Genomic DNA, 455,172 nt, shown 5'->3' on the forward strand with positions numbered 1-455,172 from the left:
CGTGGATCTACTGCAATGCTCCTGCCAATGAAGGCGGTGCATCCCGGTAGCGCCGGGCCATGCCCGGCGGGCGCGAAGCGCGGTGCGGCAGCAAAAGCCGCCGGGCGTGGCCCGGCGCTACCGAACGCGGGTTATTCGGCGTAGATCATCTTGCGGGTCATGCCGCCGTCGACAATGAAATCCTGGCCGGTGCTGAAGCCGGACAGCGACGACAGCAGGTACACCGCCAGTGCGCCGATGTCTTCGGGCTCGCCCACGCGACCGACCGGGTGCTGGCCGTGGTCGGTGGCCGAATAGTCCGGCGCGTGCCGGCGCGAGGGCGCCTGCCAGGCCGTGGTGCCGATCCAGCCAGGGCTGATGCTGTTCACCCGCACCGCCGGGCCGGCACTGATCGCCAGCGCGTGGGTGAAGGCCACCAGCCCCCCCTTGGCTGCGGCATAGGCTTCGCTGTTCGCCTCCGACTGCCAGGCACGGGTGGAGGCAACGTTGATGATCGAGCCTGCGGCACTGGCCGTCAGCGCCGGCAATGCGTGCTTGCTGCACAGGAATGCACCATGCAGCGACGACAGGCGGCGCTGCCATTCGTCCCAGGCCATGTCCTGCAGTGGGGTGCCGTGAGGCCCGGCGATGCCGGCGTTGTTGACCAGGCCATCGATGCGGCCGAAACGCTGCTGCGCCGCGCCGATGAAGTCGCTCACGCTGGCTTCGTCGGCGATGTCCAGGCGCTGGAACGCGGCATCGTCGCCACGCTGCCATTCGTCCAGGCAGGCCTGGCCTGCTTCCACGTCCAGGTCGCCGATCAGCACGCGGCCACCGGCACCCAGTACGGCCTGCGCCACGCCACGGCCGACGCCGTTCGCGCCGCCGGTGACCAGCACCACCTTGCCCTGCAGCGGTGCCGCCGGCCACGCGGCGATGGGCGGGGCCGCGCTCATGACAGGTCTTCCCCGCGCAGGCGGCGGTGCCAGCCGGCCACGCCGATGCGGTCGAGGGTCTGGATGTTGCGCTCGACGATCACATCCGGGTCCGGGAAGGCGTCCACTGCGCGTTCCACACTTTCCTCGCGCAGCAGGTGCAGGGTAGGGAAGGGCGCGCGGTTGGTGTAGTTGCTGGCGTCGTCGGCGGCCACGCCATCGAACTGGTAGTCCGGGTGGAAGCTGGCGACCTGCAGGATGCCCTGCAGGTCCAGCGCCTCGATGGCGGCGTCGGCGTTGTCCAGGAAGTCGTTGTAGTCGAGGAAATCGGTCAGCACCTGCGGATGCACGATCAGGGTGGTGTCGATCTGCTCGGCCGGAGTGTCACGCAGCAGCACCAGTTCCTCGGCCAACTGTTCAACCAACGCCTCGGGCGTAGTCGCATCGCTGAGCACGAAGCGGACCTGGTCCTTCACGTACACGGCCTTGGCGAACGGGCACAGGTTCAGGCCGATCACGATGCGCTCCAGCCACAGGCGGGTGGCGGCGATCGGGTCGTCGGTGGGCAGGGCGGGGTCGGTCATGGCGGGCGCTTCGGCTGGCGGGGGCCGCCATTGTAGGCAGTCGCCCGCGGCTGCGTTGTTCACTGTCCACGCACTGGACAGTGGCGATGCTGGAAAGTCCCATCCATTCAAGCCCTTGCCGATATCGCACCGATGGCCGATTGCCTGCGCGGCGGGCCAGGCGTGCAATGGACGCACGACACAGGAGGACACCCCATGACTGCATCTTCCCCGTGGCTGCCGGACGAACTCTGGTCCGGCGCCTTCTTCGACGGCCAATGGCAGGCCGCCGCCCAGCGCCAGCCGGTGATCGAACCGGCCACCGGCCAGACCCTCGGCGAGGTCGGCCTGGCCGACGCCGCCCAGGTCGCCACCTCGGCCGCGGCCGCCGCGCAGGCCCAGCAGGCCTGGGCCGCCGCCCCCTACGAACAGCGCGCGCAGGTGCTGCGCCAAGCCGCGCGCCTGGCCGAAGACAACATCGATACCCTGGTGGACTGGCTGGTGCGCGAAAGCGGCTCGACCCGGCTCAAGGCCGGCTTCGAGGCCAAGGTGACCATCAAGGCCCTGCACGAAGCCGCTGCGCTGCCCTCGCGCAGCACCGGCGAAATCCTGCCGTCCGAACCGGGCCGGCTGAACCTGGCCCGACGCCGTCCGCTGGGCGTGGTCGGGGTCATCTCGCCGTTCAATTTCCCGCTGTACCTGGCCATGCGTGCGGTGGCACCGGCCATCGCGCTGGGCAATGCCGTGGTGCTCAAGCCCGACCCGCGCACGGCGGTGTGTGGCGGTGCTGTCATTGCCCGCCTGTTTGAACAGGCCGGGCTGCCGGCCGGCGTGCTGCACATGCTGCCCGGTGACGGCGCCGCCGGTGCGGCGCTGACCAGCGACCCGCACGTGGCGATGATCCAGTTCACCGGCTCCACCGCCGCAGGCCGCAAGGTCGGCGAAGCCGCCGGCAAGCACCTGAAGAAGGTCTCGCTGGAACTGGGTGGCAAGAACTCGCTGATCATCCTCGACGATGCCGACCTCGACCTGGCCGTGGCCAACACCGCCTGGGGCGTGTACCTGCACCAGGGCCAGATCTGCATGGCTACCGGCCGCGTGCTGGTGCACAGGAAGATCCATGCCGCGTTCCTGGAAAAGCTGGTGGCCAAGGCGAAATCGCTGAAGGTGGGCGACCCGGCACGCGAGGACGTGGCGATCGGTCCGCTGATCAACGCCACCCAGCGCGACCACGCCGCCCGCGTGGTGGCCGATGCAGTGAAGGCCGGCGCCACGCTGGAAGCCGGTGGCACCCATCAGGACCTGTTCTTCGCGCCCACCGTGCTCGGCAACGTGGCCGCCGACAACCCGGCGTTCAACGAGGAGATCTTCGCGCCGGTGGCCGTGGTCGTGCCGTTCGACGATGACGACCACGCCGTGCAGCTGGCCAACGACAGCGAGTACGGCCTGTCGATGGCCATCGTGTCCAGCAACGTCGGCCGCGCGCTGAAGCTCGGCGAGCGCCTGCGTACCGGCCTGCTGCACATCAACGACCAGACGGTGAACGACGAAGTGATCAATCCGTTCGGCGGCGTCGGTGCGTCCGGCAACGGCACCAGCATCGGCGGCCCGGCGAACTGGGAAGAGTTCACCCAGTGGCAGTGGCTGACCGTCAAGGGCGAAGCGCCCGCCTACCCGATCTGATCGAAGGAACCATCACGATGAACGACAACACCGCAACGCGTGAGATCACCGCCGCCGTGGTCCGTGGCAAGGAACAGCCCTTCGTCATCGAGCAGGCGCAGCTGCGCGGCCCGCAGGACGACGAGGTTTTGGTGAAGGTTGTGGCCACCGGCCTGTGCCACACCGATCTGATTGTGCGTGACCAGTACTACCCCGTACCGCTGCCGGCGGTGCTTGGCCATGAAGGCGCCGGCATCGTCGAAGCCGTGGGCCCGAACGTGCGCGACCTGAAGGTGGGCGACCACGTGGTGCTGACCTACGGCGCCTGCGGCCACTGCAATCCCTGCCGCGGCGGCCACGGTGCGTACTGCAAGGATTTCTTCGGGCTCAACTTCGGTGGCGATGATGGCCATGGGCATACCGCCATCACCGATGCGCAGGGCCAGCCGCTGCACGATCACTTCTTCGCGCAGTCCTCGTTCGCCACCTTCGCCATCGCGCGCGAAATCAACGCGATCAAGGTGCCCGACGATGCGCCGCTGGAACTGCTGGGCCCGCTGGGCTGCGGCATCCAGACCGGTGCCGGTGCGGTGCTCAATTCGCTGAAGGTGCGTTCGGGCAGCAGCTTTGCCAGCTACGGTGCGGGCGCGGTGGGCCTGAGTGCGGTGATGGCGGCCAAGGTGGCCGGTGCCACCACCATCATCGCCATCGATGTGGTGCCGTCGCGCCTGGAACTGGCGTTGGAACTGGGTGCCACCCACGTGGTCAACAGCCGCGAGACCGATGTGGTGGAAGCGGTGCGTGCGATCACCGGGGGCGGCGCCGATTTCGCGCTGGAATCCACCGGACGCCCGGAAGTGCTGTCGGCCGGCATCGAGGCGCTGGGCGGGCTGGGCATGATGGGCGTGGTGGGAGCGCCGAAGCTGGGCACCACGGCCAGTTTCGATGTGAACAACCTGCTGCTGGGCGGGCGCAGCATCCGCGGCATCGTCGAAGGTGACAGCGTGCCGCAGGTGTTCATTCCGCAGCTGGTGACGCTGTTCCAGCAGGGACGGTTCCCGTTCGACAAGCTGGTGAAGTTCTACCCGCTGGAGCAGATCAACCAGGCAGCGGAGGACAGCACGCGTGGCATCACCCTGAAGCCGATCCTGCGGATTGCGGCGTAACGGCAGGGCTGCGCCCTGCACCTGCCGAATCAACGTCAACAGCAACAGCGGGCTATCCGTGAGATGGCGGGGTGGGTCCGGTTGAGGGGGACGCCGTGAACCCGTCCATGGGGCTTGGTCGCGGCATTCATGCCGCTCACACCCCCTCAACCGGACCCACCCCGCCTTCGACAGTTTTCTGCAAGCTGTCGGTACCGCACGGGGTCAGAGCCGTTTTCCACGGGAAAACGGCTCTGACCCCTTGTTGGATTTCTTGTCTGAATGTCCGATGGAAACGGAAACATTCCGTTGCCAGGACGTAACGCGGGCAGGGCGTGCGTGGGTGTACTCTGCTTCCATGATGGCCACGACAGTCGGGCAACAACAGCTGGTCGCTGCACGTGCTGCGTTCGCAGAAGGCGATACGCAGTCATTGGCGCTGTTGCCATTGCCGCTGCAGCATTCCTGGCAGCGTTCGCGCGCTGCCGGGGTGCAACCGGGGCAGGAGCCTTGTTACCCGCCGCTGCAGGGCAATGGCCTGCGCTTGAGCCATCCTGAAGACCGCCGGCTCGCGCGCTGCGTGCAGCCCGAGCTGGAACAGCTGTGGGCGGCGTTTGGCGCGCGGGGCTGGACGATGTTCTGCGCCAACCGCCAGGGCATGGTGATCGCGCAGCAGGCGCATGGCCTGGAGGATGCGCCGCTGCTGCGGCCGATCCAGGTCGGGCGGCAGTTGGGTGAGGCGGAGATCGGCACCACGGCGCCGGCGGTCAGCCTGGCCGATGATGTGCCTGCCCTTGTGCGTGGCAACGAGCATTACCTGCAGCGCTTCGCGCCGGTGTTCTGCCTGAGCGAGCCGCTGCATGACCTGGACGGCCAGGTCTGCGGGGCGATCGATATCACCGGCCTGGGCGAGCGGGATCCGGCGCTGCTGCAGGGCTATTTCCGGCAGGCGGCGCTGGCCAGTGAAAACCGACTGCTGCAGACGCTCACCGATGTGCATGTGCTGGCCGTGCAGCACGATCCGCGTTGGCTGGCCACGCCGTTGCAGGGCTTGCTGGCGGTGCAGGAAGACGGCCAGCTGCGCGCGGCCAACCGGGTGGCGCGGCGCCTGCTGGGCTTGCCGCGGCGGGGGCCGCTGCCGCTGTTGACGATCGATGCGGTGTTTGCCGATGCCAGTGCGGCACAGCGCCGCCGCCTGCTGCAGCCGGGGCCGGCGCATCGGGTGCGGCTGGGCGAGGGCAGTGCGGTCTACCTGCAGCATCTGCGTGCGCCGCGCGCGCCGCGGGTACGTGCGGTGTCGCCTGCACCCGTGCACGATGCGCCGCTGCGTGACCAGCAGCGGGAAGCGGCGCGGCGCGCCGCACGGGCGGCGGAGGGCAATCTCAGTCTGGCCGCCCGCCAGTTGGGCATTTCACGCACCACGTTGTACAAGCTGCTGCGCGATTAAGCGGGCAGTCCGCCGGGCATGGCCCGGCGCTGTCGTTCCAGCCCGGGTAGCGCCGGGCCATGCCCGGCGGCGGGTCATCAATCGCGGAAATTGTTGAACTGCAGCGGCAGTTCGAACTTGCCGGCCTTCAGCACGGCGATGGCGTCCTGCAGGTCGTCGCGCTTCTTGCCCTGCACGCGCAGCTTGTCGCCGTTGATCTGGCTTTCCACCTTCAGCTTCGCTTCCTTCAGCGCGGCGGCGATCTTCTTGGCGATCTTCTGCTCGATGCCCTGCTTGACGGTGATCTTCTGCCGGGCCTGGGCCAGGTTGGTTTCGATGTCGCCGAACTCCAGGCTGAGCACGTCGATGCCGCGCGCGGCGAGGCGGGCGCGCAGGATGTCGTTCATCTGCTTGAGCTGGAACTCGGTCGGTGCGGACTGGTTGATGACATCGCCATCGCGCTCGAACTTGGCCTCCACGCCCTTGAAGTCGAAGCGGGTGGCCAGTTCGCGGTTGGCCTGGTCGATGGCGTTGGTCAGCTCGTGGGTGTCGACTTCGGACACGACGTCGAAGGAAGGCATGGGCGTGGCTCCGCGGAATTCAGTGGCGGCCATTCTATCGCGTGGGCCCCGCAGTGTTTGTAGAGTCGAGCCATGCTCGACTGCCCCGTGTCCGTGTCCGTGTCCGTGTCCGTGTCCGTGCTGCCAGTCGAGCAAGCTCGACTCTACAGACGGCGGTTGCCGGGCGATAATGGGCCATGAACGCGCAACGCTCCCCTTCGCGCGCGGTGGCCTGGATGGTTGCCGCCGTGGCCTGCTTCTCGTTGATGGACGCCGGCATGAAACAGCTGTCGGCCAGTTACCCGTCGCTGCAGGTCACCTTCCTGCGCGGCGCGGCCTCGCTGCCCTTCGTGCTGGTCTGGGTGCTGGCCAGCGCCGGCCCGCGCTCGCTCATTCCCCGTCGCTGGGGCCTGCACCTGCTGCGCGGCGTGTTGGGCATGGCGATGATCGGCTGCTTCGTGTTCGCCCTGCGTGACCTGCCGCTTTCCACCGCTTACAGCATCTACTTCGTGGCCCCGCTGCTGATCGCCGCGCTGTCGGTCCCGCTGCTGGGCGAGCGGGTCGGGCCGCGGCGCTGGGTGGCCATCGGGGTCGGCCTGCTGGGGGTGATTGTGGTGCTGCGCCCCGGCGTGGACGGCTTCATTTCCATTCCCGGGCTGATGGTGCTGGCCGCCGCCACCGCCTACGCCATTGCGGCGATCACCGTCAGCCTGCTCACCCGCACGGATACGTCGCAGTCGATGGTGGTCTGGTTCCTGGTCATCATGGCCATCGGTGCCGGCCTGCTGGCCCTGCCGGACTGGGTGCCGCTGCAGCTGGCACACGCCCCGCTGATCGCCGGCATGGGCCTGGCCGGGGCGCTGGGCCAGATCGCCCTGACCCGGGCCTTCCAGCTGGGCGAGGCGTCGATGATCGCGCCTCTGGAATACAGCGGCCTGGTCTGGGTGATCGGCTGGGATCTGGCTTTCTGGGGCCAGCTGCCGGATGGCTATACCTGGGCCGGTGCGGCGATCATCGTGGCCTCAGGCCTGTACCTGCTGCACCGCGAGCGCCTGAACCGGGTGCAGCCGCCGAAGCCGCTCGACCATCCTTGAACCTACCCGGGATGGGGTCAGAGCCCCTGCGGGGATCCGACCCCGGGGTCGGATCCCCGCAGGGGCTCTGACCCCCACCGTCATCCGCGGTATACGCGTCTTAGAACCAAAAGGAATAACATTCTGGCCCAAGGCGCAGGCGCGGAACCGCCGGCGCTGGTAGGCTGCACGCCCCTTCCATCGCCCCGCCGGTGAGCCACGCCCGTGATCGAGTTCCAGCGCCTGCACAAATCCTATGCCGTTGCCGGCCGCGAAGTCAGCGCGCTGCAACCGTTGGACCTGACCATCGAGGCCGGCGAAGTGTTCGGCATCATCGGCCATTCCGGCGCGGGCAAATCGACCCTGATCCGCATGATCAACCGCCTGGAAGAACCCAGCGGTGGACGCCTGCTGATCGGCGGCGAGGACATCACCGCACTCGGTGCCGACGGGCTGCGCACGCTGCGCCGGCGCATCGGCATGATCTTCCAGCACTTCAACCTGCTGTCCTCGCGTACGGTGGCCGGCAACGTCGCCTTCCCGCTGGAGCTGGCCGGTACGCCGAAGGCCGAGATCGACGCGCGGGTTGGCGAGCTGCTGCAGACCGTGGGCCTGCAGGACCATGCAGCGAAGTACCCGGCGCAGCTGTCCGGCGGCCAGAAGCAGCGCGTGGGCATTGCCCGCGCGCTGGCGACCCGCCCGCAGATCCTGCTGTGCGATGAGGCCACCAGCGCGCTGGATCCGCAGACCACCGCCTCGGTGCTGTCCCTGCTGTCGAAGATCAACCGCGAGCTGGGCCTGACCATCGTGCTGATCACCCACGAAATGGATGTGATCCGCCGCGTCTGCGACCGCGTGGCGGTGCTCGATGCCGGCCAGCTGGTGGAAACCGGCCCGGTCACCCGCGTGTTCCTGCACCCGCAGCACCCGACCACGCGCCGTTTCGTCAGCGAATCGGAGCATGTGGACGAGGGCGCGCTGCACCGCGATTTCGACGTGGTGGGTGGCCGCATCGTGCGCCTGACCTTCCTCGGCGGCGATACCTACGAGCCGCTGCTGGGCAGCGTGGCGCGGCAGACCGGCGTCGACTACAACATCCTGTCCGGGCGCATCGACCGGATCAAGGACACCCCGTATGGCCAGCTGGTGGTCGCCCTGGTGGGCGGCGACCAGTCCGCCGCGCAGGCCGCGTTCGTGGCCGCCGGCGTGCACGTTGAGGAACTGCGTCGATGATCATCGCCACTGCCGGCGGCTTCTTCCGCCACCTGGATGCGGGCAAGTGGGCCGATATCGGCCAGGCCACCCTCGACACCCTGCTGATGCTGCTCGGCTCGCTGCCGCTCACCCTGGCCATCGGCCTGCCACTGGGCGTGCTGCTGTACCTGTTCGGGGCGCCGCAGATGAAGCGCCGCCCGTTCGCCTATGGCGTGCTGGCCCTGGTGGTGAACCTGCTGCGCTCGGTGCCCTTCATCATCCTGATGATCGTGCTGATCCCGGTGACCCTGTTCCTGATGGGGACCTCGCTGGGCGTGCGCGGGGCGATCGTGCCGCTGGTCATCGGTGCCGCGCCGTTCTACGCGCGGCTGGTGGAAACCGCGCTGCGTGAAGTGGACCGTGGCGTGATCGAAGCGACCCAGGCGATGGGCGCCACCACCTGGCAGCTGGTCACCCGCGTGCTGTTGCCCGAAGCCCGGCCCGGCCTGATTGCCGGGGCGACGGTGACCACCGTGGCCCTGATCGGCTTCACCGCCATGGGCGGCGCGATCGGCTCCGGCGGCCTGGGTGATCTGGCCTTCCGCGATGGTTACCAGCGCTCGCACACCGACGTGGCCCTGGTCACGGTGGTCCTGCTGCTGGTGCTGGTGCAGCTGCTGCAGATGCTGGGCGACCGCCTGGTAGCGCACTACAGCCGCAGGTAACACGCATCCGGTAGTGCCGGCCGCTGGCCGGCAAAGACGCGGTGCTTCCCGGTGTTCCGGGGTTGCCGGCCAGCGGCCGGCACTACCCTCTGCGCCCGGCGCTTTCTCAGCGCACGTTCGGTACTTCGTACCCCAGCTTGCCCACCTGTTCGGGGTGCTGCGGCACGCGCTTGAGCTTGTCGGTGTTCACGCCGTACTCGTCGCGCAGGCGCTCGGCCAGTTCCTTGTACAGCGCCTTGTCCATGTCCGGCTGGCGCGCGAAGATCCAGGCCATTTCCCGGCCCGGGTAGCCGATCATCGCCCACGAATAGTCCGGGGCCACTTCCAGCACGCGCGAATGGGTCGGCACGATGCGGTAGAACCAGGTGCGCCAGGCGTGGTTGCCGCTGTCGGCATCGACGCTGGCGCGGGCGCGCACTTCCTGCAGCGGTTCACCGAAGCCATCGCGGTAACGGTAGGTGATGGCGACCTTGTTGTCTTCGCGCAGCGCGTACTCGTTGACGCTGGCCACATGGCCGCGTTCGATGAAGTTCGGCACGCGGCCGATCACGTACCAGGTACCCATGAAGCGCTGCAGATCGATCGGTGCACCGTATCCGGATGCCCCCGATGCGGCGGTGCGCGGCGAAGGCGGGTCACTGGCGGCCAGCGCAGGGCCTCCCAGGGACAGGGCCAGCAGCACGGCACAGAACGGTCGGATCGAGGACATGCGGAGCGGTTCCAGTGAGCTTGCCCGAGCATGGTCGACTGTGTGTGCTCGATCCGTCAATGGTGTCGCAGCCGGTGAGAAGAAGGCGGGCCAAGCTGCCTGCCAACGAACACCGGAGAACGGACATGAACGCACGATCCTCCCGCCGCCGTACTGCTGAACGCGTCAGCCACCGCGCCGACCCGCGCGTGCTGCGCAGCGTGCAGCAGCTGGCCCTGGCCGGGCTGGCGCTGGTGCTGGTCTGGCCAGCCGCACGCGGCAGCAGCGCCTGGCTGGGTTGGCTGCCGCTGTGGCTGGTGGGCATGCCACTGGCCGCGTGGTGGGCCCTGCTGGGCTGCCCGCTGCCGGTACGCGCGCTGGCGCGGCGCCTGCGCCGGCAGGGCGGGCAGGCCCGTCGCCTGCCCACGCGGGCCCGGCGGACGAGGGCGGCCACGGCCTGACCTTCGACACGGGGGCGGCGCCGACGATCCATGCTAGCGTTCCACGGCTTATGACTGCCTGGAGCTGCAATGTCACGTTTCGCTTCCGCCTGCCTGTTGGCCGGCATGATGACCGCTGCCTCGGTGGGGACCGCCGTGGCCGCTGAAGATACCGACCGTTACGCCTGGCTCGAGGACGTCACCGGCGACAAGCCGTTGTCCTGGGTCAAGGAACAGAACGCCAAGTCCGAAGGCCGCCTGGCGCAGACCCCGGCCTTCAAGCAGATGGAAGCCAGCATCCGCGAGGTGCTCGATTCGGACGCCAAGATCCCCGGCGTGCAGAAGATCGGCGACTACTACTACAACTTCTGGAAGGACAAGCAGCACGAGCGCGGCCTGTGGCGCCGCACCACCCTGGCCGAGTACCGCAAGGCCTCGCCGCAGTGGGAAACCGTGCTGGACCTGGACGCGCTGAACAAGGACGAGGGTGAGAACTGGGTCTGGCACGGCGCCGACTGCCTGCGCCCGGACTACAGCCGCTGCCTGATCGCGCTGTCGCGCGGTGGCGCCGATGCCGACGTCACCCGCGAATTCGACCTGGCCAACAAGACCTGGATCAAGGACGGCTTCTTCCGCCCTGAATCCAAGGGTGGCCTGAGCTGGATCGACCGCGACTCGGTGTTTGTCTACACCGATTTCGGCGCCGGCTCGATGACCACCTCCGGCTACCCGCGCGTGGCCAAGCTGTGGAAGCGTGGCACCCCGATGGCCTCGGCCAGCGTGGTCTACGAAGGCAAGCCGGAAGACATGTACATCGCGGCGATGCACGATGACACCCCGGGCTTCGAGCGCAACCTGGTCAGCCGCACGCTGGCCTTCTACAACAACGAGGTCTACCTGCGCGCGGACAACGGCACGCTGACCAAGATCGACGCGCCGAACTCGGCCGAGAAGGGCCTGCACAAGCAGTGGCTGACCCTGGAACTGCGCGACCCGTGGACCGTGGGCGGCAAGACCTATGCCTCCGGTTCGCTGCTGGCCACCCAGCTGGACGACTTCCTGGCCGGCAAGCGTGATTTCGAAGTGCTGTTCACCCCGACCGCGACCACCTCGCTGGCCGGTGCGACCTGGACCAAGAGCCACCTCGTGTTGAACGTGCTCGAGGACGTCAAGAACCGCCTGTCGGTGCTGACCCCGGGCGCCAGCGGCTGGCAGAAGAGCGAGTTCGTCGGCGCGCCGGCCTTCGGCACCCTGGCCGTGGGCGCGGTGGACAGCAACGACAGCGATGCAGTGTGGCTGACCGCCACCGACTACCTGACCCCGACCACCCTGGCCCTGGCCGACATCGGCAAGGCCCCGGAAACGCTGAAGACCATGCCGGCCTTCTTCGATGCCGAAGGGAAGGTGATCGAGCAGCACTTCGCCACCAGCAAGGACGGCACCCGCGTGCCGTACTTCGTGGTGCACGACAGGAAGATGAAGCTGGATGGCTCCAACCCGACCCTGCTGTACGGCTACGGTGGCTTCGAGATCTCGCTGACCCCGAACTACTCCGGTGGCATGGGCCGCGCCTGGCTGGAGAAGGGCGGCGTGTACGTGGTCGCCAACATCCGTGGTGGTGGCGAGTACGGCCCGCGCTGGCACCAGGCGGCGCTGAAGCAGAACCGTCACAAGGCCTATGAAGACATGGCCGCAGTGGCGCAGGATCTGGTCAAGCGCAAGATCACCACCGCCAAGCACCTGGGCGTGCAGGGTGGCAGCAACGGTGGCCTGCTGACCGGCAACATGCTCACCCAGTACCCGGAGCTGTTCGGTGCGGTGGTGGTGCAGGTGCCGCTGCTGGACATGAAGCGCTACAGCCACCTGCTGGCCGGTGCTTCGTGGATGGCCGAGTACGGCAACCCGGACACCAGCGACTGGGAGTTCATCAAGACCTTCTCGCCGTACCACCTGTTCGACGCGAAGAAGACCTACCCGCCGGTGCTGTTCACCACCTCCACCCGCGATGACCGTGTGCATCCGGGCCACGCCCGCAAGATGGCGGCCAAGATGATCGACGCCGGCAAGGACGTGACCTACTACGAGAACATCGAAGGTGGCCACGGCGGCGCAGCCAACAACGCGCAGGCCGCACACATGTCGGCCCTGGCCTACAGCTTCCTGTGGGAGCGGTTGGGCGGCAAGTGATGGAATGAAAAACGCCGCCTTCGGGCGGCGTTTTTCGTTGGGGGCCACGTATCCACGCATGGCGTGGATCTACCGGTGCGCGGTGATGCCTTCCGCGCGCGGCGGGCGTGGCGCCCACGTATCCATGCATGGCGTGGATCTACCGGTGCGCGGTAATGCCCTCCGCGCGCGGCGTGCGTGCGTGGGGGCAGTAGATCCACGCCATGCGTGGATGCCGTTCGCGCAGGGCGATCAGGCGCCCCAGCTTTTCAACCCGCGCGCGATGCGCACCACCGCTTCCTGCAGCCGCGGCACTTCCTGCGTATACGCCAACCGCACGTGCTGGTTGGCGCGGTGGAAGCCAAAATCCAGCCCCGGCGTAAACGCCACGTGCTCGGTTTCCAGGAAGTGTGCGCAGAACGCCTGCGCGTCGTCGGTGAACGCGCTGACGTCGGCATACAGGTAGAACGCGCCCTGCGGTTCCACCTCGATACGGAAACCCAATTCGCGCAGGGCTGGCAGCAGGAAATCGCGGCGCTGGCGGAAGGCCTCGCGGCGCTGCTCGAAGATCGCCATCGATTCCTCGCTGAAACAGGCGAGGGCAGCGTGCTGGGCGATGCTCGACGCGCTGATGTACAGGTTCTGTGCGAGCTTCTCCAGATCGGGCACCGCGGCAGGTGGCGCCACCAGCCAGCCCAGCCGCCAGCCGGTCATGCCGAAGTACTTGGAGAAGCTGTTCAGCACGAACGCGCTGTCATCCACCTGCAGCACGCTGGGCGCATCCACCCCGTAGGTGAGGCCGTGGTAGATCTCATCCACCACCAGGTGGCCGCCGCGCGCCTGCAGCGATGTCGACAGGGCAGCCAGTTCATCGGCCGACAGCACCGTGCCGGTCGGGTTGGCGGGGGACGCAACCAGCGCGCCGACGCTGTCGGCATTCCAGTGCCGTTCCACCAGCGACGGGGTCAGCTGGTAGGCGGTCTCCGGCCCCACCGGTACCAGCTGCGCGCCGCCTTCCACCAGGCGCAGGAAGTGGCGGTTGCAGGGGTAGCCCGGGTCGGCCAGCAGCCAGTGCCGGCCCGGGTCGACCAGCAGGCTGCTGGCCAGCAGCAGCGCGCCGGAACCGCCGGGGGTGACCAGGATGCGTTCGGGATCGATGTCCAGCCCGTAGTGGCTGCGATAGAAGCCGCTGATCGCCTGGCGCAGGGCCGGCAGGCCGCGCGCGGCCGTATAGCGGGTGTGGCCGGCGGCCAGGGCGGCCTGGCCGGCGCGCACGACCGGTTCGGCGGTGGTGAAGTCCGGTTCGCCGATTTCCAGGTGGATCACATCGTGGCCGGCCTGTTCCAGCGCCTGTGCGCGGGCCAGCAGGGACATCACGTGGAACGGGGCGATTTCATGGCTGCGCCGGCTGTAGCCCGGCGTGTGGGGCAGGGTGCTCATGCGGCCCATGGTACGCCGCGCGCCCAGATAGTGCCGGCCGCTGGCCGGCACGACCCATGACGATCCGCAGGGTTGCCGGGTCGCCGGGATTGGGGTCAGATCCCTTTTCGGGAAAAGGGATCTGACCCCGTCGAAGACCATTGCATTGATGCGCCTGGAGCCTTATCTCATGAAATCCACCCTCTGCCTGTTGCTTGCCAGCCTGATGACCAGCACCGCTACCGCCGCCACCCCGCCCGTTCCGCCGGATGCCGCCAAGCACCCGCACGTGGTCAAGGCGCCGTTCGGCGCCACCCGCAACGATGACTATTACTGGCTGCGCGACGACAAGCGCGAAAACAAGGACATGCTGGCCTACCTGCAGGCCGAGAATGCCTATACCGACCAGCTGCTGGCGCCGCTGAAGCCGCTGGAAGACACCCTGTACAAGGAAATCGTCGGCCGCATCAAGCAGGACGATGCAAGCGTGCCAGCGCGCGAGCGTGGCTACTGGTACTACAGCCGCTTCGAGACCGGCCAGGATTACCCCATCCACGCACGCCGCAAGGGCAGCATGGAAGGTGCCGAGGAAGTCCTGCTGGACGTCAACGCGATGGCCGCCGGCAAGGGCTATTTCAACGTTGGCTCGATGGAGGTCAGCCAGGACAACCAGCTGCTGGCCTGGGCCGACGATGACGTCGGCCGCCGCCAGTACACCATCCGCTTCAAGGATCTGGCCACCGGCCAGGTGCTGCCCGACGTGATCACCGGCAGTTCCGGCGATCTGGTCTGGGCCGACGACAACCGCACCGTGCTGTACGTGGAAAACGATCCGGAAACCCTGCTGACCGTGCGGGTGAAGAAGCACGTGCTGGGCACCCCGGCCAGCGCCGACACCGTCGTCTACGAAGAGAAGGACGACAGCTTCTACATGGGCATCGGCCGCACCCGTGACGACCGCTTCATCACCATCGGTGTGCACAGCACCGTGTCCTCGGAAGAGCGCTACGCGCCGGCCAGCGACCCGACCACCTTCACCGTTCTGGCCCCGCGCCAGCGCGATGTGGAGTACGACGCCGACCACTACGACGGCCGCTGGGTGATCCGTACCAACGACGGTGCAAAGAACTTCAAGCTGGTCACCGCGCCCACCGATGCGAACTCGCGTGCGCAGTGGAAGGACTGGATCGCGCACGACGATGCGGTGTTCATCGAAGGCTTCGAGCTGTTCGACAGCTATACCGCCATCGCCGAGCGTTCCGAGGGCCTGGAGCGCATCCGCCTGCTGTTCAAGGATGGCCGCAGCGACTACGTGAAGGCCGACGAGCCGGCATATTCGATGGGCCTAGGCGACAACACCGAGCCCGATACGCCGTGGCTGCGCTACGTCTACACCTCGATGACCACCCCGACCACGGTGTTTGAACTGAACACCGCCACCGGCGAGCGCCGCCAGCTGAAGGTGCAGCCGGTGATCGGCTATGACGCCTCGAAGTACGAAACCGACCGCGTCTGGATCACCGCCCGCGACGGGGTGAAGGTGCCGGTGTCGCTGGTCTATCGCAAGGGTTACCAGAAGGATGGCAAGGGCGCGCTGTTCCAGTACGCCTACGGCAGCTATGGCATGTCGATGGACCCGTATTTCAACCAGACCGCGGTGAGCCTGCTCGACCGTGGCGTGGTGTATGCCATCGCCCATATCCGCGGTGGCCAGGAAATGGGCCGCGACTGGTACGAGAACGGCAAGCTGCTGCACAAGCAGAACACCTTCAACGATTTCATCGACGTCACCCGTGGGCTGGTGGCGCAGGGCTGGGCGGCGAAGGATCGCGTGGCCGCCTCCGGTGGCAGCGCCGGTGGCCTGCTGATGGGTGCGGTGGCCAACCAGGCGCCGCAGGATTACCGCGTGATGGTGGCCCAGGTACCGTTCGTCGATGTGGTCACCACCATGCTCGACCCGACCATTCCGCTCACCACCAACGAGTACGACGAGTGGGGCAACCCGGAACAGAAGACGTACTACGACTACATGCTGTCCTACTCGCCCTACGACAACGTCAAGCCGCAGGCCTACCCGGCGCTGTTCGTGGGCACCGGCCTGTGGGATTCGCAGGTGCAGTACTGGGAACCGGCCAAGTGGGTGGCCAAGCTGCGTGACGACAACATCGGCCACTACCCGATCGTGTTCCGCACCAACATGGAAGCCGGTCACGGCGGCAAGTCGGGGCGCTTCCAGCGTTACCGCGAACTGTCCGAGTCGTACGCGTTCGTCCTGCAGCAGCTGGGCATCGTCCAGCCGTGATCGCGACAGGGTGCCGGGCGGCTGCCTGGCACCCTGAACCGGTATCCTTGCGGCCATGACTGCGCCCGCTCCCCCGCCTTCCGATGACGCCGCGCCGCCGCCGCAGCGGGTGGTGCGTTTCCGTTGGGCATGGTGGCTGCTGGCCTACGCCAGCCTGGGCACCGGCATCGTCGGCATCTTCGTGCCGGGCCTGCCGACCACCGTATTCATCCTGATTTCGGCCTGGGCCGCCTCTCGCGGGTCCGAGCGGCTGCACAACTGGCTGTTGCAGCACCCACGCTTCGGCCCGGCCATCGCCAACTGGCAGGCGCACGGCGCGGTCAGCCGCTATGGCAAGTGGATGGCGACGATCACCATGGCCGCGTGCGCCGGCATCATGCTGTGGTGCGTGCCGATCGCCTGGGTGAAGTGGTTTTCCATCGGCAGCATGACCGTGGTGGCGATCTGGCTGTGGACACGGCCGCTGCCGCCGCCGGAATAATGCCTCGCCGGGCGTGGCCCGGCGCTACCTTGGGGTGCACGGTTGCGGTAGCGCCGGGCCGTGCCCGGCGGATGCGTGACCCTGCACCCTCCACCAACCGCTCAGCCACCAGTGGCTATACTCGGGGGCATGAAGATCCCCCATCGCAATGCCATCCTGATTCCGTTGGCAGCGGCCTCGCTGCTGTTCCTGTCCGCCTGTGGCAACAAGGGCCCGCTGGTACTGCCGCAGAAGCCGGTGCCGGTGGAAGAGACCGTCGAACCGGCCGAGCCGGCAACCGGCACCGAGGCGACCCCGGCGGCGACCCAGCCGACCAGCGACGGCAGCCCCTCGGTCACCCCGGACCCGATCAAGCCGGTGGACGACGGGAATGAGTAAGGCCGGTTCCAAGGCCCTGCGCTTCAGCAAGATGCATGGCGCGGGCAACGATTTCGTAGTGATCGATCTGCGCGACGGCACCCCGCCGCCCACCCCGGAACTGGCCGCGCGCCTGGCGGATCGCCATACCGGCGTGGGCTGCGACCAGATCCTGACCATCGAGGCACCGCGTGCGGAAGGCTCGGTGGCGTCCTACCGCATCTGGAATGCCGACGGCTCCAATTCCGAGCAGTGCGGCAACGGCGCGCGCTGCATCGCCGCCTGGCTGGTGCGCGAAGGCAGCGCCCAGGGCGAGCACTTTGTCATCGACAGCCCATTGGCCAGCCACGCCGTGCAGGTGCTGGGCGATGGCCAGTTCTCGGTGGCGATGGGCGTGCCCGCCTTCGAGCCGGCGCAGGTGCCGCTGGTGGGCTTTGCCCACCCGCGCGAGGAATACCTGCTGCCGCTGCAGGGTGAAAGCGTGCGCTTCGCTGCCGTGTCGATGGGCAACCCGCATGCGGTGATCGAAGTGGGCCTGATCGATGCCGCACCGGTGGAGCGTGTCGGTTCGCTGCTGCAGCAGCATGCCTCGTTCCCGCAGTCGGTGAACGTGGGCTTCGCCCAGGTGGTCGGGCCCGAGCATGCGCGCCTGCGCGTGTACGAGCGTGGCGTGGGCGAGACCCTGGCCTGCGGCAGTGGCGCCTGTGCCGCGGCAGTGACCCTGATGCAGCGCGGCCGCCTGCAGCGCGATGCCCGCATCAGCCTGCCCGGCGGTGAGCTGCGCATCCAGTGGCCGGGCGATGGCCAGCCGGTGGTGATGGCCGGCCCGACCGCATTCGTCTTCGAAGGGGAGTGGATCGCATGACTGAGACCGTCGACAAGCTCGGGGCCCATGAAGTCGCTGCGTGGTTGCGGCGCCATCCAGGCTTCCTCAAGCAGTTCCCCGACCTGGCCCTGACCCTGGTGGTGCCGCGCGACGACGGCCCGACCGCGTCGCTGGCCAGCTACCAGCTGGAAGTGCTGCGCGAGAAGAACCGTGAGCTGGCGCGACGGTTGGCCGACCTGGGCGCCACCGCCCAGGTCAACGAACGCTTGGCGGTGCGCACGCACCAGCTGACCCTGGCATTGATGAAGCAGGACAACGCCGCCGACACCCTGCGCGCGATGGCCGCTTCGCTGCAGGAAGACTTTGCCGGCGACCTGGTGCGGTTGGTGGTGCATGCGCCGGTGGCCGGCCTGGAACAGGCCGAGTGGCTGCAGGTGATCGCCGCCGATGATCCGCAGCTGGGCCCGTTCCGTGATTGCCTCAAGGACGGCGAGCCGATCTGTGGCCGCCTGCAGCCGGAAAAGAACGCGGTGCTGTACGGCGTGCGCAGTGACGAAGTGCAGACCACCGCGCTGCTGCCGCTGCCGGGCATCGGCCTGATCGGCGTGGGCAGCCACGATGCGAACCGCTTCTACCCGGGCATGGGCACGCTGTTCCTGCGCATGATGGGCGACGCCCTGGCCGCAGGCCTGAAGCGCTACGCCGGCTGAGCAGGGGAGTGCGGCGATGAGCGCGGTACAGGCCTTCCTGCAGCACCTGCAGGTGGAACGGCGGATGTCAGCGCATACGCTCGATGCCTACCGCCGTGACCTGGACGCGCTGGCCGTGTGGGCCGAGCCGCGTGGCGTGGCGGTGGAGGCCCTGGATGCCGAAACGCTGCGCCAGTTCGTGGCCGATGAACATCGTCGCGGGCTGTCGGCCAAGAGCCTGCAGCGCCGCCTGTCGGCCTGCCGCAGTTTCTATGCCTGGCTGCTCAAGCACGGGCGCATCGAGGTCAGCCCTGCGGCCACCCTGAAGGCGCCCCGTGCACCACGGCGCCTGCCGCAGGTGCTCGATGCCGATGAAGCGGTGCAGCTGGTGGAACTGGAACCGGAAGGCGAACTCGGCCGCCGCGACCGCGCGCTGCTGGAACTGTTCTATTCCTCCGGCCTGCGCCTGAGCGAAGTGTGCGCGCTGACCTGGCGCGACCTGGATTTCGACAGCGGCTTGGTCAACGTGCTGGGCAAGGGCAACCGCCAGCGCCGCGTGCCGTTCGGTCGTCCCGCACGCGAAGCACTGCTGGCCTGGCGCGCGGAAAGTGGTGGCGGCCCGGCCACGCCGGTGTTCCCCGGCCGCAATGGGCCCATCAGCCAGCGTGCGGTGCAGGTGCGCATCCGCCAGCTGGCGCAGCGGCAGGGGCTGTTCAAGCACGTGCACCCGCATATGCTGCGGCACAGTTTCGCCAGCCACATCCTGGAATCCTCCGGCGACCTGCGCGGTGTGCAGGAGCTGCTCGGTCACGCCGATATCGCAACGACGCAGATCTACACCCATCTGGATTTCCAGCATCTGGCCAAGGTCTACGACGCCGCGCACCCGCGCGCCAAGCGGCGCAAGCCGGCCGGGTAGCGCCGGCGCTTGACCTGGATCAGGGCGGGGCAGGGCGCACCGGCGCATCGTGGCCGCAGGCCACGAGGAGCTGCCGACCATGGCAAAGCCCATTCCGCTGCATCCCAAGCACCCCGAGCGCATCTGCTGGGGCTGTGACCGCTACTGCGCGGCCGACGCGCTGGCCTGCGGCAACGGCTCGGGCCGCACCCAGCACCCGATCGAAACCCAGGGCGAAGACTGGTACATCGCCTGGGGTATCGAGCCCAATCCGGATCGGCCATCGCATGCCAAGCGCTGAACGGCAGCCATCCACGCAGGCTTGATCGCCCCCGGCGCTGTCCCCATGTCCCGTGAACAGCTATCGGAGGCCGCATGGACCCCAGTCAGAATCCCAATGTTTTCCACGCCACCACCATCGTCTGCGTGCGCCGCGGCGACCACGTGGCCATTGCCGGTGATGGCCAGGTCACCCTCGGCCACACGGTGATGAAGGGCAATGCGCGCAAGGTGCGCCGCCTGGGCCGCGACGGCCAGGTGCTGGCCGGCTTCGCCGGTGCCGCCGCCGATGCCTTCACCCTGTTCGAACTGTTCGAGGCCAAGCTGGAAAAGCACGGCCAGCTGCAGCGCGCCGCCGTGGAGCTGGCAAAGGATTGGCGCACCGAGCGCCGCCTGGGCAAGCTTGAAGCCCTGCTGGCCGTGGCCGACAAAGAAACCTCGCTGATCATCAGCGGCACCGGCGATGTGATCGAGCCGGAGGACGGCATCATCGCCATCGGTTCCGGCGGTTCCTACGCGCTGTCGGCCGCCCGCGCGCTGATGTCACACACCGAACTGGATGCACGCACCATCGCCAGCGAAGCGATCGGCATTGCCGGCGACATCTGCATCTACACCAACCGCAACGTGGTGGTCGAGGAGTTGTGACGGGGAACCCGTCACAGACATTCCAGATTCGCCGGGCACGGCCCGGCGCTACCGTCCGGGGCCGTTCGGTTCCGGCATTGTAGACAACGAATTCGTGAGCACATCCATGTCGAAGATCGAAGTTTCCTCCGCCACCATGACCCCGCGCGAGATCGTGCAGGAACTGGACCGGCATATCGTGGGCCAGCACGACGCCAAGCGCGCCGTGGCCATCGCCCTGCGCAACCGCTGGCGCCGCATGCAGCTGGTGCCGGAGCTGCGCAATGAAGTGATGCCGAAGAACATCCTGATGATCGGCCCGACCGGCGTCGGCAAGACCGAGATCGCGCGCCGCCTGGCCACCCTGGCCAACGCACCGTTCGTGAAGGTCGAAGCCACGCGCTTCACCGAAGTGGGCTACGTCGGCAAGGACGTGGAGCAGATCATCCGCGACCTGGCTGACACCGCAGTGAAGCTGTACCGCGAACAGGCCAAAGTGCGCGTGCGTACCCAGGCCGAAGAGCGCGCCGAAGACCGCATTCTCGATGCGCTGCTGCCGCGCCGCAGTGGCGGCATCGGGTTCGATCCGGAAGTGGCCCGCAACGAGCCGTCGGCGCAGGACAACGAGACCCGCATCAAGTTCCGCAAGATGCTGCGCAACGGCGAGCTGGACGAGCGCGAGATCGAGCTCGACCTGGCGGCCAACGTCAGCATGGACATCATGACCCCGCCGGGCATGGAAGAAATGGGCCAGCAGCTGAAGTCGATGTTCGCCAACCTCGGTGGCGGCGCCAAGGCACACAAGCGCACGCTGACCATCAAGGCCGCGCGCCCGCTGCTGGTGGAAGAAGAAGCCGGCAAGCTGGTCAACGAAGACGATATCCGTACTGCGGCCATCGAAGCCTGCGAACAGCACGGCATCGTCTTCATCGACGAGATCGACAAGGTCGCCAAGCGTGGCGATAACGTGGGCGGCGGCGATGTCTCCCGCGAAGGCGTGCAGCGCGATCTGCTGCCGCTGGTGGAAGGCTCCAACGTGTCTACCAAATACGGCACGATCAAGACCGACCACATCCTGTTCATCGCCTCCGGCGCGTTCCACCTGGCCAAGCCCAGCGACCTGATTCCCGAGCTGCAGGGCCGCTTCCCGATCCGCGTGGAACTGGGCGCGCTGAGCAAGAACGACTTCGTGCGCATCCTGACCGAGCCGAAGGCCGCGCTGACCAAGCAGTACGAAGCCCTGCTGGCTACCGAAGGCGTCAAGGTCAGCTTCACCGCCGATGCCATCGACCGCCTGGCCGAGATCGCCTTCCAGGTGAACGAACGCCAGGAGAACATCGGTGCCCGCCGCCTGCACACCGTGCTCGAACGCCTGCTGGATTCGCTCAGCTATGAAGCGCCGGACCGCGATGGTGAAACCCTGGCCATCGACAGTGCTTACGTCGATGCGCACCTGGGTGAACTGGTGCAGGATCCGGACCTGAGCCGTTACATCCTGTAACGCCAGGCAGGGTCGGATCCCTCGCATCGCGAGGGCTCCGACCCCAAGCCCAGCAACAGAAAAGGCCGCCGAAAGGCGGCCTCCTTCGTTTGCGCGTACGGCATCCACGCATGGCGTGGATCTACAGCCGGGCCGCGCCCGGTGGATCCGCCCCTACGGCAGCGGCTCGGGAATCGAGCCCGGTACGAACACGCCTTCCTTCACGTAGGCGGCCAGCGTCATGTCCAAGGCGAGCATGCCATCGCGCTTGAGGTCCATCAGTTCCGGTTCGACCATCGCCCCGTGCAGCACGCCCAGCACGGTGGCGTGCAGCATGCGTGCGGCGATCTTCGGGTCGGCGCCTTCGCGCAGCTGGCCCAGGTCCTGCGCGCGGCGCAGGGCACGCTCCATCCGGTCCAGTGCGTCGCGGAAGCCGGCCTGCTGCAGTTCGGTCAGCACCCGGGTATCGGCCGAGGCATCGCTGCGCAGCATGATCTCCATGGTCTTGCGCAGCCGCTCGTCCTCGGACAGTTCGATGAACGAGTAGATCATCACCGCGCGCAGGTCGTGGATAGGCGTCTGCCGCTCATCGCTGGACGTGCGCTCCAGTTCCTGCATGAAAGGCAGGTGCACGCGCTCGACGATTGCCGCCAGCACCTCGCCCTTGTTCTTGAAATGCCAATACACCGCGCCGCGGGTATAGCCGGCGCGGGCGCCGATCATCTCCAGCGTGGTCCGGGCCACGCCGTGTTCATGGAAGCAGGCTTCGGCGGCATCAAGGATGCCTTCGCGGGTTGCCTGGGTGTCTTCTTTGGTCTTGCGCGCCATGGGTCCGTGAGTGAGTACGAGTGCCGGTGAAACCAGCCTGAATTGTACCGCTTTACAAACAAACAAGCATGTATGTATATTTCGCATCCACGCTCCCCGCCGTCTATGCGCGTTCGCCGACGCCTGCGCCGTGCGCGGGAATGCCTGTCCGCTGCGACAACCACACCCCTGGATCGGGATGCGGTTGCGTATCACGGCAAGCTGAGAATCTTTTTCCTTCCCCGAGTCCCCGCCCCCATGCCCCTGACCCGAATCCGCCCCTTCCTGCTGTCGCTGGCCATCGCCGCGACCGTGGCCGCCTGCGGTGGCCAACCCGAACAGCCCGAGCAAGGCCCCGGCCAGGTGACCGTGGTCACCCTGAAGTCGGAAAGCGTGGGCCTGACCCGTGAACTGCCGGGCCGCACCAATGCCTTCCTGGTTGCCGAAGTGCGCCCGCAGGTCAGTGGCATCGTTGCCAAGCGCCTGTTCACCGAAGGCGGCCTGGTGAAGGAAGGGCAGCCGCTGTACCAGATCGAGGACGCCAGCTACCGCGCCCAAGCCAACAGCGCCCGCGCCCAGCTGGCCCGCGCCGAAGCCACCGCCAATGCCGCGCGCCTGAGCGCCAAGCGCATTACCGAACTGGCCAAGGTCGATGCGGTCAGCCAGCAGGACCTGGAAAACGCCGTGGCCGCGCAGAAGCAGGCCGAGGCCGATGTCGGTGCCGCCAAGGCCGCACTGGATGCCGCCAACGTGACCCTGGGCTACGCGCGCATCACCGCGCCCATCAGCGGCCGCATCGGCAAGTCCAGCGTCACCCAGGGCGCGCTGGTCAGCAGTGGCCAGGCCACTGCGCTGGCCACCGTGCAGCAGCTCACCCCGATCTACGTCGACCTGACCCAGTCCTCGGCCGAGCTGCTGCAGCTGCGCCGCGAACTGGCCGCCGGCCGCCTGCAGGACAACCAGACCCTGCCGGTCACCATCCTGATGGAGGACGGCAGCGAGTTCCCGCACAAGGGCGCGCTGGAATTCTCCGAAGTGAGCGTCGACCCGGCCACCGGCAGCTACGCGCTGCGGGTGAAGGTGGACAACCCCGAGGGCCTGCTGATGCCGGGCATGTACGTGCGCGCGGTGATCGGCGGCGGCGTGCGCGCCGATGCGGTACTGGTGCCGATGCAGGGCATCGCCCGCGATGCCAAGGGCGAAACCAGCGCGATGGTGGTGGGCAAGGACAACAAGGTGGAAGTGCGCCCGGTGAAGGTCAGCCGCGCGCTGGCCGACAAGTGGCTGGTCGAGGACGGCCTGCAGGCGGGTGACAAGGTCATCGTCGAAGGCCTGCAGAAGATCGGCCCCGGCATGCCCGTGCATGCCACCGAGAAGGGCGCCGCCCCGGCACAGCCGGACGCCGCCCCGCAGCCTGCCGCCCAGCCGGCCGGCGACGCGAAGTAAGCGGAGAATTCCATGGCACGTTTTTTCATTGATCGACCCATCTTCGCGTGGGTGATCGCCATCATCATCATGCTGGCCGGTGCGCTGGCGGTGGTGAAGCTGCCGGTGTCGATGTATCCCGAGGTCGCCCCGCCGGCCGTCGAGATCAGCGCCACCTACCCGGGTGCATCGGCCAAGGTGGTCGAGGACTCGGTGACGCAGATCATCGAGCAGAACATGAAGGGCCTCGATGGCCTGATCTATTTCTCCTCCAACAGCTCGGCCAACGGCCAGGCCACCATCACCCTCACCTTCGAAGCCGGCACCAACCCGGACATCGCCCAGGTGCAGGTGCAGAACAAGCTGCAGCTGGCCATGCCGCTGCTGCCGCAGGAAGTGCAGCGGCAGGGCATCAACGTGGCCAAGTCCAGCAGCGGCTTCCTGCAGGTGCTCGGCTTCGTGTCCAACGACGGCAGCATGGATGCCAACGACATCGCCGACTACGTGGGCTCCAATGTGGTCGACACGCTGAGCCGCGTGCCGGGCGTGGGCAACATCCAGGTGTTCGGTGGCAAGTACGCCATGCGCATCTGGCTGGACCCGAACAAGCTGCACACCTACAAGCTGTCGGTCGATGAAGTGACCGCGGCGATCACCGCGCAGAACGCACAGGTGGCCATCGGCCAGCTGGGCGGTGCGCCTTCGGTGAAGGGCCAGCAGCTCAACGCTACCATCAACGCGCAGGACCGCCTGCAGACCCCGGAACAGTTCCGCAACATCCTGGTGCGTGGCGGCACCGACGGCAGCGAACTGCGCCTGGGCGATGTGGCCCGCGTCGAGCTGGGTGCGGAAAGCTACGACTTCGTCACCCGCTACAACGGCAAGCCGTCCACCGGTATCGCCATCACCCTGGCCACCGGCGCCAACGCGCTGGCCACGGCCGAAGGCGTGCGCACCGCGCTGGACGAGATGAAGGCAAGCTTCCCGGCCGGTCTGGAAACCGTCGTGCCGTATGACACCACCCCGTTCGTACAGGTCTCGATCAAGGGCGTCATCAAGACCCTGATTGAAGCCATCGTGCTGGTGTTCGTGGTGATGTACCTGTTCCTGCAGAACTTCCGCGCTACGTTGATCCCGACCATCGCCGTGCCGGTGGTGTTGCTGGGTACCTTCGGCGTGCTGGCCATGCTGGGCTTCTCGGTGAACATGCTGACCATGTTCGCGATGGTGCTGGCCATCGGCCTGCTGGTGGACGATGCCATCGTGGTGGTGGAGAACGTCGAGCGCATCATGTCCGAAGAGGGCCTGTCGCCGCTGGAGGCCACCCGCAAGTCGATGGGCCAGATCACCGGTGCGCTGGTGGGTATCGGCCTGGTGCTGTCGGCGGTGTTCGTGCCGATGGCCTTCATGAGCGGCTCCACCGGCATCATCTACCGCCAGTTCTCGGCCACGATTGTCTCGGCCATGGCGCTGTCGGTGCTGGTGGCCATCGTGCTGACCCCGGCGCTGTGCGCGACCATGCTCAAGCCGCTGAAGAAGGGCGAGCACCACGTTGCCCACAGCGGCCTGCTGGGTCGTTTCTTCAATGGCTTCAACCGTGGCTTCGACCGTTCCAGCGAAACCTACCAGCGCGGCGTGAAGGGCATCATCCATCGTCCGTGGCGCTTCATGGGCATCTTCGTGGCGCTGGCCGTGGTGATGGGCGTGCTGTTCGCGCGCCTGCCCAGCTCGTTCCTGCCCAATGAAGACCAGGGCATCATGATGGCGCTGGTGCAGACCCCGGTCGGTGCCACCCAGGAACGCACGCTGGAAGCGATGGCCAAGCTGGAAGACCACTTCCTGAAGAACGAAGCCGACGCCGTCGAATCGATTTTCGCCGTGCAGGGCTTCAGCTTCGCCGGCATGGGCCAGAATGCGGGCATGGCCTTCGTCAAGCTGAAGGACTGGAAGGAGCGCGATGCCGACCACAGCGTCGGTGCGATCACCGGGCGTGCGATGGGCGCGCTGGGCCAGATCAAGGATGCCTTCATCTTCGCCTTCCCGCCGCCGGCCATGCCGGAGCTGGGCATCGGTTCGGGCTACACGTTCTTCCTGAAGGACACCAGCGGCAAGGGCCATGACGCCCTGCTGGCCGCGCGCAACCAGCTGCTGGGTGCGGCTGGGCAGAGCAAGCTGCTGGCCAACGTGCGCCCCAACGGCCAGGAAGACACCCCGCAGCTGCGCATCGACGTGGACGTGGAGAAGGCCAACGCCCTGGGCCTGTCGGTCAGCTCGATCAACAACACCCTGGCCGCGGCGTGGGGCAGCAGCTACATCGATGACTTCATCGACCGTGGCCGCGTCAAGCGCGTGTACGTGATGGCCGATGCACCGTTCCGCATGAATCCGGACGACTTCAACGTCTGGTCGGTGAAGAACGGGCAGGGCGAGATGGTGCCGTTCAGTGCCTTCGCCACCAAGCGCTGGGATTACGGTTCGCCGCGCCTGGAACGCTACAACGGCGTGTCGGCGATGGAAATCCAGGGCGAACCGGCAGCCGGCGTAGCCTCCGGTGATGCCATGGCCGAGATCGAGCGCATCGCCAAGGACCTGCCGCCGGGCTTCGAGATCGAATGGACCGCGCTGTCCTACCAGGAGCGCCAGGCCGGTTCGCAGACGCCGCTGCTGTACACGCTGTCGCTGCTGATCGTGTTCCTGTGCCTTGCTGCCCTGTATGAAAGCTGGAGCGTGCCGACCTCGGTACTGCTGGTGGCGCCGCTGGGTATTCTCGGCGCGGTGCTGGCCAACACCTTCCGCGGCATGGAGCGCGACATCTACTTCCAGGTGGCGATGCTGACCACGGTGGGCCTGACCAGCAAGAACGCGATCCTGATCGTCGAATTCGCCAAGGAGAACCTGGAGAAGGGCGCGGGCCTGATCGAAGCGACGATGCACGCGGTCCGCGATCGTCTGCGCCCGATCATCATGACCTCGCTGGCGTTCGGCCTGGGCGTGCTGCCGCTGGCCATCGCCTCCGGTGCGGGTTCCGGTGCGCAGCGCGCCATCGGTACCGGCGTGCTGGGCGGCATGCTCGTGGGCACCGTGATGGGCGTGTTCTTCATCCCGCTGTTCTTCGTGGTGGTGCAGCGCGTGTTCAACCGCAACAAGGGCAACGGAGGTGGCACGCCGCCGGCTCCGCGCGATGACGCTGCCCATGGAGGTTCCCATGAATAAGACCCCCTTGCTGCTGGCGCTCGTCGCCAGCCTGGGCCTGGCCGGGTGTTCCACCCTGGCGCCGAAGAACACCGCCGTTGCGCCGGCCATCCCGGCGCAGTGGCCGGCCGAGGCCAGCCAGGGCGAAGTGACCGATGTTGCGGCACTGGGCTGGCGTGACTTCTTCACCGATGCGCGCCTGCAGCAGGTGATCGGCCAGGCGCTGGACAACAACCGCGACCTGCGCGTGGCCGTGCTGAATGTGGAAAAGGCGCGCGGCCAGTACCGCGTGCAGCGTGCCGACCGCGTGCCCGGCCTGGCCGCCACTGGCCAGATGGAACGCCGCGGCACCGATGCGGGTGTCACCGAGCAGTTCACCGCCGGCGTCGGCGTGGCCGACTTCGAGCTGGATCTGTTCGGCCGCGTGCACAACCTCAGCGAAGCCGCCCTGCAGCAGTACTTTGCCGTGGCCGCCAACCGCCGCAACGCCCAGCTGAGCCTGGTGGCCGAGACCGCCACCGCCTGGCTGACCTACGGTGCCGACGCGCAGCAGCTGAAGATTTCCGAGGCCACGCTGAAGACCTACGAGGACTCGCTGCGCCTGGCCGAGGCGCGCCACGAACGCGGTGGCAGCTCCGGGCTGGAGCTGAGCCAGACCCGCACGCTGGTCGAAACCGCGCGTACCGACGCCGCGCGCCTGCGCGGGCAGCTGGCCCAGGACCGCAACGCGCTGGCGCTGCTGGCCGGTGGCCAGCTCGATGCGGACCTGCTGCCCGACAGCATCGAGCCGCAGCTGCTCGCCCTGGCGCCGCCGCCGGCCGGCCTGCCCAGCGACGTGCTGCTGCAGCGCCCGGACATCATGGCGGCCGAACACCAGCTGCTGGCCGCCAATGCCAACATCGGTGCCGCACGCGCAGCGTTCTTCCCCACCATCTCGCTGACCGGCAGCATCGGCAGCGGTTCGGGTGAACTGTCCAACCTGTTCGACAGCGGCACCCGCGTGTGGAGCTTCCTGCCGAAGATCACCCTGCCGATCTTCCAGGGCGGCAAGCTGCGCGCCAACCTGGCCGTGGCCAATGCCGATCGCGATATCGCGCTGGCGCAGTATGAAAAGGCGATCCAGAGCGGCTTCCGCGAAACCGCCGATGCGCTGGCATTGAATGTCAGCCTGGATGAACAGGTCGGTGCGCAGCAGCGCCTGGTGGATGCGGCCGAAACGGCCAACCGCCTGTCGCAGGCCCGCTACGACGCCGGTCTGGACAGCTTCGTGACCCTGCTGGACGCACGCCGTACTGCCTACACCGCACAGCAGACCCGCCTGCAGGCCGAGCTGGCCCAGCAGGCCAACCGCATCACCCTGTACAAGGTGCTGGGCGGCGGCTGGCACGAGCGCGGGTAAACCCCGGTAGCGCCGGGCCACGCCCGGCGGCTTTCATGGGGCGTTCCCGACATCAAACGCCGGGCGCGCATGAAGGCGGGGGCAACATCGGTAGCGCCGGGCCATGCCCGGCGGCTTCTGCCGCACGTCAAGTCGCTATCGCATCGGCCATCGGCACCAGGCAAGCGGATACCCATCCAATTCGGCCGCGAGCCCCGCACGGATCGGATTTCCCAGAATGTAGAGCGCATGACGCCTCAACGCATCTTCATTGCGAACGGCATGGTCGAAGTAGCTCGGTTGCCACAGAGGCGTTTCCACGCCGAACTGCTGCCTCAAGAGGCGGCTGCTGCGTGATTTCACCCTCCCCATCAATCGCGCGAGCTTTCCCGCGCGCAACTGCATCAACCAATGAACATGGTCGGGCATGACGACCCAGGCGAACGAGTGACTGAGCCCCTTGCGCTCCACGAAGCGCAACGTATCCACGAGGCATTCTGCGCAGCGTGGGTCTGCAAATACCGGGCGTCGCTTCAGTACGACGGTGGTGAGCACGTAGTACCCATCGATGCGGGAAACGCGACCACGCTGTAGATGGCGACTGGACATTGGACCAGTCTGGGAATGCGCTTTGAATCCGCCTATCGGCGGACACCTTGGCAGCCTGTGAGGTTCTGCCGCGCTCGCCGGGCATTTTCCCAGGTGTCCGGGTTTTCGGTAGCGCCGGGCCATGCCCGACGGCTTTCCTTTGATCGTTCATGGCGTCGGACACAGACCGCGCTGCTGCGCCCGCCGGGTAGGGCCCGGCGCTACCAGAGCGCAGGCGTTCACGGCGTCGGACATAGGCCGCGCTTCGCGCTCGCCGGGCAGGGCCCGGCGCTACCGGCTTTGATCAGACCGCCTCGTCATCGCGCGGCGGCGCACGGCACGAACGCACCCGCACCAGCGCGTCTCCGGCCTCGCGGGCCATGCGCTCGTACTCGGCGCGGATTTCCTCCAGCCGCTCCTCATCCATCTCTTCCAGGTCCAGCAGCTCGTTGTTGGCCTCGGCGGTGGCGCGGATCAGCTCGTCCAGCTTGATCTGCATCGCGGCCGTGTCCGAGTTCTGCGTATGCTGGATCAGGAACACCATCAGGAAGGTGATGATGGTGGTGCCGGTGTTGATCACCAGCTGCCAAGTGTCGTTGAAGCCGAATACGGGGCCGCTGATGCCCCACAGCACCACGATCGCCACCGCAGCCAGGAAGGTCCACGGCGAGCCGGTGGCGGCCGCGGCCTTCTTGGCGATCGTATTGAACAGGCTCCGTGCTTTCATCATCGTCGTTCCAACCAGGTGACGAGGATGATCGGCATCGGCCCGTGCACGGGCCGTGCAGCCGCCGCTCGGGTCAGGCGCGCAGGCGCGGGGCGTCCTGCAGGCGCACCGCGCGGCTGGTTTGGTAGACGTGCTGCCAGCAGCGGTCGACGAATTCGCGGGCCTGCGCCTCGCTCAGGCGCGGCATGATCTGCAGGGCGTACTGGGTCTGGAACATTTCGTCGCGCTGCGCATTGCTGGCGCGCGGCTGGGTGATCAGCGAATCACAGGCGAACTTGACCCACGGCACATAGGAACCAAACGAGTTGTGCGGCAGCGCGCCGTCGGCATGCTGCCGGCGCCAGTGATCAAGCTCGGCGTCGACATCGATGACCGGTGGGATGGTGGGGACTTCAGCGTGCATGGCATTCCAGTTCGGTTGGGTGGCAGGGAGTGGGGGTTGATCGCAGTGTGGCGTATGCACCGGTGCATGCCGCGTCAGCGCGGTGTGCAGCCGGTGTTGCCGTCGATCAGTTGCGCGTGTGCGACGGCGCCCAGGCCCTGCGCCATGTCGGCCATCGCATTGCACAGGCGCACGTGGTCGCGCGGATGGCCGCGCACGACTTCCTGTTGCATGCGTTGGAAAGCGGTCCAGAACGGCGCGCTGCTTCGATGCAGGGCGAACTGCTGCGTCATCCGGTCGCGGATGCCGGCAAGTACCGGGTCGGGCAGGGGGTGTACGGCGTGCGCGCGCATGGGCTGGCCCCGCCGGGACAAGAGGCCCCGGTGGAACCACCGTAGGCGTGGTGCGTGCAGGTGATGTTAGGGCCGTGTGTGCAGCTCACCCAACTGAATGTGCGCCAGCGCACATCGCAGTGCGCTGACGCCGCCGGCACAAGGCTGTGCCGGCTCTGAAGCGTTCATCAAGCAGCGTGCAGCATCACTGCGCAGCGCTTATTCGCCGATGTCTTCGTTCCAGATTTCCGGATGTTGCGCAATGAAGCCGCCCAGCAGGTCCACGCATTCCTGGCTGTCCAGGTCGATCACGTTGACGCCGTTTTCGCGCAGCCAGTCGATGCCGCCCTGGAAGGTGCGCGATTCGCCCACCACCACGGTGCCGATGTTGAACTGGCGCACCAGGCCCGAGCAGTACCAGCAGGGCGCCAGGGTGGTGACCATGATGGTGTCCTGGTAGCGGCGCTGGCGGCCGGCCTTGCGGAAGGCATCGGTTTCGCCGTGCACGGACGGATCGCCTTCCTGCACCCGGCGGTTGTGGCCGCAGCCGAGCAGTCGGCCGTCGTTGTGGTACAGCGCCGCGCCGATCGGCACGCCGCCCTCGGCCAGGCCCTGTCGGGCTTCGGCGATGGCGGTCTGCAGCAGGGCCTGGTAGTCGGGCGTGGTGATCATGCGGGGCTCCGGTGGGTCATGGGCCGCCATGATAAGGCCCGGTTACCCCGCAGCGGCCCCGGCGGTGCGATAATCAGCGGCATGAGCGAATCCCCCTACAAATCCGGTACCACCCATTTCGGGTTCCGCGACGTGGCCGCCAAGGACAAGCAGAAGCTTGTCGGCGAGGTGTTCACCTCGGTCGCGCGCAACTACGACCTGATGAACGACCTGATGAGCCTCGGCGTGCACCGGGCCTGGAAGCGCTATTACGTGGCCACCGCGCAGGTGAAGCCGGGTGACCGCGTGCTCGACCTGGCCGGCGGCACCGGCGACATCGCCGCCCTGCTGAAGGAGCGCGTGGGCGCGGAAGGTTCGGTGGTGCTGGGCGACATCAACGCCGGCATGCTGTCGGTCGGCCGTGACCGCCTGACCAACCGCGGCCTGGTGCTCGGCCTGGACTACGTGCAGTGCAACGCCGAAGCCCTGCCGTTCCCGGACAACAGCTTCGACCTGGTGACCATTGCCTTCGGCCTGCGCAACGTGACCGACAAGGACGCCGGCCTGCGCGAGATGTACCGCGTGCTGAAGGTGGGCGGCCAGGCCCGCGTGCTGGAGTTCTCCGAAGTCACCGCCGACTGGTTCAAGCCGATCTACGACTTCCACTCGTTCAGGATCCTGCCCAAGCTGGGCAAGCTGTTCGCCAACGATTCGGACAGCTACCAGTACCTGGCCGAGAGCATCCGCAAGCACCCGCCGCAGGAAGAGCTGAAGGCGATGATGGGGCAGGCCGGCTTCGAGCGCTGCCACTACAAGAACCTGACCGGCGGCATCGTCTCGATCCACTCCGGCTACAAGCTGTAAGCCCGGGTTTCCGGTAGTGCCGGCCGCTGGCCGGCATTCCCGTGTCCGGCCATCGTCCGTGCGGATGCCGGCCGGCGGCCGGCACTACCGGTGCTGTGGCCCGGCCTTACCCCGCATCGCGCAACGCGCCCGGGGCTAGGGAGAGGTACCATTGGGGTTTGATCCCCGTAACGGTCCCGATTCATGCGTAATCCGCTGATGCTCCTTCCGCTGGCCGTGGCCCTGGCCGCCGGCTGCTCCCAGGAGGCGGCCGCACCCGCCGCCGCCCCGACTGCCGAAAAGGCCCCCGCCGCCCCCGTGAACGCCGAGAACCGCAGCCACGACGAAAGCTCGTACGCCGAGCCGGACAAGGTCGTCATCAAGGACATCGCGCTGGATCTGAAGCTGGACTTCGACCAGAAGCAGATCGGCGGCACCGCCACCTACACCCTGGAATGGAAGCAGAAGGACGCCCAGCAGCTGGTGCTCGACACCCGTGAGCTGAGCGTGTCCAAGGTCGAGGCCATCGGCGCCGATGGCGCGCGCAGTGAACTGAAGTTCGCCCTGGCCCCGGTCGACAAGGTGTTCGGCAGCAAGCTGACCATCGAAGCGCCGGAACAGCCGGCCAAGGTCGAAGTGACCTACCACACCGCACCGACCGCCTCGGGCCTGCAGTGGCTGGAGCCGTCGATGACCGAGGGCAAGAAGCTGCCCTTCATGTTCAGCCAGTCGCAGGCCATCCACGCCCGTTCCTGGGTGCCGCTGCAGGACACCCCGAGCGTGCGCTTCACCTACAGCGCGCACGTGACCTCGCGCCCGGACGTGATGGTGCTGATGAGCGCCGACAACGACCCGAAGGCCGCGCGTGACGGTGATTACACCTTCAAGATGCCGCAGCCGATCCCGTCCTACCTGCTGGCCATCGCTGCCGGTGACCTGGTGTTCGAGCCGATTTCCGGCCGCTCCGGCGTCTGGGCCGAGCCGACCATGGTCAACAAGGCCGCCAAGGAATTCGAAGACACCGAGAAGATGATCGGTGCCGCCGAGAAGCTGTACGGCCAATACCGCTGGGGCCGTTACGACATGCTGGTGCTGCCGCCGTCGTTCCCGTTCGGCGGCATGGAAAACCCGCGCCTGACCTTCGCCACCCCGACCGTGATCGTCGGTGACAAGTCGCTGGTCTCGCTGGTCGCCCACGAACTGGCGCACAGCTGGTCGGGCAACCTGGTGACCAACGCCAGCTGGAAGGACATCTGGCTCAACGAAGGCTTCACCACCTACGTCCAGGGCCGCATCACCGAAGCCCTGTACGGCAAGGAGATGGCCGAGATGGAGAAGCAGATCGACCAGACCGACCTGCTGGCCGAAGTGAAGGACATGAGCCCGGCCGACCAGGCCCTGGCCCTGCCGCCGCTGAACGAGCGTGACCCCGACGAAGCCCTGAGCCAGGTCGCCTACGTCAAGGGTTCGTGGTTCCTGGAGTTCCTGGAACAGCGCTTCGGCCGCGAAACCTTCGACCCGTTCCTGCGTGGCTGGTTCGATGACCATGCCTTCCAGAGCGCCAACACCGACCAGTTCGTCGACTACCTGAAGAAGAACCTGCTGCCGAAGAACCCCTCGGCGGTGAGCGAAGCCGAGCTGAAGGCGTGGCTGGACGAGCCGGGCATTCCGTCGTTCGCGGCCAAGGCGCAGTCGCGCAACTTCAGCAGCGTGGATGCCGCGCGCATCGCCTTCTCCGGTTCGGGCACCTTGCCGACCAGCCAGGTCACCGCTGATTGGGGCACCCAGGAATGGGTGCGCTTCATCGACGGCCTGGGCGCGACCTTGCCGCTGGACAAGCTGGCCACGCTGGACAAGGCCTTCCACTTCACCGGCACGCCCAATGGCGAGATCGCCATGCGCTGGTACCCGCTGGCCATCCGCAGCGGTTACGAGCAGGCCAATGAAGCGGCTGCAGCCTTCATCGAGCGCGTCGGCCGTCGCAAGCTGATCATGCCGATCTACGCCGAACTGGTGAAGACCCCGAAGGGTCTGGAGCTGGCCAAGCAGGCCTTCGAGAAGGCCAAGCCGGGCTACCACCCGATCACCACCGCCTCGGTGCAGGATCTGCTGGCCAAGGCTGAAGCCAAGTAAGAAAACGCGCCGGGCATCCCCCGGCGCTTTTTTTTGTAGAGTCGAGCCATGCTCGACTGCTGCTCCAAGGCATTTGTAGAGTCGAGCCATGCTCGACTGTTGTTGGGCAGTCAGTCGAGCATGGCTCGACTCTACAGAAAGGCACCCGCAAAGGACTTCCGCATGAAACGACTGATCCTGATCACCACCTGCGCCCTGGCCCTGGCCGCCTGCAGCAACCCGGAAGAGGAGCGCAAGGCGCAGGAAGCCGCCGCGGCCGCCGTGCAGGCGCAGAAGGAGGCCAAGGCCGAGGACGTCGCCAAGCAGTACGACGCGGCCGTGGCCGCACAGGACTGGGAACGCGCGCGCCTGCATGGCGCCTCGCTGCTGGACCAGTACAAGGACACCGCTGCCGCCGAGCGCATCGCCGCCGGCTACGACGAGGTCAAGGCCAAGGGCGATGCCGCGCGCGACCTGCGCCGCATGCAGGCGCTGTGGCAGTACAACGAGATTCCGGTCGGCAGCAAGGGCGTGCAGCGCTCGGCGTCGATCTACAGCAAGGAACGGGTGGATGTGGATGGCAGCGGTGCCAAGCCGGTGCAGCTGGTGTTCCGCGACCACCCCGAGTGGAAGCGGCATGCCTACCTGGTACTGCAGGCGGGCGATTTCCGCTGCCCGCAGTGCTCGGTGAAGGTGACCGTGGACGATGGCAAGGCGATCCCGATGGCGGCCTGGCGGCCGAAGACCGACGAGGCCATCGCCATGTTCATCACCGATCAGAAGGCGCTGTGGAAGCTGGCCCAGAAGGGCAAGTCGATCAGCATCGAGTTCCCGGTGAAGGCCGGTGGCACCCGTACCGCGGTGTTCGAGACTGGCGGCGTGGACACCAGCCGCATGCCGCAGTGGTGGAAGTGACGGCCACTGCGGTGGCGGCGCTGTCGACGATCCGCCACTGGGTGTTCGACATGGATGGCACGCTGACCGTGGCGATGCACGATTTCCAGCGGATCAAGCGCGAACTGGGCATTCCGGCCAGTGCGGACATCCTGGTGCATCTGGCAGGCCTGCCGGCTGCGGAGGCGGCACGCAAGCATGCCTGGCTGCTGGACCATGAGCGTGACCTGGCCGAGGACGCGCTGCCGGCGCCCGGCGCGGTCGAGCTGCTGCGCGCGCTGGCCGCGGCGGGTTGCGAGCTGGGCATCCTGACCCGCAACGACCATGCGTTGGCCAAGCTGACGCTGGAGGCGATCGGGGTAGGGGATCTGTTTGACGATGCCGGCATCATCGGCCGTGGCGAGGCCGTGCCCAAGCCTTCGCCTGATGGCGTGCAGCAGCACCTGCGGCGCTGGGGCATCGGTGCCGGCGCGGCGGTGATGGTGGGCGACCATGCCTACGACCTGGAGTGCGGCCGCGCTGCGGGGGCGCATACCGTGCTGGTCAACCTTCCAGAAAACCCATGGCCGGGCCGCGCGGACTGGCATTTCGCCGATTGCCGCGGGTTGTTGGCGGCCTGGCAGGCCGCATGACCGTGTAGCGCCGAGCCCATGCTCGGCTGCTCTGCGGTCGGGTCGCGCTGGAGCGCGAAAGCCGAGCATGGGCTCGGCTCTACAAAGCGCAGGCAACGTGCCGGCCGCTGGCCGGCAGTGCCGACCAAGGTCGACACCTGCCAGAGCAGTTCCCGATCGCGCATCGAAATGCGCGGGCAGTTCGGCTTACGCGCCCAGCGCGTAACCGAACTGCTGCTTGAACTGCTCGTGGAACTCTTCGAAGGTGAAGCGCTGGTTCTGGGTGCCCGGGTGCTCGACCTTCAGTGCGCCCATCAGGTTGCCCATGCGGCCGATGGTCAGCCAGTCGTAGCCCTTCTGGATGCCGTAGATCAGGCCGGCGCGGAAGGCGTCGCCACAGCCGGTCGGGTCGACCACGCGGCGCTCGTGCGCCGGCGGGATGTCGTAGCTCTTTTCCGGGGTGTGGATGACTGCGCCCTTCGGGCCGCGGGTGGTGATGTAGGCCTTCACCCGGCTGACGATCTGCTTCTCGTCCCAGCCGGTGCGTTCCTGCAGCAGGTTCGACTCGTAGTCGTTGACCACCACGTAGTCGGCCTGCTCGATGAAGTCACGCAGCTCCGGGCCGTTGAACAGCGGCAGGGCCTGGCCCGGGTCGAAGATGAAGGGGATGCCGCAGGCCAGGAACTCGGCCGCGTTCTGGATCATGCCGTCGCGGCCGTCCGGCGCGACGATGCCGAAGGTGACGCCCGGCACGTCCTTCACGTGGTTCTCGTGCGAACGCATCATCGCGCCCGGATGGAAGGCGGTGATCTGGTTGTTGTCGTGGTCGGTGGTGATGAAGCACTGGGGGGTGAACATGTCCTCCAGCACCCGCACCTGGCTCAGGTCGATGTCCATGCGCTCGAAGTGCTCACGGTACGGACCGAAATCCTGGCCGACGGTGCCCATCGGGATCGGGCTGCCGCCCAGCAGCTTCAGGTTGTAGGCGATGTTGCCGGCGCAGCCGCCCAGTTCGCGGCGCATGCGCGGCACCAGGAAGGACACGTTCAGGATGTGCACCTTGTCCGGCAGGATGTGATTCTTGAACTGGTCCGGGAACACCATGATGGTGTCGAAGGCAAGAGAACCACAGATCAGAGCGGACATCGATGTAAGCCTATGCGGTGAATTTCGGGGTGGGCCGGCCGGCTTCGGCCAGCAAGCAAATGGCGCCCTTGGGCGCCCGACGGCGCAAAGGTTACCCGCTGGTGCCGCTCAGGGCCAGAACCGGGTGATGCCCGATCAGGCCGAAACCCAGCCAAGTCGCGGGTTCAGCTAGTTTTTTCCTTGCTCGGCGGGAAGCGGGTTGCTAGGCTTGTCGGCCTCGAATTCTGCCCATTTTTTCGCCATCCCGCGGCGGGCACGACACCCCTCAGGACTCCTTCCTCAGATGTTCAAGAAACTCCGTGGCATGTTCTCCAACGACCTGTCCATCGACCTGGGCACGGCCAACACCCTCATCTACGTGCGCGGGCAGGGGATCGTGCTGAACGAGCCGTCGGTCGTGGCCGTGCGCCAGGACCGTGCCATTGGTGGCACCCGCTCGGTGGCAGCCGTAGGCGCCGAAGCCAAGCAGATGCTCGGCCGTACCCCGGGCCACATCACCACCATCCGCCCGATGAAGGACGGCGTCATCGCCGACTTCACCTATACCGAGGCGATGCTCAAGCACTTCATCAAGAAGGTGCACAAATCCCGCGTGCTGCGCCCGAGCCCGCGCGTGCTGGTCTGCGTGCCGGCCGGCTCGACCCAGGTCGAGCGCCGCGCGATCAAGGAATCGGCCGAGGAAGCCGGTGCCCGTGACGTGTTCCTGATCGAAGAGCCGATGGCCGCCGCGATCGGCGCCGGCATGCCGGTCACCGAGGCCCGTGGCTCGATGGTCATCGACATCGGCGGCGGCACCACCGAAGTGGCGGTGATCTCGCTGAACGGCATCGTCTATTCGGCCTCGGTCCGCATCGGCGGCGACCGCTTCGACGAGTCGATCACCAACTACGTGCGCCGCAACCACGGCATGCTGATCGGTGAAGCCACCGCCGAGCGCATCAAGGTCGAGCTGGGCTGCGCCTACCCGCAGGCGGAAGTGATCGAGATGGAAATCTCCGGCCGCAACCTCGCCGAGGGCGTGCCGAAGATGATCAAGATCAGCTCCAACGAGGTGCTCGAAGCCCTGCACGAGCCGCTGTCGGGCATCGTCAGCGCGGTCAAGCTGGCCCTGGAACAGACCCCGCCGGAACTGTGTGCCGACGTCGCCGAGCGCGGCATCGTGCTGACCGGTGGTGGCGCCCTGCTGCGTGACCTGGACCGCCTGATTTCCGAGGAAACCGGCCTGCACGTGCAGGTGGCTGACGACCCGCTCACCTGCGTGGCCCGCGGTGGTGGTCGTGCGCTGGAACTGGTCGACATGCACGGCAACGAGTTCTTTGCGCCGGAATAAGCCGTCCCGGCTGCTCCTGCCCGCAGCGCCCCTCCGGGGTGCGGCCCGCCCTGCCGGCGGGTCGACACCGGCGGGGCGCCCGCGTGTTTCCCTTCCGCCTTCTGCCAGTTGAATCGTTGCCGTGCCGCCCTACGCCGGACCTCCCGTCGCTTCCCGATCCGGTGATGCCGCCAGCCCCCTGCGGCTGCTGGCCTACCTGGCACTGGCCATCACCCTGATCGTGCTGGACGACCAGGCCGGCTGGCTTGCGCGCCTGCGCGAGCAGGCCAACAGCCTGGTGCAACCGGTGTGGGCCCTGGCCGGCCTGCCGGGCAAGCTGGGCAACCAGGTCAAGGACAGCGCGGCCAGCCATGGCCAGCTGGTGACCGAAAACCGCGAACTGCGCAACCAGCTGCTGCTGGCCAACGCGCGCCTGACCCGCCTGCAGACCGCCGCGCTGGACAATGCCCAGCTGCGCGAACTGCTGAACGTGGCCGAGCGCAGCGGGCTGGATGTGCAGCTGGCGCCGATCCTGGATATCGACCTGGACCCGGTGAAGCAGCGCCTGGTGCTCGATGCCGGCAGCCGCGAAGGCGTGCATGTCGGCCAGGCGGTGATCGATGCCGGCGGCCTGATGGGGCAGGTGATCAGCACCACCGGCAGCACGTCCACCGTGCTGCTGCTGACCGACCCGGATCATGCCGTGCCGGTGACCGTGGCCCGCAACGGCGTGCGCCTGATCGTCTACGGGCGTGGCGACACGCTGGAACTGCGTGACATTCCGCTCAGCGCGGGCGTGGAAGTGGGCGATGAGATCGTCACCTCCGGCCTGGGCGGGCGTTTCCCTGCCGGTTTCCCGGTCGGCACCATCACCGGCCTGCGCCCGGACGATACCCATGCCTTCCTTGTGGGCGAGCTGAAGCCGGCGGCCCAGCTGGACCGTGGCCGTGACGTGCTGCTGCTGCGGCCGGGTGCGGCGATCCGGATCCCACCGGAGCTGCGCAAGAGTCTGGACGCCGGTGCCGCAGGCGGCCCTGCAGCGGCTGAGGCGCTGCAGGCAGGCACCCCGCCAACCGCAGCTCCCGACGCTGGCTCGGCCCCGGTAATGCCGGCCCCGGTAGTGCCGGCCGCTGGCCGGCAACAGCCCTCGTCGCCGACGAGGACTGTTGCCCCCGCATCCTCCCTTAACCCCGCGCCGTCGGCGCGCCCCCTTCAACAGGAAGGGGGCTCCACTCCAGCCGGCGCTACGGTAGTGCCGGCCGCTGGCCGGCAACCGCAGCCCACGCAACCCATCCCGCAGGAGCCCGCACGATGAGCCGCCTGCGCGACAACCCCTGGGTGCTGCCGGCCAGCCTGGTCGTGGCCCTGCTGCTGGGCCTGCTGCCGTTGCCGGCGCTGCTGCAGCCGCTGCGCCCGTACTGGCTGGCGCTGGTGCTGGCCTACTGGGTCATCGAAGCCCCCGAGCGTGTCGGCCTGGGCGTGGCCTTTGCCAGCGGCGTCATCGCCGATCTGCTGTACGGCGGGGTGCTGGGTGAACAGGCGCTGCGCCTGGTCATGCTGGCTTTCATCCTGCAGCGCTTCCGTGCCCGCATCCGCTTTTTCCCGATGTCCCAGCAGATGCTGGCCATCGGTGGCCTGCTGTTCAACGACCGCATCGTCAGCGCGCTGGTGCACATCCTGGTGGGCGAACCGACCCTGCCGTGGTCGTACTGGTGGGCGCCCCTTCTGGGCATGGGCCTGTGGCCGCTGGTGTTCGTGCTGCTGGACGCAGTGCGTTTCGGCAAGCGCGGGCGCTGAGCCATGATCCCGCGCCGCCAGGTCAAGAACCCGCACGCTGAAGCCGAACAGTTCCGCCGCCGCGCGGCGCTGGGCTTCCTCGGCGTGCTGGTGTGCCTGCTGGGCCTGGGCGGCTGGTACTTCAAGCTGCAGGTGCTGGACCACGACATCTACGCCACCCGTTCGGAAGCCAACCGCATCAAGCCGCGGCCGGTGGTGCCCGGGCGCGGCATGATCTACGACCGCAACGGCCGGCTGCTGGCCGAAAACGTGCCGGCGTTCCGCCTGGATGTGACCCCGGACAAGGTCAAGGACATGGACGCCACCCTGGAAGGGCTGGCGAAGATCATCAACATCAGCCCCGAAGAGCTGGAAGCGTTCAACAAGTCGCGCAAGGCGCGCCGCAAGTTCCTGCCGGTCACCCTCAAGCTGCGCATGAGCGACGAGGAGATGGCCCGTTTCGCGGTCGATCGCTGGCGCTTCCCCGGTGTCGAGCTGGAGCCTTACCTGACCCGCCGCTACCCGTATGGCGATCTGTTCGCGCACATCATCGGGTATGTCGGCCGCGTAGATGACAAGGATCTGGAGATCCTGGGCGAGGGCAACGCGGCGCTGACCCATATCGGCAAGTCCGGCCTGGAGCGCTATTACGAGCAGGAACTGCGCGGCAAGGTCGGCTACGAGCAGGTCGAGACCAACGTGCAGGGCCGTGCCATCCGCACCATCGGCCGGGTGGCCGCACAGTCCGGCGCCGATCTGCGCCTGTCCATCGACGCCGACCTGCAGCGTGCCATGGTCGCCGCCTTCGGCGAACAGGAGGGCTCGGCGGTGGCGATGGACCCGCGTACCGGCGAAGTGCTGGCCATGGTCAGCCTGCCGTCCTATGACCCGAACCTGTTCGTCAACGGCATCTCCCATGCCGATTTCAAGGCACTGAACGAGAACCCGTCGCGGCCGCAGTTCAACCGCCTGGTGCTGGGTGGCGTCGCCCCCGGCTCCACCCTGAAGCCGCTGATCGGCCTGGCCGGCCTGGATTCGGGTGTTCGCCGCCCGGAAGACAAGGTGCTGTCCACCGGCATGTTCTACCTGCCGGGCACCTCGCGCGGCTGGGGTGACGCCCACCGTGGCGGCCACGGCTGGACCGACCTTCGCAAGTCCATCGCCGAATCGGTCAACACCTATTACTACAAGCTTGCGCTGGACCTGGGCATCGAGCGCTTCGACCATTACATGGAGTACTACGGCTTCGGCCAGCCGACCGGCATCGACCTGACCGGCGAAATCGGCGGCATCCTGCCGTCGCCGGCCTACAAGCGCAAAAGCCGCAAGGAAGCCTGGTACCCGGGCGATACGGTCAACATCAGCATCGGCCAGGGTGACTGGAAGGTCACCCCGCTGCAGTTGGCGCGCGGTGTCAGCGCACTGGCCGACGGCCAGCTGCGCACCCCACATCTGGTGATCCAGCAGCGCGACGGCTTCGACAGCAACTGGGCGGCGATGCCGCCGGGTGAAAGCAAGCCGGTCAGCCCCAACCCCAACAACGTGCAGGCCGTGCGCGAGGGCATGATGGCGACCATGCGGCCCGGCGGCAGCGGCTGGCGCGTGGCGGTCGGTGCGCCGTATGTGATGGCCGGCAAGACCGGTACCGCGCAGGTCATCAGCCGCAAGGGCACCGCTGCGGTGAATCCCAAGAGCCTGCCCATGCATCTGCGCCACCGCGCGCTGTTCGTCGGCTTCGCGCCGGTCGACAACCCCGTGATCGCCATTGCGGTGGCCGTGGAAGGCGGCGGCTACGGTGGTTCGGCGGCTGCACCGATCGCGCGCAAGGTGTTCGATGCCTATCTGCTGGGCAAGATGCCTGAAGGCATGCAGCCGCTGGATGCCGAACGCGGTACCACCGCCATCGGTGTGACCGCCTTCGACAACGAAGACGTGAACGCGCGCCCGGCCGGTGATGCGGCCGCCGCGCAGCTGGCCGAGCATCCGGTGCTGGTCGGCGTGCCCGCACCGGAACCGGCGCCGGCACCGCTGCCGAGCACGCCGGCCGCCGCCGCATTGCCGGCCACGCCACGCCCGACCGCTGCGGAGGCGGCCCAATGAGAGTCTTCCTGCGCTGGGCCGGCGACATGCTGCGCCGCTTCTTCAGCACCCTGGACTGGGTGCTGTGCCTGGCCCTGGGCACGCTGATGGTGATCGGCCTGGCCACGCTGAAGAGCGCCGGCGGCGACAGCCTGGTGATGGCCCAGGGCGCGCGTTTCGCGGTGGGCCTGGCAGCGCTGTGGGCCATTTCGCGCGTGCCCATCCTGCGCATCCGCTCGGCCACGCCGATGATCTATGCGATCTCGATGATTCCGCTGCTGGCGGTGTTCGTACTGGGCACTGGCAAGTACGGGCGGCAGTGGCTGGACCTGAAGTTCTTCTACCTGCAGCCGGCCGAACTGCTGAAGGTCAGCCTGCCGATGATGGTGGCCTGGTACCTGCACCGCATGCCGCTGCCACCGCGCTTCAACACGGTGCTGGTGTCGATGGTGATCATCGGCGTGCCCACCGGCCTGGTGATGCTGCAGCCCGACTTCGGCACCGGCGTGCTGATCGCCGCCAGCGGCGTGTTCGTGCTGCTGCTGGCCGGCCTGCCGTGGTGGTGGGTCGGGCTGGGCGTGGGCGGCGTGGCCGCGGTCGCGCCGCTGGCCTGGTTCTGGCTGCTGCGGCCGTACCAGAAGGACCGCATCATGATGTTCCTGGACCCGGAGATGGACGCGCTGGGCGCGGGCTGGAACATCATCCAGTCGAAGATCGCGATCGGTTCCGGCGGCTTCGACGGCAAGGGCTGGGGCGAAGGCTCGCAGTCCCACCTGAACTTCATTCCCGAGCAGACCACCGACTTCGCGTTCTCCGTGCTGAGCGAGGAATTCGGCTGGATGGGGGTGGCCCTGGTGCTGACCCTGTACCTGGTGGTGATCGGGCGTTGCCTGTGGATCGCCAGCCAGTCGCGCGATTCCTATTCGCGGCTGCTGGCCGGTGCCACCGGCCTGGCCTTCTTCGTCTACGTGCTGGTGAACGGCGGGATGATTTCCGGCCTGCTGCCGGTGGTGGGCGTGCCCATGCCGCTGATCAGCTACGGCGGTACGTCCGCGGTTTCGCTGCTGGCCGGCTTCGGGCTGGTGATGGCGGTACGCAGCCACAACCCCGTGCACGGCGGCTACGGCTGAGCCCGGCGCAGCCGCTTCTGTAGAGTCGAGCCCACGCTCGACTGCTCTCCGCTTCTTGTAGAGCCGAGCCACGCTCGGCTGCTCTCCGCTTTTTGTAGAGTCGAGCCATGCTCGACTGCTCTCCGCGAAACGCAGCCGAGCATGGGCTCGGCTCTACCAGAAGCATCGCTCGGTAGCGCCGCGCCATCCCCACCGGCATTGGAAAGCTTCGCGCAAGCGCCGCCCGCTACCCTGCCTGCGTGGAATGGAAACGCATGTTTGGCATCTGCCGCGAGGCGGTGCGTACGATCGATCTGCCGTTGCTGCTTGCGTTGCTGCTGCTGATGGCGGCCGGCCTGGCCGTGCTGCACAGTGTCTCGGGCCCGGTGGCCGGGCAGGCCGCGCGCTTTGCCGGTGGCCTGGCGGCGATGTGGCTGCTGTCGCGGGTATCGCTGCTGCGCCTGCGCGCGTGGACCCCGGCGTTGTACGCGTTGTCGATGCTGCCGTTGATGGCGGTCTATGTGGTCGGCACCGGCAAGTATGGCCAGCGCTGGCTCAACCTGGGCGTGTTCTACCTGCAGCCCTCCGAGCTGCTCAAACTCAGCCTGCCGCTGATGATGGCCTGGTACCTGCATCGCCAGCCGCTGCCACCGTCCCCGCGCACGGTGCTGACCGCCGCGGTGCTGATCGGCGTGCCGGCGCTGCTCATCCTGCTGCAGCCCAACCTGGGCACGGCCACGCTGGTGACCGCCAGCGGCGTGTTCGCCCTGTTGCTGGCCGGCCTGCACTGGGGCTGGGTGGTGGCCGGCCTGGCCAGCGTTTCGATGGCCGCGCCGCTGGCCTGGTTTGGCCTGCTGCGGCAGTACCAGAAGGACCGGGTGCTGACCTTCCTCGACCCCGCCGCCGATCCACTGGGCACAGGCTGGAACATCCTGCAGTCGCGCATCGCGATCGGGTCGGGCGGTTGGGAAGGCCGCGGCTGGGGGCAGGGTACGCAGGCCACGCTGGATTTCCTGCCCGAGTACACCACCGACTTCGCGTTCTCGGTGCTGGGCGAAGAATTCGGCTGGATTGGCGTGGCCACGATGTTCGCGCTGTACCTGTTCGTGGTGGGGCGCTGCCTGTGGATTGCCGCGCACGCGCGCGACACGCATGCGCGCTTGCTGGCGGGCAGCCTGGGGCTGGCGTTCTTCGTCTATGTGCTGGTGAACGGCGGGATGATTTCCGGCCTGCTGCCCGTGGTGGGCATCCCGATGCCGCTGGTCAGCTATGGCGGCACCTCCGCCGTATCGCTGCTGGCTGGCATCGGGCTGGTGATGGCCGTGCGCGTGCACAACCCGATACACGCTGGCTACGGCTGAAGCCGCCGCCGTTGCTTCTGTAGAGCCGAGCCCACGCTCGGCTGCGCTTCGCGGGAAGCAGCCGAGCATCGGCTCGGCTCTACATCAAAGCGCAGCCGTGCACGCTCGACACCACGAACCCGCCCTCCCCATCGACGAAGTTCCATAAAAAGTGCGGACCAATTCACACTTTGACGCGGCGTTGATCCGGATCAATGGACTTGTCGCAATCGGCCTGCACAATGGCGGCCCGTTCGGCACGGCGCGCCGTCTTTCGATGCAGCGCGAGGGGGCGTCGGGCGGGAAGCAGTACTGATCCAACGGATACAGGGAGCGCGGGGTACTGCCACTGGGGAGCGGCAGCCGCGCGGGTATCGACCGGATCCGGTCGCCGGTTGCGCCTGCGGGGATGGGGGCGCAACCGGCAACCTCTGCCTGAATTGGGGCAGGGCAATCACGACGCCTTCACATTTCCCGCTGAACGCGCGCAAATCGTTGTGATTCATGGTGTTAGGGGTTTTAATTCATCCATGACCTGCTAACCTGCGACGATGATTCGACGCTCCCTGGCCTGCATGCTCACCCTCGGTCTGGTCGCCTGCGCGACCCAGCCGACGGCTCCCCCGACTTCACCCCAGGCCAGCAGCACGCCGCGCCATCCGGTCAGCAAGCCTGCCGGCCCGGCCGAAGCCGCGCCCGAAGCCGCCGCAGCCACCGCGCCGCCGGTCGACCTCACCCCGGTGCCGTTCGAGACCGCCCGCGCCCGCTTCATCACCGACACCGCCAAGCGCTACGGCCTGCAGCCGGCTGAAATTTCCCGCGTGCTCGACCAGGCGCAGGTGCGCCAGCCGATCATCGCGGCCATGTCGCGCCCGGCCGAACGGGTGAAGCCGTGGAACGAATACCGGCCGATGTTCATCAGCAAGGCGCGCATCGACGGCGGCCGCGCTTTCCTGGCCGAACACCGTGCCGAACTGGACCGCGTGCAGCAGCGCACTGGCGTGCCGGCCGAAGTGATCGTGGCGATCATCGGCGTGGAAACCAGCTACGGCAAGAACGCCGGCAACCACCGCGTGCTGGATGCGCTGTACACCCTGGCCTTCTATTACCCGCGCAGTGGCGACCCGGCCAAGCTGGAACGCGAAGTGCGCCGCGAGCTGTTTTTCCGCGATGAACTGGCCAAGCTGTTCGAACTGGGCCGCGAAGAAAAGCTGGACATCACCACGCTCAAGGGCAGCTACGCCGGGGCGATGGGCATGGGCCAGTTCATGCCGTCCAGCTATCTGGACTACGCCGTGGACGGCAACGGCGATGGCCGCCGTGATCTGTTCACCAGCTACGACGATGTGTTCTCGTCCATCGCCAACTACTTCGTGAAGAAGGGCGGCTGGGTGCGCGGCGGACAGGTAGCGGTGCCGGCCACGCTGGCGCCGGGGCGCGAGGAATTCAATCCGACCGAGTGGATGCCGACCTGGTCGCTGGCCGATCTGGCCCAGCGCGGCTACCAGCCCAGCGTCGCGGTGCAGCCCGGTGCCACGGCCACCCCGGTCACGCTGGAAGGCAGCACCGGCAAGCAGTACTGGCTGGGCTTCCAGAACTACTACGCGATCACCCGCTACAACCTCTCGAAGATGTACGCGATGGCCGTGTTCCAGTTGTCCCAGGCCATTGCCGGACAGGAGCTGCCCCCGGCATGAACATCAGATGGCTGGTCTCCGGTATCGTCGTGCTTGCGCTGGCTGCCTGCAGCAGCGCACCGAACAAACCCAGTGCCGGCCATGGCGGCAAGGTGCCCGGCACGGTGGTGCAGGGCAAGGGCGGGCGCCCTGCGCACTGCCCGGACGGCTCGCCGTATGCGGCAGCCACCGAAGATCTGAGCACCCGCGGCAACTACACCGCCGGTGGCCTGTACAAGCCGGGCGTGAAAGACACCACGCCCAGCTACGTGCCCAACGTGGCCTGCATTCCCGAACCGGAAGTGACCGCGATCGAGCGCTCGGCCATCGGCAACAAATCGCCGTACGTGGTGCTGGGCAAGTCGTACAAGGTGCTCGACGACACCCATGACTATGTCGAGCGCGGTACCGCGTCGTACTACGGCGCCAAGTTCCATGGCCGCCTGACCTCCAACCGCGAGGTCTATGACATGTACCAGTTCACCGCCGCACACAAGACGCTGCCGTTGCCCAGCTTTGCCCGCGTGACCAACCTGGACAACGGCGAATCGGTGATCGTGCGCGTCAACGATCGTGGCCCCTTCCATGATGGCCGCGTGGTCGATCTCAGCTATGCCGCCGCCGTGCGCCTGGGCATCACCCAGCGCGGCACCGGCAACGTGGAAGTGCGCGCGTTGCAGCCGGGCGAAAGCAACCTGCTGGCGCAGAAGCCCTCGCGCCGCGAACGCCGTGCCGCCGAAGCCGCGGCCACTGCCGTGGCGGCGGCCCGCCCGTCAGCTGCGCCGCGCGCGGCGGCGCCCAGCGATATCGACCGCCTGGTACAGCGCCTGCCGGCCGATGGCACGCCAGCCCGTGGCCAGCCTGCCACCACCCAGGCCGCCAGCAGCAGCCTGCCGGACGTGGCGGTCAGCACCCTGCCGCCGAGTGCACCGCCGCCGGTGCGCAGCGCGCCCGCCGCGCCGGTGGCCGTGGCCGCCGCTGCGCCGCGCCCCGCCACCCCAGTGCGTGTCGGCCCGGCGCCTGCCGCTGCCGCGCCCACCCTGTCCCAGCAGGTGGTCGGCGCAGTGATGGTGCAGGTGGCCAGCTTCTCCAGCCGCGACAACGCCACCCGTGCGATGGGCCAGCTCAGCGCCGCCGGCATCGTCGGTGCCACCATCAGCGACATCGTCGCCGGTGGCCGCACCCTGTTCCGCCTGCGCGTACCCGCCAACGACCATGCCAGCGCGGCGGAACTTGTCGGCCGCATCGCCGGTCTGGGCCTGGGTTCGCCGCAGATCGTCAAGGATTGATCCGCCCGGGCCGGTGCTGCCGGCCCCTGCCACACCGGCCTTACAATGGCCGCCCGTACCACCCTCCATTCTGGCCGTCCCCTGGAGCCTGCAGTCCAATGAATTTCCGTTCCGCCGCCACCGCCCTGGCCGCCACCCTGGTGGTTGGTCTGGCTTCCGCCCAGACGCCGCTGCCGACCCCGGCTGCCCCGGCGCCCGCCGCTGCCGCCGCCCCGGCAACCGTGGCCACGCCGCCGGCTCCGGTGCCGACCGTGTCCAAGGCCTGGGTCCTGATGGATTACGCCACCGGCCAGGTGCTGGCCGGCGAGAACGTCCATGAGCAGCTGGCCCCGGCCAGCATCACCAAGGTGATGACCTCCTATGTGGTCGCCGCCGAGGTCAAGAACGGCAAGGTCCGTACCGACGACCAGGTGATGATGAGCGAGCGCGCCTGGCGCGAGGGTGGCGCCGGCACCGATGGCAGCTACAGCGGCTTCCCGGTCAACCAGACTGCACGCCTGGAAGACATGGAGAAGGGCATGGCGATCCAGTCCGGCAATGATGCCGCGATCGCCCTGGCCGAACACGTGGCCGGCAGCGAGGAAGCATTCGCTTCGCTGATGAACAGCTACGCCGCCAAGATCGGCATGAAGGATTCGCACTTCGTCAACGCCCACGGCCTGACCGCCGAAGGCCACCACAGCACCGCCTACGACCTGGCGCTGCTGGGCCGCGCGATGGTGCGTGATTACCCGGAAACCTACGCCTACAACAAGGTGAAGGAATTCCAGGTCGGCAACATCAAGCAGCCCAACCGCAACCTGCTGCTGTGGCGCGATGGCAGCGTGGACGGCATCAAGACCGGCCACACCTCCGAAGCCGGCTACTGCCTGATGAGCTCGGCCCAGCGCGGCGACCAGCGCCTGATCGCCGTGGTGCTGGGTGGCTCGTCGGAAAAGCAGCGCGCCGATGACAGCCTGGCCCTGCTCAACTGGGGCTTCCGCTTCTTCGAAACCCACCGCCTTTACGAGCCGGGCAAGGCCGTGGCCGAGCACAAGGTGTGGAAGGGCACCACCGACAAGGTGCAGCTGGGCGTGGCCCAGCCGATGCTGGTCAGCGTGCCGCGCGGCCGCTACAACGACCTGAAGCCGAGCATCGACGTGCCCAAGAGCCTGGTGGCACCGTTCACCGCCGGCCAGCAGATCGGCACCGTCAAGGTGAGCCTGGATGGCAAGGTAGTGGCCGAAGCCCCGCTGGTGGCCGTGGCCGCTGTTGAAGAAGCCGGCTTCTTCAAGCGCCTGTGGGACAGCTTCTGGATGTGGTGGGAATCGGAATGATCCACACCCCGGTGGGTTGAATGAAAAGGCCGGCGAAAGCCGGCCTTTTTGCTTTTGTAGAGTCGAGCCATGCTCGACTGCCGTTGCTGTCGTTGCTGTCGTTGCTGTCGTTGCCATCAGTCGAGCATGGCTCGACTCTACAGAGCGGTTCAACCGGTGTGCCGACCAACGGTCGGCACCTACCTACATCGACCGGCTGATGGTGAAGCTGCCGAACACCGGCGCTTCGCGCTGGCCATTGAACTCGCGGGTGCTGTGGTAGCGCGCCATCGCGAACTTCCAGCGGCCGCGCATCACCGCCACGCCGTAGCCGCCGTAGGCCACCACATGGCGCTTGTCCACGCTGTGGCTGTCGCGGAAGGTGTTGCCGTCCAGGGTGATGTCGCGGATCACCCAGGCCGCATCGGTGGTGGCGAACAGGTGCCAGGACCAGCCACTGGGCTTGCCGCCGCGGGTCGGCGCGGTATTTTCACCGGCAGGGCGCAGCGGGGTGCTGCCGAAGTCGTCCGGCAGCTTCCAGCCGAAGCGCACTTCACCACCGAAATTCGCCTTGGTTTCCAGGTTGCCGATCGAGCCGCCGTAGTGGCTGATCGCATCCCAGCCCCAGCCGCCAGCATTCACGCTGGCATCGCCCGGCCAGCGGCGCATGCGCTCGTGGGTGTACATGAACACCGGTTCGTTGTGCAGCTGGTTGTCCCAGCCCTGGAATTTCTCGTCGCCCAGCAGGTCGTGCACCGCGTTCTGCACCTGCTTGCCCTGTGCCCAGGGGCCGACCACGCCCACCGTCAGCAGGGTGGTCTGCAGGCGGTCGCCGCGGCGGGCGTTGTAGCCGAAGCTGGCCACAAGCACGCCGGCGTAGGGGCGGTCATCCTCGATCAGATCCTTGCGGCTGAAATCGGTGGGCGTGAAGATGCCCTGGGCCAGGCTGAAGATCATGTTCTGCTGTTCGAACTCGCCCGGGTGCAGGCGCTCCAGGTGGCGGTTCACCCAGCGCGCCATCCGCGGCAGGCAGGGATCGTCGGTGTAGTCCACCAGGTTGGGCGATACCAGGGTCAGCTGGGCGCCGTTGGTGTAGCCCTGGTCCTGGTCCTTGCCGCCGAACAGGTCGTTGTCGACGCGGAAATTGACCTGCGGCGGGTGTTCACGCATCGCATCAGGACCACATTGGGGGGCGGCGAGGGCGGTCAGGGGCAGGGCAGCGGCCATCAGGCCGGAAAGCCCGAAGGCGGCAGCAGTACGCATGGATGGGATGATCATCAGGAAGGGGATCGGTGTCTGTCGTTTTATGCAACGACACGGTACTCCCCGGCCTGTGAGGGAACGAGCGCTTATCGTTCACTGGTCTGTTCCGAAAAACGACATTGTGCTGGCGGCGCCCGCCCTGCCGCAGCCGGCCGCCAGCTGAACAGGCATTCATCTGCAACGCAGCAGCCCGCCAGCGCATGCGCCGGGCAAGATGAATACTCTTGGGTTTGTTGCCCTGCGGCCCGATAATGGGTCCATGGAAATCAAGTCCGACAACCCCGAACACGGCTTCCAGTTCCCCGGTCAGTTCGAGCTCAGCGCGATGGGCCCGGCCAACCGCGGCCTGGAGCACGACCTCCCCCGCCTGCTGATCTCCGCTGGCGTCGACGTGGTGAACGAGCGCATCAGCTGGAAGCATTCGTCCAACGGCAAGTACGTCTCGGTGCGCCTGGTGTTCCGGGCCGAGAACCGCGAACAGTACGACGTGGCCCACCAGGCCCTGCGCGACCACCCGGAAGTGAAGTGGACGGTGTAGCCAGCAGCTGCCCGGCAGAAGAAGCGGCCCCCGGGCTGCGCCCGGCCCGCCCTGCGGTGGTGCGCGACCTCGGCCGCCAGGCCTATGAACCGGTCTGGCGCGCCATGCAGCGCTTCACCGACCAGCGCAGCGACGAAGACGCCGATGAACTCTGGGTGGTCGAGCACGACCCGGTGTTCACCCTGGGCCAGGCCGGCAAGGACGAACACGTGCTGGCACCGGGCGATATCCCGGTGCTGCACGTCGACCGCGGCGGCCAGGTGACCTACCACGGCCCCGGCCAGATCGTGGTCTACCCGCTGCTGCGCCTGCCGCGGCTGGGCATCGGCGTGCGCGACTACGTCTGCCGCATCGAACAGGCCATCATCGACACCCTCGGCGAGTGGAACATCGGTGCCGAGCGCCGTGACGGTGCGCCGGGCGTCTACGTGGGCGATGCGAAGATCGCCGCCCTCGGCATCCGCGTCCGCCGCGGCTGCACCTTCCACGGCCTGGCCTTCAATGTGGCCATGGACCTGGAACCCTTCCACCGCATCAACCCCTGTGGTTACCAGGGGTTGCAGGTGACCTCGGTGGTAGACTTGGGTGGCCCGTCCGGGATGGACGCCGTCAAGCCGGTGCTGCTGGACCACCTGGCCCGCCAGTTCGGCCTGCTGCTGCAGCCTACGCCCGAACTGCCCGATCTTTCTGCGGCCGCCTGACCGCCCCCCGGAACTGCCATGACTGAGACCACCGCCCGCACCATTCCCCTGCAGATCGTGCAGGCCGAGCTTCCGTCCGCCGCGCCGTTGCAGGTGGGCGTCAAGCAGATGGGCGGGGACAAGATCAACCGTTCGCCGGTGCAGTTCGCCGACGCGCCGGTGCTGCGCAAGCCGTCCTGGATCCGCGTGCGCATTCCTTCGGGCAATGCCGTGCAGAACCTGAAGGCCAAGCTGCGCGAGAACCGTCTGGTGACCGTGTGCGAAGAAGCCAGCTGCCCGAACATCCACGAATGCTTCAGCCACGGCACCGCCACCTTCATGATCCTGGGCGAGGTCTGCACCCGCCGCTGCTCGTTCTGCGACGTGGCCCACGGCCGCCCCAAGCCGCCCGATGCCAACGAGCCGGCCACCCTCGGCCAGACCGTGGCCGACATGGGCCTGAAGTACGTGGTGGTGACCAGCGTCGACCGCGATGACCTGCGTGACGGCGGTGCCCAGCACTTCGTCGACTGCATCACCGCCATCCGCGAGAAATCGCCGGGCACCCGCATTGAAGTGCTGACCCCGGACTTCCGTGGCAAGGGCCGCATGGAGCGCGCGCTGGAGATCCTGGCGCAGAATCCGCCGGACGTGTTCAACCACAACATCGAAACCGTGCCGGACCTGTACCGCAACGTGCGCCCGGGTGCGGATTACCAGTGGTCGCTGACCCTGCTGAAGAACTTCAAGGCGCAGCACCCGTCGGTGCCGACCAAGAGCGGCATCATGCTGGGCCTGGGCGAGGAGTTCGAGCAGATCAAGGCCACCATGCGTGACCTGCGCGCCCATGATGTGGACATGATCACCATCGGCCAGTACCTGCAGCCGACCGCGCACCACCACCCGGTGCTGAAGTACTGGACCCCGGAAGACTACAAGGCGCTGGAAGACTACGGCTACGAACTGGGCTTCAGCCACGTAGCCTCCGGCCCGATGGTGCGCTCGTCGTACCACGCCGACGTGCAGGCCAAGGGCGCCGGCGTCCGGTAAGCGGTTGCGCGATGCGCGCTACCGCTTCCCACGATGCGCTACGCACATCGTGGGCCCCGGCTTACCACCCCCCACACCCCCGCCGCTTCGCGGCCGCCCCCTGACTCAGGGGGCTCTCCACCCGATGCCATCGGCAATCTGACAGCCGGTGTCCCGGGGGACGCTTCCCGGCCATTCACAATTTGCTACACCGGCCCCGCTAGGCTGGTTTTCCACCGAACGTGGCCGGGTGACAAACACGGCAACTTTCGGCACTGTCGTGGTGTCTGAACACCCTGCAGTCTCCCCCTTGGCAAGGCGCCTTCGAGCACGTCCATGAAATTCAAAGCCCCCGCATTCCTGATGGCCCTGGCGCTGGTCGCGCCGCTGGCATTGGCGGCCAAGGCCGACTCGCCGGCATTGCCGGCTGCCGCCACCGCCGACCAGGTGACCACCTCCAAGCTGGTCTACGGCCTGCTGTCCGACAGCCGCTACGCCTACCGGCCGCGCGCGCTGGACGAGGCCACCTCCAAGGACGTGTTCAAGCGCTACCTGGAAACCCTTGATGGCGGCAAGCAGTACTTCACCCAGGCCGACGTGACCCGTTTCGCGCCGTTCCAGGCCAACATCGCCAACGCCATCCGGGGCGGCGAGCTGGAGCCGGCCTTCCAGGTGTTCGCCGTGTACAAGCAGCGGGTGGGCGAGCGCGTGGCCTATGCGCGCAAGCTGCTCAAGCAGGAACCGGATTTCACCACCGACGAGCGCTTCGAGTACGACCGCAAGGACGTGCCGTGGGCAGCCAGCAATGTCGAACTGGATGAGCTGTGGCGCAAGTCGGTGAAGAACGACTGGCTGCGCCTGAAGCTGGCCGGCAAGAAGTCCGACGACATCCGCAAGACGCTGGACAAGCGTTACTCCACGCTGGAAAAGTCGGTGAACGAGCTGAAGGGCGAGGACGTCTTCCAGTTCTTCATGAACGCCTATACCAGCGCCGTCGATCCGCATACCGACTATTTCACCCCGCGTACCGCCGAGAACTTCAACCAGGCGATGTCGCTGTCGCTGGAAGGCATCGGCGCGCAGCTGCAGCGCCAGGACGACATGGTGGTGATCCGCGAGATCATCGCCGGTGGTCCGGCCGCCGTGGATGGCACGCTGAAGCCGGGTGACCGCATCGTCGGCGTCGGCCAGGGCAAGTCCGGCGTGCTGGAGGATGTGATCGGCTGGCGCATCGACGATGTCGTGGCCAAGATCCGCGGCGCCAAGGACACCCAGGTCAAGCTGGAATTCATCCCCGCCGAAGAAGGCGTGGACGGCAAGCACCACACCCTGGTGCTGACCCGCCAGAAGGTGCGCCTCGCCGAACAGGCCGCCAAGGGCGAAACCATGACCATCCCGGGCACGGATGGCCAGCCCGAGCGCAAGGTGGGCGTGATCAAGCTGCCGACCTTCTACCAGGATTTCGAAGGCCGCCGCCGCAACGCCGCCGACTACGCCTCGGCCACCCGCGACGTGGCCAAGCTGCTGGCCGGCTTCAAGAACGACAAGCTGGACGGCGTGGTGCTGGACCTGCGCAACAACGGCGGTGGTTCGCTGGATGAAGCGATCGAACTGACCGGCCTGTTCATTGAACAGGGCCCGGTGGTGCAGGTGCGCGAATCCGGTGGCCGCGTCACCGTCAACAGCGACCGCAACCAGGGCGTGGCATGGGACGGCCCGCTGGCCGTGCTGATCAACCGTGGTTCGGCCTCGGCGTCGGAAATCTTCGCCGGTGCCATCCAGGATTACGGCCGCGGCCTGGTCATCGGTGAAACCACCTTCGGCAAGGGCACCGTGCAGAACATCGTCGACCTGGACCGTTGGCCCAGCGGCGAAACCCAGCGCTTCGGCCAGGTGAAGCTGACCATCGCCCAGTTCTTCCGCATCAGCGGCAGCAGCACCCAGCACAAGGGTGTGGTGCCGGACCTGGCCTTCCCGGCCAGCGTCGATGCCACCGAGTTCGGCGAAAGCACCTACGACAACGCCCTGCCGTGGACCCGCATCGCCGCCGTGCCGCATACCCAGTACGGCAACTTCGCGCCGCTGCTGCCGAAGCTGGAAACCCGCCACGACGCGCGCATCGCCGCCGACAAGGAATTCCAGTGGTGGAACGAGGATGTGCAGCAGTTCCGCACCGAAGCGGCCAAGAAGTACGTGTCGCTGAACGAAGCCACCCGCCGCGCCGAGCGTGAGCGTCAGGACAAGCAGCGCAAGGACCGCCAGGTCATGCGCAAGGAACTGGGCCTGGCCCTGGACCCGCTGGCCGATGACAGCAGCGATGACGGCCTGACCGGCAACGAGCGTGACATCGTGAAGGACGCTGCCCGCGAAAAGGCCGCCGAGAAGCGCCCGGATCCGCTGCTGCGTGAATCTGCCTCGATCCTGGCCGATGCGGTGAACCTGCTGGAAACCGACCGCCCGCTGTCGGCCCAGGTGCTGCCGCAGTCCACTGGCGTCGGCCGCTGGGCGGACTGATCCGCAGGTGACCTGAAGGACCCCACGGGGCCGGCAATGCCGGCCCCGTCTGCGTTCACGGTTGCGCCGGACCATGCCCGGCGGGCGTCGATGAACCGGGAGCAACGGGGGCGGCCTTTTCGACCTGCCGCACACGGGCCGGGGTCTACCCTTGGGGCTTCCGTTCTCGCAGGAGTACCCATGCGGGCCTCCCGTCTCTGCCTGTCCCTGCTGGCCGTGGCCAGCACCCTGTCGCTGGCCGCCTGTGGTGGGCGCGCGGCCGACAACAGCCTGCTGCGCGAGTCCTTCGACTCGGGCGACACGTTCTCGCGCACCGTCGATGGGCGCCCGGCCGAAGCCTGTGAAGCGGCCCGCCGCACCCTGCTCAGCCAGGGCTATGCCATTGCCCGGGCCGATGATGGCCAGGTGGAGGGCAACAAGAACTTCCAGCTGCGCGAAGACGACCACGAACAACTGGTGCTGCGCATTTCCTGCGCCCCGCGCGGCAGTGACCAGGCCCTGGTGTTCGTCAGTGCGGTGCAGGACCGCTACGCGCTGAAGAAGAGCCCGACGTCGGCCAGCGTGGGCGTAGGCGCCCTGGGATCGGTGTCGCTACCATTCGGCAGCAATGACGATTCGCTGGTGAAGGTAGCCAGCAGCACCATCACCGATGCCGATTTCTACCGGCGCTTCTTCGATCGCCTGCATCAGTACCTGCCGGCTGCTGCGGCGGCCAAGCCGAAGTCGAGCCCGACCCCGACTCCGCCCCCGACGCCAGCGGCAGCGCCGGCACCCGTACTCACACCGCCTTCGCCTCCCGCCCCCGCAGCGACGCCACCGGCGGCCGTACCGGAGCCTGCCCCCGCTGCACCGCCGGTACCCGAGCCGCCGGTTGCCCCAGCGCCGGCGACCGAGCAGGGCTGATCATGCAGGGCAGGGCGCTTGGGCTGGCCCTGCTGATGGGCTGGCCCGCTGCAGGTATCGCCGCCACGGCCGACTGCGCGCAGGGCCTGCTGCAGCGGCTGGGCTGGCGCTTCGAGGTCGCCCCGGTTTCAACCCCACAGGTACAGGCAGGCCCGGTGTGCACGCGCACGTCGCTGGCGCAGGCACAGGCCGCTGGCGACCTGCAGGTGCGCTGGCCGGCACGTCTGAATGACGGCGCACGACAGGCCCTGCTGCAGACGCTGTTGGACGACCCCGCCACCGTCTGCGCCTATGCCTTCGAACTGGGCGCGGCCACCCAGCGCGCCGCGCACGCACTGCAGGACAACCCCGGCTTCCGTTTCAGCGCACTGCAGTTGGGCTGGATCGGTTTCGGTGCGCGTGGCGCCACCGCACAGGGCTGGCAGAACACCCGCAGCTTCGGCCGCGGCTACGTTCCACACGGCCGCAACAGCCATGCCCTGGATGCGTTCTATCGCGGCCAGGTGCGTGCCGAATGCGGTGTCGGCCGCCAGGTTGCGCAGCTGGCCACCCAGCGCGAGCTGTACGGCGATACCGCCTTCGATGCCGAATTCAGCACCGACGAACTGTCGATCGGCACCCTGCTGGGCCTGCACGACACCGACAGCATCCTGCTGGGCGCGCACGCCGGCGACTTCCTTGCCGACGGAAAAGCCGTGCGTACCGCAGCGAAGGGCCGTCAGGCCTTCGTCGGGTTGCCCGGATTCATCGAACACGTGGGCGACACGGCCACGCTGGACGACCTGAGCAACCAGGCCGAGAACTTCGTCGTGGTCGATGTGGGCGATCAGGCCGCGCAGGCACTGGCCGCGCATGGCGGGCTGGCCTGGTATGACCAGCGCAATGCAGAACTGTGGCGGCTGGCACAGGCGCTGCCGCGCGTCGGCCGCCGCTACTTCGAACGCCTGCTGTACGAGCGTGATCCCGGCCTGCGCGCGCGCGTGGACGCGCGCTACCAGCCCACGCTGGCGCAGATGGACCAGTTGCTGGACGATCCGTTCTACCAGCAGTTCGTGATCTATGTGCACCCACTTGGTATACGTCCCATCGGTTACCACATCATCCGCCTGCTCGACCGCAACCCACGCACGTCGTTTTCCATCGACCTGGCGTTGCACAATCTGCATACCACGCTCTATCGGCGTTGGCGCGAGGCGCAACTGCGCCACTGCGCGGCGACCGGCCGGCCAGGCAGCCTGACCCTAGACCCCAACTGAAGGTGAAACAATGGACATTGCAATGATCGGGCTCGGCCGCATGGGCGCCAACATGGCCCAGCGCCTGCATCGCGGCGGCCACCGCGTGGTCGGCTACGACCCGGGCGAAGGTGCCCGCCAGCGTGCTGCCGAAGCCGGCCTGGACGTGGTCGATTCGCTGGCCGCGGCCGTTGCCGCACTGCCGGTACCGCGCGTGGTGTGGCTGATGGTGCCGGCCGGCGAGACCGTCGACCAGACCCTGGGCCTGCTGACCCCGCATCTGGCCGAGGGTGACATCGTCATCGACGGCGGCAACTCCAACTACCAGGACTCGATCCGCCGCGCCAAGGCGCTGGCCGAAGACGATCTGGGTTATGTGGACTGCGGCACCAGCGGTGGCGTGTGGGGCCTGCAGGAAGGCTACAGCCTGATGGTGGGCGGTGAAGCATCGGTGGTTGAACAGATTGCCCCGCTGCTGCGCACCCTGGCCCCGGCCGAAGATCGTGGCTGGGGGCGTGTCGGCCCGTCCGGTGCCGGCCACTTCACCAAGATGGTCCACAACGGCATCGAGTACGGAATGATGCAGGCCTATGCCGAAGGCTTTGCGCTGATGGAGCGCAAGCAGGAAATGGAGCTGGACCTGGGCCAGGTAGCCGAGGTCTGGCGTCACGGCAGCGTGGTGCGCTCGTGGCTGTTGGACCTGAGCACCGAAGCCCTCAAGCGCAATCCCTCGCTGGATGGCATCGCCCCGTACGTGGAAGATTCCGGCGAAGGCCGCTGGACCGTCGCCGAAGCCATCGCGCTGGACGTGCCCGCACCGGTGATCACCCTGTCCCTGCTGGAACGCCTGCGCTCGCGCGAATCCAACTCGTTCACCGACCGCCTGCTGTCGGCGATGCGCAACGAATTCGGCGGCCACGCCATCAAGAAGTCGTAAGCCTTGCAACGGGGTCGGATCCCATTCCGCAGGAAAGGGCTCTGACCCCATGAAGCCAGTCGAGCATGGCTCGACTCTACAGAAGCCCGCTTCGATCGTTTCCACGTCATCCACGCATGGCGTGGATCTACCGACGGCTCCAACGCGTTCGCCGGTGACGGGGTCGGATCCCTTTCCGCAGGAAAGGGCTCTGACCCCATGAAGCCAGTCGAGCATGGCTCGACTCTACAGAAGCCCGTTCCGATCGTTTCCACGTCATCCACGCATGGCGTGGATCTATTGACGGCTCCAACGCGTTCGCCGACTGCCTGTTGTCGGCCATGAAGCCAGTCGAGCATGGCTCGACTCTACAGAAGCCCGTTCCGATCGTTTCCGCGTCATCCACGCATGGCGTGGATCTACCGACGTCTCCAACGCGTGCACCGATCGCCTGTTGTCGGTCAGGAAGCCAGTCGAGCATGGCTCGACTCTACAAAAGCCTGCTCCGATCGTTTCCACGTCATCCACGCATGGCGTGGATCTACCGACAGCTACAGTTCGTTCACCGAGTCATCCATGCATGGCGTGGAATTACCAACAGATCGCGGAAACTGTCGAAGGCGGGGTGGGTCCGGTTGATGGGGTGTGAGCGGCTTGGGCCTGAGGCATGCCTCGGGCGGGTTGGGCAGGATGCCCAAGCCCGGTCTTGCCGTGTGCGCAGGACAGCGCACACGAGCAAGCCGCGACGAAGCCCCCATGGGTGAGGGCGCTTTGCTTGCGAAGCACTGCTTCGCAAGCGCCCGAACGCACAGCCGCCAGCGGCTGGGCCGGACCCCGGAGGGGGTTTACGGCGTCCCCCTCAACCGGACCCACCCCGCCAATCCGCAGCAAACCAGCTTCTGACGTTGACGTTGACGTTGACGTTGATTCGGCAGGTGCAGAGCGCAGCCCTGCCGATCACCCCAACACCACCCGCCGCCCCAGCCGCGCACTCTCCATCCCCGCCTCCAGCAACCGCATCAGCTGCAGCGCCTGCACCGCACTCACCGTCGGCGCGCCATCACCGTGCATCGCCGCGGCGAACTGCGCATACAGCCGCCGGTAGTCACCAGGCAGGTTGTCCACGGTACTGCGCTGCACATTGTCCTCGGCATCGCAGCGCAGCAGCTCGCCGTGCCGGGGGTCGATGCCCCAGCCCGGCGCCCCCGGTGCCACGCCACGGCGCAGCTGCGCCTCCTGGACATCCAGCCCGTGCTTGATCCAGCTGCCCTCGCGGCCATGCACCACGAAGTGCGGCGTGGGCGCTGCCACCAGCGAACCGGCATGCACGATCGCGCGATGCCGCGGGTAGTGCAGCACCGCGTGGAAATAGTCGACGCCACCGCCGCCGTCGCGCTGTACGGCCAGGTCGGCATCAATGGCCTGCGGCCAGCCGAACAGCACCAGCATCTGGTCCAGCAGGTGCGGACCCAGGTCGTACCACAGCCCACTGCCGGGTCCATCCTGCTCGCGCCAGCGCTCACGCACATGGGGCCGGTAGCGGTCGAAATGCGCATGGCACTCGGCCACGTCGCCCAGCGTGCCATCGGCCAGCAGCTGCTGCAGGGTGAGGAAGTCGGCGTCGAAACGCCGGTTCTGGAACACCGTGGCGATGCGCCCGGCGCCGCGTGCGGCGGCCAGCACGGTTTCCGCCTCGGCCACGTCCAGCGCGAACGGCTTGTCCACCAGCACATGCTTGCCGGCCGCCAGGGCGGCGATGGCCAGCGGTGCATGCTGTTCATTCGGCGTGGCGATCACCACCGCATCCACCGCCGGGTCGTCGAACACCTCCTGCGCGGTGGCGCGCACATGCACATCGCTGAAGCTGCGCAGCAGCGTATCGCGCTGCGAACTGACGATGCTGTGCAGCGCAAGCCCAGGCGTGTGCTGGATGAGCGGGGCATGGAAAACACGGCCGGCCAGGCCGTAGCCGATCAGGGCCAGTTGCAGGTCGGGGCGCATGAGGGCGGCCTCCGCAGGGTGGGGGACAGGCAGCGTAGAACGTGGCCGCGGCGCTGGCAAAACTGAACCGTTGCCCTTGCAGCTGGCGGGTTCACAACAGCATGACCCAAGCCCGACGCCTGCAACACAGGCACCTGTCCAGACTGGCAGCACATCCAGAAGGAGCACCGCACGATGAGCAACCTGACCCGTACCCTGATTGCTTCGTCCCTCACCCTGGGCCTGGCCCTGTCTTCCTCGGCGGTCATGGCCAAGGATCCGCCGAAGGCCGACCATGCCGCCATGACCCACGCCGATCGCCATGACTCCAACGAGCCGGTGACCGACAGCTGGATCACCACCAAGGTCAAGGCCGATCTGCTGGCCAGCAGCAACGTCCCGGGCACCGAAGTGAAGGTGGAAACGGTCAATGGCGTGGTCAGCCTCAGCGGCACCGTCGCGACCCAGGCCGAGAAGGACAAGGCGGTCACCACCGCGAAGGGCATCAAGGGCGTGACCCGTGTCGATTCGGCCGCGCTGAAGGTCAACGCCGCCGCCAAGCGCTGATCCCCGCCGTACCGGAAGTGGACAGGGGCGTCCCGGAAGGGGCGCCCCTGTCGTGTTATCGCGGAGTGACGGCCTGCGCTATATTGTCGGCATCGCTTCGTTGACGATGGATCATGGCGCTGGCGTTCAGTGATGACATCTGGGACCGTTGGCGGCTGCCTGCCCTGGCACTCGCCGCTGCCGCGATCATCGTCGTCCCATGGCTGACGCTGCGACAGCTGCAGCAGGACAACGAACAGGCCATGGCCTGGGTCAGCCACACCCAGGCGGTCGGCGTGGCCCTGCAGCAGCTGCAGGCCGATGTACGCGACGTGGAATCGGCGGCGCTGACCCTGTCCAAGGGCGTGGATGCGCCCGGCCTGCGCGAGCGCATGGCCAAGGCCAGCAACATTTCCGGGCGCCTGGCCGAACTGGGCCGGATGACCCGCGACAATCCCGACCAGCTGATCCGCATCGGCCGCATCGAGTCGATGCTGGAAGGGCGCATGGACCTGGCCCGGCAGCTGGCGCGCTCGGAACCCAACAGCGACCAGCGCGAGCTGGTGCAGGACCTGAGCACGCGCTATCCCATCCGTGGCCTGGTGGAAGAGCTGCAGGCAAGCGAACAGAAGCTGCTGGCTTCGCGCGCGGAACAGGCCGCGCGCCAGCGCCGGCAGACCGAGCTGGTGTCCTGGAGCTCGCTGTTGGTGCAGCTGGGCCTGCTGGGCCTGGTGCTGTGGTTGCTGCAACGGCAGACCGGCCGCCGCCTGCAGGCCGAACGGCAGTCGCTGCGCTCGGCTGCGCGCGCCGCCTCGGTGCTGCAGACGGTGCGCGAACCGATCGTGCTGCTCGACCGCGATCTGCGCGTGCAGCTGCACAACCCGGCCTTCGCCGAACTGTACGGGCTGCAGGACGACCTTGCCGACGGCACCCTGCTGGCCGATGTCGGCGACGGTGCCTGGCAGGACGAGGTGGTACGGCAACGCCTGTCCGATGTTCTGCTGCGCGGGCGCGAGCTGTGGGATTTCGAGCACGAGCAGCGCACCGACGGAACGGTGCGCTACATGCTCATCAATGCGCGGCGCATGCCGCTGCCTGATAGTGACGATGAAGTGGTGCTGATGACCATCAGCGATATCACCGTGCAGCGTGCGGTGCAGTGGCGCGTGGAAGAGCTGAACCGCCAGCTGGAGGGCAAGGTGGCCCAGGTATCGGAGGTCAACCGTGAACTGGAAGCCTTCAGCTATTCGGTATCGCATGACCTGCGTGCACCGCTGCGCCATGTTGCCGGGTTTTCGGACAAGCTGTCGCGCCACCTGGGCGACGATGCCGACGACAAGAGCCGCCACTACCTGGATGTGATCTCCAGTTCCGCCCGGCGCATGGCCGCACTCATCGACGATCTGCTGGTCTATTCGCGCCTGGGCCGAGCGGCGATGCGCCAGCAGGCCGTGGACATGCAGACGCTGGTGGCCGACACGCGGGCGATGCTGGATGCCAACCTGAAGGCAGAGGTCGAGACCCGGGGCATCGACCACCGCGTGGAATGGAACATCGCGCCGTTGCCGATCGTGGTGGGCGACGAGAACATGCTGCGCCAGGTCTGGCTGAACCTGCTCGGCAATGCGGTCAAGTATTCCGGCAACCGTGAACCGGCGCAGATCCGCGTGGATTACCAGCAGCAGGCCGACGGCGGCCATCAGTTCACGGTCAGCGACAATGGTGCAGGCTTTGACATGGCCTACGCCGGCAAGCTGTTCGGCGTGTTCCAGCGCCTGCACAAGGCCAGTGACTATCCCGGCACCGGTATCGGCCTGGCCAGCGTGCGCCGCGTGCTGACCCGCCATGGCGGGCGCATCTGGGCCGAAGCCGAGCCCGACGCCGGCGCCACCTTCCACTTCTACCTGCCTCCCGCGCTGGACGCAGTCAACCAAGGGCCTTCCGCATGACCACGCTGCGCACCATCCTCCTGGCCGAAGACAGCCCGGCCGACGCTGAAATGGCCATCGACGCGCTGCAGGAAGCCCGCCTGGCCAACCCCATCGTGCACGTCGAGGACGGCGTGGAAGTGATGGACTACCTGCTGCGCCGCGGCGCCTTCGCCGGCCGCGAGGAAGGCCTGCCGGCGGTGCTGCTGCTGGACATCAAGATGCCGCGCATGGACGGGCTGGAAGTGCTGCGGCAGATCCGCGAACACGACGAGCTCAAGCGCCTGCCGGTGGTCATCCTGTCGTCCTCGCGCGAGGAAAGCGATCTGGCGCGCAGCTGGGACATGGGCGTGAACGCCTACGTGGTCAAGCCGGTGGACGTGGACCAGTTCTTCGGCGCGGTGCAGACCCTGGGCAAGTTCTGGGCGTTGATCAACCAGGCACCGGAACTCGAGTAAGACCATGCCCTTGACCGGTCCGGCCCTCGGGGCGCTGCGCATCCTGCTGGTGGAGGATTCACCGGAGGATGCCGAGCTGATGTCCGAACAGATGCTCGATGCGGGCCTGGATGCCCGTTTCGAGCGTGTGGAAAGCGAGGCCGAGCTGCGCAGGGCACTGGCTGGCGTGCTGCCGGACATCGTGCTGTCCGACCTGAGCATGCCGGGTTTTTCCGGTGACGAGGCGCTGCGCATCGTGCGCGAAACCGCGCCGGAGGTGCCCTTCATCTTCGTGTCCGGCACGATGGGCGAGGAGAACGCGGTGGAGGCCCTGCAGAAGGGCGCCAACGACTACATCATCAAGCACCACCCGGCGCGCCTGCCTTCGGCAGTGGCGCGCGCGGTGCGCGATGCGCGCAGTGCCATCGAGCGCGTGCGCGTGGAAACCGAACTGATGCGCGCGCAGCGGCTGGAAAGCCTGTCGCTGCTTGCCGCCGGCCTCAGCCATGACCTGCGCAACATCCTGCAGCCGCTGCTGATCATGCCGGACCTGCTGAAGGCACGTACCGCCGATCCGCAGCTGCACCACCTGGCCGATGTCATTGCCGAGTGCGGGCGCCGTGGCCACGAGATGGCCGAATCGATGCTGTCGTTCGTGCGTGGTTCGCGCAAGCCCAGCGAGCGCATCCTCATCGACGACCTGTTCCAGGCCGTTGCGCTGCTGTTGCGCAGCAACGTGCCCGAGGCGGTCACCCTGGATCTGCAGGTGCGCGACGATGGCCTGGTGGTCGATGCCAACTACACCGAACTGCAGCAGGTGCTGCTGAACCTGGCGCTCAACGCGATCCAGGCGATGCCGCAGGGCGGCCAGCTGAGCCTGACCGCCGACCACGCCGGCCAGCGCGATGGCGTGGACTGGCTGCGCATCGTGGTGATCGACGAAGGCATCGGCATGGATGCCGACACCCTGTCGCACCTGTTCAATCCGTTCTTCACCACCAAGGCCGACGGCACCGGCCTGGGCCTGATCTCCTGCAAGCGCATCGTGGAAGGCGCCGGCGGCAGCATCCACGTCAGCAGCCAGCTGGGGCAGGGCTCCCGTTTCGAACTGCGGCTGCCGATGCACGACCTGGCCGAGGGCGGCGAACCGGTGGAACAGCTGGTGGCGCTGGGCAGTGGCCAGTCGATCCTCGTGGTCGATGGCGAGGCCACGCGGCTGTCGTTGCTGGGCAATGCGCTCTCCAGCCAGGGTTACCAGCTGCAGCTGGCGTCCGACGGCCCAGCTGCGCTGCGCTGGATGCAGCAGGAAGCGATGCCGGCGCTGGTCATTGCCGATGCCGGTTCCAAGCTGCTGCCGGCCAGCCAGCTGCTGGGCGAGATGGCCGCACTGGGCTACTGCGGCCCGGCGCTGGTGCTGGAAGAGGCCGCCGTGGAGCTGGTCACCGACGCTTACCCGGACGGGATCGACGTGCACGTGCTGCGCAAGCCGCTGCAGATGCAGCAGGTGTTCCGCGCGGTGGCCGAAGCGCTGGAATGACGCCGCGCCGCCGGGCATGGCCCGGCGCTACCTTCACCATGATCCGGTAGCGCCGGGCCCTGCCCGGCGGGGTTTCACGTGTCGGCGCCGGGCGCTTCCCACGGAAACCGCGGCAGGCTGGCCACCGCCTGTTCCAGCCGCCGCGACCAGTTGTTGTGGATATCGGCATACAGCGGCGAATCGGCGGTGAAGCGCAGCTGCTGGTCGACCCGCAGCGAGCCCTTGCGCAGCATCACCATGTCGATCGGCAGGCCCACCGACAGGTTGGAACGGATGGTCGAGTCCAGTGACAGCAGCGCCGTGCGTGCCGCGTCTTCCAGCCGCGTGCCCGGCCCCAGGATGCGGTCGAGGATCGGTTTGCCGTACTTGGATTCACCGATCTGCAGGTACGGCGTCTCCGGCGAGGCGGCGATGGCATTGCCCAGTGGGTAGACCATGTACAGCCCCGGCTGCTCGCCGGCGATCTGCCCGCCGAAGATCAGCGTGGCCTGGGTATTGACCCCATCGTGGCCGTGTTCGGTGTGCTGGCACTTCACCTGGCTGTCCACCAGCAGGCTGCCGACATAGGCGGCGGCCTCGAACAGGTGGGTCATCTGCCGCAGGTTGGGCGTGCGCGCCTCATCGGCATCACGCTGCAGGCGCGAGACCAGCAGCTGGGTGGTGGCCAGGTTGCCGGCGGCCATCAGCACGAAGGTCGCCTCGCCGGGATACTCGAACACGTGCAGCTTGCGGTGCACGCGGACATCGTCCAGTGCGGCATTGGTGCGGGTGTCGGCGGCGAAGACCAGGCCTTCGTCCACCTCGATTCCAACGCAATAGGTCATGTGGGTGTCCTATCATGTGCGTCCCGGATTGTAGGCAGGCCGCCGTGACGACGGCATGCCCACCCCCCACCTGAACGCACACCGGAACCGCATGACCACCGTGCTCCTGAGCCTGGGCAGCAACGTCCAGCCCCGCCGCTACCTCCATGCCGCGGTGATGGCCCTGCGCGAGCGCTTCGGCGCGCTGCAGGTGTCGCCGGCCTACCGTACTGCTGCGGTCGGCTTCGAGGGTCCGGCCTTCCTCAACAACGGTGTGGCGATCGAGACCGATCTGCCGCTGCAGGAACTGGATGCCTGGCTGCATGCGCTGGAAGACGCGCACGGCCGCGACCGCAGCGGGCCGCGGTTCTCCGACCGGACCCTGGACATCGACGTGGTGTTCTACGGCGATCTGGTGGTGGAAGGCCCCGGCCACCTGCGCATCCCGCGCCCCGAACTCAAGCATGCCTTCGTGCTGAAGCCGTTGGCGGACATCGCGCCGGACTTCATCGATCCGGTCAGCGGGCAGGACCTGGCTACGCTGTGGCGTGCGCACAAGCAGCATGGCGAGGCGTTCGAGGTCGTCGATCTGGATCCCGGCGTGGCGGATTGACCCGACGCAGCCACCCATGGGGTGGCTCTACTGTAGAGCCCCCCCATGGGTGGCTGAATGATCAGCTCACCGTCCGCCCACCATCCACGCGCAGCGTGTGGCCGGTAACGAAGCTGGCCTCGGCCACCAGCCAGTAGACCGCCTCTGCGATCTCCTCCACGGTGCCGATCCGCGCCAGCGGCGTGCGTGCCAGCAGCGCCTCGCGGGCGAAATCATCCTTTCCCTGTTCCGGCCACAGGATCGCGCCCGGCGCCACGGCATTGACCCGCACCTTTGGCGCCAGTTCCAGCGCCAGCGAACGGGTGGCCATTTCCAATGCGGCCTTGGCCATGGTGTAGGCGATGTGGTCGCGCATCGGGTCGGTGCCGTGCAGGTCGGTCAGGTTGACGATGCAGCCCTGCTGGCGGCGCAGGTGGGGCGCGGCGGCCTGTGACAGCAGCAGCGGCGCCCGTGCGTTGACCGCGTACAGCTCATCCATGGCCTCGGCGGTGACCTGGCCCAGCGGGGTGGGGAAGAAGTTGGAGGCGTTGTTGATCAGCGCGTCCAGGCGGCCGAAGTGGGCCACGGCCTGTTCCACCAGGTCGGGCAGGGCGTCGGCGTCGCGCAGGTCGGCCTGCAGGGCCAGCACGCTGCCCGGGCGGATGTTTTCCAGGTCGAACGCGGCTTGCTGCAGCTCGGCGCTGGAGGTATTGGCGTGCAGCACCACCGACCAGCCACAGGCGTGGAACTGGCGGGCGATGGCCGCGCCGATCCGGCGTGCGCTGCCGGTGATCAGGGCCACGGGGGCGGTGTCGCTCATGAGGGTCCTCCAAGGCTCGGCTATCCTGTGCACCATTGTCACCGCATTCGAAGACGCCATGCAGCCCACCTTCCCCCTGCCCGAAGCCGATGCCCTGGCCCACAGCGACCAGCTGGCCGCCGCCCTGCGTGCTGAAATCCTTGCGCAGGGCGGGGCGATCCCGTTCTCACGGTTCATGGAACTGTGTCTGTACGCCCCCGGTTGGGGCTATTACAGCGCCGGCGCCAGCAAGTTCGGCGGCAGCGGCGACTTCACCACTGCGCCCGAGCTCGGCAGCCTGTTCGCCGGCAGCGTGGCCAATGCGCTGGCCCCGGTGTTCGCCCAGCTGGATGCGCACGCGCGCATGCTGGAACTGGGCGGCGGTACCGGCGCCTTCGCCGAGGCCGTGCTGCTACGCTTGGCCGAGCTGGACGCGCTGCCGGCGCGCTACGCCATCCTCGAGCCCAGCGCCGACCTGCGCGAACGCCAGCAGCAGCGCCTGCAGCAGAACCTGCCGGCCGAGCTGGCCAGCCGCGTGGAGTGGGTCGATCGCCCGTTCGATGATGACTGGGATGGCGTGGTCTTCGCCAACGAGGTGATCGACGCGCTGCCGACCCCGCGCTTCCTGATCAAGGACGGCGAGGTCTATGAGGAAACCGTCGAGCTCGATGGCGAGGGCAACTTCATGCGCGGCGCGCAGCCGGCCGATGTGCTGCTCAACGGCGCGGTGCGGCATCTGGAGCGCTATCTGGAAAAACCCTTCGCCGATGGCTACCGCTCCGAAGTGCTGCCGCAGCTGCCGTACTGGCTGCAGGCGGTGGCCGGCGGCCTGCAGCGCGGCGCGATGCTGTTCGTCGATTACGGCTACAACCGCGGCGAGTTCTACCAGCATGACCGCGACGACGGCACCGTGCGTGCGTTCTACCGCCACCACGTGCACAACGAGATCTACCGCTGGCCGGGCCTGCAGGACATCACCGCATCGGTGGATTTCACCGCCATGGCCGAGGCCGGCCTGCATGGGGGCTTCGAACTGGCCGGGTACTGCAGCCAGTCCAGCTTCCTGCTCGGCAATGGCCTGGACCAGGTGCTGGTGCTGGCCGAGGAGCGCACCGATGAAGTGGGCCGCATCCAGCTGCGCGACCAGGTGAAGAAGCTGACCCTGCCGACCGAGATGGGCGAACGCTTCCAGGTGATCGGCCTGCAGCGCGAGGTGGACTTCGAACCGGCCTTCGAGCTGGGTGACCTGAGCTGGCGCCTGTGAGTGCAGCGTTGCCGGTGATCAAGCCGCTGCGCCGCCCGCGACTGTGGGCCGCGCTGTGGCTGTTGGCGGTGCTGATCGTGATCGTGGCCTGCCTGATCCCGCCGCCGCCGATCCCGTTGCCGGAGAACGGCGACAAGGGCGAGCACTTCCTGGCCTACTTCATCCTGTCCGGCAGTGCGGTGCAGTTGTTCCGCCGCGGCCGGCCGCTGCTGTGGGTGGGCGTGGGGCTGGTGTTGATGGGCGTGGGCATCGAATTCGCGCAGGGGGCGCTGACCAGCAACCGTAGCGCCGATCCGATGGATGCGTTGGCCAATACGATCGGCGTGTTGTCGGGCATGGCGACCGTGTTGACCCCGCTGCGCGACATCCTGCTGCGCTGGCGGGGCTGAGGGCCCTGTAGAGCCGAGCCCATGCTCGGCTTTCCCGTTGAAAAGCAGCCGAGCATGGGCTCGGCTCTACAGTAGATCCACGCCACGCGCGGATGCCCTCACCAGTAGATCCACGCCATGCGTGGATGCATTCGCCAGTAGATCCACGCCATGCGTGGATGCCGTGCCGGTAGAGCCGAGCCCATGCTCGGCTCCACCGTCTCCCGCATCATTTCTGCAGCGTCACCTCATCCAGCACCCACATCGCCGGGCGCGTATCGCCGGTGAAGTTGATGCACAGATCATCCGTGCCCGACACGCCCTTCGGCAGTGCGGCGCGCAGGGTGACGAAGCCATCGGCATCGGGCTTGGCCGGCAGCGGTACCTGGGCCACAACCTTGCCACTGCAGTCACCTCGACGGATCAGCATTTCGCCGGTACGGCCCTTGGCCTTCTCGAATTTGCGTGCCGGCTCATCGTGGGCCAGCTGGAAGTAGTACGGAATGCGCCCGGCACGTACTTCCACGCTGCCGATGCCGTCGAGCTGCGCGGCCGGCCAGCGCCAGCACGGCTGGAAGATATCCACGGTGAACACCGTGCGTGCCCCTTCGCGCGGGCCGTCATCTTCCAGGCGCAGGACCAGGCCCTTCTCGCCCACGCAGCTCAGCAGTTCCTGGCTGTGGCGGCTGAGCAGCGACTGCGCGGTGTACGCCGCCGTGGTGGGCGCCGCCGCCAGCGGCTGGCCCTGGTAGAACGCGGCGGCCTGCACGCGGGCGGGCAGGGTTTCGGTCAGCGGCTGCTGGTACAGCGGCGACTGCGCGTTCACCGCAGTGCCATCGGTGCTGTAGCGCACTTCATAGCCCAGCGGATTGGACAGCGACACCGTCACCGTATTCGCGGCGCGGTTGTCGGTGTAGCCCACGGCCACCTCGAACGGGGTCTGCGCATAGGCCAGGCCCCAGGCACGGTAGCGCTGCAGCTGCGCCGGCAGGCGGGCAAGGAAATCGCGGAAATCGCGATGCTCCGGCGCACTCCAGCCGGTCTCGGCTACGGCTGCCAAGCGCGGGAACAGGTTGTGCTGCAGGCGTGCGTAGGTGCGGGTGTGCTCGGTGAACATGTTCGCCTGCAGGCCGAGGATGTGCCCGCGCTTGTCGGCGGCCAGGTCGGCCGGCACCGGCTCGAAGTTGTACAGCTTGGCCAGGTTGACCTGGGCCGGGCGGCCCGGCGGCTCGTTCGGCGAGCCGGTCTGCAGGTAGTCCAGGTACAGGTGGCTGACCGGCGACATCACCACGTCATGGCCACTGCTGGCCGCGGCTAGGCCGCCTTCGGTGCCGCGCCAGGACATCACCGTGGCCTGCGGCGGCAGGCCGCCTTCGAGGATCTCGTCCCAGCCGATCAGTCGGCGGTCGTGCTCTTCCAGGAAGGTTTCCAGGCGCTTGATGATGTGGCTCTGCATGGCCATCTCATCCTTGATGCCCAGCTCGCGCATGCGCTTCTGCACCTGCTTCGAGGCGATCCACTGGTCCTTGACCGCTTCGTCGCCACCCACGTGCACGTACTTCGCCGGGAACAGCTGGATCACTTCCTCCAGCACGTTCTCCAGGAAGGTGACGGTGCCGTCCTCGACGTTGAACAGGTTGGGGAACACGCCCCATTCGCTGATCGGCTTCAGCGGCGTGCTGATCGAGCCCAGTTCCGGGTAGGCGGCGATCGCGGCCGTGGCGTGGCCGGGCACGTCGATTTCCGGGATCACCTGGATGTGCAGCTTGGCCGCATAGGCGATCACTTCGCGGATCTGGTCCTGGGTGTAGAAACCGCAGTACGGGTATTCCTGCTTCGTCACCGGATCGATGCCGCCATCGCCGGCCGGCAGGCGGCAGCTGCCGACCTCGGTCAGCTTCGGGTAGCGCTTGATCTCCATGCGCCAGCCCTGGTCATCGGTCAGGTGCCAGTGGAAGGTGTTGAGCTTGTGCGCGGACATCGCATCGAGCACGCGCTTGATCTCGTCCAGGCTCTGGAAGTGGCGCGCCGAGTCGAGCATGAAGCCGCGCCAGCTGAAACGCGGTGCGTCCTGGATCTGCACGGCCGGCAGCGCGCCCTGGCTGCCGCCGGTGGCCAGCTGGGCCAGGGTGGTGGCGCCGTAGAACAGGCCGGCCTCGTTGCCGGCCTGCACCAGCACGCCCTGCGCGGTGCTCTCCAGCGTGTAGCCCTCGCCGGTATCGCGGAAGGTGGGGATGATCTGGAAGCGGATGCCGCCGGCCTTGGCCGCGGCCTTGCCGGTAGCCAGCGCCAGGCGCGGGCCGCCACTGCGGGCGAGCAGATCGGCGAACTGGCCGGCCACGCGCTGCTCGGCTTCGCTGTCGGCGCGCAGGGCCGTGCCTGCGGCCACGGTGATGCCGGCGCCATTGCCACGCTGCACCTTGGCCGGTGCGGGGATCAGCATCAGGCTGCCGGCGCGCAGCTGCGGGCCGGGGCCGCTGTCGAGCGCCGGGGCGCCGGCGGCCAGCGCCGGAAGGACGGGCAGGGCGGCCAGCAGGCTGCCCAGCAGCAGGAGGCTGCGCATCCTGGCGCGGGTGGGCTTCGTCATCGGAAGGACTCCTTGGATCGGGTGCGATGTTCGCTATACATGAAAAACGCCGGGCCCGGAATGACCCAGGCCCGGCGTGCGTGCACGACTCGGCGATGTGGCTGCCGCTGGATCAGTACTTGAAGCGGAAGTTCAGATAGTACTGGCGACCGTTGCTGTAGAACGAGGTCGGGATGGCCGCGGTCTGGTAGTACTTGTAGGTCGGGTTGTTGAGGTTCAGCGCATCCAGGCTGACGCTCAGCCACTCGGTGGCCTTGTAGCTCAGCGAAGCCGACAGCGTGCCGAAATCATCCTGGTAGTACGGGTTGGTGCCCGACAGGCTGATCAGGAACGAGGAGCGGTGGGTGTAGCTGACACGCGCGCCGAAGCGCTCGTTCTCGAAGTAGGCACCCACGTTGTAGGTGTTCTTCGAAGTGCCCAGCAGGTTGTGCGAACCGTCCGACCAGGTGTGCGCGGTGGTGCCGTTGGCGTAGGTGTAGTTGGCGTTGATGCCGAAGTACTCGCCGATCGGCTGCTCGTAGGCCACTTCCACGCCGGTGACCTTGCCGTCGGCATTGATCGGGGTGGAGATCTGGTAGGTCTCGAGCTGGTTGGTCAGTTCGCTGTACAGCTGGCGCGAGACCACGTCGAAGGCAATGTAGTCCTTCATGTTCATGTGGTACGCACCGACCGACAGCAGGCCGCGCGGCATGAAGTACCACTCCAGGTTCGCGTCCAGGTTGGTCGACAGGGTCGGCTTCAGGTTCGGGTTGCCGCCGCCGCCGGTCTTGTTCAGGTCCGAGCCCCACGAGGAGGTGCCCAGGGCCGAGTAGTCCGGCAGGGTCTGGGTCTGCGATGCGGCCACGCGCAGCACCAGCTTGTCGTCCAGGTCGAACTTGATGTTCGCGCTGGGCAGCACGCGGTTGCGCTTGTTCTGGAAGGCGGTGCGCTCCCACATGCCGAACAGGCTGCTGACATCGGCATCGGCGGCGTTGCTGACCGCGTTGTAGGTGTCGATGTCCTGCTTGATGTTGACGTAGCGCAGGCCGACGTTGCCGCTCCACCAGTCGCCGCTGAAGTTGGCCTGCACGTAACCGGCGAAGTTCTTCTCCTTCACCTTCCACTCGGCGCCGTAGTTGTGGCGACCGGTCGGGCCATCGTTGCCGGCCAGCCAGGTGGAGTTGTTGATGATCGCGTTCTTCAGCGCATCCGGGGTGTAGTACCAGATGTTGCGCGGGAAGTTGCCGCCGATGTCACCGGCGAAACCGCTCGGGTAGTTGCCGGTGGCGCTGCCGCGCAGGGCCGACCAGATGTCACCCGGGGTGGCGCCTTCCGGCGACAGGGCTTCGCGTTCGTGGTCGGCGAAGCGCACGCCGAAGTCGATCGAGTTCAGTGCGCCGGTGCCGAAGTACTGGCTGAAGTCCAGGGTGGCCCAGTTTTCCTTGTCCTCGGCGCGCACCAGCTGGTTGCCCCAGGTACCGAAGCTGGTCACGCCGGTCGGGCTGATGTCACCGCCGATGTTCCAGTCCACCGGCGAACCGGCGCCGTGGGTGGCCCAGCTGGCGCCGCCGCCCTGGCCCACGGTGACTTCGGCGATGAACTGGCGCGGGGTCTCGCCGGTGCCCTTGGTGGTACCGGCCTGGAACTTCATGCCCAGGTTGTCGGTGATCTGCCAGTCTGCGTCGAAGGTGACGTAGTTGGTCTTGGCCGTGGCTTCACGGTAGATCATGTCGTAGACACCGTAGTTGGTGCCCGGCACGCCCGCGTAGGTGGCATTGCTGAGCACGCCGTCGGTGACGGTGTAGCCCGGGTTCGGTGCCTGCGACTTGGCGAAGTTGCCGCCCCACAGCATGAAGTTGCGGTTGTAGTTGTTGGCTTCCAGCTTGGAGGAGAAGCCACTCAGCGACAGGTCCAGAGTATCGGTCGGCTTGAACTGGATGGTGACCAGGCCGCCCTTGCGCTCGCGGGTCTGTTCGAACAGGGTCGAGCCCAGCAGGCCCGGCACGTTCACGCCGATCAGGTCCGGGTTGCTGATGCCCACCGGATCGGTGGCAGCGATCTTGCTGAAGCCACCCGGGATTTCCTGCGCTTCGCGGCGCAGTTCGCGCTTCTGGTAGAAGGCCTGCAGCATCACGCCGAAGTTGTTGGCTTCGTTCTTGAAGTTGAACAGGGCCGAGTACTGCGGATCGGTCGATTTGGCCTGGTCCGAACGCACCGCGCCCACCGAGGCTTCAGCACTGAAAGGCTTGGCGAATTCCAGCGGCTTGCGGGTGATGATGTTGACGGTGCCGGTGGTGCCGCCGTCCTGCAGCTTGGCCTGCGAGGACTTGTTCACTTCCACCGAGCTGACCAGTTCGGACGGCAGCAGCGAGTAACTGACGCTGCGGCCGACGTTGTTGCCCTGGCTGAGCACGAACCAGTCGGCCGAACCGACGGTGTGGCCGTTGATCAGGGTCTGGGTCAGGCTCGGGCTGGTGCCGCGCAGGCTGACGCGGTCGGCTTCGTCGAAGCCACCTTCGTCGGCGCTGGCCGAGCTGATGTTCACGCCGGGCAGGCGCTGCAGGGTGTCGGCGACGTTGTGCGCCGGCAGCTTGCCCACGTCTTCGGCGGTGACCACTTCAACGCGCGCATTGGCTTCGCGCTTGGTGTCCAGCGACTTTTCCATCGAACCACGGATACCGGTGACGGTCACGGTGTCCAGGTCGGTGGCGGTCTGGGGGGCCTGCTGCGCGTGTGCGCTGAAGGCGATGCAGCTGACGATGGCAGCCGAAAGCAGGGTCTTGCGGGTGTTCATGATGTCTCTCCTCATCACTCGATTGGATGCCGGCGGCGATGTTCGGTTGCGGTTGCGAAGACGTGCGCGGGGCGACGGCGATGTCCCGTGCGTTGGCGTGCCACGTACTGCGTGCTGCGATTGCGTTGAAAGCGGTCGTACAGGTTCAGGCGTTGGCGTGGAGCAGGAACCAGCTGGCGGCGCCGATGACGCCCAGCTGCCCGTGCTCGACCACCTTCACCGGGATGCGTGCCAGCGCTTCGCCCATCGGCCCCTTCTGCAGGTAGCGTTCGACGAAGGTGCTGGCATGCAGGTATTCGCGGATCTGCGGCAGGATGCCGCCGGCCAGGTAGACACCGCCCTGGGCGCCGTAGAACAGCGCCATGTCGCCGATGGTGCTGCCGAGCAGGCCACAGAACACATCCAGCGCCTGCCGGGCCATCGCATCGCTGCCGGCCATGGCGGTGGCGGTGACGGCGTCCGGGCTGGCCAGCGTGGCCGTTTGCCCCTGCAGGGCGCAGACGGCGTGGTACAGGTTCATCAGGCCCGGGCCGGACAGCGCGTGTTCGATCGCCACGTGCGCGCGGTCGCGCTGCATGTGGCGGACGATGGCCATTTCCAGTTCGGTGCTGGCGGCCAGGGTCGGCTGCCCGGCTTCGGTGGCCAGCACCACCGGGCCGTTCGGGGTGGGGATCCACAGTGCCGCGCCCAGGCCGGTGCCGGGGCCGACCACCAGGGTCGGGCCGCGCGCGGCAGTGTCCGGGCCGCACAGGTGCAGCACACCGCTGGCATCGACCTGCGCGGCGGCATAGGCCACGGCTTCGAAGTCATTGACGATGTGCACATGCTGCAGGCCGACCTCGGCTTCCACCTGGCGGGCCGACAGCGGCCACGGCAGGTTGGCGGTGATCACCGTGCCGTCTTCGCGGGCGAAACCGGCAGTGGCCACCACGCACTGGCTGGGCCGCGTGCTGTCACCCAGGAAGTCGGACAGGATGGCGCTCAGGCCGGTGTAATCGGCATTGCGGTACTTGCGGTATTCCAGCAGCTGCACCGGATGGGCCTGGTCACCGCTGGCCTGGGCCCGGGCCACGCGCACATGGGTGCCGCCAACGTCGGCGGCCAGGAACGAGGGCGCGACTCGGGACAGGACATGGGCCGGGGCGGGATGGCTGGCGGTCACGCGGGCTCCTGCTGCAGGTGGGGGCCGGACCCACGAAAGGCCCGGCGATTGGGGCGGAGTCTGTAACTGCGTTGACAACGATGTCAACGAGTTCGTGACACTTTCGTTGCTGCGGCGCAACGAATGAGAGACGCCGTAAACGTTTACATGGCGTGAGTGCGGCTTTCACCTGAAAGCCGTTGAGCCATGGGCCTCTAGGGGCAGAGCGCATTCAGCGCGGAACACTGCCACGCGCTTGCGCAGTGCAGCACGCGGTGCACAGGGGTGTGCAGGGAAGTTGACAAACCGCCGTAGTCCATCGAAAGAATGTGACAACGTTGTTCCCAGCCACTCTCCGACACCGCCTTCTGCGGTCGTCGCCGCAGGAGCCCTCCTGATGTCCGCCGTCACTGCTGCAAGCGCGCGCCCGAACGTCGCCGCCTCCATCGCCATCGTCGGCGTGCTGTTCTTCCTGATCGGCTTCTTCACCTGGCTCAACGGTCCGTTGATCACCTTCGTCAAGCTCGCCTTCGAGCTGAGCGAGGTCGGCGCCTTCCTGGTGCTGATGGTGTTCTACCTGTCCTACTTCTTCCTGGCCCTGCCTTCGTCGTGGATCCTGCGCCGCACCGGCATGAAGAAGGGGCTCAGCCTGAGCCTGCTGGTGATGGCAGCCGGCGCGGCACTGTTCGGTGAATTCGCCACCCAGCGCTGGTACCCCGGTGCACTCGGTGGACTGTTCGTGATCGGCAGCGGCCTGGCCCTGCTGCAGACCGCGATCAACCCCTACATCTCCATCCTCGGCCCGATCGAAACGGCCGCGCGCCGCATCGCGTTGATGGGCATCTGCAACAAGATCGCCGGCATGCTGGCGCCGGTGTTGATCGGCACGCTGGTGCTGCATGGCATCGGCGACCTGTCGGCCAGCGTCGCTGCCGCCGATGAAGCGACCAAGGCACAGCTGCTCAACGAATTCGCGGCCAAGATCCACGCGCCCTACCTGGCCATGGCCGGCGTGCTGGTGGTGCTGGCGGTGGCGGTGCTGTTCTCGCCGCTGCCGGAAATCAAGCCGTCCGAAGCCAACGCCACGCCGACCGCCGCGGGCGCCGCCGAACGCCGCAGCATCTTCCAGTTCCCGCACCTGTGGCTGGGCGTGCTGTGCCTGTTCGTCTACGTGGGCGTGGAAGTGATGGCCGGTGATGCCATCGGTACCTACGGCCACGGCTTCGACCTGCCGCTGGACCAGACAAAGATGTTCACCTCGCTGACCCTGTTCGCCATGCTCATCGGCTACGTGGTCGGCCTGCTGCTTATCCCCAAGGTGGTCTCGCAGTCGCGTTACCTGACCATTTCGGCGGTACTGGGCGTGGTGTTCTGCCTGGGCGCCTGGGCCACCCACGGCTATGTCTCGGTGGCCTTCGTGGCGCTGCTGGGCTTCGCCAACGCGATGATGTGGCCGGCCATCTTCCCGCTGGCCATCCGCGGCCTGGGCCGCTTCACCGAAACCGGTTCGGCCCTGCTGGTGATGGGCATCGCCGGCGGCGCGATCATTCCGCAGCTGTTCGCCGTGCTCAAGCAGCACATCGATTTCCAGCTGGTGTTCGTCCTGCTGATGGTGCCGTGCTACCTGTACATCCTGTTCTACTCGGTGATCGGCCATCGCGCCGGCCTGCCGCAGGACAAGGCCTGATCGGCGATGATGGACGGCAGCCAACCCCAGGAAAAGCCGATGCGCAGAGCGACCATCAAGGACGTTGCCGAAAAGGCCAAGGTCTCGCTGAAGACGGTGTCGCGGGTCATCAACAACGAACCGTCGGTGATGCAGGCCACCCGTGCGCGGGTGCTGCGGGCCATCGCCGAACTCGACTACGAACCCGATCCGTCCGCGCGCAACCTGCGCAGCGGCACCACGTTCGTGATCGGGCTGGTCTACGACAACCCCAACCCGTACCACATCATCGGCGTGCAGAACGGTGTGCTGGCCGCCTGCCGCGAAACCGGCTTCGGCCTGCAGATCCATCCCTGCGATTCCAGCTCGCCGCTGCTGGCCGATGAACTGGCCGACTGGGTGCAGCGTTCGCGCCTGGCCGGGCTGGTGCTGACTGCGCCGATGTCCGAGCGGCGCGACCTGATCCAGACGCTCACCGCGCGCGGCATCAAGCTGGTGCGCATCATTGCCGCCACCGAAGACCCGGCCGACGGTGCCTGTGTGTTCGTGGATGACCGCGAGGCTGCCTACGAAGTCACCGAGCACCTGATCCAGCTCGGCCACCAGCGCATCGGTTTCCTCTGGGGTGGTTCCTCGCACCGTTCCTCGGGCGAGCGTTACGCCGGCTACGAAGCCGCGCTGAAGGACTACGGCATGACCGTGGACAAGCACCTGGTGGTGCAGGGTGACTACACCTTCGATGATGGTTTCCGCGGTGCACGCCGCCTGCTGGCGCTGCGCGAGCCGCCCACGGCCATCTTCGGTTCCAACGACGAAATCGCGGCCGGCGTGCTGGCCGCGGCAAAGTCGGCCGGAATGAACGTGCCCTACGACCTGTCCATTGCCGGCTTCGAGGACAGCCCGTTCTCGCGCCAGTCCTGGCCGCCGCTGACCACCGCCAAGCAGGCCACCGAGGACATCGCCCGCCACGCTGCGCGCCTGTTGATCGCGCAGCTGCGCAGCGATGCCTACGACGATGCACCGGCCGCGCTGCAGAACCAGGGCTTCGTGCCGCAGCTGGTGGTGCGTGGTTCCACCGCGCCGATGCGCCCCGCCGGCGCCCGCCCCCTTTCTTCCGATCCCGCCTGAGTCCGCCATGTCGCTGTCCGACCCCACCGCCACCCTGATGTTCGCCGAGGCCGCCGAAACGGCCGAGGTGGTTGCGCGCCAGTACGCCCGCAACCACGCCACCATGGAAACGCTGGCCGCCAGCCTGCGTGCGGCACCACCGCCGTTCGTGGTGACCTGCGCGCGTGGCAGTTCCGATCATGCCGCGACCTATGGCAAGTACCTGCTGGAAACCCAACTGGGCCTGGTGGTTGCCTCGGCGTCGCCGTCGGTGGGTTCGGTCTACGCCGCACCGCTGCAGCTGCGCGGCGCGCTGTTCATCGTCATTTCGCAGTCGGGCAAGAGCCCGGACCTGCTGCGCAATGCCGAAGCGGCCAAGGCTGCCGGCGCGCGCGTGGTGGCCCTGGTCAACGTGGAAGACTCGCCGCTGGCGCAGCTGGCCGACACGGTCATTCCGCTGCATGCCGGTGCTGAAAAGAGCGTGGCGGCGACCAAGAGCTACCTGGCCTCGCTGGCCGCGCTGCTGCAGCTGGCCGCGTACTGGAAGCAGGACAGCAGCCTGCGCAATGCGCTGGACCTGCTACCCGACGCACTGCGCCAGGCATGGCAGTGCGACTGGAGCGCACTGACCGATGGCCTGGTCGATGCCGCCAACCTGTTCGTGCTGGGCCGTGGCCTGGGCCTGGGTGCGGCGCAGGAAGCGGCACTGAAGTTCAAGGAAACCTGCAGCCTGCACGCCGAGGCCTACAGCTCGGCCGAGGTCAAGCACGGCCCGATGGCGCTGGTCGGCCGCGGCTTCCCGGTGCTGGCCTTTGCCCAGCCCGATGAAACCGGTGCCGGTACCCGCGCCGTGGTGGAAGAATTCAGCGCGCGCGGTGCGCAGGTGTGGATGGCCGGCGCCGGTGGCAACCTGCCGGTGGCCGCCGCGCCGCACCCGCTGTGCGCGCCGCTGCTGACCGTGCAGAGCTTCTACCGCGCCATCAACGCATTGGCCCTGCGCCGTGGTTTCAATCCGGACCTGCCGCCGCACCTGAACAAGGTTACGGAGACGGTCTGATGGCCACGGTCCTGCGCAACGCGCGCATCCTCACCGGCGATGATTTCCGCGACGACCTGGCGGTGGTGATCGAAGACGGCCGCATCATCGCGCTGCTGCCCGATGCGGCGCCGCAGCTGGGCCAGGCCGGTGAACAGGTAGACCTGGGTGGCGGCTGGCTGCTGCCGGGTTTCATCGACGTGCAGGTGAACGGCGGTGGCGGTGCGCTGTTCAACAACACCCCCGACGTCGCCTCCCTGCGCACCATCGCGCAGGCACACCGGCGCTTCGGCACCACGGCCCTGCTGCCGACGCTGATCAGCGACGACGTGGGCGTGATGCGCGAAGCGATCGGCGCAATGCGTGAAGCGATCGCGCAAGGCGTACCGGGCGTGATCGGCATCCACCTGGAAGGCCCGTACATCGCACCGGCGCGCAAGGGCACCCACGATGCCAGCAAGTTCCGTGTTCCCGATGCGGAAGAAATCGCGCTGGCTGCATCGCTGGACAACGGGGTGACCCTGCTCACGCTGGCGCCGGAGCGTGTGCCGCTGGAGACCATCCGTGCACTGGTCGAGCGCGGGGTGATCGTGGCGGCCGGGCATACCGCCGGCACCTACGAAGAAATCCGCGATGGCCTGGATGCAGGCGTGCGTGGCTTCACCCATCTCTACAACGCGATGTCGCCGCTGCAGGGCCGCGAGCCCGGTGCCGTGGGCGCCGCGCTGGAAGACCGCGACAGCTGGATCGGCATCATCGTCGATGGCGTGCACGTGCACCCGGCCAGCCTGCGGGTGGCGCTGGCGGCCAAGCCGCGCGGCCGCCTGCTGCTGGTGACCGATGCGATGCCGCCAGTCGGCGCGGACGATCCCAGCTACGTGCTGTATGGCGAAACCATCACCGCTGTCGATGGCGTGGTGCGCAATGCCGCCGGCGCGCTGGCCGGTTCGGCGCTGGACATGGCCACCGCCGTGCGCAACACCGTGCAGCTGCTCGGCCAGCCGCTGGCCGAAGCGGCGCGCATGGCGTCCACCTATCCGGCGGAGTTCCTCAACGTGGATGACCGCCTGGGCCACATCGCCGAGGGTTACCAGGCCGATCTGGTGCTGCTGGACGATGGCCTGCAGGTGCGCGGTACCTGGATTGCCGGACAGTACGAGGCTGCCTGATGGCCGTTCCTGCAGGCGGCGCTGCCGCGCCGCGCCGGCTGGGTTCGATCGATGCCCTGCGCGGCATGACCGTGGCCGCGATGCTGCTGGTCAACAACCCCGGTGACTGGAGCGCGGTGTTCGCACCGCTGCGCCATTCCGAATGGCATGGCTGCACGCCCACCGACCTGGTGTTCCCGTTCTTCCTGTTCCTGGTGGGCGTATCGATGGCCTTCAGCGTGGCGCCGCGTGCGCACGATGCGGCCGCACGTCCTGCCCTGGCGCGTGGCGTGCTGGAGCGCGCGCTGCGCATCGCCGTTGCTGGCGTACTGCTGCACCTGCTGGTGTGGTGGGCGCTGCATACCCATCACTTCCGCATCTGGGGCGTCCTGCAGCGCATTGCGCTGTGCGCGGCGCTGGTGGGCGTGGTGGCGGTGTATGCGCGCCCGCGCATGCAGGCGGCGCTGCTGGTGGCCCTGCTGGTGGGCTACACCCTGCTGCTGCTGGGCATGGGCGATCTGGCGCCGTGGACCAACCCGGCCAGTCGCCTGGACACCGCACTGTTCGCACCCTGGGTGTACCAATGGCACGCAGATACCGGCCTGGGCCATGACCCGGAAGGCTTGTTGAGCAGCCTGGGCGCGCTGGCCAGCACCGTGCTGGGCCTGCTGGCCGGTGGCCTGCTGCGCAGTGGGCGCGCCGGTGCGCTGGCGGGGCTGGGCGCGGCGACGGCCGTGCTTGGCCTGTTGCTGGCCACCGTGCTGCCCTGGAACAAGCAACTTTGGACGCCCAGCTACGTGCTGTGGACCGGCGGCCTGGCCGCGCTGGCGCTGTGGTTGGCGCACCAGTTGATCGACCGCAGGGGATGGCCGGCAGTCGGGCGCCGCTTCGGGGTCAATGCCATCACCGCCTACCTGGGGGCCTCGGTGATGTCGGTGGCGCTGCTGGCCAGTGGCGCCTGGGGCTGGGTGTGGCAGCAGCTGGCGACGGCCATGCCCGCTGCGCTTGAACTGGCCTCGATGCTGCAGGCGCTGGCGTTCGTTGCGCTGTGGTGGGGCGTGGCCTGGTGGCTGGACCGGCGCCGCATCTATCTGAAGATCTGAACCGCGTCAGGGCCCGGCGGCCCAGTAGAGCCACGCCATGCGTGGATGCTCTTCACCCTAATGCGTGAAGAACATGAACGCTTTCATGTACATGCAGGCCGCGTGATGCCCGTTCTATTTCACACTCACAACGTGATGCATCCGGCATAACTTCATCTGCCCGAACCCTTCATGGCGCCCCGGTGGCGCCCGCAGTGTCCATATCCGCAGTTCCTGAATCCGCAGACCCAGGAGTGCCGTATGTCCGTTGCCGAATCACGCGTGCCGCGTGCGCGCCTTCTGACCCGTTGCCTGCTGCAGGCGCTGGCGTTTCCCACCGTGCTGGCGGCCGCGCCCATCGCCTGGGCGGGCTGTGACAGCGTTGCCCCGGTCGCGGGGCAGACCGTCACCTGCAGCAGCGCTGCGCCGAACCCGCAGACCGTTCCCATCAGCGCCAGCGGCGAGGCCGGCATCACCCTGAACGTCGCCAGTGGCGCACAGCTGCAGCAGAGCGGTGGTGGCAGCGCCATCAGTCTGGTCGGTGCCGGTGGCCACCAGCTCGGCAACCAGGGGGCGATCAGTTCGGTCGGCGGCATCGCCGTGCAGCTGGGCGGCGGCAGCCGCGTCGACAACCTCGGCAGCATCAGCACCGGCAACAACACCGCCCTGCAGTTCGTCGGCGCCGGTGACAGCGTGCTGGTCAACCGCGGCACGATCAGCGGCCGCACCGGCGTGCAGTCCGGTGCTGGCAACGATCGCCTGGAGATGCTGGACGGCAGCATCAGCGGTGGCGTGCTGCAGGGCGATGGCAACGACGTGCTGCTGATCAGTGGCGGCACGCTCGACAGCGTCGACCAGGGCAATGGCGATGACCAGATGACGGTCAGCGGCGGCACCATCACCGGCCTGGTGACGCAGGGCAGCGGACGCGATGATTTCGTCATGACCAGCGGCACCATCGGCGCGCTGCAGCAGGGCGACAACATCGACACCTTCCGCATGAGCGGCGGCCGCATCATCGGCGCCTTCGAGGATGGCGACCAGGCGTGGATGACCGGCGGCCGCATCGGCCGGGTCAACATGAAGCTGGACAAGAACCTGTGGGACCAGTCCGGCGGCACGGTTGACGGCAACGTGGTCACCGGCTTCGACACCGATACCATCATCATCTCCGGCACTGCATACATCGGCGGCAACATCAGCGTCAGCGGCGGCAATGACAGCGTGACCATCACCGATGGCACCGTGCGCGGGCAGGTGCTGCTCAGCACCGGCAACGACACCTTCGACTGGAACGGGGGCGGCATCGTCTACGGTGCCATCGACGCGGGCCCGGATGATGATGTCGCCACGCTCAGCAACCTCAGCCAGGCCAACATGGGCGCCGTGCCGCTGTTCGATGGTGGCAGCGGCAATGACCGGCTCAGCTTCAACAACGTAAAGACCACTGGCGTGGCCCGCTTCCAGAACTGGGAAGCGGTCAGCCTGGCCAGCAGCACCGAACTGACGTTCGATGGCGACCTGGTGCTGGGTGACAGCGCCACGGGAACCGGCACGCTGGCCGTGGATGACACCAGTACGCTCTATGCCGGCAACGGCGCGCATGCGGTGCGGCCGTTCGCTGCGGGCGCGCTGGTCAACGTGGTCAACGCCGGGCGCATCGACCTGACCGGCGTTGGCGCAGGCGATGTCTTCAGCATCCGCGGCAACTACCGCGGTGATGGCGGCGGCCTGTACCTGCGCACGGTGCTGGCCGGGGATGGCGCCAGCAGTGACCGCCTGGTGATCGATGGCGGCAGCGCGACCGGGACCACTGGCATCGGCATCATCAATGCCGGGGGCGGTGGCGCGGCGACGTTGGCCGACGGCATCCTGGTCGTGCAGGCGCTCAATGGCGGGACCACGGCAGCAGGGGCGTTCTCGTTGTTCGCGCCGGTATCGGCCGGTGCGTACGAGTACTTCCTGTTCAAGGGCGGCGTCAGTGCCGGTACGGGCGAGAACTGGTATCTGCGTTCGACCCTGGTGGCGGGGCCGGTGCCCGCGCCGAACGGCACCGGGATCAACGCCGAGCCGCCGCCTCCCACCCCAACGGCACCACCTCCTCCCCCGATCGCACCGGCTCCGCCGCCGCCGCCGGAGGGCGCAGTCGATCCAGACCTGACCGCAGGCGAAGCCGCACCGCCGCCGCCGCCCCCCGAGCCTGCACCGGTGGCGCCGCCCACGGACCCGGCCGTGCCCGACGTACCGATTGCCGGCAGCAGCCTGCCCGGCGCGGGCGCGCTCCCGCCCAGCCCAGGTGCGCGCGCGGCGCAGGGGGATGTGGTGCCACTGTATCGGCTGGAAACCGCAGCCTATGGCGTGGTGCCGCCCCTGCTGCGCGAGACCTCGCTGGCCAGCCTGGGAACCTTCCACGAGCGCCAAGGCGAACAGCGCCTGCTTTACAGCAACGGCGCCTTCCGCACCGCCTGGGGGCGGCTGGTGGGGCAGAGCAGCGAGATCCATTGGAAGGGCGACGCACAGCCTGGCTTCGATGGCGATGTGATGGGCGTGCAGGCCGGCCTGGATCTGTGGGCCGCGGCCGCTGACAACCACCGCAACCAGGTGGGCGTGTTCGTCGGCCGTACCCGCGCGCAGGGCAGGACCACCGGCCTGGCACTGGGCTGGGAAAACGTGCAGGTGGGCCAGAATCGCGTGGATGACAAGCACGTGGGCCTGTACTGGACGCTGACCGGCAGCGGCGGCGGCTACATCGATGCCGTGGCCATGCAGAGCCGCTACGACGGTCGCACGCGATCCGCGCGCGGGCTGGGCATCGACGTGAAGGGTGATGGCACCACACTGTCACTGGAAGCGGGCAAGCCCGTGCTGCAGCTGGGGCAGTCGTCGTGGTGGCTGGAGCCGCAGGTGCAGGTGATCTGGCAGCGCAGTTCGCTGGATGATCAGCGTGATGCGGTTTCCACTGTCCGTTTCGACAACGACAACGCCTGGACCGGCCGCGTCGGCCTGCGCCTGGCGGGCGACTACCAGCTGGCCGACAACGGCTGGCAGCCGTACTTCAAAGTGAACTACTGGCACGGCCGTTCCGGCGAGGACCGCATCCAGTTCGACAGCGACACGATCATCAATTCGCAGCGCTCGCGCGCGCTGGAAGCCGGTGTTGGTGTGGTCGCACGCTTCAACCGCAGCATCAGCGCGTATGCCGTGGCCGACTACACGCGCGAACTTGGTGGCGACCGCAACGAGAAGCGCCGGATCATCGAGGGCAACATTGGACTGCGCGCGGACTGGTGAAGTTCCTGCGTTGGCAGGTGTGATCGCTTTGGGGGGGGCGTCCCTGTTCGCCACCCTCTGCAACATCTCTCGTCCCTTGGGGGGGGCATCCCTAGGAATTGATGAATCCATAGATAAGCTCACCCTTCACGAAGCAGACATGAAGAATGGCCTCGCTGGGCATGCCGTCCTCCAGGATGTAGCAATCAACTGCGATATCCCCATCACCGCAGTCATATGTGGTCAGTAACGGCCACTCCTCTGCCGTCGCGCTTTCCGTACGTGAGCAGATGGAAAGAGTTGCGCCCTCCATCAGGTAAATCGGAAGAAGCTCGTAGATCTCGGAGATCATGACTGGGGTCAGATCAAAGACCTCTCTCAGTGTATTGCTGTCGCGATCGGATAACGCCTGCACGAACTTTCGCAGTAGTTCATAGCGTTCTTCGTCCATGCGTTGAAAGGGTTGATTTTCCATTGGTCGAAAGCTCCAGGAAGTGTGCTGGTATCGAGCAGCCTTCGTCGGCGTGCCTCCGCAGTGGTGCGGCTCCCTCCGGCGCAACTGCATGGTTGGTCGGCACCACCGCCGCCTGCTATGGGTTCTCCCTGTGAAAGGGGGGCGATGCGGGCTGGCTTGCCAGTGAATCTGCCCCAAGGAAACCAGAACAACGGATTGCGAAGGTCCCTGCGCGCTGCCCGCTGCAACACGATGGATGACGCAGTATCCGCACCCGTGACAGGGCCGCAAGCCCGCGCTTGGATAGCTTCATTCAGGACATCAGCCCTGGCCGGCGCAAAGCGCGATGGCAGAGTCAGATTCGCGCTTTGCCTGCAAGAGATGGCATGTGGAAAGGTGGAAGTCGTGTCCCATCTGGTTCGTGCCGATTCCGACACGCGGAAGCGATAGCAAACGCGTATGCTGCAGTACTCACCCACGACGAAGGAACGTCGAATGTCGCCTGATTTTCGTGTGATGGTCGCTGCACTAGGCGCCCTGTTCTGCGCCACAACACACGCTGCGGCCGCTGACGCCATTGACTTGCCCACACAAGAGGCGCAAGTCCAGCTGCTGGATATTCTGGAAACCCAGTCCCTGTACCGTGATCGCGTCGATTGGAACGAAGTGCGCACGCGCCTGGCCGCCGCAGGCGATGACCGCGCGCAGCAACGCCGCGTACTGGATGATGCCGCGGCACGCAGCAGCGGCGGCCACGGCCGCTGGATATCGGCTGGGGAACAGCAGCAGCGGTCCGGGCGCGCCCAGCGCTTGAACGCGGGCCAGGCCGCTGCGCTGGCAGCGCCCAGCCAGGCCAACGCCCGCATCGGCGTGCTGCAGGTGAGCCCCTTCGTGGAAGATCTGCAACGCAGCGAGCAGGAACGCCATGACGCACGCAAGGCCTACGCGCTGGCGCTGCAGGCACGCATCGTCGCTCTGGATGACGGCACGCGCTGCGGCTGGGTGGTGGACGTCAGCAGCAACGGCGGTGGCAACATGTGGCCGATGCTGTTCGGCCTGCTGCCCTTGCTGCACGGCACGCCGGATGCACAGGGCGCGCTGATCGGTGCCTTCCGCAGTGCCGATGGACTGCTGTGGTGGCGGCAGGCGGAAGGTGAGGTCATCCAGGGCAACACCTCGATGCTGCGCTCGCGGCAGGGCAGCTATCGACTGCGTGCGGGCACCGCCCCGGTGGCGGTGGTGATGGGCGCGGGCAGCGCAAGTTCCGGCGAGGCGGTCGCGCTCGCCTTCCGCGGGCAGCCGGACAGCCGCAGTTTCGGCCAGCCCAGTGCAGGCTTTTCCACCGGCAATCAACCGAGAAGGCTGGTGGACGGCACGACCTTGCTGTTGACCCACAACGTAATGGCCGACCGCAACGGGCACGGTGACGGCACCCGGCTGCAGCCCGACCAGGTCACTGCCCGTGGCCCGGCCACCCTGCAGGCCGCCCAGGCCTGGCTGCTGGACCAGCCGGCCTGCAGGAAGGACTGACCGGTGCTGCTGATCGGCCAACAGGAACGGGTGGTGGTGGTCGGCCCCACCGAAGCCCATCACTGCCTGCGTTGCCAGACCGAGACCGCCTTCGCCCCGCAGCTGCGTTATCGCATGGCGCGCGTCGACCTGCTGTTCGGCTTCGTCTACCAGCGCCGCTACGAACTGGCCTGCACCGGCTGCGAGCACGGCTGGGTGCTGGATACCGAGACCATGGACCAGCAGCTGGGCGGGGTGCCGATTCCGTTCCGGCACCGCTTCGGCCTGCCGCTGATGCTGCTGGGCGTGGCCGCGCTGGCGGTGGCTGGCTGGATGTGGCGGCAGGGGCACCTGGCCTGAGCCCCCGGCCTGCTAAAGTGACAGCCTGCAATCACGTACCGGAACCGACCATGGACCACGACACGCCGTTCGAACCCCTCAACGACCTGGAGGTCCGCCTGCTGCAGGCACAGGACGGTACGCTGACCGCGTCGCAGTTCCTCGACGGCCTGCTGACCGCGCCGGTGTTCGTGCTGCTGGACAAGGCCATCGGTGAGGATGGCGCCTGGGATGAGAGCATTTCGCCGCTGGTGCTGACCAGCGAGGGCGGCGAGCCGATGTTCGCGGTGTTCACCGCGCCCGAGCGGGCCGGCCTCTGGCACGAGCAGCTGCCGCAGTTCGCCCATGCCATGCCGATCGCAGTGCATGCGCTGCTGGCCGGCATTGGCGACGGCGTGGGCCTGGTGTTGAACCCGGGCCTGGACGTGGGCATGGAGATGATTCCCGACGCGGTGGCCCAGCTGAAGGAACGCGCCGCGGCGATCACCCGCGGCATGGCGCACTGAATCCAGGGGTTTTCTGGTTGCCGGCCAGCGGCCGGCACTACCGCCAACAACCCGCGTGTGGCTGGTACGGCGCTTGAGAATCAGCGCGCGGCCGCAATCGCCTTCACCCGCGCCCGGGCCAGCGCCTCGCCAACGGCGGGGCCTTTCAGGTGGGTCATGTCCAGATCGCGCGCCTGTACTGACAGTGCTGCCTGGTGCAGGCGCCTGAGCGTCTCGCCCTGCGGGTAGTCGCTGTCCTCGAAGCCCTGCCGGCCGCGCTTGTCGGCCTCGCAGCACAGCGCGATGCGGGCCACGCGCTCGGGGCGGCGCAGGGCATCGCAGCGGCCGAGCAGGTCCAGCACGGTGGCATCGCGCAGTTCGTCGATGCGGTGCACGTTCAAGTGCTCGCGACAGACCGCTTCGGCCAGCTGCTGGTGCTCGGTGGGAATCTTCAGCCTCGCGCACAGCTCCTTGAGCGGCTTCACGCCACGCTGCTCGTGCATGATGTGGCGCGGCCATTCGTCCGGCGGGGTCAGGCCCTTGCCCAGGTCGTGGGTGAGCGCGGCGAAGCCGACCAGGTCATCGCCCGGTGCGAGCTTTGCAGCCATGTCACTGACCATTTCCTGGTGGACGCCGGTATCCACTTCGGGGTGGAACTCCGCCCGCTGCGGCACGCCGTACAGCGCTTCCAGTTCCGGCAGGATGGGGCCCAGCGCGTGCGCGTCGTGCAGGGTGCGCAGGAAGGCCGAGGGCCGTTCGCAGACCAGCGCCTTGCGCAGCTCCTGCCACACGCGTTCGGGCACCAGCGCATCCAGTTCGCCACTGGCGGCCACCTCGCGCATCAGCGCCAGGGTCTGCGGGGCGACGCTGAAGCCCAGCGGCGCGAAGCGCGCCATGAAGCGCGCCGCCCGCAGCACGCGCAGCGGATCTTCAACGAAGGCCGGGCCGACGTGGCGCAGCACGCGCTGCTGGATATCGCGTACACCGCCGTAGGGATCGACCAGCGTGCCGTCGGCCTCATCGCAGGCGATGGCGTTGATGGTGAAATCGCGGCGCAGCAGGTCTTCTTCCAGGGTGACCGCCGGATCGGCATCGACCACGAAGCCGCGGTAGCCGCGGCCGGATTTGCGCTCGGTGCGCGCCAGCGCGTATTCCTCACCGGTCTTCGGGTGCAGGAACACCGGGAAGTCGCGACCCACGGCGGTGTACCCCTGCGCTTCCATCTGCGCGGGGGTGGCACCGACCACCACCCAGTCACGGTCGCCGGCGGGGCGCTGCAGCAGGCGGTCGCGTACGGCGCCGCCGACAAGATAGATCTTCATGCACGCGATGATCGCATGCCGGGCCGGGTTACCACGGCATCGCGCGCCATGCCGGCACGAACACCCCGCCTACGAACCACAGCCCGTAGACGATCCACAGGCAGAGGAAATACAGCTTGATCTGCGCCTCGTCCCACAGGCTGCCCCAGCTGTCGACGAAAGCCAGTGACTTCCAGCCTTTCATCCAGGCCGCGCCACCCCAGCGCAGCACCCAGATGGCGAACAGGCTCCAAGCGGCGAACAGCGCGATCCATGCCAGCAGGCTCATCGTTTCCCCAGGTAGCGCCGGGCCATGCCCGGCGGGATATGCCGCGTTGTTCAATCCCCGCCCTGGTCGGCATCGGCCGCACAGGTGAACGCCTTGCGCTTGTCCACCAGGCGGCCCATCAGGCGGTCGCTCAGCGGCAGGGCATTGCCATTGAGGCGCCAGTCGTAGATCACGCTGAAGGCCAGCACGCGGGCGACATACTCGCGCGTTTCCTTGTAGCTGATCGTCTCGATCCACAGGTCCGGATCGAAGCCCGGGCGCTGGGTCTGCCAGCGCGCGGTGGGGGTCGGGCCGGCGTTGTAGGCGGCGATGGTCACGTAGGGCAGGCCGTCGTACTTGTTCATCAGCTGGCGCAGGTAGGCGGTGCCGATGGCGATGTTGGTATCCGGGTCGTACAGGCTCTCGGCACCGCCGTAGCCGGTCAGGCCGATGTTCTTGGCCACGCCTGCGCCAGTGGCCGGCAGGACCTGCATCAGGCCCATCGCGTTGGCAGGCGAGCGCGCACGCGGGGTGAACGTGCTTTCCGCGCGGATCTCCGCCGCCACCCAGGCCGGGTCGATGGCGTTGCGCGCGGACTCGCGGCGGATGGTGCTGTCGTGGTGCAGCGGGAAGCGCAGGTCGTACAGGCGCTGCTCCTGTGGCTGCTTGCCGAGTGCGAACACGGCGCGGTCGAACCAGCCGTTGTCCTGCGCCACGCGCACCGCCAGGCGGCGCTGGGTGTCATCGAAGCGGGCCAGCGCGCTGTTCCATTCGGCCACGGCCCAGCCGGTGCGGTCGATCTGGTACAGCGCCATCGCGCGCTGGATGGCCGCATCACGGGCCACCGCAGCCTGGGCCTGGGCGGTGTCGTTGGGCTTCCACGGGCACAGGGTGTAGTTCTGCTGCAGCTTGTCGGCCGCCAGGAAACCATGGAAGGTCGGTGCGCGCGCGGCTTCACGGAACAGCGGCTGGGCCTGCTGCGCCTGCCCGGTCTTTTCCAGCATGCGGCCTTCGAAATAGCGCCAGCGCGAATCGCTGCGCTGCTTGGCGCCCATCTTGCGCAGGGCGGTCAGCGCCGCCGGCCAGTCGCCGCGTGACATCGCTTCGCGCACACGCCATTCGTGCAGCCGCTCGTCATAGGCCGATTCGGGCACGGCGTTGAGGCGGCGTGCGGAGTCGGGCAGGTAGGACGCCACCGTCCACAGGGCGATCTGGTAGCGCACCTGGGCCTGCTGTTCGGCGCTCAGCCCCAGCGCCTGCGCGTACTGCGGCAGCTGCTGTTCGGTGGCGCCGGGGTCGGCCTTGGCCAGTTTTTCCAGGCCATCGGTGGCGATGCGCCGGCTGCGTTCGTTGCGCGGCCAGTTCATCGCGCTGGCATTGGGCGTGTCGACGAAGGCCGCATAGGTGTTGGCCAGCGCCAGATCGGCCGCAGGCAGGCCCCGCGCGGCACTGCGCATCACCGCCGGCTGCTGCGCATCGGCGGCAGCGTCGACGCGCTCCCAGCGCAGTGCATCGCTCATGCCGCCCTGTGCCTGCAGCACGGCGAACACCGCATCGCAGGCATCGGGCAGGGACTTGCCGTTCTTGCGCCACAGGTCCTGTGCTTCGCCGATCCACTGCGGGTCGACCTTGCCGGTGGCCTGGCGTGCGGTCAGCTGCGCGCAGCGCAGGCCGAGGTTGTCGGTCGGTACCCAGTTGGCCAGCAGGGTGGGCCAGTCCTGGCGGCGGGCCACCGAGGGCAGCCAGACGCTGCGGAAGCTGTTGGCCACGGCTTGGCCGTCATAGCGCTTGAGGAAGGCCTGGGCCTGGCCGGTATCGACCGTATCGATGTTGCGGCGCAGCTGGGCGAACTCGACCCAGCCATAGGCCGGGTGGCGACTGAGCGCCGCCGCCTGGGCGGGAGCAAGCTGGCCGCGTTCGGCCGCATCGATGGCGGCCTTGAGCTGGCCGCTCTGGGCGTCGAGTGACTGGGCGCTGGCGCAGCCGATCAGCAGGGATGCGGCCAGCGGGAGCAGGGACAGGGCGGTCGAAGAGCGTCGGGTCATGGCCCCAGCATAGCGGGCGCTGGCTGAATTACGTTTCGCACTGCGTGCACGGCGCGCGGGCAACCACAGCTGAATGCCACGCGTCCCGGCACTGCCCTCCGGCCGCTCGGCGGCCGTACTGTCGCCTTGGGCGAACGGCCCGGCTGCAGGGAGCGGCACATGGCGTTCAGTAGCGCAGGAAGAAGCGGCCCATTGGCGGACATCAATGTCACGCCGCTGGTGGATGTGATGCTGGTGCTGTTGATCATCTTCATCGTTACCGCGCCGATCATGTCGCGGCCCATTGCGGTGCAGTTGCCACAGACGACCCACCGGGCGGACGTCCGCCCTGATCCACCCCCGCCGATCGAGCTGCGCCTGGATGCATCCAGCCAGCTGACCTGGAACGGGCAGCCGATGCCCATCGGCGATCTGCAGGCGCGCCTGCGCAGCCTGGCCGGCGAGCACGCCGGCAACCTGCCCGAACTGCGTATCGCCACCGATCCGTCTGCCGAGTACGAGGGCATGGCGCGGATCCTGGCGGCCGCCGAGGCCACGGGGATGGAGCGGATCGCGTTCGTGCGATGAGGGGGGGGGGGGCGTTGAGGGGGGCTGTGCTCCCCTCAACGGCGGTTACGGATGCGGCGCGTCGTGATGACCGCGGGGGATCCGCTGGTGCAGCGGGGTCATTTCAGGCAGCGTTGATTCCACTATCCGCAGAAAGGCCATCTGGAGTTGGGGCGGAACCGGTGTCTCGTTGGCCCGCCAACGCCCTTGTGCGTGATCGAATTCAACGTCGAAAGCCGTCAGCTGCGCGCACTCGAAGTCCGCGACGACTGTCAGACCTGGCCCGGATTGAAGAGCCACATCGTTGGGCGATGCGCAGTTGCTGCATTCGATCACGCCGCCGGCACTGGCGCTGCCCGTGAAGAACGGCGCGAATGTCGAGAGAATTGTCACGGGAAATGCCGAGGGATGTCCCTTCATCTCGAGTGCGCCATAGGCTGGTCAGGAGTGTCGGTTTCTCCCTTATTCCAGCTTGAAGACGCGGCACTCCAAGGATTTCGGATTTTTCCTAGGGGGCAGCATTCCGCCCTGTGTTTTCAGTAATGGATGCCGCTGTTTCATTCGTCAGAACGGCGTGAAAGGGTGTCGCAGGTCACGCCAATGTTCTTACAGCTTGTTTACAAAGGAGACGCTGCCGCCATGCAGGGGGGAGCGCGGCAGTCCATGTCCCGACATTCCTTTGGAGAGAGAGCGAATGAATCACCTGCATTACCGCCCCTTGGCGGTTGCCGTTGCGCTGTGCGTGACGGCCCTGGCACCGCTGGGGGCAATGGCCCAGACGGCCAAGACCCTGGATGCCGTGGAAGTAACCGGCACGCGCATCAAGCGCGCTGAAGTGGAAGGTCAGGTGCCGATCCAGACGCTGAACCGTAGCGACATCGAGCGCACCGGCCTGAGTTCGATCGGTGAAGTGCTGCAGCAGCTGACCGGCTCCGGTTCGGCACTCAATGCCAAGTTCAATTCATCCGGCAACTTCGGCTTCCCGCCCGATGGCAGCGGTGTCGGCGCCGGTTCGGCCCAGGTCGACCTGCGCCACCTGGGCGCCAAGCGCGTGCTGGTGCTGGTGGACGGCATCCGCTGGGTCAATGAGTCCTCGGCCTCGGGCGTGGGCGCGGCCACCGACCTCAACACCATCCCGCTGGCCATTGTCGAGCGCATCGAAGTGCTGGAGGACGGCGCGTCATCGCTGTATGGCTCCGATGCGATCGCCGGCGTGGTCAACATCATCACCCGCCGCGATTTCGATGGCGGGCAGGTGACCCTGAACTACGGCGAATACAGCAAGGGCGACGGCACGCAGAAGGGCGTGGACCTGGCCTGGGGCACCAGCGGTGACCGCTACAGCCTGTTCCTGGGGGCCAGCTGGACCAAGCAGGATCCGGTGTACGCGCGCGACCGCGAGCAGTCGCGCTTCCCCATTCCCGGCACCGGCCTGGCCTTCGGCAGCGGCGGCATTCCGCAGGGACGCTTCGCCTTCGTCGATCCCAACACCGGTGCCGAGCAGAACATCGTGCCCAACACCGGTGTGAGCAATCCGCGCTATGACGGCAGCGCAGGCTGCAACCGCAGCGACGATTACCACTGCTTCACCAGTGCCGACCGCTTCAACTTCGCCGAATACAACATGGTGCTGACGCCGTCGGAACGTAAGGGCCTCTTCGGCCAGTTCCGCTTCGACATCACCGACAACGTGCAGTGGTACGTCAAGGCGCTGGGCAACCGCCGTGAGTCGACCAACCAGGCCGGCCCGGAACCGCTGTTCTTCGGCCCCGATGGCGCCACCGGCAATCCGCTGGCCGACAACATCGTGGTGTCTGCGCTGAACCCGTACAACCCGTTCGGATTCGACCTGGTGTCGTCGGGCAACATGAGCCTGATCGGCCGCCGCCCGGTGGAAGGCGGCGCGCGCGTGTTCGAACAGGAGGTCAACACCACGTACTTCGCCACCGGCCTGGTCGGCAGCTTCCAGGCAGCCGATCGCAGCTGGTTCTGGGACGTCAACGGCATGTACAGCAAGAACAAGGCCGAACAGACCAACTACGGCAGCTACAACATCTACAACGTGAACCTGGCGCTGGGCGACCCGGCGCTGTGCGCGGCCACGCCGGGCTGCGTGCCGCTGAACATCTTCGGCGGTGTCGGCTCGATCACCCCGGACATGCTGCGCTGGATCCAGCCGGTGGTGCGCGACCGCAGCCAGAACGAACTGAGCCTGTTCACCGCCAACCTGTCCAGCGATCTGTTCACCCTGCCGGCCGGCCCGGTGTCCTTCGCCACCGGTATTGAACACCGCCGTTACGAAGGCTGGTACCAGCCCGATCCGCTGACGGTGATCGGCCATTACAACGGCGTGCCGTCGCAGCCCACCTCCGGTTCCTACGATGTCAACGAAGCCTACCTGGAGTTGAGCATTCCGATCTTTGCCGATTCGTCGCTGGGCAAGAAGCTGGACCTGAGCCTGGCCGGGCGCTATTCGGACTACTCCACCTTCGGCGGCGAGTTCACCCCCAAGTACGGCCTGCGCTGGCAGGTGACCGACGACCTGGTGCTGCGTACCACCTATGCCGAGGGCTTCCGTGCGCCGTCCATCGGTGAACTGTATGGGTCGGCCGCGCGTGCCGACCTGCAGCTGTTCGACCCGTGCTCGGTGGGCCTGGGCGGAACCGCGCCGCGCGGCAACCCTGCCAACTGCGCCGCGCTGGGCGTGCCGACCGGCTTCCAGCAGGCCAATTCGCAGATCTCGGTCACCACCGGCGGCAACCGCGAACTGGAGCCGGAGCGTTCGCGCAGCTTCAGCGCCGGCTTTGTGTGGAGCCCGTGGTTCGGCAACGACACCTCCTGGTCCGAGCGCTTCGACGTGGAGGTGACCTTCTACCGCCACAACATCGATGGCGCCATCCAGGCCATCAACGCGCAGACCCAGCTGGACCTGTGCGTGGATACGCTGGACCCGATCTACTGCGATGGCATCACCCGTGCCAGCACCGGTGCGGTCAGCAGCTTCAACAACCGCCTGACCAACCTGGGCTCGATCAAGACCGACGGCTGGGACGTGGACATGTTCTGGACGCTGCCGCAGAGCGATATCGGCCAGTTCAAGCTGGGCTGGAAGAACACCTTCGTGGGCCGCTACGAGGCCACCGGTGCGGCCGGCCAGCGGCAGCCACAGAAGCCGGGCGTGGAAGTGGCCGACAGCTCGATTCCGGAATGGACCAGCAATGCCAGCATCGGCTGGTCGCTGGACAACTGGAGTGCCAACTGGACCGTGCGCCACATCTCCGAACTGACCGAAGACTGCGGCGACGCGGTGGCCTTCCCGGTGTGCAGCGACCAGGTGGCCGGCAAGAACACGCTGGCCGCGACCACCTACCATGACCTGCAGGTGGGCTACAAAATCGACTGGATGAAGGGGCTGCAGCTGACCGCAGGCCTCAACAACGTGTTCGACAAGGATCCGCCGATCTGCCTGTCGTGCTCGTTGAACGGCTACGACGCGTCCACCTATGACATCCCGCGCGGGCGTTACTGGTACATGCGGGCGGATCTGCGGTTCTAGGGCCTGTATGCCGCGCCGGGATCATCCCGGCGCGGCGGGTGCCCTTGTAGAGCCGAGCCCATGCTCGGCTGCTTCATGCCCCGGTAGAGCCGAGCCCATGCTCGGCTGCTCTGGTCGAAAGCCAGTCGAGCATGGCTCGACTCTACAGAAGCGGGGCACACAACGCACGGCGCCGGGGGGGCGGCGCCGTTTGCATCAGAACGACCAGGTGAAGGTCAGCGAGCCATTGCGGCCATCGCCGTAGGCGCCGTAGCCGTTGATCTGCGACAGATACTTCTTGTCCAGCAGGTTGTTGAGGTTGGCCTGCACGCTGAATTCCGGCGAGATGCGGTAGCGCACGAAGGCGCTGACCAGCGCATAGCCACTCTGCTCGATGCGGCCGTAGGCCGGCACCGGGTAGTAGATGCGGTTCTGCCAGTTGGCGCCGCCGCCCACGGTCAGCGCCTGCAGCGACTGCGGGGTGTAGCTGGTGAACAGCTTGATCGCGGTCTGCGGCAGGTTGGTGTTGATGTCCGCATCGCTGGCATCCTTGGCGACATAGCGCGAGGCACCGAAGGTGGCGTTCCAGCCTGGGGCCAGTTCGCCGTTCAGTTCGAACTCGAAGCCGCGGCTGACCGTGCCACGTGCGGCGCGGTAGGCGAATTCGTTCTGGCTGCCCTGCACCGGTTCACCGGTAGCCTGGCCGACGTTGTCCTGTTCAATGCGGAACACGGCCAGCGAGGCGTTCAGGCGGTTGTCGAACCAGGCCCCCTTGACGCCCACTTCGTAGCTCTTGCCGTCCACCGGGTCGAGGTAGCTGCCGTTGCGGTCCTTCAGCGTCTGCGGCTGGAAGATCTCGGTGTAGGCCGCGTAGGTGGAGAAGGTGTCGTTGATGTCGAACACCAGGCCGGCGTACGGCGTGGTCACCTTGTGCGAGCGGTCGGCCCCTTCACCCTCGCTCTTCCAGTCGGTATAGCGTGCACCGACGATCAGCTTCAGCGGATCGGCCAGCGACAGGCGTGCGGCGGCATAGCCGGCCTTCTGGGTGATGGTGCCCTCGCTTGCCAGCGCCAGAGCGTTCCAGTTCGGTTCGCTGATGTTGCCGGTCCAGTTGAGGTAGCTGGCGAACGGATCCCAGGCAAGGCCGGCGCCGCCAACCTGGTAATCGCCGTAGTTGGCGTAGTCGCGCTTGTTGTAGCTCAGGCCGGCCATGAACTGGTGTTCGCGGCCGAACAGCTGGAACGGACCGTCGACATAGCCATCGACGCCGGTGACCTTGCGTTCGGTGTTGTAGAAGCCGGCCGAGGGCGAAATGCCGGCACCGGTGGTCTTGTCGAAGTTGGACGCGCCCGTGGTCCAGTCGTTGTAGGCCGGGTAGAACAGCTTGTCGTCGGCCTTGGTCTCGTCATGGGTGGCGCCGATCTTGAACTTCCAGCCATTGCTGAAGGCGTGCTGCAGGGTGGCGAAGGCGCGCTTGCTGGTGGTGTCCCAGTAGGTCCAGTCCGGGCTGGCATTGAACGATTCGTCGTAGCCGGTAGTGCTGCCGTCGGAGAACAGCATCGGGAAGCCGCCCCAGGTCGCGCCGTTGGCGCGCTTCTGCTGGTAGTCGTAGCCCACGCTCAGCTGTGTGTCCGGGGTCAGGTCGGCATCGATGACCACATAGCCCAGCGTCTTGTGCTGGTTGTAGCGGTCCATCTGTGCATCGGTATCCAGGTAGCTGCCGATCACCCGGCCGCGCACGGTGCCGCTGGCGTTCAGCGCGCTGCCCACATCCACGGTGGTGCGGGTACGGCCCCAGCTGCCCACGTTCACCGATACGCTGCCGGTCAGCTCGGCGCTGTCGGCGTGCTTGCGGATCAGGTTCACCGAGGCGGACGGATTGCCGGCGCCGCTGAGCAGGCCGGTGGCGCCGCGCACCACTTCCACGCGGTCGTACAGGGCCAGGTCCAGGCCGGAGTCGCCGTAGCTCCAGTTCTGCACCATCTGCGTGGGCAGGCCGTCGAACTGGTAGCTGTCGATGTAGAAGCCGCGCGCATAGAACTCGGTGCGTTCGCTGTCGGACTGGGTGCTGGTCACGCCGGTGGTGTTGCCCAGCACATCGATGATGTCATCCAGGTTCTGATCTTCGATGCGCTGGTGGCTGATGATGCTGACCGACTGCGGGATCTCACGCGGGGCCAGGTCGAAGCGGGTACCGGCCGAGGTGCGGCGCACCGAGTAGCCTTCGGCGCGCTCGCCCTTGACCACGACCTTGTCGAGGGTGGTCGGGTCGGCGGCGGTGTCGGCGAAGGCGGCCGGCGTGGCGGCCAGGCACAGGGCGGAGAGCACCGCCACGGACAGGCGGTGCGGCAGCAGGGTGGGGATCGAACGGGTCATTTGGGGTTCCTGGACGGGCACATGCGTGCGTCCGACCGGCTTCCCGGATGGTCTGGCGCCGCGGCTGGTGGGTGGTCTCACGCCGCTGGCGGGGCCCAGTTGCAGGGCGGTGGCTGGGCAATGCGAGGCCGGGCATGCCGTCCTGGCCGCCCGGAAAACGCAAATATGTTAATGCGAATTGTTTCTATTTACAAACAGGCGGGACGTGCTGGTCCCTTTGCTGCTTCAGTCGTCCAGCGGGGTGCGCTCGACCTGGATCTTCATGTGCGGGAGCTGGCCCTCGATGCCATCGGCGTACTCGACGGTGACCATCACGTCTTCATCGATCATGGGCGCGCCGTACACCTGCGCCTTGCCGGTGATGTACACCGGGGTGCTGCGCAGACGCCCGGCGTGGATGGCCGTTGGATCCAGGCAGGCCAGCATGTGGCCAATATTGGCCGAGGCGAATTCGGTCGAGGTGTTGGGGATCAGCCAGCGGCAGAACTGCTTGCCCGCATCGCTGCCATCGTGCTCGCAGCCCTTGCTCCAGTGGCTCCAGTCGGTCACCAGTTCAATCGATTGCGGGGCATCGACCTGCGCGGTGTTGGCGAAGGCAGCCAGTTGCCTGCACCACGGGTCGCGGTGTGCCTGCAGGGTGCTGCAGCCGGCGGCCAGGATCACGGTGGCGATCAACAGCGGGGTGGCGCGAAGCTGGGCCATCGGCGTGCTCTTCCTGTCACTGCGGCTGATGATGCGGCCGGCCCGTCGTGGAGTCGAGCCGCAGCGTCATGATGCTCAACGCAACAGCGGCAACGGGTCGCGCGCGCCGTCCCTGCCGTAGATGCCCCAGTGCAGGTGTGGCGGCGTGCCCTTGGCGTTGCCGCTGTCGCCCACATAGCCCAGCAGCTGTCCGGCCTGCACCACCTGGCCGCGTGCCAGGCCTTCGGCCCAGTCTTCCAGGTGCGCGTAGTAATAGCGCTCGCGACCGGGTCCGATCACCCAGACCTGGCGCCCGCCCAGACCACTGTCGCGCACATCGGCAATCACACCTGCCGTCGCGCTGCGGATGGGCGTGCCACGCTTGCCGAAGATGTCGATGCCTGCATGGGTACGGTCGCGTCCACGCGGGGCGCCGAAGGTATCGGCGATCTGCCGCGGTCGCACGCCTTCGACCGGCACCGGCAGTTCGGTCGCCGGTGGCATGCGTGCCAGTGACCAGAGCATCTTCGGTGCGGCCGCCCAGGGGCTGTTCCACAGCGCAAGCGCGGCCACCGTCAGGATCATCAGCAGCACGGCGCGCAGCAGCCAGCGGCGCAGGCGTCGGGCGGGCGAGGGCGGTGTGGTCATGGCATCCATATGTAGATACCGTGTCGTCCTTGCCTAGGCAAGGACGACTTCAGGCTCAAACGGTCGGCCGCTCTTCAGCACTCCCCAGACCAGATGTATGAGCTTGCGCATCAGTGCACACATGATGACCTTGAATGGCTTTCCTTTCTTGCTGAGGCGTTCTGCAAAGGCCTTCAGCGTCGGGTTGTAGGCCTTGCCGGTCAGCGCCGGCATGTACAACTTCTTGCGGAAATTGGCGTCGCCAACTCGCGATATCCTGGCTTTACCTTCGTAATTTCCTGATTGACGCTGCGCCGGATTCAGGCCTGCGTGGGCAACCACCTGACGCACGTCGCTGTATCTGTTGAGATCGCCTAGAAACGCCAGCAGTTGGGCACTGCTGGTATCGCCCACGCCGGGAATGCTGGTGAGCAGTTGATGGCGCCCGCGCAGGTCCGGATCGTTGTCGATGTGGTCCTGGATCGCCTTTCGCACCTGTCTGATCTGTTCCTCCAACGTCCGGATCACGTCGTTGATCCCTTGCTGGACGGAGATATCGGCAACTTCCAGGCGGTTTTGCTCCATCTGCAGCATTTCCTGGAGGTCATCACGTCGCCGGACAAGGGCTCGCAGCTTCACCTCCGAGGGCGTCGGCGGGACGTAGGGGTGCAGCTTTTCCGGGCGTTGAGCCTCGAAGAACCGGGCAATCAGCTTGGCATCGCTGCGGTCGGTCTTGGTCCGGACTCCCTCGGCCTGCCCAAATGCTTTCACCCGTGCGGGATTGGCGACATAAACCACTACCCCAGCCTCCACCAGGGCGCGCGCCAAAGCCTCGTGGTAGATACCGGTGGCCTCCATGCCTACCGCTGCGTCAGGCGCATGCTTGGCTCGCCACGCCAGAAATTCCGCATAACCCTTGGTCGTATTGGGAAATTTGGCTTTGGTGCGGTACTTGCCCTCGGACAGTGGCAAGGCGACATCAAAGGTCGCCTTGGCCATGTCATTGCCGATTACTTGCATGATCTTGCTCCAGCTTGAACTTACGATCGTGATCGGAAGCCGCCAGACTTGCCCTTGTGAGTGCAGGCTCTCACCCGAAGGTGGGCCTAAGATACCGTTCAAGTTCCAAGGCGGTGTCAGGCCGCCGACGCGCTGAATCTACTTTGCAAGCTCGAAGGCTTAAGAGCCGAGGCAGCGTCATCGGAGCCTCCCGGGGTCACCGGGGGAATTGTGCCTGATCAGGGCACCATTCCGAGACACAAGAGTCGAGCTTGCTCGACTGGCCGTAATGTAGAGTCGAGCCATGCTCGACTGCATGGAAAAGCAGTCGAGCATGGCTCGACTCTACAACGGCAGAGGCAACAGCAGTCGAGCATGGCTCGACTCTACACAACCGGTGGCAGCGGCACCGCGAAGCTGCGCTTCAACGTGCCCAGTGCCACCGACGTACGGAAGCGTTCGATGTTGTCATCGCCACCGAACAGACGCTCGGTGATCGCTTCGTACTCCTCCATCGACGCCGCAGACACCAGCAGCAGGAAGTCGCCATCACCGGTGATCGAGTAGCACTGCTGTACGGCGGGGTCGTCCTGCACGCGGCGCCGGAACGGGGCGACCTTTTCCCGTTGTTCACTGACCACGCGCACCTCTACGATGATGGTCAGCGGGCGCCCGACCCGGGCCGCATCGACCACCGCCACATTGGCGGCGATCACGCCGGTGTCCTGCAGGCGCTTGATGCGCCGCTGCACGGCAGGCGTGGACAGGTGCACGGCCTCGGCGATCTGCCGCTGGGGCAGGGTGTTGTCCTGCTGCAGCAGGTCGAGGATGGCGCGGTCGAAGCTGTCCAGCACGGGGGTGGTGGCCATGGTGAGCAGAAGTTGCACGGACGGGGCATCAATTGAGCCAAGTGCTCGCCGCCGGCGCAATAGACTGGGGGCATGCAGACTTCACGATTCGCGCCGATGTTGCCAGCGCTGGCGGTGCTCGGCTCGGTCACCGCGCTGGCCATCGGCACGTCCTATGCCAAACACCTGTTCCCACTGATTGGTGCGCAGGGCACCAGCGCGCTGCGCGTAGGGTTCTCTGCGCTGTTGCTGCTGCTGTTCTGGCGGCCGTGGCGCTGGAAGACCCGCCGCGTGGATGCGATCACCATCCTGCGTTACGGGCTGACCCTGGGCCTGATGAACCTGCTGTTCTACATGGCCATCCGCACCATTCCCTTCGGCATTGCGGTGGCCATCGAATTCACCGGCCCGTTGACGGTGGCGATGCTGTCTTCGCGGCGGTCGATCGATTTCCTCTGGGTGGGCTGCGCGCTGGTGGGCCTGTTGCTGCTGCTGCCGCTGGGCGGCGGGCCGGCACTGGATCCGGCGGGCGTGCTCTATGCAATGGGCGCGGCGGCGTGCTGGGGCCTGTACATCGTGTTCGGCAAGCGCGCCGGCCACCTGCATGCCGGCCACTCGGTGTCGCTGGGGCTGCTGGCCGCATCGCTGGTGGTGGTGCCGGTGGGCGTGGCCCATGCCGGCATGGCCCTGCTGGAGCCGAAGATCCTGCTGGCCGGGTTGCTGGTGGCGCTGGTCTCCAGCGCGATCCCGATGTCGCTGGAGATGATGGCGCTCAAGCGCCTGCCGAAGGAGACCTTCGGCATCCTGATCAGCATGGAGCCGGCGGTGGCCGCGCTATGGGCGATGCTGCTGCTGCACGAGCACCTGGCCGGCGTGCAGTGGCTGGCGATCGGCTGCACGGTGGTGGCCTCGGTGGGCAGCACGATGACCGCGCGTCGGTTGAGGCCGCCGGTGGTGCAGGCAGGGTAGCGCCGGGCCATGCCCGGCGGATCCGGTGCCATTGGCCGGGCATGGCCCGGCGCCACCTTTCAGCGCAGGGCGTCGGCCGGGACGTCGATGGCCATGGCCAGCGCCAGATGGTCGGAAAACGCGGCCGGCACGGCTTCCACGGTGCGGGTCTGCAGGTTGCTGCTGACCAGGATGTGGTCGATGGCGCGGTCCGGGCGCCAGCTGGGGAAGGTCGGCACCACGCAGCCGGGGGGCTGCAGCCGGGTCTTCTGGTACAGCACCTGCATTTCCGGGCGTTCGGCCAGGCAGTTGAAATCGCCCATCAGCACCGCGTTGGGGTGGTCGGAAAGCAGCTCGGCGATGAAGCCGAGCTGGGACATGCGCGAACCCGCACCCAGCGACAGGTGGGCCACGGCCACGGCCAGGCCATCCTGGCCATCGCCGAACTTGGCCAGCAGCACGCCGCGCCCGCCGATGCGGCCGGGCAGGGCGTGGTCCTGTACTTCCACCGGCTCCAGCTTGCTCAGCAGGCCGTTGGCGCTGGACGCCACCCCGCCCATGCGCCGGTTCGGCTGGTGGCTCCAGTAATTGAAGCCGGCGCGCTGGGCCAGGTAATGGGTCTGGTTGGTGAAGCCCGAGCGCAGGCTGCCCGGGTCGGCCTCCTGCAGGCCGACGATGTCATGGCCGCGTGCCAGGGTGGCGATCGCGTCCAGGCTGCTGCGCTTGCGACCCGCCGGCAGCGCATGTGACCAGCTGCGGGTCACATAGTCGCTGTAGCGGCGGGTGCTTGAGCCGGCCTGGATGTTGGCCGTCAGCAAGCGCAGGGTCCGTGTGTGGGGGGAAGTCACGGCCGGTGATGCTTTCTCTTGGATCAGCGGGCCTGGGCCGCACCGCGTTCGCGGGCGATCAGGTGGTCGGCGATGCGCAGCATGTCCGGGAAGCTCTTGCCCTTCACCAGGTACTTGCCGTTGACGATGATCGACGGGGTGCCGCTGATCGCGCTGCGCTGGGCGAACTGCTTGGCCGCGTTGGTCTTGGCGTTCACTGCGAAGCTGCCCATGGTGGCGGCGAACTGCTTCGGGTCCACGCCGTAGCCGGCATAGAACTTGGCGATGTCCTCGACCGAGTCGGCGCCGCGCTCACCCTTCAGGGTCTGCTGCGAGTGGATGGCGGCGTACAGCGCTTCGTGGGTCTTTTCCTGCACGCCCAGGGTCTGCGCGGCGTAGAAGGCACGGCCATAGTTGTCCCAGGTGCCGCCGAACATGGCCGGCACGTAGACGAAGTTCACGTCGCTGGGCAGGCCGGCCTTCCACGGGCCGACCAGCGGCTGGAAGGCGGCGCAGGCGGGGCAGACGTAGCCGAAGATCTCGGCCACTTCGACCTTGCCGGCGGCCGGCTGGAACGGCTGGCCGTTCTGGATCAGCTGGTAGTCGGCGCCTTCCACCGGCTCCGGACCGGTCAGTGCGGTGGTGGTCGGGGCCGCTGCGGCGGCCGGAGCGGCCTCGGCAGCGGCCTTGTCGCCTTCGGCGGCCGGGGCAGCGCCTTCGGCGCCAGCGGCGGGGGCTGCGGCGGGCTCGGCAGCCGGGGTGGCGGCCGGTTCGGTCGGGGCGGTGGTATTGGTGGTGCCGTCGTCAGCCTTGCAGGCGGCCAGGAGCGGCAGCAGCGCTGCGAGTGCGAGGGCGGCGTAACGGGTCTTCATTGAAACGTCTCCAGCATCTGGAAAGGTGGGGCCGGCGGCAGGCGCCGGCCAGGGGGAAATGATGACATGCGGCGGCGACAGCGCCGTGTCGATGGTCGGCGTTGGTTCAGCGGCCGCCCTTGGCGCGGGCTTCGGAAATCAGCTTGGAGGCAATGCGCAGCTGGTCTTCGAAGCTGTTGCCGCGGACCAGGTACTGGCCGTTGATGATCATGGCCGGGGTGCCCGGCACCTGGGTGCGCTGGGCGAAGGCACGGGCCGCATCGACCTTCTTCTGCACCGCATCGCCGCGCAGGGCCTGCTTGTAGCGGTCGGCGCTGACGCCATAACGGGCGTAGAAGGTGGCGAGCTCATCGGCAGACACGTTCTGCATCGGCAGCGAGCCTTCCTCGTGCAGGGCCTTGAACACCGCGGCATGGCTGCGCTTGGCCACGCCGGTTTCCTCGGCGGCGTAGTAGGCCAGGGCCCAGGCATCCCAGGCACCGCCGAAGGCGGCCGGGACCGGGGTGAAGCGCACGTCGGCCGGCAGCTTGGCGGCCCAGGCTTCCAGCTGCGGCTCGAAATGGGCGCAGTGCGGGCAGGTGTAGCCGAACACTTCCACCACTTCGATCTTGCCGGCCAGCGGCTGGAACGGGCCGGGCTTGGCGATGCGTTCGTAGTCTTTGCCTTCAACCAGCGGGGCATTGGCGGGGGTGGCGGCGCAGGCCGTCAACGGCAACAGCACCAGCAGGGACAGCAGCAGGCGGGGAATCAACCTCATCGACACGCATCTCCATTGAAAATAACAACGCCGGCGCAGCCGCCGGCGTGAAGGAAACATACCGCAGCGACGGGCCGACGTGGCGACCCGTGCCGACCAGTGGCGGTCAGGGGGCGGCGGCCGGTTGCGTGGCGGCGCCCTCGGCGGCGATGTCGTCGGCCTTGTTGTGCAGGCCCTGCAGGTAGCTGGACAGGGCCTGGACTTCCTGTTCGCTCAGCTTCTGGGCGACGGCGGCCATGATCTGGAAGTGCGCCTTGTCGGTCTGGTTGGTCTGCCCGGCCTGGTATTCCTGCAGGCGGCGGGCGACGTAGCTGGCGTGCTGGCCGCCGATATGCGGGTAGGCCGGGCCGGGGTTGCCGGCGCCGCTGGGGCCATGGCAGGCCATGCAGGCCGGCAGGCCGCGCTCGGCATCGCCACCGCGGTACAACTTCTGGCCGATTTCGTAGAACTTCATGCCCTTGTAGGGGCCATCGGCCACGGCGGTATCGTCGGCGATGCCGGCGGTGGCCTTCTGCGTGGCGAAGAACGCGCCGATATCGCGCATGTCCTGCGGGGTGAGGTTCTGCACGAAGGGCACCATCGCCACCGCCGCGCCGGAACTGCGCTGGCCGTTGGCGATCAGGGCCATCTGCTGGGCCACGTAGCGTTCGCTCTGGCCGGCGATGGACGGGTACATCTCCACCGTGGAATTGCCGTCGGCCCCATGGCAGGCCGCGCAGGCCGAGGCCTTGGTCTGGCCGGCCTTGGCATCGCCCCAGGTGGTCTTGCTGAAATCCACTTCCAGCGAGGCGGTGCGGATCGGCCCGTTGTCGGGCAGCGGGGTCAGCGTGGTCTGCGCGAACGCAGCGGCGGCAACGACGACGGCAGTGGCAAGAGCGGATACGGCAAGAACGCGAGCGTGGCGCATGCTAAAGCTCCGTATGGACCGGGCCGGGGCGTGGCCGCCGGCATCGCCCGGATTATCAACGCCGTTTCCGCACACGGTCAACGCAGCAGTGCAGCATTTTCCCGGCCTGCAGCCCCCGGAACGGGCGCGCGGCGCCGCAACATGCGATCCTAGGCGCATGTCATTGCTCATCGAACGCGCCCGTTACCACCTTTCGGCCCACAACGTGCGGCAGCTGCCGCCCGATGAAGGGGCCGAAGTGGCCTTCGCCGGCCGCTCCAACGCCGGCAAGTCCAGCGCCCTCAACGCGCTGACCCGGCAGAACTCCCTGGCCCGCGTGTCCAAGACCCCCGGCCGCACCCAGCAGCTGGTGTTCTTCCAGATCACCCCCGAAGCGCATCTGGTCGACCTGCCCGGTTACGGCTATGCCAAGGTGCCGCTGGACCTGCAGGCCCACTGGCAGGCCTTCATCGACCGGTATTTCCGCACCCGCGAAGCCCTCAAGGGCCTGGTGGTGGTGATGGACATCCGCCACCCGCTGAAGGACTACGACCGGCAGATGCTGTCTTACGCCGTGCAGCGTGGCATGCCTGCGCACGCGCTGCTGACCAAGGCCGACAAGCTCAGCCGCAGCCAGCAGATGCAGACCCTGCAGAAGGTCCGCGAGGAACTGCATTCGGCCTATGGCGACAGCGTCAGCGTGCAGGTGTTCTCCGGTGAGGACCGCACCGGCGTGGACGAAGCCCGCGGCGTGATCGGCGGCTGGCTGGGCCTGGCGTAACAGATGGACCGTGCCGGGCGTCGCCCGGCAGCATTCCTGTAGAGCCGAGCCCACGCTCGGCTGCCGCGCGCAGCGCGGCTCGCCCCCGGCAGCCGAGCATGGGCTCGGCTCTACAGGGGCTCATCAGCTTATTTCAACGGCGAATACTCCGCCGGCACCCACGCATAGGCTTCGCCCTCGCGGCGCACGTGGCCCAGGCCCGGGAACGGCAGGTGCGCACCGGCCACCCACCAGCCCTTGGCGGTAGCCTGCTGCAGCAGGCTGCGACGGCTGGCGATGGCTGCCCTGCGGTCCGCATCGGCCTCGAACGCGGCTTCCGGATGCGCGAACTGCACCGCGTGGAAGTGCAGCACATCCCCCCACACCAGCAACGACTGGCCCTGGCTGTCGAACCGGTAGGAGACATGGCCGGGGGTATGGCCGTGGCTGTCCATGGCCACCGCGCCGCCGGGCAGGGCATCACCGGGCTGGAAGGTGCGCAGCCTGCCCTGGGCCTGGTACGGCGCCACGGCATTGCGCGCCAGCGGGAAGGCGAAACGCACGCCCTGCGGCGCACCGGCTTCGCTGGCCGGGTCCAGCCAGTAATCGGCATCGGCCTTGGACAGCCACACCGTGGCATTGGGGTAGGCCGGCTGCCCCTGCGCGTCGAGCACGCCACACATGTGGTCCGGGTGGGCATGGGTGAGCAGGATGTCATCCACCTCGGCCGGGTCCACCCCGGCCGCGCGCAGGTTGCCCAGCACCTGGCCCAGGCCCGGGCCGAAGCACTGCGCGGTGCCGGTATCGACCAGGGTCAGGTGGTTGCCCTGGCGGACCAGGAACGCGTTGACCGCGGTCTGCAGGCCCTTCTTGTCTTCGGGCACGTAGCGGCCGTCGAGCAGGCGGGTGACCAGGGTGGGGGAGACATCGACCACTTCCTGGCGGCCCAGCGCGACCACGCCATCGAACAGTGCGGTGACCTGCAGGGCGCCGACACGCTGGTGGTAGACGCCTGGCACCTGCTGGGCGGGAGCGGGCGAGGTGGCTTCGGCCAATGTGGCCAGCGGCAGGGAGGACAGCGCCAGCAGCAGGGCGCCACGCAAGGGCAGGTGATGGAGGTTCATGAGCGGCTCGGCAAGGCGGGGGATTCCGGTGCTGGGCAGCGTGACGTGCGACGCGCGCGCGATGCGCTCAAACCACTGCGCGGAACGCTCAAGGGGGTTGTTCGGCAGGGCTTGCAGCCCTGCACCTGCTGCAAGCCAGAGCCGAAGCAACAGCAGAAGCTGGTTTCCTGAGGGATGGCGGGGTGGGTCCGGTTGAGGGGGACGCCGTAAACCCCCCTCCGGGGTCCGGCCCAGCCGCTGGCGGCTGTGCGTTCGGGCGCTTGCGAAGCAGTGCTTCGCAAGCCAAGCGCCCTCACCCATGGGGGCTTGGTCGCAGCTTGCTCGTGTGCGCTGTCCTGCGCACACGGCAAGACCGGGGTTGGGCATCCTGCCCAACCCGCCCGAGGCATGCCTCGGGCCCATGCCGCTCACACCCCCTCAACCGGACCCACCCCGCCTTCGACAGTTTGCTGCGATCTGTCGGAACGGCGTTCTGCCTTGGTGGGTGTCGACCTTGGTCGACACGGTAGATCCACGCCATGCGTGGATGCATTTCGATTTCAATTCGAAATATTCGATTCCGATTGAGATTCATCCACGCATGGCGTGGATCTACTGGCCGCCGGCCAACTGTCGAAGGTGGGGCGGTGTGGGTGGGCAGGACCGCAGGCGCCATGGATGGCGCCTACGAGCCCCCAGGGGTGAGGGCGCTTTGCTTGCGAAGCACTGCTTCGCAAGCGTCCGAACGCACAGCCGCCAGCGGCTGGGCCGGACCCCGGAGGGGGGTTTACGGCGTGTCCTGCCCACCCACACCGCCCCGCCATCCCACGGAATGCCGCTCTGGCTTTGGCCGTTGCCGTTGATTCGGCAGGTGCAGGGCTGCAAGCCCTGCCGAACCCCACCCTAGATGTCTGTCGGCGCCAGCCCGTACTGCTCCGCAAACCGCTTGCTGAAACTCGCCGCCGACCGATACCCAGCCCGCGCGGCCACCGTCTTCAGCGGCAGATCCGTCGTGTACAGCAACGTCATCCCGTGGGCCAGCCGCGCCTCGGTCAACAACTGCCGCAGGCTGGTGCGCTCGGCCGCCAGCCGACGCCGCAGTGTCGCCCCGCTCAGCGCGAACTGTTCCTCCACATCCCGCGATTGCCAGTCGCGCGCAGGTTCGGCTGCAATGCGGTCGCGGATCTGCTCGCCCAGGCTCGGTGCCTGCGGCAGCAGCAGGTTGCCGTGGCCTTGCCGGCACAGGGTCAGTACCAGCGCAGCCAGTGCCAGCCGTGCCTGGCTGTAGTGACCATCCTGCAGTGATTGCCGCCACTGCCGCAGCAGCGTGCCGTGGTCGGCCAGCGCAATGCGCGCCACGCTCGTGCCCGCCGCCGGTGGCGGCTCGTTCCACAGCGTGCGGGCCGCCGCCAGAACTTCGGCACACAGCGGCACGATGGCACTGAGGTAGCGGCCGGTCCCTGGGTCGGGCGTGTTGACCACATCGATGCGGCAGCGCTGGGTGATCAGCAGGATGTCGCCGGGCACGAAATCCAGTGACTGGTGCGCGGTGCGTACCTGCTTGCGGCCTTCCAGCAGGATCGCGAACTGCGGCTGTGGAATTTCCACCGAACTGGCGCCGTGTTCGCGGCGCGCGGTGATGCAGGCATAACCTTCGGCGCGGTCGCAGCCGGCCAGGCTGGACATCTCGGCCAGCAGGGCGATGGCCGGTGGCAGCATCGCGGTCATGACAGGTGGGCTCCCAGCAGTCTGCCAATGCCGGCCGCGGCGGCCATCGCCAGTGCGCCCCAGAACATCACCCGCACCGCGCCGCGAACGGGCGGTGCACCGCCGGCGCGGGCGGCCATCGCGCCGGTCAGGCACAGGCCGAGCAGGGTGCTGGCAGTGGTCAACACCGCCACCTTGTCGGTGGGCGAGAACAGGGCGGTCAGCACCGGCAGCGCGGCGCCGCCGGTGAAGGCACCGGCCGACGCCAATGCGGCCTGCAGCGGGCGGGCGCGCAGGGTATCGGTGATGCCGAGTTCGTCGCGTGCATGCGCGCCCAGCGCGTCGTGTGCGGTGAGCTGTTCGGCCACCTGCCGGGCCAACGCGGGCTGCAGGCCGCGATGGCGGTAGATCGCCGTCAGCTCGTCCAGTTCGCTGTGCGGGTCCTCGTCCAGCTCGCGCATCTCCACGGCCAGGTCGGCCGCTTCGGTGTCGGCCTGGGTCTGTACGGAGACATATTCGCCGGCGGCCATCGACATCGCGCCGGCGACGGTGCCGGCCACGCCGGTGGCCAGCACCGTGCTGGCCGGGGCGCCGCTGGCGGCCACGCCCACCACCAGGCCGGCGACCGAGACGATGCCATCGTTGGCACCCAGCACGGCCGCGCGCAGCCAGCCCACGCGGTCGGCGCGGTGCAGCTCCGGGTGTCGTGAATGGCGGCTCATGGCCCTGAGTGTACGGGGGTCAAGAGGTCGTCGGTAGGATGCTGAAACCCGTCACCGTCGCATGATGCGAAGGGCCGCCACGCTATAGTGCGCCCTTGCGATGCAGGGCCCCCAGCCCCACATCCCCTGCCACTGTCCAGCGAGTCCTCCCCTTGTCGAGCCCCAGCCACGTCGCCGATACGCCCATTACCGACCGCTCGGAGCTGGTCGAGGTGCTTGCCTCCGGCGAGAAGCCCCGTGCGCAGTGGCGCATCGGTACCGAGCACGAGAAGTTCGGGTTCCGCCTGGACGACCTGCGCCCGCCGACCTTCGAAGGCGAGCGCGGCATCGAAGCCCTGCTCAACGGCCTGACCCGCTTCGGCTGGGAGCCGGTGCAGGAAAACGGCAACACCATCGCCCTGCTGCGTGACAACGCCTCGGTGACGCTGGAGCCGGCCGGGCAGCTGGAACTGTCCGGCGCGGCGCTGGAAACCATCCACCAGACCTGCGTGGAAACCGGCACCCACTTGAATGAAGTGGCCCAGGTGGCCGGCGAACTGCAGCTGGGCTTCCTCGGCATGGGCTTCCAGCCCAAGTGGACGCGCGATGAAATGCCGTGGATGCCCAAGGGCCGCTACAAGATCATGCGTTCGTACATGCCCAAGGTCGGTTCGCTGGGCCTGGACATGATGACCCGCACGTCGACCGTGCAGGTGAACCTGGATTACGCCACCGAAGCGGACATGGTGAAGAAGTTCCGCGTGTCGCTGGCGCTGCAGCCGATCGCCACCGCGCTGTTCGCCGATTCGCCGTTCACCGAAGGCAAGCCGAACGGCTACCTGAGCTACCGCTCGCATATCTGGACCGACACCGACGCCGACCGCACCGGCATGCTCGACTTCGTGTTCGAGGATGGCTTCGGTTACGAGCGCTATGTCGATTACCTGCTCGATGTGCCGATGTATTTCTCCTACCGCGATGGCATCTACCACGATGCCAGCGGGCAGAGCTTCCGCGATTTCATGCAGGGCAAGCTGCCGGTGCTGCCGGGTGCGCTGCCGACCCTGCGCGACTGGTCCGATCACATGACCACCGCCTTCCCGGAAGTGCGCCTGAAGAAGTACCTGGAAATGCGCGGTGCCGATGGTGGCCCGTGGAGCCGCCTGTGCGCGCTGCCGGCGTTCTGGGTGGGCCTGCTGTATGACGACACCGCGCTGGATGCCGCCTGGGACCTGGTGCGTGATTTCAGCCTGGCCGAGCGCCATGCGCTGCGCGATGGCGTGCCGAAGTACGCCATGGGCCTGCCGTTCCGCAACGGCAGCGTGCGCGACCTGGCCCGCGAAGCGGTGAAGATTTCGGTGGAAGGCCTCAAGCGCCGCGCCGCGCGCAATGCCGACGGCCAGGACGAGAGCAAGTTCCTGGACGTGCTGCAGGAAATCGTCGAATCCGGCCTGACCCCGGCCGAGCGCAAGCTGGCACTGTTCCATGGCCGCTGGCACGGCGATGTGGATCCGGTGTTCCGCGAATTCGCATACTGATCAACGTGCGGTAGCGCTGGGCGATGCCCGGCGGGCCGCTCAGCCCGGCTTGCCGTCGCGCCGCGGGCTCAGGTAGATCCAGCCCAGGCGTGCCACCCACGGTGCCAGTGCCAGCAGCCAGCCCAGCGCGGCGGCGAAATGCCATGCGTAGGGATCGCTGCCGAGTTCGGCCACCACGCGCATGATCGCCGCGGCCTGCAAGGCGACGAAGGCGAACCAGGCCACCGCCGGCATCACCAGCGGCCGCCCCGAATGCCCCTGGGTGACCCGCGTGACCATCGCCACCAGCAGGCTGCCGAACAGGCCGATGGACAGCGCGTGCAGCGGTGCGCGCCCCAGCAGCAGCTGGCCGGTGGCCACAACGCTGATGTCCTGCAGCAGATACAGCGCGAAGCTGATCGGCAGCCAGGCCAGTGCAAGGAACAAGGCGGCGAGCAGGCCGGGCATCGGGCCGCGCGGCCACCAGTGCCACAGCGCCTGCAATGACAGCACCAGCAGCGGTGCATCGACCAGCCACAGCCACCCGTCCAGCGACAGTGCGGCCAGCACCACGCGCGCCAGCATCAGGGCCCACATGGCCGCCAGCCAGCGCAGTGGCCGCCACGGCACGTAGCCGGCCACCACGTTGTTGGCAAAGAACGGGATCATCCGGTGGGCCACGGTCAGGTAGATGGGCAGCAGCAGACCGAAGGTGCCCAGCGCCACGTGCAGCGGCAGCAGCGCGGCATGGCCGCAGGCGATGGCGATGAACAGCAGCAGCCCGGCCCCGCCCAGCAGCAGGGCGGCGTAGCACGCGCGTGCATGCCAGTTGCGGTTGGCCCCGGCGGCCTTCAGTACGCCGCCGAGCACGACCAGCCCTGCGGTCCAGCCGGCAAGGGCGAGCAGCAGCCCCGGCCACAACGCGGGCGCCCAGCCACAGGCCGCAGCGATCAACAGCGTCTGGCCGCCGAACAGGCCGGCGCCGACCGGCAGGTAGCGCCGGCGGGGCAGGTCGGGCTGGCCCATCCAGCGTGGGAACACGGTCAGCAGGAAGCCGAAGATGAAGCTGGGCAGCACCAGGTACTGCATCAGCAGCGCATGCAGCCAGGCGGCGGGCAGGGCCGGCGCCGTGGGCGTCCACAGGCCACGCAGCGCGCCCAGCCACACGGCCCACCACAGCATGGCCAGCAGCAGGTTGGCGGCGCCGATGAAGAACAGCAGGCGGTGCGGTGCACGCAGCAGGGGCGGGGGCAGGGACGGAGTGGCCATGGGCCGAGTCTGCGCCGGCCGCGGGGGCGGTTCCTTGACCTTCGTCAGGCACAAGGCGGCCATGACGTTCACCGGCCAGCGGCCGGCGCTACCCGCCCTGGGGCCGGTAGCGCCGGGCCATGCCCGGCAGGCGCAGATCAGAAAAAACCCCGGCAATGCCGGGGTTTCTTCATTCCATCACCGCAGCGATCAGGCCTTGATGGTGGCCATGTCGATCACGAAGCGGTAGCGCACATCGTTCTTGGCCATGCGTTCCCAGGCTTCGTTGACGTCCTTGATGTTGATCACTTCAACGTCGCTGACGATGTTGTGCTTGGCACAGAAGTCCATCATTTCCTGGGTTTCGGCCATGCCGCCGATCGCCGAGCCGGTCACGTGCTTGCGGCCGAAGATCACGCTGGAGCCCATCAGCGGCGGGTCCAGTTCGGTGATGACGCCGACCAGGCACATGGTGGCATCGCGCTTGAGCAGGCTCATGTACGGGTTGGTGTCATGGCTGACCGGCACCGTGTTGAGCAGGAAGTCGAAGCTGTTGGCGTGGGCCTTCATCTGCTCCGGGTCGCGCGAGACCAGCACGTCGTCGGCGCCCAGGCGCTTGGCGTCGGCACCCTTTTCCGGGGTGGTGGTGATCATCACCACGGTGGCGCCCATCGCCTTGGCGAACTTCACGCCCATGTGGCCCAGGCCACCCAGACCGATCACGCCCACCTTCTGGCCCGGACCGACCTTCCAGTGGCGCAGCGGCGAGTAGGTGGTGATGCCGGCGCACAGCAGCGGCGCGGCGGCCTTCAGGTCCAGCGTTTCAGAGACCTTCACCACGAAGCGCTGCTCGACCACGATGTGGTCGGAGTAGCCGCCCATGGTCAGCTCGCCGGTGGTGCGGTCGTGGCTGTTGTAGGTATAGGTCGGGCCCTTTTCGCAGTACTGCTCCAGGTCGTGGCCGCAGGCATCGCAATGGCGGCAGGAATCGACCATGCAGCCGACGCCGGCGAAATCGCCGACCTTCAGGGTGGTGACGGACGGGCCAACTTCGACCACGCGGCCGATGATCTCGTGGCCCGGCACCATCGGGTACTCGGCGCCGCCCCAATCATCGCGGGCCTGGTGCAGGTCGGAATGGCAGATGCCGCTGTACAGCACTTCGATGCGGATGTCGTTGGCGCCAACGGCGCGACGTTCGAAGGTGAAGGGCTCGAGCGGGGCGGTGTTGGTACGTACCGCATAACCATGGGCGAGGGACATGGGGAATCCTTGGCGGGGTTTGTCGAAAGGCGCTTTACAATACGCCCCTCGTACCGGCCTACAAAGCGCGGATATCGGCATGATTCATCAAGGCAGACTGCACAATCATGGCCACTGACAATCTCTCGCACCTGGCCGCCTTCGCCGCGGTGGCCCGCCATCGCAGCTTCCGCAAGGCGGGCGGCGAGCTGACCCTGTCGACCTCGGCGGTGAGCTATGCGATCCGCGCGCTGGAAGAGCGGCTGGGCGTGGGCCTGTTCCACCGCACCACCCGCAGCGTGGCCCTGACCGAGGCCGGGCAGCGCCTGCTGGACCGGCTGCAGCCGGCGCTGGGCCAGGTGCACGACGCCTTGGAGGAAATGAACCAGTTCAGGGACAGCCCGACCGGGCTGCTGCGCATCAACGCGGCGCGCTCGGCGGTGCCGAACCAGCTGGGGCCGCGGCTGACCCGCTTCCTGCGTGCGCACCCCGATGTGCGCCTGGAGCTGACCGAGAACGATGGGCTGGTCGATATCGTGGCCGAGGGATTCGATGCCGGCGTGCGCCTGCACGAGTTCGTGCCCGAGGACATGGTGGCGGTGCCGTTGGGGCGGTCGCTGCACGGCATGATCGTGGCCTCGCCGGAGTACCTGCGCCAGCACCCGGCGCCGCAGCACCCGCGCGATCTGCTGCAGCACGAATGCATCCGCTTCCGCTTCGCCAGCGGGCACCTGTACAAGTGGCAGTTCGACCGCGACGGGCAGTCGCTGGAAATCGACGTGCGTGGGCGGCTGACGTTGAGCGAGCAGACCACCATCATCCGCGCCGTACTCGATGGTTTCGGCCTGGCCTATGTGCTGGAAGATGCTGCGCGCCCGCACATCGAGGCGGGGACGATGGTGGCGGTGCTGCAGGACTGGAGCGAACCGTTTCCCGGCTTCGTGCTGTATTACCCGAAGCAGCGGCAGATGGCCTCGGCATTGCGCGCATTCGTGGACATGTTGCGGGAGTGATGCGAAGGCATCCACGCATGGCGTGGATCTACTGGCGTACCCGCATCCATGCCCTGCGGTGATGCGGTAGATCCACGCCATGCGTGGATGGCAGGCGCCGATCATTCCACCAGCGCGTCATACCCCAGGCCGACGAACTGGATCAGGCAGAACCCATGCCCGAACGGATCGGCCAGCACCGCCAGCCGCCCCCAGCGCCGCTCGCTCACCGGCCGTTCGATCACCGCACCGGCCGCTACCGCGCGTGACAGGGCGACGTTGATGTCTTCCACCACCCAGTCCAGGTGCAGGGGCGTCCAGTGCCGCTCGTAGTCGCGCACATCGCCGTCGTCGGCCGCCACGCTGCCGTCGTCGTTCTGCAGCAGATACAGCGCGGTCGGGCCGCCCAGCAGTTCGACCGCGCCATCACCCAACCGGCGGCCGACGTGCAGGCCGAAAGCCGCAACGTAGAACGCCTCGGCAGCGGCCAGGTCGGGCACATCGATGTTGACGATGAAGGTGCGGGCAGGGGAGTCCATGGCACGGGTCTGCGGCAGCCGGTTGCGGGCAGTCTAGACCTGCCGCAGGGCGCTGCCGGTTCATCTGTCGGCTGGATTCAGGCAAGGTAGACGGCCGCTTTCGACAGGGCCCCCCCATGAGCACGCTTTCCGATATCGAACAGGCCACCGGCCAGTCGTTCCCGCGGCTGTTCCATCAGATGGCCGCCGAAGGCCGCAGCGACTGGGGCGCGCTGGGCAACCTGTGGTTCCGCGAGGTGTTCCCCACCCTGCTGGCGCAGCCGCCGCTGCTGCTGCACGGCAACGAGTTCGAGCCGATCGAGCAGGGCGAACTGCGTGAAGCCTGGGAAGACCTGACCGCCGAGGACCACTACAACCCGCTGCGCGAAGACCTGCAGCTGCTGCCATTCGCGCGCAGTGGCGCCGGCGATACCTATTGTTTCTGGACCAACGCGCCGGGGTTCGCCGAAGCGCCGGTGTTGCTGGTCTGGCACGACGATGACCGTGCCGATGTGCTGGCCGCCAACCTGCAGGACTTCGTGTTCCGCAAGATGGTCGAGGCGGTGGCGGAACTGGAAGCGGAGTACACGACGCTGGTCGAAGGTGATCTGGCCGCGAACCTGCAGGCCTGGCTGGGCACGCACCGCGGGTGGCTGCGGGATGACCAGGCGGCGGTGCTGGAAGCACTGTTTGCGCGCACCGATGACATCGCGGCAGGGAAGATCAGCAACGAGGAAGCACAGGCACTGGTGAAGCAGGTGATCGGCTTCCCGCGGCTGGATGAGTCGTTCGCCTACGTGCGCGAAGGCGCCTGAAGGCAGGGGTCAGATCCGCGCGCAGCGCGGCTCTGACCCTCTTCGCCGAGCCGGGTCAGAGCCCTTTCCGTTGAAAAGGGATCCGCCCCCCTGCCTGGTCAGCTGGCGACCGGGTAATCCAGATACCCCTCGCGACCGCCACCGTAGTAGGTGTCGCGATCCGGCGCGGCCAGCGCGATGTCCTGCTGCAGGCGCTCGACCAGATCCGGGTTGGCGATGAACGGCTGGCCGAAGGCGGCGATGTCGATGGTGCCTTCGTCGACCAGGCGCAGGGCGTACTCACGGGTCATGCCGCCGGCCAGCAGCACGGTGCCGCCGTAGGCCTGCTTGAAGGCCTTCAGGAAGTCTTCGCCGATGGCGCGCTCACCGTGCAGGTAGTTGTCATTCAGATGCGCATAGGCCAGCCCGCGCTTGCCAAGTTCTTCGGCCAGGTACAGATAGCTGGCTTCGTTTTCTGCGTAGGCCGGCATGTCGAAGACCTGGCTGTTCGGCGCCAGGCGCACGCCGACGCGGTGCGCGCCGATGCTGGCAACCAGCGCGTCTACGGTGTCCAGGATCAGCCGTGCGCGGTTGCGCAGCGAGCCGCCGTAGAGATCCTGCCGGTCATTGGTGGCCGGGTTGAGGAACTGCTCGAACAGGTAGCCGTTGGCGGCGTGCAGTTCGATGCCATCGAAGCCGGCGGCGATGGCATTTTCCGCGCCACGCACGAAGTCGTTGACGATGCCCGGCACCTCGTCGGTACGCAGGGCGCGCGGCGGGGTCGGGTCGACGCGGCCACGGCTGCCGTCGTCCAGGTACACGAACGCGAAGTACCTGGGATCGCTGGCCACGGCGCGCGTGCTGGCACTGACCGGCTGGCCACCGTCGGGCTGCAGCGAGCTGTGCGACATGCGGCCGACGTGCCACAGCTGGGCGAAGATCGCGCCCTGCTCGGCATGCACCGCGTCAGTCACCTGCTTCCAGCCGGCCACCTGTTCGGCCGACCAGATGCCCGGCACGTCGATGTAGCCCTGGCCCTGCGGCGAGACCGGCGTGCCTTCACTGATGATCAGGCCGGCACTGGCGCGCTGCCGGTAATACTGCGCGGTCAGTTCGTTGGCCACGGCACCGGGGTTGCGGGCGCGGGTCATCGGCGCCATGGCGATGCGGTTGTGCAGCGGGGTTCCTGCCAGGTCGAAGGGGCGGAACAGCAGGTCGGTCATGTCGGTCATCTCGGTGTGGGGGAGGGCGCCCGCGGCGCCATGCACACAGGATGGAGTTGACATCGAGGCACATAAAGAGCTTCGATTTCCCCCTTGGCGGGATATGGTGTCCCCAATAGAGGCTGCCGATGCTGCCCGTGGAATCCTTGAATGGCCTGGTGACCTTCGTCACCACGGCGCGCGCCGGCACCTTCACCGAGGCGGCCGAAGCGCTGGGCATCTCGCGATCGGCGGTGGGCAAGGCCATCGCCCGGCTGGAGGCGCGGCTGGGGGTGCGCCTGTTCCACCGCACCACCCGGCGCATTTCCCTCACCACCGACGGCGAGGCCTACTACGCCTCGTGCGCGGCCGCGCTGGATGAAATCTCCGCCGCCGAGGCCTGCCTGGGCTCGGCCGCGCACCTGCCCAGCGGGCGCCTGCGCATCGATATGCCTTCATCCTTCGGCCGCCTGGTGGTGATGCCGGTGCTGCTGAAGCTGTGCCAGCAGTACCCGGACCTGCAGCTGACGGTGACCTTCACCGACCACTTCGTCGACCCGATCGAGGAAGGCATCGACCTGCTGATCCGTTTCGGCGGCCTGCAGCAGGCCGAGCACCTGGTGGCGCGCAAGCTGGGCAGCCAGCGCCTGGTGACCTGCGCCGCGCCGTCCTACCTGCAGGCGCACGGCGTGCCGCACAGCGTGGACGACCTGCGCCAGCACCGCAGCATCGTCGGCTACCGCCACGGGCAGCCGATGGCCTGGCGCATTGGTCCTGATGGCGAAGGCGGCACCTTCATTCCCACGGCCACCCACCAGCTCAACGATGGCGACGCGGTGATCGACGGCGCCATTGCAGGGTTGGGCATCTGCCAGATGCCGGTTTCGCTGGTGCGCCGGCACCTGCAGTCCGGCGCGCTGCAGTCGGTGCTGGACCACTGCATGCAGCGCCACATCGATATCCACGCGCTGTGGCCGCCCACCCGCCACCTGCGGCCGAAAGTACGCTTCGTGGTGGATGAACTGACCCGGCTGGCTGCGGCGGGCGCGTTCGACTAACGCCCTCGGGCACCCTCCGGATTGAGTCCGAACGCGGCCTGTGTATACTATCCCCCAGTATAGTTCCGCAGGTGGCGCGCCATGCCGCACTCTCCCGAAGAAAAGAAGAAGGTCCTGGCCCGCGTGCGTCGCATCCGCGGCCAGTGCGATGCCCTGGACCGTGCGCTGGAAGCCGGCGCCGACTGCGGGCCGGTGCTGCAGCAGATCGCGGCCATCCGTGGCGCGGTCAACGGGCTGATGTCCGAGGTGATGGAGGCCCACCTGCGCGAGGAATTCGGCCAACCGGCCACCTCCGATGAACAACGCGCCGAACGCGTGCGCGAGATGAGCGGGCTGATCCGCTCGTACCTGAAATAAACAACGGCGCAACATAGCGCTGCCCATCCTGTTACTGCCTTTCTTTTGGAGAGTCCGCCATGAAATCCCGTGCCGCCGTCGCCTTTGGTCCCGGCCAGCCGCTGCAGATCGTCGAAATCGACGTCGCCCCGCCGAAGGCTGGCGAAGTGCTGGTCAAGATCACCCACACAGGTGTCTGCCACACCGATGCCTTCACCCTGTCCGGCGATGATCCGGAAGGCCTGTTCCCGGTGGTGCTGGGCCATGAAGGCGCCGGCATCGTGGTGGAAGTGGGCGAGGGCGTGACCAGCGTCAAGCCGGGCGACCACGTGATTCCGCTGTACACCGCCGAGTGCGGCGAGTGCCTGTTCTGCAAGAGCGGCAAGACCAACCTGTGCGTGTCCGTGCGTGCCACCCAGGGCAAGGGCGTGATGCCCGACGGCACCAGCCGCTTCAGCTACAACGGCGAACCGATCTACCACTACATGGGCTGCTCGACCTTCAGCGAGTACACCGTGGTGGCCGAAGTGTCGCTGGCCAAGATCAACCCGGATGCGAACCCGGAACACGTGTGCCTGCTCGGCTGCGGCGTCACCACCGGTATCGGCGCGGTGCACAACACCGCCAAGGTGCAGGAAGGCGACAGCGTGGCCGTGTTCGGCCTGGGCGGCATCGGCCTGGCGGTCATCCAGGGTGCGCGCCAGGCGAAGGCCGGCCGCATCATCGCGGTGGACACCAACCCGTCCAAGTTCGACCTGGCCCGCGAATTCGGTGCCACCGACTGCATCAACCCGAAGGACTTCGACAAGCCGATCCAGCAGGTCATCGTTGAAATGACCACCTGGGGCGTGGACCACAGCTTCGAGTGCATCGGCAACACCAGCGTGATGCGTGCGGCGCTGGAATGCGCGCACCGTGGCTGGGGCCAGAGCGTGGTGATCGGTGTGGCCGGTGCCGGCCAGGAAATCTCCACCCGTCCGTTCCAGCTGGTCACCGGCCGCAAGTGGATGGGCACCGCCTTCGGCGGCGTGAAGGGCCGCAGCCAGCTGCCGGGCATGGTCGAAGACGCGATGAAGGGCGATATCGAACTGGCGCCGTTCGTCACCCACACCATGGACCTGGACAAGATCAACGAAGCCTTCGACCTGATGCATGAAGGCAAGTCGATCCGTTCGGTCGTGCATTACTGAGCCACGGCATGCGCTGGCTGGATGCCCTGCGCCGACCGCGTGCGGAAGACCCGCGCGCGGCCCTGGTCGCCCCGATCGAGCAGGCGCTGCGCGCGCTGGGCTGGGTCGAGGGCGAGGTCGGTGCACCGCGTGCGGTGGATTCGCCGTTCGGTATCGATGAGATGCCGTTCGAGCACTGGCTGGCGCAGGTCTTCCTGCCGCGCCTGTACGAAGCCCGTGCCGATGGCCAGTGGCCACCGCGCAGCGATGTGGCGGTGGCGGCCTGGAGCAACCTGGAGGGCCAGCCCGGCGTCGAGCCACTGCTGCAGCTGCTTTCCCGTTTGGACGCAACGATCAACACAGGCGTGCGCTGACGCGCCGCGCAGGAGAACCCCATGGAACGCATCGAACACCGCGCCTGCTTCGGCGGCTGGCAGGACGTCTACCGCCACCACTCGGCCACGCTGGGCTGCGACATGCAGTTCGCCGTGTACCTGCCGCCGCAGGCGGCCACGCAGAAGCTTCCGGTGCTGTACTGGCTGAGCGGCCTGACCTGCACCGAACAGAACGTGATCACCAAGGCCGGTGCGCAGCGTTATGCCGCCGAACACGGCGTGATCCTGGTCGCCCCGGATACCAGCCCGCGTGGCGATGACGTGGCCGATGCCGAAGGCTACGACCTGGGCAAGGGCGCTGGCTTCTACCTCAACGCCACCGAACAGCCGTGGGCGAAGCACTACCGCATGCACGACTACGTGGTGCAGGAACTGCCGGCGCTGATCGAGGCGAACTTCCCGGTGACCGACGCGCGCGCCATCAGCGGCCATTCGATGGGCGGCCATGGCGCGCTGGTGCTGGCCCTGCGCAACCCGGGTCGTTACCGCAGCGTGTCGGCGTTCTCGCCGATCGTCGCCCCCAGCCAGGTGCCCTGGGGCCAGAAGGCCTTCACCGCCTACCTGGGCGACACCCCGGCGGACTGGGCGCAGTGGGATGCCACGGCGCTGGTCGCCAATGCCAGCGAGCGCCTGCCGCTGCTGGTCGACCAGGGCGATGCGGATGAATTCCTGCAGACCCAGCTGCAGCCCGAACGCCTGCAGCAGGCCTGCGATGCCGCCGGCCACCCGCTGACCCTGCGCCTGCAGCCGGGCTATGACCACAGCTATTACTTCATCGCCAGCTTCATTGGTGAGCACATCGCCCACCACGCCCGCGCGCTGAAGGCCTGACTCGGCCGTTGTAGAGTCGAGCCATGCTCGACTGCGTTTCTGTAGCCAGCTCGGCTGGGCAGCAGAGCAGCCGAGCGTGGGCTCGGCTCTACGGAAGCAGACGGCCAGCCGCCACGCATGGCGTGGCGCTACCTGTCGTCGTCTTCTTCCGCCGCTTCGCGGCCCTGCTGGCGGATCAGGGCTTCTTCGCGCGCATCGTTGATCGCGTGGCGCACGCTGTCCAGGTCGATGGTGGATTCATCGTGCACGAAGGTGCCGGTCAGCTCGCTGTCCGGCAGCAGGTTGCCAGCCTCGAACAGCGCCCACATTTCCTCGCCATACCAGCTGTCCAGCAGTTCGGGGGCGAAGCGACCCAGGTAGGCGGTGAGGTTGTTGACATCCCGCAGCAGCATGCTGCGCGCGGCGTTGTTGCCGCCTGCACTGACCACCTGCGGGAAATCGATCACCACCGGGCCATCGGGACCGACCAGCACGTTGTACGGCGAGAGATCGCCATGGATCAGGCCGCAGCACAGCATGCGCACCACCTGGCGGACCAGGGTCTGGTGGAACTGGCGGGCCTGCTCGGGCTCCAGCGCCACCTCGCCCAGGCGGGCGGCGGAGAAGCCGTCGGCATCGGTGACCAGTTCCATCACCAGCACGCCGTGGAAGTAACCGTATGGCTCGGGCACGCGCACGCCGGCATCGCGCAACAGGTACAGCGCGTCCACCTCGGTGTTTTTCCAGGCCGTTTCCTGCTGCTTGCGGCCGTACTTGCTGGCCTTGCCCACCGCACGTGCCTCGCGGCTGCCGCGCACCTTGCGGCCTTCCTGGTACTGCACGCGTTGCTGGAAGCTGCGCTGGGCCATGTCCTTGTAGACCTTGGCGCAGCGCACCTCGTTGCCGCTGCGTACCACGTACACGGCCGCTTCCTTGCCGCTCTTGAGCGGGCGTAGCACTTCATCGATCACGCCGTCGTCGATCAGCGCGCGCAGTCCTTCGGGGGTTTTCACGGAATCTCGGGGGCGGCCAGCGCGGAGGCGCTCGCCAGGATGGGGAGGGAGATCCGCATTTTACAGGTCGCGGCTGCCCAGCGGCTTCCGGGCTGGCCCGGGTGCGTCGCCGGGCAGCCGTGCCACGAGACAGCTGCCCCCGTGGCGGATCCGCCTTTTCCAAAGCGGATCACGCCGCAGGGGGCGCGCGCTGCGGTATGGTGCGCGCATACGGCCTTGCGGATGGGGGGAGTGCATGCCGGTAGTGCTGGCGCTGCTGTACGTGCTCTGCCACGGCCTGGTCGTGGCGTTCTGGCCGGGAGCGGCCGGGGGCGGGTCGTTCGTGTTCCTCACCGCCGCGCCGTTGCTGGCCGCCGCCGCCTGCCTGTGGCGGGCCAAACGGGACCGCGCAGCACTGGGCTGGCGGGCCACTGCCCTGGCGCTGCTGCTGTGGGCCGGTGGCATGGGCTTCAACATGATCGACGCGCTGACCGCCGGCCGGGCCAACATCACGCCCAGCGCCAGCCTGCTGCTGTACGTGCTGTACGGTGTGCCGCTGGTGTTCATCCTTGCCCGTGCCCGCCGCGAGCGCTGGACCATCAGCCTGATCGACGGGGTGATGGCGGCCCTGCTGGGCGTGCTGTTCTTCGTGCACACCCAGTCCTTCGCCGACCGCATCGACATCGACAGCCGGGCGATGGCCAACATGCAGCACATGTTCGACATCCAGAACCTGTGCATTGCCGTGTTCGCCGTGGTGCGCTGGCTGGCCGGTGATGTGCCCGAGCGGCGTACCTTCTTTCGTGCGCTGGCGCTGTATGCGCTGGGCTATCTGCTGGTGGCGTTCTACATCAACCACTACACCGCCGAGCAGTCCTTTGGTGCCTACAACGATCTGCTGATCGACCTGCCGTTCCTGCTGCTGGCGATCCTGGCGCTGCACCAGGCGCCGGCCCCGGGCAGGGTGCTGCACCCGCGCCTGTCGCGGCTGGTCCAGGCCGGTGGACCGATCATCCTGCCGTTGCTGCTGCTGGTGGTCGGCACCCTGGTGGTGGACCACGCACGGCCACTGGCGGTGGGCGGATTCGTGGTCGCCACGCTGGGTTTCAGCCTGCGCAGCACCCTGCTGCAGATGGATCTGCTGGAGCGCCAGGCGGGGCTGGACCAGCTGGCGCGCCAGGATGGCCTGACCGGCGTCGCCAACCGCCGCCAGTTCGACACCGTGCTGGCCGCCGAATGGAACCGCGCACGCCGCAGCGGCACCGAACTGGCCCTGCTGCTGGTGGACATCGACCACTTCAAGGCCTTCAACGACCAGCATGGGCACCCCGCCGGCGACCGCTGCCTGCGCGCGGTCGCCGCCGTGCTGCAGGCCACTGCGGGCCGTGCCGCCGACAGCGTGGCGCGCTATGGCGGCGAGGAGTTCGCGGTAATCGTGCCGGGCAGCGCGCTGTCAGGCGTGCTGGCGCTGGCCGAACGGCTGCGCCTGGCGGTGGAAGCCCTGACCCTGCCCGAAGGCCCGGTCAGCATCAGCATCGGCGTGGCCTACCTGCACCCGCCGGCCACGGCCAGCGCCGACCAGCTGCTGGCCGACGCCGATGCCGGCCTGTACGCGGCCAAGCGCGCCGGCCGCAACCAGGTCACCCTGCATGCGCGGGTGCTGGATGATGAAAGCGGCGAAGAAGGCCGGATCGATTGTTGAGGCGCCGGCGGAACCGGTAGCGCCGGTCACGCCCGGCAGATGCCTCACCGCTCGCCGCGGGTTTCCACCAGCACCGGGCACGGCGCGTGGTCCAGGGTCCACTGCGCCACCGAGCTGTCGAGCAGCCGCTGCAGCCGCGACAGGTGGCGGTGACCGATCACGATCAGATCCGCACCCAGTTCACGCGCCTGCGCGCTGATCACCTCGCCAGGGTCGCCGGCCGGCAACAGCGTCACCGCGTCCACGCCGCGCTCGCGCAGATCGGCCATGGCCTCGGCCAGCGCTGCCTCGGCCTGGCTGCGCTGGCCCACGGCAGCGGGATACTCGCGGCGGTCGGCCGCGCTGGCATCGGGGGGCAGGGCAAACCCGGGGTCGATCACGCACAACAGGTGCACGCGGCTGCGCGGCCCGGCTACGTGGGTGACCAGGTCCAGCAGGGCGTCGTGCTGGGGGCCGCCATCAAGGGCGACCAGCAGGGTAGTGAACATGGGTATCTCCTTGGCAGGCGGCGATGGTCGCCCATGCCGCCGCCTGCACCCATGCCGTGCGGCGCAGGCAATCAGTGCGCTGGATGCAATCGATTTCCGCCACGCGTGTCGTACAGTCATGTCATCTGCTGGAGACTGCCATGGCTTTGCCCGATCTGAACCTGCTGCTGGCCCTGGATGTGCTGCTGGATGAGGGCAGCGTGGCCGGTGCCGCCCGGCGCATGAACCTGAGCGCGCCGGCGATGAGCCGGACCCTGGGGCGGATCCGCGAGGCGCTGGGCGATCCGGTGCTGGTGCGGGCCGGACGGGGCCTGGCGCCGACACCACGCGCGCTGGAACTGCGCGAACAGGTGCGCGATGTCATCGAGCAGGCGCACCGGGTCTTCCATGATGGCCGCGAAGTGGACATGCAGACGCTGGAGCACACCTTCAGCATCCGCGCCAACGATGTATTCATCGGCAGCTACGGCGGCCGCCTGCGCGAGGTGTTCCGCCAGCAGGCGCCGCGCTGCACGCTGCGCTTCATGCCCGAAGGCGATACCGATGATGACGCGATGGTGCAGGGCCGGATCGATCTGTTCATCAGCACGGCGGGCAAGCACACGCCGGAAACCAAGGTGCAGAACCTGTTCACTACCGCGCTGCTGGGCGCGGCGCGTGAAGGTCATCCGCTGTTCGATGGCGATATCACGGCCGAGCGGTTCGCCGCCTGCGACCATATTTCCGTCTCGCGGCGGGGCATCGCCCACGGTCCAATCGATGATGAGCTGGCGCAGCTGGGCCTGACCCGGCGGGTGGCGATGGTGATCCCCACGTTTCATGGCGCGATCTTCGCCGCGGCCGCATCGGACCTGGTGCTGCCGCAGATGCCCAGCGTGATGCTCGATCGCATCACCTACATGGGCCTGCCGCTGCGCATGTTCCCGCTGCCGGTATCGGTACGCACGGTGGCCCTGGTGCAGGCCTGGCACCCGCGCATGGACAACGATCCCGCACATCGCTGGCTGCGCCGGGCGATCAAGGCCATGTGCGACGCCGACGCCCTGTAGAGCCGAGCCCACGCTGGGCTGCGTCGAAGGGCGTGCCGGCCAGCGGTCGGCACCTGTCAGCATCGCGGCTACACCCGTGCGTCTGACGCACGACTGGCATCGCACTCGCGCCATTTGCCGCAGCAGTGGGCCTGCCTAGACTGCGCTCCCCACATTCACGGAGCGCACGCCATGTCGCTTCACCTGCCGTGCGCTGCACGGATCGGCCGCCGCCGATGAGCGCGGTCGCCTTGCCCAGCCCCGCCGCCGCCCCGGCCGCCCCCGCCTTCGACCGCCGCATTGTGGTTGGGCTGTGCGGCGTGCTGCTGGTGGTGCTGGTATCGGGCTTCAACGAGAACGTCACCAAGGTCGCGCTGGCCGACATCCGCGGCGCGATGGGTTTCAGCGTGGACGAAGGCAGCTGGATCACCGGGGTCTACAGCGCGATGTCGGTCAGTGCGATGGCATTCGCACCGTGGTGCGCGGTGACCTTCTCGCTGCGCCGCTTCGCCCTGGTGATGATCGCCGCCTTCATGCTGCTGGGCGTGCTGTGCCCGCTGGCACCGGACCTGCCCAGCTTCCTGCTGCTGCGCGCGCTGCAGGGCCTGGCCGGCGGCGCCTTGCCGCCGCTGCTGATGAGCGTGGCGCTGCGCTTCCTGCCGCCGGGCATCAAGCTGTACGGCCTGGCCGGTTACGCGCTCACCGCCACGTTCGGGCCGAGCATGGGTACGCCGCTGGCCGCGCTCTGGGTCGAGCACGCCGGCTGGCAGTTCGCGTTCTGGCAGATCGTGCCGTTCTGCGTGGCCGGCATGGCGATGGTGGGCTGGGGCCTGCCGCAGGATCCGCTGCGCCTGGAGCGCTTCGCCCAGTTCAACGCGGTAGGCCTGGCGCTGGGCCTTCCCGCACTGGTGATGCTGGTGCTGGGCCTGACCCAGGGCCCGCGCCTGAACTGGTTCGATTCATCGCTGGTGACCGTGCTGCTGGGCGGTGGCGGTGGCCTGCTGGTGCTGTTCTTCATCAACGAGTGGTTCCACCCGCTGCCGTTCTTCAAGCTGCAGCTGCTGGCAAACCGCAATCTCGGCTATTCGCTGGTGACCTGCGTGGGCGTGCTGTTCGCGCTGCTGGCGGTCATCTCCATTCCCTCCGGCTACCTGGCCAGCGTGCAGGGCTATCGCCCGCTGCAGACCGCGCCGATGCTGCTGTGGGTGGCGCTGCCGCAGATCATCGCGTTGCCACTGGTGGCCACCCTGATGAACCAGCGCGCGGTCGATTGCCGCTGGGTGCAGGGTGCCGGCCTGCTGCTGCTGGCCGTGGCCTGCTTCCTCGGCGCACATCTGGATGTGCAGTGGAACCGCGACAACTTCCTGTGGGTGCAGCTGCTGCAGGTGCTGGCGCAGCCGATGGCGGTGCTGCCTTTGCTGCTGCTGGCCACCACGGGCCTGGCGCCACAGGACGGCCCGTTTGCTTCGGCCTGGTTCAACACCGTGAAAGGCTTTTCCGCCGTGTTCGCCGGGGGCGTGCTGGACGCCATCGGGCAGTCGCGCCGGCATTTCCATTCCACCGCACTGGTCGACCACTTGGGCAACCAGCCGTGGTTGCCGGCCAGCGCCGACTTGCCGGCGCGCCTGCACGCGCAGGTACAGGCCCTGGTCTCGGCCGACCTGTACTGGCTGGTGGCGCTGATCGCGCTGGCCTGCCTGCCGCTGCTGCCCTGGGCCACGCGCGTCCATCCGCCACGTGCCGTGGCCTGACCCCCTTCGCAAGGAATCCCCCATGACCGTCAACAAGACCACCCTCAACACCGGCCTCGCCCTGGGCGTGCTGGCGCTGGCCATCGGCGGCTGGCTGCTGCTGCGCGATGGCCGCTACCAGCGCACCGACAACGCCTACGTCAATGCCGACTTCACCGTGGTCGCGCCGAAAGTCGCCGGCTTCGTCAGCAGCGTCGATGTGCAGGACAACCAGCGGGTGAAGGCCGGCGACGTGCTGGCCCGCATCGACGACCGCGACTACCAGGTCGCGCTGCAGGCCGCCCGCGCCGATCTGGCCAACGCCCGTGCGCAGCTGGCCAATGCGCAGGCGGCGCTGGCACAGCAGGACTCGCTGATCGAACAGGCCCGGGCCAGCGTCGATGTCAGCCGTTCGGAACTCACCCTGGCCAGCGCCGACCAGCAGCGCTACCGCGATCTGGCCCGCGACGGTGCCGGCACCGTGCAGAACGCGCAGCAGGCGCAGTCGAAGCAGGCGGTGGCCAGCGCCCACCTGCAGCAGGGCCAGGCTGCCCTGAGTACCGCGCGCCAGCGCACCGGCATTCTGGCGGCAGGTGTGCAGGCCGCACAGGCGGCGGTGCAACGCGCCGAAGCGGCGCAGGCGCGCGCGGAGCTGGATCTGTCACACACCGCGCTGCGTGCGCCCATCGATGGCGTGGTCGGGCGCCGTGCGGTGCGCGTGGGGGCCTACCTGACCCCGGGCACCGCGGTGGCCGCCGTGGTGCCGCTGCAGCAGGCGTTCGTGGTGGCCAACTTCCAGGAAACGCAGATGACCCGCATGCACGCCGGGCAGCCGGTCGAGCTGACCGTGGATGTATTCCCCGGCACGTCGCTGCGGGGGCACGTCGACAGCATCGCCCCCGCCACCGGCGTGACCTTCGCCGCCGTCGCCCCGGAAAATGCCACCGGCAACTTCACCAAGGTGGTGCAGCGTATCCCGGTGAAGATCGTGCTGGAACCGGGGCAGCCGCTGTTGAACCAGTTGCGCGCGGGCATGTCGGTGGAAGCGCGGGTGGACCTGCAGGGCGGGGAGGGCGCATGAGCGCACCCCGCGTATTGAAGACACTGGCCAGTGCGGCGCTGTGCCTGGCCATGGCAGCCTGCACGATGGGCCCGGATTTCGTGCGGCCGCAAACCGCGTTGCCGGCGCAGTGGCAGGGCGAGGCGGTGGCTGCGATCTCCATCGACGATGACGCCGCCTGGTGGGCCGGGTTCAATGACCCGTTGCTGGGCGAGCTTGCGCAGCAGGTGCTGCAGGCCAACCTGGACCTGCAGCTGGCCGCCAACCGCGTGCAGCAGAGCCGTGCCGCGCGCGGCATCAGCGCGGCGGACCGGTTGCCATCGGTGGCCGCCAGCGCCAGCGGCGTGCGTGCACGCAACAGCGAGGTGGGCCTGAACGACCCGTCCGGCAACGGCGGTCGTGATGACTACGGGCTGTTCCAGGCCGGCATCGGCCTGAGCTGGGAGCTGGACCTGTGGGGCCGCGTGCGCCGCCAGGTGGAAGCCGCCGATGCGCGCGTGCAGATGGCCGAGGAGGATGCACATGCAGTGCGCATCGCGCTGCTGGCGGAAACCGCGCGTGATTACCTGCAGCTGCGTGCAACGCGGCAGTTGCTGGCGATCACCGAGGATAACCTCAGCATCGCCCTCGACATCAAGCGCCTGACCGAAGCGCGCCAACGCCAAGGCGTTGCCAGCACGCTGCAGGTGTCCAGCGCGTCAGCGCAGGTAGCATCGCTGCAGGCACGCATCGCGCCGCTGCGGCATCGTGAATCGCAGCTGCGCAATGCACTGGCGTTCCTGCTGGCGCAGCCTCCGCAGGCACTGGATGCGCAGCTGCAGGATGCACGCCGTGACTGGCCCGCACTGCCGGCGGTGGCGGTGGGGCTGCCCAGCGAACTGGCCGAGCGCCGCCCGGACATCCGTCGTGCCGAAGCGGCGTTGCATGCCGCAACGGCCGGCATCGGCGTGGCCAAGGCCAGTTTCCTGCCACGCATCATCTTGAATGGCGACGCCGGCTTCCAGGCCAAGCAGCTGGATGATCTGGATGGCTGGAACGCACACCGCTTCAGCATCGGGCCGTCGATCAGCCTGCCGATCTTCCAGGGGGGGCGGTTGAAGGCCAACCTCGCGTTGAGCAGGCTGCAGCAGCAACAGTCGTCGCTGCAGTTCCGGCGCACGGTACTGCAGGCCTGGCACGAAGTGGACGACGCCATCGATGGTTACGCCGCAGAGCAGCAGCGCACCGTGCAGCTGCACGTGGCGGTGGACGAAAGCGAGACCGCGCTGGGTGCGGCGCGCCGGCAGTACCAGGCCGGCGTGGTCGACATGCTGGACGTGCTGACCACCCAGCGCATCGCGCTGGACAACCAGGCCGCGCTGGCCAACAGCCAGGCCACGGCCGCGATCGCACGGGTGGAGCTGTACCGCGCGCTGGGCGGCGGCTGGTAGGGAAATGGAAACGCCGGGCCATGCCCGGCGGTTCGTCGGTAGTTGCCAACCTTGGATGGCGGCCTTTTTTGGAGCGCCAACCGAGGTTGGCGTCTACCAGAGCTCGTCGTGCGCCGGGCCACGTGCTGTGGACCCGGTGGACGTATCAGCGCCCGTCCGCTACCTCGCCGTAGAACCAGTATTCCTGTTCCAGACCGTCATCGTGGTCGGTGGGAGGAATGCTGACCTGCACACCTCGCTCCTCAACGCCTTGGGGTAGGACGAGCTGCCATTCGGCGGAAAGACTGCGCGAGGTGATTGCGGTGACCTGGCCATCCTCTGTCGAGGCGACGTGTCCCTGGAAGTGCGCTTCGTCCAGGTAAAGGCAAATCTCGCTGGAGAACATCCCAGGCAGGGCGATGCAGCAGGTTACCCGCACATTAGCCTGTGAAGCGGGCCGCGACTGGATCAGATTTGCGCAGGCGCTGATGAGCGATTGGGCGCAGGCACGCTGAATTCTCAGGGTGGTGGCCGGGCCTTCGATCAGACCAGCTCGGGTCGGAACCTTGTAGTTCCAGTAGCGAGCTTGACTGCCCAACTCCTCTGGCGAGGGAAACGCACCACTGAAGCAGTCAGCCCAATGCTGCAGGTCGCGTAGTCGGCGTGGGGCATCGCGCAGCTTCTTCTCGCCGCGGGTACCCGGCCGGGTGATTGCATCTCTGTTTCTCATTCCCATAGTGTGCCAGCCACATGCGCGGCGGGTTGGAAAGCGCCAACCAAGGTTGGCGTCTACCCGAGCATGTTCATCGGCACCGGGTCGATCACGACACGGGCACGGTAGCGCCGGGCCATGCCCGGCGGGCGGGTGCCTCAACGCACGTCGCGCAGTTCCCAGTGGTGGCCGGCCAGCAAACGCAGGCGCTGCTTGAACACATCGCTGTCGATGCGGGTGGTGGCCACCAGGTTGATGCGCAGGTCCTTCTGCTCGCCGGTCACGGTGGCATCGGGGTCGGTCACGCCCCACTGCGGTTCCACCGCGTCCGGGTCGGGCTGCTTGGCCTTCCAGCGCTCGAACAGGGTGCCGCTGCGCAGGGCATCCTGCAGTTCCTCGGCGAAGCCGGCGGCGCCCTGCGAATGGAAGGACAGATCGGGGTCGTTGCCGCGGGCCTTGGACGGGTCGGGCAGGCTGATGTGGTACTGCGCAGGCATGGTGTTCTCCTTGAGGTGCGGCAAGGCTGGCATAGCCGCAGTGCAATGCTTGTGTACGCCAGAACGCTTACTCGAAGCGATGCGGCCCATCGGCAAAACCCACGGTCACCGCGCCCTTGCCGACATTGACCATGCCGGTCAGGCTCATCACCGACTCGTACACGGTCACGCCGTGGCTGGCGCAGAGCTCCTTCATCTGCGCATAGCCGGGCAGGGCGCGCAGCTCCTCCAGCTCGCCGCCGTAGCTGACGCACACCGACGGCGTCATCAGGCCGCTGCGCACGCGCTGGCCGACCACGCCAAACAGCTTCTGCACCGCGTTGTCGAAGCCCTTGATCTTGGCCACCGGCCCGGTCTCGCCCTTGTAGCCATGCAGCACCGGCTTGATGTCCAGCGCGCTGCCCAGCGCGGCGCTGAGCAGGCCCACGCTGCGGTCGCCCTTGTGGCGGGCGCGGGCGCGCATGTAGTAAAGGTCGCGGGTGACCATGTAGCCGTGCACGTTGCCGGCCAGTTCCTCCAGCCGCTCGCGGATCTGCTGCACGCTGGCACCGCTGTCGCGCAGGCGCACCGCCTCCACCGCAGTCACCGCCTGGGCGGCAAACAGGTTCTGGGTATCCAGCACGCGCAGCGCGAACGGCGAGTTGTAGCCCGCCGCCTGGCGTACCGGCTTGTAGTCGTTGAGGATGGCGAAGCTGGCCTGCAGCGCGTTGTCATGGATCGGGCTGCGCGTCTTGGTGATGGTCATGCAGAAGACGTGGTCGTAGTCGATCACCAGCTGCTGCAGGAACAGATCGCGGATCTGGTTGACGCTGAAGGGGATGGTTTCGGCTTCGGCGCCATGTTCGGCCACATGCGCGTGCAGGAAACTGAGCGTGGCCTGCTCGTCGCGGTGGTCGGCCAGCACCGCTTCACCGATCCGCACGGTGATCGGCAGCAGCACGATGTTGTGCTCGGCAATGAATTCCTGCGGCAGGTCGCAGGCCGAATCGACGACGATTCCGATGCGCATCCGGCTCCCCCTCCAGGGCGGTTGTAGGTTCGGAATGTGAAAGCTATCGCAATTTTGTCCGGGGCGCGCGAGGGAATTACGCCACTGCCTGTTCAGCGATTGCGCTGCACGGCCACTGGAAGCGTTACCACCTGCAGCCAGTCCGGCCGCTGCAGCAGGCCAGGGTCATCCAGTACGGCGGCCATCATCGGGTGCGCATCGTTGCCCCAGAACAGTTCGCCGTCGATGGACAGGGTCGGCACGCCGAAAACGCCGGCGTCGATGGCGGCCTCGGTGTTGCGGCGCAGCTGTTCCTTCACCGCCGCTTCGGCGCAGGCCGCCTGCACGTCGTTGATGCCCAGGCGGACGGCCGGGATGCGCAGCGCCTCGGCCGTGTCGCCGGCGTTGCCCTCGCGCCAGATCCAGTCGAACAGTACGTCCACCGCCTGCGCGCCGGCACCGGCGGCCAGGCACAGCCGCAGCGCCGCCAGCGGGTTGAACGGGTGGCCGGGCGGGAAGCGCAGCGGCGTTCCTTCGGCCTGCGCGGTCCACAGCAGCTGCCGGTAGATGAAACGGCGCTTGGCTGGAATTTCGGCCGGGCCGAGGTTGCCCAGGTGGTGCAGCACCGCGCCGAAAGCGATCGGCACCGGCTGGATGGCGGCGAACTGCGGCAGCTGCTTGACCTTCTGCCAGTGCAGGTAGGAATAGGGCGAAACGAAGTCGAAATACCAGCGCAGGGCAGCCATGGTCGTTTCCTCGGGCAATCAGGGGGTCGCGTTGCGCTGCAGGTACCGGTCGCGCAGTTCGGTCTGGCGCGAACGCATGGGCATGGCGCGGCCGCCCAGCCAGACCTGTTCGGCATAGTGCGCCACATCCAGCGGGTCGCCTTCCCACAGCACCAGGTCGGCGCGCTTGCCGGGTTCGATCGTGCCGATCTGGTCGGCCACGCCCAGCGCCTGTGCCGGTACCCGGGTCAGTCCGGCCAGGCCGTCGGCCCAGGGCAGACCATTGGCCACTGCGTTGCCGGCCAGCTGGCGCATCTTGCGCGCGTTGTGCGAAGCATCGTCGCGCTGGGCGAAGGCCACCGGCACGCCCGCCCGCTGCAGGCGCGCGGCATTTTCCAGGCTGGCACCGATCTGGTCGAAACTGGTGGGCAGGTTGCCCAGCGCATCGACAAACACCGGCACCTGCGCGGTGGCCAGTTCCGGCGCCAGCTGCCAGGCCTCGGCACCGCCGGCGATGGCGATCTTGACCTTCTCGCGCGCGGCCCAGCGCAGCAGCTGGCGGATGTCGGCGGCGCGGTCCACATCCACCACGATGCGGCCCTGGCCGCCCAGGTAGCGCGCCAGGGTGCGGCGCCCGGCCGGGGTGAGCAGGGCATGCGGCGAATCGGCGGCCACCTGGCCACGTGCTTCATCCACCATCTGCTGCAGCAGCATCCACTGCGCCGCGCGCGATTGCCCGGTCAGTTCCGAAGCGGCCGCGCCCAGGCGCAGGAACAGCGCGCGCGGGCCGATCGGGTCGGCGCTGCCATCCAGACGCATCACCCCGCCCTGGCCGGCCACGAAGCCACCGCCGGTGGCCGCCCCCAGTGCGGTGAAGCCGATGCCGTCCAGGCGCGCCACGGGAATCAGCACCGAGGCCGGGTTGTAGGCGAGGGTGACGTCGAATTCCGGGCGCAACGGCTGCTCGCCCATTTTCAGCGTGCTGTCCACCGTGCTCGATTCACCGGACACTTCCTCGATGCCGATCTCGGTGATGCCACCGAACAGGGCCGGCGTGAGCGGGCGGCCATTGGCCTCCACCACGGCCACGCCGGCCGGCGCCGACAGGCCCGGCCCGACCGCGCGGATCAGTCCGCCCTGCACCAGAACATCGGTGTTCTGCAGGCTCCCTCGGGTGCTGGCGGTATGCACCGTGGCGTTGCGCACCAGCAGGTCCTGCGCCGATGTCGTGCCCGCGATGCTTGCCATCGCCATGACGGTAGCGCCGAGCCATGCTCGGTGACGTTTGTTCAACACCCCCATCACCGCACCTCCTGCCCGAGCTGGAAATCCGACCGCGGCGTCGCCGCCGGCGTGCTGCGGTCGTACAGTCGCCGCCCGTCGATGAACACCTGTTCGGCCAGTGCATACGAACTGAAGGGATTGCCGTTCCAGACCACCACGTCGGCCATCTTGCCGGCCTCCAGGGTGCCGGTCTGGCCTTCGATGCCCAGTGCCTTGGCGGCGTTGACGGTCATCCAGGTGATCGCGTGTTCCGGGGCAATGTCGGGCATGCGCGCGCGGCGTGCCGCCGCCATCACCTTGGCCGCCTCCTGGTTCAGGCGCTGGATGCCCTCGGGTGAATCGGAATGGACGATGGCGCAACTGTTCTTCGGCCGGTCGACCAGCGCGATGTTCTCGGCGATGCCATCGAAGGCCTCCATCTTGAAGCCCCACCAGTCGGCCCACAGCGCACCGCAGACGCCATCGGCGGCCAGCCGGTCGGCCAGCTTGTAGGCTTCCACGCCGTGGTGGAAGGCGGCCACCTTGAAGCCGAATTCCTTGGCCAGGTCGAGCATGGTGGCCATTTCGTCGGCGCGGTAGCAGTGGATGTGCACACGGATATCGCCCTGGATGGCGCCGGCCAGCGTGTCCAGCTTGAGGTCGCGCTTGCCACCGGCATCACCGGCGCTGTCGCCCTTGTCGCTGCCGAACCAGCCCTTGCGCTTGGCCGGCTTGGGGCTGTTTTTGGCGATGTAGTCGGCGGCATCGATGAAGGCGGCGCGGTAGCCGGCCACATTGCCCATGCGGGTAGCCGGGGCAGTGCCCTTGCCGCCATAGACGCGCTTGGGGTTTTCGCCGCAGGCCATCTTCAGGCCCCAGGGGGCACCGGGGAATTTCATGGCCTGGTAGGTGGTGGCCGGCACGTTCTTCAGCACCACGCCGCGGCCGCCAACCAGGTTGGCCGAGCCGGGCAGCACCTGCATGCTGGTCACGCCGCCGGCCAGCGCGGCGGAAAAGCCGGGGTCCTGCGGCCACACCGAATGTTCGGCCCAGACGTTGGCAGTGACCGGTGCGGTCATCTCGTTGCCGTCGCTGTGCGCGCTCACGCCGGGGCTGGGGTAGACGCCCAGGTGCGAATGCACGTCGATCAGGCCCGGGGTGACCCACTTGCCCTGCGCATCGATGCGGGTGATGCCCGCATCGGCCTGCAGCCGCGGGCCAACGGCCACGATGCGGCCGTCACGCAGCAGCACATCGGCGTTGTCCAGGCGCTGGCCGGTGCCGGTCAGCACGGTGGCGTTCTGGATCAGCACCGGGCCATCGGGATGCGCACGGTAGGTGCTGGGATAAGGGTCCTGCAGGAAGCGCGATGCGCCTACTGCCGGTGCGGCCCACAGCGAGACCAGCGCCAGGCCCAGCCCGGCGCGCAACAGCGCGGATGTCATGCGGATTCCTCGTCCCACCCCCAAGAATCCATCGACGCTAGCCGTGTGCAGGGCGGCTTGCCAAGTGACCTTGGGCAGGGGAGGTGGGTAGGACTTCCCCTATACAGTCAATGTGAAAAAAATATTAAGTTTCAATGAGGCATGCCGTTACCGACATGCAGAACAGCGCGCGCTGACCTGCCGCGAGGGTGTGTACGGCTCCATGACGGGGCCGCACCTGCAACATTTCATGGAATCAAGGACGTACTTGCTGATGACTGTTTCGACGTCGTATCGCACCACCTCTTCCCGTCGTTCCTTCCTCCCGTCACCGCTGGCCTCGGCCATTATCGGTTCGCTGCTGATGGCAGCATCGCTGCCGGCGCTGGCGCAGGGTGGCGATGACGAAGTATCCCGTTACCAGTTCCAGCGCAGCCTGCAGGCGTCCTTCGCCGCGCCGTCGCTGTCGACCTTCGCCGCACCGGCGAGCGGCTTCGTGCCGGCCGATGCGGGTCCGGAAATGCCGGTGATGGGCACGCCCGGTGATCTGGCCAGCTGGCGCAGCACTGAGTTCAACAACGACTGGGGCCTGCAGGCCATCAATGCCGACGCGGCCTATGCGCGCGGCCTGACCGGCAAGGGCATCCGCCTGGGCGTGTTCGACAGTGGCGTGGGCCTGGACCATCCGGAGTTCGCCGGGAAGGACCACCGCAGCATCCACCTGGCCGATCTGCTGGCTGATGGTTCGCCCTGCGCCAATACCGCGATCATCGCCGGCCCGGGTGCGTGCTTCTCCACCGATGGCAATACCGTGGCCATCGAAGCGCTGGGCTTCGGTGCCACGCTTGACGATGCCGACATCGATTACCTGATCGCCGCCGGCGCGCCGTATGGCATGACCTACAACTCGCACGGCACCCATGTGGCCGGCACGATGGTGGGCAACCGCGATGGCAGCGGCATGCACGGCGTGGCCTTCGGCGCGGACCTGACCACCGCGCGCCTGTTCTTCAACAGCTACAGCGAGTGGAACCTGGTCGGCAACTACTACATCCCCGGTTCGCCGTTCCCGCAGGTGGGGCCGAGCCCGGAAACCACCGCTGACATGTACGCGCAGATGAACGCCCAGGGCGTTCGCGCGATCAACCACAGCTGGGGCCTGGGCCAGGAACCGGAAACGCTTGAGGACCTGGATGGCCTCTACGACTTCGCCGGCAACGACGATTACTTCGCCGTCTATGCCGATGGCTCGCGCGAGCGCGGCATGGTCCAGGTGTGGGCGGCCGGCAACAACAACGCCAACCCGGCCACCCCGGAACAGGCGCCCATCGCTGGCGTCTACGCCACCCTGCCGCGCAAGTACGCCGATATCGAGGCGTACTGGCTGAGCGTGGTCAATGTCCGCCCGGACGGTGATTCCAGCTACGTGCTGGACGAGTCGTCCAACCGCTGCGGCTACAGTGCCAACTGGTGCCTGGCTGCACCGGGTACCGACATCTATTCCACCGAATACGCCAACCGTGGCCTGACCGGCAGCATCGATCAGGATGCAGACGGCAACGTGGTGCTGGACGTGGTGGCCGATGCCCCTGAGCACACCTACGGCAACAAGACCGGCACGTCCATGGCCGCCCCGCATGTCACCGGCGCGCTGGCCCTGCTGTTCGAGCGCTTCCCGTACCTGGACAGCGCGCAGGTGCGCGACGTGCTGCTGACCACCACCACCGACCTGGGCGCGGCCGGCGTGGACGATGTCTACGGCTGGGGCCTGATGAACCTGGCCAAGGCCATCGAAGGCTACGGCTCGCTGCGCGTGGACACCGACGTGGTGATGAACCAGAAGGCCGGCGGCCTGAAGGTGTGGGAAGGCGATGCGTGGGACGACTGGACCAATGACATCGGTGGCCCGGGCAAGCTGACCAAGAGCGGCGCCGGCTGGCTGCGCCTGAGCGGCAACAACAGCTTCAACGGTGCGGTGGTGCGCGAAGGCGTGCTGGAACTGGATGGCGTCAATACGCTGGCCAGCGCCGTGGACGTGACCGGTGGCAGCTTCCTGCTCAACGGCACCCTGAAGAACACCGCATTGACCACCCTGGGTGGCGTCAGCCGGGTCAACGCCAGCGGCGTGCTGGACGGCTCCAACCTGACCATCATGGGCGGCGTGCTGTCGTTCAACGGCGTGCAGACCGGTGGCCTGACCTTCGTGGGTGAAAAGGGCACGCTGAAGGGCGTCGGCCAGCTGGGCGACACCACCGTGGCCGGCATCATCGCCCCCGGCAACTCGATCGGCACGCTCACCATCAACGGCAACTACGTGCAGACCGCCACCGGCGTGTACCAGGCCGAAGTGGCCCCGGGCAGCCGCAGCGACCAGCTGCATGTCACCGGCACCGCCACCCTCGGCGGCACTCTGGTGGCCCTGCCGGAACCGGGCATCTACTACCTGGGCGAGCAGTTCAACTTCATCCGTGCCGATGGCGGCGTGAGCGGCCAGTTCGCCACCACCGACTTCAGCGCATTCTCGCCGTTCATGCAGTTCAACCTGGTCTACGGTGCAGCGGGTACGCGCATTGAAGTGGCCCGTGGCAACTCGCTGACCACCGCTGCCACCACCGCCAACCAGCGCAGCGTGGCCACCGTGGCCGACGGCCTGGCGGTCGGCCAGGGCCTGCCGCGCCCGCTGACCATGCTGTTCCCGGAACAGGTGGGTGCGGCGCTGGACAGCCTGAGCGGCGAAGTACATGCCGCCACCGCCGCAGCGCTGCTCGAAAGCAGCCGTTACGTGCGTGATGCCGCGCTGTCGCGCCGTGCCGGTGCCACCGCCCCGGGCGCCAGCGAGGGCGATGCCACCGGTCTGTGGGTACAGGCCATCGGCGGCAGCACCACCCTGGACGGCAACAGCAACACCGCCCGCAGCGAGGCCAACAACAACGGCCTGCTGGTCGGCGTGGACCGCGAGTTCGGTGGCTGGCAGGTGGGCCTGCTGGCCGGTACCGGCCGTACCGACCTGAAGCAGCAGCAGGGTCGCCGCGCGCGTTCGAAGATCGACAATACCCACTTCGGTGCGTACGCCAGCCACAACTGGGGCGGTTTCGGCCTGCGTGGCGGCGTGGCGTGGAGCAACCACGATGTGGACAGCACCCGTGAACTGGCCTTCGCCGGTTACAGCGATACGCTGAGCGCCCGCTACGACGCTCGCACCCGCCAGGCCTTCATCGAAGCGGCTTACCGCTTCGGCGGCCGCGAAGCCGGTCTGGAGCCCTACCTGCAGTTGGCCCGCGTTGAGGTGGACACCAAGCACGTCACCGAACACGGTGGCGCGGCAGCCCTGCAGGGCCGGGTGGACGACGCCCGCACCACCGTGGCCACGGCCGGTGTGCGCTTCGACAAGGGCCTGAAGGCCTCGTTCCAGCAGGACAGCTGGCTGCACCTGCGTGGTGCGGTGGGCTACCGCCGGGCCAGCGGTGACCGCGACCCGTCGGCCACCCTGGCCTTCGCCAGCGGCAGCGACGCGTTCGTGGTCAGCGGTGCGCCGATCGCTGACAGCGCCGTGGTGGCCGAACTGGGCCTGTCGGCCTGGCTGACCGAGCGCCAGCAGCTGGAACTGGGCTACAGCGGCCAGTACGGCGATGAAAGCCGCGACCACGGTGCCAACCTGCGCTGGTCGGTGCGCTTCTAAGCACCTCCGGTTCCTTCGGGAACCCCCGGGAGGGCGGCCGCGAGGCCGCCCTTCTTCGTTGTGGCGCGGGTGTGGGCCGGGCGCCGCACGCGTAAAATGGCAGCCCCCACGCCGTACCGGAGGCCCCATGAAGAGCAAGCAGGAAATCGTCGACAACTGGCTGCCACGCTATACCGGCGTGCCCCTGGACCAATTCGGCCAGCACATCCTGCTGACCAACTTCGGCGGCTACCTGCATACCTTTTCCGAGCTGACCGGTGCCCCCATCGTCGGCCTGGACCGGCCGATGGCCAGTGCCACCATCGACGGCATCACCATGATCAACTTCGGCATGGGCAGCCCCAATGCCGCCATCATCATGGACCTGCTGTCGGCGGTGATGCCCAAGGCCGTGCTGTTCCTGGGCAAGTGCGGTGGCCTCAAGCGCAAGAACCAGCTGGGCGACCTGGTGCTGCCCATTGCGGCCATCCGCGGCGAGGGCACCTCCGGCGATTATCTGCCGCCGGAAGTGCCGGCCCTGCCGGCCTTCGCCCTGCAGCGTGCGGTGTCCACGATGATCCGCGACCTGGGCCACGACTACTGGACCGGCACCGTCTACACCACCAACCGCCGGGTTTGGGAACACGACGAGGCCTTCAAGGAGCGGCTGCGGGCGATGCGCTGCATGGCCATCGACATGGAGACGGCTACCGTGTTCGCCGCCGGCTTCGCCAACCACATCCCGGCCGGCGCCCTGCTGCTGGTCTCGGACCAGCCGATGATCCCCGACGGGGTCAAGACCGAGGCCTCCGACGCCAAGGTCAGCTCGCAGTTCGTGGAAAACCATATCCAGATCGGCATCGAGGCGCTTAAGCTTATCGGGCGCAACGGCAAGTCGGTCCGCCACCTGCGCTTCGATGAATGATGACGATGGCCTGGCGCGGCGCGCCGGCCCTGGAGAGCAGGTGATGGACGTTGCCGCGCAAGTGGTGGAATTCTGGAGCGAGGCGGGCCCGGCGAAGTGGTTCGCCCGCGATGATGCGTTCGACGCACGGTTCCGCGGACTGTTCCTGGAGGAACACTACGCGGCGGCCTCGCGCGGCCGCGAACACTGGCTGGGCAGTGCCGAGGGCGCGCTGGCGCTGATGCTGCTGCTGGACCAGTTCCCGCGCAACTGCTTCCGCGGCACCGCCCATTCCTATGCCACCGATGGCCTGGCCCGGCACTACGCCATGCGGGCCATCGAGGAAGGCCTGGACCTGCAGCTGGTGCCCAAGCTGCGCGCCTTCATCTACCTGCCGTTCGAGCATTCCGAGGATCCGTTCGACCAGGACCGCTCGGTGGCGATGTTCGATGTGCTGGGTGACAAGGAGTACCTGCAGTACGCCGAACTGCACCGTGACGTGATCCGCCGCTTCGGCCGCTTCCCGCACCGCAATGCCGTGCTGGGTCGTATTCCGAGCCCGGAGGAACTGGATTACCTGGCCGAAGGCGGCTTCGCAGGCTGACGGCCGCGGGTTTTCCGCCGGTGGGCAACAAAAAACGCCGGCAATTGCCGGCGTTTTTCGTGGTGGGTTCAGAGCCCTTTCCGCAGGAAAGGGCTCTGAACCCGCTGTGGCCGATCAGTACTTCGGCACGCCGTTGTCCACTTCGTCCGACCAGGCGTCGATGCCGCCGGTGACGTTGAAGACCTTGGTGAAGCCCAGGGTGCGGAACTGCTCGGCGGCCTGCGCGCTGCGGCCACCGTGGTGGCACAGGAAGGCCAGGGCGGTGTCCTTGGGCAGGGCTTCCAGCTCGGCACGGCCGTTGCCGTCGAAGCTCTTGAACGGCACGCCCACGGCGGCGATGGCGCGTTCCTCGGCCGGACGCACGTCCACCAGGGTCACGTTGCCGGCACGCACCAGGTCGTCGGCGTCGCGGACGCTGATTTCCTGCACCGGCTTGGGCGCGTTCGGGTTGTCGATGGCCAGACCCTTGCCGCGGATGTCATCGACCCAGTCGATGGTGATGCCGTCGGCGCGGCGCGCGCTGGACAGGTCGAACTGCACGCGCAGGCCGTTGGATTCGGCGGCGATGGCGCCTTCGTCGTGCGGGGCCAGCTGGAAGTTCGGCTGGAAGCGCGCATCGATGGTCAGCTGCAGCGAAGCGCCCGGGGCATCGGCCAGCGCGCCCTTGAGCATTTCCACGGCGGCCGGGGTGACGGTGATGCGCGGCGGGGTGCGGTCCGGCGCGGCCAGGCCCAGCACGCTGCTCAGTTCGCCGCTGGCGGCCATCTGCAGCACGATGTCGCTGCCGCCGACCAGTTCGCCGTCGATGTACAGCTGCGGGATGGTCGGCCAGTCGCCATAGGCCTTGATGCCTTCACGGATTTCCTGGTCGGCCAGCACGTTGACGTGGGCGAAGTCCACGCCCAGGTCCTGCAGGGCGCCCACGGCCTTGGCCGAGAAGCCGCACTGCGGCATCGACGGCTGGCCCTTCATGAACAGCACGACGCGGTTGGCGTTGAGGAGGGTTTCGATGCGCGAACGCAGGGCGGGATCGAGGGACATGTGAGGTCAAGGGTCCGGAAATTCGAATCACCCATTCTACGCCCCATGGCATCATGGGACATGACCAACGCAGCAACATTGCATCGCATCCCGGCCCGCCCCTGGCGCTGGCTGCCCTGGCTGGTGGCGTCGCAGCTTGCCGTGATCCTGGTGTGGGCGATGGCCGGCTGGCACTGGGGCCTGCCGCTGATGGTGGCCTCGCACGCGCTGTTCATGGTGCCGGTGTTCCTGCCCAACAGCCGCTTCTATGCGCCGGTCCTGGACCGCCTGCCCGAGGCCGGCAACAGCGTCTGGCTGACCATCGACGATGGCCCCAGCGCGGAGACCCCGGCCCTGCTGGACCTGCTTGACAGACACCAGGCGCGGGCGACCTTCTTTCTGGTGGGCGAGCGCGCATTGGCGCATCCGGCCCTGGTGGAGGAGATCCTGCGCCGCGGCCACGACCTGGGCAACCACAGCCATACCCACCCGCAGACCCGCTTCTGGCGGCTGGGCCCGGGCGCGATGCGGGCCGAGATCGAAGGCTGCCACCATGCCCTGCAGGCGGTCAGCGGCCGCCCGGTGCGCTGGTACCGCTCGGTGGTGGGCATGACCAACCCGTTCGTGGCACCGGTGCTGAAGGCGCTGGGCCTGGTCCGCGTGGGCTGGACCGCGCGCGGTTACGACGGCGTGGGCTGCACCCCTGACGGCGTGCTGGCGCGCCTGCTGCCGGACCTGCGCCCCGGCGCCATCGTCCTGCTGCATGAAGGCGCCGCGCACGGCCACAACCTGGCCATCATCGAACGCGTGCTGCAGGCGCTGGACGAACGCGGCCTGAAGGCGCAGCTGCCGTCCCTGTAATACGGTAGCGCCCGAGCCTACGCTCGGCTCTACACGGTGGATCGGTGCGCCACCAGCAGCCAGCTGTTGAACGGGGTACGCCCATGCAGCGGCCGTAGGTCCCCCACCTGCAACCCCGCTTCGGCCAGCGTGGCCCGCAGCCGCGCAGGATCCGGGTAATGCCTCGGCCGGGTGCCCATCCAGCCCACCAGCCAGGCCAGGCGGTCGGTCACCCGCGTGGTGCGGTCGCGGCGGTCACCGGTGGCCAGCGGCGTGCGCAGCAGCAGTCTGCCGCCCGGCGCCACCCGCGCGCTGGCAGCTTTCAGAAGCTCCAGCTGCGGCTGTGCGTCCAGGTACTGCAGCACGTCCAGCAGCAGCACATGCCCTGTCTGTGCCGGCAGCGGCGCCTGCACATCCAGGCAATCAAAACGGGCATCGGCCAGGTCGGTACCGGCCCGCTGCGCGCGCTGGATCTTGCCGGCATCCACGTCCACGCCCAAATAGGCCTGGCGGCGGCCACGCTGGCGCAGCACGTGCGCGAACAGGCCCAACCCGCAGCCCAGATCGAGCAGTGGCTGGCCATCATCGGGAAGATGCTGCAGCACGCCGTCGTACAGCGGGTCGCTGCCCAGCTTGCCGCGCGTGTAGTAGTAGTCGCGGCGGCTGCCCCAGGCCTGCGGCGGGCGGAACGCTTCGGCGATCGCCCGCGCCTGTGGGGCATCCAGCGGCGAACAGCTCAGCGGTGTGCCATTCCGTGGCGTGCCATCCATCGTCTCAGTCCGTGTGCTGTAGAAGCTGTGCAGCCATGGGCAGGGCGCGTGCCGCCCACAGCGCGTACATGGCCGCCGAAGGGTGCAGGCCGTCGTCGGCGATCATCGCCGGATCCCCGCCGTGTGCACGGCTGATATCGGTGATGTCGACGAACGCCACGCCACGGTGGGTGCTGATGACTTCGGCGGCGGCGTTGAATTCGTCGGTCTCGATCTCGACGCGGGCGAGGTCATGGCCACTGCCGGCACCGAACGGGGTCGCGCCCCAGTCGGGGAAGGACAGCACCAGCACGCGGCCGGCATCGCCACCGGCGAAGCCGATCGCACGCTCCAGCAGGGCCGCGAACTGCTGGCGGTATTCGTCCAGCGGGCGGCTGCGGTACTGGTTGTTGACGCCGATCAGCAGGCTGACCACATCGAACGGGCCCTGCGGGGCGGCCGCATCGATGCCGGCGTCCAGCTCATCGGTGGTCCAGCCGGTGGTGGCGATGGTCTGCGGGTCGGCAAGATCCACGCCCTGCGCACGCAGCGCTGCGGCCAGCTGGTGCGGCCAGCGGCCTGCAACCGCGACCGCTTCGCCTATGGTGTACGAATCGCCCAGGGCCAGGTAGGACAGCGCCACGCTCAGGCCACCGAACGGCGCGGCTTCAGCGGCACGACCTTGGTGGCATCCTCGGCGCGGCGGGCCAGCACCCGGTCGATGCGGGCGAACACATCGCGCATCACCGAGGCTTCCGGCAACAGGGTCACGCGGAAGTGGTGGCGGTAAGGCACGTTGAAGCTGGAACCGGGCACGACCAGCACGCCTTCGTCGTTCATCAGGTCCAGCGCGAAGTTGTGGTCGTCGAAGCCCCTGGCGGCGGCGCCGACCACCGCCGGGAACGCGTACAGCGCGCCGGCCGGGGCGACCAGCGACAGGTGCTCGCTGGCTTCGCAGGCCTCGATCACCGCGCGGCGGGTTTCATACAGGCGGCCGCCGGGGGCACACAGTCCGGAAATGGTGTCCGGGCCGTTCACTGCCGCGTCGATGGCGTACTGGCCCGGCACGTTGGCGCACAGGCGCAGGGCGCTGAGCAGGTCCAGCGCCGCACGGAACTCGCCCAGGCGCGCATCGTCGCCACTCAGATGGGCCCAGCCCACGCGCCAGCCGCAGGCACGGTGCACCTTGCTCAGGCCACTGAAGGTCAGGCACGGGTGGTCGCCGGCCAGCGGTGCGACCGGCTGGAACACCGCATCGTCGTACAGGATCTGATCGTAGATCTCATCGACCAGCAGCAGCAGGTTGTGGCGGCGGGCGATCTCCACCACGCGCTCCAGCAGTTCGCGCGGGTAGCTGGCGCCGCTGGGGTTGTTCGGGTTGATCAGCACGATGGCGCGGGTGCGCGAGGACACCAGCTTCTCGATCTCGCTCGGGTCCGGCTGGAAGCCGTTCTCGGCGGCGCAGCGGTAATACACCGGGCGACCGTCGTTGAGGATGGCGGCGGCCGACCACAGCGGGTAGTCCGGCGAGGGCACCAGCACTTCGTCGCCGGGGTTCAGCAGCGCACGCAGCGACAGGTCGATCAGCTCGCTGACGCCGTTGCCGACAAACACGCGGTCCGGGTGGGCATCAGGTGCGCCACGGCGTGCATAGGCTGCAGCGATGGCTTCGCGGGCCACCGGCAGGCCCTGCTGGTGGGTATAGGGATCGGTGCGGCCCATGTCATCGGCGATCGCGCGCTGCAGGTGTTCGGGCGCACGGAAGCCGAAGTTGCCGGGGTTGCCGATGTTCAGCTTGATCAGCTTGCGGCCCTGCGCCTCCAGCTCCCGCGCTCGCCGGGCCAGTTCTCCGCGGATTTCGTAGCGCACTTCGGAAAGGCGCTCGCGGATGGCCAGGGGCTTGGGCGAGGGGGTGGACATGGGGCTGGGCCGTCAAATGGCATGGGGATTCCATCCTACCGGAATTGCTGCAGTGCATGGCAAGGCCCCCAGCGCCCGCCGTTGCTGGGCTGGCAGGGCACCGGGCCGGTTAGAATGGCGGCGATGACCCAGACCCCCGATTTCACCGCCCTGCAGACCATCGGCTGGCCCTGGCCGGGCCCGCCGCAGCAGGCCGACTGGCAGGCCGCCATGGCCGCGCACCCGCAGGCCCGCCCGGCGCGGGTGATCGAACAGCACCGCACCCACTACGTGGTGGCCGATGGCCCGGAGGCTTCGATCAAGGCCGAGTCGCTGCCGGAATGGCAGCGCCCGCGCTTCCCCAGCCATGAACGGCCGGCGGTGGGCGACTGGGTGCTGCTGGACGGCATCCGCATCGTCGCGCTGCTGCCGCGGCGTACCGCCATCAAGCGGGGGGCGGCCGGCGAGCATTACCACCAGCAGGTGATCGCGGCCAACATCGATACGGTGTTCATCGTCTGTGGCCTGGATGCCGACTTCAATCCGCGCCGCATCGAGCGCTACCTGCTGCTGGTGGGCGGTGGCGGTGCCGAGCCGGTGGTGGTGCTGACCAAGGCCGACCAGACCGAATACAGCGAAGATGCGCTGGCGGTACTGGAAGAACTGGAGATGCAGGGCATCGCCCTGCACGCGATCAATGGCCTGGATGCCGACAGCGTGTCCGTGCTGGAACCGTGGCTGGGCCCGGGCCGCACGGTGGTGCTGGTCGGCTCGTCGGGTGCCGGCAAATCCACGCTGACCAATACCCTGCTGGGCGAACAGCGGATGAAGACCAATGCGGTGCGCGCCAACGATTCGCGCGGCCGCCACACCACCACCCACCGCGCGCTGATGTCGCTGCCGATGGGCGCGTGCCTGATCGATACGCCGGGCATGCGCGAGCTGAAGCCGACCGGTGAAGAGACGCTGGCCGAAGGTGGTTTCGCCGATATCGAGGCGTTGGCGGCACAGTGCCGCTTCAACGATTGCATGCATCAGCAGGAACCGGGCTGTGCCGTGCGCGCGGCCATCGATGCGGGTGAGATTGAAGAGAGCCGGCTGCAGAACTACTTCAAGCTGAAGGAAGAAGTGGCGGCTGCCGCTGCCAAGCTGGCCGTGCGCCAGGCCGAGACCGCGCAGGAGCGCGGCGGCAGGAAGGGCAAGGGCCAGCAGTTCCGCCCGGCGAGCAAGAACCGCCGGCGGTAGCACAGCAGCCGAGCGTGGGCTCGGCTCTACAGTGGGTCCGCGGCGGACTCATTTCCTGTAGCGCCCGAGCCGATGCTCGGGCGGCGGCGCGCAGCGCCGGACACGGCAGGGCGCTATAGTCCGCCCATGGAAACGACCGCGACGCTGGACCATGACGTGGCCCACCATGCGGCGCTCGACGCGCGACTGGTCGAGGCCGTGGGCGGCATCCGCCTGCTGGGGCTGACCAGTTGGCCGGCAACGGTGCAGGCACCGTTCCTGGACAGCGTGGCGCGCGGCCAGCCGGTGCTGCCGAAGGTGGACTATCCGAAACTGGACTTCAGCGAGGAACGCCGCGCGCTGGCGGCCATCGCCGCGGAGTGTGATCCGAGCCATCCGCTGGGCCATTACGTGCAGCAGTCCGCGCAGAGCTGGGACCTGGCCGCGCAGCTGCTGGAAGGCCTGGGCACCGCCGCGGTGGACCGCTGTTCGGTGCAGCTGTTCGGTGCGCCGGAGCAGCCACTGCCCGGCAATGGCCCCAGCACACGCGAAGCCGCACGCCATTTCATCCAGATCGCCAGCGAACTGGACAGTGAACTGCTGGCGCCGGAAGAACAGGTTCCGGTCTCCGCCATCGCCCTGCAGCTGCAGCTGCAGAACGATCTGGACGGCTTCTTCGAATCGCGCATCATCCAGGTGCAGCTGGACCCGGAACTCGTTTCCAAGGCCGCCGCCGGCCCGACCCGCATCCGCCTGCGCACCAGTGCCCGTTTCAGCGCCTACGACCGCGCGCAGTTGTTCCACCACGAAGCGCTGGTGCATTCGCTGACCGCCTTGAACGGCCGCGAACAACCGGTGCTGCCCAGCCTGGCGCTGTCCTCGCCACGGGTGACCGCCACCCAGGAAGGCCTGGCCACGTTCGCCGAGCAGATCACCGGCAGCATCGACATCGAGCGTCTGAAGCGCATCAGCCTGCGCACCGAAGCCATCGCGATGGCGCGCGAGGGTGCGGACTTCATCGAGGTGTACCGCTACTTCTGCGATGCAGGGCAGAACCCGGAGGAAAGCTTCGCCTCGGCGCAGCGCGTGTTCCGCGGCGTACCGCCGAGCGGTGGCCTGGCCTTCACCAAGGACACGGTGTACCTGCGCGGGCTGGTGTCGGTGCATACCTTCTTCCGCCACATGTTGGCCGAAGATCGCCTGCAGGTCTGCCGCTGGCTGTTTGCCGGCAAGATGAGCCTGACCGACGCGATCGCGTTCGCGCCCCTGTTCGAGAGCGGCGTGTTGAAGCCACCGCGCTGGCTGCCGCACTGGGTCAGCCGGGCGAACGGCCTGGCGGGCATGCTGGCGTTTTCGCTGTTCGCCAACCGCATACGCATGGACCAGCTGGCGCCGGAGTAAAAGGCGTTGGTGGAAACCCCACCGAAAATGATCGCAAAGATCAAAAGCAGAACCAGAACCGGGGTCAGAGCCCGTTGCGCAGCAACCGGACCCACCCCGCCATCCCACGGAATGCAGGCTCTTGCTTCTGAAGTTGCCGGCCAGCGGCCGGCACTACCGCTTCTGCGGGTGCAGGGCGCAGCCCTGCCGACACAACCCCACGAACGAGACGCGCGTCACTGCCCGCAACACCCACGCCACTTCGTAAAAAACATTTCATCTTTCATTCGCATAGTGGCGGCGCGCCGTGCCGAGTCGCGGCGGACTCCCCCCATGCAATGGATCCACATGCAGACCCGACACCTCACGATCGCCGTGGCGATCGCGCTTTCCGCCGCCAGCGCGCATGCCGCTGAAACCACCGATGCCACCGCCGACGCCGCACTCAGCGCGCAGACACTGGACGCCGTCTCGGTGATCGGTCAGGGCGAGACCCGCCAGGTGCAGCGCATCACCACCGTGGACAAGCAGGTGCTGCCGCCGGGCACCAGCGGCCAGAAGATCCTCGACCGCCTGCCGGGCGTGTCGGTGCAGTCCAACGATGCCTTCGGTGCGAACGAAGAATCGCAGACCATCAGCCTGCGCGGTTTCGACAAGAGCCGCCTGGGCTACACGCTCGATGGCATCCCGCTCGGCGACAACAGCTACGGCAACTACAACGGCCTGAGCATCGCCCGCGCACTGATCGCCGAGAACCTCGCCGGTGCTGAACTGTCGCAGGGCATCGGCTCGCTGGGCGTGGCCTCCACCAGCAACCTGGGCGGCACGATCCAGTACTTCTCGATGGACCCGTCCAGCGAATTCGGCGGCCGTACCAGCATCACCGTCGGCGACAACAACCAGCGCCGTGGCTTCCTGCGCGTGGATACCGGCGACATCAACGGCTTCTCCGCCTATGTGTCCGGCGTGCACCAGGACCAGGACATGTGGGCCGCGCCGTACCAGAACCAGACCACGCGCCAGTTCAACGCCAAGGCCGTGTGGAACGTCGGCGACCATCGCTTCGGTGCGTTCGTCGCCACCTCGCGCGCCAGCCAGGCCAACTACGCCTATCTCTCCAAGGACATGCTGGACCGCGGCCTGGGCTGGGACTGGAACATCTACGCGCCGGACTGGGACCGTGCCGTCGCGGCCGCCTGGTGCGCCCCCGGCACGCGTGATCCGGCCAAGTGCGAGTTCAGTGGCGGCGTCAACAGCATCGACGATGCCTACTACCAGAGCCGCGCGCTGCGCGATGACAACCTGTATTCGGTCGACGCCGACCTGCGCCTGGGCGAGCAGGGCCGCCTGAAGCTGGTGGCCTACCACCACGACAACCGTGGCCAGGGCCACTGGTGGGCGCCGGGCCAGCCGTCCTACCCGGGCACCGACCAGATGCTGCCGATCTCCATCCGCAGCACCAACTACACCATCAACCGCGACGGCCTGACCGCCGCGCTGTCGTGGCAGGTGGGCATCCACGAGCTGGAAGCCGGCCTGTGGTACGAGCAGAACGACCACAACGTATCGCGCAATTTCTACTACATCAGTGGCCCGTTCCTGGATGATCTGTACCTGAAGAACCCGGACCGCCTGCTGTTCAACCAGGACTTCGACATCCGCACGCAGCAGTTCTACGTGCAGGACCGCATGCGCTTCCTCGACCAGCGCCTGACCGTGGACGTGGGCCTGAAGAGCCCGAACACGCGCATGCGCGCCACCGCCAAGGGCGGTGTGGAAACCAGCATCGCTTCGGGCACGCTGACCGCCAAGGAATCGGTGCTGCCGCAGGTCGGCGTGGGCTTCAAGCTCAATGCCAACAACGAGCTGTTCGCTTCGTATGCCGAGAACATCGCCGCCTTCGTCGGTGGCGGCAGCGGTGGCCCGCTGCAGGTCTCGCCGGAATCGTTCGCGGCCAGCGCCGGGCTGGAACCGGAAAAGTCCAAGAGCCTGGAAGCCGGCTTCCGTACCTTCGGTGAGAAGTACCAGGCGTCCATCGCCGCCTACAACGTGGCGTTCGATAACCGCCTGCTGTCGCTCAACCCGTGCTCGAGCATCGAAGTCGGCACGCGCCCGGAGTGCGTGACGCGCTTCATCAACGTGGGTTCAGTGAAAAGCCATGGCGCCGAACTGACCTTCATCCTCAAGCCGGTTGATGGGCTGCAGTGGTACAACGCGCTGTCCTGGAACAAGACCACCTACGAGGATGACTACACCTCCGGTGGCGCGACCGTGCCGGTGGCCGGCAAGATCACCGTGGACACGCCGCAGCGCATGGCGTCCAGCGAGATCAGCTGGAACCGCGATGGCTTCTTCGCCAGCCTGCGCGCCAAGTACACCGGCAAGCGCTACTACACCTACACCAACGACCAGTCGGTGGCGGGCGTGACCACCTTCGATGCCGGTGCCGGCTATGACTTCGGCCCGGGCATGGGCCTGCGCAACGTCCGCGTGTCGTTGAACGCGACCAACCTGACCAACAAGCGCTACGCCGGCCAGTTGAGTTCGTTCGCACCGACCGACCCGACCGGCACGCGTTATGCCATCCACGCCAGCGCACCGCGGCAGGTGTTCATGACGGTGGCGGCGGAGTTCTGACCGGGCAGGGCAGTGCATCCACGCGTGGCTTGGATCTACCTGGTCAGTAGATCCACGCCATGCGTGGATGAACGGCAGGGGACCGCTAGACTGCAGGGACCCCTGAGCCACGAGAAGCCTCCCCTTGACCCCCGACGAGTACGACCGCGCCTCCCGCGTGCTGCTGCAGGACTACCTGCTGCAGGCATCTCCCGAGCAGCGCCATATCTACGTCGCCCGCCGCAACTACGATGACAGCCCCGAGCTGCTGGCCTGGCTGGCAGGGCGCAGCGAGCTCGATCGCGCGACGGCCCTGCTGATGTACTGGTCGCTGGGCGCAGCGTGGTTCGCCCAGTACGCCAGCGATGGCGACGTGCCCGAGCATGAGCGCGATGCCTACGCGATCGTCCAGGGCATCGAGCAGCGCTATCTGGCAGGCTTCTATGCCGATCATGGGCTTGCCTTCGATCCATGCAACTGGCCTGGCCCATCGGCGGGCGATCATCCCGGGCTGACGATGCGCCGTGCCGTGCCGGACGCCATGCTGGCCGCCGTCGTCGGCGCGCGGGCGGTCGATCCTTTCGCGGAGGTGATTGACGAAACCTTCGATGACGGCCTGCCATTGGACGTGGCTGCACAACTGCAGGACCTGGCCGCTGCGATGCAGCCTGATCGTGGCCCGGCCCAGGGCGACGACGTGGCCGGCGACGTCGACATCTATGCTGAAGCGGTCCCACCGATGCTGTCGCCGCTGGCGAGGGCATCGGATGCGGGCTGGCCGGTACTTGAGTCGTTCCTTCGCCAGGCATCGCCGCAGCAACGCCATCAGGTGATGCTGTTCGCCGAGGCCAGCTCACTGTCAGATGCGCTGCAGTGGTTGCTGGAACAGCCGACGCTGGCGGCGTCCAGCGCACTGGCGCTCTACTGGAACCTGGGCGCGTCGTGGTACGTCTCCTTCGCCACGATCGAGGATGTGCCGGAGTCGCACCGCTACACTGCTGCCGTGTTGCGACAGATCGAGCAGCGCCTGGCTGAAGGCGCCTACGCGGATGACGGGCTGGGTTTCGACCTGGAGTGGAACCGGCCACGGTTCCCCACACGCTGGCCGGGACGGGAAGTGCTGCGCGCGATTCCCGCCCTGATGTGGCTGCCGCGCCCGGGTCAGATCGTGGAGGAATCGGACGACGTGGATTTCATCACCGGCCTGCCCGATGACATTACCGATGCGCTGGCGAACGCCCGCGGGTAGAAGCAGTAGATCCACGCCATGCGTGGATGGGCACTTCACCCCATGTACAACCCACCATTGACCGGGTAATCGGCACCGGTCACATACGAGGCTTCATCCGAGGCCAACCAGGCCACCAGGCCGGCCACTTCCTCCGGCCGGCCCAGGCGGCGTACCGGCACCGAGGCGGCCAGCCGGTCCAGCACGTCCGGCGGGAAGCTGCTGATGGCCTGGCTGGCGATGTAGCCGGGCGACAAGGTGTTCACGGTGACCCCGCGCGAAGCGACTTCAGCAGCCAGGGCACGGCTGAAACCGTGCATTGCCGCCTTGGCCGTCGCGTAGTTCACCTGGCCGATCTGGCCCTTGTGGGCGCTGACCGAACCGATGTTGACGATGCGGCCCCAGCCGCGCGTGGCCATGCCATCGACCACCTGCTTGGTCAGGTTGAACAACGCGTTGAGGTTGGAGGCGATCACCGCATTCCAGTCCTCCACCGTCATCTGCCGGAACAGCAGATCACGGCTGCCGCCGGAGTTGTTGACCAGCACGTCTACGTCGCCCACTTCGGCGCGCACCTTGGCGAAGGCCGCCGAGGTGGATGACCAGTCGGTGGCGTTGCCTTCGGAGGCGATGAAGTCGAAACCCTGTTCGCGCTGTTCGCGCAGCCAGTTGGCCTTGCGCGGCGAGTTCGGTGCACAGCCGGCCACCACGGTGTGGCCGGAACGGGCCAGGCTCTGGCAGATGGCAGTGCCGACACTGCCCATGCCGCTGGTGACGTAAGCGATTCGAAGCGTCATTGCAGAAGGCTCCTTGGTGTCCGGATCAGGATGCGAAGGGATACAGGCCGAACAGCAGGCCGCCGGCCATCAGCAGCAGCGAGATGGCCACTGCCCACTTCAGGGTGAACTTCTGGTGGTCGGCGAATTCGACCTTGGCCAGGCCCACCAGCAGGTAGGTGGACGGCACCAGCGGGCTGAGCAGGTGCACCGGCTGCCCGGCCAGCGAAGCGCGGGCCATCTCCACCGGGGTGATGCCGTAGTTGCCGGCCGCCTCGGACAGGATGGGCAGTACGCCGAAGTAGAAGGCGTCGTTGGACATGAAGAACGTGAAGGGCATCGACGCCAGCGCGGTGATCACCGCCAGGTACGGGCCCCACGATTCGGGGATGATCGCCAGGAAGCTGTGCGACATCGCCTCGACCATGCCGGTGTTGTTGAGGATGCCGGTGAAGATGCCGGCGGCGAAGATCAGCGCCACCACCGACAGCACGTTGCCGGCGTGGTTGACCACGCGACGGCGCTGCTCGGCCAGGTTCGGGTAGTTGATGACCAGGGCGATGGCGAAGCCAACCATGAACAGCACCGGCATCGGCAGCACGCCGGCGATCAGCGCGCCCATCAGCGCCAGGGTCAGCACCAGGTTCACCCACAGCAGCTTCGGCCGCTTGATGTCCTCGGCGTCTTCCACCGACGGCAGCGCGTTGTTGTCATCGGACACGCTGCTGTCCATCCAGCTGCCCCCCTGCGGCAGAGTCACCACGCCCAGGCGCCGGCGTTCCTTCAGGCCCAGGTACCAGGCCAGCAGCAGCACGCCCGCACAGGCGATCACCATCGACGGGATGAGCGGCACGAACACATCGGCCGGATCCACGTGCAGCGCGGTAGCCGCACGCGCGGTCGGGCCGCCCCACGGGGTCAGGTTCATCACGCCGCCGGCGAGAATGGTCACGCAGGTCATGTTCAGCGCGTTCATGCCCAGCCGCTGGTACAGCGGCAGCATGGCCGAAACGGTGATCATGTAGGTGGTCGAGCCGTCGCCGTCCAGCGAGATCAGCATCGCCAGCACGGCGGTGCCGAGCACGATCTTCATCGGGTCGCCCTTGACGAAGCGCAGGATGACCCGCACCAGCGGATCGAACAGGCCCGCATCGATCATCACGCCGAAGTAGAGGATGGCGAACATCAGCATCACGCCGGTCGGCGCGATCTTCTTGATGCCTTCCAGCATCATTTCGTCGATGTTGGCGCCGAAGCCACCGATCAGCGCGAAGAGGATGGGGATCGTGATCAGTGCGACCAGCGGCGACAGTCGCTTGCTCATGATCAAGTACATGAACGTAATGACCATGCCAAAGCCGAGGATGCTCAGCATCATCTGCAGACTCCTGGAAAACGGGACGTGGGGGAGTGGAAGGGCGCGGGCCGTGGGGCCCGCAGCAGGTGTCCTAGAAATCGAACTGCAGGCGGCCGGTGACCGCGCGCGTGCGGTCCACCGTCACCCCGGCCAGGCGGTCGCGGTTGCGGCTTTCGATCACGTTGAGCATGAAGCGCAGGTTGTCGCGCAGGTACCAGTTGCCGCCCAAGGTCCAGGCTTCGGTGCTGCCGCGGCGCAGGTCCGGCGCACCATCCAGGTGCTGTGCGCCCCACATCTGGTCATAGCGCAGCGCGACTTCGAAGGCACCGGCCTTGTGGCGGATGTCCTTGACCCGCGCGAAGCGGCCGGTCTTGCGGTCGTAGGCCTTGCTTTCGCCGGTGACGAACCAGCTGAGCATGCCGTAGGCGGCCATCACATCACCCCGCTGGGCGCCGTCGTCGAAGGTGGCACCGCTGAACTCACCCTGCCAGGACAGTGGGCCGCGCACCTGCGCGTATTCCAGCGACCACTTGTTGACGTCGGTATCGCGGCCGGCGGAGAAATCGACCAGGGTCAGGCGGCTTTCGTCGGACAGGTGGCCGGCCGGGCGCGGGCGGATCTTCAGGCCCGGGGTCCCGTTGCTACCGGGGTTGTCGTAGGCCTCGCGGGCCAGCGACAGGCCCAGGTGCAGCACGTCGCCGTCGCTGGGCGCGGGCGCCCAGGTGACGCGGCCACCGGCGGCCCGGCCCTTGACCTGCCAGGCGTCGATGCTTTCCAGGCTGTAGACGCTGGCCGCCCAGGTGAAATCCCCCGGATTGGCCTGCCAGGACGCACCCAGGCGGTACAGCGGCGCCAGCGTGGTGCCGGCGTTGCCGCGCTCCAGGAAGCTGCCGTAGTTGGAGCTGGTGCGGTCATCCAGCGAGAAGTACTGCTTGAACTGGCCCACCGTCAGCTTGCCGGCCTTGCCGAAGCTGCGGCTGAGGTAGACGTCCTTGGCCTCGACCCGGTCGCCGGAAAAGTCGGCTTCCATCTTGTAGTCGACCACGAAGAACTTGCCGGATACGTCCAGCCAGGCGCGGCGGATCTCGGTATCGTCCTTGTTGGGCGTGCCGCGGCCGTCATTGTCGAACGTGGCGAAGTCCAGGTGCAGGCGGCCGCCCACCGTGGCGGTGACCGGCCGGTCGTCTTCAGCGAAGGCCGGCGCGGCCAGCGCAGCCAGGGCCATCATGGCGGCGGGGCGCTGCCAGGCAAACTTCAGTTCCACAAACCCTCCCAGGTGCACGCCAGGCGCGCGGCAATCGTGGGCACCGGATGGTGCGCGGCCGCAGTCTGTGTCGCCGTAGCTGTCATCGTCCTGTCAGCGGTTTGTGCGGTGCAGCGTAAAGCGGGCCCCTGCGCTCGCCGGGCCATGCCCGCCGCACGCCGCCGCGCCGCACGCGGTAGCATTCGCTTCCCCCCGCGTCCCTCCGTTCCCGCCGATGCGCCTGTTGCTGGTCGAAGACAACCCGGACCTGGCCGATGCCATCATCCGCCGCATGCGCCGCAGCGGGCATGCCGTGGACTGGCAGGCCGATGGCCTGGCTGCGGCCAGCGTGCTGCGCTACCAGAGCTTCGATCTGGTGGTGCTGGATATCGGCCTGCCCAAGCTGGATGGCCTGCGCGTGCTGGCCGGCATGCGCGAGCGGGGTGACAGCACGCCGGTGCTGATGCTGACCGCACGCGATGGCATCGAAGACCGCGTGCAGGCGCTGGATGTCGGCGCCGACGACTACCTGGGCAAGCCCTTCGATTTCCGCGAATTCGAGGCACGCTGCCGCGTGCTGCTGCGCCGTGCGCGTGGCAATGCCAGCGAGATCGTGCAGGTCGGCGGCTTCCAGTTCGACAATGCCGCGCACCGCGTGACCCTGGATGGCGAACCGATCGAGCTGCCCAACCGCGAATACCGGCTGCTGGAAATCCTGGTTGGCCGCCTGGGCCAGGTGGTCGGCAAGGACGAGATCGGCAACGGTCTGTTCGGCTTCGATGACGAGGCGGGGCCGAATGCCATCGAGCTCTACATCGGCCGCTTGAGAAAGAAGCTGGCCGGCGCGCCGCTGCGCATCACCACCGTGCGTGGCGTGGGGTACCTGCTGGAAGCCAGCGATGGCAGCAGCGATGGCGATGGCTGAGATGCGTACGGCCAGCGCCGCGCCGGGGTCGCTGCGGCGCACCCTGCTGCTGTACCTGGGCACGCTGCTGGCGGTGTTCGCCGTGGCCCTGCTGTTTGCCGCGCGCGATTACGGCCAGCGCGCCGCCAACCGTTCCTACGACCATCTGCTGGTGTCTTCGGCGCTGTCCATTGCCGATTCGGTGGCCCTGGTCGACGGCCAATGGCAGGTCGACCTGCCGTACGCCGCGCTGGACCTGCTGGCCATGGCGCCGGAAGACCGCGTGTTCTACCGGGTGGCCGACAGCCGCGGCAACCTGATCACCGGCTATGGCGATCTGCCCGCACCGCCGCGCCGGCCCGGCACCCAGCCACAGCTGTTCGATGCGGCCTACAGCGGCGAGACCGTGCGCTTCGTGGTGGTCGGGCGCAGCTTCGCTGCCGCCTCTGCGCAGGGCGAAGTGCAGGTACAGGTGGGACAGACCCGGCGCGCGCGCGAGGCCCTGGCGCAGGACATGGTCAACCGCGCGCTGCTGGCCATCGGTGTGCTGTCCTTGCTGCTGCTGGCCCTGGTGGCCTTCGGCGTGCACCGTGCGTTCCGCCCGCTGGTGCGGGTGGAGCGCGAACTGTCGCGGCGCGAGCCGTCCGATCTGAAACCGCTGGATGCACGCGTACCGCGCGAGATGGACCAGATGGTGGCGGCGCTGAACCGCTTCATGGAGCGGCTGTCCAGCAGCAACGAGACACTGCGTGCGTTCATGGCCGAGGCCGCGCACCAGATGCGCACGCCGCTGGCTGCACTGCGCGCGCAGGCGCAGCTGGCGCTGGACGACGATGATCCGCAGGACATGCGGCGCAGCCTGCAGGCCATCGAGCGCAACGCCACCCATATGAGCCGCCTGCTCAACCAGCTGCTCAGCGATGCCAGCGTGATCCACCGCTCGAACCTGCAGCGGTTCGCAGCCGTGGACCTGGCCGAGACCGTGCACCAGGCCCTGCACGAAGCGCTGCCGCAGGCAGGGCCTGCGCCGCGCGTGCAGCTGGCGATGACCGCCGAACCGGTGCAGGTGCATGGCGATGCGCTGCTGCTGCGCGAGGCGATCAAGAACCTGGTCGACAACGCCCTGAAGTACGGCGGCGACGGCCCGCTGCAGATCGCGCTGACCGTGGACAGCGGGCAGGCGATATTGACCATTGCCGACCATGGCTCGGGCATCGCCGCGGCCGATGCCGGGCGCGTGTTCGAGCGCTTCGCCCGCGGTGAAGGCGCTGCTGCCGGCGGCGCAGGCCTGGGCCTGGCTATCGTCAAGCGCGTGGTCGACAGCCATGGTGGCCACATCGACCTGAGCAACCGCCCGCAGGGCGGCCTGGTCGCCACCATCCGCCTGCCTCGGAGCAGCCCATGATCCGTCTGTTCGCCGCCGCCCTCGCCTTGCTGCTGGCGCTGCCGGCGCTGGCCGCGCCCGGTGATGTGCGCCGCTTCCCCGCGCAGGGCGCAACCACCGCGCAGCTGCGCATCCATGGCTCGACCGACATCGAAGTGTTCGCCGTGGTCATCGCCGATTACCAGCGCCTGCACCCCGGCACCGAAGTGGTGTACGAGGACATCATCACCCAGGACCTGTACGCCCGTTACCTGCACGACCGTGCCGGGCCGGAATCACCGGACCTGCTGATTTCCAGCGGCATGGATCTGCAGACCAAGCTGGTGAACGATGGCCATGCGCTGCCGCACCGTTCGGCGCAGACCGCCGCGCTGCCCGCGTGGGCGCAGTGGCGCAGCGAGGCGTTCGGCATCAGCTACGAACCGGTGGTGATGGTCTACAACACCCGCCGCCTGCCCGCAGCGAAGGCACCGCATACCCGCCGCCAGCTGCTGGACCTGCTGCGCGCCGAGGGCACGCCGCTGCGCGGCAGGGTCGGCACCTACGATATCGAGCGCAGCAGCGTGGGCTACCTGCTGGCCACCCAGGACGCGCAGCGCGGCAGCATCGCCGGTGCGTTGCTGGGCGCGCTGGGCGACAACGCGGTGCTGCGCGAGGAGCGCACCGGTGTACTGCTGGACAAGGTCACCAGCGGCGAACTGTCGCTGGTCTACAACGTGCTGGGCTCGTATGCGCAGGCGCGCATCGATGCCGGCGCGCCGCTGGCCATCATCGAGCCGGAGGACTACACCCTGGTGGTGCTGCGCACGGCGGTGATCCCGCGCACCGGCCCGCACCCGGAAGAGGCGCGACGCTTCCTCGATTACCTGCTGTCACCGCGCGGCCAGCAGGTGCTCTCGCGCGAGGCGCGGCTGATGCCGATCGTCACCGGCAACGCGCGCAGCGACGACGCGCCGGGACGCAGCCGCCGCCCGATCCAGCTGGGCCCGGGCCTGCTGGTGTACCTGGACGCGCTCAAGCGCCGCCAGTTCCTCGATGCCTGGCGCAGCAGCGTGGAGCCGGCCGGGCGCTGAGCCGCCGGCCTGCACGTACAATGGCCCCATGAGCGAATACACCATCCTGATCGCCGATGACCACCCGCTGCTGCGCTCGGCGGTGGTGCAGTCGTTGCGGCAGAGCCTGCCGGTGGCGCAGGTGCGCGAGGTCGCCAGTGCCGATGCCCTGGCCGAGGCGCTGGATGCCCACCCGGATGTGGACCTGGTGCTGCTGGACCTGACCATGCCCGGCGCGCACGGTTTTTCCGCGCTGCTGCACGTGCGCGGCTCGCACCCGGACATTCCGGTGGTTATCCTTTCCTCCAATGACCACCCGCGGGTGATCCGCCGCGCCCAGCAGTTCGGCGCCGCCGGTTTCATCCCCAAATCGGCCCCGGCCGAGACCATCGGCCAGGCGGTGCAGGCGGTGCTCGACGGCAGCCTGTGGTTCCCGGCGATGGCGCCGGAGCGCAGCGAATCCGATGCATTGCTGGCCGCGCGTCTGGCCCAGCTCACTCCGCAGCAGTTCCGCGTGCTGCTGTGCCTGGCCGATGGCCTGCTCAACAAGCAGATCGCCTACGAACTGGGCCTGGCCGAGAACACGGTGAAGGTGCATGTCACCGCGATCCTGAAAAAGCTTGAGTGCCACAGCCGCACCCAGGCCGCGGTGCTGGTGAAGGCACTGGAGCCGGAAGGCGACGCGGGCGGGATCTGACCCGCCTTGTAGAGCCGAGCCCACGCTCGGCTGATTCCTGTCAGGTGCTGATCGAACGCAGGTCGATGCTGGGACGCATGCGTTCGGTCCCATCCCACTCGGCAGGCAGGCCGACGCTGGCGAACGCATCGACAATGGCCTGGCCGATCCGCTCCATGGCGGCGCTGTCGGGCGGGCCCCAGAAACCAATCGCCAGATCACTGGTGCGCCTGGCGCGCTTCATGTCATCGCCGGAATAGAAACAGAAGCCCTTCAGGCCGGCAGCGGTGCCACCGCGTTCAACGAAATGCTCATGGGTGTCTTCGCGGCCGTCGTCCTGGGTATCGCCCTGGGCGTGGGCCGTCACGATGCCAGCGGCCTCCAGAACCGCGAACGCCGCATCGATCCTGCCCCGCGCCAGCTTCCACACAGCAGCGGACATCCTGCGGTCCGGCTTACGCACGATGACCTCGGCAATCGCGTGGCCGGTCAGCTCCGCCAGCAAGGCCTTCACCTGCGGTGACCAGGCGTTTTCCACGATGTGGTTGCCATGTGCGTCGCAGACATTGGGCTGTGCACCGGCATCGACCAGCAGCTGCACCGCCTCGGGACCGTCAGGCGAGAACTCTGCCGCCAGATACAACGCTGTGCGTCCGCCAGCGCCAACGTGCTCCAGCGGGCTGCCGGCATCGATCAGCAGGCGCAGGGTGGCGAGGGCGGTTTCCATGGGGGCGCGATCCAGGCTGGATGCGGCCCTTTCCAGTGCCGTGAACCCAAAGGCATCCACTGCGTGCACATCCGCGCCCGCAGCGAGAAACGCCGCCGTGGCCTGCGCATCGGCAGCCCACGCAGCGGCAAACAGATCAGCGGGAATTTCCGTCTTCGGGGACTTCGGCATGGTCAGCCGGCCTGGCATGGGTGGGCCGTCGATTGTAGGCAAGGCAGCCGAGCGTGGGCTCGGCTCTACAACGAGCAACGTCAATTGCCGTTACCCCCGGTGCCGCACCAGCAGCTGCGTCATCAGCGCCCGCAGCGCGGGCGGTCGCACCGGCTTGGGCAGGAACCCCCAGCCCTGCTCGGCCGCATGGGCCTTCAGTGCGTCATCGCGCTCGGCGGTCACCAGGATCACCGGCGGCCGTGCCTGCCACAACGTACACAATGCCTCGTACAGATCCGGGCCGTGCCATTGCCCCATGCGCACGTCCAGCAGCAGCAGCTGCGGCACGTTCAGCGCACTGGCGATCTCCAGCGCGCCCTGCGGGCCATCGGCCACTTCCACGTTGCAGCCCCAGCGTTCCAGCAGGGCGCGGGTGGCCGCGCACACGCGCGGGTCATCGTCGATGCTCCACACCCGGCACTGGCGCAGCGGGCTGTCGTCGGACGGTTCGGCGGCCACCACCGGTGCCGGTGCAGGCGCAGCTACATCGTCGGCATGCCCCAGCGCCACGTTCACCGCGAACACGCTGCCCTTGCCCAGGGTGGAACGCAGGCTGATGCGGTGGCCCAGCAGGCGGCCGATGCGCTCGACGATGGCCAGGCCCAGGCCCGCGCCGCGCTCCTGTTCCACACCATCGTTCAAGCGGCGGAATTCCTCGAAGATCTCGCCCTGCAGGCTTTCCGGAATGCCCGGGCCCTGGTCGTGCACTTCGATGCGCAGCTGGTCGCCCACGCGCCGGCAACCGATCAGCACGCGCCCACGCGGGGTATAGCGCAGCGCGTTGGACAGGAAGTTCTGCAGGATGCGGCGCAGCAGCGCCTCATCGCTGACCACCACCGCGCGGGTGTCGACCCAGTGCAGCTGCAGGCCACGGCTCTGCGCGGCGATGCCGAATTCGCGGGCCAGGGTTTCCAGCAGCGGCGACAGCGCGAAGGCACGCACGCGGGTCTGCAGCGAGCCTGATTCCAGGCGGGAGATATCCAGCAGGCTGTTGAGGATGGCGTCCTGCGCGGCCAGCGCGGCATCGACGTGCTCGCTCAGTTCGCGCGCTTCTCCGCTCAGCCGCGCGCGCAGCACCGACACGAACATGCGCGCGGCATTGAGCGGCTGCAGCAGGTCGTGCACGGCGGAGGCAACGAAGCGGGTCTTGTAGCGGTTGGCCTGCACGGCCTCGCGGCGGGCTTCGTCCAGGTCATGGGTACGTTCGGCCACGCGGTGTTCCAGTGCGTCGGCCAGCGAACGCAGCTCGCGCGCCGCGTTCTTGTAGCTGGTGATGTCCGCATAGCTGGTGACAAAGCCGCCGTCGGGCAGGGGGTTGCCGCGGATCTCCAGCACCGTGCCGTCATCCTTCTCGCTTTCGCGCATGTGCGGGCGGCCGCTGCGCAGATGGTTCAGGCGGCGCTCGATGGCCTCGTCGATGGGGCCCGGCCCGAGCAGGCCGCGGCGGGCGTTGAAGCGGAACAGTTCCTCGATGGGGCGGCCGACCCTCACCAGCCCCTGCGGGAAGCGGAACAGTTCGATATAGCGCGAATTCCACGCCACCAGCCGTTGTTCCTTGTCGATGATCACCACGCCCTGCGGCAGATGCTCCAGGCTGCGGCTGAGGCCGCTGTCGGCATCGGTGGCGGCCTGCAGCAGGCCGTCCTGCGCGGTGCGCAGTTCCTGCGCGTGCTGCTTGAGCAGGGTTTCCAGCTCGCTGCGGCTGCGCTGACGGTGGCGTGACAGGCGGCGGCGTTGCTGCACGAACAGCACCAGGAAGCCCAGCGCCAGCCACACCGCGCCCCCGGCCATGGCCGCGGCACGCCCCGCGCTGGAAGCGCCGCTGGCGTCGTGCAGCAGGTGCAGGCTCCAGTGTTCATCGGGCAGCGGCAAGCTCTGCCACAGCATCGCCTGCGGCAGCGCCGGATCGAGCAGGCGCACCATGCGCCCGCCATCGGCCAGCACGTCTTCGGTTCGCACGCGCAGCGGCTGCAGCGAACGATCCGCGTACTGGCGGGCATCGAGCATTTCCCGGCGTTCATCGGCGCCAAGCGGGCGCAGCAGGCGGTAGCGCCAGGCATCGCGGTTGGCCAGGAACACCACGTCGTGGTTGTCGCTGGCCAGCACCACATCAGGGCTGCTCAGCCATTCCTGTTCCAGCGCGGACAGTTCGATCTTGATCACGATCACGCCGATGCGCTGGCCACTGCCATCGACGATCGCTTCGGACATGAAGTAGCCCGGCACGCCGGTGGTCATGCCGATGCCGTAGAAGCGGCCGCGGCCGTGCGCCAGCGCCTGCTGGTAGTACGGCCGGTAGCTGTAGTCCTCGCCCACATTGGTGGTGGGCTGGTCGAAATTGCTGGCCGCCACGGCCACGCCATCGCGGCCGACCAGGGTCAGGGTAGAGGTGCGGGTGACCTGGTTGGCACGCTGCAGCTTGAGGTTCAGGCGCTGCCGTTCGGCAGGCGCCAGCGGTGCACACAGGGCCTGCAGCAGGTCGGGGTCCAGCGCCATCACCTGCGGCAGCGTGCCGAAGCGGTCGATGCGCTGTTGCAGGCCCTGGCCATACAGCTGCAGCTGGCGCTGCACCTGGTTGCTTTCGGCGGCCAGGGCACGCCGCCATGCGTAGTGGCCGGCGGCGACCGCGCACAGCACGGTACCGCCGACCATCACCAGGATGGTCAGCAACAGCATGCGGTGGCGGCTGAGCCAGTACATGGCGGCAGTCTACGCAGGGCCGGCGGGCGTGGTGTACACGCCCGCCGGGTTCTGACACGTGGAAGGGATCAGAAGTGCATCTGCGCGCGCAGTTCGAAGATTTCCGGGGTGCTGTGCACGCCACGGCGGCTGGCATCGACCTTCACGTAGTTCGCCTGGAACTTGAAGTGGCTGGTCAGGTACCAGTTGGCGCCCACGGTCAGGTCGTGCTGGCGGCCACCGAGGATGCTGCCATCGTCCAGGTCCAGGCGGCTGTAGCGGGCCAGCAGCTCGACCGCGCCATAGTTGTGGGCGGGCTTGATATTGGCCACGGCGCCGGCGTTGTACGGGCGCGATTCGCCGGTCAGCACCCAGCTGGCCATGGCGTACTGGCCGTTGCCGGTGTAGTCGGGCAGGCCCTTGCGGGTGACGGTGGCCTGCAGGGCTTCGGCCTGCAGCGAGAACGGGCCACGGATCCAGATGCCTTCCAGGCCGGTGCGGCGGATCTGGTCGGCGGTGACCAGCGCGCCCGAATCCACCAGGCGGATGTCGGTCAGGCCGGCTTCCGGGCGCGCGCGCAGGCGCGCGCTGGCTTCGTGGTGCACGTCGCGGCCATCGTGGTAACCGCGCGGGTTCTCCTGCGAATAGGCCAGGCCCAGGTGGACCACGTCGCCCGGTGCCTTGATGGGGGTCCACACCGCGCGCACGGCCTGGGTGGTGCCCGGGTTGTCACCCTGCAGGTCCTTGCCGCCGTAGGCGCCGGCCTGCAGCAGGTACTGCGGGCGCTCCAGCACCCACTCCACGCCGGTGCGGCGGCCTGCGTAGAAGGCCTGCACGGGCAGGGCGGTTTCCAGGAAGCTGCCGGCGCGCGAAGAGGTGTTCGCGTCCAGGCCGACCGGGGTCTTCATGTAGCCGAAGCGGAAGCGGCCCACGTCACGGCCGAAGAACGCCTTGCTCTCGAAACGCACGAACACGTCCAGCCAGGTATCGGCCTGGAAATCGTAGTAGACCATCGCGTCGTACACGCCCTTCTTCTTCAGGGTCGCGCCGAATTCCTTGCGGCGCACCGCGTCATCGTCTTCGATGCCGCTGCCGGAGGAGAAGTCGTTGTAGTCGTAGGCGATGTTGGCGGTGGCAGCCAGTTCGGTGCCGTCGCCGAAGGCGTACTTGGTGGGCCAGTTGTCGAAATCGGCGGCGGATGCAAAGGCGGGCAGGGCGGCCAGCGACAGGGCCAGCAGGGACGGAATCGGGCGCATGGTGGTGCGGCTCTCTCTCTCGGAATGCGTGTGGACAGGACAACAACGGCCGCAATGGCCGGAACTTTCGCAGCGGTTCGCCCGACGGTTCAGGAAGGGCTGCCGGCCATCCCCGGGATGGGCAGCGCGGCGCCAGTGTAGGCACCCCTGCCACCTGAACCGGGGGGCTAGTACCAATAGGTTATCTGCGCCGGCGTGCCCTGCGCGTACAAAGGCGTCCATTGGTCGCACCACCCTGCACGCCGTGCCCGGCCTGCGGCCAGTTCCACGGAGACGGTCCCCGCCCAGCCGGGACCGTTCGCGCCAGAACTCTCCCCTTCCGGAGTCCGCCATGCACATCCCGACCACCGCACCGGTGCCCAGCAAGCCGTTGCCGATCTACCGCCAGCTGTATTTCCAGGTGATCGTGGCGATCATCCTGGGCGCCATCCTCGGCCACTACGAGCCGCTGATCGGCGAGAAGATGAAGCCGCTGGGCGATGCCTTCATCAACCTGGTGAAGATGATCATCGCGCCGGTCATCTTCCTGACCATCGTCACCGGCATCGCCGGCATGACCCATCTGCGCACGGTGGGCCGGGTCTTCGTCAAGGCGATGGCCTACTTCCTGTTCTTCTCCACCCTCGCCCTGATCGTGGGCATGATCGTGGCGCACGTGGTGCAGCCCGGCGCGGGCATGAACATCAACCCGGCCGAGCTGGACCAGACCGCAGTCCACAGCTACGTGGAAAAGTCGCACGACCTGACCCTGGTCGGCTTCCTGATGGATGTCATTCCGAAGACCCTGATCAGTGCCTTCGTCGATGGCAACATCCTGCAGGTGCTGTTCGTGGCGGTGCTGTTCGGCATCGCGCTGGCCTCGGTGGGTGAGAAGGGCAAGCCGATCCAGAACTTCCTGGAAGCGCTGGTCGCCCCGGTGTTCAAGCTGGTGCACATCCTGATGAAGGCCGCCCCGATCGGTGCCTTCGGTGCCATCGCCTTCACCATCGGCAAGTACGGCGTCGGCTCGCTGATCAACCTGGCCTGGCTGGTGGGTTCGTTCTACATCACCGCCTTCCTGTTCGTGGCGGTCATCCTGGGCGTGGTCTGCCGCCTGTGCGGCTTCTCGGTGTTCAAGCTGGCCCGCTACCTGAAGGCCGAACTGCTGCTGGTGCTGGGCACCTCGTCCTCCGAATCGGCCCTGCCGTCGCTGATGGAAAAGATGGAACGCGCTGGCTGCAGCAAGTCGGTGGTCGGCCTGGTGGTCCCTACCGGCTACTCGTTCAACCTGGACGGCACCAACATCTACATGACCCTGGCCGCGCTGTTTATCGCCCAGGCCACCAACACCGAACTGACCCTGGGCCACCAGATCGCCCTGCTGCTGGTCGCCATGCTCAGCTCCAAGGGCGCAGCCGGCGTCACCGGTGCCGGCTTCATCACCCTGGCCGCCACCCTGGCCGTGGTGCCGGAAGTGCCGGTGGCCGGTATGGCGCTGATCCTGGGCGTGGACCGTTTCATGAGCGAATGCCGCTCGCTGACCAACTTCATCGGCAATGCCGTGGCCACCGTGGTCGTCTCCCGCTGGGAAGGCGCGCTGGACCGCGACCGCCTGAAGCTGGCCCTGGACGGCCGCGAGAGCGAGCTGCCGCCGGCGGTGGATGCGGTGCCGGAGGCACTGCCCGCCAAGGGCTGATCCAGGTGTGTGGTACTGCGGGGCCGGTCACGTGAGTGGTACGGCCCCGCAGCGTTTCACGGCGTCCCATGGCTGTCATGGGCATCGCCGAAGCTGGTGTCCTGGCGCTGTCGCATACGGTACGGAATTGTGCGGTCGCAGCATGGCTGCGACAGGATAGCGACAGGTCCGCACGCTCCAACGGGGGTATCATCCCCTGTCCCTCTTGCCCATTCATGTATCCCACGTCGATGTCCAACGAAGATTTCAAACAGGCCGCCCTCGATTACCACCGGATGTCTCCCCCGGGCAAGATCAAGGTCTCCGCAACCAAGCCCATGCTGACCCAGCGCGACCTGTCGCTGGCGTATTCGCCGGGCGTTGCATACGCCTGTGAAGCGATCAAGGCGGACCCGCAGCAGGCCAGTGAACTGACCGCGCGCGGCAACCTGGTGGCGGTCATCTCCAACGGCACCGCGGTGCTGGGCCTGGGCAACATCGGTGCGCTGGCCGGCAAGCCGGTGATGGAAGGCAAGGGCGTGCTGTTCCAGAAGTTCGCCGGCATCGATGTGTTCGACATCGAAGTGGACGAAACCGACCCGGACAAGCTGGTCGACATCATCGCCTCGCTGGAGCCGACCTTCGGCGGCATCAACCTGGAAGACATCAAGGCCCCGGAATGCTTCGTGGTCGAGCGCAAGCTGCGCGAGCGCATGAAGATCCCGGTGTTCCATGACGACCAGCACGGCACGGCGATCATCGTCGGCGCCGCGGTGCTCAACGCCATGGCCATCACCGGCAAGAAGATCGAAGAAGTGAAGCTGGCGACCACGGGCATGGGCGCGGCCGGCATTTCCTGCGTGAACATGCTGGTGCAGCTGGGCCTGAAGCCGGAAAACATCCTGGCCTTCGACCGTGAGGGTGTGATCCACACCGGCCGTACCGATCTGGACCCGGAAAAGCAGCGCTATGCGCGCGACACCGACAAGCGCACCCTGGCCGAGATCGTCGATGGCGCGGATATCTTCCTGGGCCTGTCGGCCCCGGGCATCCTGACCGCCGACATGGTCAAGACCATGGCGCCGGACCCGGTGATCTTCGCCCTGGCCAACCCGACCCCGGAAATCATGCCGGAACTGGCGCGCGCCGCCCGTCCGGACGCGATCATCGGCACCGGCCGTTCGGACTACCCGAACCAGGTCAACAACGTGCTGTGCTTCCCGTACCTGTTCCGCGGCGCGCTGGACGTGGGCGCCACCGCGATCAACGAGGAAATGAAGATCGCCTGCGTGCGCGCCATCGCCGCGCTGGCCCGCCGTGCGGCCACCGACATGGGTTCGGCCTATGGCGGCGACACCCCCAGCTTCGGCCGTGAATACCTGATCCCGCGCCCGTTCGACCGCCGCCTGCTGGTGGAGCTGTCCGCCGCCGTGGCCCAGGCCGCGATGGATTCGGGCGTGGCCGCCCGCCCGATCGCCGACATGGGCGCCTACCGCGACAAGCTGGCCCAGTTCGTCTACCGCACCAGCCTGATGATGAAGCCGGTCTACGACCGCGCGCGCAGCGACAAGCAGCGTGTGGTCTACGCCGAAGGCGAAGAAGAAGTGGTGCTGCAGGCGGTGCAGAACGTGGTCGACGACGGCCTGGCGCACCCGATCCTGATCGGCCGCCCGGAAGTGATCGAAGCACGCATCGAGCGCCTGGGCCTGCGCCTGAAGATCGGCGAGAACATTGAAGTCACCAACATCAATGACGACCCGCGCTTCAACGAATACTGGCAGTACTACCACGGCCTGACCGGCCGCCGCGGCGTGACCGTGGCCGCGGCGAAGAACCTGATGCGTTCACGCCCGACCCTGATCGCAGCGGTGATGGTCGCCCGTGGCGAAGCCGATGCGATGCTGACCGGCATCGTCGGCCGCTTCCACAAGAAGCTGGGTTACGTGCGCAGCGTGCTGCCGCTGGAACCGAAGGTCACCTCCACTTCGGCCATGACCGGCGTGATCAACCAGCAGGGCGTGTTCTTCTTCGTGGACACCCACGTGCAGGAAGACCCGACCGCCGAGCAGCTGTGCGAAGCGACCCTGCAGGCGGCTTACCGCATGAAGCTGTTCGGCATCGAGCCGAAGGTGGCGCTGCTGTCGCACTCCAACTTCGGCAGCCACGATTCCAAGGATGCGCTGAAGATGCGCCAGGTGCGCGAGCTGCTGCTCAAGCGCAACCCGCGTCTGAACGTGGACGGCGAAATGCAGGGCGACACCGCGTGGGACGAAGCGCTGCGCCAGAAGCTGCTGCCGGGCTCGACCCTGCAGGGCCGTGCCAACCTGTTCGTGCTGCCGAACCTGGAAGCGGCCAACATCGCCTACAACCTGGTGCGCGTGTTCACCGATGGCGTGGCGATCGGTCCGATCCTGATGGGCGTGAACAAGCCGGTGCACATCCTGACCACCAGCGCGACCTCGCGCCGGATCCTGAACATGACCGCGATCGCGGCGGTCGATTCGCAGATCCGCAAGCAGCTGGAAGCGGAAAAGAAGGCGTAAGCCTTCGTTCCAGCGACAGCTGCAGAAACGCGCCCTACCGGGCGCGTTTCTGTTTCCGCGCAGCGGAAACCGGATCGGGTAGCGCCGGGCCATGCCCGGCGAGCGCGCAGCGCGGCGAATCAGCGCTTGCCGCGCCGTGCCGGTGCCGGTGGCGGCGCGTCCGAGCGCGGCTTGGCGTACTGCGTCCACAGCGCCGGCAGGGCTTTGCCGGTGTGCTTCTGCCACACCGCCGGCGTGTACTGGCCCGCTCGCAACGCTTTGTCCAGCGCCAGCACCAGGCCAGGGTGTTCGCCCTCGGCCCACTTCAGGAAGGCGCCGGTCACCCGGTAGCCGCTTTCCACGGTCTGGCCCTTGCCCACCCTTTCCGGCAACGCCCAGCCAGCAGCGGTATTGCTCATGCCGTAGCGGTCGCGCGCGTAATCGGCAATGCCTTCCACAAGCCAGCCCGGCACGCGCTTGTCGCCGTAGCTGGGGTAGCCCTGCACGATGTGCATCGCCTCGTGGGTCACCAGGTCGATGTCATCGGGATGCTGCCGCAGCCAGCCCGGATTGATGGTGATGGTGCTGGCCTTGTCCTTGTCGCCTACATAGGCCACGCCGTTGTACGCCGGATCGATCACGATGCGCACTTCGGCCGGCGCAGCCGGATGGAAATCCGCCCGTTCGCGCAGGTAGGCGAAGTAGAACGTGTCGATGATGCGCTTGCGCACCGGCGCGGCCAGGGCGCCGCTGGCGTCCTGGTAATACAGGGTCACGCCGTCGCGGCTGACCTGGCCATCGAAGGCCTGGGTCTGGGGCTGGGCCTGCGCAAGGCTGGGCAGGGCGAGGGCGGCAAGGGTAAGGGTCAACAGGCGGATGCGCATGACGTCATTGTAGAGTGGAGGGCGCCAACAGTTCGATCTCTGCCAGCTGCAGGCGCCCCGGCGCAGCCAGGCGCAGACGGTACTCGGCATGGCGTGAGGGCGAGGCGATACGGAACGGGCGGGTCTGCCGTGCCGAGGTGAAGTCCTCGCCGCGGCGCTGGTCCAGTGTGATCCAGCGGCCATTGCCGCTGCGCGCTTCCAGCGTCCACTCGGCGCCGCGAATGGCGCCTTCCCCGCTGGTCAGCGTGTACATCGTCGGCGCACCGTCAGACACTGCGGTCAGCGCGATGGTCGCGCCACCGCCCAGCGGCACGGCCGTACCGGCATCGTCGTCGACCAGTGCCGGCAGCACGCGGCCATCGGCCAGGGTCGCCTTCGCGCCACTGCCCAGCAGGTCGTGCAGCATCTGCGGGCGCTGGCCCGGGGCGGTCAGCGAACGCGGCACATCGTCGGCACCGCTGCCCCAGCGCGACGGCTGCGGGCCCATCTCGAAGTCCAGCGTCGCGCCCTTGGCGATCAGCTCGTGCGGCACCCAGGTCTTCGTCCACGGCTTGCCGTTGATCTTCAGCGACTGCACGTAGACGTTCTGCGCCGAGTTGTTGGCGGCGTTGACGGTCAGCACCGCGCCGCCCTGCAGTTCCACCCGCGCATGCTCGAATGCCGGCGAGCCGATCACATACTCCGGCGCACCCATGCGCAGTGGGTACAGGCCCAGCGAGGCCAGCACGTACCACGCCGAGGTCTCGCCATTGTCCTCATCGCCCGGGTAGCCCTGGCCGATCTCGCTGCCGACATACAGCCGCGACAGGATCTCGCGCACATGCTGCTGGGTCTTCCACGGCTGCCCGGCGTACAGGTACATCCACGGAATGTGGTGTGCCGGCTGGTTGCTGTGCGCGTACATGCCCATGCGCACATCACGCGCTTCGGTCATTTCATGGATGGTGCCGCCGTAGGAGCCGGCCAATGCGGGATCAGCGGTTTCCGGGGTGGAGAAGAAGGCGTCCAGCTTGGCCGCCAGCTTGTCGCGGCCACCGTACAGCGCCGCCAGGCCCTCGCCGTCGTGCGCGGCGGTGAACGCGAACGTCCAGCCGTTGGATTCGGTGTAGTCGTGGCCCCATACGCGCGGATCGTAGGCCTTGGCATCCACGCGCCAGCTGCCATCGGCCTTGCGGCCCTGGAAGAAGCCGGCGGCCGGGTCGAACAGGGTCGAGTAGCCGGCCGCGCGGTAGCGGAAGTAGTCCGCTTCGGTGCTGTAGCGCTCGCGTTCGGCGGCGCTGGTCGCGCGCTTGGCCAGGGCCTCGGCCATGTTGGCGATGCCGAAGTCGTTCAACGCGCCTTCCATCGTCCATGACATGCCCTCATGCACATCGGCGCTGGCATAGCCGCGGAAGGTCGAGCGGTCCATGCCCTTGCGGCCGACATGGCGGTCCGGCGGCACCACGGTGGCGTTCTTCAGCGCGGCGGCATAGGCCTCGGCCGGGTCGAAGCCACCGATGCCCTTCAGCCACGCATCGGCGAAGGCGACGTCCGAGCTGGTGCCGACCATCAGGTCCGCATAGCCCGGCGACGACCAGCGTGCGATCCAGCCGCCGGCGCGGTACTGCTCGATGAAGCCCTGCACCAGCTTGCCGGCATCGTCCGGGGTGAACAGCGCATACGCCGGCCACGTGGTGCGGAAGGTGTCCCAGAAGCCGTTGTTGACGTACACCTGGCCATCGCGCACCGGTGCGAAGCTGCGGCTGGCGCTGCCATCGGTGTTGTTGTCCTCGGCACTGGCCTGGCTGGCGTAGCGCCAATCGGGTGCCGCAGCCGTGCCGGCATTCTCATGGCCGGAATTGGGGTACAGGTACAGACGGTAGAGGTTGGAATACAGCGTGGTCTTGGCATCGTCGCTGGCATTGCCGATGTCGAAGCGGTCCAGGCGTGCATCCCAGGCGTCCTGTGCGCGGCCGGCCACGCTGTCCAGCGTGTCGGCGGCGGCGATTTCCAGATCCAGATTGTGCCGCGCCTGCTCGACCGAGATCAGCGAGGTGGCGATGCGCATGGTCACCTGGCGGTCGCTGCCGGGGTCGAACTTGATGTAGCCGGTGGGGCGGCCGGTATCGATGCGGCCGCTGCTGCGCCATGGCTTGTCGAAGCTGGCGACCACATACATGCGGGTGGCACCGTTGGACAGGCCGCTGCGGGTGTCGGTGTAGCCGGCCAGGGTCTGCGTGGCTGCATCCAGGGTCAGCCCGCCGCGTGCATCGACATTGTCGAACAGCAGGTTGGCATCGCCGTTTTCAGGGAAGCTGAAGTGGAACAGGGCGGCATGATCGGTCGGCGCGATGGAGGCCGCGATGCCGTTGTCGAAGCGCACGTCATAGCGGTACGGGCGCGCGCTTTCGTGGGTGCGGTTGAAGGACAGCGCACGTTTGCCACGGTCGGCCTCGGGCACGCCACGGGTGGCCGACGGCATCACCTGGAAGGTCTGGCGGTCGCCCATCCACGGGCTGGGCTGGTGGCTCAGGGCCAGCGCCTGCAGCTGCGGGCGGTTCTGCGCGTTGTTCTGCTCGCTCCAGCGGTAGAGCCAGTTCAGCGCACCGGCATCGGTCACCGGGGTCCAGAAGTTGAAACCGTGCGGCACCGCAGTGGCCGGGAAATTGTTGCCACGCGAGAACGTGCCGTTGGCCTGGGTGCCACGGGTGGTCAGCACCCAGTCCGATACCCGCTGCGGCACCGTGCGCGGCTGCGCATCCAGGCGCACATCGTCGATCCAGCCCGACACCGGCGCGCCCTCGGCGCTGGCCACGTCCAGTTCGATCGCCACCACGCGGCGGCCACGCAATGCCGGCACATCGCCCAGGCGCACGGCCTTGCGTGCCCACTGCTGCGGGTACAGCGTCTTCGAATCACCCTGCGCGCGCGCGCCCAGGGCGATGCCGTGCTGGTCGCGCGCGGCGCTGGCCGAGACACGGCTGCCATCGTCCAGGCGCAGGTCCAGCGACACATAGGTGGAGGCCACGGTGTCCTTGCCGACGATCTCCGGCAGCACCAGCCAGGACAGCGTGGTATCGGCGTCGATGGCGATGTCGGTGCTGAACAGCTCACGCCGTGCCTGGCCGCCGCCGGCCTGGTAGCGCAGGGCATGCAGGCCGCTGTAGCCGGCGTTGCGCTTGGCCGCATAGGGCGCGTCCGGGCCGTTGCCGATCTGCACCTGCAGCGCGCTGCTGGCCGAGGCCGGTGCCGGTTCGCCGCGCTCGAAGGACGTCTGCAGCCCCTGCGCCACGGCCGGCAGGGCAGGGGTGGTACAGGCAAGGGCCAGGGCGAGTGGAAGCAGGGCGCGGCGCGGATCGGTCAGGGTCATGCTGGGTCTCCCGGTAGGGCAGGCGGCAGGCAGAACCCGCATCGGCACGCGCCACGGACAGCATCGCGCCCGCCGCCCGAGGGCGGTGGGTAGGGGCGATGCCGGTCCGGTGGGGGTCGGGCCATGCGATCGGGTCGGGGTCGGAATCGTCCTGATCCTGCCTCAGCCCATTGGCCCCTGACAAGTGCAATTAGTTCGATCCAAACCCGGCAAAACCGTTTCATTTCAAATTATTGACAGGTTCCCTTGGATCGATTTAAAAGTGAGCCCGCTCACCCCCTGTACCGGAATGCCCCGCATGTCCTGATCCGGACCGGCCCCGCCGCCGTCCCGCTGCTGCCCGCCACTGCCGTCCATCCACGACCTTCCCGTCCGCCCCCCACCGGCAGGACCGTCATCCGCCTCTGGAGAGAGCTTGATGAAACCCCGGTTGTTGTCGTTGTTGATGTCGTCGTTGCTGTTGTCGCCGCTTGCCGTACAGGCCCAGTCTCCCCCGCAGGGAGAGGGCACCGATCCGCCGCGCACACGCGACCTGGATGCGGTGAAGGTCACCGGTTCGCTCATTCCGCGCGCACAGGTGGAAGGGCCTTCGCCGGTCACCACCATCACCGCCGAACAGATCCAGGCACAGGGCTTCACCACCGTGTTCGACGCGCTGCGCTCGCTGCCGGTATCCAACGGATCGGTGCAGGATTCGCAGGGCACCGGCTTCTACACGCCGGGCGCGAAGACCATCAGCCTGTTCGGCTTGGACCCCAGCTATACGCTCACCCTCATCAACGGGCGGCCGATCAACAGTTACCCGTTGGCCTACAACGGCAACACCAGCATCGCAGATATCGCCAACATCCCGCTGGGCATGGTCGAGCGCATCGACGTGCTTACCGGTGGCCAGTCGTCGGTGTATGGCTCCTCGGCCGTGGCCGGGGTGGTCAACATCGTGCTGAAGGACCGCGTGGAAGGCACACATCTGCGTTACCGCGTGGGCGGCTACAGCCAGGGCGGCGGCTCCAGCCAGCGCTTCAGCGCCAGCAGCGGACAGACCTTCGGCAACCTGGATATCAGCTACGGCCTGGAATACACCAACCAGAAGGCGATCTACGCCTTCGACCGCAGCCGCATCGACAGTGTCAACGACAACCCCACCGGTCCACAGGATCCCTCGCGCAGCTTCCTGCGCATGCGCCAGGGGCCCAACGCCTACATCGACCCGGGTGCGGCCACCTGCGCGGGCCTGTCGAACCTGTTCGGCGGCAGCACGGTGTATGCGCACCGTGACATCACCGGTGGCGGCTACTACTGCGGCAGCCCCGACAACGTGGGCACCGCATCGCTGTACAACGCCAGCCAGGACGTCAACGCCACCCTGTTCCTGCGTTACCACCTGACCCCGGACACCGAGCTGTACTCGGACGTCCTGTTCGGCTTCAGCCGGCCCACCTACAGCGGCGGCAGCCCGTTCTGGAACAAGACCTTCTACAACCAGACCAGCGGCCAGTACGAACAGTGGCAGCGCATCTATGCGCCGGAGGAAGTGGGCCTGGATGCCAAGGACCAGCGCGTCTACACCCGCTCGCTGAACGTCACCGCCGGTGTGCGCGGCGTGCTGGCGGGCTTCGACTACGATGTGTACGTCAACCGTTCCAGCACCGATGTCACCCGCAAATCCACCGATTTCCTGGCCAGGAACGGCGTGGATGACTACTACCTGGGGCCGCTGCTGGGCACGCGCGATGGCTATGACGTCTACGCGCCCGATCTCTCGCGGCTGTACCAGCCGATCACCCGCGACCAGTACGACAGCTTCAGCGGCCTCAACCGCGCGGCGTCCAGCGCGTCGCGCACGGCGGTGACCGCGCTGCTGACGGATCGTTCGCTGTTCACGCTGCCCGCCGGCGATGTCGGCTTCGCGCTGATCGCGCAGGGCCAGCGCGAGAAGTTCTTCAACCAGTCCGCCGATCCCAATGCGGGCGTGCTGTTCCGCGGACAGACCGCCGGCACGTCGGCGCTGGGCCAGCGTGATCTGTATGCGCTGGGCGCCGAGCTGCAGGTGCCGATCGTCGATACGTTCAGCGCCAACCTGTCCGGCCGCTACGACAAGTACGCACTGCAGGGCGGTGGCGGCAATGGCAAGGCCACCTGGAAGCTGGGCCTGGAATACCGGCCGGTCGAGTCGCTGCTGCTGCGCGGCAGCTACGCCACCGCGTTCCGCTCGCCGGACATGTTCTACCTGTTCTCGCGCGAAAGCAGCGGCTACACCACCAACACCGATCTCTACCAATGCCGCCAGGCCGGCTACACCTCCGACAACTTCGATGACTGCGACAAATCCGGCCTGCAGGTGCTGTCATCCAGCACCGGCAACCGCGACCTGAAGGACATCACGGCGCGCACGTTCACCTATGGCGTGGTGTGGTCGGCGCTGGACAACGCGCTGTCGGTGTCGGTGGACTACAACTCGGTGGTGATCGAGAACGAAGTCCGCATCCTCGGTACCGACAGCATCCTCGACACCGAGGCCAACTGCCGGCTGGGCGTATCGGAAAACGGACAGACCCGCTTCGACATCACCTCGCCCACCTGCCAGCAGGTGCTGGGCCAGGTGCAGCGCAAGCCGGGCACCGATCCGCTCAACCCCAACGGCGTGGACAAGGTGTTCTCCTACCCGATCAACGTGGCCAGCCAGCGCCAGACCGGCGTGCAGGCCGCGCTGGACTATCGCTGGGGCACGCAGGCGGCGGGTGACTTCGCGGTCAACGCCGGCTACTACCGGCCGCTCAAGCACACCACCCAGGACAAGGAGGGCGACCCGGTCTACGACCAGCTGTGCTGCGGCAATTCCAACGAACTGCAGTACCGCGCCACCCTGGGCGTGAACTGGAAGCGCGGGCCGTTCACCGCCAGCGCCTTCGGCGTACGCAACGCGCCCACCTGGGACAGCGTTGGCGAGCAGCGCAACATCGGCCCGTGGACCACCTGGAACGCCACGGTCGGCTACCGCATCAACGACCTGGCCAGCCTGCTGCTGACCGTGAACAACCTGACCGACGAGATGCCGCCGATCGACCGCAGCAACGGCAACTGGCCGTACTACGACCAGGGCATCTACAACGCCTACGGCCGTTCGGCCTTCCTGGAACTGTCGCTGGACTTCCAGTAGGCCGCCCCGGCCCCGGATGCCGCCCACTGGCGCACATCCGGGGCCCCCAGCGGAGCAGCAGGGGCGGGCGGCTGGCCGCCCCAGGTGCTAGAATCGCAGGCCTCGCAATCCGTTCATCGACATCCGCCATGAGCCATACCGCCACCGCGCCCGCCAACGCCGAAAAGCGCTACACCGTGCACCGCAGCGACCTGCCGCTGAGCTGCCCGACCCCGGAAATGGCGCTGTGGAACTCGCATCCGCGCGTGTACCTGCCGATCGAGGACGAGGCCAACGGCGAAGCGCAGTGCCCGTACTGCGGTTCGGTGTTCGTGCTGGCCGACTAAGCGGCCGCCCCCTCGATGCGCCGGTTGACCGTGGTGCAGTTGCTGCCGGCGCTGCACTCCGGCGGTGTCGAGCGTTCCACCCTTGAAATCGCCGCTGCCCTGGTGGCAGCCGGCCATCGCGCCCTGGTGGTTTCCGCCGGTGGCCGCCTGGTGCAGCCACTGCTGGACAGTGGTGCCGAGCACCTGACCCTTGATATCGGCCGCAAATCGCTGCTGACCCTGCGCCACATGCCCACCCTGCGGCGGCTGTTCGCCGAGGTGGGTGCGGACATCGTGCACGCCCGTTCGCGCTTGCCGGCGTGGCTGGGCCTGTATGCGATCCGCGCGATGCCCGCCGCGCAGCGCCCGCACTGGGTGACCACGGTGCACGGCCTGAATTCGCCCAGCCGCTACAGCGCGGTGATGACCAGCGGCGAACGCGTGATCTGCGTGTCCACGACCGTGCACGACTACGTCCGCCAGCATTACCCGACGGTGCCCGAACAGGCCCTGCAGGTGATCCCGCGCGGCGTGGATGTGACCCAGTTCCCGCGCGTGGCCCGCGCCGACCGCAGGCCGCGGCTGGCGCTGGCTGCCGACTACCCGTGGCTGGCCGACGTGGACGGGCCGCTGCTGCTGCTGCCCGGCCGCGGCACCCGCCTGAAAGGCCACGCGCACGCGCTGCAGCTGCTGGCCCACGTGCGCTCGGCCGGCGTGCCGGCGCAGCTGTGGATGCTGGGCACCGACGAGCCCGGACGTGAAGCCTATGTGGCCGACCTGCGCCGGCAGGCCGCCGCGCTGGGTGTGGCCGAGGCCGTACAGATCAGCACCCCCACTGCGCGCATCGCCCAGGCCTATGCGGCCAGCGATCTGGTGCTGCAGCTGTCGGACAAGCCCGAAGCCTTCGGCCGCACCGTGGTCGAGGCGCTGTCGGTCGGCCGCCCGGTGCTGGGCTGGAACCACGGCGGCGTGGGCGAGCTGCTGCAGCAGCTGCAGCCCGCAGGTGCGGTGCCGCTGGGCGATGCACGCGCGCTGGGTGAACGCGCGCTGGCCCTGCTGGCGCAGCCGCCGTCCTTGCCGACCCGTATCCCGTTTACCCTGCGGGCCATGCAGCGCGACACCCTCCGCCTCTATGCCGACCTTGCCGGCTGACGCCGCGCCCATCGCGGGCGACGACCGCGCCGGGCGCTGGGCACCGTGGTGGGTGCTGGCCTACGTGGCGCTGTGGCCGCTGCCTGGCATCGCCGAAACCGTGCTCGGCCTGGGCGCCGTGTACGCCGCGGTGCGCATGGTCATGCGCCGCCTGCAGCATCGCCCGCACCTGCTCAGTCCGGCCGCGTGGGCGCTGACCTCCATCCTGTTCCTCGGTTACTGGCTACCGCAGGCGCTGTCCGCCTTCGATGCAGTCGACCCGTCGGCGGCCTGGACCAAGGCGGCCGCAGGCCTGCGCTATCTGCCCTTCATGTGGCTGGTGGCCATCGCCGTGGCGACACCGCAGCGGCGGCGCCTGATCTTCGGCGGCCTGGCGCTGATCACCGGGCTGTGGACGCTGGATGCGCTGGTGCAGGCCGTGGCCGGAACCAGCCCTTGGTTCTGGTCGCTGCAGCAGCTGAAGCTGGCCGTCAGCGGCCATGCCCTGTGCCCGCCGGAGGAGATGGTGCTGGCCGACCGGCTCAGTGGCCCGCTGGGGCCGTGCAACCTGAAGTTCGGACAGGTGCTGGCCAGCCTGTCACCGTTCCTGCTGCTGCCGGCGGCGCGCCGCTTCGGCGCGGCCGGCTGGTTGCTGGCCGGTGCCGCGCTGGGCGTGGTGCTGCTGCTGGCTGGCTCGCGTGCCTCCTGGGTCACCTTCGGCCTTGTGGCGGTCTACAGTGGCGTGCGTCAGCTGGGCTGGAAGCGGCTGGGCCTGCTGGCCGTGGCGGGGGTGCTGGCCGCCGCCGCGCTGACCGCCAGCGTGCCGCAACTGCGCGAACGCGTTGCACGCACCGCGATGGCCTGGCAGGGCGGCAGCGAAGGTGTCGACCAGGCGCTGTCGGGGCGCGCGCGGATCTGGTCTGCCGCCGGCTGCATGATTGCCGAACACCCGATCAACGGCGTCGGCGCGCGCGGTTTCCGCGATGCCTACCCGCAGTGCGTGGACGACCAGGGGCCTGCGGTATGGGGCGCCGAGCCCGCGCTGCACGCGCACCAGATCGTGCTGGAAATCCTCGCCGAAACCGGCGTGCTGGGGCTGCTGCTGTGGCTGGCGGCCATCGCCCAGGCCTGGCGCGCCTGGCGTTTCGCACCGGCCGTGGCCCGCGAACGCGCCCGCCCGGCAATGCTGGCGCTGGCGGTCACCGTGTTTCCGCTCAATACCCACCTGGCGTTCTACTCCGCCTTCTGGGGTGGGGTGACCGTGCTGCTGGCAGCGTTGTTCGTCGGCACGCTGCTGGCCCGCGAACCGGACGACGCACCCAACGCGATGTAGTCGCGCATCCATGCATGGCGTGGATCTACCGCAGCGGTTGCATCATGTGGGTCCACCGCAGCGGTTGCACCACGTGTATCTACCGCAACAATTGCATCACGTGGATGCACCGCAACGGTTGCATCACGTGGATCTACCGCAACGGTTGCATCAGTAGATCCACGCCATGCGTGGATGGAGCTTCCCCGACAAAAATGCGGGTGAATCCCCAATACCGGCGCGATCGAACGTATCGCACGCTGGCGTCATGGCCAGCCCCAGACTCCGCTACGGTCGCCACTCCAGCACCGGCATCGTGTACTCCTTGACCACGACCACCCTCGGCCGTGAACACTTCTTCTCCGAAGCCGGCAACGTCGCGGTCCTGGTCGACGCCCTTCGCTTCGTCGAACGCGCCGGCATCAGCCACAGCCTTGCCTGGGTGGTGATGCCCGACCACCTGCACTGGCTGATGGAACTGCAGAAAGGCACCTTGGCCGAGTGCATGTCTTTGCTCAAATCCCGCAGCAGCCGCCTGCTGAACCAGCAGCTGGGCCGACGCGGCGCGCTGTGGCAGCACGGGTACCACGATCACGCGGTGCGCAACGACGAGTCACTTCACGAGAAAGCGAAGTACATCATGGCCAATCCGATCCGCGCCGGGTTGGCCAGTGAGGTGGGGGAGTACCCCTATGCGTGGTGCCGGTGGCCGTTGTAGATCCACGCCATGCGTGGATGGGGCGGTGACGGGCGCGGCCAGGCATCATCCACGCATGGCGTGGATCTACTTGTAGAAGTCGCTGTGGCAGCACGGGTACCACGATCACGCGGTGCGCAACGACGAGTCACTTTACGAGAACGCGATGTACATCGTGCCGGTGGCCGTTGTAGATCCACGCCATGCGTGGATGGGGCGGTGACGGGCGCGGCCGGACATCATCCACGCATGGCGTGGATCTACTTGTAGAAGTCGCTGCGGCCACCCGGCTGGCGCTTGAACCGGCGATGGATCCACAGGTACTGGTCCGGGGCTTCGCGCACCATCTGTTCGATGGCCTGGTTGACCCGCGCGGTGTCGGCTTCCACGTCTTCGCTGGGGAAGTTTTCCAGCGGCGCACCGATCTTGAGGAAGTACTTCCCGCCTTCGCGGCGGTGGAAGTAGGGGATTACCGCGCAGCCGGTCATCCGCGCCAGCTGGTGGGTGGCGGTGATGGTGGCGGCGGTATGGCCGAAGAACGGCACGAACACGGTGTCCTTGCCACGCATGTCCTGGTCCGGGGCGTACCACAGGAAGCCACCTTTCTTCAGGTGGCGCACAGTGGCGCGGATGTCTTCGTTGGCGTACATCGCCTTGGCGTAGCGCAGCCGGCCGAACTTCACCGCCCACTCGTACACCGGGTTCTTGTGCTTGCGGTACATGCCCGACAGGTCGACGTGGTCGCACAGCAGGCGGCCGCACATCTCCAGCGTCATGAAGTGGCCCGACACCAGCAGCACACCACGGCCTTCGGCCTGCATCTGCTTCAGGTGCTCCAGGCCTTCGATCTGCACCTGCGGGCGGATGCTGTCGATGCTGCCCCACCAGGAGCGGGCGCATTCGAAGATGCCCACGCCCAGTGCGTCGAAGCTGTCGCGGACCAACCGGTTGCGCCAGGCCTCGTCCTTCTCGGGGAAGCACAGCTTGAGGTTGACCTCGGCGGCGCGGCGGCGGCTGCCGAGCAGGCGCCAGGTGACCCAGCCGACGCCACGGCCCAGGGCGCGCTGCAGCATCCAGGGCAGGCGGGCGATGCCGAAGGCGGCGAACATCGCCGCGAACATCGGCCAGTTGCGGGGATCGGCCAGGGACGGGCGGACGGCGGTGGTGGCATCGGACATGCCGCCATTCTACCAACCCCGCCGCGTGTCTTTCCCGGGGGGCTCCCGTATCCTTGCCGCATGCGTAAAGACCCTGTCGAATGGATCCTGCGTGGCCTGTATTCGGTCGTGCTCTACATCCTGCTGCCGATCACCGTGTACCACCTGGTCTGGCGGGGCTTCCGGGTCCGTGAATACTTCCGGCGCTGGGATGAACGCTATGCGTCCTACCCGCAGCCAACCGGCCAGCCCCGGGTCTGGCTGCATGCGGTGTCGGTGGGCGAGGTCAATGCCGCGGCGCCGCTGGTCAATGCGCTGCGCAAGCAGCGGCCGGACATCCGCTGGGTCATCACCACCATCACCCCCACCGGTTCGGAGCGCGTGCGTGCGCTGTGGGGCGATGCCCTGGACCATGTGTACCTGCCCTATGACGTGCCGGGCAGCGTCAACCGCTTCCTCGGCCACTTCCAGCCCAGCCTGGCACTGATCCTGGAAACCGAGCTGTGGCCCAACATGCTGTTCGGCTGCCGTGACCGCCGCATTCCGGTCTACATCCTCAATGCCCGCCTGTCGGCGCGTTCGCTGCGTGGCTACCGCGTGCTGGCCGCGCTGATCCGCCGCGCGCTGCGCACCGTCACCTGCGTGGCCGCGCAGTCGCAGGATGATGCGGCGCGTTTCGTGCAGCTGGGCGCGGCGCCGGAACAGGTGCAGGCGCTGGGCAACCTGAAGTTCGACATCACCACGCCGGACGTGCAGCCGTTCATCGAGCAGTTCCATGCGCTGGTGCCGGCCACGCGCCCGGTGTGGATCGCCGCCAGCACGCATGATGGCGAAGAGCAGGCGGTGATCGACCTGCACCGGCGGCTGCGCCAGCATCATCCGGACCTGCTGCTGTTGTGGGCGCCGCGCCATCCCGAACGCTTCCCCAAGGTGGAGGCGCTGGCCCGCGAACAGGGCTGGAGCGTGGCCACCCGGCGCGCACAGCAATGGCCATCGTCCAGCACCGAAGTGTTCGTGATCGATACCCTGGGCGAGTTGATGCCGTTCTACGGCTGCGCACAGGTCGCCTTCGTCGGCGGCAGCCTGCAGGCGATCGGCGGCCACAACCTGCTGGAACCGGCGGCCATGGGCACGGCGGCGGTGACCGGGCCGCACCTGCACAATTTTTCCGAGATTTCCCGGCGCATGCGCGAGGCCGGTGCGCTGCTGATCGGCGAGGACGTGCAGGCGGTGGGGGATCTGCTGCAGCACCTGCTGGAAGATGCGCAGGCGCGCGAAGACATGGCCCGTGCCGGCTGCACGCTGGTCAGCAATGGCCGCGGCGCGCTGCAGCGTACGCTGGCCCTGGTGGCGCCACACCTGCCGCCACCGCTGGACTGATACGGCGCTTCGGCGCGCTTTCACCCGCATACGAACAAGCCACCCTCGCGGGTGGCTTGTTCGTTCTACCGGCAGGGCAACGACTCAGTTGGTGGTCGTGGCCGGGTTGCCGGCATCCTGGGTCAGCAGGCGGTTGATGTCCTGCAGCTCGGCCACGTCCAGCGCACCCAGCGACTGGCTCAGCAGCAGGCGGTTCTGCAGGAAGGTGTAGCGGGCGTTGGCGTAGTCCAGCTGTGCCGAGAACAGGATGCGCTGGTTCTGGATCACGTCCAGCACCGTGCGGGTACCCACTTCCAGGCCGACCTGCGAAGCGTCATAGGCGCTCTGGGCCGAAACCACCGCCAGGCGGCGGGCTTCCACTTCGCTGATGCCCTGCACCAGGGTCTGGTAGGCATTGCGGGTGTTGCGGTCCAGGGCACGCTTCTGCTGCTCGTAACCGTCCTGGGCGATATCGCGCTGGGCCAGGGCCTGGCGCACGCCGGACTGGGTGGCACCACCGGCGAAGATCGGCACGCTCAGGGTCAGGCCGATGCTGTTGGTACGCGCGTCCGGGGACAGCGAACCGGCGCCGACGCTGTCACCCCAGGTCGCACTCTTGCCCCAGCTGCCGCCCAGCGACAGGGTCGGGTAGTGGCCGCCACGGGCGGCCTGCACGCCGGCTTCGGCAGCGCTGACCTTCAGTTCCTGCGCCTTCAGCGCCGGATTCTGGCTGGTCGCTTCCTGCACCAGGGTATCGATGTTGCCGCGGTTGGCCGGCACTTCCGGACGGAAGTCCGCCGGCAGGCCCTTCAGGTTCAGCACCGGCTGGCCGGTCAGTTCGGTCAGGGCCTGGTAATTGTCGGCCAGGGTGTTCTGCGCAACGATGGTGTTGGCACGTGCCTGGTCGTACTGGGCACGCGCTTCGTGCACGTCGGTGATCGGCGCCAGGCCCACTTCCAGGCGCTTGTCGGCGAAGTCGAACTGCTTCTTCGCGGCCGCTTCATTGGTCTGTGCGGCGGTGAGCGATTCGATCGCCACCAGCACGTTGAAGTAGGCCGCCGAGGTGCGCACGATCAGGCTGTCGTTGGCCGAATCGAGGGTGAAATCCGCCGCCTTGCTCAGCTCGCGCTGCGAACGCAGGTTGTTGATCTGGGTCCAGTTGAACAGCGTCTGGCTGCCATCGATCGTGTAGTTGCGGCGCTTGCTGGTGACCGTGCCGGAGTTGGCGTCATGGTCCGCCTCGGTACGCGTGCGGGACAGCTGGGCCTGGCCGTTGATCTGCGGCAGCAGGGCAGCACGCGCCTGCACGGCGCCTTCCTTGTCGTACAGCCGGGTCGATTCGGCGGCCGAAAGTTGCGGATCGCCATTGCGGGCCATTTCGTAGACCTGCAGCAGGTCGGCGGCATGGGCGGACAACGGCAGCAGGGCAGTGGCCAGCGCAACAGCGAGGGATCGGCGGATCATTGCGGCTTCCTTGGACTCAGAGGTGGAACTGGGGTGCCGGGGCGGCACCGCGCAGGTAATCGATATCGGTTTCGAACAGCGATTCGGTGCTGCCGTCGGCCTTGACCAGGATCGCTTCCATTGCCGGCGAACGGCCGCGGATCACGAACAGGCGGCCACCCGGACGCAGCCACGAGGCGAACTGTGACGGCACCACGTCGACCGCGCCAGTGACACAGATCACGTCGAAACGGCGTTCGGTCTGCCAGGTGAGGGCGTCGGCCACTTCCACGCGGACATTGGTGCCCAAGCCGGAAGCATCCAGGCGTGCGCGTGCGGCGGCGGCCAGTTCCGGGTCGATTTCCAGGCTCAGCACGTCGCGCGCCAGCGCGCCGATGCAGGCGGACAGGAAACCGCTGCCGGTGCCGATTTCCAGCACTTCGTCACCCGGCTGCAGGTCCAGCGCCTGCAGGGTACGGCCCTCGATGACCGGCTTCATCATCTTCTGGCCGTTGCCGATCGGCAGTTCGACATCGGCATAGGCCAGCGCCCGGTGCGCATCGGCGGCAAAGGCCTCGCGCGGCAGGCGGGCAAGGACGTCGAGCACCTTGATGTCCAGCACGTCCCAGGGACGGATCTGCTGTTCCACCATCAGTTCGCGGGCGTGGGCGTAATCAATCGTCATGAGGTTCAAATCCAGCGCAGTGGGCCGGCCATTTTACCGGTGCCGGAGGCCGGCGGCGCGCCCAGAGCATCAGCTGCCGGGTGGCCGGGGTCGCAGTGCCGGAAGTCATCGCGACCTCCGGTTCGTTCAGGTTCGTGCGTGAAGCGGTTTTTCAGCCGGTCCCGGCCCCCCGCGGCGCATAGGCGCGCAGGAAGAAATCGACGCTGGCCGCCACGTGGGCCAAAGGATCGCTCGCGACCGGTGACAGTGGCATGCCACACATCATATGCATGTGTACTTCGCCCTTGATCAGGGTCAGGAACTGCTCGCCGGCCAGGGAATAGTCGGCGATATCCAGCTCCCCGCGCGCGCCACGCGACCGCAGGAAATCGGCCAGGGCCTCGCAGGTGCGCTCCGGGCCGGCCTTCCAGAACAGCTCGCGCAGGCGTTCGTCGGTCTCCGGGGCCATCATCACCCGCTGGATCGAGATCGCCGCATCGGAGGTGATCAGCTGGAAGAACGCCAGGCCGATACCGACCAGCTGGTCGCGCAGCGGGCCCTCCACGTCGGCCACGAACAGCGCATCGGGCAGCATTTCAATGCACTTGGACTGCACGGCCTCGGAGAACAGGGTCTCTTTGTCGCCGAAATGGCTGTACACGGTCAGCTTCGAGACGCCGGCCTGGGCGGCGATGCTGTCCATGCTCACGCCGCTGTAGCCCTGTTCGATGAACAGTGCCTTGGCGGCTTCCAGGATGGCCGCGCGCTTGCCGAGGTCCTTCGGACGCCCGGGGCCGGCAGCCTTGGCAGCGGGCTTGGCCGAAGGCTTGCGGGAAGTGGGAGAACTCATTGCGGTAATACTAGACCAAGCGGTTCGATATTTATACTATACCGGCTGGTTCACTATTGTCCGTGTCGCAACAGTACGTTGCCGGCGCGGTTCTCCGGATTCCTTTTCAGGTCCTGTACCTCATGAAGAACATGCGTTGGTTGGGCGTTGGTGCGCTGGTCGTGGTGTTGGCCGCCTGTGGCAAGCAGGCCGCCGAACCGGTGGCGGCCATCCCGGTGCTGGTGGTCCATCCCACCACGCAGGACGGGCAGGCCCCGGCGGCCTACCCGGGCGAGGTGCGTGCCCGCCAGGAGAGCCCGCTGTCGTTCCGCGTCGGCGGCAACCTGATCAAGCGCCACGTCGATGCCGGCCAGCGGGTGAAGAAGGGCCAGCTGCTGGCCGAACTGGATGCCGCCGACTACGCCTCGCAGGCCGCCGCCTCGCAGGCGCAGCTGGCCGCAGCCGAAGCGGACCTGGTGCGCGCCCGCGATGACCAGAAGCGCTACGCCAAGCTGGCCGAAGACCAGCTGGTCAGCCGTTCGACCTTGGACCAGCAGACCGCCGCGTTCAAGGCTGCGCAGGGCCAGGCCAATGCCGCCCGCGCCAACCTGGCCGTGGCCCGCAACCAGGCCGAGTACGCCCAGCTGCGCGCGCCGGCCGATGGCGTGATCGCCAGCCGCCAGGCCGAAGCCGGCCAGGTGGTCAGCGCCGGGCAGACGGTGTTCACCCTGGCCGCCGATGGCGCCCGCGAAGTACTGATCGCGCTGCCGGAAAGCAGCATCCGCGATTACAAGGTCGGCCAGGCCGTGCAGGTGGAACTGTGGAACCGCCCGGGCCAGCTGCTGCCGGGCACCCTGCGTGAGATCGCACCGGCGGCCGATGCGCAGGCGCGCACCTATGCCACCCGGGTCAGCCTGGCTCCGGAAGCCCTGAGCGAAGTGGAACTGGGCCAGAGCGCGCGCGTGTTCGCCAGCGCCGGCCGCAGCGGAGCGCTGCAGCTGCCGCTGGGCGCGGTGCTGCGCGGCGCAGATGGCAAGGCCAGCGTGTGGGTGGTCAATCCGTCCAACGGCGCGCTGAAGGCAACGCCGGTAGTGATCGGCGCCTACGGTGCGCAGGCGGTGCCGGTGGTGTCCGGCGTGGCTGCGGGTGATTGGGTGGTTGCCGCCGGCGGGCACCTGCTGCGCGAAGGCCAGGTGGTGACCCCGGTCGACCGCCAGAACCGCCCGGTGCTGGCACCGGCGGCCACGCCGGCCAGCGCGCCGGCCGCAGGCAAGGGGCACTGACCCGTGCGCCGCTTCAATCTTTCCGAATGGGCGCTGGGCAACCGCCCGCTGGTGCTGTTCGCGATGCTGGCCTTCGCGGTCATCGGCGCGTGGTCGTACAAGCACCTGGGCCAGTCCGAAGATCCGCCGTTCACCTTCAAGGCGATGGTGGTGCGCACGATGTGGCCCGGCGCCACCGCCGAGCAGGTCTCGCGGCAGGTGACCGAGCCGATCGAAAAGGCGCTGATGAACACCGGCGAATACGAGTTCATCCGCTCGTACTCGCGCCCGGGCGAATCGCAGGTGATCTTCATGGCCCGCGACAGCCTGCGTTCCAAGCAGATCCCGGACCTGTGGTACCAGGTGCGCAAACGCGTGGGCGACATCCGCGCCACGCTGCCCCGCGAGATCGTCGGGCCGTTCTACAACGATGAATTCGGCGACACCTTCGGCAACATCTACGCGCTCACCGGCGAAGGCTTCGACTATGCGGTGATGCGTGACTATGCCGACCGCATCCAGCTGGAACTGCAGCGCGTGCCCGATGTCGGCAAGATCGACCTGGTCGGCCTGCAGGACGAGAAGGTGTGGATCGAGCTGTCCAACACCAAGCTGGCCACGCTGGGCGTATCGCTGCAGCAGGTGCAGCAGGCGCTGGCCGACCAGAATGCGGTCACCGCCACCAGCTTCTTCGAAACCGCCACCGACCGCGTGCAGCTGCGCGTGACCGGCCAGTTCGATTCCATCGATGACATCCGCCACTTCCCGATCCAGGCAGGCGAGCGCACCGTGCAGCTGGGCGACATCGCCGAGGTGAAGCGTGGCTTTGCCGATCCGGCCTCGCCGAAGATGCGTTTCATGGGGCAGGATGCGATCGGCCTTGCGGTGGCGATGAAGGATGGTGGCGACATCCTGAAACTCGGCGCCACCCTGGATGCCGAGTTCGAACGCCTGCAGAAGACGCTGCCGGCCGGCATGCAGCTGCGCAAGGTGTCCGACCAGCCGCACGCCGTGGAAGAATCGGTGGGCGAGTTCGTGCAGGTGCTGACCGAAGCGGTGGTGATCGTGCTGCTGGTCAGCTTCTTCTCATTGGGCCTGCGCACCGGCCTGGTGGTGGGCGTGACCATTCCGCTGGTGCTGGCGATGACCTTCTTCGTCATGCACTACTTCGATATCGGCCTGCACAAGATTTCGCTGGGCGCGCTGGTGCTGGCGCTTGGCCTGCTGGTGGACGATGCGATCATCGCCGTGGAAATGATGGCCACCAAGATGGAGCAGGGCTACGACCGCCTGCGCGCGGCCAGCTTCGCCTGGGAATCGACGGCCTTCCCGATGCTGACCGGCACCCTGATCACCGCGGCCGGCTTCCTGCCGATCGCCACGGCGGCATCGAGCACCGGTGAATACACCCGCTCGCTGTTCCAGGTGGTGACCATCGCGCTGGTGGTGTCCTGGATTGCAGCGGTGCTGTTCATTCCCTACCTGGGCGACAAGATGCTGCCGGACCTGTTCAATCCGCAGGCGCCGCGGCCCGACAGCCTGGCCGGCCGTTGGCACGCCAAGCGCCTGCAGTGGGCGGACCGGCACCCGGCGCTGGCGCGCTGGATCGCGCCGAAGCAGCACGCGCACGACCATGATCCCTATCAACGGCCGTTCTACACGCGCTTCCGGGCGTTCCTGGATACCTGCCTGCGCCATCGCTGGTGGGTGATCGCGGCGACCATCGCGCTGTTCATCGGTTCGCTGATGCTGTTCCGCTTCGTGCCGCAGCAGTTCTTCCCTGATTCCACCCGCCCCGAGCTGATGGTGGACATCGAGCTGGCCGAAGGCGCGTCGCTGACCGCGACCCAGGCACAGGCCAGCAAGCTGGAGGCCCTGCTGAAGCAGCGCGAAGGCATCAGCAACTACGTGGCCTATGTCGGCACCGGTTCGCCGCGCTTCTACCTGCCGCTGGACCAGCAGCTGCCGGCCACCAACTTTGCCCAGTTCGTGGTGCTTACCGAAGACGCCAAGGCCCGTGAAGCCACCCGCGACTGGATGCTGAAGGACGTGATCAAGCAGTTCCCGGACGTGCAGATGCGCGTGACCCGCCTTGAGAACGGTCCGCCGGTGGGCTACCCGGTGCAGATGCGCGTGTCCGGCGAGCACATCGCACAGGTGCAGGCGATCGCCCGCCAGGTCGAGGCCAAGGTGCGGGAGAACCCGCACGTGATGAACGTGAACCTGGACTGGAGCGAGCCGAGCAAGGTGGTGCGCCTGGTGATCGACCAGGACCGCGCCCGCGCGCTGGGCGTCAGCAGTGCGCAGGTCAGCCAGTTCCTCAGCAGTTCGCTGTCGGGCATGAGCGTGAGCACCTATCGCGAAGGCAACCGCCAGATCGAGATGCTGCTGCGTGGCCCGGACAACGAACGCGCGCAGCTGGACCTGATCGGCAGCCTGGCCATGCCCACCAGCAGCGGCACGGCGGTCACCCTGTCCCAGGTCGCACGGCTGGAGTATGCGTTCGAGGACGGCATCATCTGGCACCGCAACCGCCTGCCGACGGTGACCGTGCGTGCGGACATCAGCGATGGCATGCAGGCGCTGGACGTGGTGCAGCAGATCGTGCCGACCCTGGATGGCATCCGTGCCGGACTGCCCAGTGGCTACCTGCTGGAAACCGGCGGTTCGGTGGAGGATTCCACCCGCGGCCAGGATTCGATCAAGGCCGGCATGCCGCTGTTCCTGATCGTGGTGGCGACCCTGCTGATGCTGCAGCTGCGCAGCTTCTCGCGGGCGGCGATGGTGCTGGTGACCGCGCCGCTGGGCATCATCGGCGCGACCTTGTTCCTGCTGCTGTTCCGTGCGCCGTTCGGCTTCGTGGCACTGCTGGGCACGATCGCGCTGGCGGGCATGATCATGCGTAATTCGGTCATCCTGATCGACCAGATCCAGCAGGACATCGACGCCGGGCACGACCGCTGGCACGCGATCATCGATGCGACGGTGCGCCGCTTCCGGCCGATCGTGCTGACCGCGCTGGCAGCGGTGCTGGCGATGATCCCGCTGTCGCGCAGTGCGTTCTACGGCTCGATGGCGATCTCGATCATGGGTGGCCTGATCGTGGGCACTGTGTTGACCCTGGTGTTCCTGCCGGCGCTGTACGCGGCCTGGTTCCGGGTCAAGCCGAGCGAAGCGGGGGAGTGACGGTACCGGGCTCTGCGGCCGCCGCCCTGGCAGGTGCCAACCTCGGTTGGCACTTACAGTAGAGCCACCCCATGGGTGGCTGCAGACATCCTGGTTCCCTCATCCACGCATGGCGTGGATCTACTGCCGGTGATCTCCACCTTGGTGGGTGCCAACCCTGGTTGGCACGAATGGCTGCATCCACGCATGGCGTGGATCTACTGCGGGAGGTTCGAACGATCCACGCATGGCGTGGATCTACAGTAGAGCCACCCCATGGGTGGCTGCGCGCAATGTCCGAAGGAAGGCTGCCACGCATGGCGTGGCGCTACCGGATCAGTTGAGTTTGGCCAGCACCGCATCCGTAGCGGCGGCGGTACTCACCGCCTGGCCCTTGGCGGCCAGGTCGGCGGTGAACACGCCGTCATCCAGCACCGCATGCACGGCCGCTTCCACCGCCGCGGCTTCGTCTTCCAAGCCCAGCGAATGGCGCAGCAGCATGGCTGCGCTGAAGATCGTCGCGTAGGGATTGGCGATGCCCTTGCCGGCGATGTCCGGCGCCGAACCATGGATCGGTTCGTAGATGCCCACCGCACCCGGCTCGCCCAGCGAGGCCGAGGGCAGCAGGCCCAGTGATCCGGCCAGCATCGAGGCTTCATCGGTGAGGATGTCGCCGAACATGTTCTCGGTCACGATCACGTCGTACTCGCGCGGCTTGGCCAGCAGGTGCATGGCCATCGAATCGACCAGCTGGTGCTCCAGCGCAACATCCGGAAATTCATCGCGGCCGATGCGCGCGGCCACGTCACGCCACAGGCGCGAGGTTTCCAACACGTTGGCCTTGTCCACCGAAGTGACCTTGCCGCGACGCTGCTGTGCCAGGCGGAAGGCGCTGCGCAGCACCCGTTCGATTTCGGCCACGGTGTAGCGGCACAGGTCGCTGGCGCTGTCCGCATCGCGGGTCTTGTCGCCGAAGTAGATGCCACCGGTCAGTTCGCGCACCACCACGAAGTCCACGCCCTGCAGCAGCTCGGCCTTGATCGGCGAGGCGTGCAGTGCGGCTTCATGGGTGCGCACTGGGCGCAGGTTGGCGTACAGGCCCAGTGCCTTGCGGATCGCCAGCAGGCCCTGCTCCGGGCGCACTTTGGCGTTCGGGTCGGACCACTTCGGGCCACCCACGGCACCCAGCAGTACGGCGTTGGCAGCCTGGCAGGCGGCCAGGGTGGTGGCCGGCAGCGGTTCGCCGTGGCGGTCGATGGCGATGCCGCCGATATCGTGCTCGCTGAAAGCGAAGGTGTGGTTGAAGCGTTCGGCGACGGCCTTCAGGACGGCAACCGCGGCAGCGGCCACTTCCGGGCCGATGCCATCACCGGGCAGGACAACAATCTCAGCGTGCATGCTCACTCTCGTAACGTTCGATTTCAGGGACACGGCCCAACAGATACCCCAACTGGTCCACGCCTTCCAGCAGGCAGGTCTGCGAGAAGCCATCCAGCGGGAAGGAATAGACGCGGCCGTCGGGGGTGCGCAGCTCGCGCGCGGCCACGTCGATGGTCAGCACGTCGTCCGGGTGCTGCATCAGCGCCTGCACGTCGGCTTCGTCCAGCACGATCGGCAGCAGGCCGTTCTTCAGCGAATTGCCGCGGAAGATGTCGGCGATCTCGCTGCTGACGATGGCGCGCAGGCCCAGGTCGGTCAGCGCCCACGGCGCATGTTCGCGCGAGGAACCGCAGCCGAAGTTGCGACCCGCCAGCAGGATGCTGCGGCCGGCGTTGTGCGGCTGGTTGAAGGCGAAGTCGGCCACTGGTGAACCGTCGGCCTGCCAGCGCCAGTCATTGAACGCGTTGCGGCCCAGGCCGGCGCGTTCGGTGGTGGACAGGAACCGCGCCGGAATGATCTGGTCGGTGTCGATGTTGGTCTGCGCCAGCACCACGCTGGACGAGGTCAGGGTACGGAAACCGGCCATCACGCCACCTCCTGTGCGAACAGTTCGCGGGTATCGGCCACCTGGCCCTTCACCGCGGCCCACGCCGCGCTCATCGGCGACGCCAGCAGGGTGCGCGAACCGGGGCCCTGGCGGCCCTCGAAGTTGCGGTTGCTGGTGCTCACCGCCAGCTGGCCGGGGGCGACCAGGTCACCGTTCATGGCGATGCACATCGAACAGCCCGGCTCGCGCCATTCGGCACCGGCCGCGCGCACGATCTCATGGATGCCTTCGGCCTCGGCCTGGCGCTTGACGATCTCCGAACCCGGCACCACCAGCATGCGCACGCCGTCGGCCACGTGGCGGCCGCGCAGTACCTGCGCCACTTCGCGCATGTCGCTCAGACGGCCGTTGGTGCAGGAGCCGACGAACACCACGTCCACCGGCGTACCGGCCAGGGCATGGCCGGGCTGGAAGTGCATGTAGTCCAGGCCCTTCTGCGCGGCGGCATCGTTGGCGGCCGGAATCGGCGCGTCCACCGCGATGGCGGTACCCGGGTGGGTGCCCCAGGTCAGGGTGGGGCGGATGTCGGCGGCATCGATGCGCACTTCGCTGTCGAAGCGTGCGCCGTCATCGCTGCGCAGCTGCTGCCAGCGCGCCACGGCGGCATCGAAGTCGGCGCCCTTGGGGCCGCGCGGGGTGTTGGCCACGAAGTCGAAGGTGACCTGGTCCGGGGCCACCATGCCGGCGCGCGCGCCGGCTTCGATGGACATGTTGCACAGGGTCATGCGCTGTTCCATGTCCATCGCTTCGATGGTGCTGCCACGGAACTCGATCACATGGCCGGTGCCACCGTTCACGCCGATCACGCCGATGATGTGCAGGACCACGTCCTTGGCGCCCACGCCCGGCGCCAGCGCGCCGTCGACGGTGATCGCCAAGGTCTTGGCCTTGCGCTGCAGCAGGCACTGGGTGGCCAGCACGTGGCCCACTTCGCTGGTGCCGATGCCGAAGGCCAGCGAGCCGAACGCACCGTGGGTGGAGGTGTGGCTGTCACCGCAGACGATGGTCATGCCCGGCTGGGTGAAGCCCTGTTCCGGCGCGATGACGTGGACGATGCCGCGGTTGTCCGAAGCCATGTCGAACAGCTCGATGCCATGCTCGGCGCAGTTGCGCGCCAGGGTGGCCACCTGCGCTTCGGAGGCGGCGCTGGCATAGGGCAGCTTGCCGTCGGCACCGGCCGGCAGGGTCGGGGTGGAATGGTCCATCGTCGCCTTGGTGCGGTCCGGGCGGCGCGGCGCCAGGCCGCGCGCGCGCAGCTCGGTGAAGGCCTGCGGCGAGGTGACCTCGTGGATCAGGTGCAGGTCGATGTACAGCACGGCGGGGGCGCTGTCGGATTCGGGAACCACCACGTGGGCGTCCCACAGTTTGTCGTACAGGGTGCGGGGTGCGGAAGTCATGCGTATGCCTGGCAGAAGTACGAGATAGCAAACATCAATAAAGGAAGCGGAACGGTCAAGTCAGCGGCGGCGGGCGAGCACGCGCAGGCGCACGTAGTCAGCCAGTGGCTGGCCGGCGGCATTGCGCGGCAGCTCGTCCAGCAGGGCCACTGCGGCCTCGCGCACGGTAGCGCGGGCATCGTCTGGCAGGTCGTCCAGCAGCGGCGCGGCGAACACCCGCAGCCACCCGGCCACGCCGGTCGGCAGCGCGGTGGGACGTGGCGTGGTTTCGATCAGCTGCACCTGGAAGCCATGCTGGCGCAGGCGGTCTGCGTAGGCATCGGCGGTGGGGAAATACCACTGGAACGTGCTGGCGCCGTGGCCATGGGCCACGCGCGCGGCCTGCACTGCGGCGATGATCGTGGCCACGTTGCCATGGCCGCCGAACTCGGCGACGAAGCGGCCGCCGGGGCGCAGGGCGCGGCGGACGCCCTCCAGCACGCGGTCCGGGTTGCCCATCCAATGCAGTGCCGCGTTGCTGAACACTGCAGCGAACTCGGCATTGAAGGTCAGCGCATGGCCATCCATCACCTGGGCATCGACGCCGCGCGCGCGGGCGGCATTGACCAGTTCCGGCGAGGCGTCCACGCCGTGGATGCGTGCGCCGCTCAGGGCCAGTTCGGTGCTGAGTACGCCATCGCCACAGCCCAGGTCGAGGATGCGTTCACCCGCGCGCGGGTCGAGCAGGCGCGCGACCGCACCGCCGAGCAGCGGCACGAAGCCGGCATCGATCGCATAGTCCTGTGCATTCCACTGCTGGCCAGCGGCCGTGGTGGGGGTGTCGAAGGCGCTCATCTGGGATTCCTCAGGCGGTGGCGGCGGTCGGGGTTTCGGTGTTGCTGCTGCTCGCCTGGCGCTGGCGCAGCAGGCGGTTGGCCACATCCAGCCAGGCCAGCGCGGAGGCTTCGATGATGTCCTTGCTGGTGCCGGTACCGTCGTACTCCACGCCTTCGTGGCGCACGCTCAGGTTGGCCTCGCCGCGCGCATCGGCGCCGATGCCGACGCTGTGCACCTGGTAGCTGTCCAGCATCAGCTGCACGCCGGTGGCGGCCGACAGCGCACCGAACAGGGCATCGACCGGGCCATCGCCCTGTGCGGTTTCGGCTACGCGGTTGCCGTCCGGGTCGGACAGTTCAACCAGCGCGTTGGCACGGCTGCCCACGTCGCTGATGGTCATCGACGCCAGGCGGTACCCCTGTGCATTGGAGCCGCCCTGCATCAACGTCTGCAGATCGGCATCGGTGACCACGCGCTGCTGCTCGCACAGGCCCTTGAACTGCTCGAACACCAGCTTCAGCTCGTCTTCTTCCAGCCAGAAGCCCAGCGCACGCAGGCGCGCTTCGACGGCGGCGCGGCCGCTGTGGCGGCCGAGCACCATCTGCGAATCTTCCCAGCCCACGTCTTCCGGGCGCATGATTTCGTAGGTGCCGCGGTGGCGCAGCATGCCGTGCTGGTGGATACCCGATTCATGGGCGAACGCATTGGCGCCCACAATGGCCTTGTTGCGCTGTACCGGCATGCCGACCAGGCGCTGCAGCAGCTGCGAGGTGCCGACGATGCGCGGGGTGTTGATCGCGGTGTCCTGTTCGTAGAATGCCTGGCGCACCTTCAGCGCCATGGTGATCTCTTCCAGCGAGCAGTTGCCGGCGCGCTCGCCGATGCCATTGATCGTGCATTCGACCTGGCGCGCGCCGCCTTCGACGGCAGCCAGCGAGTTGGCCACGGCCAGGCCCAGATCGTTGTGGCAGTGCGCGCTGAAGATCACGTTGGCCGCGTTCGGGACATCGGCCACACCGGCGATCACCTGCTGGAACATCGCGCGGATTTCTTCCGGGGTGGTGAAGCCCACGGTGTCGGGCAGGTTGATGGTGGTGGCACCGGCGGCGATGGCCACCCGCGAGACCTCGATCAGGTAGTCCAGCTCGGTGCGGGTGGCATCCTCGGCCGAGAATTCCACATCGTCGATGTACGAGCGCGCCAGCGTCACGTGCTTGCGCACCGATTCCAGCACCTGCTCGCGGGTCATGCGCAGCTTGTGTTCGCGGTGCAGCGGGCTGGTCGACAGGAACACGTGCAGGCGCGGGTTGGCCGCAGCTTCCAGGGCGCGCGCCGAGGTTTCGATGTCGGCCTGCAGGCAGCGCGACAGCACGGCCAGGGTCAGGCTGGGGCGGCGCAGCTCACGGCCGATCAGGGCCATCGCTTCGCGGTCGGACTGCGAGCTGGCCGGGAAGCCGGTCTCGATGATGTCCACGCCCAGTTCGTCCAGCGCACGCGCCATCACCAGCTTCTGCGGCGGGCTCATGCTGCAGCCGGGGGACTGCTCGCCGTCACGCAGGGTGGTGTCGAAGATGCGGATGCGCGGGGTGGTAATTCGTTCGATGGTGGTCACAGGGAAATCTCCTCGACAGCGGGCGTTGCGGCTTGCAGGTGGGAAGGGGAAGGGGAAGCGGTGGGGACGCTGGCCTTGGCGGGCGAGCGCGGTGGCGTTCGGTTGGCGTCGGTGCGGCGCCTGCGCGGTTTGCGCGGCGGCCGCGGGCGGATGTCGGTGAGCAGGCCGGCCAAGACACCGGCGTCGATGTTGCCGCCGGACACCACCGCACACTTGCGGCGGCCCGCCACGCGGCGCCCGGCGGCCAGCGCCAGCGCACCGGCGCCTTCGGCGATGATGTGTTCTTCCAGCGCCAGCCGCACCAGCGTTTCGCGCAGTTCGGCTTCGCGCACGATCACCACGTCGTCCAGCAGCGAGGTGCACAGGCGGCGGGTCAGGAAGCCGGGAATCTTCACCCGCACGCCGTCGGCCAGCGACGGCACCGGGGCGATCTCGCGCACGTCACCGCTGATCGCACGGGCCATGGAATCCACGCCCTCGACCTGCGCGCCGATCACGCGCACGCCCTGCGATTTCAGCGCCAGCGCCACGCCGGACGCCAGGCCACCGCCGCCGATCGGCACGATCACCACATCCATGGCGTGGGCGGCCAGTTCGATGCCGACCGTGCCCTGGCCGGCAATCACGTCGGCATCATCGAACGCCGACAGGAAGCGGTAGCCATGGCGCTGTGCCAGTTCCACCGCGAATGCGTAGGCCTCGTCATAGCTGTTGCCGTGCTGGCGCACCGTGGCGCCCCAGTGGGCGACGCCGGCGATCTTGGTGGCCGGTGCGCCGTGCGGCATCACGGTGATGGCCGGCACGTCCAGGCGATAGGCGGCCCAGGCCACGCCCTGGGCGTGGTTGCCGGCCGAGGCGCAGATCACCGGGCGGGTGTCGCCGCGTTCGCGGCCGGCCAGCAGCGCGTTCAGCGCGCCACGCACCTTGTAGGAGCCGGTGCGCTGCAGGTTCTCCAGCTTCAGCCAGGTACCGAAACGCTCGGCATGGTGCAGCGGGGTAGGCGGCAGGAAGCGGCGCAGGCGGGCCTGCGCAGCCAGTACGTCGGCAACGCTTACGTCGCCGACATCGCTTTCCTTGCTGGCATCAGCGGCCGGCATGGGCCACCAGCGGGTTGCCGGCATGCGCCGGGCGCGGGCACGGGCGACGAAGAAGACGCCTCCGGGCCGGCACCGTGGTCGCTACGGTACGGGTGTTCATCATGCAGCTCCTTCCACGGGCGTCAGCTGTACCGACACGCAGTCGTAGATCTTTTCCATCTGCCGGCACAGGGTTTCCGGCGGCCGCTGGCCATCGACCACCAGCTGCAGGTGCCAGCGTCCGTCATCGGCGGCCACCGGCGCGCCGCTGATCGCGCGCGGAGCGAAGCCGCGGCGTTCGGCCATGCCGATGACGCGCAGCAGCGCGCCTTCGGCCGGGTGCAGCACCAGGTCAAGCCGGTATTGCATTGGGGGTCTCCTGGCGGGCGTGGGCGGGGTTGCTTTCCAGCATGGTGCTGTTGGCGGTGTTGGGCGGCACCAGCGGCCACACGTTGGCGCGGGCGTCGATGGCCACGTGCAGCAGTGCCGGGCCCGGCTCGGCCAGCAGCGCGGCCAGCCCACCTTCCACGTCGTCGCGGGTATCGATGCGGGTGGCGGCAATGCCGAACACTTTGGCCAGGGCCACGAAGTCCGGGTTGTCGGACAGGTCGATCTCGCTGTAGCGCTCGGCGAAGAACAGTTCCTGCCACTGCCGCACCATGCCCAGCGAACTGTTGTCCAGCAGCACGATCTTCACCGGCAGGCGGCAACGGGCGATGGTGGCCAGTTCCTGCACGTTCATCATGAAGCTGCCATCGCCGGACACCAGCACCACGGTGCGCTCGGGGCAGGCGAACTGTGCGCCCATCGCCGCCGGCAGGCCGAAGCCCATGGTGCCCAGCGCGCCACTGGTCAGGTGGTTGCGGGGGTGGTTGAAGCGGCAGTGCTGGGCAACCCACATCTGGTGCTGGCCGACATCGCAGGCGATGACCGCATCGGCCGGCGCCACTTCGCTCAGGCGCTTCAGCAGCGCCGGGGCATAGATATGCTGGCCCGGTGCGTCGTAGCGTGCGGCGAAGCGATCACGGTGCTGGGCACAGCGCTTGCGCCATGCGTCCTGGTGGGCCTGGGGGGAGGGGAAGGCCGCACGCAGGGCGCGGATGGCATGGCCGACATTGCCCGGCACCGCGACATCGGCGCTGCGCAGCTTGGAGATCTCGTAGGCGTCGGCGTCGATGTGGACCACGCGAGCGAACGGGGCGAACTCGGCCAGCTTGCCGGTGGCACGGTCATCGAAGCGCGCGCCCAGCACCAGCAGCAGGTCGCTTTCCTGCACCGCCATGTTCGCCGCGCGGGTGCCGTGCATGCCCAGCATGCCCAGTGACTGCGGGTGCTGCGGCGGCAGCGCGCCCAGGCCACGCAGGGTCATCACGGTGGGAATGGCGCTGGCCTCGACGAAGTCGCGCAGGTCCTGCACGGCATCGCCCAGGGCAATGCCACCACCGGCATAGACCACCGGCTTTTCGGCCGCGGCCAGCGCAGCAATGGCCTCGGCGATGGCCGCGTCGGCCGGCGCCGGCGGCGGTTCGACGCTGCTCGGCACATGCACCGGCAGATGGCTGGCATCGGCCAGCTGCACGTCCTTGGGCAGGTCGATCAGCACCGGGCCGGGGCGGCCCTCGCGGGCGATGCGGAAGGCATCGGCCACCACGCGCGGCAGGTCATCGACGCTGCGCACCAGCCAGCTGTGCTTGACGATGGGCAGGGTCAGGCCGAACACATCCAGTTCCTGGAAGGCATCGGTGCCCAGCAGTGGGGTGCCGACCTGGCCGGTGATGCAGACCATGGGCACCGAATCCAGCATGGCATCGGCAATGCCGGTGACCAGGTTCGAGGCGCCTGGGCCGGAGGTGGCAACGCAGACGCCCACCTGGCCGCTGGCGCGGGCGAAGCCATTGGCCGCCAGCGCCGCACCCTGCTCGTGGCGCACCAGGATGTGCTTCAGCGACGAATCCACCAGCGCGTCGTAGAACGGCATGATGGTGCCGCCGGGATACCCGAACAGCGTGCGGACACCCTCGGCCTCCAGCGCCTGGGTCAGCCAGCGCGCGCCGTTGGGCGGCGCGCTGCGGTGTGTGGAAGAGTTCATGGGGGAACCTTGCAAAGCGGGTGGGGGAGGGCCGCGTGGTTACGCGGCCTGTCCTTGCAACCAGACCATCTTGGCGCGCAGTTCCTTGCCCACCTTCTCGATCGGGTGCTCCAGGTCGGCCTGCTTGAACTTGTTGTAGTTCGGCAGGCCCGCTTCGTACTCGGCCACCCAGTTCTTGGTGAAGGTGCCGTCCTGGATGTCCTTCAGGACCTCCTTCATGCGCTCCTTGGTGCCGGCGTCGATCACCCGCGGGCCGCTGACGTAGTCACCGTACTGGGCGGTCTCGGAGATGAATTCCAGCATGCGCGAGATGCCGCCTTCGTAGAACAGGTCGACGATCAGCTTCAGTTCGTGCAGCACTTCGTAGTAGGCGATTTCCGGCTGGTAACCGGCTTCCACCAGGGTCTCGAAGCCGGCCTGCACCAGTGCCGAGGCACCGCCACACAGCACGGCCTGTTCGCCGAACAGATCGGTTTCGGTCTCTTCCTTGAACGTGGTCTGGATCAGATTGGCGCGGGCGCCGCCCAGACCGCCGGCATAGGCCAGCGCAAACTCGGCGGCCTTGCCGCTCTTGTCCTGGTAGACCGCCCAGATGCACGGCACGCCACGGCCGATCTCGTACTCGCGGCGCACCAGCGCACCCGGGCCCTTGGGCGCGACCAGCACCACGTCCAGGTCCTCGCGCGGCTTGATCATGTCGAAGTGAACGTTCAGGCCGTGCGCGAACAACAGCACCGCACCCTGTTTCATGTTCGGCGCCAGCACGTCGTCGTAGAGCTTCTTCTGCACCATGTCCGGGGTCAGCACGGCCACGAGGTCGGCATCCTTCACTGCGCCGGCTGGCGATTTCACGGTGAAGCCGTCGGCCTGTGCCTTGACCTCGGTCGGGCCGCCGGGACGCAGGCCTACCACCACGTCGAAACCGGATTCGCGCAGGTTCAGTGCGTGGGCGCGGCCCTGGCTGCCGTAGCCGATGACGGCGATCTTGGTCTGGGGCAGGTCGTTGGTGCTCATGGGGGAGGTTCCTTGCGGTGGGAAGAAAAAAGACGGCCGGCAGTCGAAGCGACGTACCGGCCGGTCAGGGGAAAACGGTGGGGGAGGTGCCGCCCATCGCGCAGGCACAGCCACCACGGGGCGTAGTGGGCATGCAGGTTCGGGTTTTGCGGAAGGCGGTGGTCATGGTGGTTGCGTCTGAAACCAGGTCTTGAAATGAAAAAACCCGCACCGGGGCGGGTGCGGGTCTTTGAAGAGTTCCGGTGTAGTTGCTGCTTACACGCTGGCTCGTCCCGCACCTGTTGGTTGGGTAATAAGTACGAGCACAAGAATCGAACGCAGCGATGCGGCGCCGGTGTCGGCGGCTTCGATGTGGGTTCGCAGTGGCGTGGTGTGGTGCAACATGTGATCGAGAGAAACATGTGCGATTCGGCGGTGTCAACCCTGGCAGCAGATATTTTTTTGGTTTCCGTCGCATCCGGCGCAATCGCTTGCGGCAAAAGGATGGTTGCCGCTGAAAGTGTTTCGGTGAACCCGAATTCACTCTTTTCGGCGGGCTTTTTGCGCGGGAATGAAGGGCTTTCACCGCTGTGCTCGCCGGGCACGGCCCGGCGCTACCGGATCTCGTGCAGGTAGCGCCGGGCCATGCCCGGCGGATTGCGGCCGCCTTCCATGACCTCTGCCCGATACCGCGTGCAGGCTGCAGCGGCGAAGATCGGGGCACCACCCTTCCATCGGAACCCGACCGTGTCCCGAAGTCTTGCCCGTTCCCTGCTGGCCGCCGCCGTACTGGCTGCCGTACCCACGCTGTCCTCCGCCGCCGACCGCATCACCGGCCAGACCTTCGCCACCCGCTCGGAGGTGATCGCCCCCCACGCCATGGCTGCCACCTCGCAGCCGCTGGCCACCCAGGTCGCGCTGGATGTGATGAAGGCCGGCGGTTCGGCCGTCGACGCCGCCATCGCCGCCAACGCCGCACTGGGCCTGATGGAACCCACCGGCAACGGCATCGGCGGTGACCTGTTCGCCATCGTCTGGGACCCGAAGACGCAGAAGCTCTACGGCTACAACGGCTCGGGTCGTTCGCCGAAGTCGCTGACCCTGGCCGAATTCCAGCGCCGCGGCCTGAAGGAGATCCCTGCCACCGGCCCGTTGCCGGTATCCGTACCGGGTGCCGTGGATGGCTGGTTCGCCCTGCACGAGCGTTTCGGCCGCAAGCCGATGGCTGACAACCTGGCCCCGGCCATCCGCTACGCCCGCGAAGGGCACCCGGTGGCTGAAGTGATCGCCTACTACTGGGACCGCTCGGTGCCCAAGCTCTCCAAGTACCCTGGCTTCAGCGAACAGTTCACGATCAACGGCCATGCCCCGCGCAAGGGCGAAATGTGGAAGAACCCGAACCTGGCCAACACCCTGCAGCAGATCGCAGAGGGTGGCCGCGATGCCTTCTACAAGGGCGCCATCGCCCACACCATCGGCGACTACTTCAGGGCCAACGGCGGCTACCTGAGCTACCAGGACATGGCCGACCACCACGGCGAATGGGTCGAGCCGGTCAGCAGCAATTACCGTGGCTACGACGTGTGGGAGCTGCCGCCGAACAGCCAGGGCATCGCCGCGCTGCAGATCCTCAACGTGCTGGAAGGCTACGACTTCTCGAAGATTCCATTCGGCTCACCCGAGCACGTGCACCTGTTCGTGGAAGCCAAGAAGCTGGCCTTCGCCGACCGTGCGCGCTTCTATGCCGACATGGCCTTCCAGCCGGCACCGGTGCAGAAGCTGATTTCCAAGGAATACGCCGCCCAGCGCCGCGCGCTGATCTCGATGGACAAGGCGCTGAAGGAAGTGCAGCCGGGCACACCCAGGCAGCTGGAGGAGGGCGATACGATCTACATGACCGTGGCCGACGCCGACGGCATGATGGTGTCGTTGATCCAGTCCAATTACCGCGGCATGGGCAGCGGCATGGCACCCCCCGGCCTGGGCTTCATCCTGCAGGACCGTGGCGAGATGTTCGTGCTGCAGAAGAACCATCCCAACGGCTACGCACCGGGCAAGCGCCCCTTCCAGACCATCATCCCGGCCTTCATCACCAAGGGCGGCAAGCCCTACGCCAGCTTCGGCGTGATGGGCGGCGCGATGCAGCCGCAAGGCCACGCGCAGATCGTGATGAACCTGGTGGACTTCGGCATGAACCTGCAGGAAGCCGGTGACGCGCCGCGCATCCAGCACGAGGGCTCGACCGAGCCGACCGGCCAGGCCACGGCGATGCGTGACGGTGGCGAAGTGAATCTTGAGACCGGCTTCCCGTACGCGACGGTGCGTGCGCTGATGCGCAAGGGGCATCGCATCGTGTTCGCCGATGGCCCGTATGGTGGCTACCAGGCGATCCTGCGCGATCCGGACACGGGCGTGTATTACGGCGCGTCGGAGAGTCGCAAGGATGGGCAGGCGGCGGGGTACTGAATTTTCTGGCCAACGGGCTGAGCCCCCTCTGCGGTGGGGTTCATCGAAGCGGGATCGTGTGATTGGGCCGGGCGGGTGGGTTGGTCGGGGGACGCCGCAAGTACGTCCCTGTAGGCTTGTCAGCCGCATCCATGCGGCTGGCACCCCCGCCCAACCCACCCGCCCGGCCCCTGACAGTTTCCGTGGCCGCCACCGCAGGAAAAGAAAAAGAAGAGCAAGAGCAAAGGCAGCCACAGCCGCGCGCTTTGGGTGGGGTCGGATCCGTTTTCCGCAGGAAAACGGATCCGACCCCATCATGTTTACCGATACACCTCATCCACGCAAAGCGTGGAAAACCAACCGTCGCGGGAATCTGTCGGGGGTGGGGCGGTGTGGGTGGGCAGGACCGCAGGCGCCATGGATGGCGCCTACGAGCCCCCAAGGATGGGTTTACGGCGTGTCCTGCCCACCCACACCGCCCCGCCCAACCAGCAGCAATCCATAGCTGCGCTTGCTTCTGCCGTTGCCGTTGCATTGAGCAGGTGCAGGGCTGCAAGCCCTGCAAAAACACCCTTAACCCTGATCCTGCGCCCGCGCCGCCTCCACCTGCGTCTCCTCCTGCGCCGCCATCTCCCGCGCAATCCACGCATCGATCATGTGCCGCTGGCGCTGCGCCTGCCGCCGCTCCCGCGTGTACTCCTGGTCCAGCACCCGGTACAGCGACACCATCACCAGCACCATCAACAACGCGAACGGCAACGCTGCGATCGTGATCATGCCCTGCAGTGCATCCAGGCCACCGGCCAGCAGCAACGCACCGGCAATCAATGCAATGCCCACGCCCCAGGCCAGCTTGCGCTTCAACGGCGGATCGCCCGCTTCGTCGGTGGACATGCTGGCCAGCACCAGCACCGCCGAATCGGCCGAGGTCACGAAGAAGATCATCAGCAGCACCAGCGCGATGCTCGACAGCAGCAGCGGTAGCGGCATGCTGTCGAACAGGGTGAACAGCACCGTCTCGTAGCCGTTGCCCAGCGCCTGCACCAGATCGGCGTGGCCGAAAATCTGCGTCCAGATGGCGGTGCCGCCGAATACCGAGAACCAGAAGAAGCCCAGCAGCGTCGGCGCCAGCACCACGCCCACCACGAATTCACGCACGCTGCGGCCACGCGAGATCCGGGCGATGAACGAGCCCACGAACGGTGCCCAGGAAATCCACCAGGCCCAGTAGAAGATGGTCCAGTCAGCCACCCAGGTGCTGGACGAAAACGGTGACATGCGCAGGCTCATCGTCACCAGCTGGTTCAGATACGAGCCCAGCGTGGTGGTGAAGGTGTTGAAGATCGCGCCGGTCGGGCCCAGCACCAGCACCATGGCCAGCAGCAGCGCGGCCAGCGCCAGGTTGAAATTGGACAACCACTTGATGCCGCGGTCCACGCCACTGAGCGTGGAGGCCATGTACAGCACGAAGGCCACCGCGATAATGGTCAGCTGCAGTGGGATGCCCGCGTGCAGGCCGAAGATGCGTTCCACGCCGGCGCCGATCTGGATGGTGCCAAAGCCCAGCGTGGTTGCGACACCGATGGCGGTCGCCACCACGGCGGCGATGTTGACCACCTTGCCGATCCAGCCGCGATGGTGGCGGCCGATGATCGGCTGCAGCATGTCGCTGACCAGGCCACGGCCGTTGCGGTTGAACTGGAACCAGGCCATCGCCAGGCCGATCAGGGCATAGATCGCCCACGGGTGCAGGCCCCAATGGAAGAAGGCATAGCGCATCGAAGCGCGCGCGGCTTCCATGCTTTCCGGTGCCAGGCCTTCCGGTGGCTTGCTGAAATGCGAGATGGGCTCGGCTGCGCCCCAGAACACCAGGCCGATGCCCATGCCGGCGGCGAACAGCATCGACATCCAGCTGGCGCGCGAGAATTCCGGTTCGGCGTCTTCGCCGCCGATGCGCAGGTTGCCGAAGCGGCCGAAAGCCAGGTACATCAGGAACACCAGTGCGAGGAACACCACCAGCAGATAAAGCCAGCCGATGCCGCGGATGAGTTCGCCGAGGATGCTCTGCACGACGCTGTTGAAGGGGCCAGGTGCGACACCGGCGAGCAGCACCAGCAGCAGGACCAGTGCGATGGAAACGCGAAACACCATGAAGGAGCTTCTCCGATCAAGGGATTGAGGGGAGCGAGCCAGAGCTTGCAGCGAGGGCCGCGCATGCGGCACCGCATCACGTTACTGAACGGAATGTCATCGTTCCGTTAACGAAGGGCACTCTGTGCTCTAATGCGCGGCAAGAAGCGGGGGTACCGCGGCCTGGTGGCTGCGGTTGAGATAGTCCCTTGGAACCTGATCCGGCTCATACCGGCGTAGGGAAGCTTTGCAGTGCTGCCGTGCCCGGACTCCGCCCAAGGACCGTCCGGGCGCGGTGCGCAATGCGCCGCCGCTTCGTCCCTGACCTTCCTGGACGATGCCCGATGAACGCACAGCTTTCCGCCCTGCAGCAACAGGCCCAGCAACTTTCCGAGTCCGTCACCCGGCCGATTCCCGGGTCGCGCAAGATCCATGTGCCCGGTTCGCGGCCGGATCTGCGCGTGCCCATGCGCGAGATCGCGCTGAGCCGCACGCCGGCCCTGTTCGGTGGCGGGGAGAACGCGCCGGTCACCGTGTATGACACCTCGGGCCCATACACCGATCCGGACGTGCGCATCGACCTGTCCACCGGCCTGGCCGCGCTGCGCCGCGGCTGGGTGGACGAACGCGGTGATACCGAGCAGCTCGAGGGGTTGAGCTCATCCTTCGGCCGCGACCGCGAAATCGATCCGAAGCTCGACGCGGTGCGCTTCCCCGCGCGCAGCCTGCCGCGGCGTGCGCGCGCCGGTGCCAACGTCACCCAGATGCACTACGCACGGCGCGGCATCATCACCCCGGAAATGGAGTTCGTTGCCATCCGCGAGAACCAGCGGCTGGAAGCCATCCGCGATGCCGCGCTGCTGCGGCAGCATCCGGGCGAGGCCTTCGGTGCATCCATCCAGACGATCATTACCCCGGAATTCGTGCGCGATGAAATCGCGCGCGGGCGTGCAGTGCTGCCCAACAACATCAACCATCCCGAAAGCGAGCCGATGATCATCGGCCGCAATTTCCTCACCAAGATCAATGCCAACATCGGCAACAGCGCGGTGTCCTCGGGCATTGCCGAGGAAGTGGAGAAGCTGGTGTGGGCGATCCGCTGGGGCGGCGACACGGTGATGGACCTGTCCACCGGCAAGCACATCCACGAAACCCGCGAGTGGATCATCCGCAATTCGCCGGTGGCGATCGGCACCGTGCCGATCTACCAGGCGCTGGAAAAGGTCGATGGCCGCGCCGAAGCGCTGACCTGGGAGATCTTCCGCGACACCCTCATCGAACAGGCCGAGCAGGGCGTGGACTACTTCACCATCCACGCTGGCGTGCTGCTGCGCTACGTGCCGCTCACCGCCAAGCGGGTGACCGGCATCGTCAGCCGCGGTGGTTCGATCATGGCCAAGTGGTGCCTGGCCCATCGCAAGGAAAACTTCCTCTACACGCACTTCGAAGACATCTGCGAGATCATGAAGGCCTACGACGTGACGTTTTCGCTGGGCGATGGCCTGCGCCCCGGCTGCATTGCCGATGCCAACGATGCGGCGCAGTTCGGTGAACTGGAAACACTGGGCGAGTTGACGAAGATCGCATGGAAGCACGATGTGCAGACCATGATCGAAGGCCCTGGCCATGTGCCGATGCAGTTGATCAAGGAAAACATGGACAAGCAGCTGCGCGAGTGCGGCGAGGCGCCGTTCTACACGCTGGGGCCGCTCACCACCGACATCGCGCCGGGCTACGACCACATCACCAGCGCGATCGGTGCGGCGATGATCGGTTGGTTCGGCACGGCCATGCTCTGCTACGTAACGCCGAAGGAGCACCTCGGCCTGCCCAACCGGCAGGACGTGCGCGACGGCATCATGGCCTACCGCATCGCTGCGCATGCGGCCGACCTGGCCAAGGGCCATCCCGGCGCGCAGGTGCGCGACAACGCACTGAGCAAGGCGCGTTTCGAGTTCCGTTGGGAAGACCAGTTCCACCTGGGGCTGGACCCGGAGAAGGCCAAGGCGTTCCACGACGAGACCTTGCCGAAGGATGCGCACAAGCAGGCGCACTTCTGTTCCATGTGTGGCCCGAACTTCTGCTCGATGAAGATCACCCAGGACGTGCGTGACTACGCCGAGGCAGGTTGGCAGCGGTAGCGCCGGGCCATGCCCGGCGAGCGCAGCGGTCTGTGGAAACCGCCGGGCATGGCCCGGCACTACCACCACGCATCGACGCCACACCCGCTATCCTCGCCGCATCGCCCAGGGGAAAGGACGCCATGCCCGTTGCCATCACCACCCGTTGGCTGGCCATCGCCCGCCGCCATCCGTCGGCCTGGCTGCTGGGCGCGCAGCTGCTGGCAGTGCTGTTGTACCCGGCACTGGATGACACGGCGGGTGGGCGTGCTGCGCTTGGGGTGTTCGGCATGGCGGTACTGGGGCTGGCGCTATGGGTGGTGCAGCGCAGCCCGCTGGGCACCTGGCTGGCCCTGGTGTTGGCCATTCCGGCGGTGGTGTTTTCCACCGCGGGCGCGCTGCTGGAGCGGCCGGCCTTGGGGACCACCGCGCAGCTGCTGGAAAGCCTGCTGTACTTCTATACGGCAGGTGCGCTGATCGCCTACATGCTGCAGGACCACAAGGTCACCCGCGATGAACTGTTCGCGGCCGGCGCGACATTCACATTGCTGGCGTGGGCATTCGCATTCACATTTGCGGTCTGCCAGCAGTGGTATCCGGGCAGTTTCCAGGGCAGCGGCGAAGGCCCGCAGCGCACCTGGATGGAACTGCTTTATCTGAGCTTCAGCTTGCTGTCCGGGGTCGGGCTTAGTGATGTGGTGCCGCTGCACCCGCAGGCACGCGCACTGGTAATGCTGGAGCAGTTTTCCGGGGTGATGTACGTCGCATTGGTGGTGTCGCGACTGGTCGGATTGACCATGATCCGGCGGCTTTGAAAATGAACGCCAGATAAAAATTTCGCGCCCAACGGGGCGCGAATGGTGATGCTGATTATGTGAATGCGTCGGCGAGAGAGAGCCTGATGTCGACCACGCATAGGCGAGGTAACCTGCATAGGCTAGTATTCGTTCGCTTCGTTTTTTTTGCGGTATGCGCCGATGCTTTGTGCGGAATCTGGCTTCTTGCTGTGCCAGGGACGGAATCGTGTCGATGGCGAACAGTGTCCGCGACCTGTTTCAACCCTCTAGCGACAGATGATCAGCAGCGAAACCCAGCCGCCTGAAGCCGATCGCATCCGGATCGGCGAATGCACCGTGACCTTGTCCTCCCGCGAGGTCGAAGTCGTGGGTGCGCGCCGACCGCGGCGGCTTACGCCGAAGGCGCTGGGCGTGCTGCGGGTGCTGGTGCGGCAACCTGGCCGCGTGGTCACCCGCGAGGAACTGTTCGCCGAAGTGTGGCCGGACACGCTGCCCACCAACGACGTGCTGACCCAGGCCGTGACGCAGCTGCGCAAGGCGTTCAGCAACGACGAGGACAACGGCCAGGCCTATATCGAGACCATCGCCAAGACCGGCTACCGGTTGCTCGTGCCGGTGCAGGTGCTGGCCGAGCCGGTGCCCGAGGCGGGCGAGGGCACGACGCCACCCGATGTCGTCACGGCTGATGAGCCTGGGCTGCCGCCGCCGGCCGCCGCGCCCACGCCTGCGCGCCGCCGCTGGCGCTATTGGCGCCGCCGCCTGCTGTTGCTGCTGGGCGTGGTGATGCTGATCGCCCTGCTGGTGCTGACCGTGTTGTTGCTGCGCCGCCCGGTGCCGGCAAGTTCACCGGTGGATGCGGCCGTGGAGAACGGCACGCGGGTGATCGGCAGCCCCGAGCGCCCGTACCGCCTGATTACCGCGACTGCGGGCTTTGAGACCTATCCCACGCTGTCGCCCGATGGATCGCAGGTGGCCTACGAAGGCGCCAACGAAGACGGCAAGGGCGGCAGCGCGATCAAGGTGCAGACCTCGGGCAACGCACCGGCGCGGCAGCTGCTGTCGCCGCCGGAAGGGGCCAATGATCGTTTCCCGAACTGGTCGCCGGATGGCCGCGAGATCGCGTTCGCCCGTTTCGGCGCGGCGGGCAGCTGCCAGGTGCTGATCGCCAGTGCCACCGGTGGCGCGCTGCGCCAGGCCACGCGCTGCGACGGCACCGAACTGCTCAGCTTCGACTGGACCCCCGATGGCCGCGGCCTGGTGTTCGGCAGCATGGTGGGTCGCTACGCCCACCGCGGCATCCGCGTGCTGGACCTGGCCACCGGCCAGTGGCGCGCGATCGAGTACGCGGTGGACGAAGACGATTTCGATTACGCCCCACGCTATTCGCCCGATGGCCGTTGGCTGGTGTTCGTGCGCAACCCGCAGCTGGGCGACCTGTGGCGGGTGCCGGCCACGGGCGGCACGCCTGAGCAGTTGACCAACGAAGCGGCCGAACTGCGCGGCTGGGCCTGGATCGGCGACGGTCGGCACATCGTGTTCGGCCGCCGCGTGGACAGCGAAGCACGCCTTTACTATCTGGACGTGGCACGCCGCACGCTGCGCGACGCCGGCCTGGATGATGCGCAGTGGCCGGCGGTCTCGCGGCGCGGTGACATGCTCGCCTTCGTCCATCGCCGGGCGCAGTTCGGCGTGTTCAGAATGCCTGCTGGCGGCGGTGGTGAGCGCCTGTTCGCCTCCAGTGGTCGCGACGGGCAGCCGATGGTCGCGCCCGACGGCCACCAGCTCGTATTCAGTTCGGATCGCTCCGGCAGCTTCAACCTGTGGTGGGCCGACATGCAGCGGCCGGATTCGCTGCGGCCGATCGAGGGCCTGCGCCCCGAGGCGCGGCAGGCGCCGGACTGGTCCACCGACAGCCGCCAAGTGCTGGTGGTGGGCCGCGACGAGCATGGCGAGGCGGTGGTCTATGAAATAGCCCCGCGCGATGAGCGCCTGCAACGGCTGCCAGTCCCGGTCGAGCAACCGCTGCAGGCCCTGTATGGCGCCACCCCGGAACAGGTGCTGGTGCTCGAGCGTGATGCTGAACAGCACACCCGCTTGAGCCTGTTCGACCGCAGTACCCAGCCCTGGCGGCGCCTGGCCAGCGTGGAAGGTGTATCCCAGGCCCGCTTCGACCGCAGCAACGGCCGGGTGCTGTACACGCGCCTGGCGGCGGGCGGCCTGTGGTCGATCGACGCCGGCCTGAATGCGACCAGCGTGCAGCAGATCAGTGAGGACCGGCCCAGCCGCTGGCGTTACCGCACCTGGACGGTAGCTGCCAATGGCAGCATCGACTATCTGGGCAGCACAACGGCCTGCGCCACCACCCTGGTCCGTCTGCATGCCGGCCAGGAAGAACCGGAGCGCTGCCTGGACGCCCAGCGGCTGAGCGCAAGCAACGGATTGAGCGTCAGTGCCGACGGAAAAGAACTGTATCTGGCCCTGGCCGTAAGCGACGGTGCCGACATCGGCGTCATGCGCCTGCCCGAACAGTCGCCCGCGCTGTTTCCGGCCTTCGGCAAGTTGCTGTTCTTGAACGAAAAAGGTCCTTCGTAACTTCTTCGTGTCGATCTCGTCGCGAATTCGTGGCGATCTCGTCTGTCTTTCCTGACGCGGAACCGCCTGATTGGGCAAAACGGAGGCCTGTACTTGGCAAATCCGTGGTGCCCCCATGCGTCAACTCTCCCTGGCCGATCGCGGCCAAACCGTCTCCCTCGACAAGGCCATCGACGATGTCGCGCCGACCTGCCTGGGCGTGGCCCGGCTCGGTAGCCTGCAGACCGCTGGCACCAGCTTCACTGTCTGGATGCAGGTGCGGGGCACTTCGTGGGTGGAGGCTAAGGAAGGCCGGTTCCGGCTGCGCCAGGGTGAGTGGATCGCGTTCGAGAAGGAGTCGCGCCCGCTGGTGCAGGCCGGTCGCAACGGCCTCTGCGTGGGCCTGAACCTGAACGCCGAAGCGCTGCGTGCCCTGACCGAGATGGCCGACTGCGGCCTGTACGCTGGCCGTGGCCTGATGAACCGTGCCGATGCGCGTGTCGGCCTGCGCCTGTGGCGTGACGCCCTGGCCAGCGGCCAGCCGGCGCAGGCGCTGCGTCCGTTGCTGCTGCACCTGGCAGGCCTGCAGCGCGGCCTGGCCGACAACGTGCAGCGTTGCCCGGGCCGCTCGCGCAGCCGCAAGCGCCAGGTGTTCGGCCGCATGCAGCGGGCCCGCCTGTACCTGGAAGGCAACAGCCACCGCGTGGTGCGCATCGGTGAACTGGCCGAACTGACCAACTTCTCCAGCTGGTACCTGTCCAAGACCTTCCAGAGCCTGTACGAGGAAAGCCCGCAGTCGCTTTCGGCACGATTGCGCCTGGAGCGCGCGGCCGATCTGCTGCGCGATACCGACATGATGGTGGGTGAAGTGGCTGCAGCGAGCGGCTTCGACAACTGCTGCAGTTTCGCGCGTGCCTTCCGCGCCCGCTATGGCCAGTCCGCATCGCGCTTCCGCGAGAACGCCGGGCTGCTGCCGCCACACTCTGCAAAGTCTCCGGTTGTGTCGCGCAAATACAGCGGTGCAACGCAATCGTAACGTGCTACGGCGTTTTAACACGCTACTAACACGTACCTTGGAGAGATTGATGAACGTTCGCAACCCCGCCCTCCGGCTGGGCCTGCTGCCGGCCGGTATCGCGCTTGCGCTGACCCCGGCCTTTGCTTCCGCGCAGGAAGCTACTGCTGCCACCACCCTCGATCGTCTGGAAGTCACCGGCTCGCGCATCCGCTCGGTGGACGTGGAAACCTCTCAGCCGGTCCTGACCCTGAGCCACGAGGAAATCCAGCGTTCGGGTCTGGTCAGCGTGGGCGACCTGCTGCAGAACCTGTCCGTTGCCGGCACCCAGACCTTCAGCAAGGCGGCCGTGCTGGCCTCCAACCCGGAGCAGGGCGGCCAGTACGTCAGTCTCTACAACCTGGGTGAACAGCGCACCCTGGTGCTGGTCAACGGCAAGCGTTGGAGCACCAGCCTGGCTGGCTTCACCGACATGTCGACCATCCCGACCTCGCTGATCGACCGCGTGGAAGTCCTGAAGGACGGCGCCTCGGCCATCTACGGTTCCGACGCCATCTCCGGCGTGGTCAACATCATCCTGCGCAAGAACTTCGAAGGCGCTGAAGCCAGCGTCTACTACGGCCAGAACAGCCGTGGCGACGGTGCCAAGACCCAGTACAGCCTGACCCTGGGCTCGACCGGCGAGCATTCCTCGATCGTGTTCGGCGCCAACTACACCAAGGAAGATCCGGTGTGGGCGAAGGACCGTGCCCTGACCCGTTACACCTACGGCCAGAACCACAAGGAAGACGGCCTGAGCCCGGCCGGTCCGTGGGGTCGCTTCACCGATCCGCGCGCTGCCGGTACCCCGGGCGCAGGCGCGTACAACGAAGATGGTGATTGGGAAGCCAACACCTGGGTGATCAACCACACCGGTTCGTGGAACACCCCGGTGGGCGTTGGCCAGGCGTCCAACAACATGGACAACTACCACCCGATCAACACCGACGACTACTACAACGCCTCGCAGCAGATGATGCTGAACCAGGGTGGCGAGCAGAAGTCGATGTTCACCTCGGCCAGCTACGACATCAACGACAACCTGCGTCTGAAGTCGACCGCGATGTACTCCGAGCGCGATTCCAAGCGCCAGATCGCCGGCTACCCGCTGACCGGTACCTCGCAGCCGACCTTCCCGGTCGTGATCAGCAAGGACAGCGTCTACAACCCGATGGGCAACTGGGCCAACCCGGGTGCCGGTGTTGATCTGGCCAGCTGGGGCCGTCGTATCTTCGAACTGCCGCGCGTCACCGAGAACAACGTGAAGTCGCTGCACTTCGATGCGGCCCTGGAAGGCAACTTCGACTTCAACAACCGTCCGTTCGACTGGGATGTGGGCATCAACTACAACCAGTACGACGTCACCCAGACCAGCACCGGCAACATCAACCTGCTGGCGCTGAAGAGTGCGCTGGGCCCGTCGTTCATCAACAGCAGCGGTGTTGCCCAGTGCGGCACGGCCGCCAACCCGATCGACCTGGGCGTCGGCCCGGGCCGTTGCACGCCGTTCGACGTGCTGGGCGGCGCCAGCGCCGCGACCCCGGGTGCGCTGAACTACCTCAACACCCTGCTGAACTCGACCGGCCAGAGCAAGAGCAAGCAGTACTTCGCCAACATCACCGGTTCGCTGTTCGACATGCCGGGCGACGCGGGCGAGTTCGCCTTCGCTGCTGGCTATGAGCACCGTGAAGTGTCCGGCTACGACCATCCGGACGCACTGTCGGCCGCTGGTTACACCACCGACCTGGCCGCACAGCCGACCGAAGGCAAGTACACCACCAACGAGTTCTACCTGGAACTGATGGTGCCGCTGCTGCGTGACATGCCGGGTGCCAAGGAACTGTCGCTGGATGTCGCCAGCCGTTACTCGGATTACGACAAGTTCGGCAACACGATCAACAGCAAGTTCAGCGTGACCTGGAAGCCGATCGACGACCTGCTGGTGCGTGCCACCTACGGCGAAGGCTTCCGTGCCCCGACCCTGAGCGACACCTTCGGTGGCGGCTCGCAGACCTTCGACACCTTCACCGATCCGTGTGATGCCGTGTTCGGCCAGCGCAGCAACGGCGCTGTCGCTGCCCGCTGTGCGGCTGAAGGCCTGTCGCCGGGCTTCCGCCAGACCGACGCCGCTGGCCGTCCGGTCACTGCGCGTGACGTGCAGGGCAACGCCCCGTTCCAGTCGGGCGTCGGCAACGACAGCCTGCAGCCGGAAACCAGCAAGACCCGCACTGCGGGCCTGGTCTGGAGCCCGAGCTTCGTCAGCGGCCTGAACGTTTCGCTGGACTGGTACAAGATCACCGTCGACAACGTGATCACCGCGGTCAACGCGAACTACGTGCTGAACCAGTGCTACCAGAATGGCGTCGACCAGTTCTGCGGCCAGTACGGCCGTGACGCTGTCACCGGCCAGGTCAACAGCCTGAGCCGCGGCAACGCGAACCTGGGCTCGCTGGAAACCGAAGGCTACAACTTCGGCGTCCGTTACCGCCTGCCGGAATACAGCTTCGGCACCCTGTCGTTCAACCTGGACACCAACTACCTGTCCAGCTTCCGCCAGCAGGCCACCCAGGGTGCTGCGTGGGATGACTACGCAGGCTACTGGAACTACCCGCGCGTCCGCGGCACGCTGACCACCAGCTGGACCAAGGGTGACCTGTCGGCCAACTGGAGCATGCGCTACTACGGCGGCTTCCGTGACTTCTGCTATGACCAGAAGGCCGGCCTTGAGTGCAACCAGCCGAACTACCAGACCGAGAATGGCGGCTGGAGCGGTGGCCTGGGTGCCAACAAGAAGGGCGCGATCGTCTATCACGACATCTCCGCCACCTGGCAGGCCCCGTGGAACGGCAGCGTGACCGTCGGTGCCCGCAACGTGTTCGGCAAGACCCCGCCGATCACCTACGCGGTGACCAACGCCAGCGCTGTGCAGCTCGACCCGATGCTGGACTACGACCGTTACCTGTTCGTGCAGTACAACCAGCGCTTCTGATCCATCGAAGCCTGGACGCAACACAAGGAGGGCGGGCCGCAAGGCCCGCCCTCTTTCTTTACCGGTTGCCGCCGGGCATGAAAAAAGGACAGGCCCTGCGGCCTGTCCTTTTTCGTTGCAGATGCTGCGCGCCGAAGCCGCGCGGCTCAGGCCTCGGTCGGCACCAGGCCCATCAGGCTGTTGGCGTGTTCGCGCCATTGCGGCAGCTTGTTCAACACGCCCGCGCGCTGCAGGTAGTCCTCGTCCACCGGATCGCCGTTGACCAAGGCCAGGGCCACGTGCACCGCACCGGTCACCCAGAAGCTGCGCGTGTTGGCGCGCTGCGGCTGCAGGTGGAAGGCCACCGCTTCGATGATCGGCATCGGCAGGCCCCACAGGCCCAGCAGGTAGGCACCGGCTTCGGCATGGCCAGGGCGCGGGTCGCCGGCCAGTGCCGGTTCGCTGCGTTCGTTGCGCACACCCGGCAGCAGCAGGCCGATATCGGCCAGCAGGGCCGCCGTTGCACCCAGTTCGGCACTGGACTCGGGCAGCAGGCGTGCAGCCAGGCGCGAGGCCATCAGTGCGCGCTGCTGCAGCGAATTGCGCTCGGCGCCGGACAACGGCGGTGCGGAAAACACTTCGCTGGCCAGCACCAGGTCGCGCAGCGTGGCCAGGCCCAGGCGGGTCACCGCGGTGCGCAGGTCGGCAATGGTGCGGCCCTGGCTGAAGAAGGCCGAATTGGACAGCTGCAGCACCTTGGCGGCGATCGCCGGATCGGCGGCCACCAGCTTGGCCACGTCGGCGCTGTCGGTATCGTCATCGTGTTCCAGCGCCTGGGTCAGGCTCAGGTACAGATGCGGCGGCGAAGGCAGCTTCTCGATGCGGCCGATGGCATCGCGCAGGCGCGGGCTGTCCAGCACTTCGCGCAGCTCTTCCAGGCTGGTCAGTGCTTCCAGCAGCACTTCCGGTGCCAGCGGCAGCGGCAGGAAACGGTGGGCCACGCCGATCAGGCGCGCCGGCGGCGGCCGGTTGCCATGCTGGGCATCGACCAGCGCGATGCGGATGGTTTCCGGCCGCAGCGTGCGGATCTGCCCAAGCAACGTGGTTGCATTCAGATCAGGCAGCTGCGGGCAGACGATCACCGCATCCACGCCCTGCGCGGCCACCGCGGACATCGCGGTCTGGCCATCCACGGCGGTGATCGGTTGCCAGTCTTCCCCAAGATCGGCAATGAATTCGGTCAGCTCAGCCGGCAGGCTGACTGCATCCCCAACGAGCAGAATACGCACGACACATTCCCCTGGCTGTCTCGACGGCGGACGTCGACGACGTGTGAAGTGACGCAATTTACCTAATACGGCGCCAACAGTGATGGGCCGCAGTCATGAAACGTGACCCGCATCGCTCCGGCGGGGTACCACCGGAGCGATCCGGTTCAGGCTCAGGCCTTGCTGTCGAGATGGCGCTGGTGCGCCTCGATCAGGATCTGCTTGGCCTCGGCCGCGCCACCCCAACCATCCAGCTTGACCCACTTGCCCTTTTCCAGGTCCTTGTAGTGCTCGAAGAAGTGGCCGATGCGCTCCAGCCAGTGGCTGGACACCTGGGCGATGTCTTCCACGTGGGCGTAACCGCTGAAGATCTTCGACACCGGCACGGCCAGGATCTTTTCGTCGCTGCCCGCTTCATCGCTCATCTTCAGCACGCCGACCGGACGGCAGCGCACCACCGAACCCGGGACCAGCGGCAGCGGCAGGACCACCAGCACGTCGGCCGGGTCGCCATCGCCACACAGGGTGCTGGGCACGTAGCCGTAGTTGCACGGGTAGCGCATCGGGGTCGACAGGATGCGGTCGACGAAAATCGCGCCGGTTTCCTTGTCCACTTCGTACTTCACCGGCTCCGAGTCCTTCGGGATCTCGATGATGACGTTGATTTCTTCCGGCGGGTTCTTGCCGGGCGAGACGAGTTCCAGACCCATGGTGTGCTCCAGGTGGGGGTGTAGACGGATAGCCCGTCATTTTATGCCTTTGGCGGGCGCTGTGCAGGGGAGGGCGCCTGACCGGCCGTTGCGGGAAGTGGAGACGGGGCCGGGCGGGGTTTCCCGATGGGCCCCGCAGCGCTGCTGGCGCAGGCTGGAGGTCCATCACCACGGAGCCGCACCATGAACCACCGACACCGCATCCGCCTTGCTGCTTCGGCCCTGCTGCTGGGTCTGGCCGCGCAGGCGCAGGCTTCGCCCGCCTATGTCGATCTGGTCGATTACCCGTACAAAGAGGCCAACTGGGACCGTTTCTACGCCCTGGAAGGGCGCCTGCAGCTCGGGTTCGACGCCATCTGTGGCGATACCTTCTGCGAGGGCGAGTACAGCGACATCCGCGCTTTGCGCCTGCGCTGCTCGGTGGATGCCGTGAGCGGCACCGTCCAGGAGTGCCTGTGGGCCTTTGCCGCCAGCGATATGCGCGTGTCGGGCAGCGATGGCAAGGTGGTGGCCCGGCAGCCAACCTGGCTGTGCGGCTTGCCGCTGGCGGCGGGGACCACGGTCGAGGCCTTCCACGCGGCCCTGGCCGCGCACGATCCCCTGCACGATCCGCTGCCGGGCACCGGCACCAGCGTCTATGACGGGCTGACCGGGTGCATCCACTGATGCGAACGTGACGGATTCTCATTTACGGAGTAGCATGCGCGCCGCCCCCCGTACGTCCCGTCCCGCGCATGCCCTCCAATGCCGCCACCCTCACCGAACTGCTGATCCGCGAGCGACCGGCCCTGCTGCGCCGCGTGCAGCGCATCCTGGGCGGTGACAGTGGTGCCGAGGACGTGATCCAGGCGGTCTGGTTCAAGGCGCGCGGCGTCGATAACCAGCAGAGCATCGACAATCCGCGGGCCTACCTGTACCGGCTGGCGATCAACCTGGCCACCGATCACGGGCGCGAATCGACGCGCCGCAACCGCCTGTTGGCCGAGCACTACCTGTGGGAACAGGAGGACGAGGTATCCACCGAGGAGCAGGTGATGGCCCAGGACGAACTGCAGCGCGTGCTGGACGCCGCCGGCCACCTGCCCGAGCCGACGCGCACCATCTTCCGTCTCAACCGCCTGCAGGGCCTGACCCAGGCCGAGATCGCACGGCGCCTGGGCGTGTCGGTCACCACCGTGGAAAACCATGTGCGCAACGCCCTGAGCCGCCTGGCCTGGGCCCGCGAAGGCCGATGAGCGACCGCCCTTGGGGCCGGCCGCCGCACGAACGTCTTGATCTTGGGGCCGCCGATGCGGTTTCCTCCCTCCGCCCGCGCGTGACCGCGCCCGCCTGCCAGCCCATGAGCCCGCACCCGACCTCCCACCGCCGCGCAGATGACCCCGTGGCCGAACAGGCACGGGCCTGGATTGCACGCCTGGCGTCGGGTGGCATGGATGACGCACGCATGCAGGCCTTCGAGCAGTGGCTGGCGCAACCGGAGCACCGGCGCGCCTTCGAGCACGAACGCCGGCTGTGGCGCAGCCTGGGGCCGCCACCGCCGCTGTCGAGCGCAGCACCCAGGGCGCTGCGGCCACGCCGGCGCCGCCTGCACTGGGCGATGGCCACTGCGGCCGCACTGGCCTTGCTGGTGGCCTGGCCTGATGCCTGGCTGCGGCTGCAGGCCGACCATCGCAGTGACCATCGCGTGCAGTCGGTGCAGCTTCCCGATGGCAGTCGCGCGGTCCTTGATGCCGACAGCGCGATCGCCGTGCACTTCGATGACCACGCACGGCGCATCGAACTGCTGCGCGGCCGCGCCTGGTTCGAGGTGACGCCCGATGCGCAACGCCGTTTCAGCGTGGCGGCGGGCGATGGCGTAATCGAAGACATCTCCACGGCATTCACCGTCGCGCGCATCGACCGCACGGTGGAAACCGAGGTGGGGCAGGGCAGCGTGCGCGTGGCCAATCCGGTGGACGGGGGCTGGACCCACCTGCGTGTGGGACAGCGCGCGTCCTACGGCACGTCCAGCGGCGTGACCCGCCTGGCCGATGTGGCCGCCGACCGCGTGGGTGCCTGGCGCCAGGGCGAGCTGCTGCTCGACCGGGCCGGCGTGGCCGATGCCGTGCATGACGTGGCGCGCTATCGGCGCGGCCCGACCTTCATACGGGGTGATCTTTCGCAGCTGCCGGCGGTCAGCGCGGCGCTGCGCATCGAGCAGCCGGAACAGGCGCTGGACGCGCTGGCTGCCACCGCGGGGCTGCAGGTCACCCGCCTGCCGTTGGGCGTGGCCATCGTCCACCAGTAGATCCACGCCACGCGTGGATGAATCGCGCGCACTGCGCACGATCCGTGAACTACCCTTGGGGTTCTGCCCACCCGATTCGTCTTACCCCACGAACGTACCCGCCGCCGCCACGTACGTCGCTGTGTCCGCGCCTGGCGCGGATGACGCCGCGCCTGCGGCACCGTTCCCCTCACAGGTTTCCCATGTCCGACTTCCGTCGTCCGGGCCGCATGCCGCGCCCGTCCCGTCTGTGCATCGCCCTGCTGGCCGCCGGCCTGGCCACCACCGCGCCGACCGTGCTGGCCCAGTCCGCGCCCGCCGCGCCGGCAACCCTGCTGCGCTTCGATATTCCCGCCCAGCCGCTGGATGCCGCGCTGCGCGCCTACATGCGCCAGTCCGGCGTACAGGTGGCCTATCCGGCCACGCTCGGTAAAGGGGTCACCTCGCAGGCAGTCAACGGCAACCTGTCGGCCGGTGATGCGCTGTCGCGCCTGCTGCACGGCAGTGGCCTGGTCGCGCGCCGGGTGGGGGCCGATGCGGTCACCCTGGAAGCCGGTGCACCGGCGCAGGCCGAAGGCGGCGTGATCGTCACCGACACGCTCAGCGTGGCCGGCGAACGCATCGAGGGCGGCGCAGCAAGCGACGAAGCCCGCCTGCTGGACAGCTACCGCAGCGTCGGTTCCACCAGCACGATCAACCGTACCCAGCTCGAGCGTTTCCGCGGCACTTCCAACGGCGACATCGTCAAGGGCGTGGCCGGCGTCACCGCCGGTGATCCGCGCGTGGGCAACGGTTTCGACGTCAACATCCGCGGTATCCAGGGCCAGGGCCGGGTGCCGGTCATCATCGATGGCGGCCAGTCCAGCATGGACACCTACCGCGGCTATGCCGGCCAGTCGCAGCGCACCTACCTGGACCCGGACCTGATCTCGCGGCTGACCATCACCAAGGGGCCGAGCCTGCAGGCCAATGCGTCCGGTGGCATCGGCGGCGTGGTGGAAATGGAAACCCTGGGCGTCGATGACATCCTGCGCGAAGGCCGCGACATGGGCGTGCGCGTGCGCGGTGGCCTGGCCAACGGCAGTGCCAACAACCTGCCCAGCTACGATGCCGCCCCGCGCAGCGACCGCAGCGCCACCGGCAGCCAGTTCTTCAACATCGCCGCCGCCGGCCACTGGGACCGCTTCGACCTGGTTGCCGCCTACGCCTACCGCGACAACGGCAACTACTTCTCCGGCAAGCACGGCTACGACGATTTTCCGCAGACCCGGCGCACGCTGGCACCGCTGAATCCGCCGCGTACCGAAGTGTTCAACACGTCCTCGCGTTCCGAATCGGCGCTGCTCAAGGGCACCTGGCGCATCGACGACGCGCAGACCCTGGAACTGGGCTACCGCCGCTATGAGGGCACGGCCGGTGAGATCATGGCTTCGCAGATCATCCGCGTGGACCGCGATCGCGTGCCGCAGTGGGATCCGGGCCAGGTCGACATGGACAGCTACAGCGCGCGCTACCGCTTCAATCCGGACAGCGAGCTGGTCGACCTGCGCGTCAATGCCTGGTACACCGACGCCGACAGCGTGATGTACAACAGCCTGACCGGCATCACCCCGTGGTACTTCGACCGCCGTACCGAGTGGTATGACGCGCCGAGCTTCAGCGGCAATCCCGGCTACAAGGACGCCTACCGCAACCCGCTGCGGCAGAAGCGCTTCGGCCTGGATGCCAGCAACACGTCGGTGTTCGAGACCGGTGCCGGTCGCTTCACCCTGGACTACGGCCTGTCCTACAGCGATGAGGACATCGCCCCGGGCAGCTCCGGTCCGATCATGCAGGACGACCTGGTCAACAACCGTTTCCTGCGCAATGCCGAGCGCAAGGAATACAGCGCGGTGACGTCGCTGAAGTGGGCGCCGGACGAACACTGGGAACTGCAGGTGGGCGGCCGCTGGAACCGGGTGGACGTGCACGACCGCAACCGCCTGGCCACCCCGGACCAGTACGCCGTGCAGGGCCAGTACCGCTACACCGAGCTGCTCAACGGCAACCCGAACCTGCCGTCGTGGCGGGCCAAGCGCATCGCGCTGCTGAACTGGTACCCCGACGCCAACGGCAACTTCACCGAAGCCTCGCTGCTGGCTTCGCCGTACAAGAAGGGCACCGTGGCCGACATTGGTGGCTGGAATTTCCATGATGCCGACGCGGCCGAAGACCTGCTGGTGCCGGTCAGCTGGACCTGGTCCACGCCGATCCGCCGCCGTGACAGCGCCTTCTCGCCCACCGCCAGCGTCGCCTTCCACTTCAGCGAAGACAGCATGGTCTACCTGAAGTACGCCGAAGGCACCAAGCTGCCCAGCCTGTTCGAAACCACCCTGGGCCTGTTCACCGCCGCCAAGCCGGTTGCCGAACTGAAGCCGGAGCACGCGCGCAGCTGGGAAGTGGGGGCGAGCACCATCCACCACGACCTGTTCACCGCCGGCGACCGCCTGGCCCTGAAGCTGGCCTACTTCGACACCCGCATCGACGACCTGATCACCCGCGACTACCGCACGCTGTCGGCCGGCCTGATCCGCAACGTGGACCGGTTCAAGGTGTCGGGCATGGAGTTCCAGTCCAGTTATGACAGCGGCACGCTGTTCGCCGACCTGTCCGCGCATTACTACTTCAAGGCCAAGACCTGCGCGCCGGACATCGCCGCCGAGCGTCGCGCCTATGGCGTGCAGCGCAGGAACGCGGAGCTGGCCGGTACGCCCGACTGCGTCGATGGCGGCTTCGAAGGTTCCTACACCAACACGCAGAACCCGCCGCGCTACATGGTCAACCTGACGGTGGGGTCGCGCCTGTTCGACGAGCGGCTGACCTTCGGTATCCGCGTGGTCCACAACGCCGGCCCGATCAGCAAGCTGGACAAGGAATGGAATGTCGGCCTGTCGGCGATCCAGCAGCTGTACCGCCCGACCACCCTGATGGACGCGTTCGCCAGCTGGAGCTTCAACGACCAGCTGTCGGTGGAAGCCAACGTGGACAACCTGACCGACCGTTACTACCTGGACCCGCTGGCCCTGGGCGTGATGCCGGCCCCGGGCCGCACCGCGCGCCTGGCGGTGACCTGGAAGTACTGACCCGCCATCCACGCATGGCGTGGATCTACTGGCACGCCGGTAGCGCCGGGCCATGCCCGGCGGATCACGCAGATGAAACGGTAGCGCCGGGCCATGCCCGGCGTTTCCGTCCGCTCGCTTACAGCCCGGTCGCAGCCTTCACCGCTTCTTCGTGCAGCGCTTCATTCAGTTCGTCCACCACCGTGCTCCACGCTGCATCGGCCTGCAGCGATTCGGCCAGGAACTGGCGCTGGGCGTCATTCCAGTAGGGCGCGTCGGCCACTTCCACGTCGGTGGCCAGCTGGTGGCCGGCGATGAACTGGGCGATGCCCTCGGCACTGGCGTCCAGGCCCAGCTGCAGGAACAGGTTGGTCATGCGCGGTTCGGTGGTGATCATCGGAAGCTGCCTGGCAGGGGAAAGGTAAGCTGCATTATCGACGCATGCCGCCTTGGGGGAACCCCCTCGTGGCACGTCTCATCAACGACGCTTCCCCCTGGCCCTCCGATGACCACTTCCACCTCCCCCGACAACAGCCGCAGCGTGCGCCTGAAGGCTGCGACCCGTGACAGCCACGGCGCCCTCGACAAGCGCATCATGGCCGGCGACATCTTCGCCGACCGCAGCAACTTCGCCCGCTTCCTGCGCGTGCAGTACCGCTTCCACCGCAGCATCGATGCGCTGTACGCCAGCCCCGCGCTGGATGCGCTGCTGCCCGATCTGCATGAGCGGCGCCGCCTGCAGCAGGTGCGCAGCGACCTGCAGGATCTGGAGCAGACCCTGCCGGGGCAGGACATCGCACCGCTGGCGCCGGATCTGCCGCTGCCGGCCGCGCTGGGGTGGCTGTATGTGGCCGAAGGCTCCAACCTGGGCGGCACCGTGCTCTACAAGATGGCGGCCGCACTGGGGCTGGACCGCGATTTCGGCGCCCGCCACCTGGCCGCCCATCCCGATGGCGCGGCCCGCCACTGGCGCGAGTTCACCGCTGCGCTGGACGCGGTGCCGCTGTCGGCCGAGCAGGAACAGCAGGTGATCGACGCGGCCGACGCCGCCTTCCGCAGCGTGCATGGCCACGTCGAAGTGGAATTCGGCTGATGCAGGCGCCGCGCCTGCAGGCCATGCACTGATGCGCTGGCTTTGGTTCTCACTGGGCTGGCTGATGGTCGGCCTGGGGGTGATCGGCGCGCTGCTGCCGGTGATGCCCACCACCATCTTCCTGATCCTGGCGGTGGGCTGCTTCGCGCGCAGTTCGCCGAAGTTCGAGCAGCGCCTGCTGGCCCACCCGCGTTATGGCCCGTCACTGCGTCTGTGGCGCGAGCAGGGCGCGGTATCGCGCAAGGGCAAGGCATTCGCCAGTGCCGGCATGGCGGTGGGCTTTGCCGTGTTCTGCTGGGGCGCGCATCCCTCCTGGCGGCTGCTGCTGGGCGTGGGCCTGTTTTTCGCGGCCAGTGCCGGCTATGTGCTGAGCCGGCCGGCGCCGCGGCTCGACCCTGCACCACGGGTGGAGGTGGACGCCGAACCGCGTGCCGCCCGCCGCCGCACTGCTGCTTCTTCCGATTCCGACAAACGTTCCAACGGACACACCGACGATGCTGCCTGCTGACCTGGCCCCTCCCGCCCTGACCCCTTGGGGCATGTACCTGGCTGCCGACGTGGTGGTCAAGACGGTGATGATCGCGCTGGCGGTGGCATCGCTGGCCACCTGGACCGTGCTGCTGGCCAAGGGCTGGGAGCTGTCGCGCCAGGCGCGTGCCCTGCGTGCGGCCCGCGCGCTGCTGCTGTCGGTGCCCAGCCTGCCGGCAGCCGGCGCCGACGCCGTGCTGGCGGAGGGCACCGCAGCGGCCATGCTGGATGCGGCGCGCAGTGAGCTGCGCCTGTCGCAGGGCCTGCAGGCCGGCGAAGGCATCAAGGAGCGCGTCGCCTCGCGCCTGGATCGGCTGGAACTGGAAACCGCCCGCCTGCAGCGGCGCGGGATCGGTGTGCTGGCCAGTATCGGCGCGGTGGCACCCTTCGTCGGCCTGTTCGGTACGGTGTGGGGGATCATGAACAGCTTCATCGGCATTGCCCACAGCAACACCACCAACCTTGCGGTCGTCGCCCCGGGCATCGCCGAAGCGCTGCTGGCCACCGCGCTGGGCCTGGTCGCGGCAATTCCCGCGGTGCTGGTCTACAACCACTTCAGCCGCGTGCTGGCCGGCCTGCGCGGCCTGCTGGGCGATCTGTCGGCAGCGGTGCAGCAGCTGGTCTCGCGCGATCTGGATCGCGCAGGGGCACACGCACCGGCCAGCGCACTGCGCGCTGTGCACTGAGCGGCGACGATGGCGATCAGGACCGCGTTCGACCGCGACGACACGCCTGAAGAGGCGCACGAGATCAATGTCACGCCCTTCATCGACGTGATGCTGGTGCTGCTGATCATCTTCATGGTGGCCGCACCGCTGGCCACGGTCTCGGTGCCGGTGCAGCTGCCGGCCAGCAGCGCGCAGGCCACGCCCAGCGAGCAGGCGCCGGTGTATGTGACCGTGCAGGCCGACCTGTCACTGCGCGTGGGCGAACAGCCGGTCAGCGGTGATGGACTGGCGGCGGCATTGCAGGCGGCCACGCATGGCGATGCGACGCAGCGCATCTACCTGCGCGCGGACCGCCGTGTGCCCTATGGCGATCTGATGGCGGCCCTGGACGCCCTGCGCGCGGCCGGCTACCTGAAGGTGGCCCTGGTCGGGCTGGAGCTGGGCGCGCGATGAACACCCTGCGGCGCTGGGCGACCAGCCTGGCGATCGTATTGCTGGCGCACGCCGTGCTGGTCTGCGCGGTGTGGTGGTGGAACGCGCGCGCTGCGCCGCCAGCTGCAGTGCCGCCACCGGCGGCGCTGATGCTGGAACTGGCGCCGATGGTGCAGGCACCCCCGGTGCCGCCGCGTGCCGTGCCGCCGGGTCCGTTGCAGCAGGAACAGCAGCGCAGCGTGACCCGGTCGGAACAGCCACCGGTGCCCAAGGCACCGCCACGACCGCAGGGTGACCTGGTGCCAACCCCGGAACGTGCGTCCAGCACGGTGCAGGACAGCGCAGACGCCAACGTCGATCGCACCACGGCACCGCCGGAGGTGCCGGCCGAAGCCGCGGCGCAGTACGCGGCGCAGCAGACCACGGCTGGTGAACGCAGCCGTGCCAAGGCCACCTGGCAGGGCCTGCTGCTGGGCCATCTGCAGCAGCACCGGCGCTACCCGCGCCAGTCCGAGCGACTGCGCCAGCAGGGCGTGGCCTATGTGCGCTTCGCGGTGTTCCGCGATGGCCGCGTGTCCGCCGCACGCATCGAGCGCAGCAGTGGTTTCGCGCTGCTGGACGAGGAAACGCTGGAAACCGTGCAGCGGGCCAATCCGGTTCCCGCGCCGCCGGCCGAAGTGGCCGGCGACCCGGTGGAAGTGATGGTGCCGGTGGCGTTCTACCTGCGCGGGCGGTGAACGGCAACGGGGTCGGATCCCTTTCTGCAGGAAAGGGATCCGACCCCAGCGGGAACCACTATCATCGACGCGACCGTCAATGGATGACAGGAGGCTGCCATGACAACACGGACGCTGCGGGTAGTGGCCTGGTGCAGCGTGGTCTTCGCCGCCTGCGTGGCCTTTGTATCGCTGGCACCGTTCACGCCCGCCGTCATCTTTACCTGGCCGCTGCTGTTGTTTGCTGCGTTCTGCATCTGGCGCGGCGCGCGCCTGCCCGGCGTGCTCTGTGCGTGGCTGGCGTCGCTGGCCCTCATCTCCAGCCCGCACAGCACCTATGACGGGTGGGACAAGCCCATCCATGCCTGCTGGGTGATTGCGCTGGTGGTGGTCATCACCCTGCGGATGCGGAGCCCCAGACCGTAGAGTCGAGCTTGCTCGACTGCTTTGGGCCTGCACCGCAAGAGCAGTCGAGCAAGCTCGACTCTACGGGGCGTGGATCGACGGCGGGGTCAGAGCCCTTTCCTGCGGAAAGGGATCCGACCCCGCCCACGCATGGCGTGGATCTACAGCAGCGGCACCAGCAGCAGTGCCACGATGTTGATGATCTTGATCAGCGGGTTGATCGCTGGGCCTGCGGTGTCCTTGTACGGGTCACCGACGGTGTCGCCGGTCACTGCGGCCTTGTGCGCTTCGCTGCCCTTGCCGCCGAAGTGGCCATCCTCGATGTACTTCTTGGCGTTGTCCCAGGCGCCGCCACCGGTGGTCATCGAAATGGCCACGAACAGGCCGGTGACGATCGTGCCGATCAGCAGGCCGCCCAGTGCGCGCGGCCCCAGCAGCAGGCCGACCACCACCGGCACGGCCACCGGCAGCAGCGACGGCACGATCATTTCGCGGATCGCCGAGCGGGTCAGCATGTCCACCGCCTTGTCGTACTGCGGCTTGCCAGTGCCCTGCATGATGCCGGGGATCTCGCGGAACTGGCGCCGCACTTCCTCCACCACCGCACCGGCCGCGCGGCCCACCGCTTCCATGGCCATGGCGCCGAACAGATAGGGAATCAGGCCGCCGATCAGCAGGCCGATGATCACCGTGTGGTCGCTCAGGTCGAAGCGGAACTCCTGCCCGGGGTTGGCGGCCTGCAGGTTGTGCGTGTAGTCGGCGAACAGCACCAGCGCCGCCAGCGCCGCCGAACCGATCGCATAGCCCTTGGTCACCGCCTTGGTGGTGTTGCCCACGGCATCGAGCGGGTCGGTGATGTCGCGGATCTCCGAAGGCAGTTCGGCCATTTCGGCGATGCCACCGGCGTTGTCGGTGATCGGTCCGTAGGCATCCAGGGCCACGATCATGCCGGCCATCGACAGCATCGACGTGGCGGCGATGGCGATGCCGTACAGGCCCCCCAGCGCGTACGCGCCCCAGATCGCCGCGCACACCGCCACCACCGGCAGCGCGGTGGACTTCATGGAAATGCCCAGGCCGGCGATGATGTTGGTGCCGTGGCCGGTGGTCGAGGCCTGCGCCACGTGCTGCACCGGCTTGTACTGGGTGCCGGTGTAGTACTCGGTGATCCACACGATCAACCCGGTCAGGACCAGGCCGATCAGCGCGCAGCCATACAGCGCCATCGGGCCGTGCACGTTGTCGCCCATCAGCCCGGTGGTGATGGGATAGAAGGCGATGGCGGCCAGCACGCCGGACACGATCACGCCCTTGTACAGCGCGCCCATGATCGAGCCGCCAGGCTTCACCTTCACGAACAGCGCGCCGATGATCGAGGCGATGATCGACACCCCGCCCAGCACCAGCGGGTACAGCACCGCGTTGGCACCGGCTTCGGCCAGCATCAGGCTGCCCAGCAGCATGGTCGCGATCACGGTGACCGCATAGGTTTCGAACAGGTCGGCAGCCATGCCGGCGCAATCACCCACGTTGTCGCCCACGTTGTCGGCGATCACCGCCGGGTTGCGCGGGTCGTCCTCGGGGATGCCCGCTTCCACCTTGCCGACCAGATCCGCACCGACGTCGGCGCCCTTGGTGAAGATACCGCCGCCCAGACGCGCGAAGATCGAGATCAACGAAGAGCCGAAGGCCAGCCCGACCAGCGCGTGCAGTGCCTGGTCCATCGGCAGGCCCATGCGCAGCAGCAGCGCGTAGTAGCCGGCCACGCCCAGCAGGCCCAGGCCCACCACCAGCATGCCGGTGATGGCACCGCCGCGGAACGCCACGTCCATCGCCGCGCTGATGCCATGCCGCGCTGCTTCGGCGGTACGCACGTTGGCGCGTACCGACACGTTCATGCCGATGTAGCCGGCCGCGCCGGACAGCACCGCGCCGACCGCGAAGCCGATGGCGGTGTACCAGCTGAGGAACACGCCGACCAGCACGAACAGCACCACGCCGGCCACGCCGATGGTCAGGTACTGGCGGTTGAGATAGGCACGCGCGCCTTCCTGGATCGCGGTTGCGATCGCGACCATGCGTTCATTGCCGGTGGGTTGGCGCAGGATCCAGCGCGCCGAGACGATTCCGAACAGGATCGCGAGAATGGCGCAGCCCAGCGCCAATGACAGCCCGTGACGTTCCAGCATTAGACCCCTCCGCAGAATGGATGGTGAGCATCCAGTGGCGATGAACTTCACCACGAGGGGGACGACGGGTTGCAGCCTGGAACCAACCCGTGCCGACCGAGGCGGTCGTCCGACGTATGGCGGTGTTCAGCATTCCCTGGTGCCCGCAGTATGCGTCCGGCCATCCGTAGAGTCGAGCTTGCTCGACTGGCTGTGCTGGCCATGCTCGAATGGCCATGCCGCGCCGCATGACCCGTGGGCGCCCTTCAGATGAACGCATCGCCATGCGCGCGGAACCCGCCGCCGGGCCATGGGCATGCCTTGAGAGCGACGGACCCTTTGCACCCCGTTAAGCCACCTTCTGCAAGCCTGCGCACAGTCCTGACGGAGATTCCCATGCGCCTGCCCCTGCTGATGCTTGCCGCCCTGGCCCCGGCCGTGCCGGCCTTCGCTGCTGAAACCCCCGAACTGCAGCGCGCGGTCGGCGCAGCGCAGGCGGTGGGCGCGGTGCACACGCTGCGGCAGATTCCCGAGGCCTGCGCGCGGCTGGAAGGTGCGTTCACCGGCCAAGCCGCCGAGCCCTATCGCTTTGCCGCCGTACGCACCAGCGAACAGTGCCAGCCGCGTGCCCGCTTTGTCGATTACGCCAAGGCCCAGCCCAGTGCCGACAAGGGCTGGAAGCTCAACGATGTGATCCGCGTGCCCAGTGCGGCCTGTCCGGCGCAGCAGGCGGTGGTGCGGGTGTGGCGCCTGCCGGTCAACAACAGCCAGGCGCTGGATGGCCAGGGCCAGTCGCGCATCTATCTGGAAGAAGCGAAGAAGCAGGCGGCGGCAGGCAAGATCCCGCAGGTGACGATGTTCGCCGCGCAGCTGCAGATGGAAGGAAAGGCGTGCAATTGAGGATGTCCGGCGCCGCACATCCACGCATGGCGTGGATCTACTACGGCGTGCATCCACGCATGGCGTCGATGTATTGCGGCCCGCACCGGTAGCGCCGGGCCAGGCCCGGCGGAGAACCCGGTAGTGCCGGCCGCTGGCCGGCAGCCCCTCCATCAACCCCCGGCCAGCGTCGCCCCGCGCGCGACCAGCAGCTCGCGCAGAGCGGTGCGATGGCAGTGGGCCTCGTCCTCGCAGTAGCAGCCCACCGCGATGTCGCTGTGCTGCGACAGCGCGGCCAGCAGATCCAGCGCATGCGCTGCGTCGGGCGCCTTCATTTCCGCCTTGTAGTGGCGGAAGAAAGCCTTCCAGTCTGCAGCGGTGCGTGCCGCGTGCGCCTGCTTCACCAGATCAGGGCTGGGCGACAGGGTCGGGAACCAGACGTCGTACCAGTCCTGCCTGGCGAATTCGCTGCGCGGTACACCGCGCGGCGGGCGCCGCACGGTACCGATGCGCAGGCCCTCGCCGGGTACGCGTGGCGTACCGAGTCGAACAACGCGCAGTGCCATCGCTTTCCTCCCTTGCCTCGGCCGCGGGTCAGCCTTCGAACGCGGGTAGCTTCTGCTTCACCGCCACGTTCTTCAGGGTGACGTACTTGGGCAGGCCGTCAGCGCCGTAGGGCAGGGGCGCTTCGCCCTTGATCAGCGGCTGCAGGTAGGCGCGCGCCTTGGCGGTGATGCCGAAACCATCGCGGCGGATGAAGCCGGCCGGCATCTTCTTCTCATGGTTGGCGATCTTCGACAGTGGCGCCGCTTCGATCTTCCAACGGTAGGGCGCGTCGCTGCTGCGCACGATCACCGGCATCACGCCGTTCTGGCCTTTCAGCGCCAGCTGCACGGCGGCCTTGCCGACCGCCTGCGCCTGCTCCCAGTCGGTCCTGCTGGCCAGGTGCCGGGCCGAGCGCTGCAGGTAGTCGGGCAGGGCCCAATGCACCTTCAGGCCCAGCTGGTCCTTGACCCGCCCGGCCAGGTGCGCAGCCACGCCGCCCAGCTGGGAATGGCCGAAGGAGTCCTTGCTGCCGCCGGCATCGGCGACGAAGCGGCCATCGGCGGTGGCGATGCCTTCCGAAGCGACCACCACGCAGTAGCCGACACGCTCGACCACGGCCTTGACCTTGGCCAGGAAGGTAGCCTCGTCATAGGCGCGCTCGGGCAGCAGGATGATGTGCGGGGCCTCGTCCTCGCCGTTGCCGGCCAGGCCGGCGGCGGCGGCCAGCCAGCCGGCGTGGCGGCCCATGGCTTCGTAGATGAAGACGCGGGTGGAGGTCTCGGCCATCGCCGCCACGTCCAGCGCGGCCTCGCGCACCGAGACGGCGGTGTACTTGGCCGCCGAGCCGAAGCCCGGGCAGGTGTCGGTCACCGCCAGGTCGTTGTCGATGGTCTTGGGCACGCCGATGCAGGTCAGGTCGTAGCCGGACGCCTTGGCCAGCAGCGAGACCTTCAGCGCGGTGTCGGCCGAGTCGTTGCCGCCGTTGTAGAGGAACCAGCGCACGTCGTGGGCGCGCAGTACCTCCAGCAGGCGGTCGTAACGGGCACGGTCGGCCTCCAGCGATTTCAGCTTGACCCGGCACGAACCGAAGGCGCCGCCCGGGGTGTGGGCGAGGGCGCGGATGGCGGCGGCACTCTCCTTGCTGGTGTCGATCAGTTCCTCGCGCAGGGCGCCGAGGATGCCGTTGCGCGCTGCCAGGACCTTGATGCCCTTGGCCCGGGCCTGCTCGATCACCGCCGCCGCCGTGGCGTTGATGACGGCGGTGACACCGCCGGATTGGGCGTAGAGGAGAGTACCGTTGCGCATGCGTCTACCTGCTCGGGGGAAAGGACATTGCAGGGACATTACCCGGATGCGGTAAAGTGGCGCTATTGCGGTGCAGCGATACCGGTCCGTCCGGGGCGCGAACCTTCTTTGTTTTCAACACGTTGGAGTCAGGTCAATGCGATTGGTTCTGTTGGGACCGCCCGGTTCGGGCAAGGGGACACAGGCGACGCGCCTGAAGGAAAAGCTGGGCATCGCCCATATTTCGACCGGTGACATGCTGCGCGCGGAAATCGCCGCGGGCTCGGAACTGGGCAAGCAGGCCAAGGCGGTCATGGACGCCGGCAACCTGGTGTCGGACGACATCCTGCTGGGCATGCTGGAGTCGCGTCTGACCCAGGCCGATGTCGCCAAGGGCTTCATCCTGGACGGCTACCCGCGCAACGTGGCCCAGGCCAATGCGATGGACGGCCTGCTGGCCAAGATCGGCCAGCCGCTGGATGCGGTGGTGCAGCTGGACGTGGCCACCGAACTGCTGGTCGAGCGCATCGCCGGCCGCGCGCAGGAACAGGGCCGCGCCGATGACAACCCGGAAGCGGTGCGCCAGCGCCTGCAGGTCTACAACGACCAGACCGCTCCGGTGGTCGACTTCTACGCCGGCCGTGGCACCCTGGCCCGCGTCGACGGCGTCGGCGACCTGGACGAGATCGAAGCCCGCATCCTGGCGGCGATCAAGGGTTGACGGTGGTGGGCCGGCACCGCGCCGGCCCTTCCGCGCCTGAAACGACACAGGCCTGATCCTTGCGGATCAGGCCTGTGTCGTTTCATAGGCGCCAGCGGAGGGCTTGCTCAGGGCCCCGCAGCATGAGCTCCCTTGGGGATGGCCTCTTGGGGAGTAGGACCGGTTCGGGTACTGCGGCTGGCACGATTAATTGTGTACGGGTTCACATAACATCGCTATCGGGAATTCCCTGACAGACGATTGGAGTTTTCTCACAACGCCTGTAGGAGTTGTCTGACCCGATTTCCGACAATGGCCCTATACAGCCGTGATCGGTCACAATCCCCGGTCATGAGCAGCGTACATATCCTTGCAATCGCCGGCACCTTCATGGGTGGCGTGGCCGCCCTGGCGCGGGAACTGGGCCATCCGGTCAGTGGCAGCGACCAGGCCATCTATCCGCCGATGTCCACCCAGCTGGAACAGCTGGGCATCACTCTGGACCAGGGCTACCGCGCCGACAGCGTGCCGGCCGGGACCGACGAGGTGGTGATCGGCAACGCGCTGTCGCGCGGCAACCCTGCGGTGGAAGCGGTGCTCGACGCCGGCCAGCGCTACATCTCCGGTGCCCAGTGGCTGTCCGAGCAGGTCCTGCCCGGCCGCGACACGCTGGCCGTGGCCGGTACCCACGGCAAGACCACCACCACCACCATCCTGACCTGGCTGCTGGAAAGTGCCGGGCGCGCGCCGGGCTTCCTGATCGGCGGCGTGGCCGAGGACTTCGGCGTCTCCGCCCGGCTGGGCAAGGGACGCGAGTTCGTGGTCGAGGCCGATGAGTACGACACCGCCTTCTTCGACAAGCGCAGCAAGTTCGTGCACTACCGGCCGCTGGTGGCCATCCTCAACAACCTCGAATACGACCACGCCGACATCTTCCCCGATGTGGCCGCGATCCAGCGCCAGTTCCACCACCTGGTGCGCACCGTGCCTGCGCGCGGCCGCCTGATCGTCAACGGTGAGGATCCGCACCTGGCCGAAGTGCTGGCCATGGGCTGCTGGACGCCGGTCGAGCGCTTCGGCTTCGATCCGTCGCTGGAATGGCATGCCGAGCTGCTGGCCGCCGATGGCAGTGCCTTCCGCGTGCACCATCGCGGGCAGGCGCTGGGCGAGGTGCAGTGGCCGCTGCTGGGCCGCCACAACGTGCTCAACGGCCTGGCCGCGCTGGCCGCCGCGCACGCGGTGGGGGTGGACCCGGCCGAGGTGATCCCGGCGCTGGCCCGCTTCCGCAGCGTCAAGCGCCGCATGGAAGTGATCGGCAGCTGTGACGACATTACCGTCTACGACGATTTCGCCCATCACCCCACCGCCATCGCCACCACGCTGGAGGGCCTGCGGGCCAAGGTCGGCGACGCGCGCATCGTGGTCGCGATGGAGCCGCGCAGCAATTCGATGCGGCTGGGCGCACACGCGCAGGCGCTGGCACCGTCGCTGGCGCTGGCCGATGAGGTGGTGTTCCTGCACCGGCCGGAACTGGCCTGGGATGCGGCAGCGGTGATTGCCGCCGTGCGTGGCCAGGCCCATGCCGTGCCGGATACCGATGCGCTGCTGGCCCAGCTGCAGTCCCGCGTGCGCAGCGGTGACCACGTGGTGTTCATGTCCAACGGTGGCTTCGACGGCGCGCCGCGCCGCTTCCTCGCCGCCCTGCAGGCCCGATGAGCGCCGACGGTTCGCTGCCGCTGTTCCCGCTGCACACCACGCTGGTACCCGGTGCGGCAGTCGGCCTGCGGGTGTTCGAGCGGCGCTACCTGGATCTGGTGCGCGACACCGGCCGTAGTGGCGAAGGCTTCGGCGTCTGCCTGATCCTGGATGGCCAGGAAGTGGGGGCGCCGGCCACGCCGGCCGCCTACGGCGTGCAGGTGCGCATCGAGGATTTCGACGTCGGCGCCGATGGTGTGCTGCAGCTTCGCCTGCGTGGCACGCGTCGCTTCCATGTCGAGCGTACCCGCGTGCGTGACAACGGCCTGGTGGTGGCCGACGTGCGCTGGTGCGACGAAGACCCCGATGACGAACTGCGGCCGCAGCACGCGCTGCTGGCCACGGTGCTGGGGCACATCATCGAACAGGCCGGCGAGGCCTACGCGCCAGCCAGTCCGGCGCTGCTGGACCAGGCCAGCTGGGTCGGCTGGCGGCTGGCCGAGCTGCTGCCGCTGCAGGAACAGCAGCGACTGCAGCTGCTGCAGATGGATGACCCGCACCAGCGCCTGCAGCAGCTGCTGGGCTGGATGCCGTAAAAGCCATCCACGCATGGCGTGGATCTACTGGAACCGCCATCCACGCATGGCGTGGATCTACTGGAACCGTCATCCACGCATGGCGTGGATCTACGCCGCCGGGCATGGCCCGGCGCTACCCATCCACGTTCCGGTAGCGCCGAGCCCATGCTCGGCTTATCCATCACGGCGTGGTCTTCAACCGCAGCACCGGCAAGCCGGTTTCCGCCTGCACGTCCTCGCGCTGCGGCAGTTCCTGCACGGCCTGCTTCACCGCATTGAACGCGGGATCGATGCCGCGCACCGGGTGCCACATGCCGATCCACTGGAAGTGGCGCTCGTAGCGCAGGGTCTGCGCACTGCCCAGCCACAGCGGAGTGTCGCCGGGCTGCAGGCGGGCTGGTGCCTGCCACAGGCGCAGCACGTAGCGCTCATCCGGCTTCGCGCCCTGGCGCACCATCAGCAGCGCTTCCACCCGCGTATCCAGCGTGGCCGGCAGCACCGGCAGTTCGCTGGCACCGGTGTTCTTGTCCAGCATCAGCAGCGCTTCCTGCCAGCCGGCCTGGGCCTGCACCGTCCAGCCCTGCGCTTCCAGGCGGGCCTGCAGCGGCGCCAGCGGGCCGGCTACCTGCACGTCCAGCGGCCAGCGCTGGTCATCGTCGAATTCGTTGCGGCGTGCCGGCAGTTTCGCCCAGTCCTGCTGCCACCAGGCCTGCATGTCCATCGCCAGCGGCGCCGGCAGGGTCGGTTCGAAGCGTTCCAGCTTCACCGGGATGTTGCGTGGCGCGTACCACATCGCCGCCAGCACGAAGACGCCGTAGAACAGCCACGCCACCGGCTTGACCCAGAACGAGCGGTTGAAGCGGCGGCGGTAGGCGATGCCCAGCACCAGCAGCCAGAAGGTGCCGAACAGCATGCCGCCGATCACATCGCTCAGCCAGTGCGCGCCCAGGTACAGGCGCGAGAAGCCGATCAGGCTGACCACGATGCCCGATACCAGATAGGGCCAGACGCGGGTGCGGCCCGGCATTTCGCGGGCGATCAGCACCGCGAAGAAGCCGAAGGTGATCGTGGCCATGGTGACCGACACCGACGGGAAGCCGAAGCCGCTGCTGGCATCGACCGGGCGCACCACGTCCACGGTGGCGCCCAGCAGCTTGGTCAGGGCCAGGCCGAAGGCCAGCGCGGCCAGCCAGTGTGCGGCGGCCATCCAGCGCCGGCGCCAGACCAGGTAACCCATGGCCGCGGCAGTGGCCGGCATCAGCACCTGCCACGCACCCAGCGAGGCCAGCGCGGCCATCGGGTAGTCGGCCAGTGGATTGCGCAGTGCCAGCATGGCCTGGTGCACCAGCAGGTCGATGGCCAGTGGTTCGCCATGGGCGACCACCACGGTCAGCAGCGCGAACCAGCCCCAGCCCAGCAACAGCAGCATCAGCGCCAGCATTGCCAGCGGCACCGACTCGCGGCGCTTCGGGTCCAGCACGCCCACGGTGTAGCGGCCCAGCGTGGGGTGGCGGTTGGACCAGTCCAGCAGGCGTGCCAGCCAGTGGTCCATGCGCGCGGCCGACCAGCGGTAGCCGTACAGCACGATGGCCCAGACCAGGCCGAGGATGACCACCAGCAGGCCGACCACCACCACCAGCCGGCCCGCCACCGCAGCGACCGCATCGTAGGCTTCGCCCAGCACCCAGCCCGGGGCCAGGAACAGCACGGCCCAGGACAGGCTGGCGATGCCGCTGGCCTGCACGTAGCGGCTGGCCGGCATCTTCATCATGCCGGCGATGGCCGGCACGAAGGGCCGGATGGCACCCACATAGCGGGCCACCAGAATGCTCTTGAAGGCATTGCGGCGGAACAGGTTCTCGCCGCGGTCCAGCAGCTGCGGGTAGCGGCTGAACGGCCAGACGCCGCGCAGGCGATCACCCCAGCGGCGGCCGATCCAGTAGCTGATGCCATCGCCGGCGAAGGCGCCAAGCGCGGCTGCCGCCACTGCATACGGCCCGGAGATCTGGCCCAGGCCGATGAACACACCCACCGCGAACAGCAGGGGCAGGGCCGGCACGATGGCACCCAGAATGATGACCGCATCGCAGAAGGCGATCAGAAAAATAACCGCGCCCGCAAGTACGGGATGGGCGGCAATCCACGCGAGGGTGGCGTCGATCCATGAAGAGTCCATTGCCCGATTATAGAGGCGTGAAGGTGACTGGTTCCCAGCGGCTTGGTGACCGTTTGCAACAGGCGCCATCGCCTAGAATGGGTGCATGCCGCATTCGCCAGACGCTCCCATCCGTGCTTTGAAGGCCGACAGCTTCGGCCGCATCCTGCTTGTGCAGGGCCCGCAAGGCCCCTTCGTGCGCCGCGATCTGGGCGCCACGCCGCTGTGGTTGCGGCTGCCTGCGTGGTGGCTGGCACGGCGCGAAGCCCGCGCGCTGCGCCATATCCACGGCATGGCCGATGTGCCGCAATTGCTGGACTGGGATGGCCGTCATCTGGATCGCAGCTTCATGGCCGGTGACGCGATGTACCAGCGGCCACCGCGCGGTGACCTGGCCTGGTTCCGTGCCGCGCGGCGCCTGCTGCAGCAGCTGCACCGGCGTGGCGTGGCCCACAACGACCTGGCCAAGGAAGCCAACTGGCTGGTCACCGAGGATGGCCGACCGGCGCTGATCGACTTCCAGCTGGCGGTGATCGGCAACCCGCGCTCGCGCTGGATGCGCCTGCTGGCCCGCGAGGATCTGCGCCATCTGCTCAAGCACAAGCGCATGTACTGCCGCGAGTCGCTCACCCCGGTGGAAAAGCGCGTGCTCAAGCGCACCTCGTGGGTGCGCGAGCTGTGGTTTGCCACCGGCAAGCCGGTCTACCGCTTCGTCACCCGCCGCATCCTGCATTGGGAAGACAACGAGGGGCAGGGGCCCAAGCCGTGAGCACGGCCACCGTGGTCACGGCGCCGCCGAGTGCGGCAAGCGTGCTGCGCGCGCAGCTGGCCGGCGCCGACTTCGTGCACGCCTGCCAGGCCAGTACCTGTCGCGACGGCCGCAGCGCGCTGCAGGCCTATCGGGATATGGCCACGACCATCCCCGGCTGGTTCGATGGGTTGATGGCGCTGCGCAACCGCGGCATGCGCCTGCTGGGCATGAAGGACCTGGGCTCGCTGCGCGCGGTGCAGGACACCAGGGCACCACGCCCCGGCCAGCGGCTGGGCATCTTCACCCTGCAGTCGTTGCGCGACGACGCCATCGTGCTGGAAGACAACGACCGCCACCTGCGCGTGCAGCTGGCCCTGCAGTGGCAGGGCGATATGCTGGAAGTGGCCACCGTGGTGCATACCCACAACGTGTTCGGGCGGGTTTACATGCTGCCCGTGGCGCCCGTGCACCGGTTGATCGTGCCGCATCTGCTGAAGAAGCAGGTACGGGCGTACGGTTGATTCGATGCCGCGCCGCCGGGCATGGCCCGGCGCTACCTTGAGGACACGCTCCGGACCGGTAGCGCCGGGCCGTGCCCGGCGGGCATGAATCGTTCTGGCATCAAGGCGCCGCCGGCACCACCTGCTGGCCGATGAAATTGCGCTGGCCATCGAAGTCATAACCGATCTGCAACTGGCCGACATCCGGGCAGGCATGGCAGTCGCGCAGCGGCGTGCGGTACAGCAGCCGGATGCCGCCGCCGTCCAGTGGCGCCGTGCCCGCGGCCTGTGCGGGTGCGAACGGCGTGGCCTGTGGGTGGGCCTTCAGCAGTTCCTGCACACCCGCATCGGCGCGCAGCGTGTCATCCAGCTGCACTGCATCCACGTCGATGCGCTTGCCACCGGCATCGACCAGGCGGGTGCCCTCATTGGTATTGGCGCGGAACGGGTACTCAACCGTGGCCACGCCCAGGCCGTCATGCTCGTGCCAGGCGGTCACGTAGGCCAGCTCACCCCCGGTGGACAGCTGCTCGGCGGCGGCCACGGCATCGGCGCTGGCGCCACCGGCCTTCATCGCATCGCGCAGGCAATCGCGGGTGGCGTTGCTGTCGCCCTGGCGGCAGGCGTTCAGGTCGCCATCCCAGACCACCGCCTCGCTCCAGCGCAGCGATCCGTCGGCAGCCTTGCTGGCGGCGGGCGCATCGCCCGAGGCCGGCGCCTTGCCCGGTTCCGGGGGGCCGCCCTGGCAGGCGGCCAGCAGGGCCAGGGACAGGGCAGGCAGCAACAGGCGGGAACGGCGCATGGCATGTACCTCGTGCGTTGACCGGGGCACCAGTATCGTCAACGCGCGGTGAACCCGGCGTCGGCGCGGCATACTAGCGGCTCATTGCATACGCTGGAGTGTGGAACGTGGGCAGTCTGCAGGGCAAAACGCTATTCATCACCGGTGCCTCGCGCGGTATCGGTCTGGCCATCGCGCTGCGCGCCGCGCGCGACGGGGCCAACGTGGCCATCGCCGCCAAATCATCGGTTCCCAACCCGAAGCTGCCGGGCACCATCCACTCCGCAGCCGAGGCCGTCAACGCCGCCGGCGGCCAGGGCCTGGCGCTGAAGTGCGATATCCGCGAGGAAGACCAGGTGAAAGCGGCCGTGGCGGCCACCGTCGATACCTTCGGGGGCATCGACATCCTCATCAACAACGCCAGCGCGATCTGGCTGCGCGGTACGCTGGACACGCCGATGAAGCGCTTCGACCTGATGCAGCAGGTCAATTCGCGCGGCAGCTTCCTGTGTGCACAGGCCTGCCTGCCCTACCTGCTGCAGGCGCCCAACCCGCACATCCTCACCCTGGCTCCGCCGCCCAGCCTCGAACCGAAGTGGTGGGGCGCGCATACCGGCTACACGCTGGCCAAGATGGGCATGAGCTTCGTTACCCTGGGCCTGGCCGCGGAATTCGGGCCGCAGGGCGTGGCGGTCAACGCGCTGTGGCCGCGCACGGTGATCGCCACCGATGCGATCAACATGATTCCCGGCGTGGACGCGGCGGGCTGCCGTACGCCGCAGATCATGGCCGATGCCGCGCATGCCGTGCTGGTGCGGGAAGCGGCCGGGTTCCATGGCCGCTTCCTGATCGATGATGAAGTGCTGGGCGACGCCGGGGTGACCGATCTGTCCGGGTATGCCATGGATGCCACGCGGCCGCTGCTGCCGGATCTGTTCCTGGATTGATCGGCAGGGCGTTCACCGCCGCGAGGCGACGGCGGGTCCACGGACCCGTCCGGCGTACGCCCGTCCTTCAGGGGTTGAAGGTATCGGGCAGTTCCCCGCCGCACCTGCGGCAATGGCGTGCATCGGGCTCGTGGCCTTCCAGCCCGCAGTGCGGGCAGCCGCGGGCATCACGGCGTGCGGCCAGTTCGGCATCGCGCATGGTGCTGGCCAGTTCGGCGGTGTAGATGCCGGTGGGCACGGCGATGATGCTGTAACCGATCAGGATCAGCACCGAGGTGACGAAGCGGCCCAGCACGGTCTGCGGCACGATATCGCCGAAGCCGACGGTGGCCATGGTCACCACCGCCCAGTACATGCTGGCCGGGATGTTGCTGAAGCCGTGTTCGGGGCCCTCGATGATGTACATCAGGGTGCCGGCGATGATGGTGATGGTGATGACCGTGAACAGGAACAGCAGGATCTTGCGCCGGCTGCGCCACAGCGACTGCAGCAGGATGCCGCTTTCCTCGATGTAGCGGGTCAGCTTGAGGATGCGGAACACGCGCAGGATGCGCAGCGCGCGCACCACCAGCAGGCTCTGCGCGCCGGGAATGAACAGCGACAGATAGGCCGGCAGGATGGACAGCAGGTCGATGATGCCCCAGATGCTGACTGCGTAGCGCAGCGGCCGTTTCACCACTGCCAGGCGCAGCAGGTACTCCAGCGTGAACAGGGCGGTGAAGCCCCATTCGATGACGTACAGCCAGTCCGACCACGCCACGTGCAGGTGCTGCACGCTGTCGATCATCACCACCAGGATGCTGGCGATGATCGCCACCACCAGGATCAGGTCGAAATTGCGGGACGGCCGTGTGTCGTGGCGGTAGATGATGTCGAACCAGGTCCGGCGCCAGCCGGAAGCGGTGGCGGGGTTCAGCTGGGGGGCGGAAAACGGGCGCATCCGCACATTGTGCCGCAGGGGCTGGGGGGCGAGAATGGGCGTTCCTGAACCCAATCCACTGCCATGACCGCCGCTACCGATCCGTTGATCTCCCTGTCGCACTACTACCTGCCGGTGTACAAGCCCCGCCAGGTGGTGCTGGAGCGAGGCCAGGGCGCCCGCGTGTGGGACAGCCAGGGCCGCGAGTTCATCGATCTGGCCGCCGGCATCGCCGTGTGTGGCCTGGGCCACAACGACCCGGACCTGGTGGCCGCGCTGGTCGAACAGGCCGGCAAGCTGTGGCACACCAGCAACGTCTTCTACAGCGCACCGCCGCTGCACCTGGCCGAGGAACTGGTGCAGGCCAGCCGCTTCGCCGAGCGCGTGTTCCTGTGCAATTCCGGCGCCGAAGCCAACGAAGTGGCCATCAAGATGGTCCGCAAGTGGGCCTCCAGCCAGGGCCGCCCGGCCGACAAGCGCGTCATCATCACCTTCCGCGGCAGTTTCCACGGCCGCACCATGGGTGCGGTGACCGCCACCGCCCAGCCGAAGTACCAGGAAGGCTACGAGCCGCTGCCCGGTGGCTTCCGCTACATCGACTTCAACGATGAAGTGCAGCTGGAAACGGCGATGGCCGCCGGCGATGTGGCTGCGGTGATGCTGGAGCCGGTGCAGGGCGAGGGCGGCGTGATGCCGGCCAAGTCCGGTTTCCTCAAGCGCGTGCGCGAGCTGTGCGACCAGCACAATGCGCTGCTGGTGCTCGATGAGATCCAGGCGGGCATGGGCCGTACCGGCACCCTGTTCGCGCACTGGCAGGATGACGTGGTGCCGGACATGGTCACCCTGGCCAAGGCACTGGGCGGTGGCTTCCCGATCGGCGCCATGCTGGCCGGCCCGAAGGTGGCTGAAACCATGCAGTTCGGCGCCCACGGCACCACCTTTGGTGGCAATCCGCTGGCCGCCGCCGTGGCCCGCGTGGCGCTGCGCAAGCTGGCCTCGCCGGAGATCGCCGCCAATGTCAGCCGCCAGTCGAAGGCGCTGCGCGATGGTTTCGACCGCATCAGCGAAGAGTTCGGCGTGTTCAGCGGCGTGCGTGGCCGCGGCCTGATGCTGGGCGCAGTGCTGAGCCCGGCCTTCGCCGGCCAGGCCGGTGCCATCCTCGACCATGCCGCCGACCAGGGCCTGCTGACCCTGCAGGCCGGCCCGGACGTGCTGCGCTTCGTGCCGTCGCTGAACATCACCGACGAAGAAGTGGCTGAAGGCCTCAAGCGCCTGCGCGCCGCGATCGCCGCGTTCGTCGCCGCGCGCTGATCCTGGCGCTGGTGCTGAGAAACCCCTGTAGAGCCGAGCCGATGCTCGGCTCATCGCGATGTCAGGACAGCAGCCGAGCATGGGCTCGGCTCTACAGGATCGCGTAGCGCTTCAATACCTTCCCCAGCCCGCGCCCATCACGCACGGTTTCCGCGTGCAGGCCGGCCGCGCGTGCGCCGCGTACGTTGGCGAACAGATCATCGACGAACAGCGTGTGCGCGGGCGCTGCGCCCAGCAGATCAAGCACGCGGGTGAACGCCGCCGGCTGCGGTTTGCGCAGGCTGGAATCCGCGCTGCAGAACACCCGCCCGTGCAGCGCCGGGAACAGGCCCGGCACCAGGCCGGGCAGCGCCTGCACCATCAGTGCACCGTTGTTGGTCAGTACCGCCATCGGCACCTGCAGGTGCTCAAGCCGCTGCAGCACGGCCTGCTGCGGATGGCTGGCGGCCTGCCGTGCAGCGGTCCAGGTCTGCGCATCCACGCTGCGGCCCAGCCGTTCGCCCAGTTGCGTCAGGTAGGTCGCGCCATCCAGCGCGCCGCTATCGTGCGCCGCTTCCAGCCCACTGTCATACAGCGCCGCCTGCACCGCCTCGGCGGTCACGTCCAGCGCGCGCGCCAGATGCAGCACGCGCTGCGCGCGCTGGTACTGCACCAGCACGCCATCCACATCCAGCAGCAACAGGTCGATGCGCATCGGCCGAGCATGCCACTGCAGTGAATGCCGCGAAACCCCGCCACGCCCGTGCGACAGACGGTCGCAGCCGGCACCGCACAGGGCTGCCTAGAATGGGGGCCGAACCTGCAGGAGACGCGATGATGAAGGCTTGGACGGTAGCGGTGGGACTGGGCGCGCTGATGCTGGCGCCGTCGGCGATGGCTCGCGTGTGTGCGGTGAATATCGACAGCACCGACCAGATGAGCTTCAGCAGCAGCCAGATCAAGGTGGCCGCCGATTGCACGGCCGTCGATCTGACCCTGCGCCATACCGGCAAGCTTGCAGCGACCGCCATGGGCCATAACTGGGTGCTGACCCGCACGGCCGACTACCAGCCGGTGGCGATGGCCGGCATGCGCATGACCCTGGCCGACAGCTATCTGCCGAAAGCCGACAAGCGCGTGCTGGCGCACACCAAGGTGATCGGCGGCGGCGAATCCACCCGCGTGCGCTTCTCCACCCAGGGCCTGCAGAAGGGCGGCGATTACACCTTCTTCTGCTCGTTCCCAGGCCACTTCGCGATGATGAAGGGCAAGTTCGTCTTCGGTTGATTGCAGCCACGCATGGCGTGGCTCTACTGGGGGAACGGTGCGCGCAGCTTGGTAGATCCACGCCATGCGTGGATGCGGTGCCCTGGCAATGCCTGGTAGATCCACGCCATGCGTGGATGCCGTGCCTCGGCAATGCCTGGTAGATCCACGCCATGCGTGGATGCGGTGCCCCGGCAATGCCTGGTAGATCCACGCCATGCGTGGATGCGGTGCCCCGGCAATGCCTGGTAGATCCACGCCATGCGTGGATGCCGTGCCCCGGCAATGCCTGGTAGATCCACGCCATGCGTGGATGCCGTGCCCCGGCAATGCCTGGTAGATCCACGCCATGCGTGGATGCCGTGCCCCGGCAATGCCTGGTAGATCCACGCCATGCGTGGATGCCGTGCCCCGGCAATGCCTGGTAGATCCACGCCATGCGTGGATGCCGTGCCCCGGCAATGCCTGGTAGATCCACGCCATGCGTGGATGCCGTGCCCCGGCAATGCCTGGTAGATCCACGCCATGCGTGGATGCGGTGCCCTGGCAATGCCTGGTAGATCCACGCCATGCGTGGATGCCGTGCCTCGGCAATGCCTGGTAGATCCACGCCATGCGTGGATGCGGTGCTACGGCGGCGCCAACCAAGGTTGGCACCCACCGGCCACCATGGGCTCAGCCCTTGGCAGCCTTGAACGCCACGCGGGCGGCAGCCAGGGTCGCTTCGATCACGGCATCATCGTGCGCGCTGGACATGAAGCCGGCCTCGTAGGCCGACGGCGCCAGGAACACGCCCTGGTCCAGCATGGCGTGGAAGAAGCGGTTGAACGCGGGGATGTCGCAGGCGGTGGCCTGGGCATAGGTCTCCACCTTTTCGCTGGTGAAGAACAGGCCGAACATCGCGCCCACACGGGTGGTGGTCACCGCCACGCCCGCTTCCGCCGCCGCCGCTTCCAGGCCCGCGCACAGGCGTGCGGTACGCTCGGCCAGGTCATCGTGGAAGCCTGGCTGCGACACCAGCTCCAGCATCGCCAGGCCGGCGGCCATCGCCACCGGGTTGCCGCTCAGCGTGCCGGCCTGGTAGATCGGGCCGGCCGGGGCGATCTGCTGCATCAGCTCGCGGCGGCCGCCGTAAGCGCCCACCGGCATGCCGCCGCCGATGATCTTGCCGAAGGTGCTCAGGTCCGGGGTGATGCCGTAGTGCGCCTGCGCACCGCCCAGGGCGACGCGGAAGCCGGTCATCACTTCGTCGAAGATCAGCAGCGCGCCGTACTGCGTGCACAGCGCACGCAGGTGTTGCAGATAACCGTCGCGCGGCGGAATGCAGTTGGCGTTGCCCACCACCGGCTCGATGATCAGGCCGGCAATCTCGCTGCCCTGCGCCTCGAACAGCGCGGTGGCAGCGTCGAAATCGTTGTACGGCAGGGTCAGGGTCAGTTCGCTCAGGCCGGCCGGCACGCCCGGCGAGGTCGGCACGCCCAGGGTCAGCATGCCACTGCCGGCCTTGACCAGGAACGAGTCGCCGTGGCCGTGGTAGCAGCCTTCGAACTTGACGATGCGGTTGCGGCCGGTGGCGCCACGGGCCAGGCGGATGGCCGACAGCGTGGCTTCGGTGCCGGAGTTGACCATGCGCACCATCTCGCACGACGGCACCAGGCGGGTGATGGTCTCGGCCATGGTCACCTCGGCCGCGCAGGGCGCACCGAAGGACAGGCCGTTGTCGATGGCCTTCTTCACCGCCTGGCGCACGGCCGGGTGGTTGTGGCCGACGATCATCGGGCCCCAGGAACCGACGTAGTCGATGTAGCGGTTGCCGTCGACGTCGTACAGGTAGGCGCCATCGGCGCGCTCGACGAAGAACGGTTCACCGCCGACCGATTTGAACGCGCGCACCGGCGAATTGACGCCGCCGGGCAGCAGCTGCTGGGCGCGGGAGAACAGGGCGTGGGACTGGTCGTGGTTCATGGGGACTTTCCTGGGTGTTACGCGAACTGGGCGAGGAAGGCGCGCTGGGTCGCGACCGGGTCCTGCGCGGCATAGATGCCACTGACCACGGCCACCAGGTCGGCGCCGGCGTCGATGATGGGACCGACATTGTCCGGCGTCAGCCCGCCGATCGCCACCCGCGGCACGCCCAGTGCGGCGCTCTGCCGCAGCAGGTCGGCATGGGCGCGGCTGCTGGTGACCTTGGTGGTGGTGGGAAAAAAGGCGCCGAAGGCCACGTAGCTGGCGCCGGCGGCCACGGCCTTTTCGGCGTTGGCCAGCTGGTCGTAGCAGGATGCGCCGATGATGGCGTCCTGGCCGAGCAGGGCGCGCGCGCTGGGGATGTCGCCGTCGGTGCCGCCCAGGTGCACGCCGGCCGCGCCGACGGCCTGGGCCAGTGCCGGGTCGTCGTTGATGATGAGGGGCACGCCGTGGCTGGCGCACAGCGCCTGCAGGGCCGCAGCCTGTTCCTGCCGCAGCACATCGCTGGCGGTCTTGTTGCGGTACTGCAGCCAGGTGGCGCCGGCGGCCAGCAGCGGCGCGGTACGCGCCAGCAGGCGGGCGGTGTCGGGTTCATCCGGGGTGATCAGGTAGACGCCGCGGGGCGCCGGGGAAGCAGAAGTCATCGATGGCTACCGGTGAGTGGGCCGCGATGGGACAATGGCAGCCCGTGAATCCAGCCCTGATTATCCGATGATCGATGCCACCCCCACCACCTTGCGTACCTGGATGTGCGTGGTCTGCGGCTTCATCTACCGTGAAGCGGACGGGCTGCCGGAAGAGGGCATCGCCCCGGGCACGCGCTGGGAAGACATTCCCGAGACCTGGACCTGCCCGGATTGCGGGGTGACCAAGGACGATTTCGAGATGGTCGAGATCGATTGATCGCACGGGCTGCCGGGCATCGCCCGGCGCTACCGATATGAACCGGCCGCTGCGAAAGCGGCCCGACGCAGCGCGGTAGAGTCGAGCTTGCTCGACTGAAGTATCCATGGCAGTCGAGCAAGCTCGACTCTACTCAATGCAGCCGTGGCATCGGCCCGCCCAGATCGATCAGCTTCTCGCGCAGCCACTGCGCATCACTGGCCTCGGGGTTGCGGCGCAGGTACTGGCCCAGGTCGTGGCGGGCGCCCGCCACGTAGTCCAGCTGCAGGTAGGCCAGGCCACGATCGCGCAGCGCATCGTCCTGTTCCGGGGCCAGCTTCAGCAGGCGGTCGGCACTGCGCGCGGCGCGGTCCCATTCACTGGCTTCGGCGTAGACGCCGTGCAGGTTGCGCAGCATGCGGATGAGGATGGCGCGGCTGGGCGCCGGGTCCAGGATCTGTGCCAGCACCTGGTCGTCCGGGGCCTGCCCGCCGAGGTGTGACTTGGCGCGCTCGCGCAGCTCATCCACATCCAGCGGACGCCCGCCATTGAACGGGTCCATCACCAGCACGCCGTCGTCCACCGGCAGGCGCACCAGGAAGTGGCCGGGGAAGGACACGCCGTCGAGTGGAATACCCAGGCGCCGGGCGACTTCCATCTGCACCAGGGCCAGCGAGATGGGATTGCCCAGGCGGCGCTCGAATACCTGGTTGAGGTAGCTGTTGCGCGGGTCGTAGTACTCCTGGTGGTCGCCGCTGTAGCCCAGTTCGTCGAACAGGTGGCGGTTGACCGCGGCCATCTTCAACGGCCAGCGCTCGATGGTGTCCACTTCCGCGCGCAGGTGGTCGACATGGCTCTGTACCAGCGCGTCGTACACGCCGGGCTGCAGGTCGGGGTATTCATCGCGCGCGATCAGCAACGCGGTTGGCAGCAGTGGCAGCGCCTCGTCATCGAGGTCGGCCAGTGCATCCCAGTCGGGGAGTGTGATCCGGTCCTGCATGTTCACAGACTGGCGGCATTCGCAAGCGGTTTCAAGCGGTGTGGCGTGAAAAGAACATCGCCATGAAGAAACGGGGGCAGAGCCCTTTCGCAGGCGAAAGGGATCCGACCCCGGGTTCCGATCGCGGGTGCCGGGCGCAGCCCGGCCGACCCTTATTTTTCGATGCCGGGGCCGAAGCCCAGCTCCGTGCCGTCCTTCAGCTTCAGCTTCTCCGCCTGCCCGGCGTTGAGCTCCAGCACGTACCGCGCCGGGCCGCCGCTGGGGTAGGGCGGGCACATGTCGCCGGCCGAGCACGGCGGCACGTCGCGCTGCTGGCTGACCAGCCTGCGCTCGCTGTCGAAGTACAGGATGTCCAGCGCGATCTTGGTGTTCTTCATCCAGTACGCCTGCATTTCCTCGCGGTCGTGGATGAACAGCATGCCGTGGTCGACCGGCATCTGGTCGCGGAACATCAACCCGCGCGCACGGGTTTCATCATTGGTGGCCAGCTCCACCTGGTAACGGGCGCCGTCCAGCTCCACCCAGTGGCGGGCGGCATCGGTGGCGCAGCCGGTCAGGGCCAGCAGGGGGAGGATCAGCAGCGAGCGCAGCGACATGTCAGCGTCCTTGGCAGCGAATCAGAGCACGACCGGCGGCTCGCCGCCGACGATCACCACATCGGCGCGACGGCGGGCGAACAGGCCCACGCAGACCACGCCCGGCAGCTGGTTGAGCTCGCGCTCCAGCTTTTCCGGATCGGTGATCTGCAGGTTGTGGATGTCCAGGATCTGGTTGCCGTTGTCGGTCACCACGCCCTCGCGCCAGGTCGGCTGGCCGCCGGTCATGTCGCGGATCTGTCGGGCCACCAGGCTGCGCGCCATCGGGATCACTTCCACCGGCAGCGGGAACCGGCCCAGCACCGGCACCTGCTTGCTGGGATCGACGATGCAGACGAAACGCTCGCTGGCCTCGGCGATGATCTTTTCGCGGGTCAGCGCCGCGCCACCGCCCTTGATCAGGCACTTGCCCGGATCGCACTCATCTGCGCCGTCCACGTACAGCGACAGGGTGCCGGTGTGGTTCAGCTCGATCACCTCGATGCCGTGCTGCTTCAGGCGCGCGGTGCTCTGTTCCGAACTGGACACCGCGCCCTTGATGCGGTGCTGGATGCGGGCCAGCGCATCGATGAAGTAGGCCACGGTGGACCCGGTGCCGACCCCGACGATCATGCCGTCTTCGACGTATTCGATGGCCTTTTCGGCGGCCAGGCGCTTGGCTTCGGACATGGGAAAACTCTCAGGCAGGGAATCAGGATTTCTTTTCCAGCGACAGCAGCAGCTTCCACTGCGCGGCCGTCACCGGGAACACCGACAGGCGGTTGCCCTTGGCAACCAGCGGGAAGCCCTCGCCGAGCTCCTCGGCGTGCAGCTTGATCTCGTCCAGCGTGATCACCTGCTTGAGCTTGCGGTCGAAGGCGACGTCCACCAGCATCCAGCGCGGGTTTTCGCGCGTGCTCTTGGGGTCGTGGTAATCGGATTTCGGGTCGAACTGGGTATCGTCCGGGTAGGCCGCGCTGTGCACCGTGGCCAGGCCGACGATGCCCGGCACCTTGGTATTGGAGTGGTAGAACAGGATGCCGTCGCCCACCTGCATGCCATCGCGCATGAAGTTGCGCGCCTGGTAGTTGCGGACCCCGTTCCAGGGCTCGACCTTCACCTTGGCCAGGTCATCGATGGAAAAAGCGTCCGGTTCGGACTTCATCAGCCAGTAGCGCTTGCGGGCGGTCATGCGTTCACAGGGGCAGCGGAGGGGAACAGGGTGCCGTCTTCGGTGCAGATCGCATCCACCGGCACGTCCCACGACGCCACCGGCAAGGACTCGACCTGCTGCACCGCGAACGCAGCACCGACCAGCCAGGGCGGCGCCGGCCGGTCGTGGCGGAAGGCGAAGCTGCGATCATACCAGCCGCCCCCCATGCCCAGCCGCCGGCACTGCGCGTCGAAGCCGACCAGCGGGGTCACCACCAGGGCCATCTGCGCCGGTTCCAGGGTGTCTGCCAGCGCCACGTCCGGTTCGGGAATGCCGTAGCAGTTGCTGGTCAGCGGCTGGCCCGGGCGCCACGGTGCAAAGCGCAGTACATCGCCGGCCAGCACCGGCAGGCAATAGGCCACGGTGTCTGGCAGCTGCAGCTGCCAGCGGTGCAGGGCAATCTCGCCATCCAGCGCCCAGTAGCCGGCCACCGGGCCGGTGCGCGGGGCGAAGGGCAGGGCGAGCAGGGCATCGGCCAGTGATTCGGCGGCGGCGATGCGCGCGGGCGCGGAAAGATCGCGGCGGCGTTGCCGCAGGTCGTGGCGCAGGGCCTGTCGCGGGTCGGTCATGGCAGCGTGCGGCGGGGGAACAGCCGTCATTGTGCCGGAAAGAACAAGGGCGACGCCCGAAGACGCCGCCCTTGCTGGAATATTGCATTCTCCGCAATGTCGATGCATGCGAAACGACCTTGAACCCGGGGGCTCAAGTGGGAACGCTGGAGTACCATCGGGCTTCCCGCTACAAGGCGGACCTGCACTCCCGGCGCTGTCGCGCTCCCGGTGTCGTTCTTAAGGGACAAGGCGAATGTTTGCACATGCCGTCGAGTACCGCAGAGAACGCGTGGCCATTATAGCCAGCGTGCACGATCTGGATAGGCCGTTCGTCGGCAACAGTCCGTGCCAATTCAGATATGAGAAGACGCGTTGGGCGCGTTGCTCACACGCTGCTATCGATCGCGCGGTCCAGGCGCCGGTTCAGATCGGCCAGCGTCTGCTGCAGGGCCACCGCCTGGCGCGCGTTCTCGTCGCGCAGCAGTTGCAGCTCATGGGCCAGGTTCAGTGCGGCCAGCACCGCCACCCGATCGACGGCGGCCATGCGGTTGCTGCCACGGATTTCGCGCATGCGTGCATCCAGCAGGCGCGCGGCGGCCATCAGGCTGTCGCGTTCATCGCCGCCCACGCCCACGGTGTATTCACGATCGAGGATGCGGACACTGACCGGTTCGGCGCTCATGTGTGCTGCTCCAGGGATTTGAGCCGGCTGATCATCGCTTCCACCCGCGAGCGGGCCTGTTCGTTCTTGGCCAGCAGGGTGGACCGCTCGGCCACCAGCTGTTCCTGCTGGTGGCGCAGGCTGCGGTTCTCCTCGGCCAGGCGCTGGTTGCGCTCCAGCAGCGCTTCCACGCGGGCGGCAAAAGCCTGCAGCTGGGCAAGGGGGTCGGCGGGTTCCATGCCGCACGATAGGCAAGCCGGGTGAGGGCGGTCAAGCGTTGTCGCAGCAGGGCCGGACTGCCACGGGGAGGACCCGGTTGGGTTGCTACACTACAGGGCTCACGGGCGCGCGCGTGCGCGCCCCGGGGTTTCCCTTACGAACGAGCCGCACGATGACCGAACTTCCCTCCGTCGACGACGTTTCCCGCGCCAGCCAGGAACTGGGCCTGGGCGCCACCGCTGCCGAGCTGCATGGCGGCCTGTGCGGCTGGCTGGCCGCCGGCGGCGCCCCCGGCAACGACTGGCCGGCCCGCGTGCTGGCCGACGACAATCTGGCCCCGGTCGCCCCCGGCAGCGCGCTGGCGCAGCTGCTGGAAGCCACCATCAAGCAGCTGGAAGACCGCGATTTCGCCTTCGAACTGCTGCTGACCGACAACGACGACGTGGCCGCGCAGGCCGATGCCATGTTCAGCTGGACCCGTTCGTTCCTGGGTGGCTTCGGCCTGGGCAGCGGCGGCCGCCGTCCCACCCTGTCCGAAGAGGGCGAGGAAGCGCTGACCGACATGGCCAGCCTGGCGCGTGCCTCCAGCGAGGATTTCGAGGCCGGTGGCGAGGACGATGACGAGGCGCTGTCGGAAATCGAGGAATTCATCCGCGTGGCGGTGCTGCTGCTGCACGGCGATGTGGTGCTGGCCGCGCGCCACCGCCAGCGCCTGAACTGATGGATATCAAGCAGCGCACCGGCATCGCGGCCGGCGAGTACAAGCGTCGCCGCCGCCAGCTGATGGACATGGCCGGCGACGACGCGATCCTGGTGCTGCCGGCCGCATCGGAGAAGGTGCGCAGCCTGGATACGCATTACCCGTACCGGCAGGATTCGGACTTCCAGTACCTGAGCGGCTTCCCCGAACCGGAAGCGGTGCTGGTGCTGATTCCCGGCCGCCGCCACGGCGAGGCCATCCTGTTCTGCCGCGAGCGCGACGCCGAGCGCGAAGCCTGGGACGGCGGTCGTGCGGGCCAGGACGGCGCGGTGGCGCAGTACGGCATGGACGATGCCTACCCGATCGACGACCTGGACGACATCCTGCCGGGCCTGCTGGAAGGGCGGTCGCGCGTCTATTACCACTTCGGCCGCGATGCGGACTTCGACCTGAAGCTGATCGGCTGGGTCAACCGCGTGCGCTCGCAGGTGCGCCACGGTGCGCAGCCGCCGCATGAGTTCCTGGAACTGGGGCATCTGCTGCATGAGCAGCGGCTGTTCAAATCCGGTGCCGAGGCGGCGCTGATGCATCACGCCGCGCAGATCAGCGTGCGTGCGCACCTGGCGGCAATGCGCGCGGCGAAGGCGGGCATCCACGAGTACGAACTGCAGGCCGAATTGGAGCGCGTGTTCCGCGCCAGCGATGCGGTGCCGGCCTACAGCAGCATTGTCGGAGCCGGCCGCAACGCGTGTATCCTGCATTACCGCGACAACAACGCACGTTCGCGCGATGGCGAGCTGGTGCTGATCGATGCCGGGGCCGAGTACCGCGGCTACGCCAGCGACATCACCCGCACGTTCCCGGTGAATGGTCGCTTCAGCGCCGAGCAGCGCGCGCTGCACGACCTGGTGGGTGACGCGCAGGCGGCGGCGCTGGCCCAGGCCAAGCCGGGCGTGCCGTACGAGACCGGTCATCTGGCGGCGGTGCAGACCCTGACCGAGGGCTTGCTGCGGCTGGGCCTGCTGAAGGGCACGCTGGAAAAGAACCTGTCCGAAGGCCTGTACCAGCGCTTCTACCGGCACAAGACCGGGCACTGGATCGGCCTGGACGTGCACGACGTGGGCGATTACCGCCTGGCTGGCGATTCACGCCTGCTCGAACCGGGCATGGCGTTCACCATAGAACCGGGGCTGTACATCGGCGTGGATGACACGACGGTGGAACCGCGCTGGCGCGGCATCGGCATCCGCACCGAGGATGACGTGCTGATCACCGACGATGGCCATCGCGTGTTGACTGAAGGCCTGGCGCGCAGCGCTGACGAGATTGAAGCGGTGATGGCGGGTTGAGGGTTTCTGGGTGGCAGGGCTTGCAGCCCTGCACCTGCTCAATGCAACGGCCAGAGCCAGAGCCAGAGCGGCTTTCCGTGGGATGGCGGGGCGGTGTGAGTGGTCAGGACACGCCGTAAACCCTTCCATGGGGGCTCGTAGGCGCCATCCATGGCGCCTGCGGTCCTGCCCACCCACACCGCCCCGCCTTCGACAGTTGGCCGGCGGCCAGTAGATCCACGCCATGCGTGGATGATGCACTTCTGTAGAGTCGATCCATGCTCGACTTGCGCGCGAAGCGCGGGATTTTCCCGGTGAAAAGCCGCCGAGCATGGCTCGGCTCTACATTGTTCTGCGTGGCTGGACGCGCACGGGAACTGTCACAGGCGGGGGAGGATGGGTTCACGGCGTGTCCCGCAAACCCACCTTGCCCGGCCAAGCGCGGCTTTCTGAACCCAGCGCCCAGCCACGAGGGGCTCAGCCGTTGGCCGCAGCAAACTCCGGCCGCGTCAGGTTGTCCGCCTCGCCCCCGGTGCACAGCACTTCGTCTTCAATGCGGATGCCGCCATACGGGCGGAAGAAGTCCACGCGGTCCCAGTTGACCGCATCGCCATGGCCGGCTGCCTTCACTTCATCCAGCAGCATGTCGATGAAATACAGGCCCGGTTCGATGGTCACCACCATGCCCGGTTCCAGCACGCGGGTCAGGCGCAGGTAGGGGTGGCCGGCCGGGCGCTCGATGCGGCCGCCTTCTTCGCTGGCCGCAAAACCGGCCACGTCATGCACCTGCAGGCCGATCAGGTGGCCGATGCCGTGCGGGAAGAACGCAGCGCTGACGCCGGTTTCCAGCGCGGTCTGCGGCGAAACCCTGATGACGCCGAAGTCCTTCAGCACGCCCATCAGCGACAGGTGCGCATCCACGTGCAGCTGCTTGTAGTCGAAGCCGGCACGCACCGCCGCACACATCTGCTGCTGGGCAGCGTCGACGGCTTCGATCATCGCGGCGAATTCGTCGTGGCCCTTGGCCGCGTAGGTGCGGGTGATGTCGCTGGCGTAGCCGTGCGCGCTGGCGCCGGCATCGATCAGGAAGCTGCGCAGCGGCTGCGGCGCGGTGCGGCCCAGTTCGGTGTAGTGCAGCACGGCGGCGTGTTCGTTCAGGGCCACGATGTTGCCGTAGGGCAGTTCGCTGGCATCCTGGCCGACGGCCTGGCAGTAGGCCATGTGGATGTTGAATTCATCGGCACCGTTGCGGAAGGCGGCCTCGGCGGCGCGGTGGCCGCGCACGCCCAGCACCTGCGCCTGGCGCATCAGGGCGATCTCATGCGGCGTCTTGCAGGCGCGGTGCCATTCCAGGTAATTGACCACCGGTGCCGGATTGTTCGGCACGTAGGCGCCCAGCGTGCTCTGCGGCTCACCCAGGATCGCGCAGCGCGACGGGTCGGACGGCAGCAGGGCCAACGCGTCTTCCGGCTTGCGGATGATGTGGATGTCGAAGTGTTCCACCCACCAGCCGCTGGGCGCATCGGGCACCACGTGCCAGTAGTCGAACGGCTGGTGGAAGATCACCGCCGGGCGCTTGCCGGGGGTGAACACCACCCAGCTGTTGGGCACGCGGGTGAGCGGCAGCCAGGCCTTGAACTGCGGGTTCACCGCATACGGGTAATCGCGGTCGTCGAACACGTGGTAGTGCAGGGTGCCGCTGGGCACCACCAGGTGGTCGAAGCCGCCGCGGGCCAGCGCCTGTTCGGCGCGTCGGCACAGCACGGCCAGGTGGTCGGAATACAGGGCGCCGGGGTCTTGCTGGATCATTGCGGTGGCTCGACACGGAAAACGGCCTTAGATTCTGCCGCATACGGCGAAAAACCGCTGTGCTGGAACCGGCACTCAGCCTGTCGAAACCGGCGTCTCGTCGCTGTCCTCGCCGATCCAGTGGCGCAGCAGCTGCCGATGTTCGCGCGACAGGGTCAGGAAACGGAAACCCGCCCAGCTCTGCCCAGGCGCGTGCGCCGGCTCGCTCCACAGCAGGTGCACGCCCACGTCGATCGCCTCGCTGCGGCCATCGGCCATCGCCAGCGGGAACCGGAACTGGTACAGCGCATCGTCGCGCAGGGCCGTGCTGGACAGCATCAGCATGCCGGTCTCGGACACATTGCCAAGGCGGCCCACTACGCACTCGCGCATCTGGTCGGTCACCGGGACCAGGTCGGCCACCTGGCGGCGTGGTGCGCGGCGGGTGTCCTGGGGCGTCGGCTGGTTCATGCGGTGTGATCCTGGCTGAAGCGGCCGGCCAGGGCACGCAGAGCGGACAAGCTGGCCTGCCAGGCGCGGTCGACCAAGCGGCCCTTTTCCTCGGTGACCAGCTGCGCGTGACCTGCACTCATCTGCCGGGCCAGCGCATCCATGTGGGTTTCGCCGATCTTCTGCCCGCGCGCGTTGACGAACAGCACGTGGCCGGTCAACAGGCTGTACCAGGACAGCCGCTGGCGGCGCATCGTGCCTTCGCCGCCGTCGATGTCGAACCAGCTGCCGAAGGGCAGGTTGGCCAGTTGCTGGTAGCAGGCTTCCTCAGCCTCGCTGCGCGGTGTGCTGTCGGTGGCCTGGCGCGGGCCTGCGTGCTCGCCCAGGCGCGCATGGGCCTTCAGGCGCGCGCTCAGTTCGGTGCGCGAGGTGCTTTCGTCCTCGCCGCCGGGCGTGGCCAGGCGGCGGGCGACCGCGGCGGCTTCTTCGGCGTGGTAACCGACCTGCAGCAGCGCCGCTTCCACTTCGGCAGCCAGCGGCGCGTCGGTGCTGGCGTCTTCGCCTGCGGCTTCGGCGGTGACCCGGGTGATCCGTTCGGTCTGCTGCAGGCGTTCCTGCCACTGTGGCGAATCCTCGCCGTGGCGCAGACGGGTAAGGGTGAGCGCATCGGCCCAGGCCTGGCGCAGCAGGGTCTGCACGAAGCGCGGCGGTGCCTGCCGGTCGCAGCACTGGTCGATCTGCGCGTTGGCCTGCTGGCGGGCCAGTTCCAGCCGTTCCTTGCCACGCGCGGCTTCGACATGGCGGCGTTCGGCCAGTTCGGCGCGGTGCGCGGCGGCGCGCTGGTGCTGCTGGATTTCCTCGTTGGCCGCGGCGAAGGCTTCGGGCGTGCGCGCATCCTGGCCGAGCAGGTTCTGCACGCTCTGCGCCAGACGCTGCAGCAGCTGCGGGTCCAGGTCGTCATCGCCAAGCCAGCTGGCGCCGGCTTCGGCCACATGGTTCAGCAGTTCGCGGGCCGGATGTTCGTCGCGTACGAAGAAGCCGGGGTCGGCCATCGCTGCGCGTGCCAGCGGAATCTGCAGGCGGGCGAGCAGGGCGGCGGGGACCGGGTCCGGCCGCTGCTGCTGCTGGACCTGCTGCAACAGCATGCGCAGCAGATCCAGGTTGTCGCGGTCGTGGCTGCCCAGGCTGGCCTGGGCACCGTGTTCGTTGCGCAGCTGGGCAACCACGGCGGCCTGCAGGTCGGTCACGCTGGTGGCGGCGCTGGCCTGGCCCTGCAGGCGCGCCAGCACCGCATCGACGCTGGCGCTGGGTACGGCGTTGGGGTCGCTGGGCGGTGCCGGGGTGCGTCGTGCCTGTTGCAGCAGTTCGTGCAGCACGGTGCCGGCGGGAACATTCAGGCCCGGCGACGGGCTGCCGGCCTCGGCCAGGGCGTCCTGCATCATGCCCGACCACGAGCCGGCGGGGGCCGAACCGCCCCAGCCGGTCATCGGTGTCAACGCAGGCGCTTGGGTACGCGGCGGCGGCCGCCCGCTGCGGCCGGCACCGACCGACTGGGTGATGACCCGGCGCGTGGTGGCCGAACGTGCCAGGTAAGGCGTGTACACCAGGCCCGGCAGCACGCCGTGCTGCGCCAGCAGGGCATTGGCGCGGTCCAGGGTGTCGCCCAGTCGTTCCAGCACCTGGCGTTCGAAGCTGCGGTAAAGCGGCAGCTGGATCTCGACGGCCAGTCCATCCCGTTCGGCCAGCCGGCGCACCAACGCGCACAGGGCCTGCGGGCCCAGCGGCAGGGTCTCGGTGTCGAAGGCCGGCGCAGCGGCCAGCACGCCCAGGCGCTGGCCCAGCAGGTTCAAGGCATTGGCCGACCGCTGGTTCTCACGGCGTACCATCTCGGTCAACAGCAGGTTGCGGTCGACTTCGTGTTCGGCCACCAGGCTCAGGCCCAGCATGCCGGGCAGGGGCGGCGGTACCGCTGCCGGCGCTGCTGGCGCAGGGGGCTCGCGCAGTCGCGTGAGTGCCTCCGATACCGCCTCCAGCATGCGTTCGCTGAAGTTGCCTGCAAACGCGTGCAGTTGCCCGCGCTGGGCCAGCAGGTCGGCCTGCTGCTGTGGATTGCGCGCATGGTCGGCGTCGTGCAGCAATGCCTGCTCCAGCGCTTCGATGGTCAGCAGGAAGGGGGCGGCCAGCGTGTGGTGGCACAGGCCGACCAATGCGCCCAGCAGCTCGCGAACCCGCGGTGGCAGGTCGGTGGCAGCCAGGCGCGCGGCGTCGGCAGGAGGCGGTGGAAAAGCAGCAGACATCAGCGAGGGGGTTCCGGATTCCCGCGGATCGATGGACGAATCTACCGTGTCGGCCGGTGAAGGCGCTACTTGAGAGACGATATGGGCGACGTCTGCCGGCCAGCGGCCGGCACTACCACGCTGTCATCCGGCAGCGCCGGGCCATGCCCGGCGGCGGTGCTGCAGCAGACTCAATCTTCCAGGAACAGGCTCACCACATCGTTGGTGAAGCGGCGGCCCAGTTCGGTCGGTTGCACGTGGTCGCCGGCCAGCTGCAGCCAGCCGCGCTGCACGGCTTCGGCCAGCGGGGCATCCAGCACGCTGCGCGGCAGGCCGGTGCGCGACTCGAAATCGCGCAGGCCGAAGCCCTCATGCAGGCGCAGCAGGTTCAGCATGTACTCGAAGGGCAGGCGCTCGGCGGCGATCACTTCGTCGCCACCGAACGAGGCCGGGGTGCCGGCGCTGTCCAGGTAGGCCTGCGGGTGCTTCAGCTTCCAACGGCGCAGCACATGCTCTTCGGCGCCCGAACTGATCTTGCCGTGCGCGCCGGCACCGATGCCCAGGTAATCGCCGAAGCGCCAGTAGTTCAGGTTGTGTGCGCTCTGCCGGCCCGGCCGGGCATAGGCGCTGACCTCGTACTGGCCGAAGCCGGCCTGCGCCAGCAGCGTCTGGCAGTGTTCCTGCATGTCCCAGGCATTGTCTTCATCGGGAATGCCCTGCGGCGGCCGCGCGAAGAACACCGTGTTCGGTTCCAGGGTCAGCTGGTAGTGCGAGATGTGCGCCGGCTGCAGCGCGAAGGCGCGTTCCAGGTCGGCCTCGGCACCGGCCAGGGTCTGTTCCGGCAGCGCGTACATCAGGTCGATGTTGAAATTGTCGTAGCCCGCGTCCTGGGCCATCTTCACCGCGCGCTCGGCTTCGCCGCTGTCGTGGATGCGGCCCAGGCGCTTGAGCATGGCATCGTCGAAGCTCTGGATGCCGAAGCTGAGGCGGTTCACGCCGGCGGCGCGGTAGCGGTCGAAACGGCCGTGTTCGGCGGTGCCCGGGTTGGTTTCCAGGGTGATCTCGGCATTGGGCGCGAAGCGCAGGCGCGCGCTGGCCTGCTGCAGGAAGCGGTCGATCGCTTCTGGCGGGAACAGGCTGGGCGTGCCGCCACCGAAGAACACGCTGTGCACCACCCGGCCCCAGACCAGCGGCAGGTCCTGGTCGAGGTCGCGCAGCAGGGCATCGATGTAGGCCTCGAACGGCAGCTCGCCCTTGGCCTGGTGCGAATTGAAATCGCAGTACGGACATTTGCGCACGCACCACGGCAGGTGCACGTACAGCGACAGCGGCGGCGGTACCAGGCGCGGTGCGGTGTCGTGAGCGTGGTCGCCGGAACAGGCTTCGCCGGGCAGGTGGTTGCAGTGGTCGTGGGCGTGCGGCATGGGCTTCATCGGTAGTGCCGGCCGCTGGCCGGCTTCCCTTGGGTAATCAGATAGGCGTCAGAGCCAGGTGGCCAGCTGCTGCTTGAGCTGCTGCAGGGCGGTGGCGCGGTGGCTGATGGCATTCTTCAATGCCGGCTCCATTTCCGCAGCGGTCAGGCCGTGGCTGGTATCCAGGAACACCGGGTTGTAGCCAAAACCATTCGTGCCGCGCAGTTCGCGGATGATCTGCCCTTCCCAGCGGCCTTCGCAGATCAGCGGCTGCGGGTCGGTGGCGTGGCGCAGCAGCACGATGACCGCATAGAAGCGGGCACTGCGTTGGCCATCGGGCACCTCGGTCATCGCTTCCAGCAGCTTGGCGTTGTTGGCTGCGGCATTGGTCGGGTGGCCGGCGTAGCGCGCGCTGTACAGGCCGGGCGCACCGCCGAGGGCATCGACGATCAGGCCCGAATCATCGGCCAGTGCCGGCAGGCCGGTCGCCTCGCAGGCCGCGCGTGCCTTCAGCAGCGCGTTCTCGACGAAGGTCAGGCCGGTTTCCTCCACGTCACCCAGGCCCAGTTCGGCGGCCGAGGTGATCTGCAGCGGCAGGTCGGCGAGGATCTCCTGCATTTCCACCAGTTTGCCGGCGTTGTGGCTGGCAAGCACAAGCGTCTTCATCAGCGGGGCTCCAACAGGTCCCAGGTGTTGCCGTACAGATCGCGGAACACCGCGACGGTGGCATAGGGTTCTTCGCGCGGGGCTTCCAGGAACTCGACACCGGCGGCGACCATCGCCGCGTGGTCGCGGTGGAAATCGTCGGTGTTGAGGAAGAAGCCGACGCGGCCACCGGTCTGGTTGCCGATGCGGCTGCGCTGTTCCTCGTTGCTGGCGCGGGCCAGCAGCAGGGCGGCAGCGCTGCCGTCGGTCGGCCCGACCACGACCCAGCGCTTGCTGCCCTGGTCGATGTCGTCCAACAGGGCGAAGCCGAGCTTGCCGGTGTACCAGGCAATGGCTTCGTCGTAGTCGGCCACCACCAGGGTGGTCAGGGCGATGCGGCGGTTCATGCCGACAGCGCCGCCTGTTGTGCGGCCAGCAGTTCGCCCACACCCTTTTCGGCCAGGCCCAGCAGCGCGTCCAGTTCATCGCGGCGGAAGGCATGGCCTTCGGCGGTGCCCTGCAGTTCGATGAAGCCGCCACCGTCGTTCATCACCACGTTCATGTCGGTGTCGCAGTCGCTGTCTTCGGCGTAATCCAGATCCAGCACCGGGGTGCCGCGGTATACGCCCACCGAAACCGCAGCCACCGCGCCCAGGATCGGGTTGCGCTTGATGTCGCCGCGCTTCATCAGCACGTTCACCGCATCGACCAGGGCCACGTAGGCGCCGGTGATGGCGGCGGTGCGGGTGCCACCGTCGGCCTGCAGCACGTCGCAGTCCAGGGTGATGGTACGTTCGCCCAGCGCGTTGCGGTCCACGCAGGCGCGCAGGCTGCGGCCGATCAGGCGCTGGATTTCCAGGGTGCGGCCGCCCTGCTTGCCACGCGCTGCTTCACGGTCGCTGCGGGTGTGGGTGGCGCGCGGCAGCATGCCGTATTCGGCGGTCACCCAGCCTTCGCCCTTGCCACGCAGGAAGCCCGGCACGCGGTTTTCCACGCTGGCGGTGCACAGCACGCGGGTTTCACCGAAGCACACCAGCACCGAACCCTCGGCATGGCGGGTGAAGCCGCGTTGGATGACGACCGGGCGGAGCTGGTCGGGCTGGCGGCCACTGGGGCGCGAATCGGACATGGTGCGGGTTCCGTAAGGGCAGGGGAGTACGCCGCCGTGCCCGCGACCTTGACGGGGCGGGCAGGGGGGCTCAGGTGAGGGCGCTAGGGTACCATTCCCCCTTTGCACGCACCGGACACATTCCATGATTCGAAGCATGACCGCCTATGCCGGCGGCGAGCGCGTCACCCCGTGGGGCACGCTGGGCTGCGAGCTGCGCTCGGTCAACCACCGGTTCCTGGAAGTGGGCACGCGCCTGCCCGAGGAACTGCGTGCGCTTGAACCGCAGCTGCGCGAGCGCATCGCTGCGCGCCTGAGCCGCGGCAAGCTGGACCTGGTCATGCGCCTGCGCGCGCCGGAAGGTGCTGCCAGCCTGCAGGTGAACGAAGCGCTGCTGGGCCAGCTGGGCCAGCTCGCGCACCGCCTGACCTCCGATTTCCCCAACCTGCAGGTCAGCTTCACCGAGCTGCTGCAGCTGCCGGGCGTGACCCAGGGCGAGGCCGCCGACGCGGCGGCCCTGCAGGCCGAGGCGCTGTCGCTGCTGGACCAGGCGCTGGACGGCTTCGTTGCTGCCCGTGAGCGCGAAGGCGACAAGCTGGCCGCCGCCATTGCCGAGCGCGTGGACGGCATCGAGCGCATCGCCAACGACGTCCGCACGCTGATTCCGGCCATTCGCGACGGACAACGCGCCAAGCTGGCCGCCCGCCTCGCTGACCTGCCGCATCCGGTCGACCCCGGCCGTGCCGAGCAGGAACTGGTGATGTGGCTGCAGAAGCTGGATGTGGACGAGGAGCTGGACCGCCTGGGCAGCCACATCGCCGAGATCCGCCGCGTGCTGAAGCAGCGCGAGCCGGTGGGCCGCCGCCTGGACTTCCTGCTGCAGGAGTTCAACCGCGAAGCCAATACGCTGGGGTCGAAGTCGGTGGACAGCCGCACGTCCAATGCCGCCGTCGAGCTGAAGGTGCTGATCGACCAGATCCGCGAGCAGGTGCAGAACATCGAATGATGTGCAGCGGGGCGCCTTCGGGCGCCCTTTCTCATTGGGTCTGCTGGAGGCGGCTACGCATGGACGACGCGAACGATCCCCATCTGGCGATGCGCGCCACCGTGGACCTGCTGGATGAGGTTCTGGATGTCGCCGGGCTGGAGAACGACGCACGCGCCACGGCGGCGCTGGCCCTGGCCTTCTGCGACCGGCTGGGAAATCGCCTCGATGCCGATCAACGCGCGGCGGTCGACGCGGCGCGCTGCGACTGGAACCGGCAGGACAGGGCAGGGCGACGCCGGTGGCACGCTGTCCATGCTTCCCGGCTCGACCAGCAGCACGGCTTGAGCCCTGTTGACCGGCTGGTCTGGTGCAGCCTGGTCGACAACACCGGGCTCACCGGGTATTTGGGTGAGTCTCTGGTGCTTGAAGCGCTTGATGCCGGCCTGGGGCTGGATGACGTCGAGGCGGTGTTGTGCGGCTCGGTTCCGGGGTTCGCAGCGGCGAGGGCACGCCGGCCCCGCTGAGGGCGGGCGTTGCTGCGGCGGTGGGATCAGCCATCCCGGCCCGCTCTGTTAAAGTTGCGTGCCCGCACACCGGGGAGCCATCTGCCGGGCCTGGTTCCAGAATGTTCCGCGCAGCTCCCGCCGTGCTGGCGCGATCCGCCGCGCCGGTTCTGGAACATCGAGGATAAATTTTGCGAAATCAACAACTTGGGTTCCGCGCATGAGTGCCCCGTCCACCCCGTCGGCCGCCGTTGCGCGCGGCACGCTGTACATCGTTGCCGCCCCTTCGGGCGCCGGCAAGAGCAGCATCGTCAACGCCACCCTGGCGCGTGATCCGCAGATCGCCCTGTCCATCTCCTTCACCTCCCGCGCCATGCGCCCGGGTGAGGTGAACGGCCAGCACTACCATTTCGTCAGCGCCGAGACGTTCGAGGAAATGATCGCCGACGGCGATTTCTTCGAACATGCCTGGGTACACGGCGACTGGAAGGGCACCGCCCGCCAGTCGGTGGAACCGCAGCTGGCCGCCGGCCAGGACGTGCTGCTGGAAATCGACTGGCAGGGGGCGCAGCAGGTGCGCCAGCTGGTGCCGGGCACGGTGACGGTGTTCATCCTGCCGCCGTCCAAGCAGGCCCTGCAGGACCGCATGCGCAAGCGCGGCCAGGACAGCGAGGCGGTCATCGCCCAGCGCCTGGGCGCCGCCCGCGATGAAATGCTGCACTTCAACGAGTTCGACTACGTCATCGTCAACGAGGTCTTCGACACCGCCGTGGACGAGCTGTGCGCCATCTTCACCGCCAGCCGCCTGCGCCGGGAGGCCCAGAAGGTCCGCCACGCGGGCCTTATCCAGGCCCTGTTGACTCCCGATGCGGGCGCAACTGACTGATTCCAAAAGAATCGGGTGGGGGTTGGCTTGATTTTGTCCAGCCCCTGCCAGTACACTCCGTCCCCTTTCCCTCATTCGACTGAGCGGCCGACCGGTCGCCGGGAGCCCGTATGGCCCGCATCACCGTAGAAGATTGCCTGGAAGTCGTTAACAACCGTTTCGAGCTGGTCATGATGGCCTCCAAGCGTGCCCGTCAGCTCGCCAACGGCGTGCAGGCCACCCTGGACAACAGCGAGACCGAGGACAAGCCGACCGTGCTGGCGCTGCGCGAAATCGCCGCCCGCAAGATCGACAACGCGCTGATCGACGAAGTCGAGAAGGCTGAGCGTGAGCGTGCCGAGCGCGAAGCGCTGGAATGGGCCGCCGCTGAAGTGGTCGCCGACGAAGACATGTCCAAGAACGACGATTGATCGCATCGATCAAGGTCATTGCTGGATAGCCGAACAGCCCGCCCCGTGCGGGCTGTTTCGCATTCAGGATTTGCCGTAATCGACGCGCTGGCATAGGCTTCGAGCATGAACCCAGGCCCCACTGCCAAGGTAACCGCGCCCACCGCCGCGGCCGTACCTGATTACGTCCTCCAGCTTGAACGCGCCGCCCATTACCTGCCGCCGGAACAGCTGCCGTTGCTGCGCCGCGCCTGGGAAGTCGGTGCGTCGGCGCATGCTGGGCAGACGCGCAAGTCGGGCGAGCCCTACATCACCCATCCGGTAGCCGTGGCCCAGGTGCTGGCCGAGCTTGGCCTGGATGTGGAAGCGCTGATCGCCGCGATCCTGCACGACACCATCGAAGACACCCCGCTGACCCGCGAGGAGCTGGCGTCCGAGTTCGGCGAAGCCGTGGCCGAGCTGGTCGATGGGGTGACCAAGCTGGACAAGCTGAAGTTCCGCGACCGCCAGGAAGCGGCCGCCGAGAGCTTCCGCAAGATGCTGCTGGCGATGTCGCGCGACCTGCGCGTCATCATGATCAAACTGGCCGACCGCCTGCACAACATGCGCACGCTGGGCGCGCAGAGCCGCGAAGCGCGCGGCCGCATCGCCCGCGAAACGCTGGAGATCTACGCGCCCATCGCCCAGCGTCTGGGCATGAGCCTGGTCAAGAGCGAGCTGCAGAACCTGGGCTTCAAGGCGCTGTACCCGTGGCGCCACGCCATCCTGGAAAAACACATCCGCAGCCAGCCGGTGGTACGCCGCGAAGCGTTGGCGCAGGTGGAAGTGCAGCTGTCGCAGCGGCTGGCCAAGGAAGGCATCGAACACCGCCTGGTCAGCCGCATCAAGACCCCGTGGAGCATCTACAACAAGATGCGCGACGAGAACAAAACCTTCGACCAGGTGATGGATGTGTTCGGCTTCCGCCTGGTCGTGCGCGGCGTGCCGCAGTGCTACCACTCGCTGGGCGCGGTGCATGCCGCGTTCAAGCCGCTGGACGGCCGCTTCCGCGATTTCATCGCCATTCCCAAGGCCAACGGCTACCAGTCGCTGCACACGGTGCTGTTCGGACCGTACGGGTCGCCCATCGAAGTGCAGATCCGCACCGAGGAAATGGACCTGATCGCCGAACGCGGCGTGGCCGCGCACTGGACCTACAAGTTCGGTGGCGACTCGCCCAACAGCGCGCAGAGCCGTGCCCACGCCTGGATCGTCGAGCTGATCGATTCGCAGCGCGCCGCCGGTTCGTCGCTGGAGTTCCTCGACAACGTGAAGGTCGACCTGTTCCCGGACGAGGTCTACCTGTTTACCCCGAAGGGCAAGATCCTGGCCCTGCCGCGCAATTCCACCGCGCTGGATTTCGCCTACGCCGTGCATACCGACGTGGGCAACATGGCGGTGGCCTCGCGGGTGGACAAGAAGCTGGTGCCGTTGCGCACCAAGCTGGTGTCCGGGCAGTCGGTGGAAATCATCACCGCGCGTTCGGCCACGCCCAAGCCGCAGTGGCTGGAATTCGTGGTGACCAGCAAGGCGCGCACCGCCATCCGCCACCAGCTCAAGCAGCTGGAACACGAAGACGCCGTGCAGCTGGGCCACCGCATGCTCGACCGTGCGCTGGAAGCGATGGATTCCTCGCTGGAACGCCTGCCCAAGGGCCGCCTGGATGCCTTCCTGGCCGAACACCGCTTCCCGCGCCTGGAAGCCCTGCTGGCCGAGGTCGCACTGGGCAACTGGATGCCGACCCAGGCCGCGCAGGCGCTGATGGCCTACGCCGAACTGCGTGGCGGCCCGCATTCGCGCCACCATTCGCAGGAAAAGATCCTGATCAACGGCAGCGAGCGTGGCGTGGTCACCTTCGCCGGCTGCTGCCAGCCGATTCCCGGCGACGAGATCATGGGCTACCACACCGCCGGCAAGGGCATCGTGGTGCACCGCATGGATTGCCCGAACCTGGCCGAGCTGCGCAAATCGCCCGAGCGCTGGGTGCCGATCGGCTGGGACACCACCGTGTCCGGCGATTACGACACCGCCCTGGTGGTGGAAGTGGAGAACGGCACCGGCGTGCTGGCGCAATTGGCCGCCGCGATTGCCCAGAGCCACTCCAACATCGAACGGGTGGACTACCTGGACCGCGACTTCAACGCCGCCGTGCTGGCGTTCAACATCCAGGTACGCGACCGCAACCACCTGGCCGAAGTCATGCGCCGCCTGCGCCGCCTGTCGGTGGTGCAATCGGTACGCCGGCAATAACCCCACCCCATGCGTGGATGGTTTTTGTAGAGCCGAGCCCATGCTCGGCTGCTCTTGCCTGAAGCAGCCGAGCATGGGCTCGGCTCTACAGGCGGCGCATCACATGCCCGGACTGCAGTAGCTCCACGCCATGCGTGGATGATGGCCCGGCACTACCGGGTTGCTACAATCACCGCTCTGTTTTCCCCCAACGCACCGGAGCGACCATGTCCCGCCAGATCATCAACACCGAAAAGGCTCCTGCCGCCATCGGCCCGTACTCGCAGGCCGTGCGCGCCGGCAACACCGTGTACTTCTCCGGCCAGATTCCGCTGGACCCGGCCACCGGCGACATCGTCGGCGTGGGTGACGTGGAAGCGCAGGCCCGCCGCGCCTTCGACAACCTCAAGGCCGTGTCCGAAGCCGCCGGCGGTTCGCTGGACAAGGTCGTGCGCCTGGGCCTGTACCTGACCGACCTGGCCGAATTCGCCAAGGTCAACGCGGTCATGCAGGACTACTTCCAGGCTCCGTTCCCGGCCCGTTCCACCATCGAAGTCTCCGGCCTGCCGAAGGGCGCCAACTTCGAGGTCGACGCGGTGATGGTCATCGACTGACCCACCTGTGGCACGCAAGGCGGCGGTCACCCCGGTCCTGTCACCGTCCGGCGAAGCATCCCTGGCGATGCTGGCCGGCGTGGGCCCGGCCGTGGCCGCCAAACTGCAGGCGCGTGGCCTGGCCACCCTGCAGGATCTGTGGCTGCACCTGCCGCTGCGCTATGAAGACCGCACCCGGCTGACCCTGATTGAAGACCTGCGCAACGGCGTGCCGGCGCAGGTGGATGTACGCGTGGTGGCTGTCGAACGTGGCATGCGCCACCGGCCCATGCTGAAAGTGGCAGTGGAGGATGAAGGGCGCGGCACCCTGGTGCTGCGCTTCTTCCACTTCCGCCAGCAGCAGGTCGGCCAGTTCGCGGTGGGCAACCGGTTGCGCTGCTTCGGCACGCCCAAGCCGGGCCACCTGGGCCTGGAAATCGTCCACCCCAGCTATCAGGTGCTGGGCCGCAACGACGATCCCGAACTCGGTGACCGCCTCGACCCGGTGTATCCCACCGTGGAAGGCGTCGGCCCGATGACCATGCGCAAGCTGATCGGGCAGGCGCTGGACCGCCTGCCCGAGGAAAGCACGCTGGAGCTGCTGCCCAGCGGCTGGCTTGATGGCCTGGGCCTGCCATCGCTGCGCAGCGCGCTGCTGACCGTGCACCGGCCGCCGCCGGATGCCGACCTGGCCGCGCTGGCTGCCGGCACCCACCCGGCGCAGCGGCGCCTGGCGATGGAAGAACTGCTGGCCCATCACCTCAGCCTGCGCCGCCAGCGCATTGCGTTGCAGGCGCACCACGCGCCGCCGCTGGCCGGCCCCGGCAAGCTGGCCAAGGCCCTGCTGAAGCAGTTGCCGTTTGCGCTGACCGGCGCTCAGGCGCGTGTGTTCAAGCAGATCCGCGAAGACCTGGCCCGGCCCAGCCCGATGCTGCGGCTGGTGCAGGGCGACGTAGGCTCCGGCAAGACCGTGGTGGCCGCATTGGCCGCCATGCTGGCGGTGGAGCAGGGCAAGCAGGTTGCGTTGGCCGCGCCCACTGAACTGCTGGCCGAACAGCACCTCAACAATCTGCGCGGCTGGCTGGAACCGCTGGGCGTGCGCGTCTGCTGGCTGGCCGGCAAGGTCACCGGCAAGGCCCGCGCCAAGGTGATCGAGCAGGTGGCCAGCGGCGAAGCCCAAGTGGTGGTCGGCACCCACGCGCTGATGCAGGAAGCGGTGGTGTTCCAGGATCTGGCCCTGGCAATCGTCGATGAGCAGCATCGCTTCGGCGTGCACCAGCGCCTTGCCCTGCGCGACAAAGGCGCGGGCGCGCACAGTGTGCCGCACCAGCTGGTGATGACCGCCACACCCATTCCGCGCACGCTGGCCATGTCCGAATACGCGGACCTGGATGTGTCGGCCATCGACGAACTGCCGCCCGGCCGCACCCCAGTGCAGACCGTGGCGCTGAACAACGACCGCCGCCCCGAACTGATCGAACGTATTGCGTTGGCCTGCCAGGAAGGGCGCCAGGTGTACTGGGTGTGCACCCTCATCGAAGAAAGCGAAGAGCTGGATGCCACGCCCGCGCAGGCCACCTACGAATCGCTGCAGGCGCTGCTGCCCGGCGTGCGCGTGGGTCTGGTGCACGGCCGGCTGAAGGCGGCGGAAAAACTGGCGACGATGGTGGCCTTCAAGGCCGGTGAGATCGACCTGCTGGTGGCCACCACCGTGATCGAAGTGGGCGTGGACGTGCCCAACGCCTCGTTGATGGTGATCGAGAACGCCGAGCGCCTCGGCCTGGCCCAGCTGCACCAGCTGCGCGGCCGCGTCGGCCGTGGCTCGGCGGTATCGCGCTGCGTGCTGCTGTACCAGGCGCCGCTATCGCAGATGGCGCGCGAGCGCCTGCAGACCATGCGCGAAACCAACGATGGATTTGTCATTGCCGAAAAGGATCTGGAACTGCGCGGCCCCGGCGAACTGCTCGGCACCCGGCAGACCGGCCTGGCCGGTTTCCGCATTGCCGACCTGGCCCGCGACGCCAGCCTGTTGCCCGGCGTACACGACCTGGCCGAACGCCTGCTGGACCAGCAGCCCGCGCTGGCCGACCGCGTGGTCGCGCGCTGGATCGGCACTGCCGTGCGCTACGCCTCGGCGTAAGTGCCGAAGGGGTCAGATCCCTTTGCGCAGCAAAGGGCTCTGACCCCATTCCCCGGCGCGCTCATCCACGCATGGCGTGGATCTACTTCGCGCTGCGCGCGTGAGTCGAGCATGGCTCGACTCTACAAAGTCCGCGGCCGACCATTTCCCCGTTCATCCACGCATGGCGTGGATCTACTGCCCGCGGGGCAGGGTGGTCTTGCAACGGTCATCAACCCGGTCCACACTTCGTTGCCGATCTGAAGACGGCAACGATGACCCACAAGATCCCGCTGTTGATCGACACCGACCCCGGTGTGGACGACGCCCTGGCCCTGCTGATGGCCTTCGCCGATGAACGGCACGACGTGGTCGCCCTGACCATCGCCGCCGGCAATGTCGGCCTCGATTACACCGTCCGCAACGCCCTCAAGCTCTGCGACATCGTCGGCCGCACCGACGTGCCGGTGTTCGCCGGCAGCCCCGATCCGCTGCTGTACCCGTCGATGGATGCCGCCCACGTGCATGGCCGCGATGGCTACGGCGATGTGGACCTGCCGCCGCCCAGCCGCCAGGCTGAAGCCGAACACGCCGCGCTGGCCATCCTGCGCCTGTCCCACCAGTACGCCGGCGAGCTGATGCTGGTCATGCTGGGCCCGCTGACCAACCTGGCACTGGCGCTGAAGCTGGACCCGACCCTGCCCCAGCGCATCAAGCGCATCGTGGTCATGGGCGGGGCGGTCACCTGCCACGGCAACATCACCCCGGCGGCCGAATTCAACATCGCCTTCGACCCGGAAGCGGCGCATGTGGTGTTCACCTCCTTCAAGCACCTGCTGGTGTCGGACTGGGAAGCCACCGTCGCCCACGGCCTGCCGTTGGAGCAGGCCGAGCAGTGGCTGCAGGCCGATTCGGACCGTGCCCGCTTCTACGAGCTGATCTCGCGCAAGACCCGCGCGCTGTCCGAGGACGCCAAGGGCGGCCGCTGGTACACCGCCGACGCCGTGGCCATGGCCTGGGCGCTGAACCCGGAAGGGCAGCTGCAGGTCGAATCGCGGCCGCTGAACGTGGAACTGAACGGAACGTTCAGCCGCGGTGCCACCATCGTCGACTGGAACCGCCAGACCGGCCAGCCGGACAACTGCGACCTGCTGATGGCCTACGACCAGGCCCGTTTCGAGGCCCTGGTCCGCCAGGCGCTGGGCGCAAACTGAGCCCGATGCGCAAACACCGGTTGCCCCGCGCGGCAACCGGTGTTTATAATGCCGCTCTTGACCACCAGCCCATTTACGGTGTGAGCCCATGAAGGCCGATATCCATCCGAACTACCGCGACGTCGTCTTCGAAGACGTCACTTCCGATTTCAAGATCCTGACCCGCTCCACCATGGCGACCAAGGAAACCACCACCTGGACCGACGGTAATGAATACCCGCTGGTCAAGGTCGAAATTTCCTCGGCTTCGCACCCGTTCTACACGGGCAAGCACAAGGTGATCGACACCTCGGGCCGTATCGACAAGTTCCAGAAGCGCTACGCGCGCTGATCCGTCGATCCAGCTTCGAACCGACGGCCGCGCATTGCGCGGCCGTTTGTTTTTGTCCGGCGCGCACCCAACGGGCGTTTGGAATGGCGGAACAGACCGTTCAGGGGATGGCCTCTTTGCCCATCAAGGCCGCTTGCCGGCAGGGTTGCCCCTGCCTGTCGTCTACGACTTCCGTCTAGCACCCGACAAATGCTGCTGTGCGATAATGACCTGATCCCCGGCACAGGCCGAGGACGTCATTCACGTGCCTGACCAATGCGCTTGGGCAGGCGCCTTCCCATGAAGGAGCGCACACAGTGTCCGATCTTGATCAGGTCACGCTCAACGCCGGCGATAAGTCGGTCGTTCTGCCCGTCATCAAACCCACCCTTGGCAACGACTGCGTCGACATCGCGAAGCTGACCAAGGAAACGGGGTATTTCACCTACGATTCCGGCTTCACCGCGACGGCCAGCTGCAAGTCCGCCATCACCTACATCGACGGCGACAAGGGCGTGCTGCTGTACCGCGGCTACCCGATCGAACAGCTGTCGGAAAAGTCGAGCTACGTCGAAGTGGCCTACCTGCTGATCAACGGCGAGCGCCCGAGCGCCGAGCAGCTGAAGGCCTTCACCGACGAGCTGGCCGCTGAAGCCAACGTCGATGCGTCGATCAACACGCTGATCGGCAGCTTCGCCAAGGACGCCCACCCGATGGCCATCCTGACCGCCGCCATCGCGCAGCTGTCGGCCATCTACCACGACTCGCTGGACCTGTCCGACGCCGAACAGCGCCGCCAGGCCGCCGTGCGCCTGATCGCCAAGGTGCCGACCCTGTCGGCGCTGATCTACCGCCACGGCAAGGGCCTGCCGGCCAACAAGCCGGACACCTCGCTGGACTACGTCAGCCGTTTCCTGAAGCAGACCTTCGAGTCGGCTGATGGCCAGTACGATCTGAACCCGGACGTGGTCAAGGCACTGGACCTTCTGTTCATCCTGCACGCCGACCACGAGCAGAACGCCTCGACCTCGACCGTGCGCCTGGTCGGTTCGACCGGCGCCAACCCGTACGCGTCGGTCGCCGCGGGCGTCACCGCGCTGTGGGGTCCGGCCCACGGCGGTGCCAACGAAGCCGTGCTGAAGATGCTGGAAGAGATCGGCACTGCCGACAACGTCGAGTCGGCCGTGGTCAAGGCCAAGGACAAGACCTCCGGCTTCCGCCTGATGGGCTTCGGCCACCGCGTGTACAAGAACTTCGACCCGCGCGCCAAGGTCATCGGCGAGATGACCGGCAAGGTGCTCAAGCAGCTGGGCGTGCAGGATCCGCTGCTGGACGTGGCCGTGAAGCTGGAACAGGCCGCGCTGCAGGACGAGTACTTCGTCGCTCGCAAGCTGTACCCGAACGTCGATTTCTACAGCGGCATCATCTACAAGGCGCTGCAGATCCCGACCGAAATGTTCACCGTCATGTTCGCCCTGGGCCGTACCTCCGGCTGGGTGTCGCATTGGCTGGAGCAGCAGGTCGACCCGGAAATGAAGATCGGCCGTCCGCGCCAGGTCTACACCGGTGCCGACGTGCGCGACTACCAGGGCTGATCGCCTGCCGTAGTTCGTGAAGAAACGCCCCGCTTTGCGGGGCGTTTTTTTTTTGCTACGCCATGCCCGGCGGCGCCTGCCTGGGTACCAACCCTGGTTGGCACGCGTTGGCCTTCGCGGACATCATCCACGCATGGCGTGGATCTACTGGGAGCCGCTTTCACGCGTTTTCGGATTTGTACGATAGGCGCGGCCGGGTGGGGGAGGGACCATGTCGTCTCCCCCCAAAAAATGGAATACCCATGAACCGCCTGTTTGCGCTGGCCCTGCTGGCCACGCCCGCTCTGGCACCTTCCATTGCCCACGGCCAGTACGTCGGCGCTGATGATTACGTCGTTGTCACCAGCGTGGCCGAAGCACGCGTCCAGCGCGATGAGCATCCCGTCGTGCTGCAGGGCACGCTGGTGGCAAAGGTCGGCCACGAACGTTATCGATTCCGCGACGCCAGCGGCGACATCGAGGTCGAAATCGACGACGACGAAATGCCGCGCCACCGGCCCATCGATGCCAGCATGCGCGTAGAACTGCACGGCGAGGTGGATACACATCGCTTCAAGCCGACCGATATCGACGTTGACCACGTGCGCGTGTTGCCTGCGCAGTAACTGGCAGATGCCAAGCTGGGTGGGCGCGCCTTTGACGTCGCGCCCAACGCCGCCCACGCATGGCGTGGATCTGCCATGACCTGTGCGCGTGCCAAGACCTCGTGATTCCAGGGTCTCGCCAGCTTCACAACGGCACGCGCAGCCTCAGGACGCCAGCTGCATCCGCAGCCCCCGATACGGAGCGTCCGCCCCATGAGTACCCGATTCGACCCACCCGAGCGCGGCCCGCTCGGCCCTGACGTCGCCACCGTCGTCACCGCCCCCATCGTCGCGCCTTCCAGCGAAAGCGCGGTGTCCTGGGGCGCGATCTTCGCCGGCGCTGCTGCCGCCGCCGCACTCTCCCTCATCCTGCTGATCCTCGGCGTCGGCCTGGGCCTGTCGTCGGTATCGCCGTGGTCATTCGAAGGCGTCAGCAAGGAAACCTTCGGCTGGTCCAGCATCGCCTGGCTCACCTTCACCGCGCTGGCGGCGTCCGGCCTGGGCGGCTACCTGGCCGGTCGCCTGCGCACCAAGTGGACGCAGCTCCACGGCGATGAAACCTACTTCCGCGATACCGCGCACGGCTTCGTGTCGTGGGCCGTGGCCACGCTGCTTACCGCCGGCCTGCTGACCTCGGCCATCGGCGGCGTGCTGGGTGCCGGTGCAAAGGTGGCGGGCGCGACCGCAGGTGCTGCCGCATCCACCGCCGGCGCCGGCGCCGGCGCCGCTGCCGCAGGTGCCGGTAGCGCCGCCTCAGCCGCACCGGAAGGCGACCTCAACTATTGGGTGGATTCCCTGTTCCGCAGTGCCACCAACGCCGGTGCTGCCGATCCTGCGGCACCGCCACCGCCGGGCGCGCCAATGGATCCGAACGCGGCTCCACCGCCAGCACCGAATGCAGGCCCGCGCGAGGCCGGCATGGCGCCGCCGCGCCCGATGCCGGGACGTGCACCGGCTGGCGACCGTCGCGAAGTGCGCGCCGAAGTGAACCGCATCATCGTCAACAGCCTGCAGGGCGACAGCCTGGACCCGGCCGACACGCAGTACCTGTCGCAGCTGATCGCTCGCGAGACCGGCATGAGCCCGGCCGAAGCGCAGGCCCGCGTGACCGATGTGCAGACGCGCATGCGTGCAGCGCTGGAAAAGGCAAAGAACACGGCCAAGCAGGCCGCCGACGATGCCCGCAAGGCAACGGCCTACGCTGCACTGTGGCTGTTCATCACGCTGCTGATCGGCGCGTTCTTCGCCAGCCTCAGCGCGACCTGGGGCGGCCGCCGCCGCGACCTGTAACCCACATTCCATGAAAGGAGACCTGCCATGAAAATGATTCTGCTCTGGCTGCTGGGCGTGCCGATTCCGCTGTTGATCCTTTACGCGATCTTCTTCTGATCGCCGCAATGCCGATGTCAGGCCGCCGCAGGGCGGCCTGATTCGTTCGGGGTAGGGGAAAATCCCACGCTGCCATGCTCGGCCTGGGTGCGCAATGAGGTTAATTGCAAAGGTGTCATGAGGAAAATTGCGAAAGCAGCAATTCTTGAACGACCTCAAGAATCCAGCTAAACACGCCTGTTTTTAGGAATGATTGAATAGTCTGCAAGGCAATGGGTTTCTAGCATTCTCTCCGTCGTCGGCACTCACTCCGCTGGCGGCGTTCCCTTCCGATCACATCAGAAGGGGAGCTTTCATCACTCCCTGTCCGAGAGAGACACCCATGCACATGTTCAAGAAGACCGCGCTGGCTGCAGCGCTGGTCACTGCTTCGCTGTCCGCCAATGCCGCCGAAACCCACATCACCGTCCTGGCCGACGTCGACCCGACCCTGGCCCTGCTGCAGGCCGATGGCAGCCCGCTGCCGGATGCGATCAAGATGGTCCACAAGCCGGGAACGGGTCTTGATGCCTGGAAGCGGCAGGTGCGCATCTATTCCAACGACATCGACAAGGACATCGAAGTGCGCCTGATCAACGAGCCGGTGCTGATCGGCAATGCCGCCGGCACGCCGTCGGTGCCGCTGAAGGTCAGCCTGAACACCCGCGAGCTGGGCCTGGCCGCCACCGACTACCTGGCTGCTGATCTGTTCGACGGTGCGCTGCCGGGTGCGTCGGTGGCCATGCCGCTGGAGATCGCGCAGAAGACCTCCGGTGCCATCACCGTGGCTGACAGCTTCCAGGGCATGGTCAGCATCGCCCTGAAGCAGAAGACCACCGGCCCGTAAGTTCCGCCTGGGCCGGCCCGGTACCCGGGCCGGCCGCTTCTGGTTGCCCCCATGAAAGCTTCTGCCCCCGCCGTTACCCGGCTGGCGATCGCGCTCGCCCTGTCGCTGGCCGCGCCGCTGGTCGCAGCCCGCGGCGTTCCTGCCGGTTTCGAAGATCTGGTCGAAGGCCAGACCGAGCAGCTGGACGTGCGCCTGTTCGGGCGCTCGACCGGGCTGATGCCCGTGCGCGTCACCCTCGACCACGTGCAGCTGGAAGCGCCCGCGGAGGCGCTGCAGGCGCTGCAGCTGCCGGCCGAGGCACAGGCAGCGCTGCTGCCCGCGCTGTCGCAGCCGCTGCCGCGCAACAGCCACCTGGCCTGCCGCTACGGCGGTGCCGCCGCCGGCTGCGGCTATCTCGATCCCCCGGAGGACCCCACCGCCGTGCGCGCACTGTATGACGAGGGCGAGGGCGCGGTGCGCCTGTTCGTCGCCCGCCAATGGATTCCCGGCGAGCCGGCGGCACAGCGCCACCACCAGGTCAGCGCCAACGCCGAGAACGCCTTCCTGCACCAGCAGACGGTCAACCTCAGCGGCGGCCGCGATTACCAGTCGCTGGCCGCGCAGGGGGCCGGCGTGCTGGGCCTGTTCGAGCGCGGCCATGTCTCGGCCAACTGGACCTTCAGCCACCAGCGCTACCGCAACCAGCGCACGCGGCACGACTTCCAGCTGGACAACGCCTACTACCGGCACGACATCGGCCCGGAGCACTACCTGCAGGCCGGGCGCATGGACCGCCGCAACCTGTCCAGCCCGCAGGGCGGCACCTTCAGTTTCAGCATGCTGCCGCTGGACCGTTTCCAGGGCCTGCGCATCGGCACCACCCAGGCCTACGTGGACAGCGAAGCGGCCGTGCAGGCCACGCCACTGACCGTGCTGCTGGCACGCGATGCCCGCGTCGATGCCTTCGATGGCCAGCGCCTGCTGCAGACCTATTACCTGCAGGCCGGCATCAACCAGATCGATACGCGGCGCTTCCCGTTCGGCAACTACACCGTCACCCTGCGCATCTACGAAGACGGTGTGCTGGTACGCAGCGAGGAAGCGCCCTTCGACAAGGGCGGCGACTGGGCCGACAGCAGCGTGCAGTGGTTCCTGCAGGGCGGCCGCCGCAGCGAGCGCCGCAGCGACCAGTTCGACGGCGAGATGGCCGCCATGGCCGGTGTACGCGTGCCGCTGGGTCGCAGCGCCACTGTCACCGCTGGCGTGGCCGACCTGGCGGGCTTCAGCTATGGCGAACTGCGCGTGGACCTGCGCCGGGTGTTTCCCACGCAGGAGATCCGCGCCAGCTTCAGTGGCATGCAGGGCAGCGATGGCAGCCGCGGCCAGCAGCACCAGCTGTCCTACCGCCGCCACGCCTCCTGGAACCTGTACCAGCAGCGCATGCGCGGCAAGGCCTGCGAGTTCCGCGACGATGCCCGCGACCAGCTCGGCTGCGCCGATTCGCTCAGCGCCTCGGTGGCGCTGCCGGTGGCCGGTGGCCATGCCTACCTGGCCTATACCCGGCGCCAGACCTGGCGGCAGGGCGTGGGCATACCCGGCGATATCGACGATCCGCTGTACGGCCTGGACCCGTTGCTGCCGCCGTGGGCGCCGCGTCCCAGCCGCGAACCGCAGCTCAGCCGTACCTGGCAGGCCAGCTACAACCGCAGTGAACGCTGGGGCGACTTCAACGCCTCCACGCGCGTGGGCGTGTGGCAGCAGCGCAATGACGGCCGCCTGCGCAGCAGCCGCGACCGTGGCGTGTTTCTCACCCTTACCCTCACCCGACTGCAGCAGGGCGAGCGCGGCACCGCGCAGCGCCGCTACGGGCTGGACCTGCGCCAGCCGCAGCACCAGCGCCCGGATGTGACCTACAGCGTGGCGCAGAGCCTGCGCCAGGATCACGACGACCAGTTCCGCGAACTGTCCGCCGAACTGCGCGGCAACAACAGCGACCGCTACAGCGCCACGCTCAGCGGGCAGCTGCAGAACCGCATCGGCCACACCGGCGCCACCGTGTCGCACTACCAGCAGCGCGGGCGCGATGAGCTGGCCTACAGCGCCACCCACAGTTCCGGCGTAGCGCTCGGCTCGCACGGCCTGTACTGGGGCGGCGGCCTGGGCGCCGATGCAGGCCTGGCCGTGCAGGTCGATGGCACCGACGACCTGGAACTGACCGGCGTGGCCGCCGAACTGCACGTGGGCGGCCTGCGCCGCCAGCGCCTGAAGCTGGGCGACCGCCGGCTGCTGCCGGTGTCGGCGTATCAGTCGCATCGTGCCGAAGTACAGGACGCCAGTGCGCTGGACAGCATCGCTTCCATCCGCGTGACCGGCGTGGGCGGTGCGCGCCCGCTGTTCCTGCCGCCCGGCAAGCTGCTGCGCATGCCGGTGCCGATTGAAGTGACCTACACCTTCATCGGCAACGCGCATGACCTGGCCGGCACGCCGCTGCGCGGTGCCCGCATCCTCAACGCACCGGTGCCGGGCACCGGCAGCAACGGCGGCTTCGTGGCCGACTTCCCGCGCCGCGAAGCGGTGCTGTATCTGCTGCAGGACGACCGCCTGCTGCAATGCCCGCTGCAGGTGCGTGAACGCCGCCAGGTGGTGCTGTTGGTGGGGGCCGTGCAGTGCGAACCGTTGAACGTGGCCCAGCTGCCGGCGGACATCCGCCAGCAGGCGCGGGTGACGCGTCTGCTGCAGGAAAAGGCGCTGATTGCCAGCAGCCAGCAGGCTGCTGCGGGAGGTGCGCGATGAGCCGGCGGCTGTGGTGGTGGCTGATGCTGTTCAGTGCGCTGGTGCTGGTGGTGCCGCAGGCGATGGCACAGCGGCCGCCGGAAACGCATCCGACCGATGAGCATCGCGACATCGTGATGAGCTGGGATCGGTCTGCGATGCCGGGGGACATCGTGTTGATGCCGCCGCGCACGTTGTTGGCGTATGACCATGTGGACCTGGGAAAGCGCTACGGCGAGCTGCATCTGACGTGTGTTTCGGATAGCAGCGCGGAGAGGGGGCGGTGCCCGGTGGAGGGGATCGAGGATGGCGTCGTCGGGTTGCGTGAAATCCCGCTGCAGTTCGTTGAGCAACGGTCGGGAATGACCACCAACCTTGGCCTTCAGGCGGGGATTCAGCGAGCCTACAACGGGCAGGCCTGCTACTTCGATTTCTGGGACCGAGCGCTTCTATCGTCTTGGTCCATGTTTGCACAGCCATGCGCAATGACCGTTCCCGTGGGGACGGGCGCTCAACTGGCACTCAGAGATAGTGAGCTCAACAAACTCGTCGCAGGCATCTGGACCGCAACGCTCGAACTCCACGCGAACACCCCCGACGCCCGTAACCTCGCCACGTACACCTACCGCTTCACACTTACTATCACCGACTACGACGCGGTCTCCATCTACCTGCCCGAGTTCCAGGAAGCCGCCCCCACCGTAGGCCTCAATCTCAGCTACGACCCCATTGCCCGAACGGTCGGTGGTCGCGCACACCTGGACATGTGCCTGTATGACGGCCTCGGTTCGCAGAGCGAGTACCTCGGCGTCACCGTGCGCGACAGCGGCACGCGCCCTCCCGGCCCCACCGGCTATTCGGTCTGGCACACCAACGGTGGCAGCGATGAAAGCCAACGCATGGACTACACCGTCACCCTCGACCACAACGGCGCACGCATCCCGTTGCGCAACGGGGTGGAAGAACAACTGCGCAACATCGATACGGCGCGGCTGCGCCTGGTGATGTTGCCCGGGATGTCGCAGCCGGTGTTCTGCGTACCCACGCCACTCACCCTCGATACCCCACGCGTACCCATCGACGAGAAACGTTCTGGTGCCTACCAGGGCGATCTGAAGGTCGAACTGCGCCTGCCTACCTCCCGCCCGTGAAGTCGATGGAGCCCACTATGCATCCCGCCTTGTCCTGCCTGTTCACCTGCGCGCTGCTGCTTGCAGTCGCGCCCGCCCACGCCAACCTCACGGTGCATCCGATGCGTACGTCGGTCGAGGCCCGGAAGGGCGCGCAGATCCGCGTGTACTCGCAATCCACCACGGCGCAGTACGTGCAGGCCACCGTTCGCCGCATCGACGATCCGGCCAGCACCGACGAGCAGGAAATCGAGATCGAGCCGGCCGACGCGGCCATTGCCATTACCCCGGGCAAGTTCGCCCTGGCCGGTGGCGGCAATCGCCTGATCCGGGTCATCCCGCTGCAGCCGGTGGAGAAGGAGACCGCCTACCGCGTGTACTTCGAAGGTGTGCGCGGTCCTGATGACACCGAGCCGGAGGATCCGGCTACCCGCGCCGCCGTGGGCATGAGCCTGATCTGGGGGGCGCTGGTGAACGTGGTGCCGGCCAACGGGCATGTGGACGTGCGCGTGCAGGGCAACAGCCTGGTCAATGCCGGAACCCTTCGCGTGGGCCTGACCAGCGTGGCCGACTGCGATGCGGCGGGCGCCTGCACCGCCCATGACGTCTCACGCAGCCTGTACCCCGGTGCATCCCTGCAATTGCCCTTTACCCCGAAGCCCGGCCATCGCCTGCAGCTGCGCTATCGGTTGACCCGCGATGGCTATCGCGAACACGTGCAGGCCCTCGCGCTCTGAAGCGCTCGACCCGTCGCGGCGGCGTGCTGCGACGGGCTTCTTTTCCCTTGTCTGTTAAGGAAAAACCATGAACAGAATCTATCGTCGTATCTGGTGCACTGCGCGGCAGTGCTGGGTCGTTGCAAGTGAACTTGCACGTGCTCGCGGAGCAATGGCTACTTCACGCAGCGCATTGGCCGTAGCGTTGATATCAGCAGCGCTGCCGCTCGCCGCATCTGCCAACGATGCTGACGTGCAGGATGAAATCTGGAGCGCGCCCCTATGGGAACTCATCAACCCGTTCACGCGCTCCACCGCAGATACCTTCGAAGCGCGCGCACTGGGTGTCATCCGCGGCGATGTCTACGGCAATACCAGTGCGAGCAACTGGAGCCTGGTGACCGCAGCGGAAACCATGGCGCTAGGTGGGGAGGCTGGCGCGCACGGCTACGGCAGCTTCGCCGCTGGCATTAAAAGCAGGGCCAACGGCGCGTACTCCGTAACGGTGGGGAACTTCGCAAATACACATGGCAGCCACAGCACGGCCGTGGGATATGGTGCCGAAGTTTTAGGTGGGGGCTACGGTACTGCGCTGGGGGCAACTGCCCGCGCCGAAGGTATCGGCGCGACGGCGATGGGTAACAATGCGCGTGCCTACTCCCAAAACTCGATTGCGGTGGGCAGTGGCGCAGGAACCGTGAACAGCACCGCCGGTGTCTCTCGTGTCGCCATCGGCGGCGATGCATTCGCGGGAACTGCCGGGTACTCAGGGGCGGTCGCCTTGGGTGGAAACGCTCGCGCTGAGTACAACGGCGTCGCCGTGGGTCATCATGCCAAGGCTTTGGCAATCGGAAGCGTCGCATTGGGGCTGAACTCGGAGGCGACCGAATCAAATTCGGTATCTGTGGGTAACAGCAGCACGAAGCGCCGGGTCGTCAACGTGGCAGACGCCCGTCTGTCCACCACCAGTACCGATGCAGTAACCGGCAAGCAGCTCCATGCCACCAACCAGAACGTCACCACCGCGACTAATACGGCCAATGCCGCGAAGACCGCTGCCGACCAGGCACTGGTCAACACGCGACTGGTCACCCAGACCTCGGCCAGCAGTGCAGTACGCGTGGGCGGTGACAACACCGGCACCCAGCTGGATATCCGCAACAAGTCCAACGCCAACCGCAAGCTGACCGGCGTGGCGGACGCCACCCTCAGCACCACCAGCACCGAAGCAGTCACCGGCAAGCAGCTACATGCCACCAACACTGCAGTTGCCACCGCGCAGACCACCGCCACGGCGGCAAAGACCGCAGCGGATAACGCATTGGGCCAGGTGACCACCGTGGCCGGTCTGGTCGGGCAGGTCTCCGCCAGCGGCAATGTGCGTTTGGGTGCCCAGAACACCGGCACCGTGCTGGATGTGTCCAACAAGAATGGCGCCGCGCGCCGTATCAGCAACGTGGCCAACGCCACGCTCAGTACATCCAGCACCGATGCCGTTACCGGCCAGCAGCTGCATGCCACCAACACGGCGGTGACCACCGCGCAGACCACCGCAACCGCCGCGAAGACGACCGCGGACAATGCCCTGGGCCAGGTGACCACCGTGGCCGGTCTGGTCGGGCAGGTGTCCGCTACCGGCAATGTGCGCCTAGGTGCGCAGAACACCGGAACCGTGCTGGATGTGGCCAACAAGAATGGTGCTGCCCGCCGTATCAGCAATGTGGCCAATGCCACGCTCAGTGCCTCCAGCACCGATGCCGTGACCGGTCAGCAGCTGCATGCCACCAACACGGCGGTGACCACCGCGCAGACCACCGCAACTGCCGCGAAGACGACCGCAGACAATGCCCTGGGTCAGGTGACCACCGTGGCCGGTCTGGTCGGGCAGGTGTCCGCGACCGGAAATGTACGCTTGGGTGCGCAGAACACCGGCACCGTGCTCGATGTAGCCAACAAGAATGGCGCCGCACGTCGTATCAGCAATGTGGCCAACGCCACGCTCAGTGCATCCAGCACCGATGCCGTGACTGGTCAGCAGCTGCATGCCACCAACTCGGCGGTGACCACTGCGCAGTCCACTGCAACTGCCGCGAAGACGGCGGCGGACAGCGCCATCAGCCAGGTAGGTACCGTGGCCGGTCTGGTCGGGCAGGTGTCGGCCAGCGGCCAGGTTCGCCTGGGCGCCGAGAACACCGGTACCGTACTGGACGTGTCCAACAAGAATGGCGCGCGCCGCCGCATCCAGAACATCGCCAACGGCATCCTGGGCGCATCGAGCACCGATGCGGTGACCGGTCAGCAGCTGTTTGCCACCAACGAGCGCGTGGGCGCAGCCGAGGCGCGGAACGAGGCCCAGGATCTGCAGTTGGTGGATCATGCTGATCGTCTGGCTGACCATCGCGTGGATCTGGACCGCCTCCGCGCCGACTTCGATGGCTTCGAACCGGATCTGGAAGGCGTGGTGAAGTTCAATGCTGACCGGACCCTGGTTGACCTCGAAGGTGCCGTGGTGAAGGGTGTTGGTCCGGGGGATATCAGCTCGGCTGCCAGCACGGATGCGGTGAATGGTGGGCAGTTGTTTGCTACGAATGCTCGACTTGATGCTGTTCAAGAGCAGAGCCGTTTCCTCAAAGTTGGCTCACACTCTGGTAGTACGGCCGCCTCTGCTGGATTGCTCGGGGTCGCGATCGGAGACTCAGCAGAGGCGTCTCCTTCAGTTGGTGATGAGGGAGGGACGGCAGTAGGGAGTTACGCAAAAGCGATGGCTACCAACTCAGTTGCGCTGGGGCGCGCGTCTTGGGTAGTTGAAGGTGCCACAGAGGGGTTTGCGCTGGGTGCAAGTTCACATGTCCAGGCGAGTGGTGGTGTCGCACTTGGTGCTCGATCTGTTGTCCACGAGGATGCGACGAACAGCATCGCGCTCGGATACTCCTCGTATGCTGATGAAGCGAATACCGTCTCCATTGGCCGAGCTGGCTACGAGCGGCGTATCGTCAATGTCGCGCGTGGCGCGGGGAACAATGATGCCGTGAGCGTGGTGCAGTTGCAGGAGTCGCTCGCCACCCTTGGCGGTGGTGCTGGCCTCGACGCCAACGGCAACATCATCGCGCCCACGTATGCGATCCAAGGTGGCAACCACAACACTGTCGGCGATGCGCTGACCGCGCTGGATGGCGCGGTGGTCGTGACCGATGCACGCGTCGGCTCGCTGGAAGGAAAGCTGCGTTCGGCATTCCAGGACACTACGCTCCGTGCTGATGGTTTGAACCAACTCACGCTGTCAGGCGCACGGGGGGCGGTGCTGACCAATCTGGCTGATGGTCGAATCGCAGCGGGCAGTCGCGATGCAGTGACGGGTAGCCAGTTGCACGATGCCAAGCAGGAGATCGCCCGCAATCGCAGCGATCTGGATGCGCTACGCGACTCTCAGGTGACGAACAACGATCTTGCACGCTTGTCTGCGGCTGAGACAGGGAACGTAATTGACTTCGGCGGCGCGACACTGACCGGCGTGGCGGATGGCGAGCTGTCCGCAGGGAGCAAGGATGTTGTGAATGGCCGGCAGCTGTACGCCACCAACCAGCGCATGGATGGCCTTGAGCAGGGAAGCCGCTTTGTGAAGGTTGGCTACGACGATCTGAGCATTGATGCATCGGCGGGCTGGTTGGGTGTGGCTATCGGTGATTCCGCCGAATCTTCGCCGACAGGTGAGGGTGGCACAGCGGTTGGTAGCTTCTCGAAAGCTCTGGGCACGAACTCTGTGGCGCTTGGACGTGCTTCTTGGGTAGTGGAGGGCGCCACTGAGGGTTTTGCGTTGGGTTCAAGCTCGCATGTTCAGGCCGCCGGGGGCATCGCACTCGGCGCCCGATCCGTCGTGCACGCAAACGCAACCAACAGCGTTGCGCTCGGCTACAACTCATATGCTGATGCCGCGGATACGATCTCCATCGGCCGTTCGGGCTACGAGCGACGCATCGTCAATCTTGCGCGTGGCAGAGGCAGCAACGATGCCGTAAATGTCGCCCAGCTCAACGCCACCCTCGCCACCCTCGGCGGCGGCGCTCACATCGACAGCAACGGCAACATCATCGGCCCGCACTTCACTGTCCAGGGCCAGCAGCAGTCCACGCTCAACGGGGCCTTGCAGTCGCTCGATGGCGCTGTCACCACCCAGGGCTCGCGCGTGGAGCAGGTGGAAACCCAGCTCCGCTCGGTCTTTCAGGACACCACCACCCGCAGCGACGGCCTGAGCCAGCTCACCCTGGCCGGTGCGCAGGGCATGGTCATCTCCAACGTGGCCAACGGCCTGGTCGCTGCCGGCAGCCGCGACGCCGTCAACGGCGGCCAGCTGCACGACGTACAGCAGCAGCTCAACGGCCGCATGGACGGGCTGGAGCAGCGCATCGACGGCCAGCCGCAGGCGCGCGTTGCCGCCAATGCCGCCAGTGCCCCCGAGGCACCCACGCCGCCGGCCGAAACGCCAACCGTGGCTGACACCGGCAAGGCCGCCAACGCCACGCCGGAAACCCCGAAGGAACCGACCCCGCAGGTTGATACCGCCGATCTGGAAAAGATGCTCGCCCGCGCCAACGAATACAGCGATGGCATCTCGCGCGAAGTGGATGCGCGCCTGGACAAGATGGACAAGCGCTTCAACCGCATGGCGGCGATGAGCAGCGCGCAGAGTGCGATGGCGATGAACACCGCTGGCCTGAACACCTACAACCGCCTGGGTGCGGGCGTGGGCTACAGCGATGGCGAATCGGCCATGGCGGTGGGCTACCAGCGCGTGCTCAACGAAAAGGGCTCAGCCACCTTCAGCCTCAATGGTGCGTTCACCAACAGCGGCGAGCGCACCGTGGGCGTCGGTGTGGGCATCGGCTGGTAAGCCATGACGCCCCGGCGTGGTGCGCGTAACGAGCCCCGCCGCGCCGGGGCACTTCAGAGGGAGATGGATGTGTATCGCTTTTTCAGCCGGTTCATGACCTATCGCAGTTTCTATGTGTGGCGTGCACGTATCGACTATTGCCTGCGCGATGGCTACCTGTGGTCCAGCGTGTGTGGTGTCCTGCTGCTGTCGTTGATACTGACCAACTGGGTCAGTTGGCGGGTCAACAGCGTGCCAGCGCCCCGCATCCACCCGGAGGCAGCCAACGTGCGCGTACAGGCGCTGGCCGAGGAGGCCTTCCATCGTATCGCCGTGGTCCACGACAACGAGGGCAATCGCGGGCAGATCTACCGCACCCCCGAGCAGATCCGCGCCGGAACCGTGCGCTCGCTGCGGGCACGGGAGGCGTATCTGGAGCCGAAGGCCAGGCAACTGCAGGCCGATCTGTTGGCCGATATTGCCGACTACATCAATGCCACGGGTGTCTGTGCGCCGTATGCGTGCTGGCAGGTGAGGGATACCGTCGAGCGGCTGCGCACGGCCAGCGCACACAACGCCTACATCAACCAGGAACTGCACCCGGTGCTGCACGTCCCCGCTGGCGTGCAGCCCAATCTGGAAGGCGAGCGCGTGCGGGTTCGCGGGGCGAGCGAAGATGGCTTCCAGGATGTGATCCACCACGGCTGGGTCCTGGCCGACATCCAGCTCATGCATGCGCGGATGATGGTGGAGTACCCCAACCGGGCGCCACTGCCATGGCTGTCGCGCCTGCTGGATACTCCGCGCGATCCGCTGCTCGAACTCTGACCGCCGGGCAGCGGGCCGGCCTCAGCCGCCGATGTAGGCGGTGATCTCGGCCTCGGCCAGCAGCTGCCGCAACTGCGTGATCGAGGCGCGGCGCATCGGCTTTTCATCCACCGGTGAAAGCGGCGCCTGCCGCAGTGCGTCGTAGGGCAGCACGGCCAGGTCGAAGGTCAGTTCCTCGGCGCTGAACACCCAGACCGGGACATCCAGCACGCGCTCGCGGTCCAGGCGCAGGCGCCGCGTGCGCGACTCGGCGGGGATGCGGTGGTCGTCCAGGAAGCGGTGCACGGCTTCCGGGTCGTCGCTGTGCAGGTGCAGCTGGACGGGGCTGTTGGCGTCTGCGGTGCCATCCAGCACCGGGCCAGCCAGCCGCGGTGAAAAGCCGTGCAGGAATTCCAGCGCACGCAGCGCGGCTTCGCGGCGGCGCTGCAGTTCGTTGCCGTGCTGCGGGCCGGAGAACAGCCGCTGATACTCGCGCAGCGCGTCTTCGATCTCGATATTGCGGGGCAGGGAGGCATCGTCGTGGATGCCGAGGCGGCTGGCGGCCTTCAACTTGGCCTGGTGGTAGTCGCGGATGCCGCCTTCGGCCATCAGGCGGGCGGCTTCATGGGCGAGACGGTGGCGCCGCTCGCGGGTCTGGCTGGCAGCATGCTGACGTGCCCGATGCATGCGATGACTCCTGATGCGACCTGGGGACAGGTTAGCGCACCCATGTGACATCTGCGTAGGGGCGCGCGTTCCTGTAGAGCCGAGCCAATGCTCGGCTGCTGTACCGCATGCCCCCGCAGCCGAGCATGGGCTCGGCTCTACAAAGGCACCCGCCGGTTGCAAGGGCGCCAACTGGCACCCACCGGTAGCGCCGGGCCATGCCCGGCGGACCTGCCGTCAGAAGATATCGAACGCGGCTGCGTCTGCCTGCGGGGTGCTCTGCAGGTTGAGGTCGTAGTCGGTCAGGCGGTCCATGTCTTCCACCTTCACCCATTCCACGGCGCCGTTCAGCGTGGCCTGGACCATGCCGCTGGGCGGGTCGTTCTGCGCGATCGGGGTGTCCTTCAGCGCGGTGCGCATGTAGTCGATCCAGATCGGCAGGGCGGCCTTGCCACCGTATTCGCGGTAACCCAGCGAACGGAAGTCGTCGCGGCCCACCCAGACGGTGGTCACGTACGGGCCACCGAAGCCGGAGAACCAGGCATCGCGGTGGTCGTTGGTGGAACCGGTCTTGCCGCCCACGTCCTCACGGCCCAGCACCTTGGCCGCCGTACCGGTACCGCGCTGGACTACGTCGCGCATCATCGACACCAGCTGGTAGGCGGTGCGGGCGTCGATCGCGCGCGGGGCGGTGCGGGCATCCGGGTTGGTCGGCGCGGCCGGGGTTTCGGTGGCCGGCTTGGCCGCGGCGGTGGCATCGGGCTTGGGCGCCGGGGCGCCGAAGTTGAAGCCATCCACCACCTGATTCACCGGCTGGTCGCTGCTGCCGGCGCACTCGCGGCAGGCCAGGGCCGGGTTTTCCTTGAACACCAGGTTGCCGTCACGGTCGCTCACCTGGTCGATCAGCCAGGTGTCCACGCGCGAGCCGCCGTTGGCGAACACGGCATAGCCACGGGCCACCGACAGCGGGGTGAGCGAGGCGGTACCCAGCGACATCGACAGGTTCGGCGGCAGCTCGGATTCGGCAAAACCAAACTCGCTGATGTACTTGCGCGCATAGTCCACGCCCATGCCGTCCAACAGGCGCACCGACACCAGGTTGCGCGACTGCACCAGGGCTTCACGCAGGCGCATCGGGCCGCGGAAACCGCCACCATCGTTCTGCGGCGCCCAGGTCTTGCCGCGGCGGTCGCGGAACACGACCGGGGCGTCCAGCACGATCGAGGCCGGGTTGTAGCCCTTGTCGAAGGCGGCCGCGTAGACGAACGGCTTGAAGCTCGAACCCGGCTGGCGGCGGGCCTGGGTGGCACGGTTGAACTTGTTGCCGGAGAAGCTGAAGCCACCCACCAGCGCCTTCAGCGCGCCGCTGTGGGCGTCCAGCGAGACCAGGGCGGACTGGCCGCGCGGAATCTGGTCCAGCAGCCATTCGCCTTCCTTGGCGCCGGCGCGCACGCGCACGATGTCGCCGCGCTGCACCAGCTTGCCCGGGGTCTTGTTGGTCCACTTGGCCGCGCCGGCCGGCAGCACGATCTCGCTGCGGTTGGCCAGCACCACGGTGGCACTGCCATCGGCGCCGGTGCTGGCCACGATGGCCGGCAGCAGGCCGGCCTGGCTGAACGTGCCGCGCAAGTGCTCGGCCAGGGCCGCGGCGTCGTCGCCGGCACCCAGCTGGACCTGCTTTTCCACGCCGTGCCAGCCGTGGCGGTGGTCGTACAGCAGCAGGCCGTCACGCACGGCCAGGTTGGCCGAGGTCTGCAGGGTCGAATCGATGGTGGTGGTGACGTGGTAGCCCTTGTTGACCACATCGCCGCCGAAGCGGGCGATCATTTCCTGGCGCACCAGCTCGGCCACGTACGGGGCGTCGACCTGCACCGGCGGTTCGTGCGCGGTGGCGTGCATCGGCACGGCCTTGGCCGCGTCGGCTTCGGCCTGGCTGACGAACTTCAGGTCGGCCATGCGCTGCAGCACGTAGTTGTCGCGGCGCTGGCGGGCACGTTCCGGGTTGGAGATCGGGTTGCCCGAGGAGGGGAACTTGGGGATGCCGGCCAGCGAGGCCATTTCGTCCAGGTCCAGCTCGTTCAGCTTCTTGCCGTAGTAGAACTCGGCCGCTGCGGCCACGCCGTAGGCGCGGTTGCCGAAGAAACTCTTGTTCAGGTACAGCTCGAAGATCTCGTCCTTGCTCAGCTCGGACTCGATCTTGCGGGCCAGCAGGATCTCGGCCAGCTTGCGGGTGTAGCTGTATTCGGAGCTGAGGAAGAACTGGCGGGCGACCTGCTGGGTGATGGTCGAACCACCGGGCACGCGCTTGTCGCTGGTGGTGGCCAGCAGCCAGACCGCGCGGGCGATGCCCTTGTAGTCCACGCCCCCGTGTTCATAGAAGCGGGCGTCTTCGGTGGCCAGGAAGGCCTTCTTCAGCTTGTCCGGCACGTCCTTCATGGTGATGGGGGTGCGCCGGGTTTCGCCGAACACCGCCATCAGCTTGCCGTCGGAGGCATAGACGTACATCGGCTCCTGCATTTCCACGTCGCGCAGGGTCTGCACGTCGGGAAGCTTGGACGATACGGCGTAGTACAGGCCGCCCACGGCGGCGGCACCGACCAGGGCCAGGACCAGGACAACAAGGAAGATCCAGCGCAGCCAGCGGCGGAGACGAGTCATCGGTGACAGATTCCGATTGCGAATTTCGTGGTCGCAGAGTATAGATTACGCAAGGTGGCGGCTGGGGTCGGCACCGGGGAACGCAAGGGGAATTGCCAGGGGCTGCATCGTGAACCTGTGAGGGACTTCACAGCAGGGCGGTTGTCATTTGCTAAGAATACGTTATTAATGCGCGGACGCAGCTCTTGCGTCCAAGTGCCCGTCGGCAGGGGAGAAACCGTGGGGCTCATCCCAAAAAGTCAGTCGCCGCTCATTGGCGTCGACATCAGTTCGACTGCGGTAAAGCTGTTGCAGCTTTCCCGCAGCGGCAACCGTTTTCGCGTGGAACATTACGCCGTGGAACCGTTGCCGCCGAATGCTGTGGTCGAAAAGAACATCGTCGAAGTGGAGGCCGTGGGTGAGGCCATCCGCCGGGCGATGAACCGTTCCGGCAGCAAGGCCAAGCAGGCCGCTGCGGCTGTGGCCGGTTCGGCGGTGATCACCAAGGTGATCCCGATGCCGGCCGACCTGGACGAAAGCGATATGGAAGCCCAGATCGAGCTGGAAGCGGTCAACTACATTCCGTATCCGATCGAGGAAGTGAACCTGGACTTCGAGGTGATCGGGGCGATCCCGAACAACCCGGAAATGGTCCAGGTGCTGCTGGCGGCCTCGCGTTCTGAGAACGTGGAGCTGCGCCAGTCTGCGCTGGAGCTGGGCGGTCTGCAGGCCCGGGTGATGGACGTGGAGGCCTTCGCGGTCGAGAACGCCTTCGCCCTGGTGGCCAGCGAACTGCCGGTGTCCAGCGACGGGGTGGTGGCCCTGGTCGACATCGGCGCCACCATGACCACCCTGAACGTCCTGCGCGGCGGCCGTAGCCTCTACAGCCGTGAACAGGTGTTCGGTGGCAAGCAGCTGACCGACGAGATCATGCGCCGCTATGGCCTGAGCTACGAGGAAGCCGGCCTGGCCAAGCGCCAGGGTGGGCTGCCGGAAAGCTACGAGATGGAAGTGCTGGAGCCCTTCAAGGAGGCCACGGTCCAGCAGATCAGCCGCCTGCTGCAGTTCTTCTACGCAGGCAGTGAATTCAACCGGGTCGACCACATCGTGCTGGCCGGCGGTTGTGCGGCCCTGGCCGGCCTGCCGGAAATGGTCGAGGAACAGCTGGGCGTGCCGACCGTGGTGGCCAACCCGCTGGCGCAGATGACCCTGGGCCCGAAGGTGCAGGCGCACGCGCTGGCCCAGGATGCCCCTGCGCTGATGATCGCCACCGGTCTGGCACTGAGGAGCTTCGACTGATGGCACGCATCAATCTATTGCCCTGGCGCGCCGAACGGCGCAAGCAACGCCAGCGCGAGTTCGGCGTCATGCTCGGCATGGCCGCGCTCGGCGGGCTGCTGCTGTCGCTGCTGATCTGGTTCTACTACGACATGCAGGTCAGCGGGCAGGTCAACCGCAACGCCTACCTGCAGTCGGAAATCGACAAGGTCATGCTGCAGAACGAGGAGATCAAACGCCTCGACGAGCAGAAGAGCCGCCTGCTGGCGCGCAAGGCTGTGATCGAACAGCTGCAGGCCAAGCGTTCGCAGATGGTCCATCTTTTCGACGCACTGGTCCGCACCATCCCCGATGGCGTGGTGCTGACCGCGCTGCAGCAGGATGGCGACATGCTCACCCTGGAAGGCCGCACGCAGTCCAACGCCCGCGTTTCGGCCTACATGCGCAACCTGGAAGTGTCCGGCTGGATGACCAACCCGGAACTGTCGATCATCGAGGCCAGCACGCCTGACAAGGACAAGGATGTGCGTCCGGGCGGCCCGGTGGCGGACATCAAGGCCCTTCCGTATGTGTTCAAGGTGACGGTCAAGCTGCCCGCGCAGAGCGACGAAGTCGCCACCGCCGGGCTGAACCCCGATGGCAGCGTGGCCAGCCCGGATGCCGCCGCACCGGTCGTGGCGCCGCTGTCCGCTGGCCCCGATGCCGCTGCACCGGCTGCACCGGCTGCACCAGCAGGCAATCCCGCTGCCGCTCCGGCCCCGGGCTCTGCACCGGCACCGGCTGCTGCACCGGGCAACGCCCCGGCCACCAAGCCGGCACCGGCAGCACCGGCCGCCGCGCCGCAGGCACCGCCCAAGCCTGAGGGCAGCCGTCTGGCACAGCCGCCGCAGGCCTTCCATGCCCCGTTGCAGGGGGACCGCGCATGAGCAAGAAAGTCGAACTCAAGAACCTCGATTTCAACGACATCGGCAACTGGCCGCAGAAGGCCAAGATCGTCTTCTGCGCCCTGGTCGCACTGGTCATCATGTTCGTCCTGTACATGCTGATGATCAGCGGCAAGCGCGAAGAGCTGGCCGGCCTGGAGTCGCAGGAAGTCGCCCTGCGCGACAAGTTCAGCGAGGAACAGAAGCGCGCGGTCAACCTGGAGCCGCTCAAGCAGCAGCTGGCGCAGATGGAGCAGGTCCTGCAGCAGATGCTGCGGCAGCTGCCCAGCAAGACCGAGATGCCGGACCTGATCATCGACATCTCGCAGACCGCGCTGTCCAGCGGCCTGACCAACCAGCTGTTCGAGCCGGAACAGGAGCAGATCAAGGAGTTCTACGCCGAAAAGCCGATCAAGCTGAAGATGGTGGGCAGCTACCACCAGTTCGGCGCGTTCGTCAGCGGCGTGGCCTCGCTGCCGCGGGTGGTCATCCTGACCATGCACGACATCAACCTGAAGCCGGCCGACAAGACCGGTGGCAGCATACGCGCCGGTGCGTTGGAACTGTCCGGTACGGTCAAGACCTACCGTTACCTGGATGAGTCGGAGATCGTCGAACAACAGAAGGTTGAACCGGGCAAGGAGGCGCAGAAGTGATCCGTTCCTTCATTGCACGGGGTGGCATGGCGATGGCGGTGCTGCTGCTGGCCGGTTGCGGCCGCGGCATCACCAGCACGCCGGGCGACGCCCCCAATCTGGAAAAGTGGGTTGAAAGCGAGCGCGCACGGCCGGCACAACCGTTGGATCCGTTGCCGGTGATGCAGCAGTTCGAGACCTTCGAGTATTCCGCGCAGGGCATGCGCGATCCGTTCACCGATGCCTGGACCAATCCGCAGCAGGGGGCTGGCGGAACGCGTCCGGACCCGAACCGGCGCAAGGAACCCCTGGAAGGTTTCCCGCTGGATGCACTGGACATGGTTGGCACCATCGGCACCGGGGGCGGCACTGTGGCCCTGGTGATGGGGCCGGACAAGGTCACCTACCGGGTCCGCCCCGGTGGCTACCTTGGGCAGAGCGACGGGCGGGTCACCGCGGTCTACGAAGACCGCGTGGAACTGATCGAACTGGTGCCGGACGGTGCGGGGGGCTGGCTGGAACGTCCGGCCACGCTCGCGCTCGATGATCAATGATCGTTTACTGGGGATAGCACGATGACTTTTCACCAAGCCAAGGGGCTGCGACCCATCCGGCGCTCTACCTTGAACCGCATCAGCGCGCTGGGAGTCGCGCTGATGCTGGCCTGCGCACCCGCGCTGGCCGCCGCACCGGCCGAAAAGCCGGCCAGCACGGCTGTGGCAACGCCGGCCGCCGCGCCGGCGTCGCTGGCGGTGCAGCGGATCGATTTCAAACGCGGTGATGACGGCAGCGGCCGCCTGATCGTGCAGTTCGATGGCCAGGGCGCAATCCCTGACCTGCGCACGCAGGGCAACAGCGTGGTGGTCGACGTCGGCAATGCCCGGCTGCCGGCCAACCTGCAGAAGCCGATGAACGTCACCGACTTCGCCACGCCGGTGCAGCGCATCGACGCCATGCCGTCCGGCGCCGGCACCCAGCTGGTGCTGAGCACCGGTGGTGCGGTCGAATCGCTGGCTTACCAGAGCGGCAACGAGTACGTGGTGGAGATCAGCCCGAAGCAGGCCCAGGCCGCCGTCGGTGCCGTCACCGCCGGCAGCGTCAGCCAGGCTGCCAAGGGCGTGCCGCAGCGCGGTTACAGCGGCAAGCCGGTCACCTTCAACTTCCAGGACGTGCCGGTGCGCACCGTCCTGCAGCTGATCGCCGAAGAATCCAATCTGAACGTGGTGGCGTCCGATTCGGTGCAGGGCAATGTGACCCTGCGCCTGGTCAACGTGCCGTGGGACCAGGCGCTGGACATCGTGCTGCGTGCCAAGGGCATGGACAAGCGTCGTGATGGCAGCGTCATCTGGGTCGCCCCGCAGTCCGAACTGGCCAAGTTCGAGCAGGAGAAGGAAGACGCGCGCATCGCCATCGAGAACCGCGAAGACCTGGTGACCGACTACGTACAGATCAACTACCACAGCGCCACGCAGATCTTCAAAGCGCTGACCGAAGCCAAGGGCATCGGCAATACAGGCAACGGTGGTTCCGGCGGCGGTAGCGGTTCGACCAACCAGGAAGACAGTGGCTTCCTGTCCTCGCGCGGCCGCATCGTCGCCGACGAGCGCACCAACACCCTGATGATCAGCGACATCCCGAAGAAGATCGCGCGCATGCGCGAGCTGATCAACGTGATCGATCGCCCGGTCGACCAGGTGCTGATCGAGAGCCGCATCGTCATCGCCACCGATACCTTTGCCCGCGAGCTGGGCGCCAAGTTCGGCATCAGCGGCAGCCGCGACAACGTGTACTTCGGTGGCAACCTGGATTCCACGCTGAAGACCCGCAATTCGCAGGTGGAAACCGACGCGGCCAATGCCAAGGCCGAGCGCGACTGGCTGGCGGCCGGCGGCAATGGCCCCCGTCCGGTGCCGCTGGCCTCGGCCATCACCCGTGGCCTGAACTGGAACCTGCCGGTCGCCGCGACCAGCAACCCCGGTTCGCTGGCGCTGTCCATCCTCAACGCGGGCTACCTGCTGGACGTCGAACTGTCGGCCATGCAGGAAGAATCGCGTGGTGAAGTGATCTCCAACCCGCGCGTGGTGACCACCAACCAGCGCGAAGCGCTGATCAAGCAGGGTAAGGAAATCGGCTACGTCACCATCACCGGCGGTGGCGCCGGCGGCGCTGCCACGGCCAACGTGCAGTTCAAGGAAGTGGTGCTGGAGCTGAAGGTCACCCCGACCATCACCGACGACAACCGCGTGTTCCTCAACATGGCCGTGAAGAAGGACGAAGTGGACAGCTACATCGTCCTGGAAGGCTACGGCCAGGTGCCGACCATCAACCGCCGCGAGGTCAACACCGCCGTGCTGGTGGAAGATGGCCAGACCGTGGTCATCGGTGGCGTGTATGAGTTCACCGACCGCAGCAGCGTCAGCAAGGTACCGTTCCTGGGCGACGTGCCCTTCCTGGGCAATCTGTTCAAGAAGCGTGGCCGCACCAAGGACAAGGCCGAGCTGCTGGTCTTCGTGACCCCGAAGGTGCTGCGCGTGGCCAAGAAGAGCTGAGCCCGCCGGCACACGTTGCAGGAATCGGGGCCGCCATGTGCGGCCCCGCTTCGTTGTGGGGCCTGCCCGCCGCCGCAAGCCGGTCCACACCGATCCACGCCCTGCGGCGATGCTGTTCAGCCATCTTTGATGCCATCTCCCGACCGCCCTGCGATGATGTCGGGAACCCGTGCCGTCCCGCGCCGGTCAAAGGCCCCCATGAACCTGCCACCGCCGATGCCCGAAACCGCTTCCCCGCCGCCTGCGCCGGCCGACTCCCCGCTGCATGCCGCCTTCATCGCCCTGCGCGACGCGCTGTCGGCCGAGATCGTCGGCCAGGCCGCGCTGGTCGAGCGCCTGTTGATCGCCCTGCTGGCCGATGGCCATCTGCTGGTGGAAGGTGCGCCGGGGCTGGCCAAGACCACCGCGATCCGTGCCCTGGCCTCGCGCCTGGAAGCGGATTTCGCCCGCGTCCAGTTCACCCCGGATCTGCTGCCTGCCGATCTGACCGGCACCGAGATCTGGCGCCCGCAGGAGGGCCGCTTCGAATTCGTGCCCGGCCCGATCTTCCACCCGATCCTGCTGGCCGATGAAATCAACCGCGCACCGGCCAAGGTGCAGTCGGCGCTGCTGGAAGCCATGGGCGAACGGCAGGTTACCGTTGGCCGGCATACCTACGCCTTGCCGCCGCTGTTCCTGGTGATGGCCACGCAGAACCCGATCGAGCAGGAAGGCACCTTCCCCCTGCCCGAAGCGCAGCTGGACCGCTTCCTGATGCACGTGCGCATCGGCTACCCCGATCAGGCCGCCGAGTCGAAAATCCTGCGCCTGGCCCGCGAGCGTGCCCGTGGTGCACTGGGCGAGGCCGCACCGGCACCGGAAAAGCTGCCGATGCAGGCGGTGTTCGATGCACGGCGCGAAGTGCTGGACCTGCACATGGCGCCTGCGCTGGAACGCTATCTGATCGAACTGGTCCTGGCGTCGCGTGATCCCTCGCGCTACGACGCAGGGCTGGGCCGCCGCATCGCCTGGGGCGCCAGCCCGCGTGGCTCGATTGCACTGGAACGCTGCGCGCGCGCCCGTGCGTGGTTGGCCGGCCGCGATTTCGTCACCCCCGATGATGTGCGCGCCGTTGCCGCCGATGTGCTGCGCCACCGCGTGCTGCCCAGCTATGAAGCCACCGCCGAAGGCTGGGATGGCGAGCGCCTGGTGCAGGAACTGCTGGCCCGGGTGCCGGCACCCTGAGTCTGCGCATGTCCGATCCAACCCTGCCGCACACCACCAACGTCAGCGAAGGTGATGGCCTGCGCCCGCACCTGGCCGAACTGGTGGCCCTGCGCCGGCTGGCGCAGCGTCCGCCGCCGCCACGCCGTGGCCGTGCCGGCAATGCCGGCCAGGCGCCGTCGCCCCTGCGGGGGCGCGGCATGGAATATGCCGAGTCGCGCGAGTACGTGGCCGGCGATGATGCGCGCCACATCGACTGGCGGGTGACCGCGCGCACCGGGCGTGCACATACCAAGCTGTTCCAGGCCGAGCGCGAACGGGTCAGCCTGATCGTGGCCGACACCTCGCCGGCGCTGTACTTCGGCACGCGGGTGCGCTTCAAGTCGGTGCAGGCCGCACGTGCCGGCGCGGTGGCTGCATGGTCCGCGCAGCGCCGTGGCGACCGTATCGGCGCCCTGCGCGGCAGCGCCCACGAACCGCTGGTGGCACCCGCCGGTGGGCCGCGCGGCGTGCTGCGTGTGCTCGACGCACTCACCCGCTGGTACGCGCAGCCGCCCGCCGATGATCTAGGCCTGGAGCGCGCGCTGGAGCATGCCGGCCGCGTGCTGCGCCCCGGTGCACGCATGCTGGTTCTGGCCGATCCGCAGCAGGCCCTGCGCATTCCCGCGGTGCGCTGGAGCGCCCTGGCCCAGCACCACGACCTGAGCCTGCTGCTGCTGGTCGATCCACTGGAGCTGCAGCCCCCTTCGGCGCCGCTGCAGTTCCTGGCCGCGCAGCAGCGCATCGGCCTTGACCTGCGCCGCAGCGAAGTGCAGGCGCATTGGCGCAGCCACTTCGTTGAACCCATCGAGGCCCTGCGCAGGCAGCTGGCCGCGCGCCGTGTCGATGTGCAGGTGCTGTCCACCGATGCGCCCAGCGATGCCTGGCTGGCACCTGCGCCCACCGAGGTGCCGGCATGAGCGCCAACCTGCCGCTGCGCGATGTGCAGCTGCCGCCGGCGCCATCATGGTGGCCACCGGCGCCGGGCTATCTGATGATCGGCGGCGTGGTGCTGCTGTTGCTGGTGGCGATGGCCTTCCTGTGGTGGCAGCGCCGCCGACGCCGCCAACGCTGGTTGCAGCTGTTTGATCAGGAGCTGGCAAGCACCGCCGATGCCACTGCCGAACTGGCTGCCATCGCCGGACTGCTGCGCCGCGCCGCACGCTTGGCCCGCCCCGGCAGTGAGGCGCTGTACGACCAGGCATGGTGGCAGCGCATCGATCCCGGCGACCAGCTGGCCGAACCGCAGCGCCAGTTGCTGGCAGAAGGCGCCTACCGCCGGCAGGTGCCGGCCGAGGACATTGCCGGGATCCGCCGCTGGGCCCGCCAGCGCTACCTGGAACTGCTGCAGGAGCGCCGCCGATGAACCTGTTGGGGAGTTATTGGCCCTGGCCGGACCTGCAGCTGGCCTGGCCGCTGGCGCTGCTGGCGTTGCCATTGCCCCTGCTGATGCACTTCTGGAAGCGACGGGCAGAAGCCGGTGCCGCTCTGCGCGTGCCGTATGCCGCCAACGAACTGCAGGCGCTGGCCGGGGGCGGCCGCATCGATGCGTCCTGGCTGCGTACCGCGGTGCTGTGGCTGGCCTGGAGTACCCTGTGCGTGGCGATGGCACGCCCGCAGCAGCTGGGTGAGGCGATCACGCCGCCGCAGCAGGGCCGGCAGATGATGCTGGCGATGGACGTGTCCGGCAGCATGAGCGAGCCGGACATGGTGCTGGGCCCGCAGGCGGTGGAGCGCCTGACGGCGGCCAAGGCCGTCCTGGCCGACTTCCTGGACCGCCGCGCCGGCGACCGCGTTGGCCTGCTGGTGTTTGGCGACCGTGCCTACACGCTGACCCCGATCACCGCCGATCTGGCCAGCGTGCGTGACCAGCTGCGCGACAGCGTGGTGGGCCTGGCCGGGCGCGAGACCGCCATCGGCGATGCTATCGCCCTAGCGGTAAAGCGATTGCGCAGCCAGCCCGAGGGCCAGCGCGTACTGATCCTGCTGACCGATGGCGTCAGCAATGCCGGCGTGCTGGAGCCGTTGCGTGCAGCAGAGCTGGCGCGTGCCGAAGGCGTACGCGTGCACACGGTGGCCTTCGGGGGCGACGGCAGCATGCGCCTGTTCGGCATCCCCATCGCCAGCGACCGCGATCCGGTGGACGAAGCGACCCTGCGCAGGATTGCCGACATGACCGGGGGCCACTTCTTCCGTGCACGTGATACCGACGAACTGGCAGGCATCTATGCCGAGCTGGACCGGCTGGAACCGATCGCGTCGAAGGGCCCGACCCTGCGCCCGCGCGATGAACGTTACGCATGGCCACTGGCGCTTGCGCTGCTGCTGGGCAGCCTGGCCTGGCTGTGGCCGGAGCGCCGCCGATGATCGCCACCCTGCTGCAGACACTCGAAGCGGGCCTGCCCGACTGGAACGCCCTGCATTTCCTGCGCCCGGACTGGCTGTGGGCGCTGCTGGCCCTGCCGCTGATCCTCGCTGCCGTCCTTTACCGGCAGCGGCGCAGTGAGGCCTGGCGGCAGGCAGTGGATGCGCACCTGCTGTCGCATCTGCTGGTGGCCGGCGGCCACCGGCGTGCGCGCCTGCCGTGGGCGATCCTGCTGGGCTGGACGCTGGCGGTACTGGCGCTGGCCGGCCCCAGTTGGCGGCAGCAGGCGCAGCCGATGTTCCAGGCCGGTACCCCGCTGGTGGTGGTGCTGGACCTGTCCAGCCGCACCACCGCCACCGATCTGCCGCCGTCGCGCCTGCTGCAGGCACGGGCCAAGATCGGCGCGCTGCTGCGCGACCGGCAGGGCGGGCAGGTCGGCCTGGTGGTGTATGCCGATGATGCCTACACCGTGGCCCCGCTGACCGACGACACCAGCAACGTGGCGCTCTACTTGGACGCGCTGGCGCCGGACGTGATGCCGCGTGACGGCCAGCATGCCGATCGCGGCATCGACTGGGCCGCGCAGCTGCTGCGGCAGACCGGCTCGCTGCGTGGGCGCATCCTGTTGATCAGCGACCAGGCCGATGCTGCTGCGGCACTGGCAGCGGCGCAGGCCCGTGGGCTTGGCCTGCAGGTGTCGGTGCTGGGCCTGGGAACGCCGGCCGGCGCGGCCTACCGCGATGGCAACGGGCAGATCGCCCAGGCTGCGCTGGACGAAACCGGCCTGCGTGCGGTGGCCACGGCCGGTGGCGGGCGCTACCAGCGCATCGCCGCCGACGATCGTGACCTGCGCGCGCTGGGTGTGCTCGATGCCAGCGATGGCAGCGCACAGCAGCGCCCGGGGCAGGGCCGGCAGTGGCAGGACGAAGGCTTCTGGCTGCTGCCGCCGCTGATGCTGTTGGCGCTGCTGGCATTCCGTCGCCGTGCCGTGCTGGCTGCACTGCTGGCGGTGGGCCTGCTGCCGCTGTCCGGCAACCTGCACGCGCAAGCGCGCAGCACCGGCACTGCAGCGCCGGGCACGCTGTGGCAGCGTGCCGACCAGCGCGAACACCAGCGCATAGCCGAAGGCGTGCAGGCCTATCGCAACGGCGATTTCGACACGGCACGCGCGCGCTTTGATGGCATCGACAGTGATGCCGGCTGGTACAACCTCGGCAACGTGCTGGCCCGCAAGGGGGACTACGACGGTGCCATTGCCGCTTACGACCGCGCACTGGCCAAGCACCCGGGCATGGCCGATGCCGTGGCCAACCGTGCGGTGGTGGATGCGGCGCGCAAGCGCAGGCCCCCGCAGAACAAAGATCAGAAAGACACGTCCGGCCAGGACAAGGACCCAGGGCAGCAGAAGCAGAAGCCGCCGGGTCAGCAGGGGCAGCAGGACGGCAAGCAGCAGGACGGCAAGCAGCAGGACGGCAAGCAGGATCAGCAGGGCCAGCAAGGCCAGCAGGACCCGAAGCAGGGCCAGCAGGGCGCTCCGCAGAAGCCACCCCAGGGCGGCGGCGACAAGGACACTTCGCAGGCCGGGCCGCAGGGCGCCGATGCCAAGGCGCAGGCCCAGGCCGACGCAGAGCAGCGCCAGCGCATGCAGCAGGCCATGCAGCAGTCGAAGGCGGCCGAGCAGGGCACGCCCGCCGCGCGTGGCGATGGCCGCACCCCACAGCAGCGCGAGGAACAGCAGGCGGTGGATGCCTGGATGCGGCGCGTGCCGGATGATCCGGGCGCGCTGCTGCGCACCAAGTTCCAGCTGGAAAACGAACGTAGAAAGAAGGAAGGCCGATGACCCGCGTGCTGCTGACCCACGTGCTGCGCAGGACGCACCGCCGCGCGACACTGCTGCCGGTGCTGATCGTGCTGTTGTTGGCGTGGCTGCCACTGTCGGCGCTGGCGCAGACGCGCGCCTGGCTGGAGCAGGAAAGCATCACCGCCGGTGATTCGGTCACCCTGCACGTGGAAACCGACCAGGGAGCGCCGGACTACGCGCCGTTGAATGCCGATTTCGCGCTCAGCGCGCAGAGCAGCAGCCGCCAGGTGCAGTGGAGCAACGGCGGCATGCAGCAGCGCAACCTCTATACCGTATCGCTCACGCCGCGGCGCAGTGGCACCCTGCTGGTGCCGTCGCTGCAGGTCGGCAGCGTGCGCACCGAACCGCTGCAGCTGCAGGTCGGCGCCGGCACCCAGGCCACCGCGCAGAGCAACGCCACCGCCTTCGTCGAAACCGAAGTGGACGATGACAGCCCCTACGTGCAGCAGAGCGTGGGCGTGGTGGTGCGGCTGTATTTCGCCTCGCAGCTGGCGTCCGGCGAACTGGTGCTGGACACGCCCAGTGGCGCGTCGCTGCAGCGGGTGGGCGAAGACCGTACCGACGTGCGCCAGGTCAATGGCCGGCGCTACAACGTGGTCGAGCGCCGGTTCCTGCTGATTCCCGAGCGCAGCGGTCCGCTGCGCCTGCCCGGTGCCCGTTTCAACGGGCGCAGCGCCGGTGGCTTCTTCGATGACTTCTTCGGCAATGGCGGCGATGGCCGCATGAATGCCGTCAGCCCCGAACGTACCCTGCAGGTGCAGGCCCAGCCCGCGCAGGCGCCGCAACCGTGGCTGCCGCTGCATGGGCTGCAGCTGCGCTACACCAGCGCGCCGGACAGCGGCCGTGCCGGCGAAGCGGCGACCGTGGTGGTCGAGGCCATCGCCACCGGCGCCACCCGTGCGCAGTTCACCGATCTGCCGGTGCCGGACATGGGCGATGCAGCGCAGGTCTTCGCCGAACCGGCGCAGTACGACGAAACCTTCAACGGCAGCACGCCGCGGCTGAAGATCACCCGCCGCTACTCGATCGTGCCGCGCCAGGCTGGCACCCTGGTGGTGCCCGGGCCCAAGCTGCCGTGGTGGAACGTGGACAGCGGCAGCGCACAGCAGGCTGCCCTGCCGGACCTGAGCCTGCGGATTGCGGCCGGGGGGGCCGGTGCACCGGCCCCGCAACCCATCGATACCGACGCGGCGCTGCCCGGCGCGGAGGCCATGCCCAGCGCATCGACTGCCGTGCCGCTGGCCGCGGCCGCCACGCGGCCCTGGCCGTGGATCGCCGCAGCAGTGGGCTTGACCCTGTTGTGGCTGTTGACCCTGGCATGGGGTTGGCGGCGTGGACGCTGCGGACCCGCGGCGGCTCCGGTCCGGGCATCAACCACGGCTGAGGCGCCTGCGGTTTCGCGCGGCAGCGTGGCCGATCTGCGGCGGGCGCTGGATGGCGAAGGTTTCGACCAGGTCGAGGCGCGCCTGTGCGCCATGGCCGGCGTGGAGCGGCTGGAGCAGGTGATTGCGCGCCTGGCCGATCCGGCCCAGCGGCAGGTGTTGCTGGACCTGCAGCAGGCCCGCTGGGGCGGGCAGGGCGAGGTTGCGGCCCTGCGCGCCCGCCTGCGCGAGTGCTTCCGTGACGGACCGCACTGGTCGACGGCCGACCGCAGCGCCGACACTGGGCTGGCCCCGCTGTATCCCACCCGGCGAGGCTGAACCGGCGCGGCTTGCGCGCTTTGTTAGAGTAGATTCATTTTTCGAGGAACGCCGCGTATGACAGCAGCTGCTGCCGACAAGAAGAAGTTGCCCCTGCACTGGAAGATGGGCATCGGCTTTGCGATCGGCCTTGTCCTGGGCCTCACCGTGCACGCCCTGGGTGGCAGCGTCGACGGCCTGCAGACGGGCGCCAAGTGGGTCATGGACTACATCACCACGCCGGCATCGGGTCTGTTCCTCAACCTGATCTTCATGCTGATCGTGCCGCTGATCTTCTCGGCGCTGATCATGGGCGTGTCGGAGATGGGCGACATCCGCGCGCTGGGGCGCATCGGCTGGAAGACCCTGGCCTACACCGTGCTGCTGTCGGGCATCGCGGTGGCCATCGGCCTGGTGCTGGTCAACCTGCTCAAGCCCGGTGCCGGTGTCGATCCGCAGACGGCGGCGCTGATGCTGTCGGAGAACGCCGAGCGCAGCAAGGAAATCGTGGCCGGCATCCATGGCACGCCGAAGGGCATGGACATGCTGCTGTCGATCGTGCCGAGCAACGTGCTGCAGGCGGCGTCGGACAACGGCGCGATCCTGTCGCTGATGTTCTTCGCGCTGATGTTCGGCATCGGCATGGTGCTGACCGACGATGAGAAGGTTGCGCCGCTGCGCCGCGCCATCGAGGGCGTGTTCGAAATCTCGATGACCCTGATCAATCTGGTCATCCGCCTGGCTCCGTACGCGGTGGCCTGCTTCATGTTCAACCTGGCCGCGCTGTTCGGCTTCGAGCTGATCATCCGCCTGGGCGCCTACGTGGGCGTGGTGGTGCTGGCGCTGGGCCTGCACATGGTGGTGACCTATGGCGCGGCGGTGTGGCTGTCCGGTCGTTCGCCGCTGTCGTTCTTCCGCGATACGCAGGAAGCCACGGTGATGGCGTTCTCCACCGCGTCCAGCAATGCCACCCTGCCGACCGCGCTGCGCGTGGCTGACCAGATGGGCCTGCCGCAGCGGGTGTCGCGCTTCGTACTGACCGTGGGGGCCACCGCCAACCAGAACGGCACGGCGCTGTTCGAGGGTGTGACGGTCATCTTCCTGGCCCAGTTCTTCGGCGTGGACCTGAGCATCGGCCAGCAGGTGATGGTGATGGCGGTCTGCATTCTTGGCGGTATCGGCACGGCCGGCGTGCCGTCCGGTTCGTTGCCGGTGGTGGCCATGATCTGTGCCATGGTGGGTGTCAATCCGCTGGGTATCGGTCTCATTCTGGGTGTGAACCACTTCCTGGATATGTGCCGCACCGCACTGAACGTGACCGGCGACCTGGCCCTGACCACGCTGGTGGCCAAGGGTGAAGGCCACGACGGTCCGGATCTGACTGCGCCGCGCGATTGAACCCGCACTGAATGCCATGGATACTTGCCCGGCGCATGGAAGGCGCCGGGATTGGCGCCGTGCGAAAGGGAGCAGAAATGAGGATTTCGTATTTGATGGTGGCCGCACTCGGCCTGCTGGCCTTCGACGCCAGCGCCCAGAAGGCCTGTGAGACCAACTACACCAAGAGCGGCAGCTTCTTCGCCGGTCGCACCTTCACCACGTGGGACGTGGTGCCGACCGTGGCCCCGGCTGATGCCCTCAAGCGCATCCAGATCGAGGGTGTGAAGTCGGGCCTGAAGGTCGCCACCGTCGACAAGGACCTGGGCATGCTGACCTTCGAGCAGAACACCCAGCTCAACGGCGGCCAGATCACCCTGCCGTGGAACGTGCTGATCGAGGCCGAGGGCAAGGGTTCCAAGATCACCGTCACCAAGATGACCCCGCCGTCCTACGCCACCGGCGAAGACTTCCAGAAGAAGTCCATGTGCGGTGTGATCGAGGCGGCGACCGCCGGCAAGTAAGCCGGCCGCCAGCCTGTGAAGACGCCCCGCCCAGCGGGGCGTTTTCATTCCTGCCGGTGAACGCCGGCCCGCGGCCCGGTCGGCGGGGTGCAAGCGCCGGGACGCTCAAACTGCGACAATAGGCCGCCCGCACGTCCGCGGCCGCCTCCCGATTCCGACAGAACCATGACGCAGCCTACCCGTCGCCAGTTGGCCAACGCCATCCGCTTCCTTGCCGCCGATGCGGTTGAAACCGCAAAGTCCGGCCATCCCGGCATGCCCATGGGCATGGCCGACATTGCCGAAGTGCTCTGGAACGACTATCTCCGCCACAACCCGAACAACCCGCAGTGGTTCAACCGCGACCGCTTCGTGCTGTCCAACGGCCACGGGTCGATGCTGCAGTACGCGCTGCTGCACCTGAGCGGCTACGACCTGCCGATCGAGCAGCTCAAGCTGTTCCGCCAGCTGGGCAGCCACACCGCCGGCCACCCGGAACGCCATGAGACCCCGGGCGTGGAAACCACCACCGGCCCGCTGGGCCAGGGTTTCGCCAACGCCGTAGGCTTCGCCCTGGCCGAGAAGCTGCTGGCACAGCGCTTCAACCGCCCAGAGCTGGAAATCGTCGACCACCGCACCTGGGTGTTCATGGGTGACGGCTGCCTGATGGAAGGCGTGTCGCACGAAGCCGCCTCGCTGGCCGGTACCTGGGGCCTGCACAAGCTGGTCTGCTTCTGGGACAACAACCACATCTCCATCGACGGCAACGTCGAGGGCTGGTTCACCGACAACACCCCGGAACGCTTCGAAGCCTATGGCTGGAACGTGGTGCGTGACGTCGATGGCCACGACCCGGAAAGCATCAAGGCCGGCATCGAGGCCGCGCTGTCGCAGAGCGACAAGCCGACCCTGATCTGCTGCCGTACCACCATTGGCTTTGGTTCGCCGAACAAGGCGGGCAAGGAATCCAGCCACGGCGCCCCGCTGGGCAAGGACGAGCTGGAAGCCACCCGCAAGCAGCTGGGCTGGGAATACGGCCCGTTCGAGATTCCCGAAGCGATCTACGCCGGTTGGCGTGCGGGCGGTACCGGCACCCTGCGCCAGGCCGAATGGGAACAGCAGTTCGACAAGTACGCCGCGCAGTACCCGGCCGAAGCCGCTGAACTGACCCGCCGTTCGCACGGTGAACTGCCGGCCGACTTCGTCGCCAAGGCCGATGCCTACATCGCCCAGGTGGCCGCTGAAGGCGCGACCATCGCCTCGCGCAAGGCTTCGCAGCTGGCCATTGAAGCCTTCGCCCCGCTGCTGCCGGAAATCGTCGGTGGCTCGGCTGATCTGGCGCACTCCAACCTGACCCTGTGGAAGGGCAGCAAGTCGGTCGCCAGCGACGATGCCAACGCCAACTACGTGTACTACGGCGTGCGCGAATTCGGCATGACCGCCATTGCCAACGGCCTGGCCCTGCACGGTGGTTTCATTCCGTTCGATGCCACCTTCCTGGTGTTCAGCGATTACGCCCGCAACGGCGTGCGCATGAGCGCGCTGATCCCGGCCCATGCCATCCACGTCTACACCCACGACTCGATCGGCCTGGGCGAAGACGGCCCGACCCACCAGCCGGTGGAGCACCTGGCCTCGCTGCGCTACATCCCGAACAACGATGTGTGGCGCCCCTGCGATGCCGTCGAATCGGCCGTGAGCTGGAAGGCTGCGATCACCCGCCAGGACGGCCCGAGCTGCCTGGTGTTCAGCCGCCAGAACCTGCCGCACCAGCCGCGCAGCGCCGAGCAGATCGCCCAGATCGAGCGCGGTGGCTATGTGCTGGCCGATGCAGCCGGTACTCCGGATGTGATCCTGATCGCCACCGGTTCGGAGGTCTCGCTGGCCACCGAAGCCAAGGCCCAGCTGGATGCGGCCGGCGTGAAGACCCGCGTGGTTTCCATGCCGTCCAGCGACGTGTTCCTGCGCCAGGATGCGGCTTACCGTGAAGCGGTGCTGCCCAACGCCGTGCGCAAGCGCGTGGCGATCGAAGCCGGCGTCACCGGTTTCTGGCGCCAGTTCGTCGGCCTGGACGGTGCGGTGATCGGCATCGATACCTTCGGTGCCTCGGCCCCGGCCGATCAGCTGTTCAAGCACTTCGGCATCACCACCGACCACGTGGTGCAGGCTGCCAAGGCGCTGTAAGCTGCCCCGAAAAGCAGGAAAGGGAAAGGCCGGCGCAAGCCGGCCTTTCTCGTTCGGCGCAGTAGATCCACGCCATGCGTGGATAACCGCTACATCGCCTCGCGCACATCCATCAGCGCGAACCCCAGCAGGTTCAGTCCGCGCCACTGCGCCGGGTTGTGTGCGTCGGCGTGGTCCTTGGCCAGGCCGATGCCCCAGATGAAATCCACCGGGCTGGCTTCCACCAGCACCCAGCCATCGGTGGCGCGCAGGAAGGCACCCAGTTCCGCGTTCTGGGCGAACTTGGCCTTGTTGCCTTCCACTACCAGGCCGTAGCGCGCCTGTGTCCAGCGTGCTTCGTCGAAGCCTTCGATCTTGCGGCCCAGGGCCTTGGCCTTGTCCGGGGTGGTGCTGGCCAGCACCTTTTCGAGAATGCGCTCATCGCCGAACAGGCGCGCCTTGCCGGCCATCATGTAGTGCTCGGCGGTGGGGTAGTGCACGCCATCGATGTCGAAGCCGGCGTCATACCACTGGCTGAAACAGGATGCGGAAACCCCCGTGCGTGGCGGCTGGTGGCCCCAGAAGCACAGGTAGCGCAGATCTTCGCCTGCAGCCTGGCGCTGCTGCAGGTCATGCAGGAAACGGGAATCGTCTTTCATCGCAGCAGGATACCGCGTGGCCTTTTTGGGGTCATGCCGTGCGGGCGAGAGCCAGGCGCAGCAGCCGCGCGTTCACGCGTTCGCCGAAGTCCTTCGGTGCCTGCAGGCCCATGCGCTGCAGATAGACCGCATCACCATCACCGGCCGGTTGGCGCAGCGCGGCCCAGACGGTGCGCAGCGTGTCACTGCGGGTCTGGGTGTTGGCTTTCAGCCAGCCCAGCGCCTTCACCAGCACCTGCTCGATCTCGTTGAAGTCGCAGCCCAGCGGATAGTCGGGCAGGGTGCCATCGCTGCGGAACGGCGCCAGCGCCGCGGCCAGTGCCTGCGGCGTGTTGCGCTGCGCGTTCCGGGTTTCCGGCGGCTGCACGGCACGCAGCTTGCGCGAAGCCGATGCCTGTTGCGCCAGGGCGGACTGGAACGGCGCTTCGGTGATCGCCGTCATCGCCTGGACGCAGTCCTCGTCGGTCAATCCGCGCAGATCGGCGATGCCGTACTCGTTGAGGTAGATGTCACGCAGGTGGCGCGGAATGGTGGTGTGGCCGTAGTTCCAGCGCACGTTCGATGCGCGGTGGCCCTTGTCGTCGCGCGCGGCGCGGAACATCAGCACGCTGCGTGCCTCGGGCAGTGCATGCGCCATCGCCACGAAGTTGTACTGTCCGCCCACGCCGGAAACCACGCGGCCATCGTCCAGTGCATCGGATACTGCCGCGCCCAGCGCGGTGGCCATCATGCAGGAATTGAAGAAGCGCGCATGCCGCCGCTGCAGGCGTTCCAGCGTCTCGTTGCCGCCGTACAGCTGGTTGATCTCGCTGATGCGGCGCATGCCGATCGCCCGGCATTCGTCCTCCGGCAGGGTGCGCAGCCATTCGTAGAATTCCGGCGAGCCCAGGTAGAACGCGCCATGCAGGTACTCGCCTTCGGCGGCCAGGGTGGCGTGGTCGATGGACAGCGTGCTGCCGTTCTCGATGCGCTGCATCAGCGCCAGGTCGTCGTGCACCTTGCGCTTGATCACCCCGGTCTGCACCAGCCGGCGGAATCCCTCGTTGAGCATTTCGCTGCAGCCGTACAGCCCAATCTCGAACGGATCCAGCCCGCCGATCTCCTGCACCAGCGGGTGGCTGGCCAGCTGCGGGTCCAGCGCCTGCAGCACGCGGCGGTAGCGGGCATTGTCGGTATGGCGCAGCACCAGCGCATGGCTCAGTGCATCGGCCAAGGTGCCGATGCCGATCTGCAGGGTGCCGCCATCACGCACCAGGGTGCTGGCGTACAGGCCGATGGCGTAGTCCGCATCGGCCACCGGCTGCCGCGGCAGGCCGAACAGCGCCGGGTACGGCGGCGGCGGCGTAATGACCAGATCGAAGAAGGAGACATCGACCGTGGCCGAGCCGCCCAGGTAGGGCAGCTGCGGATCGATCTCGGCCACCAGCAGCGGGCGCGGCAGGCCGCGCGCTGCAATCGCATCCAGCGTGTCCTGGGTGATGTCGTTGTTGCAGGACAGCGACAGCCGCCGGTCATCCGGGCGCATCGCCACCTTCTGCACGATCACCTGCGGCGCGCGCTGTGCCACCGCATCGGCGGCATGGGTGTAGTTCAGGCTGGTGTAGCTGGACTGCGCCTGGCGCGAGCTGAGCAGTGCGCCGGACTGCATGTAGAACTCTTCCACCTGCACATGTGCGGGCAGGGCATCGCGCGCGATCGCATCGGCATAGGCCAGGCGTGGGAAGTCATCGCCGAAATGGCGCTGCACGAAGGGCGCCATGAAGCGCGCCTCCAGCCCATCGCCGCGCGCCTTCGGCGGATTCAGCGACAGCGCGGTGTACAGCTGCAACGGCCGTGAAGGATCGCCCTCGACCCGTGCGTACAGCGCGTTGAGCAGCCGGTGCGGCTTGCCCAGTGCCAGCGGTGCGCCCACCCGCAACGGCCCGTCCACGCGCGCGAAGAGCCAGTCGACGGCGGCGTCCAGGTCGGTCAGGTGTTCGGTCATGCGGGGTGGTCCTGCGGAAAGGGGAGTGCCGGCATTACAGCATGTCGGGCTTGAACCGCCGTCGACGCGAGCGCTCGGCCCCGGCAATCATGAACGCGCCGTCGCCGCGGTAGTGCACCGTGCGCGGCAGCTTCGGCCGCGGCGCGACGTGCGCACGCACGATTTCCCAGATGAAAAGATTGTTGGCTTCGACCTGGCTGTCGTCATGCAGACGGCACTCGAAACAGGAATGGCACTGGCCCACCAGTGGTGCGCCCACGTCGCGCGCGGGCAGCGCATCCAGGCCGAAGCGCGCGAACTTGTCCACGTCGCGCCCGCTGCAGTTGCCGATATCCACCACGGTGTCCAGCAGCTCAACGCCTGGCACGTTGATCACGCATTGCCCGCTGCCGCGCGCCAGCGCGAAGCTGTGGTTCTCGTTCCAGAGATAAGTGGCCAGCAGCGAGGGCGAAAAGCCCATCACCATGTGCCAGCCCATCGTCATCAGGTTGCGCTGGCCACGCCAGGCGGTGCTGACCAGCACGATGGGGCCGGGTTCGAGGAAGCGGCGGGCCTGCTCGACCGGGAAATCCTTCTTGGGCAGCGGTTTCATCCTGGGCCTGGGGCGGGAGGCATCAATGCTGGCGCAGCACGCATGAACCCGGGGTCGAGGGACTTGACAGCGGTTTCGATTACGAGCGTAATCGTATTGTCGATTACGGATGTAAACCATGACCCCGATCAGCGAAGCCGAAGCCATCGTGATGGAGGTGCTGTGGCAGCGGGCGCCGCGCACGGCCGACGAAGTGGTGGCCGCGCTGGCCCACCGGCAGTGGGCCGAGCCGACCATCAAGACCCTGCTCAACCGCTTGTTGACCAAGGGCGCGATTGCCGCTGACCGCGACGGCCGTCGCTACCTGTACCGGCCGCTGCTGCAGCGCCAGGCCTGGGTGGACGCGCAGAGCCAGGATTTCCTGGGCCGGGTGTTCGAAGGCCGTGTCGCGCCGCTGGTCGCCCATTTCAGCGAGCGCGGCCAGTTGAGTGCGCAGGACATTGCCGAACTGAAAAAGCTGATCCAGGAGATGGACGATGAATGAGCTGCTTGATGGACTGTGGCGGGCCAGCATCTGGCTGGCGCTGGGCGTAGTGCTGCTGGCGGCTGCGCGGCCGTTGCTGGTCGGGCTGGGCGGCGCGACCCTGGCCTATCGCAGCTGGTGGCTGCTGCCGCTGACCGGGCTGGCGCTGCTGCTTCCGCTGCCTGCATTGCCGGTGCTGCAGCATGTGCCGACGCTGCCGATGACCATCGCCCCGGCCAGCGTGGAAGGCGTGCCGGGCGCTGCGTCCGGCGCACTGTGGGCGCCTGCACTGACGCTGCTGTGGGCGCTCGGCGTCGGCCTGAGCGTACTGCGCGACGGCCGCGCGCAACGGCGCTTCGAGCGCCAGCTGGGCGCGCTGCACGCACGCGGCGATGGCAGCTGGCAGGCCAGCGCAGACCCGGGGCTGCCCGCACTGGTGGGCCTGTGGCGGCCGCGCATCGTGGTCGGCCCGCACTTCGACCAGCAGTTCGATGTGGAGGAACAGGCGCTGATCCTGCGCCACGAACGCAGCCACCGCCGCAACGGCGACCACTGGGCCAACGGCGTTCTGCTGCTGGTACGCGCCGTGTTCTGGTTCCACCCGCTGCTGCCCTGGGCTGCGCGCCGCTTCCTGCGCGACCAGGAGCTGGCGTGTGATGCACGCACCGTCGCCGCGCTGCCCACGCAGCGCCGTCTCTACGCCAGCACGTTGCTGAAGGCACAGCTGGTCCACCCGGTTGCACCGATGGCCTGCCATTGGCGCAGCGAACCCGTGTTGAAGGAGCGTATCGCCATGTTGAAGCAGTCGAAGCGGAAGGCATTGCCGTGGGTGTCCGGCCAGGTGTTGCTGGTGGGGTTGTGCCTGGGGGCGGGCACACTGGCCTGGGCCAGCCAGGGCGGCGCCGCCATCGGTGCGGCGGAAGGTGCTGCGGGCCATGCCGGACTGGACCGCGACATCGAGATCGACAAGATGCCGCCGCCCAGCTTCCCGCGCTCGGCCTTCGAGCAGCGGCAGACCGGGGTGGTGACCCTGCGCGTGGAGGTGGATGCACAGGGCAGGCCCACCGAGGTGAAAGTGATCAGCGCCACCAATCCGGGGGTGTTCGATGCGGTGTCGATTGCCGCCGCGCGCAGCTGGACCTACCGGCCGGCGCTGAAGAACGGCAAGCCGGTGGCGGCCGCGGTGAAGATTCCGATCACCTTCGCCATGGACGACGACGAAGACGGCGGGGAAAGCCAGTGAGGCGCCACGCCGCACGCTGCGCGCTGCCCTGGGTGGCTGCCGCGCTGCTGGCCGGGTGTGCCACCCCGGATCGCCTGAGCACCGTCGATACCCGCAACGAGAACGTCGGTCACCAGCGCCTGCAGCCCGACGCGGCCGGTGGGGGCGGGCAGATACAGCCCTACGCGCTGGCGGCCAGCGAGGGCTACCGGATGCCGCAGCTGTACGCGGCACCGGACCCGGTGGTGGGCGCGCGCGACCCGCGCATCTCGCTGCCACCGACCACGGTCTGCCTGCAGGTGGTGGTGGATGCGCAGGGCACCGTCGAGCGCAGCCAGCCGCTGACCGGCCGCAGTGGCTGTGATGCGGGTCTGGCAGTGGAGAACGCTCCGCTGCTGCAGGCAGCGCAGGAGGCCGTGGCGCAGTGGAAATACTCGTCTGCAGCGGTCTGCCGCTTCGCCCCGGGCAAGGTTCCCGATGACCGCGGTGACTGCCAGGGCGCCGACAGCATCGAGCCGGTGGCGGTCACCCTGCAGTACGCCTTCACCTTCGAGATCGTGAAAGGCCAGCACGTGGTGCGTACACAGGGCAGGTAGCGCCGGGCCACGCCCGGCCGATTCCACCGCCCTTGTCAGGCGCCGCCCTGGATGTTGGCCTTCACTGCCGGCTGCATCAGCTTCGGCTCGGCCAGCGTCGCATCGCGCGCCTCGCGCACGCTGACGAAGGCCGCTTCGTCCACGCCGTCGTGCACATGGATGTTGTGCGCGCGTTGCGCACCGATGGTGGTTTCGTTGGCGAACGCGCGCCCGCCGGGGCCGTAGTCGTGGCAGACGAACACGCGGGTGGCATCGGGCAGCGCCAGCAGGCGCTGGATGGAGCGGTAGAGCTGCGCGGCATCGCCACCGGGGAAGTCGCAGCGGGCGGTGCCGCCATCGGGCATGAACAGCGAATCGCCGGTGAACAGCGCATCGTCGATCAAATAGGCGATGCTGTCGCTGGTGTGCCCGGGCACGGCGATGATGCGGCCTTGCAGCCCGCCCAGCGCGAAGGTTTCACCATCGGCAAAGAGATGGTCGAAGGCCGCCCGCTCATCGCCAGGCGACAGGCCATAGCGCGGTGCGAAGGTGGCCTGCACCGCGCGGATGCCTTCGCCGATGGCCAGCGTGGCCTGCGGGAAGCGCGCCTTCAGGCGCCGCCCGGCCGACACGTGGTCGGCGTGGGCGTGGGTTTCCAGCAGCCAGCGCAGCTGCAGGCCCTGCTGTTCGATGGCTTCCAGCAGCGGGCGCACAGGCGCCTCGCTGCTGGCGTCGGTGTCCGGGTCGTAATCCAGGACCGGATCGATCAGGGCCGCCTCGCCGCTGGCCGGGTCACTGACCAGGTAGCTGAAGGTGTTGCTGTCGCGGTGGAAGAAGGATTGGACCTGGACCGACATCGTGGACTCCTCAGGGCGTACCGAGCACCCGGTTCAGCAGCTGGGCCAGATTCTCACCGGCCAGCCGCAGTTGCGCCTCGGCCACCGGCCGGTAGCGTTCGGTGTATTCATCGCCGATCTTGCGCGTGGCCGGGTAGACGCCCGGCTGCACCGAAATGCGGCAGCTGGCTTCGGCCCAGCTCTGCGGGTCGCGCTGCGGGTTGGACTGGCGCGCCAGCTTCGGCGCCGGCAGCGCACGCAGCACCGGCAGGTAGCCGGCATCATCCAGCTTGCGGGTGTTGAGCATGCCGCTGTCCCACAGCGAATGCAGGTTGGTACCGCGGTTGCCGAACTGCAGCTGGAAGTCGTTGCCGCCCTTGTCGTGGCCATAGCCGGCGTGCATCGGCTGGTGCACATCGCCCACCAGGTGCACCACGAACTTCAACGCCTGCAGGCGCTCGCCATCGGTCAGGCTGCGGTTGCCGAGAATGGCGCTCTGTGCCTTCAGTGCTTCGACGATGCAGTTGCCGCTCCTGCAGTGCTTCGGCGGCTCGTAATGGCAGCCGTCCTCGGCGATGTTCACGTAGTGCCAGCCGGCCGAACGGCGGCCCAGGCCGGGATCCTTGGCGCGCAGCTGGTCGGCCCAGGGGGCGATGCTGGCCATCGTGGCGCCCGGCTCGGTGGCCAGCAGGCGGTCGACCTCGGCGCGCGCGGCCGGGTTCAGGCGGGTTTCGGCCACTTCGGCCACCAGACGATGACCCTGTGCGCCCCAGGCATGGGCGGGAGCGGATACGGTCAGCAGGGCCGGCGCGAGGGCGGCAGCGAGGATCAGGGAATGCAGGGCTTTCATCCGCCCATTCTAGCGGGGCGGGGCGGGCGGCGGATTGATCCATCGCGGCCGCTGGCGACACCGTCTTGATGTCGCCACCGCTAGGCTGGTCCGGCCACGCGCGGGGAGCAGCGGATGACGATCACGGACAGGCGCATCAACGCGGGTCACGCCGGTGAAGACGGCTTCTCCGCCGCGTTCGATGCCCAGGTGCTCTGGCGCATGCGCTGGGCCTGCACCCTGGCCGCCGCGCTGTCGCTGGGCTTTGCCGTACTCGACCACTTCTGGCTGCCCAGTGCGGTGAACGCCCTGGTCCTGCGCTGGCGGCTGGCTGTGCTGTTGCCGGTGCTGCTGCTGGGAATCGCCCTGACCTTCGTGCCTGCGTTCAGGCAGCGGCTGCAATGGCTGGGTGGCAGCGTCGTGCTGATCGCCGGCCTGGCCCTGGTGACGATGATCTGGACCGCCCACCGTGCCGGCGTGGATTACCCCTATGAAGGCATCAGCCTGTTCCTGCTGCTGAACTACTTCCTGTGCGGGCTGCGCTTCGGTGTGGCCACGCTGACCGGCACAGTGACCACCGCCGCATTCGTGCTGGCCGAACTGCATGTGGGCCTGCACTGGGCGCAGATGCTGCAGGGCGTGATGTTCGTGCTGGCCAGCAACCTGGCCGGCATCGTCGGCAGCTACATTTCCGAACGCCAGGCCCGAGCCACCTGGCGCGCGGAGCGGCAGCTGGATGCCATGGCCAACCACGACGGCCTGACCGGACTGCTGAACCGCCGAGCCTTCGACCGGCGCGCCCGCGAGATCTTCCAGGGTTACCTGCGCACGCCGCATGCACGCGGTGCCCTGCGCATCGCGATGATCGATATCGACTATTTCAAACGCTACAACGACCACCACGGCCACCCGGCCGGCGACAGCGTGCTGCACGCTGTGGCCGTGACCCTGGCCGCGCAGCTGCACGGCACCGATTCGGTGGTGGCGCGCTATGGCGGCGAAGAGTTCGTTGCGCTGGGCTACTGGAAGCCCGGCGATCCTGACTCAGCCCCGTTCGAACAGATGCGGCAGCAGGTGCAGGCACTGGCCATCGCGCATGTGGATTCGGACGCCGCACCGGTGGTGAGCGTGAGCATTGGCGTAGCGCGCTGGCATGACGATGGGGGTGACACGCTGGAGCAGGCGTTGCAGCGCGCGGATGACGCGCTGTATCGCGCAAAGGCCAGTGGTCGTAACCGGGTGGAAGTGGCCGCAGACCAGTAGATCCACGCCATGCGTGGATGCCTGCATTTATCGCGGTGAGGCAAAAAAAGCCCCGGCACACACACCGGGGCAACATGCTGCGAGCGGTTTCTTCTTGAAACGGGGGAGCGGGGGCGAAGCCCCCGCCTTCAACTCACCCCTCAGAACTTGAAGACGTAGGACACGCCATACACCAGCGGGTCGATGTTCACCGTACCGATCTTCTCGCCATCCAGCTTCACCTTGCTGTCGATGTCGATCCAGCGCATGTCCACACGCAACGCGCCCTTCTGGCCAATGGCGAAGTCCACGCCCGCATGCGCGGCCAGGCCCCACGAATCCTGCAGCTTCAGCTTGCTGCCGGCCAGTGCACCGGTGGTGTCCTCGCTGAAGAAGGTCGTGTAGTTCAGGCCCGCGCCCACGAACGGCGAGACCTTGCCCTTGCTGTTGAAGTGGTACTGCAGCGTCACCACCGGCGGCAGCTGCTTGGTGCTGCCTACGTGGCCCAGGCCGTTGATGTTGATGTCGTGCTTGAACGGCAGCGCCGCCAGCACTTCGATGCCCAGGTTGTCGGCGATGAAGTACTCACCGGTGATGGTCGGCTTGACGTCGTTGTCCACGTCTACCTTCAGGGTGCCGCCGGCCAGCGAACCGTTGTTCGACTTCGGGGCGACCTGGTGCACGCCGGCCGACACGGTCCAGTCGCCCTTGGACTGGGCCATGGCCGGGGCGGCGGCCAGCGAAACGGCGGCGGCCAGGCCGGCCAGGATCAGGGGGGAGGTCTTGCGCATGGGGGTGCTCTCGTTGCGGGGTGGATGCGGCCAGTCTCGGCCTCACGCCGCGCTAACGCTTTGATCCGGATCAAATCCTGTCTGGGCCCCTGCCAGCCCCGGGCGCTGGCCCGCGGTGGTCAGGGCGGTGCTGCTAGACTTGTGGGCCCTATCCATCCCGCCGCACCTGTCGCGGCTGCAGGAGCTTGAGAACATGGCAATCAAGGTTGGTATCAACGGTTTCGGTCGCATCGGGCGTAACGTCCTGCGCTCGGCGGTGCTGAACTTCGGCGACGACATCGAAATCGTGGCCATCAACGATCTGCTGGAGCCGGACTACCTGGCGTACATGCTCAAGTACGACTCCGTGCATGGCCGCTTCAAGGCCGACGTGGCGGTGCAGGGCAACGACCTGCTGGTCAACGGCAGGAAGATCCGCCTGACCCAGGAACGCGACCCGGCCAACCTGAAGTGGGACGAAGTCGGCGCCGACGTGGTGCTGGAAGCCACCGGCCTGTTCCTGACCAAGGAAACCGCGCAGAAGCACATCGATGCCGGCGCGAAGAAGGTCATCATGTCCGCCCCGTCGAAGGACGACACGCCGATGTTCGTGTTCGGCGTGAACGACAAGACCTACGCCGGCCAGGCGATCATCTCCAACGCTTCGTGCACCACCAACTGCCTGGCCCCGCTGGCCAAGGTCATCAATGACAAGTGGGGCATCAAGCGCGGCCTGATGACCACCGTGCACGCGGCCACCGCCACCCAGAAGACCGTCGACGGCCCTTCCAACAAGGACTGGCGCGGCGGCCGTGGCATCCTGGAAAACATCATTCCCTCGTCCACCGGTGCGGCCAAGGCCGTCGGTGTGGTCATTCCGGAACTGAACAAGAAGCTGACCGGCATGAGCTTCCGCGTCCCGACCTCGGACGTGTCGGTGGTCGACCTGACCGTCGAGCTGGAAAAGGAAGCCACCTACGCCGAGATCTGCGCCGAAGTGAAGGCACAGAGCGAAGGCGCCCTGAAGGGCATCCTGGGCTACACCGAAGACAAGGTGGTGGCCACCGATTTCGTCGGTGAAACCCACACCTCGGTGTTCGATGCCGATGCCGGCATCGCCCTGGACGGTACCTTCGTCAAGCTCGTGTCGTGGTACGACAACGAGTGGGGCTACTCGAACAAGTGCCTGGAAATGGCCAAGGTCGTCGCGGCCAAGTAAGGCCTGCGAAGATCGCCACGCGAACCCCGGCTTGCCGGGGTTCGTCGTTCATGGGCCCCGGCTGACGTAGCATGGGCCACGGACCGCTGCCGCTGGGGCGCGGCTGCGTTGGGGAAGACCAAGAATGGAAGCATTGATCGTCCTGCTGGTGCTGGCCCTGCTGGCGATACCGCTGCTGCTGGTGGTGGCGCTGGTGATGATCGCCGGCCTGCGCCGGCGCGTGGCCGCGCTGGAAAGCGCCGTGGCCGAAGGCAGGCCTGCCGCCCCCGCAGCGCCGCGCACGGCCCAAGTGCCGGCCGCGCCGGCCGCGCCGCCGCGTCCGCCCGTGCCTGCGGCGGAATCCAGCGATCCCCCGTTCCTGCGCCCGGCCGCCGCGCCGCCGCCGGTGAAGGCTGCCGAGCCGCTGGCCGCCGCCGTGCCGCCGCCGGTCTCGCTGCCGCCCGTGCCGGTCATGCCGCCGCTGCCTGCCGAACCGGCGCTGCCAAACGTGGTCGAGCGCGCGATCGGCGCGGTCAAACGCTGGTTCACCGAAGGCAACGTGCCGGTGAAGATCGGCATGCTGGTGCTGCTGGCTGGTGTGGCCGCGCTGTTGAAGTACGTCAGCGACCAGGGCTGGCTGGTGCTGCCCATTGAACTGCGCCTGGCCGGCATCACCGTCGGTGCGCTGGGCCTGCTGGCCTTCGGCTGGCACCAGCGCGAGCGCCGGCGCCTGTTCGCGCTGGCCCTGCAGGGCGGTGCCATCGGTGTGCTGCTGCTGACCATCTTTGCGGCGTTCAAGCGCTTCGAACTGCTCAATCCCGGCTTCGCCTTCGGCAGCTCGATCGCACTGGTCGCCGGCCTGTGCGTGCTGGCGGTGGTGCAGAATTCGCGCACGCTGGCCGTGCTCGGCATCCTGGCCGGCTTCATGGCGCCGCTGTGGCTGTCCACCGGCAGCGGCAACCACGTAGGCCTGTTCAGCTACTACGCGGTACTCAACGCGGGCGTGTTCGCCATTGCCTGGTTCCGTCCATGGCGTGCGCTGAACCTGCTGGGCTTCGCCTTCACCTTCGGCATCGGCACGTTCTGGGGCGTACTGCAGTACCGGCCTGACAAGTTCGTCAGCACCGAACCGTTCCTGCTGCTGTTCTTCGCTTTCTACCTGCTGATCCCGCTGTTGTACGCCCGCCGCCAGCCTGCCGAACGGCGCGACCTGGTCGATGGCAGCCTGGTGTTCGGCACTCCGCTGATCGCCTTCTCGCTGCAGGCCGGCATGCTGTATCAGCAGCCGATGACCCTGGCACTGTGCGCATTGGGCCTGGCGGCAATCTACGCGCTGCTGGCGCGTGCATTGATCAACCGTGCCTCGTACAGCGTGCTGGCACAGTCGCATGCCGTGCTGGCGGCAGGCTTTGCCACGCTGGCGGTGCCGCTGGCGCTGTCGGCGCGTGCCACCGGTGCGGTGTTCGCGCTGGAAGGTGCGGGGCTGGCATGGCTGGGCCTGCGCCAGAAGCGCTGGTTGCCGCAGGTTTCCGGTGCGCTGCTGCAGATGGCCGCCGCCTTCGCCTTCGTGGTGGGCGCCGACCACTGGCACCAGGATGTCCGCTTCCTGGCCAACCCGACCGCCATCGGCGCGCTGCTGCTGGCCATCGCCGGCTTCGCCAGCGCGTGGAGCTACCAGCGCCGCGAACGCCATGAAGTCGCGGTGGTCTACTACCTGTGGGGCCTGCTGTGGTGGCTGGGTGCATTCGCACACGAGATCGGGCGCTTCGTCGAACACGTGGCACAGGCCGACGCACTGCTGGTGCTGGCCGCGGTGACCGCCTGGCTGGCCGCCGAAGTGCAGCGCCGCCAGCCGGCGCGCGCGCTGGGCGTGACTGCGCTGGCGATGCTGGCCATGGGCTTCCCGTTGGCCCTGCTGCAGAGCGATGCCCACCAGCAACCGTTTGCTGGCTACGGTGCGCTGGGCTGGGCCGTGTTCGCGGTGCTGGGTGTGCGCACGCTGCTCTGCCTGCGCCAGGGCGGTGATGGCGTGGCGCGCATCGCCCAGTTCCTGTGGTGGCTGCTGTGGCCGTCGCTGCTGTCCCTGCTTGCCCTGTGGGGCGGCGATGCCGCCCATCTGGCACAGGGCTGGACCGTGCTGCTGGTCACCCTGCCATGGCTGGTGCTGGCCGCGCTGTCACTGTGGCGCTGGTCGTGGCTGCGCTGGCCGCTGGGCGAGGCGTTCGATCCTGCACGCCTGCCGCTGCAGTGCGTGGTCTTCGGCCTGCTGGCCATCGGCTGGTGGGTGGGGCTTGGCCTGGCCGGTGATGCCGCGCCGCTGCCGTGGCTGCCGGTGCTCAACCCGGCCGAACTGGCGCAGTGGCTGAGCGTGCTGCTGGCTGCGCGCTGGCTGTATGCCGGCGCGGTGCCGCCATCGCTGCAGCGCCTGCGCGTGCCGCTGCTGGCCGTCGCCGGTTTCATTGCCCTGACCAGCACCGTGCTGCACGGTGTGCATCACTGGGGCGGCCTGGCCTGGTCGCCGTCGATGGCGCGCTACAGCCTGGCCCAGACCAGCCTGACCGTGCTGTGGAGCGTGCTGGGCGTGATCGCCTGGGTGTGGGGTTCGCGCCGTGGCCAGCGCATCCTGTGGATGGTGGGTGCGGTGCTGATGGCGGTGGTGCTGGCCAAGCTGGTACTGGTCGATCGCCAGCATCTGGGCAATCTGCTGGGCATCGCCTCGTTCATCGCCTATGGCCTGCTGTGTACGGTGGTGGGCTATCTGGCGCCGGCGCCTCCGGGTGCAGCGCCGACCGTGGAGAAAACACAATGAAGAAGTGGAGCCGCGCCCTGCTGCCGGTCATGTTCGCCCTGGCGGGCGGCGTGTCCGCGCAGGCCACCGACTACCGCGCGCAGTACGCCGAACAATGGCCGCTGAGCTTGTCCAGCGCGCAGTCAGGCGCCTACCGCGTGGTGCTGGAGCCGGCGATCTACCGCCGCGCGGGCAGCGCCGACCTGGGCGATCTGCAGGTGTTCAACGCCGCCGGGCAGGCGTTGCCTTCCGCGTTGCTGGCACCGGACCAGCCGCTGGCGCAGCCACCGGTGCAGCGCGAACTGCCGTGGTTCGTGCTGCCGCCACTGGCCGAAGCACAGCGCAATGATCTGCAGCTGCTGACCGAACGCGATACCGACGGCCGCGTGCGCCGGGTGGAAGCACGCGTGGGGGCTGCCGCCGTGGCGAACGGGCAGGGCGGCTGGCTGATCGATGCCAGCGTACTGGGCCAGCAGCCGCTGGCGGCACTGGTGCTGGACTGGGCCGACAGCGGCCAGCCGCTGCAGGCGCAGGTGCAGCTCGACGCCAGCGACGATCTGCAGCACTGGCGGCCGATTTCCCGCGATATCCAGCTGGTGGACCTTCAGCGCGCGGGCAAGCGCCTGCTGCAGCGCCGCCTGCAGGTGGACGGCAACGCGCGCTACCTGCGTGTGCTGCCGCAGAGCGAAGCCCGCCTGCCGGCGCTGCGCAGCGTGCTGGCCGAACTGCCGCCGGCACCGGCCACCCTGACGTGGGAATGGCTCTCGCTGGAGCCAACCGCATCGGGCAAGGGGGAATACACCTTCGAACTGGATGGCCGCTTCCCGATCACCAAGGCCGACGTGGCCAGCACCGACAACAGCCTGGTGCAGTGGACGCTGTTCAGCCGTGACGACCCGGGTGCCGAATGGCAGCGCCGCAGCGCACCGTGGATCGCCTACCAGGTGCAGCAGGGCGGCCCCGGCCAGCGCCAGCAGTCGGCGGCGCAGACGCTGGGTGGTACCTGGCGCGACCGCTACTGGAAGCTGGTGGCCAGCCCGGTGGAAACGGCGGCCGCACCGACCCTGCGCCTGGGTTACCAGCCGGAGGTGATGGTGTTCCTGAGCCAGGGCGCGGCGCCGTACGCACTGGCCGTGGGCAGTGCCACCGCGCGCCGGGCCGACGCACCGATTGCCGTGCTGATCGATGAACTGCGGCAGCGCAACGACCCGGCATGGCAGCCAACGCTGGCACGTCTCGAAGGCGCTCCCGAGGCCTTGGCTGGCGATGCCGCGCTGAAGCCGCAGCGCGACTGGAAGGCGTGGCTGCTGTGGGCGCTGCTGGGGTTGGGCGTGCTGGTGGTGGGTGGCCTGGCGGTCAGCCTGCTGCGGCAGAAGCCTGCGCCTTCGGCGTAGGTTCCCGCGAACGGCGCAGCCCCTCGTGGGTGGGCGGTTGGTCGCGTAGAGCAGAAGCCGCGCTTGGCCGGGCGGGTGGGTTGTCTGGGGGACGCCGTGAATACGTCCCTGTAGCAACTGTGTTGTTGGAGGGGCTCACGCCCCCAGCCAACCCACCCGCCCGGCCTTTGACAGTTTCCGGTTGCGTCCACCCACGTAAAAGAAAAAAGAAGAGCAAAAGCGGGTCGCGCGCTGCGCGCACTCGCTGTGGGGTCAGATCCGTTTTCCGCAGGAAAACGGATCTGACCCTTTTCTCTCCATCCGACATCAGAAACCGCTTTTGCCTTCGCCTTCAGTTCCGTCACCGGGAATCTGTCGAGGCCTGGGCGGTGTGGGTGGGCGGGACCGCAGGCGCCATGGATGGCGCCTACGAGCCCCCATGGATGGGTTCACGGCGTGTCCCGCCCACCCACACCGCCCAGGCCCCACACAGGCAACCCAGAGCCGACCATGCAGGCTGTTGCTGTTGCTGTTGCTGTTGCTGTCGCTGTCGCTCTGCGCCTCTGCCTGCCGCAGGCATCGGCAGCCGATACAATGGCCGTCTGCCGTAAACCGGCATCCCATCCCCGAGCCAAAGAGTTGCCCATGTCCATCGTCCGCATGACCGACCTCGACCTCTCCGGCAAGCGCGTGCTGATCCGCCAGGATCTGAACGTGCCGATCGAGAATGGCCGCATCACCTCCGAACAGCGCATCACCGCGTCACTGCCGACGCTCAAGCGCGCGCTGGAGCAGGGCGCGGCAGTGATGGTCACCTCGCACCTGGGCCGCCCGAAGGAAGGCGTGTGGACCGAAGCCGACTCGCTGGCGCCGGTGGCCGCGCGCCTGTCCGAGCTGCTGGGCCGCGAGGTTCCGCTGGTGCGCGACTGGGTCGACGGCGTCGACGTGCAGCCGGGCCAGCTGGTGCTGCTGGAAAACTGCCGCATGAACGTCGGCGAGGGCAAGGATGACGAAGCCCTGTCCAAGCAGTACGCCGCCCTCTGCGACGTGTTCGTGATGGATGCCTTCGGTACCGCGCACCGCGCCCAGGCCTCCACCCACGGCGTCATCCGCTTCGCCCCGGTCGCCGCCGGTGGCCCGCTGCTGATGGCCGAGCTGGACGCGCTGGCCAAGGCGCTGGACGCACCGGCCAAGCCGCTGCTGGCCATCGTCGCCGGCAGCAAGGTCAGCACCAAGCTGGAACTGCTGGCCAACCTGGTCGGCAAGGTCGACCAGCTGATCGTCGGTGGCGGCATCGCCAACACCTTCATCGCCGCGGCCGGCTACAAGGTCGGCAAGTCGCTGTACGAACCGGACCTGCTGGATACCGCGAAGAAGATCGTGGCCGATGCGCAGGCACGTGGTGCGGCCATTCCGCTGCCGGTGGACGTGGTCACCGCCAAGCAGTTCCTGCCCGACGCCGCCGCCGAAGTGAAGGCCGTCGACGCCGTGGCCGACGATGACCTGATCCTGGACATCGGCCCGCAGACCGCCGCGCAGTACGCGCAGCTGATCGAAAAGGCCGGCACCGTGGTCTGGAACGGCCCGGTCGGCGTGTTCGAGTTCGAAGCCTTCAGCAAGGGCACCGAAGCGCTGGCCCGTGCCATCGCCAGCTCCAAGGCATTCTCCATCGCCGGTGGCGGCGACACCCTGGCGGCCGTCGACAAGTTCGATATCGCCGGTGATGTCAGCTACATCTCCACCGGTGGCGGCGCGTTCCTGGAATTCCTGGAAGGCAAGACCCTGCCGGCCGTGGCTGCGCTGGCCGCACGCGGCGCATGAGCGCCGGGATGCGCGCAGGCGGAGAAGAGCGTGCAACGCTCTTCTTCGACATGGATGGCACCCTGATCGATTCGGAAGTGGGCATCACCACCTGCATCGCCTATGCGCTGCAGAAGATGGGCCACCCGGTGCCGCCGCAGGAAACCCTGCTGGGCTGGATCGGGCCGTCGCTGCGCACCACCTTCGGCCCGCTGTTCGGCGACGACGTGCGGGTGGAGGAGGCCGTGGCCTTCTATCGCGAGCGCTTCGACAAGGAAGGCTGGCGCGAGCACACGATCTACCCGGACATTGAAGCGACCGTGCGTGCGCTGCATGCGCGCGGTCACCGGCTGGCGGTGGTCACCGCCAAGAACGAACCGCATGCGCGCCGCATCGTCGAGCACCTGCCGTTTGGTGGCCTGTTCGACGATGTGATCGGCTCCACGCCGGACGGTTCGCGCAGCAGCAAGGCGCAGCTGGTGGGCGAAGCGCTGCAGCGCCTGCAGCTGGAGCCGGCGGACTGCTGGATGATCGGCGACCGCCGCATGGACATCGAAGGTGCCCGCCACCATGGCCTGCGCAATGTGGGCGTGCTGTGGGGCTTCGGCGGCGAAGCCGAACTGACGGAGGCCGGTGCCGGCCAGCTGGCCCGCGAACCGGCGCAGTTGCTGACCCTGCTGGCCTGACCAATGCCGGGGTCGGATCCCTTTCCCGCAGAAAGGGCTCTGACCCCGTTGCTGCCCTGCCCGGCGGGCGCCGCACACCCGCCGGCCAGCCTATGTCCGGAAGATGTCCGTTCGATGTCCCGCAGAGTCAGGCGCCCCAAGGCTGTAACCGTATACATGGGGCGTGAAGGATGTGCTAATTTCCCACCTTTAACGGGAGAGGCCCATTCACCATGTTCGAGCGTCAGCGTCGTACCAAGATCCTTGCCACCCTCGGTCCGGCCACCGATCCGCCGGGCGTGCTGGAGGATCTGTTCCGCGCCGGCGTGAACGTGGTGCGCCTCAACTTCAGCCACGGTGACCCGTCCGGCCAGGCCAAGCGTGCCGCCGACGTGCGCGCCGCTGCTGCCCGCGTGGGCGTGGAAGTGGGCATCCTGGCCGACCTGCCGGGCCCGAAGATCCGCATCGAGCGCTTTGCCGAAGGCAAGGTGTACCTGAAGGCCGGTGACCGCTTCGACCTGATCGCCAGCGACAACGCCGGCCCGGGCGATGCCAGCCAGGTGGGCGTGAGCTACCTGGGCCTGCCGCAGGACGTGGGCCCGGGCGACGTCCTGCTGCTGGACGATGGCCTGATGCAGCTGCAGGTGGTTGAAGTGCAGGGCGACCGCATCATCAACACCGTGCTCAATGATGGCGCGCTGTCCGACCGCAAGGGCCTGAACAAGCAGGGCGGCGGCCTGTCCCTGGGCGCGTTGACCGAGCGGGACAAGGAACTGATCGGCATCGTCGCCAAGATCGGCGTCGACTTCATCGCTGTGTCCTTCTGCCGCAACGCGCAGGACATGAACGATGCCCGTCAGATTGCCGAATCGCACGGCTGCTACGCCGCGCTGGTGTCCAAGATCGAGCGCACCGAAGCCATCGAGAATCTGGAAGAAATCGTCGAGGCCAGCGACGTGGTGATGGTGGCCCGTGGCGACCTGGGCGTGGAAATCGGCGATGCCGAGCTGCCGGGCCTGCAGAAGAAAATCATCAAGGCATCGCTGGCGCAGAACAAGGTGGTGATCACCGCCACGCAGATGCTGCAGTCGATGGTGGAAAGCCCGATCCCGACCCGTGCCGAAGTGCTGGACGTGGCCAACTCGGTCATCGACGGTACCGATGCGGTGATGCTGTCGGCCGAAACCGCTGCCGGTGCCTACCCGGTCAAGGCCGTGGAAGCCATGGCCCGCATCTGCCTGGGCGCCGAGCGCCAGTTCCAGACCGAGACCGACTTCAACGCCTCGCCGCGCAACCTGGAACGTGCCGACCAGGCCATCGCCATGGCCACCATGTTCCTGTCCCAGCACGTGGGCGTGCGCGCCATCGTGGCGATGACCGAATCCGGTGGTACCGCCCGTTACCTGTCGCGCTTCCGCGCCAAGGCACCGGTGTTCGCGGTGACCCGCCATGACGGCGCCCGCCGCCAGATGGCGCTGATGCGCGATGTGTACCCGATCAACTTCGACAGCCGTGGCCTGACCCCGCGCGAAGCCGCACGCGGCAGCATCCGCCTGCTGGTGGAATCGGAACTGCTGCAGGCCGGCGACCGCGTCGTGTTCACCAGCGGCGAGCACATGGAAACCCTGGGTGCGACCAACACCCTGCGCCTGCTGGAAGTGGGCGAAGACGGCCGCGCCAGCGGTCTGGGCGATCTGTAAGCCCTGACGGTATCGGGTCGGCGTTGCCGATCCGGGGTCAGAGCCCCTGCGGGGATCTGACCCCACGCCGACCCGGGGTCGGATCCCCGCAGGGGCTCCGACCCCATGCCGCAGGACATCGTTTGTCCTGCGTAGACATGGAAGCGTTTCCATCCTGTCCTCCACGTCGGGGCAACGGGCGGCGGGGCTATACTTACGTTTTTCCCGCACCCGCCACAGGAAATACATGAGCATCGAACAGCTGGCCGAAACCGCCCAGGCCATGGTCGCCCCGGGCAAGGGCATCATCGCGATCGACGAATCCACCGCTACCATCGCCAAGCGTTTTGCCGGCGTCGGTATCGAGAACACCGAGGAGAACCGTCGTGCCTACCGCGAGCTGCTGCTGACCGCACCGAAGCTCAACGAGCACATTTCCGGCGCCATCCTGTACGACGAAACCATCCGCCAGTCGACCAAGGACGGCGTGCCGTTCGCCAAGTACATGGCCGACCACGGCATGATTCCGGGCATCAAGGTCGACAAGGGCGCACACCCGCTGGCCGGCTGCCCGGGCGAGCTGGTCACCGAAGGCCTCGATGGCCTGCGCGAGCGCCTGCAGGAGTATTACAAGCTGGGTGCGCGTTTCGCCAAGTGGCGTGCGGTCATCAACATCGGTGAAAGCATTCCGTCAGGCACCTGCATCGAGTCCAACGCCCACGCGCTGGCCCGTTATGCGGCCCTGTGCCAGGAATGCGGCCTGGTGCCGATGGTCGAGCCGGAAGTGATCATGGACGGCGACCACGACATCGAGACCTGCTACGAAGTCACCGAAGCCACCCTGCGTTCGCTGTTCGATGCGCTGTACCAGCAGAACGTGCTGCTGGAAGGCACCATCCTGAAGGCCTCGATGGTCATCTCCGGCAAGGGCTGCGACGAGCAGGCCGACGTCGAGGAAGTGGCCGAATCGACCGTGATGTGCCTCAAGAGCACCGTGCCGGCCATCCTGCCGGGCGTGGTGTTCCTGTCCGGTGGCCAGAGCGACGAGCAGTCCACCGCGCACCTGAACGCGATGAACCAGATGGGCAACCTGCCGTGGCCGCTGAGCTTCTCCTACGGCCGCGCCATGCAGCAGGCCGCGCTGAAGCTGTGGGCCAAGGACATGAAGGGCAACTACGCCGCTGCCCAGAAGACCGTGTACGAGCGCGCCAAGGACAACGGCCTGGCCGCGCTGGGCAAGTGGAACGGCTGAGCTCTCCGCATTCCCGCATGACGTGACACCGCAGACGCCGGCACCATGCCGGCGTCTGCTTTTGCAGGTATCGTTGCCGCCACCCATGCGCAGGGCCAGCGCGCGGGAACATCGTGGAAGGCCAAGGAGACAATGCAATGCGTATCGCAGCTATCGCGCTGGCCATTGCCACGGCGCTCGCCGTGGCGGGCTGCAACCGCACCGGGGGCACCGCGCAGGCGGGCCAGGCCCCGGTCCTGCAGTTCGACAAGCCGGTGTCCGGCGAGATCACCTCGCGCAGCAGCACCAATTTCAATGATGGCACCCACTACCAGCTGTTCCAGATCCAACTGGAAGACCAGCAGCAGGTGGGCATGAAGCTGACCGGTGCGCTCGACGGTTCGATCACCGTGTTCAACAACGGCGTGCTGGTGGCCAGCAGCCGCAGTGGCTACGAGCGGGGCGACGAAGTGGCCGTGGCATTCCGCGCCGATGGCGCCGGCCAGTACCAGGTGGCGGTGAATGCTGACGAAGCGGACGCGTTCGGGCCCTTCCGCCTGCGTGCGGAGGTGCTCAAGCCGTACGACGGAAAGCCCATCGCCAATGCGGGCCAGGTGTCGGACCTGTTGCTGGAAGATTCGCAGGATTACACCCTGCAGGTGGCAGCGCCCGGGTTGTACACGATCCAGCTGCAGTCCGATGCGTTCGATACGGTGCTGGGCCTGACCGGTGAAGGCCTGGAGATCGAGAACGACGATTCGGGCGATGGCACCAACTCGCTCATCCGGGTGCCCCTGCAGCCGGGCAAGTACACCCTGCGCGTACGCGGGCTGGGTGCCTCCATGGGGGGCGCCTTCAAGCTGGATGTGCAGCGCAGCGACATGCAGGGCAAGCTGGTCGATACCGACGGCACCGCGTTGCCGATGTCGGGCAGCGTGTATACCCAGCTGGATGGCGAAGGCCGCCGCCGCTTCCTGTTGAGCCTGACCGGAACCGCCGAGGTGCGGCTGGATGCGATGTCCAGCCAGGTGGACACCGTGCTGCGCCTGGTCGGCAACGGAGTGGAGCGCGGCGACGATGACGGTGGCGACGGCAGTGACGCGCGCCTGCAGGAAACCCTGGGGCCGGGCCACTACACGGTGGATGTGTCCAGCCTGAGCGAAGAGGCCGGTCTGGTTGAACTGCGCGTGCAGGTCACCGCCCCCCAGGAGGGTCCGGTCGCGGAATGATCCCCGCGCCCTGCGGCTCAATGAACAAGGCCGGGCAATGCCCGGCCTTGTTCATTCCAGATCAGTGCGCGGCGGCGAAGCCGGCATCGCCTACCGGCGGCAGTGGCAGGATGCGCTCGGCATCCACGGCCTGGCCGGCCGAGGCCAGTGCCTGCTGGTAAGCTTTGGCGGTGGCGGTATTGAAGGCCACCAGCACGATGCGCATCGGCTGGGCGTGGCTGCGCTGCCACGCCAGCGTTTCGGTCACCGCCACCTGCGCGGCCTGGTACAGCGGGTAGCCGTACACGCCACAGCTGATGGCCGGGAACGCGATCGACTGCACGCCCAGCGATTCGGCCAGCTGCAGCGATTTCCAGTAGCAGTTGGCCAGCAGGGCAGGCTCGTCGCGCTGGCCGTCATGCCAGACCGGGCCCACGGTATGCAGCACATGGCGTGCAGGCAGCGAGTAGGCATCGGTGGCGCGTACTTCGCCGGTCGGGCAGCGCACGCCCGGGCGCAGTTCCGGCAGCTGCTCGCATTCGGCCAGCAGCCCCGGGCCTGCAGCACGATGGATGGCACCGTCCACACCGCCACCGCCCAGCAGTGATTCGTTGGCCGCGTTGACGATCGCATCCACCGCCAGGGTCGTGATGTCGCCCTGCCACACTTCGATCTTCATGCGTCCGTCTCCTGCCTGTTGATATCGCGCGCCGTGCCCGCGCTGGCTGCACCCACCGTAGTGGACAGGGCATCCATGCTGCGTCATGACCGTCTCACGCGCTGCGATTACGGTCTTCACGCACGATGGGGGCAATCACCTTCACGCAGGCTGAAGCAGAATCGGTAGCGCCGGGCCATGCCCGGCGGAAAACAGAAACGCCGGGCATGGCCCGGCGCTGCGGTGGATTGATGCCCTGCGGACGGCTTACGGCAAACCGGCCAGCCAGTCGTCGTCGGAACCTTCGTTCACATCGGCGAACAGCGGGGTGGAGAAATAGCGTTCACCGGTGTCCGGCAGCATCGCCAGGATCACCGAACCCGGCTCGGCGCGGCTGGCCACGTCCAGCGCACTGGCCACGGTGGCGCCGGCGGAAATGCCGACGAAGAGGCCTTCCTCGGCGGCCAGGCGGCGCGCGGTGGCGATCGCGCGGTCATCTTCCACCGTCAGCAGTTCGTCCACCACATCGCGGTTGAGCACGTCCGGCACGAAGTCCGGGGTCCAGCCCTGGATCTTGTGCGGCTTCCAGTCGTCACCCTTCAGCAGCGCGGCGCCCGCCGGTTCGGTGGCCACGATGCGGGTCTGCGGGCGGGCGACCTTCAGCACCTCGCCCACGCCGGTGAGGGTGCCGCCGGTGCCCCAGCCGCTGACGAAGTAGTCCAGGCGCCTGCCGGCGAAGTCGCGCAGGATTTCCGCAGCGGTGGTGCTGCGGTGGTAGGCCGGGTTGGCCGGGTTGGCGAACTGGCTGGCCAGGAACCAGCCGTGCTGTTCGGCCAGTTCCTGCGCCTTGCGCACCATGCCGCTGCCACGCTCGGCGGCGGGGGTCAGGATCACCTTGGCGCCATAGGCGCGCATCAGCTTGCGCCGTTCCACCGAGAACGTCTCGACCATGGTCGCCACGAACTTGTAACCGCGCGCGGCGGCCACCATCGCCAGCGCCACACCGGTGTTCCCGGAGGTCGCTTCGACGATCGTGTCGCCCGGCTTGAGCAGGCCACGCGCCTCGGCGTCGAGGATGATGGCCAGGGCCAAGCGGTCCTTCACCGAGCCGCCCGGGTTGAACGACTCGACCTTGGCGTACAGGGTCACGCCCTGCGGGGCCAGGCGCTGCAGTCTGACGATGGGGGTGTTGCCGATGGTGTCGAGGATGGAGTCGTACAGGGCCATGGGAGCGCTCCGGAAACGGGCCACGCCGGGGCCGGCGGGCGGAAGAGGGGAGGGCTGGCCGTTCAGGCCAGCGGCTGCCGGCTGACCGTAGCGCCGGCATATGACCGCCGGAAATGACCAGATGCCTTTCTTAAACAACCTTTGGTTATAAGCTGGTGACGGTAATTGACCCTAGAGTGGACCTCCGCCCCCTGCGCCCCCGCCCGCCATGACGCTTACCCAGCTGCGCTACCTGGTCGCCATCGCCGACGCCGAGTTGAACATCACGCTCGCCGCCTCGCGCGTGCACGCCACCCAGCCCGGCCTGTCCAAGCAGCTCAAGCAGCTGGAGGACGAGCTGGGTTTCCTGCTGTTCGTGCGCAAGGGCCGCAGCCTGGAATCGGTCACCCCTGCCGGTACCGAAGTGATCTCCCGCGCCCGCGCGGTGCTGGCCGAGGCCAACAACATCCGCACCTACGCCGCCAACCAGCGGCGCGAGAGCCAAGGCCAGCTGATCCTGACCACCACCCACACCCAGGCGCGCTTCGTGCTGCCGCCGGCGGTGGCGGCCATCAAGCAGGCCTACCCGCAGGTCAGCGTGCATCTGCAGCAGGCCGGCGAAGCCGATGCGCTGGACCGGCTGAACCAAGGCGATGCCGACATTGCGATCATCAGCACGGCCGGCGGTGAGCCGACCGATGGCATTGCCGTGCCGTTGTTCCGTTGGCGGCGTCTGGTGGTGGTGCCCAAGGGCCACCCGCTGGACCGTGCCGGCCGCGCACCGGACCTGGCCGCGCTGGCCCGCCAGCCGCTGATCAGCTACGAATCCTCCACCCGGCCCAGTTCCTCGCTGCAGCGCGCCTTCGCCGCGAACGGCCTGGTGCCGGACCTGGCCCTGACCGCGTTGGATGCGGACCTGATCAAGACCTATGTGCGCACCGGTCTGGGCGTGGGTCTGCTGGCGGAGATGGCGGTCAGTTCCAACGATGAAGACCTGCGCGCGTGGCCGGCCCCCGAGCCGATCACCGAGTGCATTGCTTGGGCGGTGCTGCCGCGTGACCGGGTGCTGCGTGATTACGCGCTGGAGCTGGTGCATGTGCTGGCGCCGCAGATCGATCCGCGGGATCTGCGCAGGGTGCTGGATGGCAACCAGGAGGCCGCGTGGCCGCTGCCGCCGACGTGGGAGTCGCTGACCCAGACCATCACAGTCTGAGGGTGGGTCTTTTCGGCAGGGCTTGCAGCCCTGCACCTGCTGCAATCAACGTCAAAAGCCTGCATTCCGTGGGATGGCGGGGCGGTGTGGGCTTGCAGGACACGCCGTAAACCCGTCCCTGGGGGCTCGTAGGCGCCATCCATGGCGCCTGCGGTCCTGCAAGCCCACACCGCCCCGCCTTCGACAGTTGGCCGGCAGCTGTTGGTGGGTGCCGACCGTTGGTCGGCACATCTGTCAGATATCGAGATTCAAATGGGATCGGAGTAGATCCACGCCATGCGTGGATGAAATCCATCAGATATCGAAATTCTTCTGGGGTCGGATCCCGTTGCGCAGCAACGGGATCCGACCCCGTGCTCTGACAGATCGCGGAAGTCTGTCGAAGGCGGGGTGGGTCCGGTTGAGGGGGCGTGAGCCGCATGGATGCGGCGACCGAGCTTACAGGGACGTACTTGCAGCGTCCCCCTCAACCGGACCCACCCCGGCTCCCCTCAGGAAAGCAGCTTCTGCTGTTGCTCTGGCTTCGGCTTCTGCAGGTGCAGGGCTGCAGCCCTGCCGGGACAAAAAAAACAGGGCCGGACCCCGCCAGGGCCGACCCCTGCCTGGCGCCCTCAGCCAGGCAGACTCGACTGTACGACGCCCGCGCGCAGCAAAGGCCCCCCGATACATCCCGACATACGTCGACACCGCCGCCGCGAGCCTTGCATGGAACGGGTTCACGTCGCCACCGCAGGCCCCGTTCCACACCGGTAAACGCTTGGCACATATCGCTTTTGCAGGCCCTTGCCTACACTCGGCGGCCGTGGATCTATCAGGACCGAACATGTTGGCTCGTATTGCTTCCACCCTGGCCCTTGGCCTCAGCCTGGCCGTGCTGGCCGGGTGCGCAGGCAAGCAGGAGGCCGCCGCCGCACGCCGGCAGGGTGAAGCTGTACCCGTCACAGCGCAGGTCGTGCAGCCCTCGCAGTGGAACGACACCCTGCAGGCGCTGGGCACGGCCAAGGCGCGCGAATCGATCAGCGTCACCGCCAAGGTCAGCGAAATCGTCGACCGCGTGCATTTCGAAAGTGGGCAGCAGGTCGCCGCAGGCGCGCCCATCGTGACCCTGCGCGGGCAGGCCCAGGAAGCGGCGCTGGTGCAGGCGCAGGCGACCTTCCATGAAGCCGACCAGCTCTACAAGCGCCAGCGCGAACTGGCCACCCAGCGCCTGGTCTCCAGCGCCACGCTGGATACCCAGAAATCGATCCGCGATGCGGCTGAAGCGCGCGTGGCGCAGATGCAGGCCGACATCGGTGACCGCCGCGTGCGCGCGCCGTTCGCCGGCGTGCTGGGCATCCGTCAGGTCAGCCCCGGCACGTTGCTGACCCCGACCACCGTCATCGCCACCCTGGACGACATCGAGCGCATGCACGTCGATTTCCAGGTGCCGGAAGTGGAAATGGCCGCGCTGTCCAACGGCGACAAGGTCAGTGCCACCAGCGTGGCCTGGCCTGGCCGCACCTTCGAAGGCGAAGTGACCACCATCGATGCACGGGTCGATCCGGCGACCCGCGCGGTGACCGTGCGCGCCGACTTCGCCAATGCCGACCACGCACTGCGCCCGGGCATGCTGCTGGATGTGCGCCTGTTCCGCCCCGAGCGCCCGGCGCTGGTGGTGCCGGAAATCGCCGTGGTGCAGGTCGGCCGCGATACCTTCATGTACCGCATCAAGGCCGACGACACCGTCGAACGCGTTGACGTGACCACCGGCGCGCGTCGTGCCGGCGTGGTCGAGATCCGCCAGGGCCTGCAGGGTGGCGAGCGCATCGTCGTCGATGGCACCGGCAAGCTGCGCGCCGGCCTGAAGGTGGCGGCGACCGACGCCGCGCCGGCCAGCGGCACCGCACCGGCCAAGGCGCCGGCTGCGGCTCCGGCCGAGGGCAACGGCGGATGAAGCTGTCGGACATTTCCATCCAGCGGCCGGTGTTCGCCGTGGTGATGAGCCTGCTGCTGGTGGTGCTGGGCATCATGTCCTTCACCCGCCTGACCCTGCGTGAGCTGCCGGCCATCGATCCGCCCATCGTCTCGGTGTCGGTGGATTACACCGGTGCCTCGGCGGCGGTCATCGAAAGCCGCGTCACCCAGGTGCTGGAAGATGCGCTGGCCGGCATCGAAGGCATCGACACGATCAACGCGCGCAGCAGCAACGGGCGTTCGCAGGTCAGCATCGAATTCACCTCCAACCGCGATATCGAAGCGGCCGCCAACGACGTGCGCGATGCGGTCAGCCGCGTGGCCGACCGCATGCCCGAAGAGGCGCGTCCGCCGGAAATCGCCAAGGTCGAAAGCGATGCCGATCCGATCATCTGGTTCAACATGTCCTCCACCACCATGGACACGCTGGAGCTGAGCGACTACGCCGATCGCTACGTGGTCGACCGTTTTTCCAGCCTGGACGGCGTGGCCCAGGTCCGCATCGGTGGCCGCCAGCGCTATGCCATGCGCATCTGGCTGGACCGCGACCAGCTGGCCGCCCGTGGCCTGACCACCGGCGACGTGGAAACCGCGCTGCGCAACGAGAACGTGGAACTGCCGGCGGGCCGCATCGAGTCCACCGACCGCGATTTCACCCTGCGCGTCGAGCGCAACTACGTGAAGCCCGAAGACTTCGCCACCATTCCGCTGGGCAAGGGCCGCGACGGTTACGTGGTGCGCATGGGCGATGTGGCGAAGATCGAGCTGGCCTCGGCCGAACGCCGCGCCTATTTCCGCAGCAACGGTGAACCGGGCGTCGGCCTGGGCATCGTCAAGACCTCCACCGCCAACTCGCTGGACGTGGCCCGCGCCGCGCGTGCCGAAGCGGAGAAGGTGGCGGCCACGCTGCCGCAGGGCACGCAGATCGTGGTGACCTTCGACAACACCACCTTCATCGAAGCGGCCGTGGATCGCGTCTACGCGACCCTGATCGAAGCCATGCTGCTGGTGCTGGCGGTGATCTGGCTGTTCCTGGGCAGCTTCCGCGCGGCATTGATTCCCGCCGTGACCGTGCCGGTGTGCCTGGTTGCCGCCTTCATCGCCCTGTATGCCTTCGATTTCTCGATCAACCTGCTGACCCTGCTGGCCCTGGTGCTGTGTATCGGCCTGGTGGTGGACGATGCGATCGTGGTGGTGGAAAACGTGCAGCGCCGCATCGATCTGGGCGAACCGCCGCTGGTGGCGTCCAAGCGCGGGACCACCCAGGTGGCCTTTGCGGTGATCGCCACCACCGCCGTGCTGGTGGCGGTGTTCCTGCCGGTGGGCTTCCTGGAAGGCAACACCGGCCGCCTGTTCCGCGAACTGGCCGTGGCGCTGGCTGCGGCCGTTGCGCTGTCGGCGTTCGTTGCGCTGACGCTGACGCCGATGATGGCGTCCAAGCTGCTCAAGCCGCATACCGGCCAGGCCCCACGCGGCCTGCATGGCTTCATCAACCGCAACCTGGATCGCCTGGCGTCCGGCTATGGCCGCGTGCTGGACCACCACGTCGATCGCACCTGGATCTACCTGGTGGTGATGGCGCTGGCGCTGGCCGCCAGCTGGGGCCTGATGAAGATCCTGCCGTCCGAACTGGCACCGGCCGAAGACCGGGGCTCGTTCCAGATCATGATCGACGGGCCGGAAGGCGCCGGCTATGACTACACCGTGCAGCAGGTGCAGCAGGTCGAAGCACTGCTGGCCCCGCACGTGGGCGCCGACAAGACCATCGCCCGCGCCAACCCGCGCGTGCCCGGCGGCTTCGGTGCCAGCGAGGAAATGCACACCGGCCGCGTCAGCGTGTTCCTGCAGCCGTGGCGCCAGCGCAGCGAAAACACCGTGGACGTGGCCAACGAACTGCAGAAGGAACTGGACACCCTGCGTGGCGTGCGCGTGCGTACCCAGGTCGGTGGCGGCCTGGTGCGCAGTGGCGGCCAGCCGTTCCAGATCGTGCTGGGCGGGCCGGAGTACGCCGAGATCGCACAGTGGCGTGACCGCATCCTGCTGCGCATGGCCGACAACCCGGGCCTGGTCGGCCCGGATTCGGACTACAAGGAAACCCGCCCGCAGATGCGGGTGAACATCGACCGCCAGCGTGCCGCCGACCTGGGCGTGCCGGTCACCGCGATTGGCTCTGCGCTGGAAACCATGATGGGCTCGCGCCGCGTCACCACCTTCGTCGACAACGGCGAGGAGTACGACGTGCTGGTGCAGGCCGGCCGCGATGGCCGCGCCAGCCCGGCCGACCTGGCTGCGATCCGCGTGCGGGCCACCTCCGGCGAACTGGTGCCGCTGTCCAACCTGGTCACCCTCAGCGAAGTGGCCGAGGCCGGCACCCTGAACCGCTTCAACCGCCTGCGCTCGATCACCATCAGCGCCGGCCTGGCGCCGGGCTACCCGCTGGGCGAGGCCATCGCCTGGGCGCAGCAGGTCACCCGCGAGGAGCTGCCGCAATACGCGCAGATCAACTGGAAGGGCGAGTCGCGCGAATACCAGAGCGCCGGTGGCGCGGTGCTGCTGACCTTCGCCATGGCCCTGCTGGTGGTCTACCTGGTGCTGGCTGCGCAGTTCGAAAGCTTCATCCACCCGTTGACCATCATGCTGACCGTGCCGCTGGGCGTGCTGGGTGCCCTGGTCGGGTTGTGGGTGAGCGGGGGCACGGTGAACCTGTTCAGCCAGATCGGCATCGTGATGCTGGTGGGCCTGGCGGCGAAGAACGGCATCCTGATCGTCGAGTTCGCCAACCAGCTGCGCGATGACGGCCGCACCGTACGCGAGGCCATCATCGAATCGGCGATGGTGCGCCTGCGCCCGATCCTGATGACCTCGATCGCCACCGTGGTCGGCGCCATCCCGCTGGTGGTGGCCGGCGGCCCGGGTTCGGCCAGCCGTGGCACCATCGGCATCGTGATCATCTTCGGCGTGACCCTGTCGACATTCCTGTCGCTGTTCGTGGTGCCGGCGTTCTACGCGCGCCTGGCCCCGTACACGCGTTCGCCGGAAGCGGTGAAGCGCGAGCTGGAGAAGCAGGAAGCCGAATCGCCCTCGGTCGGCGGCCATGCCTGACCGGCCCGCCGACGGCCAGGCCAACGGGGTCGGATCCCTTTCCCAAGGGGAAAGGGCTCTGACCCCAACGCTGCAGGGCGAAGGCTTCACCCTGCGCCCCTGGCATGTCGACGACCTCGCGTCCCTGCTGCACCACGCCAACGACCCGGACGTCTCGCGCGGCCTGCGTGACCGCTTCCCCTACCCGTACACCCGCGAAGACGGCGAGGCTTTCCTGGCCGGTCGCGTGCTCGCTCCCGGCACCCTCAACCTGGCCATCGAGATCGACGGCCACGCCTGCGGCAGCATCGGCGCGCAGCCGGGCACGGCCGAGCGCGGGCATGCCGCCGAGCTGGGCTACTGGCTGGGCCAGGCCTATTGGGGGCAGGGCGTGATGACCCGCGTGGTGGGCCTGTTCGCACCGTGGGTGATGGACGAACTGCGCCTGTTCAGGCTGCAGGCCACCGTGGTCGACTTCAACCTGGGTTCGGCCCGGGTGCTGGAGAAGAACGGCTTCCAGGAAGAGGGCGTGGAGCGCTGCGCGGTCTACAAGCGCGGCGTATTGCACGACCTGCGCCGCTTCGCCCGGGTGCGCGGGCAGCTGCCCTGACCGCCGGGGGTCAGATCCCTTTTCGCCAGAAAAGGGCTCTGACCCCACATTGCCGACCCGGATACCGGGGTCAGAGCCCTTGCGCGGCGCGCAAAGGATCCGACCCCATCCTCCCAGCGCTATCGCAGCGACCGTCGATCAGGGAGAATCGGCCCGGTCCCTTCCAGCCGACGGGACGTCCTTACAACCCGCCGACTGGAGAGAGCGCGCGTGGAAGCAACCGTACACTTCATCAACAGCATCATCTGGAGCAAGGCACTGATCGTGGTGTGCCTGGGCGCCGGCCTGTTCTTCAGCATCCGCACCCGCTTCATGCAGATCCGCGGCTTCTTCGAGATGTGCCGCCTCACCGTGAAGGGTGAAAAGTCCGACGCCGGCGTGTCCTCCTTCCAGGCCCTGGCCATGTCCATGGCCGGCCGCATGGGCATCGGCAACATCGCCGGTGTGGCCACCGCCATCGCCTTTGGTGGCCCCGGCGCGATCTTCTGGATGTGGGTGATGGGCTTCCTTGGCGCGTCCACGTCGTATGTGGAATGCACCCTGGCGCAGATCTACAAGACCAAGGACGCCGAAGGCCGCTACCGTGGTGGCCCGGCGTACTACATCGAAAAGGCAATGGGCCTGAAGTGGTACGCGCTGGCTTTCGCCATCGCCACGATCATCGCTGCCGGCTTCCTGATGCCGGGCGTGCAGGCCAATGCCATCGCCGACAGCGTCATCAATGCCTGCCGGGGCACTGCCCTGTGCGGCCCGCTGGATGGCCAGACGCTGGGCATGAGCTCGGTCGAAGCGCTGAAGCTGGGCATCGGCATCGCCGTGGCCCTGCTGCTGGGCGTGGTCATCTTCGGTGGCGTCAAGCGCATCGCCAACTTCGCCGAAGTGGTGGTGCCGTTCATGGCCGCCGCCTTCATCCTGATGGCCATCGTCATCATGGTCATCAACTATGACCGCGTGCCGGAAATGTTCGGCATCATCTTCGACAGCGCCTTTGGCACCCATGCCGCGTTCGGCGCGATGATGGGCCTGGCGGTGGAGTGGGGCATCAAGCGTGGCATCTACGCCAACGAGGCGGGCCAGGGCTCGGGCCCGCACGCTGCTGCGGCGTCGGAGGTCTCGCACCCGGCCAAGCAGGGCTACGTGCAGGCGTTCGCCATCTACTTCGACACCATGATGGTGTGCACCGCCACGGCCTTCCTGATCCTGGCCAGCGGCACCTACAACGTGTATTCGCCGGTGGCAGGCGCCGCGCCCGTGTTCCAGGGCCTGGCCGGCGTGCCGGAAGGTGCCGGCTACGCGCAGGCAGGCGTGGAAGCGGTGCTGCCGGGCTGGGGCGCGGCGTTCGTCTCGATCGCCATCTTCTTCTTCGCCTTCACCACCATCATGGCCTACTACTACATGGCCGAAACCAACCTGACCTACGTCAATCACAACAAGAAGCGCCCGCTGACCGTGCTGGTGCTGCGCCTGGGCATCATCGCCATGGTCGTGTTCGGTGCGTTCCACAACGCGACCCTGGCCTGGGCGCTGGGTGACATCGGCGTGGGCCTGATGGCCTGGCTGAACATCATCGCCATCCTCATCGTGCAGCGGCCGGCCATGCTGGCCCTGCGTGACTACGAACGACAGAAGAAGCTGGGCCTGGATCCGACGTTCGACCCCGATGCCCTGGGCATCAAGAACGCCGATTTCTGGCGCCAGCGCAAGCAGGAGAATGTGTAAGTGAACAACCCTTGGAACAACCGCCGCCCGTCCGCCCGCCCGCCGCGCGCAACCCCGTTGCCGCGTCCGGAGGTGCCGGCCACGGGCGGTGGTGGGCGCGGCGGCAGTGACGAGCTGCGCCTGTTCGGCCTGAACGCCGTGCTGGCCGCCTTCGAGGCGCGCCCGCAGGCGCTGCGCAAGCTGTACCTGCTGGAAGCGCGCATTCCGCGCCTGCAGCCGCTGCTGAAGTGGTGCGTGGCCAACCGCGTGGGCTACCGCGTGGTGGAAGACGGCGATCTGAACAAGTTGGCCGGCACCACCCACCATGAGGGCGTGGTGGCCGACGTGCTGCGTGCACCGGCGCTGCCGCTGGCACAGTGGCTGGAGCAGCTGGGCGATGGCCCGGCGCTGGCGCTGTGGCTGGATGGCGTGGGCAACCCGCACAACCTGGGCGCGATCCTGCGCTCGGCCGCGCACTTCGGCGCCAAGGCCCTGCTGCTGCCGGCCGGCAGTACGCTGGCCCTGTCCGGTGCCGCCGCGCGCGTGGCCGAAGGCGGCGCCGAGGCGGTGCCGCTGGTGCAGCTGCCGCACGACGCAGAGGCCATGGCACAGCTGCGCGCAGCGGGCTTCGGCCTGGCCGCGACCCTGGTCGAGGGCGGCCAGGACGTGTTCCGTGCCGAGCTGCCGGCGCGCCTGGTGTACGTGATGGGCGCCGAAAGCGAAGGCATGGACCGCGCGCTGGCCAGCCAGTGCGACCAGCAGGTGTCCATTCCCGGCAGCGGCGCGGTGGAAAGCCTCAACGTCGCCTCGGCCACGGCAGTGCTGTTGGCACAGTGGGCCAGCCGTCGCGGCTGAGTGTCCGGATCGGGGTCAGATCGCTCGCGCATGCGAGGGTTCTGACCCCAGGCAGTTGCTAAGCACGCTTTGCAATTCGCAACTCCCGCTGGTCATTTGAAACTTTCCTTATTGGTTCGCCATTTCCGGCGACGCAGGGTGGAACTCCATCCCTCGTTGTTACCGGAGTGGCTGTCATGTCCCACCTGCAACGCACCCTGTCCGTCTCCCTGCTGCTGGCCTGTGTAGTGGCCAGTGCCAGTGCCAGTGCTGATGCCAGCGAGCACAGCTTGGAGAACGTCAATTTCATGGGGCCGCTGATCACCCCCAATCCCGCCGGCCTGCCACAGGGCCGCTGGTTCCTCGAACCCTACCTGGTCCGCGTCGACAGCAACGCGCACTACGATGCCGACGGCGAGCGCCGGCGCAGTGCGCAGGACAGCGGTGCATGGGCGGTGGTCATGCCGGTGATGTACGGCTTCAGCGACCGCCTGATGGGCCAAGTCAACCTCAGTGCGTCGCGGGCGGAGTCCGGCAGCGGGCACAGCGGCGGTTTCCGTGCCGGTGATACCACCGCCCGCCTGCAGTACGTGCTGCAGGCGCCGAACGCGGATGGCACCCGGCCCGCGGTGTCGCTGGCGCTGACACAGCGCTTCAGCACCGGCAGCCACGACCGCATCAGCGGCAATCCACTGGATGCACAGGGTGATGGCGTGCAGCGCACCACCCTGGCGCTGGGCGTGCAGCAGGTGGTGTGGATGCCGAACGGGCGGCCGCTGCGCTGGCGCGGGCAGCTGATGGCCGGGCCTGCGCCCGCGCGTACGGCACTGTCCGGCGCCAGCATCTACGGCACCGAAGCGGGCTTCCAGGGTCACATCGCGCGAGGCTCGGTGCTGGGGCTCTCGGTGGCCGGCGAGTACAGCTTCAACGACCGCTGGGTGGGGGTGATGGAAGTCGCCGCCAGCCGCGAAACCGGCCAGCGCCTGATCGGCTTCATGCCCACCGCCGACGGCAACGGACGTCGTGTCAATGAACTGCGCCCGGCCAGCCGCTCGCTGACCCTGGCGCCGGCGGTCGAGTATCACTTCAGCCCGTCGCTGGGCCTGATCGCCGGTGTCGAGTTCACCGTGGCTGGCCGCAACACCGGCCGCATCGTCAGCCCCCAGGTCGCCCTGGGCGTGTTCTTCTGAGGGGCTGGTACATGATGAGCATCGAATCGATCGTCAACGTCCTGCTGGGCATCATCTGGAGCCCGTGGCTGGTCGTGCTCTGCCTGCTGGCCGGCCTGTACTTCAGCGTGCGCACGCGCTTCATCCAGCTGCGCGCGCTGCCGGACATGCTGCGGCTGATGTTCCGCCACGAGCGCTCCGCCGCGGGCGTCTCACCATTCCAGGCGTTGTCGTTGTCCCTGTCCAGCCGGGTCGGTGTCGGCAACATCGCCGGTGTCGCCATGGCCATCGCATTCGGTGGCCCGGGCGCGATTTTCTGGATGTGGATCGTCGCCTTCCTCGGTGCCTCCAGCGCCTTCATCGAATCGACGCTGGCGCAGATCTACAAGGAGCGCGATGCCAGCGGCCAGTACCGTGGCGGCCCGGCGTACTACATCGAAAAAGGGTTGGGCCAGCGCTGGTATGCGGTGCTGTTCGCGTTGGTCACCGTGCTGGCCGGGGCGATGCTGGCGGGCACGCAGTCCAACGCCATCACCAGCGCGGTGAACGAGGCCTGGGGTATCCCGGTAGCGGGCACCACGGCGGTGCTGCTGGTCATCCTGGCGGCCGTGCTGTATGGCGGCGTGCGCCGCATCGCGCGGGTGGCAGAGTGGGTGGTGCCGATCATGGCGGTGGCCTATCTGCTGGTCGCGGCCGTGGTCATGGTCATCAACGTGGACAAGGTTCCCGAGGTCTTCGCCCTGGTCCTGCGCAGCGCGTTCGGCGTGGACGCCGCGTTCGGCGCGATGATCGGTACCGCCATCCAGTGGGGCGTGCGTCGCGGCGTGCTGTCCAACGAGGCCGGCATGGGCAGTGGCGCGCATCCGGCTGCCGCGGCGGAAGTCTCGCACCCGGTCAAGCAGGGCCTGGTGCAGTCGTTCTCGGTCTACATCGACACCATGGTGGTGTGCAGCGCAACGGCGTTCCTGATCCTGTCGACCGGGCTGTACAACGTCTACGACCCGGCCGTGAACGGTGTGCCCGACGAGGCGCGCCTGCTGTTCGCCAATCTGCCGGGTGTCGAGGCGGGGCCGCGCTACGTGCAGCATGCGGTGGAATCGGCGCTGCCAGGCTTCGGCAAATCGTTCGTCGCGCTGGCGATCCTGCCGTTCGCCTTCACCACGATCCTGGCGCTGTACTACATGGCCGAAACCAACGTCAGCTACCTGTGCCGTGATCGTCCCGGACGCGCGACGGTCACCGGTTTCCAGGTGTTGTTTCTGGCCGCCACGGGCTATTCGGCGGTCAACACCGCAACGGTGGCCTGGGCACTGGGCGATATTGGCGTGGGCATGATGAGCTGGTTGAACATCATCGCCATCCTGCTGCTGCAACGCCCCGCACTGGCAGCACTGCGCGATTACGAGCAGCAGAAGCGCGGGCAGCGTGATCCGTTGTTCAACCCGCAGGCGATTGGCGTGCGCAACACGCGTGTCTGGGAGCGTTGAACGTAAGCGGGGTCAGAGCCCTCGCCCAAGGCGAGGGATCTGACCCCAACCCCATCATCGCCTCACTCGTTCGGCGGCGTGGTCGCCTTGGCTTCGCTGCCGAAGCTGCCATCGGCTTCAGCGGCCAGATAGGCAAACACGGTGTAGGCGGCCACGTTCTGTGCCAGCGCCTTCGGGTCGATCTTGTCCAGCGTGTCGTCGGCGGTGTGGTGCAGGTGGAAGTAGTCCGATCCATCCTGCGCGAGCCACGCCCAGGCACCGCCCTTGGCGGCCAGCGGACCGACGTCCGGGCCCGGGCCGCCCTTGTCGGCCTGGTACTCGATGCCCAGCGGCTTCATCACCTCGGCGATCTGGCGCGTTGCATCGCGCGAACCTTCCGGATTCGGCGAGCCGGTATTGAACGCGTAGATGCGGCCGGCGCCAAAATCACTTTCGGCGGCCAGCTGGTGCAGGGCCACGTCCTTGGCATGCGCCTCGGCGTAGGCCTTGCCGCCATACAGGCCCTGCTCTTCATTGGCGAAGGCGACCACGCGGATGGTGCGCTTGGGCGCCTGCTTCAGCTGGCCGATCAGGTGGCCGGCGGCCATGGTGATCCCCACCCCGGCGCCATCATCGACGGCACCGGTACCCAGGTCCCACGAATCGAGGTGGCCGCCGATCACCACCACTTCCTTGGGCAGCGTACGGCCGGTGATCTCGCCGATCACGTTGTACGAGGTGGCCGTGCCATCCCAGCCGCAGTCCAGGGCCACCTTCACGGTGGTTGAACCGCGCGCGAGCAGGCGCGCGAGCTGGTCGGCATCGGGCACCGACAGGGCCGCCGACGGCACCGGGGTCAGGCCATCGTCGTAGCGGGTGATGCCGGTGTGCGGCACGCGGTGCGAATCGGTACCGGCCGAGCGCATCAGGAAGCCGACGGCGCCCTTGCGGATCGCCTCGGACGGGCCCTTGCTTCGGATCGCGCCGCCGCGGCCATAATCGCGGCCATCGCGGAAGGGCAGCATCTGGTAATCGACGAAGGCGATCTTGCCCTTCAGCGAACCGGCCGGTGCGGCCTGCAGCGCGGCCAGGTCGGCGAAGCGCACCACTTCGGCCTCAACCGTACCGCCCGGGCTGCCGCCCAGCGCGGTGATCTGCAGCGGCTGCGGGTTCTTGCCGGTCACGGCGGCGTGTTCACTGCGGCGTTCCCACTTGGGGAAGGTGACCGGCTCCTTCCACACCTTGTCGAAGCCGAGCGCCTTGAACTTGGCTTCGGCCCAGGCCACGGCGCGGGCATCGGCTTCGCCGCCGGCAATGCGCGGGCCGATTTCGGTGGTCAGCGATTCCACCACCTTCCAGCCGGTGTCATCGGCCAGGGCCTGGTCGCGCAGCTGCGCGGCGGTGGCCAGCGAGGCAGGGGGCAGGGTGGTGGTGCGCGGCGCCGCAAAGGCCGGCGCGGCCAGCAGGGCGAGGGAGGATGCGATGGCAAGGACGCGGCGACGCATGGACAGCTCCGGGAAGGGAATCAGCCTTGGAGCTTAACAGTGGTTCAGCCCTGCGCATGGGTGGGAGGTCATGGCTGCAGCGGACGCTGTTTTCCGGCCATGAACGGCAAAGCGGTAGCGCCGGGCCATGCCCGGCGGAGGTCCACGAACCGCTTCGCTCGCCGGGCATGGCCCGGCGCTACCTTGACGACTGTCCAGAGCAGTCGAGCAAGCTCGACTCTACGGGTACGCGGGGCGCGCGATGGCGCCCGGCACCTTATTTCTTCAGGTTGTCGCGGATCTCGCGCAGCAGCAGCACTTCTTCCTTCGGTGCGGCCGGGGCAGCATCCTTCTTGCGCGACAGGCGGTTGATCACCTTGATCACCATGAAGATGGCGAAGGCCACGATGATGAACTGCACCAGGGTGTTGAGGAAATCACCGTAGCCGATCACCACCGCCGGGATCTCCTTGCCATCGGCGCCGATCGTCGCCGGTGACAACGTCCAGGCCAGATCGGAGAAATCCACCTTGCCGATCAGCATGCCCAGCGGTGGCATGATGATCTTCTCCACCAGTGCGGTGACGATCTTGCCGAAGGCCGCGCCGATCACCACGCCAACGGCGAGGTCGATGACATTGCCGCGCATCGCGAATTCCTTGAACTCGGTGAGCATTCCCATTCTTGTTTTTCTCCTGAGGGCGAGGGGACAGCGGGCAGGGTAGCGCAGGCGATGTCAGCCAGCGATGACGCCGTGGCGCTCGGCCACGTTTTCCAGTCGTGCACTGAAACGGTCGCCGGGCTTCAGCGCGGCCACGCCGGAGGGGGTGCCCATGAACACCAGGTCGCCGGCACGCAGCTGCCACAGCTTGGATAGCTCGTGCAGGATTTCCGGCACGTTCCAGATCATCTGGTCGAGCAGTGACTGCTGGCGCACTTCGCCGTTGACTTCCAGCGACAGGTTCAGCGCGGCCAGGTCACCCACTTCACCGGCGTGCACGATCTCGCTGATCGGCGCGGAGGCATCGAAGCCCTTGGCCGAATCCCACGGGTGGCCCTTTTCCTTGGCGGCGGCCTGCAGGTCGCGGCGGGTCAGGTCCAGGCCCACGGCATAGCCGTAGACCAGCGCCTCGGCATCGGCCACGGCCAGCTCACCGGCCGGCGCATCAACGCCAATGGCCACCACCAGCTCCACCTCGTGGTGCAGGTTGCCGGTGGCGGGCGGGTAGGGGATCACATCGTCATGGCCGACCACGATGGCGTCGGCCGGCTTGCAGAAGAACATGGGGCGGCCGCGATCATCGGCGGCCGGCACCGCAGCGCCCATCTCACGCGCATGGTCGGCGAAATTGCGGCCGACGCAGTAGATGCGGTGGACCGGGAATGTGCCACCGCCCACCACCGGTACGCGCGGCACGGCGGGGGCAGGAATCACATCGGAAACAACGGCAGTGGACATGCGGGGGTTCCAGTAGGAAGGCCCCCGCAGTCTAGAACGCTGTGGCGCCCACGTCAGCGGGCGACCGCATCAGCGCGACATCGGCAAAGCTGACTTGCGCACCACGCGATATTCGCCTTCGACCACGTTGGCATCGGCCGCGCGGCGCGCGCCAACGGACTTGCGCGAGGCCAGCAGCTTCCAGGCCAGGCCGATCAGGATCATGGCCGCGCCGACGAACACGCCGATGAACACCATCGCTGCCAGGATCGCCAGGCCGAGCAGGCCCACGGCAACGCGCACCAGCGGGTGGCGCGGCTTGCGCGGCGCGAACAGGGTGCGGAACTGGTTGAAGGCGGAAGCGCGAGTAAACATGGCGGCTCGATTGGGCTGGGATCAGCGAAACCAGAGTATCGGGATGCGCCACTGTCATTGAGTGAAAAACTCGTTAAATATAGCCTTTGCTTATTACGGATCAATGACTTGTGTTCATGTCGGAGCCAGTCACCTGAGCAGGCATGCGACAATCCGGGTTTCCGTCCGAGCCTTCCGCCATGACTGCCGCAACTGCCCTGATCGCCCTTGAAGCCCTTGCCGATGGGGCGTTTGCCGAGGTCGAAGCGGTGGTGGAGGGCGATGCCGAATCGCTGGTGCTGTACCGCGATGGCGCGCAGGTGCGCGCGTTCCTGAACATCTGCCCGCACGCCGGCCGCCGCCTGGACTGGGCGCCGGGGCAGTTCCTGAAAAGCCGCGAAGGCCACCTGGTATGCGCCGCCCACGGCGCCTCGTTCGCCCTGGACAGCGGCGACTGCATCGCCGGCCCCTGCAAGGGCGACCGCCTGCGCGCCGTGCCGGTGGATATCCGCGACGGACAGGTTTACCTGGCCTGAGGCCAGGAGCAGTCGAGCACGGCTCGACTCTACAAAAGCATCCACGCATGGCGTGGATCTACTGCGGGCTGCGGGCGGGCAACGGCATCCACGCATGGCCTGCTCTACAAGTAGATCCACGCCATGCGTGGATTCGCGCCCCTTCAGAACATCAGGTTGATCATCACCACCACCACCAGCGTGTAGATCAGCGACAACGGTCCGCCGACCCGCCACATCTCACGCGGGGTGTAGTTGGCCGGGCCGGTGATCATCGAAATCACCGGGTTGGAGGCCGTCATCAGGTTGTTGGACGCCGACAGCGCCACGATCAGCGCGAACGCCGTCGGGTTGCCGCCCGCTGCAAGCGCCAGGTTCACCGCAATGGGCACCATCACGATGGTCGCGCCCACATGGCTGATCACCAGCGAGAACACCGTGGTCAGCAAGGCCAGCGCCAGCTCCAGCACCCACACCGGAATGCCGGTGGGCAGCTTGTCGATGGTGTGGCCGGCCACCCACGCCGCCGCGCCACTGGAATCCATTGCCCAGCCGAGCGGAATCAGCCCGGCCATCATGAACACCGTCTTCCAGTTGATCGAGGCATAGGCCTCGTCCATGCGCAGCACGCCGGTCAGCAGCATGCCGGCCACGCCGGTCATCAGGGTCAGCGCCACCGGCAGCTTGCTGGTCAGCGCGATCAGGATGGTCAGGGCGAAGATCGCCATGGCGATCTTGAACTTGTGCGGGCGCTGTTCGCCGGTGGGGTAGTCGGTCACCACCACGAAGTCGCGGCTCTTGGCCGCCTGCGCCAGGTCGGTCCAGATGCTGTGGAAGACCAGCATGTCGCCGGCGCGCAGCGGCACGTCGCGCACGTCTTCGCGGATCACCTGCTTGTCGCGGTTGATCGCCAGCAGGCTCATGCCGCGCTCCTTGCGCAGGCGCAGGTCGCCGGCAGTCTTGCCGATCACCCCGGACGTGGGCGGCACCACCGCTTCGGAAATGCCGGCGCGGCTGGGGTTGAACAGGTCGCCCAGGTGCTTCAGGCGCGAGGACATGCGCAGGAACTGGTTCTGCGCGAAATCGTTCACCTGGTCGCGCGGGCCCATCGCGCCCAGCACGCTGCCCACCCAGATGCGCATCTCCGCCGGCGGCGCCAGGCGGGTGTCGTTGCCGGTCTTCAGCGCCAGCAGCAGTGGCGCATCGTGCAGGTTCTCGGCCTCGCCCAGGGTCATGCCCACCAGCGGGCTTTCGGCGGTGACCACCAGTTCGAACACATCGCCTTCAATGCCGTAGGTCTTGGCGAAGTAGCTCTCGGTGCGCGCCGGGGTCACTCCGTCGTTGACCAGCCGTTCCTCTTCGATCAGCTTGCGGTCGCCGTAGTAGCGGAAATACAGCAGCGAAGCGATCAGCAGGGCCACGCCGATCGGCAGCGGCGCGAACATGCGCAGCGGCTCGATGGTGGCCAGGCCGGAAGGCAGGTTGTTGTTGGCCGAGGCCAGCAGATCGTTCAGCAGGATCAGCGGCGAATTGCCGACCATGGTCAGTGCGCCGCCCATCACGATCGCCGCCGAAATCGGCAGCAGCAGGCGCTGCATCGTCAGCCCTGTACGCGCCGCCAGCCGCGAGGCGACCGGCAGGTACAGCGCCATCACCGATGGGTTCTGCATGAAGGACGAGTTCAGGCCGGCGATGGCCGTGGTCATCATCAGCAGGCGCTGTTCGATGCCATGGCCGCGCCGCAGCAGCCACGCCGCCAGCCGGTTCAGCGCCCCGGTGCGGTCCAGGCCCGCACCGAGGATGGTGGTGGCGATGATGCTCATCACCGCGTTACCGGAGAAGCCACCGAAGATTTCCTCCGGCGCGATCAGGCCGGTGACGCCCAGCACCACCAGCACCACCAGCGCGACCACGTCGGCGCGGATGCGCTCGAACAGGAACATCGCCATCGTGAAGCCGACCAGCCCGAGAACGAGCTTCATGTCGTTGGTCAGCGTCAGCGCGGTATCCATGTGGGGCGCAGCGTCCTCAGGCGATCATCAGGTGCGGTCGTACAACAGGTCCCAGACGCCATGGCCGAGCTTCTGGCCACGGGTCTCGAAGTGCGTCTGCGGGCGCCAGTCCGGGCGCGGCACGCTGCCACGCGGGCCGGCGCGGTTGACCAGGCCGGCGGTGGCGTCGAGCACGTCCCACATCTGCTCGGCATAGTCTTCCCAGTCGGTGGCGCAGTGCAGGCGGCCACCCGGGCGCAGCTTGCGCACGATCAGCTCGGCAAACGCGGGCTGCAGCAGGCGGCGCTTGTTGTGGCGCTTCTTGTGCCACGGGTCCGGGAAATAGATGCGCACTTCGTCCAGCGCGCCATCGGCGATCTCGTTCTGCAGCACTTCCACGGCGTCGTGGTGGTACAGGCGCACGTGGTCGGCGTTGTCGTCGGCCAGCGCGTTCAGCAGGCGGCCCACGCCGGGGGCGTGCACCTCAATGCCGATGTAGTCGCGCGACGGGTCGTGCTGGGCGGCGAAACGCAGCGCGGCGCCGTTGCCGAAACCGATTTCCAGCACCTTGTGCGCCGGGCGGCCGAAGGTGGCATCCAGATCGCGCGGCTGGCCGTTGTAGTCGATGCCAAAGCGCGGCCAGCGTTCGTCGAACGCGCGCTGCTGGGCGGGAGTGAAGCGGCCCTGGCGCAGCACGAAGCTGCGCACCTCACGGCGGCCTTCGTTCACGGTGAAGGGCTTGGGCGGGGCCTTGGAGCCGGCGCTGTCGAAAGGATTGGTCATCAGCCGATCAGCCCATCCACCGGGGAGGAGGCGCTGGCGTAGCGCTTGCGCGGGATGCGCCCGGCCAGAAAGGCCTCGCGGCCGGCTTCGACGGCCTTGCGCATGGCGCTGGCCATCAGCACCGGGTGGCGTGCACCGGCAATGGCGGTGTTCATCAGCACGCCGTCGCAGCCCAGTTCCATCGCGATGGCGGCATCGGAGGCGGTACCCACGCCGGCATCGACGATGATCGGTACCTTGGCGTCTTCGATGATCTGCAGCAGGTTGTACTTGTTCTGGATGCCCAGGCCCGAACCGATGGGCGCAGCCAGCGGCATCACCGCAGCGCAGCCGATCTCTTCCAGGCGCTTGGCCAGGATCGGGTCGTCGGAGGTGTAGACCATCACCTCGAAGCCGTCCTTGACCAGCTGCTCGGCGGCCTTGAGGGTCTGCACCACATCCGGATACAGCGACTTCTGGTCGCCCAGCACTTCCAGCTTGGTCAGGTTGTGGCCGTCCAGCAGCTCACGGGCCAGGCGGCAGGTGCGCACGGCGTCCTCGGCGGTGTAGCAGCCGGCGGTGTTGGGCAGGATGGTGTAGCGGTCCGGCGGCAGCACGTCCAGCAGGTTCGGTTCGCCCGGGTTCTGGCCAATGTTGGTGCGGCGGATGGCCACGGTGACGATCTGCGCGCCAGCGGCCTCGGTGGCCAGGCGGGTTTCTTCCAGATCCTTGAACTTGCCGGTGCCGGTGAGCAACCGCGAGCCGTAGGTCTTGCCGGCGATCACCAGCGAATCGGGGGAGACATGAAGGTTCATGGCGTGATTATCGCTTATCCGCCTGAAGATGGGGTCACGCAGAGGGCCGGGTCGGATCCCTTTGCCCGCGGCAAAGGGCTCTGACCCGCTGCTGGGTGATTCGGGGTCGGAGCCCCTCGCGATGCGATGGGATCCGACCCCTGGACCTCAACCACCGCCCAGCGCGTGCACGATCTCCACCACATCCCCATCGGCCAGCACATGTTCGCCATGGCGGCTGCGGCTGACGATCTCGCCGTTCACTTCCACCGCCACCCGGCGCTGCAGCAGCTGCTCGGCGGCAAGCAGGTCGTGGAGGGTCGCCGCGGCGGGCAGGGTGCGGGGTTCGCCATTGAGCTGGATGTTCATCCGGACATTGTCGCCGATGGCCCGGCGGGATCGGAACAGTTGCAACCTGGCCTGCACGCCACCTCCGGCACACCCCTTCGACGGGGGATCGGGCGACAATTCATGCGGCGGCGCAGCGTGAGCAATCGGCGGCACGGTGAAACCATTCACCGTGCGCCGGCGTACGTGTGTGCCGGATCCCCAACATTTTTCCCCCAGGAGTTTTTACATGCTGCTCAGCAAACGCCCGATCCGCTCCCTCATGGCGGCCGCGATCGCGCTCGCCGCGCTGCCGGCCATGGCAGGCGAATCCCCGTTCACCCGTACCGTGTTCATCGGTGACAGCCTGACCGACAGCGGCTACTTCCGCCCGCTGCTGCCGCCGGACGTGCGCCCGGTAACCGGCCAGTCCACCACCAACCCCGGCTGGGAATGGGCGCAGTGGGTGGCCGACTACTACGGCACCAACGCCAGCCCGAACGGCAACGGTCAGACCGGTGACAACTACGCCGTGGGCGGCGCCCGTGTCGGCACCGACTTCCGCAACCCGCAGCTGGGCAATGTCCTGGTGCCGTCGCTGAAGACGCAGACTGCCAACTATCTCGCAGCCAACGGTGGCAAGGCCGACCCGCGCGCGCTGTACACCGTCTGGGGGGGGGCCAACGACCTGTTCCAGATCACCAACCCGGCCCAGGCGCCGGCCGTGATCGGCGCGGCGGTTACCGACCAGATCGGCATCGTGGCCAGCCTGAAGCAGGCCGGCGCCCAGTATGTGCTGGTGCCGAACCTGCCCGATATCGGCTCCACCCCGGGCTTCATCGACCGCGGCGCCGCTGCGCGTGTTCAGGGCACGGCCCTGTCCAACGCCTATAACAGCGCCCTGTACGGTGGCCTGAAGCAGGCCGGCGTCGATTTCATTCCGCTGGACACCTACACCCTGCTGCGCGAAATCATCGCCAATCCGGGCATGTACGGTTTCAGCAACGTCACCGGCCGCGCCTGCCTCACCGCCTCGTCGCTGACCTGCAGCCCGCTGGCCTACGTGCGCCCGGATGCCGCCAGCACCTACCTGTTCGCCGATGACGTGCACCCGACCTCGGCCGCGCATCAGATGCTGGGCCAGTACGCCATCTCGATCCTGGAAGGCCCGCGCCTGCAGCAGATCCTGACGCATTCGGCGCAGACCATCGGCCGTTCGCGCGCCGACCAGGTCAGCCTGCATCAGGCCGGTCGTCCGGCCGACGGCCTGTCCTGGTGGGGTGGTGTGCGTGGTGACATGCAGCGCTACGACCACGCCGATGTGTACGACGGCCTGGCCCCGGCCGGCCTGTTCGGTGTCGACTGGGCACGTGACGGCATGGTCGTCGGCGGTTTCGCCGGCTTCGGCCGCATGAACGCCGACTTCGGCAACAACCGTGGCGACTTCACCCAGAAGGACACCACTGCCGGCCTGTTCGCCGGCTGGTACGGCGACCGCATGTGGGTCAACGGCCAGGTCAGCTACACCTGGCTGTCCTATGACGTGAACCGCAAGGTCCATCTGGGCCCGGCCACCCGTGAACACGGCGGCTCGCCGGACGGCAGCAACCTGACCGCGGCCCTGAACGCCGGCTACGAGTTCGGTACCGAGGGCGGCTTCCGCCACGGTCCGATCGCCTCGGTGATCTGGCAGAAGGTCAAGATCGACGGCTACACCGAAAGCGCCGATGCCGGCACCCTGGCCACCGCGCTGGGCTACGGCAAGCAGGACGTCGATTCCACCGTCGGCCGCATCGGCTGGCAGGCCCGCTTCGATGGCGGCGCCGTCAAGCCGTACGTGCAGGTGACCTACGACCACGAGTTCGAAGACACCAAGCAGGCCAGCGCCTGGGTGCAGAGCCTGCCGGACGTGGGCATGTACCGCGTGCCGGGCATGGACTTCGACAAGAACTATGCAACCGCCATCCTCGGCGCGCGCATGGAACTGTTCGGCCTGCAGAGCAACATCGGCCTGAGCGCCAATACCCTGCAGAAGCGTTCGCAGGACGCCACGCTGTTCGCCAGCTTCAGCGGCAGCTTCTGATCCAGATCGGGGTCAGGGCCCTTTCCGCCAGGAAAGGGCCCTGACCCCATTGCTCAACACCCGCTGCTGCGCATAGACTTTCACCCTGCAATGCGGGCGTAGCTCAATGGTAGAGCTGTAGCTTCCCAAGCTACTGACGTGGGTTCGATTCCCATCGCCCGCTCCATGTCCTGCACCGCCGCGCCGCATTTCCGCCGCGCCGGCCCCGCCAGACCGCCTCAGTAGGCCGCGAATACGCTGGCCAGTGTGTCTGCATCCAGTACCTGGCCGCGGTCGCGATCATGCGTGTGCAGGTACCAGACGTCGGCCGGTTCCAGCTGCCGCGTCAGGTACCACTGGTTTTCCCGCGCCAGGATGTCCACCCGCCCCTGGCAACCGAAGCAGAAGCGTGCGAGGGGCTTGATCATGGCGGCCTTGCCATTGATTTCCAGCGCCAGCGCGGGCGCGTCGTAGGTTTTCTCCAGATCGGGCGTTGGCCGCTCGGTGATGGTCATGGTCCTGCGGGCAATCTTGGCAACCCCGGCCCGGACCAACGGTTGCAGCCACTGCTCGATGCTGTCGAACAGGCCGTGCAGTGACTGGATCCAGTCCTGGTAGTGCTTTGCCACGGCGTCGGCCTTTGCCTGCTCCGCCTGTGCGGATTCCTGCAGTTTCACTGCAAGTTGTTCCATCTTCGACATCGGTGTTTCCGGTTGGGGTGGTACCTGCATGGTGGATGGGTGCGGTCATCCGGTTCCAGCCAATCGCGACAATTTCGTAGAAGTCCTAAATGCACTGCCCAAGCATGGCAGTCCGCACTTTCAAACTTTTCCCATGGGCGGGCAGGGAGCAGGCGGCTAGCGTGGTGGTTCACCTGGAAGGAGCTGCTTGCCGTGAACTGCAGAGACGATGTCGTGGAACGCATCCATCAGATCTTTCTTTCCGCCGGTGTCGGCTCCAACAAGCAGCTTGAGGCCGTGCGCGCGCTGGGCCGTGCCGGTGGCCCCTGCGCTGCGCAGCTGATCGAGCAGATCTACCAGCAGGCCTTCAGCGGCTCGGCCCTGCAGATGGCCTGCGTGGCGGCGCTGGGCGAGGCCGCCCGCGGCTGTCCGGCCCGCGCTGGCGGCGACGGCTGAGCGTCCTGCATGGCGCGTGAAATCCGCCGCCCGCGGCATCATCCGCCCGCAACGCGGCCGCGCTATGCTGCGCGCCTGCCGTCCACTGCCGCCGCGATGAAGCTCGCCATCCTGTCCCGCAACAGCTCGTTGTACTCCACCCGCCGGTTGGTCGAAGCGGCGCGCGGGCGCGGGCATACCGTCCGCATCCTCGACCCGCTGCGCTGCTACATGCGCATCGCCGCCGATGGCTTCTCGATGCACTACAAGGGCCGGCCGATGACCGGCGTGGATGTGGTCATTCCGCGCATCGGTGCCTCGATCACCCGCTACGGCACCGCCGTGCTGCGCCAGTTCGAACTGATGGGCGCGCGCACGCCCAATCCTTCCGACGCCATCCTGCGCTCGCGCGACAAGCTGCGCGCGCACCAGCTGCTGGCGGCCAAGGGCATCGACATGCCGGTCACGGTGTTCGGCGACAACCCCGATGACACGGTCGACCTGCTGTCCATGCTGGGCCCGCCACCGCATGTGGTGAAGCTCAACGAAGGCACCCAGGGCCGTGGCGTCATCCTGACTGAAAAGGCCAGTGCCTCGCGCGGGATTGTCGAAGCGTTGCGGGGCCTGTACGCCAATTTCCTGATGCAGGAGTTCATCGGCGAGGCCAAGGGCGCGGACCTGCGCTGCTTCGTGGTGGGCGACCAGGTGGTGGCCTCGATGCAGCGGCAGGCCCCCGAAGGCGACTTCCGTTCGAACCTGCATGCCGGTGGCACGGCCCTGGCGGCCAAGGCCAGCCGCGCCGAGCAGCAGGTGGCGGTGCGCTCGGCCAAGGCGCTGGGGCTGTCGGTGTGCGGGGTGGACCTGATCCGGTCAGAGCGCGGCCCGTTGGTGCTGGAGGTCAACTCCACCCCCGGCCTGGAGGGCATCGAAGCGGCCTGCCAGGTGGATGTGGCCGGCCGCATCATTGCCCACGTGGAGAAGATAAAGAAGCCTTGATTTTCAATGGCTTGCGAATTTCCTGAAGATTGCCGGCCGGGTTTAACACCGCTTTAATCGGTGCCGGCGTAGCCTTCAACGCACCGCAGCTCTGCCTCTCAGCAGGATCGGTAATCGGGATACGACTTCAGGCCCAGGCGGGTGCACCGCCTGGGTCTTTTTTATGCCCGCGCGCGGTCCCGCCATCCCTGCCGGAAGTCCCTTGTGGTGGAGCAGGCGGACTCGTAGAGTTGGGCCTTCGTTCCGGGATGGATCGGGAGATTGGCGATGTACCGCATCACGATGATCGCGCTGTTGCTGGGCCTGTCTGCTGTCGCCCAGGCCAAGTCGGAAAAAGCCGTGGTCCAGATGGATCGGCAGGCCCCGGTGGCCGAGCAGGTCCGCCAGGTCGAACAGGCCTTGGACGACGGTGATTACAACGAAATCTCCGCCGATGACCGCACCGCCGTGCGGCAGGCGCTGGCGCGCATCACCCAGCGGATGGGCGACCGCCAGACCGTGCAGGAACTGCCCGGCACCCTGCAGAACGAAGTCTTCAACGACCAGGAACGGATCAACACCATCCTGACCCGCGCCCATGACGACAGCCGTCAGGTCTGCCAGCACACGCGCACGACCGGCAGCAACATGCCCAAGAGCCGCTGCCTGACCGTGGCCGAGCGCCGTCGCATCGAGGAGAAGGGCAAGGCCCTGCTCAACGATCAGCGCAGCTACCAGACCCTCAGCCCGCCGCCGGCAGGGCGCTGAGCGGCCCCCGGTGGGCACTTGCTGACCGGAATCAACAGCCCATACAGTCGGCATTCACTCAAACAGGGATTTGTTCGTCATGAAGCATCCATTGATGGTTGCGCTGCTGGTGCCTGCGCTGGGCCTGTGTTTTGCCGTACACGCCAAGAATGCGGTGCTCGAACCGGGCAAGCCGCTGGTGCCGCAGATTGAAGCGATTGAAAAGCAGCTGGGCGACGGTGAAACCTATTCGGAGCTGGGCGCCCAGGAGCGTACGCGCGTGCGCGAAGTCCTGGCCCGCCTGCGCGGTGTGGGCGAGAAGTACGCCGACGGTGTGTCGATGCCTGAATCGGTCCGAACCCAGATGTTCAACGACCAGGAGATCGTGAACACGGTTTTGACACAGGCGCGTGAAGATAGTCGTCTAATATGCCGACGTGAAAAGACCACCGGTACCAACCGGGCCACCACGCAGTGCGCTACTGTTGCAGAGCGTGCGCGGCAGCGCGAAGCAGCAGATCGGGACATGATCCGGGCCCAGCGCGGCGGTCGTACCCTAAACAACTAGAGGTGACAGTGAGAATCCTGGTAATCGAAGACAACAGCGACATCGCCGCCAATCTTGGCGACTACCTGGAGGACCGGGGCCACACCGTGGACTTCGCCGCTGACGGGGTCACCGGGTTGCATCTGGCCGTGGTGCACGAGTTCGACGCGATTGTCCTGGATCTCAACCTGCCCGGCATGGACGGCATCGAGGTCTGCCGCAAGCTTCGCAATGAAGCGCGCAAGCAGACCCCGGTGCTGATGCTGACCGCCCGCGATTCGCTGGACAACAAGCTGGCCGGTTTCGACTCGGGCGCCGACGACTACCTGATCAAGCCGTTCGCGCTGCAGGAAGTGGAAGTGCGCTTGAACGCGCTGTCGCGCCGCGGCAAGGGCGTGCAGACCCGTGTGCTGGAAACCGGCGATCTGGAATACAACCTGGACACGCTGGAAGTGCGCCGCCAGGGCAAGCTGCTGCAGCTGAACCCGACGGCGCTGAAGATCCTGCAGGCGCTGATGGAAGCCGCGCCGGCGGTGGTAACCCGCCAGGAGCTGGAAACCCGCGTGTGGGGTGAGGAGCTGCCGGATTCCGATTCGCTGCGCGTGCATATCCACGGCCTGCGCGCGGTGGTCGACAAGCCCTTCGAAGTGCCGCTGATCCAGACCCGCCATGGCATCGGATACCGCATCGCCACGCCGGAAGCCTGATTCGGTGGCAACCAAGGGGGAGCGCCGGCGTACGCCCTACAGGCGGCGCCTGCGCAGCCGCATCATCGTCTCGTTCGTGTTGTTGGGCTTCTGCCTGACGACACTGTTCGCCTTTGCCACCAACTGGGCGCGCATGCGCGTGGAAAACCAGCTGGTGGAAGACGTGATGAACCGCAACATCAACGAGTATGTGCGGCGCTACTACGAAAGCCCCGACCGCAATCCCGACCTGCCGGTGCAGCAGATGCGTGCCCGGCTGATCAAGCCGGACAAGTTCGAGGCGCTGCGGCAGGAAGAACCGGACTGGTTCGAGTTCAAGGACGGCCTGTACAACATGGGCGGCGTCGACGAACGCGGCCAGCGCTATTCCTACAAGCTGGCGGTGCGCAAGACACCCGATGCCTGGGCCTTCCTTGCCTACGACATGACCGACAGCGCCCGTGGTGGGCAGCAGCTCAACCGCGCGCTGATCCTGTCGGTGCTGGTGTTCAGCCTGTTGTCGCTGGTGCTGGGCTGGTGGTCGGCGTCGAAGGTGATGAAGCCGGTGTCGGACCTGGCGGCGCGGCTGCGCGCCTATCGCGGCGGCACCAGCGACCCTGAGCCGCTGGCACCGCGCTTCCCCGATGACGAGGTGGGGCAGCTGGCGCAGGCGCTGGACGATTATTCCTCGCGCCTGACCGAGGTGGTGCAGCGCGACCGCGAGTTCAATGCGGACGTCAGCCATGAGCTGCGTACGCCGCTGGCGGTCATCCGCGGCGCAACCGAACTGCTGCTGACCCGCCCCGGCCTGGACGAGAAGGTGCTGCAGCGCCTGCAGCGCATCCAGCGCGCCGAACAGCAGTGCAGCGACCTGATTGGCGCCCTGTTGCTGCTGTCGCGCAACGAGCGCGGGCAGGGCACCAGCAACGTGGCCCGCGTGGCCGAGCAGCTGCTCGATGCCCATCGGGCACAGCTGGGCGGCAAGCCCCTGGAGCTGGTGCTGGAGGGCGAGCGCGATCTGGTGATCGATGCTCCCGAGGCCGCGCTTTCGGTGGCGCTGGGCAACCTGATCGGCAACGCGGTGAAGTATTCGCAGGACGGCGACGTGCGCGTGCATGTCGCCGCCAATGCCGTGTCGGTGACCGACAGCGGCCCCGGCCTGAGCGAAGAAGATGCGGCCAAGCTGTTCCAGCGCGGGTATCGCGGTACCCATGCCGGGCACTCGCAGGGCGGCGGCATTGGCCTGTCGATCGTCAGCCGCCTGTGCGATCTGTACGGCTGGCAGGTGAGCGTGCGCCCGGGTGGGCAGCGCGGTGTGATTGCGACACTGACGTTTTCGCCGAAGCCCCTGTAAGCGGAGCTCTACAGTAGATCCACGCCATGCGTGGATACGCTTTGATGGTGCTGGCCGCTGGCCGCTGGCCGCTGGCCGGCAACCAGGCCTCAACCCCCGGCCAACCCCAGATACCGCGCATGCAGCTGCTCCACCTGAACCTGCAGGTCCTCCGGCTGCCCATCATTGACCACCACGTCATCGGCCAGCGCCAACCGCTGCGCCCGGCTGGCCTGGGCGGCGATCATCCGGTCCGCCAGCGCGGCATCAATGCCATCGCGCTGCATCAGCCGGGCGTGCTGCACGGCTTCCGGCGCATCCACCACCAGTACGCGGTCCAGCCAGGGGTAGGCCGTTCGCCCGCCCACTTCGGTCAGCAGCGGGATGGCCGCCAGTGCGTAGGGGCTGGCCGCCTGCTCGCACTGCTGTTGCATCAGCAGGCGGATGGCCGGGTGGGTGATCGCTTCCAGCGCGACCCGTTCGGCCGGGTCGGCGAATACGTGGGCGCGCAGGCGTGCCCGGTCCAGGCTGCCGTCGTCCAGCAGCATGTCCGCGCCGAAGCGCTCGGCAATGCGGGCCAGGGCCGGGCTGCCGGCCGCCACCGCGGCGCGGGCGGCCAGATCGGCGTCGGCCACCGTGATGCCCAGCGCCTCGAAGCGCCGGGTGACCTCGCTTTTGCCAGCGGCGATGCCGCCGGTCAGGCCCACCACGTAGCGGCTCATGGCGATGCCGTCAGCGCAGCCCGCTCATGACCATGTACTGGTTCAGCAGCGGCTCGCCCCACATGAAGAACAGCCAGCCGGCCAGCGCCAGGTAGGGGCCGAACGGAATCGGCGTGGCCTTGTCGCGGCCACGGCTGTACAGCCAGATCGAGCCGATGATCGCGCCCAGCACCGAGGACATCAGGATGATCGGCAGGATGCCCTTCATCCCGCACCACGCGCCCAGGGCAGCCAGCAGCTTGAAATCGCCGTGGCCCATGCCTTCCTTGCCGGTCAGCTGCTTGAACAGCCACCACACCGACCACAGCGACAGATAGCCGAGCAGGGCGCCCAGCAGGGCCGGCTTGGCGGGCATGTACAGGTTGTCGATGCTGCCTATCAGGCCCAGCCACATCAGTGGCAGGGTCAACTGGTCGGGCAGCAGCTGGGTGCGCAGGTCGATGCCGGACAGGGCGATCAGGAAGCAGGTCAGCACGATCGCGCCGAAGCCCTGCCAGCCGAAACCGAACTGCCAGACGCAGGCCAGCACCATCACCGAGGTCAGCGCCTCCACCAGCGGGTACTGGATGGAGATGGGGGCCTTGCAGTGGCGGCACTTGCCGCCCTGGATGATCCAGCTGAACAGCGGGATGTTCTCGTACCAGGACAGCTTGTGCTTGCAGTGCGGGCAGTGCGACGGCTCGACCACGATCCCCGGTGGGGGTGGTTCGTAGAAGTCCGGTTCTTCCAGGACTTCGCGCGCATCGCGCTTCCACTGCCATTCCAGCCGCTTGGGCATGCGGAGGATGACCACGTTCAGGAAACTGCCCAGCAGCAGTCCCAGGGCGGCTGCGGCGGGGTAGCCGAGGCCGGGGTGCTGGTCGAGAAATGCCATTGTTTATTCTTATCCGACGACGGAGGCGAGCTTGAAGATCGGCAGGTACATGCCGACGACCATGCCGCCCACTACCACGCCGATGAACACCATGATCATCGGTTCGAGCAGGCTGCTCAAGGCGTCAACGGCATTGTTGACCTCCTGCTCATAATACTCGGCCACCTTGAACAGCATGGCATCCAGTGCGCCGGCCTCTTCGCCGATGCCGGTCATCTGGATGACCATGTGCGGGAACATGTTGGTCTGCTTCATCGCCATGTTGACCGGGTAGCCGACCGAGACGTCGTCACGCATGCGCAGCACGGCTTCTTCGTAGACCTTGTTGCCGGTGGCGCCGGCAACGATGCCCAGGGCCTCCACCAGCGGCACGCCAGCCTTGAAGGTCACCGCCGTGGTGCGCGAGAACCGCGCGATGGCGCTGTTATGCATGATCTGGCCGATCACCGGCACCTTCAGGATGAACCGGTCCATCCCATGTTGCATCTTCGGCGAGCGTTTGTACGCCATGACGAAGCCGACGATGCTGCCGATGACGATGATGGCGATCAGCCACCACCACGCGACCATGAAGCGTGATGCGGCCACGATCATCTGGGTGAAGGCGGGCAGGTCGGCGCCGAAGCTCTTGAACACGTCCTCGAACTGGGGCACCACGAAGATCAGCAGGATGGCGCTGACCAACAGTGCCACAGCGATCACCATGGCCGGGTAGAACAGCGCCTTCTTGATCTTGCCCTTCAGGGCTTCAATGTTCTCTTTGTAGTTGGCTACGGTGTCCAGCACCGTTTCCAATACGCCGGCACCCTCGCCGGCGCGCACCAGGTTCCGGTACAACTCATCGAACTGCACCGGGTGCTTGCTGATCGCCTCATACAGCGACGAGCCGCCCTCGATGTCGGTGCGGATGCTGTCGACCATCTTTTTCATGCGCACGTTCTTGTGCCCACTGCCAATGATTTCCAGCGCCGACACGATCGGCACGCCGGATTTCATCATCGTCGCCATCTGACGGCTGAAGAAGGCAATGTCCTTGGTGCTGATGGGCTTGCCGGAGCCGCCGAAAAGGGGCTTGGGCTTGGCCTTCACCTGCCCGGGATTGATCCCCTGGCGGCGCAGCTCGGCGCGCAGCAGATTGGCGTTCTTCGCCAGCTGCTCGCCTTTCATCTTCACACCCCGCTTGTCGGTCCCCTCCCAGACAAACGGTTGCAGTTCCATCGTGGCGCGGGCCACGGGCTCTTTCTTGATCGCACTGCGACTGACAGACATGTTGGCTCCCCGGCCCGCCATCCCCAGGCGGACATACAAGAACGGATGGTAGCGGGTTCATCGCCGTCTGGGCAGCGGGGATGGGGGCGGAAGTGCGAAATCGTGGCGGGGGCCGACAAAAGGTGACGCATTGCGTCACATTGCCGCCTCCGTCGCAGATTTCCCTCCGGGGGGTTCCCATCCCGAAAATTGCTGCCATTATTGGCTCCGGGGAAATTCAGGGGGAGGCGTGCCGGGGTTGGCACGCAACCTGCGTTGATCCACCCGCAGGGTGCAGGACCCGCTCAGCCGGCCGATGGCCGGACCGATTCTGTGCGCTGACTCAACCACCACTTATCTTGGGGATGTAACCATGAAGAACCAGAAGGGCTTCACCCTGATCGAACTGATGATCGTCGTTGCGATCATCGCGATCCTGGCCGCCATCGCGCTGCCGCAGTACAAGAACTACACCGCCCGCGCCAAGATCACCCAGGCAGTGGCCTCGGTCGCCGGCGAGAAGATCAAGGTCGCTGAGAACTATGCTTCGGAAGTGGCTGATCTTTGCCAGGGCGCAGCTGCCTGCACCGGTGGCACTGGCCTCGGCACCGTGGTGCTGGCCGGCAAGTCGAAGGACAACACCGCAACTGTTGATATCAAGCCGACCGCTCCGGCTAACTCGACCGATCCGATCCAGTGGACCTGCACCGTGACGGCTTCCAGCGTTGCTGGTTACAAGTCCGATGCTTGCGAGACCCTGACTCCGTAACCGAGTCTGCGCGAGCATCATCAGCGCACGGATGCCCGCGAGAAATCGCGGGCATCTGCATTTGTAATGCCCGCTTCGGGCGTCTATAACCTGATCATCCCTTCCAAAGTCCGCCGCCATGAACGCAGTCACCACCGCCAATCTCGTCGGCATCACCGGCCTGGCCCGTCGCCTGGTGCAGGACGGCGCCCTGGATGAAGCGGGCGCCCGTGATGCCATGGCCAAGGCGGCGGCGGCCAGGCAACCGCTGCCCACCTGGTTCGCACAGAACAAAGTCGTGGGGGCCGCTCAGCTGGCGGCCGCCAACGCGGTCGAGTTCGGCATGCCGCTGTTCGATGTATCCACCTTCGATGCCAGCCAGAACGCGATGAGCCTGGTCAGCGAGGAACTGCTGCGCAAGCACAACGTGCTGCCGCTGTTCAAGCGCGGTGGGAAGCTGTTCGTCGGCACCAGCAATCCGACCCACTCGCTGGACGAGATCAAGTTCCATACCAACCTGGTGGTGGAGCCGATCCTGGTCGACGAGGACCAGATCCGCCGCACGCTGGAACAGTGGCACACCAGTCACGACAGCCTGGGCGATTCGCTGGGCGGTGACGACGATGCGCTGGCCAACCTGGATATTTCCGGTGGCGACGAGGACATGGCCGGCGGTGACAGCGGCATCGACGCCAAGGGCGACGACACCCCGGTGGTGAAGTTCGTCAACAAGGTGCTGATCGATGCGATCCGCAAGGGCGCCTCGGACATCCACTTCGAGCCCTACGAAGACGATTACCGCGTGCGCCTGCGCATCGATGGCCTGCTGAAGATGGTCGCGCGCGCGCCGGTGAAGTTGAACCAGCGCATCGCCGCGCGTCTGAAGGTGATGGCGCAGCTGGATATCGCCGAAAAGCGCGTGCCGCAGGACGGGCGCATCAAGCTGAACCTGTCCAAGACCAAGCAGATCGACTTCCGCGTCAGTACCCTGCCCACGCTGTTCGGCGAAAAGGTGGTGCTGCGTATCCTGGACGGCAGCGCGGCCAAGCTGGGCATCGACAAGCTGGGCTATGAACCGGACCAGCAGAAGCTGTTCCTGGAAGCCATCCACAAGCCTTACGGCATGGTGCTGGTGACCGGCCCGACCGGTTCGGGCAAGACGGTGTCGCTGTATACCGCGCTGGGCATCCTCAACGACGAGACCCGCAACATCTCCACCGCCGAAGACCCGGTGGAAATCCGCCTGCCCGGCGTCAACCAGGTGCAGCAGAACAACAAGCGCGGCATGACCTTCGCCGCCGCCCTGCGCTCGTTCCTGCGACAGGATCCGGACATCATCATGGTCGGTGAAATCCGCGACCTGGAGACGGCGGAAATCGCGATCAAGGCCGCGCAGACCGGCCACATGGTGCTTTCAACCCTGCACACCAACGATGCGCCGCAGACCATCGCGCGCCTGATGAACATGGGCATCGCACCGTACAACATCACCAGCTCGGTCACCCTGGTGATCGCCCAGCGCCTGGCGCGCCGTCTGTGCAGCCACTGCAAGCGGCCGACGACGCTTCCGGATCACGCACTGCTGGCCGAGGGCTTCACCCAGGCGCAGCTGGATGCGGGCATCCAGCTGCATGAGGCGGTCGGCTGCGACGAATGCACCGAGGGCTACAAGGGCCGTACCGGCCTGTACCAGGTGATGCCGATGACCGATGAGATTTCCACCATCGTGCTGGCCGGCGGCAACGCGCTGCAGATTGCCGAGGCTGCGCAGGCGATCGGAGTGAACGATCTGCGCCAGTCGGCATTGAAGAAGGTCGCAGCGGGCGTCACCAGCCTGGCCGAGATCAACCGCGTCACTAAGGATTGATGCCACGCGGGCTGCGGTCCGCGCACGGTAGATCCACGCCATGCGTGGGTGGTTTCCACGGTAGATCCACGCCATGCGTGGATGATCCGCCACGAATCCCGCCGTAGATCCACGCCATGCGTGGATGGCGTGATCCGAATGGGGTCAGAGCCTTTTCCTGCGGAAAAGGATCCGACCCCAGGCCCCAGGCCCCAGGCCCCAGGCCCGGCGGCCCTTACTCCATCCCCAGCTTCTTCAGCTTGTAGCGCAGCGCGCGGAAGGTGATGCCCAGCTGCGCGGCGGTACGGGTCTTGTTCCAGCGGTTTTCTTCCAGCGCGCGCTGGATCGCGCTGCGCTCGAGCTGCTCGATGTAGGAGGGCAGGGCGGCACTGCCAGGGTGCAGGTCGACCACCGCTTCGGGCGGCGCAGCGCTGCCGTGCGCACGCGGGCCGTGCTGCGGCAGGCGCAGGTCGTCGGCACCAATGCGGTCTTCCTCGGCCAGGGCCAGCGCCCGTTCCAGGATGTTCTCCAGTTCGCGCACATTGCCCGGGAAGCCGTACTGGGCCAGTGCATCCAGCGCCGAAGGCGCCAGCAGCGGCGTGGTGCGGCCATGGCTGCGGGCCAGTCGGGCCAGGATCGATCCGGCCAGGTCCGGCAGGTCCTGGCGGCGCTCGCGCAGCGGCGGCACCTTCAGCTCGATCACGTTGATGCGGTAGTACAGGTCATGGCGGAAGCGCCCGTCCTCGACCAGCTCGGCCAGGTCCTTGTGGGTGGCCGACAGGATGCGCACGTCCACCGGCTCTTCGTTGGCCGCGCCCAGGGCGCGCACCGACTTTTCCTGGATGGCGCGCAGCAGCTTCACCTGCATCTGCAGCGGCAGCTCGGCCACTTCGTCCAGGAACAAGGTGCCGCCGTGCGCGGCCTGGAACAGGCCCGGCTTGTCCGCATGGGCGCCGGTGAAGCTGCCCTTGCGGTGGCCGAAGAACTCGCTTTCCATCAGTTCGGTCGGGATCGCGCCGCAGTTGACCGGAATGAACGGGCCGGCAGCGCGTGCGCCCTGCGCGTGGATGGTGCGCGCCACCAGTTCCTTGCCCACGCCCGATTCGCCCAGGATGTAGACCGGGGCCTGGCTGCGGGCGACCTTGCCGATGGTGGCGCGCAGCACGTCCATGGCCGGCGAACTGCCGAGCAGGCGGGCCGCCTCTTCAGTGGCCGGGCCGGGGGCAGGGCGCTCGCTGTTGTTCAGTTCCAGCGCGTGCTTGACCAGCCCGCGCAGCACGCCGATATCCACCGGCTTGCTGACGAAATCGAAGGCGCCGGCCTTCAGGGCTTCCACGGCCAGATCCATGCTGCCGAACGCGGTGATCATCGCCACCGGCGTGCGCGGGTAGTGCTGGGCGATCTCGCTGACCAGTTCGATGCCGTTGCCGTCGGGCAGGCGCATGTCGGTGATGCACAGGTCATAGGGATTGCTGGCCAGCAGTTCGCGGGCTTCGGCCAGATTGGCGGCAGTGCTGATGCGCAGGCCCATGCGGCCCAGGGTCAGCACCAGCAGTTCGCGGATGTCGCGCTCATCGTCGACGACGAGGGCGCTGCGGGTTTCGTTCATGGGCAGGAAAGATAAACGAGGGGGCTGGATGCGACAAATGTTTGACGGGGCGGATCAGTTCGGAAGCAGGGTATGCGGGCCGGGCAGGACCAGCCGGAAGCAGGAGCCGCCGGCCGGCACAGGGATGTAATCCAGCCGCGCCTGGTTGGCCCGGCACAGCTCGCGGGCGATATACAGGCCCAGGCCGGTGCCGTGCTCGGAGGTGGTGAAGAAGGGTCGGAACAGCTGCGCGGCCACCGCCTCGGGAATGCCCGGGCCGCGGTCCATCACATCGATCACCGCGCTGCGCTCGTGCTGGGCCACGCGCAGGCGCACGCGTGCCGGCTGCTGGCCGATGCGGCCGTACTTCAGCGCGTTGTGCACCAGCACGGTCAGCACCTGGTAGAGATGGCGGGTATCGACCTGGGCCGGCACCGAGGTCTCGTTGATGATCGGCTCGATGCTGTCCGTTTCCAGGGTCTGACCCTGCTTGTACTCCAGCACGAAGCGGCGCACGAAGGCGGCCAGATCCACGTTTTCCGGGTTGGCCCGTTCGCGGCGGGCCAGGCCCAGTACGCTTTCGACAATGCCGTTGGTGCGCTGGCACTGCTGGTGGATGATCTGCAGCAGGCGGCGGTCGCTCTCGTTGAAGCCGGTGCCTTCCTCCAGCAGCTGCACGGCATAGTTGATCGCCGCCAGCGGATTGCGGATCTCGTGGGCCAGGCTGGCCGAGAAGCGCCCCATCGCCGACAGGGTGAGCGATTCGGCGCGGCGCGAGACCACGCTGGAATCGTCCAGGAACACCAGGGCCAGGTCGCTGCCGGCCAGCAGGCGGGCAAAGCGCGGCTGGACCTCGGGCTGGTCGGGGTTGAGCTGCAGGGGCATCTCGTCCTGGCTCCAGCCGTTGCGCCAGCGGTTCAGGCGCCGGGCCAGTTCCGGGGCGATGCTGGTCAGGTCCAGCTGGCCGCTCTCGCCGATGCCATCGCTGTCGCCCAGCAGCAGCGAGGCGGCCTCGTTGGCCAGGGTGATGCGGTTTTCACCATCGACCACCATCACCCCGGTGCGCATGCGGCGGATGATCAGTTCGTTGATCTGGAACAGGTTGGCCACTTCGTCGCCGCGCTGGTTGGCCAGTTGCTGGTTGCGCCGGGCGCGGTTGCCTACCTGGTAGCTGATGAAGGCCAGGGCCAGGTAACTGGTGGCGAACATGGCCAGTTCGGCCAGCGTGCGGGTGGGGTCGCCGCCTTCCAGCACCTTCCACAGGTATTCGGCCGCGGTGGCGACGCTGGCGGCCAGGGCCAGCACCAGGCCCCAGCTGAGCGGCAGCAGGGTGGCCGCGGCGGCGATATTGAACAGCAGCGACATCGAGATGCCGGCGCTGGCGCCGGGCAGGGCATGGGCCAGCAGGCTGGCGGCGATGATGTCCAGCAGCACGCCGGTCACCACGATCGGCAGCAGCCAGCGCTCGCTGCGGCCGACCGCCAGCAGCAGCAATGACAGCAGCAGGTACGCGGCACCCACCGCATAGGCCAGGCGCGGGTGGTGCGCATCGCCGACCATGGCCGACAGGGGGCTGTACAGCAGGGCGGCGATGACCGAGGCGATCAGCACCCGGTACAACGCGAAGAAATAGAGCTCGCGCCGCGGAATCGATTCGATACGGTCGATCAATGAAGCACTGGGTGACACGCCGGAACTCCCCTTCTGGCTGCCTGGAACTGGGTCTGACGGCGTTGGCCTGGAATGTGCCCGACTGTCCCCCGATCGTCGGATACGCTTCGTCATCGTAGAGTCGAGCCATGCTCGACTGTGGTTTCCGTAGAGACTGTGGTTTCCGTAGAGTCGAGCTTGCTCGACTGCTCCAGGCACCGGTCGAGCATGGCTCGACTCTACCTCGACGCGACGCCACCCAGTATAGGCCGGTGGAAGCGGTTTCCTGCGCAATCGGCCTTGGCCAGGCCTTGGGCGGCACCCGTGGGGGCGGCGCAACTGCCTGAATGGCGGCGGAAATCTGGCCGGATCAGGCCGTTTGTCCCGACGTCTTTGCGCCCCGGCGCTGGCTCGGCCACAATAGTGGGCCCGCCGCGGTCCATGCCGGCGCCCCGCCGGGGCCCCTGAGGAATTGCGTGCGGTCGTTCCTATTCCCACGGTGACGCATGAATTTCCACGAATACCAGTCAAAACAGCTGCTTGCCGAGTACGGCATCCCGGTCCCGGCCGGCAAGGTCGCGGCGACCCCGGACGAAGCAGTCGATGCTGCCAACTCCCTGGGCCAGGGCCCCTGGATGGTCAAGGCGCAGATCCACGCTGGCGGCCGCGGCAAGGCTGGCGGCGTCAAGTTCTGCAAGACCACCGACGACGTGAAGGCCGCTGCGGCCAAGATGCTCGGCACCAAGATGGCCACCTACCAGACCGCTGGCGTTGAACTGCCGGTCAACCTGGTGCTGGTGACCACCGCTGGCGAGATCGTCAAGGAACTGTACCTGTCGGTGCTGGTTGACCGTGGCACCAAGACCATCACCTACATCGCTTCTTCGGAAGGCGGCGTGGAGATCGAGCAGGTCGCCGCTGAAACCCCGGAGCTGATCCACTCGCTGAACGTCGACTTCGTCGAAGGCGTGCAGGGCTACCACGGCCGTGATTTCGGCTTCAAGCTGGGCCTGACCGCCAAGCAGGCCGGCCAGTTCGCCAGCATCATGGTGAACCTGTACCGCCTGTTCAACGAAAAGGACCTGGCCCTGGTTGAAATCAACCCGCTGGCCATCCTGGACGACGGCAACCTGTACGCGCTGGACGGCAAGTTCGACAGCGACGACAACGCCGCCTTCCGCCAGAAGGCCCTGGTCGCCATGCGCGACAAGACCCAGGAAGATCCGACCGAAGTGATCGCTTCGGAACTGGACATCAACTACGTCACCATGGACGGCAACATCGGCTGCATGGTGAACGGCGCCGGCCTGGCCATGGCCACCATGGACGTCATCAAGCTCAACGGCGGCGAGCCGGCGAACTTCCTGGACGTGGGCGGCGGTGCCAACAAGCAGCGCGTCATCGAAGCCTTCAAGCTGATCCTGTCCTCGGACAAGGTCGAAGGCATCTTCGTCAACATCTTCGGCGGCATCGTCCGCTGCGACATGATTGCCGAAGGCATCATCGCCGCCGTGAAGGAAGTGGGCGTCAAGGTTCCGGTCGTGGTGCGCCTGGAAGGCACCAACGTGGAAGAAGGCAAGCAGCTGCTGCGTGACAGCGGCATGGCCATCATCCCGGCTGACAACATCAACGATGGCGCCAAGAAGATCGTTGAAGCTGTCAAGAACGCCGCCTGATACCGACACCAAGGAATTACCATGTCTGTTTTGATCAACAAGAACACCAAGGTGATCGTGCAGGGCTTCACCGGCCAGCAGGGCACCTTCCACGCCACTCAGATGATCGAGTACGGCACCCAGGTTGTGGGCGGCGTGACCCCGGGCAAGGGTGGCACCACCCATATCGACCTGCCGGTCTTCAACACCGTTGCCGACGCCGTGCAGAGCACCGGCGCCAACGCTTCGGTCATCTACGTGCCGCCGCCGTACGCGGCTGACGCGATCCTGGAAGCCGCTGCTGCCGGCATCAAGGTCATCGTCTGCATCACCGAAGGCATCCCGGTGCTGGACATGCTGCGCGTCAAGAACGTGCTGACCCGTTCGCATCCGGACACCGTGCTGATCGGGCCGAACTGCCCGGGCGTCATCACCCCGGGTGAGTGCAAGATCGGCATCATGCCGGGCCACATCCACCAGCCGGGCAAGATCGGCATCGTGTCGCGTTCGGGCACTCTGACCTATGAAGCAGTCAAGCAGACCACCGAAGTCGGCCTGGGCCAGTCCACCTGCATCGGCATCGGCGGTGACCCGATCAACGGCCTGAACTTCGTCGACTGCCTGAAGCTGTTCAACGAAGACCCGCAGACCGAAGGCATCATCATGGTCGGCGAAATCGGCGGCGACGCCGAGGAAGCTGGCGCCGAGTACATCAAGAACCACGTGAAGAAGCCGGTCGTCGGTTTCATCGCCGGTGCGTCGGCTCCGGCCGGCAAGCGCATGGGCCACGCCGGTGCGATCGCCTCGGGCGGCAAGGGTACGGCTGAAGGCAAGTTCGCCGCCATGGAAGCTGCCGGTGTCGTCACCGTGCGTTCGCCGGGCGACCTGGGCGCTGCCATCGCCAAGCTGGTGAAATAAGACCGGCTGCCCCTGTAGAGTCGAGCTTGCTCGACTGCTGCATGCGAAAACACAAAGGCCGCCTCCGGGCGGCCTTTGTGCGTATGGGGTCCCGCGTTCCGGCGGCCCCATCCACGCATGGCGTGGATCTACCGGGTGTGGCCCTCCCCGGCGAGTGCACGGTGCGGCGCTACAATGGGCCATTGCAACCACAGGCTGGATTCCCATGGCTTCGATCCGCATCGCGATGGCGCAGTTCGACTTCCCGGTCGGCGATGTCGCCGGCAACACCGAGCGCATCATCGAGATGATCAGCCAGGCGCGCGAGGAGTACGGCGCCGAGCTGGTGATGTTCCCCGAGCTGGCAGTGAGCGGTTACCCGCCGGAGGACCTGCTGCTGCGCCCCGGCTTCCTGTACGAGTGCGAGCAGGCGATGACCCGCATCGCCGCCGCCTGCCGTGGCATCACCGCCGTGGTCGGCTGGCCGCAGGCCGCCGGTGCGGTGGTGTACAACGCCGCCAGCGTGCTGCGGGATGGCCTGGTCGAGCGCACCTACCGCAAGCGCGAGCTGCCCAATTACGCCGTGTTCGACGAACGCCGCTACTTCGACGTGGACCCGGACGGCGGCAGCTGCGTGTTCGACGTCAACGGTGTGCCGGTGGGCCTGCTGATCTGCGAGGACCTGTGGTTTGCCGAACCGCTGGCCGAGACCGTGCGCGAAGGCGCGCAGCTGGTGGTGGTGCCCAACGCGTCGCCTTACGAGCGCGGCAAGCACGCCCAGCGTGACGCCGTGCTGGCGGCGCGTACCCGTGAAAGCGGGGCGGCCATCGCCTACCTGAACGTGGTGGGTGGCCAGGACGCGCTGGTGTTCGACGGCGCCTCGGTGGTGGCCGACGGTGACGGCACCGTGCACCCGGCCGCAGCCGCCTTTGTCGACCAGTGGCTGGTGGTGGACTACGACGGGGAAACCCGCCGTTTCCTGCCGCACGTGTGGATGGACGATGGCGACGAGAGCATGGATGCGCTGGCCTGGCGCGCGGTGACCCGCGGCATCCAGGACTACTGCCGCAAGAACGGCTTCAAGAAGGTCTGGCTGGGCCTGTCCGGCGGCATCGACTCGGCGCTGGTGCTGGCCCTGGCAGTGGACGCGCTCGGCGCTGAGAACGTCACCGCCGTGCGCCTGCCGTCGCGCTACACCGCCGGTATGTCCAACGACCTGGCCGCCGAGCAGTGCGAGGCGCTGGGCGTGAAGCTGGAGGCGGTGTCGATCGAGCCGGCCTTCAAGGGCCTGATGGAAGCGCTGGCGCCGATGTTCGAGGGCACCACTCCGGACGTGACCGAAGAGAACCTGCAGTCGCGCAGCCGCGGCGTGATCCTGATGGCGCTGGCCAACAAGTTCGGCGGCCTGCTGCTCACCACCGGCAACAAGAGCGAGTACGCGGTGGGCTATGCCACCATCTACGGCGACATGTGCGGTGGCTACGCGCCGCTGAAGGATCTGTACAAGACCGAAGTGTTCGGCCTGTCCAAGTGGCGCAATACCGTGGGCGGCGCGCCGGTGATCCCGCCGGCGGTGATCAGCCGCCCGCCGTCGGCCGAACTGCGTGACAACCAGCTGGACCAGGATTCGCTGCCGGCCTACGACGTGCTGGACGGCATCCTGTACCGCTACGTGGACCAGGAACAGTCGCGCACGGAAATCGTGGCCGCCGGCTACGACGCGGCCGTGGTCGACCGCGTACTGCGCCTGGTGCGCATCAGCGAGTGGAAGCGGCACCAGGCCGCGCCGGGACCGAAGGTGTCCCGCCGCGCCTTCGGGCGTGAGCGCCGTTACCCGATCAGCAACGGCTACAAGAGCTGAGGAAGCGCAGGTAGTGCCGGCCGCTGGCCGGCAACCCGATGCACCGCGCATCCACGCATGGCGCGGATCTACTGTAGAGCCGAGCCATGCTCGGCTCAGAGGCAGTCGAGCGTGGCTCGACTCTACAGTTCGGGCTGTCCACGCATGGCGTGGATCTACGGGGCCTCGTCCAGCAACCGTTCCAGACCTGCGGTCTCGGCCGCTTCATTGAAGTGCACATCCCCCAGCCGCGCACGCACGAAAGCGAGGCCGTCGGCTGCGGCGGCATCCAGCGTGCCACGGTGGTCGACCGGATAGCGCCGGAACGCCACCGGCTCGCCACGCAGGGTCAGGCCGGCGGCGTACAGCAGGGTGGTCAGGTAGGGCACGTCGCGGTCCTCGCTGCCGTGCCCCAGCATCAGCGGCTGGCTGAAGCCCTTGCGCGGCACACCCAGATAGTCGTGCAGCACGGCCCAGATGCCGGGCACCTGGGTCAGCGGTGCACTGAACATCGAGCCGGTATCGGCGCCGTCCAGGGTCGCGGCCAGTTCGCCCAGGCACTGCTGGCGGGCCAGGGCGACCCGCGCGCGCCCGGCATCACTGAGCACCCGGTCGATCTGCGGGGCGACCTGCAGCAGGCCGTCCAGCAGGTAGGCGTGGTACGCATTGACCGCGCCGGGGTTGGGCGCGCGGTTGTCCGGCTTCATCACCAGCGCGGTCAGCTCGACCGCCGTGGGCGTGCCGGTGGTGAAGCTGCCGCGGTACTGCAGCGACGGGCCGCCATGGGAGGCGGCCATATGGCCGGCGGTCAACGCCGCCGCGCCACCCTGTGAATGGCCGACCGATACCCAGCGCGGTGACAGCGTCGTCGTACCCAGGTAGTTGCGGCTGGCCTTGACCAGATCGATGGCGTTGCGCGCGGCGGTGCGCACGTGCAGGTAGGCGTGGTTGCCGGGGCTGCCCAGCCCTTGGTAGTCGGCGGCGACCACGGCGTAGCCCTGGGCCAGGAACTGGTCGAGGAAGCGCCCGTCGCGTTCGGGCTGGTAGGGGCCGGATACCGAGGGCGCGCAGCGGTCGGCAATGCCCTGGGTGCCATGCGCCCACGAAACCACCGGCCAGCCGCCAAGCGGCGGTGCGCCGGCCGGTAAATACAGCAGGCCGGTGCCTTCGGCCAGCTGGCCGCGATGGTCAGGGGTGCGGTAGTGGAGTTTGTAGGCCTGCGCGGCCCGGGAGGGCACCCAGCTGGCCCGGTACGGCGCGGCTGACAGAAGATCGCCCGGGGCGGCCGGCGCAGCAGCGGCAGGGCTTGCTGCCTGCCCCAGGAGGGCGGCGGCGATCAGCGTCGGGACAAGCTGGAAACGGCGGGATGGTCGGGACATGCGGGCTCCTTGCCGGCCGGGATGGCCGTTGACCCGCAGTGTGGAGGTGCGCCACCGGTGCCGGCTGCGAACGACGTCGCAATGGCCGGGGATTCGTAGAATTCCTAGGTGGCCGGGTTTCCCGGGCCAGAGCATCAGTCGAGCATGGCTCGACTCTACAAAAGGAAAGGGCCCCTTGCGGGGCCCCTTTCTTATTTCTTTTCCAGCCGCGCGTTGCGCTGGCCGGTGCTGGCCGACTTCTCGCCGGCGAACGGGTTCAGCTTGCGGATCATCCACGGGTACTTCGGCCACTTGCCTTCCAGCCACGGGTGGGTGGGCTGGTTCAGGGTCAGCACGCGACGGGCGTCGTCGGCCAGCGTCTTGTTGCCCAGGTGGGTGTAGGACTCGGCCAGCACCGCCACTGCGTCGTACTGGAAGGCACTCTGCGGGTAGGTCTCCAGCAGGTAGCTGGCGCGACCGGCAGCGGAGACATAGGCGCCACGGCGCAGGTAGTACAACGCGTTGTCCAGCTCGTGCTGGGCGAACACGTCACGCAGCTCGATCATGCGCTGGCGCGCATCGGCGGCGTAACGGCTGTTCGGGTAGCGGTCAACCACGATGTTGAAGTCCGAATACGCCTGGTGCGGCGTGGACAGATCGCGGCGGCTCGGATCCAGCGACCATACGCGGCGCAGGAAAACCGTATTGCGGTTGGAGTTCGCCAGGCCGCGCAGGTAGTACAGGTAGGCGATGTTACGGTGGGTCGGGTAGGTACGGATGAAGCGGTCGATGCTGGACACTGCGTCATCGTGCTTGCCGGCCTTGTACTGGGCGTAGGCGGTCTCGATCATCGCCTGCTCGGTGTAGGGACCGTACGGGTACTGGGCCACCAAGCGGCGGAAGCTGGCTTCGGCGCCGCTCCAGTTGCCACCCTGCATCAGCGTGTGGCTCTTGTCGTACAGCTGTTCGACCGGCGTCCCTTCATCGGGGCGATCGCCCTTCTTGGCGCCGCGGTGGCAGCCGGTGGCGGCGATGACCAGCACCAGCAGCAGGGCGGTGAGGCGGACGGGCGCGGAGAGCATGGCGGAGCGTCGGATCATGGGGTCAAGGCGGGACGCGTCTGGAATACGAAGGGTCGATGATAGCCTAGTGTCCTGTCCAGCGACTGAAACCGGTCGCCCGGACCCCAAAATTTCAAAGATAGCCCCCTGCCATGTCTGAACAACCCTCCGAATCGGCCCGCCAGGCCATCGTCCCCGACACCTCCGCCGGCCGTCGTTTCGACGCGGTCGTGGCCGAGCTGTTCCCCGAATACTCGCGCTCGCGCCTGACCGAATGGATCAAATCCGGCGATGTCCTGCTGGACGGCGCCCAGGCCCGCCCGCGCGACCCGCTGCGCGGCGGCGAGGTCGTGACCCTCACCGTGGTGCTGGAAACCCAGACCGACGCCCAGCCGGAAGACATCCCGCTGGACGTGCTGTTCGAGGACGAGCACCTGCTGGTGATCAACAAGCCGGTCGGCCTGGTGGTCCACCCCGGTGCCGGCAACCACAGCGGCACCCTGGTCAATGCCCTGCTGTACCGCGACCCGTCGGTGGCGGTGCTGCCGCGCGCGGGCATCGTGCACCGCCTGGACAAGGACACCAGCGGCGTGATGGTCGTGGCGCGCACCTTGGAAGCGCAGACCGCCCTGGTCGAGCAGCTGGCCGCGCGCGACGTACACCGCCAGTACCTGGCCGTGGTGATGGGCGCGCTGGTAGCCGGCGGTACCGCTGACGCCCCGATCGACCGCCATCCGCGCGACCGCCTGAAGATGGGCGTGCGCGAAGACGGCAAGGAAGCGGTGACCCATTACCGCCTGCGCGAGCGTTTCCGCGCGCATACCGCGCTGGAATGCCGCCTGGAAACCGGCCGTACCCACCAGATCCGCGTGCACATGGCGCACATCCGCCACCCGATCGTGGGTGACCCGCTGTACGGCGGCGCGCTGAAGCTGCCCAAGGGCGCCAGCGATGAACTGGTCGCGGCCCTGCGCGGCTTCAAGCGCCAGGCCCTGCATGCGGAGACCCTGGAGTTCGTGCACCCGGTCACGGGCCAGCCGGTGCGCAATACCGCGCCGGTGCCGGACGACATGCTGCACCTGATGAAGGTGCTGCGCGAAGACAGCGCGGCCTTTGCCGAGCGCGAGCGGGACCGCTGGTGATGGACGCCGCGCTGCCGCTGCTGCAGGCCGACTGGCCGGCACCCCCGGGCGTCCGCGCGCTGACCACGCGCCGGCATGGCGCGGGCATTTCGCCGGCGCCGTTTGCGCAGTTCAACCTGGGCAACCGGCACGCGGCCGATGGTGATACCCCGGCCAACGTCGAGCACAACCGGCAGCTGCTGCAGCAGGGCCTGGCCCTGCCATCGGCGCCGCACTGGCTGCGCCAGGTGCACAGCGCCACGGTGCTGCGTTTCGACGCCGCGCCGGTGGCCGGTGCCAGCGAGCCGGTGGCCGATGCGGCAGTGACCTCGGTGCGTGGCGTGGTGCTGGCGATCCTGACTGCCGATTGCCTGCCGGTGGTGTTCGCCGCGCAGGACGGCAGCGAAGTGGGCGCGGCGCACGCCGGCTGGCGCGGCCTGGCCGACGGCATGCTGGAGGCCACGGTGGCCGCCATGAATACCGCGCCGGCGCAGCTGCGCGCCTGGCTGGGCCCGGCGGCCGGCCCGCAGGACTATGAGATCGGCGAGGAGGTCTACCACGCCTTCGTCGGCCACGATCCGGCAGCGGAAGCGGCCTTCGTCGCCACCCGTGCCGGGCACTGGAAGGTGGATCTGTTCGCTTTGGCCCGGCAGCGGCTGCAGGCGGCGGGGCTGGCCGCAGCCAACATCCATGGCGGCACGGTGTCGACCATGGCCGACCCGGACCTGTATTCGCACCGCCGTGACCGCCGCACCGGGCGCATGGCGACGCTGGTGTGGATGGAATGAAGCCCACTGGCAGCCCGATGGGGTCAGAGCCCTTTTCTGCCGAAAAGGGATCCGACCCCACCCAGACGGCCGTGATCGTCTTCGACGGCGTCTGCGCGCTGTGCAGCCGCTGGGTGCGTTTCCTGCTGCGCTTCGACCGGCACGGGCGCTACCGCTTCGCCGCGATGCAGGGCACGCAGGGCAGTGCCCTGCTGCGCGCCCACGGGCTGGACCCGAACGATCCGCTGTCGTTCCTGCTGGTGGACGAGCAGGGCGCCTGTACCGATACCGACGCCATCCTGCGCGTGCTGACCGGCCTGGGGGGCGCTTGGCGGTTGGCCGGGCTGCTTCGCTTGGTCCCGCGCGGCGCTCGCGACGTGGCCTACCGCGCGCTGGCACGCAACCGCTACCGCTGGTTCGGCCGGCATGACGCCTGCTACCTGCCGAACCCGGATCAGGCCGCACGCTTCCTGGATTGACCACCGCTGCCTTTTTGTAGAGTCGAGCCATGCTCGACTGCTTGGGAATCAGTCGAGCATGGCTCGACTCCACAACCGGTCGTGCCTCATTCCAGCAGCTGGTAGGCGATGCGCCGGTTCTGCGTGCGCCCGGCATCACTGCGGTTGTCGGCCACCGGCTGATCCTGGCCATAGCCCACGGGCACCAGCATGGCGGCAGGTGCCCCGCGCTCCTGCAATGCCTGGACCACCGCATCGGCGCGCTGCTGGCTCAATTGCTGGTTGGAACGGGCGTCACCGTGGCTGTCGGTATGGGCCGCCACTTCCACCCGCATTCCGGCGGGCGCATGGCGCAGGGCAGTGGCTACCGCGTCCAGCGTTTCCAGCGAATCACCGGTCAGCTCGGACGAACCCATGTGGAATTTCAACCGCGTGAGATTGAGTGCCGCCACGCGCTCGCCACTGCCTGCGTCGGCCGGCAACTTCGCCAGCGCGGCAAGCCCCGGCCCCCACAGTCCCTGCATCTGCAGGGCGGGGAAGTCCTGGCGCAGACGATGCGAGATCGCCAGGCGCTGCGCGTCAGCCATGTCCGTGGTATCGATGCGCAGTAGTTGGCCGTCGAATTCCAACCGCATGCCATCGCCCTGCAGATGGGGCAGATCGCTGACCAAGCGATCCAGCCAGCGTGGCGGCTGCGCACGCGGGTCAAGCGCGATGCTGCCACTGAGATTCTGCTGGCCGTGGACGGCCTTGAGTGCATTCCACAGACGCCTGCGGTCGGACTCGCTTGGCAGGCTGCCCTCTACCTGCATTCGACGGCCGTCCTGCTGCAGGACAATGCGCGAGGCGTGGTCGTGGGAAAGCGCCTGCGCCGTCCACAGGGGCGTGCGCGCCTTGAGCAGCAGCAGGGTGGTCAGGATGAGCACGGTCGCCGCAGCCAGCATCCACAGCAGGCTGCGCAGTGCCATGCCGTACATGGCGAGCGAGGGTACGGCGCCTGCCATGCGTCGCGCGAGTGCCCCTGGTACCCGCTCGCTGGTGGCCGGCACGCGCCGGGAGGCGGCGTTGGCCGACATCAGGGCGACCACCCCTGGCAGGAGCTGGCAGGCCACGACCCGGAACGCGCCCGGCGACATGTCGCTGCGCTGCGCGATGAGGGCCAGGGTAGGGGCACCGAGCGCGCGTTCCAGCTCACTGGCAACGATGGGCAGGGACACCTGCGTCGGCTGTCGCCACGAATGGAAGCGTGCGGCCAGTCCCGCGTCTTCGAACTGCTGCTGCAATCCCGCCAGTCCGCCCGGCCGGGTGGCGATCCAGGCCTGCAGAACGTCGATGACCCAGCGGGCACGGTGGCCCAGCTCAAGACGGACGGCAGCATCTTCAACAAAACGGTCGTAAGCGCTCATGCAGAGAAATCCCAGGAATGTGATGTACGTCATCGCTTGTTCGCAGGTGGCGGCATGCGATGGCCCCGGGGGCGCTACTTTGGGAACCGCGTGTCAACGCGAAATGAAATATGGATTGCTCCGCAGCTTTCGTTTGCCAGCGGCATGCCGTCGTCTGCAGGGCGCTGCACGAAGCGCCTTGTGCGCAGGGCGTTTCCTCGGCAGAAGGTGCTGAATACGACATCTCGCGGCGCCCTCTGCATGAGGCGAACATTCGTTTCATCCGAAAACACTTCGTGCTGAAAGCGACAAATCTCGTCGGTCCTCAGGTGTGCTGCAGTCACACAGAAAAGCGCCGGGCAGGCGCCCGGCGTCGGAGGAGCGTGCATGCGATGGCCGGCAATCAGCCTTCCAGCGCGTCCAGGTAGCTGCGGCGCCAGTGGTTGATGTCGTAGGTCCGCAGGTGCTCCATCATCGCGTTCCAGCGTTCCTTGCGCCGGCGCAGTGACATCGTCGCGGCGGTGGCGATGGCATCGGCCACGCCATCCAGGTCGTGCGGGTTCACCAGCAGCGCCTGCTTCAGTTCGTCGGCGGCGCCGGCCAGCAGTGACAGCACCAGTACGCCGGGATCCTCCGGGTCCTGCGACGCCACGTACTCCTTGGCCACCAGGTTCATGCCATCACGCAGCGGCGTGACCAGGCCGACGGCTGCCGCGCGATAGAACCCGGTCAGCGTGGCATGGGTGAAGTTCTGGTTGACGTAGCGCAGCGGCGTCCAGTCCGGTTCGGCATGACCGCCATTGATGTGTCCGGCGATCTGTTCCAGCTGGCTGCGCAGCTGCCGGTACTCGGTGACATCGCCGCGCGAGACCGGCGCGATCTGCAGGTAGGTCAGCGAGCCGCGCTGGTCGGGGTGGCGCTCCAGGTAGCGCTCGAAGCCGAGGAAGCGCTCGGGCAGGCCCTTGGAGTAGTCCAGGCGGTCCACGCCGATGGCCAGCTGCCGGTCGCGCAGGCTGCTGCGCAGGTTCTTCACCGAGGCCTTGGTGGCCGCCGTCGCCGCCTGGCGGGCGATCAGGTCGGTATCGATGCCGATCGGGAAGGCTGCCGCGCGGAAGCGACGCCCGCCCGGCGCTTCCAGCCGGCCATCGTCCAGCACGCGGCCGCCGCCGAACAGGCGCAGGTAGGTCTGGAAGCGGTCGGCATCGCGCTGGGTCTGGAAGCCGACCAGATCGTAGGCATACAGCGATGAGAACAGCCGCAGATGGTCGGGCATGGCCTGCAGCAGGTCTGCCGAAGGCATCGGGATGTGCAGGAAGAATCCGATCCGGCAGCCGATCCCGCGTTCGCGCAGCATCGCACCCAGCGGGATCAGGTGGTAATCGTGGATCCAGACGATGTCGTCCTCGCGCAGCAGCGGGGCGAGTTTGTCGGCGAACAGCGCATTGACCTTGTGGTAGGTCTCGCGGGTGCCGCGGTCGTAGTCGACCAGGTCCAGGCGGAAGTGCAGCAGCGGCCACAGCGTGCGGTTGGAAAAGCCGTTGTAGTAGCCGTCCACATCGCGCTTGGCCAGATCCATGGTGACGTACTCGATGTCACCGTCCTTCTGCTGGTGCAGGGTGCCACTGGCATCCTTGGCGTTCTTGCCGCTCCAGCCGAACCACAGGCCACCGCGTTCCTTCAGTGCGGCCAGCAGGCCGACCGCCAGGCCGCCGGCGCGGTTTTCGCCGGGGACCGCCACACGGTTGGATACAACAACCAGACGACTCACGAGGCCTCCTGCCAGGACCGCGACAGGCGCATGGCGGCGGTGATCAGGCCGACATGCGAATAGGTCTGCGGGAAATTGCCCCAGGCTTCGCCGCCATCGAAGGCCAGATCCTCCGACAGCAGGCCCAGGTGGTTGCGCTGCTTCAGCAACAGCTCGAACATCTCGCGGGCTTCGTCCATGCGGCCGATCGCCGCCAGCGCGTCGATGTACCAGAACGTGCAGATGGTGAAGCTGGTTTCCGGTTCACCGAAGTCGTCCGGCGCGACATAGCGGTACAGCGAATTGCCGTGCTTGAGATCGCGGCCGATCGCTTCGACCGTGGCAACGAAGCGCGCGTCCCGCGCATCGATGAAGCCGATGTCGGCCAGCAGCAGCAGGGACGCATCCAGCCGATGGCCGTTGAAGGTGTCGGTGAAATGGCCCAGCTCGTCGCTCCAGGCATCGGCCATGATGCGCGCATGGATGGTGTCGGCGCGCGCGCGCCAGTAGTTCGCGCGGTCGTCGCGCTTGAGGCGCACGGCGATCTTGCACAGGCGGTCGCAGGCGGCCCAGCACATCGCGCTGGTGTAGGTGTGCACTTCGGTGCGGCCGCGGAATTCCCACAGGCCGGCATCGGGCACGTCGTGCAGGGCGAAGGCCTGTTCGCCCAGCGGCTCCAGCCGCGCGAAGGTGTGCGCATCGCCGGGGTCCTGCAGGCGGCGGTCGAAGAACAGCTGGGTGGAGGCCAGCACCACGCTGCCATACACATCGTGCTGGCGCTGCACCCAGGCCAGGTTGCCGCGGCGTACCGGGCCCATGCCGCGGTAACCGGACAGGCTGGGCACTTCGTCCTCGTCCAGCTTGGCCTCGAAGCCGATGCCGTACAGCGGCTGCAGGGTGCCGTCGGTGGTGGCCAGGTTGAAGATGTAGCCCAGGAACTGCTCCATCGTGCGGGTCGCGCCAAGGCGGTTCAGCGCACGCACCACGAAGGCGGCATCGCGCAGCCAACAGTAGCGGTAATCCCAGTTGCGTACGCTGCCGGGCGCTTCGGGGATGGAGGTGGTCATCGCCGCGATGATCGCGCCGCTGTCCTCGTACTGGCACAGTTTCAGGGTAATCGCGCTGCGGATGACCGCGTCCTGCCATTCCAGCGGAATGGACAGGTAGCGCACCCATTCGCGCCAGTAATCGCGCGTGCGCTGGAAGGCTTCCTGCACGTAGCCGCTGATGGAGCGGTTCAGCGATTCATCCACGCCCAGGATCAGGTGGATGGGGTGGTTGAGCACGAACGGCAGGCCTTCGCGCACCATGCGCACGGGCACGTCGGTGGTCAACCGCAGCACATGTTCGGGCAGGATCCAGCGCACGTGGTTGCTGCCCCAGGTCGATTCGGGCACTCGCGCGCCCCAATCGGCCAGCGGCCGCGCCAGCACGGTGATGCGCGGGCTGCCGGTGAGCGGTCGCACCTGGCGGATCAGGCTGACCGGACGGTAGAAGCGATCGTTCTGCCGCCAGCGCGGCGCGAAATCGAGGATTTCCAGCGAGCCGCCATGGTGGTCGCGCAGCACCGTGCGCAGGATGGCGGTGTTGGTCAGGTATTCCTGCTCGCTGTCGGCGAAGTCTTCCAGTTCGATGGCGAAGTCGCCACCGGTCTGCTGGTTGGGGCCGAGCAGGGCACAGAAGGTCGGGTCGCCGTCGAAGGTGGGCAGGCAGCTCCAGACAACGCGGGCATGTTTGTCGACCAGGGCGCCGAAGCTGCCGTTGCCGACCACGCCCAGATCAAGATCGGGTTGGGTCATCACGCGGTACATCTCGGTTGCGGCCGTGGGGTGGCCAAGTCAATAGGCATTCTCACGCAGCCATGCGTGCACGCTGCGTATGTCGGGCAGCGCGAACACCGCTGCGCTGGGTTCGCGTTCGCCGATCAGCACGCTCCAGCCGTGTTGGCCGTTGGCCGCCTCGAAGCCGAATTCATCGGTGAGGTCATCGCCCAGGAACACCGGCAGGCGCCCGCGGAAGGGCAGATACTGCATCAGCCGGCGCAGGGCACGGCCCTTGTCGGTGCCCACGGGCACGAATTCGACCACGTGGTCGCCGGGCTGCAGGCGATAGCTGGCACGGCCGCGTACATGGCGCTCGGCAAAGGCGCGCACTTCATTGCCCGCGTGTGGTGCGCCACGCCAGTGCAGGGCCAGGCCGACGCCTTTCTCCTCCACCAGCACGCCGGGGTAGCCATGGGCGAAGTGCATCGCCTGCTGGTGCAGGGCATGCAGCCAGTCGGCGGTGTCATCGTCCTGCTCGTCGCGCAGCACGCGTCCGTCCTGGCCACGCAGCTCGTGGCCATGCAGGCCGGCTGCCGGCAGTTGCAGGGGGGCGAAAAGCTGGTCCAGCTGTTCCAGTGGGCGGCCACTGACAAGGGCCACGGCGCCTTCCAGGCGGTCGCTGATGCGGCCGATGGCTTCACGCACATCCGGCAGCAGCTGCACGGCATCCGGGCGTGCGGCGAATTCGATCAGGGTGCCATCGACATCGAGGAACAACGCACAGGCGTCGTCCAGCAATGGCGGTGGCGGACGCAGGGGGAGCGGTTCAGCCATGCCGACCAGCTTGCCAGCGGCGGCGTGTAGGGCAGGTCGAGGAATGGCTACGAATGGGGTAGTGCCGGCCGACGGCCGGCACTACCGGTCTGCAGGGTTAGAACGTGTAGCGCACGCGACCGTAGTAGTACGCGCCATTGCTGCCGATCGGCGACAGCACATCGTACGGCAGGTTGCCGTAGTAGTAGATATCGTCGTTGGACTTGTCCGGATAGTTGTCGGTCAGGTTCTGCCCGCCGATGGCCACGCTCCACTGCTTGCTGAAGCGGTATTCCACTTCCGCATCCAGCTGCCACTCGGCCTGGTATGTCTGGCGCGGGATGTAGCCATCACCGAAGTTGAACACGCGGGTGACACTGCCGTAGCGGTTCACGCGGCTGCTCAGGGACCAGTGGTCGTTGCTCCAGGCGGCCGAGAAACCGGCGCGGCTGCGCGGGGTGGCATCGGTGAGCGTATTGGTCTCTTCAATGCCGAACAGCACGTAGTCCGCGTCCAGCGCCTGCAGCTGGGCCGGGGTGGCCAGCACGTTCTTCAGCGTGGTCTTGGTGTAAGCGTAGGTGCCGGTCAGCAGCAGCTGCCCATCGCCCAGCGCCTGGCGCCAGTTGGTCACCAGTTCGGCACCGCGGGTGCGGGTATCGGCGGCGTTGACGAAGAAGCTGGCGCTCTGCAGCCCGGTGACACCGTAGTTGGCGGCCACGAAGTCGGTCAGTGCATCGCCGGTGATGCTTTCCGACAGCGCGATGCGGTCGTCGATATCGATCTGGAAGAAGTCCAGCGACAGGTCGAAATGCTCACCGATGCGGCTGGTGAAGCCCAGCGAAGTATTGAGCGACTTCTCAGGCTTCAGGTCCTGCGCACCCAGGCCGCGAGCGATCGGGTTGTTGACCGACAGCAGGCGGCCCTGCACCAGCTGGCCAGCGGCGTTGTAGCCGGTGGAGGTGGATTCGTAGCCGATCTGCGCCAGTGACGGCGCGCGGAAGTTGTTGGAGATGGCACCGCGCAGGGCGAAGGCCGGGGTGAACTCGTAGCGCAGGCCCAGCTTGCCGGTCAGTTCGCCGCCGAAATCGTCGCTGTGCTCGTAGCGCGCAGCCAGGTCGGTGGAGAAGCGCTCGCCGAACTGGCTGGACAGGCTGGCATAGGCACTGGCCACGTCACGCGCCAGCGAGGCGGCATCCTGCGGGGTCAGGCCGCCACCGGCCTGCGAGCCGGTCGGGCGATCGGTGAACGGGCCCGCCGCATAGCTGGACGGGTCACCCGGACGGGTCTGGTAGCGCTCGTGGCGCACTTCCGCGCCCAGGCCCAGGGTATGGGTGATGCTGTCGCTCTGCGAGAACACGCGGCTCAGGTCGAGGTTGCCCACGGTCTGTGCGTACTGGTAATCGGCGGTCTTGAAGCGGGTCGGGCTGGTCGGGCCCAGCGAAGCGTTGATCGAATCGCGCAGGCGGTAGGTGAAATCGTTCTGGCCGTAATCCACGCTGCCGTCGTAGCTCCACTCGCCCCACTGGCCGCGCACGCCGGCCACGGCCTGCACGTCGCGGTTCTCGCCTTCGGAAATCGGCCGGTAACCGTTCGGGTAGACCTCCTTCCAGTTGGCATCGCTGTCGGGGTAGCGGAAGTAGTTCGCGCCCTCGGTGTCACGCTGGTTGAAGGTGCCGAACGCATAGAACGTGGCGGTCTTGCCCACCGGAATCTCGGTGTTCAGCCACAGGTTGATGTCCTTGCTGGCGCCATCGCCCAGCACGTAGTTGCGCTTGCCCTGCAGCGCCAGGTTGGCCTCGGTCTGGTCCCACGGCGGAATCAGGTCGTAGCCGGCGCGGTTGGTGCCGTTGCGCTTCTTGTATTCCAGGCCCACGCGCAGGAAGCCACCATCCTCGCCCAGCGAGGTACCGACCTTGGCGCTGATGTTGCCGGCCTGGCCATCGGTGAGGGTGCGGCCGATCGGCTTGAGGTCGGTGTGGTTGGCACCGTAGCTGGCTTCGATCTCGCCGCCGTCGCCGCCATTGTCCAGGATCACGTTGATCACGCCGGCCACCGCGTCCGAGCCGTACAGCGCGCCGGCGCCATCGCGCAGCACTTCGATGCGTTTGATGGCGCTGACCGGGATCGAGTTGAAGTCGACCGGGGTGGTGCCCTTGCCGATCTTGCTGTCGGTGTTGACCAGCGCGGTGTGGTGGCGGCGCTTGCCGTTCACCAGCACCAGCACCTGGTCCGGCGACAGGCCACGCAGCTGCGCGGCGCGCACGTGGTCGGCGCCGCCGGAGTTGGACTGGCGCGGGAAGTTGAACGACGGCAGCAGCGCCTGCAGCGCGCTGCCCAGTTCGCCGTTGACCACGCCGGCCTTGCGGATGTCCTCGGCGGTGAGCACATCCACCGGTGCGGTGGATTCGAGCACGGTGCGGTCGGCGGCGCGGGTGCCGGTGACGATCACCGTGTCCAGGTTGGTGGCCGCATCCTGGGCAGAGGCCAGGGCGGGGGACAGGGCGAGCGCGATGGCGAGGCCGAGCGGCGACGCGGGCAGGCGGGGGGACATGCGGACTCCAGCAACAACGACGTGGGGAAGGGGGGAGATAGTTTCACTTACATCCATCCGGATGAAGCGATATATTATCTTGGCGTGAGGAGGGGGTGTGACGCAAGCCCCGCTTCCGATCGCATCAGCTGATGCCCCTGCGGCATCAGTGATTGGTTGCAACCGCAACCGAAACGCGGGTGTACCCTCCGTGCCCCCGCGCCTTGCTTTTTTCCCTTCCCCGGAGTGCTGTTCCCCATGAAACACCTTGGCCTGATCTTCGCCGCGCTGCTGGCCACCAGCGGCTGCGCCAGCCTGTCGTCCAAGGCGCCCAGCGCCTATGCCACCACCGCCGAACTGCAGGGCGACGCGGCGCGTCCGTCCAGCGGCCACGGCTGGGTGCGCAGTGAGCTGTATTTCGGCGTGGGCGAGGAGCAGGGCTCGGGCAGCCGCCCCCAGGCCGACACCATCAGCGAAGCCCAGTGGCGCGCGTTCCTGGACAAGGAAGTGACCCCGCGCTTCCCCGACGGCCTGACCGTGTTCGATGCCTACGGCCAGTGGCTGTTCCGCGGCGATGCCTCGCCCAACCGCCTGCGCACCAAGGTGCTGGTGGTGCTGCACGAGGACAGCCCGCAGCGCCGCGCCGACATCGAGGCGATCCGCCTGGCGTGGAAGCAGCAGACCCAGCACCAGTCGGTACTGTGGTCGCGGCAGGCGGTTGACGTATCGTTCTGACATGGAGGCGCCGCGGTGGCACCGCAGGGAACGACGATGAGACACGGGGACACCGTGATGGGCCTGCTGCTGGCGGGCCTGCTGGCACCGCTGGCGCAGGCGGCTGACAGCGCTGCGCCGCTGCGGTTCGAGGCCGCTCCCGGCGTTCATGTGCAGGCCGAGGCAACGGAGGATGGCAGCATCGCCGTCCTGCTTTCGCCCTCCGGCAGGCGCCTGACCCTGCCCGGTGCCGCCGATGCCGATGGCAACTCGCGGCTGTCAGCCGAAGACGTGGATTTCGATGGGCGCCCGGAACTGGTCGCGCGCGCGTCGGTGGGGATGGTCAATGAAGCCGTGGCGGTGTACCGGTTCGACCCGGCCAGCGGTGGTTTCCGCGCGCTGGAGGCCGAAACCCACGGGCGTGACAACTGCGGCAGCCTGATGGGCCTGACCGTGGATGCCGCCACGCGCACGCTGACCAGCAGCTGCCGCAGCGGGCCGATGTGGTACACGGATCAGTATCGGTTCGCCGGTACGAAGCTGTATCTGTACCGTTCCGAAGACGTGCTGCGGTTGGGCGATGCGCTTGATGCCGCCCTGCAGTGGGAGCAGACCGACGAGCAAGGGCCGCTTGCGGTATGGCGTACCCATGATGCCGCCGGCCGCGTGCTGGAAAGTGCCATCGGCGATGGATTGAGCGCACCGGCCAGTGGCGAACCGCTGCGTGGCCAGCAGGCCACGGTGTTGCCCGCGCGCCTGTTCCTGTTTGATCGGCCCGGTGCCGCAAGCACCAAGCGCTATCTGGTGCACGGGGATCGTGTGGAAATGCTGGATGAGCAGGATGGCTGGGTGAAGCTGCGCTACCGCAACCCGAAGCAGGGCGTGGTGGAGGGCTGGATCAACGTCAACGATTGACACAACGCCACGCTGCAGTTTGCTCAACAAGGCGGTCGGCGGCTTGCCCACGGGAGCATCACCTGGCCGGGTCTAGCCTCGGGTTTCCCCCCGAACCAGGCTGCAGCACCATGAGCAAGCGCGTTGCCGGAATCGTCGTCGAAACCCTGGAGCAGGCCGGCGTCCGCCGCTGTTACGGCATCGTCGGCGACACCTTGAACCACGTGACCGATGCGATGCATCGCAGTGAGATCGAGTGGGTGCACGTGCGCCATGAAGAGGTGGCCGCCTTCGCGGCCGGTGCCGATTCGCTGGTGAGTGGGCAGCTGACCGCCTGCGCGGGTTCGTGCGGGCCCGGCGGCCTGCACTTCATCAACGGCATCTTTGAAAGCAACCGCAACCGCGCGCCGATGGTGCTGATCGCCAGCCAGATCGTCACCAGTGAACTGGGCATGGAATTCCCGCAGGAAGTGGATTTCAAAGCGGTCTATGGCAGCTGCACCGTGTTCTGCGAGCAGGTGCACAGCCCCGGACAGGCGCGACGCGTGGTAGCGCTGGCCTGCCAGGCGGCGATCAGCCGCCGGGGTGTGGCGGTGGTGATCCTGCCGGCCGACATCAGCGAGGCCGAGGTGAAGCACGATGTGCCGTTCTCGGTGCATTACGCCCAGCCGGTGCTGCGCCCGGCCGACGCCGAACTGCAGCGCATCGCCGAGCTGCTGGGGCAGGGCAAGCGCATCGGCATCTATGCCGGTGCAGGCTGCCAGGGCGCGCATGCACAGCTGCTTGAACTTGCACGGCGGTTGCAGGCGCCGGTGGCGCACACCTCGCGCGCCAAGGATTTCGTCGAACCGGACAACCCCTACAACATGGGCATGACCGGCATCTTCGGCATCGAATCAGGCTTCCACACGCTGATGGAATGCGACACGCTGCTGCTGCTCGGCGCTGATTTCGCCTGGGGCCAGTTCTATCCGGACAAGGCCACCATCATCCAGGTGGACCGCGATGGCAGCCACCTGGGCCGTCGCCACCCGGTGAACCTGGGCGTGGTTGGCGATATTGCACCGACCTTGGACGCGCTGCTGCCGATGCTGCCACCGCGCGAGGACAGCACCTTCCTGGATGAGTGCATCGCGCGCCGCGACAAGGCGCTGCAGAAGCGCGAACAGGAGGAACAGCCCGGCGAGGGCGAACTGATCCACCCGCAGCACCTGACCGCGCTGCTGTCCAGGCATGCCAGCGATGATGCGCTGTTCACCGCCGATGGGGGCTCACCGATGGTCTGGGTGCTGCGCCATATCCGCGTGAACGGGCGCCGCCGCACCCTGACCAGCCTGCTGCACGGCACGATGGCCAATGCGATGCCGCAGGCCCTGGGCCTGCAGAAGGCCTTCCCTGGCCGCCAGGTGATTTCGCTGTCCGGCGATGGTGGCCTGGCGATGCTGCTGGGCGATCTGCTGACTGCGGTGCAGGAAAACCTGCCGATCAAGGTGGTGGTGTTCAACAACGGCTCGCTGAACTTCGTCGAGCTGGAGCAGAAGGTGGAAGGCCTGCTGGACAACTACACCGACCTGAAGAATCCCGACTTCGGCCGTCTTGCCGAAGTGATCGGCTTCCATGGCCGGACGGTCACGCGCAGCGAGGAGCTGGAGGAAGCGGTGCTGGACTTCCTGGCCCAGCGCGGGCCGGCGTTGCTGGATGTGCATACCAGCCGCGCGGAGCTGGTGATGCCGCCGCAGATCGAGGCGAAGCAGGTGGCGGGCACGGCGTTGTATGCGGCCAAGGCGGTGTTGAACGGACGCTTCGATGATGTGAAGCACCTGCTGGTGGATAACTTCCTGAAGAAGTAAGGGAGCACCCACCAGTAGATCCACGCCATGGGTGGATAGGAGGTGGATAGGAGCGCGCAACGGGTGTTGGCCGGTGGCTGGTAGATCCACGCCATGCGTGGATGAGATCTGTCAGATGACGAATCAAATTCATCCACGCATGGTGTGGATCTACTACCCGGGCAGCTCCCGGATCCCGCTGCAACGACCACCCAGCCACGAGGGGCCCCGCCGTTGGCTGGAACCCATCATTCCATGACGGAATTGGCGCCCGGGCCCCGCTGGGCCTACCATCGGCGGTCCCCACCCCCATCGCCCCTTCCATGTCCGCTCCCGCTCCCGCCGCACCACGCCGCTGGTTCGTCGCCGGCGACTTCAATGGCTTCTTCGGCCTGGTCGTCGACAACCTCTCCATCCTCGGCTTCATCGCCATGGCCCTGGTCGGCATGTTCCAGTTCCCGGCCGACGTGGTGTTCGGCCGCATGTTCCCCGGCACCGCCTTCGGCGTGCTGGTCGGCAACCTGCTCTACACCCTGATGGCGCGCCGCCTGGCCGCGCGTACCGGGCGCGATGATGTCACCGCCATGCCGCTGGGCCTGGATGCACCGACCAGCATCGGCATGGCCCTGCTGGTGCTGGGCCCGGCCTTCCTAGCCTTCAAGCAGCAGGGCATGGACCCGCATGCCGCAGCCATCGCCACCTGGCAGCTGGGCATGGCCTCGCTGGTCATCATGGGCGTGCTGAAGCTGATCCTGTCCTTCTTCGGTGAAGCGGTGACCCGGGCGCTGCCGCGTGCGGCGCTGCTGGGCTCCATCGCCGGCATCGCGCTGGTGCTGATGGGCCTGCTGCCGTTGCTGGAAACCCTGCGCTCGCCGCTGGTCGGCTTCACCACGCTGGGCCTGCTGCTGTATGTGCTGATTGCCAAGGGCAGGCTGCCGGTGCGTGGCCCGGGCGTGCTGCTGGCGTTCGTGTTCGGCACCGTCCTCTATTACGGCCTCGGCCTGGCAGGACTCGGCGTGCCGGGCTTCCAGGTGCCGGCCTGGGTGCCGCCGCAGGTGGTGCTGCCGCTGCCCACCCTGGGCTTCATCGAGGGCCTGCCGACGGCGATGACCTACCTGCCGCTGCTGCTGCCCTTCGGCCTGCTGATGGTGGTCGGTGGCATCAACGTATCGGAAAGCGCACGCGCGGCCGGCGATGACTACCGCACCCGCGACATCCTGCTGGTCGAGGCCGTGGCCACGCTGGTGGCCGGCCTCTGCGGTGGCGTTGCCCAGACCACGCCGTACATCGGTCAGCCGGCCTACAAGCACATGGGCGCGCGCAGTGGCTACACGCTGCTGACCGGCCTGTTCGTCGGCATCGGCGGCATGCTGGGCATCATTTCCGGTCTGGTGCAGTGGCTGCCGCTGGCCGTGCTGGCGCCGATCATCGTCTACGTGTCCATCGACATCACCACGCAGGCCTTCCAGGCCACGCCGCGCCAGCATGCCGGTGCGATGGTGCTGGGCTTCCTGCCATCGGCGGCCTATCTGCTGGCCATCAAGGCGCCGGGCTGGATTCCCGCCGAGCAGATGGGCGCGCTGCTGACCCACGTCGATGGCCATGGTCTGCCGGAACTGGCGGTGATCTTCGCTTTGGGCAATGGCTTCATCATCACCTCGATGCTGTGGATCGCCACGGTAGCGGCAATGGTCGATGGCCGCCTGCGCCGCGCCTGCGGTTTCCTGCTGGTGGCCGCGGGCCTGACCCTGTTCGGCCTGATCCACTCGGTGGACCCGCGTGGCGGCATCTACCTGCCGTGGGATCTGCAGGGCCTGGCGCGCATCATCAGCTGGCAGTTTGCCGGCGCCTACGTGGCACTGGCCGTGCTGCTGGGCCTGCTGTCGCTGCAGAAGCAGCCGGTGAAGCCGTTGGCTGACGCCGGACATTGACGGGGGACGCCGGGCATGGCCCGGCGCTACCGTTCAAGGGTGCGTGACGGTAGCGCCGGGCCGTGCCCGGCGTCAGGTCTCGCGATCCAGTTCCGGGTAATGGCGGAAGATGCCGTTGGTGTTGAACGCCAGCCGCCGTTCCGATGCCAGGTAGGCGGCGATGTTCGGCCGCTTCGCCACCCGCTCCTGCAGTGCCCGCAGCAGCGGTAGATCCGGCGCCAACGCCTGCATCCGTCTGGGGAACATGTAGTCCAGCCCGGTCAGCAGCTGGAACAGCGACAGGTCCACGTAGGAATGCTCGCGCAGCGGGTGCCGGCCGCCATTGGCCTCGATTATCTGTTCGAAATAGCCGAGGAACTTCGGCAGGCGTTCGCCTCGTAGCGACGCGGCGCGCGCCTTGGCTTCGGCTTTCTGGTCTTCGTAATACTTCGACGCGGCAATGGGATGGTGGGCGTCGTGCACCTCGGCCACCAGATCAGCGATGGTCAGCTGCAACTGCAGCGCCTGCACGCGACGGGCGGCGGCCTGCGGCACCAGATCCAGCGTGGGCCCGAGGAAATCCAGGATCGTACCGACCTGGGCAATCACCTGCCGGCCGGCCTTCAGAAAGGGTGGGGCAAAGGGTTGGGCGCCCTCGGCGTCTCCCTGCAGGAAGGCCTCCATCACTTCGTCACCGTGCACGCGCGCCATGTCCACGTACTCGGCGCCGGCATCTTCCAGTGCGAGCCGCACGAACTCGCCACGGCCCTGGATGCCGGTCCAGTAATACAGCGCGTACTGCATGGGAATCTCCTGCATGGACTGCGTGCAGCCTCGCGCGCTGTACGCAAAGCAGGCGTGAGTGTGGCGTCCACACCAAGCACAACACAGGCCGAACGGGTGGGGAACCGAGGCGGGTGAAGGGGGTCATACTCACGTCATGCAAGTGAAAAGCGAGGTACTGCGTCATGCAGCGTGGAAAGGCAGTGTGGCCCTGGGTATTGGGCGTTGTGGTGGTGGGGGGCGCGGGCGCGTGGTTGTTCCGCGACCAGTGGCAGGATCTGGCCGATCGCGTGGAGGTGCCCACCCAGGCAACAGCGCCTTCGACAGCCATGCCACCTGCAGCGCCCACGGCTGAAGCCGCGCCGTCGAAACCCGCCATCCAGCATCCGCTGGGCACCGACGTTGCTGCCGATCCCGCCTTGCCGAAGATGGAAGACAGCGACACCGCCGCTTGGACCGCGTTGAGCGGGCTGTTCCAGGGCGAAAGCGGATTGGCCCTGCTGCTGCGTGACCACCTGGTCCAACGCCTGGTCACCCACGTGGACAACCTGGACAAGGCCAGCGTGCCACCGTCGGCACTGGCGACGCGGCCGCTGCCCGGCAGCCTGCAGGTAGAGGCAGCAGAGGTCGGCGAGCAGATTGCCGCAGGCAACGCCGCCCGCTATGCGCCCTATGTACAGGCCTTCACCGCGGTCGATCCGGCGACAGCGGCCGCCACGTACAAGCGCTTCTATCCGCTGATCCAGCAGGCCTATGTAGACCTGGGCCGACCGCAGGGCTACTTCAACGATCGCCTGGTGGCGGTGATCGACCATTTGCTGCAGACCCCGGAACCAACGCGCCCCGTCGCGGTGGTGCGCGATGAACGCGGCCGTTATCGCTTCGCCGATCCTGACCTGCAGTCGCGGTCGGTCGGCCAGAAGGCGCTGCTGCGCCTGGATGCCACGCAGGAGCGCGCGGTGAAGCAGCAGCTGCGCGCGATCCGCACGGCCATCACGCGCGGCTGATGGCCCGCCGCGCTACAGGGTCTGCAGGAACGCTTCGATGTCCTGCAGGTCCTGGCGGCTGAGCCCGCGTGGGCGCAGCAATGGATCGGGCGCCGGGAAGGGCGGGGCATCGGCGGGCAGTGCCGCCGGTGCACGCGGTCGCGCACCGCCCACGTTGTAGAACGCCAGTACGCCCGACAAGCGCGGAATCAGGCCGTTGTGCATGTAGGGCGCGGTGTCGGCCACCCCGCGCAACGATGGGGTGCGGAAGCGGCCACTGTCGGCGGCATCGCCGGTCACTTCGTAGCGGCCCAGATCCTGCCGCGCACGGCCATGGAAGTGCAGCCCCAGGTTGTGGAAGCTGTTGTCGGTCAGCGCCGGCCCACTGTGGCAGTTCATGCAGCCGGCCTGCGTGCGGAACAGGTGCAGGCCGCGCAGCTGGGCATCCCCCAGTGCACGTGCATTGCCACGCAGGAACCGGTCGAAGCGGCTGTTGCGTGGCGACAGGCTGCGCTCGAAGGCGGCGATGGCCTGGCCGAGCTGGGCGGCATCGATGCGCGGTTGCGCGAAGACCTGGTTGAACTCGCGGCGGTAGGACGCATCGCGGCGCAGGCGGCGCACCGCGCCCTGCGTGGTGAAACCCATTTCGATGGGATCGGCGATGGGATGCAGGGCCTGGTCTTCCAGCGTGGCGGCGCGCCCATCCCAGAACAGTGGTGCCACATGGGCGCTGGCGGCCACGCTGGGCGCGTTGCGGCGGCCGGGCTGGCGGTCGTGGCCGAATGACACACGGCGGCCATCGGCCCAGCCCAGGTCCGGGTCGTGGCAACTGGCGCAGGCCAGCTGCCGCGATTTCGACAGGATCGGATCGAAGAACAATCGACGCCCCAGCGCGACCTTGGCCGGGGTTGATGGATTGCCTGCCGGATCGACCGGTGCCGGCAGCGGCGCGAGTTCCTGCCAGGCCACGCCGGGTTCGACCTCCGGCGCGGGCCAGCGCGTGCTGGGGCTGCTGTAGAGCGCGCGCAGGCAGGCGCTGTCCGGGCGTGCGGGCAGCACGTCGGGGCAGGGCGTGTCCCGCGCGGGCGCGGGCCCGCCCGCACCGCCCAGCAACAGGGCGGCGACGGACAGGACCAGGCGCAGGGGCAGGCGGGCGCGTACGCGGGGCGCCGCTGCAGTGGTCATCGGCACGATGCGGTCAGTAGCGGTAGCCCACTTCCAGCCAGAATTGCCGGCCGATGTCATACAGCGGCACGTTGCCGACCGCCGGGGAGGCGCCGTAGACGTTGCGGCGGTTCAGCACGTTGTTGATGTCCACGTTCGCGTACACCGTGCCGGCCTGTGCGGACAGCTCACGTTCCCAGCCCAGGCGCACGTTCCAGGTCAGAGACGGAGAGAACTGCCGCTCCTCCCACACCTCGATGCGCTCGCCCTGGTACATCTCGGTCAGCAATGTCCTGGCGATCCTGCGGTAGCCAGCCGAGTACACCAGCATGTTGGTCACGCTCAGGTCCAGCGGCGTGATGCGGGTGATGGTGTTCATGCGCGCCGTCCACGGGCGGGTGTAGTTGTCGGCAGGCTTCTGCTGGTAGCGCATGTAGCGGCCGTCGTAGCGGATCCACGGGTTCAGGTAGAACTGGTCGGCGCTGTCGTCGTAGAACGGCACCGCCTTGCGCACATCGGTCCAGTCCAGCGCGAACAGCGCCTGGGTATGCGTGGCCCCGGCCGACCAGCCGTGCAGCGGCTGCGCCGTCAGCGAGTAGATGTTGCTCAGGCCGTTGCCCGTGCTCGACCAGGTGCTGTAGCCGCTGGCCAGGGTGGGGTCGTCCGGGGTGATGCCGGTGATGCGCCCGCTCACGTTGATGACCTGGTCGCGCAGCCGGCGGTTGACGGCCTTCAGGTTGAAACGCCAGCCCGCCCAGTCCTGCCGCCACGCCAGCATCAGTTCATCGGCATAGCCCACCTTGTCGATGTTGAAATAGGTGTCATTGCCGGCCTGGGTGCCGGTGGTCCAGGCCCCGTTGAGGCTGGTGCGGCGCTCGCTGTTGTAGCGCAGCTGGTTGACCCCGTCGCGCAGTTTCCAGGTGGCCATGTTGCGGCCGTAGTAGCGGTTGGCACCGAAGGTCAGCAGGGTGCCGTCGCGCGGTTCCCAGCTGAGTGCGAAGCGCGGTGCCACGGTGGTCTGGCCGATGTAGCTGTCGCGCTCGATGCGCAGGCCCGGGCGGATCGAGACGTTGCCGTAGCGCATGTCATCATCGATGTGCGCGGCGAAGCTTTCCACATTGAAGCCGATATGGCCGGTGGCATAGCGGGTGCGGCGGGTGAAGTACTGGCCGGGCCAGCCCCCCAGCGTGGTCCGGCCCATGTCACACGCGGTATCGACCTCACCGGAATTCAGGGTGCAGGTCGTGGTGCGCGCCGGGGTGGTGTAGGTGCTGTTCTCGGTCAGGCGGCGGTAGTCGAACCTTTCCCGGGTCAGCTCCACGCCGCCGGTCAGCTGATGCACGCCACCGCCGAAGTCGAACGGGCTGCTCTGCACCTGGGCGCTGTAGGTGAGGCGACGCTGCAGCTGCTCGATGTCACCGAACTCGCCTTCCAGGGTGGAGGCGTTCGTGCCCCAGTCCTTGGTGGCCGAGCGCTGCCAGGTGAAGTAGTCATCGCTCTGCGCATCGCGCGACTGTTCGCTGCGGCTCCAGCTCAAGCGCTGGGTGATCGTGCCCCAGTCCGCCAGCCAGGTGGCGCCCAGGTTGACCATCGTGCCGCCGCTGTCGATGCGCACGCCCGCGCCACGGATGTTGGAACGGAACAGCTGGTTTTCCGAGGGCGCATGGGTGGACGACGCATCGACCGTCAGCCGGTCACTGGCCTCCCAGACGGCCTTCACCATCGCCTGGTCGGAGCGTTGGCGCTGGACTTCCCGCTGCTCACCGTAGCTGTCGACCAGGTGCGCCGAATAGAAGTACGTCGGAATCGTGGATCGCTTGCGGGTGAAGTTGGCCAGCACGCCCAGCGTGTCGGTCACCTTGCCTTCCAGCGTGGCGCGCCAGGTTTCCTTGGTGAACTCGGGCTGGCCATCGCCCCAGGACGACGCGTTGGCGTAGTCCTCGCGCATGCTCTCGTCCAGCAGGTAGCGGGTCCAGGACGAACGCGTGGTCTGGTAGGACACGCTGCCGGAGAAGTGATCCTTCGGTTTGCGGACGTTGGCCTCGATCACGCCACCGCTGAAGCCGCCGTAGGCCGCAGGGACGTTGCTGTCCAGCACGGTCAGGTCGGCCAGCAGGTCCGTATCCAGGGCGAAGGCCTGGCTGTTGCCCGGGGCGGTGGCGAGGCGGTAGGGCGACGGATCGCCGCCGGGGTCGATGTCGTTGTTGAAGTTCATGCCATCGACCACGAAGGCGTTCTGGTAGAACGGCGCGCCGTTGATGCTGACATTGGCCGGCGAGATGTCGCCGGGGGTGAAGCTGCTCTGCTGGGCGTTGTCGAACTGGACGGCGGGATTGATCCGCAGCAGGCGGCCGATGTCACCGTTGCCGGTGGCCTGGGCGCGCATGTAGTCCTCGTCCAGCCGCAGGCCTTCGGCGTAGTGGAAGGCCTGGGTTTCGCCGCCCACCCGCAGCGGCGAGGTCCTGCGCGGGCCGCTCGCCGGCGCACCGTCGCCCACTGCCTGCAGCGTGTAGCTGCCGTCCGCGCGTGGCTGCAGGCGCAGGCCGGTGCCGGCCAGCAGGCGTGCAAAGCCCTGTTCGGTACTGAAAGTGCCCGAGAGCGCCGGCGCGGTGCGGCCGGCAGCCAGCGCCGGGTCGAAGGACAGGGCGATGCCACGCTGCGCGGCGAAGGTGCTCAGCGCCAGGCCGAGCGGGCTTGCGGCCTGTTCGGTGGGGGCGACGGCCTGCAGCGGCGCGTCCTGGGCAAAGGCCGGCGTGGTGGCCAGGGCAGCGGCCAGCAGGCTCAGCCGGAAGGTTCGGGTCATGGAGGGCATGTAAGGCACGCGAAGGAGGGATTCACTCCCTCTGCCACCCAGGCGCGGAAAAAGTGTCATCGCCGCTCACTCCGGCCGGTCAACGTGATGGGCGCGCGCAGGCGCGTCCACAGTCCGGCCGGCCCGCGCTGCACCTGCAGGCCGTGGATGCCGGCCAGCATGGCCACGCTGCGCGCCGGGTCATCCACGGGAAATGCGCCGGACACCGGCTGCGAGGCGATCGCATCGTCACAGCCCAGCCAGCCCGGCTGATAGCGGCCGAGCTGCTCCAGCGCGCGGCGCAGCGGCTGCGCATCGACCACCAGCATGCCGTTGCGCCAGGCATCGATGGCCGGCGTGATTGCCTGGGTGGGCTCGAAGGCGTCGGCGCTGAAACGGACCTGCGCGCCGGCGGTGATGATGCGCTGCTGGCCAGTGGCGGCCAGCGCCACCTGCACGGCATCTTCCAGTACCGCCAGCGCCGTGGTGCCCGCCGCATGATGCACGTTGAAGCGCGTACCCAGGGCGCGCATGCGCCCGGCCGGGCTGGCCAGCACGAAGGGCCTTGCGGGCTGCCGTGGATCCTCTGCTGTTTTCACCAGCACCTGCCCACGGCGCAGGCGCAGCAGGCGCTGCTGGTTGTCGAAGGCGATATCCACGGCGGTATCGGTATCCAGATGCAGCACGCTGCCGTCGTCCAGCACATGGCGCAGGCGCTCGCCCACGGCCGTACGCATACTGGTATCCCACCCGGCCTGGTCGTACAGGCGCCACGCCAGCCAGCCGCCCAGCGGCGCAACCAGCAGGGCAGCCACGCTGCGCAGCACGGCGCGGCGGCCCGGCGAGGCCGGCCGCTGCAGAGCGCCGTGCGCCAGCGCAGGCGGCACCTGCCCGCTCAGCGCCAGCAGGCGTTCCGCGCGCTGCCACGCGCGTGCATGGTCGGGGTCGGCGTCGTGCCAGCGTTGCCACTGCGCGCGCTGCACCGCACTGCCATCCTCGTGCAGGCGCATCAGCCAGTCGGCGGCCTGTTCCAGCACACGCGGCGACAACGCCCGTTCGCCTGCGGCCTCGACGCCCACAGTCAGCAGGCGTGGGCCAGGCAGCCCATCAGGGCACGCTTCATGTGCCGCTTCACCGTGGACAGCGAAAGGCCCAACTGCGCGCCGATGGCCTCGTAGCGCAGGCCATCGAACTGCGCGAGCAGGAACACCCGGCGCGCCATCGGCGGCAGGCCATCGAGCATCGCGTCGATCTGCTGCAGGGCCTCGCGCACCAGCGCCTGTTCCTCCAGCGAGGGCAGCACCGGTTCGGGGAACTGCGCCAGGTATTCCAGATAGGCGCGTTCCAGCGCCTGGCGGCGGAACCAGTTGGCGGCCAGCCCGCGCGCGACGGTGGTCAGGAACGCCCGCGGCTCGCGCAGCGCGTCCAGATCGCGGCCCTGCAGCAGGCGCGCGAAGGTGTCCTGGGCCAGGTCAGCGGCTACATCGCGATTGCCCACGCGGCCGCTCAACCAGCCCTGCAGCCACCGGTGGTGGTCGCGGTACAGCGTGCCCAGTTGCTCGTGGTGTGCGTGCATGTGGAAAGCGCCGTCGCGCATCAATCGAAATGAGAATGATTCGCAAGTATGGCATCGGCGAGCGGTCGGTGCCAGCCCCAAGGCCCGGCCTGCGCAGGATCAACGCGCTGCCCACGGCGCTGGGCGCATGCTTGCCGCAGGCTGACCAACCCCGTGGTGCAGTCGCAGCCACCCTTGAAACCGGGTGGGGCAACCGCATCTTCCCTGCATCGCCGGCGCGGGCCGGCACTGATGACCGATGAGGATTCGCAATGCGGATGGACAAGCTCACCTCGCGTTTCCAGCAGGCGCTGGCGGACGCGCAGTCGCTGGCCGTGGGCCGCGACAACAGCATCATCGAACCGGTTCACCTGTTCAGCGCGCTGCTGGACCAGCAGGGCGGCAGCACGCGCCCGCTGCTGGCCCAGGCCGGCGTGAACGTCCCGGTGCTGCGCGAGCGCCTGACCGAGGCGCTGGATGCACTGCCGAAGGTGTCCGGCCAGGCCGGCAACGTTTCGATGGGCAATGACCTCGGGCGCCTGCTCAACCACACCGACAAGCTGGCCCAGCAGAACGGCGATGCCTTCATCGCCAGCGAGTGGTTCGTGCTGGCCGCACTGGAAGACAGCGGCACGCTGGGCATGGCGCTGCGCGCCGCCGGCGCCGACAAGGCGCGCCTGCAGACCGCCATCGACAAGCTGCGTGGCGGCGAGAACGTGCAGTCGGAAAACGCCGAAGAACAGCGGCAGGCGCTGGAGAAGTACACCATCGACCTGACTGCGCGCGCCGAGAGCGGCAAGCTCGATCCGGTGATCGGCCGCGATGAGGAAATCCGTCGCACCATCCAGGTCCTGCAGCGCCGCACCAAGAACAACCCGGTGCTGATCGGCGAACCCGGCGTGGGCAAGACCGCCATTGTCGAAGGCCTGGCCCAGCGCATCATCAACGACGAAGTGCCCGAAGGCCTGCGCGGCAAGCGCGTGCTGTCGCTGGACATGGGCGCGCTGATTGCCGGTGCCAAGTTCCGCGGTCAGTTCGAGGAACGCCTGAAGGGCGTGCTCAACGACCTGGCCAAGAGCGAAGGGCAGATCATCCTGTTCATCGACGAGCTGCACACCATGGTCGGTGCCGGCAAGGCCGATGGCGCGATGGATGCGGGCAACATGCTCAAGCCGGCGCTGGCCCGTGGCGAACTGCACTGCGTGGGCGCCACCACGCTGGATGAGTACCGCAAGTACATCGAGAAGGACGCTGCGCTGGAGCGCCGCTTCCAGAAGGTGTTCGTGGGTGAGCCGTCGGTGGAGGACACCATCGCCATCCTGCGTGGCCTGAAGGAAAAGTACGCCGTGCACCATGGCGTGGAGATCACCGACCCGGCCATCGTGGCCGCGGCCACGCTGTCCAACCGCTACATCACCGACCGCCAGTTGCCGGACAAGGCCATCGACCTGATGGACGAGGCCGCCTCGCGCCTGCGCATGGAGATCGACTCCAAGCCGGAGGAGCTGGACCGCCTGGAACGCCGGGTGATCCAGCTGAAGATCCAGCGCGAGATGCTGAAGAAGGAAAAGGACGATGCCTCGCGGCAGCGCCTGGCCGACCTGGAAAATGACATCGACGGCCTGGAGCGCGAGTTCTCCGACCTCAATGAAATCTGGAAGTCGGAGAAGGCTGCGCTGCAGGGTGCCACGAAGATCAAGGAGCAGGTCGAGCAGGCGAAGCTCGATCTGGAAGCCGCGCAGCGCCGCCAGGATTTCGCCCGCATGAGCGAGATCCAGTACGGCCTGCTGCCGCAGCTGGAAAAGCAGTTGGCCGCCGCCCAGGAAGCCGAGCACAAGGACTTCAAGCTGGTGCAGGACCGGGTGACCGACGAGGAGATTGCCGAGGTCGTATCGCGCTGGACCGGTATTCCGGTCAACAAGATGCTCGAAGGCGAGCGCGACAAGCTGCTGCGCATGGAAGACGTACTGCATAACCGCGTGGTGGGCCAGGAAGAGGCGATCAAGGTCGTGTCCGATGCGGTGCGCCGTTCGCGTGCCGGCCTGTCCGACCCGAATCGTCCCGGTGGTTCGTTCCTGTTCCTGGGCCCGACCGGCGTGGGCAAGACCGAACTGTGCAAGTCGCTGGCCGAATTCCTGTTCGACAGTGCCGACGCGATGATCCGCATCGACATGAGCGAGTTCATGGAAAAGCACAGCGTGGCGCGTCTCATCGGTGCGCCCCCGGGCTACGTGGGCTACGAGGAAGGCGGTTACCTGACCGAGGCCGTGCGCCGCCGCCCGTACTCGCTCATCCTGCTGGACGAGGTGGAGAAGGCACACACCGATGTGTTCAACATCCTGCTGCAGGTGCTGGATGATGGCCGCCTGACCGATGGCCAGGGCCGCACCGTGGACTTCCGCAACACCGTCATCGTGATGACCTCCAACCTGGGCTCGCACCAGATCCAGGACATGGGCAGCGATGACAGCCCGGAGGCCTACACGCAGATGAAGGCGGCGGTGATGGGCGTGGTGCAGGCGCACTTCCGCCCGGAATTCATCAACCGCCTGGATGACATCGTGGTGTTTCACCCGCTGGACAAGCAGCAGATCAAGCAAATCGCGCGCATCCAGATGCGTGGGCTGGAGAAGCGCCTGGCCGAGCGTGGGCTGAAGCTGGTGGTGTCCGATGCAGCGTTCGACCTGCTCGGCAACGTGGGCTTCGATCCGGTGTACGGCGCGCGTCCGCTGAAGCGCGCGATCCAGGCGCAGCTGGAGAATCCGCTGGCGCAGAAGATCCTTTCGGGGGCCTTCGTCAACGGCGACACCATCGAGGTCGGCAACGACGGCGGGCACCTGGTGTTTGCCAAGGCCTGATGTAACTGGGCACGCCCCGCCTGCGGGCGGGGCGTGCCACCGGCGTCCTTGCCGCACGGTGCGACGAGTACAGGCACAATGGCCTGCCACGGCCCGGAAAAGGAAGGTTCCCGCATGATGCCTGCGCGCGCATTGCCGCTGTGCCTCCTGCTCGCGCTCGGTGTCTCCGTGGCCAATGCCGCCGCGCCCGCTGGCGAGCAGCTGCGCTTGCCAGCGCTGCCGGATTACGTGCAGGCCCATGACGACACCGACGCGCAGGGCAACCGCATCGTCGAATACGTGCCGGCGGGGCAGACGGTGGAGCGGTGGACCGACATGGTCACCGTCAACAGTGCCCCCGGTTCCGCCGCCGCCACACCGCGTGAGTTCCTCGGCATCATCCAGGCCGGCTGGTACATCGCCTGCCCTGACACGCAGGCGCACTGGGTGGGCGAGGGCGAGGAGGACGGCCGGCCGTTCGCAGTGCTGATGCTGGGCTGCCCGCGCAACCCGGGTACCGGCAAGCCCGAATTCACCTGGATCAAGGGCATCCAGGGCCTGCAGGGCTTCCATACCGTGCAGAAGTCATTCCGCGCCGAACCGACTGAAGCCGATGTCGTCACCTGGGTAGGCTGGCTGCGCGGGGTGGCGTTGTGCGGCAATGGCCAGGCGCCGGCCTGCGCCGCGCCCGCGCCCTGATAACCGCCGGTACGGGCGTCATCGCCAGCGGCTCTCAGCAACGGTTCACCGCTGCCCTATGGTGGCGGTTTCCCGCCTGGAGCCTGGTGCAATGAGTGACCCGCAGTGGCAACTGGAAACCCTGGCCGTGCATGGCGGCTACCGTCCCGACCCGACCACCCGGGCGGTGGCAGTGCCGATCTACCAGACCGTGGCCTACGCCTTCGACGACACCCAGCACGGTGCGGACCTGTTCGACCTGAAGGTGCCGGGCAACATCTACACGCGCATCATGAACCCCACTACTGACGTGCTGGAGCAGCGCCTGGCCGCGCTGGAAGGGGGTATCGGCGCGCTCGCGCTGGCGTCGGGGCAGGCGGCCATCACCTACGCGATCCAGACCATCGCCGAGGCCGGTGACAACATCGTCGCCGCCAGCGCACTCTATGGCGGCAGCCTCAACCTGCTGGCGCACACCCTGCCGCAGTACGGCATCACCGCGCGCTTCGCCGATCCGGCGGACCCCGAGGCCTTTGCCGCGCTCATCGACGAACGCACCAAGGCCGTGTTCGTCGAATCCATCGGCAACCCGCGCGGAAATGTCACCGACATCGCCGCCATCGCCCAGGTCGCCCACGCCGCCGGCGTGCCGCTGATTGTGGACAACACCGTGGCCACGCCGTTCCTGCTGCGCCCGTTCGAACACGGCGCCGACATCGTGGTGCACTCACTGACCAAATACCTGGGCGGCCACGGCAACAGCCTGGGCGGTGCCATCGTCGATTCCGGCCGCTTCGACTGGGCCGCGCAGCGCACCCGCTTCGCACGCCTGAACGAACCGGACCCCAGCTACCACGGCGTGGTCTACACCGAAGCGCTGGGCCCGGCCGCCTACATCGGCCGCGCGCGGGTGGTACCGCTGCGCAATACCGGCGCCGCGCTGTCACCGTTCAACGCCTTCCTGATCCTGCAGGGCATCGAAACCCTGGCCCTGCGCATGGAGCGGATCAACGCCAATGCGCTGGCAGTGGCGCAGTTCCTGCAGTCGCAGGCCAAGGTGGCGTGGGTGCGCTATGCCGGCCTGGCCGACGACCCCGAGCATCCTGCCGCGCAGCGCTACCTGGGCGGCCACGGTTCCGGCGTACTGACCTTCGGCCTGCCCGGCGGCCGCGAAGCCGGCGCACGCTTCCTGGATGCACTGAAGCTGTTCACCCGGCTGGTGAACCTGGGCGATGCAAAGTCGCTGGCCACCCACCCGGCCTCGACCACGCACCGCCAGTTGAATGCCGCCGAACTGGCGCGTGCCGGTGTCAGCGAGGACACCGTACGCCTGTCGATCGGCATCGAGCACATCGGCGACCTGCGCGCCGACCTGGAACAGGCCCTGCAAGCCGCCTGATAGCCACCGGCTTGGTCGTCATCGCCACAGGCGATCACCACGCCCGGCGCAATGCGCTACGGTGGAACTGCCTCTCCAAGGCGTGGCAAACCTGGCAATGCAGATCCCCGGCGGGTGCGGGCCCGCCGGGGATTTTTTTGTAGTAGATCCACGCCATGCGTGGATGAACGTCATCGGACATCATCCACGCATGGCGTGGATCTACTGTGTCGACCAAGATCGACACCTACCCGAGCAGGATGCTGTTCCGACAGATCGCAGCAATGTGTCGCAGGCGGGGTGGTGTGGGCTTGCAGGACCGCAGGCGCCATGGATGGCGCCTACGAGCCCCCATGGATGGGTTTACGGCGTGTCCTGCAAGCCCACACCGCCCCGCCATCCCACGGACAGCCAGCTTTGGACGTTGACGTTGACGTTGACGTTGACGTTGATTCTGCAGGTGCAGGGCTGCAAGCCCTGCCGCCCGCACACCCCTCACACCACCGGAATGCTGTGCTGCCCCAACCCCCGGTACGGCGGCGTCGACATGATCATCTCCGCCAGCGAATACGCCAGCTCACGCTCGGCCATCACCGTGCCATCGGCACCGTGTTCCAGCAGATGCTTCACCTCGGCATCGCTGTGCGCACGCGCCAGCAGGGTCAGGTCCGGATTGATCGCTCGCAGCTTGGCCAGCGCCTCACCGGCTTCCAGCGGCTGTGGAATGGCCAGCACCGCAATCTTCGCGCGCTCCGGATGGGCCTCGGCCAGCACCCGGTCGGCGGCGGCACTGCCGCGGATCGCCGCGATGCCCTTGGCATGGGCCTGCTCGACGTGTTCCTTGTTGTCGTCGATCACCAGCACCGGCACCCCACGGTCGCGCAGCACCTGGGCCAGCTCGCTGCCCACCCGGCCATAACCAATCACGATGGCGTGGCCATGCAGGTCACGCGACGGGCCGGTGGCCTCTTCCGGCTCCGGCGCCTGTGGCGACTGTTCCTGCTTGGCCTGCCAGCGGTCCAGCAGGCCGAACACCAGCGGGTTGAGCATGATCGACACCAGCGCGCCGGCCAGCACCAGCGACTGCCCTTCCTTGGGCAGGATCTGCAGGGCCACGCCCAGGCCGGCGATGATGAAGGCGAATTCGCCGATCTGTGCCAGGCTGGCGGAAATGGTCAGTGCCGTGCTGGTGGGGTGGCCGAAGGCGCGCACGATGAAGAACGCCGCTGCAGACTTGCCGAACATGATGATCGCCACCGTGGCCAGTACCTGCCACGGGTGCTGCACGATGATGTTGGGGTCGAACAGCATGCCCACCGACACGAAGAACAGCACCGCGAACGCATCGCGCAGCGGTAACGAATCAGTCGCGGCCTTGTGGCTCAGTTCGGATTCGTTGAGCAGCATGCCGGCGAAGAACGCGCCCAGCGCGAAGGACACGCCGAACAGCATGGCCGAGCCGAACGCCACGCCCAGCGCGATGGCCAGCACCGACAGGGTGAACAGCTCGCGCGAACCGGTGCCGGCAATGCGCTCCAGGATCCACGGAATCACCCGGCGGCCGACCACCAGCATCACCGCCACGAACAGGCCCAGCTGCACGAAGGTCCAGCCGATATCGGCCAGCACGCTGCCCAGGGTATGGGTTTCCTTGGATGCCTCGGGCCCGAACACACCGGCCAGCACCGGCATCATCACCAGCGCCAGCACGCAGGCCAGGTCCTCGACGATCAGCCAGCCGACCGCGATCTTGCCGCGCAGGGTTTCCAGCAGGCGGCGCTCTTCCATCGCCCGCAGCAGCACAACGGTACTGGCCGTGGCCAGCGAGAAACCGAAGATGACCCCGTGCAGGGCGGGCCAGCCCATCAGCCAGGCGACGGCCCAGCCCAGCAGGGTGGCCACGGCGATCTGGCCGATGGCACCGGGGATGGCGATGGCCTTCACCGCCATCAGGTCTTTCAGTGAGAAATGCAGGCCAACGCCGAACATCAGCAGCATCACGCCCAGTTCGGCCAGCTGGTTGGCCAGCGCCTGGTCGGCGACGAAGCCGGGCGTGAACGGGCCAACGCAGATGCCAGCCACCAGGTACCCGACCAGAGGAGACAAGCGCAGCTTGTTGGCCAGCGCGCCGAAGATGAAGGCGAGCCCCAGGCCAACGGCCACGATGTTGATCAGGTCGGTGTCATGGTGCATCGGCACTCGCAGAAATCGGGGGGATGCCCCGATTTTCACCGATGCGGCCAGATACGGCAAACCGGAAATGCGAACGGGGTCAGATCCCTTTTCCCGCGGGGAAAGGGCTCTGAGCCCGATCCGCCGTCCCACGTCACTGCTGAGGGAGGGCGTGGATCCGCGGCTGGCGCCAGCGCGGAATGTCGGAATCGGACCTGGCTGGAGCGCTCAGTCCCGCTGCGCCGGGGGCCAGGACCGCGCAAGCGCTGTGTCGTAAGGGCGGAGGATGGACGACGGCTCCGAGACCTAAGTGTGTGATCGCAAGTCCCTGCGCCCCAATGGATTCGCGCCAACTGTGGGTGGCTGAAGCCGGCCGGTGTCCTCGGATGCGCGCCCGATAGATTGGGAGCCCGCAGTTCTATCGACGTTTCCTGTACCACCCACAAAAGTCACCATGGACTGATTTTCCCGCTCCGCTGATCAGCCCGGCGGCCTGCTCCCCTCAGCCGCATTGGCGAACAATCCGATGAATCTTCCAAACATGGATGTAGTGATCCAGGCGATAGGTCAGGACACCAGCTCGGAGCTCCTGTCACGGTTGCTACTTGAACTGGAGATAGGCGAGGCCGACTTTTGCCGCTATCCGTTCAACTTGGCTGGAATGCGATTGTGGACCGACAGCGAGGAGGCGCTCCAGTTGGAATTCAAGGACATTGGACTGCTGAAGGACGTTCCGTATCACGACCTGGACGATGGTCCGTGGGTTCTGACCGACGCAATCTTCTGGGGAGCCAGAAAAGACAAGCGGGCCTATGCTGGATCTTTACCCCACGGCCTAAGCTTTTCCATGCTACGTCCACATGTCAGGGAGCGACTCGCCGTCTTGGGGGCAGGGGATGCTGTCGAGATGGGCTTTTCTGGAGAAGTGGATATCTGGTGGGTCAGCGGTCTGGAGCTTGCGGTGGATTTTTCCGGTCCAGGAGACTCGATTCGCTGCATTTCCGTGGGTTTGCCGATTGATCGGAGCGATCACCAGCACTAAGCCATCGACCACTTCCTCACTCGGGCCCCGCATGCAGGATCAACATTCCGGCGGGCGAGCTCCCCTCGTGCCGCATCGGAGAGTAATCAGATGAACATCCCAACCATTGATGTAGTGATCCAGGCGGTAGGTCAGGACACCAGCTCGGCTTCCCTAGCCAGGTTACTCCAGGAATTGGAGATCGACGAGGCAGACGTCAGCCGCAATCCGTTGAAATTGACTGGAAGGCGGATCTGGACGGACGAGGAGGGCACGCTGCAGTTGAATTTCGAGGACATAGGTATGCTCGCTGATATCCCGTACCACGACGTGGACGATGGGCCTTGGGTACTCAAGACGGCGGTGTTCTGGGCGTCTGGGAAAAACAAGCATGCCTACTCTGGCCCGTTGCCCCATGGGCTGGATTTCTCAATGTCGCGTCACCGTGTGAGGGAGCGATTTGCGGCTCTGAATGCGGGAAATCCCTTTGTGGCGGGAATTTCGGGCAATGTGGATATATGGAGCATTGGCGGCGCGGAGTTCAAGGTTGACTTCACTCGGTGCCGGAGATTCGATTCGCTGCGTATCCGTTGGCATTCCGGTGGACCGCACTGATCGCCGAGCTTAAGCGCGGCAATTGTGCGTCTCGCCCGAATTGACAATGGTATTCCATGAATCATCCAATAAACGTGGTGCACGTCCAGGCAATAACCGCGCTGTTTGGCAGAAGCGCCACCGACCCAGCCATCACGGCAATGCTTCAATCGCTTGGCGTCAGACGCAGACCGGAGCTGGCCCGTCCTGCAAAGAGCCCTTACGAAGCGGTTCTGCGTGTGAGCGGGCAGGGCATGCTGTTGTCCTTCAGTGAGCGCAACTACTGGAACGGGCGATCCGTTGCTTCGCACGGCAGGAGCGGGGAGCTGATCTTCACCAACGTTGCGGTGACAGCCGGCATTCCGGATGTCATGCGCAGGTACGAAGGCGATCTGCCGTTTGGCCTGCAATGGGAGGACGACAGGACGACAGCTCGCGAAAGGCTCGCCACTGCGGGCTTTGGGGATAGCTTGCACGCCGGCAGGCGTGACGCCTGGTGGCTGCCCGAGTACCGCATCCGTCTGACGTATCAGCCTGAATGCATCGAGCAGGCAGGAGCGCGTGGGATCTTTGATATCAGCCTAGGAATCCCCATGCGTCCATTGGCTCGCGCATCGGCAACGTGCGGGTACCCTTCAGCGGAACAGGTGTTCGCTGTTCTCGGCAGATCGACCGAGGATGCTGATTTCCAGGCTGTGTTCCGGGACCTTGGTCTTGCGAGTCTGATGGCGGAGTCGAGCAGGGAGGTCGTCGATAGAGCCGACGAGCATGGCTTCATCCTTTACTTCGACAGCAAACGGGGCACGCCCGGTGGCCAGCCGGTATGCACGGGTATCAGTTTCGTTCGCGATCGATTGGGAAACTCAAGAGCCTGGGCTGGGTCGCTGCCATTCGGTCTTCAATTCGATGATCCGCCGTCCATTCTCGAAGCGCGCATGGGTCAACGAGCCAGTCGGTGGCGTGATGAAGGAACATTCGGCAGCGCGAGCTGGTCGCTGCCTGGTCTTCAAGTGAGCGTGAATTTTGACAGTCTGGACAACTGTCTCGAGTCTGTCCGTGTGATCGCAGAAGGTCATCGGACGTCCAATTGCCAGCCGTGCGGCTGATCTGGCCCGTAGCACATGACAAAACACCCGCCGGAACATTCCGGCGGGTGTGAATGATGCGGGAAAGAAATGCCGGCCAGCGGCCGGCACTACCGTTTACCAGTTGTACTTGATGCGCCCGTAGACATACGCGCCGTTGAAGCCGAACGGTGAGTAGTTGCTGTAGGGCAGCATGCCGAAGGTCGAGTTCTGCAGGTCTTCGGTGCGGTCCGGGTACTCGTCCAGCAGGTTGTCGGCGCCCACGGTGAGGGTCCAGTTGCTGCTTGGCTTGTAGCTGACCGAAGCGTCCAGCACCCACTTGTCGCCGTAGGTCTGGTCACGCAGCGCCGTGGCCGAGTTGCGCACGGTGAATTCGCCGTAGCGGGTGGCGGCCAGGCCCAGTTCCCAGTGGTCCGAACGCCAGGTGCCGCTCAGCACGGTCTTGTCGCGCGGGTAGCTGTCTTCGATGCGGCCGATCTCATCACGGCCGATCAGCGACTGGGTCAGGCCCAGGGTGCTGAACACGGCCGGGGTGCCGCCCACGCGCTGCACCTTGGTGTCGTTGTAGCTGTAGGCGGCGGTCAGTTCCAGGCTGCTGGCGCTGAAGGGCACCGTGTAGCTGGACACGAAGTCCACGCCGCGGGTGCGCGTATCCAGGCCATTGGTGAAGTACGAGAACGCGGTGACCTGGGGCAGGCCCAGGCTGGTCAGCAGCGCGCTGCTGGCAGCATTGGTGGTGATGCTGGACGACAGCGCGATGCGGTCGTCGATGTCGATCTGGTAGGCATCGACGGTGATGTACAGGCGGTCGACCGGCTGCAGCACCAGGCCCAGGCTGTAGGACGTGGAGGTCTCGGCCTTCAGCGGCGAAGCGCCCAGTGCCTGTGCGGCCGCACTGGTGGTGGGGAAGGTGCCGCGTTCGACGAACACGCCGTTGGTGAACTGGCTGGTGACCGCTTGGTAGCCCTGCTGGGCCAGCGACGGCGCGCGGAAACCGCTGGAGGCGGTTGCGCGCAGCGCGACCTTGTCGGTGAACGCGTAGCGCGCCGACAGCTTGCCGGAGAAGCGGTCGCCGAAGTCCGAATAGTCCTCGTAGCGGCCGGTGATGCCAGCGGAGAACTTCTCGGTCAGATCGGCTTCCAGGCCGGCATAGACCGCGTAGTTGTGGCGGTCGGCGTGCACTTCATTGGTGGGGGTGAAGCCGCCGAAGCCCTGCGCGCCGGAGCCGGTGTAGGAGTTCAGCTCGCCCGGATTCTGGTCCCACTTTTCCTTGCGGTATTCACCGCCGAAGGACAGGGTGACCGGGTAGGCCAGGCCCCAGTCCAGCGACTTTGTCAGGTCGGCGTTGAAGATGTCCTGCTGGTACTTCAGCGTGCCGTCGTAGAACGAACGCGGGCTGGTTGCGCCCAGGCTGTAGTTGATGCTGTTGCGGGTGTGGAAATCCAGGGTGTTCTCGCCGTGGTTCAGGCTCAGGTCCCAGGTCCAGCCGCTGTCAGTGTTGCCCTTGACGCCGGCCACCAGCGAACGGTCCTTCGAGTACTGGTTGATCTCTGGTACGAAGCCATCGGGATAGGTCTGCGCCAGCAGCGCGGTCTGCCCGTTGTGGTTGCGCGAGCGGTAGAACGCGAACGAGGTGATGTCGCGGTTGCTGAGCAGCGCGCTGGCATAGCCGGTCACGTGGTCGCTGAAATCGAAGCTGGCGTTGACCGAGGCGGCGGTGGCGTCCACCCGCGGGTCGCCCACGACGAAGGTGGTTTCGCCCACGGACGGGTAGTTGACGGTGTTGGGCGTGGTGCCACGGTAGGGGCCGGCGCGGTTGCTTTCATCCTGCTGGCTGATCTGGCCGGCCACGTGCACGCGGCCACGGCCGTTGCCGAACTCGACGCCGGTATCGCCGGACAGCTGGTACTTGTTGCCGTCACCGGCCGAATACTGGCCGTAGTCCACGGCCAGGCTGCCACCGCTGCCGCTGCCCTTGAGCACGATGTTGATCACACCGGCGATGGCATCCGAACCGTACTGCGCCGAAGCGCCATCGCGCAGCACTTCCACGCGCTCGATGGCGGCAATCGGAATGGCGTTGATGTCCACCGCCGAGGAACCGCGGCCGATGCTGCCATTGACGTTGATCATCGCCGAGGTGTGCTGGCGCTTGCCGTTGACCAGCACCAGCACCTGGTCCGGTGACAGGCCACGCAGCTGCGCCGGGCGCACGCCGCTGGTGCCGTCGGTCAGGGCCGGGCGCGGGAAGTTGAGCGAGGGCAGGGCACGCGACAGCGCCGTGGCCAGTTCGCTGGTGCCGGTGGACTGCAGCACTTCGGGGGTGATGATGTCGATGGGCGACTGCGATTCGGCCACCGTACGGTCGGCCACGCGGGTACCGGTGACGATCACCGTGTCCAGGGTATTGGCGGCGCTGCCGGCCTGCTGGGCGGCGGCGATGAAGGGGGAGCCACCGAGTGCGACAGCGACGGCGGCGGCGATCAGGCTGGTCTTGCGGGTCATCGGGAGGGGGCTCCGGTTGGCGGGGGCGGCACCGGAATCGACATCACGAGGGTGAGGCGGACGACGGTTGTTGCGGTGCGCAATGCAGCAATTAACGGGAATTTAAGCAGCTGTCAAATGCCCGTCATGTGAAAAAACGTTGCAGAAGCAATCATTTAGCTGTGACGGGCGCTGGCGGGGCAGGGACCCGGGAGGCGCGCGGACTCGACGAGGGAGAGAGGAAGAGCGACCGCGCTGCATCCCGGGGCGCGTCAAGTATTCGTTAACGCTAGAATTGCGTCGCAGGAACAGTGCTCACCAGCACATTCCATTCGGTTATATGGACGCCTTCCCCCATGATTTCGCTTCGTAATTTCGCCTTGCGCCGCGGCGAGCGGCTGCTGTTGTCCAACGTCGACCTGACCCTGCACGCCGGTTACCGGGTGGGTGTGGTCGGCCGCAACGGGGCTGGCAAGTCCAGCCTGTTCGCGGCGGTGAAGGGCGAGCTGGAGGCGGACAAGGGCGATGTCGATCTGCCCGGCAAGGTACGCATCGCCAGCGTCGCCCAGGAAACCCCGTCGCTGCCGGACCCGGCGCTGAGCTTCGTGCTGGGCGGCGATACCGAGGTGGCGGCCGTGCTGGCCGCCGAGGCCGATGCCACCGCCCGCGAGGACTGGGAAGCCGTGGCCGAAGCGCATACGCGCATGGCCGAGCTGAACGCCTACGACGCCGAAGCGCGCGCCGGCAAGCTGCTGCATGGCCTCGGTTTCCCGGCCGAAACCCACCACCGGGCGGTGTCCTCGTTCTCCGGCGGCTGGCGCGTGCGCCTGAACCTGGCCCGCGCGCTGATGATGCCCAGCGACCTGCTGTTGCTGGACGAACCGACCAACCACCTGGATCTGGACGCGGTGTACTGGCTGGAACAGTGGCTGCTGAAGTACCCGGGCACCCTGCTGCTGATCTCGCATGACCGCGAGTTCCTGGACAACGTGGCCACCCACACTCTGCACCTGCACGGTGGCGGCGCCAAGCTCTACCCGGGCGGCTACACCGATTTCGAACGCCAGCGCGCCGAACAGCTGCGCCAGCAGCAGATCGCGCACGAAAAGGAGCAGGCCGAGCGCGCCCACCTGCAGAGCTTCATCGACCGCTTCAAGGCGCAGGCCAGCAAGGCCGCGCAGGCACAGAGCCGCATGAAGCGCCTGGCCAAGCTGGCCGGTACCGAAGCGGTGCGTGCCGAGCGCGAATTCCGCATCGAATTCGCACCGCCAGCCAAGCTGCCGTTCTCGCTGATCCGCCTGAACCACGTCGAGGCCGGCTACGGCGCCGATTCGGTCATCCTGCACAACGTCGGCTTCGGCCTTGAGGCTGGCCAGCGCATCGGTCTGCTCGGCCCCAACGGCGCGGGCAAGACCACCCTGGTGAAGACCCTGGTGGGCGAGCTGATGCCGATTGCCGGCGAGCGCTCGGCGCACCCGGACCTGAAGATCGGTTACTTCGCCCAGCACACGGTGGAGTCTCTGCACGAAGGGCAGTCGCCGATGGAGCACTTCCGCGAGATCGCTCCGGATGCGCCGAACCAGTCGTTCCGCGATTTCCTCGGCAAGTGGAATTTCCCCGGTGACCGCGCGTTCGAGCCGGTCGATGGCTTCTCCGGTGGCGAGCGCGCGCGCCTGGCGCTGGCCCTGATCGCCTGGCAGCAGCCGAACGTGCTGCTGCTGGACGAACCGACCAACCACCTTGATCTGGAAATGCGCGAAGCCCTGGCCGAAGCGCTGGCCGATTTCGACGGTGCGATCGTGATGGTCTCGCATGACCGCCATCTGATCGGCCTGGTCTGCGACACCTTCTGGCGCGTGGCCGACGGCGTGGTCGAACCCTTCGACGGCGACCTGGACGCCTACGCGGCCTGGCTGCGCACCCGCCCGCAGGCGCAGGGCACCAAGGCGCGCATGGAACAGGTGGAAGAACCAGTGGTGGTCAAGACCCCCCCGGTGGCGCAGGTGGTGCAGAAGAAGCCGGCCAACCCGCACAAGCTGGCCGCGGCCGAATCCAAGGTGTCCGAGCTGGAAAACAGCCTGGCCGAACTGGACCGCCAGCTGGCCGACCCGGCCAACTACGCCGATGCCACCCGCATGGCCGTGCTCGGCCGCGACCGCGAAACCACCGCCGCGCAGCTGGAAAAAGCCGAAGCCGCGTGGATGGAATTGCTGGAGTCCTGATCACATTGGTAGCGCCGGGCCACGCCCGGCGGCTCTACCATCGGCTGCGTTCGCCGGGCATGGCCCGGCGCTACCATTGCCGCCAATGACGGTAGCGCCGGGCTATGCCCGGCGGGGTCATCACCCCTGCGCCTGCAACCACTCGCGGAAGCGCCTGGCCGGTTCGCGCTCGGCGCGTGAGCGCAGTCGCGTCAGCCAGTAGCGGCCCAGCTCCAGCGTGGTCGCGAAGGGTTGCAGCAGGCGCCCTTCGGCCAGTTCCTGTTCGAACATGCGCAGCGGCAGCAGGGCCACGCCCGCACCCCCGGCGGCGGCCATCGCCACCGTCAGCGACGAATCGAACACCGGCCCGCGCGCTTCCACGCCGCTGACCCCGGCCGCCTGCAGCCAGCGCGGCCACTCGTCGCCTCGGTAGGAGCGCAGCAGCGGCACCGTGCCCAGATCGCGCGGCTGCTTCAGGCGCCGGGCCAGTGCCGGGGCGCACAACGGCGCGAACGGTGCATCCAGAATCGCCGTGCAGGCCTGGCCCTGCCAGTCGCCATCGCCGAACCGGATCGCCAGGTCCAGGCCTTCTCCGGCCAGGTCGATGCGGTTGTTGTGGGTCTGCAGGCGCAGCTCGATATCCGGATGCGCGCTCTCGAACGCGGCCAGCCGCGGCAGCAGCCAACCGGTGGCGAAGGTGCCCACCACCCCCAAGGTAAGTACTTCGCGTGCCGGGCCACCGGTGTAGCGCGCGATGCTGGCCGAAATGCGCTCGAAGGATTCATTCAGTACCGGGAACAGCGCGGCGCCCTCGTCGGTCAGCGCAACGCCGCGCGGCAGCCGATGGAACAGGCGGATGCCCAGACGGTCTTCCAACCCCCGTATCTGGTGGCTGAGCGCAGCCTGGCTGACGCACAGTTCCAGCGCGGCGCGGGTGAAGTTCTGGTGGCGGGCGGCGGCCTCGAAGGCGCGCAGCGCGTTGAGCGAGAGGGTAGGGTGGAGCATCGGCAGGGGTGAGGCAGGATGATGGCTGATCCTACCGCGTCGCCAGTTGTGCCCGCCAAAATTGGGGTTGAATGCGACAGGCATTAGAAATATGCATGTCTGACCCTGATAATTTCCATTGGTGATGCCGCCGCGCGCTTCCAATAATCGGGGCACATCCACCGGAGCCCGCCCATGTACGCTCGCCGTCGATTCCTGCAGTTCAGCACTGCCGCTCTTGCTTCCTCCCTGCTTGCGCCCGCGTTGGCGCGGGCCGCTGGCCCCGCGCCCGGTGCGCTTGCCGCGATTGCCAGCGCCGCCGATTTCGCCGCGCTGGAGAAAGCCAGTGGTGGCCGCCTGGGGGTGACCGTGCTGGAGACCGGCAGCGGCCGCCGCATCGGTGGGCACCGCCAGGACGAGCGCTTCCCGATGTGCAGCACCTTCAAGTCGATGCTGGTGGCCCATGTGCTCAGCCTGGCCGATGCCGGCCGCGTATCGCTCGATACCCGGCTGCCGATCGCCGAGAAGGATCTGCTGTCCTACGCACCGGTGGCGCGCCGCCACGTCGGCAAGGATCTGAGCGTGCGCGACCTGTGCCGCGGCACCCTGACCACCAGCGACAACACCGCAGCCAACCTGCTGTTGGGGGTGAGCGGCGGGCCGCCGGCACTGACCGCCTTCCTGCGCGAACACGGCGACCGCGTGACCCGCAACGACCGCTACGAGCCGGACATGAACCGCTTCGCTGCAGGCGACCCGCGCGATACCACCAGCCCGGCCGCGATGGCCGCCAGCCTCGCCCGGTTCGCGGTGGGCGATGGCCTTACGGCGGCATCGCGCCAGCAGTTCGCCGATTGGCTGATCGACAACCAGACCGGCGATGCCTGCCTGCGGGCAGGGCTGGGCGCGCGTTGGCGGGTGGGTGACAAGACCGGCAGCAACGGCGAGGACACCCGCAACGACATCGCCGTGCTGTGGCCGCGTGCAGGTGGTGCGCCCTGGGTGATTGCCGCTTACCTGCAGGGCGCCTCGGTGGACGAGGATCAGCGTGCTTCGGTGCTGGCGCGGGTCGCTGCGCTGGCCGATGCGATGATCGGCTGACGCGCGGCCGGCACCACGGCGCGGCTTGCGTTGCCTGCGCGCAGACAGGACACTGCGCGCCCGTCCGCGCTGCTTCCGGCGCGTGCGGCCTTTACAGGAGCAACGCGTGAAACAGGATGTGACCTCTCCTCGTGGCCTGCTGCCGGGCAGGATCCTGCTGGCCTATTCGGCCGTGGCCATCCTGCTCATGCTGGCCTTCAGCTGGTCGATGCCGCCCATCGATGCCTCGGGCTTCCGGCAGACGCAGACCGCGCTGTCCGTCGATTGGCTGATGCGCGGTGGCCCGCTGCTGGCCTATCTGACACCGGTGCTGGGCGCGCCGTGGTCGATTCCGTTCGAATTCCCGCTGTTCCAGGGGCTGGCGGCGCTGCTGGGCAAGGCCACCGGCATGAGTGCCGACAACAGCGCCCGCCTGCTGTCCGCGCTGTTCCATGTGGGCAGCATCTGGCTGGTCCATCGCATCAGCCTGGTGCTGCGCCCGGACCGCGTCCTGGCGCTGTGCATCGCCGGTGCCTTCGCCGTTTCGCCGCTGGCGCAGTTCTGGGGTCGTTCGGTGATGATCGAATCGACCGCAGTGTTCTTCGGCCTGCTGTTCGTCTGGGCGATGGCACGCCTGCATGCACAGCCGCGCGCCTGGGTGGGCCTGGTGGCCATTGCCGCTGCGGTGCTGGGGGCGCTGGTCAAGATCACCACGTTCTTTGGCTTTGCCGTTTTCACCGTGCTGGCCGTGGTCTGGATGGCGCTGCGTGAGCACGGCTGGCGCCCGCAGTGGCTGGTGGCGCATTGGAAGCTGCTGGCGGGCGGCGCACTGGCCGCGCTGGCCGCGCTGGTGGCCATCGTGCTGTGGCTGCAGCATGCCGATGCCCTGAAGGCGCAGTCGGCACTGGGTGCGCAGGTGACGTCCGAGGGCCTGGCCGGGTTCAACTACGGCACCCTGCAGCAGCGCCTGGACCCGGCAACCTGGGGCGCCATCTTCAAGAAGCGCTTCTCCGGCCCGGTCGGCTCCAACTGGGTGTTCCTCATCTTCCTGCTGGCCGGGCTGTCGATCCAGCGGATCCGTGCGGCCGTCGTGGTGCTGCTGCTGGCCTATCTGGCACCGATGCTGGTGTTCACCAACCTGCAGCTGGTGCACCCGTACTACCAGGTCGCACAGCTGGTGTTCGCCACGTCCATTGTCGGCCTGGTGATGTGGGTGGTGATCCAGCGCGGTGAAGCGGCTGGCAAACCCGGCCGTGGTGTCGCCCTGGCGATCTTCCTGTGCCTGCTGTCGGTGGGGTTCGGGCTGGTGAAGTCGCTGAAGGACATGAAGGAAGCACGCCAGCCGACGTCGATCTCGCAGATTGCCGAGGCCATCCGCGCGGGAACGCCGGAGCAGGGCGTGGTGGTGGGCTTCGGCGATGACTGGTCCTCGGAACTGCCGTACCGCTCGGGTCGCCGCGCGGTGATGATTCCCGACTGGGCATCGGATGCGACGCTGGCCTCGCTGGCTGGCAACGATGACGCATTGGGCGGTCTGCCGTTGGCGGCCCTGGTGCAATGCCCCAACGCACTGGGCAGCACCCCGCAGCGAGCGCAGTGGCAGGCCACCATCGTGCAGCGCTACGCGCAGGGCGCGCAGAGGCAGGACATCGCCGGCTGCCAGGTCTGGCTGCACCGCTGACTGGCCTGTCCCGGTCGGCCGGCGCGGTTTGCGCCGGCCGATCATGGCCGTTAGGGTTGGGGGCATGAAACTGCATGCCGTTGTCTCCGCTTCCGCCCTCCTGCTCGGCCTCGCCGCGTGCTCACCGCCCAGCGACAAGGTCGCGCACGATCTGGCGACCGCACCGGCCGACGCTTTCATGGCGGCCATCGCCGCCCACTGCGGCCAGGCCTATGCCGGCAGGGTGGTGGAAGACACGCCGGCACCGACCGGCAAGGATCCCTTCGCCGGCCAGCGCCTGGTCATGCATGTGCGCGGCTGCGCCGACCCGGCGCATGAGCTGCGCATCCCGTTCCATGTCGGTGATGACCACTCGCGGACCTGGGTGCTGACCCGCACCGAAAACGGTCTGAAGCTCAAGCACGACCATCGCCACGCCGATGGCAGCCCCGACGCGATCACCCTGTATGGCGGTGACAGCAAGCCACCGGGTACCGCAGCGCGCCAGCAGTTCCCGGCCGATGGTGATTCGGTGGCGATGTTCCGCCGCGCCGACATGCTGGCGTCCACCCACAACACCTGGGCGATGGAAATCGACCCCGACCAGACCTTCGTCTACGAACTGACCCGGCCGGAGGGGCGTCGCTTCCGTGTGGAGTTCGACCTCAGCAAGCCGGTGCCGCTGCCGCCGGCACCGTGGGGCGACCAGGCGGCGCCGGCGCCCTGAGCGGGCGCACGGGGTCGGATCCCTTGCCACCGGCAAGGGCTCTGACCCCTTCCCTCAGCCACCCGGGTAGCGCCGGGCCATGCCCGGTGGCTTCTCCGCGGTTGCCTGCGCCGTTGCGCTCGCCGGGCATGGCCCGGCGCTACCCCTCAACGCGTACCGAACCGGGCCCGGCAGCCGTTGCTGACCCACACCCGGCCGCGTGAATAGCCCCAGCTGCGGCCTTCCTGGCAGGCGCTGCCGGACAGCTGCTGCTGCAGCACCGGGCGGCCCTGGCGGTCATCCCAGTCGCAGTTCTGGGTGCGATTGTTGTTGCTGCTGCAGGTGATGCTGTAGTTGCTGTTGCCGCCGCCCCAGCCGCCCCCATTGCCGCCGCCCCAACCGCCACGCGATTCGGCGAATTCGCCGCGGCAGCCGCGGTTCACCCAGATCGACCCGTTGCGCACGCCCCAGGTCTGGCCTTCCACACAGGCCGAACCGGAGATCTGCCGCACCAGAGTCGCCCCGCGCCAGTTGGTCGGGCAGCGGCGCTCGCGGTTGTCCTGGCTTTCGCAGCGGATGGTGTTGCCGGTGTTGCCACCGCCCCAGCCGCCGCCGTTGCCACCGCCCCAACCACCGCGGCCCTCGACGAATTCGGCGCGGCAGCCGCTGGTGACCCAGATGCTGCCGTTGCGGGTGCCCCAGGTGCGGCCTTCCACGCAGGCCGAACCGGACAGCTGGCGGACCAGCCGGGCATCACGCCAGCCGGTGTTGCAGACGCGTTCGCGGTTGTTCTGGCTTTCGCAGCGGATCACCCCGTTCTGCGCAGCGGCGGGGGCAACGGGCAGGGTGAGGCCGGCAAAGGCGCCCAGGGACAGGGTTATGGCCAGGCTGGCCAGGGACAGCGGTTTCATGGCAAATCCCCATACGGTGTGTGGTGCGCGACTATAAGGACGGGACGGATAAAGCCCGTGTGACTGTCCGCATTTGCCCCGGCCGGGGCCTCGGCCGCAGAATACGGGGCTTTCCGGCCCCCGTCGGGTGCCGGCGTTCTCCAGCGGAGCTTTCCCCCCATGCGTACCCACTTCTGCGGCCTGGTCGACGAGACCCTGATTGGCCAGACTGTCACCCTCGCCGGCTGGACCGACGTGGCCCGTAACCAGGGCGGCGTCTGCTTCATCGATCTCCGCGATCATGAAGGCATCGTGCAGGTGACCGTCGAGGTCGACAACGCCGAAGTGTTCGCCGTGGCCGCCTCGCTGGGCTATGAGGACGTGCTGCAGGTCGAAGGCGTGGTGCGTGCCCGCCATGCGGTGAACGACAAGATCGCCACCGGCAAGGTGGAAGTGATCGCCACCGCCATCACCGTGCTGAACAAGGCCGCGCCGCTGCCGTTCCACGCGCACGAGAACCCGGGCGAAGACACCCGCCTGAAGTACCGTTACCTGGACCTGCGCCGCCCGGAAATGCAGCGCATGCAGCGCACCCGCATCAAGCTGGTGCAGGCCCTGCGCCGCCACCTGGACGAGCGCGGCTTCCAGGACATCGAAACCCCGATCCTGACCAAGGCCACCCCGGAAGGCGCCCGCGACTTCCTGGTGCCGGCGCGCATGCACCCGGGCGAGTTCTACGCCCTGCCGCAGAGCCCGCAGCTGTTCAAGCAGATCCTGATGGTGGCCGGCTTCGACCGCTACTACCAGATCGCGCGCTGCTTCCGCGACGAGGCCCTGCGTGCCGACCGCCAGCTGGAATTCACCCAGCTGGACATGGAATTCGCCTTCGTGCGCGAGCGCGACGTGCAGGACTTCGTCGAGTCGATGATCCGCGCCATCTTCAAGGAAGTGGTGGACGTGGAACTGGCTGCCAGCTTCCCGCGCATGACCTGGGCCGAAGCGATGCGTCGCTACGGTTCGGACAAGCCGGACCTGCGCATCGCGCTGGAACTGGTGGACGTGGCCGACCTGGTCAAGGACAGCGAATTCCCGGTGTTCACCGGCCCGGCCAATGACGCCGAAGGCCGCGTGGCCGCGCTGCGCATCCCGGGCGGCGCCACCCTGTCGCGCAAGCAGATCGACGAATACGCCGCGCATGCCGCCAAGTACGGCGCCAAGGGCCTGGCCTACATCAAGATCGCCGACAACGGCGAAGTCAGCTCGCCCATCCAGAAGTTCTTCAGCGAAGCCTCCTTCGCCGCCCTGGTCGCCCACGTCGGCGCCGGCAATGGCGACATCGTGTTCTTCGGCGCTGGCGGCTACAACAAGGTCTCCGACTTCATGGGCGCCCTGCGCCTGAAGGCTGGCAAGGACTTCGGCCTGGTCGCCCAGGGCTGGGCCCCGCTGTGGGTCACCGACTTCCCGATGTTCGAGTGGGATGAGGAAGAGCAGCGTTACGTCGCCCTGCATCACCCCTTCACCGCACCGGCCGTGGATGACATCGCCGACCTGCGCGCCAACGCCCGTACCGCCGTGTCGCGCGGCTACGACATGGTGCTCAACGGCAATGAGATCGGCGGCGGTTCGATCCGTATCCACCGCCCGGACATGCAGAGCGCGGTGTTCGAGCTGCTGGGCATCGGCGCCGAAGAGGCCCGTGCCAAGTTCGGCTTCCTGCTGGACGCGCTGAACTACGGCGCGCCGCCGCACGGTGGCATCGCCTTCGGCATCGACCGCATCGCCGCGCTGATGGCCGGCACCGAGTCCATCCGCGACGTCATCCCGTTCCCGAAGACCACCGGTGCGCAGGATCTGATGACCGATGCGCCGTCGCCGATCGTCGACACGCAGCTGGCCGAAGTGCACATCCAGGTTCGCCCCAAGACCAACTGATCAGGAGATCCAGGCAATGACCGAGTTTGCGTTTTCGCTGGAGTGGGAAAAGCTGGGCAATGAAGGCTCCGAGGCCAACCTGGTCACCGAGCGTGCACGTGTGTTCGGTGGTTGGCTGGTCCGCGTCGGTACCAATCCGGCCGCAATGGCCCTGACCTTCGTCGCCGATGGCGAAGGCCGTTGGGACGGTGAAGACTTCGGCGTCGAGGATTACGAGGACGACGAAGAGGAAGAAGAGTACGACGAGGACGAGGAAGGCGAGGAAGAAGAGGACGAGGACGAAGAGGAATACGAGGAAGAGGACGAGGAAGAAGAAGTGGAATCGGAATCGCCTGGAAAGGCTTGACCCGCGCTTCGCCCTGACGTCAACTTCCTGCATGTATTCGATCCGCCGCGCCACCGTGGACGACGCGCCGACCCTGTCGGCGCTGGCCGCACGCACGTTCACTGAAACCTTCGGCCACCTGTATCCGCCGCAGGACCTGCAGGCCTTCCTCGAGGAGGCCTACACGGTCGAGCGCCAGCAGGTGATCCTGGCCCACCCCGATTACGCGGTGTGGCTGCTGGAACTGGACGGGGAGGCGGTCGGCCATGCCGCCGCCGGCCCCTGCGGCCTGCCGCACCCGGACGTGCAGCCCGGCGATGGTGAACTCAAGCGCCTGTACCTGATCAAGTCGCAGCAGAGCTGTGGCTGGGGCAGCCGCCTGCTGGAAACCGCCCTGGCCTGGCTGGAGCACGATGGCCCGCGCACGCTGTGGCTGGGCGTATGGTCGGAAAATTTCGGCGCCCAGCGCTTCTACGCCCGCTACGGCTTCGAAAAGGCCGGCGAGTACCTGTTCCCGGTCGGCGATATCAACGACCTGGAATTCATCCTTCGCCGCGCCCCGCGCACGCCCTGAATGCTTTCACCGCCGCTTGCCGGTGGTTTGTGTTCACTACCCCCACGTTCCTGCCCCGCTCACTGCCAGGCTGTTGCATGACTCCCCCCGTACTGTTGCTGCATGGCATCTGGAACGCCCGTGCCTGGGTTGGGCCGCTGGCCTGGCGCCTGCGCGCGCGCGGCTTCCAGGTGCATGCCTTTGGCTATTCCTCCGTGTTCGGCGGACCGGACGTGGCCGTGCCGCAGCTGCTGGAGCGGCTGGCCGACGCCGGCCCGCTGTCGCTGGTCGGCCACAGCCTGGGCGGCCTGCTGGCGCTGGAGGCCCTGCGCCGCCAGCCGCAGCTGGATGTGCAGCGGGTGGTCTGCCTGGGGTCGCCGCTGCGTGGCAGCGGCACGGCCCGTTCGCTGTCCGACCATGGCTGGGGCCTGGCCCTGGGGCGCAGCAGCGACCTGCTGCTCGATGGCCTGCCGGACTGGCAGGGCAGGGCGAAGGTCGGCCTGATCGCCGGCTCGGTGCCGCATGGCCTGGGCAGCCTGCTGGGCGCGCTGGATGACGTATCCGACGGCACCGTGGCCCTGGCCGAGACCCGTCTTCCGGGCCTGGCCGACCACTGTGTGGTGCGCACCAGCCACAGCGGCCTGGTGGTATCGCCCGATGCTGCGCGGCAGACCGCGCATTTCCTGCGCCACGGCCAGTTCGACCACAGCCGCGACGCCGCTGCGGCGTAGGGACAGGGGGGCGGGGTCGCCCCGTAGAGCCGAGCCCATGCTCGGCTGCATTCCCGTCGGGCCCCTTGAGCCGAGCATTGGCCCGGCTCTGCAACAATACGCCCTAGACACGGTTGCCGCCGCCGATCAGGTAGAATCCGCGCCTTGATCCTGAAGCAGCCAGACGGTAACACCCATGGGAAGAGGTCCCTCGATCGAAAACCGCAAGAACGCGTCTGACGCGAAGCGCGGCAAGATTTTCACCAAGATCATCCGCGAGATCGGCGTTGCCGCGCGCGGCGGTGGAGGCGACCCCAACAACAACCCGCGCCTGCGTGTTGCCATGGACAAGGGCCTGAGCGTGAACATGTCCAAGGACGTGATCGAGCGCGCCATCAAGAAGGCCACTGGTGAACTGGAAGGCGTCGATTACGAGGAAATCCGCTACGAGGGCTACGCCCCCGGTGGCGTGGCCGTCATTGTCGACTGCCTGACCGACAACCGCGTGCGTACCGTGGCCGATGTCCGCCACGCGTTCAGCAAGTGCGGTGGCAACATGGGCACCGAAGGCTCGGTCGCCTTCATGTTCAAGCGCCTGGGCGTGCTGCATTTCGCCGCCGGTGCCGATGAAGAGGCGATCACCGAGGCCGCCATCGAGGCCGGCGCCGACGACATCGTGGTCTACCCGGAAGACGGCGCGATCGACGTGGTCACCAGCCCGGAAGCCTTCAATGCGGTCAAGGATGGAATGGCTGCGGCCGGCCATGTCGCCGACCACGCCGAGATCACCTTCCGCGCGGACAACGACATCAAGGTCGAAGGCGACGTCGCCCTGCAGGTCAAGAAGCTGCTGGACATGCTGGAAGACCTGGACGACGTGCAGGACGTGTATTCCAACGCCGAACTCGGCGCCGACGCCTACGCCTGAGCCGTCTTCGACGGCCTGGGCGCGGGCCGTTGAACGGTCACCGCGGACAGTCATGAGCCCATACGCCTGCCAGCGTTTCCCGTTCCACCCGGCCAGGAGTGCCGCATGACCCGCATCCTCGGCATCGACCCCGGTTCCCAGCGGACCGGGGTCGGCATCATTGATGTCGACGCCGCCGGCAAGGTCAGCCACGTGCACCACCAGCCGCTGGTGCTGCTGGGCGCCGACGATTTTCCCCAGCGCATGAAGCTGCTGGTGCTGGGCCTGGCCGATCTGTGCCGGGAATACCAGCCGGACGAAGTGGCCATCGAAAAGGTCTTCATGGCGCGCAACCCCGATTCGGCATTGAAGCTGGGCCAGGCCCGTGGCGCGGCGATTTCCGCCGTGGTGCTGCGCGACCTGCCGGTGCACGAATACGCCGCCAGCGAGATCAAGCTGGCCGTGGTCGGGCGCGGCGGCGCCGAAAAGCAACAGGTTCAACACATGGTCGGGCTCATGCTCAACCTGAAAACCAAGCTGCAGGCCGACGCGGCCGACGCGTTGGCGGTGGCGATCACCCATGCCCACGTACGGGCAACGGCCAACCGCCTGGGGCTCAGTGCCCGCCAGGCGTGGGGCCGCAAATGAGGAGCTGCACGCAATGATCGGTCGACTGCGCGGCATCGTCGCCTACAAGGCGCCGCCGTGGCTGGTGGTGGACGTGAACGGGGTGGGCTACGAGCTGGAGGCGCCGATGAGCACCTTCTACGACCTGCCCGAACTCGGCCGCGAGGTCACCCTGTACACCCACTATTCGCAGAAAGAGGACAGCGTCTCGCTGTACGGCTTCCTGCGTGAGGGCGAACGCCGCCTGTTCCGCGATGTGCAGAAGGTCAGCGGCATCGGCGCGAAGATCGCGCTGGCCGTGCTGTCCGGGGTCACCGTCGAGGAATTCGCGCGCATGGTGCAGGCCGGTGACATCACCGCGCTGACCCGTATCCCGGGCATCGGCAAGAAGACCGCCGAGCGCATGGTGCTGGAACTGCGCGACCGCGCCGCCCAGTTCGGTGCCGGCGGCGCGCTGCCCACCGGCAGCGGCCCCGCCCCGGCCGACCCGCTGTCCGACGCCACCGTGGCCCTGCAGCAGCTGGGGTACAAGCCCACCGAAGCGGCGCGCATGGCCCGCGAAGCCTTCAACGAAGGCGACGAAGTGGCCACCGTCATCCGCAAGGCCCTGCAGTCGGCGCTGCGCTGAAGCGCGCGCCGGTTTTTCCCTTTCCTCCAATCGCCTGAGCTTCGCCAGGAGTCCCATGTCCAGCAGTCAAACCCCGCACGCAGCCGCCCCCGGCGGCCATGGTCACGCCCCCCCGGCCGGGGGACTGGCGCTGATCATCGGTGCGATCGGCGTGGTCTTCGGCGATATCGGCACCAGCCCGCTGTACACCCTGAAGGAGGCGTTCTCGCCGCACTACGGGCTCAACAGCGACCATGACACCGTGCTGGGCGTGCTGTCGCTGGCGTTCTGGGCGCTGAACATCGTGGTCACCCTGAAGTACGTGACCATCATCATGCGCGCCGACAACGATGGCGAGGGCGGCATCATGGCCCTGATGGCGCTGACCCAGCGCACCTTGCGCAACGGCTCGCGCTCGGCCTACGTGGTCGGCATCCTGGGCATCTTCGGTGCCTCGCTGTTCTTCGGCGATGGTGTGATCACCCCGGCCATTTCCGTGCTGGGCGCGGTGGAAGGCCTGGAGGTGGCGGCCCCCGGCCTGCATGCCTTCATCGTGCCCATCACCGTGGTGGTGCTGCTGGCCGTGTTCGCGGTACAGCGCTTTGGCACCGAACGGATCGGCAAGCTGTTCGGGCCGATCACCACCATCTGGTTCCTTTCGCTGGCCGCCATCGGCATCTACAACATCGTCGATTCGCCGGAAGTGCTGAAGGCCTTCAACCCCTGGTGGGCGATCCGCTTCTTCATGGAACACGGCTGGCACGGCATCTTCATCCTGGGTGCGGTGGTGCTGGCAGTGACCGGCGGTGAAGCGCTGTACGCCGACATGGGCCATTTCGGCGCCAAGCCCATCCGCCACGCCTGGTACTTCTTCGTGCTGCCGTGCCTGGTGCTGAACTACCTGGGGCAGGGCGCGCTGGTGCTCAACCACCCCGAAGCCCTGAAGAACCCCTTCTTCGAGGCCGTGCCGGACTGGGCGCTGTACCCGATGATCGTGCTGGCCACCATGGCGGCGGTGATCGCCTCGCAGTCGGTCATTACCGGCGCGTTCTCGGTCTCGCGCCAGGCCATGCAGCTGGGCTACATCCCGCGCATGCGCATCAAGCACACCTCGCACGACACCATCGGCCAGATCTACATCCCCGGCATCAACTGGGGTATCGCGGTGATGGTGATCGGCCTGGTGCTGGCCTTCCGCAGCTCGTCCAACCTGGCCGTGGCCTACGGCATCTCGGTGTCGGCCACCATGCTGATCGATACCCTGCTGCTGGCCCTGGTGGCCCGTTCGCTGTGGCCGAAGGCGCGCAGGTGGATCCTGCCGCTGTGCGTGGTGTTCTTCGTGATCGACCTGGGCTTTGTCATCGCCAACGGCGCCAAGCTGCTGCAGGGCGCGTGGTTCCCGGTGGTGCTGGGCATCTTCCTGTTCACCATGATGCGCACTTGGCGCCGCGGCCGCGAGCTGCTGCGCGATGAGATCCGCAAGGACGGCATCCGCATCGACACCTTCCTGCCGGGCCTGATGCTGGCCCCGCCGGTGCGCGTGCCGGGCACCGCGGTGTTCCTCACCGCCGACCCCACCGTGGCCCCGCACGCGCTGATGCACAACCTCAAGCACAACAAGGTGCTGCACGAGCGCAACGTGTTCCTGCACGTGGAAACCCTGCCCATCCCGTATGCGATGGAAGGGCAGCGGCTGAAGATCGAATCGGTGGGCGACGAGTTCTACCGGGTCTATGTGCGCTTCGGCTTCATGGAAACCCCGGATGTGCCGCTGGCGCTGATGCGTTCGTGCGACCACGGCGGCATCTATTTCGACCCGATGGACACCACCTTCTTCGCCAGCCGCGAGACCATCGTCGCCACCGCCAACCGCGGCATGCCGATCTGGCGCGACAAGCTGTTCGCGCTGATGCACCGCAACGCCGCGCCGGCCACGGGCTTCTTCCGTATTCCGGGCAACCGCCTGGTCGAACTGGGCGCGCAGGTGGAGATCTGACCGCGCGGGGTCGGATCCTTTTTCCGCGGGAAAAAGGCTCTGACCCCGATCGATCCGGTAGTGCCGGCCGCTGGCCGGCATCCCGCGATGCCTCAAATGCTCATGGGGTTGCCGGCCAGCCGCCGGCACTACCGTGTTTCCGGCCCCGGAATGCACCCATTTACCGCATAATCACGGCATGACCGACGACCGCATCATCGGCGCCGGCGCCACCCGCGAGGATGACGCCGCCGACGCCAGCATCCGCCCCAAGCGCTTGGCCGATTACCTCGGCCAGGCGCCGGTGCGCGAGCAGATGGACATCTACATCCAGGCCGCCAAGGCCCGTGGCGACGCGCTCGACCACGTGTTGATCTTCGGCCCGCCCGGCCTCGGCAAGACCACTCTCAGCCACGTCATCGCCAACGAACTGGGCGTGGCGCTGCGGGTGACCTCCGGCCCGGTGATCGAAAAGGCCGGCGACCTGGCCGCGCTGCTGACCAACCTGCAGCCGCACGATGTGCTCTTCATCGATGAAATCCACCGCCTGTCGCCGGTGGTCGAGGAAGTGCTGTACCCGGCCATGGAAGACTTCCAGATCGACATCATGATCGGCGAGGGCCCTGCCGCCCGCTCGATCAAGATCGACCTGCCGCCGTTCACCCTGATCGGTGCCACCACCCGTGCCGGCCTGCTGACCGCGCCGTTGCGCGACCGCTTCGGCATCGTGCAGCGCCTGGAGTTCTACAGCGTCGAAGAGCTGACCCGCATCGTGCGCCGCTCGGCGGCCATCCTGGCCATCGACTGCACCGCCGACGGGGCAGGCGAGATCGCCCGCCGTGCGCGTGGCACCCCGCGTATCGCCAACCGCCTGCTGCGCCGCGTGCGCGATTACGCCCAGGTCAAGGCCGGGGGCCATATCGACGAAGCCGTCGCCCAGGCCGCCATGAAGATGCTCAAGGTCGATCCAGAAGGCTTCGACGAGCTTGACCGGCGCCTGCTCAAAACCATGGTCGACTACTTCGATGGCGGCCCGGTGGGCATCGAATCGCTGGCCGCGGCCCTGTCCGAAGAGCGCGGCACGCTGGAAGACGTGGTTGAACCCTACCTGATCCAGCAGGGCTTCCTGGTGCGCACCGCGCGCGGCCGCATGGCCACCCACAAGGCCTACCGGCACATGGGCCTGAAGCCCAAGAACCCGCCGCAGGACCTGTTCGCGGAGGTTCCCGATGTCGGTTGAGCCCCGATTCAGTTGGCCGACACGCATTTACTGGGAAGATACGGACGCGGGCGGGGTGGTCTACCACGCGCGCTACGTGGCCTTCATGGAACGGGCCCGGACCGAATGGATGCGCGCGCTGGGCTACGGCCAGGAGCGCATGCGCAGCGAGCACGGCATGGTGTTCGCGGTGCGTTCGATGCAGATGGACTTCATCAAGCCGGCCCGGCTGGATGATGCCCTGCAGGTGAGCGCCACCCTGGTCCAGCTGAAGAAGGCCAGCATGGTCTTCAACCAGCGGGTCGAGCGCGACGGCGAACTGCTGCTGTCGGCCCAGGTCCGCATCGCCGCACTGGACGCGGCCAGTTTCCGCCCGCGTGGCATGGACGAACCCGTCCTTGCCGCGCTGCAACCCCACCTCCACCCCGAATCCGAACTTTGAGGAACAACGGATGATCGCAACGCTCCTGGCCCTGCAGGCCACGGTCACCGAGGCACTGCCGGCCGATGTCAGCAACGCCGCGACCCAGACCCTTGCCCAGGCCACCACCGGCGGCGGCATCAATTACCTCGAACTGATGGCCAAGGCCAGCCTGCCGGTGAAGATCATCGTGCTGCTGCTGCTGGTCGGCTCGTTCGTCAGCTGGGTGATCATTTTCCGCAAGGCCCGCGTCTTCAAGCAGGCCACCCGCGAAGCCGACGAGTTCGAGAACCGCTTCTGGTCGGGCGCCGACCTGGGCAAGCTGTACAGCTCGGCCACCGACCGCAGCCGCAATGTCGGCGGCCTGGAAGCGATCTTCGAAGCCGGTTTCCGCGAATACAGCCGCCTGCGCGACAAGCGCCGCCTGGATGGCCGCGCGCAGCTGGAAGGCGCCCAGCGCGCCATGCGCACCACCTACACCCGTGAAGTGGACCAGCTCGAGCGCAACCTGGAACTGCTGGCCAACATCGGCTCCACCGCCCCGTACGTGGGCCTGGTCGGCACCGTGTTCGGCATCATGGTCACCATGCACGACATGATCAGCAGCGGTGCCCAGGCCGGTATCGCCGCCGTCGCCCCGGGTATTTCCGAAGCGCTGTTCGCCACCGCCATCGGCCTGTTCGTGGCCATTCCGGCGGTGTGGGCCTACAACCGCTTCACCACCCGCGTGGAGCGCATGTCGGTGCGTTTCGAGACCTTCGCCGAAGAGTTCAGCTCCATCCTGCAGCGCCAGAGCGCTGGCGACGAGTAAGCGACTGACCCGGGAGTCCAAGCCATGTCCGCTGCCATCGGTCGCCGCAAGCGCCGCAAGCTGAAATCGGAAATCAACGTCGTTCCGTACATCGACGTCATGCTGGTGCTGCTGATCATCTTCATGGTCACCGCGCCGCTGCTCACCCTCAGCTTTGATGTCGACCTGCCGCAGTCCAACGCCAAGGCGCTGGAAAGCAAGCAGGACCCGGTGATCGTCTCGGTGCGCCAGGACGGCCAGCTGAGCCTGAAGCTGCCCGACGCCAAGGAGCCGACCGCGGTCAGCGCCGAGGAACTGCAGGGCCGCCTGTCCGGCATCGCCGCGCAGGACAAGGATGTGCGCGTGATCGTCGCCGCCGATCGTGCCGTGGCCTATGAAAAGGTCATCGCTGCGATGGATGTCATCAAGCGCGCGAAAGTGGACAAGGTAGGCCTGGCCACCGATGCACGCTGACGCCCTGCCACCGCCGCACAAGCAGGAACCGGGCTGGGGCCTGCCCCTGGCGCTGGCCGTGCTGGTGCACCTGCTGGTCGCGCTGGTCTTCATCGTGGCCTGGCTGTGGTCGCCGGAGCGCAATACCGACGCCGCCGCCGGCGACCCATCGGTCGAGGCCAGCCTGACGCTGTCCGCCTCTGAAGCGGCCGCCGCGCGCCAGGCCCTGCGCCAGTCGGAAAAGCTGGAAGACCTGCCCGAACCGGTTGCCGAACCGGTGCCGGTGCCCGAAGACACCATCCCGCCGCCGCAGCCGATCGAGGAACCGCGCCCGCAGGACGCGCCCACCCCGCAGCAGCAACAGGCGCAGGAGCGCGTGGCCCAGCCGGACACCAAGGACCAGGAAGCGGCCAATGCCCTGGCCATTTCCCAGGAAAAGGCCAAGCAGGAGCAGGAAGCCAAGCGCCGCCAGGAACAGATCGACCTGACCGAACGCAAGCGCCAGGAAGAGGCCGAGCAGAAGCTGCGCCTGGCCAAGCAGCAGGAAGAGGACGCCAAGAAGAAGATCGCCGACCAGCAGAAGGTGGCGGCTGACAAGGCCGAAGCCGACCGGCAGAAGAAGATCGCTGAGATCCGGGCCAAGCGCGAGCAGGCCGAGAAGGAAGCCAAGCTGGCCGAGCAGAAGCTGCGCCAGGTGGCCGCCGCACGCAGTGCCGCAGGCGCCGCCCCCGCCGGCACCAGCGGTGCCGCGCAACCGGCCGCCGGTGGCGGTGGCAACAGCGATGACCTGTCGGCCAAGTACGCTGCGGCCATCCAGGCCAAGGTGCTGGCGTCGTGGACCCGTCCGGACAGCGTGCCGCTGGGCCAGCGCTGCCAGATCACCATCAACCAGCTGCCCGGTGGCACCGTGCGCAGCGCGACCGTCAGCGGCAACTGCCCCTACGACGAGGCCGGCAGGCGCTCGATCGAAGCGGCCGTGCTCAATGCGCAGCCGCTGCCGTACCGCGGCTTCGAGTCGGTCTTCGCCCGCACGATCAACTTCACCTTTACCGCCCAGGACCACTGAGGCCGGTGGCCGGGCGGCCCCATGGGGCCGCTCCGGCCGAAAGTTGGCTGCGAAGTTAACGGCACGTGAGAGCACGGGCTGGCACTGACCCGGAATTCACGTACCCTTGGTTCATGATTGCGAAGCGGTTCACTTCCGCTTTGCTATCCCTCGTTCCGGTTCCCCCTATTTGAGCGCTCCATGAAGAAGATGCCTCGCTGGCTGGCCGTGTTTGCGGCCCTGTTGCTGCCCTTCGCTGCCGTCGCGCAGCAGAAGGGGCTGGATATCGACATCATCGGCGGCAACGCGTCCGCGCTGCCGATCACCGTCGTGCCGATGCCCTACCAGGGTTCGGCCGGCGCCCCGCAGACCGACGTGGCCGGCGTGGTCCGCGCCGATCTCGAGCGTTCGGGCCAGTTCCGCACCCTGCCGGAAGGGCAGATCGTGGAAAAGCCGACCCGTGGCGGCGAGATCCAGTTCCCGACCTGGCGCGCGCTGAAGCAGAACTACATCGTGGTCGGCCGCGTGATGGACGCCGGCGCCGGCGCCTACCGCGTCGAATACGAACTGTTCGATGTGCCCAAGGGCGAGCGCCTGCTCGGCCTGGCCATGACCGCCCGCGGCAACGCCATGCGTGACGTGGCCCACCAGATGGCCGATGCGATCTACGAAAAGATCACCGGCGTCCGTGGCGCCTTCTGGACCCGCATCGCCTACGTGACCGCCAGCGGCAAGGGCGATGCCATGCGCTATGCGCTGATGGTTGCCGATTCGGACGGCTACAACCCGCAGACCATCGTCCGCTCGGCCGAGCCGCTGCTGTCGCCCTCGTGGAGCCCGGACGGCAGCAAGCTGGCCTACGTCAGCTTCGAGCGCGGCAATTCGGCCATCTACATCCAGAACATCTCCACCGGTGCCCGCGAACTGGTCACCAGCTTCCGCGGCATCAACAGCGCCCCGGCCTTCTCGCCAGACGGCCGCAAGCTGGCGCTGACCCTGTCGCGTTCGGGCAACCCGGAAATCTACGTGATGGACCTGGGCAGCAAGCAGCTGACCCAGCTGACCAACCACTTTGCCATCGATACCGAGCCGACCTGGGCCGCCGATGGCAGCGCGGTGTACTTCACCTCCGACCGTGGCGGCCGCCCGCAGGTCTACAAGGTGGGTGCCGGCGGCGGCAGCGCCGAGCGCGTGACCTTCCAGGGCAACTACAACGCCAAGCCTTCGGTGTCCTATGACGGCAAGAAGATCGTCATGGCGCAGGGTTCGGGCAACAGCTACCGCATCGCGATGATGGACAGCTCGCTGGGTTCGCCGCGCTGGAGCACGCTGTCGCCGGGCTCGCTGGACGAGTCGCCCAGCTTCGCGCCCAACGCCAGCATGGTGCTGTATGCCGCCCGCGAGGGTGGTCGTGGTGTGCTGTATGCCGTCTCGGCCGATGCGCGGGTTCGCCAGCGCCTGGTTCTGGCCGATGGTGATGTGCGCGAACCGGCATGGTCCCCATACCGTACCCAGCGCTAAAAGAGTGTTAATATTTTCACTGTCTTGACCCCTCATCGGCCTAGGAGCCACAAAGGTATTGCCATGAACAAGTCCACCCGCGTTCTGCTTGTTTCCCTGCTGTCCGTGGCCGTCCTGGCCGGTTGCTCGAAGAAGGTGAAGGAAGAAGCCCCGGCTTCGGTCGACACCGGCACCTCGACCACCGCCCCGACCGGTCCGTCCACCTCCGGCCTGTACGGCCCGGGCGACCTGGACACCGACGCCTGCCTGCGTCAGCGCGTTGTCTACTTCGATCTGGACAAGGAAGACGTGAAGCCGGAATTCCAGGCGATCATGGCTTGCCATGCCAAGTACCTGCGTGACCGTCCGTCCTCGCGCATCACCCTGCAGGGCCACACCGACGAGCGCGGTTCGCGCGCGTACAACCAGGCCCTGGGCGAGCGTCGTGGCAACGGCGTCAACTCGGCCCTGCAGGCCAACGGTGGCTCGGCTTCGCAGCTGACCGTCGTGTCCTACGGTGAAGAGCGTCCGGTCTGCACCGAGTCGAACGAGTCCTGCTGGTCGCAGAACCGTCGGGTCGAAATCGTCTACACCGCGCAGTAATCCATGCGTGTTGGCATCTCATTGATGCTGGTCGTTGCGGCAGCCCTCGCGGCTGCCGCACCGGCGCATGCACAGCGACAGAGCCTGGCGGACCGTGTCGGCTCGCTCGAGCAGCAGATGTACAACAACAGTGCCAACCAGGACCTGTTGAATCAGATCAATCAGCTGCGGCAGCAGGTCACCAGCCTGCAGTCGACCATCGAGCAGCTCCAGCACGACAACGCCCAGCTCAAGCAGTCCGCCCAGGATCAGTACCTGGATCTGGACAGCCGACTGAACCGGTTGGAAGGGGGCAATGCCGCCCCGGCCCTGCCGCCCGTTCCGGCAAGCGCGCCGAAGGCCCCTGCGGCCCCGGCCAAGCCCACTGCGGCGGCCACTTCCGAGCGGCCGCCTTCCGTGCACGGCGATCCGGGCAGCCTTGCGGCGACCGGCGACGAGCGCACCTCGTACAACGTCGCCTTCGATTCGCTCAAGGCCGGCAAGTACGATGATTCGGCACAGCTGTTCCTGAGCTTCCTGGAGCTGTACCCGAACGGCGTCTACGCCCCCAATGCGCTGTACTGGCTGGGCGAAAGCTATTACGCCACCCGCAATTTCCCGATGGCCGAGTCCCAGTTCCGTGAACTGCTCTCGCGTTATCCCACCCACGACAAGGCCGCCGGTGGCCTGCTCAAGGTTGGCCTCTCGCAGTACGGCGAGGGCAAGGTCGACCAGGCCCAGCAGACCCTGGAAAGCGTCGTGGCGCAGTACCCTGGCTCGGACGCCGCGCGCACCGCGCAGGATCGCCTGCAGTCCATCCGCCTGGGCAAGCAGATCCGCTGATCCGCCGCCGGGCGTACAATACGTAACCTGTAGAGCCGAGCCCATGCTCGGCTGCTTTCGTTTCCGGCGCTTGCTGATCCGGCCGCCCGCCTGTTGTAGAGCCGAGCCCATGCTCGGCTGTGTTCGTTACCGGCCACGGTAGCCCCCAGCCACGTGTTCCATGAAGAAGTCCCCGCCATGACCGCCGTTTCCCCGTCCGCCGCCGTCGCGACCCCCAGCGAGATCGTGCAGTCGCCGCTGCCCCGGTTGAAGATCACCGAGATCTTCACCTCGCTGCAGGGTGAAGCCGATACCGCCGGCTGGCCGACCGTGTTCGTGCGCCTGACCGGCTGCCCGCTGCGCTGCAACTACTGCGACACGGCCTACGCCTTCCACGGCGGCACCTGGTGGGATATCGACGACATCGTGGCTGAAGTGCTGGCCCAGGGCGTGCGCCATGTCTGCGTGACCGGCGGCGAGCCGCTGGCGCAGAAGCGCTGCCTGGTGCTGCTGCAGAAGCTGTGCGATGCCGGCATGGACGTGTCGCTGGAAACCTCCGGCGCGCTGGATGTCAGCGCGGTCGACCCGCGCGTGTCGCGCGTGGTCGACATCAAGACTCCCGGTTCGGCCGAAGCGGCGCGCAACCGCCTGGAAAACCTGCCGCTGCTGACCGCCCGCGACCAGATCAAGTTCGTCATCTGCAGCCGCGAAGATTACGACTGGGCCAAGGGCATGCTGGTCGAGCACGCGCTGGTGAAGCGTTGCACCGTGTTCTTCTCGCCCAGCAAGGGCGAAATCACCGCGCGCCAGCTGGCCGACTGGATTGTCGAGGACCGCCTGCCGGTGCGCTTCCAGATGCAGCTGCACAAGATTCTGTGGAACGACGAGCCGGGCCGTTGAGCCCGGGTGCCGTTCCCTGATGTAGTTCCGGCGCGGGACAGCGTGCTGGCTTTCCCCACCCAACCGGAAGTTTTACCCATGAAGAAGGCAGTCGTGCTTCTCTCCGGCGGCATGGATTCAGCCGCCGTCATCGCCATGGCCCAGGAACAGGGCTTCGCCGTGCATGCCCTGAGCGTGCGCTATGGCCAGCGCCACACCTCGGAACTTGACGCCGCCGTGCGAGTGGCCAAGGCCCAGGGCGTGATCGCCCACAAGACCGTGGACGTGGACCTGCGCAGCATCGGCGGCTCGGCCCTGACCGATGACATCGACGTGCCCGAAGCGGGTGGCGAGGGCATTCCGGTCACCTACGTGCCGGCGCGCAACACCATCATGCTGTCGCTGGCCCTGGGCTGGGCCGAAGTGCTCGGCGCCAACGACATCTTCTGCGGCGTCAACGCCGTGGACTATTCCGGCTACCCGGATTGCCGCCCCGAGTTCATCGCCGCCTTCCAGGCGCTGGCCAACCTGGCCACCAAATCGGGCGTGGAAGGGGCGGGCATCACCGTGCACGCACCGCTGCAGTTCCTGAGCAAGGCGCAGATCGTCAGTGAAGGCGTGCGCTTGGGTGTGGATTTCGGCCTGACCGTGTCCTGCTACAACGCCGACGCCAACGGTGCCGCCTGTGGCCACTGCGATGCCTGCCGCCTGCGCGCGCAGGGCTTCGCCGACGCCGGCGTAACCGACCCGACGCTGTACGCCTGACGGTAGTGCCGGCCGCTGGCCGGCATTCCCAGTGGGTGCCAACCTTGGTTCGCACGCTTCTGCCTTCCCACCCAGCCATCAAAGTAGGTTAAAATGCCGACCCCGCCGAAAGGCAGGGCATGCACGGGCCGTTAGCTCAGTCGGTAGAGCAGAAGACTTTTAATCTTTTGGTCGATGGTTCGAATCCATCACGGCCCACCAATGTATCAATGACTTAGGCGCCCTTGCGGCGCCTTTTTCATGCCACCGGGAAAATTAAGTGGTTCCACGCTCAAGTGCGTTCCTCCTGCCGGGCGGTTGAACCACCGGCAGTTCATGGTCGTAGCGCTGCCACATCGTTTCGGTAACGTGGCCGCCTGCAGCCTTGTTGTCGCCGTCCGTGATGCCCCGGTGTTTCAGTCCGTGCAGTGCGAAGCGCTCACTCTTGGAGATCACCCCGACGCGAACCGCTTCGGTAATGAGGCGCTGCAAGGCACTGTCGAGGGCGGATTTGGTGATTGGCTCGCCGCCTCGCTCCACCAGTAAGAACCTGTCGCTGGCGCGTAGGGGAACAGGGCGCATACGCGCCTTCCGATTCCAGATGCGGTGGCGCCGCGCCAGCAGCTGCTCCCATGCCTCGATCATCGCTGCGTCCCACTCCGTCACGTTGTCACGCGACCCTTTGCGGCGATTGCTACGCACACCCTCGGCCTGGCGGTGGGCGTCGGTCAGCGTGCAGACCTCGATGCCGCGCAGGCGGACGCTGTAGGCCAGGATCATCACCGGGGCTAGGTAGTCGGGGAAGCTGCCCTTGGCGTTGGACGGGAGCGCGCCGCGTTCGCGTGCGAATGCCAGCACTGCGCGAAACGCTTCCTGCGACGGCATGCGTGCGTTGCCGCGTTCTTGCGCCTGGCGCACGCCTTTGGCCGGGTTTGTCTTGCAGTAGCCCATGCGTACACCCCACGAAAGAGTGAGCCGCAGGTAGCGGTGCAGATGATTGGCCTTGCTGGGGTACGGAGGTAAGGCGGGCTGGGTGCGATTCGCTGGGCGGCCTGCAGCAAACGTCTCCACCAGGCGCTGCACGACCGGCGTTGTGATGCGGTCAATCTGAATAGATCCCAGCGGCGTACCGTCCTTGCGGACGTAGGTGGCCAACACCTCGGCATAGCCCACGCAGTTCTTGCGGGTGCCGGCGGCGAGTTGCTTGAAATCGCTGGATTCGTGGTAGCGGTCGAAGAGGAAGCGCAGCGTGCCGCGCACCCGGCAGGGCCGGGAACGAGGAATGGCTCCTGCGCGGTGGACCATGCGTCGCGCTGACTCATGGGGTCGCCTCGACCTGGTCGGCCTTGGGGTCGATTAGACCCAGCCCCTCCGGCGGGTTCTTGAATTCGACCACGCCGCAGTCGTTCAACTCGAAACCTCGATCAGTCGCTTCCAGCAGGCGGTCATTGCCAGGTGCGCAACGCAAGAGGCCCAAGGCCATCAGCTGCCACACGGGTGCAGCAGTGAAGGTGGCGCCGGCCTCGGCCTGACGGCCTGTATAGCCGCGGGCGCCAACCACCAGTCCGCCATAGCGGATGGTGGACTGCAGGCAAAGCTTCGCCAATGGCGACAGCATCGCCAGTTCAAGAACAGCCATGGTTGGTTTCCTCAGTGGTCGGCCGGGAGCGGCAGTGCGTCCAGCAGATCGGGCTGGTTGCCGCTGTGCTGCATTCTGTGAGCGCGCTGGGCAATTTCCCGGGCGTATGCGGGGCTTGGGGGAAGGTCGGTCGGCCGAGCGCGTGGGAGGCCGCTGGGGCTTGCTACACCGGTCAACTCCGTGTGCCCGGTAAAGGCCGCCGAGCAGATAGGATCGGTGCAGTTGAATGAGTCATGTCGTAGGTGGTCATGACTGAGGTGGCTGGTGCGCTTCACCAAAGGGGAATGGCAGAAGTCGCAACGAAAGATCACCTTCCTGCGGGCGCCGTACGAGGACAAGAGCGATCCTCAGGTCGAGCGGGGATCGATGGTGCCAGCCGTCATCCCTAGCACCACGGCGGCCTTGTGCGCCTCACCGCGACGCCCCTTGTTGCGCCCCAACAGCACCAGCCAAGTAGCGCGCGTGTCGAGGTTGTTCGCACGCGCGAACGCAGCGATGGAGATGCCCCTACGGTCAAGCTCCTCTCGGACCTAGGGTGCTGTTTTTAGGACATGTTTAGACATCCGATGTTCCAAAGTGTGATTATTGTGTACTTGCCCGCAAGATGGTTCGTAAAAAACGAACCATCCAACATGGAGGGTTCGAAAAATGTCACTCGCTGAAGATCCGAAGCTAGGCGTCGGCGCCCGATTGCGTGCCGAGCGCGAGCGGCTGGACCTGAGTCAAGACGCTATGGGCTCACATGCTGGCAAGAACAAGAACACGCAGATGCGGTACGAGACGGGCGTTAACTCGCCCACTGCCGCGTATTTGCATGATGTAGCAGACCTAGGTGTCGACATCGGCTACGTGCTGACGGGGTTTCCTACCGAGCTGAGCGACGAGGAGGGAGAGGTTCTTGCGTACTTTAGAAGTGCGTCGGCCGAGATGCGCTTCGCGATTCGCCTGATGCTGACGACACCGAATGATCTAGCCGCCAAGAACGCCAGTGCTACGGGCGCACCGCTTGTAGGCGGAAGCAACTCTGGCCAGGTTAACGCGGGCCCTGTAACCCAAGGCGATGTGAGCTTCCAAGTAGGATCGCGAAGCAAGGGTAGTCGCAAACCCTCGAATTAAATATTGGACAGCTGATACTGGCTATAGACGACGCTATCGGTCGGCATCAGCGGAATGTAGAGTCAGATGCGACAGCTGACGCCGTCGTTGCCCGCGATTCAAGTTCAACGGAAATGGAAGGCCGAGAAATGAAGGCGCTTTTTGAAGGCTATTACGACCCAGCCGAATCGGACATCCGCGCCCTTTGGGCCGATGCACTGATCGTTCTCGATACAAACGTGCTGCTCAATCTCTATCGCGTTCCTGAGAAAGCGCGCAAGGAGATCATGAATCTGCTTGAATCGCAGAGAGAGCGACTCTGGATTCCATATCAGGTGGCCGCCGAGTTCCAGAGGAATCGTCTGAAAGCCCTCAAGGATGAGTACGACAAAGCGAAGAGTCTTGCTACGACGATCAGCAAGGCGCATGTGGCGTTCAAGCAGGCGATTCAAAGCGTTCAGTTCTCGGAGCGAGGTTCAAGCGCCGAAGTTGATCCTCTAATGAAGAAGATCTCAGACGGAGTGATGGAGCTATCAAAGCTGGCCGATGGACTAGCGCAGAGCTATGTATCACCGAAGGAAGAGGATCCAGTAGCAGAGTTCCTGACCAATCTCCTCGACGGAAAGGTGGGCGGGCGTCCTGGATCGCAGGAGGAGCTCGATGCCTTGTATCGGGATGCTTCTGAGATGTACTCAATTGGCGCTGGACCGGGTCACCTAGATCAGGCTAAAGCCGGCGACAAGTACGTGGCCGATGGACTTATCTACGACAGGCAGTATGGCGACTACGTACTCTGGAGCCAGCTCCTTAACTACTGCAAAGAGACCGAGCCTGCCGGTGTGTTGCTAATCACTTCCGATGTTAAGGAAGATTGGTGGCTGGACACCAAATCCGTATCGGGGCTTCGGCCCCAGCCTGAGTTGGTAATGGACATCCGCAGGCGTGGAGGTGTATCCAGCTTCTGGATGTACACGCTCGTTGATTTCGTGAAGCAATCTCAGAATTACCTGAAATCGGGTGTATCGGACGACACCATCACCGATGTCGAGCAGGTCGACCACTACCGTCCCGTGCGCGCCAGTGAAAATGTGTTCAGCAAATCGCTCGAGCAGTCGCGAGCGTCTGAAGCGAAAATATACAAGAAGCGCCTATTCAACGTGGCTGGAGAGATTGGCGACGCGCTTGGTGCAGGGAAGTACCGAATGCACGATGGAACCACCCTTATTGCAGTGGTTCCAGGGATTCTAGGCGACGGAGAGCGGGAGTACGCCATGCTGGATGTGACGGATTGGCCAAAGGAGTCAGATTCCTTCGTTGGCCTTGAGGACCATATCAGGATGGCTGTGCATGCGGGGCGGATCGCCCAAGGCCTCGTTCTTTACGATGCCGTGATGCCCCCGGACTTTTGGTTGGACAGCGAGTGGGGATGGGCTATCGCCACTCGAGTTGGCAAGAGCTCGCCGAACAAGGTGGATGTCATAGGCGCTAGCAGCAACGATGCGGGCGTTGTGCTCGTGCCCATTTACGATGAGAGGCCCTATCGATTCAGGGGCTAGCCCGTTCCGCCGCCTCTCTCAAGCTCACGTTCAGTGCTGAAGCCGGCGCCGCCATCGATGGTGTGCGTCGCCTTCACCACAAGCCAGTCTGTGCCGTCGATCTCGGGCTTGATGCCCGCGACATTCACCGTCTGACCGGGATAAAGATCGGGACGGCCTAACGCCAACCTGAACAACAATGTCGCTGTACCCCGTGCCAACCGCTGCAGCTCTGCCGTTGCATGTTGCCGCGCCTCGCTCGCGCTGGCGTAGGTTGCCTGCCGACCTTGCCGGCCGCGAGCTTCGACGCCCTAATCACTGATCCGCCGTATGCCAGCGGCGGCGTACACGCCGCCTCGCGGCAGCAGGCGCCGCAAACGAAGTACATGCAAAGTGGGAGCGCCCAGCTGCATGCTGATTTCGTCGGCGACGAGGGCGACCAGCGGTCTCACCTGCCATGGATGCGGCTGTGGCTCGCTGAATGCAGCCGGGTGTTGAAGGATGGTGCACCGGTGCTGCTGTTCACCGATTGGCGGCAGCTGCCGCTGACCACCGATGCGCTGCAGTGTGCCGGCTTCACTTGGCGCGGTGTAGCTGTGTGGGACGAGACGGAAGGCGTGCGTCCTCAGCTGGGGCGCTTCCGCAACCAGGCCGAGTACGTGGTGTGGGGCAGCAAGGGCAACATGCCGCTCGGTCGGCGCGCCCCGGTGCTGCCAGGTGTGATCCGCGAGGGCGCGCGCAAGGCCGACAAGCACCACATGACCGGCAAGCCCACCGATTTCATGCGCCAGCTGGTGCGCATCTGCGAAGATGGTGGTCGAATCCTCGACCCGTTTGCCGGCTCGGGTACGACCTTGGTCGCGGCAGACCTTGAGGGCTATAGCTGGACCGGCATTGAGATGACCGGTCACTACCACGACGTAGCTCGGTCCAGGCTACTAAGCCCCTAGCCGACATGAGTGCGTTTACGAAGGCGGCCCACTGGGCGGCCTTTTCATTGTTGCGAGAATGCCGGGTCTTCCGGAGCCAGTTCGCAGATCCTGTGCAGCAACTTGCCAATCGTCTCCATGTGATGCTCGAACCTTCCCTCGGGCAGACGAACAACGCCCTGAAGTTGATGCGCTGCTCGCGTCAGTGCGACGCTGGACATCACCACGAAAGCGTGGGTGTCGGCATACGACGGCGGCGACCTGTGGGCCATTCGCTCCCCTTGCTGGTGCCTGTAGGCCAACGCGCTGAGGTCGTTATGCGCAAAGCTGCATAGCATCGTGTACTGGGGCAGTAGATCCTGCAGGCCGGCACGTACAAAAGCCTCGGCCTGTTCGAGTCTGTTGCGCCGAAACTCTTCGTGGAGGGGCGCATGCGTTTCTGTCAGGTCATTCAACTGCGATTGGTATTCGACACGCAGGGAATCGGGCAAACCTTCCACGGCGATCACGCGCTCGAATAGACGCTTCGCCCCACCGATCTGGTCATAACGCATGCGCCGGACGTGATCCTCGCTGATGCCCAGCAGGCACAGGTCAGTGAGGGCCTCCAGCATCCCCCTGATATGCACCGCAGCGTGCGTCGTGAGGCCAACCTCAAGGAGTCTCACTGCCGCCTCATGCTGCTCAGCGATGGTCAAGAACAGGGCGCACTGCGGCCGACCGGGCGAGGTAGCCGGCGGGGGTATCTCGCTGATGAATTTCAGAGCCGCGTTGACCTGTTGTACTGCGGCGGCCAGCAGGGTTTGGTGGTCGGGCATGGCGTAGTCCTAGGGTAAGTCGTGGCAAACCATACGGGCGTGCAAGGAGACGAATGGTATCGCCCTTCTGCCCCCCGGCGCGCGCACTCGTCTCCCCGCCACGCCTGCGCACTTCATGGTGTGCTTTTTCTGCATGCCCCGCACAACGGGCCAAGCCACGCCCGCTATGGCTGCACATGGCGTTCGTAGACTTCGATCGGCCCTGCGGAACCCTGCACGGAAGGCCCTTTTTTAGGCCGCCCCAGGGCGCCTGATGGCGTGGTTCAACAGCTGGCCGTTCCTCGATGTGCCCATCGGAACCGGGTAATCAGGTAACCCGAGCGGCGGCGAAAGCCGATGGCCCTACTACCGCAACACTTCTCCGGGTTACCTCCGGGGGCAATTGTGGGTAATTTCTGAAGGCGGGAAAAGTTATGTGGTTGATTTGAAACGACTATTTTCGGCCCATTGGTTACCGTCTTCAAAGGTAACGTGGTTACTCAAAGGTTACCCTATTGTTACCTTGCAAAAATCAACATATATATATGAGATATAAGGTTTTTGTTGAAGCTTCTGGGGGTGGTTACCTGAATTACCCTGTTGCCGTGGGCACATCGAAAATTGCCTTATAGAGGGGGGAGGGTCTTTCCACGTCCCCATACTGCCGCTCTGTCCGCGCTTGTACCCGACTCATGCCGGCACCGGTTGGCGTCACAGGATCTGAGACGCGGACTCGTATCCTGCCGCCCATGCCCTTGCCCACCGACTTCTACTGGACGACACGCTCTGCCAGCTGGCCAAGTGATCCGCTGACCGTGATTGCTCGCGATGGGGCGTGGCTGGTCGCCATGTAATAACGCGTTGACGACGAGACCTGGATCGCCTTGCTGGATCGCCACCGCAATGGCCCTGGTGGCCCTTCCCGGCGGGGCACCAGCTATGAGCAGGGGCGCGCCGGCGCTTAGCTTTGGGTGGCCAGGCATGAGGCACGGCTCCGGGAGGACGTGGCAGTCATCAACCGTTGGCAAGAAGCCGTGCGCGCGAACTGGTTGGTGAAGCTGCAGATCCCGTCGCCGTTCGGCTGGATGGGCTAGGGCCGGTTGTCATCGGATAGCAGCGAGCTGCTGTCCCTTCGCTAACCCGGTGATAGTCTTTCGGGAAGCAAGACCTATGCGGTTCGGGTGCCACATCTCGTTAGCTCGTTGCCGGCAACTTTAGGGGGGGGGCATGAAAGTCGAAATTAACCTCGAGAACTTTGTAAAGAGTGTTGGGGGGAGTGCACTTTGTTTGCATGGCCCGTGGGGGATAGGTAAAACCCATCTCTGGAGAAAAGTTGTCAAGAGTGCAGGCGTCGACAGTACGTATGTTTCGCTTTTCGGAGTGGACTCTCTTGATGCCATGAAGGCCCAGATATCGCTTGCCGTCCAAGACCAGCAGAATGTCCGCTGGTGGCAGCTGCGCGTGCGGTTGCGCGAAGTTTGGGCCGGGCTGACAAAGAGCGCTCCTCTAATTCCATCTCGGTTTGGCGGCGGGGCGCAGCTGGCAGCGGCGGCACAGGCACTAGCCTTCTATTTCGTACGAGATCGACTTATTTGCATTGACGATGTGGAGCGTCGAGGCCGAAATTTGTCTTTGCGAGATGTTCTTGGTCTCGTCTCCCATCTTGAGGAACAGCGTAGCTGCCGCGTTTGCGTCATTCTCAATTCGAACGTTCTGGCCGGAGAGGATAAAATTGAATGGGACAGTCAGCGGGAAAAAGCTTTTGCTTCTGAGGTTTACTACGACCCCTCGCCGGACGTCGCTGTTGGCATTGCATTTGGAAGCTTGGATCAGCTTCAGAGGTGGCATAAGGATGCTTCCGAAGCACTGATCGAGCTGGGAATTCGGAACGTTAGGGTTATTAAAAGAGCTGCGCGTAGCCTGCACCTTGTGTTCGCGGAGTTGGGTGAAATCCATGCGGCCACTATCAGCAAGGTGGCTCGCGAGGTTGTGTTCATAGTCTATTGTCATTGCGGGAAGGGCTTGGGTGCACCGTCTCTTGAATTCCTACTGCGTACTTCGCCTATGACCCTTGCTCTGGATCGCCTTAACCTCGGGAAGGATGGAAGCAAGTTATCCGCCGAAGATGCGATTCTTGCGGATCGTATTGGCCGGTTTGATATAGATGGTGGCGATGCTCTAACAAGAGTCCTGATAGATTGCATTAGATCTGGCTTCTCAGTAGATGCGCTCCGCTCTGCTGTAGATTCCTGGGATCGCGAGGCTCGCATCGATGAAAAACGGTCAAAGTACAGTGAGGCGTGGCGACGTTATCGAAACGATCTGCGGGCTGACGATCACGATCTAATTCAAGGGATGATGGCTGCGTGGCCCGGAGTCTTGGATAGGGAAATGCCAACGAACGTGGAGTCATTCGCGAAAGTTCTCCGAGCGCACGGCCAGCCTGACCTTGCTTCCGAAGTGATACGCACATGGGTTGAAGCGCGGAGCGGCTCCCGAGCTGGTGAGCTCGAGGAGGAGGTGTTGACAATGATCGGGCAGGTAACAGACGAAGAGTTCTTGGCCGCGGTTGAGCAAGCTCGGAACGGAACACCCAGTGGAGTGTCTCTTGAAATAGCGTTGTCCAAGATTGGCGCACTTGCTGCCAATGAGGGCGACTTCAGTGCCGTTGCGATTGCCGATACATCCAAGCTGGCCGAGTGTTTCAAGTCCGACAGCAGTAGCTACCGGGTGATTAAGGAACTGTTAGAACGTCGAGGAAGCTACGACAATAGCTACGCACGGGCGGCGGCCAATGCCGAATCTGCATTGAAGCTGATCTCATCGGAGTCCCCTGGCAAGGAAGTGCGGATCAGATCGACCTATGGCATTTCACATTTGGAGTGATATCGGTCACAGGCTCGCTTCACTGGTGGGATAAGCTGGGGCCAACACCAGACAGGAACGGTCAAGCTAAATTCAGATCCATGTCGCGAACTTTTGAACGATGAGCCTCAACCGAAGCGGCGGCTGCACGTAGTTGTTCGTCCGAGAAATGGTGAAGATCGGGCAAGAGCGCCTCAAATTTCTCGTACCTTTGCTGCATGCCGGTCATGCTGATGCCGTCAACGTAAGATCTTCGAAGCACCTTTCTCGCGAGATCAACAAGCTCGAGTGGGAGCTTTCGATCAAGGAATTTCTGAGCGATCCAGAGGTAAATGTCGACGATCTGGAGGCCGATTGAGTCTTCACTATCTGCGATATCAATTTGCTTGCCTGGAAGGTTCAGTCCGAGAATATCCCCTTCAGTCATATGCATATAGAGCGGGTGGTTCGTGAGCAGCAAGCGCTGATTAGCTGGCGCCGCTCTCATTCCGTCGTACATGAGCTTCTGTACTTGGTGTGTTTTGATCTGGGCTTCATTAAACTCGGTCTGCCGATCAACAACAATTTTGGACGCATCATCTGCACTCTTGCTTCTCAGTCGTCGTGCTATAGAGCTGACCACAAATTGAAAGCCAACCGCATTTGGCGAGACGAGCTTGCGATCTGGCTGTCCAAAGTCGAGAGCAATGGGGTTCTTAATTCCGTATGAGAGAGCGTCTGCGATTACCTCTTTGCTTCGGATATCCCAGTTCGTAGCTAGCGCTCGGTTCTTTATCTCTTTCAAAAGATCCACGATTTCTGCAGCGCGAGGCTCGATCCTTCGCGTGGTACACAAGTCCCACGCTTTGCGGAGGAGACTATCGTCCATGAGATGCGCAAGCTTATGGATGATGATAAACCGCATTGGCGTCCAGTAGCTCTCCCACTTGACGGCAGGATTGATGCCCGCGTCGAAGACTGCGTCGAAGAAGAGGATGATCGCTAGTGTCTCCTTCTCGATGAAATAAAAGTCGAAATCGAACTTCATCTTGTCCTGGAGCTTCTCCAACATCGGCGCCAACGCAACAATCCCATTAGCGCGCAAGTCCTTTGCGTGTAGTTCGCCTCGGCCTGCCTTCCTGAGCATCTGACGGTGGATGTCGACGCCGAGGGCGTCAACATTGGTTCTGCTTGAAATTACACCGTAGCTGAGCTTGGGCTGATCCCTGTTAAAGAGATCGTTTCCCGTGTTTCCTGATTCATCGACATGGAAGTACACGGGGATCTCCCTTGGGTTCGTAGGATCAAGGATGATAGCGGAAAAATTCTGCGATTTACCTAGCTGCGGCAGGCGTTTCACGACCCGGTGGCGGAAAAATTGAGGGGGTTAAGGTGTTGATTAATGGTGGATGGTTGTCTGACTTTTAATCTTTTGGTCGATGGTTCGAATCCATCACGGCCCACCATTGCATCAATGACTTAGGCGCCCGCAGGGGCGCCTTTTTCATGCCGCCGGGGAAAACGGGTGAAAGATCAGCAGTTCCATCATTGGGGCGATGTGCTGAGCATTGCATTCAACATGCGCACCTCCCTGCAGGCGCCAACGGCGCATTGGCGGGGGCGTCAGCCAATACAGCTATTCAGGCCGGACATCCCGGCACACCAGCTCCGCCAGCCCGCGGCAGGCAAAGAACAAACCCTCCACCACGCCCTCATCCAGATGCCGATCCGGCGTGGCCACCAGCCGGCAACGTTCGGCGGCGTGCAGCATTTCGGTCACCGTCATCAGGCCGATGGCCGCGCGCTCCACGCGCGCCAACGCCATCTGCCGCCCGAGTGGCAGGTCGGAATCCGGCCAGAGCATGCCGTCGGCGCCTTCGCCATCGCGGATGCGTTTCAGGCATCCCAGGAAGGTGCTCAGATCGGTGCCAGGATTTTCATCGTCATTGACGCTGTCACTGGTGGCATAGGGGGCTTGGGGTGGGCGTCGGGTCATCGTGGCTTCCTCGGCAATGGAGCAGGATTGCCACCGCGCAGGCGCGGGTGGCGGACGGTGCGTGGCTGCAAGCCGGTAGACAAATCGCAATTGACCGGCGGGTCCGAAGACCCCCACGCACCGCCCGCCATGAAGGCCGACGGATCACCCGCCGGCACGGTCCGGAAACAGTACCGACGGGTGAGCGCAAACAACATGCGATTTGTCTCCCCGGGCTTGCAGGCCCGGTGCCACCCGTTGTCGGTGGCGCTGCATGTTGGTTACGCCCGCGCTGGAATTTCAATCGGAATTCTCCGAAAGAAATCTGGAACGCTACAGCGCAACGCCATTGTCGCAGTTGCCGATAGCGCAGCAAGCGACAAGGCAAGACGCATCCGTTTCAGCGTCCGGCGAGTTGCGTTCCATAATGTCGCAAACCGCGAATCACGGACGGCCTGCCGTGAACGGCAGCGTGTAAAGCTGGCTTCACTTCCATCATCAGCACTGGATGCGCAGATGTGTCGTGCCTGACTCGATCGGGTCAATTGCGATACTGGTGGCGCCGGCACCTGTTCAAAAGCGACACCCTCGCGGCATCCGGTCACGCATGGCGTGGATCTACGCGGTCGCGTTTAACCGGCGCCGAGCCATCCGTCGCGGCAGCAGAAGCAAGGGCTGTTCCACCAGACGATGGACCAGGTAGCCGGTCACGCAGCACGCGAGCAGGGTTGCCGCGACGAACAGGCCGTGATTCCACCACGCCCCCGACGGCAGCAGCATCGACCATGCCCGGCCTGCAATCGAGATCACGAAGATGTGGGACAGGTACAGGGCGTAGGACGTATCGCCCAGCATGATGAGGCCACGCGGTGGCGTACGTCGGGTGCTTGCTTCGATCAACACGGCACCGGCGACCAGCAGCGTGCTGGCCGTCCCGAACAGGCTGACCCGGGTCCATACAGGCATGACCGACGGGCCCTCGGTGGGCAGCAGGCTGGCGGCAGCCACCGCCAGCGCGGCCCCGCCAATTGCCAGGGGCCAGCCGAGCCCGCGAGGAATCGAGCGCCAGTGCAGGCCCAGCAGCGCGCCCGCGATGAATTCGAACGTGAGCGGGTTGATGGCCAGTACGTGGGCGGGCGAGGTGGCTGCGGGTGCAAGCATATGCGCAGTGCCGATCAGAGCCGCCCAGCCCAGCAGGAACACGGTTAGGGCGCGCGCCGGGACCACTGCAATCGCCACGGCGAACGCCACATAGAAGTAGGCCTCATGCACCAGCGTCCACCCCACCGTCAGCACGGGCAGCTGTTGATGCGGGATCAGCAGATACGAGGCCAGGATGCTCTGGTCGTGGTAGGACGAGTTGACCATGGACGGGACCAGCGCCATCAACACCACCACCACCGTGGTGAATATCCAGTACGGCGGCAGCACCCGCCAAGCGCGCCGGGCCAGGAATGAACCGGCGGCCGCCATCCCACCCTCACGGCCGGCGGTGAGGGTAGTCATGACAAAACCGGACAGCACGAAGAACAGATCCACACCGGCGTCCGCGTAGCGGCCGATCCCGTCAAGAATTCCCGCGCCCGGCAGGTACTTGACCTCGACACCGCGAAGATGGAACACGACCACGGCAAGCGCCGCAATGCCGCGCAGAACCTGCAGTGACTGATAGCGGTGAGGGTTGAGGTGCTGGCTCATCTGTTCTCCCTGGCTGCTGCGCATTGTACTGGCCGAGTTCCTGCGTTGCGCGCGCCCAGCGGGGCCGGGGCGTGCACCGGGTTGGCGCACACGGTTATGCTCGGTGATTCGCCGCCCTGGAATCTGCCATGCGCTCCATCGTTCTGTCCGGCCTGCTGCTGCTTGGCGCCGCCGTTCCCGCATTCGCTGCCGACGTGGTCGCGCAGGCCGCGCCCGCCACGCCGCTGGTGATCGGCGAGAGCTTCACCCTCGAATCGAAGGCGCTGGGCGAGACCCGCCGCATCAACGTCTACCGCCCGCAGCCGTGGGGCCTGGACCCGAAGGCGCCGCTGCCGGTGCTGTACATGCCCGACGGTGGCATCGGCGAGGACTTCCTGCACGTGGCCGGCCTGGTGCAGGTGCTGACCGGCAACGGCAGCATGCGCCCGTTCCTGCTGGTGGGCATCGAAAACACCGAGCGCCGCCGCGACATGACCGGCCCCAGCACCGACCCGCAGGACCGGAAGATCGCCCCGCGCATTGGTGGTTCGGCGGCCTACCGCAGCTTCCTGCGCGACGAACTGATGCCGCAGGTGCGCCAGCGCTACCCGACCACCGACGAGCGCGCGCTGATCGGCGAATCGCTGGCCGGGCTGTTCGTGGTGGAAACCCTGCTGCAGGAGCCGACCCTGTTCAACAGCTATATCGCGCTGGACCCCAGCCTGTGGTGGAACAAGGGCGCACTGCTGGCCTCGGCACCGAAGCTGCTGCCGGCGGTGGCCAAGGCCAAGCCGCACGTGTTCCTGGCCAGCAGCGGGCAGCCGGAACTGGCCGGATCGACCGCGCGCCTGGCGGTACTGCTGCAGCAGGCATCGCCGTCGCCGCTGGTGAAGTACCAGCCGCTTCCGGACGAGACCCACGCCACGATCTACCACCCCGCCGCGTTGCAGGCCCTGCGCACGCTGTTCCCGGCGCCAGCGCCGGCCACGCCCTGACGGACACGGGCGACAACGGGAGAAACACCAATGCAGCGTGTACATGGATGGAGTTTTCTGGCCTGCGTGGCCTTGGCCGGGTGCGCGATGTCGGTACCACCGCCGGCAGGGCAGGACACCGCGAAGCAGAACCCGGCAGTCGCCGCCGCCACGCCCGGCGTGGTGCTGCCCGATACCGAAGCGCTGCGCGTACATGATCCGGTGGGGCGCGATTACCCGATCTGGATTGCCCTGCCGGCCGACTATGCGGCCCACCCCGACAAGCGCTACCCGGTGCTGTACGTGACCGACGCGCTGTACAGCTTTCCGCTGGTGCGCAGCGTGCGCAACCTGGTGGGGCAGCAGGGCGTCAACATCGAGAACTTCATCCTGGTCGGGCTGCCGCCGCAGGAAGGGCTGACTTCCAAGCACAGCCGCTCGCGCGACTACACGCCCAGCAATCCCGTGCGGAAGCCTGATGGTTACTACAGTGAGGACGTCACCTACGGCGGTGCCGCGCATTACCGCGATTTCCTGTCCGCAGAGGTGCTGCCGATGATCGACGCGCGCTACCGGACCGATCCGGCGCGCCGCGCGTTCGCAGGCCATTCCTATGGCGCATTGTTTGGCGCCTACGTGCTGACCACCCAGCCAGACCTGTTCAGCACTTATATCCTCTCGAGCCCTTCGCTGTGGTTCGACCAGCTGTTGCTTCCGCGCATGCAGGACACTGCCGTCATCCCGGCACAGTCGACCCGCGTGCTGTTGTCGGTGGGAAGCTACGAAACCGTCAAGCCGGGGCCGCGCTATTCAACCGGCAACGACATGCTGCGGCAGGCCGCGGACTTCACTGCGCAGCTGCAGCGCAGTGGCCGCAGGCTGCAGGTGGACAACGTGGTGATCGAGGGTGAGGACCACCTGACGGTGTACCCGCGGGTGATCACCCGCGCGTTGCTGGAGGTGATGCCGGGTGAGGGGCCATACACGGGTGGTTGATGTTAGAAGGAGAACATTGAATGCCCCCAGAGTTGTTTGAAAGACTCACTAACTGGTTCACCGAGCATCCCGATCTACTCGGCCAACCAGCGACCGACCTGCAGATCGAGGCGGCACAGCAGGCATTGGGCGTGGTATTTGACGCTCAGTACGTGGCGTACATCAAGCGCTTCGGAGCTTCGTTTGCTGGCTTTGAGATACACGCTTTTGAGAGCGGGCCAATGATCGGTCGCGCGACGGTCACCGAGTTGACACAGTGGTTTCGGAGCAGCCTTGAGGACACCATACCGATAGAGCTGCGCGATGCGTTGGTCATCTCGGGTGATGGCAGTGGCAATGCGATCCTGATCAACTCACGTGGCGAGATCGTTCTCCACCTGCATGAGGAAAACGAGATAGAACTACTATCTGCTTCGCTGTACGAGATGATCGAAGGTGGGCTGCCATGAGCCTGCATCTCACGGCCGATATGGAGCTGCTCAAAGAGCGCTTCATTCGCCGCGTGCGCGAGCATGGCGAGGTGTGGGGGCTGCGCAGCGAGGCGCGCGGCTGGGCGTACTGCCCCTCCAATGACGGTGACGGTGACGAGGACGTGCTGGTGTTCTGGTCCGACCGTGCATATGCCGCGCGGCATGCGGTGGAAGAGTGGGCCGATTATGTGCCTACCGTCATTCCCCTGGAGGCCTTCATGCAGCGCTGGCTGCCGGGCATGCAGCGCGATGGTGCCCTGGCCGGTGTGGATTTCAATGCTGATCTGGCAGGCATCGAACTTCGGCCCGAGGCCCTGCTGGACGCGCTGAGGTAATCCACGCTACGCATGGATCACTGGGCCTTGCGCCGCCTGCGAGTCCGGGCCGATCGACGGTCATCCACGCATGGCGTGGATCTACTTCTTTGTCCAGTAGATCCACGCCACGCGTGGATGATTGCCTCAGGCCGCCTGCGCGTCCGGCCCGGTCAACACGCCGGCATCGGCATGGCGGAAGCACAGCCGGATCGCGTCCAGCAGCTCGCTCATGTTGTACGGCTTGGGCAGGAAGTGGATGCCGTCGCGCAGCTGCGGCAACACGGCGTGCTGGTCCATGCCCGAGGTGACCAGAATCGGCAGATACGGGTACAGGGCACGCACCTGGTTGGCGGCCTCAATGCCGCTGACCAGGCCCAGGTTGACGTCGGTGAACAGCAGGTCGAAGCGCTCACCGGCGGCCAGCAGCCCCAGCGCGGCTTCAGCCGAGCTCACGCCCACCACGTGGCAGGCTTGGCTCTCCAGCGCCATGCGGCTCAGCTCGCGGGTTTCCTCGGCGTCCTCGATCAGCAGGACGCGGGGTTCAACGTGGCGCTTGGACAGCAACATGACGCGACAACTCCGGACAGCAGCGGTGAAAAGGCGCGCAAGTATGCGCAACCGGTGGGTGATATCCGCGTGCAGGGGCAGCTAAAGCGGCGTTACAGCGCGGCGGCGGTGCACCCGCCAGGCCAGGACAGCCACCGCCAGCAGGGCGGTGCCGATGCGCAGGGTGGTGGCCTGCCAACCCAATGCCACGGCATCATCAAGGCTGAACACGTTCCAGGCCATGTTCATCGAAACGTGCAGGGCCAGGCCGCACCACAGCGTCTCGCCGTCCAGGTGGTCCAGCCAGGCGAAGACGAAGCCGCCCAACGCGATGACCGCGCCGACGAACAGGGCCACGCCGCCACCATCGACGCCGCCGAAGCCCAGCCAGTGCACCATGCCGAACAGCAGCGCCTGCGGCAGGGCCAGCAGGGGCCAGGGGCCGCGCACGATCTTCACCAGCAGCACGAAGCCCAGGCCACGGAACAGCACTTCCTCGGCCAGCGGGAACAGCATCGCCAGCATGCTGGCGTCCAGCGTGGTCAGCGCCGTGTTGGGCCTGCCCAGTACCGCAAGGCCCAGCCAGCACGGCAGGCTGGCCAGCAGTACCCACGCGGGACCGCCGGCGCCGTTCCAGCGCAGGCCCAGGCTGGCCGCCAGGCCGGTGCCGCGCGGGCGCAGCAGGGCCGCCAGCAGCACTGCGGTGAGTGCCGCCAAGAGGTTGTCGAGCAGGCTGCCGCCGTAGGGCATGGGCAGCGCAGGAATGGGCAGCCCCGCTGCCGCACTGAGGTCGCGCAGGTTCAGGCCGAGCCCGACGCCGAGCAGCACCAGCAGCAGGCGCACGGCGGTGGGCAGGCGGGAGGGCGAGGGCATGCGCGCAGTCCGTGCGGGAAGAGCCCGCAGTGTGTGCGCCAAGCGACGCGCGGGCACGCGTCGTAAGTCCCTGTGCCATCGGTCATGTTGCCGCAGAGTCATCGGCGCGCAGGTAGAGTCGAAGGCTGACCAACAGGAGCGACGCCCATGCAGTGCCCCGTGTGCACCACCCAGACCCTGCAGATGGCCGAGCGCCACGGCATCGAGATCGACTACTGCCCCGGCTGCCGCGGTGTGTGGCTGGACCGTGGTGAGCTGGACAAGATCATCGAGCGCGCGGGTGCTGCGGTGCCGCCGCCGGCCCCGGTGCAGGCACAGCCGCAGAGCGCGCCGCCGCCGGTGATGCACCGTGATACCCGCCATCTTGGCCAGCGCCAGGATGACAGCCGTGGGCAGTATGGCCACGGTTACAAGAAAAAGAAGAAGGAGAGCTTCCTGTCGGAGCTGTTCGACTTCTGACGCTGTTTGTAGAGTCGAGCCGTGCTCGACTATTGCGGCAAAAGCCAGTCGAGCACGGCTCGACTCTACAGATAAGGTGCAGTCGAGCACGGCTCGACTCTACAGTTCAGGTGCTACCGCCGACGCAGGATGAACTCGCGGTCGCGGCTGTCGCCGACGATGAAGTCGTACTCGCCGACCTTTTCGCAGCCATAACGCGCGTAGAAGCGCTGCGCGCCGAAGTTCTCTTCCCACACGCCCACCCACAGGGTGCGGCGTGCCGGTGCATCCAGCCAGGCCATGAAGGCGTCCATCAGGCGCGCACCGTGGCCACCGTTCTGGTGCGCAGCCAGGATGTAGAGCCGCTTGAGTTCAATGTCGCCTTCATGCGCATCGGCATGTGGCAGGGTGTTTGCACCGGCTGCCAGATACCCGACCACATCTTCGCCTTCCAGCAGCAGCCAGACCGCGCTGCGCGGATCGGACAGTTCCGCGTGCTGCGGCGCGGTGCTGTAGTGCGCCTGCAGGAAGTCGTGCAGATCCTGCGGCGGATATGAATCGCCCCAGGTTTCGGTATAGGTGGCAAGGGCAATGGCCGAAAGCACTTCGGCATCGGCCAGGGTGGCGCGGCGGATCTGCAACGACATGGTGCGGCCTGCAATGGAACGTGGCGCAGTGTAGCCGGCCCCGGCGATTACCGGGGCCGTTTACTGCTTCAGAACCACATGCGCACGCCGGCCACCCAACGCGTGTCGCGTGCATGGTCGCCCGCGTAGTCGGCCGCATCGCCGAAGCTGCGCTCGTGGCTGATGCCGATGTAGGGCGCGAAGCGGCGGCTGATCTCGTAGCGCAGCCGCAGCCCGGCCTCGACCTTGTTCAGGCCGCGGCCGATGCCGTACTCCGGTTCATCCTTGGCCGCCACCGTCGCTTCCAGCAGCGGCTGCAGGATCAGCCGGTTGGTCAGCAGCACGTCGTACTCCACTTCGGCCTTGGCCAGTACCTGGCCGCCGGAACCCAGGTACAGCGTGGCCGAGCTTTCGAACTTGTACGGCGCCAGGCCCTGCAGGCCGATGGCCGCCCAGGTGCGTGAGTCGGCCGGGCGGAAATCCTGGCGCACGCCCACCAGCACATCCCACCACGGCGAAACGCTGCGGCCGTACAAGGCTTCCAGCGACGAAGACCCGGTGCGGCCGTCGCTGCGCTCGCCATCGCTGCGCAGCCATAGCCGGTTGATGTTGCCACCGATCCAGCCGCTGGCTTCCCAGGCCTGGCCGCTTGCGTTGTTTCCGTCCCACTGTTCCAGGCGGTCGATCAGCAGCAGGCTGTTGATCTCCGGTGCGTGTTCCATCGCACCGTGGTCGATGGGCGGGAAGGCCGCGGCGCGATCGGCATCGGTAGGCACCGGGATCGGTTCGCGGGGCTCATCGGGCGCTGTGGCGCTGTGGCCCATCGCCGCGTGGTTCATCGCTGAATGATCCATCGTCGAGTGATCCATCTGTGAATGGTCCATCTGTGAATGGTCCATCGATCCATGGTCCATCTTCGAGTGGTCCATCTTCGAAGGGGCGGCCGGCGCTTTTGCAGGCGTGGCCATGTCATGCCCGGCATGTGCGTCATGCGACTGCGCGAACGCGGGCAGGGCAGCGGCCAGGCCCAGGGCCAGCAGGCTGCGGGAGAGGCTGCGGCTCATTCTTCAATCCTCACTTCGCGCATCATCCCCGCTTCCATGTGGTACAGCAGATGGCAGTGGTAGGCCCAGCGGCCGAGCGCATCGGCGCGCACGCGGTAGCTGCGGCGGGTGCCCGGCGGCATGTCCACGGTGTGCTTGCGCAACTGGAATTCACCCTTCGCATTTTCCACGTCACTCCACACGCCGTGCAGGTGGATGGGGTGCTGCATCATCGTGTCGTTGACCAGCACGATGCGCATGCGCTCGCCGTAGTTCAGCCGCAGCGGTTCGGCGCTGGCGAAGGGAATGCCGTCGAACGACCAGGCGAACTTCTCCATGTGCCCGGTCAGGTGCAGCTCGATCTCGCGGCAGGGTTCGCGGCCATCGGGGTCCTCGAACAGGCTGTGCATGGCGCCGTAGGTCAGCACCTGGCGGCCGTTGTCGCGCAGGCCGATGCCGGGATCATCCAGCTTCGGCTCGCTGGCCGAACTCTGCATGTCCACCAGCGGGTTGTTGCGTTCGCTGGCCGGGTGCTTCGGTGCCTTGCTGGCGGTGTCTGCGTGCGCGCCGTGGCCCATGCTGGCGCCGCAGCCGCCTTCCATGCCCTTCATCGCGGCCATGTCGTGGCCACCATGGCCGCCCATATCATGGCCGCCCATGTCATGCCCCATGTCTGACATCGTCAGCAGCGGGCGCGGGTCGCGCTGCGGCACCGGAGCCTGCAGGCCGTGGCGCACGGCCAGGGTGCCGGCGGCGAAGCCGGTACGGCCCATGTCCTGGCAGAAGATGGTGAAGGCATCCTGGCCCGTCGGCTCCACCAGCACATCGTAGGTTTCGGCCGGGGCGATGCGGAATTCATCGATGCTGACCGGGTGGATGTACTGGCCATCGGCGGCGACCACGGTCATCTTCAGGCCGGGAATGCGCACATCGAAGTAGGTCATCGAGGCGCCGTTGATGAAGCGCAGCAGCACCTTCTCGCCGCTGCGGAACACGCCGGTCCAGTTGCCGGCCGGGGCTGTGCCGTTCATCAGGTAGGTGTAGGTGTGGGCGTTGACGTCGGAGATGTCGGTAGGCGTCATCCGCATGCGGCCCCACATGCCACGGTCGGCCACTGCGGCGGACCAGCCATCGCGGCGTACGTCGCGCACGAAGTCGGGCAGGGTGCGCTTGTAGTAGTTGTCGTGCTCGGCGAGCTTCTTCATGCGCCGGAACAACGCGCCCGGATCCATGTCGGTCCAGTCCGAGAGCAGGACCACGTGTTCGCGGTCGTGGTGGTACGGCGCTGGTTCGGCCGGGTCGATGATCAGCGCGCCATACAGGCCCGCCTGTTCCTGGAACATCGAATGGCTGTGGTACCAGTAGGTGCCCGACTGCTTCAGCTGGAAGTGGTAGTGGTAGGTCTCGCCGGGGCCGATGCCGTTGAAGCTGAGGCCGGGCACGCCGTCCATGTTGGCCGGCAGCAGGATGCCGTGCCAGTGGATGGACGTGGGGTGGCGGTCCAGCGTGTTGCGCACGAACAGGTCCACGGTCTGGCCTTCGCGCCAGCGCAGGATGGGGGCGGGCAGCGAGCCGTTGACGGTGATCGCCGGGCGGGTGCGGCCGGTGAAGTTGGCCAGCGACTCGCCGATGGCCAGCTCGACGCGGGTATCGGTGAGCACGGCCGGTGCGCCGGCCAGGCGCGGGGTGGCGCTGGCAGCGGCCAGCGCGCGCTGCGGCACGCCGAGGGCGGTGGCGCCGGCGACCACGCCGCCAGCGGCCAGGCCCTGTACGAACAGGCGGCGCGACGGCATGGGCAGGCCGCCCGGGCCGGGGGGAATGCGGGTATTCATGGGTGACTCCAGACACGGGAAGGCGCCGGCAGTTGGCCGGCAGCGGTACGCGCAGCGCGCACGGTTCGCGTGGAATCAGCCGATGGGAGGGCGTGAAATGGGCGGCAGTGGCGGTGCCGGGCGGCCATTGGCCGGCATCGGCTGCGGGGCCAGCGACAGCGCCGGGCCGGCCGGGAACAGTTGCGGCTGCACTGCCAGCACGGGGTGCTGGGCGCAGCTGCGCACGCAGTCCTTGATCTGGCAGTGGGCGTCGTGGGCCGGGGCTTCAGCCTGCGGGGCGGGCTCGGCCTTCATGCCGGCGTGATGGTGGCAATCGCCCTCGGCTGCGGCTGCGTCTGCGGCCGCCATGGCGTGCGCCATCTGGCCCATCTGCTCGTGTCCGCTGGCCATGGCCGCGTTCAGCCCGTTGAGCAACAGGCTGAGCATGAGCACGACACGGAGCAGGGTCGAGGCGAGGGACATGGGCGTCAATCTAGCGGCAAGCGGGGCGCGATGCACTTCTTGCTGAATGGCGTGTTCAAGGTTGGAGCAGCACCAATGTAGAGCCGAGCCCATGCTCGGCTGCTTCTGCGGCAACGGCAGCCGAGCATGGGCTCGGCTCTACAACGGCATGCACCACGGCAGGCGAGGCAGCGCGCAGCGCGGGACGGCCGAACGGTCACCCTTCCTCGCGCACGATCTCCACCAGGCGAGGGCCGTAGCGGCTCAGCTTGGTGCCGCCGATACCGCCTACCCGGGCCAGTTCGTCCAGGCTGGTGGGGCGCTGTTCGGCGATGTTGCGCAGGGTGCTGTCGTGGAAGATCACGAAGGCCGGCACGTTCTGCTCCCGCGCCAGTTCGGCACGCAGGCCGCGCAGGGCGTTGAACAGGGCCAGGTCCTGCGGCAGCACCGACAGGCCGGTGCGCTGCGCGCTGCGCTCACGCCCGCCGGTGGTGCTGGCGGCATCGCGGCGCATGCTGATCTGGCGGCGCCCGGTCAGCACATCGCGGCTGGCATCGGTCAGGCGCAGGCCGCCGTGGCCCTCGCTGTCCACTTCCAGCATGCTGGCCGCCACCAGCTGGCGGAACACGCTGCGCCAGGTGCGTGCATCCAGGTCACGGCCGATGGCGTAGGTGCTCAGCTTGTCGTGGCCCTGCTGCTTGATCTTCTCGTTCTCGCTGCCGCGCAGGATGTCGATCAGGTGGCCAACACCGAAGCGTTGGCCGCTGCGATAGACACAGCTCAGGGCCTTCTGCGCGGGGATGGTGGCATCCCAAGCGGCCGGCGGGGTCAGGCAGTTGTCGCAGTTGCCGCAGGGCTGCGGATAGGTTTCGCCGAAACCGGCCAGCAGCACCTGGCGCCGGCACTGCATGGATTCGCAGTAGCCCAGCAGGTGGTCCAGCTTGGACCGCTCCAGCTGTTTACGCTCCTCGCTGGCCTCGGACTGCTCGATCATCTGCTTGAGCAGCACCACGTCGCCCAGGCCGTAGCACAGCCAGGCCTCGGCGGCCTCGCCATCGCGGCCGGCGCGGCCGGTTTCCTGATAGTAGCCTTCCATCGACTTGGGCAGGTCGGTATGCGCCACGAAGCGCACGTCCGGCTTGTCGATGCCCATGCCGAAGGCGATGGTGGCGCACATGACGATGCCGTCTTCGCGCAGGAAGCGACGCTGGTTGTTGGCGCGCACTTCCGGCGGCAGGCCGGCGTGGTAGGGCAGGGCATTGAAGCCCTGGCCGCAGAGGAATTCAGCGGTTTCCTCCACTTTGCGCCGCGACATGCAGTAGACGATGCCCGCCTCGCTGCGGTGGCCACGCAGGAAATCGGTCAGCTGCTTGCGGGCGTTGTCCTTCTGCACCACGGTGTAGCGGATGTTGGGGCGGTCGAAGGAGCTGACGAAGTGGCGGGCCTCGGCCAGGTCCAGGCGCTCGGCGATCTCGCGCTGGGTAGGCGGGTCGGCGGTGGCGGTCAGGGCGATGCGCGGAATGTCCGGCCAGCGCTCGTGCAGGACGGTCAGCTGACGGTATTCGGGGCGGAAATCGTGACCCCATTGCGACACGCAGTGGGCTTCGTCGATTGCGAACAGCGCGATGTGGCTGCGCGAGAGCAGCGACAGGAAGCGACCGGTCAGCAGGCGTTCGGGGGCGACATAGAGCATGTCCAGTTCGCCGGCGAGCAGCTCGCGCTCGACGCGCGCGGCGGTTTCGCCATCGAGGGTCGAGTTCAGGTATTCAGCGCGCACGCCGAGCTGGCGCAGGGCTTCGACCTGGTCCTGCATGAGCGCGATGAGCGGGGAGATGACGATGCCGCAACCGTCACGCAGCAGGGCCGGGACCTGGTAGCACAGCGACTTGCCGCCGCCGGTGGGCATCAGGACAAGTGCGTCATGTCCGGCAGCCACGTGCTCCACGATGTCCTGCTGGGGACCACGGAAATCGTCGTAACCAAAGACGCGTTGGAGCAGATCGTGCGCGGGACGGGAAGCCATCCGGCTAGTTTACCTCCCGGAGGCGGCGGCAGGGCTGCGCCCTGCACCTGCTAGCAGCCAGAGCAACGTCAAAGGCAACAGCCGGCTCTGGGGTGTCTGCTGGTTGGGCGGTGCGGTGTGGGCTTGCAGGACACGCCGTACCCCCCCTCCGGGGTCCGGCCCAGCCGCTGGCGGCTGTGCGTTCGGGCGCTTGCGAAGCAGTGCTTCGCAAGCAAAGCGCCCTCACCCATGGGGGCTCGTAGGCGCCTTGCTCGTGTGCGCTGTCCTGCGCACACGGCAAGACCGGGGTTGGGCATCCTGCCCAACCCGCCCGAGGCATGCCTCGGGCCCATGGCGCCTGCGGTCCTGCAAGCCCACACCGCCCCACCCCCGACAGTTTCCCGGTGAAGGTGGGTCCATCCACGCCATGCGTGGATGAAATCTGTCAGATATCGACAATCGAAATGGGGTCGGAGCCCGTTGCGTAGCAACGGGCTCCGACCCCAAGCTTTGCTGGCAGATCGCGGACAACTGTCGAAGGCGGGGTGGGTCCGGTTGAGGGGGTGTGAGCGGCATGGATGCCGCGACCAAGCCCCCATGGACGGGTTTACGGCGTCCCCCTCAACCGGACCCACCCCGCCAACCCTCAGTAAACCCGCTTCTGCTGTTGCTTTCGCTCTGGCTTGAAGCAGGTGCAGGGCTGCAAGCCCTGCCGAAGCCCCCCTCAACCCTTACTGGAGCAGCGAGCGCAGCATCCAGGCATATTTCTCGTGGGTCTGCAGTCGCTGGGTCATCAGATCCTCGGTCGGGGCATCGTCACCCTTGGCCGCCACATCCAGCACTTCACGCGCCGTACGGCAGACCGCTTCGTTGGCGACCACCAACTGGCGTACCATTTCACGCCAGTCCGCACTGTCGGTCAGGCCCGGCTCCTCGGCGATCGAGGTCAGCGCAGCGAATTCCCGGTAGGAGCCCGGGGCATTGAAGCCCAGTGCGCGGATGCGCTCGGCCACATCGTCCAGGGCGGCCCACTGCTCGGTGTACTGCGTCTCGAACATGGTATGCAGCGAGTTGAACATCGACCCGGTCACGTTCCAGTGGAAGTTGTGGGTCTTCAGGTAGAGCGTGAACGCGTCAGCCTGGAACCGCGACAGACCGTCGGCAATCTTCTTGCGGTCGCCCTGGGTGATCCCGATATCGATGTTGGGGGCCGACGGTGCCGCTGCTGCAAGCTTCTGCTTGCCGGTCTTGGGCTTGGTCGTGCTCTTGGTCTTCGCCATGGGGTTCCTCCTTGTGGAATCGTTGGCCTTCACAGTAAATCAGTCTCGATGACTGGTCGCTTTCAAAGTTTTGAACGAACCGATTGATGAACGCTATCGATAAAAATCCGTCGCCCCGCCTGCGCCAACAGCGTGCCGCCATCGACGGCGCCATGAGCCGCGACCGGGGCCGTTTGCTGGGAATGCTCTCGCGTTGCCAGGCCAAGCCGCAGGATGCGGCGCTGGCCGCTACCTTCGAGCAGGCCTTGCAGGCGTCGGTGCAGCGCCGGCAGGTGCGGGCGCAACAACAGCCGGCCATTACTCTGGACCCGCAGCTGCCGATTGCGCGTGAAGCCGAGGCGATCATCGGCCTGATCCGCGACCACCAGGTGGTGGTGATCGCCGGCGAAACCGGTTCGGGCAAGACCACCCAGCTGCCGAAGCTGTGCCTGGCTGCGGGCCGTGGCCAGGCCGGCATGATCGGCTGCACCCAGCCGCGACGGATTGCCGCACGTGCGGTGGCCAGCCGCGTGGCGCAGGAACTGCACAGCGAACTGGGCCAGCTGGTCGGCTACCAGGTGCGCTTCAACGACAAGGTCAGCGAAGACAGCCGCATCAAGTTCATGACCGACGGCATCCTGCTGGCGGAGATCGCCAGTGACCGCTGGCTGTCGAACTACGACACGATCATCGTGGACGAGGCGCACGAACGCAGCCTCAACATCGACTTCCTGCTGGGCTACCTGAAGCAGCTGCTGCGCAAGCGCCCGGACCTGAAGCTGATCGTGACCTCGGCCACCATCGATACCGAACGCTTTGCCCAGCATTTCGACAATGCGCCGGTGATCAGCGTGGAAGGCCGTACCTACCCGGTGGAAGTGCGTTACCGCGCGCTGGAAGGCGAGGGCGAAGAGCAGGGCGAGCGCACCGTCAACGATGCCATCGTGTCGGCCATCGACGAGATCACCCGCCTGGATTCGCGTGGTGACGTGCTGATCTTCCTGCCGGGCGAGCGCGAGATCCGCGATGCGCACCAGTCACTCGAGCGTCGCAAGTACCGCAACACCGAGGTGCTGCCGCTGTACGCGCGGCTGTCCAACCAGGACCAGGACCGGGTGTTCAACCCCGGCCCGAACCGGCGCATCGTGCTGGCCACCAACGTGGCCGAGACCTCGCTGACGGTGCCGCGCATCCGCTACGTGGTCGATCCCGGCTTTGCCCGCGTCAAGCGCTACAGCCCGCGCAACAAACTGGACCGCCTGCACATCGAGCCGATTTCGCAGGCCAGCGCCAACCAGCGCAAGGGCCGCTGCGGCCGTATCGCCGAAGGTATCTGCTACCGCCTGTATGCCGAATCCGATTTCCAGGCGCGGCCGGAGTTCACCGATCCGGAAATCCGCCGCTCCAGCCTGGCTGGGGTGATCCTGCGCATGCTGCAGCTGGGCCTGGGCCGCATCGAGGAATTCCCGTTCCTGGAGGCCCCGGATGAGCGCGCCGTGGCCGATGGCTGGCAGCAGCTGACCGAGCTGGGCGCGATCGACGCCGAGCGGCGCATGACCACCATTGGCAAGCAGATGGCGCGCCTGCCGGTGGACGTGAAGCTGGCGCGCATGCTGGTGGCCGCGCAGGCCGCCGGCTGCCTGCGGCCGATGCTGGTGATCGCTTCGTTCCTGGGCATCCAGGACCCACGCGAACGCCCGCCCGAAGCGCGTGGCGCGGCCGACAGCGCGCATGCGCAGTTTGCCGATGGGCGTTCGGAATTCGTCGGCGTGCTGCGCCTGTGGGATGGCTACCGCCAGGCCCACGAAGACCTGACCCAGTCCAAGCTGCGCGACTGGTGCGGCCGCCACTTCCTCGGTTTCCTGCGCATGCGCGAGTGGCGCGAGCTGCACCGCCAGCTGCGGCTGCTGTGCGATGAACTGGGCTGGAAGGAAGAAACCACCGATGCCTCGATGGCACCGCTGCTGGCTGGCAGCAGTGCGCCAGCGCCGGCGCGTGATGACGCGGCGGCGGTGAAGGCCACCCGTGGCCAGCTGCACCGCGTCGCGCGCCTGGCCCGCGAAGGCAAGGCCGAAGCCGCGCCGACCCCGGTGGCCGTGCGCGAACAGAAGGAACAGGCGCCGGCCGGTGGGGGTTTCAGCGAACGCGTGCGCACGGCCGCCTACCAGACCCTGCACCGGGCGCTGGTGGCGGGCCTGCCGACGCAGATCGGCCACCGCACCGAGAAGGGCGATTTCCAGGCTCCGCGCCAGCGCCGCTTCCTGCCGTTCCCGGGTTCGGCGCTGTCCAAGCGCCCGCCGCCGTGGCTGCTGGTGGCCAACCTGCTGGATACGCAGAAGGTGTGGGGCATGACCCTGGCCGCGATCGAGCCGGACTGGGTGATTGCCGAGCTGCCGCACCTGCTGCTGCGCAAGCACTTCGACCCGCACTGGTCGCGCGCGCAAGGCCAGGTGCTGGCCTCCGAGCAGATCAGCCTGTTCGGCCTGGTGCTGGCGCCGAAGAAGCCGGTGCACTACGGTCGCATCGAACCCGGCGAGGCGCATGACATCTTCGTGCGGCAGGCGCTGGTGACGGGCGAGATCAACACCCGCGCCAGCTTCGTGGCCGACAACCAGAAGGTGCTGGACCTTGCCCGCGAGGAAGAGGCCAAGCTGCGCCGTGCCGGCATCGTCGCCGATGAAGACTGGCAGGCGCGCTGGTACCTGGACCGGGTGCCGCCGCAGATCCATTCGGCCGCTGGCCTGGAGACCTGGTGGAAAGCGCTTGCGCCGGAACAGCGCAAGGGCCTGCACTGGTCGCTGGTCGATCTGCTGCCCGGTGAAGGCAGCGAACAGGAGCGTTACCCGAAGTACCTGGCCCTGGGCCAGGCACGGCTGCCGCTGCACTACCGCTTCGAACCGGGCGCCGACGATGACGGCGTGACCCTGGACGTGCCGCTGCACCTGCTCAATGCACTGGACCCGGTGCAGCTGGGCTGGCTGGCGCCGGGCTTCGTGGCTGACAAGGCCTCGGCACTGATCCGCAGCCTGCCCAAGGCGATGCGCCGCAACTATGTGCCGGCACCGGATTTCGGCCGCGCCTTCTTCGAGGCGTTCCCGCAGCCCAGCGCCGATGCCATCACCGGCGAGCTGGCGCGTTTCCTGTCGCGCGCGACCGGTGCGACGGTGACCGCGCTCGACTTCGAACCGGGTTCGATCGAACCGCACCTGCACATGAACCTGCGGCTGCGCGACGAGCACGGCAAGGTGCTGGCCACCTCGCGTGACCTAGATGCGTTGCGCGCGAAGTTCGGAGGCCGTGCCGGCGATGCCTTCGCTGCACGCGCCGGCCGCGAGATGGCGGCCGATGGCCTGCGCACCTTCCCGGCCACGCCGATTCCGCTGCAGGTGCCCGGCGAAGCCGGCGTGCCGGCCTACCCGGCGCTGCTGGATGAAGGGGACAGCGTTGCGCTGCGCATCTTCGCCGACCGCCAGCAGGCGCAGGAGGCCCACCCGCTGGGCGTGCGCCGCCTGCTGGAGATTGCCTTGGCCGAGAAGGTGAAGCAGGCGCGCAAGCAGCTGCCGGTGGCCCCGAAAACCGGCCTGCTGTACGCAGCCATCGAATCGCAGGAACGCCTGCGCGGCGATCTGGTCGATGCGGCGATGAACGCGGTGCTGGCTGAAGGGCTGGAAGACATCCGCGATGCGGCGGCGTTCGAGCAGCGCCGCGAGCACGCAGCCAAGGCGCTGTTTGGCGAGGCGATGTCACGGCTGAAGCTGGCCGAGACGATCCTGGCGCTGGTGGCCGAACTGAAGCCGCTGCTGGAAGCACCGCTGATGGGCTGGGCGCGCGGCAACCTGGACGACATGGAAGCGCAGCTGGCGGGGTTGATCCACCCCGGCTTCCTGCGCGACACACCGGCCGATGCGCTGGCGCAGTACCCGCGCTACCTGAAGGCGATGATCCTGCGCACCGAGCGGGCCAAGCGCGATCCACCGCGCGACCAGGCACGCATGCTGGAACTGCATCCGTTCCTGGACGCGCTGCGCAGCGGTGACGAGCAGGGCCTGCGTGAACGCCCGCAATGGCAGGCATTGCGCTGGGACCTGGAAGAGCTGCGGGTTTCCTTGTTCGCCCAGGAACTGGGGGCGCGCACCGGCATTTCGGCCAAGAAGCTGGCACAGCGGGTGACCGCGTTGCGCCAGACGTGAATCCGATTCTGTAGAGCCGAGCCCACGCTCGGCTGCTTTTGAATGCATCGCAATCAGCCGGGCGTGGGCCCGGCGCTACAGCAAGGTCACCGCGTTACTTGGTGCGGCGCACCTTCGGGCGGGTGTTCACGCCTTCCACCTTCATGTACCAGACCCCCATCACGCCGGGGCTGATGCTGACCTTGGGCGACTGCTTGCGCACGCCGGCCACGCTGGTGGCATCGGTCTGTTCCCACACCTGGCCGTTGTCCAGGGTGTAGACGCGGCCCTGGCCGAAGCCGCGGAACTCGCCCTGCAGGACGCCGGTGACCGGTTCACTGCTGCCGAAATCGAAGAACCCGCGGTTCTTGACGATCACTTCCTGGCGGCCTTCCTCGCGCGCTTCTTCGCGCACGGCGGCCACGGCCTGGGTGGTGGCTGCTTCGACCTTGCCCTGCAGCCAGCGGTTGAGTGTGGCCAGTTCGGTCGCATCCAGCTTGTCCAGGCCGGCGGCCTTGAATTCGGCCGGCGTCATCTGCTGCTGCAGATCGCTATCGACCACGCGCTGGGCCAGTGCCGGGGCGGACACGCACAGCAGCAGGGCGGCACAGGCCAGCAGGCGGGGGCGGACGGAACGCAGGGCGCTGGAAGGCATGTCAGGTCTCTCTCCTAGGGTATCTGCGAGTTTAGCGGCATGTGTTCATGCCCGGTGGTGCCGGCCGTGGCGATTGTTCCTGAACGGCGGCGGCGCTAGTGTAGGGGTCTCTGTCTTGCCTGCTCGATGCTGTGAACCGCGCTTCCGTCCCTGGCCTGGATGCCTTGTTGAACCGTCCCTCGGCAGCGGTGCTGCCCGCACCGCTGCGCCAGGCGCTGCGCGAACACTGGGAGGCGCCGGACGCCGACCACATGATGCGGGCCAGCTGGTCGGTGCTGGGCGACACCCTGGATGCACTGGCGATGCTGTCGGCCGACGACGGCGCGGTGCTGGCCGCGCTGCTGTTCGACCTGCCAGGCCTGCGCGTGCACCTGGATGCGCTGCCGCTGGGCAATCACAAGGCGGCGGTGGTCGGCCTGCTGGACGGCCAGGATGCGGCCGACCCGGTCTGGGCACTGCACGCCGGCCGCGAGGCCGGGCGCAACAGCGAAGGCCTGCGCCGCCTGCTGCTGGCGATCATCCGCGACCTGCGCGTGGTGCCGATCCTGCTGGCCCGCCAGCTGGCCCGCATGCGTGCGGCCGACAAGCTGGATGACGAACAACGCCGCGCGCTGGCCCAGCTGACGCGCGACATCCATGCGCCGCTGGCCAACCGCCTGGGCATCTGGCAGCTGAAGTGGGAGCTGGAAGACCTGGCGTTCCGCCACCTGGAGCCGGACACCTACCGCCGCATCGCGCGCGAGGTGGACGAGACCCGCATCGCGCGCGAGCGCTATGTGGAGAACGTCAAGAAGGTGCTGTCGCGCGAACTGGGCGTGCAGGGCATCCAGGCCGAAGTGAGTGGCCGGCCCAAGCACATCTACAGCATCTGGCGGAAGATGCAGAAGAAGCGGCTGGCCTTCGACCAGTTGTACGACATCCGCGCAGTGCGGGTGATGGTGGATGACGTGGCCGCCTGCTACGCCGCGCTGGGCGTGGTGCATGCGCTGTGGGCGCCGGTGCCCAGCGAGTTCGATGATTACATCGCCCGCCCCAAGGCCAACGACTACCGTTCGCTGCATACCGCCGTGGTCGGCCCGGAAGGGCGCACCATCGAAGTGCAGATCCGTACCCACGACATGCACGCGCAGGCCGAACTGGGCGTGGCCGCGCACTGGAAGTACAAGGAAGGCGGCAAGGGCGCGGAAAAGGCCTTCGATCGCAAGATCACCTGGATGCGCCAGCTGCTGGAGCAGGCGCAGGACGGGCAGGGCAACGAACTGGCCGGGGCGCTCGATGCCGAGCTGACCGAGGACCGGGTCTACGCACTGAGCCCGAAGGACGAGGTGCTGGATCTGCCGCAGGGAGCGACCCCGCTCGACTTCGCTTACCAGGTGCACACCATGGTCGGCCACCGCTGCCGCGGCGCCAAGGTCAACGGCCGCATCGTGCCGCTCACCTACCGCCTGCGCAGCGGCGACCGCGTGGAAATCCTGACGGGGAAGGAGGCCGACCCACGCCGTGACTGGCTGATGCCGGCGCTGGGCTTCCTGGCCAGCAACCGCTCGCGCGAAAAGGTGCGCAGCTGGTTCCACAAGCTCGACCGCGCGCGCAACGTGCAGGCCGGCCGCGAACTGCTGGAACGCGAACTGAAGCGGCTGGGCCTGCAGCATTCGGACCTGGCCGCCGCCGCGAAGAAATTCCACGCCGACAGCGTGGACGACCTCTACATCCAGGTGGCCCTGGGCGATACCGGGCCGAACCAGGTCAGCCGCGCGCTGCTGGAAGCCGAGCGTGCAGCCAGCCAGCCGGCGCCTGCGCCGGCCCTGCCACGCCCCACCGCCCGCCGCGAGAACCTGGGCAAGTCCAAGTTCACCGTGCAGGGCGTGGGCAACCTGCTGGTGCAGCTGGCGCG

General features: G+C 67.2%; 393 protein-coding genes, 2 tRNA genes, 1 other RNA gene and 1 riboswitch (1 of these 397 only partly in view). Of the genes, 238 read left to right on the forward strand and 158 right to left on the reverse strand.

What is annotated here, in order from left to right; genetic code table 11:
- Positions 1-131 precede the first annotated feature (131 nt).
- Entirely contained in the window at positions 132-935 is an 804-nt protein-coding gene (locus tag ACM2ZB_RS18235) for an SDR family oxidoreductase (RefSeq protein WP_416056480.1), read from the reverse strand.
- Positions 932-1,498, reverse strand: a complete 567-nt coding sequence (locus ACM2ZB_RS18240; protein WP_164075555.1) for a DUF1415 domain-containing protein — start codon at positions 1,496-1,498, stop codon at positions 932-934. The genes ACM2ZB_RS18235 and ACM2ZB_RS18240 overlap by 4 nt, the downstream gene beginning before the upstream one ends.
- Before the next feature lie 195 nt (positions 1,499-1,693).
- On the opposite strand from ACM2ZB_RS18240, the gene ACM2ZB_RS18245 reads away from it, so the two are divergent.
- From ACM2ZB_RS18245 to ACM2ZB_RS18255, 3 genes are all read left to right on the forward strand, one after another.
- On the forward strand, positions 1,694-3,160 hold the full coding sequence (locus ACM2ZB_RS18245; protein WP_416056481.1) for a benzaldehyde dehydrogenase: 1,467 nt from the start codon (positions 1,694-1,696) through the stop codon (positions 3,158-3,160).
- A 17-nt stretch (positions 3,161-3,177) separates the two neighbouring features.
- Positions 3,178-4,305 (forward strand): NAD(P)-dependent alcohol dehydrogenase, encoded by a 1,128-nt coding sequence (locus ACM2ZB_RS18250; protein ID WP_416056482.1) that lies wholly within the window; start codon positions 3,178-3,180, stop codon positions 4,303-4,305.
- 340 nt (positions 4,306-4,645) lie between these two features.
- Entirely contained in the window at positions 4,646-5,731 is a 1,086-nt protein-coding gene (locus ACM2ZB_RS18255) for a helix-turn-helix domain-containing protein (protein ID WP_416056483.1), read from the forward strand.
- Positions 5,732-5,808: 77 nt separating this feature from the next.
- Here ACM2ZB_RS18255 and ACM2ZB_RS18260 read toward each other — a convergent pair whose 3' ends face one another.
- Entirely contained in the window at positions 5,809-6,291 is a 483-nt protein-coding gene (locus ACM2ZB_RS18260; protein ID WP_108767110.1) for a YajQ family cyclic di-GMP-binding protein, read from the reverse strand.
- A gap of 176 nt (positions 6,292-6,467) precedes the next feature.
- Between ACM2ZB_RS18260 and ACM2ZB_RS18265 the strand changes: the two genes are divergently transcribed.
- The 3 genes from ACM2ZB_RS18265 (at position 6,468) to ACM2ZB_RS18275 (ending at position 9,262) form a co-directional block, all read left to right on the forward strand.
- Positions 6,468-7,364, forward strand: a complete 897-nt coding sequence (locus ACM2ZB_RS18265) for a DMT family transporter (protein WP_313440535.1) — start codon at positions 6,468-6,470, stop codon at positions 7,362-7,364.
- A 204-nt stretch (positions 7,365-7,568) separates the two neighbouring features.
- Complete coding sequence (locus tag ACM2ZB_RS18270) at positions 7,569-8,576, forward strand: methionine ABC transporter ATP-binding protein (RefSeq protein ID WP_416056484.1); 1,008 nt, start codon at positions 7,569-7,571, stop codon at positions 8,574-8,576.
- Positions 8,573-9,262 carry a methionine ABC transporter permease gene (locus ACM2ZB_RS18275; protein WP_049439996.1) on the forward strand — a complete coding sequence of 230 codons (690 nt, stop codon included), beginning with the start codon at positions 8,573-8,575 and terminating at the stop codon, positions 9,260-9,262. Before ACM2ZB_RS18270 ends, ACM2ZB_RS18275 begins: the two co-directional genes overlap by 4 nt.
- Before the next feature lie 106 nt (positions 9,263-9,368).
- Here the strand turns inward: ACM2ZB_RS18275 and ACM2ZB_RS18280 are convergent, their stop codons facing one another.
- Positions 9,369-9,971: a lipocalin family protein gene (locus tag ACM2ZB_RS18280; protein ID WP_416056485.1), complete on the reverse strand. Its 603-nt coding sequence runs from the start codon at positions 9,969-9,971 to the stop codon at positions 9,369-9,371.
- Between the two features lie 125 nt (positions 9,972-10,096).
- Here ACM2ZB_RS18280 and ACM2ZB_RS18285 point away from each other — a divergent pair, with 125 nt between their 5' ends.
- Together ACM2ZB_RS18285 and ACM2ZB_RS18290 are read left to right on the forward strand one after the other, a co-directional pair.
- Entirely contained in the window at positions 10,097-10,411 is a 315-nt protein-coding gene (locus tag ACM2ZB_RS18285; RefSeq protein ID WP_416056486.1) for a hypothetical protein, read from the forward strand.
- A gap of 69 nt (positions 10,412-10,480) precedes the next feature.
- Positions 10,481-12,577 (forward strand): prolyl oligopeptidase family serine peptidase, encoded by a 2,097-nt coding sequence (locus ACM2ZB_RS18290; RefSeq protein ID WP_416056487.1) that lies wholly within the window; start codon positions 10,481-10,483, stop codon positions 12,575-12,577.
- Between the two features lie 231 nt (positions 12,578-12,808).
- Here the strand turns inward: ACM2ZB_RS18290 and ACM2ZB_RS18295 are convergent, their stop codons facing one another.
- The gene (locus ACM2ZB_RS18295; RefSeq protein ID WP_416056488.1) at positions 12,809-13,996 is read right to left on the reverse strand and encodes a pyridoxal phosphate-dependent aminotransferase; all 1,188 of its coding nucleotides are present in this window, start codon (positions 13,994-13,996) and stop codon (positions 12,809-12,811) included.
- Between the two features lie 169 nt (positions 13,997-14,165).
- Here ACM2ZB_RS18295 and ACM2ZB_RS18300 point away from each other — a divergent pair, with 169 nt between their 5' ends.
- The 9 genes from ACM2ZB_RS18300 to hslU all read left to right on the forward strand — a co-directional run bounded on the left by ACM2ZB_RS18300 (position 14,166) and on the right by hslU (position 21,935).
- Complete coding sequence (locus tag ACM2ZB_RS18300) at positions 14,166-16,277, forward strand: S9 family peptidase (protein ID WP_416056489.1); 2,112 nt, start codon at positions 14,166-14,168, stop codon at positions 16,275-16,277.
- A 55-nt stretch (positions 16,278-16,332) separates the two neighbouring features.
- Positions 16,333-16,758 (forward strand): YbaN family protein, encoded by a 426-nt coding sequence (locus tag ACM2ZB_RS18305; protein WP_416056490.1) that lies wholly within the window; start codon positions 16,333-16,335, stop codon positions 16,756-16,758.
- Between the two features lie 129 nt (positions 16,759-16,887).
- On the forward strand, positions 16,888-17,136 hold the full coding sequence (lptM, locus tag ACM2ZB_RS18310; protein ID WP_416056491.1) for an LPS translocon maturation chaperone LptM: 249 nt from the start codon (positions 16,888-16,890) through the stop codon (positions 17,134-17,136).
- Entirely contained in the window at positions 17,129-17,980 is an 852-nt protein-coding gene (dapF, locus tag ACM2ZB_RS18315) for a diaminopimelate epimerase (RefSeq protein WP_313440515.1), read from the forward strand. The genes lptM and dapF overlap by 8 nt, the downstream gene beginning before the upstream one ends.
- Positions 17,977-18,651, forward strand: a complete 675-nt coding sequence (locus ACM2ZB_RS18320) for a DUF484 family protein (RefSeq protein ID WP_416056492.1) — start codon at positions 17,977-17,979, stop codon at positions 18,649-18,651. The genes dapF and ACM2ZB_RS18320 overlap by 4 nt, the downstream gene beginning before the upstream one ends.
- 16 nt (positions 18,652-18,667) lie before the next feature.
- Positions 18,668-19,549: a tyrosine recombinase XerC gene (gene xerC / locus ACM2ZB_RS18325; RefSeq protein WP_416056493.1), complete on the forward strand. Its 882-nt coding sequence runs from the start codon at positions 18,668-18,670 to the stop codon at positions 19,547-19,549.
- Positions 19,550-19,628: 79 nt separating this feature from the next.
- A complete protein-coding gene (locus ACM2ZB_RS18330) occupies positions 19,629-19,829 on the forward strand; it encodes a DUF3079 domain-containing protein (RefSeq protein WP_024957056.1) in 201 nt (66 codons plus the stop codon).
- A gap of 74 nt (positions 19,830-19,903) precedes the next feature.
- Positions 19,904-20,455, forward strand: a complete 552-nt coding sequence (hslV, locus tag ACM2ZB_RS18335) for an ATP-dependent protease subunit HslV (protein WP_416056494.1) — start codon at positions 19,904-19,906, stop codon at positions 20,453-20,455.
- A 106-nt stretch (positions 20,456-20,561) separates the two neighbouring features.
- Positions 20,562-21,935 carry an ATP-dependent protease ATPase subunit HslU gene (gene hslU, locus ACM2ZB_RS18340; protein ID WP_019337671.1) on the forward strand — a complete coding sequence of 458 codons (1,374 nt, stop codon included), beginning with the start codon at positions 20,562-20,564 and terminating at the stop codon, positions 21,933-21,935.
- A 153-nt stretch (positions 21,936-22,088) separates the two neighbouring features.
- Here the strand turns inward: hslU and smeT are convergent, their stop codons facing one another.
- Positions 22,089-22,742 (reverse strand): efflux transporter SmeDEF transcriptional repressor SmeT, encoded by a 654-nt coding sequence (gene smeT, locus ACM2ZB_RS18345; protein WP_313440509.1) that lies wholly within the window; start codon positions 22,740-22,742, stop codon positions 22,089-22,091.
- A 237-nt stretch (positions 22,743-22,979) separates the two neighbouring features.
- Here smeT and smeD point away from each other — a divergent pair, with 237 nt between their 5' ends.
- The 3 genes from smeD to smeF are packed head-to-tail and all read left to right on the forward strand — an operon-like array spanning position 22,980 to position 28,737.
- Positions 22,980-24,167 carry a multidrug efflux RND transporter periplasmic adaptor subunit SmeD gene (gene smeD, locus ACM2ZB_RS18350; protein ID WP_416056495.1) on the forward strand — a complete coding sequence of 396 codons (1,188 nt, stop codon included), beginning with the start codon at positions 22,980-22,982 and terminating at the stop codon, positions 24,165-24,167.
- Between the two features lie 12 nt (positions 24,168-24,179).
- Positions 24,180-27,359: a multidrug efflux RND transporter permease subunit SmeE gene (gene smeE, locus ACM2ZB_RS18355; RefSeq protein ID WP_416056496.1), complete on the forward strand. Its 3,180-nt coding sequence runs from the start codon at positions 24,180-24,182 to the stop codon at positions 27,357-27,359.
- Positions 27,352-28,737 carry a multidrug efflux RND transporter outer membrane subunit SmeF gene (gene smeF, locus ACM2ZB_RS18360; RefSeq protein ID WP_416056497.1) on the forward strand — a complete coding sequence of 462 codons (1,386 nt, stop codon included), beginning with the start codon at positions 27,352-27,354 and terminating at the stop codon, positions 28,735-28,737. The genes smeE and smeF overlap by 8 nt, the downstream gene beginning before the upstream one ends.
- Positions 28,738-28,872: 135 nt before the next feature.
- On the opposite strand, the gene ACM2ZB_RS18365 is transcribed toward smeF, so the two are convergent.
- The 5 genes from ACM2ZB_RS18365 to ACM2ZB_RS18385 form a co-directional block, all read right to left on the reverse strand.
- The gene (locus ACM2ZB_RS18365; protein ID WP_416056498.1) at positions 28,873-29,325 is read right to left on the reverse strand and encodes an REP-associated tyrosine transposase; all 453 of its coding nucleotides are present in this window, start codon (positions 29,323-29,325) and stop codon (positions 28,873-28,875) included.
- A gap of 283 nt (positions 29,326-29,608) precedes the next feature.
- Positions 29,609-30,031, reverse strand: coding sequence for a low affinity iron permease family protein (locus ACM2ZB_RS18370; protein ID WP_416056499.1), 423 nt, complete (start codon positions 30,029-30,031; stop codon positions 29,609-29,611).
- 73 nt (positions 30,032-30,104) lie between these two features.
- Positions 30,105-30,434, reverse strand: coding sequence for a hypothetical protein (locus tag ACM2ZB_RS18375; RefSeq protein ID WP_313442341.1), 330 nt, complete (start codon positions 30,432-30,434; stop codon positions 30,105-30,107).
- Positions 30,435-30,508: 74 nt separating this feature from the next.
- Positions 30,509-30,766, reverse strand: coding sequence for a hypothetical protein (locus ACM2ZB_RS18380; RefSeq protein WP_416056500.1), 258 nt, complete (start codon positions 30,764-30,766; stop codon positions 30,509-30,511).
- A gap of 198 nt (positions 30,767-30,964) precedes the next feature.
- Positions 30,965-31,417 (reverse strand): nucleoside deaminase, encoded by a 453-nt coding sequence (locus ACM2ZB_RS18385; protein ID WP_005411083.1) that lies wholly within the window; start codon positions 31,415-31,417, stop codon positions 30,965-30,967.
- 81 nt (positions 31,418-31,498) lie between these two features.
- Between ACM2ZB_RS18385 and ubiE the strand changes: the two genes are divergently transcribed.
- From ubiE to ACM2ZB_RS18405, 4 genes are all read left to right on the forward strand, one after another.
- Complete coding sequence (ubiE, locus tag ACM2ZB_RS18390) at positions 31,499-32,260, forward strand: bifunctional demethylmenaquinone methyltransferase/2-methoxy-6-polyprenyl-1,4-benzoquinol methylase UbiE (protein ID WP_108766376.1); 762 nt, start codon at positions 31,499-31,501, stop codon at positions 32,258-32,260.
- Between the two features lie 183 nt (positions 32,261-32,443).
- The gene (locus ACM2ZB_RS18395; protein WP_416056501.1) at positions 32,444-34,372 is read left to right on the forward strand and encodes a M1 family metallopeptidase; all 1,929 of its coding nucleotides are present in this window, start codon (positions 32,444-32,446) and stop codon (positions 34,370-34,372) included.
- A gap of 162 nt (positions 34,373-34,534) precedes the next feature.
- Positions 34,535-35,266, forward strand: coding sequence for a hypothetical protein (locus tag ACM2ZB_RS18400; RefSeq protein ID WP_416056502.1), 732 nt, complete (start codon positions 34,535-34,537; stop codon positions 35,264-35,266).
- Positions 35,254-35,877 carry an HAD family hydrolase gene (locus ACM2ZB_RS18405; RefSeq protein ID WP_416056503.1) on the forward strand — a complete coding sequence of 208 codons (624 nt, stop codon included), beginning with the start codon at positions 35,254-35,256 and terminating at the stop codon, positions 35,875-35,877. The genes ACM2ZB_RS18400 and ACM2ZB_RS18405 overlap by 13 nt, the downstream gene beginning before the upstream one ends.
- A 186-nt stretch (positions 35,878-36,063) precedes the next feature.
- On the opposite strand, the gene ACM2ZB_RS18410 is transcribed toward ACM2ZB_RS18405, so the two are convergent.
- The gene (locus tag ACM2ZB_RS18410; RefSeq protein WP_313442329.1) at positions 36,064-37,002 is read right to left on the reverse strand and encodes a carbohydrate kinase family protein; all 939 of its coding nucleotides are present in this window, start codon (positions 37,000-37,002) and stop codon (positions 36,064-36,066) included.
- A 283-nt stretch (positions 37,003-37,285) separates the two neighbouring features.
- Here ACM2ZB_RS18410 and ACM2ZB_RS18415 point away from each other — a divergent pair, with 283 nt between their 5' ends.
- The 9 genes from ACM2ZB_RS18415 (at position 37,286) to ACM2ZB_RS18455 (ending at position 48,896) form a co-directional block, all read left to right on the forward strand.
- Entirely contained in the window at positions 37,286-38,332 is a 1,047-nt protein-coding gene (locus ACM2ZB_RS18415; RefSeq protein WP_005419402.1) for a rod shape-determining protein, read from the forward strand.
- A gap of 121 nt (positions 38,333-38,453) precedes the next feature.
- On the forward strand, positions 38,454-39,626 hold the full coding sequence (mreC, locus tag ACM2ZB_RS18420; RefSeq protein WP_416056504.1) for a rod shape-determining protein MreC: 1,173 nt from the start codon (positions 38,454-38,456) through the stop codon (positions 39,624-39,626).
- Positions 39,623-40,108, forward strand: a complete 486-nt coding sequence (mreD, locus tag ACM2ZB_RS18425; RefSeq protein WP_008265483.1) for a rod shape-determining protein MreD — start codon at positions 39,623-39,625, stop codon at positions 40,106-40,108. Before mreC ends, mreD begins: the two co-directional genes overlap by 4 nt.
- A gap of 3 nt (positions 40,109-40,111) precedes the next feature.
- The gene (mrdA, locus tag ACM2ZB_RS18430; RefSeq protein WP_416056505.1) at positions 40,112-42,187 is read left to right on the forward strand and encodes a penicillin-binding protein 2; all 2,076 of its coding nucleotides are present in this window, start codon (positions 40,112-40,114) and stop codon (positions 42,185-42,187) included.
- Positions 42,184-43,296, forward strand: a complete 1,113-nt coding sequence (rodA, locus tag ACM2ZB_RS18435) for a rod shape-determining protein RodA (RefSeq protein ID WP_313442324.1) — start codon at positions 42,184-42,186, stop codon at positions 43,294-43,296. Before mrdA ends, rodA (ACM2ZB_RS18435) begins: the two co-directional genes overlap by 4 nt.
- A 254-nt stretch (positions 43,297-43,550) precedes the next feature.
- A complete protein-coding gene (rodA, locus tag ACM2ZB_RS18440) occupies positions 43,551-44,636 on the forward strand; it encodes a rod shape-determining protein RodA (protein WP_416056506.1) in 1,086 nt (361 codons plus the stop codon).
- Between the two features lie 530 nt (positions 44,637-45,166).
- Positions 45,167-46,312 (forward strand): lytic murein transglycosylase B, encoded by a 1,146-nt coding sequence (gene mltB / locus ACM2ZB_RS18445; RefSeq protein ID WP_416056507.1) that lies wholly within the window; start codon positions 45,167-45,169, stop codon positions 46,310-46,312.
- Positions 46,309-47,580, forward strand: a complete 1,272-nt coding sequence (locus tag ACM2ZB_RS18450; protein WP_416056508.1) for a septal ring lytic transglycosylase RlpA family protein — start codon at positions 46,309-46,311, stop codon at positions 47,578-47,580. The genes mltB and ACM2ZB_RS18450 overlap by 4 nt, the downstream gene beginning before the upstream one ends.
- 98 nt (positions 47,581-47,678) lie before the next feature.
- Entirely contained in the window at positions 47,679-48,896 is a 1,218-nt protein-coding gene (locus ACM2ZB_RS18455; protein ID WP_313442316.1) for a D-alanyl-D-alanine carboxypeptidase family protein, read from the forward strand.
- Positions 48,897-49,079: 183 nt separating this feature from the next.
- Here the strand turns inward: ACM2ZB_RS18455 and ACM2ZB_RS18460 are convergent, their stop codons facing one another.
- A complete protein-coding gene (locus ACM2ZB_RS18460) occupies positions 49,080-50,138 on the reverse strand; it encodes a lipid A deacylase LpxR family protein (protein WP_416056509.1) in 1,059 nt (352 codons plus the stop codon).
- A 259-nt stretch (positions 50,139-50,397) separates the two neighbouring features.
- Between ACM2ZB_RS18460 and ACM2ZB_RS18465 the strand changes: the two genes are divergently transcribed.
- From ACM2ZB_RS18465 to gnd, 7 genes are all read left to right on the forward strand, one after another.
- A complete protein-coding gene (locus ACM2ZB_RS18465; protein WP_108766364.1) occupies positions 50,398-50,676 on the forward strand; it encodes a YbeD family protein in 279 nt (92 codons plus the stop codon).
- Positions 50,664-51,377, forward strand: coding sequence for a lipoyl(octanoyl) transferase LipB (gene lipB, locus ACM2ZB_RS18470; RefSeq protein ID WP_416056510.1), 714 nt, complete (start codon positions 50,664-50,666; stop codon positions 51,375-51,377). Before ACM2ZB_RS18465 ends, lipB begins: the two co-directional genes overlap by 13 nt.
- A gap of 18 nt (positions 51,378-51,395) precedes the next feature.
- Positions 51,396-52,406 (forward strand): lipoyl synthase, encoded by a 1,011-nt coding sequence (lipA, locus tag ACM2ZB_RS18475; RefSeq protein WP_116865059.1) that lies wholly within the window; start codon positions 51,396-51,398, stop codon positions 52,404-52,406.
- Between the two features lie 315 nt (positions 52,407-52,721).
- Positions 52,722-54,899, forward strand: coding sequence for a carboxy terminal-processing peptidase (locus tag ACM2ZB_RS18480; protein WP_416056511.1), 2,178 nt, complete (start codon positions 52,722-52,724; stop codon positions 54,897-54,899).
- A 180-nt stretch (positions 54,900-55,079) separates the two neighbouring features.
- Positions 55,080-55,802 (forward strand): DUF2242 domain-containing protein, encoded by a 723-nt coding sequence (locus ACM2ZB_RS18485; RefSeq protein WP_416056512.1) that lies wholly within the window; start codon positions 55,080-55,082, stop codon positions 55,800-55,802.
- Positions 55,803-55,804: 2 nt separating this feature from the next.
- A complete protein-coding gene (locus tag ACM2ZB_RS18490; protein ID WP_416056513.1) occupies positions 55,805-57,058 on the forward strand; it encodes a hypothetical protein in 1,254 nt (417 codons plus the stop codon).
- A gap of 10 nt (positions 57,059-57,068) precedes the next feature.
- A complete protein-coding gene (gnd, locus tag ACM2ZB_RS18495; protein WP_416056514.1) occupies positions 57,069-57,974 on the forward strand; it encodes a phosphogluconate dehydrogenase (NAD(+)-dependent, decarboxylating) in 906 nt (301 codons plus the stop codon).
- 936 nt (positions 57,975-58,910) lie between these two features.
- On the opposite strand, the gene ACM2ZB_RS18500 is transcribed toward gnd, so the two are convergent.
- A complete protein-coding gene (locus tag ACM2ZB_RS18500; protein ID WP_416056515.1) occupies positions 58,911-59,954 on the reverse strand; it encodes an oxidoreductase in 1,044 nt (347 codons plus the stop codon).
- 174 nt (positions 59,955-60,128) lie between these two features.
- On the opposite strand from ACM2ZB_RS18500, the gene ACM2ZB_RS18505 reads away from it, so the two are divergent.
- The 4 genes from ACM2ZB_RS18505 to ACM2ZB_RS18520 all read left to right on the forward strand — a co-directional run bounded on the left by ACM2ZB_RS18505 (position 60,129) and on the right by ACM2ZB_RS18520 (position 64,381).
- Complete coding sequence (locus tag ACM2ZB_RS18505; RefSeq protein WP_108770022.1) at positions 60,129-60,500, forward strand: BON domain-containing protein; 372 nt, start codon at positions 60,129-60,131, stop codon at positions 60,498-60,500.
- A 113-nt stretch (positions 60,501-60,613) separates the two neighbouring features.
- Entirely contained in the window at positions 60,614-62,428 is a 1,815-nt protein-coding gene (locus tag ACM2ZB_RS18510; protein ID WP_416056516.1) for a sensor histidine kinase, read from the forward strand.
- The gene (locus ACM2ZB_RS18515) at positions 62,425-62,865 is read left to right on the forward strand and encodes a response regulator (protein WP_313442294.1); all 441 of its coding nucleotides are present in this window, start codon (positions 62,425-62,427) and stop codon (positions 62,863-62,865) included. The genes ACM2ZB_RS18510 and ACM2ZB_RS18515 overlap by 4 nt, the downstream gene beginning before the upstream one ends.
- A 4-nt stretch (positions 62,866-62,869) precedes the next feature.
- Positions 62,870-64,381, forward strand: coding sequence for an ATP-binding protein (locus ACM2ZB_RS18520; protein WP_416056517.1), 1,512 nt, complete (start codon positions 62,870-62,872; stop codon positions 64,379-64,381).
- A 74-nt stretch (positions 64,382-64,455) separates the two neighbouring features.
- On the opposite strand, the gene ACM2ZB_RS18525 is transcribed toward ACM2ZB_RS18520, so the two are convergent.
- The gene (locus tag ACM2ZB_RS18525) at positions 64,456-65,205 is read right to left on the reverse strand and encodes a 20S proteasome subunit A/B (protein WP_416056518.1); all 750 of its coding nucleotides are present in this window, start codon (positions 65,203-65,205) and stop codon (positions 64,456-64,458) included.
- 91 nt (positions 65,206-65,296) lie between these two features.
- Between ACM2ZB_RS18525 and folK the strand changes: the two genes are divergently transcribed.
- Positions 65,297-65,797, forward strand: a complete 501-nt coding sequence (gene folK, locus ACM2ZB_RS18530) for a 2-amino-4-hydroxy-6-hydroxymethyldihydropteridine diphosphokinase (protein WP_313442288.1) — start codon at positions 65,297-65,299, stop codon at positions 65,795-65,797.
- A gap of 61 nt (positions 65,798-65,858) precedes the next feature.
- On the opposite strand, the gene ACM2ZB_RS18535 is transcribed toward folK, so the two are convergent.
- A complete protein-coding gene (locus tag ACM2ZB_RS18535) occupies positions 65,859-66,596 on the reverse strand; it encodes a pteridine reductase (RefSeq protein WP_313442286.1) in 738 nt (245 codons plus the stop codon).
- Positions 66,597-66,654: 58 nt separating this feature from the next.
- Here ACM2ZB_RS18535 and ACM2ZB_RS18540 point away from each other — a divergent pair, with 58 nt between their 5' ends.
- Together ACM2ZB_RS18540 and ACM2ZB_RS18545 are read left to right on the forward strand one after the other, a co-directional pair.
- Complete coding sequence (locus tag ACM2ZB_RS18540) at positions 66,655-67,839, forward strand: class I SAM-dependent methyltransferase (protein WP_313442351.1); 1,185 nt, start codon at positions 66,655-66,657, stop codon at positions 67,837-67,839.
- Positions 67,836-68,228, forward strand: coding sequence for a VanZ family protein (locus ACM2ZB_RS18545; protein ID WP_416056519.1), 393 nt, complete (start codon positions 67,836-67,838; stop codon positions 68,226-68,228). The genes ACM2ZB_RS18540 and ACM2ZB_RS18545 overlap by 4 nt, the downstream gene beginning before the upstream one ends.
- A gap of 208 nt (positions 68,229-68,436) precedes the next feature.
- Here the strand turns inward: ACM2ZB_RS18545 and ACM2ZB_RS18550 are convergent, their stop codons facing one another.
- From ACM2ZB_RS18550 to ACM2ZB_RS18560, 3 genes are all read right to left on the reverse strand, one after another.
- Entirely contained in the window at positions 68,437-70,794 is a 2,358-nt protein-coding gene (locus tag ACM2ZB_RS18550; protein ID WP_416056520.1) for a beta-N-acetylhexosaminidase, read from the reverse strand.
- Between the two features lie 112 nt (positions 70,795-70,906).
- Positions 70,907-73,567: a TonB-dependent receptor gene (locus tag ACM2ZB_RS18555; RefSeq protein ID WP_416056521.1), complete on the reverse strand. Its 2,661-nt coding sequence runs from the start codon at positions 73,565-73,567 to the stop codon at positions 70,907-70,909.
- Positions 73,568-73,712: 145 nt separating this feature from the next.
- Positions 73,713-74,729, reverse strand: a complete 1,017-nt coding sequence (locus tag ACM2ZB_RS18560) for a glucokinase family protein (RefSeq protein ID WP_416056522.1) — start codon at positions 74,727-74,729, stop codon at positions 73,713-73,715.
- Positions 74,730-75,105: 376 nt separating this feature from the next.
- Here ACM2ZB_RS18560 and ACM2ZB_RS18565 point away from each other — a divergent pair, with 376 nt between their 5' ends.
- The 6 genes from ACM2ZB_RS18565 to ACM2ZB_RS18590 all read left to right on the forward strand — a co-directional run bounded on the left by ACM2ZB_RS18565 (position 75,106) and on the right by ACM2ZB_RS18590 (position 84,038).
- A complete protein-coding gene (locus ACM2ZB_RS18565; protein ID WP_416056523.1) occupies positions 75,106-76,395 on the forward strand; it encodes a sugar MFS transporter in 1,290 nt (429 codons plus the stop codon).
- A gap of 39 nt (positions 76,396-76,434) precedes the next feature.
- On the forward strand, positions 76,435-77,502 hold the full coding sequence (locus ACM2ZB_RS18570; protein WP_313442274.1) for a LacI family DNA-binding transcriptional regulator: 1,068 nt from the start codon (positions 76,435-76,437) through the stop codon (positions 77,500-77,502).
- Between the two features lie 7 nt (positions 77,503-77,509).
- A complete protein-coding gene (locus tag ACM2ZB_RS18575; protein ID WP_416056524.1) occupies positions 77,510-78,538 on the forward strand; it encodes an SIS domain-containing protein in 1,029 nt (342 codons plus the stop codon).
- The gene (nagA, locus tag ACM2ZB_RS18580) at positions 78,538-79,686 is read left to right on the forward strand and encodes an N-acetylglucosamine-6-phosphate deacetylase (RefSeq protein WP_313442270.1); all 1,149 of its coding nucleotides are present in this window, start codon (positions 78,538-78,540) and stop codon (positions 79,684-79,686) included. Before ACM2ZB_RS18575 ends, nagA begins: the two co-directional genes overlap by 1 nt.
- Entirely contained in the window at positions 79,686-80,768 is a 1,083-nt protein-coding gene (locus tag ACM2ZB_RS18585) for an acyltransferase family protein (protein ID WP_416056525.1), read from the forward strand. Before nagA ends, ACM2ZB_RS18585 begins: the two co-directional genes overlap by 1 nt.
- A 240-nt stretch (positions 80,769-81,008) precedes the next feature.
- Positions 81,009-84,038 (forward strand): autotransporter outer membrane beta-barrel domain-containing protein, encoded by a 3,030-nt coding sequence (locus ACM2ZB_RS18590; protein WP_416056526.1) that lies wholly within the window; start codon positions 81,009-81,011, stop codon positions 84,036-84,038.
- A gap of 91 nt (positions 84,039-84,129) precedes the next feature.
- Here ACM2ZB_RS18590 and ACM2ZB_RS18595 read toward each other — a convergent pair whose 3' ends face one another.
- A complete protein-coding gene (locus ACM2ZB_RS18595; RefSeq protein WP_416056527.1) occupies positions 84,130-84,492 on the reverse strand; it encodes a hypothetical protein in 363 nt (120 codons plus the stop codon).
- A 561-nt stretch (positions 84,493-85,053) separates the two neighbouring features.
- On the opposite strand from ACM2ZB_RS18595, the gene ACM2ZB_RS18600 reads away from it, so the two are divergent.
- From ACM2ZB_RS18600 to ACM2ZB_RS18610, 3 genes are read left to right on the forward strand one after another with little or no spacing between them, the layout of a single operon-like run.
- On the forward strand, positions 85,054-86,001 hold the full coding sequence (locus ACM2ZB_RS18600; protein ID WP_416056528.1) for a S41 family peptidase: 948 nt from the start codon (positions 85,054-85,056) through the stop codon (positions 85,999-86,001).
- A 3-nt stretch (positions 86,002-86,004) separates the two neighbouring features.
- Complete coding sequence (locus tag ACM2ZB_RS18605; RefSeq protein ID WP_313442262.1) at positions 86,005-86,340, forward strand: hypothetical protein; 336 nt, start codon at positions 86,005-86,007, stop codon at positions 86,338-86,340.
- Positions 86,341-86,390: 50 nt separating this feature from the next.
- Complete coding sequence (locus tag ACM2ZB_RS18610; protein WP_416056529.1) at positions 86,391-86,825, forward strand: SseB family protein; 435 nt, start codon at positions 86,391-86,393, stop codon at positions 86,823-86,825.
- 80 nt (positions 86,826-86,905) lie between these two features.
- Here ACM2ZB_RS18610 and ACM2ZB_RS18615 read toward each other — a convergent pair whose 3' ends face one another.
- From ACM2ZB_RS18615 to ACM2ZB_RS18625, 3 genes are read right to left on the reverse strand one after another with little or no spacing between them, the layout of a single operon-like run.
- Positions 86,906-88,126 (reverse strand): multifunctional CCA addition/repair protein, encoded by a 1,221-nt coding sequence (locus ACM2ZB_RS18615; protein ID WP_416056530.1) that lies wholly within the window; start codon positions 88,124-88,126, stop codon positions 86,906-86,908.
- Between the two features lie 28 nt (positions 88,127-88,154).
- Positions 88,155-88,394 carry a hypothetical protein gene (locus ACM2ZB_RS18620; protein WP_416056531.1) on the reverse strand — a complete coding sequence of 80 codons (240 nt, stop codon included), beginning with the start codon at positions 88,392-88,394 and terminating at the stop codon, positions 88,155-88,157.
- A 50-nt stretch (positions 88,395-88,444) separates the two neighbouring features.
- Positions 88,445-90,418, reverse strand: a complete 1,974-nt coding sequence (locus tag ACM2ZB_RS18625; RefSeq protein ID WP_416056532.1) for a transglycosylase SLT domain-containing protein — start codon at positions 90,416-90,418, stop codon at positions 88,445-88,447.
- 159 nt (positions 90,419-90,577) lie between these two features.
- On the opposite strand from ACM2ZB_RS18625, the gene ACM2ZB_RS18630 reads away from it, so the two are divergent.
- Complete coding sequence (locus ACM2ZB_RS18630; protein WP_416056533.1) at positions 90,578-90,985, forward strand: ExbD/TolR family protein; 408 nt, start codon at positions 90,578-90,580, stop codon at positions 90,983-90,985.
- A gap of 45 nt (positions 90,986-91,030) precedes the next feature.
- Here ACM2ZB_RS18630 and ACM2ZB_RS18635 read toward each other — a convergent pair whose 3' ends face one another.
- Entirely contained in the window at positions 91,031-91,384 is a 354-nt protein-coding gene (locus tag ACM2ZB_RS18635; protein ID WP_416056534.1) for a hypothetical protein, read from the reverse strand.
- Between the two features lie 274 nt (positions 91,385-91,658).
- On the opposite strand from ACM2ZB_RS18635, the gene ACM2ZB_RS18640 reads away from it, so the two are divergent.
- Positions 91,659-94,520 carry a TonB-dependent receptor gene (locus ACM2ZB_RS18640; protein WP_416056535.1) on the forward strand — a complete coding sequence of 954 codons (2,862 nt, stop codon included), beginning with the start codon at positions 91,659-91,661 and terminating at the stop codon, positions 94,518-94,520.
- Between the two features lie 195 nt (positions 94,521-94,715).
- Here ACM2ZB_RS18640 and fhuE read toward each other — a convergent pair whose 3' ends face one another.
- From fhuE to ACM2ZB_RS18665, 5 genes are all read right to left on the reverse strand, one after another.
- On the reverse strand, positions 94,716-96,875 hold the full coding sequence (gene fhuE / locus ACM2ZB_RS18645; protein ID WP_416056536.1) for a ferric-rhodotorulic acid/ferric-coprogen receptor FhuE: 2,160 nt from the start codon (positions 96,873-96,875) through the stop codon (positions 94,716-94,718).
- Between the two features lie 225 nt (positions 96,876-97,100).
- On the reverse strand, positions 97,101-97,577 hold the full coding sequence (locus ACM2ZB_RS18650) for a hypothetical protein (protein ID WP_416056537.1): 477 nt from the start codon (positions 97,575-97,577) through the stop codon (positions 97,101-97,103).
- A 75-nt stretch (positions 97,578-97,652) separates the two neighbouring features.
- Positions 97,653-98,204, reverse strand: a complete 552-nt coding sequence (locus ACM2ZB_RS18655; RefSeq protein ID WP_313442240.1) for a M23 family metallopeptidase — start codon at positions 98,202-98,204, stop codon at positions 97,653-97,655.
- Between the two features lie 33 nt (positions 98,205-98,237).
- Entirely contained in the window at positions 98,238-99,203 is a 966-nt protein-coding gene (locus ACM2ZB_RS18660) for an IS110 family transposase (protein ID WP_416056183.1), read from the reverse strand.
- 365 nt (positions 99,204-99,568) lie between these two features.
- On the reverse strand, positions 99,569-100,051 hold the full coding sequence (locus tag ACM2ZB_RS18665; RefSeq protein WP_416058580.1) for an Lrp/AsnC family transcriptional regulator: 483 nt from the start codon (positions 100,049-100,051) through the stop codon (positions 99,569-99,571).
- Between the two features lie 72 nt (positions 100,052-100,123).
- Between ACM2ZB_RS18665 and ACM2ZB_RS18670 the strand changes: the two genes are divergently transcribed.
- Complete coding sequence (locus tag ACM2ZB_RS18670) at positions 100,124-100,999, forward strand: EamA family transporter (RefSeq protein WP_416056538.1); 876 nt, start codon at positions 100,124-100,126, stop codon at positions 100,997-100,999.
- 59 nt (positions 101,000-101,058) lie between these two features.
- On the opposite strand, the gene ACM2ZB_RS18675 is transcribed toward ACM2ZB_RS18670, so the two are convergent.
- From ACM2ZB_RS18675 to ACM2ZB_RS18690, 4 genes are all read right to left on the reverse strand, one after another.
- A complete protein-coding gene (locus ACM2ZB_RS18675) occupies positions 101,059-101,796 on the reverse strand; it encodes an endonuclease/exonuclease/phosphatase family protein (RefSeq protein WP_416058581.1) in 738 nt (245 codons plus the stop codon).
- A 53-nt stretch (positions 101,797-101,849) separates the two neighbouring features.
- Positions 101,850-102,677 (reverse strand): thiol:disulfide interchange protein DsbA/DsbL, encoded by an 828-nt coding sequence (locus tag ACM2ZB_RS18680; protein WP_313442234.1) that lies wholly within the window; start codon positions 102,675-102,677, stop codon positions 101,850-101,852.
- Positions 102,678-102,783: 106 nt separating this feature from the next.
- Positions 102,784-103,434: a thiol:disulfide interchange protein DsbA/DsbL gene (locus ACM2ZB_RS18685; protein WP_313442232.1), complete on the reverse strand. Its 651-nt coding sequence runs from the start codon at positions 103,432-103,434 to the stop codon at positions 102,784-102,786.
- Positions 103,435-103,540: 106 nt separating this feature from the next.
- Positions 103,541-104,341 (reverse strand): c-type cytochrome, encoded by an 801-nt coding sequence (locus ACM2ZB_RS18690; RefSeq protein WP_313442230.1) that lies wholly within the window; start codon positions 104,339-104,341, stop codon positions 103,541-103,543.
- Positions 104,342-104,498: 157 nt separating this feature from the next.
- On the opposite strand from ACM2ZB_RS18690, the gene yihA reads away from it, so the two are divergent.
- Entirely contained in the window at positions 104,499-105,101 is a 603-nt protein-coding gene (gene yihA, locus ACM2ZB_RS18695; protein ID WP_416056539.1) for a ribosome biogenesis GTP-binding protein YihA/YsxC, read from the forward strand.
- Positions 105,102-105,229: 128 nt separating this feature from the next.
- Here yihA and ACM2ZB_RS18700 read toward each other — a convergent pair whose 3' ends face one another.
- The 3 genes from ACM2ZB_RS18700 to ACM2ZB_RS18710 all read right to left on the reverse strand — a co-directional run bounded on the left by ACM2ZB_RS18700 (position 105,230) and on the right by ACM2ZB_RS18710 (position 108,612).
- Positions 105,230-106,204 (reverse strand): MBL fold metallo-hydrolase, encoded by a 975-nt coding sequence (locus ACM2ZB_RS18700; RefSeq protein WP_416056540.1) that lies wholly within the window; start codon positions 106,202-106,204, stop codon positions 105,230-105,232.
- An 882-nt stretch (positions 106,205-107,086) separates the two neighbouring features.
- Positions 107,087-107,911: a helix-turn-helix transcriptional regulator gene (locus ACM2ZB_RS18705; protein WP_416056541.1), complete on the reverse strand. Its 825-nt coding sequence runs from the start codon at positions 107,909-107,911 to the stop codon at positions 107,087-107,089.
- Positions 107,908-108,612, reverse strand: coding sequence for a VIT family protein (locus tag ACM2ZB_RS18710; RefSeq protein WP_313441619.1), 705 nt, complete (start codon positions 108,610-108,612; stop codon positions 107,908-107,910). The genes ACM2ZB_RS18705 and ACM2ZB_RS18710 overlap by 4 nt, the downstream gene beginning before the upstream one ends.
- A 152-nt stretch (positions 108,613-108,764) precedes the next feature.
- Between ACM2ZB_RS18710 and ACM2ZB_RS18715 the strand changes: the two genes are divergently transcribed.
- A complete protein-coding gene (locus ACM2ZB_RS18715; RefSeq protein WP_313441618.1) occupies positions 108,765-110,129 on the forward strand; it encodes a glutamate--cysteine ligase in 1,365 nt (454 codons plus the stop codon).
- Positions 110,130-110,168: 39 nt separating this feature from the next.
- On the opposite strand, the gene ACM2ZB_RS18720 is transcribed toward ACM2ZB_RS18715, so the two are convergent.
- Both ACM2ZB_RS18720 and ACM2ZB_RS18725 read right to left on the reverse strand, forming a co-directional pair.
- A complete protein-coding gene (locus tag ACM2ZB_RS18720; RefSeq protein WP_416056542.1) occupies positions 110,169-111,377 on the reverse strand; it encodes an NnrS family protein in 1,209 nt (402 codons plus the stop codon).
- A 189-nt stretch (positions 111,378-111,566) separates the two neighbouring features.
- Positions 111,567-112,619, reverse strand: coding sequence for an NAD(P)-dependent alcohol dehydrogenase (locus ACM2ZB_RS18725; protein ID WP_416056543.1), 1,053 nt, complete (start codon positions 112,617-112,619; stop codon positions 111,567-111,569).
- Positions 112,620-112,726: 107 nt separating this feature from the next.
- Between ACM2ZB_RS18725 and ACM2ZB_RS18730 the strand changes: the two genes are divergently transcribed.
- Complete coding sequence (locus ACM2ZB_RS18730; protein WP_313441615.1) at positions 112,727-113,611, forward strand: LysR family transcriptional regulator; 885 nt, start codon at positions 112,727-112,729, stop codon at positions 113,609-113,611.
- 101 nt (positions 113,612-113,712) lie between these two features.
- On the opposite strand, the gene ACM2ZB_RS18735 is transcribed toward ACM2ZB_RS18730, so the two are convergent.
- Positions 113,713-114,129 (reverse strand): VOC family protein, encoded by a 417-nt coding sequence (locus ACM2ZB_RS18735; RefSeq protein WP_313441614.1) that lies wholly within the window; start codon positions 114,127-114,129, stop codon positions 113,713-113,715.
- A 116-nt stretch (positions 114,130-114,245) separates the two neighbouring features.
- On the opposite strand from ACM2ZB_RS18735, the gene ACM2ZB_RS18740 reads away from it, so the two are divergent.
- The gene (locus ACM2ZB_RS18740) at positions 114,246-114,923 is read left to right on the forward strand and encodes an SMI1/KNR4 family protein (RefSeq protein ID WP_416056544.1); all 678 of its coding nucleotides are present in this window, start codon (positions 114,246-114,248) and stop codon (positions 114,921-114,923) included.
- Positions 114,924-115,021: 98 nt separating this feature from the next.
- Here ACM2ZB_RS18740 and ACM2ZB_RS18745 read toward each other — a convergent pair whose 3' ends face one another.
- Positions 115,022-116,125 (reverse strand): alkene reductase, encoded by a 1,104-nt coding sequence (locus ACM2ZB_RS18745; RefSeq protein ID WP_416056545.1) that lies wholly within the window; start codon positions 116,123-116,125, stop codon positions 115,022-115,024.
- 128 nt (positions 116,126-116,253) lie between these two features.
- Between ACM2ZB_RS18745 and ACM2ZB_RS18750 the strand changes: the two genes are divergently transcribed.
- The 5 genes from ACM2ZB_RS18750 (at position 116,254) to fghA (ending at position 119,893) form a co-directional block, all read left to right on the forward strand.
- Entirely contained in the window at positions 116,254-117,162 is a 909-nt protein-coding gene (locus tag ACM2ZB_RS18750) for a LysR family transcriptional regulator (protein WP_416056546.1), read from the forward strand.
- Between the two features lie 81 nt (positions 117,163-117,243).
- On the forward strand, positions 117,244-117,519 hold the full coding sequence (locus tag ACM2ZB_RS18755) for a metal/formaldehyde-sensitive transcriptional repressor (protein ID WP_079223297.1): 276 nt from the start codon (positions 117,244-117,246) through the stop codon (positions 117,517-117,519).
- A 59-nt stretch (positions 117,520-117,578) separates the two neighbouring features.
- Positions 117,579-118,688 carry an S-(hydroxymethyl)glutathione dehydrogenase/class III alcohol dehydrogenase gene (locus ACM2ZB_RS18760; protein WP_416056547.1) on the forward strand — a complete coding sequence of 370 codons (1,110 nt, stop codon included), beginning with the start codon at positions 117,579-117,581 and terminating at the stop codon, positions 118,686-118,688.
- 8 nt (positions 118,689-118,696) lie between these two features.
- Positions 118,697-119,041, forward strand: a complete 345-nt coding sequence (locus ACM2ZB_RS18765; protein WP_416056548.1) for a YqcC family protein — start codon at positions 118,697-118,699, stop codon at positions 119,039-119,041.
- Between the two features lie 21 nt (positions 119,042-119,062).
- Positions 119,063-119,893 (forward strand): S-formylglutathione hydrolase, encoded by an 831-nt coding sequence (gene fghA, locus ACM2ZB_RS18770; RefSeq protein WP_416056549.1) that lies wholly within the window; start codon positions 119,063-119,065, stop codon positions 119,891-119,893.
- 128 nt (positions 119,894-120,021) lie between these two features.
- Here the strand turns inward: fghA and ACM2ZB_RS18775 are convergent, their stop codons facing one another.
- Positions 120,022-120,885, reverse strand: a complete 864-nt coding sequence (locus tag ACM2ZB_RS18775; RefSeq protein ID WP_313441607.1) for a PA4780 family RIO1-like protein kinase — start codon at positions 120,883-120,885, stop codon at positions 120,022-120,024.
- 235 nt (positions 120,886-121,120) lie between these two features.
- On the opposite strand from ACM2ZB_RS18775, the gene ACM2ZB_RS18780 reads away from it, so the two are divergent.
- Entirely contained in the window at positions 121,121-122,566 is a 1,446-nt protein-coding gene (locus ACM2ZB_RS18780) for a diguanylate cyclase (RefSeq protein WP_416056550.1), read from the forward strand.
- Between the two features lie 44 nt (positions 122,567-122,610).
- Here ACM2ZB_RS18780 and ACM2ZB_RS18785 read toward each other — a convergent pair whose 3' ends face one another.
- Positions 122,611-123,054 (reverse strand): universal stress protein, encoded by a 444-nt coding sequence (locus tag ACM2ZB_RS18785; RefSeq protein WP_416056551.1) that lies wholly within the window; start codon positions 123,052-123,054, stop codon positions 122,611-122,613.
- 140 nt (positions 123,055-123,194) lie between these two features.
- Between ACM2ZB_RS18785 and ACM2ZB_RS18790 the strand changes: the two genes are divergently transcribed.
- The 4 genes from ACM2ZB_RS18790 to ACM2ZB_RS18805 all read left to right on the forward strand — a co-directional run bounded on the left by ACM2ZB_RS18790 (position 123,195) and on the right by ACM2ZB_RS18805 (position 128,302).
- Complete coding sequence (locus ACM2ZB_RS18790) at positions 123,195-124,103, forward strand: LysR family transcriptional regulator (protein WP_416056552.1); 909 nt, start codon at positions 123,195-123,197, stop codon at positions 124,101-124,103.
- Between the two features lie 215 nt (positions 124,104-124,318).
- Complete coding sequence (locus ACM2ZB_RS18795) at positions 124,319-125,833, forward strand: MFS transporter (RefSeq protein ID WP_416056553.1); 1,515 nt, start codon at positions 124,319-124,321, stop codon at positions 125,831-125,833.
- 22 nt (positions 125,834-125,855) lie between these two features.
- The gene (locus tag ACM2ZB_RS18800; protein WP_416056554.1) at positions 125,856-126,893 is read left to right on the forward strand and encodes an HlyD family secretion protein; all 1,038 of its coding nucleotides are present in this window, start codon (positions 125,856-125,858) and stop codon (positions 126,891-126,893) included.
- Positions 126,890-128,302, forward strand: coding sequence for an efflux transporter outer membrane subunit (locus ACM2ZB_RS18805; protein ID WP_416056555.1), 1,413 nt, complete (start codon positions 126,890-126,892; stop codon positions 128,300-128,302). The genes ACM2ZB_RS18800 and ACM2ZB_RS18805 overlap by 4 nt, the downstream gene beginning before the upstream one ends.
- A 145-nt stretch (positions 128,303-128,447) precedes the next feature.
- On the opposite strand, the gene ACM2ZB_RS18810 is transcribed toward ACM2ZB_RS18805, so the two are convergent.
- From ACM2ZB_RS18810 to ACM2ZB_RS18835, 6 genes are all read right to left on the reverse strand, one after another.
- Positions 128,448-129,011 carry a DUF3916 domain-containing protein gene (locus ACM2ZB_RS18810; RefSeq protein ID WP_416056556.1) on the reverse strand — a complete coding sequence of 188 codons (564 nt, stop codon included), beginning with the start codon at positions 129,009-129,011 and terminating at the stop codon, positions 128,448-128,450.
- Positions 129,012-129,151: 140 nt separating this feature from the next.
- Positions 129,152-129,490, reverse strand: coding sequence for a hypothetical protein (locus ACM2ZB_RS18815; protein WP_006469105.1), 339 nt, complete (start codon positions 129,488-129,490; stop codon positions 129,152-129,154).
- Between the two features lie 67 nt (positions 129,491-129,557).
- Complete coding sequence (locus tag ACM2ZB_RS18820; RefSeq protein WP_313441599.1) at positions 129,558-130,499, reverse strand: DegV family protein; 942 nt, start codon at positions 130,497-130,499, stop codon at positions 129,558-129,560.
- A 92-nt stretch (positions 130,500-130,591) separates the two neighbouring features.
- Positions 130,592-131,224: a 2-hydroxychromene-2-carboxylate isomerase gene (locus ACM2ZB_RS18825; protein WP_416056557.1), complete on the reverse strand. Its 633-nt coding sequence runs from the start codon at positions 131,222-131,224 to the stop codon at positions 130,592-130,594.
- Between the two features lie 18 nt (positions 131,225-131,242).
- On the reverse strand, positions 131,243-132,505 hold the full coding sequence (locus ACM2ZB_RS18830) for an amidohydrolase family protein (protein ID WP_416056558.1): 1,263 nt from the start codon (positions 132,503-132,505) through the stop codon (positions 131,243-131,245).
- Positions 132,505-133,911 carry an amidohydrolase gene (locus ACM2ZB_RS18835; protein ID WP_416056559.1) on the reverse strand — a complete coding sequence of 469 codons (1,407 nt, stop codon included), beginning with the start codon at positions 133,909-133,911 and terminating at the stop codon, positions 132,505-132,507. The genes ACM2ZB_RS18830 and ACM2ZB_RS18835 overlap by 1 nt, the downstream gene beginning before the upstream one ends.
- 253 nt (positions 133,912-134,164) lie before the next feature.
- Between ACM2ZB_RS18835 and ACM2ZB_RS18840 the strand changes: the two genes are divergently transcribed.
- The 3 genes from ACM2ZB_RS18840 to ACM2ZB_RS18850 all read left to right on the forward strand — a co-directional run bounded on the left by ACM2ZB_RS18840 (position 134,165) and on the right by ACM2ZB_RS18850 (position 139,056).
- A complete protein-coding gene (locus ACM2ZB_RS18840; protein WP_416056560.1) occupies positions 134,165-137,569 on the forward strand; it encodes an autotransporter domain-containing protein in 3,405 nt (1,134 codons plus the stop codon).
- Between the two features lie 127 nt (positions 137,570-137,696).
- Positions 137,697-138,473 carry an AMP nucleosidase gene (locus ACM2ZB_RS18845; RefSeq protein WP_313441594.1) on the forward strand — a complete coding sequence of 259 codons (777 nt, stop codon included), beginning with the start codon at positions 137,697-137,699 and terminating at the stop codon, positions 138,471-138,473.
- A gap of 43 nt (positions 138,474-138,516) precedes the next feature.
- Positions 138,517-139,056, forward strand: a complete 540-nt coding sequence (locus ACM2ZB_RS18850) for a DUF924 family protein (RefSeq protein WP_416058582.1) — start codon at positions 138,517-138,519, stop codon at positions 139,054-139,056.
- 114 nt (positions 139,057-139,170) lie between these two features.
- Here ACM2ZB_RS18850 and grxD read toward each other — a convergent pair whose 3' ends face one another.
- Positions 139,171-140,097 carry a Grx4 family monothiol glutaredoxin gene (gene grxD / locus ACM2ZB_RS18855; protein WP_416056561.1) on the reverse strand — a complete coding sequence of 309 codons (927 nt, stop codon included), beginning with the start codon at positions 140,095-140,097 and terminating at the stop codon, positions 139,171-139,173.
- A 60-nt stretch (positions 140,098-140,157) separates the two neighbouring features.
- On the opposite strand from grxD, the gene ACM2ZB_RS18860 reads away from it, so the two are divergent.
- Positions 140,158-140,937: a polysaccharide deacetylase family protein gene (locus tag ACM2ZB_RS18860; protein WP_416056562.1), complete on the forward strand. Its 780-nt coding sequence runs from the start codon at positions 140,158-140,160 to the stop codon at positions 140,935-140,937.
- 29 nt (positions 140,938-140,966) lie between these two features.
- Here the strand turns inward: ACM2ZB_RS18860 and ACM2ZB_RS18865 are convergent, their stop codons facing one another.
- From ACM2ZB_RS18865 to ACM2ZB_RS18875, 3 genes are read right to left on the reverse strand one after another with little or no spacing between them, the layout of a single operon-like run.
- Complete coding sequence (locus tag ACM2ZB_RS18865; RefSeq protein ID WP_416056563.1) at positions 140,967-141,686, reverse strand: methyltransferase domain-containing protein; 720 nt, start codon at positions 141,684-141,686, stop codon at positions 140,967-140,969.
- A 4-nt stretch (positions 141,687-141,690) separates the two neighbouring features.
- Complete coding sequence (locus tag ACM2ZB_RS18870; protein ID WP_416056564.1) at positions 141,691-142,308, reverse strand: SGNH/GDSL hydrolase family protein; 618 nt, start codon at positions 142,306-142,308, stop codon at positions 141,691-141,693.
- A gap of 2 nt (positions 142,309-142,310) precedes the next feature.
- Positions 142,311-143,585 (reverse strand): pyridoxal phosphate-dependent aminotransferase, encoded by a 1,275-nt coding sequence (locus ACM2ZB_RS18875; protein ID WP_416056565.1) that lies wholly within the window; start codon positions 143,583-143,585, stop codon positions 142,311-142,313.
- Positions 143,586-143,699: 114 nt separating this feature from the next.
- Between ACM2ZB_RS18875 and rsgA the strand changes: the two genes are divergently transcribed.
- From rsgA to ACM2ZB_RS18895, 4 genes are all read left to right on the forward strand, one after another.
- Positions 143,700-144,809 (forward strand): ribosome small subunit-dependent GTPase A, encoded by a 1,110-nt coding sequence (rsgA, locus tag ACM2ZB_RS18880; RefSeq protein WP_416056566.1) that lies wholly within the window; start codon positions 143,700-143,702, stop codon positions 144,807-144,809.
- 126 nt (positions 144,810-144,935) lie between these two features.
- Positions 144,936-146,189 carry a flavohemoglobin expression-modulating QEGLA motif protein gene (locus tag ACM2ZB_RS18885; RefSeq protein WP_108769959.1) on the forward strand — a complete coding sequence of 418 codons (1,254 nt, stop codon included), beginning with the start codon at positions 144,936-144,938 and terminating at the stop codon, positions 146,187-146,189.
- 327 nt (positions 146,190-146,516) lie between these two features.
- The gene (locus ACM2ZB_RS18890) at positions 146,517-148,805 is read left to right on the forward strand and encodes a TonB-dependent receptor (protein ID WP_416056567.1); all 2,289 of its coding nucleotides are present in this window, start codon (positions 146,517-146,519) and stop codon (positions 148,803-148,805) included.
- 124 nt (positions 148,806-148,929) lie between these two features.
- Positions 148,930-150,033 carry a DUF4274 domain-containing protein gene (locus ACM2ZB_RS18895; RefSeq protein WP_416056568.1) on the forward strand — a complete coding sequence of 368 codons (1,104 nt, stop codon included), beginning with the start codon at positions 148,930-148,932 and terminating at the stop codon, positions 150,031-150,033.
- 35 nt (positions 150,034-150,068) lie between these two features.
- Here the strand turns inward: ACM2ZB_RS18895 and phbB are convergent, their stop codons facing one another.
- From phbB to ACM2ZB_RS18910, 3 genes are all read right to left on the reverse strand, one after another.
- Positions 150,069-150,809, reverse strand: coding sequence for an acetoacetyl-CoA reductase (gene phbB / locus ACM2ZB_RS18900; protein ID WP_416056569.1), 741 nt, complete (start codon positions 150,807-150,809; stop codon positions 150,069-150,071).
- 25 nt (positions 150,810-150,834) lie between these two features.
- Positions 150,835-152,163, reverse strand: a complete 1,329-nt coding sequence (locus ACM2ZB_RS18905; protein ID WP_313441627.1) for a CitMHS family transporter — start codon at positions 152,161-152,163, stop codon at positions 150,835-150,837.
- 73 nt (positions 152,164-152,236) lie between these two features.
- Positions 152,237-153,373 (reverse strand): OprO/OprP family phosphate-selective porin, encoded by a 1,137-nt coding sequence (locus tag ACM2ZB_RS18910; protein ID WP_313441625.1) that lies wholly within the window; start codon positions 153,371-153,373, stop codon positions 152,237-152,239.
- 250 nt (positions 153,374-153,623) lie between these two features.
- Between ACM2ZB_RS18910 and ACM2ZB_RS18915 the strand changes: the two genes are divergently transcribed.
- From ACM2ZB_RS18915 to ACM2ZB_RS18930, 4 genes are read left to right on the forward strand one after another with little or no spacing between them, the layout of a single operon-like run.
- Complete coding sequence (locus ACM2ZB_RS18915; protein ID WP_416056570.1) at positions 153,624-154,313, forward strand: response regulator; 690 nt, start codon at positions 153,624-153,626, stop codon at positions 154,311-154,313.
- Positions 154,306-155,697: a sensor histidine kinase N-terminal domain-containing protein gene (locus ACM2ZB_RS18920; RefSeq protein ID WP_416056571.1), complete on the forward strand. Its 1,392-nt coding sequence runs from the start codon at positions 154,306-154,308 to the stop codon at positions 155,695-155,697. The genes ACM2ZB_RS18915 and ACM2ZB_RS18920 overlap by 8 nt, the downstream gene beginning before the upstream one ends.
- Positions 155,694-156,749 carry an ABC transporter substrate-binding protein gene (locus ACM2ZB_RS18925; protein WP_416056572.1) on the forward strand — a complete coding sequence of 352 codons (1,056 nt, stop codon included), beginning with the start codon at positions 155,694-155,696 and terminating at the stop codon, positions 156,747-156,749. Before ACM2ZB_RS18920 ends, ACM2ZB_RS18925 begins: the two co-directional genes overlap by 4 nt.
- Positions 156,750-156,777: 28 nt before the next feature.
- Positions 156,778-157,425, forward strand: coding sequence for a response regulator (locus tag ACM2ZB_RS18930; RefSeq protein ID WP_416056573.1), 648 nt, complete (start codon positions 156,778-156,780; stop codon positions 157,423-157,425).
- Positions 157,426-157,465: 40 nt separating this feature from the next.
- Here the strand turns inward: ACM2ZB_RS18930 and ACM2ZB_RS18935 are convergent, their stop codons facing one another.
- From ACM2ZB_RS18935 to ACM2ZB_RS18945, 3 genes are all read right to left on the reverse strand, one after another.
- Positions 157,466-158,320 carry a DUF6891 domain-containing protein gene (locus tag ACM2ZB_RS18935; protein ID WP_416056574.1) on the reverse strand — a complete coding sequence of 285 codons (855 nt, stop codon included), beginning with the start codon at positions 158,318-158,320 and terminating at the stop codon, positions 157,466-157,468.
- A gap of 72 nt (positions 158,321-158,392) precedes the next feature.
- On the reverse strand, positions 158,393-161,041 hold the full coding sequence (locus ACM2ZB_RS18940; protein ID WP_416056575.1) for a PAS-domain containing protein: 2,649 nt from the start codon (positions 161,039-161,041) through the stop codon (positions 158,393-158,395).
- Positions 161,042-161,109: 68 nt separating this feature from the next.
- On the reverse strand, positions 161,110-162,276 hold the full coding sequence (locus ACM2ZB_RS18945) for an OprO/OprP family phosphate-selective porin (protein ID WP_416056576.1): 1,167 nt from the start codon (positions 162,274-162,276) through the stop codon (positions 161,110-161,112).
- A gap of 331 nt (positions 162,277-162,607) precedes the next feature.
- Between ACM2ZB_RS18945 and ACM2ZB_RS18950 the strand changes: the two genes are divergently transcribed.
- Together ACM2ZB_RS18950 and ACM2ZB_RS18955 are read left to right on the forward strand one after the other, a co-directional pair.
- Positions 162,608-163,951 carry a dicarboxylate/amino acid:cation symporter gene (locus tag ACM2ZB_RS18950; protein ID WP_313441563.1) on the forward strand — a complete coding sequence of 448 codons (1,344 nt, stop codon included), beginning with the start codon at positions 162,608-162,610 and terminating at the stop codon, positions 163,949-163,951.
- Positions 163,952-164,181: 230 nt separating this feature from the next.
- Positions 164,182-166,473, forward strand: a complete 2,292-nt coding sequence (locus tag ACM2ZB_RS18955; RefSeq protein WP_416056577.1) for an NADP-dependent malic enzyme — start codon at positions 164,182-164,184, stop codon at positions 166,471-166,473.
- A gap of 119 nt (positions 166,474-166,592) precedes the next feature.
- Here ACM2ZB_RS18955 and ACM2ZB_RS18960 read toward each other — a convergent pair whose 3' ends face one another.
- Positions 166,593-167,336, reverse strand: a complete 744-nt coding sequence (locus tag ACM2ZB_RS18960; RefSeq protein WP_416056578.1) for a basic secretory protein-like protein — start codon at positions 167,334-167,336, stop codon at positions 166,593-166,595.
- Positions 167,337-167,340: 4 nt separating this feature from the next.
- Entirely contained in the window at positions 167,341-170,685 is a 3,345-nt protein-coding gene (locus ACM2ZB_RS18965; RefSeq protein ID WP_416056579.1) for a GH92 family glycosyl hydrolase, read from the reverse strand.
- 418 nt (positions 170,686-171,103) lie between these two features.
- Here ACM2ZB_RS18965 and ACM2ZB_RS18970 point away from each other — a divergent pair, with 418 nt between their 5' ends.
- The 5 genes from ACM2ZB_RS18970 (at position 171,104) to ACM2ZB_RS18990 (ending at position 177,311) form a co-directional block, all read left to right on the forward strand.
- Entirely contained in the window at positions 171,104-173,845 is a 2,742-nt protein-coding gene (locus ACM2ZB_RS18970) for a TonB-dependent receptor plug domain-containing protein (protein ID WP_416056580.1), read from the forward strand.
- A gap of 128 nt (positions 173,846-173,973) precedes the next feature.
- Positions 173,974-174,171 carry a zinc-finger domain-containing protein gene (locus ACM2ZB_RS18975; protein ID WP_313441553.1) on the forward strand — a complete coding sequence of 66 codons (198 nt, stop codon included), beginning with the start codon at positions 173,974-173,976 and terminating at the stop codon, positions 174,169-174,171.
- 15 nt (positions 174,172-174,186) lie between these two features.
- Complete coding sequence (locus ACM2ZB_RS18980) at positions 174,187-175,302, forward strand: glycosyltransferase (protein WP_416056581.1); 1,116 nt, start codon at positions 174,187-174,189, stop codon at positions 175,300-175,302.
- Positions 175,283-176,614 (forward strand): O-antigen ligase family protein, encoded by a 1,332-nt coding sequence (locus ACM2ZB_RS18985; RefSeq protein WP_416056582.1) that lies wholly within the window; start codon positions 175,283-175,285, stop codon positions 176,612-176,614. The genes ACM2ZB_RS18980 and ACM2ZB_RS18985 overlap by 20 nt, the downstream gene beginning before the upstream one ends.
- Before the next feature lie 247 nt (positions 176,615-176,861).
- A complete protein-coding gene (locus tag ACM2ZB_RS18990) occupies positions 176,862-177,311 on the forward strand; it encodes an REP-associated tyrosine transposase (RefSeq protein ID WP_416058583.1) in 450 nt (149 codons plus the stop codon).
- Between the two features lie 239 nt (positions 177,312-177,550).
- Here ACM2ZB_RS18990 and ACM2ZB_RS18995 read toward each other — a convergent pair whose 3' ends face one another.
- Positions 177,551-178,468 carry an LpxL/LpxP family Kdo(2)-lipid IV(A) lauroyl/palmitoleoyl acyltransferase gene (locus ACM2ZB_RS18995; RefSeq protein WP_416056583.1) on the reverse strand — a complete coding sequence of 306 codons (918 nt, stop codon included), beginning with the start codon at positions 178,466-178,468 and terminating at the stop codon, positions 177,551-177,553.
- Between the two features lie 60 nt (positions 178,469-178,528).
- Here ACM2ZB_RS18995 and waaA point away from each other — a divergent pair, with 60 nt between their 5' ends.
- Positions 178,529-179,827, forward strand: a complete 1,299-nt coding sequence (waaA, locus tag ACM2ZB_RS19000; protein ID WP_416056584.1) for a lipid IV(A) 3-deoxy-D-manno-octulosonic acid transferase — start codon at positions 178,529-178,531, stop codon at positions 179,825-179,827.
- 84 nt (positions 179,828-179,911) lie between these two features.
- Here waaA and ACM2ZB_RS19005 read toward each other — a convergent pair whose 3' ends face one another.
- From ACM2ZB_RS19005 to ACM2ZB_RS19015, 3 genes are all read right to left on the reverse strand, one after another.
- A complete protein-coding gene (locus ACM2ZB_RS19005; protein ID WP_313441541.1) occupies positions 179,912-181,270 on the reverse strand; it encodes a TolC family outer membrane protein in 1,359 nt (452 codons plus the stop codon).
- Between the two features lie 16 nt (positions 181,271-181,286).
- Positions 181,287-181,934 (reverse strand): protein-L-isoaspartate O-methyltransferase, encoded by a 648-nt coding sequence (locus ACM2ZB_RS19010; protein WP_313441539.1) that lies wholly within the window; start codon positions 181,932-181,934, stop codon positions 181,287-181,289.
- A 151-nt stretch (positions 181,935-182,085) separates the two neighbouring features.
- Positions 182,086-182,763, reverse strand: a complete 678-nt coding sequence (locus tag ACM2ZB_RS19015; protein ID WP_416056585.1) for a TetR/AcrR family transcriptional regulator — start codon at positions 182,761-182,763, stop codon at positions 182,086-182,088.
- Between the two features lie 122 nt (positions 182,764-182,885).
- On the opposite strand from ACM2ZB_RS19015, the gene ACM2ZB_RS19020 reads away from it, so the two are divergent.
- Both ACM2ZB_RS19020 and ACM2ZB_RS19025 read left to right on the forward strand, forming a co-directional pair.
- The gene (locus ACM2ZB_RS19020; protein WP_416056586.1) at positions 182,886-184,025 is read left to right on the forward strand and encodes an efflux RND transporter periplasmic adaptor subunit; all 1,140 of its coding nucleotides are present in this window, start codon (positions 182,886-182,888) and stop codon (positions 184,023-184,025) included.
- 3 nt (positions 184,026-184,028) lie between these two features.
- Complete coding sequence (locus ACM2ZB_RS19025) at positions 184,029-187,190, forward strand: efflux RND transporter permease subunit (RefSeq protein ID WP_416056587.1); 3,162 nt, start codon at positions 184,029-184,031, stop codon at positions 187,188-187,190.
- Positions 187,191-187,505: 315 nt separating this feature from the next.
- On the opposite strand, the gene leuB is transcribed toward ACM2ZB_RS19025, so the two are convergent.
- The 9 genes from leuB to ilvC all read right to left on the reverse strand — a co-directional run bounded on the left by leuB (position 187,506) and on the right by ilvC (position 197,160).
- Positions 187,506-188,567 carry a 3-isopropylmalate dehydrogenase gene (gene leuB, locus ACM2ZB_RS19030; protein ID WP_416056588.1) on the reverse strand — a complete coding sequence of 354 codons (1,062 nt, stop codon included), beginning with the start codon at positions 188,565-188,567 and terminating at the stop codon, positions 187,506-187,508.
- A complete protein-coding gene (leuD, locus tag ACM2ZB_RS19035) occupies positions 188,557-189,135 on the reverse strand; it encodes a 3-isopropylmalate dehydratase small subunit (protein WP_416056589.1) in 579 nt (192 codons plus the stop codon). Before leuD ends, leuB begins: the two co-directional genes overlap by 11 nt.
- On the reverse strand, positions 189,135-190,553 hold the full coding sequence (gene leuC / locus ACM2ZB_RS19040; RefSeq protein ID WP_416056590.1) for a 3-isopropylmalate dehydratase large subunit: 1,419 nt from the start codon (positions 190,551-190,553) through the stop codon (positions 189,135-189,137). Before leuC ends, leuD begins: the two co-directional genes overlap by 1 nt.
- Positions 190,554-190,613: 60 nt before the next feature.
- A complete protein-coding gene (locus ACM2ZB_RS19045) occupies positions 190,614-191,387 on the reverse strand; it encodes a class I SAM-dependent methyltransferase (protein WP_416056591.1) in 774 nt (257 codons plus the stop codon).
- A 10-nt stretch (positions 191,388-191,397) separates the two neighbouring features.
- Positions 191,398-192,981, reverse strand: coding sequence for a 2-isopropylmalate synthase (locus ACM2ZB_RS19050; protein WP_416056592.1), 1,584 nt, complete (start codon positions 192,979-192,981; stop codon positions 191,398-191,400).
- A complete protein-coding gene (locus ACM2ZB_RS19055) occupies positions 192,978-194,078 on the reverse strand; it encodes a threonine dehydratase (protein WP_416056593.1) in 1,101 nt (366 codons plus the stop codon). Before ACM2ZB_RS19055 ends, ACM2ZB_RS19050 begins: the two co-directional genes overlap by 4 nt.
- A 99-nt stretch (positions 194,079-194,177) precedes the next feature.
- Positions 194,178-194,426, reverse strand: a complete 249-nt coding sequence (locus ACM2ZB_RS19060) for an ACT domain-containing protein (RefSeq protein ID WP_079223152.1) — start codon at positions 194,424-194,426, stop codon at positions 194,178-194,180.
- A complete protein-coding gene (gene ilvG, locus ACM2ZB_RS19065; protein WP_416056594.1) occupies positions 194,410-196,146 on the reverse strand; it encodes an acetolactate synthase 2 catalytic subunit in 1,737 nt (578 codons plus the stop codon). The genes ACM2ZB_RS19060 and ilvG overlap by 17 nt, the downstream gene beginning before the upstream one ends.
- Positions 196,147-196,185: 39 nt before the next feature.
- Positions 196,186-197,160, reverse strand: coding sequence for a ketol-acid reductoisomerase (gene ilvC / locus ACM2ZB_RS19070; protein ID WP_416056595.1), 975 nt, complete (start codon positions 197,158-197,160; stop codon positions 196,186-196,188).
- 285 nt (positions 197,161-197,445) lie between these two features.
- Here ilvC and ACM2ZB_RS19075 point away from each other — a divergent pair, with 285 nt between their 5' ends.
- Entirely contained in the window at positions 197,446-197,775 is a 330-nt protein-coding gene (locus tag ACM2ZB_RS19075) for a hypothetical protein (RefSeq protein ID WP_416056596.1), read from the forward strand.
- A 111-nt stretch (positions 197,776-197,886) separates the two neighbouring features.
- The gene (ggt, locus tag ACM2ZB_RS19080; RefSeq protein WP_416056597.1) at positions 197,887-199,605 is read left to right on the forward strand and encodes a gamma-glutamyltransferase; all 1,719 of its coding nucleotides are present in this window, start codon (positions 197,887-197,889) and stop codon (positions 199,603-199,605) included.
- 552 nt (positions 199,606-200,157) lie between these two features.
- Here ggt and ACM2ZB_RS19085 read toward each other — a convergent pair.
- Positions 200,158-201,735: a BCCT family transporter gene (locus ACM2ZB_RS19085; protein ID WP_313441514.1), complete on the reverse strand. Its 1,578-nt coding sequence runs from the start codon at positions 201,733-201,735 to the stop codon at positions 200,158-200,160.
- Between the two features lie 138 nt (positions 201,736-201,873).
- Positions 201,874-201,975: riboswitch (TPP riboswitch) on the forward strand.
- A gap of 83 nt (positions 201,976-202,058) precedes the next feature.
- Between ACM2ZB_RS19085 and thiC the strand changes: the two genes are divergently transcribed.
- From thiC to ACM2ZB_RS19110, 5 genes are all read left to right on the forward strand, one after another.
- Positions 202,059-203,855, forward strand: coding sequence for a phosphomethylpyrimidine synthase ThiC (gene thiC, locus ACM2ZB_RS19090; RefSeq protein WP_416056598.1), 1,797 nt, complete (start codon positions 202,059-202,061; stop codon positions 203,853-203,855).
- Between the two features lie 122 nt (positions 203,856-203,977).
- Positions 203,978-204,649 (forward strand): ion channel, encoded by a 672-nt coding sequence (locus tag ACM2ZB_RS19095; protein ID WP_416056599.1) that lies wholly within the window; start codon positions 203,978-203,980, stop codon positions 204,647-204,649.
- A gap of 258 nt (positions 204,650-204,907) precedes the next feature.
- Positions 204,908-207,223, forward strand: a complete 2,316-nt coding sequence (locus tag ACM2ZB_RS19100) for a winged helix-turn-helix domain-containing protein (RefSeq protein ID WP_416056600.1) — start codon at positions 204,908-204,910, stop codon at positions 207,221-207,223.
- A 115-nt stretch (positions 207,224-207,338) separates the two neighbouring features.
- On the forward strand, positions 207,339-208,238 hold the full coding sequence (locus tag ACM2ZB_RS19105; protein WP_416056601.1) for a helix-turn-helix transcriptional regulator: 900 nt from the start codon (positions 207,339-207,341) through the stop codon (positions 208,236-208,238).
- A gap of 49 nt (positions 208,239-208,287) precedes the next feature.
- A complete protein-coding gene (locus ACM2ZB_RS19110; RefSeq protein ID WP_416056602.1) occupies positions 208,288-211,245 on the forward strand; it encodes a TonB-dependent receptor plug domain-containing protein in 2,958 nt (985 codons plus the stop codon).
- A 146-nt stretch (positions 211,246-211,391) separates the two neighbouring features.
- On the opposite strand, the gene ACM2ZB_RS19115 is transcribed toward ACM2ZB_RS19110, so the two are convergent.
- Positions 211,392-212,513 carry an HDOD domain-containing protein gene (locus ACM2ZB_RS19115; RefSeq protein WP_313441501.1) on the reverse strand — a complete coding sequence of 374 codons (1,122 nt, stop codon included), beginning with the start codon at positions 212,511-212,513 and terminating at the stop codon, positions 211,392-211,394.
- Positions 212,514-212,665: 152 nt separating this feature from the next.
- The gene (gene ppa / locus ACM2ZB_RS19120; protein ID WP_005410935.1) at positions 212,666-213,202 is read right to left on the reverse strand and encodes an inorganic diphosphatase; all 537 of its coding nucleotides are present in this window, start codon (positions 213,200-213,202) and stop codon (positions 212,666-212,668) included.
- Positions 213,203-213,385: 183 nt separating this feature from the next.
- On the opposite strand from ppa, the gene ACM2ZB_RS19125 reads away from it, so the two are divergent.
- From ACM2ZB_RS19125 to ACM2ZB_RS19140, 4 genes are all read left to right on the forward strand, one after another.
- Positions 213,386-213,868, forward strand: a complete 483-nt coding sequence (locus ACM2ZB_RS19125; protein ID WP_416056603.1) for a hypothetical protein — start codon at positions 213,386-213,388, stop codon at positions 213,866-213,868.
- A 68-nt stretch (positions 213,869-213,936) separates the two neighbouring features.
- Positions 213,937-214,437, forward strand: coding sequence for an RNA polymerase sigma factor (locus tag ACM2ZB_RS19130; RefSeq protein WP_313441624.1), 501 nt, complete (start codon positions 213,937-213,939; stop codon positions 214,435-214,437).
- A gap of 104 nt (positions 214,438-214,541) precedes the next feature.
- Positions 214,542-215,489: a FecR family protein gene (locus tag ACM2ZB_RS19135; RefSeq protein ID WP_416056604.1), complete on the forward strand. Its 948-nt coding sequence runs from the start codon at positions 214,542-214,544 to the stop codon at positions 215,487-215,489.
- A gap of 182 nt (positions 215,490-215,671) precedes the next feature.
- Positions 215,672-218,590, forward strand: coding sequence for a TonB-dependent receptor domain-containing protein (locus ACM2ZB_RS19140; RefSeq protein WP_416056605.1), 2,919 nt, complete (start codon positions 215,672-215,674; stop codon positions 218,588-218,590).
- Positions 218,591-218,708: 118 nt separating this feature from the next.
- Here the strand turns inward: ACM2ZB_RS19140 and ACM2ZB_RS19145 are convergent, their stop codons facing one another.
- The gene (locus ACM2ZB_RS19145) at positions 218,709-218,966 is read right to left on the reverse strand and encodes a DUF2789 domain-containing protein (RefSeq protein ID WP_313441492.1); all 258 of its coding nucleotides are present in this window, start codon (positions 218,964-218,966) and stop codon (positions 218,709-218,711) included.
- A gap of 108 nt (positions 218,967-219,074) precedes the next feature.
- Between ACM2ZB_RS19145 and ACM2ZB_RS19150 the strand changes: the two genes are divergently transcribed.
- From ACM2ZB_RS19150 to ACM2ZB_RS19175, 6 genes are all read left to right on the forward strand, one after another.
- Positions 219,075-219,662 (forward strand): biliverdin-producing heme oxygenase, encoded by a 588-nt coding sequence (locus ACM2ZB_RS19150; protein WP_416056606.1) that lies wholly within the window; start codon positions 219,075-219,077, stop codon positions 219,660-219,662.
- A gap of 31 nt (positions 219,663-219,693) precedes the next feature.
- Complete coding sequence (locus ACM2ZB_RS19155) at positions 219,694-220,170, forward strand: YbaN family protein (RefSeq protein ID WP_416056607.1); 477 nt, start codon at positions 219,694-219,696, stop codon at positions 220,168-220,170.
- Positions 220,157-220,876, forward strand: coding sequence for a tonB-system energizer ExbB (exbB, locus tag ACM2ZB_RS19160; protein WP_416056608.1), 720 nt, complete (start codon positions 220,157-220,159; stop codon positions 220,874-220,876). Before ACM2ZB_RS19155 ends, exbB begins: the two co-directional genes overlap by 14 nt.
- A 9-nt stretch (positions 220,877-220,885) precedes the next feature.
- Positions 220,886-221,311 (forward strand): TonB system transport protein ExbD, encoded by a 426-nt coding sequence (gene exbD, locus ACM2ZB_RS19165; protein ID WP_416056609.1) that lies wholly within the window; start codon positions 220,886-220,888, stop codon positions 221,309-221,311.
- Positions 221,308-222,027 carry an energy transducer TonB gene (locus ACM2ZB_RS19170; protein WP_416056610.1) on the forward strand — a complete coding sequence of 240 codons (720 nt, stop codon included), beginning with the start codon at positions 221,308-221,310 and terminating at the stop codon, positions 222,025-222,027. Before exbD ends, ACM2ZB_RS19170 begins: the two co-directional genes overlap by 4 nt.
- Positions 222,028-222,126: 99 nt before the next feature.
- Entirely contained in the window at positions 222,127-222,432 is a 306-nt protein-coding gene (locus ACM2ZB_RS19175; RefSeq protein ID WP_416056611.1) for a hypothetical protein, read from the forward strand.
- A 140-nt stretch (positions 222,433-222,572) separates the two neighbouring features.
- Here the strand turns inward: ACM2ZB_RS19175 and ACM2ZB_RS19180 are convergent, their stop codons facing one another.
- A complete protein-coding gene (locus ACM2ZB_RS19180) occupies positions 222,573-224,600 on the reverse strand; it encodes a sodium-translocating pyrophosphatase (RefSeq protein ID WP_313441480.1) in 2,028 nt (675 codons plus the stop codon).
- A gap of 375 nt (positions 224,601-224,975) precedes the next feature.
- Here ACM2ZB_RS19180 and ACM2ZB_RS19185 point away from each other — a divergent pair, with 375 nt between their 5' ends.
- Positions 224,976-225,479: a hypothetical protein gene (locus ACM2ZB_RS19185; protein WP_313441478.1), complete on the forward strand. Its 504-nt coding sequence runs from the start codon at positions 224,976-224,978 to the stop codon at positions 225,477-225,479.
- Between the two features lie 152 nt (positions 225,480-225,631).
- On the opposite strand, the gene ACM2ZB_RS19190 is transcribed toward ACM2ZB_RS19185, so the two are convergent.
- Positions 225,632-226,024, reverse strand: a complete 393-nt coding sequence (locus tag ACM2ZB_RS19190) for a DUF488 domain-containing protein (protein WP_416056612.1) — start codon at positions 226,022-226,024, stop codon at positions 225,632-225,634.
- A gap of 28 nt (positions 226,025-226,052) precedes the next feature.
- On the reverse strand, positions 226,053-227,309 hold the full coding sequence (locus tag ACM2ZB_RS19195) for a 6-phosphofructokinase (protein WP_416056613.1): 1,257 nt from the start codon (positions 227,307-227,309) through the stop codon (positions 226,053-226,055).
- A 136-nt stretch (positions 227,310-227,445) separates the two neighbouring features.
- On the opposite strand from ACM2ZB_RS19195, the gene ACM2ZB_RS19200 reads away from it, so the two are divergent.
- From ACM2ZB_RS19200 to ACM2ZB_RS19210, 3 genes are all read left to right on the forward strand, one after another.
- Positions 227,446-228,009, forward strand: a complete 564-nt coding sequence (locus tag ACM2ZB_RS19200) for an adenylate kinase (RefSeq protein WP_079223114.1) — start codon at positions 227,446-227,448, stop codon at positions 228,007-228,009.
- Between the two features lie 330 nt (positions 228,010-228,339).
- A complete protein-coding gene (gene mpl / locus ACM2ZB_RS19205) occupies positions 228,340-229,704 on the forward strand; it encodes a UDP-N-acetylmuramate:L-alanyl-gamma-D-glutamyl-meso-diaminopimelate ligase (RefSeq protein ID WP_416056614.1) in 1,365 nt (454 codons plus the stop codon).
- Positions 229,701-230,279 (forward strand): LON peptidase substrate-binding domain-containing protein, encoded by a 579-nt coding sequence (locus tag ACM2ZB_RS19210; RefSeq protein ID WP_313441469.1) that lies wholly within the window; start codon positions 229,701-229,703, stop codon positions 230,277-230,279. The genes mpl and ACM2ZB_RS19210 overlap by 4 nt, the downstream gene beginning before the upstream one ends.
- Positions 230,280-230,442: 163 nt before the next feature.
- On the opposite strand, the gene ACM2ZB_RS19215 is transcribed toward ACM2ZB_RS19210, so the two are convergent.
- The gene (locus ACM2ZB_RS19215; protein WP_416056615.1) at positions 230,443-232,437 is read right to left on the reverse strand and encodes a VTT domain-containing protein; all 1,995 of its coding nucleotides are present in this window, start codon (positions 232,435-232,437) and stop codon (positions 230,443-230,445) included.
- 85 nt (positions 232,438-232,522) lie between these two features.
- Here ACM2ZB_RS19215 and ACM2ZB_RS19220 point away from each other — a divergent pair, with 85 nt between their 5' ends.
- Together ACM2ZB_RS19220 and ACM2ZB_RS19225 are read left to right on the forward strand one after the other, a co-directional pair.
- Complete coding sequence (locus ACM2ZB_RS19220; RefSeq protein ID WP_416056616.1) at positions 232,523-233,185, forward strand: serine/threonine-protein kinase; 663 nt, start codon at positions 232,523-232,525, stop codon at positions 233,183-233,185.
- Complete coding sequence (locus ACM2ZB_RS19225) at positions 233,182-233,688, forward strand: DUF2867 domain-containing protein (RefSeq protein ID WP_416056617.1); 507 nt, start codon at positions 233,182-233,184, stop codon at positions 233,686-233,688. Before ACM2ZB_RS19220 ends, ACM2ZB_RS19225 begins: the two co-directional genes overlap by 4 nt.
- Positions 233,689-233,788: 100 nt before the next feature.
- On the opposite strand, the gene ACM2ZB_RS19230 is transcribed toward ACM2ZB_RS19225, so the two are convergent.
- Positions 233,789-234,469 (reverse strand): hypothetical protein, encoded by a 681-nt coding sequence (locus tag ACM2ZB_RS19230; RefSeq protein WP_416056618.1) that lies wholly within the window; start codon positions 234,467-234,469, stop codon positions 233,789-233,791.
- A 107-nt stretch (positions 234,470-234,576) separates the two neighbouring features.
- Here ACM2ZB_RS19230 and ACM2ZB_RS19235 point away from each other — a divergent pair, with 107 nt between their 5' ends.
- Positions 234,577-235,395 (forward strand): NAD(P)-dependent oxidoreductase, encoded by an 819-nt coding sequence (locus ACM2ZB_RS19235; RefSeq protein ID WP_313441458.1) that lies wholly within the window; start codon positions 234,577-234,579, stop codon positions 235,393-235,395.
- 67 nt (positions 235,396-235,462) lie between these two features.
- Here ACM2ZB_RS19235 and ACM2ZB_RS19240 read toward each other — a convergent pair whose 3' ends face one another.
- Positions 235,463-236,335, reverse strand: coding sequence for an ion transporter (locus ACM2ZB_RS19240; protein WP_416056619.1), 873 nt, complete (start codon positions 236,333-236,335; stop codon positions 235,463-235,465).
- A gap of 63 nt (positions 236,336-236,398) precedes the next feature.
- On the opposite strand from ACM2ZB_RS19240, the gene ACM2ZB_RS19245 reads away from it, so the two are divergent.
- Positions 236,399-237,625: an acetylornithine transaminase gene (locus tag ACM2ZB_RS19245; RefSeq protein WP_313441451.1), complete on the forward strand. Its 1,227-nt coding sequence runs from the start codon at positions 236,399-236,401 to the stop codon at positions 237,623-237,625.
- Positions 237,626-237,716: 91 nt separating this feature from the next.
- Here ACM2ZB_RS19245 and ACM2ZB_RS19250 read toward each other — a convergent pair whose 3' ends face one another.
- Positions 237,717-238,319, reverse strand: a complete 603-nt coding sequence (locus ACM2ZB_RS19250; protein WP_416056620.1) for an HAD-IA family hydrolase — start codon at positions 238,317-238,319, stop codon at positions 237,717-237,719.
- A gap of 122 nt (positions 238,320-238,441) precedes the next feature.
- Between ACM2ZB_RS19250 and azu the strand changes: the two genes are divergently transcribed.
- Positions 238,442-238,891 carry an azurin gene (gene azu / locus ACM2ZB_RS19255; protein WP_416056621.1) on the forward strand — a complete coding sequence of 150 codons (450 nt, stop codon included), beginning with the start codon at positions 238,442-238,444 and terminating at the stop codon, positions 238,889-238,891.
- Positions 238,892-239,545: 654 nt separating this feature from the next.
- Here the strand turns inward: azu and hemL are convergent.
- On the reverse strand, positions 239,546-240,835 hold the full coding sequence (gene hemL / locus ACM2ZB_RS19260) for a glutamate-1-semialdehyde 2,1-aminomutase (protein WP_313441445.1): 1,290 nt from the start codon (positions 240,833-240,835) through the stop codon (positions 239,546-239,548).
- A 17-nt stretch (positions 240,836-240,852) separates the two neighbouring features.
- Positions 240,853-241,479 (reverse strand): thiamine phosphate synthase, encoded by a 627-nt coding sequence (gene thiE, locus ACM2ZB_RS19265; protein ID WP_416056622.1) that lies wholly within the window; start codon positions 241,477-241,479, stop codon positions 240,853-240,855.
- Positions 241,480-241,513: 34 nt separating this feature from the next.
- Between thiE and ACM2ZB_RS19270 the strand changes: the two genes are divergently transcribed.
- Positions 241,514-241,738 carry a rubredoxin gene (locus ACM2ZB_RS19270; protein ID WP_313441441.1) on the forward strand — a complete coding sequence of 75 codons (225 nt, stop codon included), beginning with the start codon at positions 241,514-241,516 and terminating at the stop codon, positions 241,736-241,738.
- A gap of 133 nt (positions 241,739-241,871) precedes the next feature.
- On the opposite strand, the gene ACM2ZB_RS19275 is transcribed toward ACM2ZB_RS19270, so the two are convergent.
- The 8 genes from ACM2ZB_RS19275 to ACM2ZB_RS19310 form a co-directional block, all read right to left on the reverse strand.
- Positions 241,872-242,717, reverse strand: coding sequence for a SirB1 family protein (locus tag ACM2ZB_RS19275; protein WP_416056623.1), 846 nt, complete (start codon positions 242,715-242,717; stop codon positions 241,872-241,874).
- Between the two features lie 152 nt (positions 242,718-242,869).
- Complete coding sequence (locus ACM2ZB_RS19280; protein ID WP_313441437.1) at positions 242,870-243,313, reverse strand: DUF192 domain-containing protein; 444 nt, start codon at positions 243,311-243,313, stop codon at positions 242,870-242,872.
- Between the two features lie 21 nt (positions 243,314-243,334).
- Positions 243,335-243,982: a ribose-5-phosphate isomerase RpiA gene (gene rpiA, locus ACM2ZB_RS19285; RefSeq protein WP_369040449.1), complete on the reverse strand. Its 648-nt coding sequence runs from the start codon at positions 243,980-243,982 to the stop codon at positions 243,335-243,337.
- 22 nt (positions 243,983-244,004) lie between these two features.
- Positions 244,005-244,484, reverse strand: a complete 480-nt coding sequence (locus tag ACM2ZB_RS19290; protein WP_416056624.1) for an EVE domain-containing protein — start codon at positions 244,482-244,484, stop codon at positions 244,005-244,007.
- Positions 244,481-245,074: a 5-formyltetrahydrofolate cyclo-ligase gene (locus tag ACM2ZB_RS19295; RefSeq protein WP_416056625.1), complete on the reverse strand. Its 594-nt coding sequence runs from the start codon at positions 245,072-245,074 to the stop codon at positions 244,481-244,483. Before ACM2ZB_RS19295 ends, ACM2ZB_RS19290 begins: the two co-directional genes overlap by 4 nt.
- Positions 245,075-245,158: 84 nt before the next feature.
- Positions 245,159-245,344: non-coding RNA, 6S RNA (ssrS, locus tag ACM2ZB_RS19300), on the reverse strand.
- A 97-nt stretch (positions 245,345-245,441) separates the two neighbouring features.
- On the reverse strand, positions 245,442-245,738 hold the full coding sequence (locus ACM2ZB_RS19305) for a cell division protein ZapA (RefSeq protein WP_108750986.1): 297 nt from the start codon (positions 245,736-245,738) through the stop codon (positions 245,442-245,444).
- Positions 245,735-245,956: a TIGR02449 family protein gene (locus ACM2ZB_RS19310; RefSeq protein ID WP_079223080.1), complete on the reverse strand. Its 222-nt coding sequence runs from the start codon at positions 245,954-245,956 to the stop codon at positions 245,735-245,737. Before ACM2ZB_RS19310 ends, ACM2ZB_RS19305 begins: the two co-directional genes overlap by 4 nt.
- A 152-nt stretch (positions 245,957-246,108) precedes the next feature.
- Here ACM2ZB_RS19310 and ACM2ZB_RS19315 point away from each other — a divergent pair, with 152 nt between their 5' ends.
- Positions 246,109-246,657 carry a UPF0149 family protein gene (locus tag ACM2ZB_RS19315; protein ID WP_108750985.1) on the forward strand — a complete coding sequence of 183 codons (549 nt, stop codon included), beginning with the start codon at positions 246,109-246,111 and terminating at the stop codon, positions 246,655-246,657.
- A 5-nt stretch (positions 246,658-246,662) separates the two neighbouring features.
- On the forward strand, positions 246,663-247,985 hold the full coding sequence (locus ACM2ZB_RS19320; RefSeq protein WP_416058584.1) for an aminopeptidase P N-terminal domain-containing protein: 1,323 nt from the start codon (positions 246,663-246,665) through the stop codon (positions 247,983-247,985).
- A gap of 456 nt (positions 247,986-248,441) precedes the next feature.
- On the opposite strand, the gene pepQ is transcribed toward ACM2ZB_RS19320, so the two are convergent.
- From pepQ to rph, 7 genes are all read right to left on the reverse strand, one after another.
- Positions 248,442-249,773, reverse strand: a complete 1,332-nt coding sequence (gene pepQ / locus ACM2ZB_RS19325; protein WP_416056626.1) for a Xaa-Pro dipeptidase — start codon at positions 249,771-249,773, stop codon at positions 248,442-248,444.
- Positions 249,774-249,848: 75 nt separating this feature from the next.
- Positions 249,849-250,223: a PilZ domain-containing protein gene (locus tag ACM2ZB_RS19330; RefSeq protein ID WP_313442360.1), complete on the reverse strand. Its 375-nt coding sequence runs from the start codon at positions 250,221-250,223 to the stop codon at positions 249,849-249,851.
- Positions 250,220-252,499, reverse strand: coding sequence for a DUF1631 family protein (locus ACM2ZB_RS19335; RefSeq protein WP_416056627.1), 2,280 nt, complete (start codon positions 252,497-252,499; stop codon positions 250,220-250,222). The genes ACM2ZB_RS19330 and ACM2ZB_RS19335 overlap by 4 nt, the downstream gene beginning before the upstream one ends.
- A gap of 170 nt (positions 252,500-252,669) precedes the next feature.
- A complete protein-coding gene (gene hemW, locus ACM2ZB_RS19340) occupies positions 252,670-253,902 on the reverse strand; it encodes a radical SAM family heme chaperone HemW (RefSeq protein ID WP_416056628.1) in 1,233 nt (410 codons plus the stop codon).
- Positions 253,903-253,959: 57 nt separating this feature from the next.
- The gene (gene rdgB / locus ACM2ZB_RS19345) at positions 253,960-254,556 is read right to left on the reverse strand and encodes an RdgB/HAM1 family non-canonical purine NTP pyrophosphatase (protein WP_416056629.1); all 597 of its coding nucleotides are present in this window, start codon (positions 254,554-254,556) and stop codon (positions 253,960-253,962) included.
- On the reverse strand, positions 254,556-254,942 hold the full coding sequence (locus tag ACM2ZB_RS19350; protein ID WP_200733228.1) for a VOC family protein: 387 nt from the start codon (positions 254,940-254,942) through the stop codon (positions 254,556-254,558). Before ACM2ZB_RS19350 ends, rdgB begins: the two co-directional genes overlap by 1 nt.
- Positions 254,939-255,664, reverse strand: coding sequence for a ribonuclease PH (rph, locus tag ACM2ZB_RS19355; protein WP_005410889.1), 726 nt, complete (start codon positions 255,662-255,664; stop codon positions 254,939-254,941). The genes ACM2ZB_RS19350 and rph overlap by 4 nt, the downstream gene beginning before the upstream one ends.
- A 124-nt stretch (positions 255,665-255,788) precedes the next feature.
- Between rph and ACM2ZB_RS19360 the strand changes: the two genes are divergently transcribed.
- The 18 genes from ACM2ZB_RS19360 (at position 255,789) to ACM2ZB_RS19445 (ending at position 279,599) form a co-directional block, all read left to right on the forward strand.
- Positions 255,789-256,649, forward strand: coding sequence for a YicC/YloC family endoribonuclease (locus ACM2ZB_RS19360; protein ID WP_416056630.1), 861 nt, complete (start codon positions 255,789-255,791; stop codon positions 256,647-256,649).
- A 59-nt stretch (positions 256,650-256,708) separates the two neighbouring features.
- Entirely contained in the window at positions 256,709-257,155 is a 447-nt protein-coding gene (locus tag ACM2ZB_RS19365) for a hypothetical protein (protein WP_416056631.1), read from the forward strand.
- A 199-nt stretch (positions 257,156-257,354) separates the two neighbouring features.
- Entirely contained in the window at positions 257,355-258,020 is a 666-nt protein-coding gene (gmk, locus tag ACM2ZB_RS19370) for a guanylate kinase (RefSeq protein WP_324810385.1), read from the forward strand.
- Between the two features lie 110 nt (positions 258,021-258,130).
- Complete coding sequence (gene rpoZ / locus ACM2ZB_RS19375; protein WP_005410877.1) at positions 258,131-258,430, forward strand: DNA-directed RNA polymerase subunit omega; 300 nt, start codon at positions 258,131-258,133, stop codon at positions 258,428-258,430.
- 105 nt (positions 258,431-258,535) lie between these two features.
- A complete protein-coding gene (locus ACM2ZB_RS19380) occupies positions 258,536-260,698 on the forward strand; it encodes a RelA/SpoT family protein (RefSeq protein WP_416056632.1) in 2,163 nt (720 codons plus the stop codon).
- 206 nt (positions 260,699-260,904) lie between these two features.
- Positions 260,905-261,291, forward strand: a complete 387-nt coding sequence (locus ACM2ZB_RS19385; protein WP_416056633.1) for a RidA family protein — start codon at positions 260,905-260,907, stop codon at positions 261,289-261,291.
- A gap of 7 nt (positions 261,292-261,298) precedes the next feature.
- Positions 261,299-263,410 carry an ATP-dependent DNA helicase RecG gene (recG, locus tag ACM2ZB_RS19390; RefSeq protein WP_416056634.1) on the forward strand — a complete coding sequence of 704 codons (2,112 nt, stop codon included), beginning with the start codon at positions 261,299-261,301 and terminating at the stop codon, positions 263,408-263,410.
- A 254-nt stretch (positions 263,411-263,664) separates the two neighbouring features.
- Positions 263,665-264,603, forward strand: coding sequence for a nucleoside hydrolase (locus ACM2ZB_RS19395; RefSeq protein ID WP_416056635.1), 939 nt, complete (start codon positions 263,665-263,667; stop codon positions 264,601-264,603).
- Positions 264,604-264,691: 88 nt separating this feature from the next.
- The gene (locus tag ACM2ZB_RS19400) at positions 264,692-264,934 is read left to right on the forward strand and encodes a type B 50S ribosomal protein L31 (RefSeq protein WP_079223041.1); all 243 of its coding nucleotides are present in this window, start codon (positions 264,692-264,694) and stop codon (positions 264,932-264,934) included.
- Positions 264,935-265,230: 296 nt separating this feature from the next.
- On the forward strand, positions 265,231-266,508 hold the full coding sequence (locus tag ACM2ZB_RS19405) for a citrate synthase (protein WP_416056636.1): 1,278 nt from the start codon (positions 265,231-265,233) through the stop codon (positions 266,506-266,508).
- 242 nt (positions 266,509-266,750) lie between these two features.
- Positions 266,751-267,113 carry a NirD/YgiW/YdeI family stress tolerance protein gene (locus tag ACM2ZB_RS19410; RefSeq protein WP_416056637.1) on the forward strand — a complete coding sequence of 121 codons (363 nt, stop codon included), beginning with the start codon at positions 266,751-266,753 and terminating at the stop codon, positions 267,111-267,113.
- 192 nt (positions 267,114-267,305) lie between these two features.
- Positions 267,306-268,382 (forward strand): hypothetical protein, encoded by a 1,077-nt coding sequence (locus ACM2ZB_RS19415; RefSeq protein ID WP_416056638.1) that lies wholly within the window; start codon positions 267,306-267,308, stop codon positions 268,380-268,382.
- Between the two features lie 421 nt (positions 268,383-268,803).
- The gene (locus ACM2ZB_RS19420; protein ID WP_416056639.1) at positions 268,804-269,307 is read left to right on the forward strand and encodes a CS1 type fimbrial major subunit; all 504 of its coding nucleotides are present in this window, start codon (positions 268,804-268,806) and stop codon (positions 269,305-269,307) included.
- A 51-nt stretch (positions 269,308-269,358) separates the two neighbouring features.
- Positions 269,359-272,079: a TcfC E-set like domain-containing protein gene (locus ACM2ZB_RS19425; protein WP_416056640.1), complete on the forward strand. Its 2,721-nt coding sequence runs from the start codon at positions 269,359-269,361 to the stop codon at positions 272,077-272,079.
- Positions 272,076-273,209: a CfaE/CblD family pilus tip adhesin gene (locus tag ACM2ZB_RS19430; RefSeq protein ID WP_416056641.1), complete on the forward strand. Its 1,134-nt coding sequence runs from the start codon at positions 272,076-272,078 to the stop codon at positions 273,207-273,209. Before ACM2ZB_RS19425 ends, ACM2ZB_RS19430 begins: the two co-directional genes overlap by 4 nt.
- A 17-nt stretch (positions 273,210-273,226) precedes the next feature.
- The gene (locus ACM2ZB_RS19435; protein ID WP_416056642.1) at positions 273,227-273,925 is read left to right on the forward strand and encodes a pilus assembly protein; all 699 of its coding nucleotides are present in this window, start codon (positions 273,227-273,229) and stop codon (positions 273,923-273,925) included.
- A 67-nt stretch (positions 273,926-273,992) separates the two neighbouring features.
- Entirely contained in the window at positions 273,993-278,792 is a 4,800-nt protein-coding gene (locus ACM2ZB_RS19440; RefSeq protein WP_416056643.1) for an ESPR-type extended signal peptide-containing protein, read from the forward strand.
- A gap of 93 nt (positions 278,793-278,885) precedes the next feature.
- Positions 278,886-279,599 (forward strand): hypothetical protein, encoded by a 714-nt coding sequence (locus tag ACM2ZB_RS19445; RefSeq protein WP_416056644.1) that lies wholly within the window; start codon positions 278,886-278,888, stop codon positions 279,597-279,599.
- Between the two features lie 21 nt (positions 279,600-279,620).
- On the opposite strand, the gene ACM2ZB_RS19450 is transcribed toward ACM2ZB_RS19445, so the two are convergent.
- On the reverse strand, positions 279,621-280,265 hold the full coding sequence (locus tag ACM2ZB_RS19450; RefSeq protein ID WP_416056645.1) for a hypothetical protein: 645 nt from the start codon (positions 280,263-280,265) through the stop codon (positions 279,621-279,623).
- 216 nt (positions 280,266-280,481) lie between these two features.
- Positions 280,482-282,902 carry a penicillin-binding protein 1A gene (locus ACM2ZB_RS19455; RefSeq protein ID WP_416056646.1) on the reverse strand — a complete coding sequence of 807 codons (2,421 nt, stop codon included), beginning with the start codon at positions 282,900-282,902 and terminating at the stop codon, positions 280,482-280,484.
- A gap of 219 nt (positions 282,903-283,121) precedes the next feature.
- Here ACM2ZB_RS19455 and ACM2ZB_RS19460 point away from each other — a divergent pair, with 219 nt between their 5' ends.
- From ACM2ZB_RS19460 to tkt, 14 genes are all read left to right on the forward strand, one after another.
- Positions 283,122-284,180: a pilus assembly protein PilM gene (locus tag ACM2ZB_RS19460; protein WP_345785139.1), complete on the forward strand. Its 1,059-nt coding sequence runs from the start codon at positions 283,122-283,124 to the stop codon at positions 284,178-284,180.
- Positions 284,180-285,085: a PilN domain-containing protein gene (locus ACM2ZB_RS19465; protein WP_416056647.1), complete on the forward strand. Its 906-nt coding sequence runs from the start codon at positions 284,180-284,182 to the stop codon at positions 285,083-285,085. The genes ACM2ZB_RS19460 and ACM2ZB_RS19465 overlap by 1 nt, the downstream gene beginning before the upstream one ends.
- Entirely contained in the window at positions 285,082-285,738 is a 657-nt protein-coding gene (locus tag ACM2ZB_RS19470; protein WP_313442402.1) for a type 4a pilus biogenesis protein PilO, read from the forward strand. The genes ACM2ZB_RS19465 and ACM2ZB_RS19470 overlap by 4 nt, the downstream gene beginning before the upstream one ends.
- Positions 285,739-285,764: 26 nt before the next feature.
- Entirely contained in the window at positions 285,765-286,271 is a 507-nt protein-coding gene (locus tag ACM2ZB_RS19475; protein ID WP_416058585.1) for a pilus assembly protein PilP, read from the forward strand.
- Positions 286,272-286,292: 21 nt separating this feature from the next.
- Positions 286,293-288,266 (forward strand): type IV pilus secretin PilQ, encoded by a 1,974-nt coding sequence (locus ACM2ZB_RS19480; protein ID WP_416056648.1) that lies wholly within the window; start codon positions 286,293-286,295, stop codon positions 288,264-288,266.
- 198 nt (positions 288,267-288,464) lie between these two features.
- On the forward strand, positions 288,465-289,490 hold the full coding sequence (locus ACM2ZB_RS19485) for an AAA family ATPase (RefSeq protein WP_416056649.1): 1,026 nt from the start codon (positions 288,465-288,467) through the stop codon (positions 289,488-289,490).
- 8 nt (positions 289,491-289,498) lie between these two features.
- Positions 289,499-290,428, forward strand: a complete 930-nt coding sequence (locus ACM2ZB_RS19490; RefSeq protein WP_416056650.1) for a DUF58 domain-containing protein — start codon at positions 289,499-289,501, stop codon at positions 290,426-290,428.
- Positions 290,425-290,874, forward strand: coding sequence for a DUF4381 family protein (locus ACM2ZB_RS19495; protein WP_416056651.1), 450 nt, complete (start codon positions 290,425-290,427; stop codon positions 290,872-290,874). Before ACM2ZB_RS19490 ends, ACM2ZB_RS19495 begins: the two co-directional genes overlap by 4 nt.
- The gene (locus ACM2ZB_RS19500; protein WP_416056652.1) at positions 290,871-291,875 is read left to right on the forward strand and encodes a vWA domain-containing protein; all 1,005 of its coding nucleotides are present in this window, start codon (positions 290,871-290,873) and stop codon (positions 291,873-291,875) included. Before ACM2ZB_RS19495 ends, ACM2ZB_RS19500 begins: the two co-directional genes overlap by 4 nt.
- Positions 291,872-293,713, forward strand: a complete 1,842-nt coding sequence (locus ACM2ZB_RS19505) for a VWA domain-containing protein (protein WP_416056653.1) — start codon at positions 291,872-291,874, stop codon at positions 293,711-293,713. The genes ACM2ZB_RS19500 and ACM2ZB_RS19505 overlap by 4 nt, the downstream gene beginning before the upstream one ends.
- Positions 293,714-293,733: 20 nt before the next feature.
- Positions 293,734-295,434 (forward strand): BatD family protein, encoded by a 1,701-nt coding sequence (locus tag ACM2ZB_RS19510; protein ID WP_416058586.1) that lies wholly within the window; start codon positions 293,734-293,736, stop codon positions 295,432-295,434.
- A gap of 57 nt (positions 295,435-295,491) precedes the next feature.
- Positions 295,492-296,811, forward strand: a complete 1,320-nt coding sequence (locus ACM2ZB_RS19515) for a dicarboxylate/amino acid:cation symporter (protein ID WP_313442416.1) — start codon at positions 295,492-295,494, stop codon at positions 296,809-296,811.
- Between the two features lie 77 nt (positions 296,812-296,888).
- Positions 296,889-297,314: a hypothetical protein gene (locus ACM2ZB_RS19520; protein ID WP_313442417.1), complete on the forward strand. Its 426-nt coding sequence runs from the start codon at positions 296,889-296,891 to the stop codon at positions 297,312-297,314.
- A gap of 165 nt (positions 297,315-297,479) precedes the next feature.
- Positions 297,480-299,477 carry a transketolase gene (gene tkt / locus ACM2ZB_RS19525; RefSeq protein ID WP_416056654.1) on the forward strand — a complete coding sequence of 666 codons (1,998 nt, stop codon included), beginning with the start codon at positions 297,480-297,482 and terminating at the stop codon, positions 299,475-299,477.
- A gap of 89 nt (positions 299,478-299,566) precedes the next feature.
- On the opposite strand, the gene ACM2ZB_RS19530 is transcribed toward tkt, so the two are convergent.
- The 3 genes from ACM2ZB_RS19530 to ACM2ZB_RS19540 are packed head-to-tail and all read right to left on the reverse strand — an operon-like array spanning position 299,567 to position 302,691.
- On the reverse strand, positions 299,567-300,115 hold the full coding sequence (locus tag ACM2ZB_RS19530; protein ID WP_416056655.1) for an NADAR family protein: 549 nt from the start codon (positions 300,113-300,115) through the stop codon (positions 299,567-299,569).
- Positions 300,116-300,146: 31 nt separating this feature from the next.
- A complete protein-coding gene (locus tag ACM2ZB_RS19535) occupies positions 300,147-302,099 on the reverse strand; it encodes an acetyl-CoA hydrolase/transferase C-terminal domain-containing protein (RefSeq protein WP_416056656.1) in 1,953 nt (650 codons plus the stop codon).
- 34 nt (positions 302,100-302,133) lie between these two features.
- A complete protein-coding gene (locus ACM2ZB_RS19540; RefSeq protein ID WP_416056657.1) occupies positions 302,134-302,691 on the reverse strand; it encodes a flavin reductase family protein in 558 nt (185 codons plus the stop codon).
- A gap of 118 nt (positions 302,692-302,809) precedes the next feature.
- Between ACM2ZB_RS19540 and ACM2ZB_RS19545 the strand changes: the two genes are divergently transcribed.
- Genes ACM2ZB_RS19545 through ACM2ZB_RS19555 form a run of 3 tightly spaced genes read left to right on the forward strand, consistent with a single transcriptional unit; the run spans position 302,810 to position 304,972 of the window.
- On the forward strand, positions 302,810-303,175 hold the full coding sequence (locus tag ACM2ZB_RS19545; RefSeq protein WP_416056658.1) for a BlaI/MecI/CopY family transcriptional regulator: 366 nt from the start codon (positions 302,810-302,812) through the stop codon (positions 303,173-303,175).
- Complete coding sequence (locus tag ACM2ZB_RS19550) at positions 303,168-304,397, forward strand: M56 family metallopeptidase (RefSeq protein ID WP_416056659.1); 1,230 nt, start codon at positions 303,168-303,170, stop codon at positions 304,395-304,397. Before ACM2ZB_RS19545 ends, ACM2ZB_RS19550 begins: the two co-directional genes overlap by 8 nt.
- A complete protein-coding gene (locus tag ACM2ZB_RS19555; RefSeq protein WP_416056660.1) occupies positions 304,394-304,972 on the forward strand; it encodes a hypothetical protein in 579 nt (192 codons plus the stop codon). Before ACM2ZB_RS19550 ends, ACM2ZB_RS19555 begins: the two co-directional genes overlap by 4 nt.
- Positions 304,973-305,007: 35 nt before the next feature.
- Here ACM2ZB_RS19555 and ACM2ZB_RS19560 read toward each other — a convergent pair whose 3' ends face one another.
- Positions 305,008-305,808: an MBL fold metallo-hydrolase gene (locus tag ACM2ZB_RS19560; RefSeq protein ID WP_416056661.1), complete on the reverse strand. Its 801-nt coding sequence runs from the start codon at positions 305,806-305,808 to the stop codon at positions 305,008-305,010.
- A 10-nt stretch (positions 305,809-305,818) separates the two neighbouring features.
- Positions 305,819-306,637, reverse strand: a complete 819-nt coding sequence (locus tag ACM2ZB_RS19565) for a S1/P1 nuclease (RefSeq protein ID WP_416056662.1) — start codon at positions 306,635-306,637, stop codon at positions 305,819-305,821.
- Positions 306,638-306,751: 114 nt separating this feature from the next.
- Between ACM2ZB_RS19565 and ACM2ZB_RS19570 the strand changes: the two genes are divergently transcribed.
- Positions 306,752-307,879: a GGDEF domain-containing protein gene (locus ACM2ZB_RS19570; RefSeq protein ID WP_416056663.1), complete on the forward strand. Its 1,128-nt coding sequence runs from the start codon at positions 306,752-306,754 to the stop codon at positions 307,877-307,879.
- A 140-nt stretch (positions 307,880-308,019) separates the two neighbouring features.
- On the opposite strand, the gene ACM2ZB_RS19575 is transcribed toward ACM2ZB_RS19570, so the two are convergent.
- Positions 308,020-308,649 (reverse strand): OmpW/AlkL family protein, encoded by a 630-nt coding sequence (locus ACM2ZB_RS19575; protein WP_416056664.1) that lies wholly within the window; start codon positions 308,647-308,649, stop codon positions 308,020-308,022.
- 193 nt (positions 308,650-308,842) lie between these two features.
- Between ACM2ZB_RS19575 and gap the strand changes: the two genes are divergently transcribed.
- The 8 genes from gap (at position 308,843) to ACM2ZB_RS19615 (ending at position 320,591) form a co-directional block, all read left to right on the forward strand.
- Positions 308,843-309,847, forward strand: a complete 1,005-nt coding sequence (gene gap, locus ACM2ZB_RS19580; protein ID WP_416056665.1) for a type I glyceraldehyde-3-phosphate dehydrogenase — start codon at positions 308,843-308,845, stop codon at positions 309,845-309,847.
- A 124-nt stretch (positions 309,848-309,971) separates the two neighbouring features.
- Entirely contained in the window at positions 309,972-312,635 is a 2,664-nt protein-coding gene (locus ACM2ZB_RS19585) for a DUF2339 domain-containing protein (RefSeq protein WP_416056666.1), read from the forward strand.
- Complete coding sequence (locus ACM2ZB_RS19590) at positions 312,632-314,008, forward strand: DUF3999 domain-containing protein (RefSeq protein WP_416056667.1); 1,377 nt, start codon at positions 312,632-312,634, stop codon at positions 314,006-314,008. The genes ACM2ZB_RS19585 and ACM2ZB_RS19590 overlap by 4 nt, the downstream gene beginning before the upstream one ends.
- 624 nt (positions 314,009-314,632) lie before the next feature.
- Positions 314,633-315,808 carry a phosphoglycerate kinase gene (locus ACM2ZB_RS19595; protein ID WP_416056668.1) on the forward strand — a complete coding sequence of 392 codons (1,176 nt, stop codon included), beginning with the start codon at positions 314,633-314,635 and terminating at the stop codon, positions 315,806-315,808.
- A gap of 8 nt (positions 315,809-315,816) precedes the next feature.
- Positions 315,817-316,473, forward strand: a complete 657-nt coding sequence (locus ACM2ZB_RS19600; protein WP_416056669.1) for an HAD hydrolase-like protein — start codon at positions 315,817-315,819, stop codon at positions 316,471-316,473.
- Positions 316,474-316,685: 212 nt separating this feature from the next.
- A complete protein-coding gene (gene pyk, locus ACM2ZB_RS19605; protein ID WP_416056670.1) occupies positions 316,686-318,152 on the forward strand; it encodes a pyruvate kinase in 1,467 nt (488 codons plus the stop codon).
- 226 nt (positions 318,153-318,378) lie between these two features.
- Positions 318,379-319,383, forward strand: a complete 1,005-nt coding sequence (locus ACM2ZB_RS19610) for a class I fructose-bisphosphate aldolase (protein WP_416056671.1) — start codon at positions 318,379-318,381, stop codon at positions 319,381-319,383.
- Between the two features lie 137 nt (positions 319,384-319,520).
- The gene (locus tag ACM2ZB_RS19615) at positions 319,521-320,591 is read left to right on the forward strand and encodes an ABC transporter substrate-binding protein (RefSeq protein WP_416056672.1); all 1,071 of its coding nucleotides are present in this window, start codon (positions 319,521-319,523) and stop codon (positions 320,589-320,591) included.
- 61 nt (positions 320,592-320,652) lie between these two features.
- Here ACM2ZB_RS19615 and ACM2ZB_RS19620 read toward each other — a convergent pair whose 3' ends face one another.
- The gene (locus ACM2ZB_RS19620; RefSeq protein ID WP_313442459.1) at positions 320,653-321,249 is read right to left on the reverse strand and encodes an O-acetyl-ADP-ribose deacetylase; all 597 of its coding nucleotides are present in this window, start codon (positions 321,247-321,249) and stop codon (positions 320,653-320,655) included.
- Positions 321,250-321,495: 246 nt separating this feature from the next.
- On the reverse strand, positions 321,496-322,455 hold the full coding sequence (gene cysK / locus ACM2ZB_RS19625) for a cysteine synthase A (RefSeq protein ID WP_416056673.1): 960 nt from the start codon (positions 322,453-322,455) through the stop codon (positions 321,496-321,498).
- A gap of 208 nt (positions 322,456-322,663) precedes the next feature.
- Here cysK and ACM2ZB_RS19630 point away from each other — a divergent pair, with 208 nt between their 5' ends.
- The 8 genes from ACM2ZB_RS19630 to ACM2ZB_RS19665 all read left to right on the forward strand — a co-directional run bounded on the left by ACM2ZB_RS19630 (position 322,664) and on the right by ACM2ZB_RS19665 (position 334,479).
- Positions 322,664-323,647 carry a LysR family transcriptional regulator gene (locus tag ACM2ZB_RS19630; protein WP_313442463.1) on the forward strand — a complete coding sequence of 328 codons (984 nt, stop codon included), beginning with the start codon at positions 322,664-322,666 and terminating at the stop codon, positions 323,645-323,647.
- A gap of 823 nt (positions 323,648-324,470) precedes the next feature.
- Complete coding sequence (locus tag ACM2ZB_RS19635) at positions 324,471-325,580, forward strand: efflux RND transporter periplasmic adaptor subunit (RefSeq protein WP_313441822.1); 1,110 nt, start codon at positions 324,471-324,473, stop codon at positions 325,578-325,580.
- Positions 325,577-328,702: an efflux RND transporter permease subunit gene (locus ACM2ZB_RS19640; protein ID WP_313441820.1), complete on the forward strand. Its 3,126-nt coding sequence runs from the start codon at positions 325,577-325,579 to the stop codon at positions 328,700-328,702. Before ACM2ZB_RS19635 ends, ACM2ZB_RS19640 begins: the two co-directional genes overlap by 4 nt.
- A complete protein-coding gene (locus ACM2ZB_RS19645; protein WP_416056674.1) occupies positions 328,695-329,291 on the forward strand; it encodes a GNAT family N-acetyltransferase in 597 nt (198 codons plus the stop codon). The genes ACM2ZB_RS19640 and ACM2ZB_RS19645 overlap by 8 nt, the downstream gene beginning before the upstream one ends.
- Positions 329,292-329,501: 210 nt before the next feature.
- Positions 329,502-331,010: an alanine/glycine:cation symporter family protein gene (locus ACM2ZB_RS19650; protein ID WP_416056675.1), complete on the forward strand. Its 1,509-nt coding sequence runs from the start codon at positions 329,502-329,504 to the stop codon at positions 331,008-331,010.
- On the forward strand, positions 331,011-331,844 hold the full coding sequence (locus ACM2ZB_RS19655) for a TrmH family RNA methyltransferase (protein ID WP_313441815.1): 834 nt from the start codon (positions 331,011-331,013) through the stop codon (positions 331,842-331,844).
- 176 nt (positions 331,845-332,020) lie between these two features.
- Entirely contained in the window at positions 332,021-333,013 is a 993-nt protein-coding gene (locus ACM2ZB_RS19660; RefSeq protein WP_416056676.1) for a hypothetical protein, read from the forward strand.
- A gap of 14 nt (positions 333,014-333,027) precedes the next feature.
- A complete protein-coding gene (locus tag ACM2ZB_RS19665; RefSeq protein WP_416056677.1) occupies positions 333,028-334,479 on the forward strand; it encodes an alanine/glycine:cation symporter family protein in 1,452 nt (483 codons plus the stop codon).
- 62 nt (positions 334,480-334,541) lie between these two features.
- On the opposite strand, the gene ACM2ZB_RS19670 is transcribed toward ACM2ZB_RS19665, so the two are convergent.
- The 4 genes from ACM2ZB_RS19670 to ACM2ZB_RS19685 all read right to left on the reverse strand — a co-directional run bounded on the left by ACM2ZB_RS19670 (position 334,542) and on the right by ACM2ZB_RS19685 (position 337,755).
- Positions 334,542-335,963 carry a M28 family peptidase gene (locus tag ACM2ZB_RS19670; RefSeq protein ID WP_416056678.1) on the reverse strand — a complete coding sequence of 474 codons (1,422 nt, stop codon included), beginning with the start codon at positions 335,961-335,963 and terminating at the stop codon, positions 334,542-334,544.
- A gap of 256 nt (positions 335,964-336,219) precedes the next feature.
- Positions 336,220-336,624: a large-conductance mechanosensitive channel protein MscL gene (gene mscL / locus ACM2ZB_RS19675; protein ID WP_416056679.1), complete on the reverse strand. Its 405-nt coding sequence runs from the start codon at positions 336,622-336,624 to the stop codon at positions 336,220-336,222.
- 54 nt (positions 336,625-336,678) lie between these two features.
- Complete coding sequence (locus tag ACM2ZB_RS19680) at positions 336,679-337,401, reverse strand: fumarylacetoacetate hydrolase family protein (RefSeq protein ID WP_313441809.1); 723 nt, start codon at positions 337,399-337,401, stop codon at positions 336,679-336,681.
- Between the two features lie 69 nt (positions 337,402-337,470).
- Positions 337,471-337,755, reverse strand: a complete 285-nt coding sequence (locus ACM2ZB_RS19685) for a hypothetical protein (protein ID WP_313441807.1) — start codon at positions 337,753-337,755, stop codon at positions 337,471-337,473.
- A 179-nt stretch (positions 337,756-337,934) separates the two neighbouring features.
- Between ACM2ZB_RS19685 and ACM2ZB_RS19690 the strand changes: the two genes are divergently transcribed.
- Positions 337,935-338,270, forward strand: coding sequence for a Rieske (2Fe-2S) protein (locus ACM2ZB_RS19690; RefSeq protein ID WP_108766130.1), 336 nt, complete (start codon positions 337,935-337,937; stop codon positions 338,268-338,270).
- A 143-nt stretch (positions 338,271-338,413) separates the two neighbouring features.
- On the opposite strand, the gene ACM2ZB_RS19695 is transcribed toward ACM2ZB_RS19690, so the two are convergent.
- The 4 genes from ACM2ZB_RS19695 to thiS form a co-directional block, all read right to left on the reverse strand.
- Complete coding sequence (locus tag ACM2ZB_RS19695; RefSeq protein ID WP_416056680.1) at positions 338,414-340,261, reverse strand: SLC13 family permease; 1,848 nt, start codon at positions 340,259-340,261, stop codon at positions 338,414-338,416.
- A 27-nt stretch (positions 340,262-340,288) separates the two neighbouring features.
- Positions 340,289-341,023: a tRNA (guanosine(46)-N7)-methyltransferase TrmB gene (trmB, locus tag ACM2ZB_RS19700; RefSeq protein ID WP_313441802.1), complete on the reverse strand. Its 735-nt coding sequence runs from the start codon at positions 341,021-341,023 to the stop codon at positions 340,289-340,291.
- Complete coding sequence (locus tag ACM2ZB_RS19705) at positions 341,023-341,817, reverse strand: thiazole synthase (protein ID WP_313441800.1); 795 nt, start codon at positions 341,815-341,817, stop codon at positions 341,023-341,025. Before ACM2ZB_RS19705 ends, trmB begins: the two co-directional genes overlap by 1 nt.
- Before the next feature lie 147 nt (positions 341,818-341,964).
- Complete coding sequence (gene thiS, locus ACM2ZB_RS19710) at positions 341,965-342,165, reverse strand: sulfur carrier protein ThiS (protein ID WP_313441828.1); 201 nt, start codon at positions 342,163-342,165, stop codon at positions 341,965-341,967.
- 208 nt (positions 342,166-342,373) lie between these two features.
- On the opposite strand from thiS, the gene ACM2ZB_RS19715 reads away from it, so the two are divergent.
- Together ACM2ZB_RS19715 and ACM2ZB_RS19720 are read left to right on the forward strand one after the other, a co-directional pair.
- The gene (locus ACM2ZB_RS19715) at positions 342,374-344,206 is read left to right on the forward strand and encodes an autotransporter outer membrane beta-barrel domain-containing protein (protein WP_416056681.1); all 1,833 of its coding nucleotides are present in this window, start codon (positions 342,374-342,376) and stop codon (positions 344,204-344,206) included.
- A gap of 92 nt (positions 344,207-344,298) precedes the next feature.
- Positions 344,299-344,372: transfer RNA gene (locus tag ACM2ZB_RS19720), tRNA-Gly, on the forward strand.
- Positions 344,373-344,424: 52 nt separating this feature from the next.
- Here the strand turns inward: ACM2ZB_RS19720 and ACM2ZB_RS19725 are convergent.
- On the reverse strand, positions 344,425-344,886 hold the full coding sequence (locus ACM2ZB_RS19725) for a hypothetical protein (RefSeq protein WP_416056682.1): 462 nt from the start codon (positions 344,884-344,886) through the stop codon (positions 344,425-344,427).
- A 192-nt stretch (positions 344,887-345,078) separates the two neighbouring features.
- On the opposite strand from ACM2ZB_RS19725, the gene ACM2ZB_RS19730 reads away from it, so the two are divergent.
- From ACM2ZB_RS19730 to ACM2ZB_RS19755, 6 genes are all read left to right on the forward strand, one after another.
- Entirely contained in the window at positions 345,079-345,321 is a 243-nt protein-coding gene (locus ACM2ZB_RS19730) for a hypothetical protein (protein ID WP_416056683.1), read from the forward strand.
- Positions 345,322-345,417: 96 nt separating this feature from the next.
- Positions 345,418-346,296 carry a 30S ribosomal protein S6--L-glutamate ligase gene (rimK, locus tag ACM2ZB_RS19735; protein ID WP_416058587.1) on the forward strand — a complete coding sequence of 293 codons (879 nt, stop codon included), beginning with the start codon at positions 345,418-345,420 and terminating at the stop codon, positions 346,294-346,296.
- 267 nt (positions 346,297-346,563) lie between these two features.
- Positions 346,564-347,043, forward strand: coding sequence for a hypothetical protein (locus ACM2ZB_RS19740; protein WP_416056684.1), 480 nt, complete (start codon positions 346,564-346,566; stop codon positions 347,041-347,043).
- Between the two features lie 94 nt (positions 347,044-347,137).
- The gene (locus tag ACM2ZB_RS19745) at positions 347,138-347,590 is read left to right on the forward strand and encodes a hypothetical protein (RefSeq protein ID WP_416056685.1); all 453 of its coding nucleotides are present in this window, start codon (positions 347,138-347,140) and stop codon (positions 347,588-347,590) included.
- A gap of 8 nt (positions 347,591-347,598) precedes the next feature.
- On the forward strand, positions 347,599-348,276 hold the full coding sequence (locus tag ACM2ZB_RS19750) for a response regulator transcription factor (protein WP_005410804.1): 678 nt from the start codon (positions 347,599-347,601) through the stop codon (positions 348,274-348,276).
- The gene (locus ACM2ZB_RS19755; RefSeq protein ID WP_313441789.1) at positions 348,239-349,609 is read left to right on the forward strand and encodes a HAMP domain-containing sensor histidine kinase; all 1,371 of its coding nucleotides are present in this window, start codon (positions 348,239-348,241) and stop codon (positions 349,607-349,609) included. The genes ACM2ZB_RS19750 and ACM2ZB_RS19755 overlap by 38 nt, the downstream gene beginning before the upstream one ends.
- 89 nt (positions 349,610-349,698) lie before the next feature.
- Here ACM2ZB_RS19755 and coaE read toward each other — a convergent pair whose 3' ends face one another.
- From coaE to ACM2ZB_RS19770, 3 genes are read right to left on the reverse strand one after another with little or no spacing between them, the layout of a single operon-like run.
- Positions 349,699-350,310 (reverse strand): dephospho-CoA kinase, encoded by a 612-nt coding sequence (coaE, locus tag ACM2ZB_RS19760; RefSeq protein ID WP_416056686.1) that lies wholly within the window; start codon positions 350,308-350,310, stop codon positions 349,699-349,701.
- A 10-nt stretch (positions 350,311-350,320) separates the two neighbouring features.
- Entirely contained in the window at positions 350,321-351,184 is an 864-nt protein-coding gene (locus ACM2ZB_RS19765) for an A24 family peptidase (RefSeq protein ID WP_313441785.1), read from the reverse strand.
- A 9-nt stretch (positions 351,185-351,193) separates the two neighbouring features.
- Positions 351,194-352,453: a type II secretion system F family protein gene (locus ACM2ZB_RS19770; protein ID WP_416058588.1), complete on the reverse strand. Its 1,260-nt coding sequence runs from the start codon at positions 352,451-352,453 to the stop codon at positions 351,194-351,196.
- A gap of 352 nt (positions 352,454-352,805) precedes the next feature.
- Between ACM2ZB_RS19770 and ACM2ZB_RS19775 the strand changes: the two genes are divergently transcribed.
- Positions 352,806-353,201, forward strand: a complete 396-nt coding sequence (locus ACM2ZB_RS19775; protein WP_416056687.1) for a pilin — start codon at positions 352,806-352,808, stop codon at positions 353,199-353,201.
- 118 nt (positions 353,202-353,319) lie between these two features.
- Positions 353,320-355,047 (forward strand): type IV-A pilus assembly ATPase PilB, encoded by a 1,728-nt coding sequence (pilB, locus tag ACM2ZB_RS19780; RefSeq protein ID WP_416056688.1) that lies wholly within the window; start codon positions 353,320-353,322, stop codon positions 355,045-355,047.
- A gap of 214 nt (positions 355,048-355,261) precedes the next feature.
- On the opposite strand, the gene ACM2ZB_RS19785 is transcribed toward pilB, so the two are convergent.
- Both ACM2ZB_RS19785 and ACM2ZB_RS19790 read right to left on the reverse strand, forming a co-directional pair.
- Positions 355,262-356,635, reverse strand: coding sequence for a sigma-54-dependent transcriptional regulator (locus ACM2ZB_RS19785; protein ID WP_416056689.1), 1,374 nt, complete (start codon positions 356,633-356,635; stop codon positions 355,262-355,264).
- A gap of 54 nt (positions 356,636-356,689) precedes the next feature.
- Positions 356,690-358,303 (reverse strand): sensor histidine kinase, encoded by a 1,614-nt coding sequence (locus ACM2ZB_RS19790; RefSeq protein ID WP_313441775.1) that lies wholly within the window; start codon positions 358,301-358,303, stop codon positions 356,690-356,692.
- 467 nt (positions 358,304-358,770) lie between these two features.
- Between ACM2ZB_RS19790 and sucC the strand changes: the two genes are divergently transcribed.
- The 3 genes from sucC (at position 358,771) to ACM2ZB_RS19805 (ending at position 362,677) form a co-directional block, all read left to right on the forward strand.
- Positions 358,771-359,940, forward strand: coding sequence for an ADP-forming succinate--CoA ligase subunit beta (sucC, locus tag ACM2ZB_RS19795; RefSeq protein WP_108766110.1), 1,170 nt, complete (start codon positions 358,771-358,773; stop codon positions 359,938-359,940).
- Between the two features lie 21 nt (positions 359,941-359,961).
- Positions 359,962-360,837 (forward strand): succinate--CoA ligase subunit alpha, encoded by an 876-nt coding sequence (sucD, locus tag ACM2ZB_RS19800; RefSeq protein WP_005410793.1) that lies wholly within the window; start codon positions 359,962-359,964, stop codon positions 360,835-360,837.
- A gap of 205 nt (positions 360,838-361,042) precedes the next feature.
- Positions 361,043-362,677 carry an NAD+ synthase gene (locus ACM2ZB_RS19805; protein WP_416056690.1) on the forward strand — a complete coding sequence of 545 codons (1,635 nt, stop codon included), beginning with the start codon at positions 361,043-361,045 and terminating at the stop codon, positions 362,675-362,677.
- Between the two features lie 155 nt (positions 362,678-362,832).
- Here the strand turns inward: ACM2ZB_RS19805 and ACM2ZB_RS19810 are convergent, their stop codons facing one another.
- Together ACM2ZB_RS19810 and ACM2ZB_RS19815 are read right to left on the reverse strand one after the other, a co-directional pair.
- Entirely contained in the window at positions 362,833-364,035 is a 1,203-nt protein-coding gene (locus ACM2ZB_RS19810; RefSeq protein WP_416056691.1) for a lipase family protein, read from the reverse strand.
- A 191-nt stretch (positions 364,036-364,226) separates the two neighbouring features.
- Entirely contained in the window at positions 364,227-365,114 is an 888-nt protein-coding gene (locus ACM2ZB_RS19815) for an outer membrane protein assembly factor BamD (protein WP_416056692.1), read from the reverse strand.
- Between the two features lie 113 nt (positions 365,115-365,227).
- Between ACM2ZB_RS19815 and rluD the strand changes: the two genes are divergently transcribed.
- From rluD to ACM2ZB_RS19830, 3 genes are read left to right on the forward strand one after another with little or no spacing between them, the layout of a single operon-like run.
- Complete coding sequence (rluD, locus tag ACM2ZB_RS19820; protein ID WP_416056693.1) at positions 365,228-366,217, forward strand: 23S rRNA pseudouridine(1911/1915/1917) synthase RluD; 990 nt, start codon at positions 365,228-365,230, stop codon at positions 366,215-366,217.
- Positions 366,217-366,984: a peptidoglycan editing factor PgeF gene (gene pgeF, locus ACM2ZB_RS19825; protein ID WP_416056694.1), complete on the forward strand. Its 768-nt coding sequence runs from the start codon at positions 366,217-366,219 to the stop codon at positions 366,982-366,984. The genes rluD and pgeF overlap by 1 nt, the downstream gene beginning before the upstream one ends.
- A 17-nt stretch (positions 366,985-367,001) precedes the next feature.
- Entirely contained in the window at positions 367,002-367,442 is a 441-nt protein-coding gene (locus tag ACM2ZB_RS19830; RefSeq protein ID WP_416056695.1) for a thiol-disulfide oxidoreductase DCC family protein, read from the forward strand.
- An 86-nt stretch (positions 367,443-367,528) separates the two neighbouring features.
- Here the strand turns inward: ACM2ZB_RS19830 and ACM2ZB_RS19835 are convergent, their stop codons facing one another.
- From ACM2ZB_RS19835 to ACM2ZB_RS19855, 5 genes are all read right to left on the reverse strand, one after another.
- Positions 367,529-368,827 carry an OmpA family protein gene (locus ACM2ZB_RS19835; protein ID WP_416056696.1) on the reverse strand — a complete coding sequence of 433 codons (1,299 nt, stop codon included), beginning with the start codon at positions 368,825-368,827 and terminating at the stop codon, positions 367,529-367,531.
- 382 nt (positions 368,828-369,209) lie between these two features.
- Positions 369,210-370,574, reverse strand: a complete 1,365-nt coding sequence (gene otsA / locus ACM2ZB_RS19840; RefSeq protein ID WP_416056697.1) for an alpha,alpha-trehalose-phosphate synthase (UDP-forming) — start codon at positions 370,572-370,574, stop codon at positions 369,210-369,212.
- Entirely contained in the window at positions 370,571-372,352 is a 1,782-nt protein-coding gene (locus ACM2ZB_RS19845; protein ID WP_313441764.1) for a glycoside hydrolase family 15 protein, read from the reverse strand. The genes otsA and ACM2ZB_RS19845 overlap by 4 nt, the downstream gene beginning before the upstream one ends.
- A gap of 39 nt (positions 372,353-372,391) precedes the next feature.
- Complete coding sequence (otsB, locus tag ACM2ZB_RS19850) at positions 372,392-373,150, reverse strand: trehalose-phosphatase (protein ID WP_416056698.1); 759 nt, start codon at positions 373,148-373,150, stop codon at positions 372,392-372,394.
- A gap of 97 nt (positions 373,151-373,247) precedes the next feature.
- The gene (locus tag ACM2ZB_RS19855; protein ID WP_416056699.1) at positions 373,248-375,680 is read right to left on the reverse strand and encodes a TonB-dependent receptor plug domain-containing protein; all 2,433 of its coding nucleotides are present in this window, start codon (positions 375,678-375,680) and stop codon (positions 373,248-373,250) included.
- Positions 375,681-375,917: 237 nt separating this feature from the next.
- On the opposite strand from ACM2ZB_RS19855, the gene ACM2ZB_RS19860 reads away from it, so the two are divergent.
- The 4 genes from ACM2ZB_RS19860 (at position 375,918) to ACM2ZB_RS19875 (ending at position 381,027) form a co-directional block, all read left to right on the forward strand.
- On the forward strand, positions 375,918-376,394 hold the full coding sequence (locus ACM2ZB_RS19860; protein ID WP_416056700.1) for a DUF3574 domain-containing protein: 477 nt from the start codon (positions 375,918-375,920) through the stop codon (positions 376,392-376,394).
- A gap of 36 nt (positions 376,395-376,430) precedes the next feature.
- The gene (locus ACM2ZB_RS19865; RefSeq protein ID WP_416056701.1) at positions 376,431-377,288 is read left to right on the forward strand and encodes an SH3 domain-containing protein; all 858 of its coding nucleotides are present in this window, start codon (positions 376,431-376,433) and stop codon (positions 377,286-377,288) included.
- Between the two features lie 110 nt (positions 377,289-377,398).
- Complete coding sequence (locus ACM2ZB_RS19870; RefSeq protein WP_416056702.1) at positions 377,399-379,117, forward strand: thiamine pyrophosphate-dependent enzyme; 1,719 nt, start codon at positions 377,399-377,401, stop codon at positions 379,115-379,117.
- A gap of 302 nt (positions 379,118-379,419) precedes the next feature.
- Complete coding sequence (locus ACM2ZB_RS19875; protein WP_416056703.1) at positions 379,420-381,027, forward strand: hypothetical protein; 1,608 nt, start codon at positions 379,420-379,422, stop codon at positions 381,025-381,027.
- A gap of 72 nt (positions 381,028-381,099) precedes the next feature.
- Here ACM2ZB_RS19875 and ACM2ZB_RS19880 read toward each other — a convergent pair whose 3' ends face one another.
- Positions 381,100-381,810 (reverse strand): glutathione S-transferase, encoded by a 711-nt coding sequence (locus ACM2ZB_RS19880; RefSeq protein WP_416056704.1) that lies wholly within the window; start codon positions 381,808-381,810, stop codon positions 381,100-381,102.
- A gap of 164 nt (positions 381,811-381,974) precedes the next feature.
- Between ACM2ZB_RS19880 and ACM2ZB_RS19885 the strand changes: the two genes are divergently transcribed.
- Positions 381,975-382,796, forward strand: coding sequence for a DUF3014 domain-containing protein (locus ACM2ZB_RS19885; RefSeq protein WP_416056705.1), 822 nt, complete (start codon positions 381,975-381,977; stop codon positions 382,794-382,796).
- A 12-nt stretch (positions 382,797-382,808) separates the two neighbouring features.
- Here the strand turns inward: ACM2ZB_RS19885 and ACM2ZB_RS19890 are convergent, their stop codons facing one another.
- The 4 genes from ACM2ZB_RS19890 to ACM2ZB_RS19905 form a co-directional block, all read right to left on the reverse strand.
- Complete coding sequence (locus tag ACM2ZB_RS19890; protein ID WP_416056706.1) at positions 382,809-383,960, reverse strand: cytochrome-c peroxidase; 1,152 nt, start codon at positions 383,958-383,960, stop codon at positions 382,809-382,811.
- Between the two features lie 13 nt (positions 383,961-383,973).
- Positions 383,974-386,742, reverse strand: coding sequence for a secretin and TonB N-terminal domain-containing protein (locus ACM2ZB_RS19895; protein WP_416056707.1), 2,769 nt, complete (start codon positions 386,740-386,742; stop codon positions 383,974-383,976).
- Positions 386,743-386,807: 65 nt separating this feature from the next.
- Positions 386,808-387,779 carry a FecR domain-containing protein gene (locus tag ACM2ZB_RS19900; RefSeq protein WP_416056708.1) on the reverse strand — a complete coding sequence of 324 codons (972 nt, stop codon included), beginning with the start codon at positions 387,777-387,779 and terminating at the stop codon, positions 386,808-386,810.
- 32 nt (positions 387,780-387,811) lie between these two features.
- Positions 387,812-388,306 carry a sigma-70 family RNA polymerase sigma factor gene (locus ACM2ZB_RS19905; protein WP_416056709.1) on the reverse strand — a complete coding sequence of 165 codons (495 nt, stop codon included), beginning with the start codon at positions 388,304-388,306 and terminating at the stop codon, positions 387,812-387,814.
- 251 nt (positions 388,307-388,557) lie between these two features.
- On the opposite strand from ACM2ZB_RS19905, the gene clpB reads away from it, so the two are divergent.
- From clpB to ACM2ZB_RS19920, 3 genes are all read left to right on the forward strand, one after another.
- Positions 388,558-391,143, forward strand: coding sequence for an ATP-dependent chaperone ClpB (gene clpB / locus ACM2ZB_RS19910; RefSeq protein ID WP_416056710.1), 2,586 nt, complete (start codon positions 388,558-388,560; stop codon positions 391,141-391,143).
- A 114-nt stretch (positions 391,144-391,257) separates the two neighbouring features.
- On the forward strand, positions 391,258-391,821 hold the full coding sequence (locus ACM2ZB_RS19915) for a hypothetical protein (protein WP_416056711.1): 564 nt from the start codon (positions 391,258-391,260) through the stop codon (positions 391,819-391,821).
- Between the two features lie 91 nt (positions 391,822-391,912).
- Positions 391,913-393,199, forward strand: a complete 1,287-nt coding sequence (locus tag ACM2ZB_RS19920; protein ID WP_416056712.1) for an O-acetylhomoserine aminocarboxypropyltransferase/cysteine synthase family protein — start codon at positions 391,913-391,915, stop codon at positions 393,197-393,199.
- 474 nt (positions 393,200-393,673) lie between these two features.
- Here ACM2ZB_RS19920 and ybaL read toward each other — a convergent pair whose 3' ends face one another.
- On the reverse strand, positions 393,674-395,371 hold the full coding sequence (gene ybaL, locus ACM2ZB_RS19925) for a YbaL family putative K(+) efflux transporter (RefSeq protein ID WP_416056713.1): 1,698 nt from the start codon (positions 395,369-395,371) through the stop codon (positions 393,674-393,676).
- A 505-nt stretch (positions 395,372-395,876) separates the two neighbouring features.
- On the opposite strand from ybaL, the gene ACM2ZB_RS19930 reads away from it, so the two are divergent.
- The 3 genes from ACM2ZB_RS19930 to ACM2ZB_RS19940 all read left to right on the forward strand — a co-directional run bounded on the left by ACM2ZB_RS19930 (position 395,877) and on the right by ACM2ZB_RS19940 (position 398,071).
- Positions 395,877-396,392, forward strand: a complete 516-nt coding sequence (locus tag ACM2ZB_RS19930) for a hypothetical protein (RefSeq protein ID WP_416056714.1) — start codon at positions 395,877-395,879, stop codon at positions 396,390-396,392.
- Positions 396,393-396,482: 90 nt separating this feature from the next.
- Complete coding sequence (locus ACM2ZB_RS19935) at positions 396,483-396,986, forward strand: hypothetical protein (protein WP_416056715.1); 504 nt, start codon at positions 396,483-396,485, stop codon at positions 396,984-396,986.
- Positions 396,987-397,042: 56 nt separating this feature from the next.
- Positions 397,043-398,071: a hypothetical protein gene (locus ACM2ZB_RS19940; RefSeq protein ID WP_416056716.1), complete on the forward strand. Its 1,029-nt coding sequence runs from the start codon at positions 397,043-397,045 to the stop codon at positions 398,069-398,071.
- A 96-nt stretch (positions 398,072-398,167) separates the two neighbouring features.
- Here the strand turns inward: ACM2ZB_RS19940 and ACM2ZB_RS19945 are convergent, their stop codons facing one another.
- Complete coding sequence (locus ACM2ZB_RS19945; RefSeq protein ID WP_416056717.1) at positions 398,168-400,555, reverse strand: TonB-dependent receptor plug domain-containing protein; 2,388 nt, start codon at positions 400,553-400,555, stop codon at positions 398,168-398,170.
- A 335-nt stretch (positions 400,556-400,890) separates the two neighbouring features.
- Between ACM2ZB_RS19945 and ACM2ZB_RS19950 the strand changes: the two genes are divergently transcribed.
- Entirely contained in the window at positions 400,891-402,756 is a 1,866-nt protein-coding gene (locus tag ACM2ZB_RS19950; protein WP_313441722.1) for an ABC-F family ATP-binding cassette domain-containing protein, read from the forward strand.
- A 120-nt stretch (positions 402,757-402,876) separates the two neighbouring features.
- On the opposite strand, the gene ampR is transcribed toward ACM2ZB_RS19950, so the two are convergent.
- Entirely contained in the window at positions 402,877-403,740 is an 864-nt protein-coding gene (gene ampR / locus ACM2ZB_RS19955; RefSeq protein ID WP_416056718.1) for a LysR family transcriptional regulator AmpR, read from the reverse strand.
- Between the two features lie 174 nt (positions 403,741-403,914).
- Between ampR and blaL2 the strand changes: the two genes are divergently transcribed.
- From blaL2 to ACM2ZB_RS19970, 3 genes are all read left to right on the forward strand, one after another.
- Positions 403,915-404,820, forward strand: a complete 906-nt coding sequence (gene blaL2, locus ACM2ZB_RS19960) for a L2 family extended-spectrum class A beta-lactamase (RefSeq protein ID WP_416056719.1) — start codon at positions 403,915-403,917, stop codon at positions 404,818-404,820.
- A gap of 106 nt (positions 404,821-404,926) precedes the next feature.
- Positions 404,927-406,480 carry a hypothetical protein gene (locus ACM2ZB_RS19965; RefSeq protein ID WP_416056720.1) on the forward strand — a complete coding sequence of 518 codons (1,554 nt, stop codon included), beginning with the start codon at positions 404,927-404,929 and terminating at the stop codon, positions 406,478-406,480.
- 64 nt (positions 406,481-406,544) lie between these two features.
- Positions 406,545-407,186, forward strand: coding sequence for a hypothetical protein (locus tag ACM2ZB_RS19970; protein WP_416056721.1), 642 nt, complete (start codon positions 406,545-406,547; stop codon positions 407,184-407,186).
- Between the two features lie 146 nt (positions 407,187-407,332).
- Here the strand turns inward: ACM2ZB_RS19970 and ACM2ZB_RS19975 are convergent, their stop codons facing one another.
- On the reverse strand, positions 407,333-408,076 hold the full coding sequence (locus tag ACM2ZB_RS19975; RefSeq protein ID WP_416056722.1) for a DUF3011 domain-containing protein: 744 nt from the start codon (positions 408,074-408,076) through the stop codon (positions 407,333-407,335).
- A gap of 159 nt (positions 408,077-408,235) precedes the next feature.
- Between ACM2ZB_RS19975 and aspS the strand changes: the two genes are divergently transcribed.
- The 19 genes from aspS (at position 408,236) to ACM2ZB_RS20070 (ending at position 424,368) form a co-directional block, all read left to right on the forward strand.
- Complete coding sequence (aspS, locus tag ACM2ZB_RS19980) at positions 408,236-409,987, forward strand: aspartate--tRNA ligase (protein WP_313441711.1); 1,752 nt, start codon at positions 408,236-408,238, stop codon at positions 409,985-409,987.
- 16 nt (positions 409,988-410,003) lie between these two features.
- Entirely contained in the window at positions 410,004-410,333 is a 330-nt protein-coding gene (locus ACM2ZB_RS19985; RefSeq protein WP_313441709.1) for a DNA primase, read from the forward strand.
- Positions 410,334-410,364: 31 nt separating this feature from the next.
- Positions 410,365-410,886, forward strand: a complete 522-nt coding sequence (locus tag ACM2ZB_RS19990; protein ID WP_313441707.1) for a GNAT family N-acetyltransferase — start codon at positions 410,365-410,367, stop codon at positions 410,884-410,886.
- 77 nt (positions 410,887-410,963) lie between these two features.
- The gene (locus ACM2ZB_RS19995; RefSeq protein WP_313441705.1) at positions 410,964-411,596 is read left to right on the forward strand and encodes an alpha/beta fold hydrolase; all 633 of its coding nucleotides are present in this window, start codon (positions 410,964-410,966) and stop codon (positions 411,594-411,596) included.
- A gap of 175 nt (positions 411,597-411,771) precedes the next feature.
- Positions 411,772-412,503, forward strand: a complete 732-nt coding sequence (locus tag ACM2ZB_RS20000; RefSeq protein WP_416056723.1) for a YebC/PmpR family DNA-binding transcriptional regulator — start codon at positions 411,772-411,774, stop codon at positions 412,501-412,503.
- 105 nt (positions 412,504-412,608) lie between these two features.
- Complete coding sequence (gene ruvC / locus ACM2ZB_RS20005; RefSeq protein WP_079222900.1) at positions 412,609-413,130, forward strand: crossover junction endodeoxyribonuclease RuvC; 522 nt, start codon at positions 412,609-412,611, stop codon at positions 413,128-413,130.
- 13 nt (positions 413,131-413,143) lie between these two features.
- Positions 413,144-413,737, forward strand: a complete 594-nt coding sequence (ruvA, locus tag ACM2ZB_RS20010) for a Holliday junction branch migration protein RuvA (protein ID WP_025874676.1) — start codon at positions 413,144-413,146, stop codon at positions 413,735-413,737.
- 55 nt (positions 413,738-413,792) lie between these two features.
- Positions 413,793-415,712, forward strand: a complete 1,920-nt coding sequence (locus tag ACM2ZB_RS20015; protein ID WP_313441701.1) for a potassium transporter Kup — start codon at positions 413,793-413,795, stop codon at positions 415,710-415,712.
- Between the two features lie 178 nt (positions 415,713-415,890).
- Positions 415,891-416,931: a Holliday junction branch migration DNA helicase RuvB gene (gene ruvB, locus ACM2ZB_RS20020; protein WP_416056724.1), complete on the forward strand. Its 1,041-nt coding sequence runs from the start codon at positions 415,891-415,893 to the stop codon at positions 416,929-416,931.
- Complete coding sequence (gene ybgC / locus ACM2ZB_RS20025; RefSeq protein ID WP_313441700.1) at positions 416,921-417,352, forward strand: tol-pal system-associated acyl-CoA thioesterase; 432 nt, start codon at positions 416,921-416,923, stop codon at positions 417,350-417,352. The genes ruvB and ybgC overlap by 11 nt, the downstream gene beginning before the upstream one ends.
- 10 nt (positions 417,353-417,362) lie before the next feature.
- The gene (gene tolQ, locus ACM2ZB_RS20030) at positions 417,363-418,142 is read left to right on the forward strand and encodes a protein TolQ (protein ID WP_079222896.1); all 780 of its coding nucleotides are present in this window, start codon (positions 417,363-417,365) and stop codon (positions 418,140-418,142) included.
- Positions 418,143-418,166: 24 nt separating this feature from the next.
- On the forward strand, positions 418,167-418,595 hold the full coding sequence (gene tolR, locus ACM2ZB_RS20035) for a protein TolR (protein WP_313441696.1): 429 nt from the start codon (positions 418,167-418,169) through the stop codon (positions 418,593-418,595).
- Positions 418,585-419,640: a cell envelope integrity protein TolA gene (gene tolA, locus ACM2ZB_RS20040; RefSeq protein ID WP_416056725.1), complete on the forward strand. Its 1,056-nt coding sequence runs from the start codon at positions 418,585-418,587 to the stop codon at positions 419,638-419,640. The genes tolR and tolA overlap by 11 nt, the downstream gene beginning before the upstream one ends.
- Positions 419,641-419,820: 180 nt before the next feature.
- Positions 419,821-421,140 carry a Tol-Pal system beta propeller repeat protein TolB gene (gene tolB / locus ACM2ZB_RS20045; protein WP_313441693.1) on the forward strand — a complete coding sequence of 440 codons (1,320 nt, stop codon included), beginning with the start codon at positions 419,821-419,823 and terminating at the stop codon, positions 421,138-421,140.
- Between the two features lie 63 nt (positions 421,141-421,203).
- On the forward strand, positions 421,204-421,722 hold the full coding sequence (pal, locus tag ACM2ZB_RS20050) for a peptidoglycan-associated lipoprotein Pal (protein WP_108766068.1): 519 nt from the start codon (positions 421,204-421,206) through the stop codon (positions 421,720-421,722).
- Between the two features lie 3 nt (positions 421,723-421,725).
- Positions 421,726-422,544 carry a tol-pal system protein YbgF gene (gene ybgF / locus ACM2ZB_RS20055; RefSeq protein ID WP_313441691.1) on the forward strand — a complete coding sequence of 273 codons (819 nt, stop codon included), beginning with the start codon at positions 421,726-421,728 and terminating at the stop codon, positions 422,542-422,544.
- A gap of 177 nt (positions 422,545-422,721) precedes the next feature.
- Complete coding sequence (gene queE, locus ACM2ZB_RS20060) at positions 422,722-423,423, forward strand: 7-carboxy-7-deazaguanine synthase QueE (protein WP_416056726.1); 702 nt, start codon at positions 422,722-422,724, stop codon at positions 423,421-423,423.
- A 78-nt stretch (positions 423,424-423,501) separates the two neighbouring features.
- A complete protein-coding gene (queC, locus tag ACM2ZB_RS20065; protein WP_416056727.1) occupies positions 423,502-424,167 on the forward strand; it encodes a 7-cyano-7-deazaguanine synthase QueC in 666 nt (221 codons plus the stop codon).
- Between the two features lie 125 nt (positions 424,168-424,292).
- Positions 424,293-424,368 (forward strand) — tRNA-Lys (locus ACM2ZB_RS20070).
- 54 nt (positions 424,369-424,422) lie between these two features.
- Here the strand turns inward: ACM2ZB_RS20070 and xerC (ACM2ZB_RS20075) are convergent.
- From xerC (ACM2ZB_RS20075) to ACM2ZB_RS20090, 4 genes are read right to left on the reverse strand one after another with little or no spacing between them, the layout of a single operon-like run.
- Entirely contained in the window at positions 424,423-425,451 is a 1,029-nt protein-coding gene (xerC, locus tag ACM2ZB_RS20075) for a site-specific integrase (RefSeq protein WP_416056728.1), read from the reverse strand.
- A 13-nt stretch (positions 425,452-425,464) separates the two neighbouring features.
- Positions 425,465-425,785 carry a hypothetical protein gene (locus tag ACM2ZB_RS20080; protein WP_416056729.1) on the reverse strand — a complete coding sequence of 107 codons (321 nt, stop codon included), beginning with the start codon at positions 425,783-425,785 and terminating at the stop codon, positions 425,465-425,467.
- An 11-nt stretch (positions 425,786-425,796) separates the two neighbouring features.
- On the reverse strand, positions 425,797-426,096 hold the full coding sequence (locus ACM2ZB_RS20085) for an ogr/Delta-like zinc finger family protein (protein ID WP_416058589.1): 300 nt from the start codon (positions 426,094-426,096) through the stop codon (positions 425,797-425,799).
- 36 nt (positions 426,097-426,132) lie between these two features.
- Positions 426,133-426,288: a hypothetical protein gene (locus ACM2ZB_RS20090; RefSeq protein WP_416058590.1), complete on the reverse strand. Its 156-nt coding sequence runs from the start codon at positions 426,286-426,288 to the stop codon at positions 426,133-426,135.
- Positions 426,289-426,433: 145 nt separating this feature from the next.
- Between ACM2ZB_RS20090 and ACM2ZB_RS20095 the strand changes: the two genes are divergently transcribed.
- From ACM2ZB_RS20095 to ACM2ZB_RS20105, 3 genes are all read left to right on the forward strand, one after another.
- Complete coding sequence (locus ACM2ZB_RS20095) at positions 426,434-426,901, forward strand: helix-turn-helix domain-containing protein (protein ID WP_416056730.1); 468 nt, start codon at positions 426,434-426,436, stop codon at positions 426,899-426,901.
- A 128-nt stretch (positions 426,902-427,029) separates the two neighbouring features.
- Positions 427,030-428,436 carry a PIN-like domain-containing protein gene (locus ACM2ZB_RS20100; RefSeq protein ID WP_416056731.1) on the forward strand — a complete coding sequence of 469 codons (1,407 nt, stop codon included), beginning with the start codon at positions 427,030-427,032 and terminating at the stop codon, positions 428,434-428,436.
- Positions 428,437-428,657: 221 nt separating this feature from the next.
- Positions 428,658-429,365: a DNA-methyltransferase gene (locus ACM2ZB_RS20105; protein ID WP_416056732.1), complete on the forward strand. Its 708-nt coding sequence runs from the start codon at positions 428,658-428,660 to the stop codon at positions 429,363-429,365.
- A 44-nt stretch (positions 429,366-429,409) separates the two neighbouring features.
- Here the strand turns inward: ACM2ZB_RS20105 and ACM2ZB_RS20110 are convergent, their stop codons facing one another.
- Positions 429,410-430,162 (reverse strand): DUF5677 domain-containing protein, encoded by a 753-nt coding sequence (locus ACM2ZB_RS20110; protein WP_416056733.1) that lies wholly within the window; start codon positions 430,160-430,162, stop codon positions 429,410-429,412.
- A gap of 1,206 nt (positions 430,163-431,368) precedes the next feature.
- Here ACM2ZB_RS20110 and ACM2ZB_RS20115 point away from each other — a divergent pair.
- Positions 431,369-433,027 (forward strand): hypothetical protein, encoded by a 1,659-nt coding sequence (locus ACM2ZB_RS20115; RefSeq protein WP_416056734.1) that lies wholly within the window; start codon positions 431,369-431,371, stop codon positions 433,025-433,027.
- Between the two features lie 61 nt (positions 433,028-433,088).
- Here ACM2ZB_RS20115 and ACM2ZB_RS20120 read toward each other — a convergent pair whose 3' ends face one another.
- From ACM2ZB_RS20120 to ACM2ZB_RS20130, 3 genes are all read right to left on the reverse strand, one after another.
- Positions 433,089-434,345 carry a DUF3800 domain-containing protein gene (locus ACM2ZB_RS20120; protein ID WP_416056735.1) on the reverse strand — a complete coding sequence of 419 codons (1,257 nt, stop codon included), beginning with the start codon at positions 434,343-434,345 and terminating at the stop codon, positions 433,089-433,091.
- Positions 434,346-434,621: 276 nt separating this feature from the next.
- Positions 434,622-434,981: a hypothetical protein gene (locus ACM2ZB_RS20125; RefSeq protein ID WP_416056736.1), complete on the reverse strand. Its 360-nt coding sequence runs from the start codon at positions 434,979-434,981 to the stop codon at positions 434,622-434,624.
- Between the two features lie 597 nt (positions 434,982-435,578).
- Positions 435,579-436,658, reverse strand: a complete 1,080-nt coding sequence (locus ACM2ZB_RS20130; RefSeq protein WP_416056737.1) for an acyltransferase family protein — start codon at positions 436,656-436,658, stop codon at positions 435,579-435,581.
- A gap of 128 nt (positions 436,659-436,786) precedes the next feature.
- Between ACM2ZB_RS20130 and ACM2ZB_RS20135 the strand changes: the two genes are divergently transcribed.
- The 4 genes from ACM2ZB_RS20135 to ACM2ZB_RS20150 are packed head-to-tail and all read left to right on the forward strand — an operon-like array spanning position 436,787 to position 439,412.
- Positions 436,787-437,632 (forward strand): alpha/beta hydrolase, encoded by an 846-nt coding sequence (locus ACM2ZB_RS20135; RefSeq protein WP_416056738.1) that lies wholly within the window; start codon positions 436,787-436,789, stop codon positions 437,630-437,632.
- Positions 437,633-437,662: 30 nt separating this feature from the next.
- Positions 437,663-438,607, forward strand: coding sequence for an alpha/beta hydrolase (locus ACM2ZB_RS20140; protein ID WP_416056739.1), 945 nt, complete (start codon positions 437,663-437,665; stop codon positions 438,605-438,607).
- Between the two features lie 20 nt (positions 438,608-438,627).
- Positions 438,628-439,056, forward strand: a complete 429-nt coding sequence (locus ACM2ZB_RS20145) for an SMI1/KNR4 family protein (protein WP_416056740.1) — start codon at positions 438,628-438,630, stop codon at positions 439,054-439,056.
- Entirely contained in the window at positions 439,053-439,412 is a 360-nt protein-coding gene (locus ACM2ZB_RS20150; RefSeq protein WP_416056741.1) for a DUF2750 domain-containing protein, read from the forward strand. The genes ACM2ZB_RS20145 and ACM2ZB_RS20150 overlap by 4 nt, the downstream gene beginning before the upstream one ends.
- A 126-nt stretch (positions 439,413-439,538) precedes the next feature.
- Here the strand turns inward: ACM2ZB_RS20150 and ACM2ZB_RS20155 are convergent, their stop codons facing one another.
- Together ACM2ZB_RS20155 and ACM2ZB_RS20160 are read right to left on the reverse strand one after the other, a co-directional pair.
- Positions 439,539-439,961: a response regulator gene (locus ACM2ZB_RS20155; protein WP_313441646.1), complete on the reverse strand. Its 423-nt coding sequence runs from the start codon at positions 439,959-439,961 to the stop codon at positions 439,539-439,541.
- Between the two features lie 81 nt (positions 439,962-440,042).
- A complete protein-coding gene (locus tag ACM2ZB_RS20160) occupies positions 440,043-440,813 on the reverse strand; it encodes a type II CAAX prenyl endopeptidase Rce1 family protein (protein ID WP_416056742.1) in 771 nt (256 codons plus the stop codon).
- Positions 440,814-440,960: 147 nt separating this feature from the next.
- On the opposite strand from ACM2ZB_RS20160, the gene ACM2ZB_RS20165 reads away from it, so the two are divergent.
- Complete coding sequence (locus tag ACM2ZB_RS20165; RefSeq protein WP_313441642.1) at positions 440,961-441,272, forward strand: zf-TFIIB domain-containing protein; 312 nt, start codon at positions 440,961-440,963, stop codon at positions 441,270-441,272.
- Between the two features lie 113 nt (positions 441,273-441,385).
- Here ACM2ZB_RS20165 and ACM2ZB_RS20170 read toward each other — a convergent pair whose 3' ends face one another.
- From ACM2ZB_RS20170 to ACM2ZB_RS20195, 6 genes are all read right to left on the reverse strand, one after another.
- The gene (locus ACM2ZB_RS20170; protein ID WP_416056743.1) at positions 441,386-441,898 is read right to left on the reverse strand and encodes a GNAT family N-acetyltransferase; all 513 of its coding nucleotides are present in this window, start codon (positions 441,896-441,898) and stop codon (positions 441,386-441,388) included.
- A gap of 68 nt (positions 441,899-441,966) precedes the next feature.
- A complete protein-coding gene (locus ACM2ZB_RS20175; protein WP_416056744.1) occupies positions 441,967-442,941 on the reverse strand; it encodes a copper resistance protein B in 975 nt (324 codons plus the stop codon).
- A complete protein-coding gene (locus tag ACM2ZB_RS20180) occupies positions 442,938-444,752 on the reverse strand; it encodes a copper resistance system multicopper oxidase (RefSeq protein ID WP_416056745.1) in 1,815 nt (604 codons plus the stop codon). Before ACM2ZB_RS20180 ends, ACM2ZB_RS20175 begins: the two co-directional genes overlap by 4 nt.
- Before the next feature lie 75 nt (positions 444,753-444,827).
- Positions 444,828-445,214, reverse strand: coding sequence for a CopL family metal-binding regulatory protein (locus tag ACM2ZB_RS20185; protein WP_416056746.1), 387 nt, complete (start codon positions 445,212-445,214; stop codon positions 444,828-444,830).
- Between the two features lie 196 nt (positions 445,215-445,410).
- On the reverse strand, positions 445,411-447,216 hold the full coding sequence (recQ, locus tag ACM2ZB_RS20190) for a DNA helicase RecQ (protein WP_416056747.1): 1,806 nt from the start codon (positions 447,214-447,216) through the stop codon (positions 445,411-445,413).
- Positions 447,217-447,926: 710 nt separating this feature from the next.
- Positions 447,927-448,475, reverse strand: coding sequence for a Dps family protein (locus ACM2ZB_RS20195; protein WP_313442102.1), 549 nt, complete (start codon positions 448,473-448,475; stop codon positions 447,927-447,929).
- Positions 448,476-448,561: 86 nt separating this feature from the next.
- Between ACM2ZB_RS20195 and hrpA the strand changes: the two genes are divergently transcribed.
- Positions 448,562-452,644 carry an ATP-dependent RNA helicase HrpA gene (gene hrpA / locus ACM2ZB_RS20200; protein ID WP_416056748.1) on the forward strand — a complete coding sequence of 1,361 codons (4,083 nt, stop codon included), beginning with the start codon at positions 448,562-448,564 and terminating at the stop codon, positions 452,642-452,644.
- A gap of 94 nt (positions 452,645-452,738) precedes the next feature.
- On the opposite strand, the gene ACM2ZB_RS20205 is transcribed toward hrpA, so the two are convergent.
- Positions 452,739-453,278, reverse strand: a complete 540-nt coding sequence (locus ACM2ZB_RS20205) for a hypothetical protein (protein ID WP_416056749.1) — start codon at positions 453,276-453,278, stop codon at positions 452,739-452,741.
- 131 nt (positions 453,279-453,409) lie between these two features.
- Here ACM2ZB_RS20205 and ACM2ZB_RS20210 point away from each other — a divergent pair, with 131 nt between their 5' ends.
- Positions 453,410-455,172 carry the 5' portion of a bifunctional (p)ppGpp synthetase/guanosine-3',5'-bis(diphosphate) 3'-pyrophosphohydrolase gene (locus ACM2ZB_RS20210; RefSeq protein WP_313442096.1) on the forward strand. The gene runs 394 nt beyond the window's last position, so only the first 1,763 of its 2,157 coding nucleotides appear in the window; its start codon is at positions 453,410-453,412; the stop codon falls past the right edge of the window.

This window comes from Stenotrophomonas maltophilia (assembly GCF_047782825.1).
GTDB lineage: Bacteria > Pseudomonadota > Gammaproteobacteria > Xanthomonadales > Xanthomonadaceae > Stenotrophomonas.

Excerpts from the sequence above, each read along its gene's own strand:
- ACM2ZB_RS18450 (WP_416056508.1), top strand. The coding sequence starts at position 46,309 with ATGAACATCAGATGGCTGGTCTCCGGTATCGTCGTGCTTGCGCTGGCT.
- ACM2ZB_RS18945 (WP_416056576.1), bottom strand. The coding sequence starts at position 162,276 with ATGCGCCCGATTCCGTCCCTGCTGGCCCTGTCGCTGGCCGCCCTGCCC.
- ACM2ZB_RS19315 (WP_108750985.1), top strand. The coding sequence starts at position 246,109 with ATGACCGAACTTCCCTCCGTCGACGACGTTTCCCGCGCCAGCCAGGAA.
- ybaL (WP_416056713.1), bottom strand. The coding sequence starts at position 395,371 with ATGCACCATGACACCGACCTGATCAACATCGTGGCCGTTGGCCTGGGG.
- ACM2ZB_RS19540 (WP_416056657.1), bottom strand. The coding sequence starts at position 302,691 with ATGAAACCGCTGCCCAAGAAGGATTTCCCGGTCGAGCAGGCCCGCCGC.
- azu (WP_416056621.1), top strand. The coding sequence starts at position 238,442 with ATGAAGGCTTGGACGGTAGCGGTGGGACTGGGCGCGCTGATGCTGGCG.
- ACM2ZB_RS19680 (WP_313441809.1), bottom strand. The coding sequence starts at position 337,401 with ATGTCCACTGCCGTTGTTTCCGATGTGATTCCTGCCCCCGCCGTGCCG.
- ACM2ZB_RS20205 (WP_416056749.1), bottom strand. The coding sequence starts at position 453,278 with ATGCCTTCCAGCGCCCTGCGTTCCGTCCGCCCCCGCCTGCTGGCCTGT.
- hemW (WP_416056628.1), bottom strand. The coding sequence starts at position 253,902 with ATGCCGCACGCCCACGACCACTGCAACCACCTGCCCGGCGAAGCCTGT.
- ACM2ZB_RS19560 (WP_416056661.1), bottom strand. The coding sequence starts at position 305,808 with ATGTCGGTCCAGGTCCAATCCTTCTTCCACCGCGACAGCAACACCTTC.
- mrdA (WP_416056505.1), top strand. The coding sequence starts at position 40,112 with ATGATCCCGCGCCGCCAGGTCAAGAACCCGCACGCTGAAGCCGAACAG.
- ACM2ZB_RS18740 (WP_416056544.1), top strand. The coding sequence starts at position 114,246 with ATGAGCACGCTTTCCGATATCGAACAGGCCACCGGCCAGTCGTTCCCG.
- ACM2ZB_RS18370 (WP_416056499.1), bottom strand. The coding sequence starts at position 30,031 with ATGAAAGCACGGAGCCTGTTCAATACGATCGCCAAGAAGGCCGCGGCC.
- tolA (WP_416056725.1), top strand. The coding sequence starts at position 418,585 with ATGCACGCTGACGCCCTGCCACCGCCGCACAAGCAGGAACCGGGCTGG.
- ACM2ZB_RS20015 (WP_313441701.1), top strand. The coding sequence starts at position 413,793 with ATGTCCAGCAGTCAAACCCCGCACGCAGCCGCCCCCGGCGGCCATGGT.
- ACM2ZB_RS18485 (WP_416056512.1), top strand. The coding sequence starts at position 55,080 with ATGCGGGCCTCCCGTCTCTGCCTGTCCCTGCTGGCCGTGGCCAGCACC.
- ACM2ZB_RS18735 (WP_313441614.1), bottom strand. The coding sequence starts at position 114,129 with ATGGACTCCCCTGCCCGCACCTTCATCGTCAACATCGATGTGCCCGAC.
- ACM2ZB_RS18795 (WP_416056553.1), top strand. The coding sequence starts at position 124,319 with ATGAGCGCGGTCGCCTTGCCCAGCCCCGCCGCCGCCCCGGCCGCCCCC.
- ACM2ZB_RS19620 (WP_313442459.1), bottom strand. The coding sequence starts at position 321,249 with ATGAAGATCGAAGTGTGGCAGGGCGACATCACGACCCTGGCGGTGGAT.
- ACM2ZB_RS20130 (WP_416056737.1), bottom strand. The coding sequence starts at position 436,658 with ATGAGCCAGCACCTCAACCCTCACCGCTATCAGTCACTGCAGGTTCTG.
- ACM2ZB_RS18865 (WP_416056563.1), bottom strand. The coding sequence starts at position 141,686 with ATGGATGGCACGCCACGGAATGGCACACCGCTGAGCTGTTCGCCGCTG.
- rdgB (WP_416056629.1), bottom strand. The coding sequence starts at position 254,556 with ATGAAGACGCTTGTGCTTGCCAGCCACAACGCCGGCAAACTGGTGGAA.
- ACM2ZB_RS19530 (WP_416056655.1), bottom strand. The coding sequence starts at position 300,115 with ATGAAAGACGATTCCCGTTTCCTGCATGACCTGCAGCAGCGCCAGGCT.
- ACM2ZB_RS19945 (WP_416056717.1), bottom strand. The coding sequence starts at position 400,555 with ATGACCCGCAAGACCAGCCTGATCGCCGCCGCCGTCGCTGTCGCACTC.
- ACM2ZB_RS18955 (WP_416056577.1), top strand. The coding sequence starts at position 164,182 with ATGTCCAACGAAGATTTCAAACAGGCCGCCCTCGATTACCACCGGATG.
- ACM2ZB_RS18460 (WP_416056509.1), bottom strand. The coding sequence starts at position 50,138 with ATGCGTACTGCTGCCGCCTTCGGGCTTTCCGGCCTGATGGCCGCTGCC.
- ACM2ZB_RS18565 (WP_416056523.1), top strand. The coding sequence starts at position 75,106 with ATGTCCGCCGTCACTGCTGCAAGCGCGCGCCCGAACGTCGCCGCCTCC.
- ACM2ZB_RS19360 (WP_416056630.1), top strand. The coding sequence starts at position 255,789 with ATGATTCGAAGCATGACCGCCTATGCCGGCGGCGAGCGCGTCACCCCG.
- ACM2ZB_RS19935 (WP_416056715.1), top strand. The coding sequence starts at position 396,483 with ATGAACATCCCAACCATTGATGTAGTGATCCAGGCGGTAGGTCAGGAC.
- ACM2ZB_RS19180 (WP_313441480.1), bottom strand. The coding sequence starts at position 224,600 with ATGCTGGAACGTCACGGGCTGTCATTGGCGCTGGGCTGCGCCATTCTC.
- pepQ (WP_416056626.1), bottom strand. The coding sequence starts at position 249,773 with ATGATCCAGCAAGACCCCGGCGCCCTGTATTCCGACCACCTGGCCGTG.
- ACM2ZB_RS18820 (WP_313441599.1), bottom strand. The coding sequence starts at position 130,499 with ATGCGCATCGGAATCGTCGTCGATTCGGCCTGCGACCTGCCGCAGGAA.
- ACM2ZB_RS19150 (WP_416056606.1), top strand. The coding sequence starts at position 219,075 with ATGACCACTTCCACCTCCCCCGACAACAGCCGCAGCGTGCGCCTGAAG.
- ACM2ZB_RS19280 (WP_313441437.1), bottom strand. The coding sequence starts at position 243,313 with ATGTCGCTGCGCTCGCTGCTGATCCTCCCCCTGCTGGCCCTGACCGGC.
- ACM2ZB_RS19985 (WP_313441709.1), top strand. The coding sequence starts at position 410,004 with ATGACCGAGTTTGCGTTTTCGCTGGAGTGGGAAAAGCTGGGCAATGAA.
- ACM2ZB_RS19485 (WP_416056649.1), top strand. The coding sequence starts at position 288,465 with ATGAACCTGCCACCGCCGATGCCCGAAACCGCTTCCCCGCCGCCTGCG.
- ACM2ZB_RS19575 (WP_416056664.1), bottom strand. The coding sequence starts at position 308,649 with ATGCGCAAGACCTCCCCCCTGATCCTGGCCGGCCTGGCCGCCGCCGTT.
- ACM2ZB_RS18380 (WP_416056500.1), bottom strand. The coding sequence starts at position 30,766 with ATGCGCGCGCACGCCGTACACCCCCTGCCCGACCCGGTACTTGCCGGC.
- ACM2ZB_RS19350 (WP_200733228.1), bottom strand. The coding sequence starts at position 254,942 with ATGAACCGCCGCATCGCCCTGACCACCCTGGTGGTGGCCGACTACGAC.
- ACM2ZB_RS18680 (WP_313442234.1), bottom strand. The coding sequence starts at position 102,677 with ATGAAGACCCGTTACGCCGCCCTCGCACTCGCAGCGCTGCTGCCGCTC.
- ACM2ZB_RS18525 (WP_416056518.1), bottom strand. The coding sequence starts at position 65,205 with ATGACCTATTGCGTTGGAATCGAGGTGGACGAAGGCCTGGTCTTCGCC.
- ACM2ZB_RS18630 (WP_416056533.1), top strand. The coding sequence starts at position 90,578 with ATGGCGTTCAGTAGCGCAGGAAGAAGCGGCCCATTGGCGGACATCAAT.
- ACM2ZB_RS19185 (WP_313441478.1), top strand. The coding sequence starts at position 224,976 with ATGCGCCTGCCCCTGCTGATGCTTGCCGCCCTGGCCCCGGCCGTGCCG.
- ACM2ZB_RS18890 (WP_416056567.1), top strand. The coding sequence starts at position 146,517 with ATGCAGACCCGACACCTCACGATCGCCGTGGCGATCGCGCTTTCCGCC.
- ACM2ZB_RS18535 (WP_313442286.1), bottom strand. The coding sequence starts at position 66,596 with ATGAGCGACACCGCCCCCGTGGCCCTGATCACCGGCAGCGCACGCCGG.
- ACM2ZB_RS19410 (WP_416056637.1), top strand. The coding sequence starts at position 266,751 with ATGAACCGCCTGTTTGCGCTGGCCCTGCTGGCCACGCCCGCTCTGGCA.
- ACM2ZB_RS19765 (WP_313441785.1), bottom strand. The coding sequence starts at position 351,184 with ATGGCATTTCTCGACCAGCACCCCGGCCTCGGCTACCCCGCCGCAGCC.
- smeE (WP_416056496.1), top strand. The coding sequence starts at position 24,180 with ATGGCACGTTTTTTCATTGATCGACCCATCTTCGCGTGGGTGATCGCC.
- ACM2ZB_RS19665 (WP_416056677.1), top strand. The coding sequence starts at position 333,028 with ATGAGCATCGAATCGATCGTCAACGTCCTGCTGGGCATCATCTGGAGC.
- ACM2ZB_RS19905 (WP_416056709.1), bottom strand. The coding sequence starts at position 388,306 with ATGCACGCACACCACGAGCAACTGGGCACGCTGTACCGCGACCACCAC.
- queC (WP_416056727.1), top strand. The coding sequence starts at position 423,502 with ATGAAGAAGGCAGTCGTGCTTCTCTCCGGCGGCATGGATTCAGCCGCC.
- ACM2ZB_RS19755 (WP_313441789.1), top strand. The coding sequence starts at position 348,239 with ATGGCATCGGATACCGCATCGCCACGCCGGAAGCCTGATTCGGTGGCA.
- ACM2ZB_RS18250 (WP_416056482.1), top strand. The coding sequence starts at position 3,178 with ATGAACGACAACACCGCAACGCGTGAGATCACCGCCGCCGTGGTCCGT.
- ACM2ZB_RS19930 (WP_416056714.1), top strand. The coding sequence starts at position 395,877 with ATGAATCTTCCAAACATGGATGTAGTGATCCAGGCGATAGGTCAGGAC.
- ACM2ZB_RS19010 (WP_313441539.1), bottom strand. The coding sequence starts at position 181,934 with ATGACGATTGATTACGCCCACGCCCGCGAACTGATGGTGGAACAGCAG.
- ACM2ZB_RS19615 (WP_416056672.1), top strand. The coding sequence starts at position 319,521 with ATGCGTATCGCAGCTATCGCGCTGGCCATTGCCACGGCGCTCGCCGTG.
- ACM2ZB_RS20110 (WP_416056733.1), bottom strand. The coding sequence starts at position 430,162 with ATGCCCGACCACCAAACCCTGCTGGCCGCCGCAGTACAACAGGTCAAC.
- ACM2ZB_RS19395 (WP_416056635.1), top strand. The coding sequence starts at position 263,665 with ATGACCCACAAGATCCCGCTGTTGATCGACACCGACCCCGGTGTGGAC.
- hrpA (WP_416056748.1), top strand. The coding sequence starts at position 448,562 with ATGAACGCTATCGATAAAAATCCGTCGCCCCGCCTGCGCCAACAGCGT.
- yihA (WP_416056539.1), top strand. The coding sequence starts at position 104,499 with ATGTCATTGCTCATCGAACGCGCCCGTTACCACCTTTCGGCCCACAAC.
- sucD (WP_005410793.1), top strand. The coding sequence starts at position 359,962 with ATGTCTGTTTTGATCAACAAGAACACCAAGGTGATCGTGCAGGGCTTC.
- ACM2ZB_RS19175 (WP_416056611.1), top strand. The coding sequence starts at position 222,127 with ATGACAACACGGACGCTGCGGGTAGTGGCCTGGTGCAGCGTGGTCTTC.
- ACM2ZB_RS19190 (WP_416056612.1), bottom strand. The coding sequence starts at position 226,024 with ATGGCACTGCGCGTTGTTCGACTCGGTACGCCACGCGTACCCGGCGAG.
- ACM2ZB_RS19875 (WP_416056703.1), top strand. The coding sequence starts at position 379,420 with ATGTCCGCTCCCGCTCCCGCCGCACCACGCCGCTGGTTCGTCGCCGGC.
- gmk (WP_324810385.1), top strand. The coding sequence starts at position 257,355 with ATGAGTGCCCCGTCCACCCCGTCGGCCGCCGTTGCGCGCGGCACGCTG.
- ACM2ZB_RS19715 (WP_416056681.1), top strand. The coding sequence starts at position 342,374 with ATGCTGCTCAGCAAACGCCCGATCCGCTCCCTCATGGCGGCCGCGATC.
- ACM2ZB_RS19005 (WP_313441541.1), bottom strand. The coding sequence starts at position 181,270 with ATGATCCGCCGATCCCTCGCTGTTGCGCTGGCCACTGCCCTGCTGCCG.
- ACM2ZB_RS19890 (WP_416056706.1), bottom strand. The coding sequence starts at position 383,960 with ATGACCACTGCAGCGGCGCCCCGCGTACGCGCCCGCCTGCCCCTGCGC.
- ACM2ZB_RS19155 (WP_416056607.1), top strand. The coding sequence starts at position 219,694 with ATGCGCTGGCTTTGGTTCTCACTGGGCTGGCTGATGGTCGGCCTGGGG.
- ACM2ZB_RS19740 (WP_416056684.1), top strand. The coding sequence starts at position 346,564 with ATGTACCGCATCACGATGATCGCGCTGTTGCTGGGCCTGTCTGCTGTC.
- ACM2ZB_RS19380 (WP_416056632.1), top strand. The coding sequence starts at position 258,536 with ATGAACCCAGGCCCCACTGCCAAGGTAACCGCGCCCACCGCCGCGGCC.
- ACM2ZB_RS19610 (WP_416056671.1), top strand. The coding sequence starts at position 318,379 with ATGAGCATCGAACAGCTGGCCGAAACCGCCCAGGCCATGGTCGCCCCG.
- mpl (WP_416056614.1), top strand. The coding sequence starts at position 228,340 with ATGAGCAGCGTACATATCCTTGCAATCGCCGGCACCTTCATGGGTGGC.
- ACM2ZB_RS19305 (WP_108750986.1), bottom strand. The coding sequence starts at position 245,738 with ATGAGCGCCGAACCGGTCAGTGTCCGCATCCTCGATCGTGAATACACC.
- ACM2ZB_RS19975 (WP_416056722.1), bottom strand. The coding sequence starts at position 408,076 with ATGAAACCGCTGTCCCTGGCCAGCCTGGCCATAACCCTGTCCCTGGGC.
- ACM2ZB_RS20125 (WP_416056736.1), bottom strand. The coding sequence starts at position 434,981 with ATGACCCGACGCCCACCCCAAGCCCCCTATGCCACCAGTGACAGCGTC.
- ACM2ZB_RS18980 (WP_416056581.1), top strand. The coding sequence starts at position 174,187 with ATGCGCCGGTTGACCGTGGTGCAGTTGCTGCCGGCGCTGCACTCCGGC.
- ACM2ZB_RS18595 (WP_416056527.1), bottom strand. The coding sequence starts at position 84,492 with ATGGAAAATCAACCCTTTCAACGCATGGACGAAGAACGCTATGAACTA.
- ACM2ZB_RS19685 (WP_313441807.1), bottom strand. The coding sequence starts at position 337,755 with ATGTTTACTCGCGCTTCCGCCTTCAACCAGTTCCGCACCCTGTTCGCG.
- ACM2ZB_RS18830 (WP_416056558.1), bottom strand. The coding sequence starts at position 132,505 with ATGGGGGTGTTGAACAAACGTCACCGAGCATGGCTCGGCGCTACCGTC.
- rpoZ (WP_005410877.1), top strand. The coding sequence starts at position 258,131 with ATGGCCCGCATCACCGTAGAAGATTGCCTGGAAGTCGTTAACAACCGT.
- ACM2ZB_RS18670 (WP_416056538.1), top strand. The coding sequence starts at position 100,124 with ATGCAGACTTCACGATTCGCGCCGATGTTGCCAGCGCTGGCGGTGCTC.
- mltB (WP_416056507.1), top strand. The coding sequence starts at position 45,167 with ATGATTCGACGCTCCCTGGCCTGCATGCTCACCCTCGGTCTGGTCGCC.
- ACM2ZB_RS18905 (WP_313441627.1), bottom strand. The coding sequence starts at position 152,163 with ATGCTGAGCATCCTCGGCTTTGGCATGGTCATTACGTTCATGTACTTG.
- ACM2ZB_RS19690 (WP_108766130.1), top strand. The coding sequence starts at position 337,935 with ATGACTGCCGCAACTGCCCTGATCGCCCTTGAAGCCCTTGCCGATGGG.
- ACM2ZB_RS19015 (WP_416056585.1), bottom strand. The coding sequence starts at position 182,763 with ATGAGTTCTCCCACTTCCCGCAAGCCTTCGGCCAAGCCCGCTGCCAAG.
- ACM2ZB_RS19535 (WP_416056656.1), bottom strand. The coding sequence starts at position 302,099 with ATGACCGAACACCTGACCGACCTGGACGCCGCCGTCGACTGGCTCTTC.
- ACM2ZB_RS19830 (WP_416056695.1), top strand. The coding sequence starts at position 367,002 with ATGGGGTCAGAGCCCTTTTCTGCCGAAAAGGGATCCGACCCCACCCAG.
- rodA (WP_313442324.1), top strand. The coding sequence starts at position 42,184 with ATGAGAGTCTTCCTGCGCTGGGCCGGCGACATGCTGCGCCGCTTCTTC.
- ACM2ZB_RS20155 (WP_313441646.1), bottom strand. The coding sequence starts at position 439,961 with ATGTTGCTGTCCAAGCGCCACGTTGAACCCCGCGTCCTGCTGATCGAG.
- ACM2ZB_RS18280 (WP_416056485.1), bottom strand. The coding sequence starts at position 9,971 with ATGTCCTCGATCCGACCGTTCTGTGCCGTGCTGCTGGCCCTGTCCCTG.
- ACM2ZB_RS19100 (WP_416056600.1), top strand. The coding sequence starts at position 204,908 with ATGATCAGCAGCGAAACCCAGCCGCCTGAAGCCGATCGCATCCGGATC.
- thiS (WP_313441828.1), bottom strand. The coding sequence starts at position 342,165 with ATGAACATCCAGCTCAATGGCGAACCCCGCACCCTGCCCGCCGCGGCG.
- ACM2ZB_RS19940 (WP_416056716.1), top strand. The coding sequence starts at position 397,043 with ATGAATCATCCAATAAACGTGGTGCACGTCCAGGCAATAACCGCGCTG.
- ACM2ZB_RS19140 (WP_416056605.1), top strand. The coding sequence starts at position 215,672 with ATGTCCGACTTCCGTCGTCCGGGCCGCATGCCGCGCCCGTCCCGTCTG.
- ACM2ZB_RS19060 (WP_079223152.1), bottom strand. The coding sequence starts at position 194,426 with ATGCAATACCGGCTTGACCTGGTGCTGCACCCGGCCGAAGGCGCGCTG.
- ACM2ZB_RS19785 (WP_416056689.1), bottom strand. The coding sequence starts at position 356,635 with ATGAACGAAACCCGCAGCGCCCTCGTCGTCGACGATGAGCGCGACATC.
- ACM2ZB_RS19880 (WP_416056704.1), bottom strand. The coding sequence starts at position 381,810 with ATGCAGTACGCGCTGTATTACTGGACCGGCATCCAGGGCCGTGGCGAG.
- rodA (WP_416056506.1), top strand. The coding sequence starts at position 43,551 with ATGTTTGGCATCTGCCGCGAGGCGGTGCGTACGATCGATCTGCCGTTG.
- rpiA (WP_369040449.1), bottom strand. The coding sequence starts at position 243,982 with ATGTCCGAAGCCAAGCGCCTGGCCGCCGAAAAGGCCATCGAATACGTC.
- ACM2ZB_RS19845 (WP_313441764.1), bottom strand. The coding sequence starts at position 372,352 with ATGACCCAACCCGATCTTGATCTGGGCGTGGTCGGCAACGGCAGCTTC.
- xerC (WP_416056493.1), top strand. The coding sequence starts at position 18,668 with ATGAGCGCGGTACAGGCCTTCCTGCAGCACCTGCAGGTGGAACGGCGG.
- hslU (WP_019337671.1), top strand. The coding sequence starts at position 20,562 with ATGTCGAAGATCGAAGTTTCCTCCGCCACCATGACCCCGCGCGAGATC.
- ACM2ZB_RS19810 (WP_416056691.1), bottom strand. The coding sequence starts at position 364,035 with ATGTCCCGACCATCCCGCCGTTTCCAGCTTGTCCCGACGCTGATCGCC.
- ACM2ZB_RS18745 (WP_416056545.1), bottom strand. The coding sequence starts at position 116,125 with ATGACCGACCTGCTGTTCCGCCCCTTCGACCTGGCAGGAACCCCGCTG.
- ACM2ZB_RS18575 (WP_416056524.1), top strand. The coding sequence starts at position 77,510 with ATGTCGCTGTCCGACCCCACCGCCACCCTGATGTTCGCCGAGGCCGCC.
- ACM2ZB_RS19420 (WP_416056639.1), top strand. The coding sequence starts at position 268,804 with ATGCACATGTTCAAGAAGACCGCGCTGGCTGCAGCGCTGGTCACTGCT.
- ACM2ZB_RS19135 (WP_416056604.1), top strand. The coding sequence starts at position 214,542 with ATGAGCCCGCACCCGACCTCCCACCGCCGCGCAGATGACCCCGTGGCC.
- ACM2ZB_RS18850 (WP_416058582.1), top strand. The coding sequence starts at position 138,517 with ATGGACGTTGCCGCGCAAGTGGTGGAATTCTGGAGCGAGGCGGGCCCG.
- ACM2ZB_RS19450 (WP_416056645.1), bottom strand. The coding sequence starts at position 280,265 with ATGCATCGGGCACGTCAGCATGCTGCCAGCCAGACCCGCGAGCGGCGC.
- ACM2ZB_RS19660 (WP_416056676.1), top strand. The coding sequence starts at position 332,021 with ATGTCCCACCTGCAACGCACCCTGTCCGTCTCCCTGCTGCTGGCCTGT.
- ACM2ZB_RS18265 (WP_313440535.1), top strand. The coding sequence starts at position 6,468 with ATGAACGCGCAACGCTCCCCTTCGCGCGCGGTGGCCTGGATGGTTGCC.
- ilvC (WP_416056595.1), bottom strand. The coding sequence starts at position 197,160 with ATGAGCACCAACGACCTGCCCCAGACCAAGATCGCCGTCATCGGCTAC.
- aspS (WP_313441711.1), top strand. The coding sequence starts at position 408,236 with ATGCGTACCCACTTCTGCGGCCTGGTCGACGAGACCCTGATTGGCCAG.
- xerC (WP_416056728.1), bottom strand. The coding sequence starts at position 425,451 with ATGGTCCACCGCGCAGGAGCCATTCCTCGTTCCCGGCCCTGCCGGGTG.
- ACM2ZB_RS18915 (WP_416056570.1), top strand. The coding sequence starts at position 153,624 with ATGCGCCTGTTGCTGGTCGAAGACAACCCGGACCTGGCCGATGCCATC.
- ACM2ZB_RS18520 (WP_416056517.1), top strand. The coding sequence starts at position 62,870 with ATGCCCTTGACCGGTCCGGCCCTCGGGGCGCTGCGCATCCTGCTGGTG.
- lptM (WP_416056491.1), top strand. The coding sequence starts at position 16,888 with ATGAAGATCCCCCATCGCAATGCCATCCTGATTCCGTTGGCAGCGGCC.
- ACM2ZB_RS19545 (WP_416056658.1), top strand. The coding sequence starts at position 302,810 with ATGACCCCGATCAGCGAAGCCGAAGCCATCGTGATGGAGGTGCTGTGG.
- ACM2ZB_RS18810 (WP_416056556.1), bottom strand. The coding sequence starts at position 129,011 with ATGAGAAACAGAGATGCAATCACCCGGCCGGGTACCCGCGGCGAGAAG.
- hemL (WP_313441445.1), bottom strand. The coding sequence starts at position 240,835 with ATGAACCACGACCAGTCCCACGCCCTGTTCTCCCGCGCCCAGCAGCTG.
- ubiE (WP_108766376.1), top strand. The coding sequence starts at position 31,499 with ATGAGCGAATCCCCCTACAAATCCGGTACCACCCATTTCGGGTTCCGC.
- ACM2ZB_RS18540 (WP_313442351.1), top strand. The coding sequence starts at position 66,655 with ATGCAGCCCACCTTCCCCCTGCCCGAAGCCGATGCCCTGGCCCACAGC.
- ACM2ZB_RS19210 (WP_313441469.1), top strand. The coding sequence starts at position 229,701 with ATGAGCGCCGACGGTTCGCTGCCGCTGTTCCCGCTGCACACCACGCTG.
- ACM2ZB_RS19770 (WP_416058588.1), bottom strand. The coding sequence starts at position 352,453 with ATGTCTGTCAGTCGCAGTGCGATCAAGAAAGAGCCCGTGGCCCGCGCC.
- ACM2ZB_RS18465 (WP_108766364.1), top strand. The coding sequence starts at position 50,398 with ATGGAAATCAAGTCCGACAACCCCGAACACGGCTTCCAGTTCCCCGGT.
- ACM2ZB_RS18635 (WP_416056534.1), bottom strand. The coding sequence starts at position 91,384 with ATGAAGGGACATCCCTCGGCATTTCCCGTGACAATTCTCTCGACATTC.
- ACM2ZB_RS19950 (WP_313441722.1), top strand. The coding sequence starts at position 400,891 with ATGATTTCGCTTCGTAATTTCGCCTTGCGCCGCGGCGAGCGGCTGCTG.
- ACM2ZB_RS19365 (WP_416056631.1), top strand. The coding sequence starts at position 256,709 with ATGGACGACGCGAACGATCCCCATCTGGCGATGCGCGCCACCGTGGAC.
- ACM2ZB_RS19695 (WP_416056680.1), bottom strand. The coding sequence starts at position 340,261 with ATGGATACCGCGCTGACGCTGACCAACGACATGAAGCTCGTTCTCGGG.
- ACM2ZB_RS18845 (WP_313441594.1), top strand. The coding sequence starts at position 137,697 with ATGAAGAGCAAGCAGGAAATCGTCGACAACTGGCTGCCACGCTATACC.
- ACM2ZB_RS19055 (WP_416056593.1), bottom strand. The coding sequence starts at position 194,078 with ATGCCGGCCGCTGATGCCAGCAAGGAAAGCGATGTCGGCGACGTAAGC.
- ruvA (WP_025874676.1), top strand. The coding sequence starts at position 413,144 with ATGATCGGTCGACTGCGCGGCATCGTCGCCTACAAGGCGCCGCCGTGG.
- ACM2ZB_RS20105 (WP_416056732.1), top strand. The coding sequence starts at position 428,658 with ATGTTGCCGCGCCTCGCTCGCGCTGGCGTAGGTTGCCTGCCGACCTTG.
- ACM2ZB_RS19805 (WP_416056690.1), top strand. The coding sequence starts at position 361,043 with ATGGCTTCGATCCGCATCGCGATGGCGCAGTTCGACTTCCCGGTCGGC.
- ACM2ZB_RS19505 (WP_416056653.1), top strand. The coding sequence starts at position 291,872 with ATGATCGCCACCCTGCTGCAGACACTCGAAGCGGGCCTGCCCGACTGG.
- ACM2ZB_RS18995 (WP_416056583.1), bottom strand. The coding sequence starts at position 178,468 with ATGTCCGATGCCACCACCGCCGTCCGCCCGTCCCTGGCCGATCCCCGC.
- ACM2ZB_RS18815 (WP_006469105.1), bottom strand. The coding sequence starts at position 129,490 with ATGCCTGCGCAGTACCACATCAGCCTGCCCGACCCGTCCAAGGCCCGC.
- ACM2ZB_RS18285 (WP_416056486.1), top strand. The coding sequence starts at position 10,097 with ATGAACGCACGATCCTCCCGCCGCCGTACTGCTGAACGCGTCAGCCAC.
- thiC (WP_416056598.1), top strand. The coding sequence starts at position 202,059 with ATGAACGCACAGCTTTCCGCCCTGCAGCAACAGGCCCAGCAACTTTCC.
- ACM2ZB_RS18940 (WP_416056575.1), bottom strand. The coding sequence starts at position 161,041 with ATGTACTGGCTCAGCCGCCACCGCATGCTGTTGCTGACCATCCTGGTG.
- nagA (WP_313442270.1), top strand. The coding sequence starts at position 78,538 with ATGGCCACGGTCCTGCGCAACGCGCGCATCCTCACCGGCGATGATTTC.
- ACM2ZB_RS18785 (WP_416056551.1), bottom strand. The coding sequence starts at position 123,054 with ATGTTCACTACCCTGCTGGTCGCCCTTGATGGCGGCCCCCAGCACGAC.
- ACM2ZB_RS19400 (WP_079223041.1), top strand. The coding sequence starts at position 264,692 with ATGAAGGCCGATATCCATCCGAACTACCGCGACGTCGTCTTCGAAGAC.
- ACM2ZB_RS18885 (WP_108769959.1), top strand. The coding sequence starts at position 144,936 with ATGGAAACGACCGCGACGCTGGACCATGACGTGGCCCACCATGCGGCG.
- ACM2ZB_RS18720 (WP_416056542.1), bottom strand. The coding sequence starts at position 111,377 with ATGGCCACTCCGTCCCTGCCCCCGCCCCTGCTGCGTGCACCGCACCGC.
- rluD (WP_416056693.1), top strand. The coding sequence starts at position 365,228 with ATGTCTGAACAACCCTCCGAATCGGCCCGCCAGGCCATCGTCCCCGAC.
- ACM2ZB_RS20100 (WP_416056731.1), top strand. The coding sequence starts at position 427,030 with ATGAAGGCGCTTTTTGAAGGCTATTACGACCCAGCCGAATCGGACATC.
- ACM2ZB_RS18650 (WP_416056537.1), bottom strand. The coding sequence starts at position 97,577 with ATGGCCCAGCTTCGCGCCACCCCGCTGTTGATCGCCACCGTGATCCTG.
- ACM2ZB_RS20175 (WP_416056744.1), bottom strand. The coding sequence starts at position 442,941 with ATGAGCCGCAGCCTCTCCCGCAGCCTGCTGGCCCTGGGCCTGGCCGCT.
- pilB (WP_416056688.1), top strand. The coding sequence starts at position 353,320 with ATGAACGCAGTCACCACCGCCAATCTCGTCGGCATCACCGGCCTGGCC.
- ACM2ZB_RS19915 (WP_416056711.1), top strand. The coding sequence starts at position 391,258 with ATGATGCCTGCGCGCGCATTGCCGCTGTGCCTCCTGCTCGCGCTCGGT.
- smeF (WP_416056497.1), top strand. The coding sequence starts at position 27,352 with ATGAATAAGACCCCCTTGCTGCTGGCGCTCGTCGCCAGCCTGGGCCTG.
- ACM2ZB_RS18655 (WP_313442240.1), bottom strand. The coding sequence starts at position 98,204 with ATGACCACACCGCCCTCGCCCGCCCGACGCCTGCGCCGCTGGCTGCTG.
- ACM2ZB_RS18275 (WP_049439996.1), top strand. The coding sequence starts at position 8,573 with ATGATCATCGCCACTGCCGGCGGCTTCTTCCGCCACCTGGATGCGGGC.
- ACM2ZB_RS19565 (WP_416056662.1), bottom strand. The coding sequence starts at position 306,637 with ATGAAAGCCCTGCATTCCCTGATCCTCGCTGCCGCCCTCGCGCCGGCC.
- ACM2ZB_RS18690 (WP_313442230.1), bottom strand. The coding sequence starts at position 104,341 with ATGCGCCACGCTCGCGTTCTTGCCGTATCCGCTCTTGCCACTGCCGTC.
- ACM2ZB_RS19230 (WP_416056618.1), bottom strand. The coding sequence starts at position 234,469 with ATGCGCCGTTCCCGCCTGTTGCTGCCTGCCCTGTCCCTGGCCCTGCTG.
- ACM2ZB_RS19570 (WP_416056663.1), top strand. The coding sequence starts at position 306,752 with ATGACGATCACGGACAGGCGCATCAACGCGGGTCACGCCGGTGAAGAC.
- ACM2ZB_RS19515 (WP_313442416.1), top strand. The coding sequence starts at position 295,492 with ATGACAGCAGCTGCTGCCGACAAGAAGAAGTTGCCCCTGCACTGGAAG.
- ACM2ZB_RS20195 (WP_313442102.1), bottom strand. The coding sequence starts at position 448,475 with ATGGCGAAGACCAAGAGCACGACCAAGCCCAAGACCGGCAAGCAGAAG.
- ACM2ZB_RS19920 (WP_416056712.1), top strand. The coding sequence starts at position 391,913 with ATGAGTGACCCGCAGTGGCAACTGGAAACCCTGGCCGTGCATGGCGGC.
- gap (WP_416056665.1), top strand. The coding sequence starts at position 308,843 with ATGGCAATCAAGGTTGGTATCAACGGTTTCGGTCGCATCGGGCGTAAC.
- ACM2ZB_RS20095 (WP_416056730.1), top strand. The coding sequence starts at position 426,434 with ATGTCACTCGCTGAAGATCCGAAGCTAGGCGTCGGCGCCCGATTGCGT.
- ACM2ZB_RS20135 (WP_416056738.1), top strand. The coding sequence starts at position 436,787 with ATGCGCTCCATCGTTCTGTCCGGCCTGCTGCTGCTTGGCGCCGCCGTT.
- ACM2ZB_RS19125 (WP_416056603.1), top strand. The coding sequence starts at position 213,386 with ATGAACCACCGACACCGCATCCGCCTTGCTGCTTCGGCCCTGCTGCTG.
- ACM2ZB_RS18585 (WP_416056525.1), top strand. The coding sequence starts at position 79,686 with ATGGCCGTTCCTGCAGGCGGCGCTGCCGCGCCGCGCCGGCTGGGTTCG.
- ACM2ZB_RS19465 (WP_416056647.1), top strand. The coding sequence starts at position 284,180 with ATGGCACGCATCAATCTATTGCCCTGGCGCGCCGAACGGCGCAAGCAA.
- ACM2ZB_RS19630 (WP_313442463.1), top strand. The coding sequence starts at position 322,664 with ATGACGCTTACCCAGCTGCGCTACCTGGTCGCCATCGCCGACGCCGAG.
- pyk (WP_416056670.1), top strand. The coding sequence starts at position 316,686 with ATGTTCGAGCGTCAGCGTCGTACCAAGATCCTTGCCACCCTCGGTCCG.
- ACM2ZB_RS19335 (WP_416056627.1), bottom strand. The coding sequence starts at position 252,499 with ATGTCTGCTGCTTTTCCACCGCCTCCTGCCGACGCCGCGCGCCTGGCT.
- ACM2ZB_RS19590 (WP_416056667.1), top strand. The coding sequence starts at position 312,632 with ATGAAGAAGTGGAGCCGCGCCCTGCTGCCGGTCATGTTCGCCCTGGCG.
- gnd (WP_416056514.1), top strand. The coding sequence starts at position 57,069 with ATGGACATTGCAATGATCGGGCTCGGCCGCATGGGCGCCAACATGGCC.
- ACM2ZB_RS18835 (WP_416056559.1), bottom strand. The coding sequence starts at position 133,911 with ATGACATCCGCGCTGTTGCGCGCCGGGCTGGGCCTGGCGCTGGTCTCG.
- ACM2ZB_RS19275 (WP_416056623.1), bottom strand. The coding sequence starts at position 242,717 with ATGCAGGACCGGATCACACTCCCCGACTGGGATGCACTGGCCGACCTC.
- ACM2ZB_RS20145 (WP_416056740.1), top strand. The coding sequence starts at position 438,628 with ATGCCCCCAGAGTTGTTTGAAAGACTCACTAACTGGTTCACCGAGCAT.
- ACM2ZB_RS19500 (WP_416056652.1), top strand. The coding sequence starts at position 290,871 with ATGAACCTGTTGGGGAGTTATTGGCCCTGGCCGGACCTGCAGCTGGCC.
- exbD (WP_416056609.1), top strand. The coding sequence starts at position 220,886 with ATGGCGATCAGGACCGCGTTCGACCGCGACGACACGCCTGAAGAGGCG.
- recQ (WP_416056747.1), bottom strand. The coding sequence starts at position 447,216 with ATGGCTTCCCGTCCCGCGCACGATCTGCTCCAACGCGTCTTTGGTTAC.
- ACM2ZB_RS18710 (WP_313441619.1), bottom strand. The coding sequence starts at position 108,612 with ATGAGCCGCCATTCACGACACCCGGAGCTGCACCGCGCCGACCGCGTG.
- ACM2ZB_RS20170 (WP_416056743.1), bottom strand. The coding sequence starts at position 441,898 with ATGTCGTTGCAGATCCGCCGCGCCACCCTGGCCGATGCCGAAGTGCTT.
- ACM2ZB_RS18375 (WP_313442341.1), bottom strand. The coding sequence starts at position 30,434 with ATGCACGCTGAAGTCCCCACCATCCCACCGGTCATCGATGTCGACGCC.
- ACM2ZB_RS18950 (WP_313441563.1), top strand. The coding sequence starts at position 162,608 with ATGCACATCCCGACCACCGCACCGGTGCCCAGCAAGCCGTTGCCGATC.
- ACM2ZB_RS18510 (WP_416056516.1), top strand. The coding sequence starts at position 60,614 with ATGGCGCTGGCGTTCAGTGATGACATCTGGGACCGTTGGCGGCTGCCT.
- ybgF (WP_313441691.1), top strand. The coding sequence starts at position 421,726 with ATGCGTGTTGGCATCTCATTGATGCTGGTCGTTGCGGCAGCCCTCGCG.
- ACM2ZB_RS19245 (WP_313441451.1), top strand. The coding sequence starts at position 236,399 with ATGACCGCCGCTACCGATCCGTTGATCTCCCTGTCGCACTACTACCTG.
- ACM2ZB_RS18555 (WP_416056521.1), bottom strand. The coding sequence starts at position 73,567 with ATGAACACCCGCAAGACCCTGCTTTCGGCTGCCATCGTCAGCTGCATC.
- ampR (WP_416056718.1), bottom strand. The coding sequence starts at position 403,740 with ATGCTCCACCCTACCCTCTCGCTCAACGCGCTGCGCGCCTTCGAGGCC.
- ACM2ZB_RS18290 (WP_416056487.1), top strand. The coding sequence starts at position 10,481 with ATGTCACGTTTCGCTTCCGCCTGCCTGTTGGCCGGCATGATGACCGCT.
- ACM2ZB_RS19085 (WP_313441514.1), bottom strand. The coding sequence starts at position 201,735 with ATGGTGTTTCGCGTTTCCATCGCACTGGTCCTGCTGCTGGTGCTGCTC.
- ACM2ZB_RS18640 (WP_416056535.1), top strand. The coding sequence starts at position 91,659 with ATGAATCACCTGCATTACCGCCCCTTGGCGGTTGCCGTTGCGCTGTGC.
- ACM2ZB_RS19310 (WP_079223080.1), bottom strand. The coding sequence starts at position 245,956 with ATGGAACCCGCCGACCCCCTTGCCCAGCTGCAGGCTTTTGCCGCCCGC.
- ACM2ZB_RS18255 (WP_416056483.1), top strand. The coding sequence starts at position 4,646 with ATGGCCACGACAGTCGGGCAACAACAGCTGGTCGCTGCACGTGCTGCG.
- blaL2 (WP_416056719.1), top strand. The coding sequence starts at position 403,915 with ATGTACGCTCGCCGTCGATTCCTGCAGTTCAGCACTGCCGCTCTTGCT.
- ACM2ZB_RS19415 (WP_416056638.1), top strand. The coding sequence starts at position 267,306 with ATGAGTACCCGATTCGACCCACCCGAGCGCGGCCCGCTCGGCCCTGAC.
- ACM2ZB_RS19440 (WP_416056643.1), top strand. The coding sequence starts at position 273,993 with ATGAACAGAATCTATCGTCGTATCTGGTGCACTGCGCGGCAGTGCTGG.
- ACM2ZB_RS19970 (WP_416056721.1), top strand. The coding sequence starts at position 406,545 with ATGAAACTGCATGCCGTTGTCTCCGCTTCCGCCCTCCTGCTCGGCCTC.
- tolB (WP_313441693.1), top strand. The coding sequence starts at position 419,821 with ATGAAGAAGATGCCTCGCTGGCTGGCCGTGTTTGCGGCCCTGTTGCTG.
- ACM2ZB_RS19470 (WP_313442402.1), top strand. The coding sequence starts at position 285,082 with ATGAGCAAGAAAGTCGAACTCAAGAACCTCGATTTCAACGACATCGGC.
- ACM2ZB_RS18800 (WP_416056554.1), top strand. The coding sequence starts at position 125,856 with ATGACCGTCAACAAGACCACCCTCAACACCGGCCTCGCCCTGGGCGTG.
- ACM2ZB_RS18365 (WP_416056498.1), bottom strand. The coding sequence starts at position 29,325 with ATGTCCAGTCGCCATCTACAGCGTGGTCGCGTTTCCCGCATCGATGGG.
- ACM2ZB_RS19130 (WP_313441624.1), top strand. The coding sequence starts at position 213,937 with ATGCCCTCCAATGCCGCCACCCTCACCGAACTGCTGATCCGCGAGCGA.
- ACM2ZB_RS19865 (WP_416056701.1), top strand. The coding sequence starts at position 376,431 with ATGAGACACGGGGACACCGTGATGGGCCTGCTGCTGGCGGGCCTGCTG.
- ACM2ZB_RS19640 (WP_313441820.1), top strand. The coding sequence starts at position 325,577 with ATGAAGCTGTCGGACATTTCCATCCAGCGGCCGGTGTTCGCCGTGGTG.
- ACM2ZB_RS19895 (WP_416056707.1), bottom strand. The coding sequence starts at position 386,742 with ATGACCCGAACCTTCCGGCTGAGCCTGCTGGCCGCTGCCCTGGCCACC.
- smeT (WP_313440509.1), bottom strand. The coding sequence starts at position 22,742 with ATGGCGCGCAAGACCAAAGAAGACACCCAGGCAACCCGCGAAGGCATC.
- ACM2ZB_RS19595 (WP_416056668.1), top strand. The coding sequence starts at position 314,633 with ATGTCCATCGTCCGCATGACCGACCTCGACCTCTCCGGCAAGCGCGTG.
- tkt (WP_416056654.1), top strand. The coding sequence starts at position 297,480 with ATGACGCAGCCTACCCGTCGCCAGTTGGCCAACGCCATCCGCTTCCTT.
- ACM2ZB_RS18825 (WP_416056557.1), bottom strand. The coding sequence starts at position 131,224 with ATGGCTGCCCTGCGCTGGTATTTCGACTTCGTTTCGCCCTATTCCTAC.
- ACM2ZB_RS19490 (WP_416056650.1), top strand. The coding sequence starts at position 289,499 with ATGTCCGATCCAACCCTGCCGCACACCACCAACGTCAGCGAAGGTGAT.
- ACM2ZB_RS18840 (WP_416056560.1), top strand. The coding sequence starts at position 134,165 with ATGACTGTTTCGACGTCGTATCGCACCACCTCTTCCCGTCGTTCCTTC.
- ACM2ZB_RS18615 (WP_416056530.1), bottom strand. The coding sequence starts at position 88,126 with ATGAAGATCTATCTTGTCGGCGGCGCCGTACGCGACCGCCTGCTGCAG.
- ACM2ZB_RS19250 (WP_416056620.1), bottom strand. The coding sequence starts at position 238,319 with ATGCGCATCGACCTGTTGCTGCTGGATGTGGATGGCGTGCTGGTGCAG.
- ACM2ZB_RS20185 (WP_416056746.1), bottom strand. The coding sequence starts at position 445,214 with ATGTCCCTCGCCTCGACCCTGCTCCGTGTCGTGCTCATGCTCAGCCTG.
- exbB (WP_416056608.1), top strand. The coding sequence starts at position 220,157 with ATGCTGCCTGCTGACCTGGCCCCTCCCGCCCTGACCCCTTGGGGCATG.
- ACM2ZB_RS18305 (WP_416056490.1), top strand. The coding sequence starts at position 16,333 with ATGACTGCGCCCGCTCCCCCGCCTTCCGATGACGCCGCGCCGCCGCCG.
- ACM2ZB_RS18330 (WP_024957056.1), top strand. The coding sequence starts at position 19,629 with ATGGCAAAGCCCATTCCGCTGCATCCCAAGCACCCCGAGCGCATCTGC.
- ACM2ZB_RS18935 (WP_416056574.1), bottom strand. The coding sequence starts at position 158,320 with ATGCCAGGCCGGCTGACCATGCCGAAGTCCCCGAAGACGGAAATTCCC.
- ACM2ZB_RS19645 (WP_416056674.1), top strand. The coding sequence starts at position 328,695 with ATGCCTGACCGGCCCGCCGACGGCCAGGCCAACGGGGTCGGATCCCTT.
- ACM2ZB_RS18660 (WP_416056183.1), bottom strand. The coding sequence starts at position 99,203 with ATGCAAGTAATCGGCAATGACATGGCCAAGGCGACCTTTGATGTCGCC.
- pgeF (WP_416056694.1), top strand. The coding sequence starts at position 366,217 with ATGGACGCCGCGCTGCCGCTGCTGCAGGCCGACTGGCCGGCACCCCCG.
- ACM2ZB_RS18765 (WP_416056548.1), top strand. The coding sequence starts at position 118,697 with ATGCGCTGGCTGGATGCCCTGCGCCGACCGCGTGCGGAAGACCCGCGC.
- ACM2ZB_RS18805 (WP_416056555.1), top strand. The coding sequence starts at position 126,890 with ATGAGCGCACCCCGCGTATTGAAGACACTGGCCAGTGCGGCGCTGTGC.
- ACM2ZB_RS18925 (WP_416056572.1), top strand. The coding sequence starts at position 155,694 with ATGATCCGTCTGTTCGCCGCCGCCCTCGCCTTGCTGCTGGCGCTGCCG.
- ACM2ZB_RS19670 (WP_416056678.1), bottom strand. The coding sequence starts at position 335,963 with ATGCGTCGCCGCGTCCTTGCCATCGCATCCTCCCTCGCCCTGCTGGCC.
- ACM2ZB_RS19330 (WP_313442360.1), bottom strand. The coding sequence starts at position 250,223 with ATGAACCAGCCGACGCCCCAGGACACCCGCCGCGCACCACGCCGCCAG.
- ACM2ZB_RS20140 (WP_416056739.1), top strand. The coding sequence starts at position 437,663 with ATGCAGCGTGTACATGGATGGAGTTTTCTGGCCTGCGTGGCCTTGGCC.
- ACM2ZB_RS18975 (WP_313441553.1), top strand. The coding sequence starts at position 173,974 with ATGAGCCATACCGCCACCGCGCCCGCCAACGCCGAAAAGCGCTACACC.
- waaA (WP_416056584.1), top strand. The coding sequence starts at position 178,529 with ATGCGTAAAGACCCTGTCGAATGGATCCTGCGTGGCCTGTATTCGGTC.
- ybgC (WP_313441700.1), top strand. The coding sequence starts at position 416,921 with ATGTCGGTTGAGCCCCGATTCAGTTGGCCGACACGCATTTACTGGGAA.
- ACM2ZB_RS18965 (WP_416056579.1), bottom strand. The coding sequence starts at position 170,685 with ATGACCCTGACCGATCCGCGCCGCGCCCTGCTTCCACTCGCCCTGGCC.
- ACM2ZB_RS18500 (WP_416056515.1), bottom strand. The coding sequence starts at position 59,954 with ATGCGCCCCGACCTGCAACTGGCCCTGATCGGCTACGGCCTGGCCGGC.
- lipA (WP_116865059.1), top strand. The coding sequence starts at position 51,396 with ATGACTGAGACCACCGCCCGCACCATTCCCCTGCAGATCGTGCAGGCC.
- ACM2ZB_RS18620 (WP_416056531.1), bottom strand. The coding sequence starts at position 88,394 with ATGAGCCTGCTGGCATGGATCGCGCTGTTCGCCGCTTGGAGCCTGTTC.
- mscL (WP_416056679.1), bottom strand. The coding sequence starts at position 336,624 with ATGGGAATGCTCACCGAGTTCAAGGAATTCGCGATGCGCGGCAATGTC.
- grxD (WP_416056561.1), bottom strand. The coding sequence starts at position 140,097 with ATGTCCCTCGATCCCGCCCTGCGTTCGCGCATCGAAACCCTCCTCAAC.
- otsB (WP_416056698.1), bottom strand. The coding sequence starts at position 373,150 with ATGGCTGAACCGCTCCCCCTGCGTCCGCCACCGCCATTGCTGGACGAC.
- ACM2ZB_RS18320 (WP_416056492.1), top strand. The coding sequence starts at position 17,977 with ATGACTGAGACCGTCGACAAGCTCGGGGCCCATGAAGTCGCTGCGTGG.
- tolR (WP_313441696.1), top strand. The coding sequence starts at position 418,167 with ATGTCCGCTGCCATCGGTCGCCGCAAGCGCCGCAAGCTGAAATCGGAA.
- ruvB (WP_416056724.1), top strand. The coding sequence starts at position 415,891 with ATGACCGACGACCGCATCATCGGCGCCGGCGCCACCCGCGAGGATGAC.
- ACM2ZB_RS20080 (WP_416056729.1), bottom strand. The coding sequence starts at position 425,785 with ATGGCTGTTCTTGAACTGGCGATGCTGTCGCCATTGGCGAAGCTTTGC.
- ACM2ZB_RS19170 (WP_416056610.1), top strand. The coding sequence starts at position 221,308 with ATGAACACCCTGCGGCGCTGGGCGACCAGCCTGGCGATCGTATTGCTG.
- ACM2ZB_RS18625 (WP_416056532.1), bottom strand. The coding sequence starts at position 90,418 with ATGACCCGACGCTCTTCGACCGCCCTGTCCCTGCTCCCGCTGGCCGCA.
- tolQ (WP_079222896.1), top strand. The coding sequence starts at position 417,363 with ATGATCGCAACGCTCCTGGCCCTGCAGGCCACGGTCACCGAGGCACTG.
- dapF (WP_313440515.1), top strand. The coding sequence starts at position 17,129 with ATGAGTAAGGCCGGTTCCAAGGCCCTGCGCTTCAGCAAGATGCATGGC.
- fghA (WP_416056549.1), top strand. The coding sequence starts at position 119,063 with ATGGAACGCATCGAACACCGCGCCTGCTTCGGCGGCTGGCAGGACGTC.
- queE (WP_416056726.1), top strand. The coding sequence starts at position 422,722 with ATGACCGCCGTTTCCCCGTCCGCCGCCGTCGCGACCCCCAGCGAGATC.
- ACM2ZB_RS19020 (WP_416056586.1), top strand. The coding sequence starts at position 182,886 with ATGAAGAACATGCGTTGGTTGGGCGTTGGTGCGCTGGTCGTGGTGTTG.
- ACM2ZB_RS19585 (WP_416056666.1), top strand. The coding sequence starts at position 309,972 with ATGGAAGCATTGATCGTCCTGCTGGTGCTGGCCCTGCTGGCGATACCG.
- coaE (WP_416056686.1), bottom strand. The coding sequence starts at position 350,310 with ATGAGCCGCTACGTGGTGGGCCTGACCGGCGGCATCGCCGCTGGCAAA.
- ACM2ZB_RS18875 (WP_416056565.1), bottom strand. The coding sequence starts at position 143,585 with ATGTCCACCCCCTCGCCCAAGCCCCTGGCCATCCGCGAGCGCCTTTCC.
- ACM2ZB_RS19705 (WP_313441800.1), bottom strand. The coding sequence starts at position 341,817 with ATGAACCTTCATGTCTCCCCCGATTCGCTGGTGATCGCCGGCAAGACC.
- rsgA (WP_416056566.1), top strand. The coding sequence starts at position 143,700 with ATGGCGGCGATGACCCAGACCCCCGATTTCACCGCCCTGCAGACCATC.
- ACM2ZB_RS20150 (WP_416056741.1), top strand. The coding sequence starts at position 439,053 with ATGAGCCTGCATCTCACGGCCGATATGGAGCTGCTCAAAGAGCGCTTC.
- ACM2ZB_RS19495 (WP_416056651.1), top strand. The coding sequence starts at position 290,425 with ATGAGCGCCAACCTGCCGCTGCGCGATGTGCAGCTGCCGCCGGCGCCA.
- ACM2ZB_RS20115 (WP_416056734.1), top strand. The coding sequence starts at position 431,369 with ATGAAAGTCGAAATTAACCTCGAGAACTTTGTAAAGAGTGTTGGGGGG.
- ACM2ZB_RS18550 (WP_416056520.1), bottom strand. The coding sequence starts at position 70,794 with ATGACGAAGCCCACCCGCGCCAGGATGCGCAGCCTCCTGCTGCTGGGC.
- ACM2ZB_RS18685 (WP_313442232.1), bottom strand. The coding sequence starts at position 103,434 with ATGAGGTTGATTCCCCGCCTGCTGCTGTCCCTGCTGGTGCTGTTGCCG.
- ACM2ZB_RS18490 (WP_416056513.1), top strand. The coding sequence starts at position 55,805 with ATGCAGGGCAGGGCGCTTGGGCTGGCCCTGCTGATGGGCTGGCCCGCT.
- ACM2ZB_RS18260 (WP_108767110.1), bottom strand. The coding sequence starts at position 6,291 with ATGCCTTCCTTCGACGTCGTGTCCGAAGTCGACACCCACGAGCTGACC.
- ACM2ZB_RS18590 (WP_416056526.1), top strand. The coding sequence starts at position 81,009 with ATGTCCGTTGCCGAATCACGCGTGCCGCGTGCGCGCCTTCTGACCCGT.
- ACM2ZB_RS18570 (WP_313442274.1), top strand. The coding sequence starts at position 76,435 with ATGCGCAGAGCGACCATCAAGGACGTTGCCGAAAAGGCCAAGGTCTCG.
- ppa (WP_005410935.1), bottom strand. The coding sequence starts at position 213,202 with ATGGGTCTGGAACTCGTCTCGCCCGGCAAGAACCCGCCGGAAGAAATC.
- ACM2ZB_RS19295 (WP_416056625.1), bottom strand. The coding sequence starts at position 245,074 with ATGACCGACCCGCGACAGGCCCTGCGCCACGACCTGCGGCAACGCCGC.
- ACM2ZB_RS18235 (WP_416056480.1), bottom strand. The coding sequence starts at position 935 with ATGAGCGCGGCCCCGCCCATCGCCGCGTGGCCGGCGGCACCGCTGCAG.
- ACM2ZB_RS19815 (WP_416056692.1), bottom strand. The coding sequence starts at position 365,114 with ATGATCCGACGCTCCGCCATGCTCTCCGCGCCCGTCCGCCTCACCGCC.
- leuD (WP_416056589.1), bottom strand. The coding sequence starts at position 189,135 with ATGGCCGGTTTCCGTACCCTGACCTCGTCCAGCGTGGTGCTGGCGCAG.
- ACM2ZB_RS18755 (WP_079223297.1), top strand. The coding sequence starts at position 117,244 with ATGCCGCACTCTCCCGAAGAAAAGAAGAAGGTCCTGGCCCGCGTGCGT.
- ACM2ZB_RS18750 (WP_416056546.1), top strand. The coding sequence starts at position 116,254 with ATGCTGCCCGTGGAATCCTTGAATGGCCTGGTGACCTTCGTCACCACG.
- ACM2ZB_RS20180 (WP_416056745.1), bottom strand. The coding sequence starts at position 444,752 with ATGAATACCCGCATTCCCCCCGGCCCGGGCGGCCTGCCCATGCCGTCG.
- ACM2ZB_RS19200 (WP_079223114.1), top strand. The coding sequence starts at position 227,446 with ATGCGATTGGTTCTGTTGGGACCGCCCGGTTCGGGCAAGGGGACACAG.
- mreD (WP_008265483.1), top strand. The coding sequence starts at position 39,623 with ATGAGCCGCCTGCGCGACAACCCCTGGGTGCTGCCGGCCAGCCTGGTC.
- ACM2ZB_RS18730 (WP_313441615.1), top strand. The coding sequence starts at position 112,727 with ATGGCCACTGACAATCTCTCGCACCTGGCCGCCTTCGCCGCGGTGGCC.
- ACM2ZB_RS18960 (WP_416056578.1), bottom strand. The coding sequence starts at position 167,336 with ATGCGCATCCGCCTGTTGACCCTTACCCTTGCCGCCCTCGCCCTGCCC.
- ACM2ZB_RS19775 (WP_416056687.1), top strand. The coding sequence starts at position 352,806 with ATGAAGAACCAGAAGGGCTTCACCCTGATCGAACTGATGATCGTCGTT.
- ACM2ZB_RS19095 (WP_416056599.1), top strand. The coding sequence starts at position 203,978 with ATGCCCGTTGCCATCACCACCCGTTGGCTGGCCATCGCCCGCCGCCAT.
- ACM2ZB_RS18970 (WP_416056580.1), top strand. The coding sequence starts at position 171,104 with ATGAAACCCCGGTTGTTGTCGTTGTTGATGTCGTCGTTGCTGTTGTCG.
- ACM2ZB_RS18665 (WP_416058580.1), bottom strand. The coding sequence starts at position 100,051 with ATGGCCACCACCCCCGTGCTGGACAGCTTCGACCGCGCCATCCTCGAC.
- ACM2ZB_RS18515 (WP_313442294.1), top strand. The coding sequence starts at position 62,425 with ATGACCACGCTGCGCACCATCCTCCTGGCCGAAGACAGCCCGGCCGAC.
- ACM2ZB_RS18790 (WP_416056552.1), top strand. The coding sequence starts at position 123,195 with ATGGCTTTGCCCGATCTGAACCTGCTGCTGGCCCTGGATGTGCTGCTG.
- ACM2ZB_RS18610 (WP_416056529.1), top strand. The coding sequence starts at position 86,391 with ATGGACCACGACACGCCGTTCGAACCCCTCAACGACCTGGAGGTCCGC.
- smeD (WP_416056495.1), top strand. The coding sequence starts at position 22,980 with ATGCCCCTGACCCGAATCCGCCCCTTCCTGCTGTCGCTGGCCATCGCC.
- ACM2ZB_RS19455 (WP_416056646.1), bottom strand. The coding sequence starts at position 282,902 with ATGACTCGTCTCCGCCGCTGGCTGCGCTGGATCTTCCTTGTTGTCCTG.
- ACM2ZB_RS18700 (WP_416056540.1), bottom strand. The coding sequence starts at position 106,204 with ATGAACCTCCATCACCTGCCCTTGCGTGGCGCCCTGCTGCTGGCGCTG.
- thiE (WP_416056622.1), bottom strand. The coding sequence starts at position 241,479 with ATGACTTCTGCTTCCCCGGCGCCCCGCGGCGTCTACCTGATCACCCCG.
- ACM2ZB_RS19445 (WP_416056644.1), top strand. The coding sequence starts at position 278,886 with ATGACCTATCGCAGTTTCTATGTGTGGCGTGCACGTATCGACTATTGC.
- ACM2ZB_RS18760 (WP_416056547.1), top strand. The coding sequence starts at position 117,579 with ATGAAATCCCGTGCCGCCGTCGCCTTTGGTCCCGGCCAGCCGCTGCAG.
- ACM2ZB_RS18920 (WP_416056571.1), top strand. The coding sequence starts at position 154,306 with ATGGCTGAGATGCGTACGGCCAGCGCCGCGCCGGGGTCGCTGCGGCGC.
- ACM2ZB_RS19745 (WP_416056685.1), top strand. The coding sequence starts at position 347,138 with ATGGTTGCGCTGCTGGTGCCTGCGCTGGGCCTGTGTTTTGCCGTACAC.
- ACM2ZB_RS18780 (WP_416056550.1), top strand. The coding sequence starts at position 121,121 with ATGCCGGTAGTGCTGGCGCTGCTGTACGTGCTCTGCCACGGCCTGGTC.
- ACM2ZB_RS18395 (WP_416056501.1), top strand. The coding sequence starts at position 32,444 with ATGCGTAATCCGCTGATGCTCCTTCCGCTGGCCGTGGCCCTGGCCGCC.
- ACM2ZB_RS18295 (WP_416056488.1), bottom strand. The coding sequence starts at position 13,996 with ATGAGCACCCTGCCCCACACGCCGGGCTACAGCCGGCGCAGCCATGAA.
- leuB (WP_416056588.1), bottom strand. The coding sequence starts at position 188,567 with ATGCACGCTGAGATTGTTGTCCTGCCCGGTGATGGCATCGGCCCGGAA.
- ruvC (WP_079222900.1), top strand. The coding sequence starts at position 412,609 with ATGACCCGCATCCTCGGCATCGACCCCGGTTCCCAGCGGACCGGGGTC.
- ACM2ZB_RS19855 (WP_416056699.1), bottom strand. The coding sequence starts at position 375,680 with ATGTCCCCCCGCCTGCCCGCGTCGCCGCTCGGCCTCGCCATCGCGCTC.
- ACM2ZB_RS18505 (WP_108770022.1), top strand. The coding sequence starts at position 60,129 with ATGAGCAACCTGACCCGTACCCTGATTGCTTCGTCCCTCACCCTGGGC.
- ACM2ZB_RS19270 (WP_313441441.1), top strand. The coding sequence starts at position 241,514 with ATGGCAGCCCGTGAATCCAGCCCTGATTATCCGATGATCGATGCCACC.
- leuC (WP_416056590.1), bottom strand. The coding sequence starts at position 190,553 with ATGACTTCCGCACCCCGCACCCTGTACGACAAACTGTGGGACGCCCAC.
- pal (WP_108766068.1), top strand. The coding sequence starts at position 421,204 with ATGAACAAGTCCACCCGCGTTCTGCTTGTTTCCCTGCTGTCCGTGGCC.
- ACM2ZB_RS19045 (WP_416056591.1), bottom strand. The coding sequence starts at position 191,387 with ATGAGCGCCTTCGACACCCCCACCACGGCCGCTGGCCAGCAGTGGAAT.
- ACM2ZB_RS18985 (WP_416056582.1), top strand. The coding sequence starts at position 175,283 with ATGCCGACCTTGCCGGCTGACGCCGCGCCCATCGCGGGCGACGACCGC.
- ACM2ZB_RS19860 (WP_416056700.1), top strand. The coding sequence starts at position 375,918 with ATGAAACACCTTGGCCTGATCTTCGCCGCGCTGCTGGCCACCAGCGGC.
- ACM2ZB_RS18455 (WP_313442316.1), top strand. The coding sequence starts at position 47,679 with ATGAATTTCCGTTCCGCCGCCACCGCCCTGGCCGCCACCCTGGTGGTT.
- ACM2ZB_RS19110 (WP_416056602.1), top strand. The coding sequence starts at position 208,288 with ATGAACGTTCGCAACCCCGCCCTCCGGCTGGGCCTGCTGCCGGCCGGT.
- ACM2ZB_RS18410 (WP_313442329.1), bottom strand. The coding sequence starts at position 37,002 with ATGTCCGCTCTGATCTGTGGTTCTCTTGCCTTCGACACCATCATGGTG.
- ACM2ZB_RS19425 (WP_416056640.1), top strand. The coding sequence starts at position 269,359 with ATGAAAGCTTCTGCCCCCGCCGTTACCCGGCTGGCGATCGCGCTCGCC.
- ACM2ZB_RS20165 (WP_313441642.1), top strand. The coding sequence starts at position 440,961 with ATGCAGTGCCCCGTGTGCACCACCCAGACCCTGCAGATGGCCGAGCGC.
- ACM2ZB_RS19885 (WP_416056705.1), top strand. The coding sequence starts at position 381,975 with ATGCAGCGTGGAAAGGCAGTGTGGCCCTGGGTATTGGGCGTTGTGGTG.
- ACM2ZB_RS19480 (WP_416056648.1), top strand. The coding sequence starts at position 286,293 with ATGACTTTTCACCAAGCCAAGGGGCTGCGACCCATCCGGCGCTCTACC.
- ACM2ZB_RS19435 (WP_416056642.1), top strand. The coding sequence starts at position 273,227 with ATGCATCCCGCCTTGTCCTGCCTGTTCACCTGCGCGCTGCTGCTTGCA.
- ACM2ZB_RS19240 (WP_416056619.1), bottom strand. The coding sequence starts at position 236,335 with ATGCGCCCGTTTTCCGCCCCCCAGCTGAACCCCGCCACCGCTTCCGGC.
- ACM2ZB_RS18860 (WP_416056562.1), top strand. The coding sequence starts at position 140,158 with ATGACCAACGCAGCAACATTGCATCGCATCCCGGCCCGCCCCTGGCGC.
- fhuE (WP_416056536.1), bottom strand. The coding sequence starts at position 96,875 with ATGACCCGTTCGATCCCCACCCTGCTGCCGCACCGCCTGTCCGTGGCG.
- folK (WP_313442288.1), top strand. The coding sequence starts at position 65,297 with ATGACCACCGTGCTCCTGAGCCTGGGCAGCAACGTCCAGCCCCGCCGC.
- ACM2ZB_RS19725 (WP_416056682.1), bottom strand. The coding sequence starts at position 344,886 with ATGTCGAAGATGGAACAACTTGCAGTGAAACTGCAGGAATCCGCACAG.
- ACM2ZB_RS18930 (WP_416056573.1), top strand. The coding sequence starts at position 156,778 with ATGAGCGAATACACCATCCTGATCGCCGATGACCACCCGCTGCTGCGC.
- ACM2ZB_RS18385 (WP_005411083.1), bottom strand. The coding sequence starts at position 31,417 with ATGATCACCACGCCCGACTACCAGGCCCTGCTGCAGACCGCCATCGCC.
- ACM2ZB_RS19550 (WP_416056659.1), top strand. The coding sequence starts at position 303,168 with ATGAATGAGCTGCTTGATGGACTGTGGCGGGCCAGCATCTGGCTGGCG.
- ACM2ZB_RS18480 (WP_416056511.1), top strand. The coding sequence starts at position 52,722 with ATGAAATTCAAAGCCCCCGCATTCCTGATGGCCCTGGCGCTGGTCGCG.
- ACM2ZB_RS19145 (WP_313441492.1), bottom strand. The coding sequence starts at position 218,966 with ATGATCACCACCGAACCGCGCATGACCAACCTGTTCCTGCAGCTGGGC.
- ACM2ZB_RS18240 (WP_164075555.1), bottom strand. The coding sequence starts at position 1,498 with ATGACCGACCCCGCCCTGCCCACCGACGACCCGATCGCCGCCACCCGC.
- trmB (WP_313441802.1), bottom strand. The coding sequence starts at position 341,023 with ATGACCAATCCTTTCGACAGCGCCGGCTCCAAGGCCCCGCCCAAGCCC.
- ACM2ZB_RS19215 (WP_416056615.1), bottom strand. The coding sequence starts at position 232,437 with ATGGACTCTTCATGGATCGACGCCACCCTCGCGTGGATTGCCGCCCAT.
- ACM2ZB_RS19520 (WP_313442417.1), top strand. The coding sequence starts at position 296,889 with ATGAGGATTTCGTATTTGATGGTGGCCGCACTCGGCCTGCTGGCCTTC.
- rph (WP_005410889.1), bottom strand. The coding sequence starts at position 255,664 with ATGTCCGATTCGCGCCCCAGTGGCCGCCAGCCCGACCAGCTCCGCCCG.
- ACM2ZB_RS19600 (WP_416056669.1), top strand. The coding sequence starts at position 315,817 with ATGCGCGCAGGCGGAGAAGAGCGTGCAACGCTCTTCTTCGACATGGAT.
- ACM2ZB_RS18300 (WP_416056489.1), top strand. The coding sequence starts at position 14,166 with ATGAAATCCACCCTCTGCCTGTTGCTTGCCAGCCTGATGACCAGCACC.
- ACM2ZB_RS19105 (WP_416056601.1), top strand. The coding sequence starts at position 207,339 with ATGCGTCAACTCTCCCTGGCCGATCGCGGCCAAACCGTCTCCCTCGAC.
- clpB (WP_416056710.1), top strand. The coding sequence starts at position 388,558 with ATGCGGATGGACAAGCTCACCTCGCGTTTCCAGCAGGCGCTGGCGGAC.
- sucC (WP_108766110.1), top strand. The coding sequence starts at position 358,771 with ATGAATTTCCACGAATACCAGTCAAAACAGCTGCTTGCCGAGTACGGC.
- ACM2ZB_RS19290 (WP_416056624.1), bottom strand. The coding sequence starts at position 244,484 with ATGACCGCCCGCAAGCGCTACTGGCTGATGAAGTCCGAACCGGACGCT.
- ACM2ZB_RS18990 (WP_416058583.1), top strand. The coding sequence starts at position 176,862 with ATGGCCAGCCCCAGACTCCGCTACGGTCGCCACTCCAGCACCGGCATC.
- rimK (WP_416058587.1), top strand. The coding sequence starts at position 345,418 with ATGAAGCTCGCCATCCTGTCCCGCAACAGCTCGTTGTACTCCACCCGC.
- ACM2ZB_RS18415 (WP_005419402.1), top strand. The coding sequence starts at position 37,286 with ATGTTCAAGAAACTCCGTGGCATGTTCTCCAACGACCTGTCCATCGAC.
- ACM2ZB_RS18400 (WP_416056502.1), top strand. The coding sequence starts at position 34,535 with ATGAAACGACTGATCCTGATCACCACCTGCGCCCTGGCCCTGGCCGCC.
- ACM2ZB_RS19475 (WP_416058585.1), top strand. The coding sequence starts at position 285,765 with ATGGCGATGGCGGTGCTGCTGCTGGCCGGTTGCGGCCGCGGCATCACC.
- ACM2ZB_RS19835 (WP_416056696.1), bottom strand. The coding sequence starts at position 368,827 with ATGAGCGCTTACGACCGTTTTGTTGAAGATGCTGCCGTCCGTCTTGAG.
- ACM2ZB_RS19430 (WP_416056641.1), top strand. The coding sequence starts at position 272,076 with ATGAGCCGGCGGCTGTGGTGGTGGCTGATGCTGTTCAGTGCGCTGGTG.
- ACM2ZB_RS19385 (WP_416056633.1), top strand. The coding sequence starts at position 260,905 with ATGTCCCGCCAGATCATCAACACCGAAAAGGCTCCTGCCGCCATCGGC.
- ACM2ZB_RS20160 (WP_416056742.1), bottom strand. The coding sequence starts at position 440,813 with ATGCCCTCGCCCTCCCGCCTGCCCACCGCCGTGCGCCTGCTGCTGGTG.
- ilvG (WP_416056594.1), bottom strand. The coding sequence starts at position 196,146 with ATGAACTCTTCCACACACCGCAGCGCGCCGCCCAACGGCGCGCGCTGG.
- ACM2ZB_RS18705 (WP_416056541.1), bottom strand. The coding sequence starts at position 107,911 with ATGACCGCGATGCTGCCACCGGCCATCGCCCTGCTGGCCGAGATGTCC.
- ACM2ZB_RS20000 (WP_416056723.1), top strand. The coding sequence starts at position 411,772 with ATGGGAAGAGGTCCCTCGATCGAAAACCGCAAGAACGCGTCTGACGCG.
- ACM2ZB_RS18245 (WP_416056481.1), top strand. The coding sequence starts at position 1,694 with ATGACTGCATCTTCCCCGTGGCTGCCGGACGAACTCTGGTCCGGCGCC.
- ACM2ZB_RS19990 (WP_313441707.1), top strand. The coding sequence starts at position 410,365 with ATGTATTCGATCCGCCGCGCCACCGTGGACGACGCGCCGACCCTGTCG.
- ACM2ZB_RS19995 (WP_313441705.1), top strand. The coding sequence starts at position 410,964 with ATGACTCCCCCCGTACTGTTGCTGCATGGCATCTGGAACGCCCGTGCC.
- ACM2ZB_RS19195 (WP_416056613.1), bottom strand. The coding sequence starts at position 227,309 with ATGCGCAACGGTACTCTCCTCTACGCCCAATCCGGCGGTGTCACCGCC.
- phbB (WP_416056569.1), bottom strand. The coding sequence starts at position 150,809 with ATGACGCTTCGAATCGCTTACGTCACCAGCGGCATGGGCAGTGTCGGC.
- ACM2ZB_RS19635 (WP_313441822.1), top strand. The coding sequence starts at position 324,471 with ATGTTGGCTCGTATTGCTTCCACCCTGGCCCTTGGCCTCAGCCTGGCC.
- ACM2ZB_RS19220 (WP_416056616.1), top strand. The coding sequence starts at position 232,523 with ATGCCGCATTCGCCAGACGCTCCCATCCGTGCTTTGAAGGCCGACAGC.
- cysK (WP_416056673.1), bottom strand. The coding sequence starts at position 322,455 with ATGGCCCTGTACGACTCCATCCTCGACACCATCGGCAACACCCCCATC.
- ACM2ZB_RS18725 (WP_416056543.1), bottom strand. The coding sequence starts at position 112,619 with ATGTCCCTCGCCCATGGTTATGCGGTACGTACCAACACCGCCCCGCTC.
- ACM2ZB_RS19870 (WP_416056702.1), top strand. The coding sequence starts at position 377,399 with ATGAGCAAGCGCGTTGCCGGAATCGTCGTCGAAACCCTGGAGCAGGCC.
- hslV (WP_416056494.1), top strand. The coding sequence starts at position 19,904 with ATGGACCCCAGTCAGAATCCCAATGTTTTCCACGCCACCACCATCGTC.
- ACM2ZB_RS18910 (WP_313441625.1), bottom strand. The coding sequence starts at position 153,373 with ATGATGGCCCTGGCTGCGCTGGCCGCGCCGGCCTTCGCTGAAGACGAC.